Annotated in this window: 446 protein-coding genes, 8 tRNA genes, 3 pseudogenes and 1 riboswitch (2 of these 458 only partly in view); of the genes and pseudogenes, 240 read left to right on the forward strand and 217 right to left on the reverse strand. The window is 64.7% G+C overall.

All coding sequences use genetic code 11. The features are described 5' to 3' along the window. Window positions 1–72: the 5' end (the start) of a cupin domain-containing protein gene (locus tag MYCSP_RS03420; RefSeq protein ID WP_088413180.1), read on the reverse strand. Its footprint begins 855 nt before the window's first position; the window shows 72 of its 927 coding nt (coding positions 1–72); the start codon lies at window positions 70–72; its stop codon lies off the left edge, out of view. Window positions 73–183: 111 nt separating this feature from the next. Between MYCSP_RS03420 and MYCSP_RS03425 the strand changes: the two genes are divergently transcribed. Continuing rightward, window positions 184–879, forward strand: a complete 696-nt coding sequence (locus MYCSP_RS03425; protein WP_088413181.1) for an alpha/beta hydrolase — start codon at window positions 184–186, stop codon at window positions 877–879. Window positions 880–903: 24 nt separating this feature from the next. Here the strand turns inward: MYCSP_RS03425 and MYCSP_RS03430 are convergent, their stop codons facing one another. Continuing rightward, entirely contained in the window at window positions 904–2,223 is a 1,320-nt protein-coding gene (locus tag MYCSP_RS03430) for an MFS transporter (RefSeq protein WP_083020039.1), read from the reverse strand. 68 nt (window positions 2,224–2,291) lie between these two features. Continuing rightward, a tRNA-Lys gene (locus MYCSP_RS03435) sits at window positions 2,292–2,367 on the reverse strand. Between the two features lie 139 nt (window positions 2,368–2,506). Between MYCSP_RS03435 and MYCSP_RS03440 the strand changes: the two genes are divergently transcribed. From MYCSP_RS03440 to MYCSP_RS03455, 4 genes are all read left to right on the forward strand, one after another. Further along, window positions 2,507–2,579, forward strand: a tRNA-Glu gene (locus tag MYCSP_RS03440). 29 nt (window positions 2,580–2,608) lie between these two features. Beyond that, window positions 2,609–2,685 (forward strand) — tRNA-Asp (locus MYCSP_RS03445). Between the two features lie 35 nt (window positions 2,686–2,720). Further along, window positions 2,721–2,797: transfer RNA gene (locus MYCSP_RS03450), tRNA-Phe, on the forward strand. Window positions 2,798–2,944: 147 nt separating this feature from the next. Continuing rightward, the gene (locus MYCSP_RS03455; RefSeq protein WP_234809238.1) at window positions 2,945–3,304 is read left to right on the forward strand and encodes a hypothetical protein; all 360 of its coding nucleotides are present in this window, start codon (window positions 2,945–2,947) and stop codon (window positions 3,302–3,304) included. A 13-nt stretch (window positions 3,305–3,317) separates the two neighbouring features. On the opposite strand, the pseudogene MYCSP_RS03460 reads toward MYCSP_RS03455, so the two are convergent. Further along, a pseudogene (locus MYCSP_RS03460) lies at window positions 3,318–4,798 on the reverse strand (PPE domain-containing protein). A 250-nt stretch (window positions 4,799–5,048) separates the two neighbouring features. Between MYCSP_RS03460 and MYCSP_RS23685 the strand changes: the two are divergent. Then, window positions 5,049–5,180: pseudogene (locus MYCSP_RS23685) on the forward strand (EamA family transporter); the annotation flags it as partial. Window positions 5,181–5,218: 38 nt separating this feature from the next. Here MYCSP_RS23685 and MYCSP_RS03470 read toward each other — a convergent pair. Next, window positions 5,219–6,109, reverse strand: coding sequence for an alpha/beta hydrolase (locus MYCSP_RS03470; RefSeq protein ID WP_083019231.1), 891 nt, complete (start codon window positions 6,107–6,109; stop codon window positions 5,219–5,221). Window positions 6,110–6,215: 106 nt separating this feature from the next. Between MYCSP_RS03470 and MYCSP_RS03475 the strand changes: the two genes are divergently transcribed. The 5 genes from MYCSP_RS03475 to MYCSP_RS03495 all read left to right on the forward strand — a co-directional run bounded on the left by MYCSP_RS03475 (window position 6,216) and on the right by MYCSP_RS03495 (window position 9,679). Beyond that, a complete protein-coding gene (locus MYCSP_RS03475; RefSeq protein WP_088413183.1) occupies window positions 6,216–6,959 on the forward strand; it encodes a 3-oxoacyl-ACP reductase family protein in 744 nt (247 codons plus the stop codon). A 28-nt stretch (window positions 6,960–6,987) separates the two neighbouring features. Further along, window positions 6,988–7,425 carry an SRPBCC family protein gene (locus tag MYCSP_RS03480; RefSeq protein ID WP_070913097.1) on the forward strand — a complete coding sequence of 146 codons (438 nt, stop codon included), beginning with the start codon at window positions 6,988–6,990 and terminating at the stop codon, window positions 7,423–7,425. 68 nt (window positions 7,426–7,493) lie between these two features. Beyond that, window positions 7,494–8,087, forward strand: coding sequence for a TetR/AcrR family transcriptional regulator (locus tag MYCSP_RS03485; protein ID WP_088413184.1), 594 nt, complete (start codon window positions 7,494–7,496; stop codon window positions 8,085–8,087). 12 nt (window positions 8,088–8,099) lie between these two features. Further along, window positions 8,100–8,870 carry an SDR family NAD(P)-dependent oxidoreductase gene (locus MYCSP_RS03490; protein WP_070913095.1) on the forward strand — a complete coding sequence of 257 codons (771 nt, stop codon included), beginning with the start codon at window positions 8,100–8,102 and terminating at the stop codon, window positions 8,868–8,870. Next, a complete protein-coding gene (locus MYCSP_RS03495; RefSeq protein WP_088413185.1) occupies window positions 8,867–9,679 on the forward strand; it encodes an enoyl-CoA hydratase/isomerase family protein in 813 nt (270 codons plus the stop codon). Before MYCSP_RS03490 ends, MYCSP_RS03495 begins: the two co-directional genes overlap by 4 nt. Here MYCSP_RS03495 and MYCSP_RS03500 read toward each other — a convergent pair. From MYCSP_RS03500 to MYCSP_RS03530, 7 genes are all read right to left on the reverse strand, one after another. Continuing rightward, a complete protein-coding gene (locus MYCSP_RS03500; protein WP_083019238.1) occupies window positions 9,676–10,311 on the reverse strand; it encodes a TetR/AcrR family transcriptional regulator in 636 nt (211 codons plus the stop codon). The two genes, MYCSP_RS03495 and MYCSP_RS03500, sit on opposite strands and share 4 nt — an antisense overlap. Then, on the reverse strand, window positions 10,308–11,093 hold the full coding sequence (locus MYCSP_RS03505; protein WP_088413186.1) for an enoyl-CoA hydratase-related protein: 786 nt from the start codon (window positions 11,091–11,093) through the stop codon (window positions 10,308–10,310). The genes MYCSP_RS03500 and MYCSP_RS03505 overlap by 4 nt, the downstream gene beginning before the upstream one ends. After that, a complete protein-coding gene (locus MYCSP_RS03510) occupies window positions 11,090–12,244 on the reverse strand; it encodes a thiolase domain-containing protein (protein WP_070913091.1) in 1,155 nt (384 codons plus the stop codon). The genes MYCSP_RS03505 and MYCSP_RS03510 overlap by 4 nt, the downstream gene beginning before the upstream one ends. After that, window positions 12,241–13,311: a thiolase domain-containing protein gene (locus MYCSP_RS03515; RefSeq protein ID WP_070913090.1), complete on the reverse strand. Its 1,071-nt coding sequence runs from the start codon at window positions 13,309–13,311 to the stop codon at window positions 12,241–12,243. Before MYCSP_RS03515 ends, MYCSP_RS03510 begins: the two co-directional genes overlap by 4 nt. Next, window positions 13,304–13,780: a Zn-ribbon domain-containing OB-fold protein gene (locus MYCSP_RS03520; protein ID WP_070913089.1), complete on the reverse strand. Its 477-nt coding sequence runs from the start codon at window positions 13,778–13,780 to the stop codon at window positions 13,304–13,306. Before MYCSP_RS03520 ends, MYCSP_RS03515 begins: the two co-directional genes overlap by 8 nt. After that, window positions 13,777–14,232: a PhlB family protein gene (locus MYCSP_RS03525; RefSeq protein WP_083019242.1), complete on the reverse strand. Its 456-nt coding sequence runs from the start codon at window positions 14,230–14,232 to the stop codon at window positions 13,777–13,779. Before MYCSP_RS03525 ends, MYCSP_RS03520 begins: the two co-directional genes overlap by 4 nt. Before the next feature lie 105 nt (window positions 14,233–14,337). Beyond that, a complete protein-coding gene (locus MYCSP_RS03530; protein ID WP_133054160.1) occupies window positions 14,338–15,303 on the reverse strand; it encodes an ABC transporter substrate-binding protein in 966 nt (321 codons plus the stop codon). 239 nt (window positions 15,304–15,542) lie between these two features. Here MYCSP_RS03530 and MYCSP_RS03535 point away from each other — a divergent pair, with 239 nt between their 5' ends. The 6 genes from MYCSP_RS03535 (at window position 15,543) to MYCSP_RS03560 (ending at window position 21,635) form a co-directional block, all read left to right on the forward strand. Beyond that, window positions 15,543–16,535, forward strand: coding sequence for a hypothetical protein (locus tag MYCSP_RS03535; protein ID WP_070913086.1), 993 nt, complete (start codon window positions 15,543–15,545; stop codon window positions 16,533–16,535). A gap of 49 nt (window positions 16,536–16,584) precedes the next feature. After that, window positions 16,585–17,550, forward strand: a complete 966-nt coding sequence (locus tag MYCSP_RS03540; protein WP_083019287.1) for a hypothetical protein — start codon at window positions 16,585–16,587, stop codon at window positions 17,548–17,550. Continuing rightward, window positions 17,532–18,326: a hypothetical protein gene (locus MYCSP_RS03545; protein ID WP_083019246.1), complete on the forward strand. Its 795-nt coding sequence runs from the start codon at window positions 17,532–17,534 to the stop codon at window positions 18,324–18,326. The genes MYCSP_RS03540 and MYCSP_RS03545 overlap by 19 nt, the downstream gene beginning before the upstream one ends. Beyond that, entirely contained in the window at window positions 18,323–19,360 is a 1,038-nt protein-coding gene (locus tag MYCSP_RS03550) for a hypothetical protein (protein ID WP_070913084.1), read from the forward strand. The genes MYCSP_RS03545 and MYCSP_RS03550 overlap by 4 nt, the downstream gene beginning before the upstream one ends. 42 nt (window positions 19,361–19,402) lie before the next feature. Then, window positions 19,403–20,494, forward strand: a complete 1,092-nt coding sequence (locus MYCSP_RS03555) for a CaiB/BaiF CoA transferase family protein (protein ID WP_088413188.1) — start codon at window positions 19,403–19,405, stop codon at window positions 20,492–20,494. Between the two features lie 70 nt (window positions 20,495–20,564). Further along, entirely contained in the window at window positions 20,565–21,635 is a 1,071-nt protein-coding gene (locus MYCSP_RS03560) for an alpha/beta hydrolase (RefSeq protein ID WP_083019250.1), read from the forward strand. Here the strand turns inward: MYCSP_RS03560 and MYCSP_RS03565 are convergent. From MYCSP_RS03565 to MYCSP_RS03575, 3 genes are all read right to left on the reverse strand, one after another. Beyond that, entirely contained in the window at window positions 21,624–22,802 is a 1,179-nt protein-coding gene (locus MYCSP_RS03565) for a pyridoxal phosphate-dependent aminotransferase (protein ID WP_088413189.1), read from the reverse strand. The genes MYCSP_RS03560 and MYCSP_RS03565 overlap by 12 nt on opposite strands. Window positions 22,803–22,856: 54 nt before the next feature. After that, complete coding sequence (locus MYCSP_RS03570; protein ID WP_088413190.1) at window positions 22,857–23,261, reverse strand: hypothetical protein; 405 nt, start codon at window positions 23,259–23,261, stop codon at window positions 22,857–22,859. A gap of 105 nt (window positions 23,262–23,366) precedes the next feature. Next, the gene (locus MYCSP_RS03575) at window positions 23,367–23,801 is read right to left on the reverse strand and encodes a hypothetical protein (RefSeq protein WP_088413191.1); all 435 of its coding nucleotides are present in this window, start codon (window positions 23,799–23,801) and stop codon (window positions 23,367–23,369) included. Between the two features lie 212 nt (window positions 23,802–24,013). Here MYCSP_RS03575 and MYCSP_RS03580 point away from each other — a divergent pair, with 212 nt between their 5' ends. From MYCSP_RS03580 to MYCSP_RS03605, 6 genes are all read left to right on the forward strand, one after another. After that, on the forward strand, window positions 24,014–25,222 hold the full coding sequence (locus tag MYCSP_RS03580; protein WP_005073239.1) for an acetyl-CoA C-acetyltransferase: 1,209 nt from the start codon (window positions 24,014–24,016) through the stop codon (window positions 25,220–25,222). Window positions 25,223–25,250: 28 nt separating this feature from the next. After that, window positions 25,251–27,410 (forward strand): 3-hydroxyacyl-CoA dehydrogenase NAD-binding domain-containing protein, encoded by a 2,160-nt coding sequence (locus MYCSP_RS03585; protein WP_083019256.1) that lies wholly within the window; start codon window positions 25,251–25,253, stop codon window positions 27,408–27,410. A 587-nt stretch (window positions 27,411–27,997) separates the two neighbouring features. After that, on the forward strand, window positions 27,998–29,389 hold the full coding sequence (locus tag MYCSP_RS03590; RefSeq protein WP_083019258.1) for a condensation domain-containing protein: 1,392 nt from the start codon (window positions 27,998–28,000) through the stop codon (window positions 29,387–29,389). 51 nt (window positions 29,390–29,440) lie between these two features. Next, entirely contained in the window at window positions 29,441–30,640 is a 1,200-nt protein-coding gene (locus MYCSP_RS03595) for a serine hydrolase domain-containing protein (protein ID WP_070913076.1), read from the forward strand. Further along, window positions 30,637–32,001, forward strand: coding sequence for a condensation domain-containing protein (locus MYCSP_RS03600; RefSeq protein WP_088413192.1), 1,365 nt, complete (start codon window positions 30,637–30,639; stop codon window positions 31,999–32,001). The genes MYCSP_RS03595 and MYCSP_RS03600 overlap by 4 nt, the downstream gene beginning before the upstream one ends. A gap of 2 nt (window positions 32,002–32,003) precedes the next feature. After that, window positions 32,004–35,135 carry an MMPL/RND family transporter gene (locus tag MYCSP_RS03605; protein WP_088413193.1) on the forward strand — a complete coding sequence of 1,044 codons (3,132 nt, stop codon included), beginning with the start codon at window positions 32,004–32,006 and terminating at the stop codon, window positions 35,133–35,135. Here MYCSP_RS03605 and MYCSP_RS03610 read toward each other — a convergent pair. Continuing rightward, the gene (locus MYCSP_RS03610) at window positions 35,059–35,730 is read right to left on the reverse strand and encodes a TetR/AcrR family transcriptional regulator C-terminal domain-containing protein (RefSeq protein WP_070913073.1); all 672 of its coding nucleotides are present in this window, start codon (window positions 35,728–35,730) and stop codon (window positions 35,059–35,061) included. The genes MYCSP_RS03605 and MYCSP_RS03610 overlap by 77 nt on opposite strands. A 65-nt stretch (window positions 35,731–35,795) precedes the next feature. Between MYCSP_RS03610 and MYCSP_RS03615 the strand changes: the two genes are divergently transcribed. Genes MYCSP_RS03615 through MYCSP_RS03635 form a run of 5 tightly spaced genes read left to right on the forward strand, consistent with a single transcriptional unit; the run spans window position 35,796 to window position 41,338 of the window. After that, complete coding sequence (locus MYCSP_RS03615) at window positions 35,796–37,265, forward strand: FAD-dependent monooxygenase (RefSeq protein WP_083019264.1); 1,470 nt, start codon at window positions 35,796–35,798, stop codon at window positions 37,263–37,265. Window position 37,266: 1 nt separating this feature from the next. Further along, entirely contained in the window at window positions 37,267–38,262 is a 996-nt protein-coding gene (locus tag MYCSP_RS03620) for an LLM class F420-dependent oxidoreductase (protein ID WP_083019266.1), read from the forward strand. Between the two features lie 41 nt (window positions 38,263–38,303). Beyond that, window positions 38,304–38,789: an SRPBCC family protein gene (locus MYCSP_RS03625; RefSeq protein WP_070913071.1), complete on the forward strand. Its 486-nt coding sequence runs from the start codon at window positions 38,304–38,306 to the stop codon at window positions 38,787–38,789. Between the two features lie 23 nt (window positions 38,790–38,812). Then, on the forward strand, window positions 38,813–40,165 hold the full coding sequence (locus tag MYCSP_RS03630) for a PA14 domain-containing protein (protein ID WP_157886145.1): 1,353 nt from the start codon (window positions 38,813–38,815) through the stop codon (window positions 40,163–40,165). Window positions 40,166–40,192: 27 nt separating this feature from the next. Then, a complete protein-coding gene (locus tag MYCSP_RS03635) occupies window positions 40,193–41,338 on the forward strand; it encodes an acyltransferase family protein (protein WP_088413195.1) in 1,146 nt (381 codons plus the stop codon). Here MYCSP_RS03635 and MYCSP_RS03640 read toward each other — a convergent pair. After that, window positions 41,315–42,967 carry a DNA repair helicase XPB gene (locus MYCSP_RS03640; RefSeq protein ID WP_088413196.1) on the reverse strand — a complete coding sequence of 551 codons (1,653 nt, stop codon included), beginning with the start codon at window positions 42,965–42,967 and terminating at the stop codon, window positions 41,315–41,317. The genes MYCSP_RS03635 and MYCSP_RS03640 overlap by 24 nt on opposite strands. 126 nt (window positions 42,968–43,093) lie before the next feature. Further along, complete coding sequence (locus tag MYCSP_RS03645) at window positions 43,094–45,319, reverse strand: helicase-associated domain-containing protein (protein ID WP_088413197.1); 2,226 nt, start codon at window positions 45,317–45,319, stop codon at window positions 43,094–43,096. A 63-nt stretch (window positions 45,320–45,382) separates the two neighbouring features. On the opposite strand from MYCSP_RS03645, the gene MYCSP_RS23275 reads away from it, so the two are divergent. The 5 genes from MYCSP_RS23275 to MYCSP_RS03670 all read left to right on the forward strand — a co-directional run bounded on the left by MYCSP_RS23275 (window position 45,383) and on the right by MYCSP_RS03670 (window position 48,357). Beyond that, window positions 45,383–45,556: a hypothetical protein gene (locus MYCSP_RS23275; RefSeq protein WP_070913067.1), complete on the forward strand. Its 174-nt coding sequence runs from the start codon at window positions 45,383–45,385 to the stop codon at window positions 45,554–45,556. Window positions 45,557–45,560: 4 nt separating this feature from the next. After that, on the forward strand, window positions 45,561–46,073 hold the full coding sequence (gene moaC / locus MYCSP_RS03655) for a cyclic pyranopterin monophosphate synthase MoaC (protein WP_083019273.1): 513 nt from the start codon (window positions 45,561–45,563) through the stop codon (window positions 46,071–46,073). Then, the gene (locus tag MYCSP_RS03660) at window positions 46,058–46,537 is read left to right on the forward strand and encodes a MogA/MoaB family molybdenum cofactor biosynthesis protein (RefSeq protein ID WP_070913065.1); all 480 of its coding nucleotides are present in this window, start codon (window positions 46,058–46,060) and stop codon (window positions 46,535–46,537) included. The genes moaC and MYCSP_RS03660 overlap by 16 nt, the downstream gene beginning before the upstream one ends. Then, window positions 46,534–46,962, forward strand: coding sequence for a molybdenum cofactor biosynthesis protein MoaE (locus MYCSP_RS03665; protein WP_083019276.1), 429 nt, complete (start codon window positions 46,534–46,536; stop codon window positions 46,960–46,962). The genes MYCSP_RS03660 and MYCSP_RS03665 overlap by 4 nt, the downstream gene beginning before the upstream one ends. Window positions 46,963–47,049: 87 nt before the next feature. Then, a complete protein-coding gene (locus tag MYCSP_RS03670) occupies window positions 47,050–48,357 on the forward strand; it encodes a lipase family protein (protein ID WP_088413198.1) in 1,308 nt (435 codons plus the stop codon). Window positions 48,358–48,360: 3 nt separating this feature from the next. Here MYCSP_RS03670 and MYCSP_RS03675 read toward each other — a convergent pair whose 3' ends face one another. From MYCSP_RS03675 to moaA, 5 genes are all read right to left on the reverse strand, one after another. Further along, complete coding sequence (locus tag MYCSP_RS03675) at window positions 48,361–49,068, reverse strand: class I SAM-dependent methyltransferase (protein WP_083019280.1); 708 nt, start codon at window positions 49,066–49,068, stop codon at window positions 48,361–48,363. A gap of 5 nt (window positions 49,069–49,073) precedes the next feature. Further along, complete coding sequence (locus MYCSP_RS03680; RefSeq protein ID WP_088413199.1) at window positions 49,074–49,862, reverse strand: class I SAM-dependent methyltransferase; 789 nt, start codon at window positions 49,860–49,862, stop codon at window positions 49,074–49,076. Between the two features lie 133 nt (window positions 49,863–49,995). Continuing rightward, window positions 49,996–51,126 carry a transglycosylase family protein gene (locus MYCSP_RS03685; RefSeq protein WP_088413200.1) on the reverse strand — a complete coding sequence of 377 codons (1,131 nt, stop codon included), beginning with the start codon at window positions 51,124–51,126 and terminating at the stop codon, window positions 49,996–49,998. A gap of 12 nt (window positions 51,127–51,138) precedes the next feature. Then, window positions 51,139–51,304: riboswitch (cyclic di-AMP (ydaO/yuaA leader) on the reverse strand. A 303-nt stretch (window positions 51,305–51,607) separates the two neighbouring features. Beyond that, on the reverse strand, window positions 51,608–51,862 hold the full coding sequence (locus tag MYCSP_RS03695; protein WP_070913060.1) for a MoaD/ThiS family protein: 255 nt from the start codon (window positions 51,860–51,862) through the stop codon (window positions 51,608–51,610). Window positions 51,863–51,868: 6 nt separating this feature from the next. Next, window positions 51,869–52,861 (reverse strand): GTP 3',8-cyclase MoaA, encoded by a 993-nt coding sequence (gene moaA, locus MYCSP_RS03700; RefSeq protein WP_088413201.1) that lies wholly within the window; start codon window positions 52,859–52,861, stop codon window positions 51,869–51,871. Between the two features lie 92 nt (window positions 52,862–52,953). On the opposite strand from moaA, the gene MYCSP_RS03705 reads away from it, so the two are divergent. Further along, entirely contained in the window at window positions 52,954–53,367 is a 414-nt protein-coding gene (locus tag MYCSP_RS03705) for a cold-shock protein (RefSeq protein WP_005063636.1), read from the forward strand. A 28-nt stretch (window positions 53,368–53,395) separates the two neighbouring features. Beyond that, the gene (locus tag MYCSP_RS03710; protein WP_083018809.1) at window positions 53,396–54,088 is read left to right on the forward strand and encodes a DNA alkylation repair protein; all 693 of its coding nucleotides are present in this window, start codon (window positions 53,396–53,398) and stop codon (window positions 54,086–54,088) included. On the opposite strand, the gene MYCSP_RS03715 is transcribed toward MYCSP_RS03710, so the two are convergent. Beyond that, window positions 54,085–54,588 carry a DUF2771 family protein gene (locus MYCSP_RS03715; protein ID WP_083018811.1) on the reverse strand — a complete coding sequence of 168 codons (504 nt, stop codon included), beginning with the start codon at window positions 54,586–54,588 and terminating at the stop codon, window positions 54,085–54,087. The genes MYCSP_RS03710 and MYCSP_RS03715 overlap by 4 nt on opposite strands. Next, window positions 54,585–56,252, reverse strand: a complete 1,668-nt coding sequence (locus MYCSP_RS03720; protein ID WP_088413202.1) for an MFS transporter — start codon at window positions 56,250–56,252, stop codon at window positions 54,585–54,587. The genes MYCSP_RS03715 and MYCSP_RS03720 overlap by 4 nt, the downstream gene beginning before the upstream one ends. A gap of 37 nt (window positions 56,253–56,289) precedes the next feature. Between MYCSP_RS03720 and MYCSP_RS03725 the strand changes: the two genes are divergently transcribed. Continuing rightward, entirely contained in the window at window positions 56,290–57,027 is a 738-nt protein-coding gene (locus MYCSP_RS03725; RefSeq protein ID WP_070913056.1) for a DUF3027 domain-containing protein, read from the forward strand. Window positions 57,028–57,088: 61 nt separating this feature from the next. Here the strand turns inward: MYCSP_RS03725 and MYCSP_RS03730 are convergent, their stop codons facing one another. Beyond that, complete coding sequence (locus MYCSP_RS03730; protein WP_083018813.1) at window positions 57,089–57,550, reverse strand: SRPBCC family protein; 462 nt, start codon at window positions 57,548–57,550, stop codon at window positions 57,089–57,091. Window positions 57,551–57,594: 44 nt separating this feature from the next. After that, window positions 57,595–57,840 (reverse strand): DUF2530 domain-containing protein, encoded by a 246-nt coding sequence (locus MYCSP_RS03735; protein WP_070913054.1) that lies wholly within the window; start codon window positions 57,838–57,840, stop codon window positions 57,595–57,597. A gap of 93 nt (window positions 57,841–57,933) precedes the next feature. On the opposite strand from MYCSP_RS03735, the gene MYCSP_RS03740 reads away from it, so the two are divergent. Genes MYCSP_RS03740 through MYCSP_RS03755 form a run of 4 tightly spaced genes read left to right on the forward strand, consistent with a single transcriptional unit; the run spans window position 57,934 to window position 60,798 of the window. Next, window positions 57,934–58,365 carry an Rv0880 family HTH-type transcriptional regulator gene (locus MYCSP_RS03740; RefSeq protein WP_083018815.1) on the forward strand — a complete coding sequence of 144 codons (432 nt, stop codon included), beginning with the start codon at window positions 57,934–57,936 and terminating at the stop codon, window positions 58,363–58,365. A 34-nt stretch (window positions 58,366–58,399) separates the two neighbouring features. After that, window positions 58,400–59,710 carry an MFS transporter gene (locus tag MYCSP_RS03745; RefSeq protein ID WP_083018817.1) on the forward strand — a complete coding sequence of 437 codons (1,311 nt, stop codon included), beginning with the start codon at window positions 58,400–58,402 and terminating at the stop codon, window positions 59,708–59,710. Then, the gene (locus MYCSP_RS03750; protein WP_083018819.1) at window positions 59,711–60,523 is read left to right on the forward strand and encodes a TrmH family RNA methyltransferase; all 813 of its coding nucleotides are present in this window, start codon (window positions 59,711–59,713) and stop codon (window positions 60,521–60,523) included. Further along, a complete protein-coding gene (locus MYCSP_RS03755; protein WP_083018821.1) occupies window positions 60,520–60,798 on the forward strand; it encodes a DUF2537 domain-containing protein in 279 nt (92 codons plus the stop codon). Before MYCSP_RS03750 ends, MYCSP_RS03755 begins: the two co-directional genes overlap by 4 nt. Before the next feature lie 11 nt (window positions 60,799–60,809). On the opposite strand, the gene sepH is transcribed toward MYCSP_RS03755, so the two are convergent. The 5 genes from sepH to MYCSP_RS03780 form a co-directional block, all read right to left on the reverse strand. Continuing rightward, the gene (gene sepH / locus MYCSP_RS03760; RefSeq protein WP_083018823.1) at window positions 60,810–61,631 is read right to left on the reverse strand and encodes a septation protein SepH; all 822 of its coding nucleotides are present in this window, start codon (window positions 61,629–61,631) and stop codon (window positions 60,810–60,812) included. Between the two features lie 150 nt (window positions 61,632–61,781). After that, the gene (locus MYCSP_RS03765; protein ID WP_088413203.1) at window positions 61,782–62,276 is read right to left on the reverse strand and encodes a lipoprotein LpqH; all 495 of its coding nucleotides are present in this window, start codon (window positions 62,274–62,276) and stop codon (window positions 61,782–61,784) included. Window positions 62,277–62,354: 78 nt separating this feature from the next. Continuing rightward, window positions 62,355–62,831 carry a lipoprotein LpqH gene (locus MYCSP_RS03770; protein ID WP_070913047.1) on the reverse strand — a complete coding sequence of 159 codons (477 nt, stop codon included), beginning with the start codon at window positions 62,829–62,831 and terminating at the stop codon, window positions 62,355–62,357. 90 nt (window positions 62,832–62,921) lie between these two features. After that, the gene (locus MYCSP_RS03775; RefSeq protein ID WP_083018828.1) at window positions 62,922–63,230 is read right to left on the reverse strand and encodes a DUF202 domain-containing protein; all 309 of its coding nucleotides are present in this window, start codon (window positions 63,228–63,230) and stop codon (window positions 62,922–62,924) included. After that, window positions 63,227–63,571, reverse strand: coding sequence for a YidH family protein (locus MYCSP_RS03780; protein WP_070913045.1), 345 nt, complete (start codon window positions 63,569–63,571; stop codon window positions 63,227–63,229). The genes MYCSP_RS03775 and MYCSP_RS03780 overlap by 4 nt, the downstream gene beginning before the upstream one ends. 103 nt (window positions 63,572–63,674) lie before the next feature. On the opposite strand from MYCSP_RS03780, the gene MYCSP_RS03785 reads away from it, so the two are divergent. Next, window positions 63,675–64,904 (forward strand): saccharopine dehydrogenase family protein, encoded by a 1,230-nt coding sequence (locus MYCSP_RS03785; RefSeq protein WP_088413204.1) that lies wholly within the window; start codon window positions 63,675–63,677, stop codon window positions 64,902–64,904. A gap of 68 nt (window positions 64,905–64,972) precedes the next feature. Further along, window positions 64,973–65,833, forward strand: coding sequence for a PaaX family transcriptional regulator C-terminal domain-containing protein (locus MYCSP_RS03790; protein ID WP_083018832.1), 861 nt, complete (start codon window positions 64,973–64,975; stop codon window positions 65,831–65,833). On the opposite strand, the gene MYCSP_RS03795 is transcribed toward MYCSP_RS03790, so the two are convergent. The 4 genes from MYCSP_RS03795 to MYCSP_RS03810 form a co-directional block, all read right to left on the reverse strand. Continuing rightward, a complete protein-coding gene (locus MYCSP_RS03795) occupies window positions 65,826–66,212 on the reverse strand; it encodes a hypothetical protein (protein WP_083018834.1) in 387 nt (128 codons plus the stop codon). The two genes, MYCSP_RS03790 and MYCSP_RS03795, sit on opposite strands and share 8 nt — an antisense overlap. A gap of 2 nt (window positions 66,213–66,214) precedes the next feature. Beyond that, window positions 66,215–67,219, reverse strand: a complete 1,005-nt coding sequence (locus MYCSP_RS03800) for an alpha/beta hydrolase family protein (protein ID WP_088415423.1) — start codon at window positions 67,217–67,219, stop codon at window positions 66,215–66,217. A gap of 76 nt (window positions 67,220–67,295) precedes the next feature. Continuing rightward, window positions 67,296–67,718: an organic hydroperoxide resistance protein gene (locus MYCSP_RS03805; RefSeq protein WP_083018836.1), complete on the reverse strand. Its 423-nt coding sequence runs from the start codon at window positions 67,716–67,718 to the stop codon at window positions 67,296–67,298. Further along, window positions 67,715–68,161 (reverse strand): MarR family winged helix-turn-helix transcriptional regulator, encoded by a 447-nt coding sequence (locus tag MYCSP_RS03810; protein WP_083018838.1) that lies wholly within the window; start codon window positions 68,159–68,161, stop codon window positions 67,715–67,717. Before MYCSP_RS03810 ends, MYCSP_RS03805 begins: the two co-directional genes overlap by 4 nt. Before the next feature lie 145 nt (window positions 68,162–68,306). Here MYCSP_RS03810 and MYCSP_RS03815 point away from each other — a divergent pair, with 145 nt between their 5' ends. Next, window positions 68,307–69,530, forward strand: a complete 1,224-nt coding sequence (locus MYCSP_RS03815) for a bifunctional glycosyltransferase family 2/GtrA family protein (protein ID WP_083018841.1) — start codon at window positions 68,307–68,309, stop codon at window positions 69,528–69,530. Next, window positions 69,527–71,383, forward strand: coding sequence for an ArnT family glycosyltransferase (locus MYCSP_RS03820; RefSeq protein WP_083018883.1), 1,857 nt, complete (start codon window positions 69,527–69,529; stop codon window positions 71,381–71,383). The genes MYCSP_RS03815 and MYCSP_RS03820 overlap by 4 nt, the downstream gene beginning before the upstream one ends. 12 nt (window positions 71,384–71,395) lie before the next feature. Here the strand turns inward: MYCSP_RS03820 and serC are convergent, their stop codons facing one another. Next, the gene (gene serC / locus MYCSP_RS03825) at window positions 71,396–72,511 is read right to left on the reverse strand and encodes a phosphoserine transaminase (protein WP_083018843.1); all 1,116 of its coding nucleotides are present in this window, start codon (window positions 72,509–72,511) and stop codon (window positions 71,396–71,398) included. Window positions 72,512–72,711: 200 nt separating this feature from the next. On the opposite strand from serC, the gene MYCSP_RS03830 reads away from it, so the two are divergent. Then, window positions 72,712–73,767: an AurF N-oxygenase family protein gene (locus tag MYCSP_RS03830; protein ID WP_070913041.1), complete on the forward strand. Its 1,056-nt coding sequence runs from the start codon at window positions 72,712–72,714 to the stop codon at window positions 73,765–73,767. Next, window positions 73,767–75,449: an FAD-dependent oxidoreductase gene (locus MYCSP_RS03835; protein ID WP_083018845.1), complete on the forward strand. Its 1,683-nt coding sequence runs from the start codon at window positions 73,767–73,769 to the stop codon at window positions 75,447–75,449. The genes MYCSP_RS03830 and MYCSP_RS03835 overlap by 1 nt, the downstream gene beginning before the upstream one ends. 3 nt (window positions 75,450–75,452) lie before the next feature. Here MYCSP_RS03835 and MYCSP_RS03840 read toward each other — a convergent pair whose 3' ends face one another. Together MYCSP_RS03840 and MYCSP_RS03845 are read right to left on the reverse strand one after the other, a co-directional pair. Next, window positions 75,453–75,932: a VOC family protein gene (locus tag MYCSP_RS03840; protein ID WP_070913039.1), complete on the reverse strand. Its 480-nt coding sequence runs from the start codon at window positions 75,930–75,932 to the stop codon at window positions 75,453–75,455. A 50-nt stretch (window positions 75,933–75,982) separates the two neighbouring features. Further along, on the reverse strand, window positions 75,983–77,119 hold the full coding sequence (locus MYCSP_RS03845; RefSeq protein ID WP_070913038.1) for a citrate synthase 2: 1,137 nt from the start codon (window positions 77,117–77,119) through the stop codon (window positions 75,983–75,985). Between the two features lie 110 nt (window positions 77,120–77,229). Here MYCSP_RS03845 and pdxH point away from each other — a divergent pair, with 110 nt between their 5' ends. Together pdxH and MYCSP_RS03855 are read left to right on the forward strand one after the other, a co-directional pair. Next, a complete protein-coding gene (gene pdxH / locus MYCSP_RS03850; RefSeq protein ID WP_083018847.1) occupies window positions 77,230–77,877 on the forward strand; it encodes a pyridoxamine 5'-phosphate oxidase in 648 nt (215 codons plus the stop codon). A gap of 5 nt (window positions 77,878–77,882) precedes the next feature. After that, window positions 77,883–78,536: a GAP family protein gene (locus tag MYCSP_RS03855; RefSeq protein ID WP_083018849.1), complete on the forward strand. Its 654-nt coding sequence runs from the start codon at window positions 77,883–77,885 to the stop codon at window positions 78,534–78,536. Between the two features lie 24 nt (window positions 78,537–78,560). Here the strand turns inward: MYCSP_RS03855 and MYCSP_RS03860 are convergent, their stop codons facing one another. From MYCSP_RS03860 to MYCSP_RS03875, 4 genes are read right to left on the reverse strand one after another with little or no spacing between them, the layout of a single operon-like run. Continuing rightward, window positions 78,561–80,312 carry an AMP-binding protein gene (locus MYCSP_RS03860; RefSeq protein ID WP_088413206.1) on the reverse strand — a complete coding sequence of 584 codons (1,752 nt, stop codon included), beginning with the start codon at window positions 80,310–80,312 and terminating at the stop codon, window positions 78,561–78,563. 15 nt (window positions 80,313–80,327) lie between these two features. Next, a complete protein-coding gene (pe, locus tag MYCSP_RS03865) occupies window positions 80,328–81,494 on the reverse strand; it encodes an acyltransferase PE (RefSeq protein WP_083018853.1) in 1,167 nt (388 codons plus the stop codon). Window positions 81,495–81,547: 53 nt separating this feature from the next. Next, window positions 81,548–84,556: an MMPL/RND family transporter gene (locus MYCSP_RS03870; RefSeq protein WP_083018855.1), complete on the reverse strand. Its 3,009-nt coding sequence runs from the start codon at window positions 84,554–84,556 to the stop codon at window positions 81,548–81,550. Between the two features lie 33 nt (window positions 84,557–84,589). Further along, the gene (locus MYCSP_RS03875) at window positions 84,590–86,011 is read right to left on the reverse strand and encodes a condensation domain-containing protein (protein WP_083018885.1); all 1,422 of its coding nucleotides are present in this window, start codon (window positions 86,009–86,011) and stop codon (window positions 84,590–84,592) included. 299 nt (window positions 86,012–86,310) lie between these two features. Here MYCSP_RS03875 and MYCSP_RS03880 point away from each other — a divergent pair, with 299 nt between their 5' ends. After that, a complete protein-coding gene (locus MYCSP_RS03880) occupies window positions 86,311–97,344 on the forward strand; it encodes a type I polyketide synthase (protein WP_088413208.1) in 11,034 nt (3,677 codons plus the stop codon). Window positions 97,345–97,453: 109 nt separating this feature from the next. Beyond that, entirely contained in the window at window positions 97,454–98,716 is a 1,263-nt protein-coding gene (locus tag MYCSP_RS03885; protein ID WP_088413209.1) for an MFS transporter, read from the forward strand. 90 nt (window positions 98,717–98,806) lie between these two features. Here MYCSP_RS03885 and MYCSP_RS23015 read toward each other — a convergent pair whose 3' ends face one another. The 3 genes from MYCSP_RS23015 to MYCSP_RS03900 all read right to left on the reverse strand — a co-directional run bounded on the left by MYCSP_RS23015 (window position 98,807) and on the right by MYCSP_RS03900 (window position 101,921). Next, entirely contained in the window at window positions 98,807–99,025 is a 219-nt protein-coding gene (locus MYCSP_RS23015; protein ID WP_157886146.1) for a hypothetical protein, read from the reverse strand. A 253-nt stretch (window positions 99,026–99,278) separates the two neighbouring features. Then, window positions 99,279–100,460, reverse strand: coding sequence for a thiolase family protein (locus MYCSP_RS03895; RefSeq protein WP_088413211.1), 1,182 nt, complete (start codon window positions 100,458–100,460; stop codon window positions 99,279–99,281). Between the two features lie 282 nt (window positions 100,461–100,742). Further along, window positions 100,743–101,921, reverse strand: a complete 1,179-nt coding sequence (locus tag MYCSP_RS03900; protein ID WP_235629512.1) for an oxygenase MpaB family protein — start codon at window positions 101,919–101,921, stop codon at window positions 100,743–100,745. 189 nt (window positions 101,922–102,110) lie between these two features. Here MYCSP_RS03900 and MYCSP_RS03905 point away from each other — a divergent pair, with 189 nt between their 5' ends. Further along, complete coding sequence (locus MYCSP_RS03905; protein ID WP_157886147.1) at window positions 102,111–102,749, forward strand: TetR/AcrR family transcriptional regulator; 639 nt, start codon at window positions 102,111–102,113, stop codon at window positions 102,747–102,749. A 260-nt stretch (window positions 102,750–103,009) separates the two neighbouring features. Then, window positions 103,010–104,230 (forward strand): oxygenase MpaB family protein, encoded by a 1,221-nt coding sequence (locus tag MYCSP_RS03910; protein ID WP_088413213.1) that lies wholly within the window; start codon window positions 103,010–103,012, stop codon window positions 104,228–104,230. A gap of 273 nt (window positions 104,231–104,503) precedes the next feature. Here MYCSP_RS03910 and MYCSP_RS03915 read toward each other — a convergent pair whose 3' ends face one another. After that, the gene (locus MYCSP_RS03915) at window positions 104,504–105,130 is read right to left on the reverse strand and encodes a TetR/AcrR family transcriptional regulator (RefSeq protein ID WP_088413214.1); all 627 of its coding nucleotides are present in this window, start codon (window positions 105,128–105,130) and stop codon (window positions 104,504–104,506) included. Between the two features lie 58 nt (window positions 105,131–105,188). Here MYCSP_RS03915 and MYCSP_RS03920 point away from each other — a divergent pair, with 58 nt between their 5' ends. The 15 genes from MYCSP_RS03920 (at window position 105,189) to MYCSP_RS03990 (ending at window position 119,094) form a co-directional block, all read left to right on the forward strand. Next, window positions 105,189–105,401 carry a ferredoxin gene (locus MYCSP_RS03920; protein ID WP_088413215.1) on the forward strand — a complete coding sequence of 71 codons (213 nt, stop codon included), beginning with the start codon at window positions 105,189–105,191 and terminating at the stop codon, window positions 105,399–105,401. A gap of 199 nt (window positions 105,402–105,600) precedes the next feature. Continuing rightward, complete coding sequence (locus MYCSP_RS03925) at window positions 105,601–106,932, forward strand: cytochrome P450 (protein ID WP_268873120.1); 1,332 nt, start codon at window positions 105,601–105,603, stop codon at window positions 106,930–106,932. 38 nt (window positions 106,933–106,970) lie between these two features. Continuing rightward, complete coding sequence (locus tag MYCSP_RS03930; RefSeq protein WP_088413216.1) at window positions 106,971–107,732, forward strand: nuclear transport factor 2 family protein; 762 nt, start codon at window positions 106,971–106,973, stop codon at window positions 107,730–107,732. Between the two features lie 76 nt (window positions 107,733–107,808). Further along, window positions 107,809–108,453, forward strand: coding sequence for a TetR/AcrR family transcriptional regulator (locus tag MYCSP_RS03935; protein ID WP_083336247.1), 645 nt, complete (start codon window positions 107,809–107,811; stop codon window positions 108,451–108,453). A 282-nt stretch (window positions 108,454–108,735) separates the two neighbouring features. Beyond that, complete coding sequence (locus tag MYCSP_RS03940) at window positions 108,736–109,563, forward strand: MlaE family ABC transporter permease (RefSeq protein WP_234795594.1); 828 nt, start codon at window positions 108,736–108,738, stop codon at window positions 109,561–109,563. 1 nt (window position 109,564) lies between these two features. Next, a complete protein-coding gene (locus MYCSP_RS03945; protein WP_070913020.1) occupies window positions 109,565–110,437 on the forward strand; it encodes an ABC transporter permease in 873 nt (290 codons plus the stop codon). Between the two features lie 129 nt (window positions 110,438–110,566). Then, the gene (locus tag MYCSP_RS03950; protein WP_157886148.1) at window positions 110,567–111,484 is read left to right on the forward strand and encodes an MlaD family protein; all 918 of its coding nucleotides are present in this window, start codon (window positions 110,567–110,569) and stop codon (window positions 111,482–111,484) included. Beyond that, window positions 111,481–112,491 carry an MlaD family protein gene (locus tag MYCSP_RS03955; protein ID WP_088413217.1) on the forward strand — a complete coding sequence of 337 codons (1,011 nt, stop codon included), beginning with the start codon at window positions 111,481–111,483 and terminating at the stop codon, window positions 112,489–112,491. Before MYCSP_RS03950 ends, MYCSP_RS03955 begins: the two co-directional genes overlap by 4 nt. Window positions 112,492–112,493: 2 nt before the next feature. Next, a complete protein-coding gene (locus tag MYCSP_RS03960; protein WP_083336245.1) occupies window positions 112,494–113,501 on the forward strand; it encodes an MlaD family protein in 1,008 nt (335 codons plus the stop codon). 1 nt (window position 113,502) lies between these two features. Further along, window positions 113,503–114,711, forward strand: a complete 1,209-nt coding sequence (locus MYCSP_RS03965; protein WP_070913016.1) for an MlaD family protein — start codon at window positions 113,503–113,505, stop codon at window positions 114,709–114,711. Continuing rightward, window positions 114,708–115,754 carry an MlaD family protein gene (locus MYCSP_RS03970; RefSeq protein WP_088413218.1) on the forward strand — a complete coding sequence of 349 codons (1,047 nt, stop codon included), beginning with the start codon at window positions 114,708–114,710 and terminating at the stop codon, window positions 115,752–115,754. The genes MYCSP_RS03965 and MYCSP_RS03970 overlap by 4 nt, the downstream gene beginning before the upstream one ends. Continuing rightward, window positions 115,751–116,719, forward strand: a complete 969-nt coding sequence (locus MYCSP_RS03975; protein ID WP_088413219.1) for an MlaD family protein — start codon at window positions 115,751–115,753, stop codon at window positions 116,717–116,719. The genes MYCSP_RS03970 and MYCSP_RS03975 overlap by 4 nt, the downstream gene beginning before the upstream one ends. Before the next feature lie 23 nt (window positions 116,720–116,742). Continuing rightward, window positions 116,743–117,411 (forward strand): hypothetical protein, encoded by a 669-nt coding sequence (locus MYCSP_RS03980; RefSeq protein WP_070913013.1) that lies wholly within the window; start codon window positions 116,743–116,745, stop codon window positions 117,409–117,411. Between the two features lie 45 nt (window positions 117,412–117,456). After that, on the forward strand, window positions 117,457–118,164 hold the full coding sequence (locus MYCSP_RS03985) for a hypothetical protein (RefSeq protein ID WP_235629515.1): 708 nt from the start codon (window positions 117,457–117,459) through the stop codon (window positions 118,162–118,164). A gap of 3 nt (window positions 118,165–118,167) precedes the next feature. Further along, the gene (locus tag MYCSP_RS03990) at window positions 118,168–119,094 is read left to right on the forward strand and encodes an oxygenase MpaB family protein (protein ID WP_088413222.1); all 927 of its coding nucleotides are present in this window, start codon (window positions 118,168–118,170) and stop codon (window positions 119,092–119,094) included. Between the two features lie 322 nt (window positions 119,095–119,416). Here the strand turns inward: MYCSP_RS03990 and MYCSP_RS03995 are convergent, their stop codons facing one another. Both MYCSP_RS03995 and MYCSP_RS23020 read right to left on the reverse strand, forming a co-directional pair. Then, a complete protein-coding gene (locus MYCSP_RS03995) occupies window positions 119,417–120,247 on the reverse strand; it encodes a DUF1707 SHOCT-like domain-containing protein (protein WP_088413223.1) in 831 nt (276 codons plus the stop codon). 317 nt (window positions 120,248–120,564) lie between these two features. Further along, the gene (locus MYCSP_RS23020; RefSeq protein WP_157886149.1) at window positions 120,565–121,026 is read right to left on the reverse strand and encodes a hypothetical protein; all 462 of its coding nucleotides are present in this window, start codon (window positions 121,024–121,026) and stop codon (window positions 120,565–120,567) included. Between the two features lie 1,207 nt (window positions 121,027–122,233). Between MYCSP_RS23020 and MYCSP_RS04005 the strand changes: the two genes are divergently transcribed. The 6 genes from MYCSP_RS04005 (at window position 122,234) to MYCSP_RS04030 (ending at window position 127,924) form a co-directional block, all read left to right on the forward strand. Then, entirely contained in the window at window positions 122,234–122,737 is a 504-nt protein-coding gene (locus MYCSP_RS04005) for a cupin domain-containing protein (RefSeq protein WP_070913579.1), read from the forward strand. 183 nt (window positions 122,738–122,920) lie between these two features. Continuing rightward, window positions 122,921–123,898 carry a GlxA family transcriptional regulator gene (locus MYCSP_RS04010; protein WP_083018887.1) on the forward strand — a complete coding sequence of 326 codons (978 nt, stop codon included), beginning with the start codon at window positions 122,921–122,923 and terminating at the stop codon, window positions 123,896–123,898. Then, complete coding sequence (locus MYCSP_RS04015; protein ID WP_070913578.1) at window positions 123,895–124,671, forward strand: DJ-1/PfpI family protein; 777 nt, start codon at window positions 123,895–123,897, stop codon at window positions 124,669–124,671. The genes MYCSP_RS04010 and MYCSP_RS04015 overlap by 4 nt, the downstream gene beginning before the upstream one ends. 72 nt (window positions 124,672–124,743) lie before the next feature. Continuing rightward, window positions 124,744–126,027 (forward strand): citrate synthase, encoded by a 1,284-nt coding sequence (locus MYCSP_RS04020; protein ID WP_162266192.1) that lies wholly within the window; start codon window positions 124,744–124,746, stop codon window positions 126,025–126,027. Window positions 126,028–126,096: 69 nt separating this feature from the next. Beyond that, window positions 126,097–127,509 (forward strand): DHA2 family efflux MFS transporter permease subunit, encoded by a 1,413-nt coding sequence (locus tag MYCSP_RS04025; protein ID WP_088413225.1) that lies wholly within the window; start codon window positions 126,097–126,099, stop codon window positions 127,507–127,509. Window positions 127,510–127,537: 28 nt separating this feature from the next. Further along, window positions 127,538–127,924 (forward strand): MarR family winged helix-turn-helix transcriptional regulator, encoded by a 387-nt coding sequence (locus MYCSP_RS04030; RefSeq protein ID WP_070913588.1) that lies wholly within the window; start codon window positions 127,538–127,540, stop codon window positions 127,922–127,924. Window positions 127,925–127,931: 7 nt separating this feature from the next. On the opposite strand, the gene MYCSP_RS04035 is transcribed toward MYCSP_RS04030, so the two are convergent. Genes MYCSP_RS04035 through MYCSP_RS04050 form a run of 4 tightly spaced genes read right to left on the reverse strand, consistent with a single transcriptional unit; the run spans window position 127,932 to window position 133,328 of the window. After that, window positions 127,932–128,915, reverse strand: a complete 984-nt coding sequence (locus tag MYCSP_RS04035) for an LLM class F420-dependent oxidoreductase (RefSeq protein ID WP_162266193.1) — start codon at window positions 128,913–128,915, stop codon at window positions 127,932–127,934. A 53-nt stretch (window positions 128,916–128,968) separates the two neighbouring features. Further along, window positions 128,969–130,438 carry a phytoene desaturase family protein gene (locus tag MYCSP_RS04040; RefSeq protein WP_088413226.1) on the reverse strand — a complete coding sequence of 490 codons (1,470 nt, stop codon included), beginning with the start codon at window positions 130,436–130,438 and terminating at the stop codon, window positions 128,969–128,971. A gap of 26 nt (window positions 130,439–130,464) precedes the next feature. Then, window positions 130,465–131,784 (reverse strand): aspartate aminotransferase family protein, encoded by a 1,320-nt coding sequence (locus tag MYCSP_RS04045; RefSeq protein WP_088413227.1) that lies wholly within the window; start codon window positions 131,782–131,784, stop codon window positions 130,465–130,467. Continuing rightward, the gene (locus MYCSP_RS04050; RefSeq protein WP_088413228.1) at window positions 131,781–133,328 is read right to left on the reverse strand and encodes an APC family permease; all 1,548 of its coding nucleotides are present in this window, start codon (window positions 133,326–133,328) and stop codon (window positions 131,781–131,783) included. Before MYCSP_RS04050 ends, MYCSP_RS04045 begins: the two co-directional genes overlap by 4 nt. A gap of 257 nt (window positions 133,329–133,585) precedes the next feature. Between MYCSP_RS04050 and MYCSP_RS04055 the strand changes: the two genes are divergently transcribed. Genes MYCSP_RS04055 through MYCSP_RS04070 form a run of 4 tightly spaced genes read left to right on the forward strand, consistent with a single transcriptional unit; the run spans window position 133,586 to window position 136,603 of the window. Beyond that, window positions 133,586–134,602 carry a phosphotransferase enzyme family protein gene (locus MYCSP_RS04055; protein WP_070913573.1) on the forward strand — a complete coding sequence of 339 codons (1,017 nt, stop codon included), beginning with the start codon at window positions 133,586–133,588 and terminating at the stop codon, window positions 134,600–134,602. Window positions 134,603–134,623: 21 nt separating this feature from the next. Then, on the forward strand, window positions 134,624–135,400 hold the full coding sequence (fabG, locus tag MYCSP_RS04060; RefSeq protein ID WP_088413229.1) for a 3-oxoacyl-ACP reductase FabG: 777 nt from the start codon (window positions 134,624–134,626) through the stop codon (window positions 135,398–135,400). Window positions 135,401–135,425: 25 nt separating this feature from the next. Then, window positions 135,426–136,247 (forward strand): GntR family transcriptional regulator, encoded by an 822-nt coding sequence (locus MYCSP_RS04065; RefSeq protein WP_088413230.1) that lies wholly within the window; start codon window positions 135,426–135,428, stop codon window positions 136,245–136,247. Further along, complete coding sequence (locus MYCSP_RS04070) at window positions 136,244–136,603, forward strand: FKBP-type peptidyl-prolyl cis-trans isomerase (protein WP_070913570.1); 360 nt, start codon at window positions 136,244–136,246, stop codon at window positions 136,601–136,603. The genes MYCSP_RS04065 and MYCSP_RS04070 overlap by 4 nt, the downstream gene beginning before the upstream one ends. A gap of 2 nt (window positions 136,604–136,605) precedes the next feature. Here MYCSP_RS04070 and MYCSP_RS04075 read toward each other — a convergent pair whose 3' ends face one another. Further along, window positions 136,606–137,922: a sensor histidine kinase gene (locus tag MYCSP_RS04075; RefSeq protein WP_162266308.1), complete on the reverse strand. Its 1,317-nt coding sequence runs from the start codon at window positions 137,920–137,922 to the stop codon at window positions 136,606–136,608. 75 nt (window positions 137,923–137,997) lie between these two features. After that, window positions 137,998–138,708, reverse strand: a complete 711-nt coding sequence (locus tag MYCSP_RS04080) for a response regulator transcription factor (RefSeq protein WP_070913569.1) — start codon at window positions 138,706–138,708, stop codon at window positions 137,998–138,000. 111 nt (window positions 138,709–138,819) lie between these two features. Between MYCSP_RS04080 and MYCSP_RS04085 the strand changes: the two genes are divergently transcribed. Continuing rightward, a complete protein-coding gene (locus MYCSP_RS04085; RefSeq protein WP_070913585.1) occupies window positions 138,820–139,446 on the forward strand; it encodes a hypothetical protein in 627 nt (208 codons plus the stop codon). On the opposite strand, the gene MYCSP_RS04090 is transcribed toward MYCSP_RS04085, so the two are convergent. Then, window positions 139,426–140,487, reverse strand: a complete 1,062-nt coding sequence (locus MYCSP_RS04090) for an NAD(P)-binding domain-containing protein (protein WP_162266194.1) — start codon at window positions 140,485–140,487, stop codon at window positions 139,426–139,428. The two genes, MYCSP_RS04085 and MYCSP_RS04090, sit on opposite strands and share 21 nt — an antisense overlap. Before the next feature lie 15 nt (window positions 140,488–140,502). On the opposite strand from MYCSP_RS04090, the gene MYCSP_RS04095 reads away from it, so the two are divergent. Both MYCSP_RS04095 and MYCSP_RS04100 read left to right on the forward strand, forming a co-directional pair. Continuing rightward, window positions 140,503–141,234, forward strand: a complete 732-nt coding sequence (locus tag MYCSP_RS04095) for an enoyl-CoA hydratase (protein WP_083013770.1) — start codon at window positions 140,503–140,505, stop codon at window positions 141,232–141,234. A gap of 2 nt (window positions 141,235–141,236) precedes the next feature. Continuing rightward, window positions 141,237–142,337: an MBL fold metallo-hydrolase gene (locus MYCSP_RS04100; protein ID WP_088413232.1), complete on the forward strand. Its 1,101-nt coding sequence runs from the start codon at window positions 141,237–141,239 to the stop codon at window positions 142,335–142,337. Here MYCSP_RS04100 and MYCSP_RS04105 read toward each other — a convergent pair. Continuing rightward, window positions 142,334–143,011, reverse strand: coding sequence for a class I SAM-dependent methyltransferase (locus MYCSP_RS04105; RefSeq protein WP_088413233.1), 678 nt, complete (start codon window positions 143,009–143,011; stop codon window positions 142,334–142,336). The two genes, MYCSP_RS04100 and MYCSP_RS04105, sit on opposite strands and share 4 nt — an antisense overlap. Window positions 143,012–143,095: 84 nt before the next feature. Between MYCSP_RS04105 and MYCSP_RS04110 the strand changes: the two genes are divergently transcribed. Further along, entirely contained in the window at window positions 143,096–145,498 is a 2,403-nt protein-coding gene (locus MYCSP_RS04110; RefSeq protein ID WP_088413234.1) for a cation-translocating P-type ATPase, read from the forward strand. Between the two features lie 308 nt (window positions 145,499–145,806). Continuing rightward, complete coding sequence (locus MYCSP_RS04115) at window positions 145,807–146,475, forward strand: slipin family protein (RefSeq protein ID WP_088413235.1); 669 nt, start codon at window positions 145,807–145,809, stop codon at window positions 146,473–146,475. Window positions 146,476–146,478: 3 nt separating this feature from the next. Here MYCSP_RS04115 and MYCSP_RS04120 read toward each other — a convergent pair whose 3' ends face one another. Further along, window positions 146,479–147,312 (reverse strand): class I SAM-dependent methyltransferase, encoded by an 834-nt coding sequence (locus MYCSP_RS04120; protein WP_088413236.1) that lies wholly within the window; start codon window positions 147,310–147,312, stop codon window positions 146,479–146,481. A gap of 54 nt (window positions 147,313–147,366) precedes the next feature. On the opposite strand from MYCSP_RS04120, the gene MYCSP_RS04125 reads away from it, so the two are divergent. From MYCSP_RS04125 to MYCSP_RS04140, 4 genes are all read left to right on the forward strand, one after another. Next, a complete protein-coding gene (locus tag MYCSP_RS04125) occupies window positions 147,367–147,591 on the forward strand; it encodes an antitoxin (RefSeq protein ID WP_088413237.1) in 225 nt (74 codons plus the stop codon). Then, on the forward strand, window positions 147,515–148,750 hold the full coding sequence (locus tag MYCSP_RS04130) for a lipase family protein (protein WP_456080952.1): 1,236 nt from the start codon (window positions 147,515–147,517) through the stop codon (window positions 148,748–148,750). The genes MYCSP_RS04125 and MYCSP_RS04130 overlap by 77 nt, the downstream gene beginning before the upstream one ends. A gap of 36 nt (window positions 148,751–148,786) precedes the next feature. Next, window positions 148,787–149,230, forward strand: a complete 444-nt coding sequence (locus MYCSP_RS04135) for a type II toxin-antitoxin system Rv0910 family toxin (RefSeq protein ID WP_083013775.1) — start codon at window positions 148,787–148,789, stop codon at window positions 149,228–149,230. Between the two features lie 113 nt (window positions 149,231–149,343). Then, window positions 149,344–149,631, forward strand: a complete 288-nt coding sequence (locus tag MYCSP_RS04140; protein WP_070913558.1) for a hypothetical protein — start codon at window positions 149,344–149,346, stop codon at window positions 149,629–149,631. A 19-nt stretch (window positions 149,632–149,650) separates the two neighbouring features. On the opposite strand, the gene MYCSP_RS04145 is transcribed toward MYCSP_RS04140, so the two are convergent. Then, a complete protein-coding gene (locus MYCSP_RS04145) occupies window positions 149,651–150,562 on the reverse strand; it encodes an LLM class flavin-dependent oxidoreductase (protein ID WP_088413238.1) in 912 nt (303 codons plus the stop codon). A 91-nt stretch (window positions 150,563–150,653) separates the two neighbouring features. On the opposite strand from MYCSP_RS04145, the gene MYCSP_RS04150 reads away from it, so the two are divergent. Continuing rightward, on the forward strand, window positions 150,654–151,214 hold the full coding sequence (locus MYCSP_RS04150) for a TetR/AcrR family transcriptional regulator (protein ID WP_070913584.1): 561 nt from the start codon (window positions 150,654–150,656) through the stop codon (window positions 151,212–151,214). On the opposite strand, the gene MYCSP_RS04155 is transcribed toward MYCSP_RS04150, so the two are convergent. Beyond that, window positions 151,168–153,177 carry an MDR family MFS transporter gene (locus MYCSP_RS04155; protein WP_088413239.1) on the reverse strand — a complete coding sequence of 670 codons (2,010 nt, stop codon included), beginning with the start codon at window positions 153,175–153,177 and terminating at the stop codon, window positions 151,168–151,170. The two genes, MYCSP_RS04150 and MYCSP_RS04155, sit on opposite strands and share 47 nt — an antisense overlap. Before the next feature lie 229 nt (window positions 153,178–153,406). Here MYCSP_RS04155 and adh point away from each other — a divergent pair, with 229 nt between their 5' ends. The 3 genes from adh to MYCSP_RS04170 all read left to right on the forward strand — a co-directional run bounded on the left by adh (window position 153,407) and on the right by MYCSP_RS04170 (window position 157,142). Further along, complete coding sequence (gene adh / locus MYCSP_RS04160) at window positions 153,407–154,924, forward strand: aldehyde dehydrogenase (protein ID WP_070913556.1); 1,518 nt, start codon at window positions 153,407–153,409, stop codon at window positions 154,922–154,924. After that, window positions 154,921–155,307 carry a DUF779 domain-containing protein gene (locus MYCSP_RS04165; protein WP_088413240.1) on the forward strand — a complete coding sequence of 129 codons (387 nt, stop codon included), beginning with the start codon at window positions 154,921–154,923 and terminating at the stop codon, window positions 155,305–155,307. Before adh ends, MYCSP_RS04165 begins: the two co-directional genes overlap by 4 nt. A 98-nt stretch (window positions 155,308–155,405) precedes the next feature. After that, window positions 155,406–157,142 carry a hypothetical protein gene (locus MYCSP_RS04170; RefSeq protein WP_088413241.1) on the forward strand — a complete coding sequence of 579 codons (1,737 nt, stop codon included), beginning with the start codon at window positions 155,406–155,408 and terminating at the stop codon, window positions 157,140–157,142. Here the strand turns inward: MYCSP_RS04170 and yaaA are convergent. Beyond that, entirely contained in the window at window positions 157,132–157,878 is a 747-nt protein-coding gene (gene yaaA / locus MYCSP_RS04175) for a peroxide stress protein YaaA (protein ID WP_088413242.1), read from the reverse strand. The two genes, MYCSP_RS04170 and yaaA, sit on opposite strands and share 11 nt — an antisense overlap. Window positions 157,879–158,002: 124 nt before the next feature. Here yaaA and MYCSP_RS04180 point away from each other — a divergent pair, with 124 nt between their 5' ends. Next, window positions 158,003–158,785 carry a VOC family protein gene (locus tag MYCSP_RS04180; RefSeq protein ID WP_083013782.1) on the forward strand — a complete coding sequence of 261 codons (783 nt, stop codon included), beginning with the start codon at window positions 158,003–158,005 and terminating at the stop codon, window positions 158,783–158,785. 25 nt (window positions 158,786–158,810) lie between these two features. Here the strand turns inward: MYCSP_RS04180 and dinB are convergent, their stop codons facing one another. Continuing rightward, window positions 158,811–160,016: a DNA polymerase IV gene (dinB, locus tag MYCSP_RS04185; protein ID WP_083013783.1), complete on the reverse strand. Its 1,206-nt coding sequence runs from the start codon at window positions 160,014–160,016 to the stop codon at window positions 158,811–158,813. 236 nt (window positions 160,017–160,252) lie between these two features. Here dinB and MYCSP_RS04190 point away from each other — a divergent pair, with 236 nt between their 5' ends. From MYCSP_RS04190 to MYCSP_RS04200, 3 genes are all read left to right on the forward strand, one after another. Then, a complete protein-coding gene (locus MYCSP_RS04190; RefSeq protein ID WP_088415433.1) occupies window positions 160,253–161,827 on the forward strand; it encodes a hypothetical protein in 1,575 nt (524 codons plus the stop codon). Window positions 161,828–161,916: 89 nt separating this feature from the next. Then, the gene (locus MYCSP_RS04195) at window positions 161,917–162,345 is read left to right on the forward strand and encodes a MarR family winged helix-turn-helix transcriptional regulator (RefSeq protein ID WP_070913550.1); all 429 of its coding nucleotides are present in this window, start codon (window positions 161,917–161,919) and stop codon (window positions 162,343–162,345) included. Next, window positions 162,342–162,779, forward strand: coding sequence for a hypothetical protein (locus MYCSP_RS04200; protein ID WP_083013785.1), 438 nt, complete (start codon window positions 162,342–162,344; stop codon window positions 162,777–162,779). The genes MYCSP_RS04195 and MYCSP_RS04200 overlap by 4 nt, the downstream gene beginning before the upstream one ends. Before the next feature lie 24 nt (window positions 162,780–162,803). Here MYCSP_RS04200 and MYCSP_RS04205 read toward each other — a convergent pair whose 3' ends face one another. From MYCSP_RS04205 to MYCSP_RS04220, 4 genes are read right to left on the reverse strand one after another with little or no spacing between them, the layout of a single operon-like run. Beyond that, window positions 162,804–163,466, reverse strand: a complete 663-nt coding sequence (locus tag MYCSP_RS04205) for an enoyl-CoA hydratase/isomerase family protein (protein WP_088413243.1) — start codon at window positions 163,464–163,466, stop codon at window positions 162,804–162,806. Between the two features lie 6 nt (window positions 163,467–163,472). After that, window positions 163,473–163,916 carry an acyl-CoA thioesterase gene (locus MYCSP_RS04210; RefSeq protein WP_083013787.1) on the reverse strand — a complete coding sequence of 148 codons (444 nt, stop codon included), beginning with the start codon at window positions 163,914–163,916 and terminating at the stop codon, window positions 163,473–163,475. Further along, complete coding sequence (locus tag MYCSP_RS04215; protein WP_070913546.1) at window positions 163,913–165,010, reverse strand: alcohol dehydrogenase catalytic domain-containing protein; 1,098 nt, start codon at window positions 165,008–165,010, stop codon at window positions 163,913–163,915. Before MYCSP_RS04215 ends, MYCSP_RS04210 begins: the two co-directional genes overlap by 4 nt. 25 nt (window positions 165,011–165,035) lie before the next feature. After that, a complete protein-coding gene (locus MYCSP_RS04220) occupies window positions 165,036–165,704 on the reverse strand; it encodes a TetR/AcrR family transcriptional regulator (protein WP_070913545.1) in 669 nt (222 codons plus the stop codon). Between the two features lie 72 nt (window positions 165,705–165,776). On the opposite strand from MYCSP_RS04220, the gene MYCSP_RS04225 reads away from it, so the two are divergent. Together MYCSP_RS04225 and MYCSP_RS04230 are read left to right on the forward strand one after the other, a co-directional pair. Beyond that, entirely contained in the window at window positions 165,777–167,288 is a 1,512-nt protein-coding gene (locus tag MYCSP_RS04225) for a flavin-containing monooxygenase (RefSeq protein WP_088413244.1), read from the forward strand. A 19-nt stretch (window positions 167,289–167,307) separates the two neighbouring features. Next, window positions 167,308–168,102, forward strand: coding sequence for an ArsR/SmtB family transcription factor (locus tag MYCSP_RS04230; protein ID WP_083013790.1), 795 nt, complete (start codon window positions 167,308–167,310; stop codon window positions 168,100–168,102). Here the strand turns inward: MYCSP_RS04230 and MYCSP_RS04235 are convergent. Further along, window positions 168,074–170,917, reverse strand: coding sequence for an MMPL/RND family transporter (locus MYCSP_RS04235; protein WP_088413245.1), 2,844 nt, complete (start codon window positions 170,915–170,917; stop codon window positions 168,074–168,076). The two genes, MYCSP_RS04230 and MYCSP_RS04235, sit on opposite strands and share 29 nt — an antisense overlap. Continuing rightward, window positions 170,914–171,357 (reverse strand): MmpS family transport accessory protein, encoded by a 444-nt coding sequence (locus MYCSP_RS04240; protein WP_083013792.1) that lies wholly within the window; start codon window positions 171,355–171,357, stop codon window positions 170,914–170,916. The genes MYCSP_RS04235 and MYCSP_RS04240 overlap by 4 nt, the downstream gene beginning before the upstream one ends. 66 nt (window positions 171,358–171,423) lie before the next feature. Here MYCSP_RS04240 and MYCSP_RS04245 point away from each other — a divergent pair, with 66 nt between their 5' ends. Continuing rightward, window positions 171,424–172,038, forward strand: a complete 615-nt coding sequence (locus tag MYCSP_RS04245) for a TetR/AcrR family transcriptional regulator (protein WP_088413246.1) — start codon at window positions 171,424–171,426, stop codon at window positions 172,036–172,038. On the opposite strand, the gene MYCSP_RS04250 is transcribed toward MYCSP_RS04245, so the two are convergent. Further along, window positions 171,967–173,184, reverse strand: coding sequence for an HNH endonuclease signature motif containing protein (locus MYCSP_RS04250; RefSeq protein ID WP_088413247.1), 1,218 nt, complete (start codon window positions 173,182–173,184; stop codon window positions 171,967–171,969). The genes MYCSP_RS04245 and MYCSP_RS04250 overlap by 72 nt on opposite strands. 111 nt (window positions 173,185–173,295) lie before the next feature. On the opposite strand from MYCSP_RS04250, the gene arsC reads away from it, so the two are divergent. Further along, entirely contained in the window at window positions 173,296–173,637 is a 342-nt protein-coding gene (gene arsC / locus MYCSP_RS04255) for an arsenate reductase (glutaredoxin) (RefSeq protein WP_088413248.1), read from the forward strand. Here arsC and MYCSP_RS04260 read toward each other — a convergent pair. Beyond that, window positions 173,634–174,527, reverse strand: a complete 894-nt coding sequence (locus MYCSP_RS04260) for a LysR family transcriptional regulator (RefSeq protein ID WP_083015936.1) — start codon at window positions 174,525–174,527, stop codon at window positions 173,634–173,636. The genes arsC and MYCSP_RS04260 overlap by 4 nt on opposite strands. A gap of 165 nt (window positions 174,528–174,692) precedes the next feature. Here MYCSP_RS04260 and MYCSP_RS04265 point away from each other — a divergent pair, with 165 nt between their 5' ends. Then, a complete protein-coding gene (locus MYCSP_RS04265; protein ID WP_088413249.1) occupies window positions 174,693–175,574 on the forward strand; it encodes an SDR family oxidoreductase in 882 nt (293 codons plus the stop codon). After that, window positions 175,567–176,472 (forward strand): LLM class flavin-dependent oxidoreductase, encoded by a 906-nt coding sequence (locus MYCSP_RS04270; RefSeq protein ID WP_162266196.1) that lies wholly within the window; start codon window positions 175,567–175,569, stop codon window positions 176,470–176,472. The genes MYCSP_RS04265 and MYCSP_RS04270 overlap by 8 nt, the downstream gene beginning before the upstream one ends. 264 nt (window positions 176,473–176,736) lie before the next feature. Here MYCSP_RS04270 and MYCSP_RS04275 read toward each other — a convergent pair whose 3' ends face one another. Next, window positions 176,737–177,921 carry an FUSC family protein gene (locus tag MYCSP_RS04275; protein WP_088413250.1) on the reverse strand — a complete coding sequence of 395 codons (1,185 nt, stop codon included), beginning with the start codon at window positions 177,919–177,921 and terminating at the stop codon, window positions 176,737–176,739. Window positions 177,922–178,044: 123 nt separating this feature from the next. Between MYCSP_RS04275 and MYCSP_RS04280 the strand changes: the two genes are divergently transcribed. The 5 genes from MYCSP_RS04280 (at window position 178,045) to MYCSP_RS04300 (ending at window position 182,521) form a co-directional block, all read left to right on the forward strand. Beyond that, complete coding sequence (locus MYCSP_RS04280) at window positions 178,045–178,935, forward strand: LysR family transcriptional regulator (protein ID WP_088413251.1); 891 nt, start codon at window positions 178,045–178,047, stop codon at window positions 178,933–178,935. A gap of 156 nt (window positions 178,936–179,091) precedes the next feature. Further along, on the forward strand, window positions 179,092–180,276 hold the full coding sequence (locus MYCSP_RS04285; protein ID WP_088415437.1) for an NAD-dependent formate dehydrogenase: 1,185 nt from the start codon (window positions 179,092–179,094) through the stop codon (window positions 180,274–180,276). A 102-nt stretch (window positions 180,277–180,378) separates the two neighbouring features. Further along, entirely contained in the window at window positions 180,379–180,753 is a 375-nt protein-coding gene (locus tag MYCSP_RS04290) for a DUF4345 family protein (RefSeq protein WP_083016191.1), read from the forward strand. Next, a complete protein-coding gene (locus MYCSP_RS04295) occupies window positions 180,746–181,207 on the forward strand; it encodes a nuclear transport factor 2 family protein (RefSeq protein ID WP_088413252.1) in 462 nt (153 codons plus the stop codon). The genes MYCSP_RS04290 and MYCSP_RS04295 overlap by 8 nt, the downstream gene beginning before the upstream one ends. A 33-nt stretch (window positions 181,208–181,240) precedes the next feature. Next, window positions 181,241–182,521, forward strand: a complete 1,281-nt coding sequence (locus MYCSP_RS04300; protein ID WP_088413253.1) for an acetyl-CoA C-acyltransferase — start codon at window positions 181,241–181,243, stop codon at window positions 182,519–182,521. Window positions 182,522–182,589: 68 nt separating this feature from the next. On the opposite strand, the gene MYCSP_RS04305 is transcribed toward MYCSP_RS04300, so the two are convergent. From MYCSP_RS04305 to MYCSP_RS04350, 10 genes are read right to left on the reverse strand one after another with little or no spacing between them, the layout of a single operon-like run. Beyond that, a complete protein-coding gene (locus MYCSP_RS04305) occupies window positions 182,590–183,363 on the reverse strand; it encodes a mannan-binding protein (protein WP_070912973.1) in 774 nt (257 codons plus the stop codon). An 18-nt stretch (window positions 183,364–183,381) separates the two neighbouring features. Then, window positions 183,382–184,062 carry a hypothetical protein gene (locus tag MYCSP_RS04310; RefSeq protein WP_083015954.1) on the reverse strand — a complete coding sequence of 227 codons (681 nt, stop codon included), beginning with the start codon at window positions 184,060–184,062 and terminating at the stop codon, window positions 183,382–183,384. Window positions 184,063–184,099: 37 nt separating this feature from the next. Next, window positions 184,100–185,350, reverse strand: coding sequence for an MlaD family protein (locus MYCSP_RS04315; protein ID WP_070912971.1), 1,251 nt, complete (start codon window positions 185,348–185,350; stop codon window positions 184,100–184,102). Beyond that, complete coding sequence (locus MYCSP_RS04320; protein ID WP_088413254.1) at window positions 185,347–186,678, reverse strand: MlaD family protein; 1,332 nt, start codon at window positions 186,676–186,678, stop codon at window positions 185,347–185,349. Before MYCSP_RS04320 ends, MYCSP_RS04315 begins: the two co-directional genes overlap by 4 nt. Further along, window positions 186,678–187,805 (reverse strand): MCE family protein, encoded by a 1,128-nt coding sequence (locus tag MYCSP_RS04325; RefSeq protein ID WP_088413255.1) that lies wholly within the window; start codon window positions 187,803–187,805, stop codon window positions 186,678–186,680. The genes MYCSP_RS04320 and MYCSP_RS04325 overlap by 1 nt, the downstream gene beginning before the upstream one ends. Then, window positions 187,805–188,851 carry an MCE family protein gene (locus MYCSP_RS04330; protein ID WP_088413256.1) on the reverse strand — a complete coding sequence of 349 codons (1,047 nt, stop codon included), beginning with the start codon at window positions 188,849–188,851 and terminating at the stop codon, window positions 187,805–187,807. The genes MYCSP_RS04325 and MYCSP_RS04330 overlap by 1 nt, the downstream gene beginning before the upstream one ends. Continuing rightward, the gene (locus MYCSP_RS04335; protein ID WP_088413257.1) at window positions 188,844–189,902 is read right to left on the reverse strand and encodes an MlaD family protein; all 1,059 of its coding nucleotides are present in this window, start codon (window positions 189,900–189,902) and stop codon (window positions 188,844–188,846) included. Before MYCSP_RS04335 ends, MYCSP_RS04330 begins: the two co-directional genes overlap by 8 nt. Beyond that, on the reverse strand, window positions 189,899–191,467 hold the full coding sequence (locus tag MYCSP_RS04340) for an MlaD family protein (protein ID WP_162266197.1): 1,569 nt from the start codon (window positions 191,465–191,467) through the stop codon (window positions 189,899–189,901). The genes MYCSP_RS04335 and MYCSP_RS04340 overlap by 4 nt, the downstream gene beginning before the upstream one ends. After that, complete coding sequence (locus MYCSP_RS04345) at window positions 191,468–192,325, reverse strand: MlaE family ABC transporter permease (protein ID WP_070912965.1); 858 nt, start codon at window positions 192,323–192,325, stop codon at window positions 191,468–191,470. A 1-nt stretch (window position 192,326) separates the two neighbouring features. Then, window positions 192,327–193,184 carry an MlaE family ABC transporter permease gene (locus tag MYCSP_RS04350; RefSeq protein ID WP_070912964.1) on the reverse strand — a complete coding sequence of 286 codons (858 nt, stop codon included), beginning with the start codon at window positions 193,182–193,184 and terminating at the stop codon, window positions 192,327–192,329. 431 nt (window positions 193,185–193,615) lie between these two features. On the opposite strand from MYCSP_RS04350, the gene MYCSP_RS04355 reads away from it, so the two are divergent. After that, a complete protein-coding gene (locus tag MYCSP_RS04355) occupies window positions 193,616–196,015 on the forward strand; it encodes a hypothetical protein (RefSeq protein ID WP_088413258.1) in 2,400 nt (799 codons plus the stop codon). Here the strand turns inward: MYCSP_RS04355 and MYCSP_RS04360 are convergent. Genes MYCSP_RS04360 through MYCSP_RS04385 form a run of 6 tightly spaced genes read right to left on the reverse strand, consistent with a single transcriptional unit; the run spans window position 196,012 to window position 202,309 of the window. Then, window positions 196,012–197,157: a glycosyltransferase gene (locus MYCSP_RS04360; protein WP_083015968.1), complete on the reverse strand. Its 1,146-nt coding sequence runs from the start codon at window positions 197,155–197,157 to the stop codon at window positions 196,012–196,014. The genes MYCSP_RS04355 and MYCSP_RS04360 overlap by 4 nt on opposite strands. Before the next feature lie 10 nt (window positions 197,158–197,167). Continuing rightward, window positions 197,168–197,779, reverse strand: coding sequence for a YdcF family protein (locus MYCSP_RS04365; RefSeq protein ID WP_070912961.1), 612 nt, complete (start codon window positions 197,777–197,779; stop codon window positions 197,168–197,170). Beyond that, window positions 197,766–198,770 carry a CgeB family protein gene (locus tag MYCSP_RS04370; protein WP_070912960.1) on the reverse strand — a complete coding sequence of 335 codons (1,005 nt, stop codon included), beginning with the start codon at window positions 198,768–198,770 and terminating at the stop codon, window positions 197,766–197,768. Before MYCSP_RS04370 ends, MYCSP_RS04365 begins: the two co-directional genes overlap by 14 nt. Beyond that, the gene (locus MYCSP_RS04375; RefSeq protein WP_235629516.1) at window positions 198,767–200,065 is read right to left on the reverse strand and encodes a lipopolysaccharide biosynthesis protein; all 1,299 of its coding nucleotides are present in this window, start codon (window positions 200,063–200,065) and stop codon (window positions 198,767–198,769) included. The genes MYCSP_RS04370 and MYCSP_RS04375 overlap by 4 nt, the downstream gene beginning before the upstream one ends. After that, window positions 200,058–201,242, reverse strand: a complete 1,185-nt coding sequence (locus tag MYCSP_RS04380; RefSeq protein ID WP_083015974.1) for a glycosyltransferase family 4 protein — start codon at window positions 201,240–201,242, stop codon at window positions 200,058–200,060. Before MYCSP_RS04380 ends, MYCSP_RS04375 begins: the two co-directional genes overlap by 8 nt. After that, window positions 201,239–202,309: a glycosyltransferase family 4 protein gene (locus MYCSP_RS04385; RefSeq protein ID WP_083016196.1), complete on the reverse strand. Its 1,071-nt coding sequence runs from the start codon at window positions 202,307–202,309 to the stop codon at window positions 201,239–201,241. The genes MYCSP_RS04380 and MYCSP_RS04385 overlap by 4 nt, the downstream gene beginning before the upstream one ends. Before the next feature lie 805 nt (window positions 202,310–203,114). On the opposite strand from MYCSP_RS04385, the gene MYCSP_RS04390 reads away from it, so the two are divergent. Then, window positions 203,115–204,581, forward strand: a complete 1,467-nt coding sequence (locus tag MYCSP_RS04390) for a sugar transferase (RefSeq protein ID WP_088413260.1) — start codon at window positions 203,115–203,117, stop codon at window positions 204,579–204,581. Between the two features lie 2 nt (window positions 204,582–204,583). Here MYCSP_RS04390 and MYCSP_RS04395 read toward each other — a convergent pair whose 3' ends face one another. The 7 genes from MYCSP_RS04395 to MYCSP_RS04430 all read right to left on the reverse strand — a co-directional run bounded on the left by MYCSP_RS04395 (window position 204,584) and on the right by MYCSP_RS04430 (window position 209,966). Next, window positions 204,584–205,666, reverse strand: coding sequence for a GGDEF domain-containing protein (locus tag MYCSP_RS04395; protein WP_235629517.1), 1,083 nt, complete (start codon window positions 205,664–205,666; stop codon window positions 204,584–204,586). Window positions 205,667–206,025: 359 nt separating this feature from the next. Then, on the reverse strand, window positions 206,026–206,298 hold the full coding sequence (locus MYCSP_RS04400; RefSeq protein WP_088413261.1) for a hypothetical protein: 273 nt from the start codon (window positions 206,296–206,298) through the stop codon (window positions 206,026–206,028). A gap of 121 nt (window positions 206,299–206,419) precedes the next feature. Beyond that, window positions 206,420–206,836 (reverse strand): hypothetical protein, encoded by a 417-nt coding sequence (locus MYCSP_RS04405; protein ID WP_157886150.1) that lies wholly within the window; start codon window positions 206,834–206,836, stop codon window positions 206,420–206,422. 32 nt (window positions 206,837–206,868) lie between these two features. Further along, window positions 206,869–207,255 (reverse strand): hypothetical protein, encoded by a 387-nt coding sequence (locus tag MYCSP_RS04410; protein ID WP_235629518.1) that lies wholly within the window; start codon window positions 207,253–207,255, stop codon window positions 206,869–206,871. Further along, window positions 207,255–209,228 (reverse strand): endonuclease, encoded by a 1,974-nt coding sequence (locus tag MYCSP_RS23025; protein ID WP_157886151.1) that lies wholly within the window; start codon window positions 209,226–209,228, stop codon window positions 207,255–207,257. Before MYCSP_RS23025 ends, MYCSP_RS04410 begins: the two co-directional genes overlap by 1 nt. Then, window positions 209,228–209,542, reverse strand: a complete 315-nt coding sequence (locus tag MYCSP_RS04425) for a WXG100 family type VII secretion target (RefSeq protein WP_088413264.1) — start codon at window positions 209,540–209,542, stop codon at window positions 209,228–209,230. The genes MYCSP_RS23025 and MYCSP_RS04425 overlap by 1 nt, the downstream gene beginning before the upstream one ends. A 348-nt stretch (window positions 209,543–209,890) precedes the next feature. Beyond that, window positions 209,891–209,966, reverse strand: a tRNA-Arg gene (locus tag MYCSP_RS04430). A 779-nt stretch (window positions 209,967–210,745) separates the two neighbouring features. Between MYCSP_RS04430 and MYCSP_RS04440 the strand changes: the two genes are divergently transcribed. Both MYCSP_RS04440 and MYCSP_RS04445 read left to right on the forward strand, forming a co-directional pair. Beyond that, window positions 210,746–211,072, forward strand: a complete 327-nt coding sequence (locus MYCSP_RS04440; protein ID WP_235629519.1) for a hypothetical protein — start codon at window positions 210,746–210,748, stop codon at window positions 211,070–211,072. Further along, complete coding sequence (locus MYCSP_RS04445) at window positions 211,059–212,066, forward strand: hypothetical protein (RefSeq protein ID WP_088413265.1); 1,008 nt, start codon at window positions 211,059–211,061, stop codon at window positions 212,064–212,066. The genes MYCSP_RS04440 and MYCSP_RS04445 overlap by 14 nt, the downstream gene beginning before the upstream one ends. A gap of 12 nt (window positions 212,067–212,078) precedes the next feature. Here MYCSP_RS04445 and MYCSP_RS23030 read toward each other — a convergent pair whose 3' ends face one another. From MYCSP_RS23030 to MYCSP_RS04460, 5 genes are all read right to left on the reverse strand, one after another. Beyond that, on the reverse strand, window positions 212,079–213,116 hold the full coding sequence (locus MYCSP_RS23030) for a hypothetical protein (RefSeq protein ID WP_157886152.1): 1,038 nt from the start codon (window positions 213,114–213,116) through the stop codon (window positions 212,079–212,081). Between the two features lie 17 nt (window positions 213,117–213,133). Next, window positions 213,134–213,724 carry a hypothetical protein gene (locus MYCSP_RS23035; protein WP_157886153.1) on the reverse strand — a complete coding sequence of 197 codons (591 nt, stop codon included), beginning with the start codon at window positions 213,722–213,724 and terminating at the stop codon, window positions 213,134–213,136. A gap of 8 nt (window positions 213,725–213,732) precedes the next feature. Continuing rightward, entirely contained in the window at window positions 213,733–215,670 is a 1,938-nt protein-coding gene (locus MYCSP_RS04450) for an AAA family ATPase (RefSeq protein ID WP_088413266.1), read from the reverse strand. Between the two features lie 5 nt (window positions 215,671–215,675). Beyond that, window positions 215,676–217,007 (reverse strand): TRM11 family methyltransferase, encoded by a 1,332-nt coding sequence (locus MYCSP_RS23040; RefSeq protein ID WP_157886154.1) that lies wholly within the window; start codon window positions 217,005–217,007, stop codon window positions 215,676–215,678. 511 nt (window positions 217,008–217,518) lie between these two features. After that, window positions 217,519–218,619 (reverse strand): oxygenase MpaB family protein, encoded by a 1,101-nt coding sequence (locus MYCSP_RS04460; RefSeq protein ID WP_088413268.1) that lies wholly within the window; start codon window positions 218,617–218,619, stop codon window positions 217,519–217,521. Window positions 218,620–218,706: 87 nt separating this feature from the next. Here MYCSP_RS04460 and MYCSP_RS04465 point away from each other — a divergent pair, with 87 nt between their 5' ends. Both MYCSP_RS04465 and MYCSP_RS04470 read left to right on the forward strand, forming a co-directional pair. Next, on the forward strand, window positions 218,707–219,303 hold the full coding sequence (locus MYCSP_RS04465) for a TetR/AcrR family transcriptional regulator (RefSeq protein WP_088413269.1): 597 nt from the start codon (window positions 218,707–218,709) through the stop codon (window positions 219,301–219,303). A 108-nt stretch (window positions 219,304–219,411) separates the two neighbouring features. After that, the gene (locus MYCSP_RS04470; RefSeq protein WP_088413270.1) at window positions 219,412–220,305 is read left to right on the forward strand and encodes a hypothetical protein; all 894 of its coding nucleotides are present in this window, start codon (window positions 219,412–219,414) and stop codon (window positions 220,303–220,305) included. A 55-nt stretch (window positions 220,306–220,360) separates the two neighbouring features. Here MYCSP_RS04470 and MYCSP_RS04475 read toward each other — a convergent pair whose 3' ends face one another. Beyond that, a complete protein-coding gene (locus tag MYCSP_RS04475; protein ID WP_088413271.1) occupies window positions 220,361–221,317 on the reverse strand; it encodes an MPT63 family protein in 957 nt (318 codons plus the stop codon). Between the two features lie 119 nt (window positions 221,318–221,436). Here MYCSP_RS04475 and MYCSP_RS04480 point away from each other — a divergent pair, with 119 nt between their 5' ends. Beyond that, entirely contained in the window at window positions 221,437–222,432 is a 996-nt protein-coding gene (locus tag MYCSP_RS04480) for an immunity 63 family protein (RefSeq protein ID WP_088413272.1), read from the forward strand. A 4-nt stretch (window positions 222,433–222,436) separates the two neighbouring features. Here the strand turns inward: MYCSP_RS04480 and cynS are convergent, their stop codons facing one another. From cynS to MYCSP_RS04490, 3 genes are all read right to left on the reverse strand, one after another. Next, window positions 222,437–222,877, reverse strand: coding sequence for a cyanase (gene cynS / locus MYCSP_RS04485; RefSeq protein WP_088413273.1), 441 nt, complete (start codon window positions 222,875–222,877; stop codon window positions 222,437–222,439). 36 nt (window positions 222,878–222,913) lie between these two features. Continuing rightward, window positions 222,914–223,042: a hypothetical protein gene (locus tag MYCSP_RS23575; RefSeq protein ID WP_070912950.1), complete on the reverse strand. Its 129-nt coding sequence runs from the start codon at window positions 223,040–223,042 to the stop codon at window positions 222,914–222,916. A 102-nt stretch (window positions 223,043–223,144) separates the two neighbouring features. Continuing rightward, window positions 223,145–223,639, reverse strand: a complete 495-nt coding sequence (locus MYCSP_RS04490; protein WP_070913007.1) for a MarR family winged helix-turn-helix transcriptional regulator — start codon at window positions 223,637–223,639, stop codon at window positions 223,145–223,147. A 54-nt stretch (window positions 223,640–223,693) separates the two neighbouring features. Here MYCSP_RS04490 and MYCSP_RS04495 point away from each other — a divergent pair, with 54 nt between their 5' ends. Continuing rightward, window positions 223,694–224,104, forward strand: coding sequence for a DUF5313 domain-containing protein (locus tag MYCSP_RS04495; RefSeq protein ID WP_070912949.1), 411 nt, complete (start codon window positions 223,694–223,696; stop codon window positions 224,102–224,104). 47 nt (window positions 224,105–224,151) lie between these two features. Here the strand turns inward: MYCSP_RS04495 and MYCSP_RS04500 are convergent, their stop codons facing one another. The 3 genes from MYCSP_RS04500 to ku form a co-directional block, all read right to left on the reverse strand. Next, a complete protein-coding gene (locus MYCSP_RS04500) occupies window positions 224,152–224,334 on the reverse strand; it encodes a hypothetical protein (RefSeq protein ID WP_070912948.1) in 183 nt (60 codons plus the stop codon). An 89-nt stretch (window positions 224,335–224,423) separates the two neighbouring features. Beyond that, entirely contained in the window at window positions 224,424–225,653 is a 1,230-nt protein-coding gene (locus MYCSP_RS04505; RefSeq protein WP_083016063.1) for an Nramp family divalent metal transporter, read from the reverse strand. Window positions 225,654–225,749: 96 nt separating this feature from the next. Further along, window positions 225,750–226,559, reverse strand: coding sequence for a non-homologous end joining protein Ku (ku, locus tag MYCSP_RS04510; protein WP_070913006.1), 810 nt, complete (start codon window positions 226,557–226,559; stop codon window positions 225,750–225,752). On the opposite strand from ku, the gene MYCSP_RS04515 reads away from it, so the two are divergent. Continuing rightward, the gene (locus MYCSP_RS04515) at window positions 226,549–228,891 is read left to right on the forward strand and encodes an ATP-dependent DNA ligase (RefSeq protein ID WP_088413274.1); all 2,343 of its coding nucleotides are present in this window, start codon (window positions 226,549–226,551) and stop codon (window positions 228,889–228,891) included. The genes ku and MYCSP_RS04515 overlap by 11 nt on opposite strands. Here MYCSP_RS04515 and MYCSP_RS04520 read toward each other — a convergent pair. Both MYCSP_RS04520 and MYCSP_RS04525 read right to left on the reverse strand, forming a co-directional pair. Continuing rightward, window positions 228,859–229,179, reverse strand: coding sequence for a DUF4873 domain-containing protein (locus MYCSP_RS04520; RefSeq protein WP_070912945.1), 321 nt, complete (start codon window positions 229,177–229,179; stop codon window positions 228,859–228,861). The two genes, MYCSP_RS04515 and MYCSP_RS04520, sit on opposite strands and share 33 nt — an antisense overlap. Continuing rightward, window positions 229,176–230,090 (reverse strand): AurF N-oxygenase family protein, encoded by a 915-nt coding sequence (locus MYCSP_RS04525; RefSeq protein WP_070912944.1) that lies wholly within the window; start codon window positions 230,088–230,090, stop codon window positions 229,176–229,178. Before MYCSP_RS04525 ends, MYCSP_RS04520 begins: the two co-directional genes overlap by 4 nt. A gap of 109 nt (window positions 230,091–230,199) precedes the next feature. Between MYCSP_RS04525 and MYCSP_RS04530 the strand changes: the two genes are divergently transcribed. From MYCSP_RS04530 to ppk2, 5 genes are read left to right on the forward strand one after another with little or no spacing between them, the layout of a single operon-like run. Beyond that, window positions 230,200–230,850, forward strand: coding sequence for a TetR/AcrR family transcriptional regulator (locus MYCSP_RS04530; RefSeq protein ID WP_070912943.1), 651 nt, complete (start codon window positions 230,200–230,202; stop codon window positions 230,848–230,850). 6 nt (window positions 230,851–230,856) lie between these two features. Next, window positions 230,857–231,606 (forward strand): precorrin-6A synthase (deacetylating), encoded by a 750-nt coding sequence (gene cobF, locus MYCSP_RS04535; protein WP_088413275.1) that lies wholly within the window; start codon window positions 230,857–230,859, stop codon window positions 231,604–231,606. A gap of 16 nt (window positions 231,607–231,622) precedes the next feature. Beyond that, the gene (locus MYCSP_RS04540) at window positions 231,623–232,486 is read left to right on the forward strand and encodes an Fpg/Nei family DNA glycosylase (protein ID WP_083016077.1); all 864 of its coding nucleotides are present in this window, start codon (window positions 231,623–231,625) and stop codon (window positions 232,484–232,486) included. A gap of 9 nt (window positions 232,487–232,495) precedes the next feature. Further along, the gene (locus tag MYCSP_RS04545) at window positions 232,496–233,245 is read left to right on the forward strand and encodes an SDR family oxidoreductase (RefSeq protein ID WP_088413276.1); all 750 of its coding nucleotides are present in this window, start codon (window positions 232,496–232,498) and stop codon (window positions 233,243–233,245) included. 53 nt (window positions 233,246–233,298) lie between these two features. Continuing rightward, window positions 233,299–234,207 (forward strand): polyphosphate kinase 2, encoded by a 909-nt coding sequence (ppk2, locus tag MYCSP_RS04550; protein WP_070912939.1) that lies wholly within the window; start codon window positions 233,299–233,301, stop codon window positions 234,205–234,207. A 128-nt stretch (window positions 234,208–234,335) separates the two neighbouring features. Here the strand turns inward: ppk2 and MYCSP_RS04555 are convergent, their stop codons facing one another. After that, the gene (locus MYCSP_RS04555) at window positions 234,336–235,388 is read right to left on the reverse strand and encodes an NAD(P)H-dependent amine dehydrogenase family protein (protein ID WP_088413277.1); all 1,053 of its coding nucleotides are present in this window, start codon (window positions 235,386–235,388) and stop codon (window positions 234,336–234,338) included. Window positions 235,389–235,469: 81 nt separating this feature from the next. On the opposite strand from MYCSP_RS04555, the gene MYCSP_RS04560 reads away from it, so the two are divergent. Together MYCSP_RS04560 and MYCSP_RS04565 are read left to right on the forward strand one after the other, a co-directional pair. Further along, entirely contained in the window at window positions 235,470–236,324 is an 855-nt protein-coding gene (locus MYCSP_RS04560; protein ID WP_070912937.1) for a TIGR03621 family F420-dependent LLM class oxidoreductase, read from the forward strand. A 49-nt stretch (window positions 236,325–236,373) separates the two neighbouring features. Beyond that, entirely contained in the window at window positions 236,374–236,808 is a 435-nt protein-coding gene (locus MYCSP_RS04565) for a pyridoxamine 5'-phosphate oxidase family protein (protein WP_083016221.1), read from the forward strand. On the opposite strand, the gene ctaD is transcribed toward MYCSP_RS04565, so the two are convergent. The 3 genes from ctaD to MYCSP_RS04580 all read right to left on the reverse strand — a co-directional run bounded on the left by ctaD (window position 236,805) and on the right by MYCSP_RS04580 (window position 239,920). Next, window positions 236,805–238,484 carry an aa3-type cytochrome oxidase subunit I gene (gene ctaD / locus MYCSP_RS04570; protein WP_088413278.1) on the reverse strand — a complete coding sequence of 560 codons (1,680 nt, stop codon included), beginning with the start codon at window positions 238,482–238,484 and terminating at the stop codon, window positions 236,805–236,807. The two genes, MYCSP_RS04565 and ctaD, sit on opposite strands and share 4 nt — an antisense overlap. A 72-nt stretch (window positions 238,485–238,556) precedes the next feature. Next, window positions 238,557–239,429 (reverse strand): NAD(P)-dependent oxidoreductase, encoded by an 873-nt coding sequence (locus MYCSP_RS04575; protein WP_088413279.1) that lies wholly within the window; start codon window positions 239,427–239,429, stop codon window positions 238,557–238,559. Continuing rightward, entirely contained in the window at window positions 239,426–239,920 is a 495-nt protein-coding gene (locus MYCSP_RS04580; RefSeq protein ID WP_083016224.1) for a VOC family protein, read from the reverse strand. Before MYCSP_RS04580 ends, MYCSP_RS04575 begins: the two co-directional genes overlap by 4 nt. Before the next feature lie 81 nt (window positions 239,921–240,001). On the opposite strand from MYCSP_RS04580, the gene MYCSP_RS04585 reads away from it, so the two are divergent. Further along, a complete protein-coding gene (locus MYCSP_RS04585; RefSeq protein ID WP_234809153.1) occupies window positions 240,002–240,553 on the forward strand; it encodes a CGNR zinc finger domain-containing protein in 552 nt (183 codons plus the stop codon). On the opposite strand, the gene MYCSP_RS04590 is transcribed toward MYCSP_RS04585, so the two are convergent. From MYCSP_RS04590 to MYCSP_RS04600, 3 genes are read right to left on the reverse strand one after another with little or no spacing between them, the layout of a single operon-like run. Continuing rightward, complete coding sequence (locus MYCSP_RS04590; RefSeq protein ID WP_088413280.1) at window positions 240,550–241,686, reverse strand: GTP-binding protein; 1,137 nt, start codon at window positions 241,684–241,686, stop codon at window positions 240,550–240,552. The two genes, MYCSP_RS04585 and MYCSP_RS04590, sit on opposite strands and share 4 nt — an antisense overlap. 22 nt (window positions 241,687–241,708) lie before the next feature. After that, a complete protein-coding gene (locus tag MYCSP_RS04595) occupies window positions 241,709–242,596 on the reverse strand; it encodes a dihydrodipicolinate synthase family protein (protein WP_088413281.1) in 888 nt (295 codons plus the stop codon). After that, a complete protein-coding gene (locus MYCSP_RS04600) occupies window positions 242,593–243,402 on the reverse strand; it encodes an aldolase (RefSeq protein ID WP_088413282.1) in 810 nt (269 codons plus the stop codon). Before MYCSP_RS04600 ends, MYCSP_RS04595 begins: the two co-directional genes overlap by 4 nt. A gap of 115 nt (window positions 243,403–243,517) precedes the next feature. Between MYCSP_RS04600 and MYCSP_RS04605 the strand changes: the two genes are divergently transcribed. After that, window positions 243,518–244,027 carry a helix-turn-helix domain-containing protein gene (locus MYCSP_RS04605; protein WP_070912930.1) on the forward strand — a complete coding sequence of 170 codons (510 nt, stop codon included), beginning with the start codon at window positions 243,518–243,520 and terminating at the stop codon, window positions 244,025–244,027. Here MYCSP_RS04605 and pgi read toward each other — a convergent pair. The 3 genes from pgi to MYCSP_RS04620 are packed head-to-tail and all read right to left on the reverse strand — an operon-like array spanning window position 244,024 to window position 246,884. Then, entirely contained in the window at window positions 244,024–245,673 is a 1,650-nt protein-coding gene (gene pgi, locus MYCSP_RS04610) for a glucose-6-phosphate isomerase (protein WP_083016106.1), read from the reverse strand. The two genes, MYCSP_RS04605 and pgi, sit on opposite strands and share 4 nt — an antisense overlap. Window positions 245,674–245,715: 42 nt before the next feature. Next, window positions 245,716–246,558, reverse strand: a complete 843-nt coding sequence (locus MYCSP_RS04615; RefSeq protein WP_070912928.1) for a hypothetical protein — start codon at window positions 246,556–246,558, stop codon at window positions 245,716–245,718. A 32-nt stretch (window positions 246,559–246,590) separates the two neighbouring features. After that, complete coding sequence (locus MYCSP_RS04620) at window positions 246,591–246,884, reverse strand: chorismate mutase (RefSeq protein WP_070912927.1); 294 nt, start codon at window positions 246,882–246,884, stop codon at window positions 246,591–246,593. 394 nt (window positions 246,885–247,278) lie between these two features. Between MYCSP_RS04620 and pcrA the strand changes: the two genes are divergently transcribed. Then, window positions 247,279–249,612, forward strand: a complete 2,334-nt coding sequence (gene pcrA / locus MYCSP_RS04625; protein ID WP_162266309.1) for a DNA helicase PcrA — start codon at window positions 247,279–247,281, stop codon at window positions 249,610–249,612. Between the two features lie 61 nt (window positions 249,613–249,673). Here pcrA and MYCSP_RS04630 read toward each other — a convergent pair whose 3' ends face one another. Beyond that, complete coding sequence (locus MYCSP_RS04630; protein ID WP_070912925.1) at window positions 249,674–250,720, reverse strand: M23 family metallopeptidase; 1,047 nt, start codon at window positions 250,718–250,720, stop codon at window positions 249,674–249,676. 423 nt (window positions 250,721–251,143) lie between these two features. On the opposite strand from MYCSP_RS04630, the gene sucC reads away from it, so the two are divergent. Together sucC and sucD are read left to right on the forward strand one after the other, a co-directional pair. Beyond that, complete coding sequence (gene sucC, locus MYCSP_RS04635) at window positions 251,144–252,313, forward strand: ADP-forming succinate--CoA ligase subunit beta (RefSeq protein ID WP_083016117.1); 1,170 nt, start codon at window positions 251,144–251,146, stop codon at window positions 252,311–252,313. A gap of 35 nt (window positions 252,314–252,348) precedes the next feature. Then, window positions 252,349–253,251: a succinate--CoA ligase subunit alpha gene (gene sucD / locus MYCSP_RS04640; RefSeq protein ID WP_070912923.1), complete on the forward strand. Its 903-nt coding sequence runs from the start codon at window positions 252,349–252,351 to the stop codon at window positions 253,249–253,251. 141 nt (window positions 253,252–253,392) lie between these two features. On the opposite strand, the gene MYCSP_RS04645 is transcribed toward sucD, so the two are convergent. Beyond that, on the reverse strand, window positions 253,393–253,923 hold the full coding sequence (locus MYCSP_RS04645) for an STM3941 family protein (protein ID WP_088413283.1): 531 nt from the start codon (window positions 253,921–253,923) through the stop codon (window positions 253,393–253,395). A 289-nt stretch (window positions 253,924–254,212) separates the two neighbouring features. Here MYCSP_RS04645 and MYCSP_RS04650 point away from each other — a divergent pair, with 289 nt between their 5' ends. After that, window positions 254,213–254,812: a hypothetical protein gene (locus tag MYCSP_RS04650; RefSeq protein ID WP_088413284.1), complete on the forward strand. Its 600-nt coding sequence runs from the start codon at window positions 254,213–254,215 to the stop codon at window positions 254,810–254,812. Here the strand turns inward: MYCSP_RS04650 and MYCSP_RS04655 are convergent. Next, window positions 254,809–255,657: an LLM class F420-dependent oxidoreductase gene (locus MYCSP_RS04655; RefSeq protein WP_083016128.1), complete on the reverse strand. Its 849-nt coding sequence runs from the start codon at window positions 255,655–255,657 to the stop codon at window positions 254,809–254,811. The genes MYCSP_RS04650 and MYCSP_RS04655 overlap by 4 nt on opposite strands. 119 nt (window positions 255,658–255,776) lie before the next feature. Between MYCSP_RS04655 and sfnG the strand changes: the two genes are divergently transcribed. From sfnG to MYCSP_RS04705, 8 genes are all read left to right on the forward strand, one after another. Next, on the forward strand, window positions 255,777–256,898 hold the full coding sequence (sfnG, locus tag MYCSP_RS04660) for a dimethylsulfone monooxygenase SfnG (protein WP_070912919.1): 1,122 nt from the start codon (window positions 255,777–255,779) through the stop codon (window positions 256,896–256,898). 115 nt (window positions 256,899–257,013) lie between these two features. After that, a complete protein-coding gene (locus MYCSP_RS04665) occupies window positions 257,014–258,033 on the forward strand; it encodes a DUF5336 domain-containing protein (protein WP_083016136.1) in 1,020 nt (339 codons plus the stop codon). A 60-nt stretch (window positions 258,034–258,093) separates the two neighbouring features. Then, window positions 258,094–259,431, forward strand: a complete 1,338-nt coding sequence (locus MYCSP_RS04670) for a cell division protein PerM (protein ID WP_088413285.1) — start codon at window positions 258,094–258,096, stop codon at window positions 259,429–259,431. Beyond that, complete coding sequence (purN, locus tag MYCSP_RS04675) at window positions 259,428–260,126, forward strand: phosphoribosylglycinamide formyltransferase (protein WP_407661596.1); 699 nt, start codon at window positions 259,428–259,430, stop codon at window positions 260,124–260,126. The genes MYCSP_RS04670 and purN overlap by 4 nt, the downstream gene beginning before the upstream one ends. Beyond that, window positions 260,096–261,676 (forward strand): bifunctional phosphoribosylaminoimidazolecarboxamide formyltransferase/IMP cyclohydrolase, encoded by a 1,581-nt coding sequence (purH, locus tag MYCSP_RS04680; protein WP_088413286.1) that lies wholly within the window; start codon window positions 260,096–260,098, stop codon window positions 261,674–261,676. Before purN ends, purH begins: the two co-directional genes overlap by 31 nt. A 32-nt stretch (window positions 261,677–261,708) precedes the next feature. Further along, window positions 261,709–263,562: an ABC transporter ATP-binding protein/permease gene (locus tag MYCSP_RS04685; protein ID WP_088413287.1), complete on the forward strand. Its 1,854-nt coding sequence runs from the start codon at window positions 261,709–261,711 to the stop codon at window positions 263,560–263,562. A gap of 496 nt (window positions 263,563–264,058) precedes the next feature. Then, entirely contained in the window at window positions 264,059–264,562 is a 504-nt protein-coding gene (locus MYCSP_RS04695) for an LppU/SCO3897 family protein (RefSeq protein WP_005092827.1), read from the forward strand. Window positions 264,563–264,872: 310 nt separating this feature from the next. Next, complete coding sequence (locus tag MYCSP_RS04705; protein ID WP_088413289.1) at window positions 264,873–266,108, forward strand: cupin domain-containing protein; 1,236 nt, start codon at window positions 264,873–264,875, stop codon at window positions 266,106–266,108. Here the strand turns inward: MYCSP_RS04705 and MYCSP_RS04710 are convergent. From MYCSP_RS04710 to MYCSP_RS04740, 7 genes are all read right to left on the reverse strand, one after another. Beyond that, complete coding sequence (locus MYCSP_RS04710; protein WP_070912913.1) at window positions 266,062–266,664, reverse strand: DUF1707 SHOCT-like domain-containing protein; 603 nt, start codon at window positions 266,662–266,664, stop codon at window positions 266,062–266,064. The two genes, MYCSP_RS04705 and MYCSP_RS04710, sit on opposite strands and share 47 nt — an antisense overlap. Window positions 266,665–266,750: 86 nt before the next feature. Then, a complete protein-coding gene (locus tag MYCSP_RS04715; RefSeq protein WP_088413290.1) occupies window positions 266,751–267,545 on the reverse strand; it encodes an enoyl-CoA hydratase family protein in 795 nt (264 codons plus the stop codon). 16 nt (window positions 267,546–267,561) lie between these two features. Then, the gene (locus MYCSP_RS04720) at window positions 267,562–268,731 is read right to left on the reverse strand and encodes an acyl-CoA dehydrogenase family protein (RefSeq protein ID WP_070912911.1); all 1,170 of its coding nucleotides are present in this window, start codon (window positions 268,729–268,731) and stop codon (window positions 267,562–267,564) included. Then, window positions 268,728–270,731: an acetyl/propionyl/methylcrotonyl-CoA carboxylase subunit alpha gene (locus MYCSP_RS04725; RefSeq protein ID WP_083016160.1), complete on the reverse strand. Its 2,004-nt coding sequence runs from the start codon at window positions 270,729–270,731 to the stop codon at window positions 268,728–268,730. The genes MYCSP_RS04720 and MYCSP_RS04725 overlap by 4 nt, the downstream gene beginning before the upstream one ends. 13 nt (window positions 270,732–270,744) lie before the next feature. Beyond that, the gene (locus MYCSP_RS04730) at window positions 270,745–272,340 is read right to left on the reverse strand and encodes an acyl-CoA carboxylase subunit beta (protein WP_070912909.1); all 1,596 of its coding nucleotides are present in this window, start codon (window positions 272,338–272,340) and stop codon (window positions 270,745–270,747) included. Next, entirely contained in the window at window positions 272,337–273,485 is a 1,149-nt protein-coding gene (locus MYCSP_RS04735) for an acyl-CoA dehydrogenase family protein (RefSeq protein WP_162266199.1), read from the reverse strand. Before MYCSP_RS04735 ends, MYCSP_RS04730 begins: the two co-directional genes overlap by 4 nt. 5 nt (window positions 273,486–273,490) lie before the next feature. Next, window positions 273,491–275,197, reverse strand: a complete 1,707-nt coding sequence (locus tag MYCSP_RS04740; RefSeq protein ID WP_088413292.1) for an acyclic terpene utilization AtuA family protein — start codon at window positions 275,195–275,197, stop codon at window positions 273,491–273,493. A gap of 313 nt (window positions 275,198–275,510) precedes the next feature. Between MYCSP_RS04740 and rpmF the strand changes: the two genes are divergently transcribed. The 8 genes from rpmF (at window position 275,511) to MYCSP_RS04780 (ending at window position 282,468) form a co-directional block, all read left to right on the forward strand. Next, window positions 275,511–275,684 (forward strand): 50S ribosomal protein L32, encoded by a 174-nt coding sequence (rpmF, locus tag MYCSP_RS04745; protein ID WP_005063395.1) that lies wholly within the window; start codon window positions 275,511–275,513, stop codon window positions 275,682–275,684. A gap of 66 nt (window positions 275,685–275,750) precedes the next feature. Next, complete coding sequence (locus tag MYCSP_RS04750; protein WP_070912908.1) at window positions 275,751–276,437, forward strand: response regulator transcription factor; 687 nt, start codon at window positions 275,751–275,753, stop codon at window positions 276,435–276,437. A gap of 5 nt (window positions 276,438–276,442) precedes the next feature. Then, window positions 276,443–277,993, forward strand: coding sequence for a HAMP domain-containing sensor histidine kinase (locus MYCSP_RS04755; protein ID WP_083336232.1), 1,551 nt, complete (start codon window positions 276,443–276,445; stop codon window positions 277,991–277,993). A 41-nt stretch (window positions 277,994–278,034) separates the two neighbouring features. Beyond that, the gene (locus MYCSP_RS04760) at window positions 278,035–279,339 is read left to right on the forward strand and encodes a S1C family serine protease (RefSeq protein WP_070912906.1); all 1,305 of its coding nucleotides are present in this window, start codon (window positions 278,035–278,037) and stop codon (window positions 279,337–279,339) included. 35 nt (window positions 279,340–279,374) lie between these two features. Next, window positions 279,375–279,872 carry a MogA/MoaB family molybdenum cofactor biosynthesis protein gene (locus MYCSP_RS04765; protein WP_083016175.1) on the forward strand — a complete coding sequence of 166 codons (498 nt, stop codon included), beginning with the start codon at window positions 279,375–279,377 and terminating at the stop codon, window positions 279,870–279,872. Between the two features lie 4 nt (window positions 279,873–279,876). After that, the gene (locus tag MYCSP_RS04770) at window positions 279,877–280,080 is read left to right on the forward strand and encodes a hypothetical protein (RefSeq protein ID WP_088413293.1); all 204 of its coding nucleotides are present in this window, start codon (window positions 279,877–279,879) and stop codon (window positions 280,078–280,080) included. Between the two features lie 303 nt (window positions 280,081–280,383). Then, a complete protein-coding gene (locus MYCSP_RS04775; RefSeq protein ID WP_070912903.1) occupies window positions 280,384–281,055 on the forward strand; it encodes an MspA family porin in 672 nt (223 codons plus the stop codon). 741 nt (window positions 281,056–281,796) lie between these two features. Continuing rightward, window positions 281,797–282,468, forward strand: coding sequence for an MspA family porin (locus MYCSP_RS04780; protein ID WP_088413294.1), 672 nt, complete (start codon window positions 281,797–281,799; stop codon window positions 282,466–282,468). A 27-nt stretch (window positions 282,469–282,495) separates the two neighbouring features. Here the strand turns inward: MYCSP_RS04780 and mscL are convergent, their stop codons facing one another. The 4 genes from mscL to MYCSP_RS04800 form a co-directional block, all read right to left on the reverse strand. Continuing rightward, window positions 282,496–282,891, reverse strand: a complete 396-nt coding sequence (gene mscL, locus MYCSP_RS04785) for a large-conductance mechanosensitive channel protein MscL (protein WP_070912901.1) — start codon at window positions 282,889–282,891, stop codon at window positions 282,496–282,498. Window positions 282,892–282,900: 9 nt separating this feature from the next. After that, window positions 282,901–283,575, reverse strand: a complete 675-nt coding sequence (locus MYCSP_RS04790) for an SAF domain-containing protein (RefSeq protein WP_088413295.1) — start codon at window positions 283,573–283,575, stop codon at window positions 282,901–282,903. 63 nt (window positions 283,576–283,638) lie between these two features. Beyond that, entirely contained in the window at window positions 283,639–283,977 is a 339-nt protein-coding gene (locus MYCSP_RS04795; RefSeq protein WP_083014438.1) for an FmdB family zinc ribbon protein, read from the reverse strand. A gap of 66 nt (window positions 283,978–284,043) precedes the next feature. Next, a complete protein-coding gene (locus MYCSP_RS04800; protein WP_268873121.1) occupies window positions 284,044–284,631 on the reverse strand; it encodes a 5-formyltetrahydrofolate cyclo-ligase in 588 nt (195 codons plus the stop codon). 59 nt (window positions 284,632–284,690) lie between these two features. On the opposite strand from MYCSP_RS04800, the gene MYCSP_RS04805 reads away from it, so the two are divergent. The 8 genes from MYCSP_RS04805 (at window position 284,691) to MYCSP_RS04840 (ending at window position 292,433) form a co-directional block, all read left to right on the forward strand. Further along, entirely contained in the window at window positions 284,691–285,653 is a 963-nt protein-coding gene (locus MYCSP_RS04805) for a UTP--glucose-1-phosphate uridylyltransferase (RefSeq protein WP_083014442.1), read from the forward strand. A 23-nt stretch (window positions 285,654–285,676) separates the two neighbouring features. Next, the gene (glp, locus tag MYCSP_RS04810) at window positions 285,677–286,984 is read left to right on the forward strand and encodes a molybdotransferase-like divisome protein Glp (protein ID WP_083014444.1); all 1,308 of its coding nucleotides are present in this window, start codon (window positions 285,677–285,679) and stop codon (window positions 286,982–286,984) included. Window positions 286,985–287,012: 28 nt separating this feature from the next. After that, a complete protein-coding gene (locus MYCSP_RS04815; protein ID WP_083014446.1) occupies window positions 287,013–287,666 on the forward strand; it encodes a GNAT family N-acetyltransferase in 654 nt (217 codons plus the stop codon). A gap of 255 nt (window positions 287,667–287,921) precedes the next feature. After that, on the forward strand, window positions 287,922–288,923 hold the full coding sequence (gene sepX, locus MYCSP_RS04820; RefSeq protein ID WP_083014448.1) for a divisome protein SepX/GlpR: 1,002 nt from the start codon (window positions 287,922–287,924) through the stop codon (window positions 288,921–288,923). Between the two features lie 49 nt (window positions 288,924–288,972). Beyond that, a tRNA-Ala gene (locus MYCSP_RS04825) sits at window positions 288,973–289,048 on the forward strand. Between the two features lie 630 nt (window positions 289,049–289,678). Continuing rightward, on the forward strand, window positions 289,679–291,157 hold the full coding sequence (locus MYCSP_RS04830) for an N-acetylmuramoyl-L-alanine amidase (protein WP_235629521.1): 1,479 nt from the start codon (window positions 289,679–289,681) through the stop codon (window positions 291,155–291,157). Then, complete coding sequence (locus MYCSP_RS04835) at window positions 291,142–291,813, forward strand: hypothetical protein (protein WP_235629522.1); 672 nt, start codon at window positions 291,142–291,144, stop codon at window positions 291,811–291,813. Before MYCSP_RS04830 ends, MYCSP_RS04835 begins: the two co-directional genes overlap by 16 nt. Before the next feature lie 56 nt (window positions 291,814–291,869). After that, window positions 291,870–292,433, forward strand: a complete 564-nt coding sequence (locus MYCSP_RS04840) for an LppU/SCO3897 family protein (RefSeq protein ID WP_420093058.1) — start codon at window positions 291,870–291,872, stop codon at window positions 292,431–292,433. 92 nt (window positions 292,434–292,525) lie between these two features. Here MYCSP_RS04840 and MYCSP_RS04845 read toward each other — a convergent pair whose 3' ends face one another. The 3 genes from MYCSP_RS04845 to MYCSP_RS04855 are packed head-to-tail and all read right to left on the reverse strand — an operon-like array spanning window position 292,526 to window position 293,855. After that, window positions 292,526–292,750: a hypothetical protein gene (locus MYCSP_RS04845; protein ID WP_088413299.1), complete on the reverse strand. Its 225-nt coding sequence runs from the start codon at window positions 292,748–292,750 to the stop codon at window positions 292,526–292,528. 57 nt (window positions 292,751–292,807) lie between these two features. Next, on the reverse strand, window positions 292,808–293,083 hold the full coding sequence (locus MYCSP_RS04850) for a hypothetical protein (protein WP_083014457.1): 276 nt from the start codon (window positions 293,081–293,083) through the stop codon (window positions 292,808–292,810). Between the two features lie 16 nt (window positions 293,084–293,099). Further along, on the reverse strand, window positions 293,100–293,855 hold the full coding sequence (locus MYCSP_RS04855) for an AraC family transcriptional regulator (protein WP_088413300.1): 756 nt from the start codon (window positions 293,853–293,855) through the stop codon (window positions 293,100–293,102). An 88-nt stretch (window positions 293,856–293,943) separates the two neighbouring features. Between MYCSP_RS04855 and MYCSP_RS04860 the strand changes: the two genes are divergently transcribed. Beyond that, a complete protein-coding gene (locus tag MYCSP_RS04860) occupies window positions 293,944–294,741 on the forward strand; it encodes a sulfite exporter TauE/SafE family protein (RefSeq protein WP_088415445.1) in 798 nt (265 codons plus the stop codon). Here MYCSP_RS04860 and MYCSP_RS04865 read toward each other — a convergent pair. Next, on the reverse strand, window positions 294,738–295,124 hold the full coding sequence (locus MYCSP_RS04865) for a PPOX class F420-dependent oxidoreductase (protein WP_070912886.1): 387 nt from the start codon (window positions 295,122–295,124) through the stop codon (window positions 294,738–294,740). The genes MYCSP_RS04860 and MYCSP_RS04865 overlap by 4 nt on opposite strands. Window positions 295,125–295,214: 90 nt before the next feature. On the opposite strand from MYCSP_RS04865, the gene MYCSP_RS04870 reads away from it, so the two are divergent. The 4 genes and pseudogenes from MYCSP_RS04870 to MYCSP_RS04885 all read left to right on the forward strand — a co-directional run bounded on the left by MYCSP_RS04870 (window position 295,215) and on the right by MYCSP_RS04885 (window position 298,054). Next, a complete protein-coding gene (locus tag MYCSP_RS04870; protein WP_088413301.1) occupies window positions 295,215–295,934 on the forward strand; it encodes an MBL fold metallo-hydrolase in 720 nt (239 codons plus the stop codon). A gap of 131 nt (window positions 295,935–296,065) precedes the next feature. Next, on the forward strand, window positions 296,066–296,620 hold the full coding sequence (locus tag MYCSP_RS04875) for a sensor domain-containing protein (RefSeq protein WP_235629547.1): 555 nt from the start codon (window positions 296,066–296,068) through the stop codon (window positions 296,618–296,620). A gap of 36 nt (window positions 296,621–296,656) precedes the next feature. Beyond that, window positions 296,657–297,418, forward strand: a complete 762-nt coding sequence (locus tag MYCSP_RS04880; protein ID WP_088413303.1) for a DUF1295 domain-containing protein — start codon at window positions 296,657–296,659, stop codon at window positions 297,416–297,418. An 88-nt stretch (window positions 297,419–297,506) separates the two neighbouring features. Beyond that, window positions 297,507–298,054, forward strand: a pseudogene (locus MYCSP_RS04885) (metal-dependent hydrolase). A 53-nt stretch (window positions 298,055–298,107) separates the two neighbouring features. On the opposite strand, the gene MYCSP_RS04890 reads toward MYCSP_RS04885, so the two are convergent. Continuing rightward, entirely contained in the window at window positions 298,108–298,419 is a 312-nt protein-coding gene (locus MYCSP_RS04890) for a hypothetical protein (protein ID WP_070912882.1), read from the reverse strand. 270 nt (window positions 298,420–298,689) lie between these two features. Further along, window positions 298,690–299,004 carry a hypothetical protein gene (locus MYCSP_RS04895; RefSeq protein ID WP_083014467.1) on the reverse strand — a complete coding sequence of 105 codons (315 nt, stop codon included), beginning with the start codon at window positions 299,002–299,004 and terminating at the stop codon, window positions 298,690–298,692. A 98-nt stretch (window positions 299,005–299,102) separates the two neighbouring features. Here MYCSP_RS04895 and MYCSP_RS04900 point away from each other — a divergent pair, with 98 nt between their 5' ends. Beyond that, window positions 299,103–299,792, forward strand: coding sequence for a DUF5642 family protein (locus MYCSP_RS04900; RefSeq protein WP_088413304.1), 690 nt, complete (start codon window positions 299,103–299,105; stop codon window positions 299,790–299,792). Here the strand turns inward: MYCSP_RS04900 and MYCSP_RS04905 are convergent. Then, a complete protein-coding gene (locus tag MYCSP_RS04905; RefSeq protein WP_070912879.1) occupies window positions 299,789–300,391 on the reverse strand; it encodes an alpha-ketoglutarate-dependent dioxygenase AlkB family protein in 603 nt (200 codons plus the stop codon). The two genes, MYCSP_RS04900 and MYCSP_RS04905, sit on opposite strands and share 4 nt — an antisense overlap. Window positions 300,392–300,444: 53 nt before the next feature. On the opposite strand from MYCSP_RS04905, the gene arcA reads away from it, so the two are divergent. Next, on the forward strand, window positions 300,445–301,659 hold the full coding sequence (gene arcA, locus MYCSP_RS04910) for an arginine deiminase (protein WP_083014471.1): 1,215 nt from the start codon (window positions 300,445–300,447) through the stop codon (window positions 301,657–301,659). Window positions 301,660–301,757: 98 nt separating this feature from the next. Here the strand turns inward: arcA and MYCSP_RS04915 are convergent, their stop codons facing one another. Then, window positions 301,758–303,299 (reverse strand): dolichyl-phosphate-mannose--protein mannosyltransferase, encoded by a 1,542-nt coding sequence (locus MYCSP_RS04915; RefSeq protein ID WP_088413305.1) that lies wholly within the window; start codon window positions 303,297–303,299, stop codon window positions 301,758–301,760. 48 nt (window positions 303,300–303,347) lie between these two features. On the opposite strand from MYCSP_RS04915, the gene rsmI reads away from it, so the two are divergent. Next, window positions 303,348–304,184 carry a 16S rRNA (cytidine(1402)-2'-O)-methyltransferase gene (gene rsmI, locus MYCSP_RS04920; RefSeq protein ID WP_083014476.1) on the forward strand — a complete coding sequence of 279 codons (837 nt, stop codon included), beginning with the start codon at window positions 303,348–303,350 and terminating at the stop codon, window positions 304,182–304,184. Here rsmI and MYCSP_RS04925 read toward each other — a convergent pair. The 5 genes from MYCSP_RS04925 to metG all read right to left on the reverse strand — a co-directional run bounded on the left by MYCSP_RS04925 (window position 304,168) and on the right by metG (window position 310,015). Further along, window positions 304,168–305,433 (reverse strand): aminodeoxychorismate synthase component I, encoded by a 1,266-nt coding sequence (locus MYCSP_RS04925; protein ID WP_088413306.1) that lies wholly within the window; start codon window positions 305,431–305,433, stop codon window positions 304,168–304,170. The genes rsmI and MYCSP_RS04925 overlap by 17 nt on opposite strands. A 4-nt stretch (window positions 305,434–305,437) precedes the next feature. Then, window positions 305,438–306,256 (reverse strand): GNAT family N-acetyltransferase, encoded by an 819-nt coding sequence (locus MYCSP_RS04930; protein WP_083014480.1) that lies wholly within the window; start codon window positions 306,254–306,256, stop codon window positions 305,438–305,440. 41 nt (window positions 306,257–306,297) lie between these two features. Continuing rightward, window positions 306,298–307,203: an RNA polymerase sigma-70 factor gene (locus MYCSP_RS04935; RefSeq protein WP_083014483.1), complete on the reverse strand. Its 906-nt coding sequence runs from the start codon at window positions 307,201–307,203 to the stop codon at window positions 306,298–306,300. Window positions 307,204–307,205: 2 nt separating this feature from the next. Continuing rightward, window positions 307,206–308,378: an NAD(P)/FAD-dependent oxidoreductase gene (locus MYCSP_RS04940; RefSeq protein ID WP_083014485.1), complete on the reverse strand. Its 1,173-nt coding sequence runs from the start codon at window positions 308,376–308,378 to the stop codon at window positions 307,206–307,208. 86 nt (window positions 308,379–308,464) lie between these two features. Continuing rightward, on the reverse strand, window positions 308,465–310,015 hold the full coding sequence (gene metG, locus MYCSP_RS04945; protein WP_088413307.1) for a methionine--tRNA ligase: 1,551 nt from the start codon (window positions 310,013–310,015) through the stop codon (window positions 308,465–308,467). Window positions 310,016–310,057: 42 nt separating this feature from the next. Here metG and MYCSP_RS04950 point away from each other — a divergent pair, with 42 nt between their 5' ends. The 3 genes from MYCSP_RS04950 (at window position 310,058) to rsmA (ending at window position 313,004) form a co-directional block, all read left to right on the forward strand. Then, window positions 310,058–310,933, forward strand: a complete 876-nt coding sequence (locus tag MYCSP_RS04950; protein WP_070912871.1) for a TatD family hydrolase — start codon at window positions 310,058–310,060, stop codon at window positions 310,931–310,933. An 83-nt stretch (window positions 310,934–311,016) separates the two neighbouring features. After that, on the forward strand, window positions 311,017–312,144 hold the full coding sequence (locus tag MYCSP_RS04955; protein ID WP_070912870.1) for a resuscitation-promoting factor: 1,128 nt from the start codon (window positions 311,017–311,019) through the stop codon (window positions 312,142–312,144). Continuing rightward, complete coding sequence (gene rsmA, locus MYCSP_RS04960) at window positions 312,108–313,004, forward strand: 16S rRNA (adenine(1518)-N(6)/adenine(1519)-N(6))-dimethyltransferase RsmA (protein WP_167346528.1); 897 nt, start codon at window positions 312,108–312,110, stop codon at window positions 313,002–313,004. The genes MYCSP_RS04955 and rsmA overlap by 37 nt, the downstream gene beginning before the upstream one ends. Before the next feature lie 3 nt (window positions 313,005–313,007). Here the strand turns inward: rsmA and MYCSP_RS04965 are convergent, their stop codons facing one another. From MYCSP_RS04965 to MYCSP_RS04980, 4 genes are all read right to left on the reverse strand, one after another. After that, the gene (locus MYCSP_RS04965) at window positions 313,008–314,492 is read right to left on the reverse strand and encodes an amino acid permease (RefSeq protein WP_088413309.1); all 1,485 of its coding nucleotides are present in this window, start codon (window positions 314,490–314,492) and stop codon (window positions 313,008–313,010) included. A 19-nt stretch (window positions 314,493–314,511) separates the two neighbouring features. Continuing rightward, the gene (locus MYCSP_RS04970; protein WP_083014493.1) at window positions 314,512–315,321 is read right to left on the reverse strand and encodes a serine/threonine-protein kinase; all 810 of its coding nucleotides are present in this window, start codon (window positions 315,319–315,321) and stop codon (window positions 314,512–314,514) included. Between the two features lie 62 nt (window positions 315,322–315,383). Continuing rightward, entirely contained in the window at window positions 315,384–318,332 is a 2,949-nt protein-coding gene (locus tag MYCSP_RS04975) for an MMPL/RND family transporter (RefSeq protein ID WP_088413310.1), read from the reverse strand. Further along, a complete protein-coding gene (locus MYCSP_RS04980) occupies window positions 318,329–318,751 on the reverse strand; it encodes an MmpS family protein (protein WP_088413311.1) in 423 nt (140 codons plus the stop codon). The genes MYCSP_RS04975 and MYCSP_RS04980 overlap by 4 nt, the downstream gene beginning before the upstream one ends. 220 nt (window positions 318,752–318,971) lie before the next feature. Between MYCSP_RS04980 and MYCSP_RS04985 the strand changes: the two genes are divergently transcribed. Continuing rightward, entirely contained in the window at window positions 318,972–319,634 is a 663-nt protein-coding gene (locus MYCSP_RS04985) for a TetR family transcriptional regulator (RefSeq protein ID WP_070912865.1), read from the forward strand. Here the strand turns inward: MYCSP_RS04985 and MYCSP_RS04990 are convergent. Next, window positions 319,631–320,533: a bifunctional helix-turn-helix transcriptional regulator/GNAT family N-acetyltransferase gene (locus MYCSP_RS04990; RefSeq protein WP_083014497.1), complete on the reverse strand. Its 903-nt coding sequence runs from the start codon at window positions 320,531–320,533 to the stop codon at window positions 319,631–319,633. The genes MYCSP_RS04985 and MYCSP_RS04990 overlap by 4 nt on opposite strands. A gap of 89 nt (window positions 320,534–320,622) precedes the next feature. Between MYCSP_RS04990 and MYCSP_RS04995 the strand changes: the two genes are divergently transcribed. Both MYCSP_RS04995 and MYCSP_RS05000 read left to right on the forward strand, forming a co-directional pair. Continuing rightward, window positions 320,623–321,567, forward strand: coding sequence for a 4-(cytidine 5'-diphospho)-2-C-methyl-D-erythritol kinase (locus tag MYCSP_RS04995; protein ID WP_083014499.1), 945 nt, complete (start codon window positions 320,623–320,625; stop codon window positions 321,565–321,567). Window positions 321,568–321,799: 232 nt separating this feature from the next. Continuing rightward, window positions 321,800–323,449 carry a fatty acyl-AMP ligase gene (locus MYCSP_RS05000; RefSeq protein WP_070912863.1) on the forward strand — a complete coding sequence of 550 codons (1,650 nt, stop codon included), beginning with the start codon at window positions 321,800–321,802 and terminating at the stop codon, window positions 323,447–323,449. Window positions 323,450–323,574: 125 nt separating this feature from the next. On the opposite strand, the gene MYCSP_RS05005 is transcribed toward MYCSP_RS05000, so the two are convergent. From MYCSP_RS05005 to MYCSP_RS05030, 6 genes are all read right to left on the reverse strand, one after another. Further along, the gene (locus MYCSP_RS05005) at window positions 323,575–324,597 is read right to left on the reverse strand and encodes a beta-ketoacyl-ACP synthase III (RefSeq protein ID WP_088413312.1); all 1,023 of its coding nucleotides are present in this window, start codon (window positions 324,595–324,597) and stop codon (window positions 323,575–323,577) included. 31 nt (window positions 324,598–324,628) lie between these two features. After that, window positions 324,629–325,195: an aminoacyl-tRNA hydrolase gene (gene pth, locus MYCSP_RS05010; RefSeq protein WP_083014716.1), complete on the reverse strand. Its 567-nt coding sequence runs from the start codon at window positions 325,193–325,195 to the stop codon at window positions 324,629–324,631. A 34-nt stretch (window positions 325,196–325,229) separates the two neighbouring features. Continuing rightward, entirely contained in the window at window positions 325,230–325,877 is a 648-nt protein-coding gene (locus MYCSP_RS05015; protein WP_083014720.1) for a 50S ribosomal protein L25/general stress protein Ctc, read from the reverse strand. A 165-nt stretch (window positions 325,878–326,042) separates the two neighbouring features. After that, a complete protein-coding gene (locus MYCSP_RS05020) occupies window positions 326,043–326,927 on the reverse strand; it encodes an oxidoreductase (RefSeq protein ID WP_088413313.1) in 885 nt (294 codons plus the stop codon). A 10-nt stretch (window positions 326,928–326,937) separates the two neighbouring features. Further along, window positions 326,938–328,272, reverse strand: a complete 1,335-nt coding sequence (locus MYCSP_RS05025; RefSeq protein ID WP_235629523.1) for an MFS transporter — start codon at window positions 328,270–328,272, stop codon at window positions 326,938–326,940. Further along, complete coding sequence (locus MYCSP_RS05030) at window positions 328,248–329,417, reverse strand: NAD(P)/FAD-dependent oxidoreductase (RefSeq protein WP_088413314.1); 1,170 nt, start codon at window positions 329,415–329,417, stop codon at window positions 328,248–328,250. The genes MYCSP_RS05025 and MYCSP_RS05030 overlap by 25 nt, the downstream gene beginning before the upstream one ends. 162 nt (window positions 329,418–329,579) lie before the next feature. Here MYCSP_RS05030 and MYCSP_RS05035 point away from each other — a divergent pair, with 162 nt between their 5' ends. Further along, the gene (locus tag MYCSP_RS05035; protein WP_083014505.1) at window positions 329,580–330,230 is read left to right on the forward strand and encodes a metalloregulator ArsR/SmtB family transcription factor; all 651 of its coding nucleotides are present in this window, start codon (window positions 329,580–329,582) and stop codon (window positions 330,228–330,230) included. 7 nt (window positions 330,231–330,237) lie between these two features. Here MYCSP_RS05035 and MYCSP_RS05040 read toward each other — a convergent pair whose 3' ends face one another. Further along, window positions 330,238–330,603 carry a winged helix-turn-helix transcriptional regulator gene (locus MYCSP_RS05040; protein ID WP_083014725.1) on the reverse strand — a complete coding sequence of 122 codons (366 nt, stop codon included), beginning with the start codon at window positions 330,601–330,603 and terminating at the stop codon, window positions 330,238–330,240. A 143-nt stretch (window positions 330,604–330,746) separates the two neighbouring features. On the opposite strand from MYCSP_RS05040, the gene MYCSP_RS05045 reads away from it, so the two are divergent. Both MYCSP_RS05045 and MYCSP_RS05050 read left to right on the forward strand, forming a co-directional pair. Next, a complete protein-coding gene (locus MYCSP_RS05045; RefSeq protein WP_088413315.1) occupies window positions 330,747–331,622 on the forward strand; it encodes an NmrA family NAD(P)-binding protein in 876 nt (291 codons plus the stop codon). Window positions 331,623–331,632: 10 nt separating this feature from the next. Further along, complete coding sequence (locus MYCSP_RS05050; protein WP_088413316.1) at window positions 331,633–332,022, forward strand: YybH family protein; 390 nt, start codon at window positions 331,633–331,635, stop codon at window positions 332,020–332,022. 31 nt (window positions 332,023–332,053) lie between these two features. Here the strand turns inward: MYCSP_RS05050 and MYCSP_RS05055 are convergent, their stop codons facing one another. From MYCSP_RS05055 to MYCSP_RS05070, 4 genes are all read right to left on the reverse strand, one after another. Then, on the reverse strand, window positions 332,054–332,707 hold the full coding sequence (locus MYCSP_RS05055; protein WP_088413317.1) for an LpqN/LpqT family lipoprotein: 654 nt from the start codon (window positions 332,705–332,707) through the stop codon (window positions 332,054–332,056). Next, window positions 332,700–333,686: a ribose-phosphate diphosphokinase gene (locus MYCSP_RS05060; RefSeq protein WP_005059141.1), complete on the reverse strand. Its 987-nt coding sequence runs from the start codon at window positions 333,684–333,686 to the stop codon at window positions 332,700–332,702. The genes MYCSP_RS05055 and MYCSP_RS05060 overlap by 8 nt, the downstream gene beginning before the upstream one ends. Window positions 333,687–333,869: 183 nt before the next feature. Next, a complete protein-coding gene (glmU, locus tag MYCSP_RS05065; RefSeq protein ID WP_070912857.1) occupies window positions 333,870–335,309 on the reverse strand; it encodes a bifunctional UDP-N-acetylglucosamine diphosphorylase/glucosamine-1-phosphate N-acetyltransferase GlmU in 1,440 nt (479 codons plus the stop codon). Between the two features lie 80 nt (window positions 335,310–335,389). Continuing rightward, window positions 335,390–335,461, reverse strand: a tRNA-Gln gene (locus MYCSP_RS05070). 150 nt (window positions 335,462–335,611) lie between these two features. Here MYCSP_RS05070 and MYCSP_RS05075 point away from each other — a divergent pair. The 6 genes from MYCSP_RS05075 to MYCSP_RS05100 all read left to right on the forward strand — a co-directional run bounded on the left by MYCSP_RS05075 (window position 335,612) and on the right by MYCSP_RS05100 (window position 337,996). Beyond that, window positions 335,612–336,205: a TetR/AcrR family transcriptional regulator gene (locus MYCSP_RS05075; RefSeq protein ID WP_005059143.1), complete on the forward strand. Its 594-nt coding sequence runs from the start codon at window positions 335,612–335,614 to the stop codon at window positions 336,203–336,205. A 73-nt stretch (window positions 336,206–336,278) separates the two neighbouring features. Next, entirely contained in the window at window positions 336,279–336,512 is a 234-nt protein-coding gene (locus MYCSP_RS05080; protein WP_083014515.1) for a hypothetical protein, read from the forward strand. A gap of 93 nt (window positions 336,513–336,605) precedes the next feature. After that, window positions 336,606–336,905, forward strand: coding sequence for a hypothetical protein (locus MYCSP_RS05085; protein ID WP_083014518.1), 300 nt, complete (start codon window positions 336,606–336,608; stop codon window positions 336,903–336,905). A 103-nt stretch (window positions 336,906–337,008) separates the two neighbouring features. Continuing rightward, entirely contained in the window at window positions 337,009–337,248 is a 240-nt protein-coding gene (locus tag MYCSP_RS05090; RefSeq protein WP_070912854.1) for a hypothetical protein, read from the forward strand. Window positions 337,249–337,379: 131 nt separating this feature from the next. Further along, window positions 337,380–337,634 carry a hypothetical protein gene (locus MYCSP_RS05095; protein WP_083014520.1) on the forward strand — a complete coding sequence of 85 codons (255 nt, stop codon included), beginning with the start codon at window positions 337,380–337,382 and terminating at the stop codon, window positions 337,632–337,634. Window positions 337,635–337,696: 62 nt separating this feature from the next. Beyond that, window positions 337,697–337,996, forward strand: a complete 300-nt coding sequence (locus MYCSP_RS05100; protein ID WP_083014523.1) for a hypothetical protein — start codon at window positions 337,697–337,699, stop codon at window positions 337,994–337,996. Between the two features lie 20 nt (window positions 337,997–338,016). On the opposite strand, the gene MYCSP_RS23580 is transcribed toward MYCSP_RS05100, so the two are convergent. Beyond that, window positions 338,017–338,145 (reverse strand): hypothetical protein, encoded by a 129-nt coding sequence (locus MYCSP_RS23580; protein ID WP_268873126.1) that lies wholly within the window; start codon window positions 338,143–338,145, stop codon window positions 338,017–338,019. On the opposite strand from MYCSP_RS23580, the gene MYCSP_RS05105 reads away from it, so the two are divergent. Continuing rightward, on the forward strand, window positions 338,096–338,341 hold the full coding sequence (locus MYCSP_RS05105) for a hypothetical protein (RefSeq protein WP_234795585.1): 246 nt from the start codon (window positions 338,096–338,098) through the stop codon (window positions 338,339–338,341). The genes MYCSP_RS23580 and MYCSP_RS05105 overlap by 50 nt on opposite strands. Here MYCSP_RS05105 and lysA read toward each other — a convergent pair. Then, window positions 338,338–339,684: a diaminopimelate decarboxylase gene (gene lysA / locus MYCSP_RS05110; RefSeq protein WP_083014728.1), complete on the reverse strand. Its 1,347-nt coding sequence runs from the start codon at window positions 339,682–339,684 to the stop codon at window positions 338,338–338,340. The two genes, MYCSP_RS05105 and lysA, sit on opposite strands and share 4 nt — an antisense overlap. A gap of 107 nt (window positions 339,685–339,791) precedes the next feature. Here lysA and mfd point away from each other — a divergent pair, with 107 nt between their 5' ends. The 4 genes from mfd to efeB (MYCSP_RS05130) all read left to right on the forward strand — a co-directional run bounded on the left by mfd (window position 339,792) and on the right by efeB (MYCSP_RS05130) (window position 347,831). Continuing rightward, window positions 339,792–343,451, forward strand: a complete 3,660-nt coding sequence (mfd, locus tag MYCSP_RS05115) for a transcription-repair coupling factor (RefSeq protein WP_083014529.1) — start codon at window positions 339,792–339,794, stop codon at window positions 343,449–343,451. Continuing rightward, the gene (locus MYCSP_RS05120; RefSeq protein ID WP_083014531.1) at window positions 343,448–344,437 is read left to right on the forward strand and encodes a nucleoside triphosphate pyrophosphohydrolase; all 990 of its coding nucleotides are present in this window, start codon (window positions 343,448–343,450) and stop codon (window positions 344,435–344,437) included. The genes mfd and MYCSP_RS05120 overlap by 4 nt, the downstream gene beginning before the upstream one ends. 95 nt (window positions 344,438–344,532) lie before the next feature. Continuing rightward, window positions 344,533–346,587 (forward strand): iron uptake transporter permease EfeU, encoded by a 2,055-nt coding sequence (gene efeU, locus MYCSP_RS05125; RefSeq protein ID WP_088413318.1) that lies wholly within the window; start codon window positions 344,533–344,535, stop codon window positions 346,585–346,587. Between the two features lie 17 nt (window positions 346,588–346,604). Further along, complete coding sequence (gene efeB / locus MYCSP_RS05130) at window positions 346,605–347,831, forward strand: iron uptake transporter deferrochelatase/peroxidase subunit (protein ID WP_162266201.1); 1,227 nt, start codon at window positions 346,605–346,607, stop codon at window positions 347,829–347,831. Here efeB (MYCSP_RS05130) and efeB (MYCSP_RS05135) read toward each other — a convergent pair. From efeB (MYCSP_RS05135) to efeU (MYCSP_RS05145), 3 genes are read right to left on the reverse strand one after another with little or no spacing between them, the layout of a single operon-like run. Further along, a complete protein-coding gene (gene efeB, locus MYCSP_RS05135) occupies window positions 347,828–349,099 on the reverse strand; it encodes an iron uptake transporter deferrochelatase/peroxidase subunit (protein WP_234809127.1) in 1,272 nt (423 codons plus the stop codon). The genes efeB (MYCSP_RS05130) and efeB (MYCSP_RS05135) overlap by 4 nt on opposite strands. Further along, window positions 349,080–350,234, reverse strand: coding sequence for an iron uptake system protein EfeO (gene efeO, locus MYCSP_RS05140; RefSeq protein ID WP_088413320.1), 1,155 nt, complete (start codon window positions 350,232–350,234; stop codon window positions 349,080–349,082). Before efeO ends, efeB (MYCSP_RS05135) begins: the two co-directional genes overlap by 20 nt. Continuing rightward, the gene (efeU, locus tag MYCSP_RS05145; RefSeq protein ID WP_088413321.1) at window positions 350,231–351,127 is read right to left on the reverse strand and encodes an iron uptake transporter permease EfeU; all 897 of its coding nucleotides are present in this window, start codon (window positions 351,125–351,127) and stop codon (window positions 350,231–350,233) included. The genes efeO and efeU (MYCSP_RS05145) overlap by 4 nt, the downstream gene beginning before the upstream one ends. Before the next feature lie 221 nt (window positions 351,128–351,348). Here efeU (MYCSP_RS05145) and MYCSP_RS05150 point away from each other — a divergent pair, with 221 nt between their 5' ends. The 7 genes from MYCSP_RS05150 (at window position 351,349) to MYCSP_RS05180 (ending at window position 357,467) form a co-directional block, all read left to right on the forward strand. Continuing rightward, window positions 351,349–352,068 carry a lytic transglycosylase domain-containing protein gene (locus MYCSP_RS05150; RefSeq protein WP_070912993.1) on the forward strand — a complete coding sequence of 240 codons (720 nt, stop codon included), beginning with the start codon at window positions 351,349–351,351 and terminating at the stop codon, window positions 352,066–352,068. Between the two features lie 82 nt (window positions 352,069–352,150). Continuing rightward, window positions 352,151–353,443, forward strand: a complete 1,293-nt coding sequence (gene eno / locus MYCSP_RS05155) for a phosphopyruvate hydratase (protein ID WP_070912844.1) — start codon at window positions 352,151–352,153, stop codon at window positions 353,441–353,443. 22 nt (window positions 353,444–353,465) lie between these two features. Next, on the forward strand, window positions 353,466–354,104 hold the full coding sequence (locus MYCSP_RS05160) for an FtsB family cell division protein (protein ID WP_088413322.1): 639 nt from the start codon (window positions 353,466–353,468) through the stop codon (window positions 354,102–354,104). After that, window positions 354,101–354,583: a DUF501 domain-containing protein gene (locus tag MYCSP_RS05165; protein WP_083014549.1), complete on the forward strand. Its 483-nt coding sequence runs from the start codon at window positions 354,101–354,103 to the stop codon at window positions 354,581–354,583. Before MYCSP_RS05160 ends, MYCSP_RS05165 begins: the two co-directional genes overlap by 4 nt. After that, window positions 354,580–355,524, forward strand: a complete 945-nt coding sequence (locus MYCSP_RS05170; protein ID WP_083014732.1) for a Ppx/GppA phosphatase family protein — start codon at window positions 354,580–354,582, stop codon at window positions 355,522–355,524. The genes MYCSP_RS05165 and MYCSP_RS05170 overlap by 4 nt, the downstream gene beginning before the upstream one ends. A 207-nt stretch (window positions 355,525–355,731) precedes the next feature. After that, window positions 355,732–356,610, forward strand: a complete 879-nt coding sequence (locus MYCSP_RS05175; protein ID WP_088413323.1) for an alpha/beta fold hydrolase — start codon at window positions 355,732–355,734, stop codon at window positions 356,608–356,610. Further along, window positions 356,607–357,467 carry a sulfite exporter TauE/SafE family protein gene (locus tag MYCSP_RS05180; protein WP_088413324.1) on the forward strand — a complete coding sequence of 287 codons (861 nt, stop codon included), beginning with the start codon at window positions 356,607–356,609 and terminating at the stop codon, window positions 357,465–357,467. The genes MYCSP_RS05175 and MYCSP_RS05180 overlap by 4 nt, the downstream gene beginning before the upstream one ends. On the opposite strand, the gene MYCSP_RS05185 is transcribed toward MYCSP_RS05180, so the two are convergent. The 4 genes from MYCSP_RS05185 to MYCSP_RS05200 form a co-directional block, all read right to left on the reverse strand. After that, window positions 357,394–358,581, reverse strand: a complete 1,188-nt coding sequence (locus tag MYCSP_RS05185; RefSeq protein WP_088413325.1) for an MAB_1171c family putative transporter — start codon at window positions 358,579–358,581, stop codon at window positions 357,394–357,396. The two genes, MYCSP_RS05180 and MYCSP_RS05185, sit on opposite strands and share 74 nt — an antisense overlap. Next, window positions 358,578–359,096: an ImmA/IrrE family metallo-endopeptidase gene (locus MYCSP_RS05190; RefSeq protein ID WP_070912838.1), complete on the reverse strand. Its 519-nt coding sequence runs from the start codon at window positions 359,094–359,096 to the stop codon at window positions 358,578–358,580. Before MYCSP_RS05190 ends, MYCSP_RS05185 begins: the two co-directional genes overlap by 4 nt. A 2-nt stretch (window positions 359,097–359,098) precedes the next feature. After that, window positions 359,099–359,578, reverse strand: a complete 480-nt coding sequence (locus MYCSP_RS05195; protein ID WP_070912837.1) for a transcriptional regulator — start codon at window positions 359,576–359,578, stop codon at window positions 359,099–359,101. Between the two features lie 85 nt (window positions 359,579–359,663). Then, window positions 359,664–361,505, reverse strand: a complete 1,842-nt coding sequence (locus MYCSP_RS05200; RefSeq protein WP_162266202.1) for a fatty acyl-AMP ligase — start codon at window positions 361,503–361,505, stop codon at window positions 359,664–359,666. A 612-nt stretch (window positions 361,506–362,117) separates the two neighbouring features. On the opposite strand from MYCSP_RS05200, the gene MYCSP_RS05205 reads away from it, so the two are divergent. From MYCSP_RS05205 to MYCSP_RS05230, 6 genes are all read left to right on the forward strand, one after another. Then, complete coding sequence (locus tag MYCSP_RS05205; protein ID WP_235629524.1) at window positions 362,118–365,438, forward strand: hypothetical protein; 3,321 nt, start codon at window positions 362,118–362,120, stop codon at window positions 365,436–365,438. Next, window positions 365,435–365,764 (forward strand): hypothetical protein, encoded by a 330-nt coding sequence (locus MYCSP_RS05210; RefSeq protein ID WP_088413326.1) that lies wholly within the window; start codon window positions 365,435–365,437, stop codon window positions 365,762–365,764. Before MYCSP_RS05205 ends, MYCSP_RS05210 begins: the two co-directional genes overlap by 4 nt. Window positions 365,765–366,208: 444 nt before the next feature. Next, window positions 366,209–366,282, forward strand: a tRNA-Leu gene (locus tag MYCSP_RS05215). A 146-nt stretch (window positions 366,283–366,428) separates the two neighbouring features. Next, window positions 366,429–367,634, forward strand: a complete 1,206-nt coding sequence (locus MYCSP_RS05220) for an FAD-dependent oxidoreductase (protein WP_088413327.1) — start codon at window positions 366,429–366,431, stop codon at window positions 367,632–367,634. 17 nt (window positions 367,635–367,651) lie between these two features. Then, the gene (locus MYCSP_RS05225; RefSeq protein ID WP_088415451.1) at window positions 367,652–368,224 is read left to right on the forward strand and encodes a DUF4389 domain-containing protein; all 573 of its coding nucleotides are present in this window, start codon (window positions 367,652–367,654) and stop codon (window positions 368,222–368,224) included. Next, window positions 368,221–368,844, forward strand: coding sequence for a class I SAM-dependent methyltransferase (locus MYCSP_RS05230; RefSeq protein ID WP_088413328.1), 624 nt, complete (start codon window positions 368,221–368,223; stop codon window positions 368,842–368,844). The genes MYCSP_RS05225 and MYCSP_RS05230 overlap by 4 nt, the downstream gene beginning before the upstream one ends. Window positions 368,845–368,859: 15 nt before the next feature. On the opposite strand, the gene MYCSP_RS05235 is transcribed toward MYCSP_RS05230, so the two are convergent. Together MYCSP_RS05235 and MYCSP_RS05240 are read right to left on the reverse strand one after the other, a co-directional pair. Next, a complete protein-coding gene (locus tag MYCSP_RS05235) occupies window positions 368,860–371,259 on the reverse strand; it encodes an FtsX-like permease family protein (RefSeq protein WP_235629548.1) in 2,400 nt (799 codons plus the stop codon). A gap of 128 nt (window positions 371,260–371,387) precedes the next feature. Then, the gene (locus MYCSP_RS05240) at window positions 371,388–372,086 is read right to left on the reverse strand and encodes an ABC transporter ATP-binding protein (RefSeq protein WP_088415455.1); all 699 of its coding nucleotides are present in this window, start codon (window positions 372,084–372,086) and stop codon (window positions 371,388–371,390) included. Between the two features lie 157 nt (window positions 372,087–372,243). Here MYCSP_RS05240 and MYCSP_RS05245 point away from each other — a divergent pair, with 157 nt between their 5' ends. After that, window positions 372,244–373,566: an acetyl-CoA hydrolase/transferase family protein gene (locus tag MYCSP_RS05245; protein ID WP_083014570.1), complete on the forward strand. Its 1,323-nt coding sequence runs from the start codon at window positions 372,244–372,246 to the stop codon at window positions 373,564–373,566. Between the two features lie 10 nt (window positions 373,567–373,576). Here MYCSP_RS05245 and MYCSP_RS23400 read toward each other — a convergent pair whose 3' ends face one another. Then, a complete protein-coding gene (locus MYCSP_RS23400; protein WP_088413329.1) occupies window positions 373,577–374,215 on the reverse strand; it encodes a DUF3060 domain-containing protein in 639 nt (212 codons plus the stop codon). A 47-nt stretch (window positions 374,216–374,262) separates the two neighbouring features. On the opposite strand from MYCSP_RS23400, the gene MYCSP_RS05255 reads away from it, so the two are divergent. The 3 genes from MYCSP_RS05255 to MYCSP_RS05265 are packed head-to-tail and all read left to right on the forward strand — an operon-like array spanning window position 374,263 to window position 375,321. Next, the gene (locus MYCSP_RS05255; protein ID WP_070912832.1) at window positions 374,263–374,502 is read left to right on the forward strand and encodes a hypothetical protein; all 240 of its coding nucleotides are present in this window, start codon (window positions 374,263–374,265) and stop codon (window positions 374,500–374,502) included. Between the two features lie 10 nt (window positions 374,503–374,512). Beyond that, a complete protein-coding gene (locus MYCSP_RS05260; protein WP_083014575.1) occupies window positions 374,513–374,902 on the forward strand; it encodes a VOC family protein in 390 nt (129 codons plus the stop codon). A 35-nt stretch (window positions 374,903–374,937) separates the two neighbouring features. After that, on the forward strand, window positions 374,938–375,321 hold the full coding sequence (locus MYCSP_RS05265; protein ID WP_070912830.1) for a hypothetical protein: 384 nt from the start codon (window positions 374,938–374,940) through the stop codon (window positions 375,319–375,321). A gap of 30 nt (window positions 375,322–375,351) precedes the next feature. Here MYCSP_RS05265 and MYCSP_RS05270 read toward each other — a convergent pair whose 3' ends face one another. The 4 genes from MYCSP_RS05270 to MYCSP_RS05285 form a co-directional block, all read right to left on the reverse strand. Beyond that, on the reverse strand, window positions 375,352–375,966 hold the full coding sequence (locus tag MYCSP_RS05270; RefSeq protein WP_083336220.1) for an LGFP repeat-containing protein: 615 nt from the start codon (window positions 375,964–375,966) through the stop codon (window positions 375,352–375,354). A gap of 158 nt (window positions 375,967–376,124) precedes the next feature. Then, entirely contained in the window at window positions 376,125–376,601 is a 477-nt protein-coding gene (locus MYCSP_RS05275; RefSeq protein ID WP_070912829.1) for a hypothetical protein, read from the reverse strand. After that, window positions 376,594–377,181 carry a hypothetical protein gene (locus MYCSP_RS05280; RefSeq protein WP_070912828.1) on the reverse strand — a complete coding sequence of 196 codons (588 nt, stop codon included), beginning with the start codon at window positions 377,179–377,181 and terminating at the stop codon, window positions 376,594–376,596. The genes MYCSP_RS05275 and MYCSP_RS05280 overlap by 8 nt, the downstream gene beginning before the upstream one ends. Window positions 377,182–377,342: 161 nt before the next feature. Next, window positions 377,343–377,825: a lipoprotein LpqV gene (locus MYCSP_RS05285; RefSeq protein WP_083336219.1), complete on the reverse strand. Its 483-nt coding sequence runs from the start codon at window positions 377,823–377,825 to the stop codon at window positions 377,343–377,345. Between the two features lie 143 nt (window positions 377,826–377,968). Here MYCSP_RS05285 and MYCSP_RS05290 point away from each other — a divergent pair, with 143 nt between their 5' ends. Both MYCSP_RS05290 and MYCSP_RS05295 read left to right on the forward strand, forming a co-directional pair. Continuing rightward, window positions 377,969–378,529 carry a cysteine dioxygenase gene (locus tag MYCSP_RS05290; protein ID WP_083014582.1) on the forward strand — a complete coding sequence of 187 codons (561 nt, stop codon included), beginning with the start codon at window positions 377,969–377,971 and terminating at the stop codon, window positions 378,527–378,529. Then, complete coding sequence (locus MYCSP_RS05295) at window positions 378,526–378,906, forward strand: rhodanese-like domain-containing protein (protein ID WP_070912826.1); 381 nt, start codon at window positions 378,526–378,528, stop codon at window positions 378,904–378,906. Before MYCSP_RS05290 ends, MYCSP_RS05295 begins: the two co-directional genes overlap by 4 nt. 184 nt (window positions 378,907–379,090) lie before the next feature. Here MYCSP_RS05295 and MYCSP_RS05300 read toward each other — a convergent pair whose 3' ends face one another. The 6 genes from MYCSP_RS05300 to MYCSP_RS05325 are packed head-to-tail and all read right to left on the reverse strand — an operon-like array spanning window position 379,091 to window position 384,934. Beyond that, window positions 379,091–379,588, reverse strand: coding sequence for a MarR family winged helix-turn-helix transcriptional regulator (locus MYCSP_RS05300; RefSeq protein ID WP_070912825.1), 498 nt, complete (start codon window positions 379,586–379,588; stop codon window positions 379,091–379,093). A gap of 4 nt (window positions 379,589–379,592) precedes the next feature. Then, window positions 379,593–380,366, reverse strand: coding sequence for an enoyl-CoA hydratase (locus MYCSP_RS05305; protein ID WP_070912824.1), 774 nt, complete (start codon window positions 380,364–380,366; stop codon window positions 379,593–379,595). Beyond that, entirely contained in the window at window positions 380,363–381,244 is an 882-nt protein-coding gene (gene mmsB / locus MYCSP_RS05310; RefSeq protein WP_070912984.1) for a 3-hydroxyisobutyrate dehydrogenase, read from the reverse strand. The genes MYCSP_RS05305 and mmsB overlap by 4 nt, the downstream gene beginning before the upstream one ends. Continuing rightward, window positions 381,241–382,272 (reverse strand): enoyl-CoA hydratase/isomerase family protein, encoded by a 1,032-nt coding sequence (locus tag MYCSP_RS05315; RefSeq protein WP_070912823.1) that lies wholly within the window; start codon window positions 382,270–382,272, stop codon window positions 381,241–381,243. The genes mmsB and MYCSP_RS05315 overlap by 4 nt, the downstream gene beginning before the upstream one ends. Further along, window positions 382,269–383,417 carry an isobutyryl-CoA dehydrogenase gene (locus MYCSP_RS05320; RefSeq protein WP_088413330.1) on the reverse strand — a complete coding sequence of 383 codons (1,149 nt, stop codon included), beginning with the start codon at window positions 383,415–383,417 and terminating at the stop codon, window positions 382,269–382,271. The genes MYCSP_RS05315 and MYCSP_RS05320 overlap by 4 nt, the downstream gene beginning before the upstream one ends. Window positions 383,418–383,428: 11 nt before the next feature. Beyond that, window positions 383,429–384,934: a CoA-acylating methylmalonate-semialdehyde dehydrogenase gene (locus MYCSP_RS05325; protein ID WP_088413331.1), complete on the reverse strand. Its 1,506-nt coding sequence runs from the start codon at window positions 384,932–384,934 to the stop codon at window positions 383,429–383,431. 267 nt (window positions 384,935–385,201) lie between these two features. Between MYCSP_RS05325 and MYCSP_RS05335 the strand changes: the two genes are divergently transcribed. After that, on the forward strand, window positions 385,202–386,053 hold the full coding sequence (locus MYCSP_RS05335; protein WP_088413333.1) for a Bax inhibitor-1/YccA family protein: 852 nt from the start codon (window positions 385,202–385,204) through the stop codon (window positions 386,051–386,053). A gap of 53 nt (window positions 386,054–386,106) precedes the next feature. Here the strand turns inward: MYCSP_RS05335 and purT are convergent, their stop codons facing one another. The 3 genes from purT to MYCSP_RS05350 form a co-directional block, all read right to left on the reverse strand. Further along, window positions 386,107–387,315, reverse strand: a complete 1,209-nt coding sequence (purT, locus tag MYCSP_RS05340; protein WP_088413334.1) for a formate-dependent phosphoribosylglycinamide formyltransferase — start codon at window positions 387,313–387,315, stop codon at window positions 386,107–386,109. A 110-nt stretch (window positions 387,316–387,425) separates the two neighbouring features. After that, a complete protein-coding gene (locus MYCSP_RS05345; RefSeq protein WP_070912818.1) occupies window positions 387,426–388,643 on the reverse strand; it encodes an acetyl-CoA C-acetyltransferase in 1,218 nt (405 codons plus the stop codon). Between the two features lie 50 nt (window positions 388,644–388,693). Further along, the gene (locus tag MYCSP_RS05350; protein WP_070912983.1) at window positions 388,694–389,689 is read right to left on the reverse strand and encodes an SGNH/GDSL hydrolase family protein; all 996 of its coding nucleotides are present in this window, start codon (window positions 389,687–389,689) and stop codon (window positions 388,694–388,696) included. Window positions 389,690–389,879: 190 nt separating this feature from the next. Between MYCSP_RS05350 and MYCSP_RS05355 the strand changes: the two genes are divergently transcribed. From MYCSP_RS05355 to MYCSP_RS05370, 4 genes are all read left to right on the forward strand, one after another. After that, window positions 389,880–390,965 carry an alpha/beta hydrolase gene (locus MYCSP_RS05355; protein WP_088413335.1) on the forward strand — a complete coding sequence of 362 codons (1,086 nt, stop codon included), beginning with the start codon at window positions 389,880–389,882 and terminating at the stop codon, window positions 390,963–390,965. Window positions 390,966–391,021: 56 nt separating this feature from the next. Continuing rightward, the gene (locus MYCSP_RS05360; RefSeq protein ID WP_070912816.1) at window positions 391,022–392,431 is read left to right on the forward strand and encodes a cystathionine beta-synthase; all 1,410 of its coding nucleotides are present in this window, start codon (window positions 391,022–391,024) and stop codon (window positions 392,429–392,431) included. A 106-nt stretch (window positions 392,432–392,537) separates the two neighbouring features. Further along, window positions 392,538–393,116, forward strand: coding sequence for an RDD family protein (locus MYCSP_RS05365; protein WP_088413336.1), 579 nt, complete (start codon window positions 392,538–392,540; stop codon window positions 393,114–393,116). A 64-nt stretch (window positions 393,117–393,180) separates the two neighbouring features. After that, the gene (locus tag MYCSP_RS05370; protein WP_088413337.1) at window positions 393,181–394,353 is read left to right on the forward strand and encodes a cystathionine gamma-synthase; all 1,173 of its coding nucleotides are present in this window, start codon (window positions 393,181–393,183) and stop codon (window positions 394,351–394,353) included. On the opposite strand, the gene MYCSP_RS05375 is transcribed toward MYCSP_RS05370, so the two are convergent. Both MYCSP_RS05375 and MYCSP_RS23455 read right to left on the reverse strand, forming a co-directional pair. Beyond that, on the reverse strand, window positions 394,350–395,021 hold the full coding sequence (locus MYCSP_RS05375; protein ID WP_083014614.1) for a GOLPH3/VPS74 family protein: 672 nt from the start codon (window positions 395,019–395,021) through the stop codon (window positions 394,350–394,352). The genes MYCSP_RS05370 and MYCSP_RS05375 overlap by 4 nt on opposite strands. Beyond that, window positions 394,982–395,197: a hypothetical protein gene (locus tag MYCSP_RS23455; RefSeq protein WP_234795578.1), complete on the reverse strand. Its 216-nt coding sequence runs from the start codon at window positions 395,195–395,197 to the stop codon at window positions 394,982–394,984. Before MYCSP_RS23455 ends, MYCSP_RS05375 begins: the two co-directional genes overlap by 40 nt. Here MYCSP_RS23455 and ilvA point away from each other — a divergent pair. Continuing rightward, a complete protein-coding gene (ilvA, locus tag MYCSP_RS05380; RefSeq protein WP_234809129.1) occupies window positions 395,159–396,307 on the forward strand; it encodes a threonine ammonia-lyase in 1,149 nt (382 codons plus the stop codon). The genes MYCSP_RS23455 and ilvA overlap by 39 nt on opposite strands. 8 nt (window positions 396,308–396,315) lie before the next feature. On the opposite strand, the gene greA is transcribed toward ilvA, so the two are convergent. Together greA and MYCSP_RS05390 are read right to left on the reverse strand one after the other, a co-directional pair. Further along, window positions 396,316–396,810, reverse strand: coding sequence for a transcription elongation factor GreA (greA, locus tag MYCSP_RS05385; RefSeq protein WP_070912811.1), 495 nt, complete (start codon window positions 396,808–396,810; stop codon window positions 396,316–396,318). Window positions 396,811–397,075: 265 nt separating this feature from the next. After that, window positions 397,076–397,495, reverse strand: a complete 420-nt coding sequence (locus MYCSP_RS05390) for a DUF4307 domain-containing protein (RefSeq protein WP_070912810.1) — start codon at window positions 397,493–397,495, stop codon at window positions 397,076–397,078. Window positions 397,496–397,582: 87 nt separating this feature from the next. Between MYCSP_RS05390 and mca the strand changes: the two genes are divergently transcribed. Genes mca through MYCSP_RS05415 form a run of 5 tightly spaced genes read left to right on the forward strand, consistent with a single transcriptional unit; the run spans window position 397,583 to window position 401,700 of the window. Next, window positions 397,583–398,452: a mycothiol conjugate amidase Mca gene (mca, locus tag MYCSP_RS05395; RefSeq protein WP_070912809.1), complete on the forward strand. Its 870-nt coding sequence runs from the start codon at window positions 397,583–397,585 to the stop codon at window positions 398,450–398,452. Further along, the gene (locus tag MYCSP_RS05400) at window positions 398,449–398,739 is read left to right on the forward strand and encodes a hypothetical protein (RefSeq protein WP_070912808.1); all 291 of its coding nucleotides are present in this window, start codon (window positions 398,449–398,451) and stop codon (window positions 398,737–398,739) included. The genes mca and MYCSP_RS05400 overlap by 4 nt, the downstream gene beginning before the upstream one ends. Beyond that, the gene (locus tag MYCSP_RS05405) at window positions 398,717–400,705 is read left to right on the forward strand and encodes a thioredoxin domain-containing protein (RefSeq protein WP_407661687.1); all 1,989 of its coding nucleotides are present in this window, start codon (window positions 398,717–398,719) and stop codon (window positions 400,703–400,705) included. The genes MYCSP_RS05400 and MYCSP_RS05405 overlap by 23 nt, the downstream gene beginning before the upstream one ends. Before the next feature lie 10 nt (window positions 400,706–400,715). Next, entirely contained in the window at window positions 400,716–401,090 is a 375-nt protein-coding gene (locus tag MYCSP_RS05410) for a nuclear transport factor 2 family protein (protein ID WP_070912806.1), read from the forward strand. A gap of 28 nt (window positions 401,091–401,118) precedes the next feature. Then, the gene (locus MYCSP_RS05415) at window positions 401,119–401,700 is read left to right on the forward strand and encodes a hypothetical protein (RefSeq protein ID WP_070912805.1); all 582 of its coding nucleotides are present in this window, start codon (window positions 401,119–401,121) and stop codon (window positions 401,698–401,700) included. 7 nt (window positions 401,701–401,707) lie between these two features. On the opposite strand, the gene trhA is transcribed toward MYCSP_RS05415, so the two are convergent. Then, a complete protein-coding gene (gene trhA, locus MYCSP_RS05420) occupies window positions 401,708–402,382 on the reverse strand; it encodes a PAQR family membrane homeostasis protein TrhA (protein ID WP_070912804.1) in 675 nt (224 codons plus the stop codon). A gap of 215 nt (window positions 402,383–402,597) precedes the next feature. Here trhA and MYCSP_RS05425 point away from each other — a divergent pair, with 215 nt between their 5' ends. After that, window positions 402,598–403,380 carry an isoprenyl transferase gene (locus MYCSP_RS05425; RefSeq protein WP_070912803.1) on the forward strand — a complete coding sequence of 261 codons (783 nt, stop codon included), beginning with the start codon at window positions 402,598–402,600 and terminating at the stop codon, window positions 403,378–403,380. On the opposite strand, the gene MYCSP_RS05430 is transcribed toward MYCSP_RS05425, so the two are convergent. From MYCSP_RS05430 to MYCSP_RS05465, 8 genes are read right to left on the reverse strand one after another with little or no spacing between them, the layout of a single operon-like run. Next, window positions 403,381–404,226: an SDR family NAD(P)-dependent oxidoreductase gene (locus MYCSP_RS05430; protein WP_070912802.1), complete on the reverse strand. Its 846-nt coding sequence runs from the start codon at window positions 404,224–404,226 to the stop codon at window positions 403,381–403,383. Beyond that, window positions 404,226–405,473 carry a cytochrome P450 gene (locus tag MYCSP_RS05435; RefSeq protein ID WP_209435427.1) on the reverse strand — a complete coding sequence of 416 codons (1,248 nt, stop codon included), beginning with the start codon at window positions 405,471–405,473 and terminating at the stop codon, window positions 404,226–404,228. Before MYCSP_RS05435 ends, MYCSP_RS05430 begins: the two co-directional genes overlap by 1 nt. Window positions 405,474–405,478: 5 nt before the next feature. Next, a complete protein-coding gene (locus tag MYCSP_RS05440) occupies window positions 405,479–406,033 on the reverse strand; it encodes a hypothetical protein (RefSeq protein WP_088413340.1) in 555 nt (184 codons plus the stop codon). Window positions 406,034–406,044: 11 nt separating this feature from the next. After that, window positions 406,045–406,245 (reverse strand): ferredoxin, encoded by a 201-nt coding sequence (locus MYCSP_RS05445; protein WP_083014629.1) that lies wholly within the window; start codon window positions 406,243–406,245, stop codon window positions 406,045–406,047. 3 nt (window positions 406,246–406,248) lie between these two features. Next, complete coding sequence (locus MYCSP_RS05450; protein WP_088413341.1) at window positions 406,249–407,610, reverse strand: cytochrome P450; 1,362 nt, start codon at window positions 407,608–407,610, stop codon at window positions 406,249–406,251. After that, window positions 407,607–408,434: an SDR family oxidoreductase gene (locus tag MYCSP_RS05455; RefSeq protein ID WP_070912798.1), complete on the reverse strand. Its 828-nt coding sequence runs from the start codon at window positions 408,432–408,434 to the stop codon at window positions 407,607–407,609. The genes MYCSP_RS05450 and MYCSP_RS05455 overlap by 4 nt, the downstream gene beginning before the upstream one ends. Next, window positions 408,434–409,648, reverse strand: coding sequence for a cytochrome P450 (locus MYCSP_RS05460; RefSeq protein WP_088413342.1), 1,215 nt, complete (start codon window positions 409,646–409,648; stop codon window positions 408,434–408,436). The genes MYCSP_RS05455 and MYCSP_RS05460 overlap by 1 nt, the downstream gene beginning before the upstream one ends. Further along, complete coding sequence (locus MYCSP_RS05465; RefSeq protein ID WP_070912796.1) at window positions 409,645–410,232, reverse strand: TetR/AcrR family transcriptional regulator; 588 nt, start codon at window positions 410,230–410,232, stop codon at window positions 409,645–409,647. Before MYCSP_RS05465 ends, MYCSP_RS05460 begins: the two co-directional genes overlap by 4 nt. Before the next feature lie 170 nt (window positions 410,233–410,402). Between MYCSP_RS05465 and MYCSP_RS05470 the strand changes: the two genes are divergently transcribed. The 7 genes from MYCSP_RS05470 to MYCSP_RS05500 all read left to right on the forward strand — a co-directional run bounded on the left by MYCSP_RS05470 (window position 410,403) and on the right by MYCSP_RS05500 (window position 417,178). Beyond that, the gene (locus tag MYCSP_RS05470) at window positions 410,403–411,872 is read left to right on the forward strand and encodes an aldehyde dehydrogenase (RefSeq protein WP_088413343.1); all 1,470 of its coding nucleotides are present in this window, start codon (window positions 410,403–410,405) and stop codon (window positions 411,870–411,872) included. Between the two features lie 10 nt (window positions 411,873–411,882). After that, a complete protein-coding gene (locus MYCSP_RS05475) occupies window positions 411,883–412,635 on the forward strand; it encodes an SDR family oxidoreductase (RefSeq protein ID WP_083014647.1) in 753 nt (250 codons plus the stop codon). Next, window positions 412,632–413,510, forward strand: coding sequence for an NAD(P)-dependent oxidoreductase (locus tag MYCSP_RS05480; RefSeq protein WP_083014650.1), 879 nt, complete (start codon window positions 412,632–412,634; stop codon window positions 413,508–413,510). The genes MYCSP_RS05475 and MYCSP_RS05480 overlap by 4 nt, the downstream gene beginning before the upstream one ends. Continuing rightward, window positions 413,503–413,871, forward strand: coding sequence for a carboxymuconolactone decarboxylase family protein (locus MYCSP_RS05485; RefSeq protein WP_083014653.1), 369 nt, complete (start codon window positions 413,503–413,505; stop codon window positions 413,869–413,871). The genes MYCSP_RS05480 and MYCSP_RS05485 overlap by 8 nt, the downstream gene beginning before the upstream one ends. Further along, a complete protein-coding gene (locus tag MYCSP_RS05490) occupies window positions 413,864–415,084 on the forward strand; it encodes a hypothetical protein (RefSeq protein WP_088413345.1) in 1,221 nt (406 codons plus the stop codon). Before MYCSP_RS05485 ends, MYCSP_RS05490 begins: the two co-directional genes overlap by 8 nt. A gap of 115 nt (window positions 415,085–415,199) precedes the next feature. Continuing rightward, window positions 415,200–415,787: a DUF5701 family protein gene (locus MYCSP_RS05495; RefSeq protein WP_088413346.1), complete on the forward strand. Its 588-nt coding sequence runs from the start codon at window positions 415,200–415,202 to the stop codon at window positions 415,785–415,787. Between the two features lie 26 nt (window positions 415,788–415,813). After that, window positions 415,814–417,178 (forward strand): hypothetical protein, encoded by a 1,365-nt coding sequence (locus MYCSP_RS05500; protein ID WP_088413347.1) that lies wholly within the window; start codon window positions 415,814–415,816, stop codon window positions 417,176–417,178. Here the strand turns inward: MYCSP_RS05500 and MYCSP_RS05505 are convergent. Further along, on the reverse strand, window positions 417,161–418,069 hold the full coding sequence (locus MYCSP_RS05505; protein WP_088413348.1) for an oxygenase MpaB family protein: 909 nt from the start codon (window positions 418,067–418,069) through the stop codon (window positions 417,161–417,163). The genes MYCSP_RS05500 and MYCSP_RS05505 overlap by 18 nt on opposite strands. 129 nt (window positions 418,070–418,198) lie before the next feature. Between MYCSP_RS05505 and MYCSP_RS05510 the strand changes: the two genes are divergently transcribed. After that, a complete protein-coding gene (locus MYCSP_RS05510) occupies window positions 418,199–418,633 on the forward strand; it encodes a hypothetical protein (protein WP_088415457.1) in 435 nt (144 codons plus the stop codon). A 75-nt stretch (window positions 418,634–418,708) separates the two neighbouring features. Here MYCSP_RS05510 and MYCSP_RS05515 read toward each other — a convergent pair whose 3' ends face one another. The 3 genes from MYCSP_RS05515 to coaA are packed head-to-tail and all read right to left on the reverse strand — an operon-like array spanning window position 418,709 to window position 421,803. Continuing rightward, entirely contained in the window at window positions 418,709–420,391 is a 1,683-nt protein-coding gene (locus MYCSP_RS05515; RefSeq protein ID WP_070913256.1) for a GMC oxidoreductase, read from the reverse strand. A 41-nt stretch (window positions 420,392–420,432) separates the two neighbouring features. Then, entirely contained in the window at window positions 420,433–420,831 is a 399-nt protein-coding gene (locus MYCSP_RS05520; protein WP_083014669.1) for a nuclear transport factor 2 family protein, read from the reverse strand. 39 nt (window positions 420,832–420,870) lie between these two features. Next, window positions 420,871–421,803 (reverse strand): type I pantothenate kinase, encoded by a 933-nt coding sequence (gene coaA, locus MYCSP_RS05525; RefSeq protein ID WP_088413349.1) that lies wholly within the window; start codon window positions 421,801–421,803, stop codon window positions 420,871–420,873. Window positions 421,804–421,856: 53 nt separating this feature from the next. On the opposite strand from coaA, the gene MYCSP_RS05530 reads away from it, so the two are divergent. From MYCSP_RS05530 to MYCSP_RS05555, 6 genes are all read left to right on the forward strand, one after another. Next, entirely contained in the window at window positions 421,857–423,065 is a 1,209-nt protein-coding gene (locus tag MYCSP_RS05530; protein ID WP_083014673.1) for a DUF885 domain-containing protein, read from the forward strand. Between the two features lie 21 nt (window positions 423,066–423,086). After that, window positions 423,087–424,556: a glycine hydroxymethyltransferase gene (locus tag MYCSP_RS05535; protein ID WP_088415459.1), complete on the forward strand. Its 1,470-nt coding sequence runs from the start codon at window positions 423,087–423,089 to the stop codon at window positions 424,554–424,556. A gap of 127 nt (window positions 424,557–424,683) precedes the next feature. Then, window positions 424,684–425,490, forward strand: a complete 807-nt coding sequence (locus MYCSP_RS05540) for an acyl-ACP desaturase (RefSeq protein WP_070913259.1) — start codon at window positions 424,684–424,686, stop codon at window positions 425,488–425,490. Window positions 425,491–425,806: 316 nt separating this feature from the next. Next, window positions 425,807–427,165, forward strand: coding sequence for a PhoH family protein (locus MYCSP_RS05545; RefSeq protein WP_083014756.1), 1,359 nt, complete (start codon window positions 425,807–425,809; stop codon window positions 427,163–427,165). A 33-nt stretch (window positions 427,166–427,198) separates the two neighbouring features. Further along, window positions 427,199–428,065 (forward strand): polysaccharide deacetylase family protein, encoded by an 867-nt coding sequence (locus MYCSP_RS05550; protein WP_083336278.1) that lies wholly within the window; start codon window positions 427,199–427,201, stop codon window positions 428,063–428,065. A 2-nt stretch (window positions 428,066–428,067) separates the two neighbouring features. Continuing rightward, complete coding sequence (locus tag MYCSP_RS05555) at window positions 428,068–430,416, forward strand: penicillin acylase family protein (RefSeq protein ID WP_088415461.1); 2,349 nt, start codon at window positions 428,068–428,070, stop codon at window positions 430,414–430,416. On the opposite strand, the gene MYCSP_RS05560 is transcribed toward MYCSP_RS05555, so the two are convergent. From MYCSP_RS05560 to glpX, 3 genes are read right to left on the reverse strand one after another with little or no spacing between them, the layout of a single operon-like run. Then, the gene (locus MYCSP_RS05560; RefSeq protein ID WP_235629525.1) at window positions 430,413–430,757 is read right to left on the reverse strand and encodes a hypothetical protein; all 345 of its coding nucleotides are present in this window, start codon (window positions 430,755–430,757) and stop codon (window positions 430,413–430,415) included. The two genes, MYCSP_RS05555 and MYCSP_RS05560, sit on opposite strands and share 4 nt — an antisense overlap. A gap of 53 nt (window positions 430,758–430,810) precedes the next feature. Further along, on the reverse strand, window positions 430,811–432,211 hold the full coding sequence (locus MYCSP_RS05565; RefSeq protein WP_083014684.1) for a class II fumarate hydratase: 1,401 nt from the start codon (window positions 432,209–432,211) through the stop codon (window positions 430,811–430,813). A 30-nt stretch (window positions 432,212–432,241) separates the two neighbouring features. Beyond that, window positions 432,242–433,270 (reverse strand): class II fructose-bisphosphatase, encoded by a 1,029-nt coding sequence (glpX, locus tag MYCSP_RS05570; RefSeq protein ID WP_083014688.1) that lies wholly within the window; start codon window positions 433,268–433,270, stop codon window positions 432,242–432,244. 41 nt (window positions 433,271–433,311) lie between these two features. Between glpX and MYCSP_RS05575 the strand changes: the two genes are divergently transcribed. Continuing rightward, complete coding sequence (locus MYCSP_RS05575; protein WP_088413351.1) at window positions 433,312–433,947, forward strand: DUF4245 domain-containing protein; 636 nt, start codon at window positions 433,312–433,314, stop codon at window positions 433,945–433,947. 54 nt (window positions 433,948–434,001) lie between these two features. On the opposite strand, the gene MYCSP_RS05580 is transcribed toward MYCSP_RS05575, so the two are convergent. The 4 genes from MYCSP_RS05580 to MYCSP_RS05595 form a co-directional block, all read right to left on the reverse strand. Continuing rightward, a complete protein-coding gene (locus MYCSP_RS05580; RefSeq protein ID WP_088413352.1) occupies window positions 434,002–434,898 on the reverse strand; it encodes an endonuclease domain-containing protein in 897 nt (298 codons plus the stop codon). 180 nt (window positions 434,899–435,078) lie between these two features. Continuing rightward, window positions 435,079–435,276 (reverse strand): exodeoxyribonuclease VII small subunit, encoded by a 198-nt coding sequence (locus MYCSP_RS05585; protein ID WP_052539785.1) that lies wholly within the window; start codon window positions 435,274–435,276, stop codon window positions 435,079–435,081. Window positions 435,277–435,281: 5 nt separating this feature from the next. Further along, a complete protein-coding gene (xseA, locus tag MYCSP_RS05590; protein ID WP_088413353.1) occupies window positions 435,282–436,505 on the reverse strand; it encodes an exodeoxyribonuclease VII large subunit in 1,224 nt (407 codons plus the stop codon). After that, entirely contained in the window at window positions 436,498–437,193 is a 696-nt protein-coding gene (locus tag MYCSP_RS05595) for a lipid droplet-associated protein (RefSeq protein ID WP_088413354.1), read from the reverse strand. Before MYCSP_RS05595 ends, xseA begins: the two co-directional genes overlap by 8 nt. 60 nt (window positions 437,194–437,253) lie before the next feature. Here MYCSP_RS05595 and MYCSP_RS05600 point away from each other — a divergent pair, with 60 nt between their 5' ends. Then, window positions 437,254–438,252, forward strand: coding sequence for a 4-hydroxy-3-methylbut-2-enyl diphosphate reductase (locus MYCSP_RS05600; protein ID WP_088413355.1), 999 nt, complete (start codon window positions 437,254–437,256; stop codon window positions 438,250–438,252). Window positions 438,253–438,257: 5 nt separating this feature from the next. Here MYCSP_RS05600 and MYCSP_RS05605 read toward each other — a convergent pair whose 3' ends face one another. The 3 genes from MYCSP_RS05605 to MYCSP_RS05615 all read right to left on the reverse strand — a co-directional run bounded on the left by MYCSP_RS05605 (window position 438,258) and on the right by MYCSP_RS05615 (window position 441,705). Then, a complete protein-coding gene (locus MYCSP_RS05605) occupies window positions 438,258–439,199 on the reverse strand; it encodes a DMT family transporter (RefSeq protein WP_209435428.1) in 942 nt (313 codons plus the stop codon). A 62-nt stretch (window positions 439,200–439,261) separates the two neighbouring features. Next, entirely contained in the window at window positions 439,262–439,441 is a 180-nt protein-coding gene (locus MYCSP_RS05610; protein ID WP_070913269.1) for a YbdD/YjiX family protein, read from the reverse strand. Continuing rightward, window positions 439,438–441,705: a carbon starvation CstA family protein gene (locus MYCSP_RS05615; protein WP_088413356.1), complete on the reverse strand. Its 2,268-nt coding sequence runs from the start codon at window positions 441,703–441,705 to the stop codon at window positions 439,438–439,440. Before MYCSP_RS05615 ends, MYCSP_RS05610 begins: the two co-directional genes overlap by 4 nt. 120 nt (window positions 441,706–441,825) lie before the next feature. Here MYCSP_RS05615 and MYCSP_RS05620 point away from each other — a divergent pair, with 120 nt between their 5' ends. The 4 genes from MYCSP_RS05620 to MYCSP_RS05635 all read left to right on the forward strand — a co-directional run bounded on the left by MYCSP_RS05620 (window position 441,826) and on the right by MYCSP_RS05635 (window position 443,237). Further along, entirely contained in the window at window positions 441,826–442,149 is a 324-nt protein-coding gene (locus MYCSP_RS05620) for a hypothetical protein (protein ID WP_088413357.1), read from the forward strand. A 35-nt stretch (window positions 442,150–442,184) separates the two neighbouring features. Continuing rightward, window positions 442,185–442,406: a PspC domain-containing protein gene (locus MYCSP_RS05625; protein ID WP_070913272.1), complete on the forward strand. Its 222-nt coding sequence runs from the start codon at window positions 442,185–442,187 to the stop codon at window positions 442,404–442,406. A 180-nt stretch (window positions 442,407–442,586) separates the two neighbouring features. Beyond that, on the forward strand, window positions 442,587–442,856 hold the full coding sequence (locus MYCSP_RS05630; RefSeq protein ID WP_070913384.1) for a hypothetical protein: 270 nt from the start codon (window positions 442,587–442,589) through the stop codon (window positions 442,854–442,856). Window positions 442,857–442,922: 66 nt separating this feature from the next. Next, the gene (locus MYCSP_RS05635) at window positions 442,923–443,237 is read left to right on the forward strand and encodes a hypothetical protein (protein ID WP_162266204.1); all 315 of its coding nucleotides are present in this window, start codon (window positions 442,923–442,925) and stop codon (window positions 443,235–443,237) included. Here the strand turns inward: MYCSP_RS05635 and MYCSP_RS05640 are convergent. Next, entirely contained in the window at window positions 443,227–443,574 is a 348-nt protein-coding gene (locus MYCSP_RS05640; protein WP_088413360.1) for a DUF488 domain-containing protein, read from the reverse strand. The genes MYCSP_RS05635 and MYCSP_RS05640 overlap by 11 nt on opposite strands. Before the next feature lie 29 nt (window positions 443,575–443,603). Between MYCSP_RS05640 and ychF the strand changes: the two genes are divergently transcribed. Both ychF and MYCSP_RS05650 read left to right on the forward strand, forming a co-directional pair. Beyond that, window positions 443,604–444,677, forward strand: coding sequence for a redox-regulated ATPase YchF (gene ychF, locus MYCSP_RS05645; RefSeq protein WP_083013875.1), 1,074 nt, complete (start codon window positions 443,604–443,606; stop codon window positions 444,675–444,677). Beyond that, entirely contained in the window at window positions 444,670–445,041 is a 372-nt protein-coding gene (locus MYCSP_RS05650) for a zinc ribbon domain-containing protein YjdM (protein WP_088413361.1), read from the forward strand. The genes ychF and MYCSP_RS05650 overlap by 8 nt, the downstream gene beginning before the upstream one ends. Window positions 445,042–445,106: 65 nt before the next feature. Here the strand turns inward: MYCSP_RS05650 and MYCSP_RS05655 are convergent, their stop codons facing one another. Continuing rightward, entirely contained in the window at window positions 445,107–446,630 is a 1,524-nt protein-coding gene (locus tag MYCSP_RS05655; protein ID WP_083013874.1) for a multicopper oxidase family protein, read from the reverse strand. A 134-nt stretch (window positions 446,631–446,764) separates the two neighbouring features. Here MYCSP_RS05655 and lpqS (MYCSP_RS05660) point away from each other — a divergent pair, with 134 nt between their 5' ends. The 6 genes from lpqS (MYCSP_RS05660) (at window position 446,765) to MYCSP_RS05685 (ending at window position 452,360) form a co-directional block, all read left to right on the forward strand. Next, window positions 446,765–447,169, forward strand: a complete 405-nt coding sequence (gene lpqS, locus MYCSP_RS05660) for a putative copper homeostasis (lipo)protein LpqS (protein ID WP_456080953.1) — start codon at window positions 446,765–446,767, stop codon at window positions 447,167–447,169. 92 nt (window positions 447,170–447,261) lie between these two features. Beyond that, a complete protein-coding gene (locus MYCSP_RS05665) occupies window positions 447,262–447,585 on the forward strand; it encodes a hypothetical protein (RefSeq protein WP_083013872.1) in 324 nt (107 codons plus the stop codon). Between the two features lie 68 nt (window positions 447,586–447,653). After that, window positions 447,654–448,076, forward strand: coding sequence for a putative copper homeostasis (lipo)protein LpqS (lpqS, locus tag MYCSP_RS05670; RefSeq protein WP_088413363.1), 423 nt, complete (start codon window positions 447,654–447,656; stop codon window positions 448,074–448,076). Window positions 448,077–448,244: 168 nt separating this feature from the next. Beyond that, entirely contained in the window at window positions 448,245–449,270 is a 1,026-nt protein-coding gene (locus MYCSP_RS05675; protein ID WP_083013871.1) for a PLP-dependent cysteine synthase family protein, read from the forward strand. A gap of 8 nt (window positions 449,271–449,278) precedes the next feature. Continuing rightward, window positions 449,279–450,535 (forward strand): MFS transporter, encoded by a 1,257-nt coding sequence (locus tag MYCSP_RS05680; protein WP_162266317.1) that lies wholly within the window; start codon window positions 449,279–449,281, stop codon window positions 450,533–450,535. 7 nt (window positions 450,536–450,542) lie between these two features. Then, the gene (locus MYCSP_RS05685) at window positions 450,543–452,360 is read left to right on the forward strand and encodes an ABC-F family ATP-binding cassette domain-containing protein (RefSeq protein ID WP_088413366.1); all 1,818 of its coding nucleotides are present in this window, start codon (window positions 450,543–450,545) and stop codon (window positions 452,358–452,360) included. 160 nt (window positions 452,361–452,520) lie between these two features. Here the strand turns inward: MYCSP_RS05685 and MYCSP_RS23585 are convergent, their stop codons facing one another. After that, the gene (locus MYCSP_RS23585; RefSeq protein WP_005059458.1) at window positions 452,521–452,646 is read right to left on the reverse strand and encodes a hypothetical protein; all 126 of its coding nucleotides are present in this window, start codon (window positions 452,644–452,646) and stop codon (window positions 452,521–452,523) included. 118 nt (window positions 452,647–452,764) lie between these two features. Next, on the reverse strand, window positions 452,765–453,280 hold the full coding sequence (locus tag MYCSP_RS05690; RefSeq protein ID WP_083013869.1) for a DoxX family protein: 516 nt from the start codon (window positions 453,278–453,280) through the stop codon (window positions 452,765–452,767). Between the two features lie 39 nt (window positions 453,281–453,319). Between MYCSP_RS05690 and MYCSP_RS05695 the strand changes: the two genes are divergently transcribed. After that, entirely contained in the window at window positions 453,320–454,864 is a 1,545-nt protein-coding gene (locus tag MYCSP_RS05695) for an ArnT family glycosyltransferase (RefSeq protein ID WP_088413367.1), read from the forward strand. Between the two features lie 7 nt (window positions 454,865–454,871). Next, window positions 454,872–455,311, forward strand: partial view of a wax ester/triacylglycerol synthase domain-containing protein gene (locus MYCSP_RS05700; protein WP_088413368.1) — the 5' portion only. 895 nt of this gene lie beyond the right edge of the window; 440 of the gene's 1,335 nt are visible here — the first part of the coding sequence; it begins with the start codon at window positions 454,872–454,874; its stop codon lies off the right edge, out of view.

The following is a 455,311-nucleotide window of genomic DNA, read 5'->3' on the forward strand; positions in this document are numbered from 1 at the left end:
AATGTCCGGCGATCCTGAGAAGCCACTGAGAGATTCTGGATGATCGGCAAAGTATCGCGGATCTCTGGTCATGCCACTTGCCTCATTATCCAAATATGTTGGTGTGGACCCACGAAGTCAATGGTGCCGCCGGCTGCGGGCACGACGGGGTTGTGGTCGTCCGACATCGAATGAGAGGCAGATATGTCCAGCAAACCGGCTATTGTCCTGGTCCACGGCTTCTGGGGTGGCGCCGCGCATTGGGGAAACGTGATCGTGGAACTGCACAAGCGCGGCTACGAAGACCTGCACGCGGTGGAGAACCCACTGACGTCATTGGCCGATGATGCGGCGCGCACGCGGCAGATGGTTCAGCAGATCGACGGGCCGGTGCTTCTGGTCGGGCACTCGTACGGCGGTGCGGTGATCACCGAAGCGGGTGACCTCCCGAACGTGGCCGGCTTGGTGTACGTGGCGGCGTTCGCCCCCGATGCGGGGGAGAGCCCCGGCCAGCTGACCGAACAGCTGCCGCCCGCCGCGGCGGCCAATCTGACTCCGGACAGCGACGGCTATCTGTGGATCAAGCAGGGCAAGTTCCGAGAGAGCTTCGCCCAGGATCTGTCCGAGGACGCGGCGCTCGTCATGGCCGTCACGCAAAAAGCACCGCTGGCTTCGACATTCGGCGATGCGATCACCGCACCTGCATGGAAGGTAAAGCCGTCCTGGTACCAGGTATCCACGCAGGACCGGATGATCCATCCCGACAACGAACGCCGGATGGCGCAGCGGATCAATCCCCGCAAGACCATCGAGTTGGATGCCAGCCATGCCTCGCTGGCGTCTCAGCCCGTCGCCGTCGTCGATCTCATCGCCGAGGCCGCTGAGGATGTCGCCGGCTGAAACGCGCCGCGGATGGGGGCGTCGTCAGGTGTTGGCGGTGCCCCCATCGGCATGGGTGCGAACGCTCAAGTCTTCGGTAAAGGCTTCGTCGGCAAGGTCTTCCAGCTCCTTGCCCTTGGTTTCGGGTCCGAGCAGATATCCGACGATCGTCAGGACCCACAGGCCGCTGAGCGCCAGATAGGGCGTCTGGATTCCGTAATGCGTGATGGCCCAGCCCACCAGTGCCGGCGCCGCGATGGAGACGACACGACCGCCGCCGACCGCGACGCCGAAGCCGGTGCCACGTAACACGGTGGGAAAGAGTTCGGCGACGTACGTATCGCCGACGCCCCACAACCAGCCGAGCGTGGCGATGGAGATGGCGCCGAACACCAGGTACTGCGGAAGAGTGTCTGAGGTCGCACCCAGTGCAGTGGAAGCGATTTCGATGACAGCGCCGAGGATGGCCGAGGGGCGCCGTCCGATCCAATCGGCCAGTGCGGTGCCGATGAAGACGAACACCGCCTGCAATAGGAAGAAGATCAAGGCGTATCGGATCGCGTCGATCGATGTCGCATGGAACTTCTTGACGATGTAGGTGGTCAGGAAGAGCGTCATACCCCAGTAACCGACCGCATTGGCGGTGTAGACCAGCCAGCCGACAACGAGCCTTCGCCGCACGCCGGGAACATGCCACAGCCTGGGCTTGGTGGCGCCCCGTTCGACCTTGGCTTTGGTCTGCGTGTAGCGGTGGGATTCCTTGATGCCTTGCCGGGCAAGGAAAAGCACGACCGCGGGGACAATCGCGACGATGAATGCCGCCTGCCAACCGAAGTGTGGAACAAGCACTAACGCGACACCGGCGGCCAGGACGTATCCCAGCGAGAAGAGTGAAAAGATCACGCCACCAACACCTATGGCGCGGGTCTTGGCCGGCCACACCTCCGCGGTGTAGGGCGCGCCGACCGCGAGCTCACCCGCACCGCCGACCCCCGTGAGGAAGCGCAACCCGGTGAACGCGGCGACATTGGTGGTGAGACCGGCCAGGGCGGTCGTGATGCCGTACAGCAGGATCGAGGCCCCGAGCGTCGTTTTGCGGCCCCAGCGGTCTGCCGCCAGTCCGAATCCGACGGTGCCGAGGGTGTAGCCCAGCAGAAAGATCGAGCCGATGTACCCGGCCTGTGCCTCGGTGATGTGCAGCGTCTTCTTGATCTCGGGCAGCACCAGCCCGTAGATGTTCACCGCGTAAGAGTCGAAGCCGTACCCCAGGCCTGCCGTGACAGCGACGAAGAACGCCTGCCGGAAGGTCACGGGGCGGGATGGGGGCGGTGCGGTCTCGGTGGTGCCCTCGGCCGTGGAAGTCATTGGCCGAACGGTAGGAGGCGGGCGCCCGACTGATAAGGCTCCTGCTCCCGCTGATTGCAAGGACGATCTGGTGCCCCCACCAGGGCTCGAACCTGGGACCTGCGGATTAAAAGTCCGTAGCTCTACCAACTGAGCTATAGGGGCGCGGAGAGACAGGATACTGGTTGGGTCACCGCGCGAGCACCGTGGTTATCCGGTTTGGGTTCTGGGCGGGTTGTGCCCTAAGCTGGGCGAGCTCCCAACGCGACAAGCGTTGTGGGTACCCCGGAGAGATTCGGAATGGGCCCCCATCGTCTAGTGGCCTAGGACGCCGCCCTTTCACGGCGGTAGCACGGGTTCGAATCCCGTTGGGGGTACGCAACCAGTCATACTGGGAGCAGAGTAAGGCCCTGTGGCGCAGTTGGTTAGCGCGCCGCCCTGTCACGGCGGAGGTCGCGGGTTCGAGTCCCGTCAGGGTCGCCAGTACGGCGAGGCAGTAAGTAGTGGGTCTGCCGTCCGGCCAGGTAGCTCAGTTGGTACGAGCGTCCGCCTGAAAAGCGGAAGGTCGCCGGTTCGATCCCGGCCCTGGCCACCACAATATTCGCAGGTCATTCTGTGGTTTCTTCTCGGTCCGGCTCATTTTCTGTGGACCAATCAGCCAAACGGCCCCCGATGCTCGATTGATCTCACCGCGCGCACTGCGGCATTGTTAATTAATACTTAACTAGTATAGTATCTAGTTATGGTTAAGTTCGCCCTTCGAGCCCGGTCCCGTTCAGTGTCGCGCGGGGCGTACTGGTGGACTGGCCTGCTTGCTACTGCGGCCGTCGGCATGATCGGCGTCGTGGGCTTCCCGGGACTTGCCCATGCGGGTCCTACGGGGGTCGGTGACGCGAGTGCCGTTATCAATGACCTGAAGGCCAAGGGTTACCGGGTGATCGTCTCCAAGAGCGGCGCTGCGGCAGATTTGAGTAGGTGCGTGGCCTCCGTGGAGGAACAGTCTCCGGTCTACTCTGCGCAGCCGGCCAGGGACGTGCGGAATGCTCCGACAACTGTGTCGGTGATCGACCACAAGGTCGCTCTGGTCTCGGTCACTTGCTAGGTGCCCGGCGCCGCTAGTCTTCGTCGGCACCGTCCGGGTCCCAGGTGTTGGGAATCATCGGCGCCCGAGCGCCCTCGCCGAAGTCGTCATCGCGGCTCAATGTGGCCAATCCCGTTGCCGCCAGGCCTGTTCTGGACGCGGTACCGGTGAATCCGATGGGTCCTGCTCCGCGGCCCGAGGCCCTCACGCCAGTGCTGGCCTGAGAACCCGGTGTGGGAGCGGCGTCCATGTCCATGTATTCGACGGCGCGCCCCTCCTGCTTGCTTCGATCGCGACGACGCCGCGCCTGTCGTGCTGCCGCCGTTGTGGCGGTGGCGGACTGCTCTCGTGTGGACGCTCGTGCCGACGCGCTCGCTCCGTGCGGGCCTGGCTCGCCAAAGCGGTCGCGGCGCCGAGGCGTGGTCCGCCGCCGACGGCGTAGGGGAACGAGAAGCCGGGGTCGCCGGGTGGTGGCGGCGCAGTGGAGGGCGACGGCGCAGCGCTGGTGGCGGTCGATGCCGACGCGCCCGAGGGCGCCGGTGCCCCTGCAGACGGTGATGGAGCGCTCGCCGGGGCGGTGCCGGCGGCCACTGCCGCCGGCGGTTCCTCAACGCGATGAGGTTCTGCGGCAAGAGGTTCGGGAGAAGGTTGGATGCCGGCAAGACCCGCGAACCCGGCCGCCCAGCCCAGGTTGGCGATCGCCACCGCCAGCGCGGGCTGGATCAGGGCCGGGGCGAATTGGCCGATTGTCGAAGCCAATTGGGCCGCGTGAAAGGCCACGTCGGCCAGCACCAGGGGAAGGTTGGTCAGCAGCGCGGCCGGATCGGTGAGCAGATTGTTCAACAGCAGCTCGAAATGCTCGACCATCTCGCCGGCCACGTGTACCCACCACTCCGGGTCGGTGGGGTCCAGGTCTCCGTGACCGTGGTCGTCGTCATGACCGTGCTCATGGTCATGGTCATGGTCATGGTCATGGTCGTGCAGGATCGATGGCGGCGGTGTGGACGGTGGGGTGGAGGCCACCGCGACATCGGAGGCGGTTTGGTAGGCGGCCATCGTGGTTGCGGCCTGCACCCACATGCGGACATAGTCGGCCTCGGTGGCCACGATGGGAATCATGTTGATTCCGAAGAAGTTTGTTGCCACCAGCGCCGCATGCGTGGCGTGATTGGCGGCTAGTTCGGCAAGAGTGGGCATCGTCGCCAGCGCGGTGCTGTAGGCGCCGGCAGCGGCACCAAGCTGGGCCGCCCGGGCATGGCTCTCGATGGCGCCTTGGTTCAGCCACTCCAGATACGGAACATGTGCAGCCACATACATTTCCGCGCTTGGACCGTGCCAGGCCCCGGCATGAGTGGCAGCCAGAATGGCCCGCAGCTCGTCGGCGGTCTCGGTGTAGTGCGCGCCCAACGAAGACCATGCGGCAGCGGCCGCCAGTAGTGGGCCCGGACCCGGACCGCCGCTGATCAACGCTGAATGCACCTCGGGTGGCGACGCCATCCACACCGGCATAGCCATGCCACACCCTCCACAGAACTAATGACAACGATAACGATATTCATTTACATTAGCGGGTAGGGTGCGCGGGGTATGCCGGTACCCCGTAGGAGTTGGCGCATGCGCCGCCGCGCCACGGGGCTAAAGCGTCGGCAATGGGAGCTGTTGTCGGGCAGCCTTATTCGGTGACTTGGCGCGTCAGGCCTGTGGAATCACCGCAGCTAGACGTCGGATCCGGTCGGAGACGTCGGCGGGGACACGGCGCGGCGGGTACCGGGGAGGTCTTATCGGTGTGGCCCGCGCAAGCTGCCTGCTGCTGGGCGGGCGGTTCAGCCCGGCGGTTCCGTTGACGGCAGCGGCGGTGCTCACGTGCATTGTCATCACCCAGTGCGCACGATCCTGAAACTGTCTGCGCGAGAAGGTGTTTATCGACAAGCCCCGTCAGGTCAGGGCAGCCTGCAGGCTGCGGCAGGCCTTGGCCACGAAATCCTTCGATACCCGGGCCCACGGTGCGAATCTGTCGAATCCGTGGAAGGCGCCGGTCACCACCTCCACCTCGCAGGGCACTCCGGCGGCCCGCAGACGTTCGGCGTACACGAGGTCCTCGTCGTGGAACAGGTCCGCTGTCCCGATGCCCAACCATGCCGGTGCCACACCCGCCAGGTCAGCACGGCGGCCCGGCACGGCGACATCGCGGTCTGCCTCGTCGAGATAGGAGTCCCAGCCGAATCGATTGCTTTCGGTGCTCCACATACGCAGATTGGTCCCGTCGACGTCGGTGCGGGCACTGGTGCGGTCATCGAGCATCGGATAGACCAGTAGCTGCGAGGCGGGAGTCACCTCGCCGCGATCGCGTGCAAGAAGCGCCAGTGCTGCGGTCAGCCCGCCGCCGGCGCTGGCACCGCCGATGGCGATGCGCGTCGGGTCGATCCACCCCTGTACCGACAGCCAGCGCAGCGCGGCGTAGCAGTCCTCCAGCGGAGCGGGGTACGGGTGCTCGGGCGCCAGTCGATAGTCGACCGAGATGACCGGCAGCCCGGTCTCACGCATCACCTTGCGGCAGAAGAAGTCGTCTTGGCGTGCGGTACCCATCACGTAGCCGCCGCCGTGGATCCATAGCAGGGCGGGAGACGGTTCCTGGATGGTCTTGGGCACGTGTGCGCGGACGGTCACGTGGTCGTTCACTTCCATGGTTCGCACGCCGAACCGGGGAAACAGCCCGGAGGCGCGGATCAGTCGTCGCAGCGTGGAGAGGGTTCGCGGCAGACCGACCTGTCGTGGAAATACCTTGGCCGCCAAGCGGAGATTGGGATGAATGTCAGGTGACGACACACAGCGAGTATGCCGGTGAGAAGCGTATGACGTGGCGGTTTGGCGTGACGGGGAATGTTTGAGAGCGCAGTTCACTTGACCCCTGCGTACCTACGGAAGGACCACCATGACTCCACCACTGAAGGGCCGTCGCGCATTTGTCACCGGCGGATCGCGCGGAATCGGCGCGGCCATAGTGCGCAGGCTTGCCGAGGATGGTGCGCGTGTCGTCTTCACCTTCTCAAGCTCACCGCAACCGGCCGCGGACGTGGTGGCCGACGTCAAGGAGGACGGCGGCTGGTCGCTGGCCATCAAGGCCGATGTATCCGACCCGGCCCAGCTCACGGCCGCTGTCAATGAAGCGACCGAACACCTTGGGGGACTGGATATCCTGGTCAACAACGCCGGCATTGCATCCTTTGGTGACATAGACACCGCAACCCTGGACGACTTCGACGAGATTGTCGCGGTAAACGTGCGGGGTGTCTTCGCGGCCATCAAGGCGGCCTCTCCGCATCTGGCCGAGGGCGGCAGAATCATCACCATCGGCAGCATCAATGGCGATCATTCGCCCACCCCCAACGCGTCCCTGTACTCGATGTCGAAGGCCGCGGTCGCCGGTCTGACTCGCGGCTTGGCCCGCGAGCTCGGCCCCCGGGGTATCACCATCAACAACGTTCAGCCGGGCCCCGTGGACACCGACATGAACCCGGCGGACGGGGAACTGGCGCAGATCCTGAGCCCCAACATCGCGGTGGGACGCTATGGTCAGCCGCGCGATGTGGCCAGCTTGGTGAGCTACCTGGCCTCCGACGAGGCGTGGTACATCACGGGCACCGCGATCAACATCGACGGGGGATTCACGGTCTAGCGCTCGTGGGGTCGCTAGGGTCAGATCCATGGCCACTAGCGATACCCGGGAAATCGTCATCGAAGCGACTCCCGAGCAGATCATGGACGTGATCGCCGACTTCGAGGTGCTACCGAAATGGTCTTCGGCGCATCAGAGTTCGACGGTGCTGACCACGGGCGACGACGGGCGACCGCACGAGGTCAAGATGAAGGTGAAGACGGCGGGCATCACCGACGAACAAACCGTCGCGTACACCTGGGGCGCCGATTCGGTCAGCTGGACCCTGGTGAAGGCCAGTCAGCAGCGCCGTCAGGACGGTAAATACACCTTCACGCCCAAAGGCGACAAAACACATGTGAAGTTCGAGCTGACGGTCGACCCGCTGATCCCGCTGCCCGGATTCGTGCTCAAGCGGGCCATCAAGGGCGCCATGGAAACCGCCACCGACGGGTTGCGCAAGCAGGTTCTCGCCACCTATCGATAGGGCTTCCCCCTGGCGCGTGCCACGAGTATCGTTATTTCAAATATCGAAACTAGTGGGACGGCGGGGCAGTGGATAGACATCAGGGCGGACGTCCTCGCGATCCCGACAAGGATGACGCGGTGCGCGAGACGGTGCGCCGAATGCTGGCCAGTGACGGCTATCAGGGCACCACCATTCCCGCGGTGGCGCGCACGGCCGGAATCGGCGCACCCACGATCTACCGCCGGTGGCCCACCCAGGCCGCCATGGTGCAAAGCGCCATCGCCGACCGTCCGTGGCCGGCGGCGTTGACCGAACATGCCGAATTCCGGGACTATCTGCCCGTTGTGGTGCGTGCGGTGGTCGAATACTTCGCGGATCCGGCCACCCGCGCGGCGATGCCGGGACTGCTGGTCGAGTACTACCGCGAACCGAGCCAGTATGCGGGGCTGGTGGAACGCACCGAAACCCCACTGCGCGAGGCATTCCGGGCCGTTCACGCCGAGGCCGTCGATGCCGGGGTGTGTGCCGATCAACCGGGGGCCGACGCACTCTTCGACACCATCGTAGGGATGGCCGTGTACCACGGCGTGCTGCGCGGCACCGCCGACGATGCGCTCGTCGAACAGATTCTTGGCGTGGTGCGCGCTGCAAGTTTTGTGGACCGCAACGGCACCGATTAAGGAATGAGAACGATGAATCGAGAAACCTTCTCCGGCCTGTTCGACCTCACCGGACGCACCGCCATCGTCACCGGAGGCACCCGGGGAATCGGACGCGCGATTGCCGAAGGGTATGCCTGTGCGGGTGCCAATGTCGTTGTGGCAAGCCGAAAACCGGAGGCGTGCGCGGAGACGGTCGAGCACCTGCGCACCCTGGGGGGACGAGCATTGGGTGTGCCGACGCACACCGGCGACATCGAGTCTCTGGAGCAATTGGTGCAGGCCACCGTCGAGGAGTATGGGGGCATCGACGTCGTGGTGAACAACGCCGCCAATGCCCTCACCGAGCCGGTCGGCGCTTTCACCGTCGACGGGTGGGATAAGTCGTTCGGTGTGAACTTGCGCGGGCCGGTGTTCCTGGTGCAGGCGGCGCTGCCGCATCTGGTGGCCAGCCAACACGCCGCAGTGCTGAACGTCGTATCGGTGGGCGCGTTCATGTTTGGTCAGGGGGTGTCGATGTACTCGGCGGCCAAGGCCGCCCTCGTCTCGTATACCCGTTCGGCCGCCGCCGAACTCGCCTCACGGGGTGTGCGTGTCAACGCACTCGCACCCGGCGCGATCGATACCGACATGGTGCGCAAGACCCCGCCTGCCGAAGTGGAGCGCATGGCCAATGCCAATCACCTCAAGAGACTCGGACTGCCCGACGAAATGGTGGGCACCGCACTGCTTCTCACCTCTGACGCGGGTAGCTACATCACGGGTCAGACCATCATCGCCGATGGCGGGTTGGTGGCCCGATGATCCGCACCGAGCACCGAGACAACGGCATCCTGGTGATCACCATCGATCGCCCGGAGCGCCGTAACGCGTTGGACCCGCAGACCGTGGCCGAGCTGCACTCGGTGATCGAGAAAATCGAGGGCGATCCCGAGGTACGCGTGGTGGTTCTGACGGCAGTCGGCGCGTCCTTTTGTGCCGGAGCCGATCTCAAGTCGCTGCCGGCCGATTTCACCGATACCGGCGCCACCTCCACGGCTGCGCTATTGGGGTCAACCGACTCCGAGCTGGTGCGCACGCTGGCGGCGCAAGAACTGATGGCGTCCCTGTTCGAGCGGATTCATCGGATGCGCCAGCCGGTCATCGCGGCCGTGAACGGGCACGCGGTCGGCGGCGGCTTCGCCCTGGCGCTCGCGTGCGATATCCGATTCGCCTGCCCAGAAGCATCTTTCGGCGCCGTATTCATTCGTCATGGAGTGTCCAACTGCGATATGGGCACCAGCTACCACCTGCCTCGTTTGGTCGGCGCGGCCCGGGCTGCCGAACTGATGCTGACCGGCCGCGTGTTCGGTGCTCTGGAGGCGCAACGGATCGGTTTGGTCGTCGATGTGGTCCCCGCGGAGAGTCTTCTTGCGGTGGCGCTCGCGAAAGCCGGAGAAATCGCCGCGCACTCACCCTTGGCGGTCTGGATGACCAAGGAGACCATGTGGCAGACGATTGACGCCCCGAGCCTGCGTCATGCGCTCGATATGGAGAACAGGACTCAGGTGATGTGCACCGCCACAGGGGAACTGCGGCGCTCGTTCGACGCGTTCCGGGAGGGACGTACCTAGCCCTCGTCGGGGGGTCCGGCCAAGATGGCGGTCACCATGTCAACGAGCTGCGCGTTCATCTGTGCATCGTCCAGGTAGGTTCCGCTCAAGGACATCAGCCGATTGGTGTGTGCGATATCGCCGAGCACCACACAGGTCAGCGTTACCGCATGGGTGACACCGAATCGGATCGACGGCAACGGTGCGTGCGGGCGTAGCCGCAGGATGAGTTCTTGGAGTCGCGCCGCTTGGGGCTGGAAACTCACGCTCATCGGGATCAGTGCGGGATGTCCACTGATGAGGAGCTTGCCGAGCGTCGAAAGCCATGCGGTTCCGCCCTCTTGGCCGATCTCGGCCAACGGGGTGACGATCGCCTCGGCGATGGCGCGCAGGGTCTCCGCACTTTCGGCGATATCGAGGAGTTCCAACCGGCGCTTCTCCAGCTGGTTCAGGTACCTGTCCAGGAGGGCCTCGATGAGGCGCTCCTTGGATCCGAAGTGGTAGTGCACGGAGGCTACGTTGGTGCCGGCCGCCGCCATGATGGCACGCAGCGATACCGCATCCACACCACGCTCGGCGAAGAGCCGCTCGGCCGCGGTGAGTAGCCGCTGGTACGTGGAATCGTGGGGAGTCTCCGCTGTGGTGTCTGTCATTGTCCGGTAAACCGTGCCTCTCGCTTCTCCCGGAATGCGGACAACCCCTCGCGCGCATCGGCGGAGGTGATCACCTGGCGAGTCAGTCGCGCCTCGATCGCGCGGGCGTCTTCTTCGGCAAGCCAGCCGCTGCGGACCACCGCTTCCTTGGCGTTGCGCACGGCCAGCGGGCCGTTGCGCACCACTTGCTCGGCGAGACTGCGCGCCTTGTCCAACGCGGTACCGGCCGGCGCCACATGACCCACCAGCCCGAAATGGTATGCCTCCTGGGCGGTGAGTGGCTCACCGGTCAGAATCATCTCCATGGCCTTGGTATAGGGGATCTGGCGCTTGAGCCGGACCATGGATCCTGCGCCGGGCACCAGACCCCGCTGCACTTCCGGAAGTCCGAATGTCGCGTTCTCGTCGGCAACCCGAATATCGGTCTGCTGCAACATCTCACAGCCGCCACCCAAACATGCGCCATTGACGGCAGCGATCAGGGGTTTGGTCAGGTTATGGGTCAGCAGCAGGCCTCTGCCGATGGCGGCCGGGTCGAGCGGCGGCGCCGAGCCGTCGCGGACCATCCAGCCGTCGCTCAGATCGCCTCCCACGCAATAGGCCGAACCAGCGCCGGTAAGGATCGCGGCCCTGATGCCGTCATCAGCGTCGATCTGCTCCCAGGCTTCGGCGAACAACCCCACCATGTTGGTGGACAGCGCATTTCGCCGGTGCGGGCGGTTCATGGTCAACACGACGATCGGGCCGTCGCGTTCGACAAGGAGTTCTCGCTCTTCGCTCATGGCCTCTCGCTCCCGACCACCCACAGGGCGTGGAACTGCGAGGCACCGCCCATGGCGTGCCCTATCGCGCGCCTGGCGCCATCGACCTGGTGTTCACCCGCCAGCCCGCGCACCTGCAAGGCGGCCTCGGCGAATCGGAGTAGGCCGGTGGCGCCGGTGGGATTTCCCGAGAGCACGCCGCCGGACGGATTGATCGGATGTCGGCCCCCGAACGCGGTGTGTCCCTCGTCAACCGCGCGCCAGCCCGAATTTTCCGCGGCCAGACCGATGTTCTCCATCCACATGGGCTCATACCAGCTGTACGGGATATAGAGCTCGGAGACGTCCACCTGGGTGGCGGGATCGGTGATGCCCGCCTCTTGATACGCGGCCGCCGCACATTCCTGCCCGGCGCGCGGGTTCACCTCGTCCCGTCCGGCGAAATGTCCTGTTTCGGTGCGCCATCCGGTGCCATGAATCCAGGCGGGCGGTCTGGGCGCGAGCCGTGCGTGTACGTCCGAAGAAATGACCACGGCACACGAGCCGTCCGATGACGGACACGACTCCAGGAATCGGATCGGGTCCCACAGCATCGGAGAATTGCGCACCTCCTCGACGGTGATATCGGGTTTGTGGATGTGTGCGTAAGGGTTTCGTGTCGCGTTGAGACGGTGATTCACGGCCACCTGCCAGCCGATGTGCTCTGGCGCGTCCGAACGGCGGATGTACTCCCGGATCACCGGTGCGAAATGTCCGCCGGCGCCGGCTCCCAACTGCGCGCTGAATGGGAGCGGCCGTGAGAGTGCCCAGGTGAAATTGCCCTCGGACTCTTTCGAATACGCGACCACCAGCACTCGTCCGGCAAGCCCCGCCTGAATCAGGTGAGCGGCATAGATGGCGGCGTGCCCTCCGACACTGCCACCGGTGAATACCCGCGTGACGGGCAAGCCTCGCGCGCCCATTGCGTCGGCGAGGTACAGCTCCGGATTCATCACCCCGTCGAAGAGGTCGGGGGTCTTGGCGAGCACGATCGCGTCGATGTCCGCGAAGGTCAGCTCGGCGTCGGCCAACGCGCCGTCCACGGCCTCGCGGACCAGCGCCGCAATGGTCACCTCGCGTCTCTTGGCCTGCTTGCTCTGCCCGACGCCGATCACGGCGACGCCGCGGCTCACGCGCTTGCCTCCATCAGGCACACCAAATTATGCTGCAGCGCAGGACCATTGGTAGCGTGCGCGAGCGCGCGGGTGGCGCGCCCCTGCATGATGGTGCGTGCCGATTCGCCGATACGGATCAGGCCGGTGGCGGTGGCGGGAGCACCCGCCAATGGTCCACCCGACGGGTTGACCAAGGCGTTCTCGATGCCCAAGGTTTTGGTGAGCAGTGGTTCGGCATAGCTGTATTCGGTGTGAAGTTCCGCGACCTCCACCTGAGAGGCATCGAAACCCGCCATGGTGGAAGCCTTTTCGGCAGCGATGCGCACTGATTCGGGTACCGCGAGGTCACGCGAGCCGGGGTAATGCGTGTCCATCCGGTGATCGATGGCGCGAATCCACGCGGGTCGCCGGGCCAGGCGTCGCGCGACATCACCGGTGGCCAGGATCAACACCGCCGCACCGTCACCTAGCGGCGCAGCATCGTGTTGGCGTAGCGGAGCGGCAATGTACGGCTCGTCCAACAGTTCCTCGACTCCCGGCGCACCTGCCCTGAGCGCGAACGGATTCGACAGCGCATCGGTGAGTGACTGGTTCACCACATCGGCCATCTCACGTTCGGTCGTGATCCCTGCTTCGATGGCGGCGGCCGCCTGCAGCCCGGCAAGTGCATGCCGGTGCGGATGTAAGGGGGTCAGGTAGTAGGGGTCGAGTGAGGACGGGGCGACCTGGTCGAGGTCGACCGGTAGCGCACCGCGACCGATGCCGTAGACCAGGGCGATATCGCCGTGGCCCAACTGGAGCCATGTCCAGGCCTCGTAACACGCCCAGGCGGCGTCCATTTCGACATGGGACTCCGAGATCGGCGGCCAGGCGCCCACGGCGTCCAGGGATTCGATGTACGCGAACGTTCGGCCTTCGAAGAAATCGTGGCTGCCCGAGGCATAGAAGTCGACGTCCTCACGGCGCAGCTGGACCTGTTCGAGGGCCTCGCGGACCACTGGGAGCAGGATCTCGGCCATGTCGTCTCGCAGATTTGCCGCGGTACACGGTGATTGGGCGAAGGAAACCACGGCGACGTCACGCATGGGCGGGCTCCTTCGATACCGGGCGAAAGTAGCGGATGCTCTGCATCGTGGCGCCGAGGTCCTCGTCGGCCACCCAGACGGGCTCGACGACCATTCCGATGTGGACGCTCTGCGGCTCGGTGTCTCCGATCATGTGCATGAGCCTGGTGTCGGCACCGTGCAGCTGGATGTGTGCCACCGCGTAGGGCGGAGTGAACACCTGTCCCGGAAAGGGGAAGCTGACGATGCAGAAGGTCTCCACGGTGCCCGTTCCCGCCAGCGGGAAGGAATTGCCCAACTGCGTCAGGCATCGCGAACAGAATTGTGGTGCAGGACAATAGGTACGTTCGCAGCTCGGGCATTGTCGTGCCAGCAGGCTTCGCTGTGTCAACCCGCGCAGGAATGCCGAGCGACCGGATCCGGCGACGTAGGTGTAGTCCATGCGGAATGGGCTGGCAATGGAGGAGATTGGTTCGGGCAATCCGGTCACTGCGCCCTCACTGGCTCGAAGCAGATGATATCGGTGATGGCGCCGACACGGTCGGGACGCCAGCGTGGGACGACCGACATTCCTGTCGACATCACCGTGGGTTTTCCGCCGACGTCGACGGCGTGGAACATCGAGTTGGCCGTGCCCTTGATCCGGATCAGTGCCCACGCGAAGCCCGTCCGGAGTTCGTCGGTCGGCCGCGCTGGCACCCAGGTCCATTGCAGGACAACGCCCTTGGGTTCGAGCTCTACCAGCTCACCGGTGACACTGCCGTCGACCGGGTCGAATTCAAGGACCGGGCATAACACCTGTCCGTGGGCGGTCCGCACGCCGAAGAGTCGCGCATCACGCAGGCCGCCGAGGAAGGCGCCGATCTTGGGGCCGACGGTGCGTTCGAATCCGAATTCGATCGTGTACGGCGCGCTTAGGGACTCGGCGGCTTGGTCGGTCACAGTCCTCCCCGAGAAGGTTTCTATCGACTGATTGAATCGAGCGATAGGACCGTAACACGGCAGTGATGGGCGCCACAGATCTATATGCCGCAGCCCGGGGAGCGGTTATCGCGGTGCAGGTGGTTTCAAAGCCTTTTCGAGCTGCGGGGTCAGCTGCTCGAGGGCGTAGATACGTGCCAGCGGACCGCCGAGCCGCAGGGCGTTCACCACCGGGCTGTCCGCCGGAATGTAGACGGCACGCCCCTCGGTGACCGCCCGCAGATCGGCGAGGCCGCCCATGGATTTGGCTTGCTGTTCGGTGGCACCCACCACAACCAGGAGGTCTTCGTCGGCCTTGGTCTTCAGCTCGTTGTCGGGGATGGGGCCGGCGTACCGCTGGCTCAGGAACCCCAGGCCGTCGAAAACCGCACGTCGCGGATCACGGAACCCCAGGAGGAAGGTGCCTTGTCCGTCGACGAGCCAATCGACGACGGCCGTGCGGTTGACCCAATGTTGGTGTCCTGTGCGTATCTGGTTGTACCGCGTGCCGACCTCTTCAGATCGCATGCGCGCCTGTTCGGACTTGCCGAGCACTCGTCCGATGGTGAAGAGCTGGTTGTACCAAGGTGTTTCGGCACGGTCGACGCGATCCTCGGAGACCACGGTCGGAGCGATCTTGGCCAGCCTGTCATAGCTGGGCCTGTCGATGTCGGCCCCGATCGCCAGGATGACGTCGGGTTTGACGGCCGCGATGGCATCGAAGTCCAGCTCGGCACCCGAAACGACGGGCGGATGGGAAACCTCCGGAACCACCCAGGGATACATGGGGTACTCGGGCAATGTGGATCGAACGCCGACGGGCTTGGTGCCCAGTGACTGCACGAGGTCCTGGTCGTTCCATCCCAGCGTGACGATCCGGTTGGGCCGCATCGGCAGGAACGCGCCACCGTATCTGTGCGGGATGCTCAGTGGGAACCCGTCCGGGCCTTGGGTCGGTGTGGGGGCGGGTGCCGGAGGCTGCGTGCCAGAACATCCGGTGAGCACCAGCAGCATCAGAAGCGCGGCAATCACGCGCCATCCGGCTGTTGCCATGCCGTGCAAGCTACCACCGGTCAGCGGCGATAAACGAATGTGACCCGAATCGGCTCGGGGTGAATCGAACGACCAACCATCGGGTTGCACGCCCACCACCTGCGGGAACGTCACCAGGCTGGATGCGGGTTGCCGGGCGTTGCCATTGACGCCTGGTCGCGGCGTTCATACGTTAGCGCCGTTCCCAGCTCGTGCTACGGGTCAGAGCAACAGCGCAATAAGTCTGCAATAGGACACCGATGATCAAGCATCTCACCCGCCGCGCGACGGTCGCCCTCGTTGTGGCAGCCGCGGCGATGTCTCCTGCCGCCTATCCGGCGGTAGCGGACACGGCGACGCCACTGAATGGACTGTTCGCGTTGACCCCGGGCAGTTGCGCGGAGGGCCGCGCCACCGGCTCCTACTTCCGCATGATCCTGCCCGCCGGTGACGCGTCGGGTCCCTATCTCGCCAACGGCGATTCGACATGCTCGGACAACACGGTCACCCTGCTGGCACCGGGCACCGACGGTGGCCTGAAGTCGGGCGAGTATCAGCCGCAGCCCGCCAGTGCGTTCGACGGTAATGGGAACGCGGTGTCCGGCAGCATCACCCAACCGGTCAAGTTCTATGGAGTGGGCTTCGCGACCGCGTCCAACCAGACCGACCCGCAAACCGGTCAGGGCACGGCCACCCCGCAGATCACGGTGAGCGGTGACAAGCTCGGCGGCGATCTCAGTGCCTTCGGCGTGACCTGGAACAACCAGGTGTTCAACCAGGGAGCACCGAAACCCGGTGGCGCACTTCCGGGAAAGACCACGCCGGTGACCGGAACCTACGACCGCAACTCGGGCGCCTTCATCCTCGAGTGGACCAGCCAGATCGTCGGCGGCCCCTTCAACGACTTCACCGGGCTGTGGCACCTGGTCGGCAAGGTGGGCGGCGGCGCCGGTGGCGCGGTCGCCGCACCGCCACCTCCGCCGGCACCGGGCGCTCCGCCTCCGCCCGCCGATGCGCCACCGGCTGTCGCGGCGCCGGGGGCACCTGCCCCGGGTCAGGTGGTGGTCCAGGCTGGGCAACAGTATGTGTCGCCGCCTCCACTATCGGCCGGTCAGCAGCTCATCGCATTGCCTGTCGACGACAACCCCCGCACGGTGACACCGCCGTGGGTCATCGCGCTGTTGGTCTTCGTGGCCATCGGTGGCGGCATCCTGTTTGTGGTGGGGGAGCGGATCTTCAGCCGTGGCCGCTGAGCGGCTCGCCGAGACGACGCCGCCGGCATTACCCACGTATGCCGACGTCGTGGGTGAGCAGGCTGTGGCGGCCGAGGCCGGGCCGACGCCAAAACCTCGCTGGCCGTTCATCGCGCTGATAGTTCTCGGCGTACTGCTCTTTGTGCTGCCGGTGATCACCGGCATGTTTACGCGGGCCGCAGGTGGGCAGCAGTTACTCACCGAGTTCCGACCGTTCGTGTCGTCGGAGGTGATCGCCAAGTTCCGCGGTTACCTGGACACCGTCGACGCGGCCCGCGCCGATGTGCAGGCAACCCAGTCGGTTGCCGGCGGGCGCTACGAGCGGCTGGATTCCTTTGTCGCGCAATATCCGTCGATTCGTCAGGATATGAACGGTCTGCTGGATGCGGTGAGTGGCCAGGTAGACAACTACGGGCAGTTGCGCGCCGTAGGCCCCTTCGATGTGTTTCCGTTTCTCCTGGCAGTACCGGGCCTGGTTCTGGTGGCCGCCGGTGTGTGGGGCCTTCGTCGTACTCGCGATGCTGAAAAGGCAACCGGTGCGCGGGTTCTCGCACTCCTAGCGGCGACGGTGTTGATCGCGGTGCCGTTCGCGGACGGGCTGTTCTCGCGTGCTCCGGCAGGTGCCCAGCTCATCGATGCCTTCACCCCGATCATGACCCACGAGCGAGTGGCGGCGGTACAGCGGCATTTCGTGGTGTTGGTCGCGGCTGAGGGGGAGTTGGACACCCAGTTCCTCGGCGATCTGCGGCAGCGCGATCCGGCCCGCGCGGTTCCGGGCATTGATGCCTTTGTCGCTCAATGGCAGCCCATGACAGCTGATTTCGCTTCGCTTATCGGAGTGATGGCCGACAACGTGGACAACTTTGGCAGGGTGGTGGCGCTCGATCGGATTACGGCTCCTGCGGGATTCCGCGCATTCGACTATTTCGGGTGGTTCTTCCTGGTGCCCGGTGTACTGGCGGCCGTGGTCGCCCTCGACTCGAAAGGCGTGCTTCGATGGCCCAACAAAAGGTGACGGTGAGATCGGTGTGGCGTTGTGCGCTCGGGGTGGCGGTGACGGTCACGGTGCTGGCGACGGCACCCGCCTGCGGGTCGGAGAAGCCCGTCGAGTCCGCACTGACGGGGCTGCTGGCGCTGGAACCCGGCAAGATCGAGGGCAACAAGCTCAGTGGCACCTGGTTCAAGATGGTGCAACCGGGCGGCAACCCGCAAGAGGGTCCGTTCATGCCGAACGCCAATTCCCCTGTGCCGCAGGGGGCGGCCACCTTGCTCTTGCCGGGCACCGATGGCGGCCTGATTCTCGGGGACTACCAGGGTGAGCCGGATCCCGCGTTCGACGAGGCCACCGGTTACTCGCTTGCTGCCCGGGTGACGCAGCCGACGAAGTTCTTCAATATCGAGTTCGGCATATCCACCAACAAGATCGATCCGCAGACTCAGCGCGAGCTGTTGGCCCCCTCGGCGACGGTGTCGGGGGACACGATCTCGGCCGACCTGTCCGCGTGGGCAGCGTCGTGGAACAGGCAGGAGTTCAACCAGGGCGCTCCCAAGCCGAAGGCCAAGGAGCAAGCGCAGATTCCCGGTGAGGCCCGTGCCAAGCAGGTGTGGGAGTTCGTTGCCGGCCGTTGGGTCGGTCACGACTCCGTGGATGGCGAAAGCCCCAAGGCTACCGGGACGTACGACAAGGACACCAAAAAGTTCACCCTCGACTGGACGAGCCTGATCGTGGGCGGCCCGTTCAACAGCTTTACGGGGGTCTGGCACCTCGAAGGTGTGGTGAAGGAACGATGAGCGCAACACCCTCCGAAGAGACGGCGCCGCTCGTCACGGCGAGCCGCAAGCCCGCCAAGGAACGTGTATTCGTCATCGCGGTAAGGACATTCGCCGCCATCACGGTGATCGGGAGCGTGGCGGCCATCACCCAGCTGTCGTACTCGCCACCGCGAGCACCGATTGTCGGCTATCAGATTGTGAACCGCGATGGATCGATCCCCGAGGGGGCGATTCCGATCCCGGTGCCGCCGCCGGGGCCTCAGCTGGTGGCACCGCTGCCGCGCCCCCAGCCGCCCTCGCATCCGCCGGGGCCGGTGGCCGCCGGGCCCTTTGGTGCCCTGCCCTCGGTGACCGACCGCGGTCTGCCGATATCTGTTGCCCAGCCCTGCCCTTTCGGTTGGCCGGCACCTGGCCCGGATGAGCAGGGCGGGCTGGCCTCGTTGATCGACGTCGCCCCGGCGGCCGGTGTCTTCTCCTCGGAGGCCTTCGCACCGGCCACGGCCTATGAACCGATTCTGAAGATGATGGGTCCGGTGCTGGCCCGCATCTCCCCGTTGTTGTCGCGGCATCCGTGGGCGATCGATCAGTTCGTCACACGATTCCAGACCGTCATGGTGCGCATCCTGGAAGCGATTCTCCCGTACTACGGCCCGTATCGGAACGACGTCCTCAAGGCGGAGGGTGACCTCGCCAAGGCGCTGACCCCCTTCCTGGAAAGCTTGTACAACACGCCGACCGCGCAATGCCTCGTAGCCTGGGAGGCGCAGCGCATCCGTGACGCGCGCGGTGGTCGCCCGCCGGCGCTGCGCCTGCATGACCTGGGCAAGGTAATCGATCTGTATCGCTCGACGCACTGGCGTGAGGGCGACGACGATCCGCCACCTCCGCCGCTGCCCGCGTACGAATTCACACCGCCGCCCGCGCCACCACCGGCGTCGGACGCCCCGGCGGCACCGAGTACGTCGCGGCCGGTGATACCCAATTTCCCCACCCCCACCCCGGTACCGGCACCCGCGCAAACCTCGGCGCCCGCCATCTCGTCGTCGTTGTAGTCGCACTTCCCAACCAACGGGTTGACTGGTTAGGGTGACCCCATGGCTGACACTGGCGTCAAGACAGGCCCCCTGGCGGGCGTAAAGGTGATCGAACTCGGCGGCATCGGCCCCGGTCCCCACGCGGCGATGATGTTGTCCGACTTGGGTGCAGACGTCATCCGGGTACGTCGCCCCGGTGGCCTGGCGATCCCCGCCGAGGAGAGCGATCTGTTCCATCGCGGCAAGCGACTGGTCAACCTGGACGTCAAGAAGGACCCCGAGGCACTGTTGGCGCTCGTCGACAAGGCCGATGTGCTGTTGGATCCGTTCCGGCCGGGCGTGTGCGAGCGCATCGGCATCGGACCGCAGGAGTGTGCCAAGCGCAATCCTCGGCTGATCTTCGCCCGGATGACAGGTTGGGGTCAGGATGGCCCGATGGCGGACCGCGCCGGACACGACATCAACTACCTTTCGCTGACCGGCGCTCTGGGATCGATGGGCTACAAGGACCGTCCGCCGATGCCGCCGATGAACCTGGTCGCGGACTTCGGCGGTGGCTCAATGCTTTTGGTGCAGGGCATCCTGGCCGCGCTGTACGAGCGCGAGAAGTCGGGCAAGGGTCAGGTGATCGACGGCGCGATGGTCGACGGCGTGAGCCAGCTGGCTCAGATGCAGTGGACGATGTACAACAACGGCCTGCTGTTCGATGAGCGGGAGTCGGCGCTGCTCGATGGTGGTTCGCCGTTCTACGGCACCTATGAGACCTCCGACGGCAAGTACATGGCGGTCGGCTCGATCGAGCCGCAGTTCTTCGCCATCCTGGTGCAGGGGCTCGGCCTGGATCCCGAGAGCGTTCCGTTCCAGCTCGACAAGGCGCGCTACCCCGAGATGCGCAAGATGTTCGACGACGCGTTCAAGACCAAGACACGCGATGAGTGGACCGAGATCTTCATCGGCACGGACGCCTGCGTCTCACCGGTGCTCACCTGGGCTGAAGCCAAGCAGAACGCACACCTTCGTGATCGCGGCACCATCATCGACGTCAACGGAGCGACCCAGGCAGCCCCGGCCCCGCGCTTCTCGCGTACTCCGAGCGGCCCCATCGCGGCGCCGCCGAAGGACACCACGGAGCTTGCCGACATCGGCTGGTGATTTAGCCGAGATGGCCAGTACTAGGTACTGGTAGTCTCACCGCAAAGCAATGACGCTACGAGGAGGCTTGATGACCAGTGCCCGACATGCCGCCGAATCCCGGCAGGCCGCCGTTACCTACGCCGGACCGGAGTGGATGGGCAAGGCCAATTGGCATTCTGTGGCCGAGACATACCTGTTCAAGGCGTTGGGTAAGCCGGGTCTGTACGCACTGACCAAGCTGATGATGGCCGTGAACCGGCGATTCCCGGACGCCCTGCTGAATCGGCGCTACGACGGACTGGAACGTCTGATGGGCTGGGTGCCCGGGGTGTCCGGAACCCACACCGAGCGCGTTCAGCTGCCGAACTGCCCGGCCGAATGGACGTGGAACACCAAGAACGAACCAGGGCCGGATGCCCCGGTGGTCATCTACTTCCATGGGTCGGCATTCATCGCGCTGGGCATCAACAGCCACCGGCCGTTGGTCAGCCGTATCGCGCGCGATTCCGGTGCGCGGGCGCTGAACGTGGGCTACCGGCTGTGCCCGCGCAATCTGGTCGAAGATGCCGTCGCCGACGGCGTCGACGCCTACCGCTACGTGCTAAGTCAGGGCGTCGACCCCGACAACATCGTGCTCGCGGGCGATTCCGCTGGCGGGTTCCTGGCGGCCATGACCGCGATCGCGGTGCGGGACGAGGGTTTGACGCCGCCCGCCGGCTGCGTACTGATCTCGGCGGCGACCAACAACGACATGGAGCCTAAATACGCTGCCGCCAGGCGCGTGGGCGATGCCATGTTCCCCGTCGACTTCTTGACGATGATCAACGACGTGTTCCTGCTGCGCAACGGTGCGCGTGAGCCGGGTCTGTGCCCGGCCGACGCGGATCTGACAGACCTGGGCCCCTTCCTGCTGCAGGTGGGTTCGCAGGAGGCGCTGCGGCCCGACTCGGAATTGTTTGCGGAACGTCTTGTCGCGGCCGGGGTTCCGGTGCGCCTGCAGATCTTCGACCGTGCGATTCACGTGTTCCAGATCTTCGCGCTCACCAACCCGGACGCCCGGCGTGCGGTCGCGGAGATCACCGAGTTCATCAAGATCGTGCCGGGGTTGGCCAAGGCGCGGCGCAAGCCCGACGTGTTGGCCTCGGGTCTAGGCTCCTAGCCGCGCCAGGCGGGCTATCGCCTCGTCGATCACCGCGTCGCGTTTGGCGAAGGTGAACCGCACCAGGTGATTCCATTTCTCGGCCGTCTCCGTGCCGGGATCGCAGAAGGCGCTTACCGGAACCGCCGCTACCCCAACGGTTTCCGGTAGGCGTCGGCAGAGTTCTGCGCTGTCGTCGAATCCCAGGGGACGTGGGTCGGCGCAGACGAAATAGCCGCCCTCGCTGCTGTGCACTTCAAAGCCGAGTCCAGAGAGCGCCTCGGAGAGGCGATCACGCCTGCGCTGCAACGACTCCCGCAGGTTCTTCACCCACGCCTGTTCGGTGTCCAGTGCCACGGCCACCGCGGGCTGAAACGGCCCGCCGCCGACATAGGAAAGGAATTGTTTGGCCGCGCGCACTCCCGAGACCAATGCCGATGTGCCACACGCCCAGCCGATCTTCCAGCCGGTGCAGTTGAACGTCTTGGCGGCACTGGAGATGGTGACGGTGCGATCGGCCATTCCGGGCAGGCTGGCCATCGGGGTCTGCGTGCGCCCGTCGAAGAGCAGTCGTTCGTACACCTCGTCGGAGATGACCAGTAGGTCGTGTTCGACCGCGAGCTCGGCCACCCGGGCCAACTCGGCGTCGGTGAAGACCTTGCCCGTGGGGTTATGCGGGGAATTGATGACCAATGCCGTTGTGCGGGGCGTGATAGCGGCCGCGAGCGCCGCGGTATCCAACGCAAAGCCCGCGCCATCGGGCACGAGCGGCACCGGTACCCGGACCGCGCCGGCCATCGCCACCACCGCCGCGTACGAGTCGTAGTACGGCTCGATCAGGATGACCTCGGAACCGGGTTCGACCAGGCCGAGCACTGCCCCGGCGATCGCCTCGGTGGCGCCAACGGTGACCAGCACCTGCGTTTCCGGATCAAGCTCCTCGCCGTAGCGGGCGAGCCGATCGGCGGCGATGGCTCGGCGCAGCTCGGGAGTGCCCAGCCCCGGTGGGTACTGATTGAGCCCGGACCGGATGGCCTGCTGTGCCGCGTCGAGCATGGCCGTCGGGCCATCCTCATCGGGAAAGCCCTGACCCAAGTTGATCGCGTCGTGCCGAACGGCCAGGGCCGACATCTCGGCGAAGATCGTTGCGCCGAAAGGGCGCAACCGTGCGACGGTCTTCGGATTCACGCTGGTCCGTGTTCGTTGATCGCCGGCTCCATGCCGGCGAGCCTACCGCCGGACCTAGCAGCTGGGCGGCTCGAAGGACAGGTCGGTATCCGGAATCGGGCAGAAGTAGTGACTGAAACCGGGATTGCCGCGGTCGCGGCTGTCCACGAACATCTCCACATCGCGGTTCGCGCTGTACACGCGGTAGTACGTGGTGGTGTCCTCGAGGAAGAAGTTCGCGACGGTGGTCACCAGCTCGGCGCCGGTGCCGGCGGCGCGAGCCTGGCGCATGCAGTTGAGGTAGTCCGGCGGGATCTCGTGCGAGGGCGGCAACATGCGCAAGCGCCCGCACGAGTGCAGTGGCGCCCGCTGCTCGAATGCGACGTCGGCAGAGAGCGGTTCCGGCTCGGCCTGTGCCGGCGGACACACTGCTGCGGCAACCGCCAAGGTCGCCGTCGCGATGCAGAGTCGTGTGAGCATCGCTTCAGGGTTGTCGCCTGGGGGCCACTGCGGGAGGTTTCGGCGAAATCTCGTCGAAGAGCACCGCACAGCGCGTGTCCGTTTGGGGGTCGCACACCAGACGGTCTATCGGTCGCGCTGGTCTGCCGGTGAGTCGCAGCTTGGATCGGGTGGGTAGTTGAGCGGTGCGGACCAGCAGAAGAAGTGGCTCCAGCCGAAATTGCCGAACCGGTCGGCACTGGAGTCGACGAAGACCTCGACCCTCTGATCGGGGGAGAACACCCGGTAGTAGGTGGTGATGGGATCGCCTTCGATGGTGGGCTGGACGACGGTGAGCTCGCCGCCTGCCCCGGAAGCTCTGCCGTGGTTCATGCAGTCGCGTTGTGCCGCGGGCAGACTCTCGCGGAAGTGAATGTGCGTCCCGCAGCTCGGTAGAGAAGCTCGCTGGGTGAACGAGGCGGGCGGGGGTGCCGGCTTGCGGTGGCCGGGACCATCGGTGACCCACTCCCAGCCATTCCACACCGCGAATATCGCCAGAAGTGCAATAGCGCCGATGAGCACGCGTCTTATCGGTCGCGACCGGGCCCACAGCACACTCGAAGCATAGCGTCGCAAAAGTACCAACCAACGGGTTGGGAGGGCTGCTTACCACGGGACGGCCACCCTGGTCTAACGTAAGGCTGTCTCGGCGAAACTGACCCGGAGTCAATCCGAATTCAGGGCCGGGCGCCTGCACCACATGCCCCATACGCACCGGATAAGGACGTATACCCATGACTGAAGCATTCATCTACGAGGCCATCCGCACGCCTCGCGGCAAGCAGCGCGGCGGCGCCCTCAACGAGGTCAAGCCGCTGAACCTGGTGGTCGGGCTTGTTGAAGAGCTCCGCCGCCGTTTTCCGGACCTGGACGAGAACCTGATCAGCGACGTCGTACTCGGCGTGGTCTCGCCGGTCGGCGACCAGGGTGGCGATATCGCCCGCACCGTGGTGCTGGCCGCGGGCCTGCCCGACACCGTCGGTGGCGTGCAGCTCAACCGCTTCTGCGCCTCCGGTCTGGAAGCCGTCAACGTCGCAGCTCAGAAGGTCCGTGCAGGCTGGGACGACCTGGTGCTCGCCGGTGGCGTGGAAGCCATGTCGCGCGTGCCGATGGGCAGCGACGGCGGCGCCTGGGCCTCGGACCCGGCCACCAACTACGACGTGTCCTTCGTGCCGCAGGGCATCGGTGCCGACCTGATCGCCACCATCGAGGGCTTCACCCGTGACGACGTCGACGCCTACGCGGCCCGCTCGCAGGAGCGTGCCGCGGCCGCGTGGTCCGGTGGCTACTTCGCCAAGTCCGTTGTGCCGGTGAAGGATCAGAACGGTCTGCTCATCCTGGACCACGACGAGCACATGCGTCCCGGCACCACCGCCGCCGACCTGGGCAAGCTCAAGCCGGCCTTCGAGGGCCTGGCAGCGCTCGGAGGCTTCGACGACGTGGCACGCATCAAGTACCACTACGTCGAGAAGATCAACCACGTGCATACCGGTGGCAACAGCTCCGGCATCGTCGACGGCGCCGCGCTGGTGCTGGTCGGTTCCGAGGAGGCCGGTAAGTCGCAGGGCCTTACCCCGCGGGCACGCATTGTCTCTACCGCGATCACGGGCGCCGAGCCGCTCATCATGCTCACCGGCCCGACCCCGGCGGCCAAGAAGGCGCTCGATCGTGCCGGCCTCACGGTGGATGACATCGACCTGTTCGAGCTCAACGAGGCCTTCGCCTCGGTGGTCCTCAAGTTCCAGAAGGACCTGAACATCCCGGACGAGAAGCTCAACGTCAACGGCGGCGCCATCGCCATGGGCCACCCGCTGGGTGCCACCGGCGCCATGATCACCGGAACCATGGTCGACGAGCTGGAGCGTCGCGGCCTCAAGCGCGCCCTCATCACGCTGTGTGTCGGCGGCGGCATGGGCATTGCCACCATCATCGAGCGAGTCTGAGTCGGAAAGACAAGAGGAACCAGAACCAATGAGCGCAAACACCATTCAGTGGGAAAAGGATGCCGACGGCATCGTTACCCTGACCCTGGACGACCCCAACGGCTCGGCCAACGTGATGAACGACGACTACAAGCAGTCGATGGCCGCGGCCGTCAAGCGCCTTGTGGAAGAGAAGGATTCGATCACCGGTGTGATCGTCACCAGCGCCAAGAAGACCTTCTTCGCCGGTGGTGACCTCACCAAGATCATCCAGATCCAGCCGGAGAACGCCCAGGAGGCCTTCAACGAGGTCGAGGAGATCAAGAAGGACCTGCGCACGCTGGAGACCTTCGGCCGTCCGGTCGTGGCAGCCATCAACGGAGCCGCCCTCGGTGGCGGCCTGGAGATCGCGTTGGCCACTCATTACCGGATCGCGGCCGACGTCAAGGGATCTCAGATCGGTCTGCCCGAGGTGTCGCTGGGTCTGCTGCCCGGTGGCGGTGGTGTCACCCGCGTGACCCGGATGCTCGGCATCCAGAACGGCTTCGTGACCGTGCTGGCCCAGGGCACCCGCTTCAACCCGACCAAGGCCAAGGAAGTCGGTTTGATCGACGAGCTCGTCGGCTCCGTCGACGATTTGATCCCCGCCGCCAAGGCCTGGATCAAGGCCAACCCCGAGGCCGTGCAGCGCTGGGATGTCAAGGGCTACAAGATCCCCGGCGGCACCCCGTCCACCCCGGCACTCGCGGCGATCCTGCCGTCGTTCCCGTCGAACCTGAAGAAACAGCTCAAGGGCGCGCCGATGCCGGCCCCGCGGGCCATCCTGGCCGCCGCGGTCGAGGGTGCCCAGGTGGACTTCGACACGGCCAGCCGTATCGAGAGCCGCTACTTCACCAGCCTGACCACCGGCCAGGTCGCCAAGAACATGACCCAGGCGTTCTTCTTCGACCTGCAGACCATCAACGGCGGCGGTTCACGTCCGGACGGCATCGCCAAGCAGGACATCAAGAAGATCGGTGTGCTGGGCGCGGGCATGATGGGCGCCGGTATCGCGTACGTCTCGGCCAAGGCCGGTTACGACGTCGTCCTGAAGGACGTCTCGCTGGAGGCGGCTCAGAAGGGCAAGGGCTACTCGGAAAAGCTTGAGGAGAAGGCTCTTTCGCGCGGCAAGACCACCCAGGAAAAGTCCGCGGCGCTGCTGGCCAAGATCACTCCGACCGCCGACCCCGCCGATCTGGCCGGTGTCGACTTCGTGATCGAGGCGGTCTTCGAGAACACCGAGCTCAAGCACAAGGTGTTCCAGGAGATCGAGGACATCGTCGAGCCCAACGCACTGCTTGGCTCCAACACCTCCACCCTGCCCATCACCGGGCTGGCTTCGGGTGTGAAGCGCCAGGAAGACTTCATCGGCATCCACTTCTTCTCGCCCGTCGACAAGATGCCGCTGGTGGAGATCATCCGCGGCGAGAAGACCTCCGACGAGGCGCTGGCCCGGGTGTTCGACTACGTGCTGGCCATCAAGAAGACCCCGATTGTCGTCAACGACAGCCGCGGCTTCTTCACCAGCCGCGTGATCGGCACCTTCGTCAACGAGGCCGTTGCCATGCTGGCCGAGGGCATCGAGCCCTCGACCATCGAGCAGGCCGGCAGCCAGGCCGGATACCCGGCTCCGCCGCTGCAGCTGTCGGATGAGCTGAACCTGACACTGATGCAGAAGATCCGTAAGGAGACCGTCGAGGCCGCCAAGGCCGAGGGCAAGGAACTGCCGGACGACCCGGCGGGCCGTGTCATCGACACGCTGGTCGAGGCGGGCCGTCCGGGCCGCCTGGGTGGTGCCGGCTTCTACGACTACGTGGATGGCAAGCGCACCGAGCTGTGGCCCGGCCTGCGGACGACGTTCAACACCCGTGCCGGTTCCGACTCGGCCAACCCGCCGCTGCAGGACCTCATCGAGCGCATGCTGTTCGCCGAGGCCATCGAGACGCAGAAGTGCTTCGACGAGGGCGTGCTGACCTCGACCGCCGACGCCAACATCGGTTCGATCTTCGGCATCGGCTTCCCGGCGTGGACCGGTGGTGTGCACCAGTACATTGTCGGATACGAAGGGCCGGCCGGTAAGGGCAAGGCCGGATTCGTGGCTCGCGCAAAGGAATTGGCCGCCAAGTACGGTGACCGCTTCAACCCGCCCGCGTCGCTCCTGGACGCGTAGGCAGGCTCTCGTAACTTCAGCCGCTCACCCTTCGGGGTGGGCGGCTGAAGTTGTTTCAGGGGCCGTTCCCGCCGGCGATCCAGGCCCGATGCGGCTGCCTACCTCGCCCGAAAGGTGCCTCAGAAGGCCGGATTTCGACATGTGTGAGCATGCTCGCGGGCCGGAAATGAAGACGGCCGTCAGAAATTTCGCCCCAGAGGGCGTGGCGCGCGCCACAGAGTTGGTAGCGCCGGGTGGTGGGCCACAAAATTTCTCGCTGGTGCCGTAGGTTCTCTGATGGCACTACAGACATAGTTAATGGTTCTTCGCGTAACCAGACGTGAATGGCCAGGTCATATGGTATTTCTGTACGCGGGTTATATTTGCTGGAATTAGTTTACCGTAAGTCTTTCGATAAGTTGCTGGAAGGCGCCGTAACGTGCCGTTACCCACAGTTCACTAGCTATTTCTTTCACGGAACGTACCTTTGCGAGATATTTATTCGCTACGCTGCTCGCAATGAGTAATGGCTTTGCCGCTCGCAATGGTGCAGGCAAATCGATTTTGGTTCGGCTCGGTATCAAGATCGCTGAACAGGAATAGGGACGATGGTTGCACTCGGAACGATCCACGATTGGCGCCCCAAGCCGGGAACCGTCATCTCCTGGAACGCTTCGCCGCGCGCTCGCGAGGTCGCGGCGCAGGCGCCGGCCAGCGTGGTGCCTCCGAGTTATCAGCAGGCTCAGCATGTGCGCTCGTACCGGGAGCTCGCCCGTGAAGACCGCGAGATGGGGCGGCTGGGAATCGGCTCCTGGGATGTCCCCGGGATCTGCGATGTCGACGCCATGACCGCGGCCATCAATGCCCATCTGCGCCGCCACGACACCTACCACTCGTGGTTCGAGTTCGATACGGCCGACAACATCGTGCGGCACGTGATCGGCGACCCGGAGACCATCGACTTCGTGCCGCAGGACTACGGCCTGCAGGGTCCCGAGGAGATCCGCGCCCACCTATTGCGCACCTCGGGCACCCCGCTCACGTGGGACTGCTTCACCTTCGGGGTCATTCAGCGCGCAGACCACTTCACGGTGTACATCAGCGTGGACCACCTGCACACCGACGGCATGTCCACCGGAATCCTGTACGTCGAGATCCAGCTGATGTACGCCAGCCTGGTTCACGGTTCCGCGCTGCAACTTCCGCCTCCTGCCGGCTACCTCGACTTCTCTGCCCGCGAGCTCGCGCACAACCAGGCGATGACTCTGGATTCCTTCGAGGTGCAGACCTGGATCCGCTACGCGCGGGACAACGGCGGCACCCTGCCGGACTTCGTCCTACCGCTCGGCGACCGGTCGGTGCCGAACGTCGGCGGGATGGTCGCCGCACCGCTGCTGACTGCCGAGGAAACCGTCGCGTTCGAAAGGGCTTGCGAACAAGCGGGTGTGCGATTCAGCGGCGGTGTCTTCGCATGTGCGGCATTGATCGATCGCGAACTCACCGGGGCTGACGCCTTCTACGGCATTACCCCGTACGACACCCGCAGCACACCGGAGGAGCAGCTGTCGGTGGGCTGGTACGCCAGCTTTATCCCCTTTGTCGTCGACATGTCGGACGGTTCCTTCGCGGCGGTCGCACGGTCCGCGCAGAAGTCTTTCGACGAATGTCAGCCCCTGGCCAAGGTGCCGTTCGAGCGGGTGCTGGAGTTGGCGGGACCCGAATCGGGGCTGACCGCACCCGATTACGTGGTCCCGATGGTGTCCTTCCTGGACGCGCGCAAGATCCCGGTCAGTGCCGAATGGGATCGCATCAATGGCGGAATCTACGGGGACAGCCGTTCTTCCGACCAGGTGTGCATGTGGGTCAACAGGTTTGAGAACGAAACAAACCTGACGATCTCGTTCCCCGACAATGCTGTCGCCCGTGAATCTGTGTCGCGCTATTTCGAGGTAGCCCGCCTGGTTTACCAGCGTGTCGCGCAGTCACAGTTCGTTTCCTGAATCCGCGGCACAGGCGCCGCATCCGAGCAGCAGTGAAAGGTTGGGATTGTCATGAGCACTAGCCTTGACATCGCGGTGAACGGAACCAACTCACCGGATTTCGACAATGTGCGGCGCGCGTTCGCCTTGAATTTCCTGGAGAACGACGAACTGGGTGCGGGCGTCGCGATCTGGGTCGACGGAGAGCTCGTCGTCAATCTGTGGGCCGGTTGGGCCGACGAGGCGCGTACCCGCCCATGGACCGAAGACACCCTGGCGCCGGTGTATTCCGGCACCAAAGGGCTGATGAGCACCTGCGTTCACATGCTCATTGAGCGCGGCGTGCTGGACCTGCATGCACCGGTCGCTCTGTACTGGCCCGAATTCGGCCAGGCCGGTAAGGAATCCATCACGCTGGCCATGGTGCTGGGGCATCGTTCCGGTGTGATCGGACCACGCACCCGGTTGACGCCGGAGCAGGCCGCCAACTGGGACGAGGTGTGCGAGCACATCGCCAGGGCAACGCCGTGGTGGGAGCCCGGGACCGCCCAGGGGTACCACATGGCGACGTTCGGATTCATTCTCGGCGAGGTCGTCCGCCGCACCACGGGTAAGACACTGGGCCAGTTCCTGCGCACCGAGGTCGCCGAACCATACGGACTCGATGTGCACGTCGGCCTGCCACACAGTGAGCACCACCGCTGCGCCGAACTGGTCAACAAGCCGTACTTGCGCGACGTCTTTCGCGGTGCGCCTGGCGAATTCGACTGCATGAGCGATCACCCGCTGGCAGGCCCGCTCATCTCGGGTGATTTCATCCCCGACGACGAGATAGCGCGCAGGGACATCGCACTGTGGCGGGCGCTGGAGTTCCCCGGCACCAACGCACACGTTTCCGCGCTGGGCATGGCCACCTTCTACAACGCCATGGCGCTGGGCAAGCTGCTCAGCCACGAGCACATGGACGTGGTGCGAGTGTCGCAGGGAGGCTTCGACCCCGACGTCGTGCTGGGCCCCCGGGTGGCCAACCACGGCTGGGGGCTGGGCTACATGCTGAACCAGCGTTGCTATGCCGGACCCAACCAAAAGACATTCGGGCACGGTGGGTCTGGCGGTTCGTACGCGTTCGTCGATCTGGAACACCGCATCGGCTACTCGTACGTGATGAACCAGTTCGACGTGACCAAGGCAGATGCCGATCCTCGCAGTGTGCGGCTGATCAACGAGCTCTACACCACGTTGGGGGTGTCGCCGGCGGGAGAGTCACTGTGACGGCGACGATCCCGGAGGTTCAGGCCAGACCGGCCGCCCCGGTACCGGCGGCCGCGCACCTGGACTTCGTCGATCAAGCGTCCTTCCTCGGGTTGCGGGCCACCGAATTGTCCACACTGGGGCAGATGGTCTGGATCTACGAGCGCGATATCGACACCGACCGGTTGCGCAGATTCCACGCCAACCTCGGCCAGGGGCTGTTCGGTCGGCGAATCGAGCGTTCACGCTTGCCTTTTGGCCGACATCGTTGGGTGCTCGATCCGACGTGCCACCCCATCGACGTCGAGCTCGCACCACTACCACGCACCGAATTGCAGGACTGGGTGCACCGGCATGCGCAGCTGCCGGTCGACCCCGAGCACGGTCCGTCCTGGAGGCTCGGTGTCACGCGGTTCACCGACGGCGCCACCGCGGTCAGCCTGGTGGTTTCGCACAGCATCGCCGACGGCGTGGGAATGTGCCGCGCCATCGCCGATGCCGCCAACGACGCGACCCTGCCGCTGGGCTATGAGACACCACGGTCGGGCACGCGCTTCCGGCGCATGCGGGAAGACCTGCGGCGTGCCAGACGTGACCTGCCGGATACCGCACGAGCCTTCCGCAAGGCCACCAAGATGCTCAGTTCGCGACGCCAGGACATCAAGCACGCCGGCCGGCCCGCCACCGAGGCATACATCGACCAGATACCGGCGGTCACCGTGTACTTGGACGAAAACCATTGGGACACACACGCTCACGGTCGTGGTGGCACCAGCAATTCGCTGGTCGGTGCCTTCGCGGCCCAGCTGGCCGCCAAGGTGGGCCGACTCGGTCCGGATGGCCGGGTCACGCTCTCGATGCCTGTCAACGAACGCACCGAGGGCGATCACCGCGCCAACGCCATGACCTCGGTGATGTTCCCGGTCGAGCCTGCGGACCTGACCACCGATCTGAGCGGAATCCGCAGTGCCACCAAGAAGGTGCTCTCCGGTCTGCGCGACGCACCCGATGAGAAGTGGGCGTTGTTGCCGTTGACGCCGTTCATCCCAAAGGCGGCCGCGCGCCGTCTCGCCGATGTCGCGCTGGAGTACAACGACTACCCCGTCGGTTGTTCCAACGTGGGTCCGCTCGATCCCGATGTGAATCGGCCCGACGGCACGCATGCCGACTACGTGTTCTGCAAGCTGGCCGAACAGCGGGTGCGGCCCGACAAGGTACTGAGCACCTATGGGCAGCTGTTCCTGGCATCAGGGAGGGTCAACCAACAGATCTTCCTGGCCGTCATCGGATACCAACCCGGCGTGATCGAGTCACGTGCCGACCTGACCAACCTGCTGTCCGAGACGCTTGACGACTTCGGCCTGCACGGTGTGATCGAGTAGTCGTGGCGGACAACACAGGTCGCATCTACGGACTGATCGCACGGGTCGTCCGTCGAGCCCCTGTCGTCGTTATCGGGGTGTGGATCGGCCTGGCCGCGATCTTGGCGCTGACCGCGCCGTCGTTGCAGAAGGCCATCGAGGAACACCCGGTCGACCTGCTGCCCAAGGATGCTCCCGTCATGGAGACCACTCGGCAGATGGTCGAGTCCTTCCAGGAGTCGGGTGCTCAAAACATCCTGCTGATCGTCCTCACCAACGAGAACGGGCTGACGCCCGCCGACGAGCAGACCTACCGGGTGCTGGCCGCCCGGCTGCGTGAGGACACCCGCGACGTGAGCATGGTGCAGGACTTCATCACCAAACCGCCACTGCGCGAGATGATGTCGAGCACGGACGGCAAAGCCTGGTACCTGCCGGTGGGATTGCAGGGTGAACTGGCCACCCCGGAATCCGGCAAGGCCTACCTCGGCGCGCTCAAGATCATCAGGGACTCCACCGCCGGAACCACCCTCAACGCCTTCACGACGGGGCCGACCGCCACGGTCGGGGACTTGACGGTGGTGGGAGAGCGCGATCTGCACAAGGTCGAAATCACGACAGCTGCTTTGGTTCTGCTCATCCTGCTGATCGTCTATCGCAATCCGGTGACGATGATGCTGCCCCTCGTCGTGGTGGGTGTCTCGCTGGGCATCGCCCAGGCTGCCGTCGGCGGCCTGGCGCAGATGGGCCTGAGCATCTCGAATCAGACGCTGACCTTCATGACCGCGATGATGATGGGCGCGGGCGTCGACTACGCGGTCTTCCTCATCAGCCGATATCACGAGTACGTCAAGCAGGGCATGGATTCGGACAGTGCGGTGGCCGCGGCGCTGGAATCTATCGGCAAGGTGGTAGCGGCCTCGGCCGCGACGGTGGCGGTGACGTTCCTGGGCATGGGCTTCACCAAGCTGGGGATCCTGTCCACCATCGGTCCGGCGCTGAGCGTGTCCATCCTGATCGCCTTCGTGGCCTCGGTGACCTTCCTGCCCGCGGTGCTGGTGCTGGTGGGGCGCCGTGGCTGGGTGAAGCCGAGAAAGGCGTACGCGAACAAGATTTGGCACCGCTCGGGCATCAACATCGTCAAACGTCCGGGCGCGCACCTGGCGGTCAGCCTGGTCATCCTGATCATCCTGGCGACCTGCGGTGCGATGGTGAAATTCGGGTACGACGACCGCAAGAACCTGCCGGCGTGGGCCGACAGCAACTTGGGCTATGCCGCCATCGAGAAACACTTCCCGGTGAACTCGACGCTGCCGCAATACCTTTACATCAAGTCGCCCCATGACCTGCGTACCCCGCGTGGGCTGGCGGATCTGGAGCAGATGGCCGCACGGGTGAGCCAGGTGCCCGGCGTGGACAAGGTGCGGGGTATCACCCGTCCCACCGGCGAGCCGCTGGAAGAGGCCAAGCTGTCGTTCCAGGCAGGTGAGGTCGGCGGGAAGCTGGGCGACGCGTCGAACCTGATCGATGCCCGTACCAGAGACCTGGACAAGCTGGCGGCGGGCGGACACACACTGGCGGACAAGCTCGGTCAGGTCCGCGACTCGGTGAAGAACTCGCTGGGCACCGCGCGTGCACTGGTCGAGGTGCTGGCTCAGCTGCGCGGCAGCGGTAAGACGGGCACGCTGGCCGATCTGGATTCGGTGGACAAGCTGGTCACCAGCATGCATTCACTGGGAGACGTGATCGAGTCGAATGCCCAGAGCGCCAGCGAGGTGTACGGCTGGATCGAGCCGGTCGCACGTGTGTTGGTCGGCAACCCAGCCTGCGACATGGATCCCGCCTGCCGGTCCTCCCGAGAGGAGATGAACCGATTCCTGGAGACCAAACAAGATGGCACCAGAGACCGGATCGTCGAGCTGGGGCGCGAGCTCAAGGCCGTCGACAACGACAAACAGATCACCGCCACCATCGCGCGGCTACGTACCGCGCTGAACTCCATCGACACGAATCTGCGACGATTGGGCTTGGCCGACTCCTATGGCATCCAGCAGCGATTCGCCGAGGTCCTCACCGGAGTGAACTCGCTGGCCGACGGTAGTGCGCAGCTGGCCGAGGGCGTACAGATGCTGGTGGATCAAACCAAACAGATGGGCGGCCAGTTGGGCGACGCCTCGACGCTCCTGGTCGCGGCCAAGCGCGACGCGGCACCCGGATCGATGTCCGGTTTCTACATCCCCCAGCAGGTACTCACCCAGGATTCGTTCAAAAATGCTGCGGCGGCGTTTGTCTCGGCAGACGGGCATGCGGTGCGCTACCTGGTGCAGAGCAACCTGAATCCGTTCAGCCCGGAGGCCATGGATCAGGTCCGCGCCATCCAGGACGCGGCGCGCAGTGCGCAACCGAACACCACGCTCTCGGATGCGTCCATCTCGATGGCCGGACTGTCGGCGATGTACAACGACATCCGCAACTACTACAACCACGACCTGCGATTCATCATCGTGTTGACGGTCATCGTGGTGCTACTGATCCTCATCGCGCTGCTGCGGGCAATCGTGGCACCGCTGTATCTCATTGGTTCGGTGATCATTTCGTATGCCTCGGCGGTGGGCATCGGGGTAATCGCCTTCCAATTCATCGGTGGCGAACCATTGAGCTGGAGTGTGCCCGGAATGGCGTTCATCGTGTTGGTGGCGGTGGGTGCGGACTACAACCTGTTGTTCATCTCCCGCATCCGCGATGAGTCGCCGGACGGCATCCGCTCCGGCGTCATCAAGACGGTGAAGTCGACGGGTGGTGTGATCACCTCTGCCGGAGTCATTTTCGCCGCGTCGATGTTCGGACTGCTGATCGGGAACCTGCAGTCGATGGTCGAAGCGGGCTTCATCATCGGGATGGGTCTGCTCTTGGACACGTTCCTGGTGCGCACCATCACTATTCCCGCCCTGGTGGTGCTGTGTGGGCAGGCCAACTGGTGGCCCTCGGCGATCGTTGAACCCTGGTTCCGTAAACACTTTTCCCGCTTCAAGCGGGCGGGTGCGGGCCGGGAACCGGAACCGGATGAGGCATGCGAATCTATTTGTGACGAGTCGTCACCCGAGGAGCAGGCGATGCCCGTTTCCCGCGAAGCCGAGCTCGTAGGCCATCGATGATGACTGCTAGCCCGTCTTCGAAATCGGCGTCGAAGTCCGGGTCGTAGAGCTCGGAGAAGGCCTGCGCCACAGTCGGATGCGTCGCCATGTCGACGTGCGAGCGCATGTTTTCTTCGCTATAGGGGTTGGACTCCGGGTACTCGAAGCCGTCGCGCGTCTGTTGTTCGATGGTGAACCCGATGGTGTAGTGAAAAATCGTTGGCGCCAGTCGTGCGGCATCGGCCAAGCTGAATCCCGCCTTGGTCATCACGTTGAGCATGGGCTCGGTCAGGTCAGCAGCGCGAGAGGTGGCGGTGCCGGCGAGAATCCGTGCTCCTTGGTGGTAGCGCAGCATTTCCCGGCGCAGCACGCGGGCGCCCTCGGCCAGAAACCGATCCCACTGCGGCGTCGAGAGATCGAAGTTGTCCACCGCATCGCCGAACATGGCGTCGGCCATGGCGTCGACGAGGTCGCGGCGGTTTTTCACGTGCCAGTACAACGCGGGGGCCTGCACGCCGAGTGCCGCTGCGACAGAGCGCATGGTCAGTTTCTCGGCACCGTGGCGGTCCAGCAGGACGAGCCCGGCGCGAGCGATCGTCTCCCGATTCAGAATCACATTGACACTTTAACAGCGTTAAAGTAATTATGGAGTCAATGTCGATAACGATGTTAAGGAGTGTCATGACCGAGCATGCGGTTGTTGTCGCGGGCGGCGGCCCGACCGGGCTGATGTTGGCCGGTGAGCTGGCGCTCGCCGGCATTGACGTCGCGGTCCTGGAACGTCGCGGTAGCCACGAGGAAGTGGGATCGCGTGCGGCGGGGGTGCATTCGCGCACCATCGAGGTCTTCGATCAGCGCGGGATCGCCGAGAGATTCCTCTCCCAGGGGATGACCGGACAGGTCACCCACTTCTCGGGCATCTTCATGAGCATCGCGGATTTTCCGACCCGGCACCCGTATGCACTGGGTCTGCTGCAGCACTACACCGAGAAGACGTTGGCGGCTTGGATCGGAGAACTCGGGGTACCGGTCTACTACGGCGCCGAAGTCGTCGGATTCACCCAGGACGCCTCCGGCGTGGACGTCGATCTTGCCGACGGTGGCGCCATGCGTGGGCAATACCTCATCGGATGCGATGGCGGGCGCAGCGCCATCCGGAAGGCTGCCGGGATCGGCTTTCCCGGCCATGACCCGTCGTGCTCCGCGATGTTGGTCGATGCCGAGATCACCGAGCAACCGCTCGAGTTCGGTCTGCTGCGCAAGCCGGGGCAATCGTTCCTCGGGATACTGCCCTTCGAGGAGGGATGGTGCCGTCTGGTCTTCAGCACCGACCTCGATCGGCTCGGCGTCGAACCGACGCTGGAAGAGGCCAAGGAAGCGCTCATCGCCATCGCGGGAACGGATTTCGGATTGCACAGTCCGCGGTGGATGTCGCGCTTCTCCGATATGACGCGTCAGGCGGACCGGTATCGCGACCGTCGCCTGTTCCTGGCGGGTGATTCCGCGCATATCCATTTCCCGTTCGGCGGGCAGGGGCTCAACACCGGCGTACAAGACGCGGTGAACCTGGGGTGGAAGCTGGCCGCGGTCATCAAGGGAGAAGCACCGGATTCCTTGCTAGACACCTACCACGCCGAGCGTCATCCGGTGGCGGAGCGGGTGCTGCACAACACCATGGCCCAGACACCGTTGTCCGAGGCGGGTCCGCGCATGGATGCGCTGCGTGACATCATGGCCGACCTGCTGGCCATGGACGAACCACGCAAGCGCATCGCCGGCATGATGAGCGGCCTGGACATCCACTACGAGCTGGGCGACGGGCATCCACTGTTGGGCCGTCGTGTGCCCGATCTCGACGTGGTGACCGTGGACGGCCCGTCACGGATGTACACGTATCTGCATGCTGCTCGCCCTGTGCTGTTCAATTTCGGAGATCCCCAGAGCCTGGACATCGAGGGATGGACGGATCGGGTAAATCTCGTCGACACCAAACATTCAGGGGTTTGGGAACTTCCGGTGCTGGGTGAGGTGACGGCGCCGGACGCGGTGCTCGTGCGGCCGGACGGATATGTCGCGTGGGTGGGCCAGGGGTCCGACGAGGGGCTTCGTGACGCACTGACCCGATGGGTGGGGTCACCGTCTCGGGCGTAGTGTGGCGCAGGTGGCCGAGACACTGGAGTTCGGAGTCTTTATCCCGCAGGGCTGGCGCCTGGATCTGGTGGGCATAGCGCCCGACCGTCAATGGGACGTCATGCGCGATCTGGTGCGGTATGCGGAGAGCGGCCCCTGGGACTCGGTGTGGGTCTACGACCACTTCCATACCGTGCCGGTGCCCACCGACGAGGCCACCCACGAGGCGTGGACGTTGATGTCCGCCTTCGCCGCCGTGACCTCACGGATCAAGCTGGGGCAGATGTGCACGGCGATGGGATACCGAAATCCGGTGTACTTGGCCAAGATCGCCGCCACCGTGGACATCATCTCCGGTGGTCGCACCCAGATGGGTATCGGCGGCGGCTGGTACGAGCACGAGTGGCGCGCATACGGCTACGGCTTCCCCGGTGCGGCCGAGCGCCTGGGCAGACTGCGTGAGGGCGTTCGCATCATGCGCGACGCCTGGCGCGATGGGCGCGTCAGCCTGGATGGCACGTATTACCAGGTGGATGATGCCATTGTGGCACCCAAGCCGTTGCAGCCCAACGGTATCCCGCTGTGGATCGCCGGTGGCGGCGAGAAGGTCACGTTGCGGATCGCGGCCCGCTACGCGCAGTACACCAACTTCGGTCAGAGCCCGGAGGAGTTCGATCACAAGTCGAAAATTCTTGCGGCACACTGCAAGGACATCGATACCGACTTCGATGCGATTGTCCGGAGCGCCAACATCAACGTTGTCGTCGGCGCCGACGAGGCCGAGGTCGCCGATCGGTTGGCGGCCATCAGGGCGCGGCTTGTCCCGGTCGTCGGCGAGGACGTCGCCGACGTCACGGTGGGTAACCTGGCCACGACCGCCGGCACTCCGGAGCAGATCGCCGAGCGGCTGGCCGAGTTCCGCCGATTGGGGCTGGGCTATGCGATATGCAACTTCCCGGAGGCGGCCTACGACCGTTCCGGTATCGACTTGTTTGTGCGCGAGGTCATGGGGGTCTAGCCCCATTGTTTACGGGCTGACCGATACCGTAAGTTACGGGAATGCCTTCGCTTGAAGCAGTCGATGAAGCCTTCCTGTCCAGTGCTCCGGTGCGAGCGAGCCACACCATCTCCGTGCCGGTATCCGCCGACACGGTGTGGCGCGAGCTGACCAACGACACCACGCTCCGCTGGTTGGCGCCGGGGATCAAGGTGGTGTGGGGTAACCCCCGCTCCGGCGTCGGCGCGGTCCGCAAGATCGGGCCCGCGGTGGGGCCCAAGGTGAATGAGCACTACTTCCTCTGGGAGGAAGGCAAGCGGAAGGCGTTCTACGTGACCAGCGTTCCGGTGCCGGTGCCCGGCTTGCGTGCCTTCGCCGAGGACTACATCGTGACGCCCACCGATCGTGGTGCCGACTTCACCTGGCTCTGGGCCATCGACGGCACCGGCCCGATTCGCAATGCCACGCCTGCGGTGAACGCCATCGTCGGCTTTTCGATGAAGCGCACCCAGAAGTACTTCGAGAAGCTCGCCGCGTCCAGGGTGTAGCACAGCGCCCGTACAGTGGGTCTGTGCGCGGTACGGCCCTTCTGTTGGCGTTCATTGTGCTGGTGTCTGGTTGCGTGCCAGCCCGTCCGCAGGCAGATGCCGCCGCGCACAATCCTTGTGATGTGGGCCAGTACTGGACGCGGTACTACAACAACACCGACCAGTCGGGGACCGCGGTGCTGGCACGGTGCGAGTACTCCGTCGGCGGGAACTTCGCGGGATCTCCCACGCCCGGGGTAAATGCCGACCGGTTCTCGGCCGATGCCACCGGTTCCTTGCGATTCCCGGTGACGGGCCAATATCAGATCGCCTCGATGAGCGGTGGCGTCATGGCACGCGTGTGGCTCGATGACGAGCAGATCTTCGATCACGCCAACACTCGTGACTGGGGGACCGACCTGGCCACCCGCACCGTCGAGGCCGGAGTGCATACCGTCCGCGTCAGCTACTCCAGTACCAGTGGCCCTGCCGTACAAGAATTCTCGGTTTCCCGAGCCGGGCCCGGCCCGATGTCCGCGAACGGCAACTATTTCGCGGCCAACTCGTTTCTGAACCAGCCTCTCCCGTCGAATCCGGCGGTCGACCCGCGCTCGCCGAATTGGGTTGCGGCGCTGGTGAATCACCCGGATGTCAAGGCCATCGACGTCAACGAGGACATCTGGACCACCGCCGTGTATCACGCACCCGCGGGTACCCCGACCCGGACCGTCACGGTGCGCAACAGCGGCAAGTCGATCGAGGTGCCGTACCTGCCGCACTACCGCCCCACGCAGGACACCGATGCGCATATCGCGATCATCGACGACACCAGCGGGTGCGAGTACGAATTCCAGTCCTTCAAACCGGATTCCATGTCCGCGATCGCCCAGGCCACCTACCGGGTGGACATCGGATCCGGCGGGCACGTCAGTGGTCCGGCGCATTCGGGAGGCGAACTGTCCTATCTCGCCGGGTTGATAACACCGGAAGACGTGCAGGCCGGCGTGATCGACCACGCGCTCCGGTTCGCCATCCCGATCAACGCACCCACGTATGTCTACCCGGGCACGAGGTCGGACGGCACCGTCGCGGGCGGGGTGCCCGAGGGCATACGCATTCAGCTGGATCCGTCCCTGGACCTCAGGACATGGAATCTGAGCCCCTTCCAGCGGATGGTCGCGACGGCGTTGCAGAAGTACGGGGCATTCGACGCCGATGTCGCCAAGACCTTCTCGTTGACGGCGCGAAGCGTGATCGACGGAAGCCGGTACTCCACGCGGATCGATGATCTGCCCCGCGAATTGATCGGGCATCTTCGGTTCCTGACGCCGTCGATCAGCTCCACGGACATCCAACTCGATACCGCGGCCGACGGGGGATGCCGCCAGCAGCGCTAATCTGGTAACGCTGATACCCTCCTTTCGGTGTCGCGACGAGCTCTGGCTACTTATGACTCCTTTCTTGCCACGAGAAAGTTCGGGGCGCTGGACGGACTGCGGGCGCTCAGCGTCCTGGCGGTGATCTGGCACCACACGTCGGGTGTGCCCGGCCCGCAGATCTCGCAGCGCGGCTTCATGGGAGTCGATCTCTTCTTCGCCATCAGCGGCTTTCTCATCACCACCTTGCTGCTGCGTGAACGTGATCGCACGACGTCCATCTCGCTACGAAAGTTCTTTGTGCGCAGGGCGTTGCGGATCTTCCCGCTGTACTACGCGGTGCTGGCCCTGTACGTCCTGTTGGTATTGGCCACCGAGCGCGATACGGCCAGGGGAGGGCAGTTCTTCGGCAACCTGCCGGCATTCCTGACCTACACCGTCAACTGGTTCGTGGACCTGTCCAGCGGCACGTCGGTACCGTTCTATTTTTCGTGGTCGTTGTCGACCGAAGAGCAGTTCTACCTGCTGTGGCCGCCACTGCTGGTCGGTGCACTGTTGCTCGGGAAGGGAAAGATCTGGGCCCCGCTCACCGTGCTGGCCGCGTTGGTCGCGGTATCGGTCAGTGCCGCAGTCTTCTTCGATGCCCGGGTGTTGCCGTGGCGCATCTTCGCGAGCCTGTCGTTGCCCATCCTGCTTGGCGCGGCCGTCGCGATCGTCGTGAACACGCGTCGTGGCTACGCGCCGGTGGCTGCGGCGCTGGGCTGGTGGTGGTCTGCTCCGGCGGTGTTCGGGGCGCTGATCGCCGGACTGTGGTTCGGTGCTCCCACGTGGTCGATCCAGATCGTGATGGTCGTGGCCGTCGCCGCGGTGACCATCCGCGAGAACACCCTGTTGCATCCATTGTTGAGCTGGCGTCCGTTGGCATTCATCGGCGTGATCAGCTACGGCATCTATCTCACGCACATGTTATGCGCCAACGTCATACGCCGGATTGTGCACGAGGATCAGGGCCTGGCGCTCTTCGCCGGGACGATGACTCTCGTCGTCGTCGTGGCCTACCTGAGCTTCCGGTACTTCGAGACGCCTCTGCTGCGCATCAAGCGCCGCTTCGAGTCGTCGGCACAGCGCGCGGGAGACGAACTGGCCCGGACCGCGAACGGCGCCGAACAGCTAGCCGATCGCCGGTCCGAGTAGGTCGTCGGCATCGGTGATCCGATACCCGTAGCCCTGTTCGGCCAGGAACCGCTGCCGGTGTGCCGCGTACTCGGCGTCGACGGTGTCTCGGGATACCACCGAATAGAAGTATGCCTGTCCGCCGTCGGCCTTTGGCCGCAGCAGCCGCCCGAGGCGCTGCGCTTCCTCTTGGCGCGATCCGAACGTTCCCGAAACCTGCACGGCAACAGCAGCTTCCGGAAGGTCGATGGAGAAATTGGCCACCTTGGACACCACCAACGTACCGATCTCGCCACGGCGGAACGCGTCGAAGAGCTGCTCACGTTCGGCGTTCTTGGTGGAGCCCTGGATCACCGGGGCGTTCAACTCGGTGCCCAGCTCGTCGAGCTGGTCCAGGTAGGCGCCGATCACCAGTGTCGGCACTCCCGGGTGCCGGGCCAGGATCGACTTCACCACATTGATCTTCGTATGGGCCGTCGAACAGAGCTTGTACCGCTCGTCGGCCTCGGCGGTCGCGTAGATCATCCGCTCGTTGTCGGTCAGGGTGACCCGCACCTCGATGCACTCGGCGGGGGCGATCCAGCCCTGTGCCTCAATGTCTTTCCACGGCGCGTCGTATCGCTTGGGGCCGATGAGGCTGAAGACGTCACCCTCGCGACCGTCCTCGCGGATGAGCGTGGCGGTGAGGCCGAGACGACGCCGCGACTGCAGGTCGGCGGTCATCCGGAATACCGGGGCGGGCAGTAAGTGTACCTCGTCGTAGACGATCAGGCCCCAGTCCCGGCTGTCGAACAGTTCCAGATGGCGGTACTCGCCCTTGGTGCGGCGGGTGATCACCTGGTAGGTGGCGATGGTGACCGGTCGAATCTCCTTGCGTTCGCCGGAGTACTCGCCGATCTCGTCTTCTGTCAACGAGGTTCGTGCGATGAGCTCACGCTTCCACTGCCGCCCGGCGACGGTGTTGGTGACCAGGATCAACGTGGTCGCCTGCGCCTTGGCCATCGCGGCGGCGCCCACCAGCGTCTTGCCGGCACCGCAGGGCAGCACCACCACACCGGAGCCGCCCGCCCAGAAGGAGTCGGCAGCCATCTGCTGATAGTCGCGCAGCTCCCAGCCGTCCTGCGCCAGCGTGATCGGATGGGCTTCGCCGTCCACATATCCGGCGAGATCCTCTGCGGGCCAGCCGATCTTGAGGAGCATCTGCTTGACGCGGCCGCGCTCGCTGGGGTGCACCTGCACCGTGTCGTCGTCGATGCGGGCGCCGAGCATCGGGGCGATCTTCTTGTGTCGCAGCACCTCTTCGAGCACTGCGCGGTCCAGGCTCACCAGGGTGAGGCCGTGCGCGGGATGTTTGATCAGCTGTAGGCGTCCGTAACGGGCCATGGTGTCGACGATGTCCACCAGCAGTGGCTGGGGCACCGCGTAGCGGGAGAAGGTGACGAGCGCGTCGACCACCTGCTCGGCGTCGTGTCCGGCCGCACGGGCGTTCCACAGCGCCAGCGGGGTGATGCGGTAGGTGTGCACGTGTTCGGGGGCGCGTTCGAGTTCGGCGAAGGGGGCGATCGCCTGGCGCGCCGCGTCCGCCTGGTCGTGGTCGACCTCCAGCAGCACGGTCTTATCGGACTGGACGATCAACGGTCCATCGGTCATTCGATCCAGGATAGTGCGCGATCCGACAGTGTCCTCGCGAGGTGAAAGACCGGACCGGATCGTCGACACGCCCGTTGGTGGTGGACATGTGCGATACGAATCCGCCCTAAGGCGGCGTGTCGACGCTTAGCCCGGCGGGGAGACCGCGGTGATGCGGTGAATCGCGAAGTCGCGGATCCGCCCGGCGGCGGTGTCGAAGGCCGACAACTGGCCACCGCGCACGCTGATCGGGTTGACCACCCGCGAAGATGCGATCCCGGCCGGGTCCACGTACCCGATCAACACACTGGTCTGCGCCTTGGCGGACTGCTGCAGGAGCGCCACGGCCTGTGACGGCTCGATGCGTACCCCGTCGTGATCGCCCGCGGCGCGCAATGCCTTGACCACTGCAGCGGCGGCGGGCTCGCTGAGGACCGGTGGCGTCCACCCCATCCGGTGTGGTTGCGGAGTGACCCGGGCCCGATGTGCGTGTAGTTCGACGATCGTGCCGGTGGCATCCTCGGCGGCGGGAGCGAAGCCCGCCGAGCGCAGCCCTGCCACCAGCTCGGCCAACGGGGCCAGTGACACCGCGACCGTGGGGGCCAGCAGCCGCAGACCCAGATCCTCTGCCAGCACGGAGGCCATCACCTGGGTCAGTAGGGCCACGTCGTCGCAGCGCAGGAACGAGGTGGCCACCCCGGCCCGGAGCTGCCCATGGCGCCGTGCGACATCGTCGATGAGATACGTCAGCGACTGGGGGACAGGGGTTTTCGAACGGGATCCGAAGAAGCTGTGCAACGAGGTCGCGGTCCGCCCCGAATCCAGGGCGCGGCGGATGCTCGCCTCGCCGACCCGAAAGACGCTGGCGGCGCCCGCGGATTCGAGGTCAGCCACCGCGGCCAGATCCAGCTCCACCTCCCGCGTCAGCGGTCCGGGCGCGACGACCGTCAGGTCGGCCTGCACCAGGAAGTGATCGATGGGCGCGGGCAGCGCCTTCTCCATCGCGGCCAGGGTTGCCGCCTCGTCGCCGGCGCTGGCCAGGAACGTGCGGACGTGTGTGGTCAAGGCGCCACGTCCGATCACGCCCAGCGTGGTGGCCTCGAACAACAGCGCGGTCACCGGTTCCACACCCAGCCGCGCACCCCAGCGTGGGCGACGCCATCGCATCACGCGGGATGTCTCCTCCGCCCGCAACCCCTGCCCGGGATCCAGCTCGCCGAGGATCTCCAGCAGCAGCTTGCGATCGTGCGGCGCCGCCGTGGACCGAAGCGAATCTGACAGTGCCGCAATCGGTTTGTCATCGCTGGTGCGTTTGCCGATCAGATCGGGGCGGGCCGCCAACATCAACCACGCCGACATCAACCGGAACCAGCGGACCGCGGTCGGCAGCTCCGCGAACCGGTCGGCCTGTGCGGTCGGAGCCCAATGCCAGCCTTCGGCGTCGGTCTCCACGTCGGGGTCGCCGACCGCGATCAGCTCGGCGGCCGCCAATACCTCCAGCAGCAGCCCCATCCGGGTGTCGTCGATACCCGTCGCCTTCGCCAGCCGTTTGACCTCGCGCACGCCCAGGCCACCACTGCGTAGCTGCGGTGCCGGGTTGACGCCGAGTTCGTCGAGGAGCAACCCCACCTCGCGCAGCAGATCAAGGGCCGCACCGGCCGCGGCGGCATCGGATTCGTTCTGCGTCGCCGAGGTCGTCTCCGGGGCCGGGGGCTGCAGCCGGTCGGGCTCCTCGCCCCGCAGCAGCTGTGCCACGAACCGGGGCAACAGCACCGTCTCGTCGTCGATGCGTTGCAGCAGGCCGGCCGCCAGCAGCCGCTGTACCGGACGATCCGCCGGGGCGTCGGGGGCGGCGTCCCGCGTGCGACCGATGGGAGAACCCGCGATGAGCGCGCGCAGCAGCTCCATGCCGCGCTCGTCGGTCGCCTCCAACGCGGCGCGTGCCGCATCGTAGGAATCGGGCGTCTGCTCACTGATCACCTGCCCGACCACCCAGGGCAGACCGAATCGGGCCTCGCCCGCCAGATGCAGTGCGCCGTCCCCCCAGACCAGCGCCAGTTCGCGCAGCTTGTCCAAGGTGGCGCGAACCTGCAGCTCGGTGGCGCGACCGTCTACCTGAGCGAGCACGTTCGAGACCGGGATGCCGGTGACATCCGCGCGCGCCACCAGCAGCGCATCCAGCACCGCCAGGGTCAAAAAGTCCAGGTTGTCGGTGGCCGCGCGTACCGACTGACGCGACAGCGCCCGGCCCGCCAGGGCCGCCAGCGAACCCGGAGGCGGCGAGGCCAAATCGGGCCGCAGCCGCAATAGCTGTACCAACTGTTCATCTGGCAGCTGGCGCAGCCAGGTAGCCAACGCCGCATCGTCACTCATCGATCACCAGCGTAGAGGCGGGTTGGGTTCGCCGTCGGCCTCTGGGCCTGCCACAATGGCTTTGTGGCTGACAAGAATCAATACGTCGACAACGGCTGGCCCGCGCATGTGGACGGCGAGCACGCTGTCTCCGAACTCGCGGCCGACCGCACCGGTGCGCTCTCGCCCTTCGGCGACATCGAGTTCCCCGTGGCGTCCGTGCCCTACGTGCACCCCGTCACCGTCATCAACAAGTAGAGCGGTGTCCGACGGTCTTCGCACAAGCGGCTCATCCGAGCCCGAGGGCCTCACTCACATCGACGAGCACGGGTCCGCGCACATGGTCGACGTGTCGGCCAAACAGGCCACCGCACGCGAGGCGGTCGCGGCAGGACGCTTTGTCACCACCCCGGCAGTCCTGAAGCTGTTGTCGGACGGTGCGCTCCCCAAGGGCGATGCCGTGGCCACCGCTCGGCTGGCCGCCATCATGGCCGCCAAACGCACCAGCGAGCTTGTCCCGCTGTGCCACCAGATACCGCTGACCGGCATCGACGTGACCTTCGAGATTGACGCCACCACGGGAACCATCCAGATCACCGCGACTGCGCGCACCAACGACCGCACCGGAGTCGAGATGGAAGCGCTGACCGCGGTGACGGTCGCCGGGCTGACATTGCACGACATGGTCAAGGCCGTCGATCCGGCCTCGCGCATCGACGACGTTCGGGTGCTACGCAAAGAGGGCGGCAAGACCGGAACATGGATCCGGCCCTGAGATCCGCGCGGGTGATCGTGGCCTCCACGCGGGCGGCCACCGGCCAGTATCCCGACAAGACCGGCCCTGCGATCGTCGAATGGCTAGGTGCACAAGACTTCCGCGTCGAGGAACCGATGGTCGTGCCCGACGGCGACGCGGTGGGAGATGCGATCCGGTCCGCGCTCGGGGTGTCCCTCGTCATCACCACCGGGGGCACCGGACTCTCACCCACCGACGTGACCCCCGAACAGACCGTCGCGCTCTTGGACTACCAGATCCCCGGGCTCGCCGATGCCATCAGGCGCTCCGGGCTGCCCACCGTGCCCACCAGCATCCTGTCCCGTGGCGTATGCGGGGTGGCCGGCCGCACCCTGGTGATCAACCTGCCCGGCTCCACCGGAGGGGTGCGCGACGGGCTGGCGGTGCTCGGTGGAGTGCTCAACCACGCACTGGATCAGATAGCCGGGGGAGACCACGCATGAGTGCCGTCGTCACCCGTGCCCTGCTGACCGCGGAACCCATCTCACTGATCGAGCATGAGCAGCTGGTCGATCACGAATCAGCCGGGGCCACCGTTGGATTCGTGGGCAATGTGCGCGACCACGACGGTGGCAAGACGGTGCTGCGACTGGAGTACTCGGCGCACCCCTCGGCTCAGGAAGTACTGACCGATGTGGTGGAGCGCATCGTCGGGGAGGTCGAGGGCGTGCGCGCGGTCGCGGTGAGCCACCGCATCGGTGCGCTGACGGTCGGGGAGGCGGCATTCGTGGTGGCGGTGAGTGCCGATCACCGCGCTCAGGCTTTCACCACCTGTCAGCGCCTTGTCGACGACGTGAAGGCGGCGCTGCCGGTGTGGAAGCACCAGTTCTTCGCCAACGGCAGCGACGAATGGGTGGGGTCGGCCTGAAAAATCCAGGCCCCGGTTGGGGTGTGGTACCTAAAAACCCAGATCAGGGCGTTGCATGCCCGGTAGGTGCATTAGCTTCCTTATTCCATGAGCACTTCTGTGCAGCCGAAGCGCCGCGAAGCGGTCCCCACGCCGCAGATCTTCCCGCATCCCGGTAGACGCCCCGCGCGCCCCGATGACGACCCCTTCCATGTTCCGCCGGACGGCTTCGAGGACGCCGCACCGGGATCGATTCTGCATGCCCGTCCCGTGGATATCGGATTCCTGGGGCGCATGCGCCAGCGTGTGACGGCCTGGCAGTTGCTGTATCGCACCACCGATCCGGCTGGTGCGCCGGAAGTCACGGTCACCACCGTGCTGGTGCCTGCCGACCATGACCCGCGCTCTCCTCGGCTGTTGGCCTACCAGTGCGCGATCAACTCCAGTGAACGCTCGTGTTTTCCGTCGTATTGTCTGCTGCAGGGTGCGCGCGGGCCGTTCGCCAACCCGCAGGTCGAGCTGCTGCTGATGGCTGCCGCGCTGCGCCAGGGATGGATTGTGAGCGTCGCCGATCACGGTGGGCAGCCTGGCCGCTACGTCGTTGCGCGGCAACCCGGGTACCACGTACTGGACGGTCTGCGGGCCGCGTTGGGATTCGGTGAACTGCGTCTCCCGGTCGATACGCCCATCGGGCTGTGGGGTTACTCCGGTGGCGGGCTTGCCAGTTCGTGGACCGCGGAGATGGCGCCGAGTTACGCCCCCGAACTCAATATCGCGGCCGCGGCGTTGGGTTCGCCCGCCTCGGATCCCAGCAGCATTCTCGAACGGGCCGACGGGGGATTGTTCGCCGGGCTGGGCATCGCCGCGATCTCGGCCCTGCGCGGAAGCTACCCTGCACTCGATTCGGTTCTGACGGAACATCTTACGTCTCGGGGTGAGAAGATCATGACGACCGTGCGGGGGTTGTCGACGGGCCAGGCAATCGGGCGGTATGCGATGCGCAGCCTCGATCGCTATGTCGATCTGCCGATCTCCGAACTCATGGCACTGCCCGGCGTCACCGCCATGAGTGAGGACCTACGGCTGGGCAAGGCGGCGCCGACCTGCCCGGTGTACATCTACACCGCGGTGCGGGACCAGCTCGTCGGCATCGACGAGGTGGATCACCAGGCAAGTTTCTACGCCGCGCACGGCACCGATGTCACCTATCGGCGTGATCGGCTCAGCGAGCATCTCTCGCTGGTGGTCCTGGGTGCACCCGCTGCCCTGCGGTGGCTGGCGCAACGCTTGGAGGGCATGGAGCCCGAATCCGGCACCCGCACAGTGATGTCCATGCTGGCATCCACTCCTGCACTGTGGACCATGGCGTTGATGTCAGCGGCAGCGGCCCGTGTTCTCACCGGCCGTCAGCTCTAGCCGTTACGCCCGTTCGGCGACCACCGTGAACACCGGGATGTGAAGCAACGGATCGTCGAGGTCCTGTTCCAGCCGGTCCAGTACCGCGGGGTCCCCACGGTACGAGCCGCGAATGGCATGGAGAAACTCGGCTTTCGGTGCACTCATCGTTGTCGGGTTCAGCTGCAGCACGGTCCACCCATTGGCGGGCAGCACCTGTTCGATCTGCTCGGCCTGCAGTGCGTTCTGGAATGGTGTGGGGATCCCGTGAATCCGCCCCTGCGCGAAACACCATATGTACCAACGCGCTCCGGGGCGGGTGGCCCGGTGCAGCGCGCTCGCGTACTGGGCATTCCCCTCGTCGTCGAAGCAGTGGTACACGCCGCTGTCGATCACGGTGTCGAACCTTGCCTCCCAGCCGTCGAGCTTGGTGGCGTCGGCGACCTGGAAGTCGACGGCGACGCCTGCCGTGGCCGCCCGGCCCTTGGCCTGCTCGATTGCCGAAGGCGCGAAGTCGAGTCCGGTGACGTTGAATCCCTGCTGGGCAAGGTAAATGGCATTGTCGCCGAGGCCGCAGCCGATATCCAGGACGTCTCCGCGGATCGCGCCGAGCAGGGCGAGTTCCTTGATTCGGGGTTTGGCGTCCTTGGAATCCCACGGCACGATGGGCCCGCCCTCGTGGACGCTCTCGCGGTAGAGATCCTCGAAGATGTTCTGTGTCGGTGCACTCATGGCATTCAGCCCCTTTCCGCGATGATGTTGAAGAACGGCATGTGGATTACGTCGTCGTCGAGCTGCTGAAGGCGCTCGAATGTCTTCTGTGCTTGTTCGGCCACACCCGGCTGCTCGTAGCGCTCGCGCATCTCGGCCGGCATCTGCTCCGGCTCGAAGCGGGCCTGCGCAGCCCCGACAAATGCCGCCCTGGAGCCGAGATACGTTGTCCTGCCGAAGTATCGAATGCTCCAATTGGCATCGGAAAGCACGCTCTTGATCTCCTCGGGATCCTGAACGCCGAACGGCATAGTGATGCCGTTGACGGCGCCATCGCCGAAGCAGGCGATGAACCAGTGCGCCCCCGGCCGGGTAGCCCGGTGCAAAGCCCGCGCGTATCGCTGATGGCCCTCATGGTCGAAACAGTGGTAGACGGCGCTGTCGAGCACGGTGTCGAACTTCCCGTCCCAGCCATCGAGCTCGGTGGCATCGGCCACTTGGAGCTCGACGGTCACCCCCGCGGCGGCAGCGCGTTGCTTCGCCTGCTCGATTGCCGAAGGGGAGAAATCCAACCCGGTCACCGAGAGACCCTGTTGGGCGAGATAGATGGAGTTCTCGCCGAGGCCGCAGCCGATGTCCAGAATGTCGCCGCGCAACGCGCCATAGGCGGCCAGCTCTTTGACTCGTGGCTGCGCATCCTTGATATCCCACGGGACGCCCGCCGCAGGGCCGCCCTCGAACATGGGTTTGCCGTTGTAGACCGCTTCGAATGCTTCGTGGCCGGGTAGGTCCGGGGGAGTGGTCGGTGCCGTCATGGTGACCAACGTACGCTTCGAGGCCGGGACGTCAACCCCCTTGACAAGGAGCCTGGACTGGCCTCCGAAAGGACTACCCCACAACGAGAATCGCCCCGACCGTCAGGGCCGGGCGATTCTCGTTGTGCAAGTGTTAGCGCTGAGCCAGAGCGAGGATCGCGTCGCTGGCCTTGACATCCTGCGTCTGCATCGCGAAGACGATGTCCTTCAGGTACGACACTCCGCGGCCATCGCCGGGTGCCACGTCGGTGGTGCCGGGAGGCAGGTTGTTCGGGTCGGGCAGATGCCGTACCACACCTGCGACCGCTTCGGGGCTGGTCGGGATGCCGTTGGATGCGACCGGGCCGGCATCGAACGCGGCCTTGCCCGCGGCGAAACCGATGTCCGCTGCGTCCGGCACACCCGCGGGCAGCGGGACGTCGGCCGCAGCAGGCGCGGGGGCGGGCTCGGGAGCGGGTGCGGGCTCGGCGGGTGCCGGACCGGACTGCAGTTCGTACGGCAGAACCTGGTCCTCGGCGGCGGGGGCTTCGGGAGCCGGAGCCGCTTCGGGGGCGGGTGCCTCGCCGACGACTGGGGCCTCGGGCGCGGGGGCTGCGATGGCCTCGGGAGCGGGTGCCTCCTCCGCAGGAGCCTCGGGCTCGGGGGCTGGGGCGGGCTCTGCCGGTGCAGGACCGGACTGGAAGTCGACTTCCTGAGCCTCGGGAGCCGGAGCTTCGTCAGGCGCGGGTGCCTCGGGGGCTGGGGCCTCCTCGATGACCGGAGCCTCGGGAGCCTCGGCGACGAACTGCTCGTCGCCCTCGGGCGCCGGAGCGGGCTCGGGAGCGGGTGCGGGCTCGGCGGCCGCCCGCTCCTCGTGGTGCGCGGCCGGGGTGATGTTGGCCGCCGGAGCGGTACGGGGAGTGGAACCGGACAGGCCGCGTCCGCAGACCGGCCAGGCGCCACGGCCCTGTCCCGCGAGCACCTTCTCGGCGACCGCGATCTGCTGTTCCTTGGTGGCCAGGTGAGCGGACGGGGCGTACTGACCGCCACCGCTGTTGATCCAGGTGCTGGGCGAGAACTGCAGTCCGCCCTGGTACCCGTTGCCGGTGTTGATGGCCCAGTTGCCACCCGACTCGCAGCGTGCGACCTGATCCCACTCGCCGTCGGTGGCTGCGTTGGCCGTCGCGGCCATCATCAAACCGCCACCGACAAGGCCCGCGCCCGCTACCGCGACCTTGGCCGCCTTGGCGCTCGCCTTGCTGGGCTTACTGTGCCGTCCACTCATATATCCGTCGTGTTCCTCTCTGTGACGCACCTGCGAGGTCAGCTGTCGGGTTCGAGCAAGAGGTCGCTCGGCCCGGTTGCCCGGGCTTCACCCCAAGAACCATCAAGGTTCGTGCTGGAGATCGGGTGGATCTCCGGCGGATGGGTCCCCCGTCTCCGTCCCTTGGTCTTCCGACGAGGTCCACACCCGAGGGACGGAGCTCGGTGCGCGGGTATGGACTTCGGATGACGGTACGTGCCCGCGCGCGTCTCGTCATGTTGGACATTTCACGGTGTTTCGTCCATGGCGGGGCGGGTTTATTCCCGCCGACGGTGGGGTCTGCGCAGGTTATTGGGTAGCTCCACCGCCCCGTGTCCGCGTCGTGACCGTACCGTGACCTTCCGATGTGTGTTGTAGATCACGAAATTGCCGGGCCCTCTCTACATGCAACTCTCAGAGCCGCCTTAGAGCTTCCTTAAGAAACGGGCGTGCCAGCGCACATCTATCCGCCAGCGAATGGAGGCAGAACGTCCACGACAGCGCCGGATTCGGGCCGTTGGGAGCGGTCCCGGACGGCCACGCCGTCATGGAGAAAGGAACAACGCGCCAATACGCGTTCGAGTTCCGGCCCCCTGGAGGCCAACAGACGGATCAGATCGTCGAATGACGCCCCAGCGGGCAGATCGACGGTTTCTTCCTGAAGCCCGGCGGCGGCCGCTGCGGCCGCGAAATACCGGACCGTGATGCTCGCAAGCATGCAGATCTAACCGCCGATCGCGCTCATCGGGCGGTCCGGCTGCAGGAAGGACGGGTCGTTGATGCCATGCCCGGGCTTTTTTCCCCACATGGCTGCCTGCCACGCCGCGGCCACGGCCGCGTCGTCGGCACCCGAGCGGAGCAGCCCACGCAGATCTGTCTCGGTGGTGGCGAACAGGCAATTGCGCACCTGCCCGTCGGCCGTCAGCCGGGTGCGGTCGCAGTCCCCGCAGAACGGCCGGGATACCGACGCAATGATTCCGACTGTCGCGGGACCTCCGTTCACCAGCCAGCGTTGCGCTGGGGCGCTGCCACGGGGTGCCGGATCTGCGCTCAGTGAGAATTCCCGGCTGAGTGCCGCGTGGACCTCGTCGGCGGTCACCATCTGGTCCCGGTTCCAGTTGTGCCCCGCGTCCAACGGCATCTGCTCGATGATCCGCAGTTCGTATCCGTGGTCGAGGCTGAACTGCAGGAGCGCGACCGCGTCCTCTTTGTACTGCTCGGGTGTCAAGACCGCGTTGATCTTTATGGGCGCCAGCCCGGCCGAGCCGGCCGCCTCCAGTCCTCTGAGGACATCTGGCAACCGGTCGCGCCGGGTGATGGCGGTGAAACGATCGGTGTCCAACGTATCCAGTGACACGTTGATGCGGTCCAGGCCCGCCTCTCGCAGCGCGGCCGCCTTGCGGTCCAGACCGATGCCATTGGTGGTGATGGCGATGTCCGGTCGCGGTGACAGGGTCGCGACCGCGGCGACAAGCTTCTCCAAGTCCTTGAATATCAACGGTTCTCCGCCGGTGAACCGGACGCTGCGGACTCCCAGGTCGGTTACCGCGATACCGATGAGCCGGATGTATTCGTCGGTGGTGAGCAGCGCGTCACTGCGTAACCAGTCCAGCCCCTCCGCAGGCATGCAGTACGTGCAGCGCAGATTGCAGCGGTCCGTCAACGACACCCGTAAGTCGGTCGCGATGCGGCCGAAGGAATCGATCAACGGGGTCATAAGTCCAGCGTAGCGACCACTTGCGTCGGCCGAGTAGGATGGCCAGTCACCGCGTCCTATTTGGGGCGCGTTAATCATGTGAGGTGAGTGCAGTGCCAACCGGCAAGGTCAAGTGGTACGACGCCGAGAAGGGCTTCGGCTTCCTGTCGCAGGAGGACGGCGAGGACGTGTACGTCCGGTCCTCGGCGCTGCCTGCTGGCGTTGAGGGACTCAAGGCCGGTCAAAAGGTCGAATTCGGCATGGCCGCCGGCCGTCGCGGGCCGCAGGCGCTGAGCCTCAAGCTGATCGATGCTCCGCCGTCGGTGCAGAAAACGCGCCGCGAGAGCAGTGGACCGGTGAACCACAAGCACACCACCGACGAACTGCACGGCATGATCGAGGACATGATCACGCTGTTGGAGGGCACGGTGCAGACCGAGCTGCGCAAGGGGCGCTACCCCGATCGCAAGATCGCTCGCAAGGTGTCCGAGGTAGTGCGCGCTGTCGCCAGCGAGCTGGACGCCTGACCTGACACCCGTCCGCGCCGAGGATGTGATGGCGGCGCTCCAGGCCGCGGGCGATCCCGACCGTGCCAAGAAATCCGCGCGGTTCTTCAAGACCGGCCCCGGTGAATATGGTGAGGGTGACGTCTTTATCGGGGTATCCGTTCCCGATCAGCGCAAGCTCGCGCGGCAATTCCGCGGTATCGGGCGCGACGAGGTGGTGCGGCTGCTCGCCGGCGAGGTGCACGAGCACCGATTGACCGCGCTCGTCCTGGCCGGCTGGGAATTCGCGCATGCGGCGGGCGCCGAACGCCGCGCCTGGGTGGACATGTACCTCGAGCAGGTCCGTGCCGGGCGGGTGAACAACTGGGATCTGGTCGATTCGTCGGCCGAGCAGATCCTGGGTGAATGGCTTGTCGGCCAAGACTATTCACCACTGTTGGAGTTGGCCGCGCAGGAAGATCTCTGGCGTCGGCGAGTGGGCATCATCGGCACGTTCGCCTTCACCAGGCGTGGCGACGCGCAGCCTCTTCTGGCGGTGGCTCCCTTGGTTATCGGCGACCGTCGCGACCTCATCCAGAAGGCCTATGGCTGGATGCTGCGCGAAGCCGGAAAGCGTTGTGGCGCAGAGATGCTTCTGGATTATCTGGACGGGCATGCCGCGGCCATGGGCCGGACCGCGCTGAGTTATGCCACCGAGCATCTGGACCCTGCGACGCGCGCGGAGTATCGCGCCCGGCGCTAGTTCTGCCAGACGGTTGCGACCGACCAGATCGCGTGGGTGACCTCGATAAGGTCACCGGTCTCGGTCTGAACCACGGTGGGCAGCTTGATCTCCAGACCTATCAGCCGTCGCCCATCGCCGTCGACGGTAGGGATGGTCACGGCAGTCCGGTGGTCGCGGTACACGCTCGACTCGGCCCGCTTGTGGTCGATGTCGCCGACCGGCGCGTAGATCCGGGATAGCATCCATGGTGCCGTCGCGATTCGACCGTCGACCGAAAGCTGCACCGGTTCATGGGCATTGACAGCCAGCTCGACCGTATGGCCCGGCGGGTCGCACCGATCGGGCCTCGTCTTGTCGCAGTACCTGTAGGGCGCGGCGTGGATCGCGGTGCCATGGGTGAAGGCGCTGACCTCGGGCCGCTCCTCGGTGTGTCCGCGCACCTGCCAGGCGATGAATCCCACCATGGCGGCAGCCGTCAACACCAGGACAACGGCCAGCGCCGTCAGCTTCACCTTCACGCGTGTACCTTGCCACCCTCTTGTTCGGCCATCACCGGGCGGTTACCGCCCAGGCCCGGAATCAGGGAAGCGCCACGGAAGCTGGCCAGTGTCTGCGCCAGGCCCAGGATGAGGACCGCCGATATCACCGTGAACCCCACCCACAGATCGGTATAGATCATCACGCCGATCGCGCCGCCGAGCACCCAGGACAGCTGCAGCAGCGCCTCGGACCGTCCGAAGGCCGATGCCCGGGATTCCTCGGGCAGATCATCCTGCAACGAGGCGTCCAGGGACGCCTTGGCGATCGCGCTGACCCCCGAGGTGACCAGGGTCGCGAACACCACCACCGCCAGCACACCGGTGATGGCCGCCGCCAGCGCCACCACTGTCACCGCGCTGGCGCAACGCACCACGAGCAGTGCGGGGCGGCCGAGCTTGAGCCGGGCGCTGGTGGCGTTGCCGGCGAAGTTTCCGATACCTGCCGCAGCTCCGACCATGCCCAGCATGGCGAGCTGCTGGAAGCCGTGTGCGTCGTGGGATTTGGCGACGAACGCGGGGTAGAGCGTGAGGAATCCGACCATCACCTTGATGGTGCTGTTGCCCCACAGCGAGGTGATGATGTTGCGGCCCAGTGGCTGACGGACCTTTTCCTGCTGTCTGTGGGAGCGCCGGAGCAGGATTGTCGGGTGCTCGCCATCGTCGCCGTGATAGCCGAAGGTGGTGGGCACCTCACCGGCGGTTACCTCCACCCACTTGGGGATGCGCATGGACGCCCACGCACCGACCGCTGTGACCGCAATGACCACGAAAAGTGCTCCGGGCAACTGAAACAGCCGGGTGAATGCGAGCTCGAAGCCGGCGGCGATCGCCCCACCCACGATGGTTCCACCGACCAGGCCAAAGGTGGTGAGCCGCGAGTTGACGCGGACCAGGTCGATGGTCGGGGGTAGCACGCGCGGTGTCACCGCGCCGCGGAGCACGCCAAAGGACTTGGACAACACCAGCATCGACAACGCACAGGGGTACAGCACCCAGGGAGGAAAGCTGCCGCTGGCGCCGTCGTAGTTGGCGATCATGATCACCGCGAGTGCGGTCCGCAGACCGAAGGAGGCAGCCAGTGCGGCCCGCCGTCCATGTTGCAGACGATCCAGCGCGGGCCCGATCAGCGGGGCGATCACGGCGAACGGTGCGATCGTGATGAGCAGGTACAGCGCCACTTTGCTCTTGGACTCCGCGGTAGCCGCGGCGAAGAAGAGGGTGTTGGCCAGGGCCACCGCCATCGCGGCATCCACCGCGAAATTGGCCATGACCGGATAAGTGAGCGCGGTCAGGCCCGACTTGTCGGCGCCGTCGGCGGTCGCGGCCTTGTGGAACAGCCCGTACATCCGGGAACCCATTTCGCGGCTGCGCATCGCGGCGACCCGGGTGACGGTCAGCTTCTGGGGGTTTTCCTGTTCGGGTGGCGGCTGGCGCCGTGGCCGCTCGCGACGCTCATCGCCGAGTGGCGGCAGGTACCGGTTCGACGAGCCGCCCGCGCGGTGAGGATCGCGCGGGGAGCCGGCCGTCGGATAGTTGGCCATACCCGGATGGGAGTTGGCGTCGCGCGCATCCCGGTTGCGGCGACGAGAGGCGGACTCACTACTGCCTTGGCGGTTCCCGAACCGCGCGTAGTCGTCCCGCACGCATCGATTGTCCCTCACGGTGAGAAGATGGTCAGCGATGGACATCACTATCTCCGGCCGCGACGCCCTGTACACCTGTATTGATCAGGCACGTACGGCCATTGTCGAGTTCAGTGGGGAGACCGTGGGCAAGTACCTCGGGGCCTCCTCCGAGGACACAGATCTGCATGCGCTGACCCACCGCTTCGAGGCCGATCTGCCCGGGTACCGCGGGTGGCACTGGGAAGTGGTGATGGCCGCGGCACCGGGTGCCACCGTCGCGACCGTCAGTGAAGTGGTGCTGGTTCCGGGTACCGAGGCCCTGCGGGCGCCGAGCTGGATTCCCTGGGAAGAGCGCATCCGGCCGGGCGATCTGGGCCCGGGCGACCTGCTCGCGCCGCCGCCGAATGATCCCCGGCTGGTGCCCGGATACACAGACAGCGGAGATCAGCAGGTCACCGAGACCGCGGGTGAGATCGGGTTGGGGCGCAAGCAGGTGCTGAGCCTGACCGGGCGTGTCGATGCCGCGCAGCGCTGGTTCGACGGCGATTGGGGCCCCGATACGGAGATGGCGCGCGCCACCCGGCGGGTGTGCCGGTCGTGTGGCTTTTACCTGCCCCTGGCGGGGTCGCTGGGTGTCGCGTTCGGCGTGTGCGCCAATTCGATGTCGGCCGACGGCCACGTTGTGCACATCGAGTACGGCTGCGGCGCACACTCCGATACACCGCAGCCGGTCAACTCGGCGATGCCGCTGTACGAACCCTTCGACGACGGCGTGCTCGATCTAGCGGATTGAACGTCGCCGGGCGCGCGCCCCACGCCGAATCGCGGGTGAGGCGCGCACGCGGAGCAGAGGCTTAAGCGCCTTCCGCGGCGGCCTTGATCTTCGACAGCGACGTCCGCATGCCTTCGAGCAGCACCTCGTCGAACACCTCGGTGCCGCCGAACATCAGGTTCTGCAGGTTGGTGGAGATGGGGGACCGCTTCTCGCCCAGCACGCGGCGCTCGGTCACCCGGGTGCCACCGGATGCCGTGGGCTCGAGGTCGTAGCTCCACTCGCTCAGATTGTCCTTGACGTGCCAGGCCAGACGCTTGTTGGGCTCGACGGCGGTCAGTACGGCGCGTGTCGGCCACACCTTCCAGCCCTTGCGGTTGTAGTTGATGACGTCGGTGCCCGCCTGTACGGGGCCGCGGACGAACATCTTGCGGGTCTGCGGGCTCCACCTCGGCATGTTGTCGAGGTCGGCGATCAGCCCCCACACCTTTTCCACGGGCGCGTTGATCTCCACGGCGGTTTCCAGCAGTGACGCGTTGGGCATGAGATTGCTCCTCTTGTCGGGGTGTTATGCGATGGCTTTCGCCGCTACAGGCCGGTTTGCGCGCCGCGTGAACCGCGCCGCGCGGCACGTACTTGTAGCAGGACAATGGTGGTGCCCAGCGCACCGGTACCCAGCCCGGCAAGCGTTATGGGACGCCAGCTTTCGAATGCGGGAACGGTGAAGGCGAGGATGTTGGCCACCAGCCACAGCACGGTGCCTGCGACGACAACCGGCCACGGATTGAGCAGTGCGGCCGGAAGCGGGGGCGGTTGAGGCGCGGGGGTGTCCACTAGATGCGCAGCATACGCGGGGGACGACACCGGGCGGTGGTTTAGTCGGCTCAGTCTCTGTGAAAGCCCTGGACGTGCCGTAAGGTTTGGGCCGTGAGCGACCCCGATGCCCGGCTGGCCAGCGATCTATCGCTCGTCGTGATCCGCCTGGCCCGGCATCTGCGGTTCCGCCGGGCCGATTCACCGGTCTCCTTGACGCAGTTGTCGGCCCTGGCCACGTTGCTCAACGAGGGTGCCATGACTCCGGGTGCGTTGGCGGCCCGCGAGCGGGTGCAGCCCCCGTCGATGACGCGGGTTATCGCCTCATTGGCCGAGCTCGGGTTGGTGGAGCGTTCGGCACATCCGACCGACGGCCGCCAGGTCGTCGTCTCGTTGTCGGAGGCCGGTGCGGACATCGTGCAGGCCGATCGCAGCGCGCGTGAGGAATGGCTGCGTGAGCACCTGACCGATTTCACCCCGGAGCAACGAGCGGTGCTACGGCAGGCGACCGACCTGCTGTCGGCGCTGGTCAATGAAAACGGTTAGCTGACAATCTCGTCAGTCTCTAAAATGATGACCCGTGGCTGACCGCGGCGGGATATTCGTATCGCTGCGCACACGCAACTACCGGCTATGGATCAGCGGACAGATGGTGTCGCTCATCGGCACCTGGATGCAGCGGGTCGCGCAGGACTGGCTGGTGCTGGATCTGTCGCACGGCAACGCCTTTCTGCTCGGCGTGGTGATGGCGCTGCAATTCGGTCCCACACTGCTGCTGTCGGTATGGGGCGGGATGCTGGCCGATCGCTACGACAAGCGGCGGATGCTCATGCTCACCCAGGCTCTGATGGCGCTGTTTGCGTTGACCGTGGGTCTGCTTCAGGTGACCGGATTGATCCGGATCTGGCACGTGATGGCGGTGGCCTTCGCGATGGGGTGCGCCGCCGCGATCGAGGCCCCAACCCGCCAGTCCTTCACGATAGAGATGGTGGGCCCGGAGCACCTGCCCAATGCGGTGGGGCTCAATTCGATGGTGTTCAACCTGGCCGGCATCATCGGCCCGGCCATCTCAGGCGTGTTGATCGGGCTGGTCGGCACCGGCTGGGTCTTCCTGCTGAACTTCCTCAGCTTCATCGGTGTGGGAATCGCGTTGTGGCGCATGCAGCCGGACGAGCTGCACCCGAGCGACCCCGTCCCTCCGGCGAAGGGGCAACTGCGCCAGGGCTTCTTGTACGTATGGCATCGGCGCGACCTGTTCATGATCATGCTGACGGTTTTCCTGGTCTCGACCTTCGGGCTGAATTTCTCACTGACACTGGCGGTGCTGGCACGGGAGACCTTCGGGCGTGGTGCGGCCTCCTACGGACTGCTGTCCACGGCTCTGGCGATCGGCACGCTGCTCGGCGCCACGCTGGCGGCCCGTCGCACCAAGAAGGTGCGCATGACGTTGTTCTACGGTGCAGCAATGGCTTTCGGGGTGTCGGAAGCTGTTGTCAGTGCGATGCCCACCTATCTCTCGGTGGCCATTGCCCTTGTCCCGACAGGTCTGCTGGCGCTGACGTTCACCACGTCGGCGATGAATATCATTCAGCTGTCCGTGGATTCGCAGCTGCGGGGAAGGGTGATGGGCATCTACATGGTGGCGTTCCTGGGTGGCACTCCGTTGGGCAGTCCGCTGGTGGGTTGGCTTGCCGACCTGCACGGCGGTCGGATGCCGCTGTTGGTTGGCGGGCTGGTCTCGGTGGCGGCCGGGATGGCGTGTGCGACGTATCTGCACCGGCATCCGTGTCCTGTTGTCGCCGGGGAGGTTCCCGAGGCCGACGATATGGTGCCGCCTGCCCCGGCTGCCACCCCGGTGTGCGAGCCGACGCCGTTGGCGAGGCGGGCGTAGATGTTGGTTATCGATGTCGACGACCCCGCCGATTCGAGGCTCGACAGCTTCCGCGATCTCAACAGCGTCGACCGCAGGCCCGACCTGCCCAGCGGCAAGGGCCTGGTGATCGCCGAGGGAGTGTTGGTGGTGCAGCGCATGCTGGCCTCGCGGTTCACGCCACACGCATTGCTGGGCACTGACCGTAGATTGACCGAACTGGCAGACGATCTGGAGTCTGTCGACGTGCCGTACTACCGGGCCAGTGCCGAGGTGATGGCGGAGGTCGTCGGCTTCCATCTGAATCGCGGGGTGCTTGCGGCGTCGCGGCGTCCCGAGGAACTTTCGGCGGCCGACCTGATGCGGCGCGCCCGCACCGTAGCGGTCCTTGAGGGCGTGAACGATCACGAGAATCTGGGCTCGATCTTCCGCAATGCCGCCGGCCTGGGTGTGGATGCCGTGTTCTTCGGCAGCGGTTGCGCCGACCCGCTGTATCGCAGGGCGGTGCGGGTGTCGATGGGCCATGCCCTGCTGGTGCCATCCGCACGTCTTCCGGAGTGGCCAAAGTCCTTATATCGGATGCGGGACAACGGTTTCCGACTGTTGGCGATGACACCCGCAGGCGACTCCCGGGACTTGGCCACCGCGATTCCATCCTTGCGGGACGAGAAGGTGGCGTTGATGGTCGGAGCCGAAGGGCCGGGGCTGACGGATGCCGCGCTGCGCGCCAGCGATCTGCGGGTACGTATCCCCATGGCCAACGGTACCGATTCGCTGAACGTGGCCACCGCCGCCGCGCTGGCGTTCTACGAGCGCGCTAGGCTCGCGCCATGACCGGCCACGACTCCGATACCCCCTGGGTAGAGGGCATCGTTTCGGCGATGTGTGTGGCCGTCGTGGTTGCGGTAGGTGTGGTGGTGCTGAGCCTGGGCCTGGTCCACGTGCATCCGCTCTGGGCGGTGCTGCTCAATATCGTTGCAGTGGGCGGTCTTTCGCCGACGTTATGGAGCTGGCGGGAACGCCCGGTGCTGCGATGGTTCGTTCTGGGTATCGCCATTGGGATAGCCGGCGGGTGGGTGGCGGCCGTCGTGATGGCCCTGATCACCTAGCTGCGAGGCGTTTAGTTCTGGCCGCTGGAGCGAACGCCCAGTAGCACGTCTTCCCACGTGGGTACCGCTGGCTTGTTGCGCCGTGAGCGGCGCGGCGCGGCCGGCGGCGGGGTGTCGGCGGGCTCTTCGACGGCCACGGATTCCGACTCGGGTTCCGGCAGCGGCGCGGGGTGCTCGTCGAACAACTCGGGTTCGGGATCGGGGAGTAGCGGGGCCACCGGCGCGAGGGGGCGCAGGCTGCGGGTGAACGTCGGATCGATCAGCTCTCGAGCGGAATCGTCGAGCGCGGTCACCGTGCCACCGTGGGCTCCTGGCGTGAACCGGAAGTGCGCCTTGTTGTCGGAACGGCCGGCCCGCCATAGCAGCTGGACGGTCCACCGGCCGTCCTCGACCTTCCATGCGTCCCATTCGATGGCATCGGGGTCCAGCCCCCGCGCGAACATCGCGCCGGAGACGGTGTCACCGAGCGTGCTGACCGTGGGTCCGTCGTTGCGCACCGGGTGTGCCGCAGTGGCCATCTCTGCCGCGCGCTGGCGTTCCAGCAACACCGGATGGGCGAACCGCTCGATGCGCGACACGTCGACGCCGGCGGCGGTGGCGACTTGCTGGACGGTGGCGCCGGCGCGGATGCGGGCCTGAATTTCCCGGGGTCGCAACGAGCTCTCCATTTCGATCTGAATCTGCCCCAGGCGGGACAGGTCGCCCCGAGCGGCCGCCCGGAGTCTGTCGTCGGCATCGATCGCGAACTTGTCGGTGCCCCTGGAGCCATCGGACTCCTGGCAGATCACTCGCTTGCCGTCGGCCGATAAGCCGATGACTTTCAGTTCGCGCATGTTGCCCTCCTCGCCTGGACTGGATAACCCAGTTCTTGGGGACCTTAGTGCAGGTAGATGGTGGTTCCACGGTGACACGCGGGGGCGGGGGCTACTTGCTTTTACGGGCGGTTCGCGCTATGTGACGCATGTGGCAGATGTTGTTTGCCACTATGGGCACATGACCTCGACCTGGAACGACTTGATGACGCCTCCCGTGCCGCTGCCATCGTCACCCCAGACGGTGCCCTTGACGGAGTAGTGCTTGCCGTCTTTGGTGAGGGTGGCGCTCTCGCCGTCTTTCTTGAGTAGTTCGTAGTACATGAATTTGAGCCCGTTGATCTCGCCCAGGTTGACGGTCTCGAGCGCGGGTGGCTCTCCTGTGAGGGTCAGCCCGCGTGCATAGGGGTCTTTTGTGACGCTGATGAACGTCCGTTGCTCGTACGTGTCGCATCTGACGGGGACCCCGGCTACCACAGTCAGAGCGCCGACCGTCATCGTCGCGGTGCCGCCTTCCGGCTTGCTGGACTGTCCGGGCTTGGCAGGGCTGGTGGCGACATGGGTGGCGGTATCGGTGATCGTCGTGATCCCCGTGCTTGCGGTGCAGCCAGACTGGGTGGCAGCCACCATGGCCACGCCGATGACGGCGGTCCACACTCGTTTCATAGTGTCCCCCTTGTTCTCCCGAGACAGACTAGCCGGGCAACACGATGGTGCTGCCCGGCTAGATCGGTGGTGCACGCCCTAGGGGCAGGTGACCTCGATTTCGAATGGCTTGTTGGAAGGCTGCATCGGGTTGGCCATGTCAACGGCGATGGCGGTTCCCTCGATGTGGTACTTCTTGCCGTCTTTGGTGGCCTTGGCGCTGGCACCGGGGGTGCCCTCGGAGAACGCCAGCGATTGTCCGTTGAGGCTGCCGAGCCCCGCCGACTTCACCGTTGGAGAATCGCCTTCTGTCACCACGGCGCCGAAGCCCTGGGCACCGCTGCCGATGACGATGTTGACGTTGCCGTTCGAAGCCTGGCAGACGACCGCGCCCTCGATCTTCTGTTCCTTACCGTCGATGGTGACCTTGGCGCTGCTGTTGGTAGCCACCGCGCCGCCGTTGTTGCTGACGGTGGTGCCCTTGGTTTCGGACTTGTCCTTATCGCTCGAACAACCGACCAGACCTGCGGCGACAATCGCCGCGCCGCCAATGGCGACCACAAGCCCACGCTTCATAGCGTTCTCCTTATATGTGATGAGGGGTGGAGCCGAACAGGACAAAGTATGGGGCGGTAACGGGGCCCGGTACGCAGAACGCGGGTATACCTACGTACCCAGATTTGCAACGTCGATACCGGCTGAGAGAAGGACTATCGCGACCATCGTCAGGGTGGTCAGCACAATCGGTTTGCCGCCGTGTTGCCAGTGCCCACGGGCCAGCGCGTGATGGCGCACCGTGCTGATCGCGACAATCCCGAGCACGACCGCGGTGGCGATCAATGACGCGACCGCGGTGTGTTTGTGGATCAGTGCGTGGGTCAGGAACACCGCTGCCGTTCCGGCGGCAGCCAACCCGGTGCGGAGCCAGGCCAGTGCAGTGCGTTCGATGGCGTGCGTCTCGGGGTCCGGCTTCATCGATAGAAGACCGCAACCGATGCCAGGATCGCGACCAGCCCGATGCTCACCGCGAGTAAGGGCACCAAGAGAGTCCCCTTCAATGGTTGGTCCCGGTCCATCCGGTCCTTCACGTCGCGCCAATGCGCGTACGCGCCTATCGACACCACCACCGCGAGCGCCAGGCAGGATGCGGCAAGCACATGTCGGACCCCGGCGTGGTGAAACGGCTGGACGAGGGTTTGGACGGCGACGCCGCCGGCCAGTAGTCCGAGTGCGGTGCGAATCCACGAGAGGAATGTGCGTTCGTTGGCCAGGGTGAAGCGGTAATCAATCTTGCGATCCTCAGGCGGTTCCGTCACCCCGCCAACTTACCGAGCATGGCAGTGGGAGCCGCCAGGGTTCCCAACTAGAATCTATCAAAATAGATACGAACGTGCTCAATTTGATAGGTACTATGGCCGCATGAAGGTTCTGGCTTTGGGCGGAGCGGGTGCAATGGGTGCAGTAGCCGTGCGCACCGCAGTCGAGGTGCCGGGTGTGCAGGAAATCGTCATCGCCGATCGCGATCTCGGCGCTGCCGAAAGATTGGCACGGCAGTTAGGGCAGAGCCGCATACCGGTCCGGTCCGTCGAGGTCGACGTCACCGACGGGGCGGCCTTGCGCCGAGCGCTCGATCCGGTCGATCTCGTGCTGAACACCGTCGGGCCCTACTTCCGATTCGGATTGACGGTCCTGCATGCGGCACTTGACACGAGAACTCACTATCTCGATATCTGCGACGACTGGGAGCCGACGCTGCAGATGCTCGACCTGGATGGGCGGGCGCGTGAGCATGGGGTCTGTGCGGTGATCGGCATGGGCGCGAGTCCGGGGATAAGTAATCTGCTCGCCGCCACCGCCGCGGCGGAGCTCGATTCGGTTCACGATGTCTACACGGCGTGGCCTGTGGATGCCGTCGGTGCCGAGGGCGCTACCGAAGGAAGTACCCCGCTGCTGGGTCCCGATGGGCGTCCGACCGCCGCTGCGGTGCATTGGATGGAGCAGGCCAGCGGCACTATCACCGCCGTCGTTGCCGGGCGACTGGTCGAGAAGCGCCCGTTGAGCCCGGTCACGTTGACATTGCCTGCCGGACATCGGGGCACCGCGTACTCGATCGGTCATCCGGAGCCGATTACCTTGCAGCGCAGCCTAAAACCGAGTGGCGACGCGCTGAACCTCATGGTCATCGAACCCTGGACGGTGGCATATCTCGGTACCCTGCGATCCGATATCGACGCAGGCTCGCTCACTCTGGAGCAGGCCGCTGAGGCGTTCGCGACTCCCGGCTTGCGGCGTACGGTGCGCTCCGCGTGCGCGGCGCTGCGTCTGCGAGGACCCGGTTCACTCCCGCCGTTCTTTGCAGCAGTCACCGGTGACCGGCGAGGGGATCGGGTCGCTGTCTTGGCTCGGCTGAACCTATCTGGTACGCAGTTGAATCCGATCAAAAGTGCGCTACAAGATATGGCTCGCATCACCGGTGTGCCGCTGGCGCTGGGCATGGCGCAGGTGATTGGGGGGCAGGCGCGTAGGCCGGGGGTTCGCCCACCCGAGTCGGTTATCGAACCGGGGCGCTTCTTCGCCGATCTCGGGCGGACGCTTGGGTGTGAGGCTGGGGTCTCGCCGTATCTGGTCGAACGAGGAACATTGCCTTGATTCGATCGTTGTTGCGCCGAACGTAGGATGGTTGAACACAATCGGTGGCTGCTTCGTGAGGTGAACGTTTGGACATCCAGCACGTCCTGAACACCGACGTCTCCACCCGCAGCGTGGTCGAGAGCATGATCCGTGAGGACGCCACGATTGCCGCCGGCGAGCTCTATGACGTCGCAAACATTCTCGGCATGAGTGATCAGCAGGTTCGTCTATGCGTCAAGCGCCTTGTCGCGGAAGGTCGTTTTACGCAAGATGGGCGGGGGCGCAAGGCGATCTTGCGTGCCACGGAGGCCACGCGCGGCGCTCTCGAACCGGACCTCGAATTCGTGCGCTACATGTACGAGCAAGATCGGGGACATGTCCCGTGGGACGGCCGTTGGCATCTTGTCGCGTTCGCGATACCCGAATCCTCCCGCGCCGCCCGTGATGCGATGCGCGGGGAGGTGGTGCGGTTGGGCGGTGCGCCGATCCAGGGCGGTCTCTACGTGTGTGCCAACGCCTGGGAGAGTCGAATCAGCGCGCTCGCGGGACAGCTCGACGTGGCTGAACACACTACGACCTTCACCACCACAGACCTCGTGATCGGCGGACAGTCGGGTGCGCGTGAGCTGGCCGAGCGGCTGTGGCCGATCGATGCGATCGCCGACCGGCACCGCAGACTTCTGGCGGTGTCGGAAGGAACGCTTCCCGCCCTGCGCACCGCGTCCCATACCGAACTTCTCACTCTTGCCGTCGCGCTGGCGGCGGAGTTCACGCGGGCCGTCGAGCCCGACCCGCTGCTGCCGCCGCAGCTGCTCCCGCAACCCTGGATCGGTACGGCAGCCCGGGCGGCGGTCGCCGCATGCTGGGCTGAGATGGCGAAAACCGAAGCCGAACAGCCGATCCGACTGTTCCGCTGGTATGCCGGGGCGGTTCGCCAGATCATCTGAAGGGTTCGGTACAGGTCATCCGTGCCAGTGCTGCGCAGCCCAGCAGGGCGCCCAGAACTGTCAACATGAACCAGAACCAGCCCCACGAGGGTGGCAGCGGAACGAGTAGGAGCACGGCCACCACGTACACGCCGACAGCCAGGCGAAGGCGTAGGACCCCGCTGAGTCGAGCAAGCGTCACCGCGGTGCTGATTCTGCGCAGGATGATCAGGTTCGCGGCGAGCATTCCGAGCAGAAACGCCAGGCCGAGCAGCTGCACCCACGGGGGCGGGGTGCCCGCCCACGGTAAAGCGAACGGTGCCGTCGCCGCCGCGAGCGCGACCGCGCCCACGGCCTCGCAGAATGCCAGCCTTCGGATCGTGTGTTGCCTAGCGGTCATGGTCAGCGCACTGGTTGTGCCGCAACGTAGTTCCGCAGGTCATCCAGATAGTCTGAGGCGAAGAGCGAACGCGGGGCAAACATCGCGACCAGTGTCGAACGCCAGTTCTGGTCGTTGTCGAGGTCTGCTTTGGCGATGTTGTGCGACGCGTGGGGGTATCGCCGCACGGTCAACTGTCGTGGCGGCAGTATCCGGCGGTAGACCCGATCCGTCTCGTTGACGTCGACATTGAGATCCTCGTCGCCGAGGGCGAGCAGGACCGGAACCTTGATGCGCGGGAGGATTTCGGTCACGTCGGACAGATAGTTTTTACGGACGAAGTTCCAGCGATCTGCCGACATGAGGTCCGGGTCCTGTTGGGCCGCAAGATATTGTTCGTATGTCGCGCCGTCGTGCAACGCTCGCAGCCCGGCGTCGCGGCGGTTCAGGGCCGCGGCACTCTCCTCCTCTGAGGCGCCGCGGTGCCGCATCTCCGCGAGCAGGTTGAACTCTCCTTGTCGCAGCCAATTGACGGCCGCACCAACGAGAATCACGAACTGAAGATCGGGACGATGCACCGCGACCTCGGGCACCACCCAACCTCCCTGGCTGATACCCCACACGCCGATTCGTCTTGGATCGATATCGGCGCGGCCATGTGCCCAATCGATGGCGGCCTCTGCTTCCGCAGCGCGATCGTGCATGCTTTGGTTCAGCCAATTGCCGGGAGCGCCATCAATTCCCGGCTTGTTCCAGGACAATGAGGCGTAGCCGGCCTTCGCAAACGACTCCCAGATCGGCTTGTAGAAATCGCTTCTCGTGGAGTTGGCCGGCCCATCGCCGTGCACGAACACCACCAGGCCGAAGGGTCCGTTCCCGTGTTGAGGCAGGGCGAGGGTCGCCCGGAGCGGTTGCACCGAGCTGGGGATCGTCACCTGTTCTTCACGGATTGCGAAGTCATTGGCGAATATCACCCAGCCACCCGCGGCAAGGATCAGTGCGACCACGCAGGCGATCCCGATGAGCAGAGACCGCCTACTCCCTCGCGAGATGGAACTATCAAACACAAAACGATCGTATCAGTACTGATACATGTATCGGGCCTCAGTCATCGGTCACCGTGAGTGTGACGTCGATGTTGCCGCGGGTTGCATTGGAGTAGGGGCACACCTGGTGGGCCTTCTCGGTCAGTTGTTGCGCGGCCTGATGGTCGAGGTTGGGCAGGGTGACTTCGAGTTCGACCGCCAGGCCGAAGCCGCCGTTGTCGAGCTGGCCAATGGAGACCCGCGCTCCGACCGAGGAATCCGAGACGTCGGCCTTCTCTTGGCGGCCGATCATCCGCAGGGCCGAGTGGAAGCACGCGGCATAGCCCACCGCGAAAAGCTGCTCGGGGTTGGTGCCGTTGCCGCTACCGCCCATTTCCGTCGGAATGGCCAGCTCAAGATCGAGTCTGCCGTCGGACGAGCGGCCCCTGCCGTCGCGCCCTTCCCCGGTGGCCAGGGCCTCGGCGGTGTAGACGATGTTCATGCGGATTCCTTTCGTAGTGATGCGTTGAGGGCATCGGTCAGTTTGTGGACCGCATCGCGCAGGTCCGCGGCCTCTCGTTCGCTGATGCCGGTCGAGAGGCCGAGTTGTTCCGGAATGCACTGGGCCTTGCGTTCCAGGCGACGGCCTGCCGGGCTCAGCGTTACCTCGACCAGTCGCTCGTCGGAGGCGGACCTCTCGCGCGAGATGAATCCGTTGGCTTCCAAGCGCTTCAGCAGAGGGGACAGCGTCCCGGAGTCAAGTCGTAGCCGTTCGCCAAGTCGGCCGACGGTGACGCGCCCCTCTTCCCAGAGCACCAAGAGCACGAGGTACTGCGGATAGGTCAGATTCAGTTCGGTCAGGAGCGGCCGATATGCCGCGGTCATCGCACGCGACGCCGAATACAGGGCGAAGCAGAGCTGGCGGTCGAGCCCGACGGTGGCCATAGAAGAACGATAGTCCACAATTCAATTGTGTACAACCAATCTTGCCGAGACCGGGTTGGGCGGGCGGCCGGACCGGGCGGCGCTCACAGGAAACTCGCAGCCGCAACCCAGTGACACCGTAGCCGTGGCAACCATTGTTTCTGACGTGACCACCGTGATGCAGCCGCTCGACACCCCGACGGCACCGACCGCAGTCCTGGCGACCGTCCTGGACATCGTGATTCCCGTGTACAACGAGGAGAACGATCTGGAATCGTGCGTGCGCCGCCTGCACGGGTTCCTGGCCAACGAGGTTCCGTACTCGGCTCGCATCACCATCGCCGACAACGCCAGCACTGATCGGACGCTGCAGATCGCGCACCGGCTCGCTGCCGAACTCGACAGCGTGGACGTACTGCACCTTGAGGAGAAGGGGCGGGGGCGGGCCCTGGCCGCGGCTTGGTTGTCCTCGGATGCCGAGGTGGTGGCCTACTGCGATGTGGATCTGTCCACCGATCTCAATGCGCTGATGCCGCTTGTCGCGCCGCTGATCTCGGGGCACTCGGACGTCGCCTACGGCTCGCGGCTCAACCGCAACTCGCGTGTGGTCCGGGGTCCCAAGCGCGAGTTCATCTCACGCACCTACAACCTGATCCTGCACGCTTCGTTGCAGGTCCGGTTCTCCGATGCCCAATGCGGCTTCAAGGCCATCCGCACCGACGTCGCCCGGCAATTGCTCCCGCTGGTGGAGGACAAGGAGTGGTTCTTCGACACAGAGCTGCTGGTGCTCGCCGAGCGGGTGGGCCTGCGCATCCACGAGGTGCCGGTCGACTGGGTGGACGATCCGGACAGCCGGGTCGACATCGTCGACACCGTCCGCAAGGACCTGCTCGGCATCTGGAGGCTGGGACGGGCGCTCATGCTCGGCACGCTGCCACTGGAAGAGCTGCGGCACAGTCTTGGTCGTGAACCGCTCGTCGAGGGAGTACCGGCCGGTATGGTCGGGCAGCTGGTGCGATTCGGAATCATTGGCGTGGCAAGCACATTGGCCTACGCCCTGCTGTTCCTGGTGCTACATGGAGTGGCGGGAGACCAGGCGGCTAACTTCGTGGCGCTGCTCATCACCGCCGTGCTGAACACCTCGGCCAACAGGTTCTTCACCTTTGGGGTGCGGGGGCGTCGTGATGTCGCCAAGCATCAGTTCCAGGGCCTCGCCATCTTCGGCATCGGGCTGGCACTCACCAGTGGGTCGTTGGTCGCCATGCATCACCTGGTGCCGGACGCCTCCAAGCATCTGCTGCTGATCGTGCTCACCGTGGCCAATCTCGTCGCCACCCTGATTCGCTTCGTCGGACTGCGGTGGGTGTTCCGAAGCGCGAATACCCGATGACGCGGGAGCGGATCAGCGTTGGTCTTCTGCTGATCGGCACCGCGGCGGCATACCTGATAAACCTTGGCTCCAACGGTTGGGCTAATTCGTTCTATTCAGCTGCGGTGCAGGCGGGTTCGGTCTCCTGGAAGGCCGCGTTCTTCGGGTCCTCGGATGCCGCCAACTCGATCACCGTCGACAAGCCACCGGCGTCGCTGTGGCTGATGGAGCTCTCGGCGCGTGTCTTCGGGCTCAGCAGCTGGAGCATCCTGGTGCCCCAGGTGCTGCTGGGCGTGGCCTCGGTCGGTCTGCTGTACGTGACCATTCGCCGCTACTTCGGCCATGGGGCGGGCCTACTGGCCGGGCTGGTGCTCGCGATCACGCCGGTGGCGGTGCTGATGTTCCGGTTCAACAATCCGGACGCGTTGCTGGTCTTCCTGATGATCGCCGCGGTGTGGGCGGCGATGCGCGCCATCGAAGATGGCCGCAGCCGTTGGCCGCTGTTGGTCGGGGTGCTGGTCGGCTTCGGATTCCTGACCAAGCAACTGCAGGTCCTACTGGTCATCCCGCCCATCGCGCTGACCTACCTGATCGCCGGGCCGGTGAGCCCGGGGAAGAGGTTGGCTCAGCTCGCCGGGTCTGCCGCCGCAGCAGTGGTTTCCGCGGGATGGTGGATCGTCACGGTAGAACTGTGGCCACCGGGCTCGCGTCCCTGGATCGGCGGGTCGCCTGACAATTCGATTCTTGAGCTCACCCTCGGCTACAACGGGCTGGGCCGGATCAACGGAAACGAAAAGGGCAGTGCTTCGGGTCCGCGCGACGAGATGTACGGATTCGGTGGTCATTTCGGGAGTGAACCCGGAATCGGCAGACTGTTCCAGCCCGCGTTGGGTGGGCAGATCGCCTGGCTGCTGCCGACCGCCGTGGTCCTCGCACTACTGGGGTTATTCCTACTGCGCAAGGAATCGCGGACGGACACCCGCCGCGCGGTGCTGATGGTTTTCGGTCTGTGGGTGCTCACCACGGGTGCGGTGTTCAGCTACATGCAGGGCATCTTCCACCCGTACTATTCGGTGGCACTGGCGCCCGCGGTCGCCGCACTCGTCGGCTCCGGTTCGGCGCTGGCCTGGAGTCAACGCGAAAAGTCCTGGGTAAGAGCGTCTCTGGCGGGCGCGCTGCTGGTGACCGTGGCGATGACCTGGTTGCTGCTGGGGCGTTCACCTGACTTCCAGCCGTGGCTGCGTTGGGCGATCCTGGTCCTCGGTGTTCTGACGCTGGTCGGCATAGTGAGCAACAGATACCCCAAGGTGACCGCGGCGGTGGCAATCATCATGGCTCTGGCCGGCCCGGCGGCCTATTCGATTCAGACCATCGCGACACCGCACAGCGGTGCACTGCCGTCGGCGGGACCCGAGGTCAAGGGCGGCGGGTTCCCTGGTTTTCCGGACGCAGATTTTCCCGAGCGGCACCGGCCCGAGTCCGAACGCGCAACGAAGGCGGGCGGTGGCCTGCTGGACGGAAGCACGCCAGGGCCCAACATCGTTGCCGCGCTGGAGAACAACGCGGACCGATACACCTGGGTGGCCGCGGCGGTCGGCTCCAACCGCGCGTCGGGATACCAGTTGGCAACCCGTCTGCCCGTGATGGCGATCGGAGGATTCAACGGCACCGATCCATCGCCGACCCTGGCGCAGTTCCAGCAATACGTGGCGGATGGCCAGATCCACTACTTCCTGGACGGTGACCACGGCGGCGAGGGTTTCGGTGCTCCGGGCAGCGAGACCTCGAAATCCATCCAGGAGTGGGTGCAGAAGACCTTTGCCAAGCGGACCATCGACGACGTCGACGTCTACGACCTCACGATGGTCCGCTAGCTCCGAGCGAGATCAGAGGCGTTCGACAACCCAGTCGATGCACTGCGTCAGCTTCGAGATGTCCTCGGGGTCGATGGCGGCGAACATGGCCACCCGCAGCTGGTTGCGGCCGAGCTTGCGGTACGGCTCGGTGTCCACGACGCCATTGGCCCGCAGCACCTGGGCCACGGCGGCCGCGTCCACGTCGTCGTTGAAGTCGATGGTGCCCACCACCTGCGAGCGCTGCGCCGGGTCCGCCACGAACGGCGTGGTGTACGACGTGGCCTCGGCCCAGGAGTACAGCCGCGATGCCGAATCGGCGGTCCGCTTGGTGGCCCAGTCCAGACCACCGCCCGCCAGCAGCCAATCGATCTGATCGGCCAGAAGAAGCAGCGTCCCGATGGCGGGGGTGTTGTAGGTCTGGTTCTTGAGGCTGTTCTCCACCGCGATCGGCAGCGACAGGATGTCCGGCACCCACCGTCCGCTGCCGCCGATCTCCTCCACCCGCTCCAGAGCGGCCGGGCTCATCAGCGACAACCACAGCCCGCCGTCGCCGGCGAAATTCTTCTGCGGCGCGAAGTAGTAGGCGTCGACTTCGGCCAGATCCACCGGCAGGCCACCGGCGCCAGAGGTGGCGTCGATGAGCACCAGTGCATTCTCGGAACCGGCGGGCCGCTGCACCGGAACCATGACTCCTGTCGAGGTCTCGTTATGGGCCCAGGCGATCACGTCGGCCGATGGATCCGAGACGGGAGCGGGCGCGCTGCCCGCGTCCGCGACCACCTTGATCGGGTCACCGACGAACGGGTTCTTGGCCACGCAGGAGGCGAACTTGGCGCTGAACTCGCCGAAGGTCAGATGCAGTGACTTCTCGCGGATCAGGCCGAACGCTGCCGCGTCCCAGAACAGGGTCGAGCCGCCGTTGCCGAGGATCACCTCGTAACCGTCGGGTGCCTTGAACAGCTCCTTGAGGCCCTCGCGGACGCGGCCCACCAGGTTCTTGACGGGTGCTTGCCGGTGCGAGGTACCGAAGAGGGAGGCGCCGGCCGTCACGAGCGATTGCAGCTGTTCGGGGCGCACCTTGGAGGGGCCGCAGCCGAAGCGTCCGTCGGCGGGCAGCAGGTCAGCGGGGATGGTCAATTCAGCCACGGCTACCAGCCTAAACGGTGGCCCATTGAGAGCTGCATCACATAAAACAAACCCCGCTGGGAACGTCACATGGGACGTTTCGTCCCAAACCTAGATAGGGCCTTCTCGCCCTGTTTACACTCGCCCAGAGCTTGTAGACTTCCAAGTAGCCCCAGAACGTAAAAGTTTGCAGGTCCGTTACCTAATCAAAGGAGATAGGCATGTCCCTCCGCGAGAAGTTGCGCGCGAAGAAGGAAGTGCGTGGCGACGCCAAGTACGTCCAGGTGCTGGAGACCCTGTCGCACGGATCGACGAACCGGAATTTCGACCCGTTCATCGACATCGACTGGGACAACCCTGAGTACGCCGTCATCCCCAATGATCCGCGCTGGATCCTGCCGCACCGGACCGACCCGTTCGGCCGGCATCCCTGGTACCAGGCGCAGCCTGTGGAGAAGCAGATCGAGATCGGCATGTGGCGCCAGGCCAACGTCGCCAAGGTGGGTCTGCACTTCGAGAGCATCCTCATCCGTGGTCTGATCCAGTACGCCTTCAGCGTGCCCAATGGGTCCCCGGAGTTCCGTTACCTGAACCACGAGTCCATCGAAGAGTGCAACCACACCCTGATGTTCCAGGAGATGGTGAACCGCCTCGGTGTCGACGTGCCCGGGATGCCGCGCTTGCTGCGCTGGCTCTCGCCCTTTGTTCCGCTGGCCTCCACGCCCTTCCCGGAGATGTTCTTTGTGGGCGTGCTCGCCGGTGAAGAGCCGATCGACCACACCCAGAAGAACGTGCTGCGCGAGGGTGACAACCTGCACCCGATCATGCGCCGCGTCATGGAGATTCACGTCGCCGAGGAAGCCCGGCACATCTCCTTCGCGCATGAGTACCTGCGTAAGCGTGTCCCGACGATGCACTGGTTCAACCGGTTCGTGCTGTCGATCGCCACGCCGATCACCATGCGGGTGCTGATGGGCGCCATCATGACCCCGCCGCGCAGCTTCGCCAAGAAGTTCGACATCCCGCGTGAGGTGATGAAGGAGATCTTCTGGAAGAGCCCGGCTTCGCGACAGACGATGAGCGAGGTCTTCTCCGACGTCCGGATGCTGTGCCGCGAGGTCGGGATGATGAACCCCGTCGCCAAACTGGTGTGGAGGGCGCTGCACATCGATGGCCGCGCCGCCCGCTACCGCAGCGAGCCGCAGCGTGGTCCGCTGGTGAACTACGCGGCTCCTGAGGCCGCAGTGTCTGATTCACACAGCGCTGTTCCCGCCTGATGCCGCACGTCGTTACCCAGGCCTGCTGTAACGAGGGGTCGTGTGTTTACGCATGCCCGGTGAACTGCATCCACCCCACGCCTGACGAACCCGACTTTCTCAAGGCGGAGATGCTGCACATCGATGCCTCGGCATGCGTCGATTGCGGTGCCTGCGTCGCCGCTTGCCCTGTCGATGCCATCAAGCCGGACTCGGTGCTCAAGGAAGAGCAGCTGCCCTTCCTGCGGATCAACTCCGAGTTCTATCCGCGTGAAATCCCCCGTGCCAGTTTGGCTCCGGTCATTCAGGCACCGCCGGTTCGGGAGAGTGGCCGTGGGTTGAAGGTGGCCATCGTGGGCTCCGGTCCCGCCGCCATGTACGCCGCGGATGAGCTGCTGACCCAGCCGAACGTGAGGGTCAGCATGTTCGAAAGGCTGCCTGCCCCATATGGTTTGGTGCGCGCCGGGGTGGCCCCCGATCACCAGCAGACCAAACGGGTGACCAAACTGTTCGACACGATGGCCGCACAGCCCAACTTCGAGTTCTTCCTGAACGTCGAGGTGGGCAAGGACGTCACCCACGATGAACTGCTGGCGCATCACCATGCGGTGATCTACTCCGTCGGCGCCTCCTCGGACCGTCGCCTGGACATCCCCGGCATCGAGCTGCCGGGCAACGCCACCGCCACACAGGTGGTCGCGTGGATCAACGCGCACCCCGACTACAGCGATTTCCGGGTCGACCTCGACCACGAGCGCGCCGTCGTCATCGGCAACGGGAATGTCGCGCTCGATGTCGCTCGGGTGCTCACCGGAAGCACCGATCGCCTTGCGCGCACCGATATCTCGGATACCGCGCTGACCGCGCTGCGGAGCAGCAAGCTACGCGAGGTGGTCATCGTCGGTCGGCGCGGCCCCGAGCATTCGGCATTCACCCTGCCCGAGCTGCTCGGCCTGGTCGGTCTGCCCGATATGACGGTGGTGATCGACGACGAAACCGCCAAGCTGGTGGATGAGGCGCTGCAGACGCATCTGGAGCCGTTGACCCGGCAGAAGCTGGAGGTGCTCAGCACCTGCCCGCGTGAGGCGCGGGAGCCGGGCGGCAAGACCATCCGCTTCACCTACAACCGGACCCCCGCCAGGGTGCTGGGGGAGAGCCGCGTGGAGGGCGTCGAGTTCGAGCACGGTGATTCTGTGGACACGATCGAGACAGGCTTGCTGTTGACCTCGATCGGCTACCGCGGTGTTCCGATGCCCGGTGTGCCGTTCGACGATCAGCGCGGAGTGATCCCGAACGAGCAAGGGCGCGTGACGGATTCGGCGACCGGTAGGGCCCATCGGGCCACCTACGTGGCGGGATGGATCAAGCGAGGCCCGACCGGGTTCATCGGGACCAACAAGTCGTGCTCGCAGCAGACCGTCACCTCGTTGGTGGAGGACTACAACAACGGCCTGCTCGACGATCCGTCGCAACGGTTGTCAGGTCTGGCCAAGCTCATCCAGCGGCGCCAGCCCACCATCGTCGATCATGACGGTTGGCTGGCGATCGACCGCGCGGAGATCGCGCGCGGCAAGGGCGAAGGCCGGCCTCGCGACAAGTTTGTCTCGGTTCCCGAGATGCTGCGCGTGGCCGCGAATGCCCCGCAACCACCGTTGTGGCGCAAGGCTATTCGCGGATCGGCGCTGGAGGACTTGCTGCGGTAGCGGCTACTGGCCGCCACCCGCTGCGAATTTCTTGAGGTCTTCGGGGTTGACGATCTTGACCGGTTGACCCAGCGACCACAGGTGTCCGAACGGATCCTTGATGACCCCGAACCGGTCACCCCAGAACTGGTCCTCGAGCGGCATCTCGATGCTTGCTCCGGCGTCAACCGCGCGACTGAACCAGTCGTCGACGTTGGGCACGGTCAGATGAATGGTGACCGGAGTGCCGCCGAGTGCGGTGGGGGTGCTCGACTTGCCGTCGTTGTACTCGGGGAAGTCGTCGTTCATCATGATCGTCGTGCCGTTGATCTTGACGGCGGCGTGCATCACCTTGCCGTCGGGAGTCTCCAGCAGTCCGAGCTCTTCGGCGCCAAAGGCGTTCTTATAGAACTCGATCGCCGCACGTGAATCCTCGACGATGATGTACGGAGAGACGGAAGGTTCTACGGGTGGGAGGTCGGGAGAGGTCTGAGAGGTGTCCATGGAGACCCACCCAACCACCTCACGCGTAGTGACGCCAGGACTTCAGGCGCTTATGCATCCACCCGGGAGTGCAGCAGCCCGAACCCCTCCACGGACTCGATGGAGCGCGGTCCGGGTCCGACATACAACGCGGCCGGACGCACCAGCTTGCCGAGACGCTTCTGCTCCAGGATGTGCGCGCTCCAGCCCGCGGTGCGGGCACAGGTGAACATCGCCGGCATCATCCGGGTCGGGACCTGTGCGAAGTCGAGAATGACCGCCGCCCAGAACTCGACATTGGTCTCGATGACGCGGTCGGGACGACGCTCCCGCAGCTCGGTGAGCGCGGCCTGCTCAAGCGCTGCGGCCACCTCGTAGCGTGCGGCGCCGAGTCGCTTGGCAGTGCTGCGCAGCACCCGTGCACGGGGATCCTCGGCGCGGTACACCCGGTGCCCGAATCCCATGAGCTTTTCGCGACGGTCCAGGATGCCCTTGATGACGCCGCGGGCATCGCCGGTCTTCTCGGCCTGCTCGATCATCGGCAGCACCCGTGCGGGCGCGCCACCGTGCAGCGGGCCGCTCATCGCACCGACGGCACCCGAGAGGGCGGCAGCCACGTCGGCTCCGGTGGACGCGATGACTCGCGCGGTGAAGGTGGAGGCGTTCATGCCGTGCTCGGCGGCCGAAACCCAGTACGCGTCAATGGCCTCGACATGCTTGGGGTCAGGTTCACCCTGCCAGCGAGTCATGAAACGTGATGTGACGGTGGAGCATTCGTCGACAACCTTTTGCGGTACGGCGGGCAGGGAATTGCCGCGCGCGGACTGGGCTACATAGGACAGTGCCATCACCGAGGCGCGGGCCAGCTGATGGCGAGCGATCGAATCCTCGGTGTCCAGCAGCGGCTCGAATCCCCAGATGGGTGCCAGCATGGCGAGCCCGGCCTGGACGTCGACGCGGACGTCGCCGGTATGCACGGGGATGGGGAAGGGCTCGGCGGGCGGGAGTCCCTGGCCGAACTTGCCATCGACCAACAGTGCCCACACGTCACCGAAGGTCACCCGCTGGGCGACCAGATCCTCGATGTCGACGCCGCGGTAACGCAGCGCTCCGCCGTCCTTGTCGGGCTCGGCGATCTCGGTGGCGAAGGCGGTCACGCCCTCCAGTCCAGGTGCGAAATCCGCTGGTAGCGGCGCTGCAACCGTCATGATTCTCGACTCCCTACCTGTGGGTAACAACTCGGTAAAGGCGATTCTTGCACCCGCAAATAAGGGTCCTTCTTAGTCACCTCGCCATTCCTTAGACGCGCGCCTGTAGCGTGATTTTCGTGACCGAATGGCTGCGCTCTGATTACCGGCCCGGCGAAAAGGACGGCAGCGGCGATCTCGACGTCGACTGGCTCGCCGAAGGCTGGCTTCCCTTGTTGCACAAATGGTTTGATCTCGCGGTGGCATCGGGCATCCCCGAGCCGAACGCAATGGTGCTGGCCACCGTGGACAACGGCCGACCGGTGACGCGCACGGTGCTGTGCAAGGGGATCGACCCCGCCGGTGTGACCTTCTTCTCAAACTACGACTCCGCCAAGGGGCATCAGCTGGAGCAGACGCCCTACGCGAGCGTCACATTTCCCTGGTACGCGCTGGGCCGGCAGGTTCATGTACGCGGTCGGGTGGCCAAGGTCGACCCGGCACAGACCGCCGACTATTGGTCCAAGCGGCCGCGCGGATCGCAGCTGGGGGCGTGGGCGTCGCAGCAGTCCGCGCCCATCGCGTCGCGGGACGCGCTATTGACCCAGCTCGAGGACGTCACCCGGCGGTTCGCCGATCTGGATCAGGTGCCGGTGCCTCCGCAATGGGGTGGTTATGTGATCGCGCCCGAGGCCGTCGAGTTCTGGCAGGGGCGGGAGAACCGCGTGCACAACCGGATCGTCGTCACGGACGGTCGGATTGAACGGCTTCAGCCCTGACATCCATGTGGATCACCCTGCTGGTGATGGCCCTGGCCGTCAGCTTCGAACCGTTCCGTCTGGGCATGACGGTGCTTATGCTGAATCGGCCGCGTCCGCATCTGCAGCTGTTGGCATTCCTGTGCGGCGGGTTCGCGATGGGGATGGCGGTGGGCCTGGTCGTGCTGTTCGCCTTCCGGCACGTGTCGATCGGGTCGGCGCATTTCACGTTGCCGCGCGTGCAGATCGGCATCGGGGTGGCGGCGCTGCTGGTTGCGGCGTTGTTGGCCTCGCGGCTGCGGGGTCCGGCTTCAAATGCGCAGCTGGACAAGGTCTCTGCGCGCATTCAGGCGATCGCGACGGGTGGATCGCTGTGGGTGGCGGGCCTGGCGGGCCTGGGGATCGCACTGCCATCCGTTGACTTCTTGGCCGCGCTGGCCGTGATCGTGGCCTCCGGCTCGCCGCCGGCGACACAGGTGACCGCCCTGCTGCTGTTCAACGTCATTGCCTTTGCGCTGGTGGAGATTCCGTTTCTTGCGCATGCGGTGGCGCCGGAGCGCACGGCTGAGACCATGGCGAGGCTCAACAGCTGGATTCAATCCAACCGCCGCCGCAACATCGCCCTGGTGCTGGCAGCGGTCGGAGGTGTGCTGATCGCGGTCGGGCTCGCCGGCATCTGACGGCATTTCGACAGCGATGCCGGGTCAGGCGACTCCGAGGCGAGTGTCCGCGTCCAAACGGGTGAACCGATTCTGCAGGTACTGGTCGACACACGAGCGACGCCGGATCTTGCCGCTGGTGGTCGTGGGCAACGATCCGGGCGGTACCAACACCACGTCCCCGGCATTCACGCCGTGGGCATTGGAGATCGCCGAGGTGATCTCGCTCTTGATGGCCTCGATGTCCGAATCGCTGCGCTTCTTGAATTCGATGACCGTGACCAGCTTTTCGGTGCTGTCGAACGGGACGGATATCGCCGCGACTCGGCCGCGGGCGATCTCCTGAACCGTCGCCTCGATGTCCTCGGGGTAGTAGTTACGCCCGCGGATGATCAACAGGTCCTTGATGCGGCCGACGATGAACAGCTCGCCGTCGGAGACGAAGCCGAGATCACCGGTGCGCAGCCAGGGGCCTTCGGGAGTGCCGGGCGACGGCTCCGTCACCTTGGCGCCGAAGCAGCGCTGTTCCTCGGGCGACTTGCGCCAATAGCCGGAGGCGACGTTGTCGCCGTGCACCCAGATCTCGCCGACCACGTCTGCCGGGCACTCCCGGTGGGTGTCGTTGTCGATGATCCGCAGCATGGGGGATTGCGGCACCTTGTACTTGACCAGTGCGGTTCCTGCCCCGGCGGCGCAGCGCCGAACGCGGCCCGCGGACAGCTCCTCGACATCGAAGTGGGCGGCGGGCGCCGTTTCACTCCAGGTGCCGGAGGCCACGAAGACGGTCGCCTCGGCCAGCCCGTAGGAGGGGCGCATCATGCTGTCGCGGAAATTGAAGTGCGCGAACCGATCGACGAAGCGTCGCAGGGTGGACTGTTCGACCCGCTCGGCGCCGCTGATGATGCCGAGCACCGCGCCCAGATCGAGCCCGGCAAGGTCGGCGTCGGTGGTCTTCCGGGCCGCCAGATCGAAGGCGAAATTGGGCGCCGACGACCAGGCGTGCGGATTGGTGGCCAGTGCACGGACCCAGCGAGACGGGCTTTCCAGGAACGCCAGCGGGCTGGTCAGGTCGGCGCGATAGCCGCCCAGGATGGGAGCGCAGACGCCGAGCACCAACCCCATATCGTGGTAAAACGGCAGCCAGGACACGATCGTGGCGTCGGCGGGGATTCGGGAGCCGGTGTCCACGAAGAAGCTGCGCATCAACTGCTCGAAGTTCACCTGCAGATTGCGATGCGACAGCATCACGCCGGTGGGCGTGCGGGTGGAACCCGAGCTGTACTGCAGATACGCGATGTTCGGCACGTCGCCCGGGGCAACGCTGGGCCCGCCGTCGACGTCGAGGCGCAAGGAGTCGATTTCGACTAACTTGGGAGCGATGTCGAGGCGTGACTGATCGACGTAGTCGCCGACATCCTCGGCGACGGCCGATGTCGTGAGCACCACCGAGGGCGACGTGTCATCGAAGACGGCACTCACCCGGTCAAGGCTGGAGCCACGGTGCGGCAGCGGGAGCGGTACCGCGATCAGCCCGGCCTGCATGGAACCCAGGAACGCCAGGATGTACTCAAGGCTTTGCGGTGCCAGGATCAGCGCCCTGTCACCGACCGAGGCGTGCTGGCTGAGCTCGCGGGCCACGTTGAACGTGCGGCGCGACAGCTGCGACCAGGTAAGGCTCTCGGCGACACCGGCCGGGTTGTGGGTGTAGTCGGTGAAGGTGAATGCGATGTCATCCGGGCGCAGGCTGGCACGTCCGTGCAGCATCGACAGGATGGATGACTGGGTTGAAGGTGTCATGGTGTCACGTCCGTACTAATTGGGAGGGGTCGGGCGCGTGCCGTTGCCCAGCACGGCGAGAGCGCCGCTGGTGATCTGTGAAAGCGGATCTGATCCGCCGCCGAATGTCGCCTGCGAGGCAGGCGCCGTCACTTCCGCGGGGTCGAAACCCCGTCGCGGGTCGACTGCGATCGGCGCCGTTGCCGGATCATCGTTGCGCGAGTAGCCCGCGTCCACGCGCGGTTGCAGAATCGCATCGAGCCTGTTGAGCGTCTCTTCGGGCACTCCGAGGTACTTGAAACCCATCACCAGGGGCAGGTGCTGTTCCGGGATGAAGTACGTCGTCGTCGTGCCGCCCCGGGAATTGGTCTCGGTCACGATGTTGCGCGCCGGAACCATCTTGGGGTTGGTGAATGCCACCGCGGTGTGGCCGGTGGCCAGGCCCGCGATGGCGTTGGCGAGCGCGAACAGATTGTCCGGCCGGTCCGGCCAGTCCGCGATGCTGTCGTAGGCGGAGATGAATTGGTCGGTGTGGTACTGACTGTCGACCCGGGGCGGGATCGGGTAGTCCATGAAGGGCACCACGGATCCGGGCGCGAAGTTCTGAGTCAGGAAGCTCTCGCTGAAGGGACTCTTCGCGATCGGATCGCCGAACGTCGCGAAGGTCAGTGAATCCGGTGCCGGTGCGGTCGGATCTGTCGCCAGCGCGTTCTTGACCGCGTTGAGCACCAGTGCCCCTTCGGATAGGCCCATCGCGGTTCCGGGGCCCCCGCTGCGAATGGCGTTTTCGAGGTTGGGCTCTCCGATGTCGATCGATTCGCCGATGCTGGGGCCGTCCAGACCCAGACCGGGCAGGATCTTCTCTCCGATCGGACCGATGCCGGGGAAGAAACGCTCCAGGGTGTGGCCCTGGACCTGGCCGGCCGGGTACCAGACGTTTTCCCGCTTCATGTTGGGGAACCAGTCCTTGCCGGTCATCCGGATGTATTCGTCGTACGGGATGCCGAGCACGTGCGCGCCGCCGAGGGCGTACGCGGTGCGATCCGGCCCCGTGGGTGCGGCGAGGACCTGCCCGTCGGCCGTGACCCGGGGGATCGGTGGGCCGGGAACCTGCGGGTCATCGGCGAGCGCGGACGGGATGCCGAAACATCCTGTTACGCAAGCGACTACCAGCACCGCGGCGCCTGCGAGAAGGTCCTTCATCCGTGCTCCTGACTCAACTTCATTTTCAGTCTCACATACATAACGAGTGCTTGCTAACCTGCCGACGCGGTGGCAGGGGGCTTCTCCGCGGACGCCCGCGCCGCGCTGACCTGCGATGGCCACCAGTTCGCCTTACCCACCAATGCCGCGATGGCGGGCACTGTGATGGTCCGGACCACGAAGGTGTCCAACAGGATTCCCACGCCGATCACGAAGCCGCCTTGGACCACGATTCCAATGCTAGAGAAGAGCAGGCCGCCCACCGACGCAGCGAAGATCAGCCCGGCCGCGGTGATGACGCCACCCGTGGAGTTCAGGGCGCGGATGATGCCGTAGCGCACGCTGTTGCTCGACTCGTCGCGCATGCGCGACACGAAGAGCATGTTGTAGTCGGCACCCACCGCCACCAGCACGACAAAAGCCAAGGGCGGCACGGTCCAATGCAGTTGCTGGCCGAGTAGGAACTGGAAGGTCAGCACGCCGATACCGATGGCCGCGAAGTAGGAGAGCACCACCGAACCGACCAGGTACAGCGGCGCGACGATCGCGCGTAGCAACACCATCAATGTCAGCAGCACGACGATGAGCGTCGCCGCGATGATGAACCGGATGTCGTGTTGGTAGTAGTCGCGTGTGTCACGCAGCGCGGTGGGGAACCCGCCCATCGATATCGTGGCGTCGGCCAGTGTGGTGTTGGGCTGGGCGCCCTTGGCAACGTCGTTGATCACGTTGACCTGGTCCATCGCCTCGGGGCTGAACGGGTTGAGTTTGGTCTGGATCAAATACCGCACGGAGTGGCCGTCGGGTGAGATGAATGCGTGAGCGGCCCGTTGGAAGTCCGGATTGTTCAGGACCTCGGCAGGGATGTTGAAACCCGCCTGTGAGGGGTCCGCGGCGTTGTTCTTCATCGTCAGCAGGAAGTTCGATGCCTGGTTGAGGCCGTTGACGATCACCTTGATCTGCCCGACGAGTTGATCCACTCCGCCGGCCACCTGCTGACTGCCTCCGGCCAGGCGGTCGGCACCCTGCCGCAGTTGGTTGAGCCCGGCCTGCGGGCCGCCGGGCTTGTCCAGACCCATGGCATGAAGTCCGTTGACGACACTCAGTAGCGAGGCGTTTAGCTTGGTCACCGTCGCGGAGAGGGTCGCCTTGTTGCCCGGCGAGTTGCCGAGTTGGCGGGCGAGGCGCTCGATCTCGTCGAGGCGGCCGCTGTTGCGTTCGCCGACGAGCCGCTCGAACTGCCCGCGCGTATTGCTGCACGAGGTGTCGGCATCGCAGACCGGGTTGCCTTGCAGCGCCGTCAGGACAGGGTTGATCCAGCCGAACATGTCCTTGGCGGCGGAGAAGTTCCACCCCATGTCGTTGGCCAGCGCGTTGATTTCGTCGACGAGTTTGGCGGCGTTGTCCACGTTCCGCACCAGCTCGTCACCGCCGGATTTGGTTTTCAGCGAGTTCGACGCCTCCAGCAGGCTCTGCAGTCCGGGGGTGATCTTGCCCAGCTGATTGCGCAGATCGGTGAGGCTGCCGGCCAGCGTGTTGGCGCCGGAGGTGAGTCGATTGAGATCGCTGCTGCGCTGGTTGATCTGGTTGGAGCCGTCTGCCAGCCGGGTGCCGACGAGCCCGGCCTGGTAGGTGGCTCTGAACTCGGGCGGCACCTCGCCCAAGGGACGGGTAACGCCGCTGACCAGGGCCACATCCGGCAGTTGGGCGATGCGCGAGGCCATCTGCTCCAGGTCGGCGAGGGCCTGCGGGGTGCGCAGGTCACGCGGCGACTGGATGAGGATGTATTCCGGGATGGATTGGCTGAGCGGGAAGTGACGCTCCAGCGCGGTGTACCCCACCGAGCTCGGCGCCGACGGCGATACGGCCTTGCGGTCGTCGTAGTTGTAGCGCGCGAGCAGGGCGCAGCTGCCCAGCAGTCCCAGCACGAGCACACTGGCCACCAGGTGTGGAATCGGGCGGCGGACGATGCGGATACCGGACCGCCGCCAGAACTGGGCAGTCAATTCACGGCGCGGCTTGACCCAGCCGCGCGGCCCGGCGAGCACCAGGATGGCCGGCAGCAGCGTCATGCCGGACAGGTAGGCGACACCGATCCCGATCGCCGACGACACGCCGACCGTTTGGAAGACGCCCATCTTGGCGAAGCTCAGGAGCAGAAAGGTGACGCCCACCGTCATGGCAGATGCGGTGATCACCTTGCCGATCGACATCATCGCGGCCCTGACGGCCTGGTTATAGGTTTTACCCGCCCGCAGGTAGTCGTGATAGCGGCTGATGAGGAAGACCGCGTAGTCCGTTCCGGCGCCTGCCAAGATCGCGCTCAGGAAGACGATGGACTGGTTCGAGACGCCCGCGCCGGTCAGTTGCGAGTAGGCCGCCACCACGGACTGCGCGATCACCAGCGACGAGCCGATGGTCACCAGCGGAAGCATCATCGTCAGTGCACTGCGATAGACCATGAGCAACACCGCGAGCACCAGGATGGCGATCGCGAGCTCGATCGGTAGACGATCTTGTTGACCCGCGACGGTGAGGTCGGCGACGGTGGCGGCCGGACCGGTGATGTGCACGGTGGTCGGACTGCCCTCGATGCTGCGCTGGATGAGGTCGGTCACCCGTTTGTAGGACTCGAAGGACTTGGGTGTGCCCAACTCGCCCGCGAGGCCAACCGGCAGGACCCAGGTCTTGTTGTCCTGACTCGTCAGGAACTTTCGCAATTCGGGTGTGCCGATGAAGTCTTGCACCGACACCACGTTCGTCAGGTCGTGGCGCAGCGCGTCCACGACCTTGCGGTAGGTCGCCGCGTCGTCGGCTCCGAGTCCGTTCTCGTTGATGAACACGACGATGAGAAGGTCGTCGTTGCTCGACTCGTGGAACGCCTCGGTCATCTTCTTGGCGGCCACACTCGAGGGTGCGTCCGCCGGCAAGATGGCGAGTGGATGCTTCTCCGCCATCTCGTTCAACGAGGGGAAGGTCAGCGGCAGGGCGATGGCCAGCGCGACCCAGGCGCCTATCACCGCCCATGGCCACCGCACCACGAGATCGGCTAGCCGCCGCATATATTCCTCACCCTCATTCTGATGTCGCCCAAGCTACGCGACGCGTCCCCAGTGCCCGCTGTCCGCGACTCGCACGCACACTGACTTCATCGCCTCCATGTAGCGCAGAGCCGACTTCTCGGCGATCGGGTTGTCGGGATGCATGATCGCCATCGCCGTGCCCTCGCCGTACCGGAATATGTAGATGGTCAGCTGGTAGGAGAACCGGCCGTCCGGATAGATGCCGATGTTGTCGGCAAGGCCCAACTCGCCCGCCGCGAGGATCGCGTTGAGCGGTGCGGCGCCACCGTGGAAGAAGTTCGACACCGGAAAATTCGGTTCCGGCCACTTCAGCCACGGCGCCAGTTCCAGCACCCGGTAGTACGGCACCCGAGCCATGTCCAGACTCGAATCGAACGCGCTCTGCGCCGCGTAGGCGGCATCGTTGAAGGAGGTTGCCGCGATCGGAACGGTGATCGGAATAAGCCCGGTAAACCAGCCTTGCGTCATGAAGTTGTCGCTAGCTGTGCGGGAATCTCTCGGCGTGAGCCCGTAATACGTGACGGCCCCGGTGAATTCGTGTTCGACCAGACCGAGGCAGGCGAACAGACCGCCGACGAACCGTGAGCCGGCGGCCCCGCAGGCGGACTCGAATCGATCGGTCTGCTCCGGGTTCATCAGCGACAGCGAAGTCATGGTGCTGCTGGTCGATTCCGACGGATTGCCGAGCGGGAGTGGGAACTCGGGGAAGGTGCCGTTGTTGTTCTCGGCAAAGTCGATCCAGGCCTGGACGCCCGGGGAGTCCAAGGTCAACGTCGACGTGAATTCGCGCTCGCGAGTACAGAAGTCGTCGAAACTGCCGGCGTCGGGAAGCGTGAGGGCCTGGCCGCCTCCGCTCAATGCGGAGTACATCCCGTTGGCTTCCATCATCGTGGTGCCGATCAGCGTCGCATCGCCATGCACATGATCCATGGCAGCAAAGAACGTGAAGTGGTTCTCGCTCTGGATGATTCCGAAGGTGAAGCACCCCCATTCCAGTGGACTCGGTATGTCGATGACGTGGTTACGTATCTCATCGACAGTCATATGCCCTTGCGTTACAGGGGCGAATTCGATGTCGTCCGGATCGGTGATCGAATGCCTGACGAAATCGCCGTCTTCGGTGCGCTCGAACCAGCTGCGGAACGTGTCGTGGCGGCGCAGGTACGCGTTGAGTGCGTGGTCCATGGCGGCGATGTCACAATTCCCAGGAACGTCACAGCTGGCAATGATCTGCCGTGAAAAGTTCAGTCCCGCAGTGTCGCGCTCGTAGTAATTCCGGAGATGCTGGCTCTGCATGTAGCTGACTGGCACCGAACTCACAGGTGCCTGCCGGGCCTTCTCGGCGGCCGTGGGGGTGGGGTGCCACGAGGTGACGGAGCCCGGACTCAACGTCCATTCACCAAGTGCGCCAACCGTTATCGTGCCTATGCGCAAAACGCCGTCCCTCTCGCTTGGCCGGCCCCGCTCCGGCATTACTCATCGCTGGCCCAACATACCCTCGGCTCGACCGTGTAGTCGCCAGTCGAGCCGATCCGGAAACCCCATGCGCCACATGGCATACCGGTAATAACTAGAACTTACTGTCCTAGGAACTATGAAGTTTGGGAACGACAGTGCGCACGATACTTGTTCGGCTAGAGTCGCGTTCGCACCCCCAGATGTCCCGAGTCACATTCTCGCCCGACGACGTCGAGGGCCACTCTCCCCACCCGCCGACGCAAGGAGGCCACCTCATGGAATCCGCCGACCATCCGATCGAACCAGCCCCACGTTTTGCAATCATCGGATATGCAGCGCGTTTTCCTGGTGCCGCAGACGCGGACGAGTTCTGGGACGTGTTGCGCGAGGGCCGCGATGCGATATCTGAGGTGCCCGCCGATCGATGGGACGCCGACGAATTCTTCGACTCCGAACCCGGGGCTCCCGGCAAGGTCGTGACCCGGCGCGCCGGATTCGTCGATGACGTCACGGGGTTTGACGCACCGTTCTTCGGTATGTCGACGCGCGAGGTCAGGCTGATGGACCCACAGCACCGACTTTTGCTGGAGACGGCATGGCGTGCGGTCGAGCATTCCGGTATCGCGCCAACGGATTTGGCTGAGACTAATAGTGGTGTATTCGTCGGCCTGGCCACACACGATTACCTGGGGATGGCCTCCGATGAGCTGACCTACCCCGAGATCGAGGCCTACATGGCCATCGGTACGTCCAACGCCGCGGCAGCCGGTCGCATCAGCTACCGACTGGGGTTGCAAGGACCGGCGGTTGCCGTCGACACAGCGTGCAGTTCGTCGCTGGTAGCAATTCATCAAGCGTGCCAAGCACTTCAGCTCGGAGAGTGCGACCTCGCACTGGCCGGCGGCGCGAATGTCCTGCTGACCCCCGCGACGATGATCACGTTCTCGCACGCGCACATGCTCGCGCCCGACGGCAAGTGCAAGACCTTCGACGCGGCCGCCGACGGGTACGTGCGTGGCGAGGGCTCCGGTGTCATCGTCATCAAGCGCCTTGAGGATGCGATCCGCGATGGCGACCGGATCCGGGCGGTCATCCGGGGGAGTGCGATTAACCAGGACGGCGCATCGGGCGGGTTGACGGTACCCAATGGCGTTGCTCAGCAGCGGGTTATCGCCGATGCGCTCAAGCGTGCCGGAGTGGCACCCAGTGAGGTCGGGTATCTGGAAGCGCACGGCACCGGGACATCGCTGGGCGACCCGATCGAGGCTCAGGCCGCCGGCGCCGCCTACGGCATCGGTCGCGAAGCCAACGATCCACTGTTGATCGGATCGGCGAAGACGAATATCGGGCACCTGGAGGCGGCCGCGGGTATCGCGGGTGTCATCAAGGTCATCTTGTCGCTTGAGAACGAGCTGTTGCCGCAGCACCGCAACTTTCAGAACCCTTCGCCGCACATTCCCTGGGACCGGCTTCCGGTGGAGGTCGTCAAGGAGGCCCGGCCGTGGGGGCGCAACGGGCGGCCCCGTATCGCGGGCGTCAGCTCGTTCGGATTCGCCGGAACCAACGCGCATGTGATCCTCGAAGAAGCTCCGGCCGCGCCGCAGGACGTGGTCGACGCGCCCGCACCTGCCGGGGGCCGGAAGTTCAGCATTCTGCCGCTCTCCGCGCGGACACCCGCTGCGTTGGTGCAGATCGCCGATCAGTACCGCGGCTGGTTGAGCGCGCATCCGGAGGCCACCCTGGCCGACCTGTGCCTGACAGCCGGAGTGGGACGAGCGCATCTGGAGCACCGTGCCGCGTTGGTCGTCAACTCGCGGGAAGCCGCCGTCGAGTTGTTGGGAGCCGTCGCCGACGACCGCCCCGCTCCCGGACTCGGGCGTGGAGAGTCGCACGACACGCCCAAGACGGCCTGGCTGTTCACCGGTCAGGGCAGTCAGTACCCCGGCATGGCACGAGAGTTGTTCGAGACCGAGCCGGTGTTTGCAGAGACCCTGAATCGTTGCGCCGCGGCGGTCGCCGATGTTCTCGAAAAGCCATTGCTGGATGCTATTTTCGATGTGGATGGCCCCGAGGCCGAGGAGACGCTGCGGCAGACCTCCTACGCCCAGCCCGCCCTGTTCGCGGTGGAAATGGGTCTGGCCCGGCTGTGGCAGTCGTGGGGTTTCGAGCCGGATGTGGTGCTCGGACACAGCGTCGGCCAGTATTCGGCAGCGTGCGTCGCGGAGGTGTTCAGCCTCGAAGATGGCGCGCGATTGATCGCCGAGCGGGGCAGGCTGTTCGGCAGTCTGCCCGCGGGCGGCCGGATGGCGGCGGTGTTCACCGATGCCGAGCGTGTGGAGAGTCTGACCGACGAGTTCCCCAGTCTTTCGGTCGCCGCCTACAACGGCGCCAACACCGTATTGTCCGGGCCCGCACAAGATCTGGAGAAGGCGGTGGCGGGGCTGGTCGCTGAGGGCGTCCGCTGCGACTTCCTTGAGACCAGTCATGCGTTCCATTCGGCACTGCTGGACCCGATCCTCGACGAATTCGAGGCATATGCGGGTCAGTTCAATTACAGGACTCCGCAACGGATTCTGATCGACAACCGCACCGGCGCCGCGCTCGGCAGAAGCACGAAACTCGACGGTGCCTACTGGCGTCGTCATGCGCGCCAGCCGGTGGAGTTCGCCAAGAGCGTGCAAACCCTTGCCGACATGAACTGCAAGGTATTGCTGGAGATAGGCCCACAACCGGTACTCACCGCCGCGGCCCTGCGGGCATGGCCCGACCCGGCGACCGCACCGAGGGCGATCGCCTCATTGCGCCGAAACACTGCCGACCATCGGCAGATCACGGAGGCCGCTGCCGACGCTTACGTCCTGGGCCACGTGCCGAACTTCGCCGCGTTCCAGCATGGGCCCGCGCGGAAGTTGGACCTGCCTACCTATCCGTTCGAACATCGCCAGTACTGGTATCGGGACAACCGGGATAACCCGAACCCGCAGCAGAACGTCGGTGGCACCCGCACCCAAGCCATCCGGCTGCTCGAGGACGGAAAGATCGAGGAACTCGCGAACCTCCTGGGTAATGCAGGCAGCGACCAGCAGACCCTGTCGGTGCTGACAAGGCTTGCGGCGCAACACAACCAGCAACGCACCACTCAGTCCATCGCCGATGATCGCTATCAGTACCGCTGGGACAAGTCCCCGACACCGCTGTCCACCGCGGACGCCGGTGCCGCCACATGGCTTCTTGTCGGCGATGCCGCCGGAGGCGCGCAGCCGCTGATCGACGCACTGACGGCCCGCGGACAACAGCATCGGATCCTTGGCTTGCCGGCCTCCGACGCCGACGAGGCGCAGCTTGTGGATACGTTGCGTGCTGCGGCAGAAGGTGATTCGGCGCTGCGCATCGTGCATGTCGCTGCCCTCGGCGGCGGCGCCCCCTCCACGCGGTCGGTGCTGCGGATGCAACACCAGGTACTGGGCGGAACCCGCAGGCTCTTCCGCGCCGCGGCCGGCGCTGGGCTGCGTGCTCCCATCTGGGTGGTAACACATGGCGCACAGCGGATCACCGATACCGACACGGTGGCACCGGAGCAGAGTGCGTTGTGGGGATTCGGCCGCGCCGCGGCGCTGGAGCTGCCGCAGGTGTGGGGTGGACTGGCCGACCTCGCCGACGGCAGCGCCGAGGAATGGGCGCAGTTCATCAGCCGCACCTCGGCGTCGAGCGATGCCGCTGTCAGGGAAGACCAGATCGCGCTGCGCGGTCAAGCGGTCTACGTTCCCCGCCTGGTTCGTCGTGATGAGCTGCCGAGCGGCAAGCCGCTCGAAGTGCGCGATGACGCAACGTATTTGGTGACCGGCGGGCTCGGCTCGATCGGTCTGGAGATTGCCGGCTACCTGGTGGCGAATGGGGCCAAGCACCTGGTGCTGACGAGCAGGCGCGAGCCCGGCGAGGCAGCGCAGCAGCGCATCGACGCACTCGCTGCGCAATACGGCTGCCAAGTCCGGGTCGTCACCGCCGACGTCTCCGACGCGCACGACGTCGCTCGCCTGTTGGCGGGTGTACAGGCCGAGTTGCCGCCGTTGGCCGGCATCGTGCACGCCGCGGGCGAGATCGGCACCACCCCGCTGAGCGACCTCGACTCCGAATCTCAGCAAGCCGAAGTGGACCGTGTCTTCGCCGGCAAGGTCTGGGGTGCTTGGCATCTGAGTGAAGCCGCGGCCGACCTGAAGCTCGAATTCTTTATCAACACCTCCTCCATCGCCTCGGTGTGGGGCGGCTTCGGACAGACTGCCTACAGCGCGGCGAACGCCTTCCTCGACGGGCTGGCCTGGCGGCTGCGCGAGCAGGGTATCGCCGGAACCAGCGTCAACTTCGGCCCCTGGTCGGCGGGCATGGCAGACGCCGAATCCCGTGCGCGACTGGAGCAGCGCGGGATCAAGACGCTGTCACCTGCCGACGCGCTGGCCGGCCTGGCCGACGTGGTCGCGGCTTCCTCGCCGCAGGGTGTCGTCGCCCGCATCGACTGGGCTCGCTTCCTGCCGCTCTATCAGCAGGCGGGGCGGCGGGCATTCCTGGCGGAGTTGGAGCGCGAGGTGCCCTCGCGCCTCGCTGCCTCGGCCGGCGCGCCGCAGTCGGGCGCCACGGAGTTGGTGAGTCGGCTGGCGGCCGCTCCGGTGCAGCAGCGCAAGAAGCTGCTGACCGACTACCTGCGTGACGCGGTGGCAGAGGTGACGCGCGTGGACGTGGCGGAGATCCGCGAGGACGCGGGATTCTTCGACCTCGGCATGGACTCGCTGATGGCCGTCGAATTGCGGCGCCGCATGGAAACGGGGGTGGGCAAGGAAATTCCCGTCACACTGGTGATGGACCATCCACGCATCTCGGATGTCGCCGATTACCTGCTCGGTGAGGTGCTCGGCCTGAATGAGCAAGCCAAGTCGGCGCCACAATTGGCATCGGCCGTCACGGACCGGACCGACGAACCGATCGCGATCGTCGCGGTGTCCTGCCGGTTCCCGGGTGCCCCCGACCCGGAAGCCTTCTGGGAGGTGTTGTCCGGCGGTGTCGACGCGATTCGCGAGGTACCCGAGGACCGCTTCGACATCGACGAGTTCTACGACCCCGATCCGGAGACCGCGGGCAAGACATACACGCGCTTCGGCGGATTCCTGGACGGTATCGATGGATTCGACCCCGAATTCTTCGGCATCTCCCCGCGTGAGGCCGTGTGGATCGAGCCACAGCAGCGCCTGATGCTCGAAACGGTATGGGAAGGCCTGGAGCGGGCCGGATACTCACCGGCGGCATTGCGCGGCAGCAGAACCGGCATCTTCGCGGGCGTGGGTGCCAACGAGTACGCGCACCTGCTGTCGTCGGAGTCGATCGACAAGATCGAGCCCTACTTCATCACCGGCAACGCGCTCAACGCGATCTCCGGGCGTGTGGCGTTCGCGCTGGGGTTCGAGGGACCGGCGGTAGCGGTCGACACCGCGTGCAGTTCGGCATTGGTGGCCGTGCATCAGGCGGTTCAGGCCCTGCACTCGGGTGACTGTGACTTGGCGTTGGCCGGTGGTGTGAACGTGCTGCTGAGCCCGGTGACGGTCATCGCGGCCTCACGCGCCAGGATGCTGTCGCCGGTCGGACGGTGCAAGACCTTCGACGCGTCCGCCGACGGCTATGTACGCAGCGAAGGCTGCGGGATCCTGGTGCTCAAGCGGCTGAGTGACGCCGAGCGCGATGGGGACCGGGTTCTGGCCGTGATTCCCGGCAGCGCGGTGAACCAGGACGGGGCCTCCAGCGGGCTCACCGTGCCCAACGGTGGTGCGCAGCAGCGACTCATCGGTACGGTGCTGGCGCGCGCCGGTCTGGTGGGCGGCGACGTGGACTACCTCGAGGCGCACGGAACGGGTACCCCGCTGGGTGATCCGATCGAGGTGCAGGCGGCCGCGGCAGCCTACGGCGGTTCGCGCGAGGCGGACCGGCCGCTGCTGATGGGCTCGGTGAAGTCCAACATCGGTCACACCGAATCAGCCTCCGGTGCAGCGGGTCTGATCAAGGTTGTGCTCTCGCTGCAACACGGGGTGCTGCCGCAGAGCCTGCATTTCGACGACCCGTCGCCACACATCCCCTGGGACTCGCTGCCCGTGCGGGTGGTGGACAAGGCAATTCCGTGGCAGGCCAACGGCCGTCCGCGTCGCGCCGGCGTGAGCTCCTTCGGCTTCACCGGTACCAACGCTCACGTGCTGATCGAGGAGGCACCACAGCCGCAGTCCGCGCCGGAGGCGGACGAGTCCGCGCCTCAGGCCGGCGAGGTGAGCGTGCTCCCGCTGTCCGCACGATCACCGGAGGCGCTCGTCGCGGTGGCACAGCGTTACGAGTCCTGGCTGACGGCCAATCCGGACGTCGACCTCGAAGATGTGTGCCTCACCGCAGGGCGGGGCAGGTCGCACTTCGAGCATCGGGCCGCGCTGGTCGTGGATTCGGTGCAGGCGGCCCGTGAGGGGCTGGCCGAGTTGGTCCAGAACCGTCTGCGTCCCGGTGTGGTGCGGGGCGAGCACACCAACCACCCGACGACAGCATGGCTGTTCACCGGGCAGGGCAGCCAGTATCCGGGCATGGCACGTGAATTGTTCGACGCGGAGCCGGTGTTCGCCGAAACCGTGACGCGTTGCGCGGAAGCGGTGAAGGACATCCTGGATCAGCCGCTGCTGGACGTCATGTTCGCCACCGATAGGGAGAGCGGCGGCAAGGCCGGAGAGACGTTGCGGCACACGTCGTTTGCGCAGCCGGCGCTCTTCGCCGTCGAGATGGGTCTGGCGCGGCTGTGGCAGTCCTGGGGCATCGAGCCCGATGTGGTGTTGGGGCACAGTGTCGGCCAGTACGCGGCCGCATGCGTGGCCGGGGTGTTCAGTCTCGAGGATGGCGCGCGCCTGATGGCCGAGCGTGGTCGCTTGTTCGGCAGCCTGCCCGCGGGCGGACGCATGGTCGCCGTGTTCAGCGACCCCAAGCACGTCGAGCAGGTCGCCGGGGAGTTTCCGCGGGTGTCGGTCGGTGCCTACAACGGACCGAACACCGTGCTCTCGGGGCCGGGCGAGGACTTGGAACAGGCAGTCGCCCGATTCCAGGAAGAAGGGATCCGCTGCACCTGGTTGGAGACCAGCCACGCATTCCACTCGGAGTTGTTGGACCCGGTTCTGGACGAATTCGAGTCGTACGCAGCGCAAGTGCAGTTCGCCACCCCGACCCTGCCGCTGGTCTGCAACCGTACGGGTGCCGTGCTGACGGCTCAGACACCGATCGATGCCCAATACTGGCGCCGGCATTCCCGCCAGCCTGTCCAGTTCGCCGAAAGCGTGCGGACCGCGGCCGCCCTGGGATGCTCGGTGTTGATGGAGATCGGCCCGCAGCCGGTGCTGACCGGCGCCGCGGTGCAGGTCTGGCCGGAGCATTTGGCCGCGCCTCGGGCAATTGTCTCGCTGCGCAAGGGGGTTGGTGACCGGCGGCAGATTGCTGAGGCCCTGGCCGCGGCGTACGTTGGTGGGCATCGGCCCAATTTCGCTGCGCTGCAACGCCACTCCGGCCACACGGTGGAGCTGCCCACCTATCCGTTCCAGCGCCGTCGCTTCTGGCCGAAGTCGTCCGGTACCGCCATCGAAGGCGGGGGCGGCTTGCCTTCGGGCATCCTGGGCAGGGGCGAGGATCTGGCCTCCGGCGATTCGGTGTACATCAGCCGGTTGTCGGTCAGGTCGCAGCCGTGGCTGTCCGATCACGTCATCTACGGCACCGTCGTCGTCCCCGGCGCGACGTATGCCGCGATGGCTCTGGCGGCCGTCGGAACTCCGGCGCGGGCCAAGGATGTGTTCTTCTACGAGCCGATCATCCTGCCGGAGAAGAGTTCTCGTGAGGTGCAGCTGACGCTGCATCCACTGGAAGATGGCGGCGGGTCGAAATTCCAGGTGCACAGCCGTCCGTATGGTGAACGCGACGTCGACTGGTCGCTGAACGCCGAAGGCACCGTTGTCACCGGTATCGGCCAAGATGCCGACGAGCCGGTATCCGAGCCTTCCGAGCCGGTCGACGCGGCCATCGAGCGGATGGAACGCATGCGTCCGAACGAGCTGTTCGAGACCTTCGCCGACCTGGAATTGTCCTGGGGCCCAACCTGGTCGGGCTCCCTGAAGTCGTTGTGGCTGGGTCAGGGCGAGGCGATCGGCGATGTCCTTGTCGGTGAAGAACTTGCCGAACAACTGGGCGCCGAGCCGATGCACCCGGTCTTGATGGACCTGTGCACCGGTGTCGCCTTCCCGGCGTTCCCGGCACTGCTCGCGGCCGAGCAGGGTGTCAACGATCTGTTCCTGCCCCTGCGGTATGGCCAGGTGACGTTGAAGGAGAAGATGCCTCGGCGCTTCTACTGCCGTGCGCGCTGGCACGAGAGCCCGCTGGACAGCGAGACGCAGGTTTTCGATCTCGACTACCTGGATCGGGATGGCCGTCACCTGGGTGGGATTCGCGAGTTCACCGTCAAGCGTGCGCCGCGTGAGGCGCTGCTGCGCGGGCTGGGTGGCGATGCCACCAGGCTGCTGTACACCCTTGGCTGGCACGAGGTTCCGGTTCCGCCTTCTGAGGCGGGCACAGCTGAAGCCGAAAATGCAAGCGGTACCTGGCTGATCGCCGGGTTCGACGAGCTCGCCGGCAAGGTTCCCGGCTGCATCCCGCTGCACCGCGAGACCGACCCCGAGCTCCTGGGGCAGGTGCTCGTGGAGGCCAAGGAGCGTGGCGTCCCGTTCTCCGGTGTGGTGTGGCGCGCGGCCGGGCCGGGCGCGCAGGAGTCGACAGCCGACGCCGCCGTGCGCCTGGAGGCTGAGATAGCCAACCTGCTCAGCGCCGTGCACACGGTGCAGAACAGCGGGCAGAACGGCGTGAAACTGCCCAACGGATTGTGGATCGTCACCGAGCGGGCCGTGGCCACCGAGTCCGGCGAGCCCGTCGATCCGGTGCAGGCATCCCTGTGGGGATTCGGGCGTACCACCATCAACGAGGAGCCGGCGCTGCGCGCCAAGCTTGTCGATTGCGATGGATCGCCGGAGGCCGTCCAGGCGCTGGCCAATCTGTTGGGCACCCCCGGCCAAGAACCGGCGGAGCCGGAAATCGCAGTGCGGCAGGGCAAGCTGCTGGCTTCCCGGTTGTTGCCGTGGTCGCGCACCGGGCATCTGACGGTGCCGCGCGGCAGCGATTACGTGCTGGCGCCCACCGAACGTGGCGCCATCGACAACCTGCGGATCACCGAGAAGGAGGTGCCGGCGCCGGACGAGGGCTACGTACAGGTGCGGGTGGAGGCCGCTGGTCTCAACTTCCGCGACGTGCTCAACGTGCTGGGCCTGTACCCGGGTGATCCCGGCCCGATCGGCGGCGACTTCGCCGGTGTCGTCACGCAATTGAGTGAGGGTGTCACCGGGGTCGAGGTGGGCCAGCGGGTCTACGGCTCCATGCAGGGTGCCTTCGGCAGCCGGTTCAACGTGCCGGCCCAGTTCCTGGCACCCATCCCCGACGGGATCAGTGCGGTCGAGGCCGCGACCATTCCCGCTGCCGCGCTCACGGTTCGGCTCTCGTTCGACTGGGCGCAGCTCAAGCCGGGTGATCGGGTGCTCATCCACGCCGCCAGTGGTGGCGTCGGACTGGCGGCCATTCAGATGGCCCAGCAGTTCGGGGCCGAGGTGTTCGCCACGGCTAGTACCTTCAAGCGGGCGACGCTGCGCAAGCTGGGTGTGAAGTACGTATATGACTCGCGCACAACCGATTTTGCCGATCAGATCCTGGCGGATACCGACGGCAAGGGTGTGGATGTCGTCCTCAACAGCCTGACCAGCGAGGGTTTCATCGAGGCGACGCTGCGTGCCACCGCGCAGAACGGCCGTTTCGCCGAGATCGCCAAGCGCGATATCTGGACCACGGAACAGATGGCGGCGGCCCGGCCCGATATCGCGTACGAGATCGTGGCCCTGGACACGGTGATGTTCACCGAACCCGATCGCATTCGCGTCCTGCTCACCGAGGTGTCGGACGGGTTGGCCAAGGGGGAGTGGACGCCACTGCCCGCGGAAATCTATCCGCTGACGGAGGCCCGGACCGCGTTCCGCCGCATGCAGCAGGCCCGCCACATCGGCAAGATCGTGTGCCAGATGCCGAATCCGCTTGCGCCGCACCAGGATCGGACCTACCTGATCACCGGTGGTCTGGGTGCGATCGGCCTGCACACCGCGTCCTACCTGGCTCAGCTCGGTGCCGGTGACATCGTGTTGACCAGCCGGCGTGCACCCGACACCGACGCACAGCGACTGATCGAGGAGATCACCGAGCGCTCCAAGACTCGCATCCACGTGTTCACCGCCGATGTCGGCGAGGAGTCCGAGGTCGCCAAGCTCCTGGAGCGGATCCGCGCGGAGCTGCCGCCCTTGGCGGGTGTCGCGCATCTGGCGGGCGTGCTTGACGATGCGCTGCTCGGGCAGCAGAGCGTGGAGAGGTTCCGGACGACGTTGGCGCCCAAGGCCTTCGGTGCGCAGTACCTGGACGGGTTGACCAGGGAGGACGATCTGGACTTCTTCATCGTGTCCTCGTCGGTGTCCAGCCTGTTCGGTTCGCCCGGACAGTCCAACTACGCGACGGCCAATGCCTTGCTCGACGGTCTGATCGCGCAGCGCAGGGCGCAGGGTCTGCCGGCCACGGGTATCAACTTCGGCCCGTGGGGTCAGGGCGGCATGGCTTCTTCGGAGGCCGCGACCGCGAACATCGGTGCGCAGGGTCTGATTCCGCTGGATCCCTCGGCGGCGCTCGCGGCCCTTGCCGAGGTCGTTGCCAACGGAACCGGTCAGGCCACCGTGCTCAAGGCGAACTGGCAGCGCGCGGCCAAGGTGCTGGGTAGTTCGCGTCCGCCGATCCTGGATCTGGTGTTGCCCAGTGCCATGGGCGAGGTGACCGGTGACAGTGAGCTGCTCAAGCAGCTGATGGAGATCCCGGTGCCGCAGCGCGCCGGCTTTGTGACCGAGTTCCTTCAGCGCGAGGTGCAGAACTTCCTGCGTCTGGCGCAGCCGCCGGCCGCGACGAGCCGGTTCCTGGATCTGGGCACGGACTCGTTGATGGCGATCGAACTGCGCAACCGACTGCACAGCCAGTTCGGCGGCAAGTTCACCATCAACGCGACCGCGGTGTTCGACTATCCGACCATCGGCGGGCTCGCCGAGTATCTGGTGGGCCAGCTGCCGGACGCGGATGCGGAGTCGGCGGCGCCCACGCGATCCGATGCGGTAGCAGAGTCGAAGGAGTGAACCGGCGGCGTCCCGGGTAGGTTAGCTAGCCGGGACGCCGTGGCGTCCGTTAGCCGGTAACGAGTGGAGCGGGTGCGGTCTGAGACGTTTTTTCGCCGACATCACACCGTTGCGCAATGCCGATTTCCGGCGTCTCTGGCTGGCCGGAGTGGTCACGGTCATCGGAGCCGGGCTGACACTGTTCGCCGTCCCCGTCCAGATCTACGCGCTGACCCAGAGCTCGGCGTACGTCGGACTGACGGGTGTGTTCGGGCTCGTGCCGTTGGTGGTCTTCGGCCTGTGGGGTGGCGCGCTGGCCGACCGGATGGATCGGCGGACCCTGCTGATCATCACCGCGATCGGGTTGGGTGTTTCGTCGGTGCTGTTGTGGTTGCAGGCGGCGCTGTCCGTCGACAACGTGTGGGTGGTGCTGTGCCTGCTGTCGGTGCAGCAGGCCTTCTTCGCGGTCAACTCACCCACCCGCGCCGCCGCGATTCCCCGCATGCTTTCGCTGGATCAGCTGCCCGCCGCCAACGCGCTGAACATGACGGTGCAGCAGTTCGGGTTCATCGCCGGACCACTGCTGGCCGGTGTTCTGCTCAAGTGGGTGGACCTGTCCACGCTGTACCTGATCGACGCGATCGCCTGCCTGGCTCCGATCTGGGCGACCATCCAGTTGCACAGGATGCCGCCCGCCGGTGGTGCACGAGATCTGCGCACCAGTGGATTTCGCGAAGTGCTCGACGGCTTGCGCTATCTGGCGGGGCACAAGATCGTGTTGATGTCCTTCGTGGTGGATCTCATCGCGATGATCTTCGGGATGCCGCGCATTCTGTTCCCGCAGATCGCCCACGAGGGGTTCGGTGATCCCGCCGACGGCGGCACCGTGATCGCGTTGTTGTCGGCGGCCATATCGGTGGGTGCCGTGATCGGCGGGGTGTTCTCCGGCTGGTTCCACCGGATCGATCGTCAGGGACTCGCGGTGGTCGTCAGCATCGTGGTGTGGGGCCTGGCGATGGTGGGCTTCGGGCTGACCGCGCACGCCCCACTGCTCTGGCTGACGTTGTTCTTCCTGGTGATCGGCGGCATCGCGGACATGGTGTCGGCGGCTTTCCGGACCACGATCCTGCAGTCGGTTGCGACCGACGATGTCCGGGGTCGTCTGCAGGGTGTCTTCACGGTGGTGGTCGCCGGGGGGCCGCGAGTGGCGGACTTCGCGCACGGCGCGGCCGCCGCCGTGGTGGGTACGACTGCGGCCGCAGCAGGCGGCGGCGCACTCGTGGTGGTCGGTGTGATCGTTGCCGCGCTGCTGGCTCCGGTGTTCATACGGTTCCGAACGTCCGAGGAAACCTCCGGGGCAGACGCGCCCGAGGCCGACCCGGATCGGGTGTAGCCCCAGTAGATTCGCTTCATGGATGCTCTGACGGCCGAAGACTTTCGGCGGTTTCCGCGTGACAAGCAGCTTGCTTTCGGTCGCGGGCTGTCACTGCGCGGCGCTCAACGTCTTTTCGGCATGTCCGTAGATCCAACGGGCCACCGCACCAAGGACATTGAGCAGGATGCGTTCGTCGGGATCATCAGCGTTCGTGCCGTAGACGTTCGTTGTCGCCGACGTTCCGCTGACGTCCCTGTCGGTGAGTTCGGAGCGAATCTCCCAGACGGTAGGTGGGGTGTCGTCTCGCCTCGGCGCAACTATTCGCACCGAAAGAATATGGTAATCAACAGATTCAAGCACTTCACATAACAGGGTTCCGGTATAGGTCGTCCCCGCCGTAGGGATTAGCTTGCTTCGGAATTCTGCCCCTATGGTGGGGCTAAAGTCGACGAACCCGACCGGCCACAGCTCCGCGTCCATGATGGCCGCCCACACGCTTTCCCTTGGGTGGTCGTATTCCCAAACTAGGCGAGGCACGCTGGGTTCCCTTCGAATATTGGCCGCACGATCACCCCGAAGGTCAGGAGTCGAGCCGTTCGATAATGGTGGTATTGGCGGTGCCGTTGGCCTCGCAGATGGTCTGCAGGCCCAAAGTCTTTCCCGTGCGTTCCAGTTCGCATAACAGGTCCGTCAGCATGCGCGCACCGGTAGAACCGAGCGGGTGGCCGATGGCTACTGAGCCCCCATTAACGTTGAGTTTGTCGTCGTCAATACCGAATTCACGCTGAAACATGATCGGTACCCCTGCGAAGGCCTCGTTTACCTCGAATAAGTCGATGTCGGCAATGGACAGGCCGCTGGCCTTGAGTGCTTTGCGTGTAGCTTCCAGGATCGCGGTGAATTGGATCACCGGATCGGCCCCCGCTACTGACATCGCACGAAACCGGGCGCGTGGTCGCAGACGGTGCTGAACCGCGAACGCACGGTCCGCGATGAGTAGCGCGGCAGCGCCGTCGCTGAGCTGGGAAGAGTTGCCAGCGGTCGTAGCGCCGTCGGCGTCAAACGCTGGTCGCAGACTTGCCATCTTGGCCGCGTCTATATGTTCGCGGATACCCTCGTCCGCGGTGATTATCGGTGCGGTGGCGTCGTCGGCGTCCGCGGTGACAAGCACCATTTGTGACGCAAACCGACCATTTACTGTGGCGGCGAACGCGCGCGCATGGCTGCGTGCGCTGAAGGAATCCAACTCCTGGCGGGTGATTCCGAATGTCCGGTTCATCAGTTCAGATGACGTACCCTGTGCGACTAATCTCCCTTCATAACGGGCCAATTCGCGGCGGCTGTACTGTGGACCCAGGGGTGCGCCGGGAACCATTGCCGCTGGCATCGGCACCTGAGACATGGACTCAACTCCGCAGGCGATAGCCAGGTTGTAGCCGCCAGCGACGACACCTTGTGCGGCGAAACTGACAGCCTGCTGACCGGATCCGCATTGTCGGTCGATCGTCACCGCCGGGACGGATTCAGGTAATCCGGCCGCCAATACGGCGTGCCTGCCTACGTTGCCGGCTTGTTGGTCCTGTTGCAGGACACAGCCCACGATCACGTCATCGATTAGTGCCGGGTCAAACCTGTTGCGTTGCAATAGACTATCTATGGTGTGTGCTAGCAGATCAACGGGGTGCCAGTTATTCAGTGCGCCTCCGCGTCTGCCGACCGGAGTGCGGACGGCATCAACGATCACGGCCTCTCGAGCCTGCATATGTTTTCAGTCTCCTCAGGAATTTATTGGTAGCCATAGAGTTTGATCAGCCGTCAGGCGGAACCCATTGGCGTAGTTCGATGTTGACAACTTCGACGGTCTAGGTGGTCGGCGCTGCAGCGAAATGCAGTTTCAGTGAACATGAGGCCGCTGAGTCGTGCACAAGTCTCCGGTCAATTGCCTTGCGAAATTTTGCGACGCAAGGCACTTCATGAGCCTCACCTCGTCAAGAATGACTCTTGCTGCGTTATATCGGTTGTTCTGGCATCGCGGCACCCGGCACTAGGCCGCCTCCACGATGTAGTTGGCAGAGTGGCCGATGCTGGTCTTGTTGGTCTCGCCCGCAAGAAAGTGCATGAACGCGTGTTGCCGACGAAGCCCTGCGCGTGCCTGGCGTTTGCGGCCCCCCGGGAGGACAGACATCGCGCCGGTCCGCACCAGGTTGGCGGGTATTCGCAGCGCCGGATACCACGGCAATATGTAGCCAGGTAGACCCAGCTTGCGTGTCTGCGTGCGCCCGATGAATAGTGTTGTTATGGACATATGCTGCGCCCAAGCGATTCTGCGGCGTATCGAAGCAAATCTACGATAGGGCCATTGCAGTGGGTCCTTGGCCATCGGCACTGCCATTGCTTTACTGGTTTCGTCGGCGCGGTACAACGACATTAGATAGTGATTGAGGCGGCGCATACCATCACGGAAACTGATCGGCAGATACTGCTCCTCGATACCCATTAACCAGCCGGCGTATCTGGTTAGTTGAGTCACGTTCTCCAGCTCGCGTGGAGTGATGACAATGCCGAATGCTAGGGATAGCACTGCCGGAACATAGATCGCGCCCAAAATGGTGGCAGCCATGTCGGTCTGATTAACGGGCATGCCCCATTCCTCCGCCCGCCATTCCGGGGCAGCCGCGACGTGTCTACGGACTAGCGCATGAATGAGCCGCACGTGCAGTGTTGAGCGATACCCCGGATTACCGGGGCGCATGCCATCGTCGGCGATGCAGTCCAGCGCCCATTGCATGGTCTCGGCGAAACGCTGAGCGTTGCCGCTGGCGCCATTCTGGCCCGTCTTGGTCATCAGCAATGTGCGGTTGATTCCTGAGGCAGCAAAGCCGCCTAAGAACGGGACATCGCGAGCAAGATGGATCGTATCGACACCTCCGCGCTGGAAAACCCTTTGTCCGGAACGTATTTGGTCCCAGTTGACCCAGGCTGGCGGTTTCTCCACTAGCACGAAGAATTTGCGTAATGGTTCTGGCGCGTCAGGAACACTGTCAATACCTAGCGAGAGGGCCTGATCGAACAGGGGCCGGGTGGATGCCATCCCGCTCGCATACATCCAATCCACGAGTTCATCCATTGGCCTGTCGCCGGTGTTTAGTGCCGAGCCAATCTGTAGCCATTGCTCATCGGTCGGTGGGCCTAGTAGCAACAGCTTGCTAAACAGCGTGATCATTGGCACAGCTCGTGGTTCGTCAGGATGTCGACGGGGAATGTCAGTTCCGAGCGCGGAAGTCATGAGTCGTCCTTCGATTGGTGTCCAGCAGGTTCCAGTAGGTCTCAACGGCAGGCCATCAGACACAACTTCTGGTGGGAGTCTCCACCAGAAGTTGTGTCTGTGCAAGTCCTCGGCGACAATCCACGTATGGCAACACGGTCTTACGCGGGCATGTCCGCGGCGCAGCGACGAGCAGAGCGCCGCGATCGGCTCCTTGAGGCAACGCTTGATGTGGTGGGGTCAGAGGGGTACGACGGCTTGTCTGTCGCGCGGTTGTGTCGGGTGGCCGGTCTCAACGATCGGTACTTCTACGAGCACTTCGCCGATCGGCAAGCGGCATTCGCCGCACTTGTGAAACGGCTGGCGGCGGAGACGCTCGCCGCGATGATCGAAGCTGTTGCCGCTGCTGGAGATGATCCTCGGCAGGTCGTTCGCTCCGGGCTCGGGGCCTGTATCAACCTGTTGACCGAGGACCCGCGGAAGGCTCGCGTCGTGTTCGTTGAATCGCCGGCGCACAACTCGACTGCGCACCGCAGTCAGATCAGGGAGATGTTCATAACCCTGATGCGGGCACAGGCAAAGGTACAGCTAGGTGGAGTGATACCGGACGAGCTTGAGTTCAGGCTAAAGTTCGCCGGCATCCATTTGTTTGGCGCCTTGATGGAATGCACAACGAGCTGGCTTGCGGGCGATATGCCCATAAGCAGAAACGAGCTCATCGATCACTGCACGGGCCTACTAATCGCTGTAGCTAACTACACGCTAGGCCCTGGCTACAACGCTTGATCGAGTTTGACGGAGATCTACGGGCCACTCGGTGGTGTGTACGCGGCGGGACAGCAAATCATCGACGCTGACTCGAAAGCCCATCCTCATCTGTGGGTCTGGTGAAACTCGCAACTTTCAGTGCTCCTTCGCCGCGTCGCGTACGCCGGTTATCCGGTGGTGAGCAATTCAGTGAAGGCCGGGAGCGGCCTTGCCCTGGCGCGTATTCTGGTGGATCATTCCACCAGAATTGTGGTCGACTAGCAGGCGAGGAGTAGCACGTGCTCGATGTCCAGACGATGAGTCGCCGATCGAGGCAAACCAGCATCGGTACTGCGCGTAGCCTGCTGACCAGCGTGGCCGGCGAAAACGTTGGAAGAGTCGCCAACCTTGTTGTGGGCCCGGTGCTGGCCCTCCTCGTCTATCAGGTGGAGAAATTCTTCGACCACGGATTGCTGGATCTTTCACCCGTCATCGAGGTGATCAAGAAGGAACCTTGGCGATTGGTTACCCCGATCGACGTGGCGTTCGAGGTGTTGCGACCGCATCATTTCAAGAACACTCGATTCGACGGCGTGCAAGGAGACCCCGGCTGGTTCGGGCCCGATAGCGCAATGTGGTACGTCCACTCACATGGCACCTGTTTGATGCTGGGGATTCTCAATACAGCCGTTGCCGATATCGTTCACCAGGGGATCCAAGCCGCAGTGTTTGAACACTCCAAACTTCCCGGCAGAGACCTGGATGGCAACGTAGTGCCCGGAACGTTCTCGACCACTGGCGCGCCGATTCGTGGTGGCCAGACGATGGCCTTCTTCGCAGGCGTCGCCCTGGCCGACAGTCACACAGCGGAGTCTTTGGCTCGAACGGTCAACGCGATCCATTCGAAGGTCAAAGGCATAGGTTCCGACGGAACTCCATACGACGCGAACGAGCCAGAGTTCTTTCGTTGGGGTTACGCGACCGTGGTAGACGGGCTGGCCGCTGCGCATCGGCGCTATCACCCGAAACCCTTGAAAGGTGCAGCGCTGGATCAGTTCTATCGTGAGTACGCGGTGGTTGGTGAAGCCCTTGGAGGGGTCAATTTGCCGAAGACCGCCGCAGAATGTCGCGAAATTCTCAACAACGCTCCAAGCGCGGCTGGGGTGGGCTTGAACGATGGAAACGTGGCCTACTTTGCGCTTACCCGAAATCCGATGTTGAGGATGTGGCCCTTTCGCTACACATATGATCTGGCCTACTGGTTGATGGTCGACATGCAGTCCGATGTGGTCAAGAAGGCCATGGGATACAAGCCGGGTAGTCGGCGCTCCCGCTGGGCTCGCAGGCGCCTGCTCTATCTTCTCGTGCGACTTGCCGAAGGTAACGGTAAGGGCATTGAAGAGGTGCGTAAGGCGTATAGGCGAGTCGGTCGAACCCCCGTCAACCCGTACAGCCCCCGCCTGAGCCAACCAATGTATCGGGATATCAGCAGCACCCGGGCCAGCTGTCAACCGACCTAAATCATGAAGATGCACACATACGAGGCTCCTCCCGAGCGTGTCTGTGACAAGGAATGAACCGCGGCGGTGAGGCAGGTTGACACTCGCCCGTCCAGTTAGAGGCTTGCCCGGCAATAGTTTTGATGGTGATCGACCAGGTCGCGAGGGCGATGAGAGAATCCGCCGGGCTCTGCTGATTGCCCGAAGCTATGGTCGGGTTAGAGGCCTTACGCCGCGCGGAGCGTAAACCTCAACTTGTGCGCGCCGCGTTCGCGACAGACGGTGTCGTGCACGTCATTCTGCAACCGCACGTGCTGCGTTCAGTATCGGAATGAAATAGGTACTCGCAAATTTTCTGGCTTCGTCATCGGTTTCGGATCTAAGCACCTTGGAGGGGGCAAGTAGCAGCGTCGCTGTGATCCGCATGATGAGCTCCGCGGCCTGTTTGGCGCCAGCTTCGGGGAACGATTCCCCCATCAGCCTCATAGCGAGAGCGGAAAGCACCAACTGGTAGTTACCGCCTTCGGTCTCGAGCAAGCTCGCCGACATCGATTCCGTCTCATATTCCTTGAGGGCAGCCACCACCGGATTCGTTCGGCATTCACGCACTCCTACGACGAATAGCTCTACTACTTGGTCCTCGACCGTCGTGTCGGCGCCAAGCAGCGGCGCCAGCCTGAGGAAGAACTGAAGTACCTCACGGGTGACCACCGCCGACACCATGTCGTCCTTGTCGCCGCATCGACGATTCAAAGTTTGTCGAGAAACCTTGGCCCGCTTAGCAATATCGGCGACTGCCGCACGTCGGAAGCCATGCGCGACAAACTCGGCGCGAGCGGCATCGAGGAGCCGGTCGCGTTCATCGTCCTCCGTGTCGGCTTGCCCTGATGGCCATTGCGGCCAGATCTCGCCCAGATCCACGCTGTGCCATGTTACCTCTTGACGGTGGGATGTTGTTACATCTAGAGTCCAATGTCTCATGAAGGATGAAAACTTCTCGATCAGGGTTGATGGCGACATCTGTATGGGAGCCGGATATTGCTACGGCTCCTACCCCCGGTTGTTCGAGGAAAACCCAGATGGCACGAGTGCTGCGACGGGGCCAGCTGACCCGGAATTACTTGATGATGCAACCAAAGCCAGTCAGATCTGCCCATCCGGTGCGATCGAAATCCAGGACCGAAGGGACTGATTTGACCTCCACTGCCGCTGAGTGTCCGGCACATCGTGACAACAAGGTCGCGGTGGCACCGAGACCGTGGAATACCGGCCGTCGCGCCGTGATAGCTTCGCTCAAAGACGACCCGTTCTGGCCTACCCGTAAGCCGCTACGCGCCGCCTTCAGCTTGGCTACGGGCTGGGGCCGTGACCGACCGATTCCACCGGGGCCAATTGGATTGCCATTCATAGGCTCAGCGGTCCCCATGGCTCGCAATCCGTATAAGTTCCTACAGGACTGCCATCGCAGGTATGGGGACGTCTATCGGGTTCCGCTGCCGATACATCCGTTGGTGCTGGCCAATCATCCTGACTTGGTCGGCGAGTTCATGGAGAACACCGAACTCAAATACAGTATGTCCGCGCCGATCCAGGGACGTCGAGTGCAAGGGGCGGTTACCAGTGTGGGCTGCCCAGTTCAGCTCCTTGAGGGCCAGGCTCTGCGTGACAGGCGCAGAAAGCTCATGCCCATGTTCGGCAAAAAGCACCTCGCGGTCGTGTCGGACAAATTTGTTGAAGTATTCACCGACCGGATTGACCGCTGGCTCGCGGTCGCCGGCACCGGCCAGGAGGTGAACCTTCAAGCAGAGCTACCGAAGGTCGTGCTTCCGGCATTCATGTATGCCATGTTTTCCGCGAAACTGTCCGATGACGAAGTCCTACATGCCGATACCGCGACTCGGTCCGTGATGCGTGCTGTCGCTTCAGGGCTCTTCCTGGCGACTCCACCGAGCATCCTGCCGTGGCGCGGCAGGGAGAATCTCGCGATCTCGGGTGTACACCTCATGCAAACCATCCGTCGAATCATTCGAGAACGACGCGCCAATCCAACTGATGATGCAGACCTTCTGAACATCTTGCTTGCCGCACGCAACGACGACAGCAACCCCCTTACCGAGATCGACGTGTACTCGGAGATCATGTCGGCGATCGGGGGCGGCTACGAAACGATTGTCGCGTCGATGTCATGGACGCTGTCGCTGCTCTTGCAGCACCCAGAACATCTAGAGCGTCTCTATGACGAGATCTCGATCCTGGACGGCAACGAACCCACTCCAGAAGATCTTCCTAAACTGCCATGGGCACGAGCATGTTTCGATGAGGGACAACGACTACAAGGCGCTCCCATCAACCCGAGATACGCAATGGAGGACACCGAGCTTGGTGGGTATCCCATTCCCAAATACACCTTGGTAGCAAGCTCGCTGTACGTCGTACATCGCGATCCGCGGTGGTGGGGCGAGAATGCCGAAGTGTATGACCCGATGCAGTTCTTTGATCAGGACCGAGTCAATGCCCGTCCTCGCCTGGCATTTCAAGCCTTTGGCGCAGGTCCGCACCACTGCCTGGGAACCGGTATGGCCTACATGATGGCTCAATACCTGCTCACCATCATCTTCCAGCGGTATCGCTTGCATCTGCGACCGGGGTGGCAGCCCCAACAATTCTTCAGCCTATCGACGTTGGTCAAGGGCGGAGTGCCCGCCACTATCACCAAAGCCTGAAATTCTTCCGGCATAAGCCATCACACGAAAGGACGCACATGACTAGCAGCGAGATACGAAACCTGAATTCGTACCGCCAGGACTGGGGTATCAAGGCTCCCGCCGGGCGGGTCCACGCGCCGGTCGCCGAATCCGAAGCACTTATCGAGCCCTTCTTGCAACGGTGCAAGGAACAGGAAGACATGTATGTGGCCGCCGGCTTCCCTTTGGCGGGGATCACCGAGTTCTGGCGCAAATGGTTCGCCGCGTGGAACGACGATTCCCCTGAGGCGCTCGAGGAGTGTTGGGCAGAAGACCTGGTGTGGACGATCTCCAGCACGGGCCAACTCGAGTATCACGGCCGCGACTACACCGTCGAGTTGGCGCGATTCGGATACATGTTCGCCCGTGAAATCGGTTTCTACCCCTGGGATGGTACCGATACACACTTGCCTTACTACGACTTTCTCAATGACCAGGTACGAGCCGCCTTCCCCTACAGTGGTGCAACCCGCACCTTCTGGAACCGCGCGATTCCCTGGCCGCGCAAGCCCATTCGCGGCTGTGGAGTCGACCGCTACATCCTTCGAAAAGAGGGCGGGGACTGGAAAATCGCCCGTATCGACACCGATCAAGACGTCTCCGTGCCACTGATGCAGATGTTGCCTTTTGCCGATGCCACCACGCGTCTCATGGCATGGCTGGTACGTACCCTGCCAAGGCTGGGACGCAAGCTTGGATTGTACGATCGGGAATCTCTCTATAGCCGGGAGTACGTCGCCAGCCGACAAGCAAGAGGGCTGCCCTTCGATACGAAATAAAACAACAGCCGAATCGGTCCTCAATCCTTGAGCCCGCTCGACTGGCACCCCATCGCCCGCACGCTATATTGCCCAGATGGCTAGATTGCGGTCGGCACAGGTGGTCGACTTGCTGCAGTCCGCCGATGGCCGCATCGATGAGACGCTGGATGACATCTCGCGACGGATCGTCGATGCCGCAACGACGTGCTTCGCTGAGAACGGCCTGGCGGCCACCACACTGAACCGCGTAGCCGACAGCGCGGGCGTCGGAGTAGCCACAGTCCATCGCAGGTTCGGCACCAAAGCCAATCTTGCCAGGTATGTCCTCCTGGCCGAAGCGCAGAGGGTGTTCGGGCGACTCCGGCGGATCGATGAGAGTGCCAAGACCCCAGAAGAATGGCTGGTGGGCGGCTTCGTGATCTTTGCCGATGAGTCGATTCGGTCAAAGATGCTGGTGACTACCTTACGGAATGCTCGGGAAGTCAGCGATTTCACCGGGCTTCTCACCACTGACTCCCTGATGGTGGCCGCCCGGGGCGTATTCATGGCAGGGCTGATTCGCTGGCAACAAGCCGGATTCATACCTCATGCCGACGTGGAAGTAGTCGCCGAGGTCATCGCTCGGCTGATTATCTCCCTGATATCTAACCCGATTGGGGCCATTCCAGTCTCCGACGTCGACCAGATGACCACGTTTGCGCGGACTTACATCGTGCCGATGCTCAGCGCAAAAAATTAGCTCTGTTCGAGAAAATTCCTTTCGAAAGCTATGCCTGAGGGCGGACCGTCAGCTACAGTCTGATCTTAATTCTGATAGATAGTACCCATCGTTCTATCTATACGTTCAGAGAGTGTCATCGAGGCGGCCCGTTCGATCGATGTCCGTCAATAGCTAGCAGGGGTCGTGATGAGGACGATTGTTGAAGATGCGGCCAGCCGTGTCGACCCTGACACGATCGATGAGTCGGCGAGTCCCAGCGGCGATTCCCGTCAGGTTGGGCGGCTGACAAACACCCGGTTGATGGGCCCGCTGCTGGGATTGCCGGGCAAAGTGGTCTCGTATGGCACCAACCAGGCCGACTCCTCATTGAAAACCCTCGGGCGATTTGTTGACTTGGTCGTCGAATCTTGGACGCACCTTCTGGCGGACCTGGTGCGGCTCCGCCATCCCTGGCGTGAGACCGTCAGCCAGGCGTGGTTTGTCCTAAGTGTCACAGTGGTTCCAGCTCTGATGATGTCGATACCGTTCGGCGTCATCGTGGCTGTCCAAACAGGCAGCCTCATGCAACAGGTTGGGGCAACATCGGTTTCGGGCGCGGCCGGAGGCCTCGGTGTCATCCAGCAAGGTGCACCGATTGTTGCGGCACTCCTGCTTGGTGGAGCTGCGGGCTCAGCGGTAGCCACCGACTTGGGCGCCCGGAGCATCCGTGAAGAAGTCGATGCGATGCGCGTCATGGGGATAAATCCCGTTCAGCGCTTGGTAACACCTCGGCTAGCGGCCATAGTAATCGTTTGTCCGCCCTTGTGTGTCTTCATCATCTTCATCGGCATTTTTGCCGGTTACGTTATGAATGTTGGCTTCCAACATGGGACTCCAGGCAGCTATATCTCCTCATTCGCATCCTTCGCGAGCGTCAACGACGTTGTTGTCGCGATCGTCAAAACGATCGTCTTCGGAGTGGTGGTCATCTTGGTGGCCTGTCAGCGAGGATTGGAAGCCAAGGGTGGCGCCCGGGGAGTCGCAGACGCGGTGAACGCGACAGTAGTGATCGGAGTCGTCACAGTAATGGTGCTCAATGCCGTGATCACTCAACTGGTCGCCATGTTCATGCCGGTGAAGGTTGGGTGAAATGGCCTCTCCATCAAAGTATCTCCCGGGTGGTCTGGGTCCGCTCCTACGTCCGATCTGGCGAGGTACGCGAACAGGTATCTCGGCCGTGCAGGACCTTGGACATCAGGCGACTTTCATCGGCCTGGTGCTGATTTCGGTTCCCCAGACTCTGAAGCGTTATCGGCGCCAGACTAGCGCGCTGCTGATCGACATGACTTGGGGAAACGGCTCGATTGTGGTGGGGGGAGGAACAATCGGGGTCTTGGGTTTCATGGGAATTGCTGTAGGGGCCTCCGTTGGCATTGCGGGGTTCGCCACCTTGGACATGGTCGGCATGGGCTCGTTGACTGGCTTCGTATCCGCTTATGCGAATACTCGCGAAATGGCCCCCATGATCGCGGCGGTGGGGTTCGCCGCGCAAGCCGGATGCCGCATGACGGCCGAGATTGGTGCAATGCGCATATCCGAAGAGATCGATGCACTTGAAGCCCAGGGGATCAAGTCCATCCCGTTCGTAGTGACGACACGGGTACTAGCCGGTGTCGTCATCATGATTCCGCTGTTCTTGCTCACTCTGATCCTGAGCTACACCTCGTGTGCGTTCCTGGTCAACGTCATCCATGCACAATCGCCCGGCATATACGAGCACTACTTCGATACCTTCATCCACCCTACCGATGTGGTGCTTTCACTCGTCAAAGCCGTTGTCTTCGTGGTGCTTGTCATCGCCATTCAGTGTTATCAGGGCTACTACGCGGGGGGTGGGCCGGAGGGAGTCGGCATAGCGTCTGGGCGAGCAATCCGCGCGTCGCTGGTAGCCATCGTGGTGATCGACATGGTCCTGACCCTTCTTTTCTGGGGCGACAGCCCCGGCGTACAGATATCTGGTTGATCTATGCCTAGGTTCCATGATGAAAGTGGTAGGTCTGCCTCAGGGCGGGCCCTGCTATTGCGTGGACTGATAGTCCTCGCTGCATTGGCGTTGGTATCGACTGCGCTCTACCGAGTCGGTACCGGCACGGTGTCCAAGCCGTTCGCGTTGACTCTCATTACTAGCACCCTCGGTGAGGGCCTCGCACCCGGCGCCGAGGTGAAGTTCCGTGGTTTCACCATCGGATCCGTGAAGTCGCTGGAGTCGGCAGGCTATAACAAACAACGAATGACCGTGATACTCGATCCCGAGCAGGCCACAGCGCTCACCAACGATACTCGGGCGCAGTTCACCTCTTCGAACATTTTCGGCACTGCGGCTGTAGAACTTCTGTGTGACGGCATGGGCGGTCCGCTGGTACCGAACCGGACACTAGAGATCGCCGCAAACGTACAGGCGGCGTCCATTACCGGGGTGCTACGACAAGCCGATGGCCTTAGCGGTGTACTTGACTCACCGGAGTTCAAGAGCATTTTCGATGCCCTGCAACGCAATACCTCACTGACTTCCCCTGTGCTGAAGTCGATCTTCGATGTCGCCAAGACAGTGAGTGACGCACAGGCGGTGCCCTTCTCACGTTCGTTGTCAGTGATCGCGGCTTTCACCAATGGATTCGAGAAGTTCATTCCCTCGGTTGCCATGTCGGGCGACCTGATGGATCGTCTGACCTTCCTCGAGGGACCAGGAGGCGGGAAAGCGACCCGAGACATCATCAATCAGGTAGCTCGGATCGCACTAAAGGCCAGCGATGCCTTTGCGCGCAACAGCATCTGGACGATGCCCTTTGCCAACTCGTTGCTTGATCTGTTGGTGCCGTTCACCTACGCGCTGGGCTCGATTGCGCCTGCCTACGACCGGCTTTCCGGGCTGCTCGATCGCACCGGCTCGGCATTCCCTCAGCGGGACGGCCGTATTCGGATGCAAATCCAGCTCTATCTCGATGCCGCGCCAGGATTGGCTGCCGCTCTACCGCCCGCCGGCGCACAACCTCCAGGAGGTCACCAATGAGGAACTCATGGCGCACGTTGATGGCGGTGACAAGCGTCATCGCACTCTCGATAGTGCTCGGGCTGGTCATCGTCACCGCGTTGAGAAGCCCAGTCGAAGGCTCCTTGCGGCACTACAGTGCGAACTTCTCCGACGCATCCGGTCTCTTCACAGGTAATGATGTGCGAATATCGGGCGTCCAGGTGGGCAAGGTCGACCGGGTGAGTCTCGACGGTGACTCCGCCCGGGTGGACTTCAGCGTTCAGTCGGACCGGCCAATCTACACCGAGACGATCGTGGCGATTCGATACCAATCGCTACTCGGCCAGCGATACGTTGAACTCGCCCAGCCTGCCGTCCGCGGCGAAGAGCTAGCAGCTGGCGCAAATATCCCTGTGGGGCAGACGATTCCGTCATTCGATGTCGCCAAGCTATTTAACGGTTTCAAACCTATCTTCCAGACGTTGGACCCGGCTCAGTTCAATCGTTTCGGCGAGAATCTTCTGCGCCTTATCCAAGGCGACGACGACGGAATTGGGCCAGTTCTGCGAGATGTCGATGCGATCATGAAGGTCGCAGTCAACCGACGAGCCGCCCTGGTCACCATCATCCACAATCTTAGTCAGGTAGCCCAGGAGCTGGGTGGAACGTCACAACAGCTCGTATATCTCATCAATTCGCTCAGCGACGTTTTAGGAACCTTCGCCGAGAAGGCCGATGACTTTAACACCGCGGTCACGACTGCGCTGCCACTACTGCGCAACCTCAACAACATGCTGGGCTATGCGGAACGCACTATTGACGGGGCGAACATGCCGGTATTCGACATCATGAGCCGGATGTTCCCACAAACCCCAACCGTCATGGCCGGTATCTCATTGCTGCCAGACCTAATCCAGGGAATGCGGGATTCCCTCATCGAGGACAAGCCGGTCACACCGAGCTTCAAGTGTTCCAATGGCGTAGCGACCTTGCCCGGAATCGGCGAAATCTCTTTTGCCGAACAGAATTTGGTGATCTGCAAATGAGAATGGTGAGAAGGCGTGAGAAACATGTGCTGGACGACGAGCAAGCTCAGCTCCGCTATCGCCGCACAGGAGTTATCGGCGTACTGGTGATCGCCGCAGCGCTCATCGCCACCGGGGTGGCATTCGTCAATCCGGCCGGAAAGGCCACATACACTGCGCAGCTCAACAGCTCAGGCGGGCTGCGTGCGGGTGATGAGGTCCGTGTCGCGGGTATCCCGGTGGGGAAGGTTCTCCGAGTTCACGTTACCGGGGCAGTAGTGGAAGCGAAGTTTGCGGTTGAAGAGACGGTCAAGGTTGGTTCGGAATCACGAATCGACGTCAAGCTGCTCACCCCGCTGGGTGGCCACTATCTTGCTTTGTCGCCTAAAGGCTCGATTCCCTTGGGCCAAAACCCTATTCCACCCGAACATGCTTCCGTACCCTTCGAGATCAACGACATATTCCAGCAGTTCACACCGCTTGTGGAGAAGGTGGACGGGCAGACCATCCACGACACCTACGTCGAAATCGCCGATGCGGCACACGCGTACCCGGACTCGCTACGCGACTTCTTCCGGTCCACTCGCACGTTGATCCATACTCTGAGTCAGTCGAGCGATGACTATCGACGCGACTTGAACTACATCAACGAGTACGGTCGCGCATTCGCAAGTGGCGGAGACCAGGTTGCCGCACTCCTGAACCAATTCGCAGTTATAGGGCGGAAATATACGCCCAACTCGGTCGACATCGTCGAGCTATTCACTCAGCTGGCGGAGCTGTCACGCATGCTGGACCGAATCGGAATCGCCTACGAGCGCGACTTCAAACCGATGCTCAACGGTATCGACGATATCTTCGACACGTTGTTCGCCTATCCGGAAAAGGTCGGGCAGGCCGCCGATCAGCTGGGTCAGATCGTGAAGATAGTCGGGCCTATGCTCAGCGGCAACGGCATAACGATTAACGAAGGCGACAGAGTCATTCCGGGGCAAGACATTTGCCTGCCTCACTTCTTTAGGCAGTGCTGATATGACCTCCGCACGTAAGACTCGCCTGAAACGAGCGGCTGCGATCAGCCTTGCTATCGCAACGGTTGTCAGTCTGCTGCTGATGCCGGCGCCGCGCACGGCCGTTGAACAGGCCTTCCGAAATTCAGTCGGACCGTATCTGGATAGTGCTCTAGCGCCATTTCTGTCGAGCCCACGGACACTGTGCGCCGATTTCAACGATGCTTCGGGCTTATATAAGGGAAACAAGGTCCTACTGCTCGGTGTCGAGATCGGCTCAATCGTGTCAGTCTCCAACATGCCCGACCATGTGCGCGTGGAGTTTACGGTTCCCGACGATATGGTCCTACCCGCAGACATCGGCGCGGCCAGCTACACCACGTCGGTAATGGCCAATCGCAGTGTCGAATTGAGCGCTCCATACCGAGGAGGACCGGAGTTCACGGGGGCAGAATGCATACCGGCGGAAAGAACCCGGACCCCCATCAGCGTCACCGAGTCGTTCGCAGCAATGAGCAACCTTGCCGACACGATCATCGGCCCAGATCATGGGCCAGACCTGAGGCAAGCCCCGGGCATTCGCGCGATCGGTGAAAGTCTTGATGCCGCAGCACGTTCCGTGGACGGTACGGGCAGTGAGTTCCGCAGGATGCTTATCGAGCTGACGACTATGGTCGGGGACCCACGAAAGGCAGACGCTTCCTATCGCGAATTACTGGAGAACGGCACAGTCATCACGTCGGACTGGCTCAGACACTGGGACGACTTCCGCACGGTCATGCAGACGCTGGTGGGCTCGACCAGGCTGGTCGAGGGCCTGGCAGACGGTCTTGGTACCGCGCTATTTCACCTCGTGAACCTGATACCGGTGCTCACGGAGGCAGTTAATCGATGGGCCGGTCGCGGTAAGCACAACATTGGTGACAAACTGTTCCCCTGGCTGCGTGACATCCTCAACGCCTATACGCCACACCTGCTTAGCTTCTTCGCGACACTGCCCCCTGGCGTCAACTGGCTCGCGGACGACTTCTACCTTCCGAATATGGCCACTCACAACGTAACTTATGTGCCACCTCGGGTGGCCATCTCGCCAGAGCAGGCGAGTGCGATCTGCGCCGGATTGCGAGAACGCGGCACACCTGGCGCGAGCACGGCCTGTGCACCCGGCACCGCATCCGATCCCGTCACGCTGGGACTGACGAATCTGATCATGGGTGGCGCCCTGTCATGAGGCGAGCAGTAAAATTCTTGGTAGCTCTGCCGATTTCTGTCATCGTGCTGATATCGGGGTGCTCGTCGACTGCCCTGGACCCCACGCGCATGCCGGTGCCCGGAGGCTATACCCCTCGCAACGGCTACTCGATTAGAATCGAGTTCTCCAGCGCGCTGAACCTCCCCGGGAGGGCCAAGGTTGACTTTGGCGGCATCCAGATCGGCGTATTGGATCACCTTGAACTCGTCGACACTACGGCTGTAGCGCATGTCGAAATAGATGGTGGCACAATACTTCCTGCTAACACGAGGGCCGAGCTGCGTCAGGCAACAGTGCTCGGTGATATCTACATAGCGATGATCGCGCCGGATCGGCCGACACCAGAGCAGCTGCATGCCGGCGACACCATTTCGCTGCAGAACACCGCTCCGGCAAGCAATGTCGAGGACCTGTTGCGGTCGATGTCGACGTACATCGGTGGTGGCACGCTGAACACCCTGCAAGAGACAATTATCAACGTCAACAAGGCATTTCCTCAACCTGAGGAGTTGACCCACATTCACCGAAATCTGACCGGAATGCTGCACGACCTGGCGAGCAACAGCCAGACCATCGACGAGATGATCACCAGCCTGCAGAACATCACCGGGAGCCTTGTCGAAAACACCCGCCCCTTCCAGCGACTCCTGATCGAGGGTCCTCAGAAACTGAGCGCGTTGGCGGAAGTTGCTGTCGGCATTGTGGATCTCGTAGTGGCACTTGGCCGACTTTCCACAAACGCCCGCCCGCTGGTTGACACCGTGACGCCCGATTTTCTCCAGATGATTTCCTACTTCACCCCCTTCCTCAACACCGCAACTACCGCGGATACGACAATCCCGGTCCTCGCGGACAAGACAGTCCGATTGATTCGCGACCGGCTGATCCCCTTCTTTGGGGACGGCGGACCCAAATACACGGTGACCGGTATCAACACCCCGGGACAATCACTCGGCGTTGATCCGGCCGAGCGCGCCGATGAGGTTGTCCGTCGCATGCAGACAATGGGGCTACTCCGATGAGGGCTGTCACGGCCGCGACACTGGCCGTCTTGCTTGCTATTTGCCTGGGCGCCGTCGGGTATCTGGCGTTCGGTGTGTTCGACACGCAGGCCACTGGGCCGGGAACCCGAGTTACCTTGCTGCTGAATCGATCTGGCGGACTTCTTTCGACATCGCAGGTCACCATGCGCGGCATCAAGGTCGGTAAAGTAACTGCCATTAGAGCTACCACCAGCGAACTTCGAGTATCGATCGAACTCGACGCAGCTCAGCCCGTGCCGTCAAACTGCCAGATCAGCATCGAGAATCTGTCGGCTGCAGGCGAGCAATACATCGAATTTAGGCCACAACGGATCGAGCCGCCCTACCTCGTCGACGGCGCGACAATCCCCGCAGCACAAGTCCGCCCGACCTACACCGTCGCCGAACTTCTCGCCAAGGGAAATGCGCTGATCTCGGCACTGGACCCTCAAGACCTCGAAACAATAGTCCGCAACCTCGGAGCGGGTCTCACCAACAACACGGCCGCGCTTGACCATCTTGCCGTAACGGCAGGGCTTTTCGCGCGAATGGTGAACGACGACCAGCCTGCGATGCGTCAATTGTTCAATAACCTCGCTGCCATGACGAGCGGACTCGGCGACGTCGACGCCGGGCAGGCTCTCGCCCAAACCGGTGCCGCTCTTCCTTCAACGCTGGAGAAGTTCAATAAGCTGCTGATGCAACTGCAGAGACTGAACAACGATGGAAAAGATGTATTCGCTGACAACGGTGAGGTCGTCTCGGGGATCGACAGACTGATCGAGTACGTAGACACCGTATCCGGTCCGATGACCACGTTCATGACCGCGTTGGAGCCGACGATTCAGCCGTTGCGCAATGTCAAGCTCGACGCCGGACATTGGCTCGACTTCTGGGACTCCACATTTGCCGATGAGGGCGGTATGCGAGTGCATCTCGCCGTACCTGAATGGCCCCAACCCTGAACAACGATCAAGGAGTATTCAACATGACCACATCTGTGCTCGATGACGCCGAATCGGTCAAGGCGACAGAGCCTGGCACACCGCCAGAAGGCCCACACGATGTGTCACTCTGGACGCGAAATGGGTGGGCCTGGATAGCCGCCGGCCTGGTCCTCGTGGGCGGAGTCATGGGCGCGTTCGGATATTCGAAGTACCAGACGCTTCACGATCAGCAGACCACGGCACAACGTCACAAGCAGAGCCGGGAGGCCGCCACCCAACTCGCTAAGGACTATGCGCTGAAATCCTTGACCTATAGCTACCAGGATCCTGACGGCTTCTTCCGCTCCGTCGAAGATGGCGTATCAGCTTCACTGAAGGACAAATATGTCAACGCCACCACGATACTCAAAGCGATCATGATGCAAGCACAGGTGACATCAAGCGGCGACATCATCAGTGCAGAGGCAACGGAGCAGCCCGGCGATGTGTATCAGGTCGTGGTGACGGCGGGCCAAACCATCCGAAATCTCCAGAATCCCGAGCCGCGCGTATCCACACTCGTCTTGCAGATCACTGTCGACAAGAACGGAGACACCTGGCAGATCACCGATATCGGACCTAGGGTGCGAAATGGCCCGGGCAACCTCCATCAATCGCCCTCTTTACCTGGCTCCCCGGTGGCCCAACCGCCTACACGTGGAAGTCGATAGAGCACCGCAGTGTTACGCGGGATGCTGTTAGCAATAACTGTATTCATGTCGAGTCTGTCCTGGGTGCCGGCTGTTGCACACGCAGAATTGCCGATTTGTCCGTGGCGGGAAACCACATTGGTTCCGGAGGCCGCGATTCCGCATCGTGATTGCCGTCTTCATTCCACAGATGGTTCAGGGCTGAAATTCGACGTGACCTATTGGAGCGCAGGCGATACCGCAAGTCCCTTAGCGGTCAGAGTCGTCGTCTTGAGCCCGTCAGGGGGAGAGCTCCAGACAATCAACGAACTGTTGGAGATCAGCAGTCCCTCGCCTGTAGGACTTGAGGATGTCGACGGCGATGGCCGTGACGAACTCCTCATACCGATCTCCCAGCGGAAACTGAATGGCGCCAACAATACCCGATTCTCGTTGTGGCGAGCGGAGAAAGAAGCCACACACTTCGAGCGGACGCAGATGATGGGCCAGGCCGTGTATCGCAGCGGAGACGGGTATGTCGTGACGAACAGCGGCGCGCTCAGCAGTCGTGATCTCGATTTCTATCTGCCAACTGCCGCAGGCTATACGCAGATCGTCACTATAACGATCTCTGCAGAGGACATCGATCTTGACACCCGCAAGGTCCGTACCGCGCGCTGCGTCGCCCACAAACAAGCCGGGTTAGGGGCAATCGACATGGACTGGCGCGATTCGCCGGTGTTCTGTGAATCGCCCGCCGCAAGAGCGATCTGGCCGGACGCGCAAAGGATTTGATACATGAACCATCAAGCTGACGGAACAACAGTGGATGTCATTTCTATCGCGCCGGGCGCGCAGCTGGGCCGTCATTCATTGTTGTGGCGGTGGGCGGGCGATATGCGTATTGCCTTCACCGGCGGTACGGCCGGGCTGCTGCAAACGATGGATCCTGCGATCGGGTACGCGTTGATCGAGCACTCGAACTTCTTCGCAGACCCCGTCGACAGGGTGTTCCGCTCGTTGCCCCCGATCCTGGGCACCGTGTACGACGATCCCGCCGCCGGTACCGGCATGAAGGTGCGCGACTTTCATCGCGGCATCAAGGGAGTCCAACCCGACGGTGTCCGGTACCACGCGCTGAACCCGACAACCTTCTGGTGGGCCCATGCCACGTTTCAGGTGATGGTCGAACAGACCATCGACAGGTACTCCCGTCATCGGCTCTCCGACGCGCAGCGCGAGCAGCTCTACCAGGAAGGCATCGAGTGGTATCGCCGGTACGCGATGAGTGAGCAGCCGCTGCCGCCGAATAGGGCCGCTTTCCAACAGGAGTGGGACCGCTACTGCGACGAAGTGCTGACGCCCAACCCCGCCGCGGACTACCTGATGAAGGTCATCGAGGGGCGTGCCGTTCCGGACATGAGCAAGTCGCCCTATCTGCCGGTGGCTTCCTACCTGAAACCCGCCGCCAAACTCGCACTGCCCACCACACCGATGCGGATGGCGTTGGCGCCTCCACTTCGGTTGACCATCTATGGAGGCCTGCCTGCCCAGGTGCGTAAGCGATTTGGGATCCGCTGGAACCGGGCCGACGAGACGGCCTACCGGGCGCTGTGCCGTGCCGTGCCGCTGGCGTGGCCGTTCATCCCGACATCGTGGAGATGGCATCCGGGCAGCCACGCCGGATGGCGACGCGAACGGGGGCGGTTACCGCGCCCCTGGTGAGACGGTCTGCGCACGCAGATCCGCCGCGATCAGCCTAGCCGCGGTATCGATTGTGGTGTGGCCCCTACTCGACATCACCATGTTGGTGGGCACAAGCCTGGCTCCATGCGGAGCTCTCGACCTCGTAGCTGTCGTAGATCTCCTGCGCAGCAAGCAGATTCGCATGGATAGCCTTGCCTGGTCTATCTGCTCTAGGAGTCGAAAGAACTGGAACCGTTGAACTTCCGGCATTAGCACGATCAGCAGATGGGCAGTATCTTCGGCGAGCGTTCGGAAGGCTTCTTGACCGCTATCTAGGGCGAGGCCGGGTCGGCCATCTGGCTTAGCAGCCCCATTGGCAGCGGTGGATTCCTTTGATGTTGCCGGCGAGGTCGGCGACGAGGTGGGAGTCCAGGCCGTTGTTGTTCACGCCTATCCAGATTTCGCCGCCGTCGTCTCCTCCGATGGTGACGCGGAAGTGATCGTTGCCGACATTGCCCGGTGTTAGACCGAGGCGCTCTGGTGCTGAGCTGATCAAGGCAGCTACAGCGTCCACATCTATACCCGCCAGATCTATGGGACCAGCATGCCCTGAATTGACTGAGGTTCCGCCATATACCTGTGGGTTGTGGAAGCGGCCGCCGGCTGAGTAGTCGTAGTAAGTCAGGCCGGTCGGTGAACTTGGATCGAGCACGTGCAGCTGAGCATTATCGCCATAGACGTGCACTCCGAGAACGACGGTGGTGTGAAACCGGGCGCGGGTCGCGTTCGTTATCTCGCGCAGCCCATCTGCTTTCAAGAGCGCACCGGAGACGAGGGGGCTGATCACTTGTACGGGCGCTGCGGCCGGTGGTGCAGCTTGGCGGGTCGGTGATGCGTTGATTACGAAGAATCCGGCAACCGCCACGGCTGCGGCCGTCAGACCGCTCGCCGCCACCAAGAGACTTCTGCGGCGGCGTGCCGGCGCTGGTGCTGGGAGTGCAACGGGGTGGGCTTGAAGGTCTGCGGTGATTGTTGCGAGTTCGCTCAAGGTAGCGGCGTTTTGAGCTTTCTGAACCCGTTCGCGGTATTCAGCGTGATGTAGCTGTCCGTCCGCGAGTGCGGTATCCAAAGCGGCCATGACCTCCAGCCGGTCGACATCGCGTGCCCGTACCCGGGCAGCATCGGAATCCACGCTACGAGGTTAACGCGAATACGTTTGACGTGCTGCTGAGATCGCGTATGCAACCCAGGTACTTTCTGGGCATTTCGGAGTCGGGCTTCATTTGTTTGGGGCGACATGGGACGGTGCATCGGTGACTTCTAAGCCTTAGTCGTTGGTGTCGCCGAGGAGCAGCAGGCCTCAATGTGTTGTAGCGCCGCTAGTACCCACGTCCTCATGACGTTGTGTAGCAGTTCGTGACCTTCGCGGCGAGGGTCGAATCCTGAATGTACGTAAAGAACTTGTGTGCGAACGTTTTCAGGGTGCAGTATCCAGGTTATGTCGAATTACTATCCGACTTTCCTCCAGGGCTTGCAGCCGTAGGTTGCAAACGCATAGTCGCTGGGCTTGATCAGTACGTTGGCGGCGCCTTCTTTGACTGTGCCCGCGGCGATCGTGTTGTGCACGGTCATTTCGGGACCGGAGAGTCGCAGCCATGTGCAGTGCTGCTGACTGTTGGGGGTGGGACCGTCGGTACTGATCCATCCGGTGGTGATACCGGTGCTGGATTGGTCGCCAGCCACACGAAAAATGCCGTCACACACGGGAACGGTTTGTGCCTGGCATTGGGCAGGGGAGTTATTGGCTGGGTTGAGGTTTGGCGATTCGGACACTATGGGTGGTGGCAACTGGCGTTCCTGTTCTTCGACGCCCCAGCTGGTGGAGTTTGCGGCCCCAAGTACGACAAGAATGCCGCCGCCTACGATGCCCCAGTTTTTGAATGGCCACTTTGTGGCATTTTTCTCACCCATAGTTCCCCTGCAAGTGATGGTTGCCCCCAACCATCACCGAAGCCTACTAGTAAGCGGCTAACTTGAAAACCACCGTTGTTATCCATGCCATGGATATATGCTGTGACAATGCCGCGCATCTACGCCGATGAGCTATCGATCTGCTATCGAGCTGTGGTGACCCGCGCGAAGTGGTCAGGACGATCACCAGTTGTCGGCCGCACTCTCGGGTTCGGTTGAACGAAGACCTTTCTCGCTCTCCCGTAGATCTAGCGGGCTACTGCGCCAAGGATGTTCAGGAGGATGCGTTCGGCTGGCGCATCGACATTCGTACCGTAGATGTTCACGACCGCCGAAGTGCCGCCGGTGTCACTGTCGGAGTCCTGACCGTCTCTCCCAAAACTGTCGCAGAAACGCCCCGCTTCAGGGCATGTATACGCACCGAAAGCATCTGATAATCAATGGCTTCCAGAGATGAGCCGGCTACTGAATTTGCTCCGGCGGTTGGACTGAAGTCGATGAGGCCGACTGGCCACAGCTCGGCGTCCATGATCGCCGTCCATACGGCTTCCCTCGGTTGGCGAAGACGTTGCGCTTGCCTTTGGCGTATCTGCGGTCGTCAAGACGCCAAAGGCATCTGATTGGTCCTGGCAGAGATGGAGTGTTCGAAGATCTTCGGCATGAGGGTTAGGGAATCGCTTGCGGTAAGCACGCCCTGCGCAGCGCGCTTACCGGCCTCGTTCGCGCTACCCACAGAATCGATCCCGCTCTCCGTCGGGACGTATGAAGCGCCGAGGAAAAGATTGTCGATCGCGGTGGTGGCATCGGGGTGGCAGTGGCCTCCCCCGGTGCTGAGACGAAACCTGGCTCGTCATGCACGATGAACCCGGATTCGCTGAACGCTCGGCGACCCGGCGGAGGGCCAGGTGGTGCGACCTCTTCGCTACCGCCCATGGGAGCTAGTCGCTTGTACTGGCGGGGCGGGCACACGGGTTCGCGCTATTCCTTCTCTGCGTTGCACGTGGGGCACCGGGACGCTGAATGTCGAGGTGAGTGGACCTTGGGCCTGGTAGTCGTGAACCTCCTTTGCCGATGATCGCATCGTTATCTCTCGGAATGAGTCAAGGCTGTCGACTTGCCCTCCGCTGGGACACGGAGTTTTCCAGCGAACTCGCAGAAAGGCCGCGTATAACACGTAGGAGTAAGTGAGCAGAGGGAAAGGGACGACATGACGTTCGATCGACTCGGAGCTGGTGACATGCCTCTTGTCCGATATGACGACCGGGAAGTCCTGGAGCTTGCCGGGGTTGCTAACCAGACCAGCCTGGTCCTGGACTCTGAGGCCACCGATGGACACACGAGCGTCATCGAAGTTCGGCTGCTCCCAGACACTATTGGCGCTGAACCGCATTATCATGCGCTTTCCGGTGAACTATTCCGGATTCTCGGTGGACAGGTCCAGATGCTGTATGGCGAGACACTGGTGACCGCAGTGGCCGGGGACACGATTTATGTCCCGCCTCATACGGTCCATGCCTTCCGAACGCTCGCCGAAGATACTGCACATCTGCTGATCGTGCTTATGCCGGGAGTTCAACGGTTCCAGTTCTTTCGGCTCCTAGAGCAGATAGACCAGGGCAAGGCCAGCCATGCGGATCTGCTTGCTGCGCAGGAGATCTACGACAGCTACGAGGTCGAGAGCTCCGTATGGAGCCAGGCTTGTGGCCACTAACGTGGTGATGCTCATGTCGAGTAGGGGCCACACCACAATCGACTCTGTCGATGACTCGATCGGTCACAGTCATCCAGCGACTCCTCGCGGCGCCCGCAGAACAGTGGCTGCCGACATCCTGATGTCCTAATTTGTGGGATACCCGACCTGGACGCCATTGCCCAGGTGGCGAACACTGAGGACATGGCGCGCTCGGTGGTGATCCTGGGGTTCCCGGGGGTTCAGGCCCTCGACCTGGTGGGCCCGTACGAGGTGTTCGCGACCGCCTCGCGCTACCTGACCGGTGTGCCCGGCTATGACGTGACGCTGGTATCCAGCGACGGTGCGCCGGTGGCCACCGGGTCGGGCCTGGAGCTGGTCACTCGCCCTTTGTCGGACCTGACTGCGGGATGCGACACGCTGCTCCTACCCGGAGGTGTCGGGGTACCCGCCGTCCAACGAGACAGCGCCGTCATGGAATGGATCCGTGCCGCGGCGCACTCTGCGCGGCGGGTGGTCAGTGTCTGCAACGGGGCGTTCCTGGCCGCGCAGGCGGGCTTGCTGGACGGCTGTCGCGCCACCACACACTGGGCTATCGCCGAGACGCTCGCAATCGAGTTTCCCAGCGTCACAGTCGATCCCGATCCGATTTTCATCCGCAGCTCGGACAAGACATGGACGGCGGCCGGGGTGACCGCGGGCATCGATCTGGCATTGGCGCTTGTCGAGGACGACCACGGAGCGGAGGTGGCGCAGACCGTCGCGCGTTGGCTCGTTCTCTATCTGCGCCGCCCGGGTGGGCAGTCCCAGTTCGCGGCGCCGGTGTGGATGCCCCGGGCCAAGCGCATGCCGATTCGAGATGTCCAGGAGGCCATCGAAGCCGAACCCGGTGCCTCGCATCGGGTTCCCGAGCTCGCCCGACTGGCCGCGATGAGCCCGCGCCATTTCACGCGGGTGTTCACCGCCGAGGTCGGCGAGGCGCCGTCGTCCTACGTGGAGCGCATCAGGTCCGAGGCGGCCCGGCGTCAGCTGGAAGAGACCGACGACACCATGGTGGTGATCGCGGGCCGCTGTGGCTTCGGGTCTGCCGAATCCTTGCGCCGCAACTTCGTTCGCCGTATGGGCGTATCTCCAGACCAGTACCGCAAGACCTTCCACCGAACCGAAAGGGCTCCGCTATGACTTCCCGTGCGACTCAGATCGCGATCGTGCTCTACCCCGATTTCACCGCGCTGGATTTCATCGGCCCCTATGAGGTGTTGCGCTTCATGCCCGATACCGAGGTCCGATTCGTGTGGCATGAGCCGGGACCCGTCACCGCGGACTCGGGGGTGCTGGTCATCGGCGCCACGCACTCGTTCGACGAGACTCCCGCACCGGACGTCGTGCTGGTGCCCGGCGGGCCGGGCACGACCACGGCCGCACGCGACGAGAAGGTGCTGAACTGGTTGCGCCGGGTGCACCCCACGGCGTCCTGGACGACCTCGGTGTGCAGCGGTTCGCTGGTGCTGGCGGCGGCCGGTCTGCTCGAAGGCCAGCGGGCCACCTCGCATTGGTCGACCCTGCCGCTGCTGAAGCCCTTCGGGGTGACCCCGGTCGGCGACGAGCGCATCGTGCGCGCGGGCGCTGGGAACGTGGTCACCGCGGCCGGGGTATCGGCGGGTATCGACCTGGGGCTGTGGCTTGCGGGGCAGATCGCCGGCGAGGAACGGGCCAAGGCGATTCAGTTGAGCATCGAGTACGACCCGCAGCCGCCCTTTGACTCGGGGCACATGTCCAAGGCCAGCGCCGCGACCAAGGCCACCGCGACGGCCGGGTTGGCCAAGGACACCTTCAGGCCGACGGTCATCGCTGCGGGTGCCATGTTGTTGTGGGATGGCGCGCTCGCGACGGTGCGCAGGAGAGGCGGGCGCCGGTCCCTTCGCGGCGGCGCTGAGGCCCGACCTCGACCCTGACCAGGCGCCGTGTGGAGCGAGCGACTACCTTCTCTATGAACGTTCTTACGGAGCCGCTCAACCTCAGAAGGGATGCCTGTGGCCGACAACAATGATTTCGCTACTCTCCAGTACCCCGGAGGCGAAACCAAGCTGGATATCGTCCGCGCGACCGAGGGCTCTGATGGCTTCGCGCTGGGCAAGCTGCTGGCTGACACCGGCTACACCACCTTCGATGCAGGGTTCGTCAACACCGCGTCGACGAAGAGCGCCATTACCTACATCGACGGCGACGCCGGCATCCTGCGTTACCGCGGCTATCCGATTGAGCAGTTGGCCGACAAGTCCACCTTCATCGAGGTGAGCTACCTGCTCATCTACGGTGAGCTGCCCACGCCGCAGCAGCTGGAAGACTTCACCACCAAGATCCAGCGGCACACGCTGCTGCATGAGGATCTCAAGCGGTTCTTCGACGGCTTCCCGCGCAACGCGCACCCGATGCCGGTGCTTTCGAGTGCCGCGAACGCACTCAGCGCCTACTACCAGGACTCGCTGGACCCGCATGACGACGCACAGGTCGAGCTGTCCACGATCCGGTTGCTCGCGAAGCTGCCGACGATCGCGGCCTACGCCTACAAGAAGTCGGTCGGGCAGCCGTTCCTGTACCCGGACAACACGCTGACGCTCGTCGAGAACTTCCTGCGGATGACCTTCGGTCTGCCGGCCGAGCCGTACGAGGTGGATCCGGAGATCGTCCGGGCCCTCGACATGCTGCTGATTCTGCACGCCGACCACGAGCAGAACTGTTCGACGTCGACGGTGCGGCTGGTCGGCTCCTCGGATGCCAACCTGTTCACGTCCATCTCGGGCGGCATCAACGCGCTGTGGGGCCCGCTGCATGGCGGCGCCAATCAGGCGGTGCTGGAGATGCTGGAAGGAATTCGCCAGGAGGGCGGCGACGCTCACGACTTCGTGCGCCGGGTCAAGAACCGCGAAGACGGCGTCAAGCTCATGGGCTTCGGACACCGGGTCTACAAGAACTACGACCCGCGCGCCCGCATCGTCAAGGAGCAGGCCGACAAGATCCTGTCCAAGCTCGGGGGCGACGATCAGCTGCTGGACATCGCCAAGTCGCTGGAGGAGATCGCGCTCACCGACGACTTCTTCGTCGAGCGCAAGCTGTACCCGAACGTGGACTACTACACCGGAGTGATCTACCGCGCGATGGGCTTCCCGACGCGCATGTTCACCGTGTTGTTCGCGCTCGGCCGTCTGCCCGGCTGGATCGCGCACTGGCGTGAGATGCACTCGGAGCCCGGCAAGATCGGCCGTCCCCGCCAGATCTACACCGGTTACGGAGAGCGTCAGTACCCCTGACCTGCTGTATCTGACGATGTGATGCAAATCTGTTTGCATCGCTAATAGTTGTAGTTTCACAATGGTTGCGTGGAAGCGACCATTGGTGCGTTGAGCGAGCGCCGCAAGATCATCATCCTGGGGTCTTGCTGCCTGAGCCTGCTCATCGTGTCGATGGACTCCACCATCGTGAACGTGGCGCTGCCGACCATCCGGGCGGATTTCGGTGCCAGCACCTCACAGCTGCAATGGGTCATCGACATCTACACCCTGGGGCTGGCATCGCTGCTCATGCTGTCCGGGGCGGCGGGGGACCGGCTCGGGCGCCGGAAGGTCTTCCACATCGGGCTGTCGATCTTCGCGGTGGGCTCGTTGCTGTGCAGCATGGCGCCCTCCGTCGGACTGCTGATCGCCGCACGCCTGCTACAGGCAGTGGGCGGTTCGATGCTCAATCCTGTTGCCCTGTCCATCATTTCGCAGGTGTTCACCGGTCGCGTGGAACGCGCCAGGGCGCTGGGCTTCTGGGGCGCGGTAGTGGGGATATCGATGGCGCTGGGCCCGATCGTCGGCGGTCTGTTGATCGAATGGGTGGGCTGGCGGGCCGTCTTCTGGATCAACCTGCCGGTGTGTGCGCTCGCCTTCGCGCTGACCGCGATCTTCGTGCCGGAGAGCAAGTCGGCCACCATGCGCGACATCGATCCCGTGGGACAGGCGCTCGCGGTGCTCTTCCTGTTCGGCATCGTGTTCACGCTCATCGAGGGCCCCACGCTCGGGTGGGCGACGCCCCGGCTGACCGCCGTGCTGGCCGTCGCGTTGGTGGCGTTCGTGGTGTTCCTCCGGTACGAGTCCCGGCGCCACCACCCCTTCATCGACCTGCGCTTCTTTCGCAGCATCCCGTTCGCCTCGGCAACGCTGACGGCGATATGTGCGTGCGTGGCATGGAGTGCGTTCCTGTTCACGATGTCGCTGTACCTCCAGGGCGAGCGCCACTTCTCGGCGATGCACACCGGGCTCGTCTACCTTCCGATTGCCCTTGGGGCGGTGGTGTTCTCGCCCATCTCAGGCCGCATGGTCGGCCGGTACGGGGCGAGGCCGTCGTTGTTGGTCGCGGGCGCCCTGTTCTTCACCGCGTCGATGCTGCTCACTCGGGTCTCGGGGGCGACGCCCGTCTGGGAGCTCCTGGTGACGTTCGCCATCTTCGGGGCCGGGTTCGCCATGGTGAACGCGCCGATCACCAATGCCGCCGTCAGCGGTATGCCGCTGGACCGCGCCGGCGCGGCCTCGGCGGTCACCTCAACGAGCCGTCAGGTCGGGGTGAGTATCGGTGTGGCGCTGTGTGGTTCGATCGGCGCACCCGCTCTGTGGTTCATGTGCGCGGGACTGGGACTGGTGATCGCTACGCTCGGTATCGTGTCGACCTCCGGGGCCGCGATACGGTCCGCTCAAAGACTCGCGCCGCTTATCGAGGGCACCGCCCGGCGAGAGGTGTCTCGTGTCGGATAGGCCGCTGGCGGACGAGGTGTGGCGCGCCATGGCGAGCCTGGTTCTCGACAACCGTGACGGCTGGCGACGGGCGGTGGTCGAGCAGACCGGGCTGCCGTTCAGTCGGGTGCGCATCCTGAGAAGGCTTGCGCGGCAGTCCCTGACGATGAAAGGGATCGCCGAGGCCACGGCGCTGGATGCCCCGGCCACCACCGTGGCGGTGAGCGATCTGGAGAAGCGCGGGTTGGTGGTGCGCCGAGTCGACCCGGACAACCGCCGGTGCAAACGGGTGTCGTTGACCGAGGAGGGGCAGCGGTTGATGGCGGCCATCGCCGAGCTGGACGATCCGGCACCGGCCGGACTGGTCGGACTCGACGAGGCGGACCTGAGTTCCCTGCGCGAGATCCTGCAGAGGGCAACCGGCCCCCGCCCCTGAACGGCGGCTAGACCGAGGTACGTAGTTCTGCGAGCAGGGGTTCGGCCGCTTCGGACAGAAAGCGGTCCTGGTGGTCGCCGCCGACTTGCACCAGTGCGATGTCGGTAAAGCCCGCTTCGGTGTAGGCGCGCGCCTGTTCGATGATTTTTCCGAAATCCGAACCGCAGGGGATGTTTTCGGCGACGTCCTCCGGCCGTACGAACTTCGTCGCGGCGGCGAAACCAGCGGGAGTCGGGAGGTCGGCGTTGACCGGCCAACCACCCGCGAACCAGCGAAACTCGGCATGGGCGCGCTTGATCGCGGACTCTCGGTCGGTGTCCCAGCAGATGGGTAGCTGGCCGATCACCCGGCTTTCCTGCGGAGCGGCGGCTGAACGGCGTGCCTGCCGCCATCCGTCCACGATGTCCGCGTCCGGTGCCACCGCGATCAAGTGGTCGGCGACCGGTGCAAAACTCGCCGCGGTCTCGCCGCTGGATACCGCGACACCGATGGGAACCGGTGTGTCAGGCAGGTCCCATAGCCGGGCGGAATCTACCTCGAAGTAATCGCCCTTGCGGTCCACGTGCTCCCCGCAGAGCAGGTCGCGAATGATCTGGATTGCCTCTCGGAGCATGGCCTGGCGCCGCCGTACCGTCGGCCAACCTTCTCCGACGACGTGTTCGTTGAGGTTCTCGCCACTGCCCAGGCCCAGTGTGAACCGTCCGTCGGCGAGAATCTGCAGGGTGGCTGCCTTCTGCGCGACGACGACAGGGTGATAGCGCATCGTCGGGCAGGTCACATAGGTTGCCAGGTCCACACGCTCGGTGGCCTGGGCCACCGCGCCCAGCACCGTCCAGGCGTAGGGAGCGTGTCCTTGCGAGCTGAGCCACGGGGAATAGTGGTCGCTGGACACTTCGAAGTCGAATCCCGCCTCCTCGGCGGCGATGGCGTAGCGGACAAGGTCTTTTGGCCCGCTCTGTTCTGTCATCAAGGTGTAGCCAAAACGCGTCATGCCGGGGTGCGTACCCGCCGCCGTCCGTCGTGAAACCTCTCTGCCGGATCCGGCTATCGCCCCTCCAACACCGCCCGGGCGGCGTGATATCCGCCCAATCCCGATACGCCGCCACCTCGGCGAGAACCTGAGCCGCACAGCAGAACTCGGTCGTGATCGGTGGCCACGCCCCAGCGTTGCGCGGCGGTCTCCAACACTTCGTCGTCTTCGGCGAACGGCCAGTGCAGCCCGCCGTGGAAGATGTTGCCCGCCGTCATCCCGAGGGCATTTTCCAGGTCGGTGGTGGTCTTGGTCTCGATACACGGCCGACCGTGCGCGTCGGTGGCCACCACATCGGTGATGGGCTCGGCCAACACGGAGTTCAGCGATGCCAGCACCGCATCCTGCAGTTGGGCGGCGGTGGCATCGAGCCCGTGTGGGGTGTGCAGGCCGAAGACCGTCAAGGTCTGAGTCCCCGACGCGCGCAGTTCGGGAGACAGGATGCTCGGGTCGGCCAGGGAGTGGCAATAGATCTCGCAGGGCAGTGGATCGGGGATCTGCCCGCGCGAGGCATCTTGGTAGGCACCCTCCAACTGGCTGTACGTCTCGTTGATATGGAATGTGCCGCCGAAAGCCTGTTCCGGCGTGACATTTTCATCGCGAAGCCGGGGCAGCCGGTTCAACAGCAGATTCACTTTCACCTGCGCGCCCGGCTGGCCGGGGGGCAACGGCTCACCGAGTAGCCGAGCCAGCACGGTGGGGCTGACTCCACTGAGAACACGTTCGCCCACCACGGTGTGTTCCTCACCGACGGCGCGGTATTTCACCTCGCCGTCGGGATTGATCGACAAAACTTCGGCCCCGGTGCGCAATTCGGCGCCGTGTCGGCGTGCCGCAGATTCCAGTGAGCCGGTCACGGCACCCATGCCGCCGATCGGTACATCCCACGGATTCATCTGGTGATACAGAAAGCAGATGTTCTGCTGCAGGGACGGATCATCTGCACTGGCAAAGGTACCGATCAGCGCATCGGTCAGCAGGACGCCGCGCCGCAGGTCGTCGGGTGTGGCCGCACGGATCGCCTCGCCGATCGGTGTTTCGATCAGCTGCTCCCACGCACCGGTGCGGATGTCGCTGCGTCGTCGCAGCGGTTCCAGCATCGAGTCCCACAGCGGCCGGGTGACTGAATCGCACAGTGCCCCGAATTCCGCGAAATCATCTGTGGTGGCAAGGAATCCGCTGCGTCCCTGATCGGCAGGATCCGGTGTGTATGACGCGTACTTGCGACGTGCCAGTCGCACATCCAGGCCCAGGTCGTCGATGATCTGTCGCGGCATGAGGCTCACCAGATACGAGTATCGAGAAAGTCGTGCGTCCACGCCCTCGAAGGCGAGAGCAGATATCGCCGCTCCGCCCAGCACGTCGAGCCGCTCCAGCAACAGCACGCGTTGGCCCCCGCGGGCCAGATACGCAGCGGCGGTCAGGGCGTTGTGCCCGCCGCCGACGATTACGGTGTCATACGTGTCAGATTCGGTGACGCCCATGGGAGAACTGTACGGCCTCCGCGCGGTCAGTCGATACTCTTCAGGACGGCCTCGAACTCTGTGCAGAACCAATCCACGTCTGTCCGCGAGAATGCCAGCGGGGGTCTGATTTTCAGCACATTACCGTCCTGTCCGCATACGGAGATCAGCACCCGCCGGTCTCGCAGTGCATTCACGATATGCAGTGCTCCCGCACGGTCGGGTGTGCGAGAACCGGGATCGACCACCACCTCGACTCCGGTGTACAGGCCGGTGCCCCGGATATCGGCGAGCCTGACGTGCCGCGAGGCCAGCGAACGCAACTCGGTGCGCAGCATCGCGCCCACTTCGGCGGCGTGGAGCTGCAGCTTCTCATCCTCGATGACATCCAGCACGGCAGATGCTGCGGCCATGGAGACGGGATTTCCGCCAAAGGTGTTGAAGTAGGGCACTTCCTGCGCGAACGGGGCCAGCACCTGGGACGTTGCCGCCATGGCCGAGACCGGAATGCCATTGGCCATGGGTTTGCCCATGGTCACCAGGTCCGGCACCACACCGTGACGGATGAACCCCCACATGGCCTCACCGGTGCGGGCGAATCCTGGTTGGACCTCGTCGGCGATCAGTACACCGCCTGCCTTGCGCACAACCTCGGCGGCCGGTTCGAGTACCGAGGCGTCGGGGTAGATGCCATCCGAGGAGAAGATCGTGTCCACCACCAGGCAACTCAAACCGTAGCCCGCCGAGCACAAGTCTTCGATGGCGCGGGATACATCCGAGGCGAAGGTGCCGGCCAGATCCGCCGGCAGTGTCCGATAGCTGTCGGGCGCGGCGACCGTGCGTACATGTGGACCCAGTGAATCTCCGCCGAGCGACGGGGAGATGGCGGTGACCGCCGCGGTGTTTCCGTGGTAGGCGTCACTGGTCACGATGACTCCCGTTTGGCCCGTGTACTTCTGGGCGACTCGCAGTGCCAGGTCGTTGGCCTCTGAACCTGTGCACGCGTACATCACCCGGTCGATGGCGCCGGGCATGGTGGCAAGTAGACGTTCGGAGTAGTCGACGATGCCGTTGTGGAGATACCGAGTGTGCGTGTTGAGGGTGGACATCTGCCGGGTGACCGCGTCCACGACGTGCGGATGGCAGTGGCCGACGCTGGCCACGTTGTTGTAGGCGTCCAGATAGCGGTTGCCTTCGATATCGAACAGATGGCTGCCCTGCCCGCGTACCAGATGGACGGGCCGTTCGTAGAACAGCCGGTAGGCCGGGCCGAGCATGCGTTGCCGCGCCGAGATCAGTGACTCGATGTCCGGATCTTCGTGCTGTCCGGCATAACTGTTCGAATCCATGATGTTGGAAAAGCTCATCGTTCGTGTGCCTCCTCAAGCACTGTTCTTCCGAGGTCCTCGTAGCGGTTGGGTGCGACGTACTTGAGGACGAGTGCCAAAGTGACGCCGCCGATTCCGGTGGCAGCAACGACCCAGGGAATCGAGGCGAAGACCCAGTCACTGGCCGCGGTTCCGGCGGCGAACGAGGCGTGCTGGGCCAGCAGGTAGACGACGTAGATCATGCCCAGCCCGCCCAATAACGGTGCCACCAGGGTTCGGAACCAATGCGCGGTCTCTGGATGATTGCCCAGCACATGGAAGTAGGAGATCACCGCGAAGGCGGTGAGCGCCTGGACAATCAGAATCGCCGTCGTACCGAGCAGCGCCATCAGCCCGTACAGCCCGGTGTAGGGATCGCGATGGGTCAGTGCGAAGAAAAGCACAATCGCGGTGGCAAACATGGTTTGAACGAAGCCCGCCACGTGTGGTGAGCCATGTGCAGAGTGGGTGGCTCCGATGGTCCGCCGCATCCCCGGTATGACGTTCTCGCGGCCGATGGCATACAGATAGCGAGCGGCGCAGTTGTGGAAGGCCATGCCGCAGGCGAACGATCCCGTCATCAGGAGCACCTTGAACAGGTGGACCGCCCACATCCCGAAGTGGCTCTGTACCGGGCCGAAGAAGATGTCACCGGCGGTTGAGGAATCCTGCGCCAGTGCCACAGCATTGTCGGGGCCGGTGCCCACGATGGCGAGCCACGAGACCAGGACGTAGAAGATTCCGACACCGACGACAGAGGTCACTATGGCGATGGGGATGATCTTTTTGGGGTTCTTGGACTCCTCGGCATACATTGCGCTGGACTCGAACCCAACCCAGGACCAGAACGCGAAGAAGAGCCCGACTCCGGCAGAACCCGCGACTGCCAGGGAGCCGGCTGGACCGTGGACCACTCCGCCGAGATCGTGAAAGCCGTTGAGCGGGTTGAGCGATCCCCAGGACCAGCCCTGCGGCCCGCCCCCGCTGACCAGCACCGAGAGGGCCAGGAGGGACAGCATCACGATTTCGGTCACCAGAAAGATGCCCAGCACCCGGGCGGCAAGGTTCAGATCGAAGTAGGTGAGCACCGCGTTGGTGGCCAGCATGACCAGCGCGAAGACCACCCAGGGCACGTCGACGTTGAAGAAGCTGTGAAAGAGGTCGTTGGCGAAGAATGAGAAGATTCCCACCAGGGACGCTTCGAAAACCATGTAAGCCAACGTGATCAGGAATCCTGAGCCCAGCCCGACGATACGGCCGAGGCCATGCGATATGTATCCGTAGAACGCGCCTGTGGCGACGATATGCCGGGACATGGCCGCGTAGCCGATGGCGAAGAGGGTGAGCACGATGGTGGCCACCAAGTAACCCGCAGGGGCGTACGCGCCGTTGCCGAATCCCACCGCCATCGGCACATTGCCGACCATCGCGGTGATGGGCGCAGCGGTGGCGACCGCCATGAACAACACTCCGACCAGGCCGACGGCGTTGGGTTTGAGTCGCTGCATGCTGGCGGTGGCGGGTGGGTCGATGGTGTCGCTCACGGAAGATCCCTTCTCCGTATTTGGTCTGGTATTGGCTGTTTCTCCATGACCGGGTGAGGTCTGGCGATCAGCCCAGCGGTGCTGTTCTGGCGCGACGCGGTCATTTATATCTGACTTAGTGCCCTGGTTGAAAGGGAATCAGGGAAATCGTCCCGGTTGGTTTCCGCGATGTTTCGATCTGAGTCGATTTCGGTTCGTGGACGTTAAATGGTCCGATTTGGTCTGCTTGATCGGCGATTGTGGTGCACACTCGACCCATGCCGGGATTGCCGCCCCATCACAGTGCGTTCGCACAAGCCGCCCTGGTGAGTTACGGGCGCGCCCCGGACACGCCACTGCGGCTCTTGAGCCTTTCCGAGAACGCCACCTACCTCGTTGACGACCAGCGCCCGATCGTCCTGCGGGTACATCGACCCGGGTACCACCCGCTGCCCGCCATCCGTTCGGAGCTGGCCTGGATGCGGGCACTTCGCGCCGAGACGCCGGTGGTCACACCGGAACTTGTGCGGTCCCAAGACGGATCGGATGTGGTCGCCGTGCACGTTGACGGGGACACCTTGCACGTCGATGCCATGGGCTTCGTGCCCGGCTGCACCGCCGAAGAAACCTCCGGCGTGGTCGGGTACGGCAAGCTCGGTCAACTAACGGCACACATGCACGACCACGCCCAGCGCTGGCGCATGCCACAGGAATTCACCCGGTTTCGTTGGGATCTGGACTCGATGTTCGGTCCGCAGGCGCGCTGGGGTGACTGGCGCCTGGCCCCCGGTATGACGAACCGCGACCACACGGCGATCGCCGCCGCGGTGAGCGACATTGGCCAAAGGCTTACCGAATACGGTTACACCCCAGATCGATTCGGTCTGATACACGCCGACATGAGGCTATCCAATCTGATGGTTGATCCGGGGCGACCGGGATCTGACATCACGGTCATCGACTTCGACGACTGTGGCTGGTCCTGGTTCATGGCCGACCTCGGCGCCGTGGTGTCGTGGGTGGAGGACACCCCGGAGGCTGAGGTCGCCGTGGCGGACTGGCTCGATGGGTACCAGCGTGTGCGCAGGCTCTCCGATGATCATCTGGGCATGATCCCCGTCTTCGTGATGCTGCGCCGCGTCATGCTCACCGCCTGGATTGCCTCGCATGCCGACGCGGATGCGGCGATGAGGGTCAGCGACGGATTCGGGGCACGTACCGCCCGTCTGGCAGAGCGATATCTCGGTGACCGAACATGGCTGCGGGAAGCAGTTTTCGGTCGTCGAGTCGGCTGATTCGGTGAGAGAGGAAATGTGATGTTCGATCTGTCCACGAAGTCGGTATTGGTCACCGGTGGTAGCAAGGGAATTGGGCGCGGGATTGCCGAGGTGTTCGCGCGCGCCGGAGCCAACGTCGCGATCGCCGCCCGATCATCGGATGAGACCGCCTCGGTATCAGCGGAATTGGATGAGCTAGGTGCGGGCAACGTGATCGGGGTCCGGTTGGATGTGTCCGACCCGGGCTCCTGTGTCCAGGCCGCGCGGACCGTCGTCGACGCGTTTGGTGGCCTCGATGTGCTATCCGCCAATGCGGGAATCTTCCCGGAAGCGTCACTGGACGCCATGACGCCCGAACAGCTTTCCGAGGTGCTCGATGTCAATGTCAAGGGCACCGTCTATTCCGTGCAGGCATGCCTGGACGCATTGACCGCCTCCGGTCGCGGGCGCGTCGTACTCACGTCGTCCATCACCGGACCCGTTACCGGCTATCCGGGTTGGTCGCACTACGGGGCATCGAAGGCCGCGCAGTTGGGTTTCATGCGCACCGCCGCCATCGAACTGGCGCCGCGGCGGGTCACGGTCAACGCGATACTGCCCGGCAACATCCTCACCGAGGGTTTGGTGGAGATGGGCGAAGAGTACATCGGCGCAATGGCACGCTCGATTCCACTCGGAACGCTGGGCAGTCCCACCGACATCGGGCATCTGGCGGCGTTTCTGGCCAGTGACGAAGCCGCGTACATCACCGGCCAGGCCATCGTGATCGACGGTGGCCAGGTGTTACCCGAATCGCCGGAGGCGGTTAACCCATAGGTGTGGTTACGGCGATACTGAGCAGATGGAGGAGTCGGAGGGCGGTCCGGTAGCCGAGGACGTGCGGCGTCGAATCTTGTCGATGCTCGCGCAGGGCACGCTGCACCCGGGCTCGCGGCTGGGGTCCGAGCGGGAGATGGCGGAGCGGTTCGCGGTGTCGCGCGCCACCGTGCGCAGTGCACTGGTGCCGTTGAGTCGGGCGGGCATCCTGGAACGGCAAACCGGGCGGGGCGGTGGCACCTTCGTGCGCGCCGATGTGGTGCAGCGCAACGTTGCCGAGCTTGTGGGACTGCCCACCCGGCTACAGATCGGCGGCCACACCAGTGACACCCGGGTACTCGGCACATCCCGGCGCTCCGCGACCCCGGCCGAGTGTTCCGCACTTGAAATCGAAGGTGGAGCAGAGGTTTTCGATGTACGGCGGCTTCGTTACGCCGACGGAGTGCCGCTCTCGGTCGACACCGCGTGCTTTCCCGCCGGGCTGGTGCCGGACCTGCTGGAACAGCCTCTCGGTGGATCCCTCTACGAGCTGTGTCAGGTGCGCTACGGATTGACGGCCGACTCGTCCACCGAGACGATCGAGGTGGTGAGTGCAAACCCGCGGGAGGCCGAATGGCTTGACATGCCCCACCGCCGCCCCTTGCTGGCCATCACGCGAGTAACTCGTCACAAGGATGGCCGGCCCTTCGAGTACAGCTATGACCTGTTCCGGGCCGACCGGGTACGACTGACCGCCACCATGACATCGGCGGTGGCGGAAGAAAGCCGGGGTATGGATGGCAAGGTCGAACGCACGGTGCGCGGTCTGGCCGCTCATCGGTGGCCGGACGATACGCTGCTGGCATGACGAAACCCGAGATCGACTTTCAGCCAGGCCCGCCGCCCACCGAATTGGTCATCAAGGACATCACCGTCGGTGACGGTGCGGAGGCCACGCCCGGATCGGTCGTCGACGTTCACTACGTCGGTGTCGAGTTCGAGAGCGGCGAGGAGTTCGACAGCTCGTGGAGCCGTGGTGAATCCATCGAGTTCCCGCTTGCCGCGCTGATCCAGGGCTGGCAGGACGGCATTCCCGGCATGAAGGTCGGCGGACGCCGTCAGCTCACCGTGCCGCCGGCCCAGGCCTACGGCGAGGCGGGTGCCGGTCACCAGCTGTCGGGCAAGACGCTGGTCTTCGTGATCGACCTGCTCGGCGCGCGCTAGGGCTAGTGCCCGGGGAGGCGCAGCACCAGTCTTGCGCCTCCCAACGGGCTGGACTCCAAAGCTGCTGTGCCACCGTGGAGTTCAGCCTGCTGCGCGACCAGCGCCAGTCCCAGTCCAGAGCCGGAGTGCGAGGCGGTCGAGCCTCGTGAGAACCGCTCGAACACCACCTCGCGCTCGGCCTCGGGTATGCCGGTGCCGTTGTCGTCGATGGCGATCTCGACGCCGTGCACGGTGCTGGTAGCGGACAGCAGCACCTTGTTGGCGCCGCCGTGGCGCACGGCGTTCTTGATGGCGTTGTCGATCACCAGCCGCAGTCCCGCGGGCAACCCCAGCATCAAGATGGTGGACGACGGAACCAGGGAAACCTCGACATTTGGATAGCTGCGATCGGCATCGTGCGCCGCGCGATCCAACAGCTCGGTGATGTCCACGGGCACGTGGTCTTCCTCGGTGGTGAGATCGCCCTGGGCGAGCCTTTCCAGTGCGGAAAGTGTTGCCTCGACCCGACTTTGAGTGCGCACCGTTTCCTCGATGATTTCCTCGCGCTGGTCGTCGCTGAGGTTGAGGGTGGAGAGCACCTCCAAGTTGGTCCGCATCGCGGTGAGCGGGGTGCGCAGTTCGTGTGAAGCCACCGCGGAGAAGTCGCGCGCGGTTTCGAGGGCAGCCTTGGTCTTTTCCTGTTCCTTGCTGATGCGCTCGAGCATGCCCTCGACGGCCTCGGCGATCTCCACCGCTTCGCGGACGCCGCGCACGTTCACGTCGTCGGGATTGGATTGCGCGTTGATCAGCCGCGCCTGCTGTGCCAGCAGGCGGAACGGGCTGACCACGATGAGCGAGATGACCCACCCGACGATCACCGTGCCGACCAGCACGCCGCCACAGATCGCCAGGATGCGAATGTGGTACCTGTCGATCTGCCGCTGCGTTTCGGCGATGGGCGCACCCACGGCGACAGGGATGTTGCCCGGGGCGACGAACGAGCGAACGCGGTACTCGACGCCGTTGATGGTGGTGTTGGCGTACGGCTGGTTCAGTTGCGGCAATTCGACGTCACCGGGGATCGACTTGGTGATTCCGCCGACGCGAGTGGTGAGCACCAGGCCATCGGGGGAGTCGAGCTTCTGATCGGAGCTGATCACCACCGAGTTCAGCAGATTCGAGACGGCGCCGAGGCTTGATACCGAGTCGAGGCGGCGGTCCAGCTGGCTGTGCTGGTCCTCCTCGACTCCCACCCAGACCCAGGCGCCGAGCGTGACCACCAGCGCCATCACCCCCAGCGCGGCGATAGCCACCAGCGTGCGCAACGAAAAGACCCGCATGGGCTTTTCCAGCAGTCGGTACGCCAGGTCGGTGATCCGCTGGCTGCGGTGCTTACTGGGCGTGGTCATGGATGGCTACTGCGAGCGCAGCACGAACCCGACACCGCGCACAGTGTGCAACAAGCGAGGCGCGCCGCTGGTCTCCAGCTTGCGGCGCAGATAACCGATGAACACGTCGACGACGTTGGTGTCCGCCGCGAAGTCGTAGCCCCACACCAGTTCCAAGAGCTGGGCCCGGGACAGCACTGCCGTCTTGTGTTCGGCCAGCACCGCCAGCAGGTCGAACTCACGCTTGGTGAGGTCGACCTCGACACCGTTGATACGGGCACGCCGGCCCGGAATCTCAACCTCAAGCGGGCCGACGGTGATGGTCTCGGTGGACGAGGTGGCCACCGCGCCGCGGCGGCGCAGCAGCGCCTTCACCCGCGCCACCAGTTCGGCCAGCACGAATGGCTTGGTCAGGTAGTCGTCGGCGCCGGCCTCCAGACCTGCCACCCGGTCGTCGACCGAGGTACGTGCCGACAGCACACAGACCGGCACGTCGTTGTCCATCGCGCGCAACGCGGTCACCACGCTGACACCGTCGAGCACGGGCATGTTGATATCGAGCACGATCGCGTCCGGACGGTGTTCGGTGGCGCAGCGCAGCGCCTCGGCGCCGTCGCTCGCGGTGTTCACCTCGAAGCCGGAGAGCCGCAGGCCGCGTTCCAGCGAGGCGAGCACATCGGCGTCGTCGTCGACCACCAGTACACGCGGGGAAGCTTGGCCATCAACCATGCCTGCCATCTTGCCCGATGAGGTGCTCAAAACGTTCGATCTGGCGACGCCGGTGCTGCGGCGTGGGTCGCCAGTATCATGAAAGCTGATAATCCGGCGACCCAGACCGAAAGCTTGCGCATGTCATCGAATGTTCCTGTAAAGCTAGTTTCCTATGTTGCTGGCGTTTGTGCTGCAGTAGGCGTGGGGCTGCTTTCCGGGGGTACGGTTGTCGCGCACGCCGACCCGGCCTTCCCCGATCTCAACGGATTCGCCGCGGTGCCGCCGGACGGATTCTTCGTCACCAACGAGAACTCGTCGGTGCGGTCGATCCACTTCTCCACGCCCGACGGCATCGGCTGCATGTTCCGGGCGTCGGCGAACATCTCGCCGAACTCCCGGCAGCGCTTGAGCTGCGACGGCGCCGTTCCCGGAATTCCGGGAGATGCGCAGACCGCCCCGAACGTGCCCGGCATCGGCGGCGCGAGTGCGAATGTGCCGGGCCTGGGCGGTGTGAACCTGCCCGGTGTGGGCACCTGCCCGATGGGCACCGTCGCGCAGAAGGGTGACGGTGCCTTCGAGATCAGCAAGGGCGCCTGGTCCTGTGGCACCAAACCGGAGGCGCCGCTGCTCAACGTCGGGCAGAAGCTCACCTACGGCAATGTCACCTGCGCTGTCGGGGCGGGCAACCTGACCGCGTGCCAGGTGTCCATGGGTGATCAGAAGCACGGGTTCGTGCTGCAACCCTCAGGCAGCACGTCCTTCTAAATAGTTCGTCAGCTCGACGACGGCGGCACGTGAGGCCCGGTTGGCGCCGATCGTGCTGGCCGAGGATCCGTACCCCAACAGGTGGATGGCGGGCTGTCCGGCGACTTGCGTGAGCAGCCGGCCGGTCATGGTGATGCCGCCGAGGTTGTTGCGCAGGCGTAGCGGTGCCAGATGATCCAGTGCATGCCGGAATCCCGTGCACCACAGGATCACGTCGACATCCAGCGAACTGCGGTCGGGCCATTGCACCCCGGCCGGTGTGATCCGGCTGAACATGGGGCGCCGGGCGAGCACGCCGCGCTGCGATGCCTCGGCCATCTCCGGCGTCCACGGCAGCCCCGTCGCAGAGACCACCGATCGCTGCGGCTCCCCGCGCCGCGAGCGTTCGTCGACCCCGGCCACCGCGGCGCGGAGGCGGTCGGTGGTGAAATCGGTGACGAACACCGGCTCGCGCCGAGTCACCCAGGACGTGCGGGTGACGTTCGATATCTCGATCAGCAGCTGCACCGCGGACACCCCGCCCCCGACCACCAGCACGTGCCGGTCCGCGAACTCCTCCGGGCTGCGGTAGTCGTGGGTGTGCAGCTGACGTCCGCCGAAGGTGGCCGCGCCCGGTACGAACGGGACGAATGGCTTGTCCCAGGTGCCGGTGGCGTTGATCAGCCCATCGGCGGTGAACTCGCCGGCCGAGGTATCGAGCGCGAAGCCACCCCCGACCGACCGGACCGTCCGTACATGCACGGGCCGACGGACATCGAGGGCGTAGCGGTGCTCGTACTCGCCGAAGTACCTGGGCATGGCGGTCGAGGCCTTGATGGTGCCCGTCTCGTCGAACGGCAGGCCCGGCAGCTGGTAAATCCGATTGGTGTTGTCGAGTGTCAACGTGGGCCAGCGGAACTGCCAGGCCCCGCCCGGCCCGGGGGAGTGATCGAGGATGACAAATCCGTTGCCGGGCTCTAGGCCGCGCCGCCGCAGGAAGTACCCCGCCGCGATCCCGGCCTGCCCGCCACCTATCACGGCGACGGTAGTCATGCGGGCCATATTAGGGTGGTCGCCATGATTGGTGTAACTAGCGACGGTCCCGTCACCACCATTGAGCTGCAGCGCCCCGAACGGCGCAACGCGGTCACCTACGAGCTTGCGATCGCCTTCGCCGAGGAGGTCACGAAGGCCGCGGAAACCGCCCGCGCCATTGTCGTCACCGGGCAGGGCACCTCGTTCTGCGCCGGTGCCGATCTGTCCAGCGGCGCTCCCGATCCCGACAAGTTCGCCGATGCCTGGCAGCACTCGATCAAGAGCATCGATGCCGCCGACATCCCCGTCATCGCCGCCGTCAACGGCCCGGCCATCGGCGCGGGCGTCATGCTGGCGATGGTTGCCGATCTGCGTGTGGTCTCCGAGACCGCACGCTTCCAGTTCCCCGTCGCCAAATATGGCATCGCGCTGGACAACTGGAGCATCCGGAGGTTGTCCTCGTTGGTCGGATACGGCCGTGCGCGCGGCATGTTGCTGGCCGCCGAGCCGCTCGACGCACAGACCGCGTTCCAGACCGGGATGGCCAACCGCATCGGTGAGCTTGCCGACGCGCAGGCCTGGGCGGCCGAGCTCGCAGGCTTCGCGCCGCTGGCGCTCAAGCACGCCAAGCGCGTGCTCAACGACGACGGTGCGTTCGAGGACCAGTGGCCCGTGCACAAGGAGCTGTTCGACAAGGCGTGGAGCAGCCAGGACATCATCGAGGCTCAGGTCGCGCGAATCCAGAAGCGTCCCCCCAACTTTCAGGGAGCCTGAGCATGCGGGCGCTCTGGGTTGGCGCCGGCGCAGCCCTTGCGTCGACGTGGATCGGTCGCGCCCTGCGTGACGTCCCGCAGACGCTGGGCGCCAGCAAGGAGCGCATCGCAGAGGTCGCCAAGGGATCTCCGCAGTATCGTGGCGGCTCCTTCCACAACGCCGAACCGGCACGGCAGTTTTCACCGGATGCCGAGGCCACCACGGTGGTCTGGGACGTCATCACCCGGCGCAGTGTGGGTACTCCGAAGGGCGAGGTGCCGCTGGCGGTACCGGAGCTCTCGGGCCCGCCGGCCGATTTGGCGGTCACCTGGTTCGGGCACTCCAGTGTGCTCGTCGAGGTCGACGGGTACCGCGTCCTGACCGACCCGGTCTGGAGCGATAGGTGCTCGCCCTCGCGTGTTGTGGGTCCGCATCGGCAGCACCCGGTGCCGATCGAGTTGTCCACGCTGCCCGCGCTGGACGCCGTGGTCATCAGCCACGACCACTATGACCACCTCGATATGGATTCGATTATCGCCCTGACGCGTAGCCAGAACGCGGTGTTCGTGGTGCCGCTGGGTGTGGGCGCCCATCTGCGTGGCTGGGGTGTCTCGCCGACTCGGGTGATCGAGCTGGACTGGGATCAAAGCCATCAGCTCGGCAAGCTGACACTCACCTGCACTCAGGCGCGCCACTTTTCGGGTAGGTCACTGGCCCGCAACACCACACTGTGGGCCTCTTGGGCCATCGCCGGCCCCAAGCACAAGGTGTTCTTCGGCGGCGACACCGGATACACCAAGGCATTCAAGGTGATCGGCGACAACTACGGCCCGTTTGATCTCACGCTGCTGCCGGTCGGCGCCTACAACACATCGTGGGCGGACATTCATATGAACCCGGAGGAGGCCGTCCAGACTCACCTGGACCTGGCGACCCCCCAGGCGCCGTTGTTGCCCATCCACTGGGCGACGTTCAATCTCGCCCTTCATCCATGGGCCGAGCCGATCGAGCGGGTGCTCGTCGCCGCCGACGCACAGGGCGTCACGGTGGTGGTGCCCAGGCCGGGGCAGCGGACCGATGCTCAGCAGCCCGCCGCCCCCGACGGTTGGTGGCGTTTTTCCTAGCGCTTGTGCGCCTGTAGCAGGAACGCGGGCTGCTTGTTGCGTCCCTTCTCGTCCTTGTGGAACACGGGCATCTCGAAGTCGACGTCCGGTTTCACCTCGGGAATGTTGGAGTGGATGAATGCCGAGCGCAGCTCGTCGATCACCCAGTAAGGCTCGACGGCCGCGCGCAACTCGTCCTCGGTGACGGCGTTGGGGCCGATGCCCGGTGGGAAGGCGCCCACGGCGAAGACCAGCACGTAGTACGACGCGTCCGGGGCGGCGGCGCGAGAGATCGACCGCTGGTAGGCGTCTCGAGCCTCGACGGGGATCGAATGGAACAGCGTGCTGTCCACGATCGTGTTGAAGCGCCCGTCGTACCCGGAGAAGTCGGTGATGTCGGCGACCTCGAAGCTGGCGTTGGCCAGTCCGCGTTCGGCCGCCGCGGCGCGTGCGGCCTCGATGGCCGTGGGAGACATGTCGAGTCCGACGGTGATGTGGCCCAGTGCCGCCAGCCGCAGCGAGGTCTCGGCATGGCCGCAGCCGACGTCCAGAACCGAGCCGTGGAACTTGCCGTCGTCGATCAGCGCTGCGAGTTCGGGCTGGGGCTCACCGATGTTCCACGGCGGCTCGCCCTGGAAGAATTCATCCTTGCCCTGGTAGGCGGCATCCCAGTCCGGAAGTTCATTCGATGTCATACCGCCTGACATTACTCCCGGAAGGTGAACGGATCACCCGCGTCCATACCGGCGACGCTATGCACTGGTCGCTACTGTGCAGGGGTGGCAACGATCGAGGAATTGACCGCGAGCGGGTTGACCGCCGCCGAGGTCGCTGAGCGGGTAGCGCAGGGAAAGACCAACGACGTCCCGTCCCGTGCGGCGCGCAGCGTGTCGGACATCGTGCGAGCCAACGTGTTCACCCGAATCAACGCGATTCTCGGCGTGCTGCTCATCATCGTGCTGTCCACCGGTTCGATCATCAACGGCGCATTCGGCCTGCTGATCATCGCCAACAGCGCCGTCGGCATCATCCAGGAGCTGCGCGCCAAGCAGACACTCGACAAGCTCGCGATCGTCGGCCAGACCCGACCGCTGGTGCGGCGCGACGGCGTGGCCACGGCGCTGCCGCCCAACGAGGTGGTTCTCGACGACATCATCGAGCTGGGCCCCGGCGACCAGATCGTGGTGGATGGCGAGGTGATCGAGGAGGCCGCCCTCGAAATCGATGAGTCGCTGCTGACCGGTGAGGCCGATGCCATCGACAAGACCGTTGGTTCCCAGGTGCTTTCGGGCAGCTTCGTGGTGGCCGGCAGCGGCGCGTACCGGGCCACCAAGGTGGGTCGGGAAGCTTACGCGGCCAAGCTCGCCGAGGAGGCGTCCAAGTTCACCCTGGTGCACTCCGAGCTCCGTAACGGCATCAACAAGATTCTGCAGTTCATCACCTATCTGCTGTTGCCCGCGGGCGCGCTGATCATCTACACCCAGCTGTTCACCACCGACGACAGCTGGCAGGAATCAGTGCTTCGCATGGTCGGCGCTCTGGTCCCGATGGTGCCCGAGGGTCTGGTGTTGATGACGTCAATCGCCTTCGCGGTCGGCGTGATTCGGCTGGGCCGGCGGCAATGCCTGGTGCAGGAGCTGCCCGCCATCGAGGGGCTGGCGCGGGTGGACACGGTGTGTGCCGACAAAACCGGGACCCTCACCGAGAACGGAATGCGGCTCTCGGACGTGCGTAGCGCCGACGGTGGTGACGACGAGGATGCCCTCGCGGTGCTGGCCCAGCTCGCGGCCGACGACCCACGTCCGAACGCGAGTATCGCCGCCATCGCCGAGGCGTACGACACCCCGCCTGGCTGGAAATCGACTGCGATCGCCCCATTCTCGTCGGCCAAGAAGTGGAGCGGCGCGTCCTACGGTGAGCACGGCAACTGGGTGATCGGTGCGCCCGACGTACTACTGGATCCCGCCGATTCCATCGCCACCACCGCCGAGGAGATCGGTTCCCAGGGTCTGCGGGTGCTGCTGCTGGCCTCGGTGGAATTGCCCGTCGACCACGAGCACGCGCCCGGTGCCGTGACACCGCGTGCGCTGGTGGTGCTGGAACAGAAGATCCGTCCCGACGCCCGCGAAACTCTTGATTACTTTGCTTCCCAGCATGTTTCGATCAAGGTGATCTCGGGTGACAACGCGGTGTCGGTGAGTGCGGTGGCGCAGACGCTCGGGCTGTCCGGTGCCGCGGTGGACGCGCGCACACTGCCTACCGACACCGATAAGTTGGCCGACACCCTGGCCGACGCGACCACCTTTGGACGGGTGCGGCCCGACCAGAAGCGTGCGATGGTCAAGGCGCTGCAATCGCATGGACACACCGTCGCGATGACCGGTGACGGCGTCAACGACGTGCTGGCCCTCAAGGACGCCGACATCGGTGTCGCGATGGGCGCGGGCAGCTCGGCCTCACGCGCGGTGGCTCAGATCGTGCTGTTGGACAACAAGTTCGCCACTTTGCCCTACGTGGTTGCCGAGGGCCGTCGCGTCATCGGGAACATCGAACGGGTCTCCAACCTGTTCCTCACCAAGACGGTCTACTCGGTGCTACTGGCGCTGACGGTGGGACTCGCGGGCCTGGGTTCGAAGATCTTCCACTACGGCGCCGTTCCGTTCCCGTTTCAGCCGATCCATGTCACCATCGCCGCCTGGTTCACCATCGGCATCCCGGCATTCATCCTCTCGCTGGCGCCGAACAACGAACGCGCGCAGACGGGATTCGTACGCCGGGTGATGCTGTCGGCGATCCCATCGGGTCTGACGGTGGGTGTCGCGACATTCCTGTCCTACCTGTTGGCCCGTCAGATCCTGCACGTCACGGGCAACAGTGCCCAGGCCTCGACCGCTGCACTGATCACCGAACTCGTCGCGGCGGTGTGGGTGCTCGCGGTGGTCGCTCGCCCCTATCAGTGGTGGCGGGTGGCATTGGTGGCGCTTTCGGGCCTCGGCTATGTGGCGATCTTCGCGATTCCCTTGGCGCGAAAGGCATTCATGCTCGACCCGAGCAACCTGGCGGTCACCGGACCCGCGCTGGGCATCGGCATCGCGGCGGCCGCGGTCATCGAGGCGCTGTGGTGGTTGCAGGGCAAGTGGTCCGGCCAGCCCCGTCACTTCTGGGCCACCGAGAACGACTGAGCCGGCGAAATAAATCGGATGCGCTCTGCACGAGCGGTTCGCTATCTTTGCTGGCGCGGAGATCAAGCGGCGCCCCGGCATCGCCGGTCGGTGTACCGCGTATTGGACCTTCGCCTTAGTGGCATGCCCTCTTAAGGCTATTGGGTTCGAGTCCCATACGGGTGGCTTCCGGGCCGCGTGCCGTGAGGTTCGCGGATCGGTCTTGCGGGGAACGCTGCGGCGATTCCTCCCGCCGATTCGCGATGCGGTCCGGAAGGCGCTGCTCCGCAACAGGATTACAACAATACAAGTAAGAGAGGTGAACAAGGATGAGTATGTGGGATGACATTTTCGGCGAGAAGGTCACGATCATGGAATGGCAGCGCGGCGTGCTGTACCGCGACGGTGCGTTCAAGGCGGTGCTGACGCCAGGCGTGCACTACACGCGCCCGCGTACCGACACCTTGATCACCGTGGATATGCGCGCGCAGTCGGTACAGGTAGCTGGCCAGGATGTGCTGACCGCGGACGGCTTCACCGTCAAGGTGTCGGCCGTCGCCGAGTACAAGGCGGCCAAGTCGGCCATCTTTGCGGCTGCGGCCAACGTGCACTGGGGCATCTACCTACAGGCGCAGCTGCAGGTGCGTGATGCCGTCGCGGCGCAGACTCTTGACGAGCTGCTGGCGCAGCGAGGTCAGTTCCTGGGCGCCGACGCCGCGGCCAAGCTCGAGGCCGAGGTCGAGGAGTTGGGCGTCACGGTGACCCGCTTCGTCATCAAGGACATCATGCTGTCCGGCGAGGTGCGTAAGGCACTGGTGGAGCCGCTGCTGGCCCGGGAGGCGGGCAAGGCTCAGCTGGAGCGGGCTCGTGCCGACGCGGCGGTGCTGCGGTCGATGGCCAACACCGCAAAGCTGCTGCGGGAGAACCCGGAGCTGCTGCAGCTGCGGACCCTGGAGTCGGTGGCAGAGGGTAAGGCGATGGTCGTCCTCAACCGCTGAGTGCTAGAAGCTGAACCGCATGATTCTGCCGATATCGCGCAGCGCGGGGATGCGGGAGATGACCTTCATCTGAATGCGGCCCGAAAGTGGCAGGTGTTCCTCACCTGCCACGTCGGTGCTGTGCAGGTCTTCGATGCAGCGCAGCGCGGGATGCAGCGCTTCGATCTGCCCGGGATCGTCGATACCCCAGTGCAGGGTGGCGCCGGCGTTGCGCACGGCGGGCACCAGCTTCTGCAGCTTGATGCCGATGCTGCCGTAGCAGTCGAACGCCAGCTGGCCACTGGGAAAGCGCCCGGTGATCCGACGGATCAGGGACTGGCCCTCGGCCTGCGTCAGGTACATCGTCAATCCCTCGAACACCGCGAGAGTGGGGCGGTCGGCGGGGATGCCTTCCAACCAGGCATCATCGGTGACGGAGCTTTCGATCAGCCGGTAGTCGCCGCCGCGTTCGGGCAGCAGCGTGCGTCGCAGTGCGACCACGTCGGGGTAGTCGACGTCGACCCAGCGCACGGTGTCGGGCGGATCGATCCGGAAGACGCGGGTGTCCAGTCCGCAGGCCAGGTGCAGCACTGTCGACTCCCGGTGTGTGGCGAGAAACTCCGAGGTCCAGACGTCGAGCTGGCGGGCGCGCAGCGCGACGCCGACCGCCTGGGTGTCTTTGATCTTGGTTTTGGAGAAGTCGTAGTCGATGCGCGCGACGGCCTCGGCGGCATAGTGGTCATGAAGAACGGAATGAGGAGACTTGGCGTCCTGCGCCCGTCCGTACAGCGTGGCCAGCATGGTCTCGGGGGCGCCGGTCAGTGCGATTTTCACGCGGTCCGTCACTCGACCCAACATACGCCGCGATCTCGTATTACAGTTGCGCCGTCCCAGACGAAGGAGAACCCACACATGGCTGATTTCAAGGGCCTCATCGACAAGCTCAAGAGCCTGTTGGCGGGCAACAAGGACAAGGTGAACCAGGCCGTCGACAAGGTCGGCGACGTGATCGACTCCAAGACCGGTGGCAAGTACACCTCGGTGGTGGACAAGGTGCAGGATGCCGCCAAGAGCGCGGTCGACAAGGTCAACTCAGCTGAAGGCTCCGAATCCCCTAAGGACGGCGACGCTCAGTAAGCGGCTGGCGCCGCTACTTGCGGCGCTGGTGCTGATCACGGCGGCCTGCGCGCGGGTCGAGGCGGAAGGTGTTGCACCCCAGCCTCCCTCGCCGCCGCCGGGTGAGGTGCTATCCGATGCGCCGTTGTCGCTGGCGGCGGATCTCGATGCCATCGCCGACGGCCATTTGGTCCGTTACATGTCGACCTCGGGTGCCACCGGTACGCCAACCGAAGTGACGGGCGTCGTCTTTTCTCCGAAAGGTGAACCGCCACAATTAGGTTGGCCCATCGTATCGGTAGGCCATGGCACCACTGGCCTGGACGACGAGTGCGCGGTCTCCCGTGCGCCCGATCTGCGGGGTTACATCTGGTTGGTACGCAACCTCACCAAGCGTGGCTGGGTGGTGGCGATCACGGATTACGAGGGGCTGGGCGTGCCGGGCCCTCATCCGTATTTGGAACCGAGATCGGAGGGCTTCAACGTCATCGACGCGGCCCGCGCCGCGGTCTCGCTGATTCCCGGTGCGTCGACGACCTGGGCGGCGATCGGCGCGTCCCAGGGCGGGCAGGCAACCTGGGCGGCTGCCGAGCTGGCCGGTGATTACGCCCCGGAACTGGATTTTGTCGGGGCGGCCAACCTGTCTCCGGCCGCCGACCTGACCGACATGGCCACCCACGTCGGTGACGGTCGGTACGACTGGAGCCAGCTCTCGATGATGCCCACATTGCTCACGGGTCTGTCGGTCACCGTGCCGGAGCTGAGACCGGAGAATTTTCTGCACGGTTCCTTCCAGGACAATCCGCACGACAAGGCGCTGCTGCTGGGATGCCACAACGGACTGGATCCCGCGCGGGCCGCGGCCATCGGCAGATTGCGCGCCAATGATTTTCACGGCACCACCGCGCAGGACGCGGCGATCTTCGCGCGGGCACTGAAGCGGATCGCATTGCCGCTGGGGCCGGCATCCGGGCCAATGCTCGTCTACGCCGGAGAGGCCGACAGACTCATCGACGCGCGCTGGATCCACGCCGCGGTGCGACGTGCCTGTGCATTGGGGGACACGGTGCAGGAGATCGTCGCGCCGGGTAAGGGGCACGTGGACCCCGAGGGGGAGCGTCTCGGGGTGCAATGGATTGCCGACCGGTTTGCCGGAGTTCCGCCGCCCAGTAACTGCTAGCCATCCGTTGATATTGCTCCGGTATCCTTTGCCGACGTGGCAGCCAAACTGAATTCCTCCATCGATGTGCCCCTCCCTCCCCAGGAGGCCTGGGAGCACGCCTCGGATCTGCGGCGTTTCGATGAGTGGTTGAGCGTTCACACGGCGTGGCGTAGCAAGTTGCCCGAAACCCTGGAAAAGGGCACAGTGATCGACTCGATCGTGTGCGTCAAGGGCATGTACAACCGGGTGAAGTGGACCCTGCAGAAGTACGACCCGCCGACCGGGCTGTTCCTGGACGGACAGGGCAGGGGTGGCGTGAAGGTCAAGCTCAGGGTGACCATCAGCCCGAAGGGGGCCGGTTCGGTCGTCGACTTCAACCTGCACCTGGGTGGGCCGGCGATGTTCGGTCCGATCGGCGCGGTGGTGGCCGCCGCGCTGCGCAGCGATATCGACGCCTCGCTGTCGAAGTTCGTTCAAGTTTTTGCATCCGCCTCGTAACCGGCATTTTTCGCGTTCTACCTGCGAAAACATAAGCGACGGTTTGTGATTGGACGAGCATCGAGTTCGTGTCGGTGGTTGGCAGGCTCCCCGATAGGGAGCAATATGGATATATGTCAATCACACGGAAGTTCATCGGAACGGTGTTCGCTGCAGGTGCCGGCGCGGTGCTGATCGCTGCTGCCCCCGCCGCCGTGATGACCACCGGGGTGCCGACAACCACGTCCAACCAGGTCGTTCTTGCCGATCCCGGTGGCTCGGGTGGCGGTGACGCAGGTGGTGGCGGTGGTTGCTACAACGGCGTATGCGGCGGGTGGAATCCCGGGCAGGGCGGCTGGGGCCACGGCTGCTACAACGGAGTTTGTGGCGGCTGGGATGGCCAGCGCGGCTGGGGCAACTGAGCCGCCCGGGCCGCACGAGCTAGCCCGCCAGCGGCCTAAGGGCCTGGGCCAAGGCGTCGTAGGCGTCTCGGCGCGCTGAACCGTTGCCCAACAGGTGGTCCGGCAGGATCACCTCGTCGACGCCTTCCTGCGCCCACGGTGCCATCTGCTCCGCGATACGTTCTGCGGTGCCGTACAACACCGGAATCGGTGACGCCGCAGCGGTTTCCGCGGCACGCGCTTCGGATTGCGGGTCGTTGGTGACGATGATGCGAGCCTGCGTGGAGCGCCAGATCGTTGCCGGATCGCGGTCGATCTTCTCCGCCGCGGCGTCCAGCCGGCTCGAGACCTCGTGGAAGCTGCCGGGCGAGGACCACTGGTTCCATTCCTGGGCATATCGGGCGGTCAAACCGAGCATGCGCGGCTGCGTGGCACCGATCAGGATGGGCAGTGGCTGCTGCACCGGCTTGGGTTCGCAGATGCCCTCCGCCAGCTGGTAGTAGTCGCCCTTCACGGTCGTGGCCTGCTCGTTCAGCAACCCGGTAATCACCTGCAGCCCTTCAGAAAACCGATCGACCCGAGGTCCGGGTTTGCCGAGTTCGAGTCCGTAACGCTGGTGCTCGTTCTCCTGCCATCCGGCGCCCAGCCCCAGGGTGAAACGACCCCGGCTCACGTGGTCGACGGTGGCCGCCCAGTTGGCAAGTACCGCCGGATGCCGGAAGGTCATCGACAGCACCAGCGGTGCCAGCCGGATGCGCGAAGTGGCCGCGGCCAGTGCCGCGAAGATGGCGGTGGCCTCGTGGAAATCGGTGCGCTGCTCGGCGGTGTCCGCATGCGACATGAAGTGGTCGGCGGCGTAGAACGCGCGCCAGGTCCCGGTGTCGGCGTACTGGGCGATGTCCAGCAGATCGGCCCAGGATTGATTGGTCTGTCCCCAAATTGAGAAGCGCATGTATCCGATCCTAGGGTTGGCACACATATCGCCGTTATGGCGTACTACCCTCGCAGTGGTGGAGGAGCAACCAAGGGGACGGCGTGCGGAGGTGGTCGCCGCTGCCATCGAAGTGGCGGGCACCATGGGGGTTGGTGGTCTTACCTATCGATCGGTAGATGCTGCGGCTAACGTTCCGAGCGGAACCACGTCGAATCATTTCCGTACTCGTGACGCACTGCTACTGGGTGCCATCGTCGAGATCGAGAAGCTCCGCCGGGCCTTCTGGCGGGCACTTGTCACCGAGATCAACCCGGCCACGATCGCCGATCTGGTGGGCATCGGCACTGCCTACGCCAACGGAGCCGTCGGGGCGATGAGCACTCGAGTCCGGGCGTACATGGCGCTTCTCATGGAGGGCTGGAGCCACCCCGAACTGAGGGAGCCCTTGCAACGAGGCAGGGATGCCCAGATTCCCCGCACGCTGCAGCTCATGCGCAAGGTGAACCCGAACACCCCCCAGCTGCACGCGGAGATTTTCCAGGACTACCTCACCGGCATCATCTACCAGCAGCTCGCCAACCCGGCCCCGGACTTCAATCCACGCCCGGGTATCGAGGCGCTTGTCACCGCCCTGTTGACGCCGCAGGCGCCGCGGGTAGTGCAGAGATAGGGTTCTCGCGCCAGTCGGTGTCGGTGACGATTCGTCGCGAAATGCGTTCTAGCGCGGCCTGAATCTGCTCCCTGTCTGCGCGATCTTCGAAATCGGGTGTGCGGGAAAGTCGTTCGACGAGGTACTGGTTGATGGCCTCGCTGATCTTGTCGACTTCCTCCCGGCCCGTGTCGGTGAGCCAGACGTGGTCGTTGGTGCGCAGGGCGTAGCCGCTCTCGACGAGTTGGTCGAAGGCGGGATCGATGACTTCCGGTGGTATCCGGTACCACTGCGCGATCCGGGAAACCTCGGCAGAACCGGTAGCGCGCAGGAAGCGGTTGGCCTGCACCAAGGCCCATAGAGGCGCGATCGGCATCGATACGCCCGCATGCTCGCGCAGCTTGCGCAGACCGACGTGCGGGAAGCCGCGCATCGCGTTGCTGATAGCGATCTCCAGCAGCTTGTCGGGCGAGACGGAATTGGGCATGCCGAAACCCTCGCCCATATCCACGGCAAGGCTCGAGTCGGCGCCCCGCAGCGGGACTTCCTTGAGGAACAGCGACAAGACGAATCCGACCACGGCGACCGGTGCGGCACAGAGGAATACCAGATCCAACGAGTCGGCATACGCGTTGATGACGGGGAGGGCGGCGTCGTGCGGCAGTGCGTGCAGTGCCTGGGGCGATTGGGTGGCCTCCGGTGGGGCCTTCACCGAGCTGAGCTTGCCCGCAAGAAAGTTGGAGAACAGCGAACCGAAAATCGCCGCACCGAAGGAGCTGCCGATGGTGCGGAAGAACGTCACACCGGACGTCGCGACACCCAGATCGTCGAATCGGGCCGTGTTCTGCACGATGAGGGTGAGCACCTGCATCGAGGCGCCGATGCCCACGCCCAGGATGAATAGGTAGAGCGACTGCAGCGCGAACGGCGTCGAGTTGTCCATCCTGGACAGCAGCACCAGGGCGATGGCCATGGTGGCGGTGCCGATGACGGGATAGCGCTTGTACTTGCCGGTGCGTCCCACCAGGGTGCCGGTCCCGGTAGAGGTGATGAGCATGCCCGCCACCATGGGCAGGGTGCGCATGCCCGAGACCGTGGCCGAGACGCCGTTGACGAACTGCATGAACGTCGGCAGATAGGTCATCACACCGAGCATGGCGAAACCAACGACGAAGCTCAGCACGCAGCAGATGGTGAAGACCGGGTCGCGGAAGAGTCGCGGCGGGAGAATCGGTTCGGATACGTGGGATTCCACCCAGACGAAGACGCCGATCGCGACGACGGAGCCGGCGAACAACGCGATGATCACGGGGGAGGACCACGGATATGTGGTGCCGCCCCAGCTGGTGGCCAGCGTCAGCGCGGAGGCGCCCAGTCCGATCAGGACGATGCCCCAATAGTCGATGACGGGGCGCGACGCCTTGGCCAGTGCCGGGATGGCTCCGGCGGCGACCATGATCACCACAACCGAGATGGGCAGGTTGACGTAGAAGGCCCAGCGCCAACCCAGATGATCGGTGAACAGGCCGCCGAGCAGCGGGCCGATGACCGTGGTCACGCCGAAGACCGCACCTAGGATGCCCTGGTATCGGCCGCGTTCGCGCATGGGGATGATCTCGCCGATGAGGGCGGTCGCCGTCACCATCAGGCCGCCGGAGCCCAGCCCCTGAATGGCGCGGGCGCCGACGAGCATCGCCATGGAGCCGGCCATGCCGCAGAGCAGCGAACCGGCCGCGAACACCACGATGTTGGCGATGAACACGGCGCGCCGTCCGAACAGGTCACCGAACTTGCCCATCACCGCGGTGGCCACCGTGGAAGCCAGCAGATAGCTGGTGACCACCCACGACTGGTGGCCGGCATCCCCGAGATCGGCGACGACGGTCGGCAGCGCGGTGGCGACGATGGTGCCGTCCAACGCGGCGAGCAGCATGCCGAGCAAGACCGCGACGAAGATGAGATTGCGGCGCTGCACGCTGATCATGGAGCTTGCCGCTTCTTGATCGACGGTTTCGGGCTCAGGAGACTGCTGCTGGAGTTCGGCTGACATGACTTACCCATGCTAAAGGCTTGCGGGCTCACGCAGCATGAACCTGGGTTCTCCCATGCGGAAGTGGGTGCTCCGGTTGCCGATCCGACACCCGTGCCCCCAGTCCCAGCTGGGGTGTAACGTACGTCACAGGGCTCGGATGTTACAGCGACAGGAGCAGGCAATGAAGCACGCAGCGCCCGGAACCGATGGCAGCGCAGTCACTTTCGCGCCCCGGTACGACAACTTCATCGGCGGGGAGTGGGTGGCCCCCTCGGATGGGCAGTACTTCGACAATTCCTCGCCCATCGACGGCAAGGTGTTCGCGCAGGTCGCCCGGAGCACCGCGCCGGATATCGACAAGGCCCTCGACGCGGCCCACGCCGCGGCTGAAGCCTGGGGGAATACCTCGCCTGCCGAGCGATCCAACACGCTGCTCAAGATCGCCGACCGTATGGAACAGAACATCGAGAAGCTGGCCGTCGCGGAAACCTGGGACAACGGGAAGCCGATTCGCGAGAGCCTCAATGCCGATATCCCCCTGGCAATAGATCACTTCCGTTACTTCGCCGGGGTGCTGCGCGCGCAGGAGGGGTCGATCTCCGAGATCGATCACGACACCGTCGCCTATCACTTCCATGAGCCGTTGGGCGTTGTCGGACAGATCATCCCGTGGAACTTCCCGTTACTCATGGCGGTCTGGAAGCTGGCGCCTGCGTTGGCGGCGGGCAACTGTGTGGTGCTCAAGCCCGCCGAGCAGACGCCGGTCTCGATCTTGGTGTTGATGGAGCTGATCGCCGACCTGCTGCCGCCGGGAATCATCAATGTGGTCAACGGTTTTGGTGTGGAGGCGGGTAAGCCGTTGGCCTCCAGTCCGCGGATCGCGAAGATCGCATTCACCGGTGAGACGACCACCGGACGCCTCATCATGCAATACGCGACCGAGAACATCATTCCCGTCACCCTGGAGCTCGGTGGTAAGAGCCCCAACATCTTCATGCCCGACGTGATGGCCGCCGATGACGCGTTCCTGGACAAGGCGCTCGAAGGCTTCACCATGTTTGCGCTGAACCAGGGTGAGGTGTGCACCTGTCCCTCCCGCGCGCTGGTGCATTCCTCCATCTACGACGAGTTCATCGCCCGGGCGATCGCACGCGTCGAGGCCATCGTCAGTGGCGATCCGCTCGACGAGGACACCATGATCGGCGCGCAGGCCAGTAACGACCAGTACGAAAAGATCTTGTCTTACATCGATATTGGTCGGCAGGAGGGGGCGCAGGTGCTCACCGGTGGCGACGCCCGGAAGGTAGCGGAGTATCCGGATGGTGCCTACATTCAGCCGACAGTGTTCGCGGGCACCAACAACATGCGCATCTTCCAGGAGGAGATCTTCGGTCCGGTGCTGTCCGTGGCGAAGTTCGATTCACTGGACGAGGCATTGAAGATCGCCAACGACACGCTGTACGGCCTCGGCGCGGGGGTGTGGTCGCGGGATATGACCAACGCCTACCGTTTGGGTCGCGGTATCAAGGCGGGGCGGGTGTGGACCAACTGCTATCACCAGTACCCGGCGCATGCGGCGTTCGGCGGTTACAAGAAGTCGGGCATCGGCCGTGAGAACCACAAGATGATGCTCGATCACTACCAGCAGACCAAGAACCTCTTGGTGAGCTACTCGCCCGACGCCGCGGGGTTCTTCTGATCAACCGCGTCGAATTCACCCCGGCTGCCGCGGAGCTGTTGGCGTCGCTGGTGGCCAAACACGGCCCTGTGATGTTCCACCAGTCCGGCGGCTGCTGTGATGGCTCCGCGCCGATGTGTTATCCGCGCGGAGAGTTTCGAGTCGGGGCATCGGATGTGCTGCTCGGCGAGGTTAGCGGAGACACACCGTTCTGGATGAGCGCTGACCAGTTCGAGTACTGGTCGCACACGCATCTGACGGTGGACGTGGTGCCCGGGCGGGGGTCGGGATTTTCGCTGGAGGCGCCGGAGGGCGTGCGTTTCCTTATCCGGTCGAGGTTGTTCACCGATGCCGAGGTGCTTGCCCTGGCGGATCAACCGGTGCGGACCGGCGCCGACGACTGAGTCGCCGCCGGTCTGTTCGTGTTGTCGTCGGCCTGGGTAGGTAGTAGTTTGCCCTTGTCGGACACGGTCTGGTCGGGTTGTGAGGGGAGCGTCGTTCTATGTACGTAGGTATTCGAACTGCCGCGGTTGCTGCTGTCTGCAGTCTGTGTGTCGGCGCAGGCGTGGACGCGCGGACTGTTCGGCCGATTCTTTCCGCAACGCCCACGGCCACAATACGTTCCGTGACGACTCGGGCGGTCTCCCTCACGTCCTTCTCTGATCTGCTGGCGGTCGCCAACCCGCAGAATGGTGCGGTGCCGCAAGCGAATACGGCGGCCACCGGGGTGGCGAGTAGCACCGATCTGATCGGCACCGTCGCCAAGCTCCTGGCGACACCAAAGGTCCTGCCCAGCCTGGCACCAGAGGCCAACGCGGCCGCTGCCGATCCCGTCGATCCGCCGGTGGACCAGCCCACCGATGAGGTGCCGTCGTCGCCTGCGGCCGACGAGCCGGCGCCGCCCACCAACTTCCCGGGGACCCATTGGCCCGCGTTTGGCACCCCGTCCTACTTTGCGCAGCTGGCCTTTGCGGTCTTCCACGTCGTGGCACTGCCGATCACGGTGCCTGTGCAGTTCTTCATCGGTAGCGCCGAGGGCGTGCCGACGGTTATCGCCGCGGCTATCAATGACTTGTCGGGCCTGCTGGGCGAGATACCGGGTCTGTCGCCGCAGCAACCTGCCACGGCACAGCCGCCGCAGGACGCGGCAGCGGCTTCTTCGCCCACGCAGAAGGTGGCGGCTGCCGACGAGACCGATCCCCCCGCCCCTGAGCCGGAGCCCTTGCCGTCCAACTTCCCGGGGCCGCGTCCGGCGTTTGGCACGCCGTCCTACTTTGCTCAGTTGGCTTTTGCGGTCCTGCACGTTCTCGCCTTGCCGATCACGGTGCCGGTGCAAGCGATCATCGGTAGGACCGAGGATGTGCCCAGGGTGATCGTGGCGGCGCTCAATGACTTGTCGAGCCTGCTGGGGCAGGTGCCGAAGCTGTCGTTGCCCGCATCCGACGCCGGAACGACGCCGGATGCTTCTTCCTCGAAGCTGACAGACCAAGCCGCCACCAAGCTGGATGCGGCTGCCGAGAAGCCTGATACTGCCCAGCACGACGCCGACGCCAAATCTTCCAAGACCGAACACACCGCGTCCGACGTCAAGTCCGGTGGTACGCCCGCAGAGGCAACCACAACCGAGCATCAGGCGAAGCCCGGCGAGGCGCCGAAGGCTGAGCCCACCAAGGCTGTTGAGCCCAGCGTTGATCCGACCAAGGCTGTTGACCCGACCAAGGTTGTCGACCCGACGAAGGTCGTTGACCCGACGAAAGCTGTTGAGCCGACCAAGGTCGTTGATCCGACGAAGGCTGTCGATCCGACCAAGGCCGCTGAGCCCAAGGCCGCCCCGGCGGCGGCCGAGGCCACCAAGCCCGAACCGGCCAAGGCCGTCGAGACCAAACCGGAGACCAAGCCGCAACCGGCCAAGCCTGAGTCCGCCGGACCGGTGAAGGTCACCCGGGACAGTCTGAAGTCGACACCTGGTGAAACCAGCACCACCGGTGGCGCCAAGACGACCGAGGGAACCAAGGGAGCCGCGGCCGACAGCAAGGCCCCTGCTGCCGCTACGGACACCAAGGTTCACGAAGGACTGAACTCGGCCACAGGCGGCAAGACCGATAAGCCGGCCGACAAGCCCTCGGCGGAGAAGTCGTCGGCCGCCAAGAGCGGGTCGTCATCGGAAGGAAGTTCACACTCCTCCGAAGGAAAGACGCATGCCTCGGAAGGAAAGTCGCACTCCGGGTCTACTGACTGACGATGATCGTCAGTGTGTTGCCGTCGCGTTCGATGTGAAGTCCCGCGCGGCGGGCGACGGCGGCCACCGCCGCGGCATCGTTGGGTTCGGCCCTGCTCGCGGCGAGGATGCGGGCCAGTTTCCCCTTGTGCGCCTTGTTGAAATGGGTGATCACCGTGCGCCGCCCGTCGGGATGTTCGGTAAGGCAGTCGACGGTTACCGCATGGGGAATTCGGCCCAGCGCGGCATAGGAGCCTGAGCGCAGGTCGACCACCAGCTCATCGGCGGCCAGCTCGGCCAGTACCGGTTCCAAGGCAGACTTCCATCGCGCGGATAGCGTCGGCTTTCCGGGCAGCTTGGACGAGGCGGACAGCCGATACGCGGGAACCGGGTCATCGGCGCGCAGCAGCCCGAACAGTGCCGAGCCGACGGCCAGCCGCTCGCGTGCCCGGATCGCGGCGGCGCCGCGCAGCGACGTCACGTCCAGGTTGTCGTACAGCACGCCGGTGTAGCGGTGCAGGGCGGGCATGGTGGGCGAGACCCGCAGCTCGGCGTTGCGTTGGATCTCGGCATCCTGGGACGCCGAGATGCTCAGAGCCTTACGGCACGCGGCAGGATCGCCGGCAAGGGCGACGAGCTCGTCGACCAGTGCTTCGCGCACCGGGTTCAGCGACGGCGTCGCCATCGCGTCCAGGCGCAGGGGAGGACCGTCGCCGCCTTCGCGTTTGGTTTCCGAGGGCGGCAGCAGCACGATCACGCCAGAGACCGTAGCGAACTGGCCCGCGCCCGTCGCGCAGAGGTGGCCAAACGGCGTGCGATGAGTTTTCGCGGTGGCGGTAGTCGATACCCATGAATGCCCCGTCTAGTTCAAGGAGATCCCCATGCCCACTCGTGAAGAAACTCCGCTCGGTGCCCCCGCGTGGATCGACCTGGCCTCGTCGGACCTTGAGAAGTCGAAGGCGTTCTATGGCGCGTTGTTCGGCTGGACCTTGCATGAGGCAGGCCCCGAATACGGTGGTTACGTCAACGCGTACAAGGACGGCAAGGCCGTCGCGGGAATGATCTCCAACAACCCGGAATGGAACGCTCCCGACGGATGGACCACCTACTTTGCCACCGACGACATCGACGCCACCCTGAGTAAAGTCGCAGACAACGGTGGGGGGAACTGCATGCAGGCCATGGAAGTTCCTCAGCTCGGATACATGGGACTGTTCGGTGATCCATCAGGTGCCGTGGTAGGGCTGTGGCAACCATTGGCCCACAAGGGGTTCCAGCTGGTTGCCGAGGCGGGAGCGCCGGTGTGGCACGAACTGAACACCCGTGAATACGACAAGGCGGTCGACTTCTACACCAAGGTACTGGGATGGAACACCAAGGTAGAAGGTGATTCCGATGATTTCCGGTATGCGTGTGCTCAGCACGACGGCGAGCCGATCGCCGGCGTGAACGACGCTTCGGTGGGCCAGTGGGCGCTCCCCGATGGAGTGCCGGCGCACTGGGCCGTGTACTTCGGTACCGACGACACCGATGCCAGTGCCGCCAAGGTCGTCGAGCTCGGTGGCGTCGTGCTGACCCCTGCCCAAGACACCCCCTACGGCCGGATGGCGCAGGTGCGGGACACCACCGGTGGCACATTCTGGTTGTGCTCCGTCGGTTCGTGATCACGGTTGGAGCATCCCGGTCTTGTCAGATGTCCTCGAAGGTCGGGATGCCCCAGTCCTCGTGCCCGCCGCCGCGCAGCAAGGTCGCGCGGGTGACCGACCGGGTACCGAACCTGTCGCGCAACGTATCCAGAGCGCTGTCGAGTGCCAGCGTGTTCTCCACCGAGTCCGAGAATGGAAGCTCCAATTGTGCTGCGCCGCAGGGGTCGAAATTGGATATCGAGAAGCCGATCAGGGTGATTCCCCGTTCGGCGACGAGCGGAGCGGCTTCCCGGACGAGCTGGCGGGCCACTCCCAGGAGGCGCTCGGTGGACGTCGTAGGACGCGACAGGGTGCGGGACCGTGTCGCACGGGTGTAGTCGTCGAACCGTAGCCGCAATACCACCGTCCGGCAGCTTCGGTCGGTGTCCCGCATGCGGCGCGCGATCCTCTCGATGAGTTGCGTTGCGATGGCATCGATCTCCTCGGTGGCTCGGCGCTTGCGGCCGAGTGCGCACTGAGCGCCGATCGAGCGGCGCCGGCGTCCGCCCTGGACCCGTCGTGGGTCGACATTGTGTGCCAGGCAATGCAATTGGCGCCCCATGGCCCGGCCGACCATCGATGCCAGGGTGGACTCGCCAATGTCGGCGACATCGGCGACGGTGCGGATGCCGTACACCGCCAGCTTTTCGGCGGTGACCGCGCCCACGCCCCATAGCGCCTGCACCGGTAATGGGCGCAGGAACGACAGTTCCTCGTGCGGCTCGACCATCAACAGCCCGTCGGGCTTGCCCTGGCGGCTGGCGACCTTGGCCAGGAACTTGGTGCGGGCGATGCCGACGGTGATGGGCAGACCGGCCCGGCGGCGCACCTCCGCGCGCAGAGTGGTCGCGATGTCACGCGGGGTACCCGAGACGCGCTGCAGGCCAGAGACATCCAGGAATGCCTCGTCGATGGACAACGGCTCCACCAGGGGCGTGGTGTCCCGGAACACCTCGAACACCGCCTTGCTCGCGGCGCTGTAGGCATCAAATCGCGGTGACACCACGACGGCGCCAGGACACAGCCGTAGCGCCTGCCGACCGCCCATGGCGGTGCGGACCCCGAAATGCTTGGCTTCGTAGCTGGCGGCCAGAACCACACCGCCCCCGACGATCACCGGGCGGCCGCGTAGCGCCGGTTCATCGCGTTGCTCGACGGAGGCATAGAAGGAGTCCAGATCCGCGTGCAGGATGCTGGCTGTCCCGGTCATGAACAGATGCTCGCACCGGGGTCCGACACCCAGATCCGGTTGATTTGCCCAACAGCCAGTTGATTCGGAGAATCGCGGGTCAATCCTCGATGGCGTCCGGGAGATATTTGACTTACGGCTAGGAAAACTATCGAGTTCGTGGTCGGCGGCATGGTGCAGTGTGCCCTACGTTTATCCCGAGTTCTCCAGGTTACTTCCAGCCTATTCACATTCTTTGCCCAGAAGGGGTGGTTCACGTGCGCGTTCGCCTTCGTGCCACGGCTACCGCGGCGGTTTGCAGTGTCTGCATCGCCGCGTCGGCCTCGGCGCCTACGATTCAATCTCTCAACGCCAGTCCGGAACAACACCGGACCGTCTCGACGCAGTCCTATGTGCTGACGTCGAACGAGGGCTCACTGGCGCCGTCGAGCATCGGCTCGCTGGCGACATTGCCCGGCGTTTCAGGTCCGGCCGCGACGCCTGTGGCGGCGGCTGCTACTCCTGCTCCGAGTTTGTTCCAGGCGATTCAGCCGGTTTTCACGGTGTTGGGTGGGGCGTTGACGTTGCCGTTCAACATTCCGTTCTGGTTTGTGACGGGGCAGTTGAATGCGGCGGCGAATCAGAAGGTGATCAATGACTTTGTGACGGCCATTGGTCAGCTGCCGGGTGTGCCTGCTGCGGTGTTGTCGTACTTGGCGGGTATTCCGTCGCAGACGTTGCCGACGATTCCGTCTATTCCGGGATTGACTTCGGCGGCTGCTTCTCCGACGGTCAAGACTGCGGCCGCGACGCCTGTGGCGGCGGCTGCTACTCCTGCTCCGAGTTTGTTCCAGGCGATTCAGCCGGTTTTCACGGTGTTGGGTGGGGCGTTGACGCTGCCGTTCAATGTCCCCTTCTGGTACGCCACCGGGCAGTTGAATGCGGCGGCGAATCAGAAGGTGATCAATGACTTTGTGACGGCCATTGGTCAGCTGCCGGGTGTGCCTGCTGCGGTGTTGTCGTACTTGGCGGGCATTCCGTCGCAGACGTTGCCGACCATTCCGACCATTCCTGGCCTCTCTTCTCTGGTCGCGCCTTCGTCGTCGCTGATCGCGCCCTCCACGAAGCTCGTGACGAGTGCGACGGCGGCCGAGTCCGGCGCCACGAAGACCGAGGTCGTCAAGGCGGACGTGGTCAAGCCGGGCACTGTCGAGGAAGCGGTGAAGACCGAGACCCCGGCTGAGTCGGTCAAGGCGACCACCCCGGCCGAGCCGGCCAAGGCTGTCGAAACTGCCACCCCCGCCGAGCCGGTCAAGGCGACCACGCCCGCAGAGCCTGCCAAGCCGGCGACCCCGGCCGAGCCCGCCAAGTCGGCTACGCCGGTCGAGCCGGTCAAGGTGACCACTCCGGCGGAGCCTGCCAAGCCGGCGACTCCGGTCGAGGTGGCCAGTCCAGCCGAGCCTGCAAAGCCGGCGACCCCGGCTGAGTCTGCCAACCCGGCGACTCCCGCGGAGCCAGCGAAGCCTGCGGAGCCGAAGGTCAATGTGCCGAAGGTCAAGCTGCCCACTCCGTCCACCAAGATCGGCGAGGTCAGCGGCGGAGTCTCGCCGAAGACCGAGGGTGCGAACAAGAGCGAGAAGAGCGAGAAGGCCGACTCCAAGGACGCCAAGCCCGACGCGGCGTCCACGCCGAAGAAGTCCGAAAACGACTCTTCAACTGCGAAGAAGCCCGAGAGTGCCGCGTCGTCCAGCACCAAGTCGGAGTCCGGTTCAAGCTCGTCGTCGAGCGACTCGCACTCGGGTGCCTCGAACGGTTCCTCCAGTGGCTCGTCGCACAAGGCGTCGTCGGAGTAGTCCCGCATAGCAAGCACAGAGGTCCCCGCGTCCGACACGGCGCGGGGACCTGCTTGTAAGCGACACTGACATAAGTCAACATCATTGACATGGAAATCGACGGAACCGCGACCCTTGGGTACTTGCTGACCCGTACCGCGACATCGCTGCGCGGCAAGGTTGCGGCCCGGCTGGAGCCGATCGGCCTCAGTCTTCCCGAGTACATCTGCATGCAGATCCTGCGCACCTACCCGGGCATGTCCAACTCCGAACTGGCCCGCCAGGCGATGGTCACCCGTCAGGCGATGAACGCTGTCCTGCACCGGTTGGAAGAAGAGGGCCTCATCAGCCGTCCAGAGAGTGCGGATCACGGTCGCTCGCTGCCTGCCCGCCTGACGCGGCGCGGTAGCACCCAGCTGGACAAGGCGGTGGAGGCGGTCACCGCCGGCGAGAACGAGGTCATGGAGAAGCTGACCGCCGATGAGCGGCGCGCACTCAAGGCGATGCTGGCCAAGTGCGTCCCGAGCCAACTGCCGTGAGACGCGTCGGGTGGCTGATCGCGCTCACCGGTCTGGTGATGGCGTTCAGTGTCTGGCTTCCGTGGCTGCGTACCTCCGCCAGCGGCGGGGGCAGGGCCAACGCCATCGGCGGGGCGACCGGATCGGTCATTCTGCCGTCGGGATTCGGTGCGGGACAGCTGATCTTGCTGGTTTCCGTCCTGCTTGTGGTTGCCGGGTGCATGGTGGGCCAGCACATCCTGCCCCGCATCGCGCCGATTGCCGCGGGCGTGCTTGCCCTCGGGCTGCTGGCGCTGGAACTGTTGTACTACCGCGCCAACATCAAGCCCCCGATCGTCACCGGGTACGGGTTCTGGGTCGCTATCTCCGCGTCGGCTGTCGCGGTCGCGCTGGCGATCGTGGCGCTGCTGTCACGACCCCAGTCCGACGGTCTTCGCGCAAGCGGTTCATCCTAATCCGGCGGTCTTCGCGCAAGCGGCTCATCCTAATCCGGCGAGTAGCAGCGGCACGATCGATCCGTACATCCCGTACTTGACGGTGCCCAGGGTGTCCCGGTTCTTGCCGACCAGCGGAGTCACGAAGCTCGTTGCGGTAGAGAGCACTTGGTCCTCGGCGACGGCTGCGTCGACAATCTGGTAGCTCAGGGATTCGCTACCGCCGAGGCGCCGTCCGCTGGGCATGGTGGCCGAGGCGGCCTGGGGCGTCATCTTTCCCTGACACAGTGCCGACATGCCGGGAGTGAAGGGCATGCCGAGATCGACCTCGGGCAGGCAGAAGAAGCCGCGATCGGTGCGCATCACGCGGTAGTCACACGCCAGCGCGACCATGGCGCCGGCACCGAAGGCGTGACCGTTGACGGCGGCGACGGTGGGGGTGGGGAACACCAGGAAGCGTGCCAGGATTTTCTGGACCTCGGTGATGTACCAGCTGAGCTTGTCGGGGTTGGCACCAAGGAAGTCGACGTCGAGCCCGTTGGAGAAGAACTTTCCGCTGCCGGTGACCACCAGTGCGGACGGGGTTTCGTCGGCGAGGACCTCGTCGAGCAGGGCGTTGATCTGCTCGATATTCGCTGTCGTGAAACGGTTTTCGTCGGTACCGAGTTCCAGGGTGTAGATACCTTCGGTGCGCTGCAGGGCCGGCATGTGTCGTTACCTCAACTGTTCGAGAGCTGCTGCTACTTGCTCGGGAATGGGGACGGGTGTGCGGGCGTCGGAGTCCACGTAGACGTGGACGAACCGGCCCAATGCGCGGGGAGTGTCTTCGACAACGCCGTCGACGACCTTGAACACCGCGAGCTTGTAGATGACGCTGCTGCGGCCGCGGTGCTCCAGGGCCAGGCCGATAGACAGCTCATCGGGGAACGAGACCTCGGCCAGGTACTTGCACGAGGTTTCGGCGACGACTCCGATGGCGGGCAGGTCGCGAATATCGCAGCCCGCGGCCTCCATCAGCCAGCCGTTGACGGCGGTGTCGAACCACGCGTAGTAAACGACATTGTTGACGTGGCCGTAGACATCGTTATCGGCCCAACGGGTTTGGTGCCTGCGATGCACCGGGAAGTCGGCCCTGGTAGGTAGTTCCGGCTTACTCACGGACGCACTACCTGACGTACGGCATAGCCGTCGGCCAGCGCATCGAGGGCGATGTTGATGTCCTCCAGCGGCAGCTCGCCCGATTTCAGTTTTTCCACCGGTAACCGACCTACCCGCCACAGTGCGAGCATTGCCGGGATGTCCTGCTGCGGTTGCGCTGAGCCCATGTAAGAACCCAGGATGCTGCGGCCTTCGGCGACAATGCTCAATGCGGGCAAGCTGATTCGTGCATCGGGGTGCGGCAGTCCCACGGAGACGGTACCCCCGCCGCGGCCGGTGAGCGCGTATGCCTGCTCCAGCACGGGAGCCGCCCCGACCACCTCGAACACCCAGTCGTGACCGCCCGGCGCTTCGTCCGGTGCGCACGCGCTGGTGGCTCCGAGTTCAAGGGCCAGTTCGCGTTTGGCGGGAACGGGGTCGATCGCGAGCACCTCGCCGGCACCCGCTGCGGCGGCCGACATCACCACGGCCTGGCCGACTCCGCCGAGTCCGAGCACCGCGACCGAGTCGCCGGGACGCACGGACGCGGTGTGGGTGACGGCGCCGAAACCGGTCAGCATGGCGCAGCCGAAGAGCGCGGCGGTGTCCAGTGGAACGTCCTTGTCGATGACAACCACCGAATTGCGATCCACCACAGCATGGTCGGCGAAACCCGAGACACCCAGATGATGGCGGATCTCGCTGCCATCCAGATCGCGTAGGCGGGTGCCGCCGCGGATCAGGTCGCCGCGCCCGTTGGCAGCCGCGGCATCGGGGCACAGCGCCGGGCGGCCCGAGGAGCAGTACCTGCACGCGCCGCAGCTGGGCACGTACACCAGCACCACGTGGTCGCCGGGGGAGACGTCACGAACGCCGGGGCCGACGTCGGCGATGACACCGGCCGCCTCATGACCGAGCGCCATGGGCACCGGGCGTATCCGGTTGCCGTCGACGACCGACAGGTCCGAGTGACACAGCCCCGCCGCTTCGATCCGGACCAGCACCTCACCGGGGCCCGGCGGGTCGAGTTCCAGTTCAACGACTTTGAGCGGGCGGGTGTCACGGTACGGCCGGTCGATCGGCGCCGCGTGGAGCACCGCAGCACGAATGCGCATGGATGAGCCGCTCGCGCGAAGACTCTCAAACACAGACCCCTCCGTAAATCGCATTGAGCCAGACGTGGAGCAGCGTATCGACAACGTCGTCGTCGGCGACGGCGGGTTGCTGGCCGGTGAAAGTCGCCCGCATCATCGACTGGTTGATGAGGTTCAGTGCGATGGAGATGTCGCGGGCCGGGATGGTGTTCGGGGCTGCGCCACGGGCGCGTTCGGCCTCGATGCCCACCGTCGTGTTGGCGACCCAGTTCTCGGTCACCTCGGACCAGCGTTGATCTAGCTCGGTGCCCGCGCCCTGCATCCCAGACAACGCGACGGTGAGGGAACGGTGCGAGCCGAAGGCGTCGAAGTAGGCCTTGATGACGGCGCGCCAGTATTCGGCGGGGCTGGTCATCGCCGCGGGGTTGATGCTCGCGACGTTGGCGTCGGCCTCCTCGATGATCCGTTCGGCCAGGGTGAGGAGCACCGCCTCCTTGGAGGAGAAGTAGAAGTAGAACGTGGGCCGGGAGATGCCGGCGCCACGCGCCAGATCGTCGACGGAGATATCTGCCAGCGGACGCTGCCCCAGCAGTTCCTCGGCGTTGGTCAGGATGGCCTGTATCCGCTCGTCCCCGGAAGGACGCGTGGTCTTGCGGCCTCTCGCCGGGGCTGATGTTCTTCGCCCGAGTGGCTCATCACCGGTTTTTGTCGACATCTACCTGCGCATTCTATAAAGTTCTCGACACACTGTTGACTTTCTCGACGCTACGTCGATAGCCTAGCTGTCATGACCGAACATGTCGACATTGTCATCGTGGGTGCCGGGATCTCGGGTATCGGCATGGCCTGCCATATCGCCCGCGACGTGCCGGGCAAGGACTTCGTGGTGCTGGAGGCGCGCGAGCGCATCGGCGGCACCTGGGACCTGTTCCGTTACCCGGGCATCCGCTCGGACTCCGACATGTTCACCCTGGGCTTCAACTTCCGTCCCTGGACAAGCACCAAGGGCATTGCCGACGGGACCTCCATTCGTGAGTACGTCACCGACACCGCGCGCGAATTCGGTGTGGATAAGAAGGTCCGTTTCGGGCACAAGGTTGTGGGCGCCGAATGGTCCTCCGAGCAGGGTCTCTGGACGCTGCAGGTGGAGCGTGCGGGTGAGATCGTCGAGCTCACGACGCGGTTCTTCCTGGCCTGCACCGGCTACTACAACTACGACAAAGGCTTCACGCCGGAGTTCGAGGGCATCGAGGACTTCGCCGGTCAGGTGATCCACCCGCAGCACTGGCCCGAGGACCTGGACTACGCCGGCAAGAAGGTCGTCGTCATCGGCAGTGGTGCGACGGCGATGACGCTCGTTCCCGCAATGGCGGGGACCGCCGGGCACGTCACCATGCTGCAGCGCTCGCCCACCTACGTGGTGTCACTGCCGTCGACGGACGCGCTCGCCGTGGCGCTGAAGGGCAAGCTTCCGGCCTCGATCGCGTATCCGATCGTGAAGTGGAAGAACCAGATGGTCAGCTTCATCAGCTACCAGACGAGCCGACGTGACCCGGAGCGGATGAAGGGCATTCTGCGTGCACTCCTGAAGCGGCAGTTGCCCGACTTCGACCTGGACAAGCACTTCACCCCGAAGTACAACCCGTGGGATCAGCGGCTGTGTGTGGTGCCGGATTCGGACCTGTTCCGCGCACTGCGCAAGGGCACTGCGTCCATCGTGACCGACCGCATCGCGCGGTTCACGCCCAAGGGCATCCTGCTGGAGTCCGGTGAGGAACTCGAGGCCGACATCGTCGTCACCGCGACGGGCTTGAACGTTCAGCTGGCCGGCGGGCTCAGGCCCGTCGTGGACGGTGTGCAGGTGAATCCCGCGGATTCGGTGAGCTACAAGGGCTTGATGCTGACCGGCCTGCCGAACTTCATCTTCACCTTCGGGTACACCAATGCGTCATGGACCCTGCGTGCCGATCTGGTGGCGCAGTACACCTGCCGCCTGCTCAAGTACATGGACAAGCAGGGGCAGACGGTCGTGTGGCCGGTCGAGCCCCCGACCAGCGTGCGCCTGCCGTTCTTGGAGGACTTGGTCTCGGGGTACGTCACCCGCGCGGAGAGTGCGGTGCCGCACCAGGTGCCCTTGGCTCCGTGGCGCTCGTACCAGAACTACTTCCGTGAGCTGCCCGTGCTCAAGTACGGCAAGGTCGCCGACAAGGGCGTCCGTTTCGGCTCGGGAGCCGCAGGCGCGGCGACGGCCGGTCCGGTAAAGGCTGCTCAGAAGGATGCCGTTGCAATATGCAGGTAAATACCTGCATAATGATCGGGTGTCTCGGCCCGATCTTGGTCTTGAGGATGTCTTCAGGGCGCTCGCCGACTCGACTCGGCGAGCGCTGCTGGATCGGTTGCACGAACACAACGGTCAGACACTGAGTCAGTTGTGCGAGGGCGTCGCCATGACGCGCCAATCGGCGACTCAGCATCTGGGCGTGCTCGAATCCGCCAACCTGATCAGCACCGTGCGACACGGCCGGGAGAAGCTGCACTATCTCAATCCGGTTCCGCTGCATGAGATTCAGGAACGGTGGATCGACAAGTTCGAACGCCCGCGCTTGCGGGCGTTGAGTGCTATCAAGCAGCGGGCGGAATATGAGGATCCCATGACCCAATCTCCAACTCCAACTTTCGTGTACACCACCTATATCAACAGCACACCCGAGAAGGTGTGGCAGGCCATCACCGATCCCGAGCTCAGTGGTCAGTATTGGGGACACGCGAACGTGTCTGACTGGCAACAGGGTTCGCGGTGGGAGCATCAGCGGGTGGACGGCTCTGGCATCGCCGATGTGGTCGGCACGGTGGTGGAAAGCGATCCACCGCGCAAGCTGGTGACTACGTGGGCGGACCCGGCGGGCGGCGCCGACGCTCCGACGTCCACCGTCACGTTCCTGATTCAGCCGTACCAGAACATCGTGCGGCTGACCGTCACTCATGCCGATCTTGCCGACCCTGCCGAGTACGCACAGGCCAGCGGCGGGTGGGCGGCCGTGCTGTCAAACCTCAAGTCCTTCTTGGAGACCGGTGCTCCGTTGCCTACGAAACCGTGGACGCAACCCGAGTAGTCGGCGGCTTCGGCTCCGGCCGAGTACGCACATTGAGGGGCCACCAGAACCAGCGGCCCAGCATGGTCGCTATCGCCGGCGTCAAGAACGACCGAACCACCAGGGTGTCGAAGAGCAGCCCCAGGCCGATGGTGGTACCGATCTGGCCGAGCACCCGCAGATCGCTGAAGATGAACGACGACATGGTCACCGCGAAGACCAGGCCTGCGGCGGTGACGACGCCACCGGTGCCGGCAATGGCGCGGATGATGCCTGTTTTCAGGCCCGCCCCCGTTTCCTCCTTGAATCGGGAGATCAACAGCAGGTTGTAGTCTGCACCGACCGCCAACAGGATGATGACCGCCAGCGGGAAGATGACCCAGTACAGCGGAATGCCGAAGATGTACTGCCACACCACCACTGACATCCCGAACGATGCCGCCAGCGACAGTGCCACGGTCCCCACGATCACCAGGGCCGCGACCAGACTGCGGGTCAGGAACATCATGATGAGCAGGATGAGGCCGAGCGAAGCCAAGGCGGCCATCAGTAGGTCGTACTTCTGGCCGTCGGCGATGTCCTTGTACGCCGAGGCGGTTCCGGCCACGTAGATCTTGGCGTCGGCCAACGGCGTCGCCTTGACGGCGTCGAATGCCGCCTCCTTGATCGCGTCGATGTGCGCGATGCCTTCGGAGGTCTGCGGGTCCCCCTGGTGGGTGATGATCATCCGCGCGGCCTTGCCGTCCGGGGACATGAACAGTTTCATGCCGCGCTTGAACGCGGGGTTGTCGAAGGCTTCCGGGGGTAGGTAGAACGAGTCGTCATTCTTCGCGTCATCGAAGGCCTTGCCCAATTCGGTGGCAGTGCGTGTGGATTCTTCGTTCTGGGTGTTGGTGCCATTGTTGATCGCAAAGTTCGACAGGGTCAGGTCGCGGTTCTTCTCCTGAATGGCGATCTGCGGCGGTATCAGGTCCACGAGTTTGGGCTGTAGCGCGTCGAGCTTGTCGAGGCTCCCGGTGACCGATTTCAGTGCGTCGACGAGTTCGTCGATACCGTCGAGGGCGTCGAAGATCGATCGCAGCGCCGCGCAGAAGGGGATGTCGAAGCAGTGCGGCTCCCAGTAGAAGTAATTGCGGATGGGGCGGAACTGGTCGTCGAAATTCGCGATCTTGTCCCGTAGGTCCTCGGCCACGGCCACGGTCTGCTGGAAGCCCTGGGTTTGTTCGTGCGTGATGGCGGCGCTTTGTTTCTGGAGTGCCAGTTGTTGTCTCAGCACCGCGATAGTTTGCGTCATCTGATCGGCCTGCTGTGACAAGTACAGGGCTTGGTTCTGCTGTTGAGAGAGATTCATCAGCTGGCTGGCGCTCGAGGCACTGATCTGAAATGGGATGGATGAGTGCGTGATCGGCGTGCCCAACGGGCGGGTGATCGATTGAACCAGCGCCACGCCGCGGGCATGCAGGACGGATTTGGCGACGCGCTCCAGCAGGACCATGCCTGCGGGGTTGCGCATGTCGAAATCGGTTTCGATCATGAGGAGTTCGGGGTTGAGGCGCGCCACGGAGAAGTGACGTTCGGCCGCCGCGTATCCGATGTTCGACGGGACCGTGCTCGGCATGTAGATGCGACCGTCGTAAGTGGTTTTGTACCCCGGCAGCGCGAGCAGTCCGACGAGTGTGACCACGGACGAGACAACGAGAATCGGTCCGGGCCAACGCACGATGGCGGTGCCGATGCGTCGCCACCCGCGGGTGCGCATCGCACGCTTGGGTTCCATCAGGCCGAAGCGGCTGGCGACGACCAACACGGCCGGCGCCAGGGTGAGCGCCGCCGCCAGCGTTACCAGCACGCCGAGAGCCGCGGGCAGGCCAAGGGTTTGGAAGTAGGGCAGGCGCGTGAACGACAGGCAGAACAAGGCACCGGCGACGGTCAGGCCCGATCCGATGATCACGTGGGCGGTGGACTTGAACATCGTCTGGTAGGCGACCAGACGTTCCTCGCCCGCTGAACGTGCTTCCTGATAGCGGCCGACGAAAAATATCGCGTAGTCGGTGCCGGCGGCGATGGCGAGCATCGTCAGAAGATTCGTCGCGTAGGTCGACAGTCCGATGACGCCCGTATGACCCAGTGCCGCAACGATTCCCCGAGCGGCCGAGAGCTCCACCATGACCATCGCCAGCACCAATGCCGTGGTGGTCAGCGAGCGGTAGACGACCAGCAGCATGACCGCGATCACCGCGAAGGTGATGATGGTGACCTGGGCGGCGCCCGCGTTGCCCACCTCGAATTGGTCGGTAATGGTTGGGGCTTCTCCGGAAACGTAGGCCTTGACTCCGTCCGGGGCGGGGGTGTCCGCCACGATGCGGCGCACCGCGTCGACGGACTCATTGGACAGTGCCTCGCCCTGGTTGCCTGCGACGTAGACCTGGACATAGGCGGCCTTGCCGTCCTTGCTTTGCGAGCCGCCCGCTGTGATCGGATCGCCCCAGTAGTCGGCGACGTGCTGCACGTGTTCGCGGTCGTCGTTCAGCCGCTGCACCAGCGTGTTGTAAAACTGATGGGCCTGCGCGCCAAGGGGTTTGTCGCCCTCGAGGACGACCATGGCCGAGCTGTCCGAGTCGAACTCGTTGAAGACCTTGCCGATATGTCTCATCGCAAGCGTCGACGGTGCGTCGGCGGCGTTCAGTGGGGCGGACCGTTCCTCGCCCACCACTTCCAGCTGTGGCACCGTCGCGTTGGTCACCGCCGCGATGGCCACCCAGATCAAGATGATCGGCACCGCGAGCCGGCGGATGATCGTGGCGGCTCGCGACTCTTGGGCGTGATCGGCACTCATGCGGACTTGTCCAGGCAGGTGGTGTAGCCGTTCACGATGGTGACAGTCCTTTCGTCCTTGACGATGCCGTCGACGGTGATGCGGCAGCCGGTCACCTCGCCGCTGCCCTGCGCGCGCAGGTCGGCGAACAGGGTGGGGTCGTTGGTGACCAGCTCGTGCGACCAGGGCAGCGGCGCGTTGTCGACGCGGTGCGGCTGAGCCATTTCATCGAGAAAGTTGATGGTCGCGGTGCTCCCGCTCGTGCCGAAGACCTCGAGCAGTACGCGTTTGGGGTTGTAGTTGGTGTTCTCCATGGCCTCGGTGCCTGGGCGGGAGAGTTCGATGTTCGAGCCGAATACGCCGTGCAGCCGGGTGACCCCGAAAACCACCACCGCCACCACCGCGGCGGCGACGAGGAACGTCCACCAGCGTTTGAGGAGAGTCCAGAACCAGCCCTGCACCAGCGCTCACGTCCTCTCGACGGTCGGCTGCCCGACTTTTGTGGAACGGTACGGTACCGTACTCGTATGGCAGCTGATGTGTCAACGGGGTTGACTAGAGCGACAAAGGGGCGGCAGGCTTCTCCGTGGACTCCGCGTGAAGTCGAGCTGCTTGCCGTCACCCTGCGTCTGCTGCAACAGCATGGGTACGACCGACTGTCGGTCGACGAGGTGGCGGCCGAGTCCAGGGCGAGCAAGGCCACGATCTATCGGCGCTGGCCGTCGAAGGCCGAGTTGGTGCTGGCAGCCTTCATCGAAGGAATGCGCGCACAACTGGTCAGGCCGAATACCGGCTCGCTACGCGAGGACCTGATGCAGATCGGGACCAATGCGCTCGCGGATGTCCGGCGCAACACGCCCGTCATGCGCGGGCTGCTGAACGAGATCGCACGAAACCCCGCTTTGACCAAGGCCTTTCGGACCAAGTTCGTCGATCAGCGCAAGTCGTTGATTGACGACGTACTGGCCGCGGCGGTCGAACGAGGCGAGATCGACGCGGCCGCCGTCAACGAGGAGCTCTGGGATCTGATGCCCGGGTATCTGGTGTTCCGCTCGTTACTGCCGGTGAGGTCACCGACAGCCGACACCGTCCGGACGCTGGTGGACGGCGTCATCATGCCCAGCCTGACCCGGAAGCTCTAAAGCTCCCATCTCTTGTTGTGGTGGGGGTATCCATTCGGTGGTGCCGTCCTTATGTTTTCGAGTAATCCAGCTTTGGTTGAGGAGGCGGTGGTGTGGTCCGCAGGCGAAGGTGAGGTTGTCGATGTTGGTGGGGCCGTCGTGGGTCCATTCGTCGATGTGGTGGACTTCGCACAGATATCCGGGTACTGGGCAGCCGGGGTGAGTGCAGCCGCGGTCTTTGGCGTGCAGCACGATTCGCTGGTCGGTGGTGGCGATGCCTGCGGTGTCCTCCAATTCGGTCAATGTGGTGGTGACGATGACGGTGACCGGTAGTCCGTGGTGTGAGCCCAGCTCTGCGCAGGCCAGGGGGGCGCGCAGGGTGGCGCGGAGGGCGTCATGGTGGCGCTGCGCCACGGTGCGGGTATCGCGCTCAGCGGCATCGTCTGCCGGTTCGCCGTCCACGAGTGGGGTGTGATCGGTCGGGTTGCACATGCCGGGTGCGGCCAGTTTCGAGAACACCGCATCCAGATAGGCACGCGTCTGTGGGTCGAGTAGTCCCGAGATCGCCGACATGCCGTCAAAGCCTTGCTGCCCGATCACTATTCCGCGGCGCCGGGCCCGATCGGCATCAGAAAACTGCCCGTCGGGGTTCAATAGCGCCATCAAGCGTTCGGCGCCGGTGCGTAGTTGCTCAGGCCGAAACTGGGTGGCCATGACGGCAAGTTGTGCCTCGGCCGCCTCGCGAGTGGGGGTATCGACCACTACCGGGAGCCGGTCGAAGAACTGACGGATGATCCGTACGTGTTCCTCGCCGGCATCACCGCGTTCAAGGGCGCCAGCCACGTTCGGCAATACCGGCGCCAACACCTCGCCGGTCAACGCCCGGCGCGGCGCCAACAGTTCGGCATCGGCGATCCGCCGTCGCGCCGCACCCTTGCTGATATGCAGCCGTCGGGAGACCACGTCCGGGAACGAGGTGCCACCTAACTGCACCGGCGATGCTTGCCCGGTCACGGCGGGGATCAAACCCAGCCCCCGCGAAGCTAACCGCCGCTGCCCCACCTCCAAACGCGCCAAAACCGCCAATGCCTCGGCGGCGGTGAGTTCGTCAAAAGACCCCGCGCAGAAGGCATCAACTGCTGCCTCCAACACCTCGATCGAACCCATGTTCGAATACTAACGACCCCCACCGACAAGTAGACAGAGCAATGTGACTGCAGAAACTGTTGTGGCAGAAGAAATTTATGGGACGGACTTATGTACCTGTAGGTTGAAGCCGTGGACGCAACGATTTACCACAATCCCAGATGCACGAAGTCTCGTCAGGCTCTGGCCCGGTTAGAGGAGGCGGGGGTTGACGTCACCATCGTCAAGTACCTCGACGACGTGCCTACCAAGGCACAGCTGAAAAAGCTGATCAAGGATGCGGGCCTGACGGTGCGCGAGGCCGTGCGCACGGGTGAGTCCGAATACAAGGATCTGGGCCTTGCTGACGCATCTGATGACGCCTTGCTCGACGCGATGATCGCGCACCCCCGTTTGATACAGCGCCCATTTGTGGTGACCGCCAAGGGCACTCGGATGGCCCGGCCCACGGAAGCGGTCGACGAGATCCTCTAGTCCGGCCCGGTCAGGACGGCTTGCGCGACCTTGCGAAACGCTGTGACGAGTCGCGTCCGATCATCGGCGCGGGTGGCTAGGACTACGTGGCTCGGTTCCACCCCGTCAAGCGGAATGGCCACGATATCGGGGCGCATGGTGTTGCCGTGTGCGCCTGCCGATAGTGAAATGGCCTGGCCCGACGCGATTACTTCGAACTTGTCCTCCAGGGCGTCGATGACGGGCCCGTCGGGTGCCAGGCTGCCGTCGGGTCGCGGCTCCACGCGCCAGTAGGCACTCCATGAGGGGTCGGCGTTGCGTATCCGTGGCATCGGTTCGTTCGCGATGTCGGCCAGGGTCAGCGAATCATGTTGAGCCAGAGGATGGTCGGATGGCAACAGTACGACGCGCGGCTCGTCGTACAGGATCATCACGTGCAACTGGTCGGTGGGGAAAGGTAGCCGTGCCACCACCGCGTCTACCCGATGGTCGATCAGCGCAGCCCGCGCTTCATCCCATTTCAGGTGGGTGGCGCGGATATCGGCGTCTGGATGCTTCTGGCGCATCTGCAATACGGCGGGCGTCACGATGATCCCCATCGAATATCCGACCGTGAGGTGACTGGGCTGCGCGGCGGCGCGCGCATGCGCTGCGGCCTGATCGGCCGACCGCAACAGTGTCTTTGCCTTGGGGAGGAAGACCTCGCCTGCGTCCGTGAGCTTCGTACCTTGCGGTGTGCGGTCGAGTAGCCGTACACCGAGCTGCTGTTCCAGCCTGCTGATTTGGCGGCTCAATGAGGGTTGCGCCACCCGCAGCTCGGTGCTGGCCCGGCCGAAATGCCGGTGCTCGGCCACCACGGTGAAGTACCGGACCAGGCGTAGGTCCAGGTCCAGTGGGGCGGTGTCTGCCATACCCAAATGGTATGCGTGCTCAGAGCGGCAATGTGAGAAATATCCACTCTGAAATGTGGTGATGCCTGATTGGTATTGCCTGATGAGTAATCGGTCTTGGACGTGCGGCCGCACACTTCGCAGGCTTGAAGTACATCCACCACTCGAGACCTTCAGGAGGACAGCATGCGTGTATTCGTTACCGGCGCCAGCGGCTTTATCGGCTCGGCAGTCGTGCGTGAGCTCATCGATTCCGGACATACCGTGACCGGGCTGGCCAGGTCCGATTCGTCGGCGGCCGCACTCACCGCAGCAGGAGCAGATGTACATCGTGGTTCTCTTGCCGATCTGGACAGCCTTCGTTCCGGTGCCACAGTCGCCGATGGCGTCGTCCATCTGGCCTTCGTGCACGACTTCGAGAACTACGTTGAGGCAGTAGATGCGGACAAGCGGGCCATTGCCACAATCGGCGAAGCGCTTGCCGGGACGGGGCGGCCTTTCGTCGTCACCTCCGGTTTGGCGGGCTTTGGCCTGGGCCGCCCGCTGACCGAGGATGATGCGGCCGCACCGGAATCGCCGCGGCTGTCGGAGGAGGCGCTGAACCTCGCCGACCAGGGCGTGCGAGTCTCGGCCGTGCGGTTGGCTCCCTCGGTTCACGGGGAGGGGGATCACGGGTTTGTGCCACGTCTCATCGAAATTGCCCGGGCCAAAGGCGTTTCGGCATACCCGGGCGACGGGTCCAATAGATGGCCGGCCGTGCACCGCCTTGACGCCGCCCATCTGTTCCGTCGCGCGCTGGAGAACGCTCCGGCGGGTTCGAGGCTGCACGGCGTCGCCGAGGACGGCATCCCGGTACGTGGCATTGCCGAAGTCATCGGCCGCCATCTGAACGTGCCGGTCGAGTCGGTGCCCCTCGAACAGGCATATGCCCATTTCGGCTGGCTGGGTGGGTTTTTCGCTATGGATCTGCCCGCGACGAGCGTGCTCACTCAGGAACGTCTGGGCTGGCACCCGGTGCAGCCTGGCCTCATTGCGGACCTTGAGAAGGGGCACTACTTCGATGAGTGACATCGCAGCATCGGCGCGCCGTGCGTTAGGAGCCGTTGGCGCGTTTCTGCCGATGCACTTCACCAGTATGCCCTCGGTGGGTGAGCAGCGTGCGGCGGTAGTGCGCATGGAAGCCGCTGGTTATCGCACCACATGGCTGAATGAACCGGTCGGGGGCAAGGACGTTCTGGTGCAGGCGGGTCTTCTGCTCGCTGCAACCGAGCACATGACGTTCGCGACGGGGATCGCAAACATCTGGGCACGCCCAGCGGTGACCGCACACGGTGCTGCCGCGATGCTCGCACAGGCTTATCCCGAGCGGTTCGTGCTTGGGCTTGGCCCTGGCTATCCCGTGCAAGCTGAAATGGTTGGACTTGAGTTTGGCAGCGCGGTTGGTGCGATGCGGGACTATCTCGCGCGTATGGACCAGCTGACGCCCCTACCGGCCATTGACGTGAGCTATCCCAGGATTGTCGCGGCCAACGGCCCAAAGATGTTGGCACTGGCCCGTGATGCTGCCGACGGTGCGATGCCCGCGGGCCGGCCGCCTGCATTCACCGCAGAGGTGCGGCGGAGTTTGGGCCCCGACAAGCTGCTGATCGTCGGAATGGACGTGGTCGCGGCCGATGATGGCAAAGACACGAAATCCCTTGCTCGCGAAACGGTATCGGTCCGGTTGGGTTTGCCCGGTGTTTGTGAAGGACTGAAACAACTCGGGTACACCGACGCGGACCTCTCGAGTATCAGCGACCGACTGGTGAATGATCTCGTCGGCCATGGGGATCTTGACAGCGTCGCCGGGCTCGTGGACAGGCACCTTCGGGCGGGAGCCGATCACGTGGTGTTAATGCCGGCTGATACGGAGATGGAAGCGGGCCTTCGGTTCTTCGAGAAGGTTGCGCCTGCGCTGATGTCCTAAAACCGAGCACATCTGGCACGGAGCGGCCGGTGTCGCAGGACGAGAGTTGGCACCATAGCGAGCATGACTCCAGAATCTGCCAACAACGAGTTGGCGGGCGCGCTGCAAGGTCTGGCGATCGGACGGATCGTCTTGGGCATTGCCTCCTTGGTGGCGCCGAACCTGCTCGCCAAGGCCGGACGTGTTCCTGCCGCACCCGAACTGACCTATATGACAAGGATATTCGGGATCCGGGCCATCGCCCTGGGGCTGGGTTATTTGACCTCAGCGGCCTCCGAGCGGTTCAGATGGCAGCGGCTCGCCTTGATGGTGGATATCACCGACACAGCGCACGGTGCCGTGCATCTGGTGCGAGGTGACCTGCCCCGCGCCACTGCCGCCGCCGTGGTCGTGCTGACCGGGGGTTACATGAGTGTCGGTGCGACCCGGCTGATCAAGGATCTGACGGCGGCCTAGCAGGATCGCGGCCGCCACCCCGGCCGCGACACCGATCACCGTGTCGAGGCCGCGGTACAGCATGAGGGTTAATGGGTCGGTGGGATCGGCCAATTCGGTCATCAGCATCACCAGCGGTGTGAAGAAGCCGACCGCCAGAGCATAGTGGCGAGCCATGAACAGCTCGGTGGGGAACAGCAGCACGATGACCAGCGTGCCGACGGCAACTGGCGGGAGTGCCAGCGCCAGAAAGGCTCCGGTGAGGATCAGGCCTGCCATGGTGCCTGCGGCCCGATGTCCGGCCCGTGTCAGCACACCCGCGATATCCCGGTCGGACGGCCGTCGGCTGTCGATTGCTCCCAGCGGCACCGCGGCGGCAGCCATCGCCCAGTTGGCGTGATCGAAGCCCAGCAGCAGACCTCCCCCTCCGGCCACGGAGACCGCGAGGGCGTACCGCAGCGCGTGTAGGCCCACATGCGCTGGCAGGCCCCGCGGCCGCGTGTGCGGCGCCGGAGACACACCCGCCGGCCCGGTCCGGCCGATCAGCACTGAGAGCAGTGCCGTTCCCACGCATAGTGCGATGGCATGCCGCGGGGCCACCAGTTGCGCGGGAACGGTGGCGGTGGCACCGATCGCGAAAAGGAAGAAGAAGGGCCCCGTGGGCCGCAGGTGTAGTGCGTCGGCGACCACTGACCCGGCTGTCGCGAACGCCACCTCAATCACTACCAGCATCCAGGTGCGCGCGTGCAGCGACGAAAGCATCACGCCGAGTGCGACTCCCGTACAGAGCAGGACGCCCGCCTGAGCCTGCTGTCGGATGCGACGCCATCCGGACTCCCCGCGGCCGTAGACGCCGGTGAACGAGCCGAACACGATGTACACCAGCAATTCGGGCCGCCCAACAGCCAGTAGGAGCGCCCCGGGTAGCGCCAGACCGGCTGCCACACGCAGTGCGTGCCAATGATCCTGTCGGTTGGGCCGGGTGCCCGCCCGCGTCCGCGCGGATGAGTCCACGGGTGTTCTCCCAACCTCTGCCGGTGATGATTCGTCCCAGTGTGTGGGTCTGGGCGTATGGCGTCCAAGACACATTGCCGCTGAGTCGATAGGCGGCGCCGATCGCTGGTGGTAGAACGAGTTATGCAGTTCCGGCAGCTTGAGTATTTCGTGGCGCTGGCGCGGGAGCGACACTTCGCGCGGGCGGCATCGGCCTGCTATGTCTCCCAGCCCGCGTTGTCGGAGGCTATCCGCAAACTTGAACACGAACTCGGTGTTCCATTGGTGTTGCGCGGGTCCAACTTCGAGGGCCTGACGCCGGAAGGCGATCGCCTGGTGCTCTGGGCGAGAAGGATTCTCGCGGACCGTGATGCGCTGGAGCATGAAGTGACCGCGCTGCGTAGCGGGCTCACCGGTGAACTGCGGCTTGGCGTGGTGCCCGGTGCCGCCACTCGGGTCGCGCTCATGGCCGACACATTTTGCGCCGAACACCCGCTGGTGAGGGTGCGTATCGAGTCCAGCCTGCGGTCGGCGGAGATCCTGGACCGGATCCGCCGGTTCGAGCTGGATGCAGGCGTGGTCTACGACGATGGGCTGCAGACCGAAGGGCTCGAGCTCACCCGGTTGTATCAGGAGCGCTATGTGTTGGTGGCGGGCGAGGCATTGTTGCGCGATGCCCCGAACCCGATCGATTGGTCCGAGGCACTGAGCTTGCCGATGTGCTTGTTGCACAAAGGGATGCGAGACCGAGACCGAATCGACGAGGCAGCCGCCGAACATGGGCTGACCGTATCGCCTCGTCTGGAGGCCGATTCGGTGGCGACGCTGCTCGCGCTGGTGGGCACCGGACGCTGGGCGGCGATTGTCGCCAGGACCTGGTTCGCCACCGTATCGCCGCCGTTGGGTACCCGGACGGTGGAACTACAGGCGCCCACCCTCGGATCGCCTGTTGCGCTGGTGCGCTCGGCGGGTGAACCCTCGTCACTGCTGGCCCGTGCGCTCGTACAGGCGGCTGTACCGCTCGACCAGCTCTGATCGGCCGCGCCTATCGGGTGGTCGGAACTTGGTCTTGGACACCGCGCCAGCTCTCGCCGGACACTGAGAATGCGTCGACAAGGCGCATCAGATGGCTGAAAAGTATTTTGCATCAAACGAACTGGCGGCCAGAACGACCGCCGTTGAGGAGTGGTCATGGCAAAAGTCTTGTGTGTGCTCTATCCCGACCCGGTGACCGGGTATCCGCCCGTATACGCCCGTGATTCACTACCGGTGATCGACAGCTACCCGGACGGACAGACCCTGCCGTCCCCGTCGGCGATCGACTTCACGCCCGGTGAGCTGCTGGGCTGCGTATCGGGTGAACTCGGGCTGCGTCGCTACCTGGAGGCGCAGGGCCACGAATTGGTGGTCACCTCCGACAAGGACGGACCCGACTCGGTATTCGAGAAGGAACTCCCCGACGCCGATGTTGTCATCTCCCAGCCCTTTTGGCCCGCGTATCTCAGTGCTGAGCGAATTGCCAAGGCGCCCAAGCTCAAGCTGGCGCTGACGGCGGGCATTGGATCGGACCACGTAGACCTGGATGCGGCGATCAAGGCGGGTATCACCGTCGCCGAGGTGACCTACTGCAACAGCATCAGTGTCGCCGAGCATGCCGTCATGCAGATCCTGGCCCTGGTGCGCAATTACCTGCCCTCCCACCAGTGGGTGGTTGACGGCGGCTGGAACATCGCCGACAGCGTCGAGCGCGCCTATGACCTCGAAGGGTTCGATGTCGGCATCATCGCGGCCGGGCGCATCGGGCAGGCGGTGATGCGCAGGCTCAAGCCATTTGACGTGCGGCTGCACTACTTCGACACGCGTCGGCTGCCCGTCGAGGTGGAACAGGAACTGGGGCTGACCTATCACCCGGATGTGCACTCCCTGGTCGGCTCCGTCGACGTCGTCGATGTCCACGCCCCGCTGCATCCGCAGACCTACCATCTGTTCGATGCGAACCTGATCAATTCCATGCGCCGCGGTTCGTACATCGTGAACACCGCGCGTGCCGAGATCATGGTCCGTGATGCGGTGGTGGACGCGCTGCGCAGCGGACAGCTCGCCGGTTACGCGGGTGACGTCTGGTATCCGCAGCCGCCTGCTCCGGATCACCCGTGGCGCACCATGCCGCACGAGGCGATGACGCCGCATGTTTCCGGCACCACGCTGTCGGCGCAGGCGCGCTATGCGGCCGGCACCCGGGAAATTCTCGAAGACTTCTTCGAACGGCGGCCGATCCGCGACGAGTATCTGATCGTCGAGGGCGGGCAGCTGGCCGGGACGGGTGCCCAGTCCTACACCGCGGATGGCTCGGCCAGTCCCGGCGCGGGCACCTGATCGGCAGCGCGCGGTGCGGTGGCTCGGTGTTGGCATGGATCCGTCGGGATCTGGCACCGATTGGCAGTGTCTGGACCGCCGGACGCTGGCAGCATCGCCTTCATGAGCCACAACACAGCACTGCGCAAGGCGGCGGCCGGGTTTTACGCGGGTATCGGAATCTTCGCCCTCGTGAAACCCGCCCTGGTGCCGCAGATGTTCGGCGGCAACGCACCGACCAGCGAATCCCGCACCGAGATCCGTGCCGTGTACGGCGGCATCCCGTTGGCCTTCGCGTTGGCCCTGACGCAGGCCGGAGACGACAGCCCGCGATCCGCCGGCCTGCGTGCCGCCGTCCGTTACGCCAGCTACGGCATGGGGCTGACCCGGTTGTTGTCGGGCGGTGTGGAACGATTGGTGAGGCCGTGGCCCACGGGGTTTTTCGCGGCCATGGAGCTGGCAGCAGGGGCGGCGCTCACCGAGCGATCCGATGCCTGATGCCGCCCGGGAGTTCGTAGCCCGTTTCACCGATTTCTGGACTGCTCCCTCGGTGAGTCGCATCCCCGAGATCCTCCACGAGGATGCGGTACTGCTACAGCCTCTCGCCAGTCCGATGCACGGGATGGGGGCGATCCGAAGGGAATTCGAGGGCCTGTTCGCTCTGGTTCCTGACCTGCGCGCCGTCGTCGACTCGTGGCGGGGCGACCCCGACGAGTTGTTTGTCTCGATCAGGCTCTACGGGCACATCGGGGCGCGGCCGGTGGAATGGCCGGCCGTCGATCGCTTCCGGCTCGTCGGGGACAAGGCCGCGATACGGATCTCCTATTTCGATCCGTTGCCGCTGCTGCCCGCCATCCTGTACCAGCCGGCGGTGTGGCTGCCCTGGTGGCGGTCCGGGGTGGCCCGGCCGTGGCGTAGCCCGGGACGATTTACGAACCTGCTACCCGCGTAAACGCATAACTGACTCGCGAGTAAGCTCCGGGCCATGACCGCACCTACCAAGCGTCGCGCCGTCATCGTCGCGGGCGCACGCACCCCATTCGTTCGTGCCTTCGGGGACTTCACCCGCATCGACACCATCGCGCTGGCCGACGAGGCCGTGCGCGGCCTGCTCGACAACACCAGGATCTCCTCGAACGAGATCGAGGCCATTGTCTGGGGCGGGGTGATCCTCCCGGCCGGTGCGCCGAACGTCGCGCGTGAGATCGCTCTGGACCTGAAGCTCGGCCACGGCGTCGAGGGCCACACCGTGACCCGCGCCTGCGCCTCCGGTCTGCAGGCCATCACCACGGCGGCAGCCGCCATCGAGCGTGGCGAGTACGACGTGATGATTGCCGGTGGCTCGGATTCCACCTCCAACGCCGGAGTCAACCTGCCGCAGAAGCTCATTCACGCTGCGGCCCCGCTGGCTCTGGGTAAGCCCAAGCCAAAAGACTACCTCGATGCCGCATGGAGCCTGGCACCGTTCACAGGCCTACTGCCGCGCCGGCCCAAGATCGAGGAGCGCACCACCGGTGAGGTGATGGGGGAGTCGGCCGACAAGATGGCCAAGATCCACGGGATCACACGCGAGGCGCAAGACGAGTTCGCCGTCCGCTCGCACCACCGCGCGGCCGCGGCCATCAGGTCGGGGCGCTTCGACCGCGAGGTCGTGCCCGTCAACGGTGTCGCCCGCGACGGCCTGGTCCGCGAGAACACCAGCGTCGAGAAGCTCGCCACGCTCAAGCCCGTCTTCAACCGCGATGGCACGGTGACCGCGGGCAACGCCAGCCCGCTCACCGACGGTGCTGCGGCCGTCCTGCTCATGAGCGAGGAGAAGGCACGCGCGCTCGGATTGCAGCCGCTCGCCGCGTTCCGCTCCTGGAGCTACGTCAGCGTGGATCCCGCCGACGAGGTGCTCATCGGCCCCGCGATCTCGATGCCCCGCGCACTGGAGAAGGCCGGGCTTTCCCTTGCCGATGTCGACTACATCGATATCCACGAAGCCTTTGCCGCGCAGACCCTTTCGGTGCTGGAGGCTCTCGGCTCCAAGAAGTGGGCGGTCGATCGGCTGGGCCGTTCCGAGGCCGTCGGCACGCCCGATATCGACAAGGTCAACGTGCACGGCGGCTCGGTGTCGATCGGGCACCCGTTCGGCGCGACCGGTGCCCGCATGGTGACCACCATGGCCAACGAGTTGGCACTCAGCGGGAAGAGCACTGCGCTGCTGGGGATTTGCGCGGCCGGAGGCCACGGCGCCAGTGCCGTGCTCGAACGCGTGGAGTAATCCTCCGGAAACGGAAAATGCCCGCCTACAAGCGTTGTCGCTCGTAGGCGGGCATTACCCACTGCGTTCTAGCCTCCGTACCCGGGCTTCAGGATCGGAGCGATGGCGCCGATCGGGATGTGCGCCTCCACCGTGCCGCCATCCATCGAGTACACCCGCTGGCCGGGGGAGTAGTCGATCGGATAGTCATGGGCCACTGGGTAATCCGGCATGTAGATGATCAGCTCGTCCGGTGTCAGCGCCCAGGCCTTGTACGCGCCGGAGTACACCTTGTCCGGCGTCCACCGGTCGGGCGTGAACGGATAGGTCTGTGGGGTATGCGCCGGCGCTGCCCGGTCCAATGCCTCGATGATGAACGGTTCCGCGATCGGCGGGATGGCGTTCAAATCGCCGCCCTTGAGGATGTCGGCGAGCATCAGACGCTTACCGCCGTCGTAGTTGAAGGTTCGGTACGCGTTGTTCACCTGCGGGCCGTTGGCGTGGTAATCCTCGTGGAACACGATCGACGTGGTGCTGCCGTGGTTGAAGATCTGGAAGTTCTCCTCGCCATAGCTGTCCTGAATCATGTCAGCGCCCTTGGCTTTCCAGTTGTTGTACAGATTGCGCAGGTACTCACGGATGGCGGGGTTGCTGTCCACCAACTCGGGGATGGCCACCTTGATATCGCGATCGGCCTTGCGTGGTGAGGTCACCACGGTATGGCAGTACAGCCCGTCGAAATTACCGCCGAGCTCACCGCAGAACGACTGCGCTGACGCGGCGGCCGACGGCGCGGTACTGATCGCCAGCGCAGCGACCATCGCCCCGGCAACCCCTCGGACCAAGAGTTGAGAAATCCGCATGATTACCTTTCCGGCGGTTTACAGGTACTCCAGCTTGCTCGCTAGCCAACGGCCATCGATCTTTTCCATGGTGATTTTCATCCGGCTCTTGTCGACTCGCGGGTCGGGCCGCTGCGTGTTGGTGATGCTCTGATCCACCATCATCAGCAGCACGACCTTGTCCGTGGACTTGTACTGGATCGCGGAGTTCACGACCTTGCCGTGCGAGGCAGCCTTGTTGTCGAGCAGCAGTTGACGCAGCTGCACGCTCGCCGGGGTGAAGTCCTTCTTGAGATCGCCGGTCGCCCCGTTGAGGATTCGCCGGAAGCTCTCGTCGATGTCGTTGCTGTCGATGCTCGTCAAGGTTTCCGTGTACGGGATGGCAACCGCGAGGGCCTGCTCGCCCGCCGCGTCGATCTGATGCTGGCGCCAGACCTTCCAGCCCACGATGCCCGAGAACACCAGCGCGCCGATCAATACCGCTGCTAAGGCTCCGATGGCGGCGTAGCGCAGCCACGACGCTCCACCGGACGAGGCCTTGTCATCGTCCGAGCTGGGAGCCTCATCGGCGCTCGATTCGACGTCGTCCTGAGCCGAATCGGCCTCCGCGGAATCCTCCGAATCGGTCTCCGTGGCGGAGTCGACGGTCTCTTTCTCGTCAGCGTTGTCCGTGTCGGCGTCGTTTGGGGAGTCGACGTCTTCTTTGGTCATGGTGACCACGGTAGTAGCTCCTTGAATCTGATTCGCAGGTCAGGCATCAATGCGGGGGTTCGATCGGCAGTGTCGGTCCACCATAGGGGGTCGGTACTTGGAACCGTCCCTTCGGTGTCGGATCGGCCTTCTTGCCCATATCGGCGCCCATGGGAGGCCCGGCGGTGTCGTCCCCAGCTGGTCGCGGTGCGTTTTTGGCGCCGCGAATCAGCACGGCGGGATCTTCGTCCGCGCAGTAGTTGGCGTACAGGAACGGTTCGGGATAGTCCGCGGCCGACAGCGGCAGCCGTGGAGTCGGATAGTCGCAGACGTAGCGCGGGTACAGATCCGCGGTGGCCCAGATGCCGCCGTCGTGCATGATGCTCATCAGCGCGTCGAACACCGAACCGCGGTAGTTGGGGAACAGTGCGTTGAGTGCGGGAACGCGCAGGTAGAGCAGCTTAGAGGCGATGGCCAGGTTGCCCAACAGCGTCACCATGGTGTCGGAGTTGTCTGCGAACAGGTTGTCCACCGCGCCCAGGGTCTTCGGGGTCTGATCGACCAGGGTGCGGTAGCCGTTCTGCATCTTGTCGATACCGCGCAGCGTCCGGCCCAGCTCGTTCGCGGTGGCCTTGATGCCGGAGTTTTTGTCCGAGGCCAGGGTCAACACCACGCGGCTGGTCTTGAGCAGGCTGGTGGTCTCGGGCAGCACCGAATCGAGGGTGCTCAACAAGAAGGTGCCACCGTCGATGATCTCGGTGAGCTTGCGCGGTCCCTCCTTGCTCAGGCTCAGTTCCTTCTTGATGAGCTCAAGCTTCTTGGGATCCACCTGGGCCAGCAGGCCATCCGCATCGGCCAACAGCTTGGCCAGCGTGACCGGCACCTGAGCGCCCTCGGAGATGACGGCACCGTCCTTGAGGAAAGGGCCCTGGTCTGAGACGCCCTCGAAGTTGATGTACTGCTCACCGGCCGGTGAGAGGCCGGTGACGCGCACCTTCGCCGACACGGGAATCCTGTACTTCGACTGGATCTCGGCAACCGCATCGACACCCTGCTGGGTGATGGCCAACGACTGCACGGTGCCGATCTTCACGCCGCGCAACGCGACATCCTGGTTGGGCAGCAGGCCGCCCGATTCCGGCAGTTGCACCTTGACGCGGTAGGTGCCCGAGAACGGGCTGACGCGTAGGGCTCCCACCGTCAGGTAGGCGATGGCGACCAGCAGCACGGTTCCCAGGGCGATGCCGGAGAGCACCATCTTCTTGCGGTGCCCGGCCCGGACGGTGCCGACGAGGGCGTTGGCGACGGCGTTGATCACTGGCCCATCACCCCCGGTCCGGGGGCAGGTCCGGGCGCCGGCGCAGGAGCGGGCTCCGGTGCGGGTCCGGGAAGGGGCCCGGGGGCCGGTGCCGACGCGGGATCAGCCTGTCCCGGGGCGGGCGGTGCCGGAGCGCCGGGCGGCGGGCCGGGGACGCGTTCGATCACACCCGGTTCGGTCGGGCTCGGCCGCATCGGGACGTCCTCGCCGTACACGCCCTTGCCCACGACGCGCTCTTGTAGACGCCACAGCGTGTACTTGAAGGAGCCGACCAGCTGGGCCCAGTTGTAGCGCTTGGGGCCGTGCGAGCCGACGTCGCCCTTGAACCCGGCGTCCGGGATCGATCCCAGCACCAACCGGTCGATGCTCACACGCACCGAAATCGCGTTGCTGGGTGTGGATTTGATGAGTGTGGTGATCTGGCGGTTCAGGTTGTTGATGTCGACGGCCGGGTCCTGTGCGACGTCGTTCCACGCCTTGGCCACCGTGTTCGCGTCCTTGATGATGCTGTGGCCGCTGGTGTCGGTGCCCGCGATCGACGGGAACTTCTGCAGCTGCTTGGTGGTGGCGCCGACCTGGAGAACCAGTTGCGAGAGCTGGGAGGTGTTGGCCGCGAGCGCCTCGGTGGCCGGATCGGCCTCCTTCACGATGTCGGTGAGGGTCTGGTTCTTGGTGTCGAGCTGATCGGCCAGTTGCGAAGTTTGGGTGAGTGCGTCGGAGATCTGTGCGGACCGTGTGTTCAACGTTCCCAGTAGGCGATTGGAATCCTTGATCAGATCGCCGAACGCCTGGCCCTGGTCGCCGGTGGCCTTACCGAAACCATTGATGACGTTGGTCAGGTTGCGTACCGCGCCGCCGTTGGAGACCAGCGCGGCTGAGCTGAGGACGGACTCCACGGTCGCCGCGGCCATCGTGTCATCCAGGCCGATGGTGTCGCCTTCTTTGAGAACGGGCGCGTCCGAGGTGGCGCCCGCAGGCGGACGAATCGAAACGAAGACGTCGCCTAGTGGTGTGGCCGAACGCAACTCGGCGGTGCTGCCCTTGGGCAGGCGTACGCCGTCCAGGATGCGCAGCGTGGTGATGGCGGTGTAGTTGCTCACCCGCATGTCGTCGACCTGGCCTACGTCGGCGCCGGCCAGCTTGACCTTCGCGTTGTTGGGCAGGTTCAGGATGTTCGAGAACAGCGCCGTCAGGTGGTAACCGCCGGTTCCCACGCCGGGGGCGGGCAGGGGCAGGTCGCCAAGGCCGTTGGTGGAGCAGCCGGAGAGCGTGCCGGCCGTGACCAGTGCTGCCATGCCCGCTGCGGCGAGTCGCTTGCGCGTCGTCATCACTTCTGTCCCATCGCTGCGAGCCCGTCGAGCACGTAGGTCAGGCCGAAGTCGGGACCGTAGTCCTGCAATGTTCCTGTGCTGCAACCCAGTTGGCGCAGGCCCATCATGTTGCAGATCTCCTTGGCGGTCTGGCTCTCGAACAACAGCTTGTCGGTGAGGAAGCGGGCGCGCAGCGACCCGTTGTCCTGGTCGATGATGTTGTACAGGTTCTCCACGGCCAGCGGTGCGATGTCGATGGTCTCGGAGAGCTCGCGCTGGTTGTCCGAGACCGTCTGCAATGCCGTGTTGCCGTTGAGGATCGCGGCCTTGATGTGGTCGCGGTTGGCGTCCAGGAGGTCGCCGGCCTGCTTGACCAGATCGTTGAGCTTGCGCCCGGTATTGCCGGTGCCGAGTGCCTCGTCGTCGATGATGTTGCTCAGCTGATGGATGGTCGTCGAGAATTCACGCAGCTTCCCGTCGTTGGCGGCTGCTGCATCGAACAGTGAGCTGACATTCTTGATGATGGTGGTCATCTGTTCGCGGGTGGTCACGCCGCCTTCCGAGCTGAGCCGCAACGCCTTTGACAGTTCGTCCAGGCCCGACTTGATCTTGTCGCCGTTTCCGTCGGCGACTCCCGCCGCCGCGTTGATGATGTCGCCCACCGGTCCTTGGCCGTTGCCATCGCCCTTGAGCGATACCGACAACCTGTCGAGCATGCCCAGCACACGATCGAACTCCACCGGTGTCTTCGTCTTGTCCAGCCCGATGGTGTCGCCGTCCTTCAGCGTCGGCCCGCCGCGGTAGGGAGGGGACAGCTCGACCTGGCGGTCGGTCAGGATCGACGTGGACAGCGTGACGGCCTGTACGTCGACGGGTACTTTGACATCCTTGTCGACGGTGAACTGCACGTCGACATAGCCCGATTGCGGAGTGATCTTGGTGATCTTGCCGACCGGCATGCCGAGCACCGCAACAACATTCGATTCGTAAAGCCCGGAGGCATTGTCGAACTGCGCGGTCAGCGTGATGTGGTCCAACTTCGACTTCACGTAATACGCGCCCGCGCCGACAATCGCCGCGGCCACCACCGCGAGGGCCGCGATGACGGCGATTGCTTTGCCCTTTCCGGAGCCCTTGCTGTTCATCACTTGCAGTCCTTGAAGTACTGGATCATGCCGAATTGCTTGGCGCGCCCGCTGATCGCACACATCCAGGAGTCGACGGCCAGGCCGTTGGGTGCGTTGAATTCGATGGCGTTGCCCGTGCCGGTGGCGTTGGTGACACCGCGCAGTGCCACGGGTGCGACCTGCAGGATGTTGCGCAGCAGATCGTCGTGCTGACCGAGCATGTCGGTGAGCTGGTGCAGCGTCTTGAGCATGTCGTCGAGCTGCGGGCGGTTCTTGATGACAATCTTGCTGAGCTGCTCGACCAGGTTGGTCAGCGACTGCATCATCGCGTGGAAGGTGCCGCGGCGGACCACGAATTCACCGATCAGGCTCTGTCCCTGGTTGATCAGGGTTCCAATGCCCTGCTGTTGGCGGTGCAGCGTGTTGGTGACCTTCTCGGTGCTCTTGAGCAGCGTGCCGAGTTGGTCGCGCCGTTCGGCGATGATCTGCGAGAGCGTCTGGATGTTCTGCATGGCCTGCGGAACCACCTCGGGCAGCCCGTCGAGCTGCTTGCCCAGCACGCTCAACGACTGCGCCACCTTGTCGAAGTCGACCTGATCGAAGGTGTTCGTCGCGTCCTTTAGGGTCGCCTGCAGGTCGTAGGGGACCTCGGTATGGGCGAGGTCAATCGTCTTGTTGGGCAACGATCCCGGGCCTTCGGGGCTCAGGTCCAAGTAGCGGGATCCCAGGATGGTGGTCACCCGGATCGCCGCTTTGGTGTCCTTGCCCAGCTTCACGTCGTCGCTCACCGACAGCTTGGCCTCGACGTGATCGCCGACCAGCTTCATGCTGGTGACGGTTCCCATCGGGATGCCCGCCACGGTGATCGGCTGACCTGCGCGCAGGGAGGCGGCCTGCGCGAATTCGGCGGTGTAGCTGCTGTACCCGAAACCGATGGCCTTCACCAGCAGCATGCCGCCCACCAGTGCGCCGATCACCGCGATAGCGATGAACCCGAGCCAGGTCTTGTTATAGGTCTCGACCGGCCGGTTCTTGATCTTCTGCCATCTCGATTGCTCAGCCATCGGCCAGATTCCTGCATCGTGGGGTGTGCTGGGTGACATTGCCCGGGGTCGCCGCGTTGACGATGATCGGCACCACGTCGTTGAGTCCGGGCATGAAACCGGTGATGTTCAGGTCGCAGATGTACGCGTTGCCGTACGCGCCGTCACCGGTGATTCGTGCCAGGCTCTTCAGCAGCAGCGGCAGGTTGCCGCCGAGGAAGGCCAGTTTCGGCTCGATCTGAACCATGTGCTTGGCGAAGCCGGGCTGACGGGTGATGAGCTCGTCGAGGGAGGGATAGACCTCGTCGGTGATCGTCGAGACGCGGCGCAGTGTCTGTGCCAGTGAACCCACTGAGTTGACCAGTTCTGGGCGCCGGGAGTCGAAGTCTGCCACCACCTTCCGGGTGTTGGTGATGGCCTTGTCCAGGCTCTCGTTCTGCTGCGCCAGGTTGCCCGTGACGGTGCTGAGGCTGGTGATCACATTGCCCAGCACCTGATCGCGTCCCGCGAACGTTTTTGTCAGCGTGGATGTTTGGTCGACCAGCGCGGTGATCGAGGCCTGATCGCCCTGCAGGGATTGGATGACGCCCTTGGTGAGGTTGTCGGCCTGCTCCGGGGACAGCGTGCTGAACAGCGGCTCGTAGCCGTTGAGCAGCGTCGTCACGTCGAAGGAGGGATCGGTGCGTTCCACTGGGATCGTGGATCCGGCGGCGAGCACGTTCGTGTCGCCGGTTTTCCCCAGCGACAGGCCGAGATACCGCTGTCCGACGATGTTCTGATAGGTGACCGCGGCCAGGGTGTTGCCGTACAGCTTCTGGTCGTTCTGGACCACGAAGTCGACCTTGGCCTGGTTGTTGTTGACCAGTTCGATCTTCTCGACGCGGCCCACGCGCACACCGGCCATGCGGACGTCGTCGCCGTCACGCAATCCGTAGACGTCGGTGAAGACTGCCGAGTAGGACGTGGTGCCGCCCGACACATCGCGGCGCAGGGTGGCATAGACCAGCCACGTCAACGCCAGTGCGACCATCATGAAGACGGTCAGCGCGATCAACGGACCACGGAACTTCATCGGGAACCTTCCTTCGCCAGCGAGACCGTGGTGCCTCGTACGACCGGGCCGAGCAGCAGTTGCGTCGAGGTGCTGGCCGGCTTGTCGGTGATGACGCTGAGTGCGGCGCGTTCCGCGGTGCTGCCGACCGGGCCCACCGTCCCACCGAACGATGCCGGCGCGATCGGTGCACCCCCGCCGTCGCGCGCACCCGGAGCCACCGGTGCGGCCGGGATCGGCGGGGGTGGCGGTGGCGGCGGCTCCACGAGATCGGGATCGGCCGTGCCGGGCACGCGGGGTACCGGGACCGCTTGCCACGGGGGCAGCGGCGGATTCGGGTCCGTCAGGTTCGGGCCGCCGGGCGGCACGACGTACGGAGGACCGACCGCGATCAGATTTCCGTTGGGGCCCACCACGGTTCCACGGGGCGGTTGCAGGTCCGGAGGCACCTTGTAGTTCTGGGGCAGCAGCGTTTCCGGTAGGTCCGGGCGCACTACGAGCTCGGGCGCGGTGAAGCAGCTGGGGCCCTTGAGGTCGCCGTACCGTGGGCAGTCGGCCCGCGTGTAGCTGTATCCCGGGGTCAGCGAGAGGTTCACTCGCATGTTGCCGGTGTCCACATCGGACAACCAGGGATTCTCAAACCACTTCTGATTCATCTGGTTGATCTTTTGGAAGATCATCTGGAACTTGGGTGCGTTGTTCGCGAAGGTGCCGATGACCGGCGTCAGCTCGGAGGTGATGCCGATCAGCTGATCGGTGTGATTGTCGAAGGCCTGCCGGGTGGTGCCCACCGTGGTGAGACCGCCGTTGATCAGGCTGGTCAGCTGCTCGCGCTTCTCCACGAAGGTTTGCATCGGCTTGACGGCCTGGTGCAGCGAGTCGATCAGTTCCGGCGCGGTCTGCTTGAGCCCCTCGGTGGCGTCCAGCAGAGCCTTCACCGTGGATGGTCCGGTGTCGGTCACCACGATGTCGTTGAGCTGGGCGATGAGGCGGTTCAGCTGTGCGCCGCCGGTGAGCAGCTTGACGCGGCGGTTGTCGGTCGCAGCCCCGACGGCCGCCAGGATGCCGGTCGAGTGGTCGTCGCGACCACGGCCGGTGGCGACCAGGACATCGCGCAGCTTGCTCACCGTCGTCTGGAACAGCACCGTCGGCAGCTGGGTGTCCTCGGCGATATGGGCGCCTTCGCGAATGGGAGCGCCGGGCCCACGGTCCACCAGCTGCACCGACGACACCGCGAACACGTTGCTGGGAACCACGCGCGCGGTGGCCGTGCTGGGAATGGACTTGGCGTAGTTCGGCTTGAGGTTGATGTGCACGAAGTTGGGCTGACCGTTGGAGGCCGGGGTGACGCCGTCGACCTCACCGACCAGAACGCCGTGATACTTCACATCGGATTTCTGCGGCAGGCCGTCGCCGACGTTGTTGAGATCGGCAACCACGCGGATGAAGTCGTTGAGACGTCCCGTGGACTTCAGGAGCATGAGGCCGGTGACCAGGGCGGCCACCACGATCATCGCGACGCCGGTACCCAGCAGAAGCTTCTCGGACGGTCCACGGCCATCCGTTTCAAAGGAATTCGCCGCCATCTAGCCACCCAACCTCGCACCGGCGTCGACGCTCCAGAGCGCCATGGTCAGCAGCATGTTGATGATGATCACCAAGGTGATGGCGGCCCGCATCGCGTGTCCGGCAGCAACGCCCACACCCTCGGGGCCACCGCTGGCGTAGAAACCGTAGTAGCACTGGATGGTCGAGGCGATCCACACGAAGATGATCGCCTTGATCACCGAGTAGACGATGTCGATACCGCTGACGCCGATACCGAAGTAGTGCAGGTATGAGCCGATGGATCCGCCGCTCATGATCCCCACCATGATCTGGCAGGAAAGGTAGCTGACGGCAAGGCAGGCGACGTACAGCGGAATGGTGACGACGATGGCGGCCATGAGCCGAGTGGTCACCAGGTAGGGGATGGGCCGGATCGCGATGGAGTCCATGGCGTCGATCTCTTCGGAGATGCGCATGGCGCCGAGCTGGGCGGTGAAGCGGCAGCCGGCCTGGGTGGCGAACGCGATCGCGGCCATGATCGGGGCCAGTTCGCGGGTGTTTACCAGCGAGGAGATGATGCCCGTCGCCGGTCCCAGTCCCAGCAGGTCCAGGAAGTTGTAGCCCTCGATGGCCACCAATCCGCCGGCGATGACACCGAGCACGATCATGACGCCGGCAGTACCACCACCGACGACGAGAGAGCCGTTGCCCCAGGCGATATCGGAGAGGTGCCGCAGGAACTCTTTCCAGTAGTGGCGCAGCACGATCGGAACGCCCGCGATGGCGCGGAAGAAGAAGGCGACCATGTGGCCCAGCCGGGTGATCGGCTTCTGGACTCTGTTGTAGATGCCGACGAAGGGCCGTGCAATCGGCGGTACATATGTTGACGCGGTCATGTCACAGCCCCGTCCGCGGGAACATCATGATGTACAGCTGGCTGATGGCGAGGTTCACCGTCATCAGCAGCAGGATCGATTCGACGACGGCCGCGTTCACCGAGTTGGCGACGCCGATCGGGCCGCCCTTGGTGGACAGGCCCTTCTGGCAGGCGACCACCGCCACGATGGCGCCGTAGATGACGGCCTTGATGAGCGCCAGGATCATGTCGCCGGGCGTCGCGAAGGCGGAGAAGGTGGTGACGAAGCTTCCCGGGGCACCGTTTTGCCAATACACATTGAATAGGTAGGCGCCGAGGAAGCCGACGAAGCAGACGACGCCGGTCAGCGCGATACCGATCATGATGGCGGCGGCGAAGCGGGGGACGACGAGTCGGCGGATCACCGAGACGCCCATGACCTCCATGGCGTCGGTCTCCTCGCGCATGGTGCGCGAGCCCAGGTCGGCGGTGATGGCCGAGCCCACCGCGGCGGACATCAGCAGGGCGGCCACCAGCGATGCGGCCTGCCGGATGATGGCGATGCCGCTGGCGGCGCCGGCCAGTGAGGTCGCACCGACTTGGCCCGCGAGCAGCGCGAACTGGATCGACAGGGTGACGCCGATGGGCAGGGTCACCAGGATGACAGGTACGACGGCGGTTCCTGCTTGGAAGGCGCCCTGTCGGACGAACTCCTGCCATTGGAACTGTCCGGTGAAAAGATCGACGAAGAACCACTGGATGGTGCGGACGCCGAGCATGAACTGCTCGCCGACGGTCTTGAGGGATTCGAGGGGGTGGCGCTTGACGTACCCGGTGGTCCAATCCTGGATGGCCGCGACGCCATCAGTGGTGGCGCGGCGTTCGTCGTGAGTGGTCATCGCAGGTGACCCACACAGACGCAGCTCGGAGGGGTTGCGGCTACGGCGATCAATACAGCTCCCTGTGTGACCTGGGACACAAGTCCCAGCAATCTACGACTACGTCTCGGACATCATGGGCTATTCGGTTCCTGGATGCACACAAAACGCGAAAATGGATTCAGGCGTGAATGTAAATTGACGGTCGTCTACTGGGGTTGTAGTACCCCGATGTCCAGGTGGTTCGCGTGTTTGCTTCGGTCATCCGACCGCTTGCCGTAAACGCTTGTTGACGCTTCTGGCAAACTTTCCTCAACCACTTTGCGTGAGTACGACCCCGGCTGGCGCGGAGCGCAGCGACCGAGGCAAATCTGGGCACGCAGTGTTACCAGACAAATCGCAGGTAGACACGATTTTCAAATATCCGCTATGAGATGGGTCACACGTTTACAGTGCTGCTCACGTTTGTAGGTTTCCTCAAAGGAGAGGTAGCGGTCTTGTCTCAGCGCCATCGAAAGTCATCCAAAAAGGTCGTCGTCCAACGCACCGTGACCGCGGCGGGAGCAGTCGCCGCGACCGCTAGCTTGGCTTTCGTCGGTCCGACCGCACAGGCCGCTGCGGCGGCGCCGGACTACAAGGGTGCGGTCACGGACTATAAGGACGCGCTCAATAACTACTTATCCGGAACTAATGCGATCGGCACGGCAGCCGGAGGCGTGTGGAATCCCGTCGCGCAGGGTTCCGGCGGCCTGCTCCCGACGTTCGGGACGAGTCTCACGCACTCGAACCTGACCAAGATCGCCGACCTCCCCGACGTGCTGCGTAATCTCGCGAGCACGCCGCTGCCAACGGCCGTGCCGGGCGTCATCCCGGCGATCAAGATCCCAGGTCAGGGATTTGTGGACCTCCCGCTGCCCACGACCATCCCGGGCGCGAATCTCCTCAACGGTCTGGCCAACGCGCTGGACGGCGTGTTCAACAACCCGATCATCGGTCCCATCGTCAACCAGCTCCCGCCCCTAAGTGACATCGTCGACGGGCTGATCGCGGAGCAGGACAAGTTCACGGCCGGATACAACTGGCCACTGCTGCAGGCCAGCGGTCTTACCACCATCACGAACACATTTGTCCAAACGCCGAGTGGGCTCAACATCAAGATTCCCGCCTCGCTGGACCCCCTGGGCATCCTGCCCGACTCGGTGCGGATTCTGCCCGATGGCACCTTGCCCAATGTGACGGCCTGGGTGCCGATGGGAGCGGGGAACTACCAGTTCCCGTTGGGCATGGAGACAGGGTGGTGGGCTACCGCGCCGACCCTGGTCGTCGACGGCGGGGCAGTGAACGTTCCACAGACCGTGCTCTCCATCCCGATGTGGGCCACCGGCATGAAGGCGCCCCTGGGACTGGGGCAGGCCGGTCAGTTCAATGCCCACGTGCTGATCCCGACGCAGAACGGCATCTATTCGCCGGTCGGCACCACGTTGTCCAACTTCTCGATGCCGATGCTCGGCCTGGGTATGACGAATCTGAATGTGACGACCGGAAACTACCTCGGCACCAACGGATTCAACATCAACAACGGGCAGAACGTCATGGTGCTGCAGACCCCGTTCAGCGGGGCGTTGCCGATACCGGTCGTCTACTCCCTGGGTGGATTCAACATGGGGACCGAGGGTGCCGGCTTCACGCTGCCGTCCCTGTTCGGTGTGGGCCTCATGCCGAGTTTCCAGCTGGGAACCGCGCCCGGGGCCAACACGCCGCTGGGCGTCATCCCGCCGAACCTGATTCCGACGGGCGCGATCGTGCCCACCCAGCTCATCACGGTCTCCGGCCTGATCAGCACCGCGCTCGGAATCCCGGACCCCACGGTCGAACTCGCCAAGGCGTTGACCCCGCTGTACAAGAGCCTGGTCACGCCTGCGCTGACGCCGATTTCCGACCTACTCACACAGCAGTACGGAAATCTGTTCAACGGGGCGGCGTCAAACACCTTGCAGGCCTCCAAGTTCTACAAGGACGTGATGACGCAGCTCGGTAGTCTGATCGGTGCCGCCCCGGCGCCCCTGTCGTCACCGGCTCCGAATGCCCTGGCGGCGGTTGCGGATACACCGGCACCGGTGGCCAAGGAAGCCGAAACTCCGGCAGCCGCGTCGAAGCAACTGGGCACCCCGGTGGCGGCACCCGAGGTCAAACAGCTCGAAGCTCCGAAGCTGGCCCTTGCCTCGAATCTCGTCGCCACCAAGGAGAAGGTCGTCGAGAAGGCCACGTCCACACCGCTTTCCGTATCGGCGTCTACCGCGCCGGAAGCGAGCGTGGTGTCGACCGGCGAGACGGCGACTCAGCCCGCTGCGGAACCCGTCAAGGATGTCGCCAAGGAAGCGCCCAAGGCCGAGGTGCAAGACGCGAAGGACAAAGAGACGGACAAGCCTGCCAAGCCGGTGGTGAAGGAGAAGCTGCAGGACAAGGTCGACAAGGCGAACGGTGCGCTGAAGGATTCGGCGACCGGTGCCATCAAGCAGACCAGGGGGGCGATCACCTCCACCGTCACCAACACGGTCGAATCCGCCACCGCAACCGAGACCGACGGCTCGAAGCCGTCGGCCACCGCGGATGCGTCAAAGGCTGCCAAGACCAAGCAGGACAACGATTCCGGTAAACATCACGACGACGGATCAGCCGCAAGTTCCAACAAGGTCAAGGTCAAAACGCCCAGCGAGTCGGGTGGCAAGCATCGCGCACCCGACGCATCCGGTGGCGGTTCGGCCGGATCCCATGCCGCCAACGGGTCAGACGGTTCCGGCTCGCATGGCGGATCCGGTGGGGGCGGCGCCAAGCACTCGACGGGAGACTAGGCGCGCACGGCCCCCAGTACGGTGTCGGCGATCCGGGAACGGAACGCCTCCGGTGAGAATTCGCACGCCCGTGCCCGGATGGCGCCGGTGTCGTAGTCGGCCGGGTTGAAGTCGCGCATCAGCTCGGCCAGCTGCTCCACAACGGCGTCGTCCGGACCTGCCATCAGGTGCTCGCCGGTGACCCCCGGGTTCACGGTGTCCAGGGCTCCGCCCTCGCCCAGGGCCAGAACCGGTGTCCCGCATGCCATCGCCTCGACGGGGACGATTCCGAAGTCCTCCACTCCGGGCATCAGCAGGGCACGGCACCGCCGGTACATGTCGAGGAGAACCTCGTCGGACGCGGCACCCAGAAAGGTGGTTTCGGGTCCGGCGATCTGCTCGAGGTGATCGCGGAAGCGTCCCTCGCCCAGCACCACCAGACGGCAATTGGCCCGTTGGGCGGCGCGGATGGCCAGATCGGCGCGCTTGTAGGGGACCAGTCGTCCCGCGCACAGGTAGAAGTCCTCGCGGGGGATGGACAGATCCGGCGAAAACCGGTCGATGCGCACGGGTGGGCTGATCACCGTGGACGGCAGCCCCCACCAATCACGAATCCGGTCGGCCACCGCGCGGGAGTTGGCGATGACATGAGACAACCGCGGCGCCGCGCGCAGTTCCCCGCGGCGCGCGAGCTTCCCCAACGCGGACAGCGCGATTCGGCCTGCCCGGCTCGCCATCTCGTGATCGCGGAAGGTGCGGTCCCATGCCCAGCGGGCAGGGCTGTGCACATACGCGATAACGGGGGCTTCGGTAGCGAAGGCGGCCTGTGTCGCGAACGAGTGATGGCTGATCAGCACCGCGTCGACGTCGTCACCGAGTGGCAGCTTTCCCAAGGCGCCGGGCACCAAGGGCAGCAGCGGCGCATGCGATCTACGTCCGGTCAAGGCGTATGCGTCGTCCAGCCAGGTTCCGGATATCGGCTCGTGCGGTGTGTCGTCGGTTCGTCCGGCTGCTGCTAACACCTGTTGGCGGCAGCGCGGTTCGGTGATGGGCGCGAACACCTTGGCCTGCGGCCAGGTCTTCATGAACTCGGCGACCACCAGTTCCGAGCCGCCGAACTCGGTAAAGCGTTCGTGCACGATCGCGATGCGCGATGAACTCACGGTTGGCTCCTCAACATCCGGGGGTCAGGACGGCCTTCACGTAGCTGCCGGACTGGCGGATGAACATCCATGACCAGAAGGCGACTCCGGAAGGTGCGGGACTGGCGACCATGGTCAGTTCTCCGTCGAAGCATTTCCCGACGATGTAACGGGCCCGCGAGACATGCGGCGTGAAGGTGATGACGATGATGTGATGCCACCCGAATTCCTGTGCCTTGGCACGTATCTCCTGGGCCTCGCCCTCGGTCGTCCAGGGATCGGGGATGAAGCAGCTGACCGTGAAGGTGAAGTGTCCCTTGCAGTATTTGTCCATATTGCGGTCGTTGGCGCCGGTCGACTGCGCTATCAGCAAGTACGGTGCGTAGCCGCGCTTGGCCAGGTCCAGCCCCACGTCGAATCGCTCGTAGGGAGTGCCGCCCAGTACGACGATGGCATCGGCAGGCCGGAGGGGATCGGTCTGCGGATTCATGTACACCCGCCACCCCATGGTCACAAAACCTGCCAGCAGCACAGCGATGGTGATGCAGACCACCAGGATTCGCCGACGCCGGCGAGGCGTGCCGGTGGGCGCGGTCGGTGGGGTGTCTGCGACCGGAGTTTCCTTCGCATCACTGAAGCTCATCGATGATCTCCCTGGCACGATCGACATATCGGTGCGAATCCTGCGTCACGCGGGTGTATCCCGCCTCGGCGATCTTGGTGGCCTGTGCCGGATGGCAGTTGCACCACTGCAGAATCTCGCGAAGCTCGGCCTCATCGGAGAACAGCAGGCATTCGGTGCCCTCATTGAACAGTTCGCTGTGCTCGTCGGTGCGTTCTCCGACGAATAGCCCTCCGCAGGCCGGTATCTCGAAGGTGCGGCAGGTATGGGTGTCGCGGTTGTCGGAGTTGAGCAAGACCAGATTCGCGGTCACCGAGGCGACGGTCGTCGCGAAGTGATCGCCGTACACCGCGCCCCCGATCGTGGCACCGGTGGTCCGCAGCGCGGGTACGCGCCGCCAGCCGGGGCCGCGGACAAGCAGATTCTGTCCATGCTCGGTGCCGAGACGGGTGATCAGGTCTGATCGATCCGGGCGCCGGGCGCCGATGAATCCGACGAGGTGTTGCCGCGCAACTCGTTTGGCGCACAGGCGATGCCATGCCGGGTCGTAGGCGCTGTGGACGAACTTCACCCGGCGTGCGCCTCGAGCCAGCAGTTCGGGCACGTTGTGACGCTTGGTGGTGACCACCAAGTCCCATCCGTGCTCGTGGGCCAGATAGTCCGGTGTGGTGTTGTAGGGATTGCCGACGTCATCCGGGCTGTAATGCACGCGGAGGGCGGTCGGTGTCTGGAGTAGTCGTGCCTGATCCAGATGGATGGATTTGAACCCGAAGAGCATGTCGGGGGCAAAGTCTCGCGCGATCTGCTCAATCCGCCGGTGTGCCGCGTCCTGCAGCCACGGCGCCCGTCGGCGCATGCCCTTTGAATACAGCCAGGCCGGCGACAACCTGGTGGGCAAGGTGACGTTGGTGGTGTCGACCACCACGACCTCATGACCCGCCTGCCGGAATCCATCGGCCATCGACCGCGCGTTACTGCCGACCCAGTCGTCGCCTACGAAAAGTATCTTCATCGCGGGGCCCCTTCCTGCGCGGCGTGGGTTTCGGCGAGCAGGTCCTGTTCACGGCCGGACAGATGCCGGATGCGCGCTAAATACCACAGAGCTACACAGAATTCGGCGCCGATGACGCCGAATATCAACGCCCACACCGAATGGGTCCACGAGGCGGCGATGAGGCCGGCCACCGACGCCGTGGTGCCCACCACCGAGGCGATGAGTACGCCATGGGTGTCCTGGCGCACGGGTAGGAGCGCGGTACTGATGTACGAACTGATGGTGCTCGCGGGAAGAATGAGAAGTTCGGCGCGCAACAAGTCGATGGCTCCGAGGAATTCGTTTCCGAAGATGACGCGAACTATGGGTGCGGCCAGCACCCACAGTACGGCCGCGGCGAGGACGGCCACCGCGACGGCGCCGCGCAATCCCTGAAAACCACTGCGCCAGAAGTGCGCGTGTGCGCTGCGTCTGGCCATGCGCGGCAGCAGAACCAATCCGATCATGTCCAACAGCGACTGCATGGCCCTGACCAAACGGTCGCTCGCCGAGAACAGGCCCAGTGATATGGCATCGAGCATCGCGGAGTAGATGGCCGGTGCTCCTTGGCCATACCCGGTGGTGAGAAGCCGGGAGGTCACAATCGGCCAGCTGGTGCGCAGGATTTGGCCGGGCGCATACGGGCGGCACATCGCGCCGAAGGTTCGCAGGCTGTCCCACCAGGTGCCCGCCACCGTCAAGATCGAGGAGCCCAGCAGGCACAGGACCGCGGTCGACGCATGGGGAGAGTGGGGAAGCAGCACCACCAGCAGAACGAGGTAGGTGATGCGCCCCGAACCTTGGTACAGGGCGGACGCGACAAATCGCCCCTGGCCGATGAGCAGCCAGTCCTCCGAGGTGGCCCAGAGCCCACCGGCGAAGAGCCCCAACAGAATCATGTGGGCGTACGGCGGCACACCGAAGATCCAGCCGACGCCGAATGCGATGCCGAGCACTCCGAGGGTCATCAGCCTCAGGGCCACGTAGTCGCTGCGGACCTGCCCTAGTTCTGCGGGAGTGTTGCGCAGTTCGGGTACGCGTGCGGCCAGGAATGGCGTCATACCCAGATCGACGACGATCGAGCCGAAGAAGTATGCGGCCATCCCGACCGCCAACAACCCCATTCCCGCCGGGCCCAGGATCCGGGCGAGCAGCGGCACCGTCGCGAAGGTGACCAGATACTGGCCGTACTTGCCGAAGACGACCGCGCCGAAATCCCGGGCCAGTCTCAACGCCCGGGGCAGTGTGGTGCTACGTCCAGATTTTTCAGACACGGCGCACTTCCCTCGAATTGGCCGGGCGGCGGGCCAGCACGTCGGTGAGGAATGACGCGACGATCTGTGCCGAATCGGCGACATCGAACTCGCGGGCACGTGCCTGTCCGGCCCGCGCCAAGCGGATTCGAAGGTCACGGTCTTCGATGAGACGGTCGAGAGCGACGGTCAGTTGATCGGTGGCACCGGCATCGACCAAAAGTCCGTGCACGCCCGATTCGATGGTCTCGGCGGGCCCGCCGGGTCGGGTGGCGATCACGGCGCATCCGGCACGCAGACCCTCGACGACGACCTGGCCGAAGGGTTCTGCGATGACCGAGCAGTGCACGAGGATGTCGGCGATGGACAGGATGTCGGCGGGATCTTCGAGATGTCCGGTGAATGTCACCGGCAGTTGCAGTTCACTTGCCAGGTCTTCCAATTCGGTTCGGAATGGTTCCTCGCCGAAGAATGTGCCGCCGACCAGGTATGCGCGCCGAGGACGGATCTTGGTGTTGGCCAGTGCCCGAAGGAACACATCTTGTCCCTTCCACTGCGTCAGCCTGCCGACGACGGCGACCACCGTTTCGGTGGCAGGCCGTTGTGGTGCGTGCTCGGTGTCCGGGGTGTGCTGAAAATCAAGGCCCGGATATGCCACGACACCTCGCCGTCGCCCCGGGCGAAGCGATTCTTCGGTGGACCGGCTGTTGGCGATGTATCCGTCGGCGACGATCTTGCCGAACGTGCGAAGAAGGAACGCCATTGCGGCACCGAAATATTCGGCCGATATCCGGTCGTGAACATGCCAAATCAAGGGGATACGGGCTCGTCTGGCCGCGACGGCGGACATGATGAGGGCCTTGGTGCTGCCCGCTACCAACACATCGCCCCCGCGCTCTCGCACGGCGGCGCCCAGGTCCCACCCGACGCGCATCAGCGCCACCAAGCCGGCCACACGGCGAATCCATCCCGAGTCACGGATGGTGACGCTGCGGCTGTTGAACGTGTTGGCCAACACCGACGTTGGTATGCCCTGCGACCTCATCGTGCGCACCATGGGGCCATCCTCGGTGTAGATCACCGATGGTTCGACCGCGTGCTCGGCGGGGGCGCCGCGCAGCGCCGACAAGAGCCGCGAGGTCGCCAGTTCCGCGCCAGAGGGTGCCGCGGTGTGCGCCACGAATATCGCCTGGATCATGCGCTCAGCTCCGCATACACGGCCTGGTGACGTTGCGCGGCTGTGGCCCAGGAGAACGATTCGGCGTGTCGGCGGCATTGTTGTGCGTCGGGAAGTGCACCGTCGAGTGCCGAGACCAGGCGTGCGGCAAGCGCTTCGGCGTTATCGGCAGGCACGATCAACGATGGGTCCAGTCCGCGCACCGCGTCGGGAAGCCCTCCGCAATCGGTGACGACGGCGGGCCGGCCGGTGGCCAGGGATTCGAGTGCGATCAATCCGAATCCTTCGAGAGCCACCGAGGGCACCACGGTGAAGTCCGCGAGTGTGTAGAGCTGCGTCAGGGTCAGGTCGTCGACACGTCCGGTGAATTGGACGCTGTCGTCCAGTCCTGCAGACGTCACCTGCGACCTCAAATCCCTTTCCGCGGTGCCGGTTCCCACGATCATCAGGCAGGCATCCGGATGTGCGGATACGACCGCCGGCCACGATTCGATCAGGCGGTGAATGCCCATGCGGTGCTCGAGTCTGCGCACACAGAGCACCGTCCGCCGGCCGGTGGGGGCGTCCAATCGGGGCAGCAGGTGGAATCTGTCGAGGTCGACACCCGGGGGAATGACCTCAATGCGGTCGGCGGGTATCCGGTAGTCCTCGATCAGGACGTCCCGGAATTGATCCGACAGCACGATCATCCGTTCGGCCCCGGAGTACCGGAGACGCTCGACGAGGTATTTGGCGCGTGACCGCAGTGCGCCGGCGCCCGCGAATCTGCTCTCCGCCGCCCACGGTCCATGAAAGTGCACCACCAGCCTGCGCTGGGCGGGCCAGCCGAGAGCCGACGGTCCGTACAGGCAGAAGTGGCGATCGAGGATGCCGGCGCGCGCAAGCTCCGCTCGGTCGTTGAACGCGGTAAGGACCCGTGACCGAGTGGACCCGCCGATGGCGCCCCAGGATCGTCCGCCCTCCGACGGCACCCCGAACGCGGCAGCCGATAGGTCGATGTCGTCTCGATGGCGCAGCGCGGAGAACAGGTCGGTGAAGTACCTGTTCAGTCCTCCGGGTAGTGACGAGAACCACTCCGACCCGGTCATGTGCACTCTGATGGGCGCCATGTCAGGCCTCGTCTCCGCTGTTGAGGGCATTTGCTGACGACGACCGATACGGCGCTGGTTCGACGTCGAGCATCAACCGCCGCCGCGCGTGCGTTCGCCGTCGTGTGCGTTCCGGCTCGGGGGCTCGGTCCCATGCGTCATGTTTGTTCAATATTCAACCCACACGGCACGTGTCGACGTGGCCGCTGAGAGGTTCACATCCCATTGGTGCTCATAATGCCTGAGTAGGCCGAATGGCATTTCCGAGTAGCAAGATGCCGCTCGGAGGGCGAAATTCGTGAGCGCGTGAATGTTTGATACGCCTGGTCTAAATCGCCAGCCGGTCCGACCCATCTGTAAGCCTGCAACACATCCCGTGTGGTTCGCAACCCGAGGGGCGGTTTCCGGGCGGTAAACATTTGATTTGACCTGGCTGGGCTTTTGCCCGCAGCAGGGTGCCTTTGGCGTGTGAGATAACGCTGCGGCTGGCTTCCGGCGACAGGCAATAGCTTGCTGTAAAGTGCTCTAACGGCACTTGTTATGAAAAAGTTATTTGCCAGTGAGCGAGCTGTGATTGGCTGTCATATTAGCAATGATGACCACCCGGAGATGTTTGTTAGATGATTCTTATTTACCGGCAATGAAACTTTCATTTGTGGCATCCGTGGGCGTGACGTAGCGTGACTGTCATCACGTGGCGTGTTTCCGATCGTTATGGAAACCTCATCACGTAAATAGGTCGGGTTCAATTGCCGAAATCGTCCATACGAATCAACCGATATGAACGAACGGGTCAAGTGCACTTATGGATTTGAAGAGCTTCGTTAGTGACGGAATTCAACGGAGGGTAGAAGCACGCCCGGGGGGGCTGTTCTACCTGCACCGACGATGGGCGCCTGCCGCGGATCTGGTGGCCATCGCATTTACCTCACTGGTGTCCTACCAGCTCGCTCACCATCTGATGTCCGGGCGCCAGGACTTGGGCGGCTGGTACGTGGCGACGGATGTGGCAATCGCCGTCATCTGGTTTGCCGCGTTATCGCTGCACACCGTGGGACCGGGTAAGGCGCTGCGAGCGGTGCTGCAGGAATGGCAGACGGTCGTCGGTGTCACGTTCCAGCTGTTCACCATCGTTCTGCTGACCTATCTCATTTCGCGTATCGAGCTGATCGACATCCGGCACCTCGTCATCGAGATACCGCTGGGACTGTTCGGCATCTTCGTTGCCCGGCATGTGCTGCGCCGTGTGTGGGGCTCGGAGAGCCGAACCGCCGTGTTGTTGGCGGGCGACCACGATGCGGTCCGTGAGATGGTCACCGCGTTCGGCCGCCACCGGGATAGTGGTTTCGAGGTTGTCGGTGCGTGCACACCAGCGGTGGGCGCCGGGTATGGCGAAACAGCGATCGAGGTGGGCGATCACCGCGTTCCCGTCGTCGGCGACGACCGACACGTGATCGAGGCGGCGCAGCGGACCTCGGCGCAGATCGTCGCGGTGGCGATGACCGACGACCTCGGGCGCAGAGAACTGGCAAGCCTCGCTTCAGATCTGGGAGATCTGGGTATTGAGCTCGCGGTGTCCCCGGGGGACGTGGATGAAACGGTCGTGACGACCGCTGATCGTGGTCTTGAGCGGGTTCACATGTTGGAGATGCTGGCCCCGGGCTATCGGCGTGCCCGGTCCATGTCCAAGGAGGCCTTCGACATGGCGTTCGCCACGGCTGCGATCTTGGCCACCGCGCCGGTGATGATCGCGATTGCCGCGGCCATCAAGCTCACCAGCGCCGGCCCGGTGTTCTATGTGTCCGAACGAATCGGGTTGGACGGCATTCCTTTTCGGATGATCAAGTTCCGCAGCATGTACACCGGTGCCGACCTTCAGACCGCCGGGATGATCGACTCGGCAGGCAGTACCCCGGTTTTCTTCAAGGCGAAGGACGATCCGCGGATCACCCCGGTGGGGGCGTTCATCCGGAAGTACAGCCTCGATGAGCTGCCGCAGTTCTTCAATGTGTTGTTCGGTGACATGAGCGTCGTCGGTCCGCGCCCGCAGGTGCAGCGGGAGGTCGACGCATACGACGAGATCATGCGGCGGCGGCTTCTGGTGAAGCCGGGCGTCACCGGCCAGTGGCAGGTGAGCGGGCGCAATGACCTATCGGTCGACGAGTCCATTCGCCACGACATCTCGTACATCGACAATTGGTCCATGGGGCTCGACATACGCATCATTTCCCGGACTGTCGGTGCGGTGGTGCGCAGCGAGGGCGCGTACTGACGTCAGGCGACGGACCCGCGCGGTGTGCGGGCGCGCTTGGCTTCGTACAGTTTGAAGTCCGCTTGCCGGACCAGAGATTCGAAGTTGAAATCCTCTGTATTGGTGGCTGACCAGGCGACGCCCAAGCTGAGGGACACATCGGGTGCGTCTGCGCCCAGCGGTGCATTGCGGATTCGCTCCGTGATCGCGGCGATGTTGTCTACCTGGTCCACGAACGTCACGACCATGAACTCGTCGCCACCGATGCGGGCCGCGATGTCGTCGTCGCGGGTATTGAGGAACAACATGTCCGCGATGGCCTGCAGGGTCCTGTCGCCGGCCTCGTGTCCATAGGCGTCGTTGAGCTCCTTGAACCTGTCGACGTCGGCGACCATCACCACGACGGTCGGGGGGTCCGGTCGCCTGCTCAGTGCGAGTTCGAACATGGCCTGCATTCCTCTGCGGTTCAGCAGGCCGGTCAGCGGATCTCGGTTGGCAGCGGAAATGGTGGCCCGGATCGAGCGCCTGCCTCCTTCGATCACGGCCTGAATGAAGATAGGCAGCACCACCACCGTGGTGAACACCGGTGCGTTGTAGAGGAATTGGTCGAGGAAGCTCGCCGCTCCGGTACGGATGTTCCACAGCGTGATTGAGCTGAGCGCCGCGGACGCGAAGACACAATGCGCGGCCAACACACGCCAGCCCAACAGGAACGCGGCGAACACGCCGATCATGCTCATGTAGAGAACCGGCGCGAGTCGCATCATCGGGCCGGCATACGACCAGGCGGAAACCGCGAACGACAGGTCGGCCCACATCACAAAGGCGATGGCCCACCGTCTACTCGGCCACGGGCGGACCATCCAGCACACGCCCACCAGGAATGAGACCGCGATGAGTGTTTGGTGGATGGTGCGTCCGGTGCCCTGCGGGCCCAGCGGATGCATGTTGACGATCGTGCCCAAAGGCAGGATCGACATGCACAGCAACCCGATGGTGACCTTCAGATGCCGCAGGTTCCGGGGACCGAGGGCGCTCGTGACGAACCGATACTCCTGGTCGGGAGTCCGCCTGCGATGCGGCCGCAGTCTTCGGGTGCTGGGCACGGGCTAAGTATGAAACATCAGGTCCCGGCGTGTATTGCGGATACGGAAACAGTCGGGCGGCGCGATCGGCTAACTCGGCAAGTGCCCTCGGCAGGATTCGAACCTGCGACACCGGATTATAGCTGTTGAAGGCATTGAAGCTTTTACAAGTCCGTTAAAGTATTGCAGGTCAAGATAATTGCATCTGTATGCGTCCACGGTCGCCCTTTGCTATATGCGGCGTGTTGTGAGTGTTTATACGGGGAAAGTGCGGAGAGGCTGCTGACGTGTCCGATGCACGGTTGGCCCGCATTGTAGGCTTGCCTGGTGTGTGCCTGTTCTGCGAACTGCCGCGCGTGGCTAACGATGTCTGAACTGAACTAGCCGCCACTGCTCGTCAGGTCCTCTTCGGTCCACTCGGCGCTCCACCGGTCGAGGATTGACTTTGCCGATTCTTCGTCGATTTCGACATGGTCTACGTCGTTATGCCCGAGGTAGTACCGGCGAAGATACTGGCTGGGGTGCCACTGCATATCCCGCCCGAATGCTTCGTCTATCGGAGGCACGGTGTGTGTCCGCCTGAGAATTCCACCGGGATCGTCAGGGGTGCGGTCCCCCGATAGGAGCGCGTAGTAAGTAATCGGGACGCTCATCTCTGTCCTTCGTCCAGTGGAAGCCATATCTCTGAGCTACCAGATTGTCGGCACGATATGCGCACGGTCGCACACAGACCTGTCGCCCCACTGAGATTCGTCTCGTGTCGGAGGCGGCAGCTCAGGTATTGCTGTACATCTGGAGAATGCCGACGTGTGCCGCTTCGTAATTCCTTGTTATACGGTCCCTTACCCACTCAAGCGGGTTGGCATACGACTCATACTCTGCCCTCGCGGCGCTAGCTAGCTCCTCCAGGGGAAGGTCCGGGCGTTTCACGAATCTGTTTAGGTACTGCCACTTTTCGGCTCGGGGTCCGTATTCGTTTGGAACGTCCAGCGGGGCGATCATGCAGTTGATACTGCCTTCGCGGGCTGACTGATACACCTGAATCTTGCAGTCGCTCGAACGGTAGTACACCACAGAACAGTGCGGTCCGCCCTCGTCCACGTTGTTATCGACCTCATCAAGCGTAAACCCGAGATTAGCTAATGCTGGTCCCACAACAGAATGAACTTCTGTCGGAAAATTGTCGCTCATGGGTTGTGCTGCACAGGAATTGAGATTATCGATTAACTGCGGGCGAGCAGGGCATCGTGTGCGGCGGCGAAATGAATATCGAACAGAGCTTTCATCCAGGCCATAACCGTGGCGTCGTCCGCAGTGAGACCTGGTGTCACCAGGTCGTCGTCAGTGCCGCTCAGCATGAGCATGTAATGCCATTTCTTTGACCTGTTGTCCACCCCGAGTTCATTGGGCGTGTCCAGCGGTGCAAGGAAGAAATCGATGCCACCGTCCCGGAGCGATGAACAAATCTGAAGCTTGCAGTCCAGGCCCCGATAGTAGATCGCCCACGCTGGCCGGTCTCCGTAGCTGACAGCGTCTTGCACTTCGTCGAGCACGAAACCGGCACCGGAGAGGGTTCGATCTAGAAAGCTCGCTAGCTCTGCTGGTTTCATCACTTGCCTCCCGTGTAGACCCAGACATTGCCTTGCTGGACGTATCCGTACGCTGCTGCGTTCTCTTTCAAGAAGTTGATCTCCATTGCAGAAAAGGAACGCCTCTGCACTGCTGCTACCTGTTCAACGCTGGTAAACCCCTCGGGTAGAACGTAGTCAACCCGCGGCACCCTATTCTCCAACTGCGTTCGCAAGAACTGTTCGTTGACCTGCCACCCAAGACTTCGGGAGCTTGCATCGTCAAGTCCTCGGCCCACCGCGTTCCAGGTGTCGTCGCCGGTGTCGAAGTAGATGCCGCCGTTGTGTCTTGCTTCGCCGATATAGCCGCCGTCTTGCCCATCCCATTTGCCCAGAACTACTCGGTCGGGGTTGGCTGTGCTGCCTATGCCGGGTGCGTGGTGGGTGGAGTGATCTGCGACTTGGCCCGCCAGCTCTGCGGTCGGGTGGCCGTTGGTGAACGCGTTGTTGAGATCGGCTGCCAACTGTGGCGCCTGCGGCGAGTAATGCTCGATGGAGTGGTTCCAACTGCCCGGGTTCGGCGTCGGATGGTCTAGGCCGACGCCGGGTGAGGGATGGTCGACGGAACCAGCTGGTGTGTGTTCCACGGTCGGTGCGGGGTGGGGGCTGTCGATGCCGTGGGTGATGGCGTGCCCTTCGGCGCCGGTGAGGTCTCCGAGTAGTCCGCGGGCGCCGGCTGCCGCTTCGCCGCCGACGGCCCCGCCGGCGAGGGCTTCGGTGCCGTGGATGATGTTCTTACCGATGTATTCCGAGGGGCTGTTGACGAAGTCCCGTGCCTCTTCGATACCCATCTTGGGTGCGGCCAGCGGATCGGTCATCAACTCATGGGCTTGGTTGATGAGGCCCTTGCCGGTGTCGACCGCGAGTTCTTTCCATGCTTCTGCGACTCCGGGTGCGCCTGGACCTGCTTGTCCGGTAAGTACTTTGGCTTGATCTATCTGGCCATCGACGGTTCTGCTGGCTGAGTCGCTGATGCCGTTGGTGAACTTGTTGAATTGCTCTCCGAAGTCTCTACTGACGTGTTCGGAGGGTGTGGCCGAGGGCGCGTCGGGCAGGAAATGCGGCGTCTGTGCCCGTTCGACGGCGGCGTTGACCTTCGCTTCGATTTGGTCGGCGGGCACGCCCTGCTTTTGCAGCAGTGCGCGGGTGGTTTCCTTGAAAGCTGGCACATCACGGGGCTGCAGCGTCGGGGATGTCCGCTGCGGTATTTGGTCGCGGCCATCACGCACTCCCGGCGCAGCCTCCAGGCCGCCCAACAGTCGCGGATCGATGGGCTTATCGCTACCGGGCACAGTGGTTTTCGGATACCACTCCTTATAGTTGGCTTGCGTATCAGTGCCAGCGGCGGCGGCCTTAGTCGTGCCCGGATCGCCGTCGGGGCTCGGCGCCGCCAGATTCTGCAGGGCTCCCATGGAGCCATCCGGTTTGATGGCTGAACCCGGCACCGCGGGTAGCGCCCCGGTGGCGCCGGCCGGGGTGGTCGTCCCGGACGCGTCGGCGGCGTGAATTCCGGCAGCCAGGTCATCGTTAGCCTGCCCGCCCGCGGCGCAGAGCTGTTTGATCGTGTTGGCGATGTAGTCACGATCGGACTTGTTGAAATCCTTGCTCAAGGGGGTGACTTCCCCCGTCGCCTCGTTGATGGAGAACTTTCCCGCTGCTTCGTTCTCCAACTTGGTAAGCAGCTGTCTGAGGCCCTCGAACTCATCACCCGCCCGATCAACTTTCGTGGCTGCGTTCTCATATGCCTCGGCGTCGGTGCCCAGCCCTTTGCCAAAGGTGCCGATTTCGTGGTCGGCGTTATCGGCAGCCACCCCGGTCCAGGTGCCTTTGTGTGGCAGGTCCGAGACTCCGGTTTTGGTGGCACGCATCGAGGCGGCTTTGGCGCGCAGACCTGCGGCTATGTCACGAATCGACTGGACGCTGACTTTCTTGAGCTCGCCCACCGACAGCGACATCAGGAACCCCCGTAGGCGCGGGTGTTAAAGATCCTGACCTTGGACTCTTCATCGGTCGTGCTAAACGCGTACCCGCACTTATCGAAGGCATCCCGGAAATGCGTCAACTCGTTGCTGATGTGCAGCGACTTAGCTTGCAGATCAGTGGATTTGGTCGATAGCGCAGATGCGGCTACCCCTACCAGCCCGGAGGCTGCGCCGGTAATTTTGGCGTCGGCGGCCCGGTGTGCGTCCAGATGATCGCGCAGGTGTTTGTCCATCGCGTTCGCCGAGGCATGCAGCCGCTCCGGGGTCACCTGCAACGGATCAGTCACCCTCGATCCCCCCTCGCGTAGCCAGCAACCATATTCGACGGCAGATTACCTCACCCGCCGCCAGCGCGCATAGAACGTGTTAGCTGAGAAACGGGTAACGAGGCGCTGGCGTCAGTAGCTGGCCGCGCCGACACGGCCAACGATTCGAGCAGACAGACGAAACGCGTCGCGGGGTTGTTCAAGAAAATCGACGAGTGATCTCGCGGGGCGAAGGCCTATTGTTTCGCGGGCACCGTGCCAGGGAGTGTCAAGGATCAACCGACACCGGTGTAAAGCATCAGCCGAAACACCGTCAGGCATCACCCGACATCGAAACGTCAAGCATCACCCGACGTCATACAACAACTATGGTGCCCTCGGCAGGATTCGAACCTGCGACACCGGCTTTAGGAGAGCCGTGCTCTATCCCCTGAGCTACGAGGGCGGGGGACCTGTGTGAATAGGTGTCTAAAACTCTAACGGGTCGGCGAGGGTGCTTCGGACGTCGGCTGGGGGTGAGTCGGGGCTGGTGCTGGCGTTACCCGCGTGGCCAGCTGAGATCTATGGGGCTTGTGTGACTTGGCGACGGGTAGACCGGTGCTTGGTTAAGCGGCTGTGGTTTTTTGATCGCAGCAGTGGATGTAGTGAGCGATGGCGTTGCGGCCCGACGCGAATCCGATCATGACGCCGTACTGGCGGATGGCACTGTGGGCGGTGATACGCCCGCCGTACAGGGTGCGGTCGAGCGTGTTGTTGAGGCTCTCGCTGTCCTCGCGCCACCCGGTCTTCGGAGGTGATGTCGAGTCGTTCGGTGTGAACGGTCCCGCAGTTGGTGGCGAAGTCGATGTACCAGCGGTAAGTGCCTTTGGGGGGTGCGGCGGGCGTAGACTTTGGCCGTCGGGAGAGGTCGCATGCAACGTTGAACAGGCTGCGACAGGGCGCATACGCCTCCCGGCCCTCGGATGCATCGATCCGCGCGATCGCATACCTGGCCGAAGTCCCCGAAACAGTGGCTTTCGCCGCGGCGGGGGCACGAGCGCCGATGGCGGATCGATACGAGCCGCCTGCCGAAGCGCAGCGGATGAGCACGCCACAACGCAAAGCGCTCGATCAACTACTGCGCGCCTTCCTCGGCGATCAGGCGCCTGCTAGGTCATCACGTACCCATCAACGCCGCATGGGGCGCATGGCACCTTCTTCTCGGATTCCGTTGAGCCACAGCCGGTGCAATCCCTGTACTGGGCCGAAGACCTCGAACTCGGCAAAGCGCGCCTCGACCCGGTCACCGGGCCGCTGCTTGGCGCGTTCGCGATGCCGGGGGAAGTGCGCCGGATTTTCGGTGTCCAGGTGAACACTCAACTTGCGCACTGGCACTGCCAGCCCGACCCACAGGACTCCGACGACTACTATGCTCCGTATCTTCACCGCCGCGGCATGCTCGACAACCTGCTGCAACGCGTCGCGTCGGGCCCAGCTGGAGCGCCCCGCACTCGCCTCGACGCGTTGCCCCGGCGAGGATATTTGGAGGTGATCATCGATGGCTACTCCTAGCGAGGAACTCGACGTCCTAGCAGCAGCGATCGTCGCAGCCATGACCGGCCCCGACGCCGACACCCAGGTGCCGGACTGGAGCACGCCCGATGATCTGGCACGTATCGGCATCGAGGCAATGATCGCCGCCGACCCGCTGGGCCGCACCCTAACCTCCTACGGCAACATCCGGATCACCGGCGACGGCGTCACCGGCTCATCGGCCCGTGTCAACGATGTGGCCAGGGTCATGACCGGATTCCAGCGCTTGGCCACCGCAGTCGGCGCGGCCCAGCAAGGCGACAAAACCCTTGGGCGCCAACCCAACGCGGATGTCAAACGACGCACCGACCTGCTCCTGACAGCTGCTTCTGGTCCAGGCTCCATCATCTTGACCGTCACACCCCGCACATCCCCTATCGCCGAAACCGGACACAGCGGCGGCAAGGTCGGCATGTTCACCGAACTCGAAACCGACGATCAGATGCTCGACACTGCCGTCTCCGCGGCAATCGATGTCTTCACCGCCGGTAATGACATCGGCGCCGCACCCGATGAATCGGTGTTCGTGCGCGAACTCGGCGATCTGGGTCCGCGCACCGCCTCCTCGGTCCGTGATCTTGTCAAGACTCTTGATCGAGCACAGTTCGACGTCGAAATCGCGTGGCAACAACCCTCCCGTGCTACCCGCCGCGTTGCCGTTACCGCCGCCGCAGCCGCCCATATGGCCGCGACGGTCGAGCACGCCAACCTCGACGAACAGCCCGTCGAGATCATCGGCGAATACCTCACCGTCAGCGCGGTCAGCTCATGGGTGATCCAACGCGGCGACGGCGACAACGACACCCTCACAGTCAAACTCGGACGCATCGACCCCGGCCAAACGCGTGGACTGGCCGTCGGCGATCGGGTCCGGATCAACGCCACCATGAAGGTCGAAACCACCCCCGGCGGCAATACAAAGACCACCTATACAGCCGAATCCTTCGAAAGACTTGATACCCCACCAGTCTAGAGGTAAGTGCAATTAGTTACTTATCGGTCGGCAGAACGCTCTAAGCGGTGGCCCTATATCTGGCCTGGAAATCAGGTGCTCAGGCCAGTCTATCGCCGAGTATTCATAATGAAATAAATCCTCAACCTGATAATCTTTCGAATCGTCCTCTGCAGAGTCCACACTCACACCTTTGCGACGGCCATCAACTACAGCCAGGTACCCTTTGTAGTTTCTTCCATCGGTGCGGCTACGTTTCCTATCAAGGTAATCAGCTAGTTGACCCAATCCCATGACCGCAGTAGAAGGACCAAAATCTGTAACTTTCCTCTTACCATCGGCCCCCTTGTCCGAAGCACTTGTACCCATCCATTTGCATTCTATTAGGGCAGCTTGGGTAGAAAGAGGCCAATGTACATGTATGTCTACGGGCTTCGTCTCGTCTACAACATGCTCGACCTCGACGACCGCCCGAAGAGACGAGACCAGATGTTGCTCTAAACTGCGCCGGACAAATACTTCCGGCCGGCGCTTCCATATAAGCCGCCGTGCGTCAAGCCAGGCGTTTTGCAGTATCTGACAACGACATTCCGACACTTGCCGCTCAGAATAGCTCACCAATGCCTCTTCGAGTTTGGTAAAGAGGGGGGTGGCGAAGATACTTTTACCCGCGACCGGGTTAAATACTGGACGGATTTGACCCGCAACATGCCAAGTCTCGACAGCGGGATGAGTATACTTATAGACGATGGCGTTGGATAACAAATCTAAATCGATCAATGAGGTAGACAGCCTGTAGCCACCATTGTCAGTAACTTCTACAGTGAACTCTCTATGCGGATGCGTCGTCCGCATTTCGAGAGTCATCAACACTTCGAGGTGCGCAAGTGGACTACTAGCGTCATCGTCTATAACCGTAAATACAATTAGGCCATTGGGTAATAGATCAACAGGTAGCTCTGCGTGTATATGCGGTAGCGCACGAACTAGTCTGAGCACGGTTTCCTCCCCTTGCGTACCGGAATCTTCCGGCAACGCGGAAAGCAGCGTCTCGTTGTGTACCTTCTGCATGAGTGAATAATTTATGCTCACGCCGCCTCGGCTTCACTAATTGCGAGTAGATAGCGTATCCATAGCTCAGCCAGGGAAAGGAGGGTTGTGGGCGAGCCCAGAGTTTTTGCTAGCGCATCGTGGTAACTTGCTAATATGTTTAATGCAGTTTCATCAAGTAGCTCGCGCGACGGCCGGGCAGAAATAAGCGTAGGATCATGACCCAGCGCTCGTAGCACCAGAGGAATTGGTATGAGAGAAATTATTGCGACAGCAGCATCAAGATAGGGAGCTCGATCTTTCGCTGTTACGTGGTGGCTCAGTTGGTTGCGGAGTTTTTCACCCGTTGCAGAAAGATGAAGCAAACCCCCTGACCGCTCGATAGCGCCGGCCGAACAAAGGCTACTGATCACCTTAGATACCTCAGGCGCGAACGGCTCAGCCTTCTTTGTTGCAAAGAAGGCGTAGCCCCAGTCAAAGTCAGGTGCTGTCCATCTGGAAAGTTGGCCGGCCAAATAGGCCAGAGCATGAACCTCTTGCTCAGTCGCACCATCAACGCCGCCTGATTGCACCGTAGTGTTGCTAGTGATACCCGATATCAGCATCAACGCATCGTATGTGGCAGACATAATCGGTCTCACTTTCCAGCGGGACCTTCTCTAAGTGCAGTGTCAAGCTCCGCTAGAGCAATATCAAAAAGTTCTTCTCCTTCTGCCTGAACATCTGATAGTGAAGTCCATTCAGTCATCCGAACAATAGCCATTCGGTCCAAACCGCAGGCGCGCGCGAGCGACTGCAACAATTTACTCGTGTTAATGTTTGCCGTCATGATAAGCTGATTAATTTCACCAACGAAATCGGAGAACATAAGTCCGGCGCGGGCCTCGTACGTGATATCAAGGGAACCCTCTGGCGTGTCAATGTACAAACACGCAACACCTGCAGGTTGAGCAATATGACTGACTAACGCCATACGAAGTGCAATATCAAGAAAATACCGCTGACTCTCTGAGAGCTGATCTGCTCCACGACGCTCTACACCCTCTACCGTGACGACTAAGTGTGGTCTTCCCGCTCGCTGACTTAGATAAACATCGACGTCCAGTCCCAGAAAACGCTTAGCAAGTTTGGTGAACGACGGAACAAACTGCGCTTCGCCCTCTGAGTAACGACTCGCAAGTTCCTGTGCCATCGGGCTAAGCATCTTACGGAATTTGTCTCGTTGTTTCCGGAAGTCATTCCGGTCTCTGGTGGCACGATCCGCTTCCGCTTGATACTGCCCGATGAGCGTCCGTACAGCGTCGTTGTCCATGCTAAGAGCTATGCTGCCACTCTCCGGCATAGAACTTCTACGGGCCTCAATATCTGCCAGCAGCCGTTCAGCATCATCTTTCGCTTCTACTGCCATAGTCAAGTTCGCAGACGCGGCAGTCAGAGATTCACGTGCGCGGATAACATCAGCGTTCAGCTTGTCAAGCTCGCCAGAATCTGTCTGCAGCTTCTCTGCCAGTTTCGAGTTGCACAATGGGCAGCAACCAGCATCCAGGCTGATCTGAATCTTCTGATCGGCGCCTTTCGCACCACAGATTTCACATACGTGTGTCTCAAGTGTCCGCAGTAGTGTCGGATGCAACTTCGGATCAGGTGAAATTAGTTGACTGAAAGCATCGGCGTACGCTTGCTCGGCGACGGACAATTGAGATCGTGCCTCGGCTTCTGCCACTTGCATTGCTTCATACTCTTGCGTCAATCTCTGAGAGTTCTTTGTAAGTGCAATTCGTTCACGCTCCACTTCTTCGAATGACTCAGTCGACACTTCAGATGCCGACTTAGATTCCGCCGCAACACGTCCGGTTAACTCTTTGATACGATTTCTTGCCGTAGTGGCCTGATACTGTTGATTTCGTGCTTGAGATTCGAGGCGTTCGACTTGACGTCTCCAGTTATCCACCTGGTCTGCTTGTGCCGGGTCGACGCCGAACGCCAGCAAGAGTGCCTGCTCAATTGTTTCTTCATCCCACAGCAGCAGCCTCCGACGTTCATCGAAGGTCGATACGAAGATCTGCATGAAGACCAGCTGTTGAAATGTCGCAAGTCCGGTATCGGATATCACCTGTTCTTTATATATTCTATTTCGTTCAGAGTCGGACTGCTCCTCGTCCTGTTTTACTATGACCCCATTTGGCCCCTCTATTTGGAGATGGCTCAACGACTCCCAGTCTGAAAATCGGCGCGATATTGAGTATTTGTTATCGCGAATAGACATTGTGACACTGACACATGCCAAATCTCTGTCAACTGCATCGACCCTCCCCATATAATAGAGCTTGGAATACGATGAGGTATGCCGATAATATTCATCTAACGACTCAAATTTTCGATCAGGATCAGGAACTATACCAGTAATAGCGTAGTTCAGCGTATTGAGAAATGTACTCTTTCCGAGGCCGTTAGCACCGGCGAGGCAGAATACACCCTTAGAGAAATCTACCGTGATATTATGCTTGTTTCGATAAAGCGAGAAATTATTCAGACGGAGTTGATGAGGGATAGGGAGATGGAATTTTCTAGGCATCCGTGTCACCGTTTACGTAGGAAGACTGTTGATTCTCGGAGATGGTCCTGTCGGCCACGTCTGTGGAGTCGCCGTGCGACCTTGATTTCGAGAACATCGAAGCCAACTCTTTCAGCAATAGCTGCTAGGAGAACATCACTGGCAATGGTGTACTGACCGCCAGAGGTGCCATGTCTAGAATTCCCAACAATATATACTGCGTGCCCCCCCGGTATCAGCGCGCGATGAGCGTTCAAGAACATCATGGCGGCATCGCGCAGATAGCCTTCAATTACGCGCGTACGCTGAAGTCGATACCTGTCCGCAGGAATAGACTCAAGAATTGGTGCCGATAGATCGGCCGTGTACGCGGTTAGTTCGGGATATTCATCCAAGTAGCCCCGCTCCGTAAACCGAATGCTAGGATGACTCCTCATTGTGTTGTCGCGCTGGCTTCTAAAGTCCATAGCGGATTCGATTTGCCCCAAGAACCAGAGCTCTAGTTTGTATATTTCGGTGTAGTCAATGTTATTCGGATATGGAGGCGAGAAACAGATTAGATCTAGCGACTCGGACTTATCGGTCCACGGGATGCTGCCAGTAGAACTCGTATTTATAACGTCGCCGGAGCCTTTTGGGTCGACCTGTTCGATATCTTTGGATATTAGTTGGGCTCTTTCGAGGAAAAGTTGGCGAGGATCAACGGGTTGCTTATTGGCTTCGTACCGAAGGGCTCGTCCATCTCTGCGCAATCTGCTACTTGGTTCGATGCATCCAGCCAAGGCGATTGCGATAAGGTCCCGCGTTATCCCGGGAGAATATTCTCTCCATGCCTCACGAATACGCAACAGCGGCAGGAGCCTGTCGCGTGGGAAATACTCAATATTCTGAAATGCGGATAAAGCCGGAGGTTTGGGCCGCGTCCGGGAATTCTTTTTTGCTTCCCGCAGTATATCGTCGACGGCAGACTTATATGTCGCCGCCAGATTCTTGCGCTTTGGTGCTGACATCGATAACACCCGCATTTTTGTCGATGATACGAGATGTAAGAATGGGTTGACCTCCGCACCTGAGGCAGAGAATACAGGACCGTCATTTTGCAGCAGGGCGCTGACCAATGTTGTTCCGCTGCCGGCAAACGGATCGTGAAGTCGCATCGTTTCTTTGGTGGTTAAGTTAAGATCCTTTACGACACGTGGCAGTAGATGTGGACTATAAGCTTCTTTCATATGGAACCAACGATGAAAAGCCTCGTCGCTGTTTCCCTGAGGTACCACGAGACGCTCATAGTCGTGGCCGTCGCTCAGCGGGAAGCGTCGCTCGAGTGCAGCATAATGAGATTCGAGCTGTTGGGTCACACTTTCTCCTGGTTATGCGCTGAGTCAGACCTAACCTTAACTTCCCCATGGCAGGTTCGGCTCGATTGGTGGAACTTGTGGATGCGCCGGCGTGGCTTCGGCGCCACTGGCGTTGTCGTGCGCCCCGGCAGCGGCCGCGGTGGCGCGGTAGGACCGAGGACGACGTTCAGCCGCCGGACGCACCGCGGCCAGTGAAACTGCGCAGGGATGCGCGTGATCTTGTGCGGTGGGTGTCGGCAGGTCGCCGAAGAAAGCCATGCATAGGTCGTGCCTACTCGACATCTGACCGGGTCTGTCACGACAGATCGGCGTGCCCGCGCGTTCCCGAGTCCGCGTGTTCGCGTTCCGATGGCTGGAATACCGATGCATGCGACATGCAACATCGGGGTTTTCAACACGTCCCCGAGGGCGGGGGACCAGCACAGGAGTCTACCGGCCTGTGGCATACGTTAACCGCGCGCCTAGATCGCGATCTGCCCTTAGACCACCAGTTCGGCGCGCGGGTTGGCACTCACCCGAACGGGCAGGTACCGGTGGGCCGTTCCGGAGCGGCGAAGCTGTCCAGGCGATAGCCGTGGTAGAAGTCGGCCAGCCGCGCGTTGCGTCGGGTCAACGTACGCGCAAGCTTGTCGTACCTACGTTGCGCGGCACTCGAACCGTCGAGGCGTGAACGGACCTTGGCCAGTCGAATGTTGTTGTACAGCATGGGTTCCACGAGCAGTCTCTCGGGCGTTACCCGCCACACCAGCTGCAGCAGCCGGGTGTACAGCGCGAATTCGATGTTGTGGCGTGCCTTGAGTTCGAATCCGATCATGGCGCGTATCTCAGGGTGCATCGCCTTGGCCGAGCACACTTGAATCACCCGGCCCGCGATGGGACGGACCGCCAACCAGAGGGGCAACACGGCGGGGCGCATCGCGGCGGGAAGCAGCAGCGTGGGTAGCGGTAGGCGTTTCAAGCCGGTGAACTGATCGCGCAGAAAGCCGTTGGACTGCAGCCTGTTTTCCACCATGTCGTCGTAGTACTCGACGAAGGCGGCGTAGGTTGTCGGGAATCTGCCCTTGGCGCTGGGCAATTCGAGGTCCTTGAGGAGATACCGCTGGTATTGGTACGCGGCCTCCTTCTCCGCGGGCGTCATCGTGTGGCCCGTGCAGTAGGGGAATGCCTCCAGTGTGGCGTTGATGGCGCTGGCCGCTATCCATATCCATAGCTCGGGATCCAGCGCGCTGTAACGAACCCCCTCATACTCACCGACTCCGGTGCCCCGCACCGCGCGGTGCTGCTCCTTGAGCCACTGTGCGGTGTCGGCTCGTTGCTGTCGGTCGCCGGCGAATACTGACATCGCGCTCAGTGCGCTCCGGATGCCGCGATCGGTGAAGTTCTGGCGGAACCGGCCCGAGCGGTCGACGGATGCGGCCACCGGCACCAGGGCCACCTCGTCGAACAGCACCCCACCGAAGACGCCGACAAGGGGACTGCCCAGGTGCTTCCGGAAATCGGCCATCACGCGGCGGCGTGTGCCATCCGCGTGCAGCAGGTTCAGTCCGTCTTCATGTGGATCCGAGTCGAACTCGCCGTCGTAATCGGTATCGCGCGGCAGCACATGCGTCATTGCATCCTCCGTCGGTGTTAGTAACTTAGATAAAAGCTAACATCGCAACATCGGCTTGGGAAGTACTTCTGCGTGAGAGACTGAATTGTGTCTGCAGACCCGACCGGTGAGCGCATCATCGAGGCCGCGCTGCAGACCATGCTGAGCTTCGGCATCCGGCGCGCGACGGTCGACGAGATCGCTCGGCGCGCGGGTGTATCGCATATGACGGTGTATCGCCGATGGCCCAACAAGACCGAACTCATCCTGGCGGTTCTCATGCGAGAGGCGCAGACGATGTTCGCCGCGATAGACCGCGAGATCGCTGCCTTGGACAGCCCGGAGGACAAGCTGGTGGCGGGTTTCACCGGGATTTACTGGCATGTGCACACCCACTCGCTGATGCAGCGTGCCGTCGAGACCGACCCGGAGTCGGTGCTGCCGATCATGACCAGTGGTGCGGGACCGGCCCTGGACATGGCGACGACCTATCTGGCCGGGCATGTCAGTCGCAGTGCGGGCGATCTCGTCGACGACCCTTACGGGGTTGCGGAAGTGTTTGTGCGCCTGACGCATTCGCTTATCCTTGCGCCCAGCCCCCGGCGAAAGCTTGCGACCAGGGAAGATGCCGAGGCGTACGCCCGCCAATACATTCTCCCGATCGCGCGGGCGTTGGTCCCGGAGCCGAGCAAGGCGCTGCGTTAGCGGATCGCGGGATCACTATGTGTGCTTTCGGCCGGTGGACGACGGGGCCAAGTAATCTTGGGCATCGACCATGGTCGGGGACATAAGACTAGATATTGGGGGCAGTGGATGGATACGGATATCGGAGCGGGCTCGCCGGAGGCCGAGGACTCGTCTGACGCCGCGGACACCGCACCGCTACCCGTCCTCAACGCACTGCCCGGAATGACCGAACCGGGTCCGTTCGCGGCGCCGGAACAGGACTTCAACCAGCCTCCGTTCATCGAGCAGTCGACACCGCATGATCCGTACTGGTCGGGGCTCGGTGCTCCGGCACCTCAATTCGCCGCCGATCGGCAGTCGCCGCAGGCAGGCGAGAAGGCGTGGGGCACCGGGGCGTCGACGTCCGCTGTCGACTTCTCGTCATGGGAGGACAAGCGGACGGAAAGAAGCAAGCGACCGTTGATGATTGGTGGTGTGGTGCTGGCGGCCGCGGTGGTCGTGGGCGGTGTCGTCGCCGTCTTCGCGAGCCGTGGTGGCGAGGATGCCCCCGCTGAGCCCACCGCCGCTCCGCAGACCACGGTGTCCAGCAGGGACTCCGACGCGGAGACCCGCCTGCTTTCGATGCTCCCGACGGGATATGCGCCATCGGCATGCAAGCCCGTTGAACCCGCCAATGAGGCGGTCGCGCAAGTGAAGTGTGGTCGAAGTGACGATCCGGACGGGCCCACCGAGGCGAGCTATTCGCTGGTGAAGGACAAGTCCGCACTCGCAGCCGGGCTGAGTCGCCTGACGAAACGTAACGCGGTGGTGGTGTGTCCCGGCCGGATCCAATCGCCGGGACCGTGGCGTCGCAACGCCACACCGGATCAGGTGAGCGGCACGGTGTTCTGCGGCACCAACCAGGGACATCCGGTGGTCGGATGGACCGATGAGGAGCGGCTTCTGCTCAGCGAGACGCGATCGGGGGCGGCCGGGCCGACCCTGGACCAGTTGTACGCGTGGTGGTCTTCGCACTCATGACAAAAGACCGCCGGCCGCACGAGGCGGCCGGCGGTCAATGCCGAACGATTGTTGTCTAGCCCTCGGTGGGAACAGGGGTGCCCTGGCTGCCTGCCGAACGCTGTCCGTGGGGTACGCCTTCGGAAGAGGCCGGAATGGCGGGGACCGCAGGTACGGCGGCGACCGGCGGGGTGGCGGTCTGCGGGGCGCCCTCAGGAGCAGGAGCTCCGGGTGCCGCAGGTGCCGGCGATGCGGGAGCCGCGCTGGCAGGAGCCGGCGAAGCGGGCACGCCGGTGCTGTTGAGCGGCGTGCCCTCGGCACCCGGCGTCGGGGTGGCAGCCGTCGGAGCCGGGGTCGCGGTCACCGGTGCGACCGTCGGGGTCGGTGTCGCCGCGGGCTGCTGCTCGTCCACCGGGGTGCCCTGGCTACCGGCGGGCAGCGGCGTGCCCTGGCTACCGGCCGGAACCGCGGCGGGCGCCGGGGTGGCGGTGGTGGGCGCGGTGCTGGTGGCCGAGGCCGGGGCGCTGCCATGCGACTGGCTCGAACCACCCGAACGCTGCGCCGGGGCGGCTGCCGGAGCTGCCTTCCAGGTGAGCAGGTCCTCGTCACCGGAGGTGTAGGTCACGGTCTCGGGGTTGGCTCCGGTCACGTCGAAGTAGATCTTGCCGGTGGTCTTCTCGCCCTGCGACAGCGTGCCCGGGTTCACACCCTGCTCGGTGGCCACGCCGTACAGCACGCGGTAGGTCTCGCCGTCCTTGGCCTTGGCGTTGAAGTTGGCGACGATCGGAATGACGCTGCCCTGGATGGCCTCGTCAGTAGCGGTGGCCTCCCACAGCGTGCCCTTGGGCTGGTAGGGCAGCTGGTCGGCGCTGACCTTGAGGTCGCTGATGGTCCAGGCCTGCACGACATCGCCGTTGGTCAGACGACCCTGCTGGCCGAGCGTGGTGTCGGCGCCTGCGGTCGGCATGAGGGCCAGTCCGGCTGCCGCCGCAGCGGCCGCCACGGCGGCAGTGATGGGCACATTGATCTTCACGATGTGGTCTCCTTGACGTCCTGATTGCTCCCCCCAGCGGGGACGGTCTGTCGGTAAAACTAACAGGTCTGGGTGCACCATCGTCGCCCGAAGTACACGATTGCCATACGGTTAAGAACATGACGGTTGATTCCACCGGTCACGAGGGGGCCGCGCCGGAGCCAGACGACTGGCCGCCCGACGCACGCATGTTCACCATCCGCGCTGCGGCGGACGATGCCGCAGCTAGCCTGGCCGCCGAACTGCCCATTACGGCAACAGAACTCGGCATGCTGGACGGAGATACCGACCATCCGGTGCAATTCTGCAGTGTGCTGCTGGAGCCGCCGGTCAAGCACCGGTTCGAGGCGGCCGATGCCGCCCGATACGAACGTGAGTATTGCGACCGGGACGACGACGGCGAATTCTTCATGGTGCACGTCGCGCTGCTGGGCCCCCGGCGCCCCGGAGTCTCGCTGGCACCCGGCGCCCGCGATGTCCTCGTCGACGTCGCCTACGTCGTGGATTTGTCATTGGAAGAAGACGGCGTGCTCAACCCTGCCAAGGTCGATTGGGCGGGCGGGGCGATCGCCGATGTCGCGGGAAATGTGCCCGCCGAGCAGGCAGCCGCGGCGCCGGTGGATCAGCCGACGGTCTCCGAAACGGCACCCCCGGCAGGCCGGGCGGCCGCGGCGCCTGAGCCGGGCAGCCCCGGGAGCTCGGAGTGGATCCGTGAACAGCTCGACGTGCGAATCGCGATACTGAGCCGCCTCGCGGGGGAAGTCGCCATCTCCGAAGTGCCGGTGCCCACCGAACTGGCCAAGGGGGAGCGGCATTCCAACACCGCACCGCAGTACGTGCTGGACGGCGCCCAATTCTGGTACCACACGCGCGATCCGAAAACAGGCTTCGTGTGGAAGACCACGACCAATCCGAATGAGCTCATCTACTGGTGCATCGACGACGTGGCCAGGGGACTGGCGTGGCGGTGGACGCAGCAGGCGGCCACCTACAAGACGATGCCCCCGGCCATGGCGCAACGCACTCTGTGGGCCCCGTACTGGCAGCTGCTCATGAACGCGCTCGACACCAAATGGGGTGCCATCACCGGCCGTAACATCCGCGGCCTGCTGTAAGCGATCACCAGCGGTAGTCGAGGAACTTCCCGTCGAAGGTGAGGACCACCCGGTCGCCATCGGGGTCTGGGCGGCGCGTCACATCCACCTTGAAGTTGATGGCGCTCATGATGCCGTCGCCGAACTCCTCGTGGATGGCTTCCTTGATGGCCGGGCCGTAGACGCTCAGCGCTTCGTAGAGGCGATAGATCGTCGGGTCGGAGGGAGCTCCGCCCTCCAATGTCCCGCGGTACGGCTGTGCGCGCAGTGCCGCAGTGGCGTGCGGTTCCAGATCGAGAAGCTCGGCCACCTTCGCGGCCTTGGCTTCGGGCACCGGGTGCTGGCCCAACAGCGCGGCGATGGTCCAAATCAGCGGTGAGTCAATCGCTTCCGCGATCTGTTGCCACGTCAGGTTCTTCTCGACGCGGCGTGTGGTGATCAGTTCGGCGGCTTCCGTCTTGGTCATGACGTCAGACAAACAGACGCCCACCGCCGCCGCAAACTATCGCTGCCACAGCCCTTTCTGGGCATCGCGCTGGTAGTAGTTCATCGAGCTCTCCCCGCTCGCCGTCCAGAGCATGGCCACGGTGACCAGAACTATGGCGATGAGCACCGTTGAGTCGGTCCACATGATGACCTCCTTGGTAGATCGATCGGTATACCACCCATTGCAGCATGTATACCGATCGGTGTACAAGGGAGTGTGACGGGCGCCACAGGGGTGTGTCTGTGACTACTCCTGGTCGAGGGCTCCGGCGGCAAGCGCGGCGGCGTTGATCCTGGTCAGCACCGCGTGGAGGTTTTCGAGTTCGGCAAGGTCGACGCCCAGGCGCTCCACCACCGCGGCGGGGACCTTGAGCGCCTCGGCGCGCAGCGCCGCGCCCTGTGTAGTCAGGGTGACGTGTGTGGTGCGCTCGTCGGACGCGCTGCGCGGACGGGTGATGAGCCCCAGCGTTTCGAGCCGTTTGAGCATGGGGGAGACGGTTGCCGAATCCGTCTGAAGCAGGGCGGCAATCTGCTTGACGGACAAGGCTTCCCGGGTTTGGTCACGGTTCGTCTTGGCGTGGTCCCAGAGCGCCAGCATCACCAGGTATTGCGGATGGGTGATCCCGAGCGGGGCCAGCAGCGGTCGGTACACCGCCAGTACGGCGCGGTTGGTGACGGCCAGGGCGAAGCACACCTGCCGTTCCAGGGCCAGCGGATCAACCTCCGGCGAGACTGCGGTCATCATCACGATCCTGACTATTAGTTAGTGCACTAACTATTAGTCTACAATCTAGTTATGGCCGCCGATCGTCCGAATCTGCTTCAGTACATCGCCTACTGCTACGGGCGACGCCTACCTGACTCGATGAAAGAGTGGGTCGCCAACGATCTGGCGGGTAAGGGCGCGGTACGGCGACACATCTTGCGCTGCGCCATCCCGCCGCTGTTCATCCTGGCGCCGTTCTGGCTGTTGCCCGCCTCGCTCTATGTGCACATGGAAATGACGGTGCCCATCTACGTATGGGTGCTGATCATGGCGCACGCCCTGAACAAGGTCTGGCGCCGGCACCGGCTGGTGCAGCACGACCTTGATCCGGGTCTGGTCGATGTGCTCAAGCGTCAGAAGGACGCACGTATCCACGAGGACTATGCCCGCAGATTCGGGCCGCGCTCGGGCGACGGCTACTCCAACAGCGGGCCCATCTAGGGCGACGTGCCCGTCGCGCTAGATGGTTGGTTCAGCGACGCTGGGGACTAGTCCCAGTGCTTCCAGTGGCCCTTGCCGCGCCAGCCGTTGTTGCCGTGCCAGCCGCGGTCCCAGTCACCGCCCCAGTTGCCATCTGCACAGACGGTAACTCGGGGATAGGTATCGACGGAACCGCAAATGTCGGGATCGGCCTTTGCCGGGGTTGCGGAGGCGATACCGCCCATGAACAAACCACTAGCAACGACTCCAATTGCCAGCCCAAATCGACTGGCTGAGGGCAGGATTCGTTTCATGGTTCACAGCCTACTCCCAGACGAAACTAGTTCGCAAGGGTAAGGAAAATCAGGACAATATTGAGCGCCGAAATTAGCGCGGCGATGACCCAGCCCAGCAACGTCGTCACCCGATGGTTGGCGTCGGCGCCCATCAGCCCGCGATCGGCGGTCAAGCGGATCAGCGGTATCAGGGCGAACGGGATGCCGAACGAGAGCACCACCTGCGACACCACGAGTGCTCGGGTGGGGTCGATTCCGGCCGCGAGGATCGCGAGTGCCGGAAGCAGTGTGACCAGCCGTCGCGTGACGATGGGGATAGACCTGCGCAGGAGTCCCTGCATGATCATCGCGCCGGCGTAGGCGCCGACCGAGGATGATGCGAGTCCGGATGCCAGCAGTCCGATCGCGAACAGCAGCGCCACCGTGGGGCCCAGGCTGTCGCGGACCGCGGCGTGCGCGCCCTCGATGGTGTCCACGCCGTCGCGCCCCTGCAGGTTTGTGGCCGCCACCAGCAGCATCGCCATGTTAACCGCGCCCGCGAAGAGCATCGCCAGGCTCACATCCCACCGGGTGATGCGCAGCAGCCTGCGTCGCGGCTCGCCCACCTCCGGATGTCCGTGGCGATCACGCGCCAGGCCGGAGTGCAGGTACACGGCGTGCGGCATGACTGTCGCGCCCAGCATCGCCGTCGCCAGCAGCAGGCTCTCGGTGCCCTCGAAGCGGGGAATCAGCCCGGCGGCGGCGTCGGCAAGCGGAGGTGGCTCCACCACGACACTGGCGAGGAATCCGATCGCGATGATCGCCAACAATGCGGAGATCACATACTCGAAGGAGCGCTGCCCACGCCGGTCCTGCACGGCCAGCAGCACCATCGACACGATTCCGGTGATGATGCCGCCGAGCAGCAGTGGCAGGTGGAACAGCAGATTCAGTGCGATCGCGCCACCTACGACCTCGGCGAGATCCGTTGCCATGGCGACTAATTCGGCCTGGCCCCAGTAGGCGAGGCGCGTCGGCCGTGACATGCGGTTGCCGATGGCTTCCGGTAGCGACTGGCCGGTGACGAGGCCCAGCTTGGCCGAGAGGTACTGCACCAGCCCGGCCATCACGTTGGCGGTGACGATCACCCACACGAGCAGGAAGCCGTATTTGGCGCCGGCGCTGACGTTCGAGGCGACATTTCCGGGGTCGACGTAGGCGATGGCGGCGACGAAGGCCGGTCCGAGTAGGTAGAACCCGCGCAATGGTCGCGCCTGCTTCGGCCGCTCCAGCACCCACGCCTCCTATTTCAAGTACCCCGAATAGAAAAGTTAGAGTACCCGAAACCTTGCGGTGCGGCGAGCCCGTCCACGGCAGGCGATATCCGGTGACTAGTTGGTGCTGGCCTTCTCGGCCTGACGCTTCTTGACGCTGGCCTCCAGCTTGGCCAGCAGGTCCGAGACGTCGGTCGCGTCGAGCTCGGTGGGCGCCTCTTCCTTGGTGAACGCCTCGCCACCTTCGAGCTTGGCCTCGACCATCTCCAGCAACTGGGACTGATAGGTGTCGTTGTAGCGGCTCGGATCGAAGTCGTCGGCCATCGACTCGACCACCTGTCCGGCCATCGACAGTTCGGCCGGTTTGATCTTCACTTCTTGATCCAGCACCGGGAAGTCGGGCTCTCGAATCTCGTCAGGCCACAGCAGGGTGTGGATGATCATCACCTGGCGAGTGCCAAAGTCCTTGACGCGCAGTGCCGCGAGCCGTGTCTTGTTGCGCAGCGCGAAATGCACGATGGCCACCCGATCGGTCTGTGCGAGTGTCTGTGCCAGCAGCACATACGATTTCGACGACTTACTGTCCGGCTCCAGGTAGTAGCTCTTGTCGTACATCAGCGGATCGAGTTCGGCGGCGGGGATGAATTCCAGCACTTCGATCTCGCGGCTGGACTCGGCGGGCAGGCTGGCCAAGTCCTCGTCGGTGATGACGACGGTGCGCCCGTCCTCGGCCTCGTAGGCCTTGTTGATATCCCGGAACTCGACGATCTCGCCGCATTCCTCGCACGTGCGCTTGTAGCGGATTCGGCCGTTGTCCTTGTTGTGGACCTGATGGAACTTGAGATCATGGTCCTCGGTCGCGCTGTATACCTTGACAGGGACGTTCACCAGCCCGAAGGCGAGGGAGCCCTTCCAGATGGAACGCATATCCCCAGTATGGCCCACTGGAGCCGCGGAGTCGGCGACATCCGGCTCTGGGTCAACCGCGTTCGTGCGCTTGACCAATGCGGAAAAGGTGCTGTACCCGGCTACCGGGACCGCTGGACCCACCACCAAGGCGGATGTTTTCGGCTACTACACCGCGATCGCCCCCTACATGCTGCCGCACATCGCCGGGCGACCGGTAACGCGCAAGCGTTGGCCCAATGGCGTTGACCAGCCATCCTTCTTCGAGAAGGACCTGGCCGCGTCCGCTCCCGACTGGCTTGCGCGGCGGCGCATCGAGCACAAGTCCCGTTACGTCACCTATCCGCTGATAGACACCTCGGTGGCGTTGGCCTGGATAGCTCAGCAGGCGGCATTGGAAGTGCATGTGCCGCAGTGGCGGTTCGTCGGGGAAAATCCTGGCCCGGCAACGCGATTGGTCTTTGACCTGGATCCCGGCGAGGGGGTGAGCATGCCGCAGCTGGCACAGGTTGCCAGGGCGGTGCGCGATGTGCTGACCGATATCGGTTTGACGACGTTTCCGTTGACCAGTGGGAGCAAGGGGCTGCACCTGTATGTCCCGCTGGCGCAACCGGTCAGCTCATCGGGTGCGGTGACCGTCGCGAAGAAGATCGCGACTCAGCTGGAACAGGCGATGCCGGAATTGGTGACCGCCACGATGACTCGGCAGCTACGTGAGGGGAAGGTGTTCGTGGACTGGAGCCAGAACAGCGGCTCCAAGACCACCGTCGCCCCCTATTCCTTGCGCGGTCGCCGGGTGCCGACGGTTGCCGCACCGCGTACCTGGGAGGAGTTGGATGATCCCGAGTTACGTCAGCTGCGCTTTGACGAGGTGCTGGCGCGCGTCGAGCGCGACGGCGACCTGCTGTCCGGGCTCGACGATGTGACGATCGTCGAGGACAGGTTGTCCACGTATCGCAGCATGCGCGATCCCGCGCGTACGCCAGAACCCGTTCCCGCCGTCAAACCGGAAGCAGGGCAGAATAATTCGTTTGTCATCCAGGAGCACCACGCCACCGCGCTGCACTACGACTTCCGGCTGGAGCGCGATGGTGTGCTGGTCTCCTGGGCCGTTCCCAAGAATCTGCCGATGGAACCGTCGGTGAATCACCTTGCGGTACACACCGAAGATCACCCCTTGGAATACGGCACCTTCGAGGGCGCCATTCCCAAGGGGGAGTACGGCGCGGGAGAGGTGACCATCTGGGACTCCGGTACCTACGACACCGAGAAGTTCATCGATCCGCGCGATGACTCCGGTGAGTCGAAGGGGGAGGTCATCGTCACCCTGCACGGCAAGCGAATCACGGGTCGATATGCCCTGATTCGAACCAACGGCAAGCAGTGGCTGGCACACCGGATGAAGGACCAGCGGTCGCCTGGCTCGATGCCCACCGGCCTGACGCCGATGCTGCCCTCCACCGGATCGGTGGCGGGTCTGACCGCCGACGAGTGGGCTTTTGAAGGCAAATGGGACGGCTACCGACTCATCCTCGAATGCGATCGCGGTCAGCTGCGGGCGCTGGCGCGCAGCGGCCGCGACGTCACCGGCGAGTTCCCTGCCCTGCAGCGGCTCGCGCACGAACTGGCCGATCACCGCGTGATTCTGGACGGAGAGGTGGTGGCGTTGGATACGAAGGGGTTGCCGAGCTTCTCTCTCTTGCAGAACCGTACGGCCGGTACCGAGACGGAGTTTTGGGCGTTCGATCTGCTGTATCTCGATGGAAAATCCTTATTGCGCAACAAGTACCGTGACCGCCGCCGGCTACTGGACGTGCTGGGCGCGGGTACCGAGTCGATGACCGTTCCGGAACCGCTGGACGGCGACGGGGCCTCGGCGCTGGCGCATTCGCATGAGCACGGCTGGGAGGGGGTCATCGCGAAGAGGCTGGATTCCCTCTACGTTCCGGGTCGCACCCAGTCGTGGATCAAGGCGAAGAACTGGAGCAGCCAAGAGGTCGTCATCGGCGGCTGGCGCCAGGGGAAGGGCGGGCGCAGCAGCGGGATCGGAGCCCTGCTCATGGGGATACCGGTCGAGGGCGGACTGCGTTATGCCGGCCGGGTGGGCACCGGATTCACCGAGAAGGAACTGGCAACGCTCAAGGAGCGGCTGGAACCGTTGCACCGCAAGGAATCGCCGTTCAGCGCACCGTTATCCGCGATCGAGGCCAAGGATGTGCAGTTCGTCGAGCCGGTGCTGGTGGCCGAGGTGCGCTACGGGGATCGCACGCCGGCTGGCATCCTGAAGCACTCCAGTTGGCGCGGCCTGCGTACCGACAAGTCAGTGGGCGACGTCGAGCTCGATCTCGGGTAGCGGGTAGGGCGGCGCACCAACCCCCGCCACCGAGAAATGACCCCACGGAGTCTGTTCGGTGATGCGCCCCGGTGCGCTGGTGTCACCGACCGCGATGACGACCTGGGTGCCGCCCTTGAGTTCCCCGCCCTCAGGCTTGGCGTAAATCGTTCCCTGCCAGTGGAACTTGCCGTCCAGTGGGTTGAAGAACCCGATCAGCCGCACGCGCGACTCGACGGTGAACTCGCCCGCCGTCACGACGGCGGTGCCGTCGAAGACATCGTCGTCTTCTGTACCGTGCTCGCTCACGCGATGAAACCTGTTCTGCGCCACATGCGCCGCGACAGCGGGCCCATCAGACCCGTCTCCTCCAGGAACTTGTACAGCGGGGCGAAGCCCGTGCGCGAGGCCTCCTGGAACGCCGGATTGTTGCGTGCCAGCCGCATGGTCTCGCGACCGGGCAATCCGACCGCCTCGTACATCTTCTTGTTGGTCAGCAGGTACCGGAAGATGGGTCCACCGAGGCCGTTGGTGAGCCGCAGGATGATCTTGACGCGCTTGGGCGTCCGGTCCAGTCGCTGGCGTATACCGTCACGCGCGAACTGAATGTGCCGGGCTTCCTCGGTGACGTGAATTCGCATGAGCCGCTGCACCAACGGCTGCAATTCCGGGTCGTCCATGATCTCGCGCTGCAGGGCGTCGAAGATCTCCTCACCGATGAGGGCGGCTACCCAGAGCACCGGGCCCTTGAGCGCGAGCGGCAGTAGGTTGGCCATGGCCCGCTGGTACCACGGCATCCGGTACGCGGGCAGTCCGGTCTTTTCGATGGCCTTGGCGAACATCGTCATGTGCCGCGTCTCGTCGCCGATCTCGGCGAGGGAGTACAGGGTCTCACTGCTGGTGGGGTTGGCGTGCATCATCACTCGCAGCAAGCCCTGGTTGAGCATGTTCTCGAACCAGATGCCCGTCGAGAGCAGGTTCACCATCTCGTGCCGCGAGAGCTCGATCTGCTCGGCGCGCGACATGGTGTTCCACACATCGGTGCCGTAGAGCGAGAGGACCTTGGGTGGCAGGTAGTACTTGTCCGGATCCAACGGAGCGTCCCAGTCCAGGTCCACGATCGGCTGGTATGAACGCCGCACCGTGCCCTTGAGGAGTCGGTCGGAGTACTCCTCCCGATTAGGGGTCCGAGCGGGGCCGTTGTTGAGGGTTGCCGTCACCTTTGACAGTCCTTTCCGTTAGGATGACAAACGTAAACGTTGCAGGTTGAGGCGTCAAGTGAGACGCGAAGTGCCACGTAATTTTCGTGGCGAATGAAAGTGAGCACCGATGAAAGTGAGCCGGTCGAGCCATCGCGGCCGTACCCGCGACCATGGCGAGATTCGCCGCCGTATCCTCGATGCCGCTGAAGAATGCTTGCTGGAGCATGGGTATGAGGCGCGTCTTCATGCGTTGATCGCCAAAAAGGCGGGCCTGTCGCGCCCGACCGTCTACAAGCACGTAGGCGACCAGGCTGCGATCATCGAAGCGCTGTTCCACCGCGAGTTTCTGCGGTTCGGCGAAATGCTGGAACCGGTGTTCGCCGCCGCGAAGAATCCCCGCGCCGGGTTCATCGACGCCATCGTGCGCATCGTCCAGCACGGTCGTCATCACCCGTTGCTGCAAAAGGGCCTGAAGGAGAACCCCGAGCAGGTGCTGCCGTATCTGACGGTCAAGGCCCGCCCATTCATCGACCAGACGACGATCTTGCTGGCACCGTACTTCCGCCAACTGCTCACCGAAGCACAGCTGGCCACCATCAACGTCAAGGCCGCGGCCGAATGGAGCTTCCGCATTGCTGCCTCGCTGTTGGTGACGCCCGGTGTGGTGGAGACCCAGACCGACGAGCAGTTGGGCGAGTTCATCGGCAACCTGCTGACCGTCTCGGCGATCACCGAGGAGATCTCGGCGGTATTGACCCCCGATTCGGCTGCTTCGTAAGTCGCGATGCGACGGATTCGCGTCATCGGGATCGGCGCAGGCCATCCCGAGTATCTGACCGTGCAGGCGATCGCGGCCCTCAACGAGGTCGACGCGTTCTTCGTCGCCGACAAGGGTGACACCAAGGACGACCTGATCGAACTGCGCCGCCACATCTGCGAGCGGTACATCACCGACCCCGACTATCGCTTTGTCGAACTACCCGATCCGGTGCGTGGCAAGGGCGAGTATCGGGGCGCGGTGCAGCAGTGGCATGCCGAACGGGCGGCGCTGTGGGGCAACGCGATTGCCTCCGAACTGCCCGATGGCGGTACCGGGGCATTCCTGGCCTGGGGAGACCCGTCCCTCTACGACAGCACGCTGCGGATTCTGGATGCGATTCTGGCCGGCGACCCGACCGCATTCGAGTACGACGTGCTGCCGGGGATCACGGCGATATCCGCGCTGACCGCCCGGCATCGCATCGTGCTCAACGGCATCGGGGAACCGGTCCTCATCACGACGGGGCGGCGCCTGCTCGACGAGTGGCCTCGCGCCGGAACCGTCGTGGTGATGCTCGACGGCGAGTGCGCCTTCCGGGAGCTGGACCCGTCGACGCGGATTTGGTGGGGTGCCTACCTGGGTACCGAGCACGAGCTGCTGGTCTCGGGAACGGTGGGAGAGGTGGGTGCCCACATCTCCGAGGTGCGTGCCTCCGCCCGGGCCGAACACGGATGGATCATGGATACCTACCTGCTGCGGAGTGTCGGCGAGTAGAGGCAGACTGACTACCATGCCCGAATTACCGGAAGTCGAGGCGCTCGCCGATCATCTGCGCCGCCACGCCACCGGGGCCACCATCGGCCGCATCGACGTCTCGGCATTCTCGGTGCTCAAGACCTTCGACCCACCGATCACCGCCCTCTATGGCCAGACGGTGACGGGTGCGACGCGGTGGGGCAAGTACCTGGGCCTGCAAGCTGGAGATCTGCATCTCATCACGCATTTGTCGCGGGCCGGGTGGCTGCGCTGGTCGGACAAGCTGACGGCGGCGCCTCTCAAGCCGGGTAAGGGGCCCATCGCGCTGCGGGTGCATCTCGGAACGCCCGGTGAGGCGCCGGGATTCGATCTCACCGAAGCCGGCACCCAGAAGCGTTTGGCCGTGTGGGTCGTGACGGATCCTTACGCCGTCCCGCAGATCGCCTCCCTGGGGCCCGATGCGCTGTCACTCACTTCCGGTGGATTGGCCGACATCTTGTCCGGGACCACCGCTCGGCTGAAGAACGTGATCACCGACCAACGGGTGATCTCCGGGATTGGCAATGCCTACAGCGACGAGATCCTGCACGTGGCCAAGCTCTCGCCGTTCGCCAGCGGAAAGGCCCTCTCCGAGGGGCAGCTGACCGCGTTGTACGAGGCCATGCAGTCGGTGCTGACTGACGCGGTGGAGCGCAGCGTGGGGCAGCAGGCGGCAACCCTCAAGGGGGAGAAGCGATCCGGATTGCGAGTGCATGCCAGGACCGGGATGCCGTGTCCGGTGTGTGGCGACGTGGTGCGGGAGGTGTCGTTTGCCGACAAAGCGTTCCAATATTGCCCGACGTGCCAGACCGGCGGCAAGGTGCTGGCCGACCGTCGGCTCTCGAAGCTCCTCAAATAAAGTGGCCACGTGACGCGACAGAAGATCCTCATCACCGGGGCGAGCTCGGGCCTGGGCGCCGAGATGGCCCGTCAGTTCGCCGCGAAGGGACGCGACCTGGCGCTGTGTGCCCGCCGCGCCGAGGCATTGGAAGAACTCAAGACAGAGTTGCTGGCCACCAACCCCGGAATTACGGTCGCCGTGCGGTCCCTGGACGTCACCAACCACGAGTCGGTTCCGGTGGTCTTCGGTGAGCTGCGCGACGAACTCGGCGGACTGGATCGGGTGGTCGTGAACGCCGGCATCGCCAAGGGCTGGCACCTGGGCGGCGGCAAGTCGTGGGCCAACATTCAGACCATCGAGACCAATCTCATTGGTGCGCTGGCGCAGATCGAGGCGGCGCTGGCCCTGTTCAAGGAGCAGGGCTTCGGGCACCTGGTCCTCATCTCCTCGGTGACGGCGGCCAAGGGCCTGCCCGGCACCAAGGCCGCCTACGCGGCCAGCAAGGCCGGACTTTCCTCGCTGGGCGAGTCGCTGCGCGCCGAGTACGCCAGTGGCCCAATTAAAGTCAGCACCATCGAGCCCGGCTACATCCAGACCGACCTGAGCGCCAAGTCGCCGACCACTCCGATGATGGTCGACACGTTGACCGGTGTGACCGCGATGGTGGACGCCATCGAGAAGGAGCCCGGACGCGCCGCGGTGCCGCGGTGGCCATGGGAGCCGGTGATGGCGGTCATGCGGCTGCTGCCGCCGCGCCTGGCCGGGCGCCTGGCCTAACCGGCCCTGGGTTTCCCACGTGGGACTTTATGCCCACGTGGGATGCTGAACCTATGGCCGATCAAGAGAAACCGAACGCTTCCGTCACGGTGGACTACGCCGCCGAACTCGATGAACTCGCGAGCCTGCGCGGCGGGATCAGTCGCTCCAAAGAGGGCAAGGACGCCTGGAAACAGGGCTATCCGTATGACGAGAAGCTCAGCCGCAAGGAATACGAGAAGACCAAGCGCAAGCTGCAGATCGAGTTGCTCAAGCTCCAACTGTGGGTCAAGGAGCGCGGCGAAAAGATCTGCATCATCTTCGAGGGCCGGGATGCCGCCGGTAAGGGCGGGTCCATCAAGAGATTCACCGAGCATCTCAACCCCCGTGGCGCCCGCGTGGTGGCGCTCGAGAAGCCGACGTCGGTGGAACAGACACAGTGGTACTTCCAGCGATACACCGCGCACTTGCCCAGCGGCGGGGAGATCGTGCTGATGGACCGCTCCTGGTACAACCGGGCGGGCGTCGAACGTGTGATGGGCTACTGCACTCCCGCTCAGGTCGCCGAATTCCTACGCGAGGCACCGGAATACGAACGCATGCTGGTCAATTCGGGGACGCATCTGGTCAAGCTGTGGTTCTCGGTGAGCCGTAAGGAACAGCTGGCCCGTTTCGAGGCCCGGCGCACCGATCCCGTTCGGCACTGGAAACTCTCGCCCACAGACCTCGCATCCCTGGACAAATGGGACGCCTACACCGAGGCGAAGGAGGCGATGTTCTTCTACACCGATACCGACAGCGCACCGTGGACGGTGGTGAAGAGCAACGACAAGAAGCGCGCCCGGCTGGAGGCCATGCGTCACGTGCTCTCGCAGTTCGACTACGACAACAAGGACGCAGCCGTCGTGGGCAACCCGGACCCGCTGATCGTCGGCCCGGCCTCGGCCATCTTCGAAGAGGGAGAGAAGGCTGGCTCTCGTTAGCCGGCTGACGGTTTGATAACACTGAATATTTAGCCCTGCAAGGGTTTTCGTGTAATACCGTGTTCCGGATCTGGTCACGTCCATATGGTCCGCTCAGTGGGCTGAAACATTGCCCTCGGCTTCATCGATTACCGGTGGAGCCGAGGGTGCGCTCTGCCCGCGATGAGCGGAAGGTCGAGGTACGACTTGAGGCCCGGCTCGGCCTTGCAGACGTAGGGCACCGAATTGACACAATGCGCGGCGGTGGCGACAACCCCCTCATTGGCGATGAGCCCAGCCTGGACGCTGTGCGGGTGAAAGCCGGTGATCGTGCACGACGATGAGGGGGTGCCGCGCACCTCGACCTCGTAGCGCGGTCCACTCGGTCCGAAGGACCAGGCGGGATCCAAATGTTCTTCTCCCATCAACCAGTTCACGGCGATGCGGGCGACCGCCTCGTCGCCTACGCACGCCTCCCATGAGAACTGCTGACCGGCAACGGATCCCGGCGCGATAGTGCCGATCGGTGACTCGATGTTCTTGGTCGCGACAGCGACCTTGAGATCGGGCCGGATCTGCACGTCCGCAAACCCCATGCCATCGAGGATCATCCGCAGGGACTGCTTGAAGCCGCCGCCCAACAACGTAGGCATGGGTCCGGTGATCGCCTCTTCGGGCGTGCCGCCGAATTTCATGATGTGTCGGATGACGTCCGGCGCCCCGTATGTGCGTATGTCCGAGTACTCCTCGGCACGCACATAGGTGACGGCCGAGGTCATGGACGAAAAGATCAGCGGATAAAGATCGGTGATGCCACCGGGGTCAATTCCCGTGCCGTGCAGCGTCACTGCGGCCTCACGTGCGGTGGCGTCCAGCTCGCGACCGGAGCCATCGGGGTAGAACCACCCGACCGGGGTGACCACGTTCTTGCCGGAGGTGAGTAATGCCGCCACCTCGGATGGATTGGGCAGTAGCGGGCTGTAGATCACGCAGTCGGCCTGCAGCTCGACGATGTCCTCCAGGCTGTTGGTCGTCGTCACGCCAAGAGGTGCCCGGCCAAGGAGCTCGCCGACGTCGATCCCGGTCTTTTGCGGTGAGTGCACCCAGCAGCCCACGAGCTGCAGTTCCGGGTGCGCCAGCACCGCGTTGATCGCAGCCCTGCCGACCTCGCCCGTCGCCCACTGGACCACCCGATAGGCCATGTCATTGCCTCCTTGCAACCGGTAATCTCAGAACTGCATAACACCAAACAAGTGCGTGGGTCCAGACCTTGAGAGGTGGGAATGTCGGTGATTAGACACCGATTTCGATTTGGGGCGAACCTGATCTCCCATGGAGATCCGGGCCAGATTCGCGATGAGGTTCGACGGGCTGAGGATTGCGGTGTTGACGTCGTCGTGGTCCCAGACCACCTCGGCGTCGGCTCGCCGTTTCCGGTAATGCTTGCCGCCGCCAGTGTTTCATCGCATATCAGGGTCGGAAGCTTCGTACTGACCACCGGTTTCTATTCGCCGCGTCTACTTGCGCGCGACATCGCGACGGCCGACAGGCTCACCGACGGCCGCGTCGAGATCGGATTGGGAGCCGGATACGTCCAGCAGGAGTACGAGGCCGCTGGCGTGCCGTTCTTGAGTCCCGCCGGACGCGTGCGGCAGCTTGCCGATGCCCTCGATGCGTTGCGCGGGCTGCTCTCGAGTCCGCAGCATTGGCCGCGGCCGGTTCAGTCGCCCGTGCCGATCATGATCGCGGGTAAGGGTGACAAGATCCTGAAACTTGCGGCAGAGCAAGCCGATATCGTCGCGATATCCGACGCCAAGACGCGCGAGGAGCTTGCCGAGCGTGTCGCCTACGTTCGGCAAGCGGCCACCGAGCGTGCCGACGCACCGGAGTTGAACCTGGGGATCTTTGACGTCGCCATCGACCGGACACCGGACCTTGGACTCATGCGGGTGTACCGGCCCGGCGATTCCGACGATCAGTTGCGTGCTTCGCCCACCCTGCTGCATGGATCCAAAGCTGAGCTCGTGGAGAGGGTCATCGCGCTCCGCGAGGAACTCGGCATCTCCTATGTGACGTACATGGGAGCAGATCCACGCGGAGCTAAGGATTTTCATGCGTTGATCGCGGCGCTCAGGTAGGGACCTTCGCATCTATCGCCCGTCGCCGCGTTTGGCGATCATCGGCGTCATGACGCCTGATTCCCAACCCGTGACCCTGCTCGAGAAATACGAAAGCTGGACGCTGCTGTCGAGTGCCCGGCTGGGGAGGCTGGTGGTGGTGATTGACGGTCGACCCGAGATATTCCCGATCAACTTCGTGACCCAGCGCGGCACCGTCCTGTTCCGAACAGCGGAGGGCACCAAGCTCTTCGGCGCGGTCGTCAGCGACCACGTGCTGTTCGAGGCGGACGATCACAACGACATCGGCGGTTGGAGCGTCGTGGTGCGAGGCGCGGCGCAGGTACTGAACACATCGGTCGAGATCGACGAAGCCGATGCCGCTGGCCTCTATCCCTGGATCCCCACCGTCAAGCTGCATTACGTGCGGATCATTCCGGCGCAGATCACCGGCCGCCGTTTCGTGTTCGGGCGCGAACCCGACGGCGGCCACGTGCCGGGCTAGTGCCGGACGTGCGCCTCGGCGCGCATGCGTTCGACCATGTGTGGATAGTGCAGCTCGAATGCCGGACGCTCCGAACGGATTCGGGGTAGCTCGGTGAAGTTGTGCCGCGGCGGCGGGCAGCTTGTGGCCCACTCTAGGGAGTTGCCGTAACCCCACGGGTCATCGACCGTGACAACCTCGCCGTAGCGGTAGCTCTTGAACACGTTCCACACGAACGGCAGCATCGACGAACCGAGAACGAAAGCGCCCACCGTCGACACGACGTTCAGCGCCGTGAAGCCATCGGTGGGCAGGTAATCGGCGTACCGACGGGGCATGCCCTCGTTACCCAGCCAGTGCTGCACCAGGAAGGTGGCGTGGAAGCCGATGAACGTGAGCCAGAAATGGAACTTGCCCAGGCGCTCGTCGAGCAGGCGACCCGTCATCTTCGGGAACCAAAAGTACACCCCCGCGAAACTCGCGAACACGATGGTGCCGAACAGGGTGTAGTGGAAATGCGCGACCACGAAGTACGAGTCGGTGACGTGGAAATCTATTGGCGGAGCGGCGAGGAGGACACCGGTCAAACCACCGAAGAGAAACGTCACCAGGAAGCCGATTGAGAACAGCATGGGGGTCTCGAAGGTCAGCTGCCCCTTCCACATGGTGCCGATCCAGTTGAAGAACTTGATGCCGGTCGGGACTGCGATCAGGAACGTCATGAAGGAGAAGAACGGCAGCAGCACGGCGCCGGTGGCGTACATGTGGTGCGCCCACACCGCGATGGACAGCGCCCCGATTCCCAAGGTCGCAAAGACGAGCGTGGTGTAACCGAAGATCGGCTTGCGGCTGAACACCGGGAAAATCTCCGACACCACGCCGAAGAACGGCAGCGCCAACACATAGACCTCGGGGTGTCCGAAGAACCAGAACAGGTGTTGCCACAGCAGAACTCCGCCGTTGGCGGGATCGTACAGATGCGCACCCAGCCTGCGATCGGCCTCCAACCCGATGGCCGCGGCCGCCAACAGGGGAAACACGAGCAGCACCAGCACGCTGACCACGAGGATGTTCCAGGTGAAGATCGGCATGCGGAACATCACCATGCCGGGGGCACGCATACACACGACCGTGGTGATCATGTTGACCGCACCGAGAATGGTGCCAAGACCGCCCACCGCGACACCCAAGATCCACAAGTCGCCGCCGGCGCCGGGGGAGTGAATAGCATCGGAGAGCGGGGTGTAGGCGGTCCAGCCGAAGTCGGCGGCACCACCGGGGGTGATAAACCCGGCCAGGGCGATCAACGCGCCGAAGAGGAAGAGCCAGAACGACAACGCGTTCAGACGCGGGAAGGCAACGTCGGGGGCGCCGATCTGCAGCGGCAGCACCACGTTCGCGAAGCCGAACACGATGGGCGTCGCGTAGAACAGCAGCATCGCGGTGCCGTGCATGGTGAACAGCTGGTTGTACTGCTCATTGGACAGGAAGGCCAGACCCGGTGTGGTGAGTTCGGCACGGATCAACAGCGCCATCAACCCGCCCACCATGAAAAAGGCGAAACACGTGACCAAGTACATGATTCCGATCAGCTTGTGATCGGTGGTGGTAACAAGTCTGTAGATAAGAGAGCCTTTAGGCCCTACGCGAGGGGGAAAAGGCCGACTTGCCGTCAGCTCGACAGATGATGTAGCCACAGGAAACCTCCATACGAAAACAGTGCGATTCGCCTGTGTACGTGAGGCATTCCTGCGGACATCATGCCATAGTCACTCCGCGTCGCGCGCCCGCTGTAGGTCCGCTATCGAGGACCAGTCCAGGTCGGCTTGGCCGTTGTCCAGTGCCTCGTCCAGAACGGTTCGCAGCACCTCGCCGAATGGCAGCCGTAGGCCGGAGTCCGCCGCGACCTCCAGCGCCAGGCCGACATCCTTGCGGCCCAACGTCGTGGTGAAGCCTGCCGGCTCATAGGTAGATGTGGCGATGAGCTTTCCGTAGCTGCTGTACGCCGGTCCCTGAAAGAGGGTGCTGGTCAACAATTCCACCAGCAGCGCGGAGTCCACACCCGTTCGTTCTGCCATGCTGACGGCTTCACTCAGCGACTGGATGGCCGATGCGATCAGGAAGTTCCCGATGATCTTGACGACATTGGCTTGCCGCGGCGCATCGCCCAATCGCCAGGTGCGCGCCCCGATGATGTCGAAGAACGGCTGCGCCCGGTCGATCTGTGCGGCGGTACCGGCCGCCAGCACCTGCAGCTGCCCGGCCTGTGCCACGGGAACCCGGCCGAACACCGGCGCGGCGACGTATCCCACGCCGTGCTCGGTATGCAGTGCCGTGGCGCGTTCGGCCAGTCGGGTGCTCACGGTCGCGAGGTTGACATGTAAGGCGCCGCGACCCGACGCGAGAACCTGTGGGGCCAAAAGGGTTTCAGCCACAGCGCGGTCGTCGGCGAGCACCGAGAACACCACGCCGGACTCGAATGCCAGCTCCGCCGAGTCGAGGGGGCGGGCACCGGCGGACGCGAGTTCGTCGACGGGCCCCGCGGACCGATTCCATACGGACACTTCGTGTCCCGCCTGAACAAGATTGTGTGCCATGGCCTTTCCCATGGCGCCGAGTCCGACGACGGCGATTGTGCTCATTGGTGCGCTCCTGTCTCGGTGGGCCAGTTGGTGAAGATCTCGGTGTAGTCGTGGCTCATCAACTCGATGACCGTGCCCCACGGATCGGTCAGGTAGGACATGCTCCATGGTCTACCCGCGACAACCGGTCGCGGCGCGGTGATGATCCGGCCGCCCCGGTTGGCGACGGCCCGGGTCTGCTCCTGCACATCGGGAACCGTGAGGCACAGATGCCAGGTGCCACGCCGGGAGTAGTCGACGGGTAGCTCGGGTGGTGGATCCGTCATGGGGTCGATGAACTCGAAGAGCTCGACGCCCACACCGTTGGGTGTCTGCAGACCGGCCATCCGGGCCCGGCGAAATCGCGCGTCCAGTCCCGGCGGGAGTTCCCTATTCGGCCCGCGTTCCAGCGTGCGTGGCCCCATGACGCATGCGAATCCGAACACCTCGCGGTACCAGTCGATCGCCGCTGCGATATCGGGAACGGTGATCCCGACGTGGTTGACGGACATCTTGCCTCCAAGTGAACCTGTTAAGACGGTTCCACCGTAGATCACCGACCGGGATCTGTCGAACCGGTTAAACTGGTTCGCATGACAGAGGATGCGGGGGTGATGTTCCGGCTGGACAACGCGGTGCTGGCATTCCGGTTCACCGCGACCGTCTTCGACCGCGCCGGAGCCGCTATCGAGCGGCTCACCGGCCCGGAACGGCTGCGGTTGTGGTTGCGGGCGAACGGGCTGGATTTCTCGACCGCGCAGTTGGTCGATGCCGATCTGGCCGCCGCCAAGGAACTGCGCGAGAACATCCACCGTGCGGGAGCTGCTGTGGCGGCTGGGGCTCCGATCGCGCCTGCGGTCACCCGGTCGTTGAATGCGTTCTCCAGAAACGGAAGCCCGGATCTGGTGCTCGACAGCGGAGTGGCGAGATGGCGAGGTGCGGGCATTGCCGATGCGTTGTCGATCATCGCCGCCAACGCCATCGAGACACTGGGCGGTCCGGACCGCGATCGAGTGAAGGCGTGTTCAGACGAGCACTGCCACGGTCTGTACCTCGACACCAGCCGTGCCAACAACCGCCGCTGGTGCAACATGAACACCTGCGGGAACCGGGCGAAGAAGGCTGCGATGAGCCGCCGGGGTTAGTGAGCGTGCATGACACCCCAGGCCGGCAGGGGATCGGGATAACCGAGCCACGCCGCGGAACCCTCGGCGAGCTCGTCGTCGGTGAGCACCGCGGATTCCAGGAGATGCTGCACACGGGGCCGGTCCAACCGGACGCCGATGAAGACGATCTCCTGCCCTGGCGCGATCTCGGTGCTGCGCCAGAACTGGGCGGGCTCGATCGTGAGGTTCGGCCCGGCTTGCGACCAGATCGCGGCGATATCTGGCCGGCTGGCGATCCAGCAGAATCCCTTGCTGCGTAACAGTCCTTGCAGATTCTCCAGAGCCGCGCCGAGGCGTTGCGGATGAAATGGGCGATCCGAGCGGAACGTCATGCTGCTGATGCCGTATTCCTCGGTTTCCGGGGTGTGCCCGTCGGCGATTTCCTCGTCCCAGCCCGGTGTCTGGGCGGCCAGCTCGGGGTCGAACAAACCCGTCTGCAGTACCAGATCGAGGTCGACGCAGCCGCCGGTGGAGCGCACGATCGTCGCCGTGGGATTGAGGCGGCGCAGCAGCGTTTCCACCATGCCGAGGGTCCGTTCGTTCACCAGGTCTGCCTTGTTGAGGATCAGCACGTCGGCGAACTCCACCTGGTCGGTGAGCAGATCGGCGATGGACCGGCCGTCCCCGTCTGCGGCGGCCATATCGCGGTCTGCCAGCGCCTCGCCGCGCGCCAGCTCGGGCAGGAAGGTGGAGGCGTCGACGACCGTCACCATGGTGTCGAGCCGGGCGACCTGCCCCAGGCTGGTCCCGTCCTCGAACTCCCAGGTGAACGAGGCGGCCACCGGCATCGGTTCGGAGATGCCGGTCGACTCGATGACCAGCTGGTCGAATCGGTTCTGCCGGGCCAGGTTTCCGACGGCCTCGATCAGGTCCTCGCGCAGGGTGCAGCAGATGCAGCCGTTGGTGAGCTCGACGAGCCGCTCCTCGGTGCGGTCCAGGTGTCCGGTACCCGCAACGAGGGCGGCATCGATGTTCACCTCGCTCATGTCGTTGACGATCACCGCGACGCGGCGTCCCTCGGTGTTGGCCAGGATGTGGTTGAGCAGGGTGGTCTTTCCGGCTCCGAGAAATCCGGAGAGCACGGTTACGGGTAAGAGCTGGGCTGTGGTCACATGATAATGATAACCATTATCATCAAGGCAGGGACGCCAGGATACTCTTCAGTTTTTCGCGTCCCTCGGAATCCAGCGGGAGCAGCGGGCGTCTCGGATCTCCGACGGCGCGCCCCTGCAGTTCCAGGCCGGCCTTGATGGTCGTGGGCAACCCGCCCGCGACGATGAACTGCAATAGTGGTTTGAGTCCCTCGTAGATAGACGCGGCCTCGTCGGTGCGTCCTGCGCGCACGGCCTCATAGAGATCCAGGCACGGCTGCGGGGCCAAACATGGTGCTGCGGTGCACCATCCGGAGGCGCCGGCGTTGAGTGCGTCGAGCACCAGCGGGTTGCTGCCGTTGTAGAAGGGCAGCCCTCCCTCGCTGAGGCGCTGGATGTCGAGCATCCGGCTCAGATCGCCCGTCGACTCCTTGACCATGGTGACGTTGTCGATATCGCGGAACATCGACACCAGGAGTTCGGGTTTCATGTCCACGCCGCTGGTGGCGGGGTTGTTGTACACCATCACCGGGATGTCGATGGCCGCCGCCACCGAGGCGTAGTGCTGCGCGATCTCGCGGTCGCTGAGCTTCCAGTAGGAGACCGGCAGCACCATCACCGCGTCCGCTCCGGCCTGCTGAGCGTGGCGTGCACGCCGAATGGTGTTGGCGGTCGTCAGATCCGAGGCGCCGACGATGACGGGCACCCGCTTGTTCACCGCGGCCACCGTGGTGTCGACGACGGCGTCGAACTCGCGTTCCTCGAGATAAGCGGACTCGCCGGTGCTGCCCAGGGGGGCGATGGCATGCGCCCCGTTCTCGACCAGCCGGGACACGAGTTCGGCGAGCCTATCGGTGTCCACGGTGTCATCGGGGAGGAACGGAGTGACCGGATAGGCGATGATTCCGTGAAACTGTGGTGTGGATGTCATTGGGAATTCCCTTGTGTGGTTGGGCTGGTGAGGGTCTCAGGGTGATTGGCCAGCGCGGTGCGGGCGTAGTAGGCGAAGTTGGCGGTGCTGCGTTTGGGGGTGAGGGTCCAGTCATGGGCCTCACGGGCCAGCCGGTCGGGCAGGGGCGCGATGGTTCCCGCCGCCATCGCGGCCAGTTGCAGCTTGGCGCCCCTCTCTATCAACACCGCCAGCGAGCAGGACTCTTCGACGGAAGCGCCGGCGACGACATGACCGTGGTGGGCGAGCAGGATCGCCTTCTTGTCTCCGAGCGCGGCGGAGATGATTTCGCCCTCCTCGTTGCCGACGGGAACGCCGGGCCAGTCCGGCAGGAAGGCGCAGTCGTCGTATAGCGGCGCGATGTCCATCTGCGACACGATCAGCGGCGTCTCCAGCATGGACAGTGCGGCGACGTGGAACGGATGGGTGTGCACGATGCATTGCACATCCGGGCGAGCCCGGTAGATCCAGCTGTGGAAGCGATTGGCGGGGTTCGCCATTCCGGAGCCTTCGAGAACATTGAGGTCCTCGTCGACGAGAAGCAGGTTCTCCTCGGTGATCTCGTCGAATCCCAGGCCCAGTCGCTGGGTGTAAAAGGTGCCGGGCTCCTCGGCACGCGCGGTGATTTGTCCGGCGAGGCCGGAATCGTGGCCGCGGTCGAAGAGCGCTCGGCATGTCAGCGCCACCTTCTGGCGGGTAGTCCATTGCGAGTCGGAGAAGTGGGTCTGCATGCTGCGTTCGGCACGATCCATCAGTTCGGATTTGGTGTCGTGAAGGGTGCTGGCCATTTCCGTGCTCCTTTCTGGTCTCGGGTGGGTGAACACCACGATAGGACACAAGGTGTCATATCGTCAACAATGTTGCCTCGCGAATGTCGCGGACACCTCGTGTCACACTGGCGGGATGGCATCGCTGGTACGTGCGCTGCGCCGGGAGCGCGGCCTGACTCTGGAGGAACTGGGTGGTCGCACCGGCCTGACCAAGAGCTATCTCTCGAAGGTCGAGCGTGAACACAGCACACCATCCGTGTCCGTCGCGATGCGCATCGCCGCGGCCCTCGACGTCGATGTCAGTCGGCTCTTCACCAACGACGCCCACGAATCCCGGGTAGTGGTGGATCGCGGTGTGGATGTAGGCGATGACAGTAGGTTTCACGCGCTGAGCACCGAGATGCTCGGCAAGATCATGACGCCGTTTCTGGCCAGTCCCTCCACGGAATTCGCGGAACACAAGTCCTCGCATGAGGGGCAGGAATTCGTTTTTGTGCACCGCGGATCGATCGAATTGCAGTGCGAGGATGTAAGTTACGTCCTCGACGAAGGCGATAGCGCCTACCTGGACGCCACCCGCACGCACCGGATACGCCGGACCTCGCGGACCCCGGCGCTGGTGATCATCGTCGCCGCGACCTAGCGCGTGCGTCCGCGCGCCGCGCGGTAGTAGCGCACCAGCGCATCGGTGGAGCTGTCGGTCTGCTGCCCGGGTGAGGCGTCCTCGGTGATGACCGGCAGCAGCGCGATGGCCTGTTTCTTGCCCAGCTCGACTCCCCACTGGTCAAAGGAATCGATGCCCCAGACGGTGCCCGCGGTGAACACCTCGTGCTCGTAGAGCGCGATCAGTTGTCCGACCGTCGACGGTGTCAGCTTGGTGGCGAGGATCGTTGTGCTGGGGCGGTTTCCGGGCATGACCTTGTGCGGAACCACGTTCTCGGGTGTGCCTTCGGCGGCGATTTCCTCGGCCGTCTTGCCGAAGGCCAGCACCTGTGTCTGCGCGAAGAAATTGCTCATCAGCAGATCGTGCATGCTGCCGGTACCGTCCGCGGTGGGTAGATCGTCGGTGGGCTCGCTGAAGCCGATGAAGTCCGCCGGGATCAACCGGGTGCCCTGGTGCAGCAGCTGGTAGAAGGCGTGTTGGCCATTGGTGCCCGGTTCGCCCCAGTAGATGTCGCCGGTGTCCACCGTCACCGGTGCGCCATCGGCCTTCACCGACTTGCCATTGGATTCCATCGTCAGCTGCTGCAGGTAGGCGGCGAACCGGGAGAGGTCGTTGGAGTACGGGAGCACTCCACGCGATTGTGCGCCAAAGAAATTCGAGTACCACAGGCCGATCAGACCGAGCAGTGCCGGCGCGTTCTCCTCCAGAGGTGCGGTGCGGAAGTGCTCGTCGACGGTGTGGAACCCGGCGAGGAACTCCGCGAATGCCGTGCGGCCGATGACCGCCATCACCGACAGGCCGATCGCCGAGTCCACCGAGTAGCGGCCGCCGACCCAGTCCCAGAAGCCGAACATGTTGGCGGTGTCGATTCCGAACTCCGAGACCAGTTTCGCGTTGGTGGATACCGCGACAAAGTGCTTGGAGACCGCGTCTTGTCCGGCGGCGCCACCCAGGCCGTCGATGAGCCAGCGCCGCGCTGCCGTCGCGTTGGTGAGCGTCTCCAGTGTCGAGAATGTCTTGGAGGCGACGATGAAAAGTGTTGTCGCCGGGTCCAGATCGGCGAGCGTGGCCACCAAATCGGCGGGGTCGACGTTGGAGACGAATCGCGCCGAGATCCCGGCGTCGGCGTAGTGGCGCAGCGCCTGGTAGACCATGACCGGCCCGAGGTCGGAGCCCCCGATCCCGATGTTGACCACGGTGGTGATGCGCTTGCCGGTGGCGCCGGTCCACTCGCCGCTGCGCAACCGGTCGGTGAAGTCGCCCATGGCATCGAGCACTTGGTGTACGTCGGCGACCACGTCCTGCCCGTCGACGACCAGCTGTGCGTCGCGGGGCAGCCGCAGAGCGGTGTGCAGCACCGCGCGGTCCTCGGAGGTATTGATGTGTACCCCGGAGAACATGGCGTCCCGGCGGCCCTCCAGGTCTGCCGCCTTGGCCAAATCGACCAACAGCGAAAGGGTTTCACGGTTCAGGCGATGCTTGCTGTAGTCGATGTACAGGTCGCCGACCGTGACGGTCAGCTCGCTGCCTCGGGCCGGATCTTCGGCGAAGAACTCTCGAAGGTGGGTGGAGGCGATCTGCTTGTGATGGTTTTCCAGTGCCTGCCACGCCGCTGCGAGTGTCATGCGACCGAGCCTAGTAGTGGCGCCCGGCCGGCGCAGGGCTGCCTACTGGTTGGCGCAGGTCACCCAACGGCTGCTGATCCGCGCGAACCCGGCGATACCCGTTTTGGTCTCGGTTTTCCCGCCGGCGGTGGCGGTGATGGTCACCCGTGACGAGGCGGTATCGCCGTTGACGACCGTCTTCTCCACCTTGTCCACGTTGATCTTCAGGTCCTCGGGTTGGCCTTCGAGATCCTCGTCGGTGATCTTCACGCAGGACAGTGCGTTGAGGACGTCGAGGTTCTTGGTGCCGAGCGCGGCATAGAAGGCCTTGAGCACGCTGGTCAGCTCGCGCTCCTCCTCCTTGGTCGCCTCGCGAGGAACCGACGAAGTGGTGGGACCGGGCACCGAGATGCTGGTGGTGGTCCCTGTCGTCGTCGCGGTGGTGGAGGTGCCACTGGTGACCGATGTGCCGGGTGAGCTGCTGGTGGTACTCGTGCTGCTGCTCGTCTTGGCCCGCGACTTCGTCGTCGTGGTCGTGGTGGTGCTCGAGGTGGTGACCTCGGGGTTCACCAGCGGGACACCCAGCTTGACGGTGGGCCGCGATTGCGGGGTGTCTTCGATCGTCCGGTTGTTCTCGACCCAGAGGCCCGCCGCGACCGCCGTCACCGCGGCGAGGCAGACGGCCAGCACGCCGATCACGATCTTGGTGGCGTGCCTGGCCACGAACTTGCGGGTCGGGGTCGGCTCGGCCGCGACGGCCGCCTCCAGCTCGTAGTCCACCGGCTTGTCGTCGGCATCCTGCTCTGCGGGGGCATCCGGCGTGGCGACGACGTCGCCCTCCTCGGCTTCGGAGCTGTCTGCGCCCTTGGCGTCGGGCTTGTCCTCACCCTTGTCTTGGTCGCTCAACGAATCCCTCCCTCATCGGTTGTCAGCCGGGATCAGTGTCCCAATCTGCCGCGGCCCAGACGTAGCAGCAACATGGCGAGAGTATGACCTTCCTGGCCGAGTTCGCTGTAGCGTTCCAGCACCTTCATCTCGCGGCTGTGCACCAGGCGAGGGCCGCCCGAGGCCATCCGTGCCTTGCCGATCTGGCGGGAGACCTCGGTACGGCGCTTGATCGCGGCCAGGATCTCCGCGTCGAGGCGGTCGATCTCCTTGCGCAGCTGGTCGATGTCGAGGACGGAATCCTCGGCGTCGTTCTGGCCGGCCTGCTCGGTCATGTGGGTAGTCATTTCTTTCTCAACACTTTCTCTTGGAGCGGATGCCCCGCATGCCACCCCGGAATCCGGCCTCACAAGAGATGAGCCCCGTAGTCCGGTAGCGGACTGCGGGGCTCGTGAATCGGCTAGACCACGGGCACCGGAGTCCGGTACCCGTAAAAAAATCGTGGATGAGCCGCTTGCGCGAAGACGATGTGGCTCTGCTGGTGGTCAAGCACATCGAAGAGTGTAGCTGACATGCGGCGAATGCCGGCGCGAAGTGCATCAAGCCAAGATTGTCCCTCGTCAGCGGTAAGTTAGACCGGTCATGGCTACACCTGATTCTCTTCGCGCACGCGGCTCATCGGCCCTCCCCGAGCCCGCACTTTTCGATATGCCCAGCGACTCGAGTTCCTCCGGCGATGCGTTGCTCGACGGCCTGAATCCCCAGCAGCGGGCCGCCGTCGCCCATCAGGGCTCGCCGCTGCTCATCGTGGCCGGTGCAGGGTCAGGCAAGACTGCGGTGCTGACCCGCCGCATCGCCTATCTGCTGGCCGAGCGGGACGTCAGCCCCGGCCAGATCCTGGCCATCACCTTCACCAACAAGGCCGCCGCCGAGATGCGTGAGCGTGTCGCCGCAATCGTTGCCAACCGTGTGCAGTCCATGTGGGTGTCGACGTTTCACTCCAGCTGCGTGCGAATCCTGAGGAATCAGGCCGCCCTGCTGCCCGGACTGAACTCCAACTTCTCGATTTACGACTCCGATGACTCGCGGCGCCTGTTGCAGATGATCGGCCGCGACATGGGCCTGGACATCAAGCGCTACTCGCCGCGGCTGCTGGCCACGGCGATCTCCAACTTGAAGAACGAGCTCATCTCACCCGAGCAGGCGGTGGCCAACCTGACCGCCGACGATGACGCCGGAGAGCTGCGTCGCATCGTGGCCGACGTGTACGGGGAGTACCAGCGGCGCCTGCGCGCCGCCAACGCCCTGGACTTCGATGACCTGATCGGCGAGACCGTGGCCGTGCTGCAACAGTTCCCGCAGATCGCGCAGTTTTACCGCCGCAAGTTCCGGCACATTCTGGTGGACGAGTACCAGGACACCAACCACGCCCAATACGTGTTGGTGCGCGAGCTCACCGGAGCGCACACTCAGGACGAGGACGGGCCGGAGCCTGCCGAGCTGTGTGTGGTGGGTGACGCCGACCAGTCCATCTACGCGTTCCGTGGCGCCACCATCCGCAACATCGAGGAATTCGAGCGCGACTACCCGAACGCGAAAACAATTCTGCTGGAACAGAACTATCGATCCACGCAGAACATATTGAGCGCCGCCAACTCGGTGATCGCCAAGAACTCGAATCGCCGGGAAAAGCGGCTGTGGACCGATTCCGGCGAGGGCGAGCTGATCGTGGGTTACGTCGCGGACAACGAGCACGACGAGGCGTCCTTCATCGCCCGCGAGATAGACGGACTCTTCGATCGCAATGACGCCAACTACGGCGACGTGGCGGTGTTCTATCGCACCAACAACAATTCCCGGTCGTTGGAAGAAATCTTCATCCGTACCGGTATCCCGTACAAGGTGGTCGGGGGAGTGCGCTTCTACGAGCGCAAGGAGATTCGCGACATCGTCGCCTACCTGCGGGTGCTGACCAACCCGGGTGACGCGGTGAGCCTGCGACGGATCCTCAACACCCCGCGCCGCGGCATCGGGGACCGTGCCGAGGCGTGTGTTGCCGTGCACGCCGAGACCGCCGGCATCGGTTTCGGGGAAGCGCTGGCCGATGCCGCCGCCGGCAAGGTCGCGATGTTGAACTCTCGCTCCGAGAAGGCGATTGCCGCCTTCATGGAACTTCTGGACCAGATCCGTGCCACCCTGCGCACCGACCCGGGAGCGCTACCCGATATCGGTGACGTGGTGGAGGCGGTGCTCAATCACACCGGGTACCGGTACGAGCTGGAGAACAGCAGCGATCCGCAGGAGCTGGCCCGGCTCGACAACCTCAACGAATTGGTCAGCGTCGCACATGAATTCAGTGCGGATGCGGCCAACGCGCAGGCGGCAGGCTCGGACCTGCCGGTCGACGACGAGGATGTCGGTGCGCCCCCGGGAAGCCTTGAGGCCTTCCTGGAGCGGGTGTCGTTGGTTGCCGATGCCGACGAGCTGCCGGAATCCACTGCCGGTGTGGTCACCATGATGACGCTGCACACCGCCAAGGGGCTCGAGTTCCCGGTGGTCTTCGTGACCGGCTGGGAAGACGGCATGTTCCCGCACATGCGGGCGCTGGGTGATCCGGTGGAGCTGGCCGAGGAGCGACGGCTGGCCTACGTCGGGATCACCCGGGCTCGTCAGCGCCTGTACCTGAGCCGGGCCAAGGTGCGCTCGTCGTGGGGGCAGCCCATGATGAACCCGGAATCGCGCTTCCTGCAAGAGATTCCGCAAGAGCTGATCGACTGGCGGCGCACCGATCCGCTGCCGGGACGTATCGCGACCGGTGCCGGAAGCTACGGCGGCGGGGGCTATGGAGCCGGCGGATCGCGAGGGGCTGGCGGCTCGATGGGTGCGCCGTCCAAGAAGCGGACCAAGCCGCTGCTGGTGCTGGAGCCCGGCGACCGGGTGAGCCACGACAAGTACGGGCTGGGGCGCGTCATGGAGGTGACCGGTGTCGGTGAGAGCGCCACGTCGCTCATCGACTTCGGTAGCGATGGCCGCGTGAAGCTGATGCACAACTTCGCGCCGGTGCAAAAGCTCTGAGGCACGAAAAACGCCGAGGGTGAGCTCCAGTGCTCACACCCGGCGTTGATCGAAGTGGAAGTCAGTCGCCGAAGCGGGTGAAGGTGATGCCCTTGTTGGCCAGCCAGCCCTGCGGGTCGATGCGCTGCGAACCGCCCAGCAGCACCTCGAAGTGCAGGTGCGGGCCTGTGGAGTTGCCGCGGTTGCCGATGGTGGCGATGCGGTCGCCGGCCATCACACGCTGACCCACTGCGACTTCCCAGGTGTTGATGTGGCCGTACAGCGTCACGGTGCCGTCCGAGTGGCGGATCTTGACCCAGGCGCCGTAGCCGGCAGTCGGGCCCGTCGCGATGACGACACCGTCGGCCGCGGCCACGATCGGGGTGCCGATGCTGTTGGCGATGTCGATGCCGCCGTGCAGGGCGCCCCAGCGGTAGCCGAAGCCCGAGGTGAAGGTGCCGTTGGTGGGCATCACGAAGCGCGGAGCCAGCAGCCGCTTCTCACGGTCGGCACGTTCGGTCGCGAATGCGGTGGCCTTCGCCAGCTGCTCGTCGGTGACCGAGGCGTCGGTCGCCAGTGGGGCGGAGATCAACTGCGGGCCGTGGGCGGCCATCGCTGTGGTGGAGGTACCCAGCGCAAGACCGTGATGGTCGGCGGCCGTCGCGGCATCGTGCTCGCTGAGCGCGCTGTATCCGGCGGCGGCCGCGGCGCCGGCAGCCATGGCCACCAGCGCGAGGCGGGTCTTGCCTACCTGGCCAATCTCGCGGCGACGGTGCACCCCGCCGCTGCTGATCCGGGGCAGCTTGTCGGTGGGGGTGTCGCGCGGGTCCCTGGTGCGCGCGGCGGAAGCGGCGAACCAGTCCGCGGTGGCCTCGATGGAGGCGCGAATCCGGTCGGCTTCGTCGGTGTCTTCTTCCCAGTCCTGCTCAAGCTGGTCCAGAGCTGTCTGGTGCGGCGTCTCGGCGCCCTCTTCCGGGGCGTCCTCGTAGACGTCGTAATCCTCAAGTGCGGGGCGGTCAAGCGCATCACTCAGGCCGAACTCATCGATCGGCACGATGTTGGTGATCTCATTCTCGCTTGGTTCCGCGCTCCGACCACCACGCGTGCGTATCGCTCGATGCTGTGTCAAAACCCTGCCAGTCTTCCGTTCGACGCCACGACCTGACGTGACCAAAACGTGATCTAACCCAAGAGAAGGTAACGGTTGGGCAAGGGGAGTCGCAACTCAATGCGTGGATACGCATTCAAATGTGACTTGTGTCACGAAGTCGCAGATAGGGCTCCCGAGCCCGGGCATCGTTGCCGAATCTCGCAGGGGCTACCTCACCACAGATCACGGTCGTATGGGGAGCCCCCGTGACCGAACTGAAACCGGTTGCAGATCCGTTCGAGTCCTACCGGCGGATGGCCGGCCGATGAATTTTGCGAGCGACCAGGTGGTGAATTCGGCCACTTACTCAGAAGTAGTGAAGGGCCTCGCTGTGGCCTTGGCTACAGTCCCTAGTGCAATAGTGCCGACCCCGACGTTCGATGAGGAAGATGGGCTAGCTAGATGGATCTTTTCGAGTACCAGGCCAAGGAGCTGTTCGCTAAGCACAACGTGCCGACGACGCCGGGCCGGGTTACCACCACCGCCGAAGACGCCAAGGCGATTGCCGAAGAAATCGGCAAGCCGGTGATGATCAAGGCACAGGTCAAGGTTGGTGGACGTGGCAAGGCCGGTGGCGTGAAGTACGCCGCCACCCCCGACGATGCTTTTACACACGCAGAGAACATCCTGGGCCTGGACATCAAGGGCCATGTCGTCAAGAAGATCCTCGTCGCCGAGGCCAGCGATATCGCCGAGGAGTACTACATCTCCTTCCTGCTGGATCGCGCCAACCGCACCTACCTGGCCATGTGCTCGGTCGAGGGTGGCGTGGAGATCGAGGTGACCGCCGAGGAGAACCCCGACGCGCTGGCCAAGGTTCCCGTCGACGCCGTCAAGGGTGTCGACCTGGCGCTGGCTCGTGAGATCGCCGAGAAGGGCAAGTTGCCCGCCGAGGTGCTGGATTCCGCCGCGGTGACCATCCAGAAGCTGTGGGAGGTCTTCGTCGGCGAGGACGCCACCCTGGTTGAGGTCAACCCGCTGGTGCGTACCCCCGACAACCAGATCCTGGCCCTGGACGGCAAGGTGACCCTGGACGGCAACGCCGACTTCCGTCAGCCCGGCCACGCCGAGTTCGAGGACAAGGACGCCACCGATCCGCTGGAGCTCAAGGCCAAGGAGCACGACCTCAACTACGTGAAGCTCGACGGTCAGGTCGGCATCATCGGAAACGGTGCCGGTCTGGTCATGTCGACGCTGGACGTCGTCGCCTACGCCGGCGAGAACCACAACGGCGTGAAGCCCGCCAACTTCCTGGACATCGGTGGTGGCGCCTCGGCCGAGGTGATGGCTGCCGGACTGGACGTCATCCTGGGCGACTCTCAGGTCAAGAGCGTCTTCGTGAACGTCTTCGGCGGCATCACCGCGTGCGACGCGGTGGCCAACGGCATCGTCGGAGCTCTGAAGACCCTCGGTGACACGGCCAGCAAGCCGCTCGTTGTCCGTCTCGACGGCAACAAGGTCGAAGAGGGGCGGGCGATCCTGGCCGAGTTCAACCATCCGCTGGTCATCCAGGCCGAGACCATGGACGCCGGCGCCGACAAGGCGGCCGCCCTGGCGGCCGCATCCAACTAGAGCGCCGAGACCGCAGATTAAGGGAGCTTGAACCAATGTCTATATTCCTGAACGCAGAATCCAAGGTCATCGTCCAGGGCATCACCGGCGGTGAGGGCACCAAGCACACCGCACTGATGCTCAAGGCCGGTACTCAGGTCGTCGGCGGCGTCAACGCCCGCAAGGCCGGAACCACCGTGTCCCACGTGGATAAGAGCGGCCAAAGTGTCGACTTACCCGTGTTCGGCAGTGTCGCCGAGGCCATCAAGGAGACCGGCGCCGACGTGTCGATCGCCTTCGTGCCGCCGGCCTTCTCCAAGGACGCGATCATCGAGGCCATCGACGCCGAGATCCCGCTGCTGGTCGTCATCACCGAGGGAATTCCGGTGCAGGACAGCGCATACGCCTGGGCCTACAACGTCGAGAAGGGCAACAAGACCCGCATCATCGGGCCGAACTGCCCCGGCATCATCACCCCCGGTGAGGCGCTGGTGGGTATCACCCCCAACAACATCACCGGCACCGGTCCGGTCGGTCTGGTGTCCAAGTCCGGCACTCTGACCTACCAGATGATGTACGAGCTGCGCGATTTCGGCTTCTCGACCGCCATCGGTATCGGCGGCGACCCGGTCATCGGCACCACCCACATCGACGCCATCGAGGCGTTCGAGAAGGACCCGGAGACCAAGATCATCGTCATGATCGGTGAGATCGGTGGCGACGCCGAGGAGCGTGCGGCCGACTACATCAAGGCCAACGTGTCCAAGCCCGTCGTCGGCTACGTCGCCGGCTTCACCGCTCCCGAGGGCAAGACCATGGGCCACGCCGGTGCCATCGTGTCCGGCAGCTCGGGTACCGCTCAGGCCAAGAAGGAGGCCCTCGAGGCCGCCGGCGTGAAGGTCGGCAAGACGCCGTCCGAGACCGCCAAGCTGGCCCGCGAGATCCTGCAGAGCCTGTAACAGGTTTCCTGTGCAAGGGCCCCGACCGGGAATTCCGGTTGGGGCCCTTGTTGTTTCGCCGAGTGCATACCTGGTGCGGCTGATTCGGGCGCTGGCCCTGCGTGCGGTATGCGCTCGCGAACTCCGACAGGATATGGGTACTTAGGCGAAATTCGGGCGGTTCGTCTCGAACGCAGCGACAAGATCCTCGAAGCAGATCTTCAGGGAATTCGCGGATATCACGATGGGGCTGCCGACCATGCGCGTGTTGGCGCGGTTCAAATACCGTCGCAGTGCGCCGCCCCGATTGATGTACTCCTCGGGGTTCCTGACCACCACCGTCAGGCAGCGCTGCCTCTTGATGGTGACGACATGGAAGTCCGTGACATCGGTCCAGGGGACGAACCCCGCGGGGTTGGCGCTCGCGTTGTCGGTGAATCCCTCGCTGCCCAGGATGAGTCCCGGTCTGGTGTCGAAGAGTTTCCGCACCGCGAACACGCCGCATACCGCAAAGAGCGGAATGCCGAGACCCGCGAGTGTGCGATGAACGATGCTGGCATCGTCGAGTAACACCACCCAGAGGCACAGCGGAACCAATGCGATCGCGCCAAGTGCGATCAGTCCCAGCTTTCCTTTGCTCAGTGGGATGGTCAGCTCACCGCCGGTATCGGCGGACCCCTCCAATTTACCCATCGGCAAATGATATATCCGGCCCGACCGGTCGCCTCGACGCCCATTGGACCGGGTTTGCCACCGATGATCTCGCATTACCCAGGCAAGCGGTTGTGGTTGTGCCGCTCTGCGGAGCCGGATCGTGCTTTTCGTGGAATCTGTCGTGCCCCACACCTTTTCGTCTCTGCGAAGGTTGTCGATCTACTGATAGGTGATATCCGGTTTCAATCAATGAGATTGCGTGACGTATGCATGAACGATGGGAGTACGCGTTACGGGAACCGCTGATCAGCGGCTATCTTCTCGATTCGTGGACCTCTCGTTCGACACGTCCGGGCTGGTGCCGAGTCAGGACGGTTGGTACGACCCGATGACCGGCGATCAGTTCTGGGTCTCGCACTCCCGCGGTGCCTACCTGTCGGTGCCGTTGGAAGACCTGGACGCGGTGCGTCGCGCGCTTGTCGAGGCGGTGCTCAAGCGCCGTGCGGGCGTGATCGAGGCGTACATCGTCGGCGTCGACACGCTGCCGGGCCTGCTGTACGTGGTGAAGGTCCCGAAAACCGATGCACCGCAGGGGCTCACCTTCATGGCATCGATCGTCGTTCCGCGTGCGCACTCGTACGCGATGGTGTGCGGGGCCTTCGCGGAGGGCCCCGTGACCGGAGTGCGCGAGGCCGTCGTGCTGGAGGAACTGCTGGCGGTGGGTGATCCGTCGCAGATGTGGCCCCCGCATCCCTACGCGCCCGATCTCGATCCGGGCATTCCCTACAACATTGCCGATGAAATACGTTGGGACGAAAGGTTTCCCGACCATCCGCTGACACGGCTGCGCCGGTGGGTGGCAAGGATCACGCCAACCATCAGGGTGGGGCAGAAGTTCGCGGCGCTGCCGCCGTTCTCCCTGCGTTAGGCGAACGCAGCCAGTTTCCCGGACAACCGCTCGATGTAGGCCCGCACCTCTTCCTCGGAGCGGTCGGGCATTCCGAAAATCGCCTCGGTGACGCCCAATTCGCGCCATGAGGCCAGCTGCTCCGGGTCGGGCTTGCCCGCGAGTACGTAGATCAGCGGGTCGCCGTCACGGCCTGCGGCCGCCCACTCTTCCTTGAGTGCCACGATCTTTCCGGTGATGTCCTCGTCACGCGGCGTGGACATCCAGCCGTCGGCGTTCTTGGCGATCCACTTGAAGTTCTTCTCGGTGCCGCCCGCGCCCACGATCACCGGCACGTGCTTCTGCACCGTCTTGGGCCAGGCCCAGCTGGGGCCGAAGTTGACGAATTCGCCTGAATAGCTGGCCTCTTCGTCTTCCCAGAGCTTGCGCATCGCCTCGATGTACTCGCGCAGCATGGTCCGCCGACGCCCTGCGGGCACGTTGTGGTCGGCCAGCTCGTCGGTGTTCCAGCCATATCCGACACCCACGGTGACCCGTCCGGCGCTCATGTGGTCAAGGGTGGCAATCGATTTGGCGAGAGTGATGGGATCGTGCTCGACCGGGATGGCGACGGCGGTACCCAGCCGGATCTTGGACGTCACCGCACATGCGGCGCCGAGAGACACCCAGGGGTCAAGGGTGCGCATATAGCGATCGTCGGGTAGTTCCGCGCCGCCCGTGCCGGGGTGAGCGGCCTCTCGCTTGATGGGGATATGTGTGTGTTCGGGAACGTAGAAGGTGCTGAACCCGCCGTCCTCGGCGGCCTTGGCGGCGATGGCCGGCGAGATGCCGCGGTCACTGGTGAACAGAACGAGCCCGTAGTCCATCCACCAATTAGAACGTGTTCCAGTTTTGTTGTCGAGGGTGGGGGTCACATCGGACGGGGAACGGATCACGGTGAGCCAGACGGATGACCACCGCACGGGTTCGCTGTTTGCATACCCCCATGACGACCGAACGGATCGCCGACCACGTCAAATTCGCCTACTGGGTGCCCAACGTCAGTGGTGGGCTGGTTACCAGCACCATCGAGCAGCGCACGGACTGGGGTTATGACTACAACGTGACCCTGGCGCGTACAGCCGAGAACAACGGCTTCGAGTACGCGCTCACCCAGGTGCGTTACGAGGCCAGCTACGGCGCCGAGTACCAGCACGAATCCACCAGTTTCTCCCTGGCATTGCTACTGGCAACCGAGCGGCTCAAGGTGATCGCCGCTGTGCACCCCGGCTTCTGGCAGCCGGGCGTGCTCGCCAAATTGGGCGCCACGGCCGACCAGCTCTCGGGTGGCCGTTTCGCCGTCAACGTGGTTTCCGGGTGGTTCAAGGACGAGTTCACCCATCTGGGCGAACCCTGGTTGGAACACGACGAGCGGTACCGGCGAAGCGCCGAATTCCTGCAGGTGTTGCGCGAACTGTGGACGAACGACAGTGTTGATTTCAGGGGCGACTTCTATCGGATCCACGATTTCACGTTGAAACCGAAGCCGATTCACACCCCGGAGCTATTTCAAGGAGGCAACTCGACGGCCGCGCGGCGCAACGGCGGCCTGTACTCCGATTGGTACTTCTCCAACGGCAAGGACTTTGCCGGCATCACCGACCAGATCGTGGAGGTTCGGGACCACGCCCGCACCGTAGGGCGTGAAGTCAGCATCGGGCTCAACGGTTTCATCATCGCCAGGGACACCGAGGCCGAGGCGCGCGACGTGCTCAGGGAAATCGTGGCGAAGGCCAACCGCCCCGCCGTCGAGGGCTTCCGCAACGCGGTGCAGCAGGCAGGTTCGGCCACCGGGGACAAGAAGGGGATGTGGGCGGATTCCTCGTTCGAGGACCTCGTGCAGTACAACGACGGATTCCGCACCCAGCTCATCGGTACCCCTGAGCAGATCGCCGAGCGGATAGTCGCCTATCGCCGCCGGGGCGTGGACCTGATTCTGGGTGGCTTCCTGCATTTCCAGGAGGAGATCGAATACTTCGGGGCAAAGGTGCTGCCGCTGGTCCGCGAGATCGAGGCGGCCGACTCTCAGGAAACCCTCAGCGAATACCGGGTACCGGTTTTGAGCTAACGGATGCTGCCTCGGCCGTGTCTAACGTTGTCTGCGTCCGTACCGGCGCCGGGTGCAGTAGCGTGGAGGCGATCTACCCCGAGACCACGACCGAAACCGTGATGTAGGAGATGTAATGACGTATTCGACCGGTGGGCCCGGATACCAGCCCGCGCAGCCGTCCAACCCGTACGGCACCCCTTCTTTTGTGGCCGAGCCCAACACGGGCGCGCTGGGGGTTTACTTGCCCGGTGGTGTCCTGGTGCTGAGCCTGATCGGCTTCATCGCCGGCTTCGGGCCGTTCTACACCGGCAAGGCCAGCTCCGGAACATCGGGAAGCTTTGGTGGGTTCGACCTTTTGGCGCTGTCTCCGGTTTTCGGTTTCGCGCAGTTCGCCCTGCTGATCGCCGGTCTGACCGCGGGCGTCTCGCTGCTGTCCGGCAAGGACGACAAGCAGGCTCCCGTTGCGATCCTGTCGATCGTCGGATTCCTCTTCGTGCTGGGTGGGCTGTTCGGCAACCCGTTCGCATCCGCCTTCGGTGAGGTCGGTATCGGCTGGGGCCTGATCACGCTCGCCGTGGTGTCCGGTCTGCAGGCCGCGGCCGCCGTCTACGCACTGCTCAGCGAGGTGGGCGTCGTCAAGGCCAAGACCGCCTCGCCGGCAACCAACCCGTTCGGCAGCCAGTACCAGCCGCAGCAGAGCCAGTACTACACCCCGGCGCAGCAGCAGCCGCAGCAGCAGCTGCCCAAGCAGGGCCAGGCTTATGGCCAGGCGCAGGGTTACGGCCAGCAGCAGGGTTACGGCCAGCAGGGTGCCCAGGGCTATGGCCAGGGTGCCGCGCAGGCCCCGGGTTACGGCCAGCCGCAGCAGCCCGCTCCCGCCGCGCCGCCGTCGTACGGTGGCTACGGCCAGCAGCAGCCGCAGTCGGCGCCCCCGACGCCGCCGCAGGGTTTCAGCAGCTCCGGCTTCACGCCTCCGTCGTCGCAGTCGGCTCAGCAGGGTGCTTCGTCGCAGCCGACTCAGCAGTACCCGACTTTCGGTGGAGCCAGCGGCCAGGCGGCCGGTGGCGAGCAGCCGGGCGGCGCCGCCACCGGTGGTGGTTCCGCCTCCGCCAGCGGTGACGATCTGTTCGGCACCTCTCGTCCCTCCAACTAAGACCGTGTTCACGGCTTGGATGAGCCGCTGGCGCGAAGACCATCGGTTCCTGATCGGCGCGTGAATCAACCCTCGCGCGCCAATCCCGCACAGGCTCGCGCACTGCTGACGGTTGCCTTTGGCCCGTCAGCAGTTGCGTTGGTCATCATTGCGGCAATCGTCTTGGTGCAGTTGGTGATAGCCAACAGCGACATGACCGGGACGTTCGGTGCGGTGGCCAGCATGTGGCTGGGCACGCATCTGGTCCCCATCTCCATCGGCGGCCGAGTCATCGAGGTGCTGCCACTGCTGCCGACGGCGGCCATGGTGTGGGGTGTGGCGCGAACCGTCGCTTCGACGATCGCGCCGACCGCATCCTGGTACGTGATCCGGTGGGTCATCGCCTCGGCCCTCGCCGGGCCCTTGCTGATGACCGCGATATCGCTGGCGATCATCCACGATGCCTCGACGGTGCTGACGCAGCTGCAATCACCGAACGCCTTGCGTGCCTTCGGTTCGGTACTCGCCGTGCACGCGGTCGGTGCGATTGTCGGCGTCGTGATGCGCGTCGGCCGACGGATTGCGGCCGTCTTGGAACTGCCGTCCTGGCCGGTGGACGCCGCCCGCGGCGCCGTTGCGGGAGTGCTCGCGTTGTTCGGGCTGTCCGCAGCCGTCACGGCCGGGTCGCTGGTGGTCCACTGGTCGACGATGGATCAGCTGTACTCGGTGACCAACGATTTCGTCGGCCAACTGAGCCTGACGCTGCTGGCGATCCTTTACGCCCCCAACGTGATTCTCGGGTCGTGTGCGTTGGCGGTCGGATCCAGCGCGCATGTGGGGACCGCGACCTTCAGCGCGTTCGCGGTGTTCGGTGGCCAGCTGCCCGCGGTGCCGATCCTGGCGGCGGTCCCCACCCCGCCGCTCGGACCCGCATGGGTGGCGTTGATGATCATCGGCGCCGCGTCGGGAGTGGCCGTTGGTCAACAGTGCGCGCGCCGCCCCGCGCCGTGGCCCACCGCCGTCCACAAGGTGGTGGCGGCGGCGTTGCTCGCGGCTACGTTCCTGGCGATCGTCGGAAAGCTCGCCGGCGGTCAGCTGGGTAACTTCGGACGCCTGGGGATCGACCAGGGCACCTTTGGCCCCGGCGTGTTCTTTTGGTTCCTGGTCATCGGGCTGTTGACCGTGTTCATGCTGGGTGGAGCCACTCGGCTGCCGGCGAGGGCACGACCCGAACCCGAGCCACAGCCGGAGCCTCAGTCAGCGACGGAACCAGAACCCGAGGTGGTGGCCGAACCCGAGTGGGAGCCGGAGGTTGATCCCGAGCCGAGCCCAGAGCCGGATTCCGGGATCGAACCGGAAACGGAGCCCGGGGTTGATCCCGAGAGCGACCCCAGCGACCCTCCGGAACCTGCCAAGTGACCCGTCCGGCTACGCTCAGCGGCGTGTCGGTACCAGATCCTCTGCGCGCAAGCGGCTCATCGACGCCCCCTCAGTCGGTCGATATCGCCCCCTCGGCTCCCGCGCGGGTCGTCGTCCTTGCTTCCGGCACCGGTACCCTGCTGCGCTCCCTGCTCGACGCGACCGCAGGCGAGTTCCCCGCCCGGATCGTCGCCGTGGGTACCGACCGGCAATGCGCCGCCCTGGACATCGCGGCCGAGGCACAGCTCCCGAGCTACACGGTGCGCCTCGGCGATTACGACTCCCGCGAACAATGGGACGCCGCGATCGCCGAAGCCACCGCGGCGCACCGGCCCGACCTCGTCGTCTCCGCCGGATTCATGAAGATTCTTGGACCGCAGTTTCTTTCGCAGTACCTGGGCCGAGTGATCAACACCCACCCGGCGCTATTACCGTCCTTTCCCGGCGCACACGCCGTGCCCGAAGCCCTGGCCCATGGGGTCAAGGTGACCGGTTGCACCGTGCATCTGGTCGACGCCGGGATGGACACCGGGCCGATCCTTGCCCAGCAGCCCGTCGCGGTGAACGGGGACGACGACGAGGCGAGCCTGCATGAGCGCATCAAGGTCGTGGAACGGGCGCTGCTGGTAGACGTGCTGGCCGCAGTGGCCACCAGAGGTTTGACATGGAACGGAAGAAGGGCCTCCATCAAGTGAGTACGCAGCGACCCGTACGGCGGGCATTGATCAGCGTCTACGACAAGACCGGATTGGAAGAGCTCGCCGGTGGGCTGCACGCGGCCGGCGTGGAACTGGTATCCACCGGCTCCACCGCAAAAACGATTGCCGCCACGTCGATTCCGGTGACCCCCGTGGAAGAGGTCACCGGGTTCCCGGAAGTTCTGGACGGTCGGGTCAAGACCCTGCACCCACACGTGCACGCCGGTGTCTTGGCCGACACCCGGCGCGAGGAGCACCTGACGCAGCTCGAAGAGCTGGGCGTCAAGGGTTTCGAGCTGGTGGTGGTCAACCTGTACCCGTTCGCCGCCACGGTGGCCTCGGGTGCCTCCGAGGACGAGTGCGTCGAACAGATCGACATCGGCGGTCCCTCGATGGTGCGTGCCGCCGCCAAGAACCACCCGAGTGTCGCGGTTGTCGTGGACCCCGCCTCATACGGTGAGGTGCTGGCCGCCGTCAACGCCGGTGGATTCACCCTGGAGGCACGGAAGATTCTGGCGGCCAAGGCATTCCGCCATACCGCCGAGTACGATGTGGCTGTCGCGGGCTGGTTGTCCGGCGTCGCGGAACCCGAGGACGCGACGCTGCCCTCGTGGATCGGTGGGACGTGGAACCGCTCGGCGGTGCTGCGCTACGGCGAGAACCCGCATCAGCAGGCGGCCCTGTACGTCGGCGCCGCGGGGCACGGCCTGGCGCAGGCCGAGCAGCTGCACGGAAAAGAGATGTCGTACAACAACTACACGGATGCCGATGCCGCGTGGCGCGCCGCGTGGGATCAGGACAAGGCATGCGCGGCCATCATCAAGCACGCCAACCCGTGCGGAATCGCGGTGTCGGACATCTCCATTGCCGACGCCCATCTCAAGGCTCACGAGTGTGATCCGTTGAGCGCCTTTGGCGGTGTGATCGCCGTCAACCGTGAGGTGAGTGTGGAGATGGCCGAGCGCGTCGCCGACATCTTCACCGAGGTGATCGTCGCCCCGGGTTACGCCGACGGTGCGGTAGAGGTGCTGAGCCGCAAGAAGAACGTGCGCCTCCTGCGCGCCGCCCAGCACCAGTCGGGCAGCACCGAGTGGCGCCAGATCACCGGTGGCCTGCTGGTGCAGGAGCGTGACGCGCTCGATGCCGAGGGTGACGATCCGGCGAACTGGACGCTGGTGGCCGGTACCGCTGCCGATGCGGACACCTTGGCAGACTTGGCGTTCGCGTGGAAGGCCGGCCGTGCCGTCAAGTCCAACGCCATCGTCATCGCCTCCGGCGGTGCCACCATCGGCGTCGGGATGGGCCAGGTGAACCGGGTCGATGCGGCACGGCTCGCGGTGTCTCGTGGTGGGGATCGGGTCGCCGGAGCGGTGGCGTCCTCCGACGCCTTCTTCCCGTTCCCCGATGGCCTGGAGGTGCTGACGCAGGCCGGAGTGCGCGCGATCGTGCACCCGGGTGGGTCGATGCGTGACGAGTTGGTGACCGACGCCGCCAAGGCAGCGGGAATCACGTTGTACACCACCGGGGCACGCCACTTCGCGCATTAGTGGCACCTTAAGGACTTTTCGAAGGGGAGCCGATGGTTCAGCCCAGTTTGGATTGGCCGGGCGAGCCACTGCGCTCGCTGGTGTGGACGCTGCAGGCCTGGGCCATCACCCTGGTGGTGTTTCTGGCGGTGGCCTTCGTCATTGCTCGTTGCACCCAATGGGGACAACAATTCTGGCGGGTGAACGCACCCTTTTTCTGGGGGCGTGACACCTGGCGCACCTGGGTGCTGCTTGCCTTCATCATGTGGCACACGGTGTACATGGCCCGGGTGGCGGTGATCTTCACCTATCAGTACAAGGACCTGATGAATGCGCTGCAGGTCGCCTCGGAGGCCCTTGTCACGCATGACTCACCGCTGCTGGCCGACGCGCGGCAGGCGTTCTTCACGTCATTCGCGATCAGCGGCATCCTGGTAGTGCTCACGGTGACGTACACGGTGGTGGATCTGTTCTTGCGCAGGGTGTTCGCCATCCGCTGGCGGGTGTGGCTGAACACCCGCCTTGTCGACGACTGGATGAGCAAGGACGCCTTCTACCGCAACCGGTTTCTGGAGACGCCGGTGGAGAACCCCGACCAGCGCATCCAGAACGACGTCGAGACCCACACCACCAAGTCGGTGGATCTGACCCTCGGCGCGGTGAACAAGACGCTGCTGATCGTCATGTTCACCGGGGTGCTGTGGCAGCTCTCGGGTCCGTTGCAGCTGTGGGGTTACGTTATTCCCCGGGCCATGGTGTTCATCGCCTTCATCTTCTCGATCGCGGTGACCGTCATCGCGTTTTGGATCGGGCGTCCGCTGGTGCGGTTGAACTTCTTGAACGAACGGTTCGGCGCCAGTTTCCGCTATGCGCTGGTGCGGCTGCGCGACAGCGCGGAACGGGTCGCTTTCTATCGTGGTGGCGAGCGTGAACGCAGGTTGTTGCATTCGCGATTCAACGAAATCATCGCCAACATGTGGCGCATCGTGTTCGCGCAACTGCGCCTCAACGGATGGAACCGGGGCGTGGGCGATGTGACCACCGGGATGATTCCCTATGCGGTGCAGGCGCCTCGATTCTTCGCCGGTCAGATCAAGGTCGGTGATCTACTGCAGACTGTGGCGGCATTCGGAAATGTCTGTGGCGCAATGTCCTTCTTCCGGGACGCCTACGACGAGTTCACCGTCTATCGTGCGGCGCTGCTGCGTATCGATCAGATGCTGGACAGCGATCATCGAGCACGCGAGTTGCCGCGTATCGCCTTGACCGATGCGGACGACACCCTGACCCTCACCGACGTGGGGGTGCGAAACCTGCAGGGACAGGACATGATCACCGACCTCAACCTGGCACTGGCCCCGGGTGGCAGCGTCGTGGTGAAGGGGCCCTCGGGATGTGGGAAGACCACCCTGCTGCGCAGCCTGGCTCAGCTGTGGCCGCAGACTTCCGGATTGGTGGCACGCCCCGACGGATGGGCGACCTTGTTCCTGCCGCAACTGCCCTATCTTCCGCTGGGCAACCTGCGTGAAACGGTTGTGTATCCGCTTCCGGTCGAGGAAGTTGCGGACGACGAGCTGAAGCAAACACTGCGCGACGTCGCGCTGGGTCACCTGACCGAACGACTTGACGACGAGGCGGACTGGGCGGCCGTGCTCTCACTGGGGGAGCAGCAGCGGGTCTCCTTCGCGCGGGTGCTGCTGGTGCGACCCCGCGTGGTGTTCCTCGACGAATCTTCTTCGGCGCTGGACGAGGGACTGGAGGATGCGATGTATGCGTTGATCCGCGAGCGCCTACCCGCCTGCGCGGTGGTCAGTGTGGGGCACAGGTCGACGATTGACCGTCATCATCAGTCGCGGTTGGTGCTGACCGGGACCGGGGCATGGGAACTGTCCGCGACCGGAGCGTAGCCGTCTCGCTGATCGTTTGCGAAATGTAGCATCTCGGATGCTCGAAGATCATTGATCCGGATTTCACGCGGCGGGCATAGGTAACATTGAGAAAGATTGCCCAGTTTCTACGCTCCAGGGCCGTGGCGAGGTCGGCGGTGATGGTTCAGCTTGGCTGACCAATCCATATTCTCCAGTTGACGTGGCTGTATATCGATGTCACTATTTCGCTAGATCGGGGCAGCATCGATGGATGCGGGGTGATGCATGCACGTATATATGGCAGGCACGGATGTCTATGTTGCTGTATATCGCGCAAGGAAACTTCGTTGGGCCGGGGAAGATGTCGAATAGCCGGACGTGGTCCATTGCGCTGCGAGGTTCGCTACGTCCGATCGATGCTGATAGCCGGAGTTCAGACTGAGAGGCCGAAATGACCGAACCACACCTATCGCAGCCCGTCCTTGCAACGCCGGAAAAACCGACGTGGTGGAAGAACAGAAAATTCTGGACCGTCATGGGCGTCATCCTGGCGATTGCACTCGCAGCGGGCCGATTTGTCTTGCGTGAGCACAGGGCCGAGGAACGTAGCCGCCATTCGGCGGAGAAGGAGCTGGACAGCTTCGCGGTCGGTGACTGCGTGACGATGAGCCAGGGCAAGAGCGGCACCGACCTGACCAAGACTGGCTGCGAGGTGGACCCGAGCTACACGGTCGGCCTGCATATCGACGCGAGCGCCGAATGCTCCGACGGGAAGTACACCCAGTACAGCATCACCATCAAGGATGCGGCGGTGGGGAAGCTCTGCCTGGCGAAGAATCTTGTTGTGGGGCACTGCTATCAACAGGGCGGGCCCGGCGGCAGCACCCAATTGGTCGACTGCGCGAAGGCCGGAGAGAACGCATATCGGGTGGTGCAGCGGTTCGAACTGGATGACGAGAAGCGTTGTCCAGAGGATACGACGCCCTCGCGCTACTCGGCTCCACCGCGGACCTACTGCCTGGCCCTACCGACCGGATAACTCCGACACGTCGCCCGGGCGGAAGGGCGCCGGGAACTTTTGGTCACCGGCGTACGACTGATGTAGTGACGGTGCCCGCAGGCTGGGTGCGCGTCGATCGCGGTGGCGCCATGCGACGGATGTCACCGCGGAGTTCCTGACCATCGAATGAAAGGAATCACCATGCGCGATATCGCTGTAGAGATCGTTGTCGAAGACGAGGAAATCGTCACCGCGACGGAAATGGTTGCCAGCCACTAAGAGTGGACGCCGGGCGTGGGCGGTCGTCCCACTGGCCGCTCACGCCCGGACGCAAGCACGGAGGCTAACTGTGTTCATCGAGGACCCTCGCTGGCAAGAATTCGTCACCGATCAGGCTCCTCGCTATGAGGAGACGGTCTTACTGCCCGGCCTGGTATCCGAGCCTGCCGCGATCACCGCACGGATCGCGGCAGCGGTGGCCTCAGCGGCAGCCGCCGGAGGAAAGGGATTGCGGCTGCGTGGGTTCCGGGGTAGCGAGTTCGACTTCAGGCTCACCGAGAAACTGTCGCGTACTGCGCCCGGGGACGGACAGCCGCTGACCGAGTGGCTCGCCGGCGGTGCCGACGGTCGTCCGGCGTGCGTCGCCATCAACGACGTCTCCTCATGGGATCTGGGGCTCGCCGCACTCGCGCAGTCGGTGGTGCGCAGCCTCGCCCCGGGTCGAGACCTGGTGTCCGGTGCGGACATCTACACATTCATCGCCGATGTGGAATGGACGCCCTTCGGCATACACAAGGACGACGAACCGTCCCTCATCTTCCATCTGGGGCCCGGTACCAAGGAACTTTGGGTGTGGCCCTCCGACGGCATCGATCACCATCGGCTCTTCGAGAATCCGTCGTTGGGCAAGGTCTCGTTCGACTTCGATCGGCTGCTCCCCGGGGCGAGCCGCTACACCCTGCGGCCCGGGGACTTCGTGTGCATTCCCAGGGGGCGCTATCACCTGTTTCGCAACGCGGGTCCGTCGATGTTCCTGGGAGTCACGCTCTTTCCGTCCGACATCCGGAAATCCTTCTCGGACTTGATGGTCGGCCACTTTGGCGCGCGGCTTGAGGAAGCGGGCGAGCCATGCAGCTTCGCTGATGTCAGCCGGACGGTCATGGACGCGCTCCGCGATCCCGAGGCCCTCACCGGATTGGCCACGACCATGGAATTGGCCGCGGCCAAGCAGCGCACCGCGGGATACCTGCGCGCGCCGAAGGTGGCCGCGTTGCGAACCGGAGCTCCTCCTGCGGATGCGGTATTCGGCTGGGCGTACCCCGGAGTGGTGGAATGTGTCGCGGGCGCGCAGAGAACTCACCTTGTGGCTCGCGGACGGGATATCGCGTTTGGCGGCGCCTTGGATCTTGACGAACTTCTAGCGCTCGCCGGTGAGTTCACGGCCGATGAACTTGACGGCGTCCTTGCGGCGAAACTGGATGACGACCGACGCCGTCAGGTGGCGAACGCGCTGTGGCGGTTCGGCGCGCTGGATCTCGTTAGCGCTCTTCCAGCGACTCGCGCCGCTTGCGCCGCTTCCGCTTGACGTTCACGCCACCCCACAGCGAGAACCCTTTCACCGTCACGTGCGGAGCGCCCTGCACGCCATTGCCGCTCGCCGAGTGATCGAAGCCACCCATCACCGCGACGCCCTTGACGTCCACGTTGACCTCCGGCGGCAACAAGATCGTCTGTCCGCCCATGATGGAGAAGGAGCGGATCTCAACCTCATTCGAGGTGAAGTCGGCGTAGCGCAGATCCAACACGCCGCCGCCCCACAGCGCGAATGAAGTGAGCTTGCCGGGTACGTTCCAGCGTCCACGCCGCTCGAAACCACTCATGATCGCCATGAGCACCGTCGACGGTGCTGGCTTGCTGTCTTGACCTCGAACCTGGGACGTGGCGACCGCCGGCAGATCCGCACTGAGCTGATCAAGCTCACCATAAGTGTTTGCCGAGTACACCTTCTTGAGGCGTTCCTCGAATTCAGAGAGCTCCAGCCGACCCTGCGCGGCGGCATCGGATAACAGCTGCGCGACGCGCATGCGATCGGCGTCTGCGGCCCGCATCGATGCGGTAACCCGCTCAGGGAGGTTGCTCATCACCGCCGAGCCTACGACGAACGGCGCTTAAAGGCACGCGGTTCATTCGTGTTGCTCAGCGCACTACACGCGTAGTGCCGACTGGTTCACACCTGCCAGGCGGGAGGACGCTTCTGTAGGAACGCCAACATGCCCTCCTGCGCCTCCGGCGAGACGAACAAACGCGCCGAGGTTTCGGTCAACTCGACTGCCCGCGCATCGAAATCGGCGAGGATCGGTGCGGTGGTGAGCTTCTTCGATTCGGCCAGCCCCTGCGGTGAACCGAGCGCGATGTCATCCACCAACGACGTGACCGCCGCTTCGACGGCCTCGGGGCTGTCGACGGACGTGGTCACCAATCCGATCTCGGCGGCCACCCGCGCGTCGAACTTCTCGCCGGTGACGAAGTAGCGCGCGGACGCCCGTCCGGTGAGCCGGGGCAACAGCGTCAGCGAGATGATCGAGGGCGCGACGCCGATGCGCGCCTCGGTCAGAGCGAAGGTGCTGTCCGGCCCCGCCACCGCGATGTCCGCGGCGCCCACCAGGCCGAAGCCGCCGGCCCGCACATGGCCGTTCACCGCGACCACGACCGGCAGCGGCAGCTCCAGGATGTCGCGCAGCAGCGCGGTGAGCTGACCGGCCCGATCCTTGGCTATGTCCTGGGGGTCGGATGCAGCCCCTGTGCTTTCCGAGAGATCGGCGCCCGCGCAGAAGGTGTTGCCGGTGTGGGAGAGCACCACGGCGCGCACCGTCTTGTCGGCTGCAGCCCGTTGTAGCCCCGCCCGCAACTGTCGTACCAGCCCGCTGGACAACGCATTACGGTTGTGCGGCGAGTCGAGCGTCAGGCGGGCGGCGCGGCCCTCGACGTCGTACTGGACCAGGGCCTGGGATTCGTTCGCCATTCGGCGGGTCCTTTCCTTAGTACGAACGGGGCAGGCCGAGGGACGTCTGTGCGACGAAGTTGAGGATCATCTCGCGGCTCACCGGAGCGATACGTCCGAAGCGTGACAGGTTCAACAGCGGTGCGACGCCGTATTCGGTGGTCAATCCGTTGCCGCCCAGCGATTGCACGGCGCGGTCGGCGGCGCGGCACGCCACATCGGCGGCCGCGTACTTGGCCATGTTGGCGGCCTCGGCAGCACCCCAGTCGTCGCCGCAGTCGTAGAGCGTGGCGGCCTTCTGCATCATGAGTTTCGCCAACTCCAACTCGACCTTGATCTCTGCCAGGGGGTGGGCGATGGCCTGGTGCGCGCCGATCGGCGTCTTCCACACCTGGCGGGTCTTGACGTACTCGGTCGCCTTGTTCAGTGCGAGTCGGGTCAAGCCAACCCCACTGGCGGCACCCATGATTCGTTCCGGGTTCAGGCCGGCGAACAGCTGCATCAGGGCGGCGTCCTCGGAGCCGACCAGCGCATCCCCGGGCACCCGCACATCATCCAGGAACACCTGGAACTGCTGTTCGGGCAGCGTCAACTGCATGTCGATGGGGGTGTACTCGAACCCCTTGGTGTCGGTCGGCACGACGAACAGGGCCGGCTTGAGCTTGCCGGTCTTCGCCTCCTCGGTACGGGCCACCACCAGCACCGCGTTGGCCTCGTTGACGCCGGAGATGAACACCTTGCGTCCGTTGAGAATCCAGTCGCCACCGTCGCGCTTGGCCGTGGTGATGATGTTGTGCGAGTTGGACCCGGCGTCGGGCTCGGTGATCGCGAAGGCCATCTTGAAACTGCCCTCGGCCATTGCCGGAAGCCATGTCTTCTTCTGCTCGTCGGTGCCGTACCGGGCGATGATGGTGGCATTGATGGCGGGGGAGACCACCATCAGCAGCAGCGGGCAGCCTGCTGCCGAGAGTTCCTCGAAGACCAATCCGAGCTCATACATGCCGGCACCGCCGCCGCCGTACTCCTCCGGGATGTTGACGCCCAGGAAGCCGAGTTTTCCTGCTTCGTCCCACAATTCAGCCAGTGGCTCGTGGGTCTTCGACTTCTCCAGGTAGTACTCGTGCCCGTAGTTCGCGGCAAGAGCAGCGACGGCCTGACGCAATGCCTTGCGCTCGTCGGACTCGGTGTACGGGTTGACGACGGTCATGATGGCTCTCCTTCTGTGTTGGCCTCGGCGGCCAGCTGAGCAAGCACGGTTCCGAGCTCGACTTGTTGTCCCGGCTCGACATTGAGGATCTCGATAACGCCGTCGGCGGGCGCGACGATGGTGTGTTCCATCTTCATGGCTTCCAGCCAGACGATGGGCGTGCCGGCTGTCACGGCGTCTCCCACCGCGGCACCCAGGCGCAGCACCACACCCGGCATCGGGGCGATGAGCGAGCCCGCCGCCACCTCGGTGCTTGGGTCGGTAAAGCGGGGTACCACGGTCAGCGCCACTGGACCGAGCGGGGAATCGACGTCGACGGCGCCCCCGTAGCTGGAAACATGGAAACTGCGACGCACCCCGTCCAGGACAAGGGCTACATGATCTGTTGTGGCGGAGACCAACTCGATGGCTGGCCAGTCTCCATCGAGTTCCAGGCCGGAGCGGGTCAGCCGGTATCGGACGCTGTGGACGGCTCCACCGCTGTCGCTGTATTCCTTGGTCTGGAATCCGGACCCCAGGTTGCGCCAGCCACTGGGAAGCGCGGCGCAGACCACCGCCGAGGCCCGATTCGCGGCCGCATCGGCAAGGGCTGCGGCAAGCGCCGAATACTGGTGCGCGGCTTCGTCGGCCAGGGGCTTGGCCAGGGTGTCGAGCCCGTGCTTGTCCAGGAACGACGTGTCGGTGTCGCCGTCGAGGAACGCCGGGTGACGCAACACGTTGACCAGCAGGTCACGGTTGGTGGTCAGCCCGTGTATGCGGGCACGCTCCAGCGTCGACGCCAGTAGCCGCGCGGCCTCGGTGCGCGTCGGTGCGACCGTGATGACCTTGGCGAGCATCGGGTCGTAGTGCACTGACACCACGCTGCCGTCGACGATGGTCGAGTCCAGGCGAACCCCATTGCGTCCAGGATGGCCGGGGACGTGGAATTCCGCGGTGGCACCGGGTATGTCGAAGCGCCGCACGGTGCCGCTTTGGGGCTGCCACCCCGCCGCGGGATTCTCCGCGTACAGGCGGGCCTCGATCGAATGGCCATGAATGGCGGGAGGTTCGGCGGGCAGCTCGCCGCCGTCCGCCACGTGGATCTGCAGTGCGACCAGGTCCAGCCCGGTGGTGCACTCGGTGACCGGATGCTCCACCTGCAGACGGGTGTTCATCTCCAGGAAGAAGAACTCGCCGTCCTCGGTGGCCAGGAATTCCATCGTCCCGGCACCGACGTATCCGATGGTCGCGGCGGCGGTACGCGATGCCTCGAACAGGCGCTCGCGCATGCCCTCGATTCGGGTCACCAAGGGCGAGGGGGCCTCCTCGATGACCTTCTGATGGCGGCGCTGGATGGAACATTCACGCTCGCCGACCGCCCACACCGTGCCCTGGGCATCGGCCATCACCTGCACCTCGATGTGTCGGCCGGTGCCCAGGTAGCGTTCGCAGAAGACGGTCGGGTCGCCGAAAGCGGACTGTGCTTCCCGTTGTGCGGCAGCGATTTCGCCAGGAAGCTTGTCGAGTTCGGAGACGATGCGCATACCGCGCCCGCCGCCGCCGGCGGAGGCCTTCACAAGCACCGGGAGCTGCGCCGCGGTCACGGTGTCCGGGTCGAGCTGACCGAGCACGGGTACACCCGCCGCATCCATGAGCTTCTTGGACTCGATCTTCGAACCCATCGACTCGATGGCGGCGACCGGGGGGCCTATCCAGGCCAGACCGGCATCGGCCACCGCTCGCGCGAAATCGGCATTCTCGGAAAGGAACCCGTAGCCGGGATGGATGGCGTCGGCACCGGTGGCCTTGGCCGCGGCGATGATGAGTTCACCGCGCAGATAGGTCTCGGCACTGGAGGTACCCGGCAGGTGGACCGCGGCGTCGGCCTCGGATACATGGGGGCTGTCGGCGTCGGCGTCCGAGTAGACGGCGACGGTGCCCAACCCGAGCTTGCGGCAGGTGGCGAAGACGCGGCGGGCGATCTCGCCGCGGTTGGCGACCAGAACGGAGGTGATAGTCATCGGATTCCTAACCTCACATTCGGAAGACGCCGAAGTTCGACGTCCCCTCGATGGGTCCATTGGCAATGGCGGACAGGCACATACCGAGTACTGCCCGGGTGTCGCGGGGATCGATCACCCCGTCGTCGTACAGCCGCCCGGACATGAACATGGGTAGCGACTCGGCCTCGATCTGTGCCTCGATAGCCGCCTTCATCGCGGCATCGGCGTCCTCGTTGACGGCCTGACCCCGTGCCGCCGCGGCGGCACGGCTGACGATGGAGATGACGCCCGCGAGCTGAGTGCCGCCCATCACCGCCGACTTGGCGCTGGGCCAAGCGAACAGGAAGCGAGGGTCGTACGCGCGGCCACACATGCCGTAATGCCCGGCGCCGTAGGAGGCGCCGACGATCAGGGACAGATGCGGAACGGTCGAGTTCGACACGGCATTGATCATCATCGAGCCATGCTTGATCATGCCGCCCTCTTCGTATTCCTTGCCCACCATGTAGCCGGTGGTGTTGTGCACGAAGAGAAGTGGCGTGTTGGTCTGATTGGCCAACTGGATGAACTGGGTGGCCTTCTGTGCCTCCTCACTGAAGAGCACGCCGCGTGCGTTGGCCAGGATTCCGATCGGGTACCCGTGCAGCCGGGCCCAGCCGGTCACCAGTGAGGAGCCGTACTGCTCCTTGAACTCGTCGAACTCGGAACCGTCCACGATCCGTGCGATGACCTCGCGCGGATCGAACGGGATGCGTAGATCCCCGGGCACGATCCCGATGAGCTCCTCTTGGTCGGCGACCGGTTCGATCACCGCCGCGGGCTTGGGGCCCTTCTTCACCCAGTTCAGGCGTGACACGATCTGTCGGCCCAGGCGCACGGCATCCTGTTCGTCGACCGCCAGGTAGTCGCCCAAACCGGAAACACGCGAGTGCATTTCGGCGCCACCCAGGGATTCGTCGTCGGACTCCTCGCCGGTTGCCATCTTGACCAGCGGCGGGCCGGCGAGGAACACCTTGGAGCGCTCCTTGATCATCACCACGTGGTCGGACATACCGGGGATGTAGGCGCCACCGGCGGTCGAGTTGCCGAAGACCAGGGCGATCGTCGGTATGCCCGCAGCCGAGAGTCGAGTGAGATCGCGGAACATCTGCCCGCCGGGGACGAAGACTTCCTTCTGGGTGGGTAGGTCCGCGCCGCCGGATTCCACCAGTGAGATCACGGGCAGCCGGTTCTTGAAGGCAATATCGTTGGCCCGCAATACCTTGCGCAGTGTCCAGGGATTGCTGGTGCCACCCTTGACGGTGGGGTCGTTGGCCACGATCATGCACTCGACACCCTCGACCACGCCGATGCCGGTGACCAGCGAGGCGCCGACGGTGAAATCGCTGCCCCACGCCGCGAGCGGACACAGCTCCAGGAAGGGGGAGTCGGGGTCGATCAGCAGCTCGATGCGCTCCCGTGCCAGCAGCTTGCCGCGTTCGTGGTGGCGGGCAACGTATTTGTCACCGCCCCCGGCAAGAGCCTTCGCGGTCTCGGCATTGACCTCGGCCAGCTTGATCTGCATGGCCTCGGCCGCGGCCGCGTATTCGGGCGAGTTGGTGTTGACGGCGGTGCGCAGGATCGTCATGACTGGTACCCCAAGAGCTTGGCGGCCAGCGAGGTGAGGATCTCGGTGGTGCCGCCACCGATCCCGATGATGCGCATATCGCGGTACTGGCGTTCGATCTCGCTCTCGGACATGTACCCCATGCCTCCGAACAACTGGACGCCCTGGTTGGCCACCCATTCACCGGCCTCCACGGCGGTGTTCTTGGCAAAGCAGACCTCGGCGATGAGGTTGGTCTCGCCGGCGATCGCACGATCGACCAGCGCGTGTGTGTAGACCCGCGCGACGTCGACACGGCGCGCCATCTCCGCGAGCGTGTTCTGCACGGACTGCCGGGAAATGAGCGGGCGTCCGAAGGTTTCCCGGTTCCGGCACCATTCCACCGTCAGGTCCAGACAGCGCTGCGCGCTCGCATATGCCTGGGCGGCAAGACCGATGCGTTCCGATACGAAAGCGCCGGCAATCTGTGCGAAGCCGGTGTTCTCGGCGCCCACCAGGTTCTCGGCGGGGACGCGCACGTCGGTGAAGGACAGCTCGGCGGTGTCCGAGGAACGCCAGCCCATCTTCTCCAGGCGGCGGGCCACCTCGAATCCCGGTGTGTCCTTGTCGATCAGCAGCAGCGAGACCCCCGCCGCGCCCGCTCCGCCGGTGCGGACCGCTGTCACCACATAGTCGGCGCGCACGCCAGACGTGATGAAGGTCTTGGCGCCGTTGACGATGTAGTGATCGCCATCCCGCTTGGCCGATGTGGTCAGGTGCCCGACATCGGACCCGCCGCCGGGCTCGGTGATGGCCAGCGAGCCGATCAGGTCACCGGCCAGGGTGGGCTTCACATAGTTGTCGATGAGCCGCTGATCGCCGGAGGCGATCATGTGCGGTGTGGAGATTCCACAGGTGAACAGGGATGCGAACACGCCACCGGGCACGCCCGCATAATGCAGTTCCTCACACACGATCACCGGGTCGATGGCATCGCCGCCCCCGCCGCCGACCTCCTCGGGTGAGCCGGGGCCAAGCAGTCCCAAATCGCCTGCCTTGCGGTGCAATTCGCGGGGGAGCAGGCCCTCACGTTCCCACTCGGTGACGTTCGGCAGGATCTCGCGCTCGGCGAAGTCGCGCACCGTCTCCCGAAGCGCCTTACGCTCGGGCGTGTTCCAAGAATTCACGGCGGTCACTTTCCTTCTAACAGGGATTCGGGGATGTCGATCTCGCGGGAACGCAACCATTCGCCAATGCCCTTGGCTTGCGGGTCAAACCGGGCTTGATAGGCCACACCCTTGCCGAGGATTCCTTGGATGACGAAGTTCACGGCCCGAAGTTTGGGCAGTAGATAGCGCGCAATCTCCAATTGTTCGGTTTCCGGCAACAGCTCTCGCAGCACGTCAACCGTCAAAGCATGTGCAAGCCAACGATATTCCTCGTCGGTGCGTACCCAGACACCGACGTTGGCGCTGCCGCCCTTGTCGCCGCTGCGGGCTCCGGCGATGGTTCCCAGGGGAACCCGACGGACCGGCCCGGTGGGCAGCGGCTCGGGGAGTGCGGCCGCGGGAGCATCGGCGAGCGGCAGAGTCTGTGAGGCCTGCGCGATGTCGATCCGGGATCCGTCGGCCAGCACTGCCACATGCGGAACCTTCTCCGCGGGCACATATCCCGGAGTGAACACGCCGTACGGCTCGCCCTCCTTGGGGGGTGTGGTGACGTGGAAGCCGGGGTAGCTCGCCAGGGCAAGCTCCACCGCGGCGTTGGAGAACTGGCGGCCTACCTTGTTCGGGTCGGAGTCGCGCACCATGACGTGCAGCAGTGCGCTGGCGGCCTGCTCGGTGTCGGCGTTCGGGTGATCGGTGCGGCCCAGGGTCCACTGAATGTCCTCGGGTGCCGAGGTCATCGAAGACTCCAGCTGCTTGCGGGTCAGGTCTGCCTTGGCGTCGATATCGAGACCGGTCAGCACGAACGTCATCTGGTTGCGGAAGCCGCCCAAGGCATTCAGCGATACCTTCAAGTCCGGTGGCGGTGCCTCGCCCGTCACACCCGAGACGCGTACCCGGTCCGGACCCTCCTGGCTCAGCTCGATGCTGTCGATCCGGGCGGTCACGTCCGGGTTGGCGTACCGGCCTCCGGTGATCTCGTAGAGCAGCTGTGCGGTGACGGTGCCCACGCTGACCGCGCCGCCGGTACCCGCGTGCTTGGTGATCACGGAGGATCCGTCCTCGTGCACCTCGGCCAGCGGGAAGCCGGCATGCGAGAGGTCCGCGATCTCGGTGAAGAAGGCGTAGTTGCCTCCGGTGGCCTGGGTGCCGCACTCGATGATGTGGCCGGCGGCGACAGCCCCGGCGAGCCTGTCGTAGTCGTCGCGGCGCCACCCGAAGTGCGCGGCGGCGGGGCCCACGATCACCGAGGCGTCGGTCACCCGGCCGGTGACCACGACCTCGGCGCCGGAATTGAGGCATTCGACGATGCCCCAGGCGCCAAGGTAGGCATTGGCGGTCAGCGGTGACCCCAGTCCGAGCTCCGCGGCGCGGGGTAGTAGGTCGTCGCCCTCGACGTGCGCGACGTTGGTGGGGATGCCGAGTTTCTCGGAGAGCGCCCGGATGGCGTCCGCCAGACCCGCGGGGTTGAGTCCGCCGGCGTTCGCGACGATCTTCACGCCCTTGTCCTGGGCCAGGCCGAGGCACTGCTCGAGCTGGCGCAGGAAGGTCTTGGCATAGCCGCGCTCGGGAGCCTTGGCACGGTCGCGGCCGAGGATGAGCATCGTCAGCTCGGCCAGATAGTCGCCGGTCAGATAGTCGAGCTCGCCGCCGGTGAGCATCTCGTGCATGGCCGATATTCGGTCCCCGTAAAAGCCTGAACAGTTTCCAATTCGTACCGGCGCAGTGGTCACGGTGGTCCTCTCGAGGTCGGCATCGACTGCTCGTGCGCTGCTAAATTACCCCACCCCTCGAAACGTCAATCTGGCGGTCCAACCAAGTGGTTGGCCGAGCCTGGGCGGCCCCGTCGACACGCCGTCTTATGGTGAGAAAATGCGATACGTATCCGCCGCGACGCGGCGTGTCGGCGCGGATCGAAGGGGGCAAATTTGCAGCTCATGTCCGCTACCGGCTATCGTGTGCTGATTGTCGCTCGTTGCGCCCAACATGTTGGCGCGGCGCGGGCGAATGACACAGAAACCTGAGAAATAAGGAGAGGGCGCGACCATGGCCGTCCCCAAGCGGAGAATGTCCCGCTCCAACACCCGTAGCCGGCGCTCGCAGTGGAAGGCCACCGCCACTGAGCTGGTCAACGTCACTGTCGGCGGACAGAACCACAAGGTTCCCCGTCGTCTGCTCAAGGCTGCCCGCCTCGGGCTCATCGATCTCGACCGTCGCTGAACGCGCCGGGACTGAATCTCAGGCATCCTCAGTAATATCTCAGCCGCACGGTTAACACTGGTGCCTGTGCGAATTCTTGTAGTCGATGACGATCGTGCCGTGCGCGAGTCGTTGCGGCGGTCTCTGTCCTTCAACGGGTACTCGGTGGATCTTGCCGAGGACGGTGTCGATGCGCTGAACGTCATCGCCAACGACCGTCCGGACGCGTTGGTTCTCGACGTGATGATGCCCAAGCTCGACGGCCTCGAAGTGTGTCGTCGCTTGCGCAGCACCGGAGACGATCTGCCGATCTTGGTACTCACCGCCCGCGACTCGGTCTCGGAGCGGGTGGCCGGTCTCGACGCGGGCGCCGACGACTACCTGCCCAAGCCCTTCGCGCTGGAGGAGCTGCTGGCCCGCATGCGGGCGTTGTTGCGCCGGACCACCGTCGACGAGTCGGCGGACGCCGCCACGCTGAGCTTCGGTGACCTGACGCTCGACCCTGTCACCCGCGAAGTACACCGCGGCGCCCGGTCGATCAGCCTCACGCGCACCGAGTTCGCGCTGCTGGAAATGCTCATGGCCAACCCCCGGCGGGTGCTCACACGCAGCCGCATCCTCGAAGAGGTGTGGGGCTTCGACTTCCCGACCTCGGGTAACGCCCTTGAGGTGTATGTCGGCTACCTGCGGCGCAAGACGGAGGCCGAGGGGGAGCTCCGTCTCATCCACACCGTGCGCGGTGTGGGCTATGTGCTGCGGGAGACCCCTCCGTAATCCCCATGGCGACACTACGAATGCGCAGACCTACCTCTGCAATGTTCTCTCCGCTGCGGGCGACTAGCTCATCGGTATCGCTGCGTTGGCGCGTGATGCTGCTCGCGATGTCCATGGTGGCCATGGTCGTGGTGCTGATGGCCGTCGCCTCGTACCTGTTGGTGTCCACGGCGCTGTATCGCGATGTCGACAAGCAGCTCAACGATCGGGCCAATCTGCTCATCGGCAGTGGGCTGTTGTCGGTGGACCCGCGGCGCGCCATCGAGGGCACCGCGTATTCGGCCGATGTCAACGCCAAGCTGATCTTCCCGGGGCTCATCACGTTCTCGGCGACCCAGCAGGGGCAGACCATTCCCTATGGAGCGCCCGAGCAGGCGGTGACCCGCGGCGAGCTGGAACAGTCCCTGCGCACCGTCAATCATCAACGCGTGCTTGCTCTTCGGCTCGACAACGGCAGCACGTTGATCATGGCCAAATCGCTCGATCCCACCGATACCGTGTTGCGACGGCTGGGCTGGGTGTTGTTGATCGTCGGTGGTGTGGGTGTCGCGGTGGCGGCCGCGGCCGGAGCCATGGTGGCCGGCACCGGGTTGCGCCCGGTGGCCAGGCTCACCGACGCGGCCGAGCGTGTGGCCAGAACCGATGATCTACGTCCGATCGCGGTCACCGGCAGCGATGAGTTGGCTCGACTCACCATCAGCTTCAACACGATGCTGCGCGCCCTGGCGGAGTCGCGGGATCGCCAGGCACGACTGGTGACCGATGCGGGCCACGAGCTGCGCACCCCGTTGACCTCGTTGCGCACCAATACCGAGTTGTTGATGGCCGCCATGCAGCCGGGCGCTCCCCGTCTGCCGGACGAAGAGATGCAGGCCCTACAGCAAGATGTGATCGCCCAAATCGAGGAATTGTCCACCCTGGTTGGCGATTTGGTTGACCTGGCGCGTGGCGACGGTGCCGACATCGTGCACGAGCCGGTCGACTTGGTCGAGGTGGTGGAAGGCACGCTGGAGCGAGTCCGCCGCCGCCGCAATGACATCGAATTCGATGTGATCATGCAGCCCTGGCAGGTGTACGGCGATGCCGCGGGGTTGTCGCGAGCGGTTCTGAATCTGCTCGACAACGCCGCGAAGTGGAGCCCATCGGGCACCACGGTCTCGGTGCGCCTGGCTCAAGTCGACGCCGCACACGCCGAACTGGTGATCTCCGACCGCGGTCCCGGGATCCCGCCCGCCGAACGGGATCTGGTCTTCGAACGGTTTTACCGGGCCACCCCGGCGCGGGGAATGCCGGGATCCGGTTTGGGGTTAGCCATCGTGAAACAGGTCGTGCTCAAACATGGTGGCGCCATTAAGGTTGAGGAGACAGAGCCCGGTGCGGTGGTCGATGGTGATCCGGCCCCGGGGACGTCCATGCACGTGCTCCTTCCGGGTCGTCCCGGACCCGTCGGACCGCCCAACATGGGTGATACGACCGGCCGCCGGAACTCTGTGTCAAACGCGAGAGAGATCTCAGTGGATTCTCAGTCCGCTCCGGCAGCGTGGCACCCGAGCTAGACGATCATGAACGCCTATGAAGGACTTGTGAGGAAGCAGCTATGACCAACGACCCCCACGGCGGCTGGGCGTATCGGCCGTCGGGCCCGTATTCGGGGCAGCCTGGGCATCACGCGCCGACCCATCACGCGCAGTCCGGTCACCACTACCAGGGGCAGGCATACGGCTATCCGTCGCAGCAGCCGAATCAGCAGCGTCCGGCTCAGCAGCCGCCGCGCCAGCCCAAGGGTCGAAGCAACGGTGGGCTCGTGGTCGGTGCCGTGGCTCTGGCGCTGGTCTCCGGCGGTCTGGGTGGCACGGTGGGTGCCGTGGTCGCCGACCGTCAACACAGGGCACCCGTGGCCACCAGCAGCACCGGCCTGACACCCATCTCGCCGGGACGCCCACCTGCCGCGCAGCCGGTCGCCTCGCTTCCCGCCGGATCGGTGGAACAGGTTGCAGCGAAGGTGCTTCCGAGCGTCGTGAAGCTTGAGACGGTGATGGGTCGGTCCAGTGAAGAGGGATCCGGGGTGATCCTCTCGGCAGACGGCTTGGTGCTCACCAACGCGCATGTGGTGCAGGCAGCGGGGGAGCCCGGCGCCAAGACCACCGCCACCATCGCCGGTGGAAAGAACTCGCCCTTCACCGTGGTGGGCATCGATCCGGGCACCGATATCGCGGTGGTCCGGATCGGCGGAGCTTCCGGATTGACACCCATCGCGCTCGGCTCCTCTGCGAATTTGGTTGTGGGCCAATCGGTTGTCGCGATCGGCTCGCCTCTGGGGCTTGACGGCACGGTGACCACCGGCATCGTCAGCTCACTGAACCGTCCGGTGTTCACCGCCGGGCAGGCCGGTAACCAGGACACCGTGCTGGACGCCATACAGACCGATGCGGCCATCAACCCGGGCAACTCTGGTGGTGCGCTGGTCAACCTGAACGGCGAGCTGGTGGGGATCAACTCGGCCATCGCGACCATGGGCGGCGATTCCAGCGGCGAGACGCAGGGTGGATCGATCGGCCTTGGCTTTGCGATTCCGGTCGACCAGGCCAAGCGGATCGCCGATCAGCTGATTGCCAACGGCCACGCCACCCACGCCTCGCTGGGAGTGCGAGTGGGCAACGACAAGGAAGTCCAGGGCGCCAGGATCGTCGAGGTGGTCGCCGGGGGTGCCGCCGAGAAGGCCGGCGTGCCCAATGGTGCCGTCGTCACCAAGGTGGACAACCGCCCGGTGAACAGTGCCGATGGGCTCGTGGCCGCCGTGCGATCCAAGGCTCCCGGTGACAAGGTGACGCTCACGTACACCGACGGCAACGGGGGATCGGAAAAGACCGCCGATGTGACGCTGGGTGAGGTCGCCCGATGACTCAGATGTCCCTGCGAGCGGCTACCGTTGCTTCCATGGCAGAGCTTGAGGCTGGACCGGTGGGGCGATCGCTGGTCGTCATCGTCAACGACAGGACGGCGCACGGTGATCAGGACACCAGCGGTCCGCTCGTCACCGAGCTGCTCTCGGAGGCCGGAATCGTGGTCGACGGTGTGGTGGCGGTCGAGGGTGACCTCTCGGAGATTCAGAACGCCGTCAACACCGCGGTCATCGGTGGCGTGGATCTGGTCGTGACCGTGGGCGGCACCGGTGTCACGCCGCGCGACGTCACTCCCGAGGCCACCCAGCCGCTGCTCGACCGGGAGCTGCTCGGTATCGCCGAGGCCATTCGGTCGTCGGGCCTGGCGGCCGGTGTTACCGAGGCTGGGCTCTCTCGGGGCGTGGCAGGCATTTCGGGCAGCACCTTGGTGGTCAACATCGCAGGAACGCGGGCCGCGGTTCGCGACGGCATGGCCACGGTGACGCCGATGGCCATTCAAATCATCGAGCAGCTATCCAGCCTGGAGATCTGACCGCGTGCCGACCCCAGAGGGTCAGGATTGTGACCTTCGCCACAAAAGTGGTGAAGGCGGAACAACGGCCAGCAATGCGGATATCGACCGGATCTTCGGTCAGACCATGCCGTCCCTGGGGCCGGATGAACGCGACATGAACGATTTGCGGGGCGTTCCCGAAGACGATCGGTGGTTGCGCGATAACGTTCCGCCGCATCACGGCTAAGGAATTCCCGCATATCGAACGCGTAAATTCGGCAGGTGGCGACCTTTGGATACCCATCCGGGGTGACGGTTCCCCCGAAATGCGTGACCGTTTTCTAGCAAATCCTTCGTTCACCCCATTGTTAACCCGCGGATATCTGTGGTTTGGCTAACTTCTTGCTCACGGGTGTGCCCGGAGTCCGGTGATGAGCGCGCGAACAGAACGGTAGTTCAGATTGCCGCGTCGTCAGCGTGCCGTTATCGTCCATCTGTCCGTCGCTAAGGAAATTCTCATGTTCGCCATGAGTGGACTGATAGGAACAGAATGAACCTGTTGGGCAAGGTATCGGGCTGGGCCCGCCGCGGTGTGTTGGCGGTCGGCGCGCTAGCCATGACTCTTGTTGCTCTCTTTGCGACGACGGCGACGGCGCATGCGGGCCTGGATGATGAGCTGACCTTGGTCGACGGCAAGGGGCGCACGCTGAGGATTCAGCAGTGGGACACCTTCCTCAACGGTGTGTTCCCGCTGGACCGCAACCGCCTCACTCGTGAGTGGTTCCACTCCGGTCGCGCGGTCTACGACGTGACAGGCCCGGGTGCTGACGCGTTCGAGGGCACCTTGGAGCTCGGATACCAGGTGGGTTACCCCTGGTCGCTGGGCGTGGGTCTGAACTTCAACTACACGACGCCGAATACTTCGATTCTCTACGGTATTCCGAACGCCTTCGGTGGTAGTCCGGAAGCGTCGTACGTTCAGACGACCAACCTGCTGCCTTCGGCGGGTATCAACGTCGACCTGGGCAACGGACCCGGTATCCAGGAGGTCGCGACCTTCTCGGTGGCGGTGGCGGGCCCCAAGGGCGCGGTTGCGGTGAGCAATGCGCATGGCACGGTGACCGGCGCGGCCGGTGGTGTCCTCCTGCGTCCCTACGCGCGGCTGATCAGCTCCGCGGGTGACAGCGTCACCACCTATGGCGAGACGTGGGATATGAAGTAGCGGGCTGCTCCGCCTACATTCTGTGCTCATGCAGGGCCGACTTCGGCCTGACCGGACGACGAGCTAACCCGGCTTGTGACAGGTGGGTACGTTCAGGGCTCCGCCGTGGGACAGCTTCTTGAATGGTGTGTTTCCGTGAGGTCGCGGCGGCCTCACGTGTGAGCGGTTCCATCCCGGCCGTGCAGTCTTGAGATCGAGCGCTCCGGGCGCCGACGCATTCGAGGGCGCCCCGGATTTCGGTATCGAGTGAGTTGGCCGTAATCGTTGGATGTGGTCTGAACTTCGATGGCACGACGCCGAATGTCTTCGTGTTCTACGGCATTTCGCAGGTGCTCCCGGATGGTTCGCCACGGGCTCCGCACACCCCGATCGCCGACCCGTGGCCTTCTGCGGGTATTGACGGCGACCTGGGCAATGGGCTCGGGTATATGAGGTAGCCACCTCTGCCTTTGATGTGCGAGTGATCGGTAGCGCGGGCGGAGGCGTCCCCGGGGCTCGGCGAGCCCGGTGGATATGCGGTAGTCGCCATTACTCAATAGGCCCTGAGCCAAACGATGATGTCTCGGTCCATCGCATCGTCATCGAATCTGTGCGTCGGCTGTGAGTTAGCTTTCCCGAAACATTCAAGAAACGCGTCGAGATGATTTGGCCGTTACGTTTGGCCCGCCTGAGCAACAATGTGGTCTTGGCGAAGTAGGCATTTGCCCGGCGCACCTGCGCCCCGAGAATTGAGGGAACTAAATGAGAACAGTTGGCATCCGACAGGTTGTGCGCAACACCCTCATGTCGTTGATACTCGTCATCGCCAGCGTGGTCGGCCTGGCGGTCATCGGAACAGGCACCGCCGCCGCGGGGCTGGATGATGAGCTGACCTTGGTCGACGGCAAGGGGCGCACGCTGAGGATTCAGCAGTGGGACACCTTCCTCAACGGTGTGTTCCCGCTGGACCGCAACCGCCTCACTCGTGAGTGGTTCCACTCCGGACGGGCGGCCTATGAGGTGACGGGCCCGGCCGCCGACACATTCGAGGGCACCTTGGAGCTCGGATACCAGGTGGGTTACCCCTGGTCGCTGGGCGTGGGTCTGAACTTCAACTACACGACGCCGAATGTCTCGGTGCTCTACGGTATTCCGAACGCCTTCGGTGGTAGTCCGGAAGCGTCGTACGTTCAGACGACCAACCTGCTGCCTTCGGCGGGTATCAACGTCGACCTGGGCAACGGACCCGGCATTCAGGAAGTAGCCACCTTCTCGGTCGCCATCTCGGGCCCCAAGGGCGCCGTCGCCGTCAGCAACGCACATGGCACCGTCACCGGAGCCGCGGGCGGCGTGCTGCTACGTCCGTTCGCCCGCCTGATCAGTTCCGCGGGCGACAGCGTCACCACCTATGGCGAAACCTGGGACATGAAGTAGTCAGGTCCGGTCAGGCAGAAGAAGGCGTTAGGACGCCTTCTTCTGCTCGGCCAGCAGATCGCGAATCTCGACCAGAAGCTCGGCCTCGGTGGCCGCAGCGGGGTCCTCGCCGGTCTTTTCCAGGCGGTCCTTGAGCGTCTTGTACGGGAGGACGACCAGGAAGTAGACGACGGCCGCGATCAGGACAAAGTTGATCGTCGCGGTGATCAGGACGTTGAAGTCCAGGTACTGCCCGCCGCCGATACCGACCTTCAGTGCTGGGTGATCCGAATTGGGGCCGGTGCCGATGCGGTTGATCAGCGGCTGGATGATGGCGTCGCTGAACTTGGTGACCAGTGCGGTGAAGGCCGCGCCGATGACCACCGCGACCGCGAGGTCAATGACGTTGCCGCGCAGCAGAAAATCTCTGAATCCCTTAAGCATGGTCTGACCCTAACGCAAGGTCAGCGTTACCGCCTGCACTAACGCGGTTGCGGCGACGCGATTTGCCTGCTGTGGCTGCAGTGCGACCATTACCGCCCGCTGCGTCCCAACGCCTTTGGTGGCGGGTTTTGGCGACACCAGCACGACCACGGCGCCGGTGGCCAGTACCGCGGGCTCGGGTGGTGCGGTGTCCGGCGTCCCGGGATCGTGTTCGGCGACGGTGAGGATGTCGACGATGTCTCCGGCGCGGATCATGTCGACGATGGCGGCATCGGCCAGCGGCACCGGCACGATGCGCGCGTCCTTGCCTGCGGACGATTCTGCCAATCTCGGGCCTAAGACCCGTACATCGGTCAGCATCTCGCCGCGACGAACCGGCCCGGCCAGCGTCGCTCCCACGACGGTCCCGGAGCTGGTACTTGCGCCGTCGGGAAGGCTTGTGGCCGAGCGTTTTTCAAGTCGCACGTCATCGGCGGTCACAATCGCGCCCGGAGGGAGATCGTGGGCGGCCACCATTACGTCGGTGCGATCGTTGGCCGGGTCGGGGCGAAAGGCCAGGACGGCTGCGAAGAGCACCAGAATCGCGGCAGCGATCCGGCGGGCCAGGGCCGTTCGGGCCCAGTCGGGACGAAGTGCCGCCGTTATGCGCTGCAGCGCAGTCGGATCCAGGGGCGAGCGGGCCATGCCTTCACGCTAAGGCGACGCGCATCGCGCGTCAGCAGAGAATTTCTCGCTGTGGATAACGCGTCAGCCGGCGGCGGCGGATGCGGTGGCGGTGGCGGTGGAAGTCGAGCTGGAAGAACTCGACGTGCTCGACGTCGACGAGGAGGTGCTCGACGAGGAGTCCGAAGAGGACTTGGATTCGCTCTTGGAACCGGAGTCGCTCTTGGATGCGGCGTCCACGCTTCCCGAACGGCTGTCGGTGCGGTAGAAGCCGCTGCCCTTGAACACGATGCCCACCGAGTTGAACAGCTTGCGCAGCTTGCCCGAGCACTTCTGGCACACGGTCAGCGCATCGTCGGTGAACGCCTGCACGATGTCGAACTTGTCGCCGCAGTCGGCACACGCATAGGAATAGGTGGGCATGGGACCTCCGGAAGATGAATCGCCACTAGCACTCTAGCGCTTGGAGTGCTAGGTCCGCCATGTGCGTCAGCCGAGTGTGACCAATCCGTCGGCAGTCAGCGCGTGCGTCACCGGCACGTCGTACGGTCCTGCCGGGATCTCGTCGAGGATCTCACCGACATACAGAGGCGTCACCAGCGCCACCGATGCGTCGGCGAACCCAAGCGACCGGTCGTAGAACCCGGCGCCGCGGCCCAATCGGTTGCCCCGGCTGTCCACCGCGAGCGCCGGGATCAAGACAAGTTCGGCGTCGGCCAGGGCGGCTGCGCCGAGCACCGGCGGAGCCGGCTCACGCAGGCCAAAAGGGGCATAGACCAGGTCTCCCGGGCGGTACAGCCCCCAGGCCAGTGGTGTCGGTGTGCCCGTCTCGTCGTTGCGGGCCACAGGGAGCAGAACGTGTATGCCGTGGCCGGCCAGGGCGTCGAGCATCTGCACCGAGCCCGGCTCGGTGCCCACCGGCACGTAGGCGGCGATCACCGAAAGCCCCGAGGCTGCCGTCAGGACATGCGCGGCGAGTGCGTCGTTCTGTATTTCGCGATCGGTGCGCGACATCGCCCGTCGTGCCTGCACAATCTGTTGCCGCAGGGCGTCCTTGGTGTTCTGGGAGGTGCCGATTCCGTGACGGTACCGCCTTGCCAGCGCAATCTCGTGGTCAGTGGTTAGGGTGAGTGGCTATGACAGACCCGGACGTTCTTCGCGCAAGCGGCTCATCGGCCCCTGACGTGTTGATCCCGCGCACCGCGGTGGTGCCTGCCGCCGGTCTGGGCACCCGGTTTCTACCGGCTACCAAGACGGTGCCCAAGGAGCTGCTGCCGGTGGTGGACACCCCCGGCATCGAGCTGGTGGCCGAGGAAGCCGCCGAGGCCGGTGCCGAACGTTTGGTGATCGTCACCTCCGAGGGCAAGGACGGCGTGGTCGCCCACTTCGTCGAGGACCTGGTGCTGGAGGGCACGCTCGAAGACCGCGGAAAGCACGCCATGCTCGAGAAGGTGCGACGAGCGCCCGCCCTGATCAAGGTGCAATCGGTGGTTCAGGCCGAGCCGCTCGGCCTCGGACACGCGGTGGGCTGTGTGGAGTCGGTGCTCGATGACGACGAGGACGCGGTGGCCGTGCTGCTGCCCGATGACCTGGTGTGGCCGCGGGGAGTGCTGGAGACGATGGCCAAGGTGCGGGCCAAACGCGGGGGCTCGGTGCTGTGTGCCATCGAGGTCAAGCCCGAGGAAATCAGTTCCTACGGTGCCTTCGACGTGGAGATCGTCCCCGATGCCGCCAACCCGAATGTGTTGCGTGTCAAGGGAATGGTCGAAAAGCCCAAGGCTGAAGATGCGCCGTCGAACTATGCGGCGGCCGGGCGCTACCTGCTGGACCGGGTGATCTTCGATGCGCTCAAGCGGATTCCGCGTGGTGCCGGCGGCGAGTTGCAGCTCACCGATGCCATCGCATTGTTGATCGACGAGGGCCATCCGGTGCATGTTGTCGTGCATCGCGGATCCCGACACGACCTGGGAAATCCTGGCGGCTATCTCAAGGCTGCTGTTGACTTTGCGTTGGACCGCGACGACTACGGTCCGGGCTTGCGGCAGTGGCTGGTCGAAAGGCTCGGTCTCGGACCGACCACGCTGCCTGATTCCGAGTAACGCTCAAGAAAAGAAGGGCACCAGTGCGTTCGGTCGAGGAGCAGCAGGCCAAAGTGACGGCGGCTGCGGTCGCACCGCGCCCGGTTCGGGTGGCGATCGCCGAAGCCCAGGGTTTGTTGTGCGCCGAGGAAGTGGTGACGGTTCGCCCGCTGCCCGGGTTCGATCAGGCCGCCATCGACGGATACGCCGTGCGCAGCGTCGACGTGCAGGCCGCCGGTGGTGTGGTGCGCGTGATCAGTCCCGGCGAGGGTGCGAGCCCGGAGGACGAGGGCGACGTCGAGGAGTCCAGCGGCGAGATCGGAACGGTTGAGCTGCCGGTCGTCGGCACGGTGCGGGTGGGGGAGCGCACGCCTACCCGGCTGCAACCGCGTCAGGCGGTGCGCGTGCAGACCGGAGCCCCCATGCCGACGTTGGCGGATGCGGTGTTGCCGTTGCGCTGGTCCGAGGGTGGCGAATCGCGGGTCAAGGTGCTGCGCGCGGTGCGTTCGGGCGACTATGTGCGGCGCACCGGCGATGACGTGCAGCCCGGTGACGTCGCGGTACGGGCGGGCACGATCATCGGCGCCGCCCAGGTCGGGCTGCTGGCGGCGGTGGGCCGTGATCGGGTGCTGGTGCATCCGAGGCCCCGGCTCTCGGTGATCAGTGTCGGCGGCGAGCTTGTCGACGTCGACCGCACTCCTGGAAACGGCCAGGTGTACGACGTGAACTCCTACGCACTGGCGGCCGCGGCCCGCGACGCCGGTGCCGATGTCAATCGCGTGGGCATCGTCAGCGCGGAGCCTGCGGCGTTCCGCGAGGTGGTCGAGGGCCAGCTGAACCGGGCCGAGGTCGTCGTCATCTCCGGTGCGGTCGGCGGTGCCGCCGCCGAGGGTATTCGCGAGGCGCTGTCGGCACTGGGCGATATGGAGGTCGGGCGCATCGCCATGCATCCGGGTTCGGTGCAGGGCTTCGGGCAACTGGGCCGCGACGCCGTGCCGACCTTCCTGCTGCCCGCGAATCCGGTCGGGGCCCTGGTGGTCTTCGAGGTGATGGTGCGGCCGTTGATTCGCCTGGCGCTGGGGCGCAGGCAGTCGCAACGTCGAATCATTCAGGCGCGCACCGTGTCTCCTATTACGTCGATTGCGGGACGCAAGGGATTTCTGCGCGGCCAGCTGATGCGCGATCAGGACAACGGTGAGTATCTGGTGCAGGTCCTCGGTGCGCCGGGTGCCTCCTCGCATCTGCTTGCGACGCTCGCGGAGGCGAACTGCCTCGTGATCGTGCCCTCCGAGGTCGAGCAGGTCCGCACCGGGGAGATCGTCGAGGTCGCATTCCTGGCGCAACGCGGATGAACCGTTCGCGTGAAGGCCAGGAGCCTGCATGAGCGTCTGGCGTCAGGAGAGTGCGCACCCGGGTTGGCCGATGCCGCTCGGGAAGCTGCGGGTGCCGGCCGGGGTGGTGTCGGTGCGCCCCATCCGGTTGCGCGACGGGATGGCGTGGAGTCGCGCCCGGCTGGCAGATCAGTCACATCTACAGCCATGGGAGCCGTCCTCTGAGGTCGACTGGATGGCGCGGCACGGGGTGTCATCCTGGCCTGCGCTGTGTTCGGGTCTGCGGGCCGAGGCACGTAAGGGCCGGATGATTCCCTGCGCCATCGAGCTGAACGGGCATTTCGTCGGACAGCTGACCATCGGCAACATCGCGCACGGCGCGCTGCGATCGGCCTGGATCGGGTACTGGGTGGTCAGCACCGTGACCCGGCAGGGGGTGGCAACTGCGGCCCTCGCGCTGGGGCTCGATCACTGCTTCGGGCCTGCCACCCTGCATCGGGTGGAGGCGACCGTGCGGCCGGAGAACGGTGCCAGCCGTGCGGTGCTGGCCAAGGTCGGCTTTCGCGAGGAGGGGCTGCTCAAGCGCTACCTCGATGTCGATGGCGCGTGGCGTGATCACCTGCTGGTGGCGATGACGGTCGAAGAGGTGCGGGGATCGGCCGCGGCGATGCTGGTGCGTTCCGGCAACGCCAGCTGGGTCTAGCTCCTTCTCTTTCTTCTCCTCGCGAGCAGACGCAAAAGCTCCCATTTCGCGGCGTGTCTTGGCGCTTTCACGTCTGTTCGCCAGAGATTGCTGAGACTGATGTGACTATTGGGGCCTGTGATGCTTGCCCCTGTAGAATTACAGGTGTGTAATTGGTATCGGCGCGCCTCGTTACGTGCGCAGATCGCCAACCTAGCCTTGACCTGAGGCTTAGACGTAGAGGCACGAAGAGCGCGCAGAAAGGAGCAGGCCGAGATGCCGAGCATCCCCCAATCGGTGTTGTGGATCGGACTGGTCGTGCTGTGGCTGTTCGTTCTGGTGCCGATGCTGATCAACAAGCGTGACGTGGTCAAACGCACCAGCGACGTGGCCCTCGCCACGCGAGTCCTGAACGGGAAGGCCGCCAAGCTGCTGCGCCGCACCGGCCCCGCCGCAGGTCACCGCAGCGACCCGGACTTCCGCCGCGAGGACATCGACGAACTCGAGGACGAGGACGACGAAGAGTCGACCGGAGTCATCGCGAGCGCGCCGAGCGACGAGGACAAGGACGCCGCCCAGGCCGTGAAGGCAATGGCTGTGCGCAAGGTTCGCCCCGAGACGAAGATCGAAGCCGACGAGCCCGTCGACGTCGATGTGATCGATGAGGATGCGACCGCACTGCCCGCTGGCGAGGCCGAGCTGTCCGACGAGCTTGAGGACCTGGAAGAGGCGCCCGTCGCTGAAACCGATTCGGGCACCTACGAGTACGTCGATGACACCTCGGGTCTGGCCATTCCGGCCGAGCCGACGCGGGAACGTCATCAGGCTCCGCCGGTGTACAGTTCGTCGCGCCGGCGCCGGTTTGACCCCGAGGTCATGGCCAAGGAGAACGCGCGCAAGTTCGCGTTCCGTAAGCGCGTGCTGATGGGTCTGGTCGGGGCGATGGCCCTGGCCGGTGTGGTGGCCGCCACCGCGAGCAGCACCGCATGGTGGGCCTGCGGCGCACTCGGCGTGATGGCCGTGCTCTACCTGGGCTACCTGCGTCGTCAGACCCGCATCGAGGAGCAGCTGCGCCGTCGCCGTGCCGCGCGTTACCAGCGTGCGCGTGTGGTCGGTGTGGAGAACGTCGGAGATCGCGAGCTAGATGTGGTGCCGCAGCGTCTGCGCCGCCCGGGAGCCGCCGTCCTCGAAATCGATGACGAGGACCCGGTTTTCGAGCACCTGGATTACTACGACGAGCCGCGGCAGTACCGCATGCCGCACGCCGTCGGCCAGTAGGTATCTGATTCGGTCAGACGCGGGCCGGCTGGTAAGGTCTTAGCGTCTTGGGGCTATAGCGCAGTTGGTAGCGCGTCTCGTTCGCATCGAGAAGGTCGGGAGTTCGATTCTCCCTAGCTCCACCAGAGATCCCCCGGCTTGCCCGGGGGATTTTTCATTTCGCCGGGCTGATTTGGGCTGGTGTCGAACGGTCCGCGTAGACATCCAGGTCATCGACGCTATTGCACGCCCTGGCGTCCGCTGAACCGCCTTTACGGTTCGCGCCCGCACTGACGCCCGGATGGCTGCCATGTGCCGCAGATCATGCGGGGGTGATCGTCGGCAAGTCTTGTTCGTCTCCTGGAACTCCTCGACCGCTGGCCCGAAGACACTCGGCCGGCAGCTGGAATTCCGCGGCACCTGACCACGGGGGTCTCTCCGCTGTGTGGGTGGGGCGGGCCGGACAACCCCAAACCAGTTCGCGGCCCATACGAGGAGACACCCGGTGTCGCGCAAGCGCGCAGTTTCGGATCACTAGCTAAGGTCCGAAATCACCCCGACGCATCCCGAGTCCAGTGGTGACGCTGCGGTCATCATATTGCCAGGTAGTCGAAGGTTACCGATCTATCCACAGCGATGGTCTGATCAATCAGTCTGCTACAGCAAACATAGCTACGGCCAGAACTGTGGACATAACAGCATGATTTCTGGCATGATCCGAATAGGGGTTGCGCGCACGCGCAGCATATAGCAAGTATTGGGAGGGGCATTTCCGCATGGTCCTGAGTGATCGTTGGCGTATGTTGCCGGGTTTGCGTAGGACATCGGCTGCGGTGGCCCTGGTGGTGCTTGCAATCAGTGGGGTGAAGGTCGCCAGCGACCACACGATGCCCGGTATTGGGTTTTCGACGGTGCAGACCGCGGCCGCGGACCCGACTGGTCCCACAGGGGGGCCTGGTGGAGATGGCGGTATGAACGGCTCGCAGTTCCAGCCACCTGCCCTACCTCCGCAGCAGCCCGACTACCAGGGCGGAATCAATCAGCCGCCGCTGGACCAGAACTCCGGTATCAGCATTTACAACAGCGGCAATCCGCAAGCACCGCAACAAGTTCCGGGTCAGCAAGGCTCACAGCCTCAGCAAGGCGTGGATCAGCCCGCCCATGGCACGCAGATCCCCGATTACTCCACCGCACCCGGATACACCCAAGGGCCTGGTCAATCCAATCCCGACTATCAAGCACCGCAACAAGGCAACCAGCCTCAACAAGGCCAGCAGCCTGAGCAGGGGACGCAGAATCAGCAGCCGAGTCAAGATGATCAGCAAGATCAAACGCGGCAAAAGGAATGCGAGCAGCAAGCCGAGGATTACGGAATTCTGCAGGAATTCGTCAGCCTTGCAAAATCCGGTGTGGGTGGCGCGGGCAGTGTGTTCAAGAAGCCGGATCGCGGCTGGCAGCCAGCCTTTCAATGCTCTACCTGCCCACCCAACCAGCAGAAGCCTCAATCGAAGAACGGCCCCTGCGACTGGCCAGTGATCGGTGGCCTGTTCTGCGAAACGGTCACCGGTACAGCCCAACCAGATCCCAACGCCACGCCCACCAAGCCCAAAGAGCCTGAGTGCAAACTGCCGGACTTCAATCCGATAGAGATGCGCCAAGCCCCCGGTAGCAATCCGCATGAGAGTTCTAGGGGCGGCAAGCCGATCAAGTGGATCATTCTGCATACCGAGTCACCACCGGTTCATCTGCCCAGCGGTGAAGTAGATCCATCTGACCCGGGAATTCTCGGCAAGACGGCTCAGCAACTGGGCGAGTACCTGTGGGCCGATCATCAGGATGCGCAGGGAAACGACACGAGCGTCTCCTACCATTGGGTAGTTGATAGCTTCGGCAACGTGGTATCGAACATTCCGGAGAGTGCCGCCTCCTGGTCGGCCGCCAATGCCAATCCGCAGTCGATCAATATCAACTTTGCAGGTTCGGGTATTGGCTGGGACAGGCGAACTTGGACCGTCGATAATGCGAAAGCACTTGATATGGCGGCGTTCATTACCGCTCGTGCTGCGAAGCAAAATGGCATACCGCTTAACTTCATCCAGGCCGATGGATCGGGCGTGGCTCCGACTCAGCCAGGGATCGCCGAGCACGCCGCGGGCGGCGCAGACTGGGGTGACCACCACGACGTAGGGAAGGGGTTTCCGTGGGACGTATTCCAACGGCAGGTGGAGCAATACATGAAATGTCTACCGTCATGATCACGCGCTGGGCGGCATCTGTCGCCTTGATTACTGCGCTGGCAAGCAGCGTCGTCGGCTGCGGGCCCGGTGATGTCGTCCAATCGCCGGCATCGGCAGCGACCACGACCGTCGCATCCAACGGTGATTTGCGGGGCCGCTCTGATGACGAGCTGAAGGCTCTGATGCCGCCAGAAAAGGACTTTCCGTTTCCTGTCCAGGCTGACTACGGGCCGATGACTTCGCGTCCGGAACCCAAGCCCCCAATCCGCTGCGATCAAGGCCCTCTGGCTCACCTGGGCCCGAAGCTTGACACCGTGATCTCCCTCGGAGGCAGCACCGATCATGGAAGAACTCGCAACGACCTGATAGGTCTGGGTCTGTATCGTATTAAGAACGGCAGCAATGTGCTGTCGTCCGTTAGGGAATTTGTGTCAGTCTGCCCGGAATTTGCTTTCAAGACCGATTCGGGCGAGGACAGAAAGATCACCTATCGCACCGAATCTGTACCTGCGGTGCCAGCGGAGCAAACGTACGGATACTCCTACTCGCACAACACCATTTTCCTCGCAGAGAGCCGCGGGCTGGTGGTCGATATGGAAATCCGGCCCGATTCCGATCGGGCCGCGGCCGAGCACTTATTCCGCACCGTACTCGACAACATCTCCAAAGCATGAGCCTGACCGTGCCTTTCTTGCACCCATCAGGTGCAGGCGTCCGGCCCAGCTGGGGCGTGCGTGCTGTTGTTGCCTTGACCTGCTGGACAGTTTCGTCGTGCGGTTCTCCGGCCGAAGCTCCTTCGCAGACGGTGCCCGCTACGGCGTCCTCTCAACAGGATTCGACGGACTTCTCTAAGATTCCGGGCCAGTTTCCGTCGCCTGCTTCGCTGACGGCCAATGGTGAAGGCGAGGCGCCTGTCGGTGGCTGTGTGAATCTATCGGGGCCTGCCGTCAACGCAGTTTTGACACTGGTCGATTGCGGGTCACAGCAGTACACATACCGGATCGTGCAGCGCGTGAACAGATCTCGTGAGTGCGGCGATGCCGATCATTCCTACTATCACAATTCCAAGGACACTGGACAGTACACCGCGTGTCTTGATCTGGCATGGGACAAGGACTTATGCCTCAATCTAGGGCAGCCAGTCACAAAGGTCGCCTGCGATGATCCGAAAGCGCCCGAGAGATACAAGCCGATCAAGGTTGTTCTCAACACCACCGCTGTCGATGCCTGCCCGAATGGCGGGTATGCCCATCCGCAGCGCCGATTCACCGTATGTACTCAGCGCCAACCCTGAACAACAGACAGAATTCCACTTCTGACCCAGCAGCTGCGGGACGTGCCTGCGGTGGAGTAGGCCCGCATCGCCTACGTCAATCCGCCGGGAGTTCACTTGTCCGGTTCGTCGAGCGATTCGGGTTCTTCGGGCTGCTTCACGGCGCGGCCCGGGTTTCCGATGCGCCGGTTGAGCGCGTACACGGGAGCCGCCGCCCGGGCGACCAATGGCGGTATCGCCTGCCGTGCCCTGCGGGTATTGAAGAGTCCAGCATTCATGCCGATGCCGATAAGGGTCATCGCCACGATCGCTGCTATCCCGACGAACGTCGTCGTCATGCATCCCACAGTATCGTCAAGCGCTGACCTGCGCCTGCGAGGTTCTTGGTGCGGCGATCAGGGCCGCGAGAGACGTCGTGCCCCTAGCCAGCCGATCCCGGCCACTGCCGCCGGAATGCCGAACACCACCAGCAACACAGGCAGTTCCTCGGCAACGCCGTACCCCGCCTCGAAGACGCCCACGCCCATGTTGAACACAGCAACGCTGCCCCAGGCGACCAGGAAATGCGTGACGGCACTCTGTATCCCGACCTTCTTGACCAGCGCGCCGACGGCGAGGAACGCCAGTGCTGCGACAACTCCGACGATGATGACGATCGCGGTCCGGCTCATAGCGGTGAACTCTAGGTCATCGGACGCACGACGGGGCAATGTCGAACGCTCTGGTGAAGGCATAGGAGAAGGCGGCGGGTGTGGCGTACCCGAGCTGCCTGGCAACCTGAGTCACCGAATGGCGGCGCAGCAGCGGAACCGCGGCCAGCAGCCGTGCGCGGACCCGCCACGCGGCGGGGCTCATCGCGACTTCATCCCGGAAACGGCGAGTCAGGGTGCGCTCGCTGGTATTCAAGCGGCCCGCCCACTGGCCGTTGGAGATCGAAACATTCGGCGCGTCGAGGTAGTCGCGGCACAACTCGGCCAGATCGAGCGAACGGGGCATGTCGATGTGCAGCGGCAGGGCGGTGAAGGATGCCAGCTCGTGCAGCAGTAGGGCGGTGAGCGCTCCGTCGCGGCCCGACCGGTCGTAGCCGGCGTGCAGATTCGCGGCGGCGCTGAGCAGTTCATGCATCAACGGAGTGACGTCGACGACCACGCACGAAGACGGCCACCAGGGGACGGCTGACGGTTCGATGTAAAGGCTGCCGGTACGCACCTCCAGCATTCGCACCCGGTGACGAGTGCGCGCGGGAATCATGACGGCGCGACGCGTGGGTACCGTCCAGGTTCCGGCGTCGGTCTCCACGATCATCGTGCCGGTTGTTCCGTAGAGAAACTGTGCACGCCGGTGCTCGTGCCAATCCAACAGCTGCCCATCGGTGTAGTCCGTACTGATCGGCAGCACCTCGTGGGGCAGATGGTCGACGTCGCGCAACGGTATGTTCCGCACCCGGCCAGGATATGGCTGAAAGTCATATGAATCGAGCCTGCTTTCGATTGTCCGTAAATTCCATGTCGGCTGGACTGGTTCCATGAGCGTGATCGTGTTGGTGGTGATCGGCCTCCTTGCCGGGCTCACCACCGTTCTGTTCGGCTTCGGTGGCGGATTTGTCGCCGTGCCGGTAATCCTCTGGGCCGACGGGGCATTGGGTGCCGCAGCGACCGAGGTGGCCGTAGCGACTTCGGCGGTCGTCATGGTCGTCAACGCGGCTGCCGCCACGGCCGCGACATCGCGAGCCACCTTGTGGCACTTGCGCAATGCGACGCCACTCATTGCGCTGCTGGGGTGCGGTGGTGCTCTTGGCGCGGCCTTGGCACGGTCGGTACCAGCGCACCTGACGACATGGGGTTTTGTTGCCTATCTGATGATCACGATTGCCGACGTGCTGTTGCGCCCCGGATTTCTGCGCCGCCCCAGCCGGATTGACGGACCCGGGCGTGAGTTCACGATCTCTCCCGCGCTGGGCGTCCCCATCGGTACGGCGGCATCTCTCCTGGGTGTGGGCGGCAGCGTGATGACAGTCCCCTTGCTGCGTCGCGGCGGCAAGCCCATGAATGTGGCTACCGCACTGGCGAATCCGCTGACCCTGGCGATCAGCATGCCGGCCTTGACGGTCTTTCTCACCAGTACCGCGGTAGCGCCGATGGACGAGCCGTACTTCGTTGGCGCCGTGGATTTTCGTGCGGCCGGTGCATTACTCATCGGGGCATTGCCGTTGGTGATCTGGCTGCGACGGCGCCCGCCCAGACTGCCCGATACGGTGCATGCCCAGGCATACGTTGCGCTACTGGTTGTTTCGGCTCTGGCGATGGCGTTGTCGCCCGGTGCCTTTTAGGTGCTTGGCGAGATCTCGATGGCGAACGAGGCCTGCTGCCGGCGGGTGATCCAGACGCCGAACTCGCTCAACGGCCCCAGCAGCCAGTACTTGCGGTTGACGATCTTGCGTACTCGCGGGGTGTCGGCGAAATCAAGGATTCGTGCGGTGCCCTCCACGACCGGCGAACCGGCGGTGAGCTTGCCCCGGACATCGCAGGGTTGCAACGTCACCGCCGGGTTTCTGCGGACGCGTTTTACCTTGTACGCACCGACTTCCGAGAAGAAGTAGAGCTTGCCCTCGGCGGGCGCGATCCACACCGGGGTCGAGACCGCGGTGCCGTCCTTGCGGTAGCTCGTGAACGAGACATAGTTCGCCCGTCCGACCACATCCCAATCGGTCATCGCTGTCTCCCATGCTGCGTGCTTTCGGTTTCGATTCTGTCGCAACAGACTCTCGACCGCACTGTATGCGTACCACGTAGCGTTGTCGCCGTGGTGTCACCCGATCTGCAGCAGCTCGCTCCGTCGTTGTTCCGTCTGCGCATCCCGGGCGATCGGGCGCACCTGCTGAATTGCTACCTGTGGCTGGGGCCGGACGGGGTGACGCTCGTCGACACCGGATGGCCAGATAGCCTCGAGTTGATCGACCGTGCGCTGCACCGTCTCGACAGGAATCGAGCGGATCTGACGCGCATCGTGCTCACGCATTTCCATGAGGATCACGTGGGGTCGGCTGCCGAGATCGCCTCGTGGTCACAGGTTGAAGTGATTGCGGGAGAATATGACTCGTCCTTCATCACTGGTGAATGCCGCGGGCCCATACCGATACTGACCGCCGCAGAACAGGCCCTGCGTCCGGTGTTCGAGCAGGCGCCACACGGACCGCCGTGCCGGGTGGATCGCGTGGTGCACGACGGTGACGTCCTGGACTTCGCCGGTGGTGCCCGGGTCCTCGCGGTTCCCGGGCACACCCCGGGCAGTATCGCGCTGTACCTGCCCGCGGCCGACGCGGTGCTGACCGGTGATGCGGTGGCTGAGTTCAACGGAAATGTCATCCTCGGCGTCTTCAACACCGATCGAGAAGCCGCGGTGCGCTCGTTGACCGGACTGGCTGCCACCGGAGCCAAGATCGCAGGCTTTGGCCACGGAGAGGCGATCCTGGAGAACGCGAGCAGCCGGATCGCCGCTGCCATTGACGCGTTCGGCGCGTGATCTGTCCCACTTTCCAGCTTGTTCCCAGGTTGGCCGTCCACACTTCTAAGGTGACGCGGAGATGGTGGGCCGGGTTGGGTCTTCTTGCCAGTGCTGTGGTCGCGGGCTGTTCCCATTCGGTCAGCCCGGCGGTGGAGAAGCCACCCACGCCTGAGCTCACCGAGCTGAAAATCGATGCTTCGGCGGCAGATTCGCTGTTCGCGGGGATCGACGAGGTCAAGTCCCTTGGATTCCCGACGGCAGACACCACCCACACCGAAACGGCGCCGGTCTACGGGCCCGCCATCAACCCCGCGGACCCGTGCGGTTTGTTGCATGCCGCATCACAAGGTGATCTGGGGGACGGCTGGCAGGCGTTCCGCCAGCTGGATGTCGCCAGCACCAACGACCCGCGTCAGACGCTGCACGAGACCGTCGCGATCTTTCCGGACAAGCCCGCCGCTCAAGCCGAATTCCACCGGCTGACAGAGGCATTCACCAAGTGTCAGGCGCAGTCGCCGGGTGCGTACTCGTTCGGTATGCGTAACGCCATCACGCTTTCCTGGGCCGACAACACCGGCGCCACCCACCTGTACACCACGGGCAACGTGGTGTACGGGGTGACTTCATCGGGTGCCGCCGACAATGCCGAGGTCGCCGGTCACGTCGCTTACCAGCTGAAGACCAACATCATCGACCCTGCGTAGAGCTTAGAATCAGGGTTCACTCGGTATTGTGCCGGTGTGCTTACAGAGCTGTATCACGGCGCGACCATCTTTCTGATACTCCTGGCGGTTGTCACCTTCATCAGTGGCTTCTGGTTCACCAATCCGTACGGCCGCTTCGCCAAACCTGACGAGAAGTTCACCGCGCCCGCCAAGATCGGCTGGCTGATCTTCGAGTGTCCGCAGTGGTGGGCGTTCACCGTCACGTACTGGACAGTCGCACACCATCACGGCGCACCGGCCGTGGTGCTGTATGTGCTGTGGCAGTGTCACTATCTGTACCGCGGACTTGTCTATCCGCTCTCTCGTAAGGGCAGCGGAAAACGCTTCCCCTACAGCGGTATTGCATTCGGATTCGTGTTCAACGCCGTCAACGGCTTCGCGAATGGGTACGCGGTCGCCTTCGCTTCCCATTTGCAGAGTACCGCCTGGTTCAGTGACCCCCGATTCTTGCTCGGAGTGGCCGTTGCCGTCGTCGGCTGGATCGTGAACTTTCAGGCCGACCGCATTCTCATCAATCTGCGGGCCGACGGTTTCGACGGCTACCGCATCCCGTACGGCGGCGCCTTCCGGTGGGTGTCGGCGGCCAACTACTTCGGCGAGATCATTCTCTGGGCGGGCTGGGCGTTGATGGCCTGGACGCTGCCGGGCCTGATCTTCGTGTTGTTCTCCATCGCCAACCTGCTGCCGCGCGCTCTTTCGATACACCGCTGGTATCGCGAGACCTTCCCCGACGAGTACCCCCGCGAACGCAAAGCCATCGTGCCGGGGCTGCTGTAGGGACCTAAGCCCCAACTTTTACGCACTACTTCAAAACGTAAGCGATTCGTGTAACACTGAGTTACACGATCAAAGTGGAGGTAGTGCGATGGCTGCTCCGATAACGGCCGCATATCCGAAGACGCGGCGCATCAGGTTCTGGTTCGGCGACCCGGTCCCGATGCGACGACACTTCGCCGACAACGACATCGCGTTGAGCCATGTGCTGGCCGGCGCCTCAGCGGTGTTCCCGCCGGGCGAGGAGTTTTTCGGAATCTGTTGTACTGGCATGCGATCGAAGAGCTCGAGCACAAATCGGTGGCCTTCGACGTCTACCGCGCGGTCGGCGGGCCCGAGTGGTTGCGGCGGGCGGTGATGGCCGTCATCTGGACGGGTACTGTGCCGTTCGCGACCGCGGGCTCGTGGTTCTCCATCGCGTGGAGCGATCCAGACGGCAGGCGCCAGCCGGGACGCGTGCTTCGCGAAACGGTTGGGCTGATCCGCGGGCCGCTGCTGAACGACGGCATGATCGGCAGACTCGCCGTCTACATGAAGAAGGGCTTCCATCCCGACGATCTCGACACCGACGCACTGCTGGACCGATGGCGTGCCGAGTTATTCGGTGCCGAGGGCACTCTGGTCGATCACTTGAAGTAGGGACAACAATGGCCCGGGCTTGTGGCCCGGGCCATTGTTGGGTTCTGCCGTGTTTAGCAGCTCAATGCGACGTGCGCGACCTTGCGGTCGACAGTCGGCACAGTGGTGGGGTTGTTACGCACATCCCTGGCGGCCTGCACGTTGTTCACGGGCGACTCCTGCGTGACCGACTCGACGGTGCACTTGGACAGGTCGCTGGCGCCCGTCTTGGAGACGATCACCCGGTACCCATTGGACTTGAGGTCATTGATGACAGCGTTGGCATCGCCCGATCCAGCCGGTCCGGCGAGCGCGACACTTGCCGATCCCAGCGACGCCCCGATGACGCCAGCTGCGGCAATACCTGCAAATAACAATTTCTTCACGATTTCACTCCTCTCGCCTTACTCCTCGTGGCCTCTCTGTTACGGAAATATGTCCGGATACCACATCAAGGCCCGACCCGCGACTCGCCAAAACATCAACGCTCGTGAATCTGTCCTGTCCAACGCGGTAATCCTCAGATTGATTCCCGCTTGCGGAAATTAACGCCAAATTCATAGCGACCCCTGCGCGCGCTCTCAGGCGGCACTGTGTGGGCTGGCCGGAGCCGGGCGGCATCCAGCGAACTGGCAAAGCTCGTTAGGTAAGGCTAACTAGACGTTGCAGTTAAGGGAGATGTAGACCAATCTGTGGTCCAGTACGCGAACCGGCAGCACCAGCCACTTTCCGCTGGGCATCCACGTCCGCTGATACTCGGTGCGGTAGACATCCTGTCCGTTGCGGATGTTCGACACGGTGCACTTGTTGGTGGGCCCGTTACCGCTGCGATCGATGATCACCTGGTAACCCTGCGACTGATACTGGTTGATGACCGACTGCGCATCATCGGCAAGCGCCGTCCCCGGGGTGAGGGCCATCAGCGTACCAACACCAAGTGCCGCCGTTGTCAGCCGAACTGCCGTCTTCATCTCACACACCGTCCTCATAGTTTCTAACTCCCGGCCACACAGGCATTGTTCCCCATAGGTGCCATCGATTTTTCGTTCTGAATCGATACAGTGGCCGGATGCCCAAGCCCGTGACCATCAAGACCTGGGGAATCTGGGCCGCCTGCGCGCTGGTGCTCGTGGCCACGGCGGGATGTGGCCGAACCGTCCAGAATCCCGTCAACCACAACGTCAAGATCGCCAACATCGCCTCGCTGAAAAGCCAGTTCGGGCCGGAGTTCGAGATCAAGACAATGGAACCCGCTGGGATGGATCCCAAGCTGCTCTCTCCTGCTCCGCTGCCGCCGGGTGTGACGGTTGACCCTCCTGGTTGCGCCAAGTACAGCGGTGGCAGTGCCGTGCCCGTCGGGCTCAAGGGAAACATGGCGGCGTTGACCGCGACCGGCGCGGGCAACCAATATGTGGCAGTCGCCGTCGAAACCTCGCAAGAGGTCCCCTTCGACCCCGCTGTGTCGGCGGACTGCAAGAAGGTCGGTTTCCGCGGCAACGGAATCGCCGGACAGACCGAGGTGATCGACGCACCGGCCATCGACGGTGCGCGCACGCTCGGCATGAAACGCGACGTGCTCAGCGGGACCTCGGGCCGGGCGATCGGTCAGGAGGTCCTGAACTACTCGGCATATCTGGGCCGCTACATGGTGGTGGTCACGGTCAGCCCGGTCGCCGTCGGCAAGGTGCCGCCCGCGCTGCCCGACGGCAAGCGTGCATCGGATCTGCTGGTCAAGGCGGTTGCGGCGGTCCGCTCTTAACGCACGTCGCGTGGTCGGTACTGCAGGCTGATTCGTGGCCCCACCGGTTTGGACGTCTTGGGGATCGCGTGCTCCCAGGTGCGCTGGCAGGAGCCTCCCATCACCAACAGGTCGCCATGGCCCACGTTGATGCGGATCGACTCGCCGCCCAGCCGGGGGCGCAGAGCGAAAGTGCGTGTGGCACCGATGCTCACGATCGCCACCATGGTGTCCTCGCGCAGGCCACGGCCTATGGTGTCGCCGTGCCAGGCGACGCTGTCGGTGCCGTCGCGGTACTGACACAGGCCCACCGTGGTGAACGGTTCGCCGAGTTCGTCGGCGTACTCGCCGTTGAGCCGGTCGCAGATGGTCTCCAGCACCGGGTGTGGCGGCGGACCTGCGGTCAGGTCGTGAAAGCTGACTAGGCGGGGGACATCGAGGGTGCGGTCGTACATGCGGCGGCGTTCGGCGCGCCAGGGCACCTGCGCCAACAGCTGGCCCATGAGGTTGTCGGCACGCCCGAGCCATTCATGGTGCACCTCAAGCCAAGCGCCGCCCGCCAGGTCGCGGCGCGGGACCGCCGGTGCGCCGAACAGTGATGCCTGAACCGCATGTGTCACACCCTCATGATATCGCACACATGTTCGATTGCACGGCAAGCTAGCGTCTTCTCATGACGGATGCTCCAGTGCTGGGTGCCAATTCAGAGGTGGGACGGCTGCGGGCGGTCGTGTTGCACCGGCCCGGTGACGAGCTCAAGCGTCTGACACCGCGCAACAACGACCAGTTGCTGTTCGACGGGCTGCCCTGGGTGGCGCGCGCGCAAGAGGAGCACGATGCCTTCGCCGAGGTGCTGCGTTCGCGGGGTGTCGAGGTGCTGTTGCTCTCCGATTTGTTACGCGAGGCACTCGCCAGCGGCGCGGCCCGCGTCCAGGGCATTTCTGCGGCGGTCAACGCGCGCAGGCTGGGTTACGCCCTGGCGCAGGATCTTTCGGAGTACCTGCGGTCGCTGGACGCCGGCGATCTGGCCTACGTGCTGATGTGCGGGATGACATTCGACGAGCTGCCGGTCGGCGGCAAGGTGGCGCAGCCGTCGCTGGTGCGGACCATGCATCACGGATCGGATTTCGTGATCGAGCCGCTGCCCAACCTGCTGTTCACCCGCGACTCCTCGTTCTGGATCGGCCACAAGTTCGCGATCACCTCGCTCGCGTTGCCGGCGCGGGTGCGCGAGACCTCGCTCACCGATCTGATCTACGCCCACCACCCGAGATTCCTCGGGGTGCGCCGCGCCTACGAGTCGCATTCGGCCCCGGTCGAGGGCGGTGACGTGCTGCTGTTGGGCCCCGGCGTGGTGGCCGTCGGGGTGGGGGAGCGCACCACCCCTGCCGGTGCGGAAGCACTGGCGCGTAGCCTTTTCGACGACGGACTGGCGCACACGGTGCTCGCGGTGCCCATCGCGCAGGAACGGGCGTCGATGCATCTCGACACCGTCTGCACCATGGTCGACACCGACGCCGTCGTGATGTATCCGGCGATCCAAGACTCGCTGTCGGCCTTCACTATTCGCCGCACCGAGGGTGGTGTCAGTATCTCCGGGGCGGACCCGTTCGTGGAGGCGGCCGCCGATGCGATGGGTATCGGCAAGCTACGTGTCATCGATACCGGGCTGGATCCGGTGACCGCCGAACGCGAGCAGTGGGACGACGGCAACAACACCCTGGCCGTGGCGCCCGGCGTCGTCGTCGCCTATGAGCGCAATGTGGAAACCAATGCGCGTCTGGAGGCCTCGGGTGTCGAGGTGCTGGCCATCTCGGCGTCGGAACTGGGCACCGGCCGGGGCGGACCGCGTTGCATGTCTTGCCCGGTGTCCCGCGACTTCATCTAGCGTCGACACGCCGTCTTATGGCGAACATGTGCGATACGAACACGCCACGACACGGCGTGTCGGCGGCTGGGGCGGCCGCTGGGAGCGCGGGGCGGCCGCTAGCGCCAGCTGGGCAGCCACATCTCCATGTTCCACATGAACGGTGAGATGGCGGCTCCGGTCAGAATCGGATACAGCCACGCGAAGTTGGTGACCACCACCGCCAGGTAGAACGTTGCGATGAACATCCGCAACGTTTTTCGTTCCGGGTTGGTCACCGGCTTGTGCAGGAAGTCGCCGAGGATGAACGCGATCATCATCACCAGGAACGGCACCATCGGGGTGGCGTAGAAGAAATACATCTGGCGGTCGATGTTGGCGAACCAGGGCAGCCACCCCGCGCAGTAGCCGACGAGCGCCGCCGCGTAACGCCAGTCACGCCGGACCACCGTCGCCCACGTGGCCCACAGCAGCACCGGAACGGCCAGCCACCAGATGGCCGGCGTGCCGACCAACAGCACCGCGCGCACACAGGAATTGGCGCCGCAGCCGGGGATGTTCTTGTCCTCGATGGCGTAGAGCAGCGGTCGTAGCGACATGGGCCACGTCCACGGTTTGGATTCCCACGGATGGTGGTTGCCGTTGGCGTTGGTCAGCGTCGAATGGAACGTGTAGACGCTGTGCGTGTAGTACCAGAGCGATCGCAGGGCATCGGGCATCCAGCCGCCGACGCCAATCTGTCGGCCCTCGGCGTGCCGGTTGATCCCGGTCTCGGAGGCGAACCACGACCAGTACGAGGCCATGTACACGATGAACGGAATGACCAGCAGCGCATACACGGCGGGCCCCAGATCGCGCATCGCCGCGCCGGCCCACGGTCGCTGCACCCCGTAGGCGCGCCGGGCGGCGATATCGAACGCAAGGCACAGCACGCCGAAGAAGGCGATGAAGTACAGCCCCGACCATTTTGTGCCGCAGGCCAATCCGAGCAGGATCCCGGCACCGAAGCGCCACCAGCGCACGCCCAGGCGCGGACCCCACGGGGTATCAACGATGCGTCCGTCCAGATAGGCGTTGTACAGCCGTTCCCGAACCTGGTCCCGGTCGACGATCAGGGCGCCGAAGGCGGCCACCACGAAGAGCGCCTGATACACGTCGAGCAGCGCGGTGCGTGCGGTGACGAAGCTGACCCCGTCCGCGATCAGCAGTACCCCGGCGATGGCGCCCACCATGGTGGACCGGCTCATTCGCCGGGCGATCCGGGCGACCAGCAGGACCAGGATGGTGCCCGAGAGCGCCGCCGCGAATCGCCAGCCGAAGGAGTTGTATCCGAACAGCCATTCGCCGATCGCGATCATCTGTTTGCCCACGGGCGGATGCACCACGAGCCCGTAGCCTGGGTTGTCTTCAACACCGTTGGTGACGACCTGCCAGCCCTGCGGTACGTAATGCTTCTCGTCGAAGACGGGGGTGCCGCGATCGGTGAGCGCGCCGAGGTTGACGAATCGGGTCAGTGCCGCGATCGCCGTGATGACGGCGGTCATCACCCAGCCCTGGAACCGGTCGGTGGGTCCGAAGTCTGCGGGCGGTATCCGGGGCCCGGGGGACTGCAGATCCGACTCGGCTGCCGGGGTCGGCGGCAGGGTTGCGGGCACGGTCACACGGTCGATCGTAGGGGAGGACCCGAGCTGGGCATCTAAGCTGCCGGGATGGGGAACTTGCTGCTGGCGGCGACACCGCTGGGGGAGCCGGGGGATGCCTCGCCCCGACTGCGTGAGGCGCTGGCCAAGACGTCGGTGGTGGCCGCCGAGGACACGCGGCGTGTTCGGGCGCTCGCCAAGTCTCTTGATGTGCAGATCAGCGGGCAGATCATCAGTTTCTACGACCAGAACGAGGCCAGCCGTATCGAGCCGCTGCTGGCCGACCTGGAGGCCGGTTACGACGTGCTGGTGGTCACCGACGCGGGTATGCCCTCGATCAGTGACCCGGGGTACCGCTTGGTCGCCGCGTGCGTCAAACAGGGCATACCGATCACGTGTCTGCCCGGCCCCTCGGCGGTGACGACGGCGCTGGCCGTCTCGGGGTTGCCGGTGGACCGTTTCTGTTTCGAGGGATTTGCGCCCCGCAAGCAGGGGCCGCGCCGGCGCTGGCTTGCCGAGCTGTTGACCGAGCCGCGCACCTGTGTGTTCTTCGAGTCGCCGCGACGACTCGAAGAGACGTTGGCCGATGCGGTGCAGGTGCTGGGGCCGGAGCGGCGCGCTGCGGTGTGTCGCGAGCTCACCAAGACGCACGAAGAGGTGCTGCGGGGCACGCTGCGTGAGCTGGCGGCCTGGGCCGATGCCAACGAGGTACTCGGGGAGATCACGGTGGTGCTCGACGGCGGCCGCCCTGCCGTCCCCGAGATCGAGACTCTGGTGGCCCGGGTGGAGGAGCTGATGGACGACGGGATGGGGCTGCGCGAGTCCTGCGCGACGGCCATCGGAGAGTCCGGGGCGACGCTGTCGCGACGCGACCTGTACGACGCGGTGGTCAAAGCGCGGGCTTGAGCCCGTTCTCGCGGGTGGCGATCGCGGTGAGATCGACGGTGGCGGCCGCCTTGTGCAGGCACTCCTGCCATTCGGCGTCGACCTCGGAATCGGCGGTGATGCCGCCGCCCACACCGAGCACCGCAGAGCCGTCGGGTGCGATTTCCACGGTGCGGATCGCGACGTTGAGTTCCAGACCAGCCGCAGGCGAGAGCATGCCCACGGTGCCGCAGTACACCCCGCGATGATCCGACTCCCAGCGGCGTAGCAGTTGGCGTGCACGGGTTTTCGGTGTTCCGGTCACCGAGGCAGGGGGGAACGCGGCCGCCAATAGGTCTGTCGCGGTCGCCTCCAAGGGCACCTTGGCCGCGACGGTGGACGCCAGATGCCACACGCCGGGTGCCGGATGGACGGCGAGAAGTTCGGGGACGGTGACGGTTCCGGTGTCGGCGATGCGCCCCAGGTCGTTGCGCACCAGGTCGGTGATCATGATGTTCTCGGCGACATCCTTGATCGACGTCAACAGCGCGGAGGGATCTTCGGTTGCCGCCAGCGTGCCCTTGATCGGGCTGGAGCAGACATCGGTGCCGTTGCGCCGCAAGAACAATTCGGGTGACAAGGAGGCGACGGCGCCCCACCCTCCAGAGACGAAGGCGGCCCGGGCAGGTGCGGTCTGGGTGACCGCGTCGGCGAAGAAGTCCACCGCATCACCCGTCAACGTGCCGCGAAACTGCGTGCACACACACGCCTGATACACCTCGCCGGCCGCGATGGCGTCCAGGCAGTGGGCGACGGCGCCCCGGTGGTGTTCACGATCGGGTGCGGTCCAGTCGATGAACCACGGCGCCGGATCGCACGGCTGCATCAGCGCGTGCAGTAGCCACTCCGGACAGTCCTGATCCAGAAGGCTTTCATACCACCAGCATTCGTCTTCGTCGAGGCGTAGCGCCGAGTCGGTCCAACCCCCGGCCGCGGCCGGGAGCCGGGGAGCGCTGCCCGCTGCGGCCAGATCCGGATATCCCAGATATCCGATCCAGCCGCCTCCGACTGCGCCGGGCGGCGCTTCACCCCGATGGGAATCATTGCCGTTGAAGGCCTTTCGTGGCAGCACCGGCCGCGCGGACAACGACGGCGCGATGACGGCCCGTGAACCGAACCACGATCCGATCAGTGCGGCGGGCGCGGGTTGCCGCGCCACGCGCGCGGCGGCGGCCAGCGATCGCAGCACCGCCGACGGCGCGCCGAGATCACCGAGCTGCTGGACGCGCATCGGTCTAGTTTCGCAGATCCTTCACGAGTATCGCGCGGGTGTACAGCAGGGAGAAGCCTTGCCGCTGGGTGTTCTGCTGGGACTTGGACCCGGGCTGGGTGGTGACCACCGCCAGGTCCGCGCCGTCGCGGGCGGCCTCGTGCAGGCGGGTGGTCAGCAGCGCCGTCTGAATACCGCGTCGGCGATGACGGGCGGCGGTCGCCGCGCCGTTCAGCTGGGCCACCCCGTCGAGCAGACGCATGCTGGCGCCACCGGCGACGGAACCCTCGCGCAGCGCGATGTACCTCCGCTCACCGTCCACGGTGGAGAGCGCTCCGATCGCGCGGCAGAGCACCTCACGTGGGAACGACTCGTGGGAGGGCACCCCTTGCTCATCGGGTACCGCGAATCCGTCGACGACCACGTCGAGCCATGTAGTGAGCTCGTCGGTCCCGCTGTGGCGCACCGTGATGCCCTCCGGGACGGCGGGTGCCGGAGCGTCGGTCAGTGCGAGTCCGAGGACATCCTCGAAGGACACCAGCAGGTAGCCGCGCGCGGTGAGGAGCTCGCACAGGGCCGGGTCGGCCAGGCTCGCCACTTCGGCCTGCACCGGGGTATCGCGGGCTGCGAACTCCCGCTCGATGGCGTCGAGCTCGGATTCGGTTGGCATACCGCCGAACCCGAGTCCTGCGATCTTGTTCATGGGCGAGTCGGGGCCGGCATACGCCGCGACGCCGCCCGCCAACGAGATCACCAGGGCGTCGTCGCACCGCGCGGCTCCGGCGGCGATGGTGTCGGCTTCGGCGCGCTCGATGCGCGCGGCCGTGTCGATGTCACAAAACACGCGGGTGATTGTTTCCGATGACCTGCCCGCACCGCTACCGGTTATCTGCTGATGTGGCGCGCGGTTTCGGCGGTGGCCAGCTTGTCGGGGTTGCGGATGGCGAAAACATGAGCCACCTTGCCGTCCGCGATCGACAGGGCCAGTACCGCGTCGAGACGTCCTTCGCTGTAAATGAGCAGGGCGGGTGTGCTGTTGTAGGTGCTCAGCTCCATGCGGACATCGGGGAACGACGCGGCGGCCCGCGACAGCCCGATAGCGACGCGTGCCACTCTGTCGGCTCCGTACACCGGACGCCGTGCCGCGCTGACCTTGCCCCCGCCGTCGGACGTCCACACCGCATCGGGGGCCAGCATTTCCACCAGTGCGTCGACGTCGCCGCCCGCGGCCGCCAGCAGGAACTTGGTGGTCAGTTCCTCGGCCTGCTGGCCGGTCGGGGTGAACCGGCGCCGTCGCGACTGGACATGTTCGCGGGCGCGGTGGGCCATCTGACGCACCGCGGCCTCGGATTTGCAGACGGTGGAAGCGATCTCGCTGTAGTCGAAGCCGAATACCTCACGCATCACGAACACGGCGCGCTCGTCCGGTGCCAGGGTCTCCAACACCACGAGCATTGCCATCGACACCGACTCGGCCAGTACCACGTCGGCCGAGGCGTCGTCGGTGCTGCCCTCGAAGGTCACCCGCACCGGCTCCGGCAGCCACGGGCCCACGTACTCCTCGCGCCGACGGCTGTTGGCGCGCAGCGTATTCAGGGCCTGTCGGCTGACGATCTGGGCCAAATAAGCCTTGGTGTCGGTGACCGTGTTCAGGTCCACCTGCGCCCACCGCAGGTAGCTCTCCTGCAGTACGTCATCGGCTTCCGTTGCGGAGCCCAGCATTTCGTACGCGATGGTGAACAGCAGCGGGCGCAGGTGGATGAACAGCTCGGCATGAGCGGAGTCGGGCACCGCTATGCCCGCGCCTTGAGGGCTTCGGCGCGCTTCCCGCCCTGCGGCCAGAAGTACCAGGTGGGGTGCTTGGCGGCGGTTGCCAGGATGGAAAGCGTTCCGTTGCACACCATCTCCTTGATGGCTGCGCCGGTGCGTCCACCCACATACAGCTTGCGGGGAGTGTCGTCGGTGTGGCCCGCCTGGATGACCGCCACGCGCCGTCCGATGCTGACGTTCTGCCCGGTGAAGATCTGGGTGCGTGCTTCGGGTTGCAGGCCGTCGACCAGAGCGAGCACCGTCTTGACGGCGCGTGCCGCCAAAGGACCGGCGGCCTGGCAACTCATGCGCAGCGGCACGCCCGACGGGCTGGCGGCGTCGCCGGCGGCGATGACGCGGGGATTGTCGATGCTCACCAGGGTCTCGTCGGTGAGCAGCCGGCCCAGGTCGTCGGTGCTCAACCCGCTGTCGGCGGCCAGCCGCGGCACGCCGAATCCCGCGGTCCACACCGTCAGAGCGCTCGCCAGCACGCGTCCGTCGGACAGGGTCACCGAGTCTTCGTCGACGCGAACCACCGTGGCCGGCGCCAGCACCTCGACGCCCAGCTTGTCCAGGTGCTTGGCCGCGGCGCGGCGGGCCGGTTCGCCGAGTGAGGGGAGCAGCTGCGCGCCGCAGATCAGGGTCACACCGCGGCGGCCGGCTTCGGCGAGCTCGCCGGCCAGCTCCACACCGGTGAGGCCGGCACCGACGACCACGATGGGTGCATCCGGAGCCAGCCGCTCATACCGCGCGCGCACCTGCTGGGCGTGCTCGAACTCGTTGATGGACAACGCATGTTCGGCCACTCCCGGAACATCGGGAGTCGTCGACGTACTTCCGACGGCGTAGACCAGGTAGTCATACGGCAGCACCGCACCCGAGGCGAGTTCCAGTTTCTGCGCGTCGGCGTCGATGTGGGTGACCTTGTCGACCACCAGCTGGATCGCCGGATTGAGCAGCTTGTCGTATTCGGCCGTCGCGGTGCTGTTCCCGGCGACCAGTTGATGCAGGCGGATACGTTCGACGAAGTGCGGTCGGGGGTTCACGAGGGTCACGGCCAGTGTCCTTTTGCCGTCTTTCCAGCCGAGCAGTTGATTGGCCGCCAGGGTTCCCGCGTAGCCTCCGCCGATCACGATCACCCGGGTGTTCTCGGTCATTTCGGTGACTTCCTTTCAGTCGCTGATGCCCCTAAGACACCGCGGCGACGAAATCTGTGACAGACCGTGACCGGGATCACTTTCTCCTACTTGGGCACCTGATACTTCGGGAACACGCCCGTCGGCGCGGGCAGGCTCACGCCGGGCTTCAACCGCGTGCCGATGGCCGTGAAGTCCCGCTGATCCTCGGACTGGCCCAACAGGTCCAGCAGCTTGGCCGCGGAATCGGGCATCACCGGCTGCACCAGTAGCGCCACGATCCGCACCACCTCCAGCGTCGTGTACAGGACCGTGCCGAATCGCTGCTTGTCGGCCGCACTTTCGCTCTTGCTCAGCACCCACGGCTCCTGCGCCGAGAAGTACCGGTTGCTCGCGCCCAACACCTGCCAGATCGTCTCCAGGGCGAGATGCATCGCGGGCACGTCGAAGTGTGTGCGGGCCTGCTCCAGCAGCGCGTCGGCGGCGGCCAGCAATGCGGTGTCCTCGCCGGTGAATTCACCCGGCTCGGGCACGATGCCCTCGAGATTCTTGGCGACCATCGACAGCGACCGCTGCGCGAGGTTGCCCAGCTCGTTGGCCAGATCGGCGTTGATCCGCCCGATCAGCCCCTCCTCGGTGTAGCTGCCGTCCTGGCCGAAGGGGACCTCACGCAGCAGGAAGTAACGGACCTGGTCCAGCCCGAAGGTGTTGATGAGGTTGATCGGATCGACCACGTTCCCGATCGACTTGCTCATCTTCTCGCCCTTGTTGGTGAGGAAGCCGTGCGCGAAAACCCGCTTGGGCAGCTCGATTCCGGCAGACATGAGGAAGGCGGGCCAGTACACGGTGTGGAACCGGATGATGTCCTTGCCGATCATGTGCATGTCGGCGGGCCAGTAGCGGCCGAACAGCTCGGAGTCGGTATCGGGGTAGCCGACCCCCGTCAGGTAATTGGTGAGCGCGTCGACCCACACGTACATGACGTGCTCGGGGTTGTCCGGCACCGGCACGCCCCAGTCGAAGGTGGTGCGGGAGATGGATAGGTCGCGCAGCCCACTGGAGACAAAACTGACCACCTCGTTGCGCCGCGCATCCGGGCCGATGAACTCCGGATGGGCTGCGTAGTGCGCCAGCAGCTTGTCCTGATAGGCCGAGAGCCTGAAGAAGTAGGAATGCTCTTCGGTCCAGTCGACCGGGGTGCCCGTCGCAGTCGCGGTGCGGGTGCCGTCGGGGGCGACGGTGGTCTCGGCGTCGGTGTAATACGCCTCATCGCGCACCGAGTACCAGCCGGAGTAGGTGTCCAGATAGATGTCACCGTTATCGGCCATCTTGCGCCAGATCGCCTTGGAGGCCTCGTAGTGATCCGGGTCGGTGGTGCGGATGAACCGGTCGAACGAGATGTTGAGTGTGCGCTGCAGCGCCTCGAACACGTCGGAGTTGCGCCGGGCGAGCTGAGCCGTCGGGATTCCTGCCGCCGCCGCCGTCTGCGCCACCTTCAAACCGTGCTCGTCGGTCCCGGTGAGGTAGCGCACGTCGAAGCCGTCCAGCCGCTTGAAGCGGGCGACCGAGTCGGTCGCCACGTATTCATATGCGTGCCCGATGTGCGGCTCGCCGTTCGGATACGCGATGGCGGTGGTGATGTAGAAGGGATCAGCCATAGTGGCTGCCACTTTATCTATCCAAATAGAATCGATATCACCATGACGCCCGGCCATAAACGGCAAGCCCCGCCCGACCCCGAGCCGCTCGCGCCTCTCATCGACGCCCACACCCATCTGGATGCCTGTGGCGCCGTCACCGCCGAGGATGTGCGCGCCATGGTCGATCACGCCGAGTCTGTCGGTGTGGGACGTGTGGTGACGGTGGCCGACGACCTCGATTCGGCCCGATGGGCGGTGTCGGCCGCTGCCGCCGATCCACGCGTGTACGCCGCCGTGGCGTTGCATCCGACGCGTGCGGGCGACCTGACCGAGGATGCACGCACCGAACTGGAGAAGCTGGCCGCCCACCCCCGCGTGGTGGCGATCGGGGAGACCGGTTTGGACCTGTATTGGCCGGGCCGTTTGGAGGGTTGTGCGGAGCCTGCGGTGCAACGCGAAGCATTTGCTTGGCATATCGAGCTGGCTAAGCGGACGGGCAAGCCGTTGATGATTCACAACCGTGATGCAGACGCCGAAGTGCTCGATGTCCTCAAAGCGGAGGGCGCGCCGGGCTCGGTTATCTTCCACTGCTTTTCGTCGGACGCCGAGATGGCGAAAAAGTGCGTCGCTGAGGGTTGGATTCTGAGTCTGTCAGGGACGGTGAGTTTCAAGAACGCGCGGGCGCTGCGGGAGGCCGCTGCGCTCATTCCCGACGAACAACTGCTGGTAGAGACCGATGCGCCCTACCTGACGCCCCACCCTTATCGGGGCGCCCCCAATGAGCCGTACTGCCTGCCCTATACCGTCCGTGCCCTTGCGGAAGTAACTGGGCGAACTGCCGAGCGGTTAGCGAACGCCTCGTCTGCGACGGCGTCGGCGGTGTTCAAGATCGTTGATGAGTTGCCCCCAAGCGATGCTTTCGTTACCGTGTCGTGATCAATGAGGATGATTAGCAGCCGGGTTTCGCCGCACGAATTCCGGTATCGAGGCTCCGAAACGAACGCAGGAAACCCCTACTCGTGAATGCACTGACGAAGCTCAACGCAACGCGATCGCCCTTGCTACGCGCCCTTGTGGCCGCCCTGCTGGTGGTGATCGGCGCGGGCGGCGGCTACGCCATCGCTGCGCACAAGACCCTCACTCTCAACGTCGACGGAAACGCCATGACGGTCACGACCGTCAAGTCACAGGTGTCCGAGGTCCTCGCCGACTACGGATACGCGCTGTCGGACCGCGACGATGTCGCCCCCGCCAAGCACGATTCGGTGCGCAACGGCGACACCATCGTCCTGAAGCGTTCGCGCCCGCTGGACATCTCCGTGGACGGGCAGGGCACCCAGCAGGTGTGGACCACCGCCAGCACGGTGAACGACGCGCTGTCGCAGTTGTCGATGACCGACACCGCCCCGATGGCCGCCACTCGTGGCAGCCGCCTCCCGCTGGAGGGCATGTCGCTGGCCGTGGTGAGCGCCAAGACCGTGCAGCTGAACGACGGCGGCGTGATCAGCACGCCGCGCATCGCCGCCCCCACGGTGGGCAAGCTCCTGGAGGCCACCGGGAACCCGCTGCAGCAGTTCGACACCGTCGATCCGGCGCCGAGCACCCCGGTGACCGCGGACATGCCGATCACCGTCACCCGCATTCGAGTCAGCCAGGTGACCGAGCAGGCCGCGTTGGCGCCGACGCCGCAGAAGATCGAAGACCCCGAGATGAACATGAGTCGCTCGGTGGTCCAAGATCCGGGCGCACCCGGTACCCAGGACATCGTCTACTCGGTGCTGACCGTGAACGGCAAGGAGACCGGCCGCATGCCGGTGTCCAACAACGTGTTGACCCCTGCCCGCGATTCGGTGCTTCGCGTGGGCGCCAAGCCCGGCACCGAGGTGCCGAGCGTGACGCGTGGTGGAGCTTGGGACGCACTTGCCCAGTGCGAGGCCGGCGGTAACTGGGCCATCAACACCGGCAACGGTTTCTACGGCGGCGTGCAGTTCGACTTCGGCACCTGGTTGGCTCACGGTGGCGGCAAGTACGCACCGCGTGCGGATCTCGCGACGCGCGAGGAGCAGATCGCGATCGCCGAGAAGACCTTGGCCGCTCAGGGCTGGGGCGCCTGGCCGGTGTGCAGCGCGAGAGTTGGTGCCCGCTGACCATCAGGCTGCTCGGCCGTACCGAGATCCGACAACTGGCCAAGGATCTCGATTTCCGACCGACGAAGACGCTGGGCCAGAACTTTGTTCACGATGCCAACACTATTCGTCGGATCGTGTCGGCGTCGGGCGTCGGCAAGGGTGATCACGTCATCGAGGTGGGTCCCGGTCTGGGCTCGTTGACATTGGGCTTGCTCGACAAGGGTGCCGCGGTGACCGCGGTCGAGGTGGATCCCGTACTGGCACGCCGTCTTCCGACCACCATCAAGGAACATTCGCACAGTGAGTTCAACCGGTTTTCGGTGATTCACCAAGATGTTCTGAACCTGACCCCCGCCGACGTTCAGGGCGAGCCGACAGCGATGGTAGCCAACCTGCCGTACAACGTCGCGGTGCCGGCGCTGCTGCGAATCCTGACCGAATTCGACTCGGTGAAAACCATTTTGGTGATGGTTCAGTCCGAGGTAGCCGATCGGCTGACCGCTGAGCCGGGCTCGCGTATCTACGGGGGGCCGAGCGTCAAGGTGCGCTATTTCGGCAAGGTGAAGCGCCTCGGCACGGTGTCGCCGGCGGTGTTCTGGCCGATTCCGCGGGTGTACTCGGGTCTGGTGCGCATCGATCGCCACGCCGACGCGATATGGCCTTCGGATGCCGGCTTCCGCAAGGAACTGTTCGATCTCGTCGACATATCGTTTGCGCAGCGTCGCAAGACATCTCGCAACGCGTTCGCCGAATGGGCGGGCTCGGGCGACGAGTCGGCACGCCGTCTGCTGGCGGCCAGCATTGACCCGGCTCGTCGTGGTGAGACGTTGGACGTCGCCGACTTCGCGCGCCTGCTGGAGCGCTCGGCGATCGTCTAGGTTCTACTTGTCGCCGAGGTTGGGCGGATCGTCCATCATCGGTGTCTCCGCGATCACCGGATAGGCGCCGGTGTACCCCACGCGTTCCTGGGCGAGTCGCATCACCCGGTCTCGCTGCAGATACCAGCCGATGATCAGCAGCGGTGTGAAGACGCCGATGGCCACCAGATTCCAGTAGTTTTCGTAACACATCAGGATCAGTACCGCGATCAGGAAAATGACCGTGGCGTAACCGGTGTAGGGGGCGCCCGGCATCTGGAACTTGCCGCGCTTCAAGATCCCGCGCTGTGACCACTGGTACAGCCGCAGCTGACAGATGACGATGGTGGCCCATGACGCCAAGATGCCGAGCGCGGCGACGTCCAACGCCGTCTCGAAGGCTTTGGCGGGGATGACCATGTTCATGAAAACGCCCAAGACGGTGAACGAGCCCGTGAGCAGAATGCCGGGATAGGGCACTCCGCCCGACGACATTCGTGAAAGGAATGATGGCGCACTGCCGTTCATGGACATCGACCGCAAGATGCGACCGGTGCTGTACAACCCGGCGTTCAGGCTCGACAGCGCTGCGGTGAGCACGACGAAGTTCATGATGTCGCCGGCGTGAGGGACGCCGACCCGGGCGAAGAAGGTGACGAACGGGCTCTCACCGGCCTTGTACGTCGTGTAGGGCAGCAGCAGGGCCAGCAGTACCAGCGATCCGACATAGAAGATGGCGATGCGGAACACCACGGCGTTGATGGCCTTCGGCATGATCTTCTCGGGGTTTTCGGTCTCTCCTGCGGCGGTGCCCACCAGTTCTACTGAGGCATAGGCGAATACCACTCCAGAGGTGATGACCACCAGTGCGAGTAGGCCGTTGGGGAACAATCCGCCGTTGTCGGCGATCACCGAGGCGCCGGTGGCGGCGCCGGCGACCGGGAACCTGCCGGCCAGGAACACGATGCCGAAGATCAAGAAGGCAACCAGCGCAATGACCTTGATCAGTGCTGCCCAGAACTCCATCTCACCGAACAGCTTGACGCTGATCATGTTCATGGTCAGCACGATGACGAGGGCGATGAGCGCGATGACCCATTGCGGCACCGCCTCGAAGGCTCCCCAGTAGTGCATGTACAAAGCGACAGCGGTCACGTCCACGATCGAGGTCGAGGCCCAGTTGACGAAACACATCCAGCCGGCGACGTATGCGGCCTTCTCCCCGAGGAATTCACGCGCGTAGGAGACGAATGACCCGGATGAGGGGCGGTGCAGCACCAGCTCGCCGAGCGCACGCAGCATGAAGAAGACGAACAAGCCGCAGACCGCATACACGATGAACAGTCCGGGCCCCGCGCTGGCCAGCCGGCCACCCGCGCCCATGAAAAGACCGGTACCGATGGCGCCGCCGATGCCGATCATCTGCACTTGGCGGTTCTTCAGACCCTTGTGATACCCCTCGTCCTCGCGGGTGAGAGCCGACACATCGTAATTAGCTGGAGACGCCATGGGGCGACGGTACCGGGGATTAGGTCATCGCGTGTGTCAAAAGTGTTATGAACTCCGTACATGTCGGGTAGCGCCTTAACGGATCCTTCGCCATCGCCTTGGCGACGATGGAATCGAAAGCTCGTGGGATGTGCTTATGGCGGTACGAGATCGGCCAGGGTGTGGCGTTGAGATGCAGGTCGGCGAGCTTAATCGCCGTGCGTGCGGTGAATGGAGGTTTGCCATCGAACAGCTCGACGGCCGTGCACGCCAGTGCGTATTGGTCGGTGGCGGCCGTCACAGGTTGTCCGCGCAGCACCTCGGGCGCGGCGTAGGGCAGCGAGGTTAGGACGACAGGACGGCGCGGACCGTCGGCAAGGACCAGTTCCTGGGCGATGCCGAAATCGGTGAGTACGGCGCTGCCCGATTGGCGGCGCATGATGTTCGACGGCTTTACATCGCAGTGCACCACCTGGGCCTCGTGGATGTAGTCGAGCGCTCCGGCAATCTGTTGTAGAGCAGTCAGTTTGATCGGGATGATCCAGCTCTGATTGGTGCCCACCAGGTCTTTCGCCGAGCCGCCGGTGAGTGCTTCCATGGCCAGCCAGTCCTCACCGCGTTCGTAGACGGTGATGATGCGGGGATGCGAAAACCGTTGGGCCAAGTCGAATTCTCGGTGCAGCCGGTCGATGTTCTCCGGATTCCGATGCCGCGAGTCCAGCACCTTCAGGGCAACCGCGGGCCCGTCGTCGTCGCCGGCGCGGTGCGCGAGGTATACCTGTGCCGTCCCGCCACGGCCCACGGGCGCGTCGATGACGTAACCGTGGAACTCCTCACCCGGTACCGTCATGCAACGAGGGTGTCATGAGTCACCCAGTGTGGTGGGGATTTTCGGCCTAGGCGCGGCTGGGCTTAATACGTGGGCCTGGGAAACTCCGTCGTCACCGGATCTGGTCCCGCACCAATCGGGGCCGGCGGCGGGGGAGTCGGAGCGGTGGTCGCCCGCTGCGGTGTTCGCGGTGGCGGCAGCGGTCGGGTACGCACATTCAGCGGCCACCAGAACCAGCGGCCCAGCAGGGTCGCGATCGCCGGTGTCATGAACGAGCGCACCACCAGGGTGTCGAACAGCAGACCCAGACCGATCGTGGTACCCACCTGCCCGATGATGGTCAAGTCGCTGATGGCCATGGCCATCATGGTGAAGGCGAAGACCAGTCCGGCGGAGGTCACCACGCTGCCGGTGCCGCCCATGGCCCGGATCATGCCCGTCTTCAGGCCGCCCGGTAGTTCTTCCTTGAGCCGAGATACCAGTAGCAGGTTGTAGTCGGAGCCAACCGCCAGCAGCACGATGATCGCCATTTGCATGACCATCCAATGCAGTTCCTGGCCCAGGATGTACTGCCAGATGATGACCGACAAGCCGAATGATGCGCCCAGGGAGAGCAATACGGTACCGACGATCACCAGCGAGGCCACGAAGCTGCGTGTGATGAGCAGCATGATCAGGAAGATCAGGCACAGCGCGGAGATGCCGGCGATCATCAGGTCGTAGCGAGCGCCGTCGGCCATGTCATGGAATGTCGCTGCGGTGCCGCCGAGTTCGATCTTGGCGTCCTCGAGTGGGGTGCCCTTGACCGCCTCGATAGCCGCCTGCTTGATCGGCTCGATATGTGAAAGTCCTTCGGGCGACGTGGGATCGCCGCGGTGCGAGATGATCATGCGCAGGGTCTTGCCGTCCGGCGACAGGAACATCTTGAGGCCGCGCTTGAAATCGGGGTTGTCGAAGATCTCCGGTGGCAGATAGAAGGAGTCGTCGTTCTTGGCCTTGTCGAACGCCCGGCCCATGGCCGTCGAGTCCTTGCTCGTCTCGTCCTGCAGGTCGTACATGCCGGCCATGGTGCTGTGCATCGTCAGCATCATGTTCTGCATGGATTCCATGAGCGGGATCATGTCGCGCATGTCCTGGACCATCTTGGGCATGATGACGTCCATCTGCTCCATGGAAACGATCATGCCGTCCATGTTCTCGGTCAGTTCGTCGATCTTGTCCAGCACCTCGAAGATCGACCGGAAGGCCTGACACACCGGGATGTCGAAGCAGTGCTTCTCCCAATAGAAGTAGTTCTTGATGGGGCGGAACCAGTCGTCGAAATTCTCGAGGCTGTCCCGCATGTCATGGATAGTGCCCTGCAGGGTGTGCATGTCACCGATCATCTGGTGCATGATGCCGGTGAGCTCGGTCATGTTGGCCAGCATCTTCTTCATGGTGTTGACCATGACGCCCATCTGGTCGGCCTGGACCTTCATATCGGCCATGCGGTCCTTCATCAGCTTCAGGTTCTGAATCTGGCCGACGCCCTGGGCGCTGATGAGGAACGGGATGGAGCTGTGTTCGATCGGGGTGCCCTGTGGGCGGGTAATGGCTTGCACGCGTGCGATTCCCGGCACGCGGTAGACGGCCTTGGCCAGCTTGTCGATCACCAGGAAGTCCGCGGAGTTCCGCATGTCGTGGTCGGACTCCAGCACCAGCATTTCAGGGTTCATCCGGGCGGGATCGAAGTGCCGGTCGGCGGCCTGGAAGCCCTGATTGGCCGGGATGTCCTTGGGGATGTACTTCTTGTCGTCGTAGCTGGTCTTGTATCCGGGCAGCGCGGCCAGGCCGATGATGGCGATGGCCATCGAGGCCGCCAGGATGGGGCCGGGCCAGCGCGTGATGGCGGCACCGATGCGGCGCCAGGTGCGAATGCGCATGGCGCGCTTGGGCTCGAACAGGCCGAACTTGCTGCCGATGGTGATCAGCGAGGGGCCGACGGTGAGTGCGACGGCCACGGCGGTCAGGACCGCGACGGCGCAGGGCACGCCCAGGGTCTGGAAGTACGGCATGCGGGTGAAGCTCAGGCAGTACATGGCGCCCGCGATCGTCGACCCGGTGCCCAAGATGACATGTGCTGTGCCATGGAACATCTCGTAGTACGCGGCCTCGCGATCGAGTCCGTTGACTCTGGCTTCCTGATATCGCCCGATCAAGAAGATGGCGTAGTCGGTTCCGGCGGCGATGACCAGCACCACCAGTAGATTCACCGCGAAGGTGGACAGCCCGATGATGTGGTTGTCGCCCAATACCGAGATCATTCCGCGTGCGGCGCCCAGCTGGATGCCGACCATCAGAAGCACCATCAGCACGGTGAAGAACGATCGGTAGAAGAACAGCAGCATCACGATGATGACGATGAATGTCAGCCCGGTGATCTTGATCATGCTGCTGTCACCGGCATGGCCCATATCGGCCTGCAGTGCAGCGGCTCCGGTGACATACACCTTGAGACCGTCCGGCATGGGCTTCGGGTTGCCGTGCTCGTCCGTGGTGAGGTTCTTGACGATGTTGCGGACGGCTTCGATCGATTCGTTGGCGAGCGTCTCGCCCATGTCTCCGGACAGGTTCACCTGGACGTAGGTGGCCTTACCGTCGGTGCTTTGTGCGCCGGACTCGGTAAGCGGATCGCCCCAGAAATCCTGAACGTGCTGAACGTGTTTGGTGTCGGCGCGCAGCTGCGACACCATCTCGTCGTAGAACTTGTGCGAGCCCGGGCCTAGCGGTTGGTCGCCTTCGAGCACGATCATGGTGACGCTGTTGGAGTCGGACTCCTGGAAGAGCCGCCCCATGTTCTTCATGGCCTTCATGGACGGCGCATCGGAGGGGCTCAGTGAAACGGCGTTCTCTTGACCGACCTGTTCCAACTGGGGTGCAGAGAGCGCGAGGATGACAACCAGTGCGGCCCAGGCGATGACGATGGGGACCGACAGGCGTCGGATCCATTTGGCCAGGAAGGTGGGTTCCCCGTGTGCGTGCGCCCCGCTCATGCGGACTTCACAAAGCAGTAGACGTAGGCGCTCACCTCGTTGGTATACCTCTCGTCTTTTTTCTCGTCATTGGCCGTGATGCGGCAACCCAGCCCGTCGGCATTGCGAGTTTGCGCCAGGATGTTTCCCGTCATCGACGGTGCCGTCGTGACGATCTCAATCGACCACGGTAGCGTCGCCCCATTGATTTGGTGGGGCTCCCCTTCCTTGTCGATGTAGTTGATGTCGGCAATGGTCCCGGGTGGGCCGAAGATCTCGTAGACCACATGCTTGGGCTTGGAGTTGTTCTTGTCGTCGGTCATGCTGCCGGCGTAGGTGGGCAACTGGTGGGAGCCGAAGATGCCGCGGATCCGCCACACCGCGAAGCCCGCGATGGCCAGGACCAGCACCATCACCAACGGGATCCACGCCCGCTTCAATGCGCCAAAAATCGCAGGACCCCTTCACCCGTTGCTGTAGATCACGTCGCTTGCTGCGGACTAGCTGGACAGCGGTGCTTCACACCGGGCAGCAGGATGAGCTGTTGACCGAAAAACGTATGAAGCATCTATTTCTTAACGCATAGCGTGTGCGTTACAGGGAACCTACCAGTGGGTAAGGGTGCCCGCAAGTCACACGCCGTGCGTTATCTTGAGATAGATGACATCGCTGAGTTTTCGTCGCGCTCGTTCGGAGGAGAACAAGCGTCAACGTGCGGCAACGATCGTGGAAGCCGCCCGTGCGATGGCGCTTGAGTCCGGTGTCGCGTCGGTCACTCTCACCGGTTTGGCCAATCGTGCGGGCGTCCATCACTCCGCGGTGCGTCGCTACTTCAGCTCCCATAAAGAGGTGCTGCTGCGGCTCTCGATGGAGGGCATGGCGGCGTTGGCGAAGTCCGTGTGCACCGCGTTGGACGGTCCGCAGGATCGGTCGCCCGCCGACGTCGGTGCGGTCCTGTCGGGCGCCCTCATCGCGGCACCGTTGTTCTGCGACCTGTTGGGCAGTCATTACCTGCATCTGGAACACGAAGTGGAGATCGATCACGCTCGTGAGGCGCAGCGCGTCAACCAGGAAGCCGCGATGACGATCGTGGAGGCGATAGAACGCGCGGCACCGGCATTGGACCGCAAGGGCGCCCTCGACATCGTCACGTCGGCCTTCGCCCTCGCCGGGCTGTTGTGGCAGTTCGCGCATCCGCCGGAGGGTCTCGAACACGATTACGGCGACGAGCCCGGCATTCCGGACGATTGGGACACCGATTTCGCCAGTACGCTCACGCGGCTACTCACCGCGACATGCATCGGGGCGGCGAAGAAGCCTTAGGCCTCGGGGCCGGCGTCGAGGCGCTTCTGGAACCAGTGGTGCGCGTACTTCTCGTCGTTGAACGGGGCGACCTCCTGGTAGCCCGCCGAGCGGTACATCGCGATCGCTTCGGTGAGTGCGCGATTGGTGTCCAGGCGAATCGTGTGGGCGCCGTGGGCCCTCGCCTGCCGCTCCAGCTCGGTGAGAATTCGTTTCCCGAGTCCCATCCCGCGCACGTGGGGGGAGATCCACACACGTTTGATTTCGGCGGTGCCGGTGTTCGGATGCAGCTTCAGCCCGGCGCAGCCGACGGGCTCCTCGTGCAGGGTCGCGACCAGAAACAGGCCGGCGGGAGCGCAGAGTTCGGTATCACCGGCAGGGAGGGTGAGCGCCGGATCGAATCCGTCCTCGAATCTGGCCGAGATCTCCTCGAAGTACGCGCGAATGCAGTAGCGGGCCTCGGGGGAGCGGGTGTTCATGACGCCGATCTGCACCTGCGAGGCCACGAAGAGCCGTTCCACCTCGGCCATGGCGTCGGCGAGCCGTCGTCGTTGGTTCGCGCTCAGCGGTTCGAGGATCGAATGTGCCAGGTCGTCCGAGCGGCGGTCCAGCTCGGCCAGTTCGGCGGTACCAGTATCGGTAAGCCGTGCGGTGCGCACGCGGGTGTCGCTGTCGGCGGCGGTCACCTCGATGAGCCCGGTAGCTTCCAGTGCCCGCAACAACCTGCTGAGATACCCCGAGTCCAGGCCCAAACGGGCCCGCAATTCGCGGATGTCGCATCCTTCGGCGCCGATTTCCCACAGCACGCGCGACTGTCCGAGCGGGCGGTCGCGGGCGAGGTATTCGCTCTCGAGGACTCCTATTCGTTGCGTGACGGTTCTGTTGAAGCTACGCAGGCCGTCGACCAGGGCATCGGTCATTTACCTGACTTTAGTCAGAGAAAGCCGCGATGTCTGCACTGTGTGATGGGTGAGCACCATTCGGGTCGTCAGAACGTACCCTCAGGGGCGTGTCCGAGACCGTCTCCGATTGGGTGCCCACCGGCGCGGTGACCGTTCGGGCGCCCGGCAAGGTCAACCTGTACCTGGCCGTGGGTGATCTCCGCGAGGACGGCTATCACGAGCTGACCACGGTTTTCCATGCCGTATCCCTGGCCGATGACGTGACCGTGCGTGATGCCGACGTGTTGTCGGTCGACGTGGTCGGGCAGGGCGAGGGAACGGTGCCCACCGACGAACGCAATCTTGCCTGGCAGGCCGCCGAGCTCTTCGCCGATCACGTCGGACGCGCGCCCGACGTCTCGATCTTCATCAATAAGGACATCCCCGTCGCCGGCGGTATGGCCGGGGGGTCCGCCGACGCGGCCGCCGTCCTGGTAGCGATGAACGAGCTCTGGCATGCCGGCGTGCCGCGCCGCGATCTGCACCACCTGGCTGCCCGGTTGGGCAGCGATGTCCCGTTCGCACTGCACGGCGGGACCGCCCTGGGCACGGGTCGGGGAGAACAGCTGGCCACCGTCTTGGCGCGCAACGTCTTTCACTGGGTGTTCGCCTTCGCCGATGGTGGTCTGTCGACGCCCGACGTCTTCCGGGAGATCGATCGGCTGCGAGAGAACGGTGATCCGCCCCGGCTCGGTGAGTCCGACGAGTTACTGGGTGCCCTCGCCGCCGGTGATGCGCGCCGGCTGGCGCCACTGCTGGGTAACGAGCTGCAGGCCGCGGCGGTGAGTCTGAATCCCGGCCTGCGTCGGACGCTGCGAGCGGGGGAATCCGCAGGCGCCCTCGCGGGAATTGTCTCCGGCTCCGGACCCACCTGCGCGTTTTTATGTACCTCGGCCGAGGACGCGTTACAGGTGAGCGCCGAGCTGGCCGGTGCGGGTGTGTGTCGGACGGTTCGGGTGGCCAGTGGGCCCGTGCACGGCGCGCAGGTTATCCAGGGACGCAGCGACGGCTAGACACGCCGAACGGCGCGACACGCCGAACGGCCTGATCACAGTGGGTTTGGTCGGTGATTAAGAAAAGCCTAAGATGCTAGCGGATCATAAGAAGGCATCCGGACTGTCACCTGAACGATATGAATCCGCTGCTACAAGGCTTGCGCGCGCCTAACGCGCGTCACGGCACAAGTGGCGGACCATCTCATACGGACCGATGCGGACTGCGTGACACGCCCTCGAGGGAGGCAATGTGAGCAGGTTTACCGACGAGCTGTACGCCAACGCGCTGTCCAGCGCCAAGGGCATGGTCACCGGCGAACCCGATACTCCCGTTCGGCACACCTGGAAGCAGGTGCACGAACGAGCCAAGCAGATCGCCGGTGGACTCGCTGGAGCCGGGCTTGGTCCCGACGATGCGATCGGCATGTTGGTCGGCATGCCCGTCGAGATCGCCCCGGCGATCCAGGCCGTGTGGATGCGCGGCGCGTCGCTGACGATGCTGCACCAGCCGACCCCACGCACCGATCTGGCGGTGTGGGCCGAGGACACCCTCAAGGTCGTCGACATGATCGGCGCCAAGGCCGTCATCGTGTCCGCCCCCTTCGACGCTGCCGCTCCGGTGCTGGAGGAGAAAGGCGTCATCGTCGTACACATCAAGGACCTGTGGGACGCCGACGCGATCGAACCCCTTGAGGTGGACGAGGATTCCGTGGCGCTCATGCAGCTCACGTCCGGCTCGACCGGCTCTCCCAAGGCTGTCAAGATCACTCACCGCAACCTGTACGCCAACGCGCACGGCATGTACGTCGCGTCCAAGTACAAGCCCGACATCGATGTGATGGTCAGCTGGCTGCCGTTGTTCCACGACATGGGCATGGTCGGCTTCCTGACGGTGCCGATGTTCTTCGGTGCCGAGCTGGTGAAGATCACCCCGATGGACTTCATGCGCGATGTTCTGTTGTGGGGCAGGCTGATCGACAAGTACAAGGGCACCATGACGGCCGCCCCGAACTTCGCCTATTCGCTGTTCGCCAAGCGTCTGCGCAACCAGGCAAAGCCGGGCGACTTCGATCTGTCGACGCTGCGCTTCGTGCTTTCCGGCGCCGAGCCGGTGGACCCCGCCGTGGTCCATGACCTGTGTGATGCCGGAAAGCCGTTCGGGTTCCAGGCCTCTGCGATGGTGCCCGCTTACGGTATGGCGGAAACCGCGCTGGCCGTGTCCTTCTCGGAGGTCGAGGCCTCTGGTCTGGTTGTCGACGAGGTCGACGCCGATCTGCTGGCCGCCCTGCGTCGCGCCGTTCCCGCCACCCGCGGAAACCTGCGCCACCTGGCCACGCTCGGCCCGCTGTTGCCCGGTATCGAGGCGCGGGTTGTCGACGAGGACCTGAACGTGCTGCCGCCGCGCGGTGTCGGTGTCATCGAGTTGCGTGGCGAGTCGGTGACACCCGGGTACGTCACCATGGGTGGCTTCCTGGCCGCGCAGGACGAACAGGGCTGGTACAACACCGGTGACCTCGGCTACCTGACCGAGAAGGGTCACGTCGTGGTCTGCGGTCGCGTCAAGGACGTCATCATCATGGCGGGCCGCAACATCTACCCGACCGATATCGAGCGTGCCGCCGGTCGCGTCGACGGTGTGCGGCCGGGTTGCGCCGTCGCCGTGCGCCTGGAGGCCGGAGTCGACCCCAAGAACCAGCGCGAGACCTTCGCGGTTGTGGTGGAGTCCAACGCATTCGAGAACGCCGACGAGGTTCGCCGCATCGAGCAGCAGGTTGCGCACGAGGTGGTGGCCGAGGTCGATGTGCGGCCGCGCAACGTGGTGGTGCTCGGACCGGGCAGCATCCCGAAGACGCCGTCGGGCAAGCTGCGGCGTTCGACCTCGGTGGCCCTCGTCATCTAGGCGACATCATCGTGGTGTGAACCGCGAACGTAACCGCACGCACCGAATCCGCGAGAAACGTGTGCTTGTGGTTACATTGGCGCGCCGAGGTGCCGGGTCAGTACCCAGCGCGGCGCGGCGGCCGATTACTCGAACGGCACAGGCGGCATCTTGACCACCTGGGCGGCATAGCTGAGTCCGGCGCCATACCCGATGAGTAGTGCCGTGTCGCCCGGCTTGGCCGCTCCGGTGGACAGCAGCGTCTCCATGGCCAACGGTACCGACGCCGCCGAGGTGTTACCGGTGTGCTCGATGTCGTTGGCAATCACCGCATCCGGACGCAGATGCAGATTCTTGGCCAGAAGTTCGTTGATGCGGGTGTTGGCCTGATGTGGGACGAAGACGTCGATCTGCTCGGGGCCCACCTTCGCGGCCTCCATGGCGCGCTGTCCGACCTTGCCCATTTCGAAAGCGGCCCAACGGAACACGGAGGTGCCCTCGATGCGCAGGTAGGGGCGCGGGCCTTCCGGGTCGGGCGCTGCCGCAAAGTCCATCCAGTCGATGTCCTGACGAATGGCATTGGCCTGGCTGCCGTCGCTGCCCCATACCGTGGGTCCGATGCCCTGTTCGGCGGTCTCGCCGACGACAACCGCGCCGGCCCCGTCGCCGAAGATGAAACAGTTGCCGCGGTCGGTCATGTCGAGTGCGGGGGAGAGCTTTTCCGAGCCGATTACCAACACCTTGCTGGCGCTGCCGCCACGGATCATGTCGGCGGCCACGCCCACCGCGTACCCGAACCCGGCGCAACCGGCGGAGAGGTCGAATGCCGGGACGCCCTGAGCGCCCAGCGCGGTCGCGACGGCCGGGCCGGACGCCGGCGTCTGCAGGTAATGGGTGCTGGTGGCAACGATTACCGCGTCGATCTCTGCGCTGGTGAGCAGCGCGTTGGCGATGGCCCTGCGCCCGGCCTCGATGGCCAGGGTCTGCGCGGATTCGTCGTCTGCCGCGAACCTGCGGGTCTTGATCCCGGTGCGGGTGTAGATCCACTCGTCCGAGGATTCGATGCGTTCGCAGATCTCCTCATTGGTGACGACGCGTTCGGGACGATAGGCCCCCAGGCTGAGCAGGCCGATCTTGTTGGCGCCGCTGGTCTCCGCAATCACGGTCATGGAGAGACCATAGCGTCGGGGTGCCAGCGCATCACCCCCAGGCATGCACCTGATTCTGTGCGGCCTCCAGGCCTAGACGGATCAGGAGCTCTGTTGCGTCGACGCCCTGCTCGCACAGCAGCGGAACCTGCTCGGTCTCCGCCTTGGCAAAATTCTCCAGCACGAAGGCCGCCGGATCCTTGCGTCCTGGCGGGCGCCCGACGCCCAGGCGAACCCGCAGGTAGTCCTTGGTGCCCAGCGACTGCGATACCGAGCGCAGGCCGTTGTGGCCGCCTTCGCCGCCGCCGAGCTTGAGTCGCACGGTGCCGAAATCCAGATCCAGCTCGTCGTGCATGACGATGACGTTCCCCGGTGGAACCGAGAAGAACTTGGCCAGCGCGGCCACCTGCGGGCCGGAGGTGTTCATGAACGTACGCGGCTTGGCCAGGTTCACGGCCCGGCCGCCGAGGCGAATCGTCGTCGCCTCGGCGCCGGACTTCTTGTGAGGCTTGAAGGTCGCGCCGTCCTTGGCCGCCAGCAGATCGGCGACCATGAATCCGAGATTGTGCCGCGTCTTGGCGTAGGTCGGTCCCGGGTTGCCCAGGCCGACCACCAGCACGGCGTCATCGGATAGGAGCACGGATTACTCCGCTCTACTCTTCGGTGGAGTCCTCGGCGGCTTCCTCGGCGGGAGCCTCGGCACCTTCGTCGCCGCCACCCTCGGACTCGAGGTCGGCAGCGGTCGGCGCGGTGACGACGTTCACGACGAGCGTGTCCGGATCGGAGATCAGGGTGACGCCCTTGGGCAGCTCGATCGAACCGGCGGTCACCTGAGTTCCGGCCTCCAGACCCTCGACCGACACGGTGAGGCTTTCAGGGATCGACAGCGCCTCGGCCTCGATCTCCAGGGTGTTGGCGTCCTGGGTGACCAGGGTGCCGCTGGCGGCGTCGCCCTCGACGTGAATGGTCACCTCGACCGTGACCTTCTCGCCCTTGCGCACGACCAGCAGGTCAGCGTGGACCAGGTTGCGGCGGATCGGGTGGATCTCGATGGTCTTGGTGAGGGCCAGCTGCTCGCGTCCCTCGATGTTCAGGGTCAGCACCGCGTTGGTACCGGAGTTACGCAGCACGGCCGCGAAATCGTGGGCCGGCAGGTTCAGGTGCTCGGGGGTGGTGCCGTGGCCGTACAGGACCGCGGGAACCTGGCCGTCGCGACGGGCGCGGCGCGAGGCGCCCTTGCCGGTATCCGTGCGGACGGTCACGTCGAGGTTGTTGCTGGTGGGGGCGTTCTTCTTGGACATCTGGTCAACTCCTTGCGTCTCGTTAACACGGCGCAGGGAGGACATCGCGAGCATTCCGGAAGGAAGTCCATGATCCCGTCGATAACGGTGGGAAGACCCACCCTCGCCGTGACAGCCTGCCCAGAGTAGCCGAGCGCGAACCCGAAAGGCCAATCAGCGCTGCTGTCAGAGCGGAAAGGACACCCCGGTGAGCTGCTCGGACAGGTCCCAGAGCGCCTTGGCGCTCTCGGCGTCCTGAGCTCTGCTGCTGCGGCCCACCGGCTTGGGGTAGCCCTTGGCCTCGAATGGGCCGTCCGGTCCGATGTAGGTGTCGCCCGGCAGATCCTGGGACGCGGCATAGAGCGTCGGCAGGGCACCGTGCGCCGCATCCTGCGCGAAGAGATTGCCGGTCTTCAACGCGAGTTCGAAGATCGGGTTTCCGCTGTGCGATTGCAGTTCGGTGGCCGCCACGCCGGGATGGACGGTGAGGGCGCGCACCGATGATCCGGCCGCGCTCAGGCGGCGCTGCAGCTCCTTGGTGAACAAGAGATTGGCCAGCTTCGAGGCGCCGTACGCGCCCGCGCGGGTGTAGCCGCGACGTTCGTAGTTGAGGTCCGCCAGGTTGATCTTCCCGGCCCGGTGCGCGACGGACGACACCGCGATCACCCGGTCGGTGATCTTGGGCAGCAACAGGTTGGTGAGCGCGAAGGCGCCGAGATGGTTTGTGCCGATTTGGCTTTCGAAGCCGTCGACGGTCTTGGCCCGCGGCACCATCATGATGCCCGCGTTGTTCACCAGGATGTCGGCGCTCTCGACGGTATCGGCGAAGGCTCGCACCGAAGCGAGGTTGGCAACGTCGACCTGGCGCACCTCCGCGCTTCCGGTGATCGACGCCTTGGCCGCGTTTCCCTTCTCGGTGTTGCGCACGGCCATGATCACGTGTGCGCCCACGCGGGCCAGCTCGCGCGCGGTCTCCAGGCCGAGCCCGCTGTTGGCCCCGGTGACGACGACGGTGCGGCCCTCAAACGACGGGAGTTCGGCGGCACTCCATTTGGCTGTGGACTTGGTCACGACAGCGACCCTAGGTGCTGGAGGCGTCGTCCACCAGGGTTGGGTGCGCGGCCAGTGCCAGGGGTGGATCCTGTTGCTCCCATGCGTCGGCGTACAGCGAGCAGCCGAAGACGACGAAACTGGCGGCGATCAGCAAGGACCGCCACACCGGCACCGGCCGCATGACAGCCACCCAGTACGCGATCGCCAAGAGACCTGCCCCGATGGCAAGCCAGCTGAAGCCAACCGTGCCGACGACGAACCCGGACAGCAGCCCTGCCAGGGCGCCGGCCACCGACATCGCGGCATCCACGCGTCCCTGTGTGCGCGGCCGGTTCTGGTCGGTGGTGGCATCGGTGACGGCAGTGCTGCCCGCGACGACGCCCAAACTCCAGCCCCACCCCAGCAGGACCAGCGAGACGATGGTTCCCGTCAGCGAGTGTCCCTGTGTGACCGCGGCGGCGCCGGCGGCTGCGCTGAGTACCAGTGCCGCGAGTCTGCCGACGGAGCGAGAACCGAAGCGATCGACTAGGTATCCCGATAGCGGGGCCGGTAGGTACATCGAGGCGATATGCAACGAGATGGCCAGTCCGGTGGCGGATATCCCGAACCCGTTGTGGCGCATATGTACAGGCGTCATCGTCATCATGGCCACCATGAGTGCCTGGGCGCCGCAGATTGTCACCGCCCCGAACCACACTCCGGGACCTGTCGTCGGGGCAGGCGGCTCGCCCGCCTGGAAGGCCTGCGCGCGCGGGAACTTCGGCAGTGTGGTGACGACGATCAAGGCGGCGAGATAGGCCGCGCCCGCCAGCAGAAATGGGCCGGTCATGGCGGGCAGCTTCCAGCGGGTGGCGATCGCCTCGGCGGTGGGAAGCACCGTGGGGCCCAGCAGGACTCCGGCGGACGTGGTCATGAGCACCACGCTGATCGCGAAGGCCTGGCGGTGGGGAGGGGCGAGATCTGCTCCCGCGTATCTGGCCTGCATGGTGGCGGCGCTTCCCGCTCCGTACGCGGCCAGGGCCAGGAGAAGGATCACCGCGTTCGAGGTGGCTATCGCGAACATCGCTGCCAGGCTTCCGATGGCCGCGGCACCGTAGCCAAACGCCAACCCGGCCCGCCGGCCCCACCGTTGCGACAGGCTGCCGACGATCGCCGCGGCACCGGCGGTGCCTGCTGTCACGGCGGCATTGGGTAACCCTGCCAAAAGTTCTGTTCCGAAAGCACTTTGGGAAAGCAGGGCGCCCACGGTGACTCCTGCCGCCAAGCCGGCTCCGCCTATCAGCTGCGAGAGCAGCAGAACCGTCATGCCTCTGCTCGTCATGAGCGAGCGGCGAGGTGTCAGCGTCGCCACCGGTCGATCCATTCGGCCTCCTCGCGCTGCTTGCGTTCGTGGAGCTCTTCAGAAGGCTCGGTCATCACGAGTCGGGGGGACGGGAGGGCGAAGAAGTCGATGTGCGCCAGACCGGAACGGTGCGCTCCGACCTCTACGAAGCACTCGCCGCGGCTCTGGAACTGATGGTCAGAATCGGTCCGTGTGCCGCCCAGATGGTCGATGATCTGGGACGCCACTGCTGCGGCTTGTGATTTGGCGAATGTGGCGGCCTTGGGTACAAGCTTGCCGGAAGGCGCTGCGACGGATGCGATGTCTCCGAGTGCCCACACTCCCGGCCATTGCGTTGCAAGCGTCGCGTGGTCGGCCGGAATCCACCCTCGGTGATCGCCCACCGCGAGCGCGGGTTCGTGTGGTGGGACGAATACCAGGAGATCGAACGGCTCGCTGACACCGTCCGCGAAGAGAATTCGCCGCTCGTTCGGGTGTATGGCTGTCGGCGCCCGATTTCCGTGGAATCCGACGCCCGCGGTTTGCAGCATGTCGATCATCTGTGCCCCCACGACCGGGCCTGCCGAGACCAATGGATGAGGCTCGGGCGTGTACATGTCGATGACAACTCGTTCCCGGATACCGGCCTCCGAGAACAGATCCGCGGCAAGGAGGGCACCCTCGACGGGAGCGACCGGACATCTGTACGGAGTGCTCGTCACGAGGAAGACCACCCGGCCTTCGGTGAACGAGTCCAGTGCATGATGCGCCTGCCGTGCCGCGGCGGGTTCGTAGAAATGCACGGCGCTACCGGACTCGTAGGCTTCCGTCAGGCCAGGCAGCAGCCCGACATTGTTGCGCGCACCGGCTGCGACCACCAGGGCGTGATACCCGAGTTTCTCGCCGGTATCGAGCATCACCACTCGGCTTTCGGGATCCACGGCCGCGACCGCGGCACCTATCCGAAGGACGCCGTCGAGGGCCTTTGGCGATGGCGTCACCGCGACGTTCTCGGGTGTGCGCCAGCCGCGCATGATCCAGGGCAGCGATAGGCCCTGAGTGTGGGAATTAGCCTCGTCGATGACGACCACGCGATGTCCGAGTCCCTGCACGTCGAGTGCTCGCAGCTTTTCGATGACACTCAGTCCGCCGATTCCGGCGCCGATCACGACGATTGTCTTGGGCATGGCGGCGGCCGCCTCCTCGTGGCTCAGTGTCCGGTTGGCCCGGGCGGGTCTATCGACGACCAGGCGGCGGGTCGTGTAGGACGAAGAAGAAAGTTCATGCGAACCTCCGACTGACCGCCGTAGCCATTGATACCATATTCCAAGGATGATTGGAAGATACTCATGACCAGCCCGCTTCGCCGTTCTCTGCACGACCAAGTAGCCAATGTGGGCAAGGGCTTGGCGAACGGAAAACGTCTGGAGATCCTGGAGCTGCTGACGCAGGCGGAACGCTCCGTAGAGGCGATCGCGGGTTTGACCGGGTTGGGTATCACCTCGGTGTCGAGCCATCTGCAGATCCTCAAGCATGCCGGGCTCGTGATCGCCCGGCGTGAAGGTGTGAAGGTCTTCTATCGGATCAGTGGTCCGGAGGTGGCCGCGTTGCTGGTGGCGACGCAGGCCGTCGCCAATCAGCACATCGCCGCGGCGACCGATGCGGCGCGCTCATTGCTCGGTGAAGGCGTCGAGGCGATTAGTCCGGACGAGCTGATCGAGCGCACGCAGAAGGCGGAGGTGATCCTGCTCGATGTCCGGCCTCGCGAGGAGTACGAGGCGGGGCATTTGGACGGTGCCATCAACATCCCGCTGGGGGAGCTCAGCGAGAGTCTTCGGGATCTGCCGCCCGGCGCGAATATTGTCGCGTACTGCAGGGGGAGGTATTGCGCGTTGGCGCCGGAGGCGGCGCGCCTGTTGGCCCTGCGTGAACGCAGTGCCGCTTATCTCACCGAAGGCATGCTCGAATGGAATGCCAGGCAACGCGATCTGGATTCGTGATTGACGCTCAGCGCGTGTGCGCCTTTGGTCCGTCTTCTTCGAGGAGGGTGGGAGATGCGAGTTGGGGAGATAGTGAGCATCCCCAGATGTCCATGGCGTTGAAGACCGGTCGTAGTCGTTGGCCTGCGGCGGTGAGTTCGTATTCGACGCGTGGGGGGATCTCGGCATAGACCGTGCGGGTGAGTAATTCGTGTTCCTCGAACCGCCGGAGCCGGGAGGAAAGGGTGTGCGGGCTTATGCCGGGTAGTGCCTGGCGCAGCTGCGTGAAACGCCGGGGCCCGGACAGTAGCTCTTTGATGATCAGAGTTGCCCATGGGCCGTCTAGTACCGCGAGGAATCGGGTCACCCCGCAGTCGGGAAGCTCGGTGGTCATGAGGGCATGATAGTGCGTCTTCTGTACTTGATTCACATTTTGAATCATCGTCTCTGTGCTGTGGCAACGCCATATGCAGGATGGTCGGCCCGGCGCCATTGGTGCAGTTGATGTAATCGGTGCATTTAATGCACTATTGGGTCATGACATTCAACAACACCCCAGTGATCAAGGTGCATGGCACCTCCGGTGCCCAGGGCGGGCCAGTGGTAGCCAAGCTTGAGCAGCTCGGCTATCGCCCTGTCGGTTTGGCGCGTGAGGCCACGATGGGCGGCTCGGGTCAGGCGGTGGATCTTTCCGATGTCGACTCGGTTCGCAAGGTGTACGCCGATGCCGATGCGATTTTCGTGCAAGTTCCACTCGGCGACGGACCCACTCGGGCCCGCCAGTTCCGCACCATCGCCGCGGCGCTGGAAGGCACCTTGGTACGGCGGATTGTGATCACCGACAGTGCTGCTACGGGGGACCCGGCGGCATATGCGCCCGACGGCCCCGAACCGGCGCTGGCCGAACTGGTCAATGTTGCCGAGAGCCTCGGCATTTCGCATGCGGTGATCCGCAGCAAGATATTCCTGGAAAACCTGCTGCTGCCGGCCGTTCAAGGTCCCCTGGGGGAGAAGAACTCACTCGAATACCCCTTCGCACCCGACTTCAAGGTGTCCTGGGTATCGCACGAGGACGTGGCCGCGGTCGCGGCGCACCTGCTGACCGAAAGTCGCTACGAAGGTGAGGTACACGTCGGTCATCTGCCCGGGATCACGGGACGGGGCCTGGCCATCAGCGTTGGCCGGGCACTGGGGCGCGAAATCACCTACCGGGAAATCTCTCCGGCGGAGTGGGGCGCCCGCAACCTGCCGCTCTTCGGTGAGGCCCTGGCGCAGATGCTCGACCAGATGTACACCCAGCTAGCCACACAAGACAGCCACGAAATCCCCGCCGAGAAAGACGCTGGCCACCGCCTTGGCATCTACCCTCGCGACCCCCAGGCCTGGGCACAGAGCCACCTGACCAACAACTGAAGGAGAGGCAGTGACCACCAGCGAATACCGGCCGGCAACCACGGCCGAGGGGCACCCGGCCGCGTGGGCATCGGCATTCAACACGCTCGATCCGGCCAACACCGACAAATTCAACAGCGAGGACACCATCTTTATCCCAGAGCCCGGCTACGTGCTCAAGGGACCGGGTCCGCTGCGGGCCGCCATGCAGGAATTCATGAACCTCGGCCTACCCATCCAAGAACGCATCCGGCACGTCTACGAAAGCAACGGGATAGCACTTGTCATCGTCGACTGGAAGGTCGAAGGAGAAGCCAACGGCGAGTATGTATCTCTGTCCGGTACCGGCGCCGACGTCATCCAGCGCGGATCAGATGGGCGCTGGCGCTATTTGATCGACAACCCGTTCGGCACCGCGTAGGGCTTACTGTCGAAAGCCACGCCCGCGGTGACTATCGCTTGGTGATCTTCAGGCCGCCGGTGAGGGCGGCGACATCGCCTGCCAGGGCCGCGGCCTGCGTCTCGGTGGTCGTCACCGTGAGCTGCGCCAGGTAGTGCAGCGGCCCGTCCGGGACGATGACATCGCGGTTCCATGCGTGCACCCGCACGTTCTGGTTGTCATAGGTGCCCTCGATCGCGGCCGACGGATACCCCTGGAAATCGTCGAGGGATGAGGCGATCTTCCGAAAGTTCGGGGTGTTCTGGGCGTCGGTGAAGCCGTGTTCGGTGATCGCCTTGCGCGCGTCCAAGGTGCCCTCCAGCTTGATGAGGTACACCACCGCGCTCGGTGTTCGTCCCTGATCGGCGCCGCTCGGCTTATCGGCTATCAGGTAGGCCGGATCGAGCGCGCCCAGGTTCTCCCAGCCTTCGGGCAGAGGTATCCCGATGCGCACGTTCGCCGGGTTATCCGGTGATACCGGGGTGACCTTGACACCCAGGCCCTGCAGATACTCGTTCATCGATATCGGCTTGGCGGCAGTTGGTGCCGGCGAGCTGCTCGATGTCGAGCTGTTCGATGAAATGGCTTGTGGTTGGGCTTGTTTCGAATCGCATCCGGCCGTCGCGAGCGCCACCAGGCACCCGGCGACCAGCGCGGCGCTACGCATTCCCGTCGAAAAGTCCTGTCACCGAACCGTTCTCGAAGACTTCGCGGATGGTGCTGGCCAGCAGCGGTGCGATCGAGAGCACTGTCAGCTGGGGGAAGCGCTTCTCCTCGCCGATGGGCAGCGTGTTGGTGACCAGCACCTCGCGGGCTCCACAGTTGGCCAGACGCTCGGCGGCGGGGTCGGACAGCACGCCGTGGGTGGCGGCGATCACCACGTCCTTGGCGCCGGCCTCGTGCAGCAGCCCGACCGCCCCGGCGATGGTGCCACCGGTGTCGATCATGTCGTCGGTGATGACGCACGTCTTGCCGGTCACGTCACCAACGACGCGATTGGCCTTGACCTGGTTGGGAACTCGCGGGTCGCGGGTCTTGTGGATGAAGGCCAGCGGTACACCGCCGAGGGAGTCGGCCCATTTCTCGGCGACGCGCACGCGCCCGGAATCGGGGGACACCACAACCACGTCTTCGCCATTGCTCACGTAGTGCTCGGCGATGTAGCCGCACAGCAGCGACTGGGCGCGCATGTGGTCCACGGGTCCGTCGAAGAAGCCCTGAATCTGATCAGTGTGCAGGTCGACGGTGACGATGCGGTCGGCGCCGGCGGTCTTGTACAGATCGGCCACCAGGCGGGCCGAGATCGGCTCGCGGCCGCGGTGCTTCTTGTCCTGGCGGGCGTACGGGTAGAAGGGCAGGATCGCGGTGATGCGCTTGGCGCTGCCGCGCTTGAGGGCATCGATCATGATCAGCTGTTCCATCAGCCAGGTGTTCAGCGGCGCCGGGTGCGACTGCAGGACGAACGCGTCGCAGCCGCGTACCGACTCCTCGAACCGCACGAAGATCTCGCCATTGGCGAAATCGCGGGCGGTCTGCGCAGTCACCTGGACGTCGAGCTCCTTGGCGACCTGTTCGGCCAGCTCCGGGTGCGCGCGCCCCGAGAACAGCATCAGATTTTTGCGGTTGTCCGTCCAGTCGGTGCTCACGGCGCAGCTAGTCCTCTTGGGTTGATAATTTCGGGCTTCAGGAGGACGGAGTCGGGTACCGACCCGTCGGGGTAATGGTACGGACCTTTCCCCGGTGACCGGGAGCGGGTTGCCGGAATTTGAACGCCAGATGTCCAAACCCGGCTCTTACCGAGGGCGAGCAGCCACGTTCACCGCCGGTGATCAGGAGTTCTTCGCGGCTTCCTCGGCGGCCTTGGCCGCGTCGCTGCCCGGACGCTTCTGTGCCACCCAGCCCTCGATGTTGCGTTGCGGACCGGCGGACACCGCCAGCGCGCCCGGCGGCACGTCCTCGCGGATGACTGTCCCGGCACCGGTGTACGCGCCGTCGCCCACGGTCACCGGCGCTACGAACATGGTGTCCGAGCCGGTCTTCACGTGGGAGCCGATCACGGTGCGCCGCTTGGTCTCTCCGTCGTAGTTGACGAACACGCTGGAGGCTCCGATGTTGCTGTGTTCACCGATGTCGGCATCGCCCACGTAGGTCAGATGCGGCACCTTGGTGCCCCGCCCCACCGTGGAGTTCTTGACCTCCACGAACGCGCCCAGCTTGGCGCTCTCGCCGGTCACCGTGCCCGGCCGCAGGTAGGTGAACGGTCCGATGACCGACCGTGCGCCGATGGTGGAGCCCTGGCCGTGGGTGCGGATGACCGTGGCCGAGTCCCCGACGGTGACGTCGATCAGGGTGGTGTCCGGGCCGATGTGGCAGTGGCCGCCGATCGTGGTGGCCGAGTGCAGCTGGGTGCCGGGCGCGATGGTGGCGTCCTGACCGATTCGAACGTCCACGTCGATCCAGGTGCTGGACGGGTCGATGATGGTGACCCCGTTGCGCTGGTGGTGGCGGATGATCCGGCGATTCAGCTCGGCGCCGAGCTCGGAGAGCTGCACGCGGTCGTTGACGCCCGCCACCAGAGCGCTGTCGTCAACATGGTTGGCGTGCACGACTTTTCCGCTCTCGCGGATGATCGAGACGGCGTCGGTGAGGTAGAGCTCGTGTTGTGCGTTGTCCGAGCGCAGCCGAGACAGTGCTGCGTGCAACGGCGCGATGTCAAAGGCGTAGACGCCGGCGTTGACCTCGCCGATGGCACGCTGGCTGTCGGTGGCATCGGTCTGCTCGACGATCGCGATCACCTCACGGTCCTGGGTGCGCAGGATGCGTCCATAACCGGTGGGATCGGCCAGCGTGGTGGTCAACAGCGTGGCGGCGGCGGGCTCGCTCTTATGGCTGCCGATCAGTCCGGCCAGGGTGTCGCCGTCGAGCAACGGGATATCACCGGAGGTGACGATCACGGTGCCGGCGAAGTCTGCCGGCAGGGCCTGTAGTCCGCAGGCCACCGCGTGCCCGGTGCCGAGTTGCTGTTCCTGGACGGCGATGTCGATCTTCCGGCCGAGTGACTCGGCGAGGATGTCGACCGCGGTGGCGATGCGTTCGCGGTCGTGTCCCAGCACGATCACCAGATGTTCGGGATTGACGCTGGCCGCTGCGTACACCGAGTGCGCCAGCATGGAGCGGCCGCCGAGGGTATGCAGCACCTTGGGGATGTCCGAACACATGCGGGTGCCGGCACCCGCGGCCAGCACGATTACTGCAGTGCTGTCTGGCATTGCTGTTCCTTACTGCTCCGACCGAGGGTCACTCGGACGAGCCTCGGTCGTCGGCTCGCTCGGTCAAGCCTCACTCGCTGCTCCGTCGCCAGGACTCGAACCTGAACTATCTGAACCAAAATCAGAGGTGCTGCCGATTACACCACGACGGACTGTTACAGAATGAAGACTGTAGTCGACCACCGGGCGAGGCTTACCCGAGCGACTCGGCAGGCTGACGCGAGGCTCGTCCCACGAAAGAGTGATGGCACATGGCGGTACCTAGTAGGCCGGATGGCTCCGGGCGGACTCCCCGCGTCCGGATGGCTGGCTCTGAACGGCGCCGCCAGCTGATCGACGTAGCGCGGTCTTTGTTCGCCGAGCGTGGATATGAGGCCACCTCCATCGAGGAGATCGCGCAACGCGCCGGGGTGTCCAAGCCTGTGGTGTACGAACATTTCGGCGGTAAGGAGGGGCTGTACGCGGTTGTGGTCGACCGTGAGATGTCGGTGCTGCTGGACGGCATCACCTCGTCGTTGACGAGTTACCGCTCACGGGTGCGGCTCGAACAGGTGGCGCTGGCTCTGCTGAGCTACATCGAGGACCGCACCGACGGCTTCCGGATCCTCATCCGGGACTCACCGCCGGGTGTCAGCTCGGGGACCTACTCGAGCCTGCTCAACGACGCGGTCAGCCAGGTGTCGAGCATTCTGGCGGGCGACTTCCAGCGTCGCGGTCTGGACGCGGAGATGGCGCCGCTGTATGCGCAGGCGCTGGTGGGGCAGGTGTCGATGACGGCCCAGTGGTGGCTGGATGCTCGTGAACCGAAGAAGGAAGTGGTGGCGGCGCACATCGTCAACCTGTGTTGGCACGGTTTGAAGCATCTGGAAGCAGATCCGCAGCTACACGAGGAATGACCCCTCGCGCAGGAACATCTGCGCTCCGCGCACCGTTGAACCAGTGAGTGGCTGGTGAAGGAGGTGGTCGGTCATGACGGGGATTCGCCTGGGCCTGGGGGGCGCGGTGGCGCTCACCCTCGGCGTGATGGTCGCCCCCACCGCGGCGGCAGACAATTGCTCCGGCCCGCTCACCGCGCGGGTGTGTGTCAAGCCTGGCAACGCCGAGTTGCATTCCACACCCAACCGGGAGTTCATCCCCGAGGTTCCGCAGGCATCGCCGTGGCTCGTCGTCGGCGGTACCGGCTCGGGTGTTTGGATTCCGTGATCGAACCTGCACGCAGGGTGAATCAGTGCGTGACATGCGCCGATCACCTAGAATTTAAGTCGTTGGGGTTGACCACGAGGTGAGGTGTTTGTCATGACGACGTCAGTAGTTGTGCGATGGGCCGTGGCCGGTGCTGCCGCGGTCGCGTTGGGCGCCTTGCCCGTATCGCTGGCCTCGGTTGCCGCGGCGGATCCGGAGTGTGCGGACCCCGCCATGTGTCAGGCCGGGCCGCCGGCTCCCGAGGATTGCAACGGCGGACCCGACGACATGGTGTGCACCCGTGCGGGGGATGCGGAACTGCATTCGTCGCCGAACCCGGCGGACATCCCGCAGGTGCCGCAGGCCGAGACTCCGCCGTGGATGGTTTTCGGTAACCCCGGTATGGGCCGCTAGCCGGTAGACACCGGGGCACACCACCCCTGATGGTTGCTTTCCGATCCTAACGAGTCTAACTTTGACTCGTTAGGAAATCTAAGCATCTAAGGGGTGTTGTTCCATGCCTGGGCTTCGGCATGCCATGGCGGTGGCAGTAGCGGGGCTGCTTGCGGTGGCTCCCGCCGGTGTCGGTTCGACGGATTCGGCGAGCGTCGCTCGCGGTGGACACGGGCACTGTGTGGAGCCGCGGACGGGGTCTGAAGTCTGTGTGACTCCGGGCGATGCGGAGCTGCGTTCGTGGCCGGATCCGGCCGACCTGCCGACGCCGCCGGACGTTCCGGTGCGACCTGACAACCTGTGAGTCTGTTGATGTGGGAGACGCCTGAGCCGACCCTGGCCGGTTGGTTCGAAAAAGCTGTGAACTAGCTGTGTGACATGCGAAAAACGCCTACAGTCAGACCCTGGGGTTGATTGATAGGCGAGGTGTTGTCCATGACGTCAACGTTGATGCGATGGGTAGTTGCCGCAGCATCCGCGACCGCCTTGGTCGTCATGCCTGCGGTGCTGGCGCCGGCGGCCGGAGCAGAAGAACCGTGCTCGGATCCGGCCATGTGCCAGGCGCCGGTGCATGAGGACGCGGAATTGCAGTCGAGGCCAAATCCGAATGTGGTTCCGCAGGCTCCGCAGAGCGGCATGCCGCCGTGGCAGATGATCAATGCACCCGGGGAGGCGCGTAATCATCCCTGAGCGATGCTGTGAATCGGCTGGGAAGCAGTGTGATTCGCGGCGAACCGGCTTATCGTCTTCGCATGATGTTTGTGCTGGTACGGCGCGCGGCACTGCTGGTGGCCGCCACTGTCACGGTTGGTGTGCCGTTGGCCCTCGGCGTATCGCACGCGGATCCGCCATGCGCGCCCGGTGCCGAGCATTGCGCGTTGCCCACCGCTGTCGTTCCGCCGGCCGGCGGGCACGAGAAGTGCGGGGAGCCCAAGCCCGGCGAGCAGGTCTGTACCGAGCCCGGTGACGCCGAAATTCACTCGACACCCACCGCCCACATCCCCGCGCCTCCTTTGACGGTTGCCCCGACCAAGGGCGGTGCCGCGCTCTAGACGTAGGTGCGTTCCGGCTCCTACGGTGGAGTCATGCCGTTGTCGCTGACGCGCGCCGCGGTGTCAGTAGCAGTGACGAGCCTCGTGATCGGAGGCTCGATGGTGATCGGTGCGTCCAATGCCGATCCGTGCACACCTGGTGCGGCCACGTGTTCCTTGCCGTCGACGTCCGAGACGCCGTCGACAAGTGGTCGTCCGAGCTGCCGGGAGTCTGCTCCCGGTCAGCAGGAGTGCTCAAAACCGGGAAACGCGGAGATTCATTCGACGCCTGATCCCGCCCATGAGCCCACGCCGCCGTTGACGGTCGAGCAGACCAAACCGGCCCCCACTGTTCACTGGCCCTAACGCGCGCCACAGTCCCGCGAGAGTAGATCGGCGATCGTCTCGCGGCGTACCAGTTCGCGTACTCGTCCGTCGCGCACCGCGAGTACCGGGGGACGTCCCACCAGGTTGTAGGACGAGGCCATGCTGTGGTTGTAGGCGCCAGTGCACGCAACGGCCAGCACATCGCCCGGGCGTACATCCGAGGGCAGGTTCACGTCCCGGGCGATCTCGTCGCCGGATTCGCAGTGTCGTCCGGCCACCGTCACCAGTTGAGGCGGGGCCGAGGTGTGTCGGTTCGCCAGCGCGACACTGTATTTCGCGTCGTAGAGAGATACGCGGGGGTTGTCGCTCATGCCGCCGTCGACGGCCACGAAGGTGCGCCCGCCGGGCTGGGTCTTGACCGACACCACGCGATAGAGCGTCACCCCGGCGCGTGCGGAAATGGCACGGCCGGGCTCCACCACGACGCGCGGACGCGGGAAGCGCTCGGCCGCGCAGGCGGCGTCCAGGGCATCGTCGATGAAATCGGCCAGCTCGGCCAGGTCGAGCTCGGGGTCACCCGAACGGTAGGGAACGCCGTGACCGCCGCCGATGTTGAGCTCGCCGAGGATCACGCCGTGCTTGGCCCGGATATCGGCCATCGCGGCGATCATCCGGCGGATGGTCTCGCCGTAGAGCGCACAATCGGTCACCTGCGAGCCGATGTGGCAGTGCAGGCCCACCAAGTTCAGCAGCGGCTGGTCCAGCACGCGGCGGACGGCGTCGGAGGCGTGCTCACCGTGCAGTGGAAATCCGAACTTCTGGTCCGTGACACCCGTCGTCACCGCGGAGTGTCCGTGGATGTCGATATCGGGGGTCACGCGCACCAGCACACGCTGACGTTTCTTGAGCCGAGTCGCCAGGAACATGATCTCGGTAGTGGAATCCACCACGATCCGGCCCACGCCGACCGCAGCGGCGTCGCTCAGCTCGTCGGGGGTCTTGGCGTTGCCGTGCATGATGATTCGTTCCGGATCGAACCCACCCGCGAGTGCCGTGGCCAGCTCGCCCGAGGAGCAGACATCCAGGGACAGGCCTTCCTGCGCCACCCAGCGCGCGACATCAGCCGTCAGCAGTGCCTTGCTGGCATAAGCCACCTCGATCTCGCGCAGGGTGCTGCGGTAGTGACGGGCGCGGTGGCGAAAGTCCGCCTCGTCAAGCACATAGGCGGGAGTGCGGAATTGGTCCGCGATTTCCGAGAGCACTGTCTCTCCGACGCACATCCGGCCCTGCTCGTCCAGGTGTGTGGTGACCGGCCATACGGCCGGGTCGACGCGTGGCCGCGCCACATTGTGTAAGGACGGCAGGAGGTCCAGAAGTGTCATGCATCCACCGTGCTCCTGCGGCGACCGCACGTGGCATTTCTTGACGTTGCCTTGACGGTGATGGGCCCGATTTTGGCGAGATCTGGGCGCCGTAGAATGAGGGCACCATGACTGTGACTGCCCCGCCTCTCGCCGGGGTGATCCGGACAGCTTTGCGGGATCCCGCATTCGATGTGCTTGCCCCGGCCATTGCCGCCAAGACCGGCGTTGATCTGACCGCGCCGACCTGCGCCCGTGCCTTCGTCGTGGCGGGTATGGCCGATGCGGGCGATGCACCCGTATTGGTTGTGACGGCCACCACCCGCGAGGCCCAGGACCTCGCCGCCGAACTGCGTGACGTGTACGGCGACGCGGTGACCCTGCTGCCCTCCTGGGAGACGCTCCCGCACGAACGGTTGTCACCCGGAGTAGACACCGTCGGTGCGCGACTGCAGGTGCTGCACCGGTTGGCGCACCCGGAGGATTCCCGGATGGGGCCGGCGCTGCGTGTGGTGGTGACCACCGTGCGCTCGCTGTTGCAGCCGATGTCCCCGGAGCTGTTCGATCTGGAGCCGGTGGAGCTCACGGTCGGGGCCGAGCTGGAATTCGACGGGTTGATCGCGCGCCTGGTCGAGCTCGCCTACACCCGGGTGGACATGGTGGCCGGACGTGGCGAGTTCGCGGTGCGCGGGGGCATTCTCGATGTCTTCAGTCCCACCGCAGACCATCCGGTGCGTGTCGAGTTCTGGGGCGACGAGGTCAGCGAGATGCGCTACTTTGCCGTCGCCGATCAGCGATCGATTCCCGAGCTGGAGGTCACCTCCGTACTCGCGATGCCCTGTCGTGAACTGCTGCTGACTGACCAGGTGCGCGCCCGTGCGGCCGAACTTGCCTCGGCGGCCGGAGTTTCCGGCAGCACGGAAGGCGAGCACCGCCTCGGCGCCGGGGTGGGGGAGATGCTGGCCAAGCTGGCCGACGGTATGTGCGTCGACGGAATGGAATCGCTACTGCCCGTGCTGCATTCGGGCGAGCTCACCATGCTGGTCGACCATCTGCCCGATAACGCGCCCGTGCTGGTCTGCGACCCCGAGAAGGTGCGGACCCGTGCCGCGGACCTGGAGCGCACCGGCAGGGAGTTTCTCGAGGCGTCGTGGTCGGTCGCGGCGATCGGTGCCGATGCGCCCATCGATGTTGCCGCGCTGGCCGATTCGGGATTCCGTGAACTCGGCGACGTCAAGCGCACGGCCGGTGAGGCCGGGCATCCGTGGTGGTCACTGAGCCCGTTGAGCATGGACGACGACCAGGCGGTCGGCCTGGCGGTGCGGCCGTCTCCGTCCTCGCGTGGCCACAAGGAGGGCGCGGCGGAGATCTTCGCGATGTTGCGTGCCCACGTGATGACGGGCGGACGTGCCGTGGTGGTGGCGGCCGGAGCCGGTACCACCCATCGGATCATCGAGCAGCTGGCCGAAACCGAAACCCCGGCAACACTGCTGGAGCCTGGCGCGGAGCCGGTCGAGGGTGTGGTCGGCGTGCTGCGCGGACACCTCACCGACGGTGTGGTGCTGCCGGGGGCCAACATCGTCATCGTCACCGAGACCGACCTCACCGGCAGCCGGGTCGCTGCCACCGACGGCAAGCGGCTCCCGGCCAAGCGCCGCAACCAGGTTGATCCACTGGCCCTGACCGCCGGCGATCTCGTCGTGCACGACCAGCACGGCATCGGACGGTTTGTGGAGATGGTGGAACGCACCGTGGGCGGTGCCCGCCGCGAATACCTGGTGCTGGAGTACGCGTCGAGCAAGCGCGGCGCTGCCGCCGGCGGGCAGAGCGATCGTCTCTATGTGCCGATGGACTCCCTGGATCAGCTGTCCCGGTATGTGGGCGGCGAATCTCCCGGGCTGAGCCGTCTCGGCGGCAGCGACTGGACCAACACGAAGACCAAGGCACGCAAAGCTGTTCGTGAGATTGCCGGTGAGCTTGTCGCGCTGTACGCCGCGCGCCAGGCCGCGCCCGGGCACGCCTTCGCGCCGGACACCCCATGGCAGCGGGAGATGGAAGACGCCTTCGGGTTCGTCGAGACCGTGGACCAGATGACCGCCATCACCGAGGTGAAATCCGATATGGAGAAACCGGTTCCGATGGACCGGGTGGTGTGCGGCGACGTGGGCTACGGCAAGACCGAGATCGCGGTGCGTGCGGCGTTCAAGGCCGTCCAGGACGGCAAGCAGGTCGCGGTGCTGGTGCCCACCACGCTGCTGGCCGACCAACACCTGCAGACGTTCACCGATCGCACCGCAGGCTTCCCGGTCAAGGTGGCCGGTCTCTCGCGCTTCACCGATTCGACCACCTCGAAGCTGGTTGTCGAGGGAATGGCCGATGGCTCAGTCGATATCGTCATCGGCACGCACCGGCTGCTGCAGACCGGCGTGCGCTGGAAGGACCTCGGGCTGGTGATCGTCGACGAGGAGCAGCGCTTCGGCGTCGAGCACAAGGAGCACATCAAGGCACTGCGCACCCACGTGGACGTTCTCACCATGAGCGCGACCCCCATTCCGCGCACCCTGGAGATGAGCCTGGCCGGCATCCGTGAGATGTCGACGATCTTGACTCCCCCCGAGGAGCGCTACCCCGTGCTCACCTACGTGGGCCCGCACGACGACAAACAGGTGGCGGCGGCTCTGCGGCGCGAATTGTTGCGCGATGGTCAGGCCTTCTACGTGCACAACCGGGTGAGCAGCATCGACCGGGCAGCCGCGCGAATACGCGAACTGGTCCCCGAGGCCAGAGTCGTTGTGGCACACGGTCAAATGCCTGAGGAGATGCTGGAGCGCACCGTCCAGGGATTCTGGAACCGGGAGTACGACATCCTGGTGTGCACCACCATCATCGAGACCGGCCTGGACATCTCGAACGCCAACACGCTGATTGTGGAGCGGGCCGACATCTTCGGGCTGTCGCAGCTGCATCAGCTGCGCGGTCGTGTCGGCCGCAGTCGCGAACGCGGATACGCCTACTTTCTGTACTCGCCCGAGGTGCCGCTCACCGAGACCGCCTACGACAGGCTTTCGACCATCGCGCAGAACAATGATCTGGGTGCCGGTATGGCGGTGGCCATGAAGGATCTCGAAATCCGCGGCGCGGGCAACGTGCTCGGCGTCGAGCAGTCCGGTCACGTCGCCGGGGTGGGCTTCGATCTGTACGTGCGACTGGTCGGGGAGGCCGTCGAGGCATACCGCGCCGCCGCAGACGGGAAGACCGTGCAGACTCCGGAGGCTGCGTCTTCTTCGGAGGTGCGCATCGATCTGCCGGTCGACGCGCATCTGCCCACGGACTACATCGGCAGCGACCGATTGCGGCTCGAGGCATACCGCCGTCTCGCGGCCGCTGCGGACACCGCACAGATCGGTGCGGCCGTGGAGGAGCTCACCGACCGTTATGGGCCGCTGCCCCTTCCGGTGCAGCGATTGGTCGCCGTCGCCTCGCTGCGGTTGCTGTGCCGCGAGATGGGTATCACCGATCTTTCGGTGGTCGGCACCAACATCCGAATACAGCCGTTGCCACTTCTGGACTCGGCGCAGTTGCGGCTGAAGCGTTTGCACCCGGCCGCTCAGTATCGCGCGACGACTTCCGTTGTGCAGGTTCCTATCCCGCGCTCCGGCGATGGCGGTGTGGGCTCGGACCGGATTCGCGATTTGGAGCTCGTGCACATGATCGTCGATCTGCTGCTTGCATTGTCGGGGCGCCCCGCGGGCAGTGTTGATATAACACCAGTGGAGGTGAGCAAATGACCGTCATACTCGTCGACCCCCGCCATCCGTCCATGGTTCCGGTCGAGGCAGTCGGTTTGCTCGCCGGCGATCTGCAATACACCGAGGAACTCCCGGTCCGGCTGGCGTGGACGCTGTCGACCGCGCGTCCGGTGTACATCGGGGAGGATGCGCCCGCGCTGCTGTCCTCGGACCGCGACCACCCGGAGGTGCGGGCGCGAATCCAGGCAGGAGCCAAGGTCATCGAACCGCCCGCGCGTCAGGGTGAAAAGCTCATCGACGCGGTGGCAGTGATGGACAGGCTGCGGACCAACGGCCCGTGGGAGAGCACCCAGACCCACGATTCGTTGCGGCGCTACCTGCTCGAAGAGACCTACGAGCTGTTCGACGCCGTGCGCACCGGTGACGCCGACGAGTTGCGTGAAGAGCTGGGCGATGTGCTGCTGCAGGTGCTCTTCCACGCCCGCATCGCCGAGGACGCCCCGGAGCACCCGTTCAACATCGACGATGTGGCCGAGACGCTGCTGAAGAAGCTGGGCAACCGCATCCCGGTGATCTTGGGTGCCGGTGGCGACTCCACTTCGATCTCGCTGGAAGAGCAACTGGCGCAATGGGAAGAGCGCAAGGCGCAGGAGAAGGATCGCGACTCCTGCCTGGACGGCGTCTCCAGCAGCCAGCCCGCGCTGGCGTTGGCGCAGAAGGTGCTCGGCCGGGCGACGGCCGCGGGCCTGCCCAGGGAGCTGATCCCCGCGCAGCTGTTGTCGGTCACCATAGACCTCGATGGTGACGCCGAGAATCTCTTGCGCGCAGATGTTTTGGAATTCATGGACACGATCCGGCGCGCCGAGAAGAGCATCTTGGCCGCACGTTCTGGAGCGGACAACGCCTCCGGCTTGGCCAGTGCCGATCTGCGTGATGTGGATGCCGGAGAATGGCGCGAGCACTGGCTGAAGAATCCGGTTGAGGAGCCTGCTGGGGAGAACTCCGAGGCACCCGCCGAGCGCTAGGCGGGGCGGCGCGATCGGGGACTTTGTGCCCGATCTCGCGGGACTATCGCCGCACAGTATTTGCACAGTTGTTAGGTGCGCCATACCTTATCTGCGTGGTGTTATCGGATGCCGTCCCCAACCTGCTGATCGGCCTGAGAGAAGGCCTCGAAGCAGGGCTTGTGGTCAGCATCCTGCTTGCCGCTGTGCACCGCTCGCCGCTGGCGGCCGAACGGCGCCGCGTCACCGCCCCGGTCTGGCTGGGAGTGCTCGGTGCGCTGGCGGTGTCGGCCAGCTTCGCGGCGGTGCTCACCTCCACCACCGGCTCGCTGGGCGCACACGGCCAGGACATCGTGGGTGGCCTGTTGAGCATCCTTGCCGTCGGATTGGTCACCGCGATGATCTTCTGGATGTCGCGCACGGCCGCCAACTTGTCCGGGGAGTTGTCCGGCAAGGTCGAGCACGCCCTGATTCTCGGTGCGGGTGCGCTGGCGTTGACCGCGTTCCTGGCGGTGGCCCGTGAGGGGCTGGAGACCACGCTGTTCTTCTGGACCGCCGCGAAGGCGGCGGGGGAGACCGCCGGACCGGTGATCGGCGGGGCCATCGGGCTCGCGATCGCGGTGGCGTTGTGCTGGCTGCTGTACCGCCGCGCCGTCAAGCTCAACCTCAAGGTGTTCTTCACACGTACCGCGCTGATACTCATCGTGATCGCGGCGGGCATCCTGGCCTACGGAATCGGAGATTTACAGACGGCGGGTTGGCTGCCCGGGCGATCCTGGTACGCATTCGATCTGAGCCAACACATTTCGGCGGACTCCTGGTGGGTCACCATCATCACCGGCATCACTCAGCTCACCCCGCGCATGACCGTGCTGCAGGTGCTGGCCTGGGTCGGGTACCTGATCGCGGTGATCCCCGCGTTCCTGCGCGCATCACGCCAGGCCCGTCCGGCCGCCGCCGCACCCGAACCGGACGCTGAACCTTCGGCATTCGCCCGGCTGATCGGTCGGCGGCCGATCGTGGTGGCCGCCGCCATCGTGGTGGTGCCGGCCGTGGTGGCCGCCGGGGTCATCGCGATTCTGCCGTCGGCCAGTCCCGATGCCGATACGCGCGTCACGGTGACCGCCGCGGGGTGCGCAGACGACTGGAAGTCCGCCGGGGTCGGGGTGCAGACATTCTCTGTCGTCAACAAGTCGGGCAAGACCGGCGAGATCAACCTGGTGGATGCGAGCAATGGGGTGGTGGGTGAGATCGAGACCCTCGGACCGTCCACCAGTGCCACCTTGACGGCGACGCTGTCGGACGGCACGTACAAGTTCGTCTGTCTGATGGCCGGGGAACCTGCCAGATATTCGGCGATCCAGCAGGTAAGCGGGAAGTCCGTGCCCGGCGCACCGCAGCCCGTCGTGCGGGTGACCAAGGACGACCTCACGGCGCCCATGGCGTCTTACCAGCGCTACGCCGACAATCTCCTGGGGATGCTGGGGGCGCAGGTACGGGTTCTTCGCGGCGACCTGGTTTCGGGCAATGCCGAAGCGGCCAAGAATGATTGGCTGCCGACGATCCTGACGTGGAATCGAATCGGCGCTGCCTACGGCAGTTTCAAGGACTACGGTGATGCCATCGCCGGGCTTCCGCATGGGCTGCCCGGAGGCGTGAACGATCCCGATTTCAAGGGCCTGCGCCGTCTGGAATACGGGCTGTGGCACGGGCAGCCGCCGTCGGCATTGGTGCCGGTGGCCGACGAATTGGTGGCCACCATCGACAAGCTGCGGGCCAACCTTGCCGATGTGATGACCGAACCGGCCGACCAGACCAAGCGTCCGCACGAAATCCTGGAGGACACCCTGCGGTTTCAGCTGATGGGTTACACCAACCAGGGAGCCGGCACGGAGTACCCGGAGGCCGCGGCAGCCGTCGAGGCCACTCGTGCGGTGCTGGAGCAGTTCTCCGTGCTGATCAACCCGCGTGCACCAAAGTTGTTGACGCAAATCAATTCCCAGCTCGATGTGCTTGACGGCACGCTCAAGGCGACGCAGCAGGGCGGGCACTGGCGTCCGCTGGCGCAGGTGCCACTGAGTGGTCGTCAGGCGGTCGATGCCGCGTTGGGGCACGTGCTCGAGACGCTCGCCTCGGTGCCGCTGCTGATCGAACTTCCGCCGAGCCGTTGACGAGGGAGCCGGGCAACATGGATGTCAACCGCAGGAGTTTCATACGGGGCGCCGCCATCGGTGCCGCCGGCACGGCCGTGACGGGCGCGGTGCTTGCCAAGGGAGCCGAGGTCGATGCGAACGCCGCAGCGGTGGCCGTGCCCCCGAGTCGATACCCGTTCCACGGGGCCAAACAATCGGGAATCCTCACCCCTGCCCCGGCCGAGAAGCAGAATTTCGCGTGCCACGTGGCTTTCGATGTGACGTCGCAGACCAAGGATGCGTTGGCGGGCGTCTTGCGGAAGCTGACCGAACGGGCACGGTTTCTCTGCACGGGCGGCACGCCGCCCGAACTCGGTGTGGGGCAACCGCCGGCCGACAGTGCGGTGGTCGGTCCGGTGGTCGAGGCCGACGGGCTCACGGTGACGGTTGCCGTCGGGTCGAGTCTCTTCGACACCAGATTCGGCCTGGCCGAGCGCAAGCCCGCCAAACTGAAGCCCATGACCGTGTTCCCCAACGATTTTCCGGACCCGGCCTGGTCGCACGGGGATCTGTTGGTTCAGTTGTGTGCGCACAACCCGGATACGGTGCATCACGCCCTGCGCGACATCACTCGCGCGGTGCGCGGGCATCTGCAGATGCGGTGGCGTATAGAGGGGTACAACTCACCTCCGCGCCCGTCCGGAACGGGCCGAAACCTCTTGGGGTTCAAGGACGGTACCGCGAACCCGGTGTCAAGCGATGCCGAAAAGCTGATCTGGGTGGGCGATGGCGAACCCGCCTGGACCGCGGACGGCACCTACATGGTGGTGCGCCTCATCCGGATGCTGGTCGAGTTCTGGGACCGTGTGTCCATCAACGAACAGGAACGGATGTTCGGCCGGCGCCGCGACAGTGGTGCGCCGTTGGACGGCAACAATGAATTCGATAACCCCAACTACACGACTGATCCTGAAGGACAGACCATTCCGTTGGACGCACACATCCGGCTGGCCAATCCGCGCACTGCGGAAACCGACAACCAGCGGCTGGTCCGGCGTTCCTACAACTACGACCTGGGCGTGGAACCGAACGGGAACATGCAGTCGGGACATGTCTTCGTGTGTTTCCAGCAGGACCTCGAGCGCCAGTTCGAAACCGTGCAGAACCGGTTGAACGACGAGCCCCTCGTGGACTATGTGCAGCCGTTCGGTGGCGGGTACTTTTTCGCCTTACCGGGCGTCACCGATGAGAACGACTGGTACGGAAGGGCCTTGCTCGGCTAGCCGAAGAGTGCCTGGCCCCAGTATTCCTTGGGGCCCAGGCCCGGCGGGCAGGCGAAGAGGGCCGACCCGGTGTGCAGGATGTACTCGTTGAGAGCATCCTCGGTGGCCAGCTTGCGCTGCATGGGAATGAACTGGGTCTGTGGATTGCGCACGAAGGCGATGAAGAACAGTCCCGCGTCCAGATGCCCGAAACCGTCCGAGCCGTCGGTGAAGTTGTAACCGCGGCGCAGGATCTCGATGCCGCCCAGCTCCTCGGCGGAGGCCAGCCGCACGTGCGCGTCCACGTCCAGCAGCGGTTCGCCGTCCGGCTTGTCGCCGGTGAAGGCAATGGGCGCGAACTCGTCGGTCTGACCGATCGGCGCGCCGGATCCTTTGGTACGCCCGATGACTCGTTCCTGCTCGTTGAGTACCGTGCGATCCCAGCTCTCGATCAGCATCCGGATGCGCCGCGCCACCAGGTAGGTGCCGCCGGTCATCCATTCGGGATTGTCGCCCTTGCCCACCCAGACACTGGCCTCGACCTTGCCGGTGTCCTCGGCCTTGATGTTGCGGGTTCCGTCCTTGAAGCCGAACAGGTTTCGCGGGGTCACCTGCGATCGGCTGGTGGACGAGGTGCGGCCGAAGCCCAGCTGTGACCACTTGACCGCGACGGTGCCGAAACCCACCCGGGCAAGATTGCGGATCGCGTGCACTGCGACCTGTGGGTCGTCGGCGCAGGCCTGGATGCAGATGTCGCCGCCGCAGCGCGCGGGGTCAAGCTTCTCGTTGCGGAATTTCGGCAGCTCCTGCAGCGGTGCCGGCAGCTTGTCGGCGATACCGAACCGGTCCACGCCGTCCTTGCGGAAGAAGGACGGGCCGAAGCCGATCGTCAGCGTCAGCGCGGAGGCGGCGAGGTCGAGCGCCTCGCCCGTATCCGTTGGCGGGGCATAGGGATTGCCGTCCACTGCACCGCCCGGTGTGGTCTCCTGGCCCTGGGTCATGCGTTCGGCCATCTCGGTCCACTGGCGCAGCATGGCCTGAACCTCGCCGCGGGTGGCGTTGGGCATCACGTCGAAGGCGCAGAAGTGCATCCGGTCCTGAGCCGGGGTGACGATCCCGGCCTGGTGCTCGCCGCGGAACGGGACCTTGGTGTTTACCGGACCGGTGCTGGCCGCGCTCGCACGGCCGCCCAACACTCCTGCCCCGGCCGCCCCGGCGACGGCGGCGGTGACCCCCGCCGCGCCCAGCAGCTTGCGGCGGTTGATTCCACTACCGGCTGGCGATGACACCCTGCACCTCGCTGACCTCCTTGGACAACGCGTCGATGGCATGTGCCAGCTCGATGCGCTGATCCTGGGTCACCGTGTCGTAGAAGACAAATCCGTCACCCTTGCGGTACTTGCCGAGCAGGGTGTCGACCTCCTTGAAGCGCTTGTCGATGGCCTGTCCCAGTTCGGGTTTGCGCTCGTCGAGGATCGGCCGCACGGTCGCGACCGCGTTCTGCGAGCCGTCGACGTTGGCCTGGAAGTCCCACAGGTCGGTGTGGCTGAAGGTTTCTTCCTCACCGGAGATCTTGGTCCGGGCCACCTCGTCGAGCAGAGTCTGCGCCCCGCCGGCGATCTTGGTGGTGTTGATGTCGAAGTCCTTGGCCCGCACGCCGTCCGAGAGCTCCTTGATGTCCTTGAGCAGCTGATCGGCGATCGCGTCGGTATCGGGCTGCAGGCCCGTCACCCACAGATCCTTTTCGATTCGGTGATAACCGGTCCACTTCTCGCCGGGTTGAAGATCTGCCTCGCGCAAGTCGATTCGCGGGTCCAGGTCATTCGGGAAGGCCTCGGCGACGGGCTCGATCCGTTCGTAGTACACGCGGCTGGTCGGGTACTGCGCCTTGGCGGAGGCGATGTCCTTGGCCTTCACCGCCGCGACGAACTTCGCGGCCGCCTCGCTCAGGGCGTCGACCTGGCTGATCACGTAGCCGCGGTAGCGGTCCGTGGCGTCCTTGAACTTGCCCTCGGCGTCCAGCTTCACCGCGGTACCGGTGATCGTGAAGTCGCCGCGGATGCCGTCGCCGATCATGCCGGGCTTGCAGGCGGTTTGATATGTGCCCGGCTCGGTGAACTGCACGATGAGCTTGCGGCTGATGCCCGCGCCGATGTTCTCGACCTCGCCGAGCGCACGGTCGCCCTTGTCGTAGACATAGAACTCGGTGACCTTCGAGCCGTTGTTGGTCACGTTGAACGTGACGGGGCCCGTGGTGCCCTCGGTCTTTGACACCTCGCAGCTGGAGTCGGTGGCGGTGACGGTGATCTCCTGGCCGGCGCCCGCGGCACCGCCCTGGGTGGGTTCCTTGGGGGTACAGCCGGCCAGTGTCGCGCCGGTGGCCAGCGCAAGTGCGGCGGCCACGTAGGCAGGTGATGTTTTCATCCAGCGGTCCTCTCGGGTTGGGCTTCGGTAGTGGTGGTAGACGCCGCCGGCTGAGCAGCCACCGGACGGAGGAACAGACCGAGCACGATCACCAGGTAGATGACCCAGCCGGCAAGTTGCAGCACCGTCGGAGTCGGTGTCACGTTGAAGATCCCGCGCAGCAGCTCCCCGTACCAGGCGCTCCAGTCGAACCAGCCGGTGATGTCAAAGGCCTTGTGCGACAGGCCGGGAAGCCAGCCGACGGTCTGCAGGGCGCCGATGCCGTAGGACAGGATGCCCGCGGCCACCACCACCAGGAAGGCGCCGGTGTACTTGAAGAACTTGCTCAGGTTGATCTTCACGGCGCCGCGGTACATGCCATAGGTCAATGCCGTCGCGATCGCGACGCCGGTGACCAGTCCGGCCAGGGGCCAGGCGGTTTCGGCCTTGGCGTAGCCGACCATGAACAGCGCCGTCTCGACGCCCTCGCGCCCGACCGACAGGAACGCCACGGTCAAGACCGCCAGTGCCCCGGTCTCCAGGGCCTGTGCCATGCCGTGGCGTAACTCTCCGGCGATGCCGGCCGCGGCGGTACGCATCCACAGCACCATGGCGGTGACGATGGCGACCGCGACCAGCGAGGCCACCCCGGCGATCGCCTCGGCGCCCAGGTCACTGATGGTGTTACTGCCGAAATGGATCGTCAGGAAGATGATCAGGGTCATCGCGATGGCACCGGCCACACCCAGCCACACCCAGCGCAGGGCGTCACGGCGATTGGACTTCACAAGGAACGCGATCAAGATCATCACGACGATCCCGCATTCGAGCCCTTCGCGTAGTCCGATGAGACCGCTGCTGAAGTATTGCGAGAAGTTCGTCGGCCCGTCGGCTAGGACGCCGATACTGCGCATGTCCAGGGTCCTTTTCCTTCATGGGACTTTGGCTAGCCAATGCTTGCCAAGGTGCGGCTGACCTTACCTGAAACCCGGGGGCGTGGGCGTCGGCACAGCATCGGCTGCGTGGGCAAGTGCCCAGCGCATGCAACGATGGAAGGCAATCCATCGCACCGTCTAGGAGTTCCGTCGTGTCGTCCCTCGCCGTGCGCTCCTTGTCGGCGCGCTTAGTGCGGATCGTGCTCGTCGTCTCCATCTCGATGTTTCTGCTGGCAGCGGGCTGTTCCTGGCAGTTGGGCGGGCGTACGCCGCTGCCGCAGGGGGTGCCCCCGCCGTCCGGCGATCCGGTTCCCGATATCGCGACGCCGCCCGAACACCTTCATGGCCGTCCGGCCGATCAGCTCCGCGAATGGTCCACACCGCGCGCCCAGAAGACCGGAATTCCCGTCATCGCGCTGGAGGCCTACGCCTACGCGGCCAAGGTTGCCGAGCGCGAGAATCCGCGTTGCAAGATCGCGTGGACGACGCTGGCCGGAATAGGGACCGTCGAGAGCCACAACGGCACCTACCACGGTGCCGAGCTTCAACCCAATGGTGACGCCTTGCCGCCCATCCGCGGGGTGCGGCTGGACGGGTCCAACGGAAACCTGCGGCTTCCGGACACCGACAAGGGCGTCTTGGATGGTGACGCGAATCAGGATCGGGCCATGGGACCCATGCAGTTCATCCCCGAGACCTGGCGTATCTACGGTGTCCGCGCAGCCGGTGAGGGCGAGCCGAGCCCGGACAACATCGACGATGCGGCACTGTCGGCGGCCGGCTACCTGTGTTCGCGCGGGGGCGACCTGAGTACCACCGACGGCTGGATCAAGGCACTGTGGGCCTACAACATGTCGGACGTGTACGCCGAGCAGGTACGGGACTGGGCCACGGCCTACGCCAAGGGTGGCACGCTGTAGCACTAGTCTGTACCCGACGTTCTTCGCCCCAGCGGCTCATCAATGTACGACGACGGAACCGCAGCACCCCAAAGGAGAGACAGTGCCGATTCTTGAGCAGGTAGGCGCGCGCGAGATCCTCGATTCACGTGGCAACCCGACCGTCGAGGTCGAGGTCGCCTTGACCGACGGCACGTTCGCACGGGCGGCGGTCCCCTCGGGTGCCTCCACCGGTGAGCATGAGGCCGTGGAGCTGCGTGACGGCGACGCCCGCTACGGCGGCAAGGGTGTCACCAAGGCCGTGAACGCCGTGCTGGACGAGATCGCCCCGGCCATCATCGGAGAGAGCGCCGACGATCAGCGCCTCATCGATCAGGCCCTGCTCGATCTGGACGGCACCCCGGACAAGTCGCGCCTCGGCGCCAACGCCATTCTGGGCGTCTCGCTGGCCGTGGCCAAGGCCGCCGCCGATTCGGCCGGCCTGGCGCTGTTCCGCTACCTGGGCGGCCCGAACGCGCACATCCTGCCGGTGCCGATGATGAACATCCTCAACGGCGGCGCGCACGCCGACACCGGGGTGGACGTGCAGGAGTTCATGGTGGCGCCCATCGGCGCACCGAGCTTCAAGGAGTCCCTGCGCTGGGGCACCGAGGTGTACCACTCGCTCAAGTCCGTGCTCAAGAAGCAGGGTTTGTCCACCGGCCTGGGCGATGAGGGTGGATTCGCACCCGATGTCGCGGGCACCCGGGCCGCGTTGGATCTGATCAGCACCGCCATCGAGGCGACGGGCCTCACGCTGGGTTCGGATGTGGCGCTGGCGCTGGACGTCGCGGCCACCGAGTTCTACAGCGCCGCAGACGGATACAGCTTCGAGAAGGAGAAGCGCACCGCCGAGCAGATGGGCGCGTTCTACGCCGAGCTGCTGGACGCCTACCCGCTGGTGTCCATCGAAGACCCGCTCTCGGAGGACGACTGGGACGGATGGGTCGCACTGACCACGGCCATCGGTGACCGCGTGCAACTGGTCGGCGACGACCTCTTCGTCACCAACCCCGAGCGCCTGGAAGAAGGCATCGAGCGCGGCGCCGCGAATGCCCTGCTGGTCAAGGTGAACCAGATCGGCACCCTCACCGAGACGCTGGACGCGGTGACGCTGGCGCACAGCAGCGGCTACAAGACGATGATGAGCCACCGCAGTGGCGAGACCGAGGACACCACCATCGCCGACCTGGCGGTCGCGGTGGGCAGCGGCCAGATCAAGACGGGCGCCCCGGCACGTAGCGAGCGGGTGGCCAAGTACAACCAGCTGCTGCGTATCGAGGAAACACTGGGGGACGCTGCCCGCTTCGCGGGAGATCTTGCCTTCCCGCGTTTTTCGATCGAGCCGTCCAACTAGCGGTTGGAACTGAGGCCGAGCTATGGCGGAACCCAGGCGCCGCCCCGCGTCCGGTAGGTCGCGGGGGCCGGCTCCGGCCGCGCGTAAACGGACGCCGGTCAAGCGTCCGGCGCAGAAGGTCGTCAGGGGTCCGGCCCGCAATGGCCCGGCAGCACCGGCCAAGGCGGCCAAGAGCGGCGGGGTTACCGATGCGGTGGCCGCATCGATCGAACGCAGCGCCGAGCATCAGTCCGAGCAGCGCTTGGGCTCTACCGCGCGGCGAGCCGCCATCCTGGCGGCGGTGGTGTGCGCGCTGACCTTGACCGTGGCGGGTCCGGTGCGCACCTACTTCTCGCAGCAGGCCGAGAAGAACCAGCTCGCGGCCGCGGAAGCCCAACTGCGCGACCAGATTGCCTCGCTCGAGGACAAGAAGCGCCGACTGGCCGACCCGGCCTACATCGCCGCTCAAGCGCGCGAGCGGCTGGGATTCGTGATGCCCGGTGAGGTGCCCTTCCAGGTGCAGCTACCCAACACCCCCGTCGACGCCAGGCCGCAGGGACAGGGGCCCGTGGACAACGGCAACCCTTGGTACACCAACCTGTGGCACAACATCGCCGACTCGCCGACGGACATACCGACCGCGCCGCCCGCCGTGCCCGCACCGACAGCTCCGCGCCCGTGATCTCTGACGACGACATTGCCGCGGTCACAGCGCAATTGGGCCGGGCACCGCGAGGGATGCTGGAGGTCTCCTACCGTTGTCCCAACGGTGAGCCCGCCGTGGTGAAGACCGCCCCACGGCTGCCCGACGGCACGCCGTTCCCCACGCTGTACTACCTGACGCATCCGGCTCTCACCGCCGCGGCCAGCCGACTGGAGTCCGGCGGTCTGATGCGCGATATGACCGAACGCCTTGCCGCTGATGAGGATCTGGCCGCCGCGTATCGGCGGGCACACGAGAGCTATCTGGCCGAGCGCGATGCCATCGAGTCGCTGGGAACCAGCGTGACCGCGGGCGGCATGCCCGACAGGGTCAAGTGCCTGCACGTGTTGATCGGGCACTCGCTGGCCGCGGGCCCGGGGGTAAATCCCTTGGGGGATGAGGCAATTCGTGAGCTGGCGGGCACCATGCCGGGCGTGCTTCCCGAGGTGTGGGAGTGACTCGTGTCGCCGCCGTCGATTGCGGTACCAACTCGATTCGTCTGCTGATCTCGGATATCGATGACGCCGGACGGTTGTCCGACGTGCACCGCGAGATGCGGATCGTGCGCCTGGGTCAGGGTGTCGACGCGACGGGGGAGTTCGCGCCGGAGGCCATCGAGCGGACTCGGGTCGCGCTGGCGGCGTATGTCGGGCTGATGAAATCACTTGAGGTGCAGCGGGTTCGTATGGTCGCCACCTCGGCTGCCCGCGATGTCTCCAACCGCGAGGCGTTCTTCGCGATGACCGCTGGGCTGCTGGGAGATGTGGTGCCCGGCGCCGTCGCGGAGGTCATCACCGGCACCGAAGAGGCGGCGCTCTCGTTCGCCGGCGCGGTGGGCGAGCTGGACGCGGCGGCGGGGCCCTTCGTGGTTGTCGACCTTGGTGGGGGGTCCACCGAGACGGTGATCGGCGATGCCGATGGGGTGCAGGCCAGCTTCTCGGCCGACATCGGCTGCGTGCGGCTCACCGAGCGGTGCTTGCACTCGGACCCGCCCACCGCCGACGAGATCGCTGCGGCACGCGATGCGGTGCGGGCTCAGTTGGCGCGGACATTCGCCGTCGTGCCGGTGCAGGGCGCGCGAACCTGGGTGGGGGTCGCGGGCACCTTCACCACGCTGGCGGCCCTTGCCCATCGGCTGGATGTGTACGACCCGGCCGCGATCCATCTTTCGCGGGTGCCGCTGGGGCGTCTGGCCGAGGTGACGTCCTCGCTGATCGCGATGCCGCGCGCCGAGCGGGCTGCCCTGGGGCCGATGCATGAGGGGCGCGTCGACGTGATCGGCGGTGGCTCCATCGTCGTGGAGGAATTGGCGCGTGAGTTGTCTGACCGTGCCGGGATCACCGAGCTGGTGGTCAGTGAGCACGACATCCTGGACGGCATCGCGATATCTTTGCGGTAGCTCGCCTTGACCTCACCCTTTGTGAGCTGAGTCACAGTTGACAGTCTTAACTCTCCCTGACTTGACGTATGAGAGAAATCAACTGACAGTTGAGATATCAACTCGATCTCATAACGGTGAGTTGAGTGACGCAGCGTCGCGTACGAGCCCGGATCAGCAAAATGTTTGATTAGGTGCGGAAGGTTTGGTTTCCTCGTGTCAACTTCCATGTCGAAGGCCGAAGTACGCGAAATTGGGGTCTCGGAGACGGGTTTCGTACGACGGTCGGACCCGGATGGTGCCGCGGTCGCCTACCGGACATACGGGCGCGCCCGGCCGGGCGTCGCCGACGTGGTGCTGGTGCACGGCAGCTTGCAGAACTCGACCGTGTGGTCCAAGCATGGGTACATCGCGCAGCTCTCCCAGCAGTACCGGGTGACCACCATCGACGTGCGCGGGCACGGCGCCAGTGAGAAACCCGACCATCCCGGCGGCTACGCCATCGCCTCGTCGGCGCGGGATGTCTGCGCCGTACTGGATCACCTGGACATCCATCGGGCGCACTACCTCGGCTACTCGCTGGGCGGACGGATCGGCCTGACCCTGGCGGCCACTGCCCCGGAGCGGCTCACCTCGCTGGTGGTGGCGGGGTCTTCGCACCGCCCACAGCGCGGCGCGGTCGACGTGCTGATCTTCCCGAATGCCGTGCGCGTGGTTGAGGAATCCGGACTTGCGGCATTCGTCGACGGGTGGGAGTCGCATCGCGGTCAACAGATGGGGTCGGGCTTCCGGGCGACGATCGATGCGCTGGGGCAGCGCGGACTGGCGGCCTTGCTGCGCCAATGGGACGACGAACCGGGTGTCGCGGAAGAGGCATTGCTTCAGATCGACACGCCCACACTGTTTTTCGCCGGTTCCGAGGACCCGATGCGGCTGGCCGAGTCTCGGGAGGCCGCGGTGCGTATGCCGCGCGCCTACTTCGCCCTGCTCGACGGCTGCAACCATGGCCAGACGGTGACCATGCGCGAGCGCATCCTGGACCGCGCCGAGGCGTTCTTCCGGCTGTCCGAGTTCTCCGACATCGAGAAGCTCCGGGTGGCCGGATGACCGAACGCCCCGGCTTGGGGACTCTCGCTCGTATCGGGGTACTGGGCGGCGTATCGGGCGGGCTGCTGGGTGGTGGCACCGGCGTCATCACCGTTCCCTCGCTGGCGCGGGCGACCACGTTGACCCGGGCCGTCATTCACGGCACCTCGACGCTGCCGAACGTCTCGGCGGCGATTGCGGGCAGCACCGTCTACGCGTTGCACGGGGCGAAGGTGGACGTGGTGGCCGGGGCCGGTCTGATGGCGGGCGGCGTCATCGGCGCGGTGGTGGGTGCCAAGCTGGTGGCGCGAATCCCGGAATGGATTCTCAAGGCGCTGTTCGTGTTCGTGCTGCTGGCCACCGCCACCAAGCTGTTGTTGAGCGCTGCGGGCATAGACCCCTCGGCGGGCGAGGCGCTGCTGCCCGAAAGTGTGCTTGCCCATGTCCCCGCGGTGATCGCCATCGGGGCCGTCGTCGGATTCGTGGTGGGCGCCTGGTCGGCCGCGCTCGGCCTCGGTGGCGGGCTGCTCACCGTGCCGGCGATGTTGGTGCTCTTCGGCTCCGATCTGCACGTGGCGGAGGGCACCTCGTTGATGGTGATGCTGCCCAACGCGCTCGTCGCGGCGACCACGCACCTGCGGCAGGGCACCGCCGACGCACCGATCGGATTTCGGTTGGCGGCATTTGCCTTGCCGGGCACGGTGATCGGTGCGCTGTTGGCGCTGGCGCTCAATGCCCGCTGGTTGGCGCTGGTGTTCGGTTCCTACCTGGTGTTCATCGCCGGCCGGGAGATCGTCCGGGCCGTCAGGAATTCCCCTGGGCGTAGGACGAAGAAGCCAGATGCGGCGCTGGCGCCTCAGGTGTGTGTCGGCGGTTGATCTGCTGAAGCCCGTGCGAGACATCCAGGAGCCAGCGCAGTTCTTGCTTGCGGTTCGCACCGGGAACCTCACCGATGATCTTGGTACCCGAGCATGTTTCATTACGCGGCGCGATGCGTTGTTGTTCGATGGCCGAATGGATCTGGCGGGCCGCCGAGGTGGAAGAGGTGTCCTCGGCGATGTACGGGCGGATGGCACTCAGGCCGTCGCGAATCTCCACGATCCTGCGGTAGAGCCGGTAGTTGTGGTCGCCGATCGCGGCGCTGGGCGGGGCCAGTGCGATCTGGGTGTTGCCCTCGTACAGCGCGGTCCACAGCGGTTCGAGCTGGCGGTGCCACCGGTAGGTCTGGATGCGTTGGCGAATCGAGGAGATCAGCTGTGAGAAGGACGGCCCCGCAAGACCTATCACGATGAGGATCTGGCCGATCGTGGCGGCCAGCGGTGCCAGCCGCTGCCAGGAATAGCTGTCGTTGGTGATCATGCCGTAGATCGCCGAGTGGGCCCGCATGATGCAGAACGCCAAGCACATGGTGGCCCCGGCAGCGGTGAGCAGCATGCTGCGCCGTAGCCACGCCACGTCGTGAAAACGGGCGTACTGCAGGCACTTGATGATGATCAGCAGGGCGCCCAGGCCGTAGGTGATCAGATAGATCAGCATGTAGGCGACCCAGGCGGGCTTGTTGCCGTGCGATGCGTAGAAGTCCTGCGGCAGTTCGGAAGTGGGTGCCACAAACCAGCAGAGAGTCAGGGCGGCGCCGATGGCCACCGCCATCCAGACCCAGAGCCGTGCGCGCTGCACCGCGCGCGGGCCGGATTCACCCCAGAAGGTGATGACGGTGAGAACGCATGCGGTCCATGCCATACCGCCGGACAGGTTCAACACGAGCCGGCCCATGTTGTGTACACCGACCAGGTTGTCGAACTTCTCGTACAGGGGCGGGGTCGCCAGGGTGACGGCGATCCCCTTGAACAGGAACGACAACAGCAGCGCCACGGAGGCCGGCGGCCGTACCCGCGAGCGCAGCATGGCGGCGGCGACCACCGCAACGGCGCCAAAGCTGAAGACGGCCGCTACCGAATACGCAGCGGCAGAGTCTTCGAAAACTGACGTCACGGCGCCGCCGGCAGGCCTTCCAAGGTCAGCGATGCCAAGATCCGTCGCAGGTTGGCATTCGTGACGGCGATCGGACGGTGGCTGTCGGGGCTGACGCGCTGTCCCATCATCGAGGCCAGCATTTCGGCCTCGACTTCCTGATCGTCCAGATAGGTTTCGCGGCACAGGACTTCGGCCAGCTCGCGCTTGCTCGACCCGGTGTGCCCACACATCACGTGGCTCAGCTCGTGCAGGATGATGTGCTCGCGATGCATGGTGGTGGTGTCGCTGTCGTACACCACGTAGTCGGTGGCATCGGTGCGCACCAGCAAGCCGTGTACTCCACTGCCGGACAGCGAGTAGGGGACCAGCTGGATGTCGCGCTGGCTGAGCTCGCTGGCGCGGGCGCGGATGTCTTCGACGGTGGTCAGCGACTCAAGCCCAAGGTCGGCGAGCTTGCGCGCACACTGCTGGTGCATCGCCTGAAGCTGGCGAGTGGACCGCAGATCGGTTGTCACACAACGCATCTTCGGCATGATTACTGCCCGTTGCTGACCGAGTTGTCCACCGTCGGCAGGCCCTGGAGTGCGCGCACGTGGTCAAGCACCGCGGCGACGGTCTCCAGGCTCTGCTTGTTCAGGCCGATCGCGCGCAACGCGATCAGCTCCACCTCGTCCCGCGTGGTCTCGTCCAGGGCGCCCAGTCGCTCGTCGAGTGAGTAGGTGCGCTCGGGATCGGTGAGTACCGAGAGCGGAACACGGAAGAAGTCGGCGAGTGCGCCGAGCAGGTCGATGGCGGGGCGGGCGCGCTTACCGGTGCGCAGCGCCGACAGATAGGCGCCGCCGACCTTGATGCCGGGGTGGGCCTTCTTGATGCCGTTGGCCACCTCGTCGTTGGTCCACATGCGCCCGTCGGGGCGCCGATGGGACTGGAAGAGCGCGTTGATGCGGTCAGCGAGATTCGCATCGGCCGTTTTGGCGTCCTGGATAGGCGCCGTCGGCGGGCTCGTGGTGGCCATTGCATAAGTGAAACACCGATGTCGCGCGCCCTCAACGTGGGGAGGTGCACTCTCGGTGTGATTCAACGCACAGTTGAGCCGTGAGTTAGCCGTATATGCCGGCGAGGTACTCCGCCTGGCAGGCCCGGCGGGCGAGTTTTCCGCTGGTGGTGCGGGGTATTGCGCCTGCGGCGACGAGTCGGACGTCGGCTACCGGTAGTGCGTGGGTGCGGGATATGGCGGCGCGGATGGCGTCGGTGACGGGTGCTTGTTCGACGCGGCCGGATCCGGGTGCGCGTTCGGCGACGATCACCAGCCGTTCGCTGGTGTCGGCGATGGCGGCCTCGGCGAGCTGATTGGCCGCGACCGAGAAGGCCGCGACGTACCCGGAGCGCACGGCCGGGGAAGCGTCCGACGCGGTCGCCTCGATGTCCTGGGGGTAGTGGTTGCGTCCGTCGATGATGACGAGGTCCTTGATGCGGCCCGTGACGTAGAGACTGTTGTTCAGGTACACCCCGAGATCCCCGGTACGCAGCCACCGGCTGTGTTCGGCGGTTCCGGTGGCGTGGCTGTTGTTGTCCAGGCGCGAGTGCAGCCGGTTGTGGAAGGTCGCCTGCGTCTCGCGGGCGCGGCCCCAGTAGCCGCGGCCGATGTTGTCGCCGTGCAGCCAGATCTCACCGATTTCCCCTTCGGGCAGTTCAGCTCCGGTGCGCGGGTCGACGATCACCAGCCACTGGCTGGAGATCACTTGACCGCATGAGACGTGGGGCACGGCAGTGGGGTCGTCGGCGGACACGGGCACGGCACGGTCCTCGGCGAGCTGCGCGCGATCCAGGTAGATCAGGCTGGGGCATTCGTCGGGCGCGATGGTGGCGACCGAGAGCGTGGCCTCGGCCATGCCGTAGGACGGTTTGATGGCCGACGGGGGAAATCCGTAGGGGCCGAAGGCTTCGTTGAATTTCTCGATCGCCGAGATGGTGACCGGTTCGGATCCGTTGAGCAGGCCCGCCACATTGCTCAGGTCCCAGGTCTGTCCCGCGGGTGGGCGGCCGCGCTGTGCGGCGAGTTCGAACGCGAAGTTCGGTGCCGCCGCGAAGACGCGGCCGTAGGCGGATTCGGTGGCCAGTTGCTTGATCCACCGACGCGGGCGTCGTACGAACGCCAACGGCGACATCAGGGTGATGTGGCCGCCGCACAGCGGGGGAAACAGGATCATGATCAGACCCATGTCGTGATACAGCGGCAGCCAGCTCACGCTGCGAATGTTCGTGTCCAGGCCGCCGGCCAGGATCATCTGCAGCACATTCGTACAGGCCGCGCGGTGCGTGATCTCGACACCGGCCGGGATGCGCGTAGAGCCCGACGTGTACTGCAGGTAGGCAAGGTCTTCGGTGTCGAGTTCGGCGGCCACGAACGTTGCGCCCACCGAGTCCGGAACCGCGTCGATCGCGATGACTCGCGGGCGGCGCTGGCGCGCAAGCTTGCGCAGGAACGCGTTTACCGATTCGGCCGCGGCGTCGGTGGTCAGGATGACCGACGGGGTGGCATCGGAGAGCACCGCGTCGAGGCGTTCGGTGTGGCCGGGCAGCTCGGGGGCGAACAGGGGGACCGCGATGTTTCCGGCCTGGATGGCGGCGAAGAACCCGATGACATAGTCGAGGCCCTGGGGCGCCAGGATCGCGACGCGATCACCCGGCTGTGTGACCTGTTGCAGGCGTGCACCGATGGCGCGCATGCGGGTGTTGAGGGCGTCCCAGCTCAATTCGATGGCCACGCCGTCGTCGTCGCGGGTGAAGTCGAGGTAGCGGTAGGCGGCGGTGGAGCCGAACTCGGCAATGTTGTGCTCGAAGTTCGAGAGCAGAGTCGTGCCGGGAGGCAGATCAATCGAGCCGTCGGTGTCGAGGTAATCCTCAATCCCACGTTGGCGAACCGCTAGACCATCTGACATATCCCACTCCCGACTCACGATGAAAAACACTACCTGCGCTAACTAAGTAAAACCTTTGTCCGCAGGTGACCCGTCGTACGAGAAGCGTGCGGCAACTTCCAACGTCGACGATCGCGCAGTCTGGTGACGAATCAACACCAGAATTCGACGAATTCTGGTGTACTCCAAGGGGTATCACTAACCGCTTGAGAGTTTCAATGTGATCCAGAGGTGTGTCGTGCGGCGGTGTGATCTTGGCCGTACGACGTGCCATGGTGGTGGGGGAGTCCGCCCAACACCGCCGACGAGATTATTCGTGTCCGCCCCGCTGCGGAGGATGCGGGCCACTCGATTTGGCACCTCCCTGTACGCGTTGAGCGGTATTCCGGAGATGCTCTGAGGGTGATGGACGCAGGCGTTTCAGCTCACTGCCTCCAGTACCCGCAACATGTGAATCAATGGTGCTCTGCTGGTGGGAGTGGGAAGGATCTTGAAACGTCTAGCGATGTTCTGTACCGGGTGAACATTCTTTGCCAGCGTGACTCGCGCCACCTCTAGAACTGGCATATGCTGGCATGATTAGTGTGCCGCAATGCATGGCATAGTTGCGAGTGTTGGGAAGGTGAACTGCCGGTGAGTCCTGTGGGCCGTGATGCGAGCGACGCGACAACAGTCCTAACGTGCCGTGACCTGACCCATTCCAGCGAACCGCAGCCCGCACCCGCTGCTACCGGGTCGGTGCCCTTGGGAGCCGACGGGGGTCGGCGGATCGCCGCTGTTGCTGCCGGGCTGGTGTTGGTGGTGGCGGCGGTCGCCGGTCTGCATGGCTTGTACCGAGCCGGTAGCGATGTTGCGGCGTGGGGTGTCTGGAGTGTGCTGCTACTGGCGGGCATGACCGCGCTCGGGGGCGGGATCAAGCTGGCCATGTGGGGGTTTAGGCCGATGATCGCGGCAGTGTCCGCTACCGGTAAGGAACGGTTGTCTGAGCCGGTGCAGGCCTTCGCGGCTGCCCTCGGGGTGATTGCCGGGGCGGTGGGCATGTGGTGGACCTTGCGGGGCGGCTGCAACGCATGGTGGCAACACCTTTCCGGCGCACCGGGCTGGACACTGCTACTCGGTGTCGGGCAGATGGCGGTGGCGGTGCTCGCGGGGGCCGCGTTGTTCACGGGTGGTAGGTACCTGACCGGCTTGAGTAAAGAAGTGTTGACCGATGTCGGAATGCTCGGTGCACGCGGCCGCGCTTCTAGTGCCGAAAATGCAGGAGCACACCGTCACACTGCTGCCAGCAGCTCCGGCGGTGACGAGAAGCTGTGGCACCCAGGGTTGTTGGCGGCGTTGATCGCGGGCGGGGCCGGGTTGGTGCTGTTGGCCGCTGGGATCACCCCGAAGTTGTATGTGTGGATCGCCGGCCCTGACGTGTTTCCCGCAGTGACTGCGATCGCAATAACGTTGGTGTGGGGGATCGGGTCGAATCTGGGTTGGTGGAAAGGCCTGGGCGGCCTGTACGCGTGGGCTACGGATGCTTCCCAGAAAGCCTCAGCGGTCGCCGGTGTTGTTGCGCTACTGATGTTTTCCGCTGGTGGTTTGGGGTTGGGCTGGTTCACCCCGGCCACGGTGCCGCAGGCCCGTGCGGCGTGCCCGCCGGATTGCGGTGGCCCGGGCGGTAGCGATGGTCCTCCCGGGGGTGGACAAATGTTCCAGCCCCCGAGTCAGGGTGGGCCGCAGATGCCTGATTATCAGGGCGGTATCAATCAGCCGCCGATGGATCAAAACAGCTCGATTTCGATCTACAACACGCAAGCCCCCTCAGTAGGTAACACCAGCGGCTCCCAAGGCGCGCAGCAAGGGCCTCAGCAAGGTTGGGATCAGCCCGCACACGGCACCCAGCCTCCGGACTATCAAAACGCGACCCCCTACACCCAAGGTCCGGGGCGTCCCAACCCCGATTACAACCCCGGCGGCCAGCCCAACTCGGGATCGCAAGGCGCACAACCCAACCAGGGCGCTCAACAACCGCCGGCCAACCAAGGCAACCAAGGCGCTCAACAGCCCCCGTCGCAGAACAGTGGGCAACAGCCACCGCAAGAAAACACCGGGCAGCAGCCGCAACAGTCCGATCAGCAGCGCCTTGATGAGTTGACCCGGCAGTTGCAGGACCAACAGCAGCAGTCCACCCAGGACCGCCAACGTATTGATGATCTGACCAAGCAACTCCAACGGCAGCAGGGGCAGCAGAAGAACGGCAACCAGAAACTGCCCAAGGCTCCGAGCAAAGACAAGAAACAAGACGACAAAGACCAACAGGACCAGGACGACCAATCGGGCAACAATGACCTGTCCGCGTTGTTGATGGGTGCAGCCTCCACGCGACGCCGCAAACAGGACGACCAACCCCAGCCCAACCAACAGCAAGTGCAGGGGCCAGATACCCAAGCCCTAGCCCAAGACGGGGCGCAGCTGGGCCAATCGTTGCCCGGAGACATCGCCAACACCGTTTCCGATTCGGTAAATCTGGGGCAGTCGGCGGGATCAGCGGCACAAAACTTCGGGTCCGCCGCTCAGGCTGGCGCGTCGCTCGCTTCGTCGGCGCAGTCGGGTGCGGTCAATCCGATGGACGCCGTCGCGGTCGTGCAGGGCATCTCCGGGGGGATCAGCGATACCGCTGACGCCGTGGGGTCGGGTGCGTCGATTGCCTCCACCTGGCTGGGTGAGGCCGGTCAAGGTACTCAGTTGGCCGCTGATGCGAATCCGCAGCTCAAACCCCAGGCCGAGCAGATCCAGCAGCTCACGAAGGCTGGTGGGCAGGTTGCGGACCTCACGGGCAAAGTCGCAGGCGGCGTCTCCCAGGTATCTGGAATGGTCAACACCGCTTCAAGTCTGGGCACATCCGGCATACCCGACACCTCCGGTGCCACCGACGCGCTTTCGGGGACCGCTACTGCCGTCAACGGACCCTCCGACATCCCCACCTCACCAACACCGCCTGCCCCGTCTGCGCCACCGCAATCCTCATCGAGTGTGCAAGCGCTCGACAGTACGACAACCCGGGCACCGCACCAACCTGACTCGGTTGACCCGTCGAAGGGGCGTGCGCCGTCGCCTGGAGAGCCAGGGTTTATCGGGCCGGTCGCGGTGGATCAGCCACCCGGCCAGGTACCTGTGTCTTACCCGGTTGGGAGTTCGTCATGGGAAATCCCTGGACATCCCGGGATTCAGGTGATCCGAAGTACGGATCTTAATGGGTCTCTGTTGAATTTCACCGTATCGGGCAGGGGGGCAGCTAGGCCATTTACGGATAGTGCCGGTAAGCAGTGGGTGGAGACGGCTGATAATAAGAATCGAACGGTTTGGGTTTCGCCCGATGGCTCCTTTTTTGATGGCCCGTTTGTAGGTCCCCCCAGTGGCCATACCGTGACACAGCCAAGCCTGAAAGATCTAGACAATTGGGTATCAGAAAAGGGGCAGGGCGTTGCTGATTTCTTTTTCCCACTCGAAGATATTTATAAGGGTGTCACTAATTGGCAGGACGCTTCCACTGGTGAAAATATCACTACCACCGTGCAAATCCTGGGCATGCTTCCCGGAGGCGGCATAGTTGGCAAGTTTCTCGGCAAAGGTGGCCAATGGGTTACTCGCCTCATTAAGCCTGCCGAACGGGCGGGGGGCTCAGTAGGTCGGTTGACCATAGAAAATATCATGACAGATCCAAAATTGCTCGCTGGCCGCACTCCCCAAGAGGTTGAGTCTGCCCTGGGTAATGTTCCAGGATGGCGCGTTGAATCCTTGGGTAAAGGTGGCTCAAAGGGAGAGGGATGGGTATTTCGGGAGTATACGGAAAAGGGGAACCCTACGGGGAAAATGCTACGCTGGCATCCCGGTGGAGGGCACCACGGACCTGACCCATACTGGCGCGTGATAGGGCCAAACGGAGATTTGGGAGGAGTGATCAGATGACGTCAGAGTCTGATAGTTGGCTCAACAATTTTATAAAAGTTATTGAGAGACTGGCGGCACCCGCTAAAGAGCAAATCGACTATATAAACGGACTTGATATTCCGGTCGACGAACTTGCGCTTGAATTTGACTCGTTATACCTTGTCGATCGACTATCTCTAACGAATGAGCAGCTGGGTTATTCAAATCAAATCGATCGGCTTCTGGACGACCTATCAAATGACGACGACAAAGGGCAGTGGTCTCGTGAAGGGCTAATTTCAGACTTGCGTTGGGGTGAAATCCGAAGAACAGCCGACCTACTCCTCGCCTCGCTAAGAAGGTAGAACGGATGCTGTGTACGGTCGATAGCAACGAGTGTGAGGACCGCGGAGACTGAGTCTTTTGGCCTTATGGATGTGTCGGGTATTCCAGTGGTTGCCGGTGCTCGCGCGCTATCTTGGTCGCCGCACGAAGCGTGAGTACCCGGACCAGCTGAACCAGGGGCCCTCCGGCTCGCCGCCGTTTCCATGCCAGCATCCCGGTCGTAGAGCTGATTGCGCACCTGCGCCAGCAGATCACCGCGTTGCGCCAGATCGCAAGGAGTGTGTTCCCAATCCCGGCTCCCTGAGACCTGCCAGCGGCAGAAATTGCGAGTAACGCTACCGGAGTTTCGGCTGAAGGGTTCGAAAACAGTAGGCTCTGATGAGTTCAGGTCAGGCGCGTGGGGCTAAAGCGTCGGCTACGGTACGACAGGTACTAGAGGCTCGACAATGGCTCTGACCCGCGAAGCCCCCATAGCCCAATTGGCAGAGGCAGCGGACTTAAAATCCGCCAAGTGTCGGTTCGAGTCCGACTGGGGGCACCGAGCACGAGGCGGTAAGGCACTGATCGGTTGGCCGTTTCAATCCGGACGCACCCACGCCTTTCGATTTCCTGTACAGCGGACTCGTCACAGTCATACATTGAGCCGTGGAGCCAAAACGGCTCTCGAGCCGACCCACGAAGCTGATGCCAGCAGCGCAGGCACCGTCGTTGCGGGTTCTGGTCGTCGGCGCTGGTGTCGGCGGCATCTCCGTCGCGCGGGGGCTATTGCGCGACGGCCATGACGTCGCCGTCTACGAGCAGCGTCCGGATGTGCAGGCCGGTGGCGGCGCGGTGACCATCTGGTCCAATGGTGCGACGGTGCTGCGGCAACTGGGTGTGGACATGGACCGGGCCGGCCAGCAGCTGTCCACCGTGCGGGTCATGATGTCGACGGGACGCCCGCTGGCCACTTTGGACGTGGCCAGCATCGCCGAGCGGCTGGGCGAGCCGGTTCGGATGGTCCCACGCCATGTCCTGCTTGAGCGGCTGTTGAAAGGCTTTCCGGCGGAACGCATCCGGTGTAATGCCCGGGCCGTCGGCGTTGTCGGCGACCGCGACGGGGCGCGGGTGGAATTCGCGGACGGCAGCGTGGCCGAGGCAGACTTGGTGATCGGGGCCGACGGTAGACATTCGATCGTTCGCGATGTCGTCGGCGCAGACCAGGCGCAGCCGACCGGCTGGTGCAGTTGGCAGGGACTGACAACCCTCCCGGACGGAGCCGATGAGCAGGTCGCCTTCGTCGTCATCGGTGAGCACGCAAGCCTGGGCCTGTGGCCGGCCGGAGGCTCCGAGGTGCAGTGGTGGTTCGACCTGCCCTGGTCGTCAGGCTTTGTCCGACCGGCCCGCCCGATCGACATGATCCGGTCCACGTTCGCCGGGTGGTCCGGGCCCGTCGATCGCGTACTCGCCACGCTCACCGACGATGATCTGGCGCATTCGCCCTACCCCCATTTCCGCCATCCCATTCCCCGGCCGGGCCACGGTGTGCTGACCCTGCTCGGCGATGCGGCCCACACCATGCCGCCGACCCTTGCACAGGGGGCCAACCAGGCGCTGCTCGACACCATGGTGCTGTGTAAGGCGGTGTCGGAATTCCAACGCGGTGCCAACACCGACCTGCCCGAAGCGCTGCGCTGGTATGAGAAGACCCGTCGGCGCCGCGCCGCGGCGGTGTCTCGCGTTGCTTCGCTGCAGGTTTCGCACGGTGAGGCCGTACTGAGAACGGCGGCGATGGTCTCGGACCGGTTCATGACATGGGCGCTGGCGACGTTCCTGCAGTCGGTGAGCCATCGTCGGATGGCCGCTGACATCAGCCGAGGCCATGCCGCCGACACTGCCTGCCGGCCGTGATGGCCGACGCCGTCCGTGTGCGCGGCGCGATCGACGCGCCCTCGCGCTGGCTCTTCATCGTCAAGTGGTGCGTGTTGGCGGTCCCGCACTACCCGATACTGATCGTCCTTTACGCGATGTATCCGGTGCTGACCGTCGTCGCCGGCATCGTGATCTTGTTCACCGGGCGATATCCGCGGGGCATCTTCGACTTCAACGTCGGCGTGCTGCGCTGGTCCTGGCGGGTGATGAACTACCGGTTTCCGATGAACAGCACCGATAAGTATCCGCCTTTCACGCTCGCCGCGCGGCCCGACTATCCCGGCGAACTCGATGTCGACTATCCGGAACGACTCACGCGTTGGGCCGTGTTGGTCAAGCTGGTGCTGGCACTGCCGCAGATCATCGTCTGCTGGGCCATGGAGCCACTGCTGCAGACTTTGGCCGTGATTTCCGCGGTGCGGTTGTTGGCCAGAGGCGCGGTGTCGCCCGGCATGTTCGACCTGCTCATGGGAATCGTCCGGTGGCGTTACCGGGTGGCCGTGTACGTCTCGCTGATGTGCGACGAATATCCGCCGTTCCGGATGGACGTGGGTGGCGGTGGCGCATGAAGCACCGTAATCCGTTGTTCCCGTATATATATGGGCTCGGCATGCCGATATTCGACCGGCTGTTCTATCGCCGATACCGACGGCAGGCGATGAGTCTGGCGACCGGCCGGCTGCTGATCGTGGGCCTGGGCCCGGGCACCGACCTCATGTTTGTGCCGCCCGCGGTGACATCGGTCGCGGCGGTCGAGCCGGAGGCGGCGATGCGCCGGATGGCTGGCGCCCTCGCGCGCCGCTGCGGCGTAGACGTCGACATCCTCGACGGGGTCGGAGAGTCGATACCATTCCCGGACAACAGCTTCGACTCGGTGCATGTCGGTCTGGTGCTGTGCTCGGTCGACGATGTGCCGGCAACCCTCGGCGAGATCAGGCGGGTGCTCGCCCCCGCAGGCAAGCTGATCGTCCTTGAACATGTTCGGGGGGACGGCTTGATGGGGCGGTTCCAGGATCTGATCGCCACGCCGTGGTCGTGGCTGGCCTCCGGATGCGAGCCGAACCGCCGGACCGTCGAGGCGATTGCCGCCGCCGGATTCGATACCGGGGGACTGCGCAGCGTTCGGCGAACTTGGGTGCCGCCGCCGTGCACACCTCACCTGCAAGGCGTCGCCACTGTCATCGAATAGTGCTGTTCGGCATGGTTATTCGATGCTGATGGCTTCGATGATGTTGAGTCGCGCCGCACGTCGCGCGGGCGGAACCGAGCCCAGCAGGCTGATCGCCAGCGCGCCCGCGGTGAAGACCAGTGCCATCGGGCTCGGCTGGAAGGTGACATCGAAGTTCATGATGGTGCCGCTAACGAGGCTGAAGAGCCACTGATCGACCATACCGACCAACAGGCCTACGACGCCGCCCACAAGGCCAATGGCCGCCGCCTCGGCAAGAACCATGCCCAAGGTGTACCGGCGGCTGGATCCCATCGCGCGCAGCACACCGATTTCCCGGCGGCGTTCCAGTACCGAGAGCGTCAACGTGTTCAGCAGTGCGACCGCAGCGACGAACACCACGATGATCCACACGGCATTGGCGATCAGCATGCTTTGGTGCAGAGGGGCTTCCAGGCCGGCCAACGCGGTGCGGCCGTCGTACACGTAGTTCGGTGCGGGCACGGCGCCGCGCACCCCGGCCAGCAGCCGTCCTGGATCTGTATCGTCGGTGGCCGTGATTTGCAGTGTCGTCGTGCCCGGGCGGTCGAACCATGCCCGCATACGTTCCAGGCTCATCCCGACGGTGCCGATGACCGTCGAGAAGTAGGGCACCAGGGCCAGCACGGGCGTGCGCTGGGTGCCGTGGGGCGTTTGCAATTCCAACTCCTCGCCCACCCGGACGCCGAGAGTCTTGCCCAGGTTCTGTGAGAGCACCACACCCCGTCCGGCGAGCACGTCATCACGAACCCGTTCGTCCAGCGCATGGAAAAGCGGGTCGTGGGTGCCGGGGGAGAACCCGTCGAGCATCACCCGCGTGCCGCCGACGACGGCGAATCCGGCAGCACCTTCGACCACCTTCGCGACACCCGGCACCGCCGCCACCTTCTCGGTAAGACCTTGCGGCAGAAGGTCAGTGGGATAGCGATCGGGCGAGTCTGCGCTCACCCACACATCGGCATCGGCGACCGGCGCGAAGATGTCACGTGCGGATCGGATCATGTCGTTGTTCGTCCCGGTGATCACCACGGTGGTGACCACGGCGATGAGCACTGTCATCACCGTGGCCCACACTCGCCGTGGTGCGCGCTGGACCGTGGGCGCCGCCAGCGCCCCGGGCGAACCGAACATGCGGGCCACTGCCGCCGTCGCGCGGACGATGGGTCCGGCGAGCGCGAAGCCCAGCGCGATCTCGGCGACGAACAGGGCGGCGATCGCGACAAAGGCGAGCGACCCCGGTTGGTAGAACACGGTCAGCATCGATGCCGACAAGACCGCCACGGCCACGACCCCACTGGTGATGCGCACCCAACGAGGCACGTTGTCGGCCACGGAAACCCCAACGGGCGCCAGCGCCTCGATCGGTGACACCTTGTACACCTGCCGCGCGGCCATCGCCGAGGCCGCCACGCTGGTCAGGACCGTCGCGGCGACGGCGGCCGGGACCGCGTAGTCGGGCAGCCAGTACTCGATGCGGGCTTCGAGTCCCTGGGTGACCGTCGGTGGCAAGCGGCCAATCGCCTTTCGGCCCAGTAGTATTCCGAGGGCCGATCCGATGGTGCCGCCAATCAGCCCGAGGATCGCGGCCTCGGCGAGCATGTCGCGAACGATCGTGACGCGGCGCCCGCCGATTGCGCGCAGCATCGAGATGACCGGGCGGCGTTGGGCGATCGCCATGGTCATCGTCGTGTAGATCAGGAACGCCCCGACCACCAAGGCGACCGCCGCGCCCATCAGGGCCATGTAGTTCATGAGCTTGACGCCGTCGCCGGCCCGCACCGCCCGCAGGCTCGGGTCGGCGACGATCGCCCGGCCCTTCACGGCGGCCGTGACCCCATCGCGGACTGCGGCCAGATCTGCGCCCGGCGTCGTGGTGACCAGAATGGAGTCGAGCTGACCTTGCCGTCCGGTGACTTGCTGCGCCAACGGCAGCGGGGCCAGCACATAGTGGCCGCCGTTGAGATCAGCGAGTTGCTTGCCCTGGAGCACCCGGTCGACGGTGACCGAACCCGAGCCGAGCCGGAATGTGTCGCCCTTGGCATGGCCGACGGACGGTCCGATCTGGACACCGGCGGCTTCCCGTGACGGCGCGTCGACCTTCACGCCCACAGCATCTTTCAGGGCGCCTTCCAACGCGGCGCTACGGTCGTCGGCACCGAACAGCAGAACCGGTTCGGAATCTGTGGCTGCGGACATCCGGATCATCGGCGCCGCGGCCGCCACGCCGGGCACTGTGGCGACATCGGCCAGCACCGCCTCGGGGAACCCCGCGTCGGTGATGCCCGACACCTCGAGTGCGGCGATGCCGGCAACCCCGTCCGCCAGCCGGTTGACCGATCCGGTGATCGACCCGAAGATGCCGAATATCGCCACGAGATACATTGCAGAAACGGCCATTACGGCGATCGAGGCGACTGTGCGGCGGCGGTGCACGGTCAGTTCGCGCAGGCTGAACACACGGAGCCTGCTCGCCGCGGCGGCAATAGTGGCTCCGGGGCCGTGCTTCTCCTCGCGTCCGCGGCCACTCACCCTGGCGCCACTGACATCTCATCGGAACCGAGCCGACCGTCCTGCAGGGTGATGATCCGATCGGTCGCCGCGGCGGCGTCGCCGTTGTGGGTCACCATCACCACCAGGCGGCCGGCGCCCTCCTCGTGGGCGACCTCGGCGAGCAGAGCCAAGATGGCGGTACCCGTATGGGAATCCAGATTCCCGGTGGGTTCGTCGGCGAGGATCAGGGGCGGGTCCATCATCATGGCCCGCGCCACCGCGACGCGTTGCATCTCGCCGCCGGACAGTTCGGCCGGCCGGTGTTCGGTCCGCTTACCGAGGCCGACCCGGTCCAGCAGCGCAACCGCGTCGGCTTTCACCTTGCCCAACCGGATGCCGTCGAGCAGCTTCGGCACTGCCACGTTCTCCCACGCCGACAGCGTCGGCAGCAGGTTGAAGAACTGAAAGACGAACCCGACCCGGTGATGGCGGAACTCCGACTGTTGTTCGTCACGGAGCCTGCCGATCTCCTCACCGTCGAAGGTGATCGATCCCGAGTCGGGGGAGTCCAACGCCCCGAGCAGGTGCAGCAGTGTACTTTTCCCTGCGCCCGATGGCCCGACGATCGACACGAATTGGCCGCCGTCCAGGCGCAGGCTGATCTCGTCGAGTGCGCGCACCTTCTGCCCACCAACCTTGTACTGGCGCACTACATTGCGCAGTTCGATGGTCAGTTCGCGCTGGGGCGTATCGGCGTTGTCCAGTTGTCTCAAGGTGGCCTCCCACGAGACCGGGTTACCCGGCGCGCGGGGCGCGGTCGGGATATGCGGAGCCTACTCCCGGCGCCCTCGCCACATGTGGGCTTGTGTGGGTTCATGCAAGATTGGTGCCATGCCGCAGGAACTCACCGCCGAACAGGCCGCTGCACTGTTGGAATCAGCCGACACGCTCGGTATCCCGCTGGGCCCCGGCCAGCCTCCGGCATTCTTGCGCGCGCTCGGCGTACGCAAGGACTGGACGGATCTGCGGGTGTACGGCGCGCTGCTGGCGGTGGGCACCGAACTGTTTTCCCGGCCGGGGGTGCACTACCTGTCGGGGTTCTTCGGTCCGCTCGAGCGTGCACTGCGGGACATGGGGGCCGATATCGAGTTCGCGGCGGCGGACTTCCGCCGGTTCGGGCCGCTGCTTGAGCGCCAGTCGCCTCGGGTGATGACGACCGTCGCGACGCCGCCCGATGCCGACGGCTGGTGCTCCCTCTCGCTGCACGCGGGCGGGACGATCGGTGAATTGCGGCGCGCGGGAGCCGATCCGGAGCGACTGCTCATTGTCGAAGTCTCGCAGGGATATCCGCGCACCTTCGGCGTCGGGGAGCAACATCGCCACGCACTGCACGTCGACGAGATCGATGTCTTGGTGTCCTCGACGGACGCGCCGCTGGCGCTGCCCGGGGGCGATGCGGCACCGTCGGATGTCGATCGCGCCATCGCCCAGCACGCCGTGGCTTTCATCGGTCCGGGGGCCACGTTGCAAACCGGAATCGGGGCCATTCCCAACCAGATTGCGACGTTGTTGGCGGAGGGGGACGGCGGCGGCTATGGGCTGCACAGCGAGATGTTCACCGACGGCTGCATGCAACTGCACCGCGCGGGCAAGGTCACCAACACCGGCAAGGGACAGTACGACGGCGTGAGCGTCACGACCTTTGCCTTCGGATCACCAGAGCTTTACCAGTGGCTCGACGGCAATACCGATGTCGCGTTCCTGCCGGTGGAGATTGTCAACGCGCCCGAGGTGATCGGCGCCAACAACGACATGATCTCGATCAACGGCGCGCTCTCGATCGACATCCAGGGACAGGTTGTCGCCGACACCATCAACGGAGGACAGTTCAGCGGAATCGGTGGTGCCGAGGATTTCGTCGCCGGGGCCGGGCTGGAACTGTCGGATCGTTCTCTGATCTGTCTGCCCTCGACCTTCGAAAAGGACGGCCTGCTGCAGTCGCGCATCGTGCCGTGGTTCGGTCCGGGTGCCGTGATCACCACGCCGCGTCACCAGGTCGATGTGATCATCACCGAGTACGGTGCCGCGGAGCTCGAAGGCGCAACGGTCCGGGAGCGCGGCGAGGCGCTGGCGGCAATCGCCCACCCGCAGTTCCGCGATGACCTGCTGGCGGCCGCCAAGCGTGCGGCGAACGGTCGCTCGCCCGTCAGTTGAGTCTGGACCCTCAGCCCTGCTGCACGGTGTTGTTGTTACCCGACTTGCTGACATCGGGTTCCCCGGAGTGATACGTGACCCGGTTGTCGAAGCCGGAGACGCCGATCTTCACCGCGGTGTCCACGGTCACCGCGTTCTCGACGCCGGATACCGTGAGGGTGTCGCAATTGCCCAGTATCTCAACGGTATTGGACACTCCGCTGACGTTGACCGAGCATTCGTCGCAGTAGACCGCCACCTGCTTATGCGTACCGGAGACGCTGAAGGTCGAGCCGGGGGGCACGAATGTGGGGCCGGGGGCCACGGTGGTCGACAGGGTCGCCCGGGTCCGCGTGGGAATCTTCACGACGGTCGATCTGGTCGGCCACGTGGTCATCGGCTCCGAGCTTGTTGGGACATCCTGCGGGAGTGTGGGTTTGGCGAGGTAGAAGGCGAACCCGGCGACCCCTGCCGTGACGAGTGCGAAGAACACGATGAATCGCCGGCGAAACTTGCGGACGGTAGAGCGTGGTATCGGTGCCGTCGTGCCATACACCGGAGGCGGATAGGGGCTCTGGCCGGGGACGCCCAGCTCTGATGTCCGGGCTCGCTCGCTCAGTGAGCGTTCCAGCTCCCGGATTCTGGCTTCGGGGTCACCATCCGGCTCCACTCACCGATGGTCGCACACCGGTGCCCCCGCAGCGATAGCCTTCGCATATGAATGATGCGGGGGATCGGCCGGCCAGCGTGCGCTGCACGCAATGCGGCACCGAGGGAGCAGAGATCGGATTTCTCAACGACAGCGGTCAGTACGCCGCCGGGCATGTTCGGTGGATGCAAGGCCCGCTCAAGATCGGCTTCTTCGGTGCGAAAGGCAGTGGCGGCCGTCGCGCCATCGAGGCGTGGCGGTGCCCGAAGTGCGGGCATCTGGAGCTGTTCGCGGGTAAATGGTTGTAGCGTTTCGGCCATGGGGTCCACGGAGATTGTCGCCGCCGAGCCGCAGCTGTTCGTCAGCGATCTGGAACGCGCCGTTGCGTTCTACGTCGACAAGCTCGGATTCGAAGTGGCCTTCACTTACGGCGAGCCCGCCTTCTACGGCCAGGTGCGGCGCGGCGGGGCCAGTCTGAATCTGCGCAAGGTCACCGGTCCGGTATTCGACGGCAATTTCCTTGCCACGGAACATGATCCGCTTGCCGCGACCCTCACCGCGTACAAGCTGGGTCCGCTGCACGACGAGTATCGGGCCGCGGGTGTGGACTTCCATCAGCCGCTACAGACCGAGGAGTGGGGCAGCGTCACCTTCATCGTGCGGGACCCCGACGGCAATCTGATCCTGTTTTCGGGTGCAGAGGCCTGAAGAAAGCCTCGCCGAGAGAGCCATAGGAGACCACAATGGGCGGCATGCAATTGCCAAACTCGTTCGAAGGGCTCGCGACCGACGACGGTAAGTCCGTCGTCTACGGCGAGCCGTACACGACGGCAGACGGAACCATGGTCATCACTGTCGCCAAGGTGCGCAGCCGGGGCCGCGGTCCGGAAGGTGAACCCTTGGAGACGCTCGCCAGGCCGTTGGGTGTGTTCGTCGTCAAAGACGGGGACGCGCAATGGCGCCCGGCCTTCAACGCCGATCGGGCCTCGACCTTGGGCATACTCACCGGCCTGCTCGCGGCGGTGTTGGGACTGGCGGCCATCATCCGTCGGCCGCCCTGGCCCGATCTCACGCTGCCGGGTTGGTCGCCCGCGGAGAATCCGCAGTGGGGCCGCCGCGGGCGCTGACTACTCAGCGCGCCCGCCGCAGCCCGTCCGCTACTTCTGGGTGACGGTCTCCTTGAAGGTTCCATCGCCCTGGTTCAGCCAGGTGATGGTGCCCTTCTGGAATTCGCCGATCCAGCCGCCCTTGGCGACATCGGGTCCGCCGGCCGTCTCTTCCTCGTCGGCGGTGGGGAAGCCGAGCGTGCCACCGGCTCCGCCCTGCGCTGTGTACACCTTCAGGATTTCGCCCTGCACCAGGTGCGCGCCGGTGGACGGCGAACTGAAGATGGTGCCCTTGGCGAAGGCCTGCACCGTGCCATCGCCCACCTTTTCGGGCTGGCCCGTCGGCAGGCCGAGCTTGGCCTCACCACCGGCCTTGGTGTACGCCTCGGCGACCGGCGGCTCCAGCGTCACATCGCCCACTCCCGGCACGTTGACGGTGGACGGCGCACCGGCGACCACGGACGACACCGCGCTGCTTGCCGACGAGGCCGCGCTCGACGCGGCGCTGCCACCAGCGCTAATGGCCGACGATGCCGCACTCGTCGCGCTGGATAGCGACTCCTTGGCGGCGTCTTTGTCCTGCTGTGAACAGGCGACAGCTACCGCTGCGGAAATCGCAACGATGGAGACCGCGCCTGCTGCTCGTTTCATCAGATTGGTATCCATGAATTGAACGTAACAATGTAAGCGTGGCAATTAGGTGAGTTTTTCGATGTTCACCAATTGTCGGGAGAACGGCCATTAATTCGCCGAACGCATACCGCATGCACACAAATGGCTCTGAATATGTGCGCCAGGTATGCGCTCGGCGATAAAAGGAACGGTCAGGAAGCCGGCGTCAGCTCGCAGACGTAGTCGCCGACGTCGATGTGCACCTCGGCTGCCTCCGGCACGGTGGGCGTGGGCACGACGTTGAGCTGGAACTGCTCGCGACCGAAGTCGTCGGTGGTTCCGGGCCACTGCTCCTGCAAGATGTCGCTGATCAGACCGGCCACGGCGGGCTCGGTGACGCGGTAGGTCTCGGCCTGGCAGAACTTGGAGTACACCTCGGTGACGCGGATACGCGCCTTTTCGATGGGCAATGTGCCCAGGTCCTCACCGGTTTCGGGGTCGCGCACGGCGGTCCCGGTGGCGCCGATGACCGAGAAGATCATCCCGACCTCGACACCGGCGTCATCACCCTTGTTGACCAGCACCGAGTAGCGGTCGACGATATCGGCGACCTTCCCGATGATCGGGTCTACGGGCTCGGGCTCCTGCTCACCAGCCGATTGCTCCACCGGCGTCGTCTCTTCAGGCATTGCCCACGCCAACGGTGTAGTTGTTCGGGCGTGCCGCGGACTCGATTTTTTGCCGCTCGGGCTGTCCGGCGTTCTCCGCCGTCGAGAAATCGGTCTTGGCCTTGGCCACCGCGGTGCTCGACACATTCTCGGACTCGCGCAGGGCCTGGAAGGCGTGGCGCAAAGTCAGACGGCTGATCGTCAGCGCGAGGTTGAGGGCGCTGGAGGCAGACTGCTTGTTGCCCTCGTTGAGATCGTTCGAGGCGGCCGCCAGGTGCTTGTCCACGTCCATCATGCCCTGCAGCGTCACCATCGTCGCGTACGCAGACTGCCCGACATTGCGGTCAAGCTTGTTGCTCTGCTGAATGCGGTGATAGAGATCGGCAATCAAGATTCCGGCGACGAGTGCCAGCAGTGGCGTGACGATCCCCTGTACGAATCGTGCGAGTTCGGTATCGCTCGCCGTGAAGCCGACAACCGCTGCGACGATCGTTGCGACAATCGCCGCAGCGACGATCGTCCAATGAACCAGCGTGGGCTTCGCGGGAAGCTGATCTGAATTTGCCAACGTCGTTACCGTCCGTTCGGTGAGTGGACACATTCACTGCATCCGTGACCCCATGAGCACTGACCGCAGCATGCTAACACCGCGCACGGGTTCGTCCAAGGTCAGGTTACGCGCAGCACTCCATGTTTGCTAAGTGGCTTTGCTGGAGGGTGCGAACGGGGCGGATCTACCGAATTTTGTTTAATCGCAAAGGATTATCCGCACTGCTGCTCGGCCGCGGCGTTCGTCGCCACGATCACCGCGGCTTGCCGATCCGCGGTCAGCTCGTGCCAGGTCTTGTGAAAGGTTCCGGGACCCACCTTGCCGGTGCTCTGGATGGACTGCAGGTACCCCTCCACGAGCTGGGCGGGGCCGTCTTCCTTGCCAGTCATCCAGTCAGCCGCCGCGCGGCACGCCTGGTAGTACTCCTCCTCCAGAGAACTGGGTGCGGCGTCTACAGACGTTGTGACGCCCGCGGGGGACAGTCCGGAGCCGGAGGCCGGAGGCTGCGCGGCGGGCGTCGCGAGGGTGGTGGTGGCGTTGGAGACCGCGCTCGGGGCCGCCTTGTCTGCGTGGTCGTCGGACTTCGACGTGCACGCCGCACCGATCAACGGGACGCAGAGGGCCATCAAGGTCGCGGCGATGCGAGTTTGGACGGTCACCACTCCAAAGTAGCAAGTACCTACCAGCGGCAACATTTACTCAGTCAGAGCTTTTGCTCGGAGGGGAAAACCGCTGGAAAACGCCGGTACCATTTCACCTGTGATGGGACACAGGGGTTTTCAGGGGTGTTGTCGCGGCTAGCCGCGACCACCCTGCCCCTGCCATCGATTGAGCCTTCATGACCACTGCATCTGTCCTGGATCTGCGCCGCCATTCCTCCGCCGGATCCTCGCCCACCCGACTGCGGCTTCCGGACCTACTCCGCATCACCGATGAGGGTGCCGACGACGCCCTGCACGGCCGTTTCGACCACCTGCTGCCCGCCGGGGGCCTGCCCGTCGACGAGCGCTGGGCCACCCGCATCCACGCCGACGACGAGCTCGACGTCTGGCTGATCAGCTGGGTCCCAGATAAGTCCACCGAATTGCACGACCATTGCGGATCGTTGGGTGCGCTGACCGTGCTCAGCGGGGCGCTGCACGAATATCGCTGGGATGGAAGCCAACTGGTGCGCCGTCGGCTCGATGCGGGCGATCAGGCCGGGTTCCCGCTGGGCTGGGTGCACGACGTGATGCGCGCGCCAGAGGCCCCGATACGCATCTCCACCGGCCCCACGCTCAGCGTGCACGCCTACTCGCCGCCGCTCACCGCGATGTCGTACTACGAAGTGACCCAGGCCAACACGTTGCGGCGTAGCCGCACCATCCTCACCGACGAGCCGGAGGGGCCCGCGGCATGACGATCCACGATCTACTGGCCACGGCGCGCGGTCGCCTGCGGCGTCTGCCCGCCGACGAGGTGCCGACGGCGTTGGGTCGCGGCGCGTTTCTGGTCGACATTCGCCCCGCCGCGCAACGTGCCGAAGAGGGCGAGGTGGTCGGTCAAATAGCGGAAGCCCTCGTCATCGAGCGCAATGTCCTGGAATGGCGCCTGGACCCGGAAAGCGACGCCAGAATCCCGCAGGCGGGCAATCACGACGTGGAATGGGTCATCCTGTGCCAGGAGGGCTACACCTCCAGCCTGGCCGCTGCCTCACTGCAGGAGATCGGCCTGTACCGCGCCACCGATGTCATCGGCGGGTACAAGGCGCTCAAGGACAAGGGCATCCTGATCTAGCTCCCTGCCGTGGGCCCCTGGCACGACGTTCGGATGGCGCCGCACAGGCACGTGTACGCACTGCCCGCGTCTATGCGACAACGATCCGGCCGAGCTGGTCCACAACGAGCTGGCCGAGCTGGTCCGCTCTGCGGTTGTCGCATAGAGGCGGGCACCAACGGTGTGCGGTCAAGAACGCCCGGCTCTAGCCGAAGTCCCCCGCGTCACGGCGCAGATGAGTCAGTACCGACACCAGCGTGCGGGTGCGTGACGGCGAGAGTCCGATCTGTGCGAACACCTTGGCGTTCAGATCGGCGGTCGCCACCGCACCGAGATCACGCCCGGCGTCGGTGATCTCGACCAGCGTGCCGCGACCGTCGGCAGGGTTGGGCACCCGGCGCACCAGCCCCGCCTCCTCCAGGCGATCCACCGTGTTGGTCACCGAGGTGGGGTGGACTTGAAGGCGTGCACTGGCTTTGGCCATCGGCATGGAGCCCGATCGGCTGAAGGACAGCAGCATCAACATCTCGTACCGGGAGAAAGTCAGACCATGCGGGCGCAGTACATCCTCGACACGCGCCAGCATGATCTGGTGGGCCCGCATCACCGACGTGACGGCGGCCATCCCGTCGGCGACATCACCCCAGCCGTTTTCTACCCAGTGGCGATGGGCATCGTCGACGGGATCGAACGGCAGGGTCATGGGCTCAGCGGTGAATGAAGTTGGCGGGGCGCTTCTCGACGAACGCGGCCATACCCTCGGACTGGTCAGCGGTGCCGAACGCCGAGTGGAAGATCCTGCGCTCGAACAGCAATCCCTCGGCCAGGCTGGACTCGAAGGCGCGATTGACGGCTTCCTTGGCCATCATCGAGGCCGACAGCGACATCTCGGAGATGGTCTTGGCGACAGCCTTGGCTTCGTCGAGCAGGCTCTCGGTGGCCACCACCCGCGAGACCAGGCCACTGCGCTCTGCCTCGGCGGCGTCCATGTTGCGGCCGGTGAGGATCATGTCCATGGCCTTCGCCTTGCCGATGGCGCGGGTGAGCCGCTGAGACCCGCCCATGCCCGGCAGCACGCCCAGCTTGATCTCGGGCTGCCCGAACTTGGCGTTGTCGGCGGCGATGATCAGGTCGCACATCATGGCCAGCTCACAGCCGCCGCCGAGGGCGTATCCGCTCACCGCGGCGATCGTCGGCGTGCGTACGGCGCCCAGCTTGCCCCAGGCGGCGAAGAAGTCGGATCCGAACATGTCGCTGAACGACTGCTCGGACATCTCCTTGATGTCCGCGCCCGCGGCGAAGGCCTTCTCGCTGCCGGTGATGATGATCGCGCCGACGCCGTGGTCGGCGTCGAATTCGGCTGCGGCGGTGGTTACCTCGTGCATCACCTGCGAGTTCAGCGCGTTGAGCGCCTTGGGTCGGTTCAGGGTGATGACGGCAACGCGGTCGATGCGCTCGGTGAGGATGGTTTCGAAGGTCATGACGCTCCTTGGATTCGCGAGAAGATCGCCGAGAAGTCTAGGCCGGAGCCTCCGGTGGAATTGAAGTCGTCGTAGATGTGCGCGGCGGCCAGGCCCAACTGGGCGTCAACCCCGTTGGCGCGCACCGCATTAGCCGCCAGTCCGAGGTCCTTGGCCATCAGTGCAACGGCGAAGCCCGGCGTGTAGTCGCGATTGGCGGGGCTGGTGGGCACCGGTCCGGGCACGGGACAGTTCGACGTGAGTGCCCAACACTGACCCGAGGCATTGGCCGCGACATCGAACAGGGCCTGGTGAGACAGACCGAGCTTCTCGCCCAGCACGAAGGCTTCGCTGATCGCGATCATCGATACGCCCAGGATCATGTTGTTGCAGATCTTCGCGGCCTGCCCCACACCGGGACCGCCGCAGTGCACCACGCGCTTGCCCATGACCTCCAGAATCGGTTCCGCGGCGGCGAATACGGCGTCGTCGGCACCCACCATGAACGTCAGGGTGGCCGCGGTGGCACCGGGTACGCCGCCGGACACCGGGGCATCGGCGAAGCGGTGTCCGGCCGTGGTGGCCGCCTCGTGCGCGGCGCGGGCATCGGCCACGTCGACGGTCGAGGAGTCGATGAACAGTGTGCCCGGACGCGCCGCGGGCAACAGGTCCTGATAGGCCGCGAGTACATGCTCACCTTTGGGCAGCATGGTGATCACCACGTCGGCCGTGGCGGCGGCCGCCGCGCCGGACTCCGCCAGGGGCACCCCCGCCTCGGTGGCGGCGCCGCGTGCCTGCTCGGACAGGTCGAAGGCGGCCACGGTGTGTCCGGCCTTGGTCAGGTTGACCGCCATGGGTAATCCCATGTGGCCCAACCCGATAAAGGCAACGTTGGTCATGACCACTCCAAATCGTCGCTGACCGGTTGGAAGAAGGCCTCGACATCGGCCTCGGTGACGGCGGCGAGTGTCTTGGGATCCCACTGTGGGTTGCGGTCCTTGTCGACCAGCTGCGCCCTGATGCCCTCGACGAGGTCGTGCGAGCGCACCGATTGGCTGGACACCCGGTACTCCTGCGTGAGAACCGCTTCCAGTGAGGGCAACTCGCGGGCGCGCCGCACCGCCGCGAGCGTCACCGACAGGGCGATGGGGGAGCGGGTCAGTATCTGGTCGGCGGCGGCACGTGCTCGCTCGTCGCCGTGGGACTGCAGCGCGGCCACGATGTCGGCGACGGAATCCCCGGCGTAGCAGGCGTCGATCCAGCTCCGTTGTGTCAGAAGGTCGCTCGATGGGGCAATCGCGCCATGGACCGCGAGTGCGGTGGCAATATCGCTGTCGATGATGGCCTTGGTGAACTTCTCCAGCCGGTCATGCGGCACGTAGTGGTCGGCGAATCCCATCGCGATGGCGTCGGCACCGGAGAACGGAGCACCGGTGAGCGCGGCGTGCAGGCCGAGCTCACCCGGGGCGCGGGAAAGCAGGTAGGTGCCGCCTACGTCCGGGATGAATCCGATCCCGACCTCGGGCATACCGACCTTGGAGGTGTCCGTCACGATGCGGGTGTTGGCATGTCCGGCCACACCGACACCGCCACCCATCACGATGCCGTCCATCAGCGCGACATACGGTTTCGAGAATCGGCCGACCTGGGCGTTGAGCTGGTACTCCTCGCGGAAGAACCGGCGGGCGATGACGCCGTCGATCTTGGCGCTGTTGTGGATCTCCACCACGTCGCCGCCGGCACATAGACCGCGTTCCCCGGCGCCCGAGAGCACCACGGCGCGCACCGCGTCGTCGGCCTCCCATTCGGACAGGGCCGCGGACATCGCGGTGATCATGTCGTTGGTCAATGAGTTGATGGCCTTGGGGCGGTTGAGTGTCAGCAGGCCGACACCCTTCTCGACCCGGGTCTGGATCTGATCCGTCACGCGGGAAGCCCTTCTTGGATAAGCTTGCGGGACACGATGACTCGCATGATCTCGTTGGTTCCTTCCAGGATCTGGTGCACCCGTAGGTCGCGCACGATCTTCTCGATGCCGTACTCGGCCAGGTAGCCGTAGCCGCCGTGTAGCTGCAATGCCTCGTTGGCCACCGTGAAACCTACGTCAGTGGCAATGCGTTTGGCCATGGCACACAGCTCCGCCGCGCGCGGATCGCCCTCATGCACCGCGGAGGCCGCACGCCAGACCATGGTGCGGGCGGCCTCGAGCTCGGTGGCCATATCCGCAAGCCGGAATTGCAGTGCCTGGAACTTGATCAGCTCGTCACCGAACGCCTTGCGCGTGCGTAGGTACTCGATCGACTTCTCCAGCGCCGCGCGGGCACCACCGAGCGAACACGACGCGATGTTGAGCCGGCCGCCGTTGAGGCCGCGCATCGCGATGGTGAACCCGATGCCCTCCTCGCCGATTCGGTTGGTCACCGGAACCCGAGCATCCTCGAAGATGACCTGCGCGGTCGGCTGCGCATGCCAGCCCATCTTGCGTTCGGGCGGCCCGAAGGACAGCCCGGGGGTGTCCTTGGGAACCACGATGGTGGAGATGCCCCGCGGTCCGGGGCCGCCGGTGCGCGCCATCACGACGTACAGGTCCGCGGCCCCGGCGCCGGAGATGAACTGCTTGACGCCGTTGAGCACGTACTCGTCGCCATCGCGCACCGCACTGGTCCGCAAAGCCGATGCGTCACTGCCACATTCGGGCTCGGTCAGGCAGTAGGCCCCGATGGTCTCCATGGTGCACATCGAGGGCAGCCAGTGTTGGCGCTGCTCCTCGTCGCCGAACTCGTCGATCATCCATGCGGCCATGTTGTGGATGGAGATGAATGCCGAGACGGCCGAGCATCCGGTGGCCATCGCCTCGAAGATCAGGGAGGCGTCCAGACGGGTCAGTCCGGAGCCGCCGACATCGGGGTTGATGTAGATGCCACCCATGCCCAAGGCCGCGGCCTTGGGAAACACCTCGACCGGGAAGTACTTGTCGCGGTCCCAGTCCAGGGCGTGGGGCGCTATGTGGATATCGGCGAACTCCCGTGCCGTATTCCAGATCTCGCGCTGTTCGTCGGTCAGATTGAACATGGACAGCCCGCTCAGTCCATGGTCGGAATCACAAAGGAGGCGCCTTCCTTGATGCCCGAAGGCCAGCGCTGGGTCACCGTCTTGGTCTTGGTGTAGAACCGGATGGAGTCGGGTCCGTGCTGGTTGAGGTCGCCGAATCCGGACCGCTTCCAACCGCCAAAGGTGTGGTACGCCACGGGAACCGGGATCGGGACGTTCACGCCGACCATTCCGGTGTTGACCTTGGCGCAGAAGTCGCGCGCGGTGTCGCCGTCACGGGTGAAGATCGCGACGCCGTTTCCGAACTCGTGCTCGGACGGCAGCCGCACCGCCTCGTCGTAGTCCTTGGCGCGAACCACCGACACCACTGGTCCGAAGATCTCTTCCTTGTAGATGCGCATCTCGGGCGTGACGTGGTCGAAAAGCGATGCGCCGATGAAGAACCCGTCTTCGTGCCCGTCGACCTTGAGGTCGCGGCCGTCCAGGACCAGCTCGGCTCCCTCGGCGATTCCGACGTCGATGTAGTCACGCACGCGCTTGAGGGCGTCGGCTCCGACCAACGGGCCGAAGTCGACACCGTCGTCCAGGGATGCTCCGACCACTAGCTCGCGGGCCCGCTTGGTCAGGCCGTCCACGAGCCGTTCGGCGGTGGATTCACCGACGGGAACCGCGACAGAGATCGCCATACAGCGCTCACCGGCGGAGCCGTATCCGGCACCAATCAACGCATCGATGGCCTGGTCGATGTCGGCGTCCGGCATGATGATCATGTGGTTCTTGGCCCCGCCAAAGCATTGGGCGCGTTTGCCGTTCGCGGTTGCGGTCTCGTAGATGTACTGCGCGATCGGCGTCGAGCCGACGAATCCGACCGCGGCGATACGCGGATCGTGCAGCAGTGCATCCACGGCGGTCTTGTCTCCGTTGACCACGTTGAAGACGCCCGGAGGCAGACCCGCCTCCAGGAACAGCTCGGCCAGGCGTAGAGGCACCGACGGGTCGCGCTCGGACGGCTTGAGGACGAAGGCGTTTCCACACGCCAGCGCCGGGCCGGCCTTCCACAGCGGAATCATCGCCGGGAAGTTGAACGGGGTGATGCCCGCGACCACGCCGAGGGGTTGGCGGATGGAGTACACGTCGATGCCCGTACCCGCGCCGCTGGTGCATTCGCCCTTGATGAGGTGGGGGATGCCGGTGGCGAATTCGCAGACCTCAAGCCCGCGCTCGATGTCACCCTTGGCGTCGGCGAGGGTCTTGCCGTGCTCCTGGGACAGCATCGCGGCCAGGTCGTCGATCTCGGCGCGGACCAAGTCGACGAACTTGGCGAGCACACGAGCGCGTTGCTGAGGGTTGCGGGCGGCCCAGCCGGGCTGCGCTTCCGCCGCGTTTGCGATGACCGCCTCGACTTCGGAAACGTCCGCCAGCGGCACCTGTCGTACCGGCTTGCCCTGCGTGGGGTCGAAGACATCGGCGAAGCGGCCGGAGGTGCCGGAAACGCGCTTGCCGGCCACGAAATGTGTTAATTGCGGTAACGAACTCATGGTGTAGCCCCTTGGGAAACGGTGTGGGAATCAGGGAGGTCGACGCTTCCGAATCTAGTTGGACATCCAGGTAATGTCTAGTAGGACTTCCAGGTAAAAACCCGAGTGTTCACAGTGATCTCACAGGGATTTGCCACGCCCAGGTAGGTCGGGCGGTAGTCTGGGCGTACCGCGTGGCCGGGCACCCGGAACTCTTGTCCTTGCCTGCGCGTTGAATCACCGAGACCGCATATCGCGGTACCGCACTTCCAGGAGAGGATCACGACGGTGCGAACCACCAGCAATCCCATTCTTCGGACGCTGCCCGGACGTGAGGGTGGCGGCTATGCGCAGTTCGGGGCAGGTGCGGCAGGAGCTGGGGCCATGGCGGCTCAGCAGATGCGGCAGGACCCGTACACCGCGTATCCCGAGGCGCAGGCCGGCGTATCCCGGCCGCTGACGATCGACGATGTGGTGACCAAGACGGGCATCACCCTCGGTGTGATCGTCGCGGTCGCCGCGGCGGCATTCTTCTTGATCAGCGCCAACACCGCGCTGGCCCTGCCTTTCCTTGCCGTCGGCGGCATCGGCGGCTTCATCATGGTGATGATCGCCAGCTTCGGACGTAAGCAGGACAACCCGGCCGTCGTGCTGAGCTACGCGGCGCTCGAGGGCCTCTTCGTCGGCGCCATCTCGTTTGTCATCCCGGCCAGCGTGGGTGTCGGCGGAGCCAGCGCGGGTGCGCTGATCGGCCAGGCGATCCTCGGCACCGTCGGTGTGTTCATCGGCATGCTGTTCGTGTACCGCTCCGGCGCCATCCGCGTGACGCCCAAGTTCCAGCGGATGTTGCTGGCCTCCCTGGTCGGCGTGCTGGTGCTGGCCATGGGCAACCTGGTGCTCGGTTTCTTCGGCATCGACATGGGTCTGCGCAGCGGTGGCCCGATCGCGATCATCTTCTCGCTGGTCTGCATCGGCATCGCCGCGTTCAGCTTCCTGGTCGACTTCGACGCCGCCGATCAGCTGGTGCGCGCCGGGGCGCCGGAGAAGGCCGCCTGGGGCATTGCCCTCGGCCTGGCCGTCACCCTGGTCTGGCTCTACGTCGAGATCCTGCGACTGCTGAGCTACTTCCAGAACGACTAGCGCTAAGCATCACAAAGGGGCGTCCCGCGCAGGGGCGCCCCTTTGTGATGCTTTCAGCCGGAAACGCGGACCCGGCTCGCGGCCTCGGCGGCGTTGCGGCGCGCGGCATTCACATCTTCGTCGCGTGCCAGTGCCACGCCCATGCGGCGGGTGACAAAGCTTTCCGGCTTACCGAACAACCGCAGATCCGTCCGCGGGACCCGCAGGGCCTCCTCGACACCGTCGAACACCACACCCTGAGCATCGACTCCGCCATAGATCACGGCGCTCGCCCCCGGGGACTTCAATGTCGTGTCGACGGGCAGGCCGAGGATGGCGCGGGCGTGCAACTCGAACTCGTTCTGCCATTGCGTGGTCATGGTGACCATGCCGGTGTCGTGCGGGCGCGGGCTCACCTCGCTGAAGTACACCTGATCGCCCTTGACGAACAATTCGACACCGAAAATTCCCTGCCCGCCCAGGTTTTCGGTGACCGCCCGGGCGATGTGCTCGGCACTGCGCAGGGCGGCGTCCGACATCGGATGAGGCTGCCAGCTCTCGACGTAGTCGCCGTTGGCCTGCCGGTGCCCGATCGGCGCGCAGAAGTTCGTCTCGACCTGCCCACCCGTGCCCAGTGCGCGGACCGTCAAAAGGGTTATCTCGTAGTCGAAGTCGACGAATCCCTCGACGATCACCCGGTTGTTGCTCACCCGGCTGCCCGCCATCGCGTAGTCCCAGGCGTTCTGCACGTCGGCCGGTCCGTCCAGCCTGCTCTGCCCCTTGCCGGAGCTGCTCATCAGTGGCTTGACCACGCAGGGGTATCCGATGCCCCCGGATTCCGGGTCGATCGCGGCCCGGAGCTCGTCGAGCGAATCGCAGAATTTGTAAGGGCTGGTGGGCAATCCGAGTGTCTCGGCCGCCAGGCGGCGAATGCCTTCGCGGTCCATCGTCAGCCGCGCCGCGCGCGCGGTCGGGATCACGCGCACCACGCCCTCGGCCTCCAGCGCCTCCAGGGTGGCGGTGGCGATCGCCTCGATCTCGGGGACCACCAGGTCGGGCTTCTCGGCTTCGATGAGGGCGCGCAACTGCTCGGGATCGGTCATCGAGATGACGCGCGCATGGTGGGCGATTTGGTGGCCGGGCGCGTTCTCGTAGCGATCGACGGCAATGGTCTCGACGCCCAGGCGCTGCAGGGCGATCAGTACCTCGCGGCCGAGTTCGCCGGCCCCGAGCAGCATGACTCGGGTGGCGCACGGTGACAGGGGAGTTCCGATAGTGGTCATCGCGACGGAATTCTAGTGAGCCCGGTGGCACAAACGCCGACACGCCGTGTTGTGGCGGGAACGTGCGATACGAACCCGCCGCAACACGGCGTGTCGACGAGAAGGGGGAACTAGGAGAGCCGCTCGATGACCATCGCCATACCCTGGCCGCCGCCGACACACATGGTCTCGACACCAAAGGTCTTGTCGTAGGTGGTCAGGTTGTTCAGCAGGGTGGCGGTGATGCGGGCACCGGTCATACCGAACGGGTGACCCAGGGCGATCGCACCGCCGGAGACGTTGAGCTTGTCCTCGTCGATACCCAGCTCGCGAGCCGAGCCCAGCACCTGCACCGCGAACGCCTCGTTGATCTCGAACAGATCGATATCGCCGATCGTCTTGCCCGCGTTGGCCAGTGCGCGCTTGACGGCCTCGATCGGTCCCAGACCCATGATCTCCGGGGACAGGCCCGAGACACCGGTGGAGACGATGCGTGCCAGCGGGGTCAGCCCCAGCTCCTTGGCGCGCACGTCACTCATCACGACCAGCGCGGCGGCGCCGTCGTTGAGCGGGCAGGCGTTACCGGCGGTGATGGTGCCGTTGGGGCGGAACACCGGCTTGAGCTGGCTGATCGCCTCGTAGGTGGTGCCGGCGCGCGGGCCGTCGTCCTTGGACACCACGGTGCCGTCGGCGAGGGTCACCGGGGTGATCTCACGCTCGAAAAAGCCATCGGCGATGGCCTTTTCGGCCCGGTTCTGGCTGCGCACGCCCCAGTGGTCCTGGTCCTCGCGGCTGATGCCGGTGTGCAGTGCCACGTTCTCGGCGGTCTGGCCCATCGCGATGTAGACATCGGGGGTCAGGCCGTCGCCCCGCGGGTCATGCCACTCGGTGGCACCCTGTGCGGCGGTCGCGGTGCGGGCCTCGGCGTCGGCGTACAGCGGGTTGTGGCTGTCCGGCCAGCCGTCCGAGGTGCCCTTCGGGAAGCGCGAAACCGTCTCCACTCCAGCGGAAATGAAGACATCGCCCTCGCCGGCCTTGATGGCGTGGAACGCCATGCGGGTGGTCTGCAACGAGGACGAGCAGTAGCGGTTGACAGTGGTGCCGGGCATGAAGTCGTAGCCCAGCTGCACCGCCACGGCACGACCGATGTTGAAGCCGGCCTCACCGCCGGGCTGGCCGCAGCCGAGCATCAGGTCGTCGACGTCCTTGGGGTCGAGTGCGGGCACCTTGTCGAGGGCGGCGCGCACCATCTGGGCGGCCAGGTCATCCGGCCGCATGCTCACCAGCGAGCCCTTGCCGGCGCGCCCGATCGGAGAGCGGGCAAGGGAAACGATCACGGCTTCGGGCATGAAAACTCCTGAATATCGGGGATTTAGTACTGGTTCTACTCCCCAGGAATCTAATGCAGCGATACGGCGGGCAGATCGTCGGGCTCGTCGACGCCGGTGGCGATCTCCGTGACGTTGCGCCGCCAGATTCGGCCCAGGACGCGTATCCGGGCGCTCATCGTCTGCGATTCGGCAGCGGCAGACACCCATGGCAAATCCGGGATGGGTCCACCGGTCCATTCGCCGAGCGAATTCGCCAGGGCCGGCAACAACAGCCGCGCTGCCAGCGCATATCCGGCGGCCGAGGGGTGATAGTGGTCGTCGGCGAACATCTCTTCTGGTGCCTGCAGGAACTCCGGGGCCAGCAGGTCGGCAAGCGGAACGGGGACGCCGCCGCTGGCTCGCACCGCCGCGGCCTGGAAGTGAGCCAGGCGTAGCCCGCGGGAGCGCACCACCGCCCGCAGCGGCTGCGGTATGGCGGTGATCACGCCGAAGTCGGGGCAGGTACCCACCACCACAACCGCGCCGGCGGCGCGCAGACGGCGCACCGCATCGCCCAGACGCTGCGCGGAAGCCCGCACCGCGTTGAGCGAGGTCACGTCGTTCGCGCCGATCATCATCACCGCGGCATCCGGCGGCGGGCCGATGATCGACATGGCGTCGATCTGTGCGGCCAGGCCCTTGGAGGTCGCCCCCGATATCGCCTTGGTGGACAGCCGGATTCGCTTACCCGACTCTTCGGCCAAGCCACGTGCCAGCAGCACGCCGGGCACCTCGTCGGGGATGTGGCAGCCGTAGCCCGTGGCCGTCGAATCCCCGAAAATCGCCAGATGCAGGTCGTACTGCACGCCACGGCTGTATTTGGTCACCGGAGCGCCGCCGCGCTCGTACACGCCGTCGGCGACCGGGGGAGCGTCGTGGGTCTTCGGGATTACCCGGCGCACCTGCCTGGCCTGCGCATTCAGGAAGCTGTACGCACCCCAGACCCCGGTACCCATCGCCGCGCCCGCGGCCCCGGTGCTCAGGGCTGCCCAGATCGTCCGTCTCCGTGTGGCGAGGATGCTCACGGTGGCTATTTTCACGGACCGCGACACACCGCGCCAGTCCTCTGACCAGCAACACGGGAAATGAGGCGTGGACGATGCGGTATCGAAAGCGGTTTGTTGCTTGTTGATAGGTATAGTCCATCGGACGCTAGCTGGCAGCTAGCAGTCTGCAGTGGCACAGGACGCTGGCTAGGCAAAGGAGCCTGAACAGATGACCGCACCGAAGCGCGCACCCGAATATGGGCCTGCGGGGTCTGCTGGATCCTCGCTGAGTGCCCTGAATACGCTGGTCCGCAGCATCCCGATGAGCGACGGCGCCGCCGTCGAAGTGATCGAGGACGCGGCAAGTCTGGCCGCGCGGCTACTCGGTTTCGGTGTCCGGATGACGGTGCGCACGGTGCTGCAGATCGGCAGCCACGCCCCCACACTTCCGTACCCGTTTGGGCTGATCGAAGAGCTGGGCCGCTTCCTGGTTCCCCCGCGCGGCACGGTCAAGGCGACGGTCACCCTGCCGAACACCAATGCGCGGTTGATTCGCGCCAAGGGCGTCGGACCGGCGGACGGCACCGGACGCGTGGTGTTGTACCTGCACGGTGGCGCGTTCATCGTGGGCGGGCCAAACACCCACAGCGCCTTGGTGTCCACCATTTCCCAGCACGCCGACGCGCCGTGTCTGCTGGTCGACTACCGGATGCCGCCCAAGGCCTCCCTGGATCAGGCGATCGACGATTGCCTCGACGGGTACCGCTGGCTGCGCGGGCAGGGATACGCGCCGGAGCAGATCGTGTTCGCGGGCGATTCGGCCGGCGGTTTTCTCTCGGTGGCGGTGGCCCAGCGGCTCCTCGCGGAGGACGGCGAGGTGCCGGCCGCGCTGGCGCTCATCTCGCCGCTCATCGAGCTGGATCCCGCGCCCAAGGTCGCCCATGAGAACGCCAAGACCGATGTGATGTTGCCGCCCAATTGCTTTGAGGCGCTCGACAAGATTCTTACCAAGGCCGGTGGTGGTATCCCGCCGCGGGAGATCATCGACAAGGTCGACGGCCGGATGCCGCAGACGCTGGTGCACTGCTCCGGCTCGGAGGTGCTGCTCTACGACGCCCGACTGCTGGGGCGCCGCCTTGCCGAGCAGGGTGTTCCGGTGGAGATCAAAGTCTGGCCCGGTCAGATGCACGTCTTCCAGGTGGCCACCAAGATCGTGCCCGAGGCCAAGAGATCGCTGGCGCAAATCGGCCAGTACATCCGCGATGCGGTGCCCGAGACTGCCTCGGCAGAGTTCGTCGCACCCGCCGCGGTCTGATCCCGCGGTAGGTCCTCTGTGCGCGGACCGCTGGCCGGTCTAATAGCGTTAGCGGCATGCGCATCGCCCAGCATGTCTCGGATCTGATCGGCAACACCCCCCTCGTCCGGCTCAACTCGGTGGTGCCCGAGGGATACGCGACGGTGGCCGCCAAGATCGAATACCTCAATCCCGGCGGCAGCTCCAAGGACCGCATCGCCGTCAAGATGATCGAGGCTGCCGAGGAGGCGGGCCTGCTCAAGCCCGGCGGCACCATCGTCGAACCCACGTCGGGTAACACCGGCGTCGGATTGGCGCTGGTCGCGCAGCGCAAGGGTTATCGCTGCGTATTCGTGTGCCCGGACAAGGTCAGCGAGGACAAGCGGAATGTGTTGCGGGCCTATGGTGCCGAGGTCGTGGTGTGCCCCACGGCCGTTCCGCCGGAGCACCCCGACAGCTACTACAACGTCTCGGACCGGCTGGTGCGTGAGATCGAGGGCGCCTGGAAGCCCGATCAGTACTCCAATCCGAACGGCCCCGCCAGTCACTACGAGACCACCGGCCCGGAGATCTGGGCCGATACCGACGGCAAGATCACCCATTTCGTCGCCGGGGTGGGCACCGGCGGAACCATCACCGGCGCGGGCCGGTACCTCAAGGAGGTCTCCGGGGGCCGCGCAATAGGCGAGGTGAAGGTCGTCGGTGCCGATCCGGAGGGATCCGTCTACTCCGGTGGTACGGGCCGCCCGTACCTCGTCGAGGGTGTGGGAGAGGACTTTTGGCCCACCGCGTACGACCCCAGCGTGGTCGACGAGGTGATCGCGGTATCGGATGCGGACTCGTTCGAGATGACTCGCCGCCTCGCCCGCGAAGAGGGCCTGCTGGTCGGCGGATCCTGCGGCATGGCGGTGGTCGCGGCAATTCGTTTGGCGGAGAAGGTCGGACCCGACGGTCTGGTGGTGGTGCTGCTTCCCGACGGCGGACGCGGATATCTGTCCAAGGTGTTCAACGACGCCTGGATGTCCTCCTATGGATTCCTGCGCAGCCGTCTGGACGGCAGCATCTCCGAGCCCACCGTCGGCGACGTGCTGCGTGGAAAGTCGGGGGCGCTACCGGATTTGGTGCATACCCACCCGTCGGAGACTGTCCGCGACGCCATCGAGATCCTGCGGGAGTACGGGGTGTCGCAGATGCCGGTCGTCGGTGCCGAACCGCCCGTGATGGCCGGCGAGGTGGCCGGCTCGGTGTCCGAAAGAGAGCTGCTGTCAGCGGTATTCGAGGGCCGGGCACAACTCGCCGACGCGGTGTCTCAGCACATGAGTCCGCCGTTGCCGCTGGTGGGCTCCGGTGAGCCGCTGAGCACCGCGGGGTCCATGTTGCGCGACACCGATGCGGTCATGGTCGTGGACGAAGGCAAGCCCGTCGGCGTCATTACCCGCCACGACCTGCTGGGATTCGTTTCCTCGGGTAGGGGCGTACGGCTCTGAATTTGGCGCCAAATCGTTTCGCGGAAGCCAACCTGTGGAAACGCTGAACGCGTAATGTCCTCTGTTGCTCGACGCTCAGGCGTGTCATACGAACTGGAGGACAATCGTGACCGAAGTTCCACCACCCCCGCCGCAGGATCCGGGTGCATACCCGCCGCCTCCTCCGGCGGCCGGTGCACCAGCCCTGCCGGGCGGTAATTTCGAAATCTGGATCCGGCGTGTCGGTGCCTGGATCATCGATCTCATTCCGTACGCAATCCTCGTTGGGATCGGCCAGCTGATCGCCGGTGCGACGATGACGTCCGACACCGAGTGCGTTGGTGAGGTCTACGGAGATCCCATGAGCGGCGGCGGGATGAGTTTCACCAGCTGCAGCGCCGGATACACTGGCGTCGGCTACGCTGCGCTGTTCGTGTTCTGGCTCCTGGGCATCGGATGGCTCATCTGGAACTGGGGCTTGAAGCAGGGCACCACCGGATCGAGCATCGGTAAGGGCCTGCTCGGTATCCGGGTCCTCGGAGAGGCGACCGGTCAGCCGATCGGATTTGGCATGTCCGTCGTCCGATCGCTGGCTCACATTCTTGACGCGATCATCTGTTACATCGGCTTCTTGCTGCCGCTGTTCACCGCGAAGCGCCAGACGATCGCCGACATGCTAGTGAAGACCGTCGTCGTTCCCAAGTAGAAGTAATCCGTCAGGCGGCGCTGGGCTGTCTCACCTTCACCGGTCCGGTATAGGCTCGGACCCGATGAGTGAGCAGCGCAGCGCCGCCGACGCGTCTCGGTGGCAAGGGTTTTCCACACGGGCCATCCACGGTGGCTTCCACGCCGATCCGCAGACCGGCGCGGTGAACGTGCCGATCTACGCCAGCTCGACCTTCGCCCAGGACGGCGTCGGTGAGCTGCGTGGCGGTTTCGAATACGCACGCACCGGCAACCCGACGCGTGCGGTCCTCGAATCCTCCCTGGCGGCACTGGAAGACGCCCACTTCGGCAGGGCGTTCGCGTCCGGGATGGCCGCCACCGACTGCGTGTTGCGCGCCCTGCTGCGGCCCGGCGATCACCTGATCATCCCCAACGACGCCTACGGCGGCACCTTCCGCCTGATCGACAAGGTGTTCTCGCAGTGGGGAATTAGTCATACACCGGTGCCGGTGGCCGATGTCGACGCCATTGCCGCGGCGATCACCCCCAGTACCAAGCTGATCTGGCTGGAGACACCCACCAACCCCCTGCTGAGCATCGCCGACATTGCGGCAGTATCCCAGGTGGCAACCGAGCACTCCGTGAAGCTCTTGGTGGACAACACCTTCGCCTCGCCCGCCTTGCAGCAGCCGCTGAACCTCGGCGCCGACATCGCGCTGCATTCGACCACCAAATACATCGGCGGACATTCCGATGTGGTGGGTGGCGCGTTGCTCACCAACGACGAGGAACTGGACACCGCGTTCGCGTTCCTGCAGAACGGCGCCGGTGCCGTGCCGGGTCCGTTCGATGCCTACCTGACCTACCGGGGCATCAAGACGCTGGCCTTGCGCATGCAGCGGCACAGCGAGAACGCCCAGGCGGTCGCCGAGTTCCTGGCCGGTCACCCGGCCGTCGCGCAGACGATCTACCCGGGGCTGGACAGCCACCCCGGGCACGCGGTCGCGGCAAAGCAGATGCGTGGATTCGGCGGCATGGTCAGCGTGCGATTGGCGGGCGGGCGACAGGCTGCGCTCGACTTGTGCTCGCGAACAGAACTTTTCATTCTGGCTGAGTCCTTGGGCGGTGTGGAGTCGCTGATCGAGCACCCGGGCGCTATGACGCACGCGTCGACGGCCGGCTCGCTGCTGGAGGTGCCCGAGGATCTGGTGCGGCTGTCGGTCGGTATCGAAGAGGTGGGTGACCTGATCGGCGACCTGGAACAGGCGTTGCGTTAGCTCATCGAATGCAGGGCCGCAGAGATCACCGCGGCGGTCACCGCGAGATTGACCGCCGGGCCGCGATTGTCGCGAGTCTGGGCCGCCCATCCGCCGTCGGCGATGGTCTGCGACCACCGGGACACCTGCTGCTTGCCGACGGGATCGAGGCTCAAGATCGCGTCGAATCCGTTGACCCCGTGCAGCACTGCGATGATCGCGGCGGTGCTGGGCGCGGGCGGCGCGTAGTGGAACAGCACGTCCGTGACGCCCTGGCGCACGGCATTCGCGCGTTCGTTGTTGGTCACCGGCCAGTACTTCTCGGGGAAGAGTCGGCTGCCCATGCGGACCGTGTGGATATCGCCGGTGATCTCCAGCCGGTGCAGCATCTGCGAGTTCACCCCGCGGCCGACCTTGGTGATCGCCTCGGCGGGGCTCATCGGCCGCCGTCGGAGCCGGTGTACGGCACGGTCGAGCACCGGATCGCCCGTATGCGGGGCGTTGAGCACCAGCAGATGGCCGGCCTTCGCCGGCTCGCCGTGGGTGGCCGGTCGAACGCGTTGGGCCAGAGCAAGATCCAGCACGATGGCGGCGGCCAGGGCCTGCGAGCGCCGATTCTTGTCCAGCAGCGGCCGTCCCGAGGCATTGTTCAGCAACAGAAGCAGGAGGTCCTCCGCAATCTGTGGCATGAGGGGACAATAGCGGCAGAACTGGTGACATGATGCCTGGCATGGGCATTGAGGCAGCGGGAGCAACAGGGTTGGTGTCGGTCCAGGAGATTCAGGAGGTGGCCGATCGCCTGGCCCCTGTGATACGGCGCACACCGATGGTGGCCTTCCGTGCGCTCAGCGACCGCTGCGGGCACGAGGTGCGGCTCAAGTGTGAAAACTTGCAACGCACAGGATCTTTCAAACCGCGCGGTGCCTACAACCGGATCAGCCTGCTACCCGGTGACCAGCGGGTGAACGGCGTGGTGGCGGCCAGTGCCGGTAATCACGCCCAGGGCGTGGCCTGGGCCGCGACCACGCTGGGCATTCAGTCCACGGTGTTCATGCCGGTCGGGGCCGCGCTGCCCAAGATCGTCGCGACCCGCGCCTACGGCGCGACCGTGCACCTCACCGGTGCCACCATCGACGACGCGCTGCTGGCCGCCACGGAGTTCGCAGCCGAGACCGGAGCGGTACTGATCCATCCGTTCGATCATCGCGACGTCGTCGCCGGGCAGGCCACCGTCGGGCTGGAGATCTTGGAGCAGCTTCCGGAGGTGGGCACCATCGTGGTGCCCGCGGGTGGTGGCGGGCTCGTCGCGGGTATCGCGGCGGTGGTCAAGGCCGCCCGGCCGGAGGTGCGGATCGTCGCGGTGCAGGCCGCGGGGGCGGCCGCCTGGCCGGTGTCGCTCAAAGCCGGGCATCCGGTGGCGCTGGAGTCCATGGAGACCATGGCCGACGGCATCGCGGTCGGCAAGCCGGGTGCGGTCCCTTTCGAGCATGTGGCCGCTTTGGTCGACGACGTGGTGACGGTCAGCGAGGAGGCGCTCTCGCGCGGGCTGCTGCTCTGCCTGGAGCGGGCCAAGCTGGTGGTGGAACCGGCCGGTGCCGCCGCGGTGGCCGCCCTGCTCACCCTGTCCGCCGAGGAGCTGGGCCTCACCGGATCGGTGTGCGCGGTGCTCTCGGGCGGAAACATCGACCCGCTGCTGCTCACCCATGTCATAACGCACGGTCTGCGGGCGGCCGGGAGGTATCTGACGGTGCGGGTGACCGTGGCCGACGCGCCGGGTGGTCTCTCGGGTCTCCTGGACGTGTTCCGGGGGTCCGGTGCCAGCGTCGTGGACGTCACGCACTGGCGCAACAGTGAGCGGCTGCGGCTGGGCGAGGTGGATGTGTTGGCGACCGTCGAGACACGGGGCCCAGAACACCGTCAGGCCGTCCTCGACGCAATCGTCGCGGCCGGCCTGACGGTTCAAGAAGAGCGGTAGGTGAATCCTTACTCGTGGTAAGGCTCGGCGCTGACCAGCGTCACCTTCACCTCGGTGCCGTTGGGCACCGTGTAGCTGCGGGTCTCGCCGACCTTGGCGTCGATCAGGGCCCCACCGAGCGGTGAGCTGGGTGAGTACACCTCGAGCTTGCCGTCCTTGACGCCCTCCTGGCGGGTGGCGATCAGGAAGGTCTCGGTGTCGCCCTTGTCGCCGTCGTAGTAGACCTTGACGACGGAACCGGGCAGCGCGACGCCGGACTGTGTCGGTGCCTCACCCACCTTGGCGTTGTTCAGCAGTTCCTGCAGCTGACGGATGCGCGCCTCCTGCTGGCCCTGTTCTTCGCGGGCAGCGTGGTAGCCGCCGTTCTCGCGCAGGTCTCCCTCTTCGCGGCGCTCGTTGATCTCGGCGGCGATGACGGGGCGGTTGGCGATCAGTTGGTCGAGTTCCGCCTTGAGCCGATCATGTGACTCCTGGGTCAGCCAGGTCACCTGGGTGTCGGTCATGGTGCAGGTACTCCTTGTCTCAGGCCAGCAACGTCCACTGGCGCTCATCTATCGGGTGCCGGGTTGGGTGCATTGCTGCGGGTTTGACTCTCCAAAATGCAGCAATACACGGTCCCAGCAGGGATCCGTGTATCCGCCCAGCATACCACTGTCGCTGTGATGTTCAGCCCATTTTTGATGGAGGTTTGCCCGATGTGAACGTTGCCGACGTGTGGCTGATGGCGGTCGGCGCCGTTCTGCTGGGCCGATCGCGGGCAGTTTTGGGTCAGGATGCGATCAGATAGGGCGGAACCGCCAGGCTGCAGCCGTAGACATCCCCGGTCACCGGGGGCCGCGTCGTCTTTACCAGGGCTGTGACCGGCACGGATCGTTCCGAGGACGGCGGCACCAGCACCTCGCGCCGTCCCGTCTCGCTGCCGTCGATGGAGCGGGCGCGCAGGATGCAGACCGCGGGCTTGGACGGGTCTTTACGTTCCACCGAGGCAGTAACGGAGACCGTCGAGGAGTCCACCAGCTTGTAGGCGGAAAGTTCGCCCTTGACGTCTCCGGGGCCCAATCGGCTATATCCGATCGCAGCGATCCCGACCCCGGCCACGATCACCAATGCGGTCAGCCCGATGGCGATCCAGCGGCCGCGGCCGGGCCTGGCGGGCTTGGTGCCGTATCGCTCTTGCGGCCTGTCCATGGAACCAACCGTATGACGGCCATACCGGGATGGAACGATGGGGGCGCGAGAGCAGTGACGGGCTGACAGAAAGAGGCGGGCGCACGGGTGACCGGATTGCGATTGATGGCGGTGCACGCCCACCCCGATGACGAGGCCAGCAAGGGCGCCGCGACCACGGCCCGGTACGCCGCCGAGGGTCATGACGTCTTGGTGGTGACGCTGACGGGCGGCGAGCGCGGCGACATCCTGAACCCCGCCATGGACCGTCCCGAGGTCGCCGCCAACATCGGGACCATCCGCCGCGAGGAGATGGCCAAGGCCGCCGCCGAGCTCGGCGTGCGTCACCGCTGGCTCGGCTACGTGGACTCGGGATTGCCGCAGGGCGACCCGTTGCCCCCGCTGCCGTCGGATTCTTTCGCGCTGGTGCCCATCGAAGAGCCGATCGCCAAGCTGGTTGCGGTGGTCCGAGAGTTCCGTCCGCACGTCATGACGACCTATGACGAGAACGGTGGCTATCCGCACCCGGATCACATCCGGTGCCACGACGTGTCGATGGCGGCCTTCGAGGCCGCGGCGGACCCGGAGCAGTTCCCGGAGGCGGGTGAGCCGTGGACCGTCAGCAAGATCTACTACAACCACGGATTCATGCGGGCGCGTATGCAATTGCTCAACGACGAGTGCAAGAAGCATGGCTACAAGGGCCCATTCGATGAATGGCTTGAGCGCTGGCCGGCCGATGACGACACCTTCGATCGTCGGGTGACCACCCGGGTGCCCTGCGCCGACTTCTTCGACGCACGAGACGCCGCCCTGCGCGCGCATGCCTCGCAGATCCCGCCGGACAGTAGCTTTTTCGCGGTTCCGCGTGAGTTCGAGCGGCGGCTGTGGCCCACCGAGGACTTCGAGCTCGCGAAGTCACGCGTGCCGACGAGCACCCCCGAGGACGACTTGTTCGCAGGAGTTGAAACCGCATGATGTTGATGGACGCCGTACTGGTGCTCGCCGATGAGAAGAGCCCGACCAACGTCGGCCCGGATTTCGGAAAGGCCGGCCCATTCGGGTTGACGGTGGTGGTGCTGCTGCTGGTGGGCACCTTCTTCCTGATCCGGTCGATGAACGCGCATCTGCGCAAGTTGCCGGAGACGTTCGATCCCGAGCATCCCGAGGCCGACCAGGCCGTCGACGACGGCACCGTCGGGACGGCCGCGGAGGAACCCGAAACGCCTTCGGATTCCGCCGATCAGCGGGGCGACGATCGTTAACCGGCTCGGCGCGGCGACCAGTCCCTATCTGCGCCAGCATGTCGACAACCCGGTGCACTGGCAGCAGTGGACGCCGGAGGCGTTGGCCGAAGCGCAGTCTCGCGATGTGCCGATCCTGCTGTCGATCGGGTACGCGGCCTGCCACTGGTGTCACGTGATGGCCCACGAGTCCTTCGAGGACGACGAGGTGGCCGCGGTCATGAACGCCGGGTTCGTCAACATCAAGGTCGACCGCGAAGAGCGACCCGACCTGGACGCCGTCTACATGAATGCCACCGTCGCGATGAACGGCCAGGGTGGCTGGCCCATGACGTGCTTCCTCACCCCGGACGGACGGCCCTTCTACACCGGGACCTATTACCCGAAACAGGGCTTTCTACAGTTGCTTTCGGCGGTACGCGAGACGTGGGAGCTGCGCCGCGGCGAGGTGGAAGAGGCGGCGTCGAGCATCACGGGGCAGCTACGCGAGATGTCCGGCCGTCTGCCCGCGGGACCCGGGGTGGATGCCGCGCTGTGCGATGCCGCGATCACCGCGATTCTTCCGGCCGAGGACATGCGCTTCGGGGGCTTCGGTGGCGCACCGAAGTTTCCGCCGTCGTCTCTGCTGGAGGCGCTGCTGCGCGGATACGAACGCACGGCGGACGCCACGGTGCTCGGGGTGGTGGCGCGGACCGCGACGGCGATGGCGCGCGGCGGCATCTACGACCAGTTGGCCGGGGGCTTCGCGCGATACAGCGTGGATGCGGCCTGGGTGGTGCCGCACTTCGAGAAGATGCTGTACGACAACGCGCTGCTGCTGCGGGTCTATGCGCACTGGGCGCGCCGCACCGACGACGCACTGGCGCGGCGAATCGCCTCGGAGACAGCCGATTTCCTGCTGCAGGAGCTGCGCGTCGGCGACCTGTTCGTCTCCTCACTGGATGCCGATGTCGACGGCTCGGAAGGCTCTACCTATGTGTGGACGCCCGCGCAGCTTGCCGACGTTCTCGGCGGCGAGGATGGCGATTGGGCCGCAGCGCTGTTCGAGGTGACGCCGGCGGGAACATTCGAGCACGGCAGTTCGGTGCTGCAGCTGTTGCGCGACCCCGATGACGTGGAGCGATGGCGGCGCGTGCGTGCGGCACTGCTGGCGGAGCGACTACGGCGCGTGCAGCCCGGCCGCGACGACAAGGCCATCACCGCATGGAACGGTCTGACGATCACGGCGCTCGTGGAAGCGTCGGTCGCCCTGGATCGTGACGACCTGCTCGACGCGGCGGCCGGTTGCGCCGCCGAGCTGTTGGCCTTGCATCTGCGTGACGGGCGGCTGCGGCGTGCCAGTCTGGGCGGGCAGGTCTCCGACGGGGACGGCGTACTGGAGGACTACGGCACGCTGGCCACCGGTTTGCTAGCGCTGTATCAGGTGACCGGGCAATGGCGCTGGCGTGAGGCGGCTGCGCAGCTGCTGGACACCGCGCTCGATCACTTCACCGATCCGGAATCGCCCGGTGCGTGGTTCGACGTCGCCGATGATGCCGAGCAACTGGTGCTGAGACCGAGCGATCCGCTGGACGGCGCCACTCCGTCCGGGGCGTCGTCGGTAACCGAGGCCCTGCTCACCGCCGGTTATCTGCTGGAGGACTCCCGCTACCGGGAAGCCGCGAACGCCTCACTGTCTGCGGCATCCATGGCGCTGGCCCGCGCACCGCGCTCGGCCGGCCACTGGCTGGCGGTGGCCGAGGCCGCGGTCCGGGGCCCGATCCAGGTGGCGGTGGCCTGCGACCCCGCGACCTCACCGCTGCTGCGGCAGGCGCGACTGTCGGCCCCCGGTGGCGCGATTGTGGTTGGCGGGGTGAAGGATTCGAGCGAGCTGTTGCGCGACAGAGGCCTGGTGGGCGATGTCGAGGCCGCCTACGTGTGCCGGGGTACCGTCTGCGATCTCCCGGTCACCGGGACCCAACAATTAGACGCCGCGTTGGGTAGGTAGCGTCCCGGGCATGACCGTTACCCGCGAGCAAGTTCTCGCCGTCGTCCAGAGCTACTGCGATCTACTCACCACAGGTACCGCGGCGCAGATCGCCGACCTGTATGCCGACGACGCGACCGTGGAGGATCCGCTGGGCGCCGACGTGCTCAAGGGCCGCGAGGCCATCCAGGGCTTCTACGCCACCATCGAGCCGCTGGACCGTCACGGCGAGCTGAAGCTGGTGCGGGCCACCGACAACGAGGCCGCGTTCAACTTCGAGCTGACCATCAAGCACGAGAACGGTGGCATGGTGATCGCGCCCATCGACGTGATGACCTTCAACGACGAAGGCAAGATCACCTCGATGCGGGCCTTCTGGACCCAGGACGACATCAAGCAGCTCTAGACCGCTTGCGGCGCTGTATGTTCGCCGCATGACTGCCTCTGCACGCGACCAGCTCGAGGGGCTGGGCTTCCTCTACAGCTATCTGCAGCGAGTCTTCGTCTTCACCAGGACGATGCAGATGCTGGACCCGCAACGCCCTGTCGACGTGAATGCCGACGAGCTCAAGGCGGCCCTCGATCTCGTCGGCGATACGGTCCGGCAGTTCGATTTCGAGAGTGGGCTGAGCGTGGCGCGACGTGCGGCGCTCAGCCCGATCATCGCGGCGGTGCGTGGCTGGATCGACGGGAACCGGCCACAGCCGAATGACTCGCGTGCGCGGGCGATCGCGCACGCCGCAAGTACGGCCTACTTTGACGAGCACCTGAACTCGGCTCGTATTCACCTTGGCGACCACTACGACGCCGACTATGCCGACTACTGCAGGCAGCGCATCCTGCTGCTCCAGGCTTGGGTTCGGCAGGTGAGTTCGATCGTCGGGAAAACCGCGGACGGGGTGCCCTTAACGGGTGACGAGGAATCGGCACTCGGCCGCGTCGTCCACGCGATGGCTGCCGACGACGCCGAATCTGTTGTCCGGAACTTCGCCACGGTTCAGGCGGTGCTCGCGTGAGGAGTCGTTACGCGAAGACGGCGAACCACACCGCGATGTAGTGGCATGTCGCGGCGATGACCGTTGCCGCGTGGAAGAACTCGTGGTGGCCGAAGTGCAGTGGCCACGGGTTGGGCCACTTCGCGGCGTACAGGATGGCGCCGATGCTGTACAGGGCGCCGCCGACGATCAGCAGTACCACCGCGGCCACCCCGGCGCCGTTCAGCAGTGTGGGGAAGAAGCCGACCGCCACCCAACCGAGCAGCAGGTACAGCGGCACCCCCACCCACCGTGGTGCGGTCGGCCAACACATCTTCAAGATCACTCCGGCCAGCGCGCCGCCCCACACGATGGCCAGCACCAAATTGCCCTCCGAAGGCGGCATCGCCAGCATCGCGAAGGGCGTGTAGCTGCCCGCGATGAATACGAAGATCATCGAATGATCCAGCCGCTTCATCCAGGTGCGCGTGGTCGGAGATTTCCAGTTGACGCGGTGATAGGCGGCGCTGACCCCGAAGACGCCCAGCACGGTGAGGCTGTAGATCGCGGTCGCCAGACCGGCCTTCGGTGACCGCACCGACCACGCGACCGACACCAGCACGATGCCGGTGACGATGGCGATCACACAGGCATAGAAATGGATCCAGCCGCGGGCCTTGGGTTTGATCGGCAGCGTCTCGATACCGCCGACGAGCGCCGCCATCGGGAGCGAGAGTTCGGAGGTCGGTGCTTCGGGTGCAGGAGACTCATCGGTGCCGGTGCCTCTTCGCGCAAGCTGGGGGTCCCTCCCGCCTGCGGGGGCCTCATCGGTCTGCATGCGTCACAGTATCCCTTCCCTACCTAAACCCAGTTTGTGAATGTTGTGTGCAGATCCATATCTGCTGCTCCGGCCCGCGGACGGCTCGCTAGGCTGGATCCGTGGAGATCATCCCGCCGACGCTGAAAGAACCGCTGTACAAGCTCTACGAAATGCGGCTCCGCCAGGAGCTGGCCAAGGCGTCGAAACCGCGGCATATCGCCGTCCTGTGTGACGGCAACCGTCGTTGGGCACGCTCGGCCGGGTACACCGACGTCAGCCACGGATACCGGATGGGCGCCCGCAAGATCGGCGAGATGCTGGGCTGGTGTCAGGACGCCGGTGTGGAGATGGCCACCGTGTATCTGCTGTCGGCGGAGAATCTGACCCGCGATCCCGATCAGCTCGGCGAGCTGCTGGAGATCATCACCGATGTCGTCGAGGAACTGTGCGCGCCGCAGAACAAGTGGAGTGTGCGTAGCGTCGGCGACCTTGATCTGCTGCCCGACGAGGTGGCCGAGCGCATGCGGCAGGCAGTGAAGTCGGCACCATCGGACGCCCGCTTCCATGTGAACGTCGCGGTCGGCTACGGCGGCAGGCAAGAGATCACCGATGCGGTGCGCACCCTGCTGAACAAGGAGTTGGCCAACGGCGCCACCGCCGAGCAGTTGGTGCAGGCGGTGACGGTCGATGCCATCTCCGAGAACTTGTACACCTCAGGGCAGCCCGACCCGGATCTGGTCATCCGCACATCGGGGGAGCAGCGCCTGTCGGGATTCCTGCTGTGGCAGAGCGCCTACTCGGAGATGTGGTTCACCGATGCGTACTGGCCCGAGTTCCGGCGGGTGGACTTCCTGCGCGCGCTGCGCGATTACGCCGCCAGAAACCGCCGGTTCGGGCAGTAGTCATCGTCGGCCCATGAGGCCGTCGATCTCCTCGACGGTCCAGATGGGGGCCTCCCGGTAGCCCAAGGGTGTTGGGACCTGACGTGTGAAACGTCCGATGAAACCGCCTGCCGCGAGGAATATCTGGCCCGTGATGCGGGTGGATAGGTCGCCGGCGAGATAGGCGTACAGCGGTGCCACGCATTCCGGCGGTGCCGGTGCGAGGGAGGCCTGCAGGGTCATCTCATCGAGTAGTCCCCGCGCGTGCAGATCGTGCAGGTGTGCGACGTATTCATCGCCCTCGGACAGCCGGGTGCGGGCGCCTGGGCAGATCACGTTCGCGCGCACACCGCTGCGTTTCAGTTCGGCGGCGATGGCCAGTGTCAGTCCGTTGACGGCCGCTTTGCCGGCCGGATACCCGGTACCGCCGTAAATACCCAGGGCTGCAGTTGATCCGGTGTTGACGATGGACCCGTGCCCCTGGGCCGCCATGAGCGGTGCGACGATGCGGCAGGTGTGGAACACCGTACCCAGATGTGCGTCGAGTAGCCGTTGAAACTCGTCGGGGGTGATGGTCAGGATGGATGAGCCGGTGGGTTCGGCCACGCCGGCGCAATTGATCAGCACGTCGATCCCGCCGTACCGGGCGTGGCAGGCGTCGATCAGATCCGTGGCAGTCCGCTGGTTGTCCGGGGACCCGACGAATCCGATCGCCGCGCCTCCGCTCGATGTGATCGCGCCGACTGTGTCGTCAACCGCATCGGCATGTCGGCCGTTGACCACCACATGGGCGCCACGGTCGGCGAGGAGTTGCGCGACCGCGCGGCCGATACCCCGGCTGCCGCCCACGACAACGCAATTGGGCATCAGTGTGTGACGGGACAGTAGGCCGTGTCGAACTTCTTGATGCCGTTGATCCAGCCCGAATGGAATCGCGGAGCATCCCCGATTCGCGAGATGTCCGGCATGCGGTCGGCGATCTTGTTGAAGATGATCTCCAGCTCCACCTTGGCGAGGTTGGCGCCCAGGCAATAGTGGGCACCCGTGCCGCCGAAGCCCAGGTGTGGGTTGGGATCTCGGCTGATGTCGAAGGTATGCGGGTTCTCGAAAACCTCTTCGTCGAAATTGGCCGACGGATACAGCATGACGACCCGCTCACCGGTCTTGATGGGGACTCCGCCGATCATGGTGTCTTGCAGGGCGGTCCGCTGTTGTGAGATCAACGGAGAGGTGTATCGGACGATCTCGTCGACAGCGGAGGCGGGACGGTCTCGTTTGAAAAGCTCCCACTGATCGGGGTGTTCCAGGAACGCCATCATGCCCATGGTGGTTGCGTTGCGGGTGGTTTCATTACCCGCGACCGAGAGCATCACGACGAAGAAGCCGAATTGTTCCGGGGTGAGTTGCTCGCCGTCGACCGTTCCGGACAACAGGCGGGAGACCACGTCGTTACCCGGACAGTCACGCCGCTGCTCGGCGAGTTGATAGGAGTACCCGAGGATTTGGGCGGCACCGATGCGCGGGTCGATCTCGACGTCAGCCTCGTCGTACCCCGTCATCTGATTGCTCCACTCGAAGAGCTTGACGCGGTCCTCTTCGGGAACGCCGATCAATTCGGCGATGGCCTGCATGGGTAGCTCGCTGGCCACCTCACGCACGAACTCGCCATGCCCACTTTCGAGGGCTGCCCGGACGATCCGCTCCGCCCGGTCCTCCAGCGTGATGCGCAACGCCGCGATGGAACGCGGGGTGAACATGCGGGACACCAGGCCGCGCAGCTGGGTGTGTTCGGGGGCGTCCTTGTTGATCAGTACCGACAGGGTGGCCTGGAACTCTTCCGGGCTGATGTGGTCCTCAAGGCGCGGAATGGCGCCCTTGCGACCCGAGGAGAAGATGTCGGTGTGCAGCGAGACTTCCCGCACATCACGGTGTTTGGAGATCACCCAGTAGCCGTCGTCGGCGAATCCGCCGACCGTGCGCGGCTGGGGGTTCCACCAGACGGGTGCTTCGCGACGAAGCATCGCGAACTCCTCGTGCGGCATCCGGTCCCCGTACAGATTGGGATCGGTGAAATCGAATCCCTCCGGCAGGCCCAGCTCCGCAGCGGTCTTCATGGCGGTCACCAGAGGGGCACCGGAGTCTTGCCCAGGGGGTAGTAGCCGGGCACCTTCTCGCCCGACAGGCCGCGCTGGATGCGCTTCTGCATGCCCTCGCTGAGCTTGCCCGCCTTGATGAGGTCCATGTACAGGGCCGAGACATGGCCGAAGTCGAAGAAGTCGCGCTGCCAATTCCACTGGCCGTTGCCGGCATACCGGAACCAGCTGCCACCGATTCCGTAGACGGTTCGGTCGTCATCGCAAACTCCGTCGATCTGGCCGGCTACTTGCTTCCAGAATCCGATGACCTCGCCCTGCTTGTCGTCGACGATCACCTTCTGATACGGGTACGTCCAGCCTTCCAGGCCCTCCATCTCCTGGCCGAGTGCGATGTCGCGTATCTCGTCGATTCCGACGCACATCACGTCTTCCTTGGGGCCGATGTTCCAGCCGTATGTGGCGTCATCGGTGTAGAAGCGTGCCAACGGTTTCCAGTCACCCGCCTTCTCGGCGTCCAGGTTGGCCTGCAGCCAGTCCGCGACGACATCGTCGAGTTCCTGGCGGGGGAATTGCGGCATCGTTGACGCTCCTATTTCTCGGTGATGAACAAAGCTCTGGCGGGACATTCCTCGACCGCCCGCTCGATCTCGTCGCGGGCCTCATCGGGTGGTTCGTTGTTGAGGATTTCGACGGTTCCGCGCTTGGGCACGCGGAAGTAGTCGGGGGCTTCCAGCTCACACATGGCATGCCCCTGGCAGAGGTCGGTGTCCACGTCGACCCTGAAAGGCATTCCTCAGGCCCCTCGGCGCCGGTAACGAACCTTGGCCGGCTGTGCCAACTGCACCACCATCTTGGAGTGGTCGTTGTGGTACGAGTCGGCGGGCTGGGCCATCTCGAACTCGTACTCGCGCAACAGCACCGAGAAAATCGCCTTGATCTGCATGGTGGCGAAGGCGGCCCCCACGCAGCGATGACGCCCCGCGCCGAACGGTATCCACGTCCAGCGGTTGACGATGTCTTCCTGGCGTGGCTTCTCGTAGCGGTCGGGCACGAAGCCGTCCGGGTTCGGGAAGTCCTCGGCGATCCGATTCGAGACGGCGGGGGAGGCGGCCACCATGTCCCCGTCGTGAATGGGGAATCCGCCCACCTCGAATTCGCCCTTGGCGACCCGCATCAGGATGATCAGGGGCGGGTGCAGTCGCAGGGTCTCTTTGAGTACGTTCTCCAACTTCGGGATCTGACGCAACGCGTGGAAACTCACCTCGCTGCCGTCCGCATACAGCTCGTTGAGCTCGTCGATCACCTGAGCCTGGATGTCCGGGTGCCGCAGCAGTTCGATGAGCACCCAGGAGGCCGTCCCGGAGCTGGTGTGGTGCCCGGCGAACATCATGGAGATGAACATGCCGGTGATCTCGTCGGCGGTGAAGCGGGGATTGCCATCCTCGTCTTTGATCATGATGAGCACGTCGAGCATGTCGCGCTGGCTCTTGTCGGTGGGGGAATCAGCGGACCGTTGTACTCGGCCGTTGATTATCTCTTGAACCAGCGCCACCAAACCCGTTCGCGCCTCGTCGCGCTGGCGGAAGCTCTCGATCTCCAGGTAGGGGTCCACGTAGCACAGCGGATCGGTGCCCTGCTCCAGCTGGTGGTACAGACGGGCGAACCGGTCGTCGAGTTCATCGCGAAACTTCTTGCCGATCAGGCAGGCCGAGGAGGTGTAGATGGTCAGCTCGGCGAAGAAGTCCAGCAGGTCGATTTCGCCGCTCTCGCCCCAGCGCGAGATCATCTGCCGGACTTCGTTTTCGATGGTGGCGGCGTGCCCCTTCATCTGTTCGCCGCGCAGCGCCGCGTTGTGCAACATCTCCTTGCGGCGCTCGGGATCGGCGTCGAACACCACGCCCTTGCCGAAGATCGGCGTCATGAACGGATAGGCCTCGGCCTGATCCAGATCCTCGTCACTGGAGCGGAAGAAGAACTCGTTGGCCTCGGCGCCCGAGAGGAAGACCACCTGCTTGTCGGCGAGCTGGAAGGTGCCGACATTTCCGCATTCCTCGCGGATGCGCTTCATCAGCGCGATGGGATCGGTGCGGAACTCTTCGAGGTGGCCGTACTGGTCGTGGCCGCCGGAGACCCGGGGAACGGTGGGGGTTGTCATGACGGCATGCCCTCCTCGCCGAGTTCAAGTTTCTGTTTGTCCGCTGGTGCGTCCGCCAGCGGCGCCTCGGGCTGCACTTCCATCTCCGGAATGTGGGCGCCCCTGGGAGTTTCGGCGACAAAGGCCACCGCACGGGCGATATCGGAGGGACGCAGGAAGTAGGAGTGACGGGCCTGGCCCCACGTCTTCCAGTCCTCCAGCATGGGGCCGACCTGTTCGGCGGACAGCTGCCAGCCCATGGAGGTCAGGGTCGGGCCGGGGTGCACTATCGAGGCACGCACCCCGGTGCCTTCCAGTTCCATGCGCATGGTGTTCACCATGGCCAGCAGGGCGGCCTTGGCCGCGCCGTATGCACCCATGTGTGGGCGCTGATGCAGCGCGACATCCGAGCCGATGAAGATGACGTCTCCTCGTCGTCTCGACACCATGTCCGGCAACACCGCCGTGGCCAGCTGGTTGGCACCCAGCAGATGCACCTGAATCTGCGCGGCGAAGGTCGCGGCGCTCATCTCGTGCACACGGCCGGGATACATGTCCCCGGCACCCGATACCAGCAGGTCGATCTCGCCCAGCGTGTCGATGCTCTGCGCGACAAACGATTTCACAGAGTCCGCGTCGGTGACGTCCAAGGGGAACGCGACGGCTTCGCCGCCGTCGGCCTGGATCTTCTCGACGAGCTCGGTCAACTTGTCGACCCGCCGGGCGCCGAGCGCCACCGGAAATCCCCGGCCGGCGAGTTCGATTGCCGCCGCTGCGCCGATGCCCGACGACGCGCCGGCGATGATCGACGGTCGCCGGTCCGGATGTGGCTCGAATCGGGGCATCAGTGTCCCTCTCTCAACTGCACGGTCATGGGCAGATGGGCGAATCCGCGAACATTGCTGGAATGCACACGTACGGAATTGCTTTCGTCGATCTCGTAACCGCTGATCCGGGTGAACAGTTCGGTCAGGGCCACCTTGGCCTCCATCCGCGCGAGGTGTGCGCCGAGGCAGAAGTGTGCTCCGCTGCCGAAGCTCACCAGCTTGGCGCCGATCTCGCGTCCGATGCGGTACTCGTCGGGATCGTCGAACACCCGGTCATCGCGGTTGGCCGAGCCAGGGAGCAACAGCACGATGTCCCCGGCGGGGACCGTGGTGTCGTAGAACGTCATATCTTCCGCGACGGTGCGCGCCAGGATCTGGCTGGAGGTGTCGTAGCGCAGCGACTCTTCCACCCACAGCGGTATCCGGTCGTGGTCGGCGTGCACGGCGGCGAGCTGGTCGGGATTGCGGTGCCCCCAATACACGGCGTTGGCCAGCAGTTTGGTGGTCGTCTCGTTGCCGGCGATCACCATCAGGAACAGGAAGGCGAGCACCTCCTCGTCGGTGAGCCGGTCGCCGTCGATTTCTGCCTGCAGCAGAGCGGAAGTCAGGTCTTCGGAGGGGCTGCGGCGTCTTTCTCGGACCATGTCGACGTAGTAGGTCATCAGGTCGAATGACGCCTGGATGGCCTCGGGCGGTACGTCGGCCAGACCGTCTTCACGGTGCATGACGCCGTCGGCCAGTTCGCGGATGCGGGTCCGGTCGGCTTCCGGAACGCCCATCAGCTCGGAGATGACGTCCATCGGCAGCTTGCCCGCGTACTCTGCGATGAAGTCGAACGATCCGTCGGAGGCGTTGGCCAGCGCTCGTTCCAGGTGAGTGCGCGCCAGCGCGACGACCTGGTCCTCCAGCTCACGAATCCGTCGGGGGGTAAACCCTTTTGATACCAGGGTGCGCAGTCGCAGGTGCTCCGGATCGTCCATGGCGAGGAAGGACATGACCAGCTTGGCGTGTGGCCCGAACGATGCCTTGTCCATCGAGACGCCATTGGCGTTGGACAGCGCCTCGCTGTTCCTGAACCCCTGCAAGACATCCTGGTGCCGGGACAGGGCCCAGAAATTCAGATCGTTGTTGCGATACAGCGGTGCCTCGTCACGCAGTCGCCGGTAGTACGGGTACGGGTCTTCGTGGAAGTCGTAGTCGTACGGGTCGAAGACCAGCCGTGTGGCTGTCATGGCCGTTCTCCCAACATGAGATCCACGACGAAGGTGAGCTTGTCGGCGATCTGGTGATACGTGAAGGTGCCGCTGCCGGCGTGCATCAGTGCGCCGAAGAAGGTCATTTCGAGAGCCGACACAACCCGGGGATCGGCATCCGGTCCCATCGCGGAGCGGATACGACGATGGATCTCCAGCCCGATCTTGTCGCGAACGGCATGCACGGCCTCGTCGTTGTTGCTCAGCAGGGCGGTGGTGCACCCGGTCGCGATCTCGGGCTCGTCGGCGACGACCAGTGCCAGGCTCCGCAACGTCTGCGTGACTCGCGTGACCTGGCTGTCGTTGACGTCGGTGAAATACGGCGCCTCGTGGATGAGGTCGAGGTAGATCTCGGCGACGAGGTGACTCTTGGACGAGAAGTAGGTGTACGCCGTCGCGGGTGCGACCTTCGCCCGGGCGGCCACGCCGCGGATCGTCATGTCCGCGTAGGTGGTCTCGCCGAGCACCTCGCGACCCGCGGTGACGATCTTGCGAATGGTCTCTTCTTGCCGCCGGTTACGGGGTGTTTCACCTGTGAGGGCCACCACAACTTCACTGGACACGTGTCCAGATTAGCGCGTGACGTGGGATCGAGCAAGACGGTGCATGAAAAATGCTGTCTAACACTATTAATTGTGGCCGCTCTAGTCGCATCCTTGCCATGGCGGGATCTGCATGGTTATGGTTCTCGGGTAGGGAATGGACAAGTGTCCAGAATTGGAGACAAGGTGAGATGACGCTCCTGGCCGATGGCGAAAGCGAACTCTTCGTCGATGGAAAGCTGATCCCCGGCGGCGCCGGACGGTTCCCGACGGTGAACCCGGCCACCGAAGAGGTGCTCGGAACCGCGGCCGACGCCGATGCCGACGACATGGGCAGTGCGATCGACGCGGCGCGGAGGGCGTTCGATGACAGCGACTGGTCCCGGGATGTGGCACTGCGCGTGCACTGCCTCCGTCAGCTGCGCGACGGGATGAAGGCCCATATCGAGGAGCTGCGCGAACTGACCATCGCCGAAGTGGGTGCGCCCCGGATGCTCACCGCGGGTGCTCAGCTCGAAGGCCCGGTCGACGATCTGGAATTTGCCGCCGAAACAGCGCAATCGTATGACTGGAATACCGATCTCGGTGTGGCCTCGCCGATGGGTATCAAGACGCAGCGCACCCTCGCGCGTGAGGCCGTCGGCGTGGTCGGCGCGGTGACGCCGTGGAATTTTCCGCACCAGATCAACCTCGCCAAGGTGGGACCCGCGTTGGCCGCCGGCAACACCCTGATACTCAAGCCCGCTCCGGATACTCCCTGGTGTGCGGCGGTGCTGGGGCGAATCATTTCCGAACACACCGACTTTCCGCCGGGCGTCTTCAACATCGTGACTTCCAGTGATCACCGGATCGGTGCGCAGTTGTCGACCGATTCCCGGGTCGACATGGTGTCGTTCACCGGTTCGACGGCGACCGGACGTGCGGTGATGACCGATGCGGCCGCCACCGTCAAAAAGGTGTTCCTCGAACTCGGGGGCAAGTCTGCATTCATCGTGCTCGACGATGCCGAGCTCGGCGCGGCTTGTTCGGTCGCGGCGTTCACGGCCGCGATGCACGCCGGGCAGGGATGCGCCATCACCACCAGGCTGGTGGTTCCGCGTGCACGCTACGAGGAGGCGGTGCAGGCGGCAGCCGCCACGATGGGCTCGCTCAAGCCGGGGGATCCCACGAAACCGGGAACGATCTGCGGTCCGGTCATTTCGGCGCGCCAGCGCGACCGGGTCCAGTCCTATCTGGATCTGGCTGTCGCCGAGGGCGGTTCGTTCGCCTGCGGCGGTGGCCGCCCGGAGGGCCGGGACCGGGGATTCTTCATCGAACCCACCGTGGTCGCCGGGCTCACCAACGATGCGCGGGTGGCACGCGAAGAGATCTTCGGCCCGGTGCTGGTGGTGATCGCCCACGACGGCGATGACGACGCGGTCCGGATCGCCAACGACTCGCCGTACGGTCTGTCCGGGACGGTGTTCAGCGGCGACGACGAGCGTGCGGCGCGAGTGGCGTCACGGCTGCGGGTCGGGACGGTGAACGTCAACGGCGGAGTCTGGTATTCGGCCGACGTGCCCTTCGGCGGCTACAAGCAATCGGGTAACGGCAGAGAGATGGGCGTCGCCGGTTTCGAGGAATACCTGGAAACCAAAGTCATTGCAACGGCTGTGAAATAGAGGAGATCTCATGGGAGAGTTCGAGGGCAAGGTCGCCATCGTCACCGGCGCCGCACAGGGCATCGGCGAGGCATACGCACACGCGTTGGCCCGTGAGGGCGCGGCGGTGGTGGTTGCCGATATCAACACCGAGATGGGTGAGGGTGTCGCCAAGCAGATCGTCGCCGACGGCGGCAAGGCGATTTTCGCCAGTGTTGACGTGTCCGACCCCGATTCGGCAATAGCCATGGCGGACAAGGCGGTCGCAGAGTTCGGCGGTATCGACTACCTGGTGAACAACGCCGCCATCTACGGCGGCATGAAGCTCGATCTGCTGCTGTCGGTGCCGTGGGACTACTACAAGAAGTTCATGAGCGTGAACCAGGATGGCGCGCTGGTGTGTACCCGGGCGGTGTACAAGCACATCGCCAAGCGTGGCGGCGGCGCCATTGTCAACCAATCATCCACGGCTGCCTGGTTGTACTCGGGGTTCTACGGGCTGGCCAAGGTAGGCATCAATGGTCTGACGCAGCAGCTTTCGCGTGAACTGGGTGGCCAGAAGATTCGCATCAACGCCATCGCGCCGGGGCCCACCGACACCGAGGCCACCCGCGGCACGGTGCCTGAGCAGTTCCGCAGCGAGCTCGTAAAGAACATCCCGCTGAGCCGCATGGGCACCGTCGACGACATGGTAGGCATGTGCCTGTTCCTGTTGTCGGACAAGGCGTCCTGGATCACGGGCCAGGTGTTCAACGTTGACGGCGGACAGATCATCCGGTCATGACGCAGTCTGCTCTCTCACTCGGATATATCGGTCTGGGCAACATGGGTGCGCCCATGGCCCAGCGGCTTGTCGACTGGCCCGGCGGCCTGACGGTCTTCGATCTGCGGGCCGAGACCATGGCGCCGCTTGTCGAGGCCGGCGCGCGTTCGGCGGAAAACCTGGCCGATGTCGCCGATGCCGACCTCATCAGTGTCACCGTGCTGGACGACGCACAGGTACGTGAGGTAGTCGGTGAGCTGGCCACCAAGGCCAAGCCCGGCACCATCATCGCGATTCACTCCACGATCAGTGATGCGACGGCGGTGCAACTCGCCAACGAGCTGGCGCCGAAGCAGATTCACGTCATCGATGCGCCGGTGAGCGGGGGTGCACCCGGCGCGCACAAGGGCGAGCTGGCCACCATGGTGGGTGCCGACGACGAGACGTTCGCGAGGGTCAAGGAACCGTTCTCGAAATGGGCGTCGTTGGTGATCCACGCCGGTGCGCCGGGCGCAGGCACCCGAATGAAGCTTGCGCGCAACCTCCTACATTTCGTCGCCTTCACCGCGGCGGGCGAGGCCCAGCGCCTGGCCGAGAGCTGCGGATTGAACATCGCCGACCTGGGCAAGGTGGTTCGTCACACGGATGCCATCACCGGCGGGCCGGGGGCCATCATGCTGCGAGACACCACAGAGCCGGTGACATCGGACAGCTTCTGGTTCCCGATCTTCACGCATGTGCGTGGTCTCGGCGAGAAGGACCTGAGTCTGGCACTGGCGCTGGGGGAACAGCAGTCCGTCGAGCTGCCGCTGGCGGCGTTGGCCCGTGAACGGCTGGCGGCCAGTCTTGGTGTGCCACACACTGTGCCGTCTACCGAGGGAGAGATCCATGGATGAGCTGCGCCGCAAGGGCCTGGACAAGATGAAGGAGGTCTACGGCTGGGACATGCCGGACTTGCCCGGTGACTTTTTCAAGTACACCGCTGATCATCTCTTCGGCACCATCTGGGATCGTCCGGAGTTGTCGATGCGCGATCGCCGGTTGCTGCTTCTCGGCGCGGTGAGCGCCTTGGGACTCGACGAGATCCTGGAGATCCAGACAGGGGCCGCCCTGGCCAACGGTGAACTCACCGATGCCGAACTGCGCGAGGTCGCGCTGTTCATCACCCACTACGTCGGGTGGCCGCTGGGGCAACGGGTCAACAAGCACGTCGAGATGGCGATCGCGAAACGGTCCAAGGAATCTTCGGGTGACTAGCCGGTTCTCCGAGTTGTCCCGGGACCAGTTGGCGGTCCTGGTGCCGGAGCTGCTGTTGATCGGTCAGCTGATCGATCGTTCCGGAATGGCCTACTGCATACAGCATTTCGGACGCGAGGAGATGCTGCAGGTCGCCATCGAGGAGTGGGCGTCGTCCAGCCCGATCTACACCCGTCGCATGCAGAAGGCGCTGCGGTTCGAGGGCGACGACGTGATCACCATCTTCAAGGGTATGCAACTCGACATCGGCGCGCCGCCCCAGTTCATGGACTTCCGGTACACCGTGCACGACAAGTGGCACGGGGAGTTTCATCTTGACCACTGCGGTGCGCTGCTCGACGTCGAACCGCTCGGACCCGATTACGTGACAGGTATGTGCCACGACATCGAAGACCCCACTTTCGATGCGACGGCCTTTGCCACTAATCCGCATGCGCAGGTTCGTCCGATTCACCGGCCGCCGCGCACGCCCGCCGACCGGCATCCGCATTGTGCGTGGACGGTGACCATCGACGAGTCGTATCCGGCGGTGTCCGGAATCCCGGCCCTGGACGTCGTCGGCGCATCGATCGCCGCCGGTTGGGAGTTGGGAGAGATCGATCCCGCCGACGTAGGAGCCTCCGACTACGCCGGACCGCTGCTGTCGGACTTGGACTTCGGTGCGTTCTCACATTCGGCACTGGTGCGGATAGCCGACGAGATTTGCCTGCAGATGCACCTACTGTTCCTCGGGTTCTCGATCGCCGTGCACAAGCGGGCAGATTCGGAGCTGGCGCGCACTATCTGTACCCAGCAGCTCATCGGGCTGGCGGGCGTCGCGGGTGCGCGGATCAAGCAGGCGCTGCGATTACCCGGCGGGATCGAGGGTGTCCTCCGGGTACTTCAGGTGCACCCGCTGTTGAGTCCGATTGGCTATGTGAATGCCGAAATCTCCGGCGGTCAGCTCCACGTGTGGGAGTCACCCGCGCACGAGGACCAGGCCTGGATATCGCTGTGCGGCCCGTCCGAAACGCGACCGTTGCAGGCCATCGCCACGGCGGTCGATCCGCACATCGGCGTGGAGGTTTCCGGCGATACCGCGGAGTGGACGGCCTCCTTCGTCGAACACGACGGTGAGGACAGGTTGCTGCCCGAGGTGATGATCGCCAATGTCAGTGGGGGAGCACGGTTCGTTTTCGAGCCCCGCAAGTCGTTGCCGCTGACCGTGGTGTGAGGCGGACGCGTCGCCTAAGACGCCGAGATGACACTCACGCGGGTGATTTCGCCCGATTCCCGGCATGAGTGTCATCTCGCGGGAACTCGTTGAGGACGCGTTGCGTTGACGGCCAATGCTCGCTGCCCAGGCGGAATTCGATCGCCAGCTCGCCCACCTGACCGACCTCGGATACCCCCTCGCCGAGAATGCCACCCTGCTTCGCGCCAGGGTCGCGGACCTTCCCGCCTCACGCGTCGATCCCGACGATCACATTCCCTTCGTCCTCGTCGTCACCGGAACCAGCTACGAACAGACCGCGCCGATGATGAGCCTGGATGGCCGCAAGGGTTTTCACGTCCTGGACGCCGGCGATGTCGATGTGTACCAACCGATTGTGGATATCCCGCAACAGGCGTATCTGCTCACCGATATCGATACCGGCAGCGAGTTCTGCAATGTCACACCGGAGTCCGCGTTGGCGACGATCAGTACACGCGGACGCACGCCGCTCACCATCGACGAGGGCATCGCGTTGGTGACCTTGCGCCCGGATATGTTGCGCAAGAACAAGTGTTTCTCGCTGGCAGCTTCGCGCGGGAAGGGGCAGCGGGTACCGGCGATCTGGATATCCGATCGGCGGCCGAAGCTCGGGTGGTGCTGGGATCGCAATCCGCACACCTGGCTGGGCACCGCCTCATGCGGTGGCCGGGTGCCCTGTTAGGTCGCCGACCTGGCACACTATGGGTAATGGTGGCGATGTCGGCACTGGTCTTCGGGCTCAGCTGGTGGCTGGGTCTGTACTTGCTCGCCCGCAATCCCCGCAAGCCTGTCCTGGTTCTGGCGGCCATCGGACTCATCGGCTACTCCGTCGTCGTCGCGCTGGACGCGATCCGGGTGACTCCGGGCTCCGATGCCGAACTCCTCGGCCGCATCGAGGTTTTCACCGCGATCATTCCTAGCGTCGCCTGGCTGATGGTGCTGCTGGAACTCACCAACACCGGCGAACGATGGCGTGATCGCGCCACCATGGCGATACCCGGCGCCATCCTGGCGACGGTCCTGCTGGTGGGTGCATCGCTGGCCGGCACCATCGCCGGTCCCGCGCGGCTGGGGCATTGGATCATGTTCTGTGCCAATGGGACCGCCGCCGTCGGGGCCGCCATCTTGCTGTTCCGCCGACGCGCCTCGATACCGGGCTCGGCGCGTGGTGTCGTGCTGGTGGCCACCATGTTCTTCACCCTCGGCGATGCTCAGTTGATCATTCCGCTCGGCATCGTGCCGAGTTGGCTGGCGTTGGCGTCGACGGGCTTCGACCTGGTGCTCCTGGGTCTCGGCGTCGCGCTCTGGGACGCCTTCGACGAGGGACAGGCGCTGCGCGCTGACATGCTGCGCTCATTCGTGGCCTCGATCCTCGTCGGTGTGCTGTTCGGCGCGCAGGCCATGGTCGGCATCGCGGTGGTCGGCCAGTCGGTCGCGCTGGTGGTACTGCTGTTCACCAGCGTCGGCTTGGCCGTCTGTATCCAGGTGCAATCGGGCCCATTCGCCGACTTCCTTGACCGCCTGGCTTTCTCACATTCTCCGCAGCTGCGCCAGGAACGCTCCGAGCTGCGCAGCACCGAGGCGGCGCTGCCGCTGAAGTCGGCGTCGCCGATCGACGGTGTCGATGATGAGACATTCACCCGGCTCACCCGTCGCGCTCTCAGCCACTACGGCGATCTGGCCAAACTCGTCGCCAGCCCGCTGACCTCGCTGCCCACCATCGAGGAACGACTCACCTGTCGCGGCGCCTCGGATCAGCCCGTCGAACGTGCCAACGAACTCAGGGCGGTGCTCGCCGAATCCATCTCACGGCTCAAGCCCCGGGAAGGCGGCGACTTCGGCACGACGGACCAGTGGCGCTACTACAACGCCCTGTATTTCCCGTATGTGATGGGTGTGCGGGCATACGCGCAAGGTGCGACGGCCGCCGGGTTGGACCCGGTATCGCGTCAGGCGTGGCAGTGGTTGGTCACCGAGGTGCCGCAGCGTTCCTTGCACAACTGGCAGAACGCCGCGGCCAAGCTGATCGCGGCGGATCTGCGTGCGCAGACCGTCTCACCAGGGGCGCGGTAACCGCCCCCGTTCGCGTCGCCATCCGGCGTGGCTGCCCGGATGCCATCTCCACGATGTCGGGATGAACGGCCACGCCAGCGGCACGGCACGGCACAGCGCCCGGTAGGCCGTCTCGTCGGCCCGGTTCCAGCGGATCCCAAATCGCTTACGCACCTGGGCAGGCAGGCCTCCATAGATGGTCAACCGAAGTGGAGGCGCCAACGCCATCCGCATCGGTGTGGTGGGCAGTGCGAGTTTGGCGGCGGGTTTCAGGTAGGAAGCCACCGGCAGATAGGGCGACTTGCTCATGTCCGGAACGGCACGCCCCTCGATGACCTTCATCAGGTAGTCCGCGGCGGGGTTGGGCGTCAGCACTTCGTCGCAGTAGCGGTCCCACTCCTGTTGGAAAGCGGCCCTATTCGGCGGCAGCGGCTGCTCACTCATCGCGTACCGGCGATACCACTCGATGCCTTCCTGGTAGAGCTGCTCGCGCTGCGCGTCGGAGAGCCGATGACGGGAGTACCTGTCGATGGTCTGTTCGACCATCACCTGAAACGTGGCATGGGCCCACCAGAAGGTTGTCGGGTTCAGCGCGTGGTACCGGACACCGTCGGGTTGGACTCCCTTGATGCCGCGATGAAAGTCGCGCACCTTCATGCCGGTACCGGCGGCGGGATCGTCGTACACGGTGCCCAGGATCGGGGGCAACGAGCGGAACACCCTGTCGACGGGGTCTGCGAAGAAGTTCGAGTGCTCGATCAACGCGTACCCGATCGCAGGATCCATCGTTTGCAGCAGCCCGGCCGTACCGCCGGTGAAGGCAATGCGCATATCGCCTGCCCACCGCCACAACAATGAATGACGGCCCAGCTGCGCGCCCGGTGCGATAGGGATGACATCCGCTGTTGTCATCCATTGATGATGGCACATCACGCGGCGAATTGGCAGGGATTGGCAGTGCCGAATGTCGAGATGGCAGTGCGTTCCGAGAAACGTCGGTGGTGTCAGCTTTTCACGGAGCTTTCCCAGAAGGAGTCCGCAATGTCCATAGCCTCGGAGAACGCCTCGGTACTGCGCACACGGTTTGCCCAGCCCGACTCACTGCTGCGATTCGGGATCGGTCTCGACGGCATCGCCACCGGGACCGTTGCCGTCGGCCTCTTGATCGCGGCGAAATGGCTCGTCGAGCCACTTGGCCCGCCGCTGGGATTCCAGGTGGCGCATGCCGCGGCCCTCATCGCCTACGGCGTGCTGGCCTTCGTGTTGAGCCGGGCCGACAGGTCGAAGCTCGGCACCATCGGCATCGTCTACATCGCCGGAAACCTGTTGGCGACCGTGCTCTACGTGGCGGCGGGTGCCATGAAATGGGTACCGCTGACCACTGCCGGGGTGACGCTGTGCATCGCTTTCGGCGTCTACACCGCTGTCATGGCGGACATTCAGTTCACCGGACTACGGCGCCTGCGCTCCGCGTAGCCGCCCACATGGTTCACCCGATTCCGTGGTGAGCCGGTGCCGGGCCATCCGCTTGGTGGCCCGGCACCTTTCTGTCTACACCGGGGTCAGCGGCAACCGCAGCGCGCCGGGCGCGGACTCGGGAACGGTCGGACGGTTGGGCTGCACCGGAGCAATACGCTGGTATGGCGAGCCCAATGCCGGACGAGGATCGGCCTCACCCTTGTTGGGCCAGAATGCCATTGCGCGTTCGGCCTGGGCGGTGATGGTGAACGACGGGTTCACCCCCAGGTTCGCCGAGATCGCCGAACCATCGGAGACGTAGAGCCCGGGATAGCCGTAGACCCGCTGGTAGGGATCGATCACGCCGGTCTCGGGGGAATCGCCGATGGGGCAGCCGCCGATGAAATGGGCCGTCAGTGGGATGTTCATCGAATCCAGATGGGTGCTGCCCGCGTATCCGTCGACCTTGTCGGCCATCCGCCGTGCGACATCATGGGCCACCGGGATCCAGTCCGGATTCGGTTCTCCCGAGCCCTGTTTGGCGGTCATCTTCTTGCCGAACATCCCGCGCTTGAGATAGGTGGTCAGCGAGTTGTCCAGAGACTGCATCACCAGCACGATGATGGAGTGCTGCGCCGCGCGGTACGGGAACATCGACCGGAACATCATCGCGGGGTGCCGCAGGTTGGCCAGCCAGGTTCGTGCGAAACGCCACGGGCCGCCGTCGACCATGTTGGTGCCCAACATGCTCAGGAAGGTCGAGCCCTCCCCGTATCGGACCACCTCGACATGGGTGTTGGGTTCGGGGTGGATGGACGACGTGATAGCGACCCCCTGTGAGAAGTCGTCACGCTTGGGGGAGTAGACGATTGGCACTGATTCGGAGTTGGTGCGCGTCTGTTCGCCCAGGCGATCCGACAGGTTGGGCAGCGACCCCGAATCCTTGAATTTGTGCAGCAGCCGCTGGGTGCCCAGCGATGCCGCCGAGAACACCACATGCTGTGCGGTGAACGTGCGCTTCTTCTTGCGCACCAGCCGCCCGGTCTGTTTGGTGCTGACGGCGTAGCCTTCTCGGTCCTCCAAGGGCCGCACGTCGAGCACCTCGGTGAGCGGATGTATCTCGGCGCCGGCATGTTCGGCGAGGTACAGGTAGTTGGTCTCGGTGGTGTTCTTGGCGTTGTGCTTGCAACCGGTCATACACGCCGCGCACCCGATGCAGCCGGAGCGTTCGGGACCGGCGCCGCCGAAGAACGGGTCGGGCACCGTCTTGCCGGGCTCGTCTCCGAAGAACACACCCACGTTGGTCGGGTGGTACGTGTCCTCGACTCCCAGGTCCTTGGCCACCGCAAGCAGCACCTCGTCGGGCGGGGTGGTGTGCGGAGTCTGCGTGACCCCGAGCATCCGGCTGGCCTGGTCGTAATACGGCGCCAGTTCGGATTTCCAGTCGGTGATATGCGCCCACTGCTTATCGGTGTAGAACTGTTCCAAAGGCTCGTACAGGGTGTTGCCGTAGATCAGCGATCCGCCGCCGACGCCGACCGCGCTGGCGATGAAGGTCTTGCCGAGCACGGTGAGTCGTTGGGGGCCGAAGCATCCCAGCGCAGGTGCCCACATCGCCTTGCGTACGTGCCAGTTGTTCGGGGGAAAATCCTCGCGTTTCCAGCGTTTTCCCATGTCTAATATGCCGACTCGGTAGCCCTTTTCGGTGAGGCGGAGGGCCGCAACGCTCCCACCGAAACCGGACCCGATGACGACTACGTCGTAGTCATAGTCCATGGCGGTCAACCTACTGGTTGGTCGTGCGCTGTGGGGTGAAATCAGCCTTGCGCTTGGGCTAACGCGGCACGCATCTTCTCGTGCAGCAGGTTGATGGCCTGCAACGGACGGATCATGACCTTGAACTCCACGATCTTTCCGGCATCGTCGCAGGTGATGATGTCGACTCCGTTGATGTACTTGCCGTCGACGGTCGCCTCGAACTCGAGTGCCGCGGTGTTCCCGTCCAGGATTTCCTTGGTGTAGTGGAAGTTGTTATCGGGCCCGGCAAGCGTGGCGAAGGCGGCCAACAAGTACATGGCGGTGATCTGCTTACCCTGCTGCGGGGTGAACACCACGGGGGAGTAGAAGGTCGCGTCCTCGGCCAGCAGGTCGTTGAGTGCGTCCGGGTTCGCGCCCGAAATGATGCCGTGCCAGGTTTCAACCACGTCGTTGATCATGAGGCCGAATATACCATTCGGTCTACTTTGTTCAAGGGTCTACAGCTTGCGTAGCCGCAGCCGGTTGATCGAGTGGTCGGCATCTTTGCGTAGCACCAGCGTCGCGCGTGGCCGGGTCGGCAGGATGTTCTCTAGCAGGTTCGGCAGGTTGATCGAATGCCAAATCTCCTGTGCGGCAAGGGTTGCCTGCCTGTCGGACAGCTTGGCGTAATGGTGGAAATGCGAAGAAGGATTTGCGAAGGATGTGGAGCGCATCGCCAGGAACCGCGAGATGTACCACTGCTCGATGTCCTCGATTCGTGCGTCCACGTAGATCGAGAAATCGAACAGGTCCGAGACCATCAGGGTGGGACCGGTCTGCAGCACGTTCAAGCCCTCGAGAATCAGGATATCGGGTTGCTGCACAACGTGTTTCTCGTTCTTGATGATGTCGTACAGCAGGTGTGAGTACACCGGGGCTGTGACCTCGTGGGCTCCCGATTTGACCTCGGTGACGAATCGCAGCAGTCCGCGCCTGTTGTAGCTCTCTGGAAATCCCTTGCGGTGCATGATGTTCCGCCGGGATAGTTCGGCATTGGGGTAGAGAAATCCGTCGGTGGTGACCAGGTCCACGCGGGGATGGTGGTCCCATCGCGCCAGCAGCGCCTGCAGCACGCGGGCCGTCGTCGACTTGCCGACCGCGACGCTGCCCGCGACGCCGATGACGAATGGGACCAGACGGTCCGGGTGCTGGTCCCCGAGGAAGGTGGCGGTGGCGGCGAAGAGCCGCTGGCGGGCGGCCACCTGAAGGTGGATGAGACGAGCCAGTGGCAGGTAGACCTCGGCGACCTCGGTCAGATCGATCTGCTCGCCCAGGCCGCGTAGGCCGAAGAGCTCTTCTTCGGTGAGGACCAGCGGCGTGGACTTGCGCAGCGCGCGCCACTGTTTCCGGTCGAACTCCACGTAGGGGCTCGGCTCGCTCAGCCGCGGCATGGACGCAAGTCTTGCAGTAACCCTCCGTAAACGCGGCACTAGGGTTATGTGACATGGGCGATAACGGCGGGTCGAAGAGCAGTGTTGTCACCGAATACCTGCTGCTCGGGCTGCGATTTGACCGGATTGAAAGCGGCTACGTCGACTCGTTCACCGGTGATCCCGCGCTGCGGCAGCGTGTCGAGAACGAGCCCACCCCCGATCCGGCGGAGCTGGCCCGCCAGGCCGAGGCGCTGCGGTCGGAGCTGGCCGCCAGCGATCTCGACGGTGCGCGCAAGGCCTTCATCGACACGCATCTGAAGGCGCTGGCCTGCGCCGGACGCAAGTTCGCCGGGGAAGACATCGGATTCGTCGACGAGGTGCACGACTACTTCGACGTGCGTATCGCCAAGGGCGACGAGGAAAATTACCGCCAAGCGCACCGTGCCCTGGAAGCCGTTCTGCCTGAGGGCGGTTCGCTGCTGGAACGCAAGACTGCCTATGACCGGTCCCAGGAGATCGATCCCAATCGCCTACAGGAATGCGTGGACGCCTTTTCCAGCGCGTTGCGCGATCGGGTGCGTGCCGACTTTCCGCTGCCCGACACCGAGACGGTGACCTACGAGATCGTCAGTGACAAACCCTGGTCGGGCTTCAACTACTACGAGGGCAACTATCGCTCGACGGTCGCCGTCAATTCCGATCTCAAGCAGTACCTGAACAACGTGCCCGCCCTGATCGCCCACGAGTCCTACCCGGGGCACCACACCGAGCACTGCCGCAAGGAGGCCGGCCTGGTGCACCTGGGGGACCAGCAGGAACAGACCATCTTCCTGGTCAATACGCCGCAGTGCCTGATGGCCGAGGGGCTCGCCGATCTCGCCCTCTACGCGGCCGTCGGCGAGGACTGGGGGCTGTGGGCCCAGGAGATCTACGCGGACCTCGGGCTGCGCTTCGACGGCGAGCAGGCCCAGGCCATCGGTCGGGCGCGTGCCGGACTGATCAACGTGCGCCAGGACGCCGCGCTCATGCTTCACGATGAGCATCGCGACGTCGAGGACGTGATCGCCTTCCTGAAACGGTGGCTGCTGGTGCCCGATGAGCGGGCCCGTCACATGATCAAATTCCTGTCCTCGCCGCTGTGGCGGGCGTATATCTCCACCTATGTCGAGGGCTATCAATTGCTGAAGGGTTGGCTGGATCGTCGGCCGCCGGAGCAGTCACTCACGACCCGCTTCGGACGGCTGCTCGATGAGCCCCTGGTGGCGTCCACCCTGGTGTAACCGCCGACTAGGCTGATGGCCATGACCGACACAGCTTCAGCCGACATCGCACAGGGCGCGCAGTACGCCGAGACCGCCAGCGCCGCGTACCGCTCGGCGCTTGAGGTCATCGAGACCATCGAGCCGCGTATCGCCGACGCGACGCGCAAAGAGCTTGCCGACCAACGCGATTCGCTCAAGCTGATCGCCAGCGAGAATTACGCCTCGCCCGCGGTGCTGCTGACCATGGGCACCTGGCTCTCGGACAAGTACGCCGAGGGCACCATCGGGCATCGGTTCTACGCCGGTTGCCAGAACATCGACACCGTGGAGGCGCTGGCCGCCGAGCACGCCCGCGAGCTGTTCGGTGCGCCGTACGCGTACGCCCAGCCGCACTCGGGTATCGACGCCAATCTGGTTGCCTACTGGGCGATCCTGGCGACTCGGGTGGAGGCGCCCGCGCTGGCCGAGAAGGGCGTGCGCAACGTCAACGACCTGTCCGAGACCGACTGGGAGGAACTGCGCCACCAGTACGGAAACCAGCGGCTCATGGGCATGTCGCTCGACGCCGGCGGTCACCTGACCCACGGGTTCCGCCCGAACATCTCGGGCAAGATGTTCCACCAGCGCAGTTACGGCACTGACCCGCAGACCGGCCTGCTGGACTACGACGCCCTGGCCGCCGCCGCGCGTGAGTTCAAGCCGCTGGTCCTGGTGGGCGGCTACTCCGCCTACCCGCGCCGGGTGAACTTCGCCAAGCTGCGTGAGATCGCCGACGAGGTGGGTGCCACGCTGTTCGTCGACATGGCGCACTTCGCCGGTCTGGTCGCCGGAAAGGTCTTCACCGGCGACGAGAACCCGGTACCGCACGCCCACATCACCACGACCACCACCCACAAGTCGCTGCGCGGTCCGCGCGGCGGGCTGGTGCTGGCCACCGCCGAGTATTCCGATGCCGTCGACAAGGGCTGCCCGATGGTGCTCGGCGGACCGCTCTCGCACGTGATGGCCGCCAAGGCAGTCGCCCTGGCCGAGGCGCGTCAGCCCTCGTTCCAGGCGTACGCGCAGCGGGTCGCCGACAACGCCAAGGCTCTCGCCGAGGGCTTCCTCAAGCGGGGCGCCCGCCTGGTCACCGGCGGCACCGACAACCACCTGGTGCTGCTGGACGTGCAGTCCTTCGGGCTCACCGGACGTCAGGCCGAGTCCGCCCTGCTGGACGCGGGTGTGGTCACCAACCGCAACGCCATCCCGGCCGACCCCAACGGCGCCTGGTACACCAGCGGTATCCGGTTCGGCACCCCGGCACTCACCAGCCGTGGATTCGGCGCCGACGAGTTCGACAAAGTGGCCGAGCTCGTCGTGGAGGTGCTGACCAACACAAGTCCTGCGGAAGGCACCGCAGGTTCTTCCAAGGCCAAGTACACGCTCGCCGACGGAGTCGCGGACCGCGTGAAGGCTGAGTCGGCGGAACTACTGGCCGCAAACCCCCTGTACCCGGGCCTGACTCTCTAGGGTCTTTAGTCACCCCGAGCAGACGTAAAAGCCCCCGACACGCTGGTGTTTCGGGGGCTTTTACGTCTGTTGGCGAAGGGCCGCGCGGCGATTTCACAATTCTGTCGCGTCCGGTTACTGTTACCGCATGGCACAGAAACCTGTACCCAATGCGTTGACTCTTGAGCTGACGGATGTCGTCGCCGAGACCATCGACCGCCACCGCGACACCGCGGAGCTTTGGTACGCCCACGAGCACGTCCCCTACGACGAGGGCGAGAACTTCGCCTTCCTGGGCGGACGCGACTGGGAGCCCTCCGACGTCAAGCTGCCCAAGGCTGTCGTCGACGCCGTTCAGATCCTGCTCATCACCAAGGACAACCTCGCGGGCTACCACCGCGAGATCGTGGAGCATTTCTCGCTCGAGATCATCCCGTGGGCCGACTTCATCGGACGCTGGACTGCCGAAGAGAACCTGCACGCCATCGCGCTGCGCGAGTTCCTTGTGGTGACCCGCAACGCCGACCCCAACGCCGACGAGGACACCCGCTTGGCCCACGTCATGAAGGGCTACAGGGCCGACTCGTACACGCAGATCGAGACGTTGGTGTTCAACGCGTTCTTCGAGCAGATGCACGCGGTATTCGTCCGCAACCTCTCTGCGCAGACCGAGGACGCCGTGCTCAAGGGCCTGCTGGCCAACATCGAGAAGGATGAGCGCCGTCACGAGCAGATGTTCAGCAACATCGTGATGGAATGCCTGCGCCTGCACCCCGAAGACACCATCACCGCCATCAAGGCCCGTGCCGCGGAACTGAAGGTCATCGGTGCCGACATCGACGGTTACGAGGACAAGGTCGCCACGGTGGCCGAGGCCGGGATCATCGACGAGGGCACCGTGGAGGAGATCGTCCGCGAACTCACCGACAAATGGGGCGTCACCGAGCGGCTCTGATGCCTCGCCGAGTGCAGCCCCGGGCAGGGGCGCATTCGTGCTTTGTGGGACAACTCGACACTCGCGCGAAATGTGCGTTAACCCGGTGTTAGTCAACACGCTTGATTCGGTGCGCGGCATCTGCGGGTAGGTGCGAGTAGCGTCAAAAGCGATGGCTAGCGACATGCTTTGCTATCCGGGAGGTACTGATCGTGGCGAGAGCGACAGGACCGGCCCCGGTCCTGATGTGGACGGTCTCCATGAGGAGTCCACACACGGTACCGACCGCGTCCACGACAGATCGCGTGTGGTGCCGCACGGATGTCAGGAGCGCTCGGTGACTGCTTCAAAGAACCCTGGGACCAAGGCTGATGATCTTCGCGCAAGCGGCTCATCAATCCGCACCTACGTGCTCGACACCTCGGTGTTGTTGTCCGACCCTTGGGCCACAAACCGATTCGCCGAACACGAGGTAGTGATCCCGTTGGTGGTGATCAGCGAGCTGGAAGGCAAGCGACACCATCATGAACTGGGTTGGTTCGCCCGCACTGCGTTGCGGATGCTCGATGATCTGCGGCTGGAGCATGGCCGTCTGGATCAGTCCATTCCTGTTGGGACGCAAGGTGGTTCACTGCACGTCGAGCTGAATCACACCGATCCCTCGGTGCTGCCCGTGGGCTTCCGCACCGACTCCAACGACTCCCGAATCCTGGCGTGCGCGCTCAACCTCGCCGCCGAGGGCAAGCTGGTGACGTTGGTGAGCAAGGACATCCCGTTGCGCGTCAAGGCGGGTGCCGTGGGCCTGGCGGCCGACGAGTACCGGGCTCAGGACGTGGTGAACTCGGGCTGGACGGGTATGACCGAGCTGGACACCACCCCCGAAGTCATCGACTCGCTCTTCGAGTCCGGTGAGGTCGATCTGGAGGCGGCCCGGGATCTCCCGTGCCACACCGGAATCCGGCTACTCGGTGGAACCTCGAGCGCTCTGGGCCGTGTCAACGCGGATAAGCAGGTGCAACTGGTGCGCGGTGATCGTGAGGTCTTCGGCCTGCGCGGGCGCTCCGCGGAACAACGTGTGGCACTGGACATCTTGCTCGACGAGTCGGTAGGCATCGTCTCTCTCGGCGGTAAGGCCGGCACCGGCAAGTCGGCGCTGGCACTGTGCGCCGGACTCGAGGCGGTGTTGGAGCGGCGCAGCCACCGCAAGGTGGTGGTCTTCCGTCCGCTGTACGCCGTCGGTGGCCAGGAACTGGGCTACCTGCCGGGCAGCGAGAGCGAAAAGATGGGCCCGTGGGCGCAGGCCGTCTTCGACACCCTCGAAGGTCTGGCCTCACCGGCCGTCATCGAAGAGGTGCTCTCGCGCGGCATGCTCGAGGTGCTCCCGCTCACGCACATCCGTGGGCGATCGCTGCACGACTCCTTCGTGATCGTGGACGAGGCGCAGTCCCTGGAGCGCAATGTGCTGCTCACGGTGCTGTCGCGGTTGGGCACGGGCTCGCGGGTGGTGCTCACCCACGACGTCGCGCAGCGCGACAACCTGCGTGTCGGCCGTCACGACGGTGTCGCCGCGGTGATCGAAAAGCTCAAGGGGCATCCGCTGTTCGCGCACGTCACGCTGGTGCGCAGCGAGCGTTCGCCCATCGCCGCGCTGGTCACCGAGATGCTGGAGGAGTTCGGGCCCGGGCTCACTGCGTAAGGCCGGTATGAACCGGCTACTACGCTGTTAGACGTGCTATCCAAGCGTGACGTCTTTCGTTGGACCATGGTCGCGGCCGCGGTGGGAAGTCTGATCGCGGCCGCGATCGTCGTCACCGACAAGCAGCGCGCTCTTGCCGAGCCGGTGGACTGTCAGCGCGAGAAGTGTGTCGCGCTGACATTCGACGACGGGCCGAGCCCGTTCACCGATCGGCTGCTGGCGATCCTGCAAGCCAACGGCGCGCACTCGACCTTCTTCGAGATCGGCAACAAGGTCCAGCGCGATCCGGCGGGCGCCAAGCGGGTGGTGGACGCCGGGATGGAGCTGGGCAGTCACACCTGGGAACACCCCAACATGACGACGATCCCGCCGGAAGCGATCGCAGGCCAGCTGAGCAAGGCCAGTGACGCCATCGAAGCCGCGACCGGCCAGCGCCCCAAGCTGTTCCGCACCGCCGGTGGCCTGATCAACGACCAGGTGCTGGCCGAAGCCAAGAAGCAGGGCCTGGCCGACATCAACTGGGACGTCATCCCCTTCGATTGGGCCAACGACGCGAACACCGATGCCAGCCGCGCCATCCTGATGTCGCAGATCAAGCCGGGCTCAGTGGTGCTCTTTCACGACACCTACTCCAGCACGGTGGATCTGGTCGAGCAGTTCCTTCCCGTGCTGCGGGCCAACGGGTACCACGCGGTGACCGTCACGAAGCTGCTCGGCCCGCGTGAACCCGGCAGCAGTTACGGCAGCCGTGAGAACGGGCCGCCGGTAAACCTCCTGAAAGACATTCCGGCCTCGGAGATTCCGCCGTTGCCGAACACCCCGTCGCCGCTGCCCGCCACCAACATTCCCATCACCGACCTGCCCAACCAGGGTGCGGGTGGGCCGGCCGTCGGGCAGTAGTGGTGCGCCTGGTCGCTTTGGCGTTGATCACGGCACTGCTTGTCGGGCCCGCCAGCGTCATAGTTCCCGCCGCCCAGCGCTATTCGGCGACGATCAGCAGAGATGAACGCGGTGTCCCACACGTCAGCGCCGACGATTGGGGCTCGCTGGGCTACGGCACCGGATACGCATTCGGCGAGGACCGCGCCTGCACCCTGATCGACCAGATCGTCAAGGTGCGTGGCGAGCGCAGCAAGTGGCTTGGGCCGGGGGTCGGTAACCGGAACATCGACATGGATTTCGGTTACCGCCACCTGAAGCTATGGGAGAACGCTCCCCAGCGTTGGTCCGATCAGCCGGTCAGGGTGCGTGAACTCGTCGACGGGTATGTCGCGGGTTTCAACGAGTCGCTGGCGGTCAACGGCGTGAACGGCGGTTGGTGCGACGGTGCCGGCTGGGTCCGCCCGATCACCGCACAGGACCTGTACGCGCATTTCTCCGATGTCGTGATGACCGTGTCCAGCATCGCCGTGATCACCGAAATCGGCAGAGCGCAGCCGCCTTCGGGTGCCTCGGCACCGCATCCGGGTGCGTTGCCGTCGCCGCCGCGGATGGGAAGCAACGGGTGGGCGCTGGGCTCGGAACGTTCCACTACCGGCGGCGGTCTACTGTTGGCCAACCCGCATTACCCGTGGACGGGGGAGAACCGCCTTTGGGAGGCGCACCAGAGCATCCCCGGACAACTCAACGTCTACGGCGTCGGACTGTCCGGAATGCCCTTGGTGCAGCTTGGATTCACCGACGCGGTGGCCTGGACCGCCACGGTGGCCGCCGGGCGCCGCTTCGCGCTGTACCGCTATGACCTGGATCCGTCCGACCCCACCGCGTACTACGTCGACGGCCGGCGCCAGAGGATGACACCCGATCCCATCACCATCGAAGTGGCCGGCGAGCACGGCATCGCACCGATGAGCCGCACCCTCTATTCCACGAAGCACGGTCCGGTGGCCGACGTGGACACCGTCGGCTGGACCCGGGCGCAGGCCGTCGCGATGGCCGACGCCAACGCCGAGACCAACACCACGCTGTCCCAATACCTGGGCATGGCCACCGCGCGGTCCATGGACGAATTCCAGGACGTCTTCCGCACGAATCGCGGTGTGCCGTGGATGAACACCGTCTCGACGAGCGCCGACGGGCGCGCCTGGATCGTGGACACCTCGGGAACACCCAATCTGTCCAAGGAAGCCCTCGCTGCGTGGGCTGCCGACCGTGAAAAGCCGGGGCTGATCAGGGACGCGTTCCGCTCCGCGGGCATGGTGGTGCTCAACGGATCCCGATCGCTCTTCGACTGGGCCGACGACGAGAACGCGGCCGCCCCTGGGCTGATCGGCTACGACCACATGCCGCAGCTCGAGCGGCGCGACTACGTCTTCAACGCCAATGACAGCATGTGGCTTGCACATCCGGATCAGCTGCTCACCGGTTATCAGCCTCAGCAGGGCGGCGAGGGGTGGATGCTGTCGCCACGCACCAAGACCAACGCGCGACTGCTCGCGGAGAACAGTGGCAAGTGGTCCGTCGACGATGTGAGCGCGGCGTTGTTCTCCGATCGCGCGATCCTTGCCGATCAGCTGCGCGTGCCGCTGGTGCGGGCGTGCACCGCCACCACGGTCGTCGACGGCGTCGACCTCGCGCCCGCATGCTCGGCCCTGGCCGGCTGGGACGGCAGATTCACCAGGACCGCGCGGGGTGCCGTGGTGTTCCGCGAATGGCTCTCCAGGTTCACCCCGGCGGAACGCAAGGATCGGGGGCGGCTTTTCGCCGACGGCTTCAACCCGGCCAATCCTGTTGGTTCGCCGTCGGTTCCGGCCACCGATGTCGCGCCGTGGCTCACCGAACTCGCTGCCGCGGTGCGGCTGCTGCAGCGGGCCGGTATCCCGGTCGACGCACCGTTGGGGGATGTGCAACGTGAGTTCCATACCGGCCGGCTGCTGCCGGTCGGCGGCGGGACCGATATCGAGGGTGCGGCCAACATCGTCGACTGCTGTTCCTGGGGCACCACGTCCGAGCCGCAACCCAACCCGGGGGAGCGGGTGGAGCCGGGCACGGAGTTGCGCGCGATTCCGGGCGCCTTCAACGGCTATCCGGTCCAGGAGGGCGACAGCTTCATCATGGCGCTGCAATACGGTCCCGGCGGGCCGGACGCGAAAGGGCTTCTGGTCTATGGAAACCCGGACGATTCCAGGAACCCGGCGTATTACGCGGGGGCTCAGGCCTTCAGCGCCGAGCAGCTGCGTCCGCTGGCCTTCACCGTTGCCGACGTCGCCAAGGAGGCGGTGACCACGGTGACGATATCGAGGCCGCGCTAGGCCTCTCGGGGGCTGGGCTCCTGTGCGGCCGCGAACCACAGTGCCAGCGCCAGCAGTGCGGCCGTTACCAGCAGGCCGATTCCTTCGAGCAATCCCAGGGTCTGGCCCTGGTGATGATTGGTGTCCACCAGGTGGCTCACGGTGTGCAGCACCCAATGTCCGGTGGCTATCGCCAGCGTGGGCACCCGCCACGACGGCCACTTCATCGCGGCCAGCAGAGCCAGCCCGACCGGGATCGCGAAGGACCCGAAGTCGAACAGGTAGTGGTCATTTCGCACGCCGAATGCACCGAGGGTGTCGAAGAACGACGCGGGAGCCACAATCGCCCAGGTCCCCGTCACCGCCTGGTAGATACCGGCGATGACGAGGACCAGATGGACGAACCGAGCTTTAATTAATCTTTCACCTTCGCCATGGCGAGCACGTCCAGGCGCTTGTCCAGCTCCTCGACGCTGAGCTTGTCGCCGATGAGACCGCGATCGATGACCGTCTGCCGAATCGTCTTGCGCTCCTTGAGCGCTTCCTTGGCGACGGCCGCCGCTTCCTCGTAACCGATGGCCGAGTTCAGCGGGGTCACGATCGACGGCGACGACTCCGCCAGCGTCTTCAGGTGCTCCTCATTGGCCACCAGGCCGTCGACACACTTGTCGACGAAGAGGCGAGAGACGTTGGCCAGCAGCGTGAACGACTCCAGCAGGTTGCGCGCCATGACCGGGATGTACACGTTGAGCTCGAAGGCGCCGGAGAGGCCGCCCACGGTGATGGCGGCATCGTTGCCGATGACCTGTGCCGCAACCTGCGTGACAGCCTCGGGCAGTACCGGGTTCACCTTGCCGGGCATGATCGAGCTGCCGGGCTGCAGGTCGGGAAGCTGGATCTCGCCGAGGCCGGTGAGCGGGCCCGAGCCCATCCAGCGAATGTCGTTGGCGATCTTGGTCAGCGATGCGGCGATGGTCTTCAGCGCGCCCGAGCCTTCAACCAGCCCGTCGCGGGCAGCCTGCGCCTCGAAGGAATCCGAGGCGGTCTTCAGCTCCGAGAGGCCCGTCGACTGCTTCAGTACCTCAACAACTTTCGCGCCGAAGCCGTTGGGGGCGTTCAGGCCGGTGCCCACAGCGGTACCGCCGATGGGCAGCTCACCCAGTCGAGGGAGACACGCGCGCACCCGTTCTATGCCGGCCTCGATCTGACGGGCGTAGCCACCGAACTCCTGGCCCAGGGTCACCGGCACTGCGTCCATGAGGTGTGTGCGGCCGGACTTGACCACGGTCTTCCAGGCCTTGGCCTTGGTGGCCAGCGCCTGCTGCAGGTACTCCAGCGCCGGGATCAGGTCGCGCACAGCGGCTTCCGTCGCGGCCAGGTGGGTGGCCGTCGGGAAGGTGTCGTTTGAGGACTGCGACATGTTCACGTCGTCGTTGGGGTGCACGACAACCGGTGGCGTCGCCTGTGCCGCAATACTGGCGATCACCTCGTTGGCGTTCATGTTCGAGCTGGTGCCCGAACCGGTCTGGAACACGTCGATGGGGAACTGGTCGTCGTGCTTGCCGTCGGCGATCTCCTGGGCCGCGGCGATGATCGCGTCGGCCTTCTCGGCAGCCAGCAAGCCGAGGTCCTTGTTCACCTGTGCGCAGGCGCCCTTCAGCAGGCCGAGCGCGCGGATCTGTGTGCGCTCCAGGCCGCGTCCCGAGATGGGGAAGTTCTCGACCGCGCGCTGAGTCTGCGCGCGCCACAGTGCTTCCACGGGCACCCGGACCTCGCCCATGGTGTCGTGCTCGATGCGGTACTGCTGTTCAGACAATGGTCTTCCTTCTCGTCGTCGATGATGGAATCAGGGGAGGGGGTGGGTGGCGTCGTCGTCGCCGGTGAAGTCGACCGCGGAGTACTCGCGGAGCTTGGTGAGGCGGTGGTAGGCCTCGATCATCCGGACGGTGCCGGATTTGGAGCGCATCACGATCGACTGCGTGGTGCAGCCGCCGCCGAAGTACCGGACGCCCTGCAGTAGATCGCCGTCGGTGACGCCGGTCGCGCAGAAGAAGACATTTTCTCCGGACACCAGATCCTCGGTGGTTAGGACCTGGTCCAGGTCGTAGCCGGCGTCGATGGCCTTCTGGCGTTCCTCGTCATCGCGCGGCGCGAGCTTGCCGTGAATGGCGCCACCCATGCAGCGCATGGCGGCCGCGGCGATGATGCCTTCGGGGGTGCCGCCGATGCCCAGCAGCATGTCGGTACCGGAGTTGGGGCGGGCGGTGGAGATGGCGCCGGCCACGTCGCCGTCGGAGATGAGGCGGATGCGGGCGCCGGTCTGGCGGACGTCCTGGATCAGCTCGCCGTGACGGGGGCGATCGAGGATGCAGACGGTGATGTCGGAGACCGAACAGTTGCGCACCTTGGCCACGCGCTTGATGTTCTCCGAGACGGGGGCGGTGATGTCGATGACATCGGCGGCGTCGGGTCCGACGGCGATCTTCTCCATGTAGAAGACGGCCGAGGGGTCGAACATGGCGCCGCGCTCGGAGACCGCGAGCACCGAGATCGCGTTGGGCATGCCCTTGCTCATCAGGGTGGTGCCGTCCACGGGGTCCACCGCGAAATCGCAGTCCGGACCGTCGCCGTTGCCGACTTCCTCGCCGTTGTAGAGCATCGGGGCGTTGTCCTTCTCGCCCTCGCCGATGACGACCACACCGCGCATGGAAACGGAGTTGACCAGCTCACGCATGGCGTCGACGGCGGCACCGTCGCCCTTCTCCTTCTCACCGCGGCCGACCCATCGACCCGCGGCCATGGCACCCGCCTCGGTGACTCTGACCAGCTCTAACGCCAGGTTGCGGTCCGGGGCTTCTCTGCGCGACGGGCTCATGGGTTGTGATTCTTTCATGTGCCCCTGCGAGGATGGGAGGCATGGGAGGCAGCGCAGATACAGACGGAGATCCCGGGCCCGACGACCGCGTCGCGGTCCCGGCACCCCGGCCGGCCAAGCCGCGCCTGTTCCAGGACGGCCGCGACATGTTCTGGTCGATGGCCCCGCTGGTGGTCGCATGCATCGTGTTGGCCGGAATCCTCGGCATGTGTTCGTTCACCCCCAGCGGTCCGACGGTGGGCAAGCCGCCTGCCTATGACGCGCACGCCGCGCTGCAGGCCGATGCCCGGCAGTTCCCGTTCCCCGTTCGTGAGCCGTCGTTGCCGCAGGGCTGGCAGGCCAACTCCGGCGGGCGCGACAGCGTCGACGGGGGACCGTTGTCCAAGGTCGGCTATCTGAATCCGGCGGGTGCGTACATGGCGGTGGTGCAGAGCGCCGCTCCCGAGGAGAAGCTCGTCCCGAAGCTGAACGGCGCCCTTGTTCCGAGTGGTCCCGAGGACGTCGACGGGGTCACCTGGGTGAAGTACGAGGGTGGCGAGGACGCCGAGCCCGCCTGGGTGACGCGTTTGGCGACGCCCGCTCCGGGAACCACCGTCGCGATCACCGGAGCGGGAAACACCGAGGCGTTCCGGACCATCGCACGTGCGGTGCAGACGGCCAAACCGCTGCCGCGCTGACTGTCCCGCCCCGCTCTCCCTCTACCGGCCTTCCCTTTCCCGGCGAGATGACATCTATGCGGGTCTCTTCTCGACAATCGCCCGCGCCATTGTCATCTCGCCGCGCCACCCTGCGGCGTGGAGTGCATCGGCTACCCGGTCGACAATGGTCGGCGGCCGCCGCAGCATGTCGCTGCTCACCCGGATGATCCGCCAGCCAAGCGATTCCAGTTCCGCGAGGCGCTCGATGTCCTTGGCGCGCTGCGCCGGGTCGGTCCAGTGTTGAGCGCCATCGAACTCGACGCCGACCTTCCATTGCTCCCAGCCCATGTCGATGCGGGCGAACACCCAGCCGAACTCGTCGATCACCTGGATTTGGGTCTGCGGCATCGGCAGCCCGCCTCTGACGAGCACCAACCGCGTGCGTGTTTCCTGCGGTGACTCGGCGCCGCCGTCGACAAGCCCGAGCAGTTCGCGCAGTTGCACCGTGCCCCGCGCACCCCGGTGGCGGTCGATCAGTTTCTGTGCGTCCGCAGCGCGGAGGCCGGTTGCCCGGCACAGCGCGTCGAGGTGAATCAGGGCCTCGGTGAAGGGCATTCGCCGACCGATGTCGAACGCGGTGCGTGCCGGTGTGGTCAGTGACATGTCGTTGCGGACGATGTATTCGTCGGGTGCGAGCTGGTCGCGATGCAGCGTGATCCCATCGGGGGCATGTCGGCGGGCGGACGCTAGTTCCGCCGACCCGTCGGGGGAGATCCATTTCGAACCCAGGAGTGCCGCCGCCGACAGGCCCGCCACGACCGCTGTGCGCTTCGACCACAACCACGCCGCAACGGCGCGGTTGGCGGCCGTCAACGCAATCCCGTTGGGCACATACACGTCCGGATAGACACGCCGGTTGCGTGTCTCCAACGTCCAGCGCGTGGTGTCGGTCGTTGCGAGTAGTTCGGTGCCTATGAATGCATCCCCCATGAGCGCGACCCTGGCACAACCCACCGACACACGGTCACAATCCACGGACGCGCGGTCGAGATGACATCTATGCCGTGATTTGGGGTCGATTGCCCGCGTGAATGTCATCTCGGCGGGGAGAGGGGAGGGGCGCCCGGGGGCGCTAAGGGCAGGGGTGCCGGGGGCGGCAAGGGCAGGCGGTTAGTCGGAGTCCAGCGCGTCTTCGATGCGCTTGCGGGCACCCGCGAGGTGTTCCTCGCAGCGCTTGGCCAGTGCCTCGCCGCGCTCCCAGAGCGCCAGTGAAGTGTCCAGATCCAGGCCACCCTGTTCGAGCTGCTGCACGACGTCGATCAGCTCGCCACGCGCTTGCTCGTAGCCGAGTTCGGCGGGGTTGGTCATGACGGTTATCCTGTCACGGTCGCGGTCACGGCACCATCGGAAACGCGTACTCGCAGCGATGCCCCGGGCGGAGCATCGGCCACCGTTCGCAGCACCTCCACGGTGCCATCGTCGCGCACGCGCTGTACCACCGAGTACCCGCGGGCCAGCGTGGCGGCAGGCCCCAGTGTGGCCAACTGCGCCGACAAATGCGCGACCCGCTGCGACTCCATGTCCACCAGCCGCTGCACATCGCGACGCAAAGCCGTTCGCGCGATACCGATTTCATCCTGGCGGGTGCTGACCATCCGCAGCGGATCGGCCAACACCGGCCGGCTGCGCACCTGGTCGAGTCCACGCTGCTCGCGCTGCACCCAGTTGCGCAACGCCTGCGCCGAGCGACGCCGCAAGTCCAGAATCAGCGCCTGCTCGGCTGCGGCATCGGGCACCAGCTTCTTGGCGGCATCGGTGGGCGTGGCTGCGCGCAGATCGGCCACCAGATCGGACAGCGGGTTGTCGGGCTCATGGCCGACGGCGCTCACCACCGGGGTGCGGCAGGCCGAAATCGCGCGGCACAGCGTCTCATCGGAGAAGGGCAGCAGGTCCTCCACGCTGCCACCGCCGCGCGCCAGCACGATCACATCCACCGACGGATCGGCATCGAGGGCCTGCAACGCGGCGACGATCTCGGCCACGGCATGAGGACCCTGCACCGGAGTGTTGCGTACCGCGAATTGCACTGCGGGCCAACGAGTGAGGGCAACAGAGGTGACGTCGTGCTCGGCGGCGCTCGCCCGTCCGGTGATCAGCCCGATGCGGGCAGGCAGGAACGGGATCGGGCGCTTCAATCGCGCGTCGAACAAGCCCTCGGCGGCCAGCAGCTGGCGTAGCCGCTCGATGCGGGCCAGCAGCTCGCCGATGCCCACTGCGCGAATTTCGCTGAGCCGCAACGAGAACGATCCGCGCACCGTGTAGAAGGTGGGCTTGCCGCACACCACCACTTGGGTGCCTTCGGTTAGCTTCACCGGAGCGTTGCGCACCATGTCGGGTGGAGAGGTGACGGTCAGCGACATGTCGGCGGCGGGGTCGCGCAACACCATGAACACGGTCTTACTGCCGGGCCGCACGTCGATCTGCGTCAGCTGACCTTCCACCCACACCTGGCCCAGGCGGTCGATCCACTTGGCCACCCGGGTGGCGACAGCCCGGACCGGCCAGGGGTTCTCCGGGCTTGTTCCCGGATCAGCCACGGGCAGCGGCGCGCGTGATCCTGTTCGCGAGCAAGGTCTGATACGGCGCCCGTGCCTTGTGAGCGTCTTCGTAGGCCAGCAGCTCTTCGAGCTCACTCACGGACAGCGACTGCAGCCGCGCCCGCAGCTGGGCCAGCGTCAGGTCGTGATACCCGAGCTCGACGACGACGTCGGGAGCGTTCGGATCCGCGGATTCGGGGGTCGGCGCCGGTGTGGCCTTTTTCGCCGGGGCCTTCTTGGCGGCGGCCTTTTTCGCCGGAGCCTTGCGGGGCGCGGCCTTCTTGACGGGCTCGGCCTCGGGCGCCGGTGCCGCTGCCTCAGTCTCCGGGGCCGACGGCTCCGAGGAGTACAGCGCAAAGCGTCCCTGCGTCATCCGCTCGGCGGCGTCCTCGTAGACGGCGGCGGCCTGCGACTCGTCGGGTTCGGGTGCGTCCAGCTCGTCGAGGTCCTCGTCGAAGGTCGCCCACTCCGGCTGCTCATCGGTGGGCGGGAAGATGTTTTCCCAGGTCTCGTCGCCCTTGATGGCCAGTTCGGTGACTGTCTGCTGGAACCGCATGAAGTTCTGCACCGTCTGACTGGCGGCCGTCATGGGATAGGTCAGCACCGCCTGCGGCAGCTTGCGAGTCTCTTCGAGAACGGTAGCGGCGACCCCAAGAAGCAACCGGACGCCGAACGGAGGACGAATCATAGGTCCAAGCTTGCCTTACGTCGGTCGTGCAGCGAAAGGCTGGGCCGTAAGCTGGTGACTATGGCTGCAGTCGATATGGGCACTCCGGGGATGGTGAGCACCGTCGTCGGCCCGGCGACGAGCAAGCGCGTGCTGCTGGCTGAGCCACGTGGCTATTGCGCGGGTGTCGACCGTGCCGTCGAGACCGTCGAGCGAGCGCTGGAGAAACACGGCGCCCCCGTCTACGTGCGTCATGAGATCGTGCACAACCGCTACGTGGTGGACACGCTGGCCAAGGCGGGTGCGATCTTCGTCGACGAGACCGATGAGGTGCCCGAGGGCGCGATCGTCGTCTTTTCCGCGCACGGGGTGGCGCCAACTGTGCACCTGGACGCTGCGGCACGCAATCTGAAGACCATCGACGCCACCTGCCCGCTGGTCACCAAGGTGCATCAGGAGGCCAAGCGCTTTGCGCGCGACGACTTCGACATCCTGCTCATCGGCCACGAGGGTCATGAGGAGGTCATCGGCACCGCAGGTGAGGCTCCCGATCACGTGCAGCTGGTCGACGGCCCCAACGCGGTGGACAACGTCACCGTGCGTGACGAGAACAAGGTCATCTGGCTGTCCCAGACGACGCTGAGCGTCGACGAGACCATGGAGACGGTGCAGCGCCTGCGCGAGCGGTTCCCGACGCTGCAGGACCCGCCCAGCGACGACATCTGTTATGCCACGCAGAACCGCCAGGTCGCGGTGAAGGCGATGGCCCCCGAATGTGAACTGGTGATCGTCGTCGGTTCACGCAACTCGTCGAACTCGGTGCGGTTGGTCGAGGTCGCCTTGAATGCGGGCTCCAACGCCTCCTACCTGGTCGACTACGCCGAGGATATCGATCCGGCCTGGCTTGAGGGCGTGACCACGGTTGGCGTCACCTCGGGTGCTTCGGTACCGGAGGTGCTGGTGCGCGGCGTTTTGGAACGGCTCGCGGAGCACGGATACGGCCAGGTGCAGCCGGTCACCACGGCCAACGAGACGTTGGTGTTCGCATTGCCACGCGAACTGCGTGCCTCACGGCGCTAGTTCGGCTAGCGGTCGTAATCCCAGGAGTCGTATCGGTCCGTGGAACGTCGCCGCGGCGCGGGTGGCCGCTCATCGCGGTACCTGACGGCCGGCCGGTGCGGTTCGCGCGGAGCCTCGGCGCGAGGTTCGCGGTAGCGGGGCCGTTCTTCATATCCGGCGTCGTACCCGTAGTCGTCGTATTCGTCGCGGACCCGACGGGCAGGACGGCGTTCGGTCCGCATGGGGCGCTCGTCTTCCCACGGGGTGCCCAGCGACGAGGTCCGGCGCGATACGGGTTCGGAATCGCGGGTCGGGCGGCGCCGTGCCGCGGACTCGTGTCGTCCGTGCCGCGTCCGTGCGGCCTCGTCGGCGCGCGGACGACGGGTCCCGGAGGTTCGTGCGGTCTTGGTCGCGGTGCCGCCCTCGGCATCCACCAGCGCCTGCACCCGCGTGCGTGTCGTCGTCTTCGGCCTGGCCGCCTTGGTGCCCTTGGGCTTGGCGGTCTTGGGTGCTTTTTCCTTGATGGGCTTGCCGGTGAAAATTCCCCAGTACCAGCGCACCACTCCGATGATCAACACGCCCAGGGCGGTGCTGATCATCAACGGAAAGCGTTCGATCAGTGGGTACCCGATGGTGATCGCCGTCGACTTTCCACCCGAAAGTGGTGCCTGCGACATGATCATGTAGGCCATCGGGATGCTCGCGAACAAGATGAGCGGCGGCTGTACGACGGCGGTGAAGATCGATGCGTACCGGACCGCCAGAACGGCGACAACGCATCCCGCCGCATAGCAGCCAGCGAACGCGCCGGTCAGCTTCTCACCGTTGGTCATCGCGTCGAGCGCGAAACCGAGCAAGGTTCCGGCAACCGCGATCAGGATGGCACCCCACCACGGCACACCCGGGATATCGGGGTGTGCCGACCGGTGATCGGCTTCCACCGATGAGCGGGCGCGTTGACCTGTCACATGTTGAAAGGTACCGGTGCCGAGCCGGATGTTCGGTAACGGTGCCCGTCAGCGCGCTTGTGTCAGCAGCATCGAGCCGCCGGATTCGCGTCCGCCTCGGCGTACCGCGCACGCCAAAACTCGGCTTCGGAGGGCACCGGACGGCCGGGGTGGCGACGCCGCAGATGCTCCACGTACCGCTGATAGTCGTGGTCGCCCATCACCGAGGTGAACCACCACACCAGTCCCTTGATCACCTTCATGTCCGGGTCTCCGCGAGTTCACGTGCCGCCCACTGTTTCTCGACGTCCTTCTCCACGTCGGTGGGCAGGAAGCCGCTGGGTGCGAACAGTGCGGACGGTTCCGCTGGGTCTTCACTGGTCGGCAGGCCGCCGGCCCGGACCGCGCGCAGGCAGGTCCAGAGCGCCGCTGCCACGACGACCAACACCAGCGAGGCGAAGACGGCAGAGAGCGTGCCCTGGACAAACGTGTTGCGAATCACCGCATCGATGGCTTCGGGTGTCTTGGCTGTCTTGAAACTCGTCAGGCCGGCGTCCCGCGCCGCCGCATAGAGCTGGTGCTGCTTCCAGTACCCGACGGCCGGATCCGCGGAGAAGATCTTCTGCCAGGACGCGGTCATGGTGACGGTGAGGTCCCAGGCCAGGGGGATAGCCGGGATCCACGCCCATGTATAGAGCCGCTTCTTGACGACGACCGTCAGCACCACGGTCAGGGCGATCGCGGCCAGTAGCTGGTTGGCGATGCCGAACAGCGGGAACAGGGTGTTGATGCCGCCGAGGGGATCGGTGACACCCATGAGCAGGATCGAACCCCAGCCGCCGACGACCATGGCCGAGCAGATCCAGGCTCCGGGCCGCCAGGAGGCGTCCTTGAAGCGGCGCAGCGGGCCGCCCAGGTTCCCCAGCGAGTCGGACAGCATGAACCGGGCCACTCGGGTGCCGGCGTCGACGGTGGTCAGGATGAACAGCGCCTCGAACATGATCGCGAAGTGGTACCAGAACGCCTTGAAACCGCTGCCGCCGAATACATCCGACATGACATGCGAGATCCCGATGGCAAGGGTCGGGGCGCCGCCGGTACGCGAGACGATGGAGGTCTCACCGATGTCGCGGGCGGTCTGCGTCAGCTGTTCACCGGTGATGTTCGGGCCGCTGAGGGGCAGACTGTTGACGTAGGCGGCGGCGGTTTCGGCGGTACCGCCGGTGGCGGCGGTCGGCGCGTTAATCGCAAAGTACAAGTGCTGGTTGAGGATCGCCGCGGTGACCAGCGCCATGACCGCCACGAACGACTCGGTGAGCATGCCGCCGTAACCGATGAAGCGGGCCTGGCTCTCCTTCTCCAGCAGCTTGGGCGTGGTGCCCGAGGCGATCAGTGAATGAAAACCGGAGAGCGCCCCGCAGGCGATGGTGATGAACAGGAACGGGAACAACGATCCGGCGAAGGCCGGTCCCGAGCTGTTGAAGGCGAACTGGCTCACCGCGGGCAACTGCGCCACGGGGCGGGCGATCAGGATGCCGACGGCCAGCATGGCGATGGTGCCGACCTTCATGAACGTCGACAGGTAGTCGCGGGGAGCAAGCAACAGCCACACCGGGAGCACCGAGGCGGCGAAACCGTAGAACATCATCAACCAGGCGATGGTGGTCTTGTCGAGGCTGAACAGTGCTTCGCCCCACCCCGATTCGGCCACCCAGCGGCCGGAGATGATCGCGGCGAGCAGCAGCGCCACCCCGATGACGGTTACCTCGGTGACCTTTCCCGGCCGCAGGTAACGCAGGTACACGCCCATGAACAAGGCGATCGGAATGGTCATCGCGATGGAGAACACACCCCAGGGGCTTTCGCCGAGGGCGTTGACGACAACCAGGCCCAGCACCGCGATCAGGATGATCATGATGACGAAGATCGCCACCATCGCGGCGACCCCGCCGACGGTGCCCATCTCGTCGCGGGCCATTTGCCCGAGGCTGCGACCGCCGCGCCGGGTCGAGATCACCAGCACCAGGTAGTCCTGGACCGCGCCGGCCAGCACGACGCCCACGACGATCCAGATGATTCCGGGGAGATACCCCATTTGGGCTGCCAGCACCGGACCGACCAGAGGCCCTGCCCCGGCGATGGCGGCGAAGTGGTGACCGAACAGCACGCGCCGGTCGGTCGGGACGAAGTCCTTGCCGTTGTCGAGCACCTCGGCGGGGGTGGCGCGGTCGTCCCGTGGCCGGACGAGCTTGCGTTCGATCAGCTTGGCGTAGAAGCGGTAGGCGATCAGATAGGTGCAGATGGCGGCGACGACGAACCAGACCGCGTTGACATGTTCCCCGCGCAGCAGCGCGATCATCGTCCAGGCGAAGGCGCCCAGCAGCGCCACCAACACCAGCACGATGCGGGTCGCCGGTGAGGGTGTCCGATTGTCGATCACACCCACCGGTGGCAGGTCGGGGTTGGTCCGCAGCAGTTCGACTCCGGGTGGGGGTGTCAGGTCCTGGGGCTCTGTGGCGGTGGCCATGGGCGTTACCTTAGGTCCCCGTCGTCGGGGCCCGTAGAACATCAACCGTCTGTTCAAGTTCAGGGAAAGATCGGGGCGATCCCTGATGTTCGCCCATGTGGGCGCTCATAGCGTCAAGACATGACCAAATCGGCGTGGTTCGCAACGGTTTTGGATGCCATGGTGGTGGTTTTCCCGGTTGCCGCGGTGGCGCTGGCGGCCGTTGCGCATGCGGGCCCGCAGGGATATGGCGACCCCGAGACCGTGATCAGTTCCCTTGAGGAACAAGGAAATTACGTCATCCTGAACCGAACCGGCAATTGGCCGCTGGAAGACTGCACGGTAACCCGGGTGCGGCAGGGGCCCTCGGTGTACCGCTATGAGCGTCCTGTCGGGGCCAGCTCCCAGTCGGTTCCGCAGAAGGTGCTGGACCACGGAACCTATTACGTGGACCTGGAATGCTGAGTGGCCACGTTCGGGAAAGATCAGGGATTTCCCCGATGCGCCAGGATGTTTCGGCGGCCTACGGTGAAGACATGACTACAGCACTGCGACGCCCCCGTGCCGGGGCGATGATCGGCGGAGTGTGCGCAGCAATCGCGCAGCGCTTTGGCTGGGATGTGACGATCGTTCGGGTTCTGGCGGTCGCGTCGATCCTGCTTCCCGGACCGCAGGTGCTGGCCTACCTGGTGTTGTGGGTGCTGATTCCGCGCGAGCAATGAGCCACCGCCTCGGGGCCGAAAGTTAATTTTTCGTAACCAACCGGTGTATGGGGTTTCTCTGACCGGCAAATCATGGGTTAGGCTCCGGACGTGCGGCGATACGACTACCCCCTACGGGTTATCGCGTTGGCCGTTGTCGCAGGCGTCCTGTGCTTTGTCGGAGTGAACCCGGGAAGTGTCATGGGCCAGGCAACGGCGATGACGCACGCCGTCGATCCGGAAGGTGCGAGTGCGGCGCCGGCGGATGCGCCTCAGGTCGATGCCTTCGCGCAGGTGGTGCAGATCGCCAAGATGTGTCGCGGGGTTCTCGCCGGAGCGATGCTGCTGGTACTGGGCTTCGTGATGCGCTACGTACTACTTACCGCGACGCGGGGATCGCCTGTGCTGCAACGGATCGTCGGCCAGGACGGTCGCATGGTGTTACTCAGGGGCTGTGTACATAGGTGCTGATGTGGTCGGAGCGACCCGACCCACCTCAGTCATGCCGCGATCACGCGGTTCTACACAGGAGTACCTATGCACAGGAGTTTGACCACCCATTTCGTTTCGGCCGCCCTCGTAGCGGCTGCGGCTCTCGCCGCGGCGCCCACGGCACTGGCGGGTCCGCAGGACGACGGTGAGAGCGCTGCCGACATCATCGCTGACCTGGAAGCGCGCGGGAACATCGTCGTCGTCAACCGGGTAGGCAGCGGGCCGATGAGTGATTGCAAGGCAACCGCCGTGCGCCCCGGCCGGTTCCTCAATCCGGGCACGGTGGTCAACACCCCCGGAGTGGCGTGGGGTGGCATCCTGCTGCAGCACCGCGTCGTCAACGTCGACATCAAGTGCTGAGGAAGTTCAGTAGCACGATCGCGTGATTGTGCTCGGGGTCCTTGGCGGCATAGAGCAGAGTGACGGTGCCGTGCTCGCGTTCGAGCTCCTGCGCGGTGTCCACCGCCGGATTGGTGGCGAGCTCGGCGCGGTACTCGTCGGCATAGACGGCCCGGTCCTCGGCGGGTGCGTGATGCCAGCGGACGCGCAGGTCGGGGCTGGGGGCGATGTCCTTGAACCAGAGATCGACCTGTGCGGCGGCCTTGCTCACCCCGCGCGGCCACAGCCGGTCAACCAGCACGCGATAGCCGTCCGAAGGGTCTGGAGTCTCGTAGATCCGCTTGGTGCGATAGGTCACCCGACCATTGTCCGTAGACTTTCCTACCCGTGAGCCTCAACCTCGGAATCGTTGGTCTGCCGAACGTCGGAAAGTCGACGCTGTTCAATGCGTTGACCCGCAACAACGTGCTGGCGGCCAACTACCCGTTTGCGACCATCGAGCCGAACGAGGGTGTGGTGCCGCTTCCGGACCCGCGCCTGGACAAGCTGGCGGAGGTGTTCGGCTCGGTGCGGACGCTGCCGGCGACGGTGACGTTCGTGGACATCGCCGGGATCGTCAAGGGCGCCTCCGAAGGCGCCGGGCTGGGGAACAAGTTCCTGGCCAACATCCGCGAGTGCGATGCCATCTGTCAGGTGGTCCGGGTGTTCGCCGATGACGACGTGGTGCACGTGGACGGGCGGGTCGATCCGGCGGCCGATATCGAGGTGATCGAGACCGAGCTGATTCTCGCCGACATGCAGACGCTGGAGAAGGCGGTGCCGCGGCTGGAGAAGGAAGCCAAGAACAAGAAGGACCGTCAGCCGCTTCTCGACGCCGCCAAGGCCGCGCAGGAGGTGCTCGACGGGGGCAAGACGCTGTTCTCGACGGGCAAGGACTGGTCGTCGGTGCGTGAGCTGAACCTGATGACCACCAAGCCGTTCCTGTATGTGTTCAACGCCGACGAGTCGGTGCTGGGCGATGAGGCTCGCGTGGCCCAGTTGCGCCAGCTGGTGGCCCCGGCCGACGCGGTGTTCCTGGACGCGAAGATCGAGTCCGAGCTGCAAGAGTTGGACGAGGAGTCCGCCGCGGAGCTGCTGGAGTCGATCGGGCAGAGCGAGCGTGGCCTGGATGCATTGGCGCATGCCGGTTTTCACACGCTGAAGCTGCAGACCTACCTGACCGCCGGGCCAAAAGAGGCGCGGGCGTGGACGATTCACCAGGGCGATACCGCGCCTAAGGCGGCGGGCGTCATCCACACCGACTTCGAGAAGGGCTTCATCAAGGCAGAGGTCGTGTCCTTCGACGACCTCGTCGAGGCCGGTTCGATGGCCGCGGCCAAGGCCGCCGGCAAGGTCCGGATGGAAGGCAAGGACTACGTCATGGTCGACGGCGACGTGGTCGAGTTCCGCTTCAATGTCTGATCAGCTGCCGCCATGTCCCGTATGCGGTGAGGGGTTCACCTACGAGCAGGGCACGCTTCTGGTGTGCCCCATGTGCGGTCACGAATGGTCCGCCGAGGATTCGCCGCTCGACGCTGATTCGGCAGCGGATTCCGGTGCGCAGATCAAGGACGCGGTGGGCAATGTTCTCGCCGACGGAGACACGGTCACCGTGGTGAAGACCGTCAAGGTCAAGGGCGGTGGCGGAGGCGTCATCAAGATCGGAACGAAGGTCGCGGGAATCCGTCTCATCTCCGACGGTGTGGGCGATCACGATATCGATGCCAATGTCCCCGGTTTCGGCCGCATACAACTCAAGTCAAGCGTGGTGAAGAAGGCTCTCTGATCGCTCAGCGGTCGTTGTCGCTCATAGCCGGGCACGCGCATGTGCCGTGAGAAATCAGTCGCGCGCTAATCCTGCACGTACGACACCACGGCCATCATCCCGGCCTCGCCGTGATAGATGTTGTGGCAGTGGGTAAGCCACTGTCCCGGGTTGTCGGCATTGAAGTCCACCTCGACGGTCTTCATGGGCGCGACCAGGACGGTGTCCTTTCGGGCGCGGAACGTTCCCTTCGCGTCACGGACCTCGAACGTGTGTCCGTGTAAGTGCATGGGATGGAACATCATCGAATTGTTGATGAAGCGCAGACGCACGCGTTGGCCCTCACGTACGGGCAGACCGTCGCGCGGGTCATAGGTCTTTCCGTTGATGGTCCACGTGTACTTGCCCATGGGTCCCGCCAATCGCACGTCATGGATGACATCCGGATCGCGCCGTTGCAGTTGAACCTCGGGGGAGGCGGTCAATGTCGCGGTATCCAGCGGCACCTGGGACTTCATCAGCATTGCGGCGTCCTCGGCGCGGCCGCGCACTGGCGTATCGCCGGAGCGCAGAATCAGTTGCGCGAAGCCCTTTTTCCCTTCGGGCACGGCCACCACCGGCACCGATGAACCCGGGATGGTGACCACGGCGTCGACTCGCTCTCCCATGGTGACCAGGATGGTGTCGGCCTTGTAGGGCTGCACTGGGAAACCGTCGGTATGGGTGACGGTCATCGACACGCCCGGAATGCCGACCCGGAACGCGGTATCGCCGCCGGCGTTGACGATGCGCAGTCGCACGCGCTGCCCGGCCCGATATGTGGCGGCCTGCGGATCGGCGGCCACTCGCCCGTTGATCAGGTAGTAGGGATACGTTACGTCGCCGGCGTCCATTCCCAGTGGCGCCGTGGGGTCCATCCCCATGCTCCCCATCATCGAGTGGTCCATCGGCGGCATGCCCTTCGCGCGCAGTCCGTCGAGTACCTGATCGGGGTTGGTGCCGGTGCCGTCGATCCAGTCATCGAGAGCCACCACCAACTCCTCGTCGTAGTCGGTGCGCTCGTCGGGGTCCTCGATGATCAGCGGCGCGTACAGCCCGCGATCGATTTGTGTCCCGACGTGGGGGTGGAACCAGTACGTTCCCGCGTGCGGCACCGCGAACTTGTAGTCGAAGACCCCCGTCGGTGCGATCTCCGGCTGGGTGAGGCCGGGCACGCCGTCCATGTCGTTGCGTAGTGCCAGCCCGTGCCAATGGACCGTGGTGGGTGCCGGCAGATTGTTCGTAGTTTGCACGCGGAGGATTTCGCCCTTGCGAACGCGGATCTCTTGACCGGGTACCCGCCCTCCGTATGCCCACGTTGGCAGCCGGGTCCCGGCGAGGTCGATCTGGGTGGGGCCGGCGTTCAGAGCGAACTGTCTGACCGGTGCGCCCTGGCTCCGCCTGGCTGCCTCCACCGTGGCAACACGGGGCGAATCAGGGCCAACACGTTGCAGAGTGGCGCTTCCTCGCGGATTCCCGGCGCAGGACGCGAGAAAGCCCGCGGCAGCGACCGTCATGCCCAGGCGGAGAAGTTCACGTCGGCCAAGTAGCGGTGAAGTGCCAGTATTCATACCGCTATATATACCCCGTAGGGGTATTAAATGCCAATTGCGTGCTATGGTCGCGATGTGTTGCCGTCCAATGGTGAACAGCAACCGGTGTGGCGGGGAGATGCCGTGTCGGGAGTCCGTGCGCGGGCTTTCACGTGCTGAAGTTCGGCGGTCGGCCGCGGAGGCGATGGGTTGCCCTGCTTCTCGTTGGCGTGATTGCCGCTCTCCCCGTTGTCCACTGCGCGGTGACGGCCGATGCCGCGCTTCCGGTGGTCTCTCATCATTTCGTCGTGTCCGTGTCCGGAGACACTGCAGACGCCGGCCACGACATAGGCAGGGCGGCCCAGGACTTCTCGTGCCATGTCTTCGACGTGATCGCCGGGAAAATCCGTTCGGGCAGCGCATTCCGCATGCTCTGGGCGGCGGCAATGGTCGTGAGCATGATCCTGGTGCTGCGCCCGCTGCGGGTGGTCGCCACCCGTGCGCCACCGCGACATGCGTATTGGGCGGTGACGGGGGGCCGTGCCCGTCTGCAACAGATCTGCGTGAGCCGACGCTGACGAATGCCCTGCAGCAGAGACCTCTGTCTGCCGCACACGGTTGTCATCGAAGGCTCCGTCACGCCGGGCGTGACGCAACGTAGGGAATCGTTATGTATGGACGTCTTATCTGCCACCGCCTGGGCGGCCTGTGTGTGGCCGCCGCAACCGTCGGGGCACTGATCGCTGCTCCGCCCGCGGGGGCGGGGCCCAAGAATCTGGGAAATGCCGACCTTGTCGTCGCGTCTCTGAAGGCCAGGGGTGACAGGGTCGTCGTCAATCGTCGCGGCAATACGCCGCTGAACGAGTGCGTCGCGACCTCCGTTCGCGAGGGCCGCTCGGAGTATCGCTGGCAGCGCGTCCGTGGCGCCGATCCGACGAGTCCGCTGGTGCAGGTGCTGGACTATCGGGTCATGCATGTCAGCGTTGAGTGCTGACCACGGTTAGGTAGCGATCAGGTCACATACCCCATGAGGGTATGTGAAATCGTGCTAACCTGGCGCACATGCTGACCGGAGTGCGCCGCAGGAGTGGCCATGGTCAGTTGTGGCTTGTCGCGGTGTTGGTCGCAATGATCGCGAGTCTGCCGATCCTGCACTGTGTCTCCAATGCCGGCGGCAGTGCCGATACGACGCACCACCAAGCGACGCACGCCGCACTTCTGGGGCACGGGCCCGCGGCAACACATGCGCACCTCGACGACGCGATCCACCAGCTGGCATGTCAGACGGTGGATGGACTCTTCGCGTTGACCCGCGGGCACAACCCGTTACGAGTTCTGATCGTGCTTGCCGCGTTGGCTCTGGCAACTCTCGTGTTCCAGCCCGTTGCCGCGCACCTATCCCGCGGGCCACCGCTACCCGTCGGCTGTCGCGGGTCCCGGACGGGCCGGGACATTCTCACCACTCTCTGCGTCATTCGGCGCTGATCGGCCCTGCGTGGGCAAGCGGGGTTTCGCACGCCCACACCCGCCGTCATCAGCTTCCCGGCCGCGTCTTGCGGCCCTCACGCAGGGATCTCCATGAACAACAGCATTGCTCTGTCATCTCGTCGTAGCTGCACCCACCTAGGGCCGAAGTTCCACGACCCCAACACGTTGGTGGGCAACACCCCGGTGTTGTGGGTGTCGGAACCATTCGCAACACCTGGCACTGGCTTCTGGGCCAAGCTCGAAGGCCACAATCCCAACGGCATGAAAGACCGGCCCGCGCTGCACATGATCGAGCAGGCCAGGGAGCGCGGGGACCTCAAACCCGGCGCCATGATCGTCGAATCAACCAGCGGAACACTGGGGTTGGGACTGGCCCTGGCCGGGATCATCTATCGTCACCCGGTCACCCTCGTCACCGATCCGGGATTGGAGCCGATCGTCAGCAGCATGCTGACGGCCTACGGCGCCCGTGTGGACGTCGTGACCGAGCCGCATCCGGTCGGCGGCTGGCAGCAGGCCCGCAAGGATCGTGTCGCCGAAATACTTGCGGTCGAAACGGATTCGTGGTGCCCCGATCAGTACCAGAACCCCGACAACGTTGACGCCTATCGTGGGCTGGCCGAGGAACTGATCGACCAGCTGGGCACCGTGGACACCCTCGTCTGCTCGGTCGGCACCGGGGGACATTCCTCGGGTGTGGGACGTGTACTGCGGGAACATAATCCGAATCTGCGCCTGGTAGGGGTCGACACCATTGGCTCCACGATCTTCGGGCAGCCCGCCAGTACGCGGCTGATGCGGGGCCTCGGGTCGAGCATCTATCCGGGCAATGTCGACTACCCCGCGTTCGACGAAGCGCATTGGGTGGCACCCAACGAGGCGGTCTGGGCGGCCCGCACCTTGGCCGCCAGTTATCACGCGAGCGGCGGATGGAGCGTCGGAGCAGTCGCGTTGGTCGCCGGATGGGTGGCCCGCACGTCCGCCCCAGGGACTCGCGTCGCCGCCATATTCCCCGACGGCCCGATGCGCTATCACGGCACGATCTACGACGACGATTACTGCCGCAGCCATGATCTGCTGGATAGGCCGCCGGCGCAGGATCCCGACGTGATCGATGATCCGTCGGACCGTGTGGTGGACCGATGGACCAGACTGACCCATGTGACCGACCCGATAGGACGGATGGCGTGATCCAGACACTGCGCCAATTCCGGTCTTTCGATCGGCCCAGCCAGATCCTGATGGTGAACCAGTTCGCCATCAACGTCGGCTTCTACATGCTGATGCCCTACCTGGCCGGATATCTGGCCGGGCCACTGGGATTGGCCGCGTGGATGGTGGGGTTGGTGCTCGGCGTCCGGAACTTCTCTCAGCAGGGCATGTTCCTGGTGGGAGGCACCCTGGCCGACAGGTTCGGATACAAACCGCTGATTGTCGCGGGCTGTCTGTTGCGCACCGCGGGATTCCTGATGCTGGCGTTCGTGGGGTCGCTACCGGCGATACTGATCGCATCGGCGGCAACAGGTTTCGCCGGTGCACTGTTCAATCCCGCGGTGCGTGCCTACCTGGCATCGGACTCGGGGGAGCGCCGGGTGGAGGCCTTCGCCGTCTTCAACGTCTTCTACCAGGCGGGCATCTTGTTCGGGCCGATCGTCGGTTTGGCGTTGACGGCCTGGGATTTCCGGATCACCTGCGCCGTCGCCGCGGCGGTGTTCGCCGTGTTGACGGTCATCCAGTTGATGGCGCTGCCGCCGAACAATGCCGAACAGGACACGGACAAGCAGCCGGTGCTGGCCGACTGGCGAACGGTGTTGTCCAACAAGGCCTTCCTGCTGTTTTCGGGTGCCATGACCGGCTCGTACGTGCTGACGTTCCAGGTGTATCTCGCGTTGCCGTTCCAGGCCGCACTGCTGACCGATGACAAGAAGTCCGAAACAGTGCTGGTGACAAGCATCTTCGTGGTGTCGGGACTGGTGGCGATCGCCGGGCAGGTGCGACTCACCGGCTGGCTGTCCGCGCGGTTCGGCCCAAGCCGCAGCCTGGTGCTCGGGATGCTGGTCATCGCCGCGGCCTTCGTCCCACTGGCGCTGTTGCCGTCGGCGGGTGCGGCGGGATCGATTCCGGCGGTCGCTGCGCTGCTGTTGTCGGCGGCCATGCTGGCAGTCGGCACCATCGCGACTTTCCCGTTCGAAATGGACACCGTCGTCAGGTTGGCGGGCAATCGTCTGGTCGCCACGCATTACGGGCTGTACAACACGATCGTCGGCGTCGGTATTTTGGCCGGAAACCTGATGACCGGCTCGGTGTTCGGCTACGCCCAGCAGCACGACAAGCCGTCCTTGCTGTGGGTCTCGCTCACCGGAGTCGGGCTGGTGTGCGCCGTCGCACTGTTCGCGTTGCGGCGGGCGGGGCTACTGGACCGGGGCAGTGAAGTGGCGCCGGCCGCCCGTGCCTGAGTAGTTTGTGGGGGCCATGACCACCCCCGCCAAGCCCGTCAACCTCATCAACCTCGAGAACGTCTCGAAGTCCTACGGCGTCAAACCGCTGCTCTCGAACGTCAGTCTCGGAGTGCAGGCGGGGGACCGCATCGGCGTGGTGGGCCTCAACGGCGGAGGCAAGACCACGCTGCTGGAGGTGCTCGCGGGTATCGAACCGGCGGATCAGGGCAGGGTGAGCCAGGCCGGGAACCTGCGCCTAGCCGTCGTCACCCAGCGTGACGAGCTGGAGGGCGCGACGGTCTTCGACGTCGTGATCGCACCCCTGGGTGTCGCCGAACACGAATGGGCCGGCGACGCACGCATCCGTTCGATTCTGGATGGCCTCGGAGTGGCGGCGCTCGGACTCGACCGGCGTGTGGACCAGCTTTCCGGCGGACAGCGACGCCGGGTGGGGCTCGCCGCCGCCCTTGTGCGTGACCTGGACCTGTTGATCCTCGACGAGCCCACCAACCACCTGGACGTCGAAGGCGTGCAGTGGCTCGCCGAGCATCTGCTCGCGCGTTCGGCGGGCAGGAGCGGAGTGACTCGGGGATCTGGCTCGACCGCACTGGTGGTCGTGACACACGACCGTTGGTTCCTGGATACCGTGGCCACCCGCACCTGGGAAGTGGTCGACGGCAACGTCGAATCGTATGAAGGCGGATACGCCGACTGGACGTTCGCACGCGCCGAGCGCGGCCGCCAGGCCGACGCGGCGGAAGCGCGCCGCCGCAACCTCGCGCGCAAGGAGTTGGCCTGGTTGCGTCGCGGCCCGCCCGCGCGCACATCCAAGCCCCGGTACCGGATCGAGGCGGCCGAAGCCCTGATCGCGGATGTGCCTGCGCCCCGAGACTCGGTGGCGCTCACCGCATTCGCGCGCCGACGTTTGGGCCGCATCGTCATCGAGCTTGAGGATGCAACGGTGACCACGCCCGCCGGCGATGAGTTGGTGCGCGATCTGACGTGGCGCCTGGTCCCCGGCGAGCGCATTGGGCTGGTGGGCGTCAACGGATCCGGGAAGACGACCTTGTTGCGGGTGCTGGCCGGTGCGGTGCCGTTGGCCGCCGGACATCGCAAGGAAGGCAAGACGGTCAGCATCGGCTGGCTGCGCCAGGAACTCGACGACCTGCCCGAAGACATCCGCGTGCTCGATGCGATCGAATCGATCGCCCTGCGAATCACCCTGGGGGACAAGGAGCTATCGGCCTCCCAGGTTGCCGAGATGCTTGGCTTTAGCCCGGCGCGCCAGCGCACCCCGGTCGGTGATCTGTCTGGTGGCGAACGCCGCCGGCTGCAGATGACGCGCGTGTTGATGGCCGAGCCGAACGTGCTGCTGCTCGACGAGCCCACCAACGACCTGGATATCGAAACCCTGCAGCAGGTCGAAGACCTGCTCGATGGGTGGGCTGGCACCCTGGTGGTCGTCAGCCATGACCGGTATCTCATCGAGCGCGTCTGCGATTCGACATGGGCCCTGTTCGGTGACGGCAAGCTGACCAACCTGCCCGGTGGCATCGAGGAGTACCTGCGCCGGCACGCCCAGCCGGCGGCCGCGGCGGCCAAGCCCGCTCCGGAACGCGGCCGCGACGGTGCGGCGCTACGGGCGGCACACAAGGAACTCGGGAGGCTCGAGCGGGCCGTCGCCAAGCTGGGCGAGCGGGAGGCCGCGCTGCATGGGCAGCTGGCTCAACATGCCACCGATCCGGACCGGGTGGTGACGCTGACCGCCGAGCTCAATGCCGTCGTCGCCGAGAAAGACGCCACCGAGGTGCAGTGGATGGAACTCGCCGAGGAACTTGAGTAGTTCCCGGCAACGGTTCTTAAAGAAAAAGCGAGGGCAGTCGGTGTGACTGCCCTCGCTTATTGAACGGATTGAGTGAGAAACATCCGGGACTGGGCCCGGCATGCGATGCGCTACGCGCCTCGCCGATGCGTCCCCCCTCTGGGGGTTCGCCAACCTGCCGTTATACGGCTAGCGGGAACCACTCATCGGTCTGCTCCGTGTTGTCGCCCTCGACCAGCAGCTCGCCGCTGTAGATGGCTTCGAAGTCGATCTCGATGACCGTGGCACCGAATTCCTCGTTCGTCATGTACTTGACAGTAGGGGTCACCATTAAGAAATCATTGAGTCACGAATCGGAAAAGTCTGGCAATTTTCGCCACGAGCATCGGCGCAGGTCATGGACCATGAGCGACCTTGCTGAACTCTTAAGAAAGCGGATTTGTGCCCTTGACGAGCACCCAGGCCGCGACCGCGCCGCCGATTCCGGCTATGAGCAGCACCGATGAGACCGCGGCCGGCCATTCTTCGCGGCCAAAACGCCCGTCCACGGATATGCGGCCCGGTCCCAGCAGGATCACCGCCGCGGCGGCAGCGGCGAGCACCAGAGGGAACTGCAGGGCGGTGCCGGAGGGAAAGAGGTCGTGCCGCGCCGAGTAGCTCAACATCGCGGCGTAGAGCATCGACCCCAGTACCGCGCTCCCGCCGAGTGGAGTGAGGAGCCCGGCGACGAGCAGCGCGCCGCCGATGCTGTAGGTACCCGCGAGCACGCGCGCCGCCAGATCGGCGGACGCGCTCGCCGCCGCGCCGATCTGCACGAACTGCTCGGACGCGAATACGACGTGCAGCCCACTCCAGCACAGCGTCGCGCCCACGGCGACACGCAGGATCAACAGCCCAATATCGTTGCGAGTCAACGGATCGCTGTACTGCTTACTTGGCACGCCGGAATTCTAGGGGACGCGCGCTATGGTGAATCCGCTATGGCGGCGGTCACTTCCCGGTACGACGACGGCAACGACATCCCCGGCATACCGCCCGTGCGCATCGCACGTGCCGAGCTGACAACCATCACCGCGATCACCGCCCTGGTGTTCGGCTGGGCCAGCAGGGGATACGGATACTTCTTCGACGAGGCCTACTTCATCGTCGCCGGACGTGACCACCTGTCCTGGGGATACTTCGACCAGCCGCCGCTGGTGCCCTTCATCGCGGGCCTGGCCGACAACATCGCACCCGGCTCGTTATGGGTGCTGCGCCTGTCGGCTACCGCGGCAGTGGCTATCGGGACGCTGATGTGCGGGTTGATCGCCGCCGAGCTGGGCGGTGGGCGCCTCACTCAGTCCGTATCGGCTATTGCCTATGCCACCGCCATGTTCCAGATCCTGGCCCATTGGCTGCAGACACCGGCGATCGATCCGGCGCTGTGGTCCACGGTGTGCTGGCTGCTGGTGCGCTGGACCCGCAGCCTGCGGGAACGGTTACCCGAGGATCGGCTGCTGCTCTGGGCGGGGATCGTCACCGCGATCAGCCTGCAGACCAAGTTTCTGATCCCGGCCCTATGGCTTGCGGTGCTGCTGGGTGCGGTGGTGTTTGGCCCACGGGCGCTGCTGCGCCGCAGGCAACTGTGGATCGGTGCGGCGGTTGTCGTCGTGACCGCCGTCCCGACCCTTATCTGGCAGGCCACCCACGGATGGCCGTACCTGCGCATGGCCGGCATCGTCGCCGCGGAGTCCGAGCGCGGAGCGGCATTGTTGGTAGGCATGCTCGTCGGTTCGGCTGTCATCGGACTGGTGCTGCTGCTGGCCGGAATCGTGGCGCTGCTGGCGGCACCGTCGCTACGGCCCTACCGGTACCTGGGTGTGGCCGCGGCGTTGGTGGGGCTGTTCATGTTCGCCTCCCACGGCCGCGCCTACTACGGCATGGGGTTGTATGCGCTACTGATCGCCGCGGGTGCGGTCGGGCTTTCCCGGTGGCGTCCCACCCGGCCGGCGGTGCGCGGCGTGGTGTACGGACTCATTGCGTTGGTGACGGCAGCGTCGGTGATCATGGCGATCGTCCGGCTGCCCATCGTGTCCGAAGCGACCGCCGCGCGATGGTTTTCCTGGGCCGGAGAGATGGGGCCCACCATGCTCGCCGAAGGCGATCACTCCACCGAGGGGCTGCGCCAGATCGCACGGGACACCTACGACTCGATACCGCCGGAGATCCGTGGCCGCACGGCCTTGGTCGTGCAGATCTACCCCATGGCTGCCGCCTATGACGTCGAAGCCGGACGTGACGGGATCTTGCGTGCCTACAGCTTCCACCGTGGCTATTACTACTTTGGCGCACCACCGGAATCCATGACGGACATGCTGTACATCGGCGTCGACGATCCGGATCCCGAACTTGCCCAAGGATTCCGGGGAGTGCAGCGGATCGAGCTGCTCCACGCCCCCGGCGAGGACGAGGCACACGTCTACCGGTACTACGGCAGAATTGCGCCGTGGCAGCAGCTATGGGACGACTGGCGCACCTACAAGTAGTCGCGCGATGACGATCGAACAGATGGCGCCCCGCGACGCCCAGATGTACTGGATGTCGACGAAGATCCCGAATGACCAGTTTCTGCTGTTCTGCTTCGACTCGCCCTCCGAGGATGTCGCCGCGGTGTGCGAGACGGTCGCCGAACGCGCGACCCGGATCGCGGATTTGCGGGTGCGTGCCGTCGACGTCCCCGGACATCTCGACTACCCGTATTGGGCTCCGCGCGATGAATCGCAGATGCCGGTGACGGTGCACAGGCTGCCCGACTCCGGCTGGCCGCAGTGTCGATCCGCGATTGCCGCATTGCTGCCCAGCACGGTCGATATCCGCGAAAGCCCCTGGCATCTACATCTTTTCCCTGGAGTTCTCGGGGCGCCGCGGACGGCCGGTACGGCGCTTGTGGCGGTGTTGCAGGTATCGCATGCGTTGGCCGACGGTCGGCGGGC

It is taken from the genome of Mycobacteroides saopaulense, from assembly GCF_001456355.1.
Classification (GTDB): Bacteria; Actinomycetota; Actinomycetes; order Mycobacteriales; family Mycobacteriaceae; genus Mycobacterium; species Mycobacterium saopaulense.

Bases quoted from the DNA above. Each gene is read 5' to 3' on its own strand.
- MYCSP_RS03425 (WP_088413181.1), top strand. From the start codon at position 184: ATGTCCAGCAAACCGGCTATTGTCCTGGTCCACGGCTTCTGGGGTGGC.
- MYCSP_RS03430 (WP_083020039.1), bottom strand. From the start codon at position 2,223: ATGACTTCCACGGCCGAGGGCACCACCGAGACCGCACCGCCCCCATCC.
- MYCSP_RS03455 (WP_234809238.1), top strand. From the start codon at position 2,945: ATGGTTAAGTTCGCCCTTCGAGCCCGGTCCCGTTCAGTGTCGCGCGGG.
- MYCSP_RS03475 (WP_088413183.1), top strand. From the start codon at position 6,216: ATGACTCCACCACTGAAGGGCCGTCGCGCATTTGTCACCGGCGGATCG.
- MYCSP_RS03480 (WP_070913097.1), top strand. From the start codon at position 6,988: ATGGCCACTAGCGATACCCGGGAAATCGTCATCGAAGCGACTCCCGAG.
- MYCSP_RS03490 (WP_070913095.1), top strand. From the start codon at position 8,100: ATGAATCGAGAAACCTTCTCCGGCCTGTTCGACCTCACCGGACGCACC.
- MYCSP_RS03495 (WP_088413185.1), top strand. From the start codon at position 8,867: ATGATCCGCACCGAGCACCGAGACAACGGCATCCTGGTGATCACCATC.
- MYCSP_RS03500 (WP_083019238.1), bottom strand. From the start codon at position 10,311: ATGACAGACACCACAGCGGAGACTCCCCACGATTCCACGTACCAGCGG.
- MYCSP_RS03505 (WP_088413186.1), bottom strand. From the start codon at position 11,093: ATGAGCGAAGAGCGAGAACTCCTTGTCGAACGCGACGGCCCGATCGTC.
- MYCSP_RS03515 (WP_070913090.1), bottom strand. From the start codon at position 13,311: ATGCGTGACGTCGCCGTGGTTTCCTTCGCCCAATCACCGTGTACCGCG.
- MYCSP_RS03530 (WP_133054160.1), bottom strand. From the start codon at position 15,303: ATGGCAACAGCCGGATGGCGCGTGATTGCCGCGCTTCTGATGCTGCTG.
- MYCSP_RS03535 (WP_070913086.1), top strand. From the start codon at position 15,543: ATGATCAAGCATCTCACCCGCCGCGCGACGGTCGCCCTCGTTGTGGCA.
- MYCSP_RS03545 (WP_083019246.1), top strand. From the start codon at position 17,532: ATGGCCCAACAAAAGGTGACGGTGAGATCGGTGTGGCGTTGTGCGCTC.
- MYCSP_RS03550 (WP_070913084.1), top strand. From the start codon at position 18,323: ATGAGCGCAACACCCTCCGAAGAGACGGCGCCGCTCGTCACGGCGAGC.
- MYCSP_RS03555 (WP_088413188.1), top strand. From the start codon at position 19,403: ATGGCTGACACTGGCGTCAAGACAGGCCCCCTGGCGGGCGTAAAGGTG.
- MYCSP_RS03560 (WP_083019250.1), top strand. From the start codon at position 20,565: ATGACCAGTGCCCGACATGCCGCCGAATCCCGGCAGGCCGCCGTTACC.
- MYCSP_RS03570 (WP_088413190.1), bottom strand. From the start codon at position 23,261: ATGCTCACACGACTCTGCATCGCGACGGCGACCTTGGCGGTTGCCGCA.
- MYCSP_RS03580 (WP_005073239.1), top strand. From the start codon at position 24,014: ATGACTGAAGCATTCATCTACGAGGCCATCCGCACGCCTCGCGGCAAG.
- MYCSP_RS03585 (WP_083019256.1), top strand. From the start codon at position 25,251: ATGAGCGCAAACACCATTCAGTGGGAAAAGGATGCCGACGGCATCGTT.
- MYCSP_RS03590 (WP_083019258.1), top strand. From the start codon at position 27,998: ATGGTTGCACTCGGAACGATCCACGATTGGCGCCCCAAGCCGGGAACC.
- MYCSP_RS03595 (WP_070913076.1), top strand. From the start codon at position 29,441: ATGAGCACTAGCCTTGACATCGCGGTGAACGGAACCAACTCACCGGAT.
- MYCSP_RS03615 (WP_083019264.1), top strand. From the start codon at position 35,796: ATGACCGAGCATGCGGTTGTTGTCGCGGGCGGCGGCCCGACCGGGCTG.
- MYCSP_RS03625 (WP_070913071.1), top strand. From the start codon at position 38,304: ATGCCTTCGCTTGAAGCAGTCGATGAAGCCTTCCTGTCCAGTGCTCCG.
- MYCSP_RS03640 (WP_088413196.1), bottom strand. From the start codon at position 42,967: ATGACCGATGGACCGTTGATCGTCCAGTCCGATAAGACCGTGCTGCTG.
- MYCSP_RS03645 (WP_088413197.1), bottom strand. From the start codon at position 45,319: ATGAGTGACGATGCGGCGTTGGCTACCTGGCTGCGCCAGCTGCCAGAT.
- MYCSP_RS03660 (WP_070913065.1), top strand. From the start codon at position 46,058: ATGGATCCGGCCCTGAGATCCGCGCGGGTGATCGTGGCCTCCACGCGG.
- MYCSP_RS03665 (WP_083019276.1), top strand. From the start codon at position 46,534: ATGAGTGCCGTCGTCACCCGTGCCCTGCTGACCGCGGAACCCATCTCA.
- MYCSP_RS03670 (WP_088413198.1), top strand. From the start codon at position 47,050: ATGAGCACTTCTGTGCAGCCGAAGCGCCGCGAAGCGGTCCCCACGCCG.
- MYCSP_RS03675 (WP_083019280.1), bottom strand. From the start codon at position 49,068: ATGAGTGCACCGACACAGAACATCTTCGAGGATCTCTACCGCGAGAGC.
- MYCSP_RS03680 (WP_088413199.1), bottom strand. From the start codon at position 49,862: ATGACGGCACCGACCACTCCCCCGGACCTACCCGGCCACGAAGCATTC.
- MYCSP_RS03685 (WP_088413200.1), bottom strand. From the start codon at position 51,126: ATGAGTGGACGGCACAGTAAGCCCAGCAAGGCGAGCGCCAAGGCGGCC.
- MYCSP_RS03695 (WP_070913060.1), bottom strand. From the start codon at position 51,862: ATGCTTGCGAGCATCACGGTCCGGTATTTCGCGGCCGCAGCGGCCGCC.
- moaA (WP_088413201.1), bottom strand. From the start codon at position 52,861: ATGACCCCGTTGATCGATTCCTTCGGCCGCATCGCGACCGACTTACGG.
- MYCSP_RS03710 (WP_083018809.1), top strand. From the start codon at position 53,396: ATGGCGGCGCTCCAGGCCGCGGGCGATCCCGACCGTGCCAAGAAATCC.
- MYCSP_RS03725 (WP_070913056.1), top strand. From the start codon at position 56,290: ATGGACATCACTATCTCCGGCCGCGACGCCCTGTACACCTGTATTGAT.
- MYCSP_RS03730 (WP_083018813.1), bottom strand. From the start codon at position 57,550: ATGCCCAACGCGTCACTGCTGGAAACCGCCGTGGAGATCAACGCGCCC.
- MYCSP_RS03750 (WP_083018819.1), top strand. From the start codon at position 59,711: ATGTTGGTTATCGATGTCGACGACCCCGCCGATTCGAGGCTCGACAGC.
- MYCSP_RS03755 (WP_083018821.1), top strand. From the start codon at position 60,520: ATGACCGGCCACGACTCCGATACCCCCTGGGTAGAGGGCATCGTTTCG.
- sepH (WP_083018823.1), bottom strand. From the start codon at position 61,631: ATGCGCGAACTGAAAGTCATCGGCTTATCGGCCGACGGCAAGCGAGTG.
- MYCSP_RS03765 (WP_088413203.1), bottom strand. From the start codon at position 62,276: ATGAAACGAGTGTGGACCGCCGTCATCGGCGTGGCCATGGTGGCTGCC.
- MYCSP_RS03770 (WP_070913047.1), bottom strand. From the start codon at position 62,831: ATGAAGCGTGGGCTTGTGGTCGCCATTGGCGGCGCGGCGATTGTCGCC.
- MYCSP_RS03775 (WP_083018828.1), bottom strand. From the start codon at position 63,230: ATGAAGCCGGACCCCGAGACGCACGCCATCGAACGCACTGCACTGGCC.
- MYCSP_RS03785 (WP_088413204.1), top strand. From the start codon at position 63,675: ATGAAGGTTCTGGCTTTGGGCGGAGCGGGTGCAATGGGTGCAGTAGCC.
- MYCSP_RS03795 (WP_083018834.1), bottom strand. From the start codon at position 66,212: ATGACCGCTAGGCAACACACGATCCGAAGGCTGGCATTCTGCGAGGCC.
- MYCSP_RS03805 (WP_083018836.1), bottom strand. From the start codon at position 67,718: ATGAACATCGTCTACACCGCCGAGGCCCTGGCCACCGGGGAAGGGCGC.
- MYCSP_RS03810 (WP_083018838.1), bottom strand. From the start codon at position 68,161: ATGGCCACCGTCGGGCTCGACCGCCAGCTCTGCTTCGCCCTGTATTCG.
- MYCSP_RS03820 (WP_083018883.1), top strand. From the start codon at position 69,527: ATGACGCGGGAGCGGATCAGCGTTGGTCTTCTGCTGATCGGCACCGCG.
- MYCSP_RS03830 (WP_070913041.1), top strand. From the start codon at position 72,712: ATGTCCCTCCGCGAGAAGTTGCGCGCGAAGAAGGAAGTGCGTGGCGAC.
- MYCSP_RS03835 (WP_083018845.1), top strand. From the start codon at position 73,767: ATGCCGCACGTCGTTACCCAGGCCTGCTGTAACGAGGGGTCGTGTGTT.
- MYCSP_RS03840 (WP_070913039.1), bottom strand. From the start codon at position 75,932: ATGGACACCTCTCAGACCTCTCCCGACCTCCCACCCGTAGAACCTTCC.
- MYCSP_RS03845 (WP_070913038.1), bottom strand. From the start codon at position 77,119: ATGACGGTTGCAGCGCCGCTACCAGCGGATTTCGCACCTGGACTGGAG.
- MYCSP_RS03855 (WP_083018849.1), top strand. From the start codon at position 77,883: ATGTGGATCACCCTGCTGGTGATGGCCCTGGCCGTCAGCTTCGAACCG.
- MYCSP_RS03860 (WP_088413206.1), bottom strand. From the start codon at position 80,312: ATGACACCTTCAACCCAGTCATCCATCCTGTCGATGCTGCACGGACGT.
- pe (WP_083018853.1), bottom strand. From the start codon at position 81,494: ATGAAGGACCTTCTCGCAGGCGCCGCGGTGCTGGTAGTCGCTTGCGTA.
- MYCSP_RS03870 (WP_083018855.1), bottom strand. From the start codon at position 84,556: ATGCGGCGGCTAGCCGATCTCGTGGTGCGGTGGCCATGGGCGGTGATA.
- MYCSP_RS03880 (WP_088413208.1), top strand. From the start codon at position 86,311: ATGGAATCCGCCGACCATCCGATCGAACCAGCCCCACGTTTTGCAATC.
- MYCSP_RS03895 (WP_088413211.1), bottom strand. From the start codon at position 100,460: ATGCAGGCTCGAGAGGCCGTGATCGTTGATGCCGTCCGCACTCCGGTC.
- MYCSP_RS03900 (WP_235629512.1), bottom strand. From the start codon at position 101,921: ATGATCACGCTGTTTAGCAAGCTGTTGCTACTAGGCCCACCGACCGAT.
- MYCSP_RS03905 (WP_157886147.1), top strand. From the start codon at position 102,111: ATGGCAACACGGTCTTACGCGGGCATGTCCGCGGCGCAGCGACGAGCA.
- MYCSP_RS03920 (WP_088413215.1), top strand. From the start codon at position 105,189: ATGAAGGATGAAAACTTCTCGATCAGGGTTGATGGCGACATCTGTATG.
- MYCSP_RS03930 (WP_088413216.1), top strand. From the start codon at position 106,971: ATGACTAGCAGCGAGATACGAAACCTGAATTCGTACCGCCAGGACTGG.
- MYCSP_RS03935 (WP_083336247.1), top strand. From the start codon at position 107,809: ATGGCTAGATTGCGGTCGGCACAGGTGGTCGACTTGCTGCAGTCCGCC.
- MYCSP_RS03940 (WP_234795594.1), top strand. From the start codon at position 108,736: ATGGGCCCGCTGCTGGGATTGCCGGGCAAAGTGGTCTCGTATGGCACC.
- MYCSP_RS03945 (WP_070913020.1), top strand. From the start codon at position 109,565: ATGGCCTCTCCATCAAAGTATCTCCCGGGTGGTCTGGGTCCGCTCCTA.
- MYCSP_RS03955 (WP_088413217.1), top strand. From the start codon at position 111,481: ATGAGGAACTCATGGCGCACGTTGATGGCGGTGACAAGCGTCATCGCA.
- MYCSP_RS03960 (WP_083336245.1), top strand. From the start codon at position 112,494: ATGGTGAGAAGGCGTGAGAAACATGTGCTGGACGACGAGCAAGCTCAG.
- MYCSP_RS03965 (WP_070913016.1), top strand. From the start codon at position 113,503: ATGACCTCCGCACGTAAGACTCGCCTGAAACGAGCGGCTGCGATCAGC.
- MYCSP_RS03970 (WP_088413218.1), top strand. From the start codon at position 114,708: ATGAGGCGAGCAGTAAAATTCTTGGTAGCTCTGCCGATTTCTGTCATC.
- MYCSP_RS03975 (WP_088413219.1), top strand. From the start codon at position 115,751: ATGAGGGCTGTCACGGCCGCGACACTGGCCGTCTTGCTTGCTATTTGC.
- MYCSP_RS03980 (WP_070913013.1), top strand. From the start codon at position 116,743: ATGACCACATCTGTGCTCGATGACGCCGAATCGGTCAAGGCGACAGAG.
- MYCSP_RS03985 (WP_235629515.1), top strand. From the start codon at position 117,457: ATGTCGAGTCTGTCCTGGGTGCCGGCTGTTGCACACGCAGAATTGCCG.
- MYCSP_RS03990 (WP_088413222.1), top strand. From the start codon at position 118,168: ATGAACCATCAAGCTGACGGAACAACAGTGGATGTCATTTCTATCGCG.
- MYCSP_RS23020 (WP_157886149.1), bottom strand. From the start codon at position 121,026: ATGGGTGAGAAAAATGCCACAAAGTGGCCATTCAAAAACTGGGGCATC.
- MYCSP_RS04005 (WP_070913579.1), top strand. From the start codon at position 122,234: ATGACGTTCGATCGACTCGGAGCTGGTGACATGCCTCTTGTCCGATAT.
- MYCSP_RS04010 (WP_083018887.1), top strand. From the start codon at position 122,921: ATGGCGCGCTCGGTGGTGATCCTGGGGTTCCCGGGGGTTCAGGCCCTC.
- MYCSP_RS04015 (WP_070913578.1), top strand. From the start codon at position 123,895: ATGACTTCCCGTGCGACTCAGATCGCGATCGTGCTCTACCCCGATTTC.
- MYCSP_RS04020 (WP_162266192.1), top strand. From the start codon at position 124,744: ATGCCTGTGGCCGACAACAATGATTTCGCTACTCTCCAGTACCCCGGA.
- MYCSP_RS04030 (WP_070913588.1), top strand. From the start codon at position 127,538: ATGGCGAGCCTGGTTCTCGACAACCGTGACGGCTGGCGACGGGCGGTG.
- MYCSP_RS04035 (WP_162266193.1), bottom strand. From the start codon at position 128,915: ATGACGCGTTTTGGCTACACCTTGATGACAGAACAGAGCGGGCCAAAA.
- MYCSP_RS04040 (WP_088413226.1), bottom strand. From the start codon at position 130,438: ATGGGCGTCACCGAATCTGACACGTATGACACCGTAATCGTCGGCGGC.
- MYCSP_RS04045 (WP_088413227.1), bottom strand. From the start codon at position 131,784: ATGAGCTTTTCCAACATCATGGATTCGAACAGTTATGCCGGACAGCAC.
- MYCSP_RS04055 (WP_070913573.1), top strand. From the start codon at position 133,586: ATGCCGGGATTGCCGCCCCATCACAGTGCGTTCGCACAAGCCGCCCTG.
- fabG (WP_088413229.1), top strand. From the start codon at position 134,624: ATGTTCGATCTGTCCACGAAGTCGGTATTGGTCACCGGTGGTAGCAAG.
- MYCSP_RS04065 (WP_088413230.1), top strand. From the start codon at position 135,426: ATGGAGGAGTCGGAGGGCGGTCCGGTAGCCGAGGACGTGCGGCGTCGA.
- MYCSP_RS04070 (WP_070913570.1), top strand. From the start codon at position 136,244: ATGACGAAACCCGAGATCGACTTTCAGCCAGGCCCGCCGCCCACCGAA.
- MYCSP_RS04075 (WP_162266308.1), bottom strand. From the start codon at position 137,922: ATGCGGGTCTTTTCGTTGCGCACGCTGGTGGCTATCGCCGCGCTGGGG.
- MYCSP_RS04080 (WP_070913569.1), bottom strand. From the start codon at position 138,708: ATGGCAGGCATGGTTGATGGCCAAGCTTCCCCGCGTGTACTGGTGGTC.
- MYCSP_RS04085 (WP_070913585.1), top strand. From the start codon at position 138,820: ATGTCATCGAATGTTCCTGTAAAGCTAGTTTCCTATGTTGCTGGCGTT.
- MYCSP_RS04090 (WP_162266194.1), bottom strand. From the start codon at position 140,487: ATGGCCCGCATGACTACCGTCGCCGTGATAGGTGGCGGGCAGGCCGGG.
- MYCSP_RS04095 (WP_083013770.1), top strand. From the start codon at position 140,503: ATGATTGGTGTAACTAGCGACGGTCCCGTCACCACCATTGAGCTGCAG.
- MYCSP_RS04100 (WP_088413232.1), top strand. From the start codon at position 141,237: ATGCGGGCGCTCTGGGTTGGCGCCGGCGCAGCCCTTGCGTCGACGTGG.
- MYCSP_RS04105 (WP_088413233.1), bottom strand. From the start codon at position 143,011: ATGACATCGAATGAACTTCCGGACTGGGATGCCGCCTACCAGGGCAAG.
- MYCSP_RS04115 (WP_088413235.1), top strand. From the start codon at position 145,807: ATGAGTATGTGGGATGACATTTTCGGCGAGAAGGTCACGATCATGGAA.
- MYCSP_RS04120 (WP_088413236.1), bottom strand. From the start codon at position 147,312: ATGTTGGGTCGAGTGACGGACCGCGTGAAAATCGCACTGACCGGCGCC.
- MYCSP_RS04125 (WP_088413237.1), top strand. From the start codon at position 147,367: ATGGCTGATTTCAAGGGCCTCATCGACAAGCTCAAGAGCCTGTTGGCG.
- MYCSP_RS04130 (WP_456080952.1), top strand. From the start codon at position 147,515: ATGCCGCCAAGAGCGCGGTCGACAAGGTCAACTCAGCTGAAGGCTCCG.
- MYCSP_RS04140 (WP_070913558.1), top strand. From the start codon at position 149,344: ATGTCAATCACACGGAAGTTCATCGGAACGGTGTTCGCTGCAGGTGCC.
- MYCSP_RS04145 (WP_088413238.1), bottom strand. From the start codon at position 150,562: ATGCGCTTCTCAATTTGGGGACAGACCAATCAATCCTGGGCCGATCTG.
- MYCSP_RS04155 (WP_088413239.1), bottom strand. From the start codon at position 153,177: ATGATCAGCGTGCAGCGCCGCAATCTCATCTTCGTCGCGGTCTTGCTC.
- adh (WP_070913556.1), top strand. From the start codon at position 153,407: ATGAAGCACGCAGCGCCCGGAACCGATGGCAGCGCAGTCACTTTCGCG.
- MYCSP_RS04170 (WP_088413241.1), top strand. From the start codon at position 155,406: ATGTACGTAGGTATTCGAACTGCCGCGGTTGCTGCTGTCTGCAGTCTG.
- MYCSP_RS04180 (WP_083013782.1), top strand. From the start codon at position 158,003: ATGCCCACTCGTGAAGAAACTCCGCTCGGTGCCCCCGCGTGGATCGAC.
- dinB (WP_083013783.1), bottom strand. From the start codon at position 160,016: ATGACCGGGACAGCCAGCATCCTGCACGCGGATCTGGACTCCTTCTAT.
- MYCSP_RS04195 (WP_070913550.1), top strand. From the start codon at position 161,917: ATGGAAATCGACGGAACCGCGACCCTTGGGTACTTGCTGACCCGTACC.
- MYCSP_RS04205 (WP_088413243.1), bottom strand. From the start codon at position 163,466: ATGCCGGCCCTGCAGCGCACCGAAGGTATCTACACCCTGGAACTCGGT.
- MYCSP_RS04215 (WP_070913546.1), bottom strand. From the start codon at position 165,010: ATGCGCATTCGTGCTGCGGTGCTCCACGCGGCGCCGATCGACCGGCCG.
- MYCSP_RS04220 (WP_070913545.1), bottom strand. From the start codon at position 165,704: ATGTCGACAAAAACCGGTGATGAGCCACTCGGGCGAAGAACATCAGCC.
- MYCSP_RS04225 (WP_088413244.1), top strand. From the start codon at position 165,777: ATGACCGAACATGTCGACATTGTCATCGTGGGTGCCGGGATCTCGGGT.
- MYCSP_RS04235 (WP_088413245.1), bottom strand. From the start codon at position 170,917: ATGAGTGCCGATCACGCCCAAGAGTCGCGAGCCGCCACGATCATCCGC.
- MYCSP_RS04245 (WP_088413246.1), top strand. From the start codon at position 171,424: ATGGCAGCTGATGTGTCAACGGGGTTGACTAGAGCGACAAAGGGGCGG.
- MYCSP_RS04250 (WP_088413247.1), bottom strand. From the start codon at position 173,184: ATGGGTTCGATCGAGGTGTTGGAGGCAGCAGTTGATGCCTTCTGCGCG.
- MYCSP_RS04260 (WP_083015936.1), bottom strand. From the start codon at position 174,527: ATGGCAGACACCGCCCCACTGGACCTGGACCTACGCCTGGTCCGGTAC.
- MYCSP_RS04265 (WP_088413249.1), top strand. From the start codon at position 174,693: ATGCGTGTATTCGTTACCGGCGCCAGCGGCTTTATCGGCTCGGCAGTC.
- MYCSP_RS04270 (WP_162266196.1), top strand. From the start codon at position 175,567: ATGAGTGACATCGCAGCATCGGCGCGCCGTGCGTTAGGAGCCGTTGGC.
- MYCSP_RS04280 (WP_088413251.1), top strand. From the start codon at position 178,045: ATGCAGTTCCGGCAGCTTGAGTATTTCGTGGCGCTGGCGCGGGAGCGA.
- MYCSP_RS04285 (WP_088415437.1), top strand. From the start codon at position 179,092: ATGGCAAAAGTCTTGTGTGTGCTCTATCCCGACCCGGTGACCGGGTAT.
- MYCSP_RS04290 (WP_083016191.1), top strand. From the start codon at position 180,379: ATGAGCCACAACACAGCACTGCGCAAGGCGGCGGCCGGGTTTTACGCG.
- MYCSP_RS04295 (WP_088413252.1), top strand. From the start codon at position 180,746: ATGCCTGATGCCGCCCGGGAGTTCGTAGCCCGTTTCACCGATTTCTGG.
- MYCSP_RS04300 (WP_088413253.1), top strand. From the start codon at position 181,241: ATGACCGCACCTACCAAGCGTCGCGCCGTCATCGTCGCGGGCGCACGC.
- MYCSP_RS04305 (WP_070912973.1), bottom strand. From the start codon at position 183,363: ATGCGGATTTCTCAACTCTTGGTCCGAGGGGTTGCCGGGGCGATGGTC.
- MYCSP_RS04320 (WP_088413254.1), bottom strand. From the start codon at position 186,678: ATGACGACGCGCAAGCGACTCGCCGCAGCGGGCATGGCAGCACTGGTC.
- MYCSP_RS04325 (WP_088413255.1), bottom strand. From the start codon at position 187,805: ATGAACAGCAAGGGCTCCGGAAAGGGCAAAGCAATCGCCGTCATCGCG.
- MYCSP_RS04330 (WP_088413256.1), bottom strand. From the start codon at position 188,851: ATGGCTGAGCAATCGAGATGGCAGAAGATCAAGAACCGGCCGGTCGAG.
- MYCSP_RS04335 (WP_088413257.1), bottom strand. From the start codon at position 189,902: ATGAAGTTCCGTGGTCCGTTGATCGCGCTGACCGTCTTCATGATGGTC.
- MYCSP_RS04340 (WP_162266197.1), bottom strand. From the start codon at position 191,467: ATGGCGGCGAATTCCTTTGAAACGGATGGCCGTGGACCGTCCGAGAAG.
- MYCSP_RS04345 (WP_070912965.1), bottom strand. From the start codon at position 192,325: ATGACCGCGTCAACATATGTACCGCCGATTGCACGGCCCTTCGTCGGC.
- MYCSP_RS04350 (WP_070912964.1), bottom strand. From the start codon at position 193,184: ATGACCACTCACGACGAACGCCGCGCCACCACTGATGGCGTCGCGGCC.
- MYCSP_RS04365 (WP_070912961.1), bottom strand. From the start codon at position 197,779: ATGAGCTTCAGTGATGCGAAGGAAACTCCGGTCGCAGACACCCCACCG.
- MYCSP_RS04370 (WP_070912960.1), bottom strand. From the start codon at position 198,770: ATGAAGATACTTTTCGTAGGCGACGACTGGGTCGGCAGTAACGCGCGG.
- MYCSP_RS04380 (WP_083015974.1), bottom strand. From the start codon at position 201,242: ATGATCCAGGCGATATTCGTGGCGCACACCGCGGCACCCTCTGGCGCG.
- MYCSP_RS04385 (WP_083016196.1), bottom strand. From the start codon at position 202,309: ATGACCGGGTCGGAGTGGTTCTCGTCACTACCCGGAGGACTGAACAGG.
- MYCSP_RS04390 (WP_088413260.1), top strand. From the start codon at position 203,115: ATGGATTTGAAGAGCTTCGTTAGTGACGGAATTCAACGGAGGGTAGAA.
- MYCSP_RS04400 (WP_088413261.1), bottom strand. From the start codon at position 206,298: ATGAGCGTCCCGATTACTTACTACGCGCTCCTATCGGGGGACCGCACC.
- MYCSP_RS04405 (WP_157886150.1), bottom strand. From the start codon at position 206,836: ATGAGCGACAATTTTCCGACAGAAGTTCATTCTGTTGTGGGACCAGCA.
- MYCSP_RS04410 (WP_235629518.1), bottom strand. From the start codon at position 207,255: ATGAAACCAGCAGAGCTAGCGAGCTTTCTAGATCGAACCCTCTCCGGT.
- MYCSP_RS23025 (WP_157886151.1), bottom strand. From the start codon at position 209,228: ATGTCGCTGTCGGTGGGCGAGCTCAAGAAAGTCAGCGTCCAGTCGATT.
- MYCSP_RS04445 (WP_088413265.1), top strand. From the start codon at position 211,059: ATGGCTACTCCTAGCGAGGAACTCGACGTCCTAGCAGCAGCGATCGTC.
- MYCSP_RS23030 (WP_157886152.1), bottom strand. From the start codon at position 213,116: ATGCAGAAGGTACACAACGAGACGCTGCTTTCCGCGTTGCCGGAAGAT.
- MYCSP_RS23035 (WP_157886153.1), bottom strand. From the start codon at position 213,724: ATGTCTGCCACATACGATGCGTTGATGCTGATATCGGGTATCACTAGC.
- MYCSP_RS04450 (WP_088413266.1), bottom strand. From the start codon at position 215,670: ATGCCTAGAAAATTCCATCTCCCTATCCCTCATCAACTCCGTCTGAAT.
- MYCSP_RS04460 (WP_088413268.1), bottom strand. From the start codon at position 218,619: ATGACGCATGTGCTGCCGCGCGATACCGATTACGACGGCGAGTTCGAC.
- MYCSP_RS04470 (WP_088413270.1), top strand. From the start codon at position 219,412: ATGGATACGGATATCGGAGCGGGCTCGCCGGAGGCCGAGGACTCGTCT.
- MYCSP_RS04480 (WP_088413272.1), top strand. From the start codon at position 221,437: ATGACGGTTGATTCCACCGGTCACGAGGGGGCCGCGCCGGAGCCAGAC.
- cynS (WP_088413273.1), bottom strand. From the start codon at position 222,877: ATGACCAAGACGGAAGCCGCCGAACTGATCACCACACGCCGCGTCGAG.
- MYCSP_RS23575 (WP_070912950.1), bottom strand. From the start codon at position 223,042: ATGTGGACCGACTCAACGGTGCTCATCGCCATAGTTCTGGTCACCGTG.
- MYCSP_RS04490 (WP_070913007.1), bottom strand. From the start codon at position 223,639: ATGACCGCAGTCTCGCCGGAGGTTGATCCGCTGGCCCTGGAACGGCAG.
- MYCSP_RS04495 (WP_070912949.1), top strand. From the start codon at position 223,694: ATGGCCGCCGATCGTCCGAATCTGCTTCAGTACATCGCCTACTGCTAC.
- MYCSP_RS04515 (WP_088413274.1), top strand. From the start codon at position 226,549: ATGGAACGCATATCCCCAGTATGGCCCACTGGAGCCGCGGAGTCGGCG.
- ku (WP_070913006.1), bottom strand. From the start codon at position 226,559: ATGCGTTCCATCTGGAAGGGCTCCCTCGCCTTCGGGCTGGTGAACGTC.
- MYCSP_RS04530 (WP_070912943.1), top strand. From the start codon at position 230,200: ATGAAAGTGAGCCGGTCGAGCCATCGCGGCCGTACCCGCGACCATGGC.
- cobF (WP_088413275.1), top strand. From the start codon at position 230,857: ATGCGACGGATTCGCGTCATCGGGATCGGCGCAGGCCATCCCGAGTAT.
- MYCSP_RS04540 (WP_083016077.1), top strand. From the start codon at position 231,623: ATGCCCGAATTACCGGAAGTCGAGGCGCTCGCCGATCATCTGCGCCGC.
- ppk2 (WP_070912939.1), top strand. From the start codon at position 233,299: ATGGCCGATCAAGAGAAACCGAACGCTTCCGTCACGGTGGACTACGCC.
- MYCSP_RS04555 (WP_088413277.1), bottom strand. From the start codon at position 235,388: ATGGCCTATCGGGTGGTCCAGTGGGCGACGGGCGAGGTCGGCAGGGCT.
- MYCSP_RS04560 (WP_070912937.1), top strand. From the start codon at position 235,470: ATGTCGGTGATTAGACACCGATTTCGATTTGGGGCGAACCTGATCTCC.
- MYCSP_RS04565 (WP_083016221.1), top strand. From the start codon at position 236,374: ATGACGCCTGATTCCCAACCCGTGACCCTGCTCGAGAAATACGAAAGC.
- MYCSP_RS04575 (WP_088413279.1), bottom strand. From the start codon at position 239,429: ATGAGCACAATCGCCGTCGTCGGACTCGGCGCCATGGGAAAGGCCATG.
- MYCSP_RS04580 (WP_083016224.1), bottom strand. From the start codon at position 239,920: ATGTCCGTCAACCACGTCGGGATCACCGTTCCCGATATCGCAGCGGCG.
- MYCSP_RS04585 (WP_234809153.1), top strand. From the start codon at position 240,002: ATGACAGAGGATGCGGGGGTGATGTTCCGGCTGGACAACGCGGTGCTG.
- MYCSP_RS04595 (WP_088413281.1), bottom strand. From the start codon at position 242,596: ATGACATCCACACCACAGTTTCACGGAATCATCGCCTATCCGGTCACT.
- MYCSP_RS04600 (WP_088413282.1), bottom strand. From the start codon at position 243,402: ATGGCCAGCACCCTTCACGACACCAAATCCGAACTGATGGATCGTGCC.
- MYCSP_RS04605 (WP_070912930.1), top strand. From the start codon at position 243,518: ATGGCATCGCTGGTACGTGCGCTGCGCCGGGAGCGCGGCCTGACTCTG.
- pgi (WP_083016106.1), bottom strand. From the start codon at position 245,673: ATGACACTCGCAGCGGCGTGGCAGGCACTGGAAAACCATCACAAGCAG.
- MYCSP_RS04620 (WP_070912927.1), bottom strand. From the start codon at position 246,884: ATGACTACCCACATGACCGAGCAGGCCGGCCAGAACGACGCCGAGGAT.
- sucC (WP_083016117.1), top strand. From the start codon at position 251,144: ATGGATCTTTTCGAGTACCAGGCCAAGGAGCTGTTCGCTAAGCACAAC.
- sucD (WP_070912923.1), top strand. From the start codon at position 252,349: ATGTCTATATTCCTGAACGCAGAATCCAAGGTCATCGTCCAGGGCATC.
- MYCSP_RS04645 (WP_088413283.1), bottom strand. From the start codon at position 253,923: ATGGGTAAATTGGAGGGGTCCGCCGATACCGGCGGTGAGCTGACCATC.
- MYCSP_RS04655 (WP_083016128.1), bottom strand. From the start codon at position 255,657: ATGGACTACGGGCTCGTTCTGTTCACCAGTGACCGCGGCATCTCGCCG.
- sfnG (WP_070912919.1), top strand. From the start codon at position 255,777: ATGACGACCGAACGGATCGCCGACCACGTCAAATTCGCCTACTGGGTG.
- MYCSP_RS04665 (WP_083016136.1), top strand. From the start codon at position 257,014: ATGACGTATTCGACCGGTGGGCCCGGATACCAGCCCGCGCAGCCGTCC.
- purH (WP_088413286.1), top strand. From the start codon at position 260,096: ATGGAACGGAAGAAGGGCCTCCATCAAGTGAGTACGCAGCGACCCGTA.
- MYCSP_RS04685 (WP_088413287.1), top strand. From the start codon at position 261,709: ATGGTTCAGCCCAGTTTGGATTGGCCGGGCGAGCCACTGCGCTCGCTG.
- MYCSP_RS04695 (WP_005092827.1), top strand. From the start codon at position 264,059: ATGGGCGTCATCCTGGCGATTGCACTCGCAGCGGGCCGATTTGTCTTG.
- MYCSP_RS04710 (WP_070912913.1), bottom strand. From the start codon at position 266,664: ATGAGCAACCTCCCTGAGCGGGTTACCGCATCGATGCGGGCCGCAGAC.
- MYCSP_RS04715 (WP_088413290.1), bottom strand. From the start codon at position 267,545: ATGGCGAACGAATCCCAGGCCCTGGTCCAGTACGACGTCGAGGGCCGC.
- MYCSP_RS04720 (WP_070912911.1), bottom strand. From the start codon at position 268,731: ATGACCGTCGTCAACCCGTACACCGAGTCCGACGAGCGCAAGGCATTG.
- MYCSP_RS04725 (WP_083016160.1), bottom strand. From the start codon at position 270,731: ATGACTATCACCTCCGTTCTGGTCGCCAACCGCGGCGAGATCGCCCGC.
- MYCSP_RS04730 (WP_070912909.1), bottom strand. From the start codon at position 272,340: ATGACGATCCTGCGCACCGCCGTCAACACCAACTCGCCCGAATACGCG.
- rpmF (WP_005063395.1), top strand. From the start codon at position 275,511: ATGGCCGTCCCCAAGCGGAGAATGTCCCGCTCCAACACCCGTAGCCGG.
- MYCSP_RS04755 (WP_083336232.1), top strand. From the start codon at position 276,443: ATGGCGACACTACGAATGCGCAGACCTACCTCTGCAATGTTCTCTCCG.
- MYCSP_RS04760 (WP_070912906.1), top strand. From the start codon at position 278,035: ATGACCAACGACCCCCACGGCGGCTGGGCGTATCGGCCGTCGGGCCCG.
- MYCSP_RS04765 (WP_083016175.1), top strand. From the start codon at position 279,375: ATGGCAGAGCTTGAGGCTGGACCGGTGGGGCGATCGCTGGTCGTCATC.
- MYCSP_RS04775 (WP_070912903.1), top strand. From the start codon at position 280,384: ATGAACCTGTTGGGCAAGGTATCGGGCTGGGCCCGCCGCGGTGTGTTG.
- MYCSP_RS04780 (WP_088413294.1), top strand. From the start codon at position 281,797: ATGAGAACAGTTGGCATCCGACAGGTTGTGCGCAACACCCTCATGTCG.
- mscL (WP_070912901.1), bottom strand. From the start codon at position 282,891: ATGCTTAAGGGATTCAGAGATTTTCTGCTGCGCGGCAACGTCATTGAC.
- MYCSP_RS04790 (WP_088413295.1), bottom strand. From the start codon at position 283,575: ATGGCCCGCTCGCCCCTGGATCCGACTGCGCTGCAGCGCATAACGGCG.
- MYCSP_RS04795 (WP_083014438.1), bottom strand. From the start codon at position 283,977: ATGCCCACCTATTCCTATGCGTGTGCCGACTGCGGCGACAAGTTCGAC.
- MYCSP_RS04805 (WP_083014442.1), top strand. From the start codon at position 284,691: ATGACAGACCCGGACGTTCTTCGCGCAAGCGGCTCATCGGCCCCTGAC.
- MYCSP_RS04815 (WP_083014446.1), top strand. From the start codon at position 287,013: ATGAGCGTCTGGCGTCAGGAGAGTGCGCACCCGGGTTGGCCGATGCCG.
- sepX (WP_083014448.1), top strand. From the start codon at position 287,922: ATGCCGAGCATCCCCCAATCGGTGTTGTGGATCGGACTGGTCGTGCTG.
- MYCSP_RS04830 (WP_235629521.1), top strand. From the start codon at position 289,679: ATGGTCCTGAGTGATCGTTGGCGTATGTTGCCGGGTTTGCGTAGGACA.
- MYCSP_RS04835 (WP_235629522.1), top strand. From the start codon at position 291,142: ATGTCTACCGTCATGATCACGCGCTGGGCGGCATCTGTCGCCTTGATT.
- MYCSP_RS04845 (WP_088413299.1), bottom strand. From the start codon at position 292,750: ATGACGACGACGTTCGTCGGGATAGCAGCGATCGTGGCGATGACCCTT.
- MYCSP_RS04850 (WP_083014457.1), bottom strand. From the start codon at position 293,083: ATGAGCCGGACCGCGATCGTCATCATCGTCGGAGTTGTCGCAGCACTG.
- MYCSP_RS04865 (WP_070912886.1), bottom strand. From the start codon at position 295,124: ATGACCGATTGGGATGTGGTCGGACGGGCGAACTATGTCTCGTTCACG.
- MYCSP_RS04895 (WP_083014467.1), bottom strand. From the start codon at position 299,004: ATGAAGACGGCAGTTCGGCTGACAACGGCGGCACTTGGTGTTGGTACG.
- MYCSP_RS04900 (WP_088413304.1), top strand. From the start codon at position 299,103: ATGCCCAAGCCCGTGACCATCAAGACCTGGGGAATCTGGGCCGCCTGC.
- arcA (WP_083014471.1), top strand. From the start codon at position 300,445: ATGACGGATGCTCCAGTGCTGGGTGCCAATTCAGAGGTGGGACGGCTG.
- rsmI (WP_083014476.1), top strand. From the start codon at position 303,348: ATGGGGAACTTGCTGCTGGCGGCGACACCGCTGGGGGAGCCGGGGGAT.
- MYCSP_RS04925 (WP_088413306.1), bottom strand. From the start codon at position 305,433: ATGCGCGTCCAGCAGCTCGGTGATCTCGGCGCGCCGTCGGCGGTGCTG.
- MYCSP_RS04940 (WP_083014485.1), bottom strand. From the start codon at position 308,378: ATGACCGAGAACACCCGGGTGATCGTGATCGGCGGAGGCTACGCGGGA.
- metG (WP_088413307.1), bottom strand. From the start codon at position 310,015: ATGGCTGATCCCTTCTACATCACCACCGCCATCGCGTATCCGAACGGC.
- MYCSP_RS04950 (WP_070912871.1), top strand. From the start codon at position 310,058: ATGACGCCCGGCCATAAACGGCAAGCCCCGCCCGACCCCGAGCCGCTC.
- MYCSP_RS04965 (WP_088413309.1), bottom strand. From the start codon at position 314,492: ATGGCGTCTCCAGCTAATTACGATGTGTCGGCTCTCACCCGCGAGGAC.
- MYCSP_RS04970 (WP_083014493.1), bottom strand. From the start codon at position 315,321: ATGACGGTACCGGGTGAGGAGTTCCACGGTTACGTCATCGACGCGCCC.
- MYCSP_RS04975 (WP_088413310.1), bottom strand. From the start codon at position 318,332: ATGAGCGGGGCGCACGCACACGGGGAACCCACCTTCCTGGCCAAATGG.
- MYCSP_RS04985 (WP_070912865.1), top strand. From the start codon at position 318,972: ATGACATCGCTGAGTTTTCGTCGCGCTCGTTCGGAGGAGAACAAGCGT.
- MYCSP_RS04990 (WP_083014497.1), bottom strand. From the start codon at position 320,533: ATGACCGATGCCCTGGTCGACGGCCTGCGTAGCTTCAACAGAACCGTC.
- MYCSP_RS05005 (WP_088413312.1), bottom strand. From the start codon at position 324,597: ATGACCGTGATTGCGGAGACCAGCGGCGCCAACAAGATCGGCCTGCTC.
- MYCSP_RS05015 (WP_083014720.1), bottom strand. From the start codon at position 325,877: ATGTCCAAGAAGAACGCCCCCACCAGCAACAACCTCGACGTGACCGTC.
- MYCSP_RS05025 (WP_235629523.1), bottom strand. From the start codon at position 328,272: ATGGATCGACCGGTGGCGACGCTGACACCTCGCCGCTCGCTCATGACG.
- MYCSP_RS05030 (WP_088413314.1), bottom strand. From the start codon at position 329,417: ATGCCCAAGACAATCGTCGTGATCGGCGCCGGAATCGGCGGACTGAGT.
- MYCSP_RS05035 (WP_083014505.1), top strand. From the start codon at position 329,580: ATGACCAGCCCGCTTCGCCGTTCTCTGCACGACCAAGTAGCCAATGTG.
- MYCSP_RS05040 (WP_083014725.1), bottom strand. From the start codon at position 330,603: ATGACCACCGAGCTTCCCGACTGCGGGGTGACCCGATTCCTCGCGGTA.
- MYCSP_RS05045 (WP_088413315.1), top strand. From the start codon at position 330,747: ATGACATTCAACAACACCCCAGTGATCAAGGTGCATGGCACCTCCGGT.
- MYCSP_RS05055 (WP_088413317.1), bottom strand. From the start codon at position 332,707: ATGCGTAGCGCCGCGCTGGTCGCCGGGTGCCTGGTGGCGCTCGCGACG.
- glmU (WP_070912857.1), bottom strand. From the start codon at position 335,309: ATGCCAGACAGCACTGCAGTAATCGTGCTGGCCGCGGGTGCCGGCACC.
- MYCSP_RS05075 (WP_005059143.1), top strand. From the start codon at position 335,612: ATGGCTGGCTCTGAACGGCGCCGCCAGCTGATCGACGTAGCGCGGTCT.
- MYCSP_RS05080 (WP_083014515.1), top strand. From the start codon at position 336,279: ATGACGGGGATTCGCCTGGGCCTGGGGGGCGCGGTGGCGCTCACCCTC.
- MYCSP_RS05085 (WP_083014518.1), top strand. From the start codon at position 336,606: ATGACGACGTCAGTAGTTGTGCGATGGGCCGTGGCCGGTGCTGCCGCG.
- MYCSP_RS05090 (WP_070912854.1), top strand. From the start codon at position 337,009: ATGCCTGGGCTTCGGCATGCCATGGCGGTGGCAGTAGCGGGGCTGCTT.
- MYCSP_RS05095 (WP_083014520.1), top strand. From the start codon at position 337,380: ATGACGTCAACGTTGATGCGATGGGTAGTTGCCGCAGCATCCGCGACC.
- MYCSP_RS05100 (WP_083014523.1), top strand. From the start codon at position 337,697: ATGATGTTTGTGCTGGTACGGCGCGCGGCACTGCTGGTGGCCGCCACT.
- MYCSP_RS05105 (WP_234795585.1), top strand. From the start codon at position 338,096: ATGGTGATCGGTGCGTCCAATGCCGATCCGTGCACACCTGGTGCGGCC.
- lysA (WP_083014728.1), bottom strand. From the start codon at position 339,684: ATGACACTTCTGGACCTCCTGCCGTCCTTACACAATGTGGCGCGGCCA.
- mfd (WP_083014529.1), top strand. From the start codon at position 339,792: ATGACTGTGACTGCCCCGCCTCTCGCCGGGGTGATCCGGACAGCTTTG.
- MYCSP_RS05120 (WP_083014531.1), top strand. From the start codon at position 343,448: ATGACCGTCATACTCGTCGACCCCCGCCATCCGTCCATGGTTCCGGTC.
- efeB (WP_162266201.1), top strand. From the start codon at position 346,605: ATGGATGTCAACCGCAGGAGTTTCATACGGGGCGCCGCCATCGGTGCC.
- efeO (WP_088413320.1), bottom strand. From the start codon at position 350,234: ATGAAAACATCACCTGCCTACGTGGCCGCCGCACTTGCGCTGGCCACC.
- efeU (WP_088413321.1), bottom strand. From the start codon at position 351,127: ATGCGCAGTATCGGCGTCCTAGCCGACGGGCCGACGAACTTCTCGCAA.
- MYCSP_RS05160 (WP_088413322.1), top strand. From the start codon at position 353,466: ATGGCGGAACCCAGGCGCCGCCCCGCGTCCGGTAGGTCGCGGGGGCCG.
- MYCSP_RS05175 (WP_088413323.1), top strand. From the start codon at position 355,732: ATGTCGAAGGCCGAAGTACGCGAAATTGGGGTCTCGGAGACGGGTTTC.
- MYCSP_RS05180 (WP_088413324.1), top strand. From the start codon at position 356,607: ATGACCGAACGCCCCGGCTTGGGGACTCTCGCTCGTATCGGGGTACTG.
- MYCSP_RS05190 (WP_070912838.1), bottom strand. From the start codon at position 359,096: ATGCCGAAGATGCGTTGTGTGACAACCGATCTGCGGTCCACTCGCCAG.
- MYCSP_RS05195 (WP_070912837.1), bottom strand. From the start codon at position 359,578: ATGGCCACCACGAGCCCGCCGACGGCGCCTATCCAGGACGCCAAAACG.
- MYCSP_RS05200 (WP_162266202.1), bottom strand. From the start codon at position 361,505: ATGTCAGATGGTCTAGCGGTTCGCCAACGTGGGATTGAGGATTACCTC.
- MYCSP_RS05210 (WP_088413326.1), top strand. From the start codon at position 365,435: ATGACGTCAGAGTCTGATAGTTGGCTCAACAATTTTATAAAAGTTATT.
- MYCSP_RS05220 (WP_088413327.1), top strand. From the start codon at position 366,429: ATGCCAGCAGCGCAGGCACCGTCGTTGCGGGTTCTGGTCGTCGGCGCT.
- MYCSP_RS05230 (WP_088413328.1), top strand. From the start codon at position 368,221: ATGAAGCACCGTAATCCGTTGTTCCCGTATATATATGGGCTCGGCATG.
- MYCSP_RS05235 (WP_235629548.1), bottom strand. From the start codon at position 371,259: ATGGCCGTTTCTGCAATGTATCTCGTGGCGATATTCGGCATCTTCGGG.
- MYCSP_RS05245 (WP_083014570.1), top strand. From the start codon at position 372,244: ATGCCGCAGGAACTCACCGCCGAACAGGCCGCTGCACTGTTGGAATCA.
- MYCSP_RS05255 (WP_070912832.1), top strand. From the start codon at position 374,263: ATGAATGATGCGGGGGATCGGCCGGCCAGCGTGCGCTGCACGCAATGC.
- MYCSP_RS05260 (WP_083014575.1), top strand. From the start codon at position 374,513: ATGGGGTCCACGGAGATTGTCGCCGCCGAGCCGCAGCTGTTCGTCAGC.
- MYCSP_RS05265 (WP_070912830.1), top strand. From the start codon at position 374,938: ATGGGCGGCATGCAATTGCCAAACTCGTTCGAAGGGCTCGCGACCGAC.
- MYCSP_RS05270 (WP_083336220.1), bottom strand. From the start codon at position 375,966: ATGGATACCAATCTGATGAAACGAGCAGCAGGCGCGGTCTCCATCGTT.
- MYCSP_RS05275 (WP_070912829.1), bottom strand. From the start codon at position 376,601: ATGCCTGAAGAGACGACGCCGGTGGAGCAATCGGCTGGTGAGCAGGAG.
- MYCSP_RS05280 (WP_070912828.1), bottom strand. From the start codon at position 377,181: ATGTGTCCACTCACCGAACGGACGGTAACGACGTTGGCAAATTCAGAT.
- MYCSP_RS05285 (WP_083336219.1), bottom strand. From the start codon at position 377,825: ATGTTGCCGCTGGTAGGTACTTGCTACTTTGGAGTGGTGACCGTCCAA.
- MYCSP_RS05290 (WP_083014582.1), top strand. From the start codon at position 377,969: ATGACCACTGCATCTGTCCTGGATCTGCGCCGCCATTCCTCCGCCGGA.
- MYCSP_RS05295 (WP_070912826.1), top strand. From the start codon at position 378,526: ATGACGATCCACGATCTACTGGCCACGGCGCGCGGTCGCCTGCGGCGT.
- MYCSP_RS05300 (WP_070912825.1), bottom strand. From the start codon at position 379,588: ATGACCCTGCCGTTCGATCCCGTCGACGATGCCCATCGCCACTGGGTA.
- MYCSP_RS05305 (WP_070912824.1), bottom strand. From the start codon at position 380,366: ATGACCTTCGAAACCATCCTCACCGAGCGCATCGACCGCGTTGCCGTC.
- mmsB (WP_070912984.1), bottom strand. From the start codon at position 381,244: ATGACCAACGTTGCCTTTATCGGGTTGGGCCACATGGGATTACCCATG.
- MYCSP_RS05320 (WP_088413330.1), bottom strand. From the start codon at position 383,417: ATGTTCAATCTGACCGACGAACAGCGCGAGATCTGGAATACGGCACGG.
- MYCSP_RS05325 (WP_088413331.1), bottom strand. From the start codon at position 384,934: ATGAGTTCGTTACCGCAATTAACACATTTCGTGGCCGGCAAGCGCGTT.
- purT (WP_088413334.1), bottom strand. From the start codon at position 387,315: ATGACCACTATCGGAACTCCCCTGTCACCGTGCGCCACCCGAGTCATG.
- MYCSP_RS05345 (WP_070912818.1), bottom strand. From the start codon at position 388,643: ATGCCCGAAGCCGTGATCGTTTCCCTTGCCCGCTCTCCGATCGGGCGC.
- MYCSP_RS05355 (WP_088413335.1), top strand. From the start codon at position 389,880: ATGACCGCACCGAAGCGCGCACCCGAATATGGGCCTGCGGGGTCTGCT.
- MYCSP_RS05360 (WP_070912816.1), top strand. From the start codon at position 391,022: ATGCGCATCGCCCAGCATGTCTCGGATCTGATCGGCAACACCCCCCTC.
- MYCSP_RS05370 (WP_088413337.1), top strand. From the start codon at position 393,181: ATGAGTGAGCAGCGCAGCGCCGCCGACGCGTCTCGGTGGCAAGGGTTT.
- MYCSP_RS05375 (WP_083014614.1), bottom strand. From the start codon at position 395,021: ATGCCACAGATTGCGGAGGACCTCCTGCTTCTGTTGCTGAACAATGCC.
- ilvA (WP_234809129.1), top strand. From the start codon at position 395,159: ATGGTGGCCTTCCGTGCGCTCAGCGACCGCTGCGGGCACGAGGTGCGG.
- greA (WP_070912811.1), bottom strand. From the start codon at position 396,810: ATGACCGACACCCAGGTGACCTGGCTGACCCAGGAGTCACATGATCGG.
- MYCSP_RS05390 (WP_070912810.1), bottom strand. From the start codon at position 397,495: ATGGACAGGCCGCAAGAGCGATACGGCACCAAGCCCGCCAGGCCCGGC.
- MYCSP_RS05400 (WP_070912808.1), top strand. From the start codon at position 398,449: ATGATGTTGATGGACGCCGTACTGGTGCTCGCCGATGAGAAGAGCCCG.
- MYCSP_RS05410 (WP_070912806.1), top strand. From the start codon at position 400,716: ATGACCGTTACCCGCGAGCAAGTTCTCGCCGTCGTCCAGAGCTACTGC.
- MYCSP_RS05415 (WP_070912805.1), top strand. From the start codon at position 401,119: ATGACTGCCTCTGCACGCGACCAGCTCGAGGGGCTGGGCTTCCTCTAC.
- trhA (WP_070912804.1), bottom strand. From the start codon at position 402,382: ATGGCGGCGCTCGTCGGCGGTATCGAGACGCTGCCGATCAAACCCAAG.
- MYCSP_RS05430 (WP_070912802.1), bottom strand. From the start codon at position 404,226: ATGCCCAATTGCGTTGTCGTGGGCGGCAGCCGGGGTATCGGCCGCGCG.
- MYCSP_RS05435 (WP_209435427.1), bottom strand. From the start codon at position 405,473: ATGAAGACCGCTGCGGAGCTGGGCCTGCCGGAGGGATTCGATTTCACC.
- MYCSP_RS05440 (WP_088413340.1), bottom strand. From the start codon at position 406,033: ATGCCGCAATTCCCCCGCCAGGAACTCGACGATGTCGTCGCGGACTGG.
- MYCSP_RS05445 (WP_083014629.1), bottom strand. From the start codon at position 406,245: ATGCCTTTCAGGGTCGACGTGGACACCGACCTCTGCCAGGGGCATGCC.
- MYCSP_RS05450 (WP_088413341.1), bottom strand. From the start codon at position 407,610: ATGACAACCCCCACCGTTCCCCGGGTCTCCGGCGGCCACGACCAGTAC.
- MYCSP_RS05455 (WP_070912798.1), bottom strand. From the start codon at position 408,434: ATGCCCCGATTCGAGCCACATCCGGACCGGCGACCGTCGATCATCGCC.
- MYCSP_RS05460 (WP_088413342.1), bottom strand. From the start codon at position 409,648: ATGACAGCCACACGGCTGGTCTTCGACCCGTACGACTACGACTTCCAC.
- MYCSP_RS05470 (WP_088413343.1), top strand. From the start codon at position 410,403: ATGACGCTCCTGGCCGATGGCGAAAGCGAACTCTTCGTCGATGGAAAG.
- MYCSP_RS05475 (WP_083014647.1), top strand. From the start codon at position 411,883: ATGGGAGAGTTCGAGGGCAAGGTCGCCATCGTCACCGGCGCCGCACAG.
- MYCSP_RS05480 (WP_083014650.1), top strand. From the start codon at position 412,632: ATGACGCAGTCTGCTCTCTCACTCGGATATATCGGTCTGGGCAACATG.
- MYCSP_RS05485 (WP_083014653.1), top strand. From the start codon at position 413,503: ATGGATGAGCTGCGCCGCAAGGGCCTGGACAAGATGAAGGAGGTCTAC.
- MYCSP_RS05495 (WP_088413346.1), top strand. From the start codon at position 415,200: ATGCTCGCTGCCCAGGCGGAATTCGATCGCCAGCTCGCCCACCTGACC.
- MYCSP_RS05500 (WP_088413347.1), top strand. From the start codon at position 415,814: ATGGTGGCGATGTCGGCACTGGTCTTCGGGCTCAGCTGGTGGCTGGGT.
- MYCSP_RS05505 (WP_088413348.1), bottom strand. From the start codon at position 418,069: ATGACAACAGCGGATGTCATCCCTATCGCACCGGGCGCGCAGCTGGGC.
- MYCSP_RS05510 (WP_088415457.1), top strand. From the start codon at position 418,199: ATGTCCATAGCCTCGGAGAACGCCTCGGTACTGCGCACACGGTTTGCC.
- MYCSP_RS05515 (WP_070913256.1), bottom strand. From the start codon at position 420,391: ATGGACTATGACTACGACGTAGTCGTCATCGGGTCCGGTTTCGGTGGG.
- MYCSP_RS05520 (WP_083014669.1), bottom strand. From the start codon at position 420,831: ATGATCAACGACGTGGTTGAAACCTGGCACGGCATCATTTCGGGCGCG.
- coaA (WP_088413349.1), bottom strand. From the start codon at position 421,803: ATGCCGCGGCTGAGCGAGCCGAGCCCCTACGTGGAGTTCGACCGGAAA.
- MYCSP_RS05530 (WP_083014673.1), top strand. From the start codon at position 421,857: ATGGGCGATAACGGCGGGTCGAAGAGCAGTGTTGTCACCGAATACCTG.
- MYCSP_RS05535 (WP_088415459.1), top strand. From the start codon at position 423,087: ATGACCGACACAGCTTCAGCCGACATCGCACAGGGCGCGCAGTACGCC.
- MYCSP_RS05540 (WP_070913259.1), top strand. From the start codon at position 424,684: ATGGCACAGAAACCTGTACCCAATGCGTTGACTCTTGAGCTGACGGAT.
- glpX (WP_083014688.1), bottom strand. From the start codon at position 433,270: ATGAGCCCGTCGCGCAGAGAAGCCCCGGACCGCAACCTGGCGTTAGAG.
- MYCSP_RS05575 (WP_088413351.1), top strand. From the start codon at position 433,312: ATGGGAGGCAGCGCAGATACAGACGGAGATCCCGGGCCCGACGACCGC.
- MYCSP_RS05580 (WP_088413352.1), bottom strand. From the start codon at position 434,898: ATGGGGGATGCATTCATAGGCACCGAACTACTCGCAACGACCGACACC.
- MYCSP_RS05585 (WP_052539785.1), bottom strand. From the start codon at position 435,276: ATGACCAACCCCGCCGAACTCGGCTACGAGCAAGCGCGTGGCGAGCTG.
- MYCSP_RS05595 (WP_088413354.1), bottom strand. From the start codon at position 437,193: ATGATTCGTCCTCCGTTCGGCGTCCGGTTGCTTCTTGGGGTCGCCGCT.
- MYCSP_RS05600 (WP_088413355.1), top strand. From the start codon at position 437,254: ATGGCTGCAGTCGATATGGGCACTCCGGGGATGGTGAGCACCGTCGTC.
- MYCSP_RS05610 (WP_070913269.1), bottom strand. From the start codon at position 439,441: ATGAAGGTGATCAAGGGACTGGTGTGGTGGTTCACCTCGGTGATGGGC.
- MYCSP_RS05615 (WP_088413356.1), bottom strand. From the start codon at position 441,705: ATGGCCACCGCCACAGAGCCCCAGGACCTGACACCCCCACCCGGAGTC.
- MYCSP_RS05620 (WP_088413357.1), top strand. From the start codon at position 441,826: ATGACCAAATCGGCGTGGTTCGCAACGGTTTTGGATGCCATGGTGGTG.
- MYCSP_RS05625 (WP_070913272.1), top strand. From the start codon at position 442,185: ATGCGCCAGGATGTTTCGGCGGCCTACGGTGAAGACATGACTACAGCA.
- MYCSP_RS05630 (WP_070913384.1), top strand. From the start codon at position 442,587: ATGGGCCAGGCAACGGCGATGACGCACGCCGTCGATCCGGAAGGTGCG.
- MYCSP_RS05635 (WP_162266204.1), top strand. From the start codon at position 442,923: ATGCACAGGAGTTTGACCACCCATTTCGTTTCGGCCGCCCTCGTAGCG.
- MYCSP_RS05650 (WP_088413361.1), top strand. From the start codon at position 444,670: ATGTCTGATCAGCTGCCGCCATGTCCCGTATGCGGTGAGGGGTTCACC.
- MYCSP_RS05655 (WP_083013874.1), bottom strand. From the start codon at position 446,630: ATGAATACTGGCACTTCACCGCTACTTGGCCGACGTGAACTTCTCCGC.
- MYCSP_RS05665 (WP_083013872.1), top strand. From the start codon at position 447,262: ATGTATGGACGTCTTATCTGCCACCGCCTGGGCGGCCTGTGTGTGGCC.
- lpqS (WP_088413363.1), top strand. From the start codon at position 447,654: ATGCTGACCGGAGTGCGCCGCAGGAGTGGCCATGGTCAGTTGTGGCTT.
- MYCSP_RS23585 (WP_005059458.1), bottom strand. From the start codon at position 452,646: ATGACGAACGAGGAATTCGGTGCCACGGTCATCGAGATCGACTTCGAA.
- MYCSP_RS05695 (WP_088413367.1), top strand. From the start codon at position 453,320: ATGGCGGCGGTCACTTCCCGGTACGACGACGGCAACGACATCCCCGGC.